Raw genomic sequence first — 461,373 nt, forward strand, 5'->3', positions numbered from 1 at the left:
CCATCCGGCCGGTAACTGTGGGGGCGTGCTGGTCCCACGGTTTGCTGCCCGGCCAGAGCTCTTGCCGATATTGGTTCATGAGGATGTGGTTGACATGGTCAACCAACAGGCTTCGAACCGAAGAACGCTCGGACGGATCGCGGTGCCAGGTGGTTCGCACGGCATCCTCAAGTTGCGGGTAACGCAGGCGCGCCACGAAGGGCTGGGACTGGTAGACCCGGCGAGCAGCGAGAGTGTATGTCCTCCTGTTGCTGCAATCTGGCAGACCAGCGAGAGGCGCCCGTTAGCCGATTCTCATACGCGCCACTCCCAAGTCGGTGCCCTGGCCCATCCGAGTGCCACTGAAGAGGTGGACTCAGCGTCCCTTACCCGGGCGAAGTGGGACTTGCTGATTGACTGAACCATGATCAAGCTTGAAGTCAGAATCAGGTACCTCATCAGCGACCTATGGGTAGATCCGAGTTTGATGGGGTGGACCCGCCGCTTCGAAAGTGGAGGCGAGAGCATTGAGATCAGGTTTCCCGAATCGCCGGACGAATTCACAGCCGCTGATTGGGAAACAGAAACGCCGCCCACACCATCGGTTGTTCCGGTGCCGGGTGTGTACGACGAACCCGGCTGGGACAGTCGGACCCTTGCCGTGCGGCTTCTCGCTGTCAGCGTGACACTCGAGGCCGACCTTCCCTCTGAGCGCCCTGAAGATCCTTTTGAAGGCGAATATGGCACTGCTTTGCAGCAGGCATATGAACGTGGGCTTAAGCGCTCCGAAAAAACGATGCAGGCATTCCTTGAATGGCTCCGCGCACTGAGCCGCCAACCTTGGTTGGGGCTTGTAGCGGATGCTCCTCGTCAGTATGGGCGGGGCGGCGTCTACTACGCCGCAACAGGTGAGCCAATAGCTGGATTCGGTCGCGGGATCAGTAGAACTTTCACATCCTCACGCAGCCGGGTCAACTACTCTCAACTAGACGAGGCAATCAGGGGAATTGAACAAGGTAATCCGGTCCCCCCGTCTCAGGCCCTTCTGGCGGACGCCTGGCACTTGATGGACGGTACGGATCGACCTGACCGCATCCGCGCCATAATTCTTGCGGCGATTGCATGCGAAATCAGGGCCCAGGAACACCTTCGGGCGGCCGCGAATGAACACAACGAGAGCGCGATCAACCTTCTACTTCGCAAAGGATCCACACTGCAATACCTTCTCAACGACGTCATGACGGTTGTCTGCGACACCTCACTCAAAGAGTCCGACCCAGAGCTTGCGCGCCACGTCCAGTCACTTTCGGCCAACAGAAACTCCCTCGTCCATGAGGGGATCACAAGTTTGCGGAGTCCTTTGCTTCTGTCCGCCCCAGAAATCGGGCAGCGTGTTTTCAACTGGCTTGAGAGTCACGCACATCAACAGACTGCAGCAGCGGCTCGAAAGTCCCCAGCAGCACAAACATGACCAGAGACCTACCACAAGTTCGATGAGGACCCGCATGAGGGGTGAACATTCATCCGACCCATACAACGAGGATCACTCCCCTGCCGAGTTAAACCCGCCCGGAAAAGCGCACACTGGAGGATCGCCAACCGGACGCCTGGCCGGTCTAATGGCCATCGGTCCGAGTGTTCGGTCATTCTTCTTGGCCTCATGCATCATCGGGCTGAGGCGGCCGTAGAGCCAAGCAAGCAATCGATGGGTGACCCGTGGAACACCTACGCCGCCCACCAGACCGCCGATAGGATCTTAAGGAAGAAACGTCCCCGATGTCCCGGTTCTGCGCACTTATCGGCGCAGGCGATTTTCTACAGAGTGGATTTGGCATGGCTAAACGAAGAATGCACGGCACGTGGATCCTTTATCTCATCCCCCCATTTCTCGTGGCCTACGGACTTGTTTGGCTTATGAGAGACGTCTGGAACTGGTTCTAAGCAACTGACGGCGGAGTGGCAGCTAGTGATGCACCACTAATAACGGCACTGCACCGTGGGTCTCCGTAAGACGATCCTCTACCGGGCGGGCGATGATTTACGTGTGGTCTTCCCACACGATCGACTAAATGTCATGATCGATGCGAGGTGTTAACGCCAACCGAAGATAGGGCCAGTTTTGCCGACTGAAAACAGGGCCACGGGTTGCTGTTCTATTGTGCCTGAAGCTGGGTTCTTGTCTTGTTCCGGAGTCGGTAGCTGCTGCCGGTGAGGTTCAGGACTTCTGCGTGGTGAACGATCCGGTCGATCATCGCCGAGGCCACTGTCGCGTCGCTGAAGACCTCGCCCCACCTGCTGAAGGCGAGGTTGCTGGTAAGCACTAGAGAAGCGTGTTCGTAGCGGGATGAGACCAGCTGGAAGAACAGGTTGGCCGAGTCCTGGTCGAAGGGGATGTAGCCGACTTCGTCAACGATAAGGAGCTTGTATCGGCGTAACTTGGCCAGTTCCTGGGGCAGGCGGCCGCGGTCGTGAGCTTCGGCCAGTCTCGATACCCACCCGGTCGCGGTGTCGAACAGGACGCGATGACCGGCGCGTGCGGCCCGGATGCCGATCCCGACGGCCAGATGGGTTTTCCCGGTGCCAGGCGGACCGAGCAGGACCACGTTCTTGGCTTCTTCCAGGAAGGCCCCGGTTCCCAGATGGGCAACGAGGTTCCGGTCCGCGGCGGGCTGGTGGTCGAAGTTGAACTCTTCCAGCAGCTTGTGTCCGGGGAACCTCGCGGCTCTGATCCGAAGGGCGGCCCCGGAAGCTTCGCGTTCGGCGACTTCGCGGGAGAGGACAGCAGCTAGGTATTCCTCGTGTGACCAGCCCGCCTCCCGAGCCCGGTCGCCAAGGGACCGGTAGCTGTCGGCGACCCGCGGGGCGCGCAGTGCGCGGGCGTAGTACTCGATGTCCTTCACCGCAGCGCTCACCGTGCTGCCCCGGAGAGTTCGCGGGCATCGTCGGGGATTGCGACACCGAACAGTTCGTCATAGATCGACAGGTCCCGTTCCTCCACGACGGTGGACCGTCCGGCCTTGACGCTGCGGTGGATTCGTCGGAGGGAGGCGGCCTTGTCGACATGCCCGGGGTCGGTGAAGATCTGGTGCCTTGCCCACCGCCGCTCGTGCGTGGCCAGCAGCCGGCCATCTGCGCTCACAGTCACCTTTTCCAGGTCTGCTTCGACGTTCACGATCCGCCCGATCGCGCCCGGATCCACGGAATAGTCGTTGGAGAAGACCCGCACGTAATAGTCACGTGGAAGCCGGACGCTGCTGCGGAAGGCGAACTCGGGCGCCACCGGCGTCAACGGCCGCATTGCATCCCGGTCCCGGACGAAAAGCTCGACCGGGCGCCCGTGCCGGGTCCGTGAGTAGCGGGCGTTCGCCCGCGGCAGCCAGTCCGCGAGCTGGTCGTTGAAATCCAGCGGGGACGCGAACGTCCGGCCGGGCATGAAGCCCTGGCGGAAGTAACGGTTCATCCGCTCCACCATGCCCTTGGATTCCGGATCCCTTGGCGGCAACTGCCGGATCTCGCAGCCCAGCACGCCAGCGAACGCCGCCGCAGGCTCGGTCAGCCGGCCCTGGCCGATCCCCGATTCGTTGTCCCAGACCAGCTGCTTGGGCACTGCGCCGGCCTCCTGCAGCAGCGACCACATCCCGCCCAGCAAATCAAAGGTCGTGCGGGTCGGCAGCATCCTGGCCTGGATGTATCCGGAGAACGCGCTCGTCATCACCAACACCGGAGGCTTGCCCTCCTGCCCGTGCCCCAGAGGCAGCGGCTCATGCGGAAACCACAAATCGCACTGCATCGCCTGGCCCGGTTCATGAACCAGCCGGTCCACCGGATCCGCCGGCATATACTCGGGCCGGAGTCCACGGACCTTGTCCCGGAATAAGGATGCAGAGCCCGTCCAGCCGACGCGTTCGGCCAGTACCGAAGCCGGCATCGTCGGCGTCTGCACCAACAAGGCACGCACCTGCGCCGCGTAAGCATCAAAACTCGATCCGGCCGGCCTCCGCTCATACTTCGGCGGCCGCTCCGCCTCCAACGCCCGGTCCACCGTCCCCCGCGAAACCCCGAGCTGTTTAGCCAGCTCCCTCTTGGAGATCTTCTCCGTCGCGTATCGGTGGCGTATCTGCGCCCAAACATCCAATGTGATCACCTTCCATAATGGTCAGTGGCCTCATTTTCAGTTGGCGTTTTTGGCCCTATTTTCGGTTGGCGTCAACACGAGGTCGGCCGAAGGGGCGGTAATGCGAAAGAGGTTTCTAACTCCAGCGCTTATTCTGCTGCTGGCTTCGTGCGCTGCAACCGCCGATCCGAAGGATTACCCACGTATCGCTTCCGCAGATGATCGTTGGGGCGTAGGCGTAGCTGACCCGGTGTTCGCGTCGTTAGCTGAGTGCGAAGACGATCCGAGCGTGGAGTCAGCTATGCAGAGCGGAGACCTGCCGTCCTCTCGACTCGGTTTTCGATTGAAGGCTGGAGCCTCTGAAACAGATGCTGTCCGAGTAGCGGACTGCGTCGCCAGGCTTTTGAGCGGCGGCGAACTCGCGATCGTGTCCCCTGACGCTTAGTTAACTCAGCGGGCTTGGCCACCCGCGCGTAAAAGGATTGGCTAACGGGCCCCCGTTGAACCGCTTCGCTCACGACGTTTCAGTTCCATCCAAGCAAGCGTCGCTTGGTAGAAGCAGACAAGGGCACAGGCAAAAACTGCCACAGCCATCCATGTTTTCAGCGAGGTGTTCCATTCGAACAACAGGACGCTGCCGAGAAGGAGGCTAGTACCACTGAGAAAGCTGCTCAATCTCAAAGAACTCAATTGAGCAATTGACGATCGACGAATCTTTTCACGATTCATGCCTAAAGATAACAGGGCTGTTGCGGAACTTCGACAGCTTCTAGCGGAGACCAGGCAGGTGACCATTAAGCCGGTGGCGCCTACCGTCCGAAAAGTTGGCAACCCGCCGCCGTATGCCAATAGGGGCTGGCCCACCGAACACCAAGCGGCCGTAAAGGGATCCCTAAACGCACGGGCTCGCGTTTCTTCCCCACGCCCACGCCCGGAACCGAGCCGCAAAGGCAGATCCGAGCTTTCGGGTATTTCACAGGAGATTTACAGGTTAAACACACCTTATCCTTATGCCGGGTTCGAAGGATGAATTGTGGACCTGGCACAGGAGAGACTGAAGAAACTGCGTTTCTGCCGAAGTGGAAGTGATAGTCGCAGCCGGCTTTTCGGGACGTTGCGAAGCCGGCTGGTAGGTCTGTCGGCGGCCGCGATGCTGGTCGTCTTTGTATTGCTGAATCTAACAATGGGAGTTCTGCTGCGAGGGTATCTGGTCGATGAGATTGATAGCCGACTCCTTACATCCTTCCCAGTCCAGAGCGCGCGCCATCAGCCGACGGAACGCTTCGGGCCGCCTGACTTTATCGCGGCCCGCCAGCCACCAGATTCCCTGGGGGCGATAACTGTCAATGGCACCGTAGTTCAAGCTGGCATCTACGACCGGACGGGCAACCTCCGCACACTCAGCGACCCGGACGTGGTCGCAGTCGCGGCCGCTGGGCCCACGGAACGGCCCTCGACCCTCAGGCTTGCCGCCGGCTCGTACCGCTACATCTCAAAGCGTCTGCCAGGGGACGGGAGCACAGCAATTCTCGGGTACTCGCTGGAACCCGTGGACAACGTCATACGTCAGCTGACGATCTTAGGCGCCGTTTTATCCATTGGCGCATTGTTGGTCGCCGTCCCCGCTCTCTACGTCCTTTCCGGACTCGCTCTCCGATCGTTGGAACGACTGACCTCGTTTGCCAAGTCGATAACCAAATCAGATCTGAACGAAAGGCCCTTCACCATCGAGCCTCCACGCACCTCGCCCCGGGACTCGACGGAAGTAGTGGCCCTCTCCCGCGCAACAGGTGACATGATTCGAAACGTCGCTCAAAGCCTGGCTGCACGGGAGCGAAAGGAAGAGCAGCTTCGCCGCTTTATCTCCGATGCGAGCCACGAACTTCGAACCCCACTTGCCGTCATACAGGGCTATGCCGAAATGGCCGGGCAATTCGCTCATGCCGCACCACAGATCGCCCCGCTTCTGACGGAAATCAACTCTGGGACAGAAAGGTTAGCCGGCCTCGTCAGCAGTATGCTGACTTTGGCCAGGGCTGATGCTGCCGAAAATATGCGCCAAGAATCGCTGGATCTCGTGGCCCTTCTTGAAGAACGTATTTTCCGCGCGATCGAGCAGCACCCAACCCACTCCTGGAGCCTCACGCCTGTCGATGACCCCGTTCCCTTCATCGGGGACTTAGGGCAGCTGACCTTAGCCTTCGACGCAGTAATAGATAACGCCGCGCAGCACAGTGGTTCGTCATCGGCCATCCACGCCGAGGCCACGACACTCCCCGATCAGGTAGAACTATCCATCGCTGACAACGGGCCCGGGATTCCCGATGAACTAGGCGAGAAGGTCTTCGAACCATTCGTGACCGGTGAAACTTCCAGAGCACGAGCCAAAAGCGGGACCGGACTCGGACTACCAATCGCCCGAGCGATTTTCCAGGCCCACCACGGAAGCCTCACAATGTCATCCCGTCCAGGCTGCACAAGCTTCACCATTCGACTTCCACTTGAGCGGTAAAGTCCCGGCCACGTTGTCTTGAAGGGCCTATCCACGTTGGGCGATCCTCTACCGGGCGGCCAACCGTGGATTTACAGGGGGGACAGGCACTGGCCGGCTTGTCAGGATTTAGGCGCTGACCACCTGCAGATGCACATTGCCCGGTTCCCGAAGATCATCTACCCAGATGCCGATCCTCGATGTGCCAGCCGGAACCTCATATTGCGACAGCTTTTCGCCGTACACCGTCTCCAGGGTCAATTCTCCTGTCGAGCACATAATCACTTGGGATGCGAGCGGGATAAGTTCCTGCGCGGGCTCCTGTCCAGACAGATGAATTGTTGTGTCTCCGTCCATGTCGTTAGTCCCACCGATTATTAGAGCGTCCTCGCTCGCCCAAACGAGCCCCTCCGCGGTGACATCTGGAAGCGTCGCTTCCTGAGAACCCAGCACGAGAAAGATCGCGTTAGGCAACGGTGCATGGACTGTAACGTTCATTGTTTCTCCTCTTGGTTGGCCACATCATTTCACCTTGCCAGCGGGAACTCTTGCTGCGGCTCGACGGCACGCAAAGGGATCCCTAAACGCACGGGCTCGCGTTTCTTCCCCACGCCCACGCCCGGAACCGAGCCGCAAAGGCAGATCCGAGCTTTCGGGTATTTCACAGGAGATTTACAGGTTAAACACACCTTATCCTTATGCCGGGTTCGAAGGATGAATTGTGGACCTGGCACAGGAGAGACTGAAGAAACTGCGTTTCTGCCGAAGTGGAAGTGATAGTCGCAGCCGGCTTTTCGGGACGTTGCGAAGCCGGCTGGTAGGTCTGTCGGCGGCCGCGATGCTGGTCGTCTTTGTATTGCTGAATCTAACAATGGGAGTTCTGCTGCGAGGGTATCTGGTCGATGAGATTGATAGCCGACTCCTTACATCCTTCCCAGTCCAGAGCGCGCGCCATCAGCCGACGGAACGCTTCGGGCCGCCTGACTTTATCGCGGCCCGCCAGCCACCAGATTCCCTGGGGGCGATAACTGTCAATGGCACCGTAGTTCAAGCTGGCATCTACGACCGGACGGGCAACCTCCGCACACTCAGCGACCCGGACGTGGTCGCAGTCGCGGCCGCTGGGCCCACGGAACGGCCCTCGACCCTCAGGCTTGCCGCCGGCTCGTACCGCTACATCTCAAAGCGTCTGCCAGGGGACGGGAGCACAGCAATTCTCGGGTACTCGCTGGAACCCGTGGACAACGTCATACGTCAGCTGACGATCTTAGGCGCCGTTTTATCCATTGGCGCATTGTTGGTCGCCGTCCCCGCTCTCTACGTCCTTTCCGGACTCGCTCTCCGATCGTTGGAACGACTGACCTCGTTTGCCAAGTCGATAACCAAATCAGATCTGAACGAAAGGCCCTTCACCATCGAGCCTCCACGCACCTCGCCCCGGGACTCGACGGAAGTAGTGGCCCTCTCCCGCGCAACAGGTGACATGATTCGAAACGTCGCTCAAAGCCTGGCTGCACGGGAGCGAAAGGAAGAGCAGCTTCGCCGCTTTATCTCCGATGCGAGCCACGAACTTCGAACCCCACTTGCCGTCATACAGGGCTATGCCGAAATGGCCGGGCAATTCGCTCATGCCGCACCACAGATCGCCCCGCTTCTGACGGAAATCAACTCTGGGACAGAAAGGTTAGCCGGCCTCGTCAGCAGTATGCTGACTTTGGCCAGGGCTGATGCTGCCGAAAATATGCGCCAAGAATCGCTGGATCTCGTGGCCCTTCTTGAAGAACGTATTTTCCGCGCGATCGAGCAGCACCCAACCCACTCCTGGAGCCTCACGCCTGTCGATGACCCCGTTCCCTTCATCGGGGACTTAGGGCAGCTGACCTTAGCCTTCGACGCAGTAATAGATAACGCCGCGCAGCACAGTGGTTCGTCATCGGCCATCCACGCCGAGGCCACGACACTCCCCGATCAGGTAGAACTATCCATCGCTGACAACGGGCCCGGGATTCCCGATGAACTAGGCGAGAAGGTCTTCGAACCATTCGTGACCGGTGAAACTTCCAGAGCACGAGCCAAAAGCGGGACCGGACTCGGACTACCAATCGCCCGAGCGATTTTCCAGGCCCACCACGGAAGCCTCACAATGTCATCCCGTCCAGGCTGCACAAGCTTCACCATTCGACTTCCACTTGAGCGGTAAAGTCCCGGCCACGTTGTCTTGAAGGGCCTATCCACGTTGGGCGATCCTCTACCGGGCGGCCAACCGTGGATTTACAGGGGGGACAGGCACTGGCCGGCTTGTCAGGATTTAGGCGCTGACCACCTGCAGATGCACATTGCCCGGTTCCCGAAGATCATCTACCCAGATGCCGATCCTCGATGTGCCAGCCGGAACCTCATATTGCGACAGCTTTTCGCCGTACACCGTCTCCAGGGTCAATTCTCCTGTCGAGCACATAATCACTTGGGATGCGAGCGGGATAAGTTCCTGCGCGGGCTCCTGTCCAGACAGATGAATTGTTGTGTCTCCGTCCATGTCGTTAGTCCCACCGATTATTAGAGCGTCCTCGCTCGCCCAAACGAGCCCCTCCGCGGTGACATCTGGAAGCGTCGCTTCCTGAGAACCCAGCACGAGAAAGATCGCGTTAGGCAACGGTGCATGGACTGTAACGTTCATTGTTTCTCCTCTTGGTTGGCCACATCATTTCACCTTGCCAGCGGGAACTCTTGCTGCGGCTCGACGGCACGCAAAGGGATCCGTCAGCGTGCCAATGAGGAGGGGCTGTCAGGAATGCCGCCAGGCTGCTATCCGGGTATGTCCTGGAAGTACTGCGCTACGTCATAGTTGCCAATGAGCCTTGCTAGGCCGACCGGCGTCTGCCCGCTTGCGTTGACGTGCAGCGGGTCAGCGCCGTGGGCACGGAGCAGTCCGATCAGCTCACCCCGACCTTTGGAATTAAATACGGCGATCCAAAGTGATGTGTTGCCGAAGACGTTCTCCGCGTCGACCTTTGCTCCTGCATCGATCAGAGAGGCAGCCGCCGCAGGGGCGAATTCCTGCGCTGCGAGATGAAGCGGCGTGAAGCCCTGGCGGTCCACAACGTCAGGCGACGATCCCGCGGCTAGCAACCGTGCTATTGCCTCGGCATCGTCTTCCAGCGCAGCGTAGTGGAGTGGAGAACGGCCGGCAGGGTCCACCCGGTGCCTCGGCTCGTTGTCCACGTTCATTCCTTGTTCTCGATAGCGCCAAGTCGGGTGCGCACTTCCGCTGGTCTGAAGTCATAACCTGTCGCCCGAGCACCGGTCCAATTGAGGCCCACGAGAATCCCGTCACCCTCGAGGCCGTCGATCCAGCGGGTGCGCCACGCGTCCAAGCGGATGGCCATCGGTTCGAAGTCCCTGTAGTCGGGGACATTCGCGATAACGCGCTCTGCTCTGCTCCGAAGGGACCAGAAAGGCATGCTGCGATCACCATCCCCGTTGAGCGGGGCCGGGAGGCCACCTGCATCGCGGATCGCCCACACCTCACCGTTCTTGAGGATCTCTTCGTAGAAGACAGTTGCATGCGCTGCGCTGACACTCATTCCCACAGCCTATGACGCAAGGCAGGCCAGCAAGCAGCCCACGAAACCCTCATCGGCGCCGGACCGTGGACAGGGCCAAGGCGCGGCCCGGTGAAGGATCTTCATCTGCACGTGTCGCCAGAGCCCACGCGGATCCCGAAGTAGGTCAATCGAAGCTGTGGAGGTACCTCTCCACATCGCCCCAAATCTCAGCATCGGTCCTGGGTGGGTCGTAGGTGCTGCCGAGCGCGTCCCACAGGTACCAAAGTTCCCAGGCTTCCTCGGCGTCCCGGTCTTCATATTCGACTTCTTGAAGGTATTTAACGGCGTCTCGGAGAACTTGGCCTTTGGTTCGCTCGCCAGCTTTCCACGTGGACAGTTCGTATGCCCAGATCAGAGGCCAGCGGTTTTCAAGTGGTACGGGCTGGAATGCGAGGTCGTTTAGGGTTGCTGTCCATAAGTCGCGGATGTCGTTAGGATCCTGGTTGTCGGCGCCAGCAAGCATGCGAAGGTTCTCCGAATCCATGCCATCTACCAGCCACTGGGCAGCAATGTCGGGAAAGGCCTTGACGTCTAGCAGTCCCGAGGCCAACAGGGCCATGGCCTGGGCAGGGGTCGGCTGCAGCTTCATCTGATCAGCTTTACATAGGTCTCGCGCGATATGAGCACGTCATGCGCCCGGCAGGGATCGTCTAACGGGACCGCTGGTTGCGGCGCCGACGCCATAGGGCAGGTACGCCGAGTGAGATTCCTAAGGCGGCTATGATCATGAGCCAGCTTGTGAAGTTGCCAATCGAATCGCGCGCCAATACAGCAGCTGTGATGAGGAAACCGCCCACCAGGATTAAAATGACCGTCAAAAGAATGAGTTTGCGGCGTCCCGAGTCGTCATCCATTCCCGAATCCTAGCTTCATATGGAGGCTCATTCAGCGGTTGATCGCCGGCCGGCTCATCTCGATTGCCAACGTCCGGTAAAGGATCCTTGACCGGGTGCCGAGCAGTCCGCAGCACCACAGGCTTACGGACAAGCAGTTGCTTCTGTGAATCGTGAGAACATCATCGAGTGACCGACACCACTTCGCTTGAACTGCCGCCCCTCTATGAGTCCCTGACCTGGCTTACCCCGCTCTCCGAGGAACGCGCTGCACACCTTGTGGCGTTCCTGTCCGACCCGGCGCCGGCTGAGGTTCTGGACATGGGGTGCGGATGGGGTGAACTACTACTTCGGGTTTTGTCGTCGGCGCCGCAGGCACGAGGACGCGGAGTGGACAGTGCTTCCGCGTTCATTGACCGAGCGAGGCAACAAGCATTGACTCGTGGGCTGCTCGACAGAGCGACGTTTAATTCGATGCCTGGGCTAGAAGCCCAGGATCGCCCCGCAGACGTTGTCATCTGCATCGGCGCGAGCCAGATCTGGGGGCCGCCGGTAGAGGACGCGCAGCCGCTCGACTACGCCGCAGCCCTGCGCGCCCTTCGATCTCTGGTGCTTCCCGGTGGCCGACTCGTCTACGGCGAGGCGATCTGGTCAGCAACACCTCATCCGGCGGCCACCGCCCCTCTGGCTGGACGTGATGACGAGTACCTAACAGCAGATGCGCTGCGCGAGCAGATCCACGCCGCTGGTTTCGAGGTGGTGGACGACGATCAGGCAAGCGTTGAGGAGTGGGACGTCTTCGAGGCCGGGTTTCGCGACAGGTTTACCCGTTGGCTAGAGGCACATGATGCCGACCATCCCGCCGCAGAGCAGGTCCGTCGGCGATATGAGGAACAGCGCGCTGCATATGAAGAGGGCTACCGAGGCGTACTCGGAATGGCGTATTTCTGCCTGAGGGGGTAGAAGTCCACTGCGACTCACCCCTCATGTGACGCACAGACATGCTGGCGTTCCACCAGGGGGGTGGCCCACCGCCCGCAAGCCGATCCGCTACTGGGACAAGATGGGGTTGTGCGGACAGTCCTCGGCGGACTACCAAACAGTCAGGGCCGTGCGAGCAGCGGCCACGATCTGACCGCAAATGTCTTCACGGTTTCGCGGCATATCATCCCAGTCGTCCATGAGGACAACCAAGTGATCCAGTTCTGTGGGCTGGCCTAAGGCCAGCCAGCCCTCCCGGAAGGTCAAACCCGCACCGGTGCGCGGCGCCAAGGTCCCGTCAACGATTTCATGCAGCCAGTTTCTGACCAAGACGCGGCGGGCAACGGAGTCATCCTCAAATGGCCTGCCCAACTCTTGCCTGGCTTGGAGCCATAAGTCGCGTGCGCCGAGTGGATCACTGCGCGGGTGTCCGGCCAGTTCCCGGAGGGCCGGGGAATCATAGCCATGCACTAGCAAATCTGCCGCGATATCCGGATACTGTTTGCTTGGAACGTGGCCAATTTGGTCGCGGAGAAACACCATGCGCACGCTGTCAGTTTCCCTGCCATCCATGGATAAACCATAGTCACAGTGTCCACTAAGTCTGGATCTCCAAAAACCCCGAAATCTGTCCGTTTAAGGATCCCGTAGTGGACGCATTCCAAGCGCCCACGAGAGACGGGCTTTGATTCAGCGGGAGCTCGGCGGAGAGCTTTGTTGTTCAGGTTGACGTCGCTCACGACGTTTCAACTCCGACCAAGCAAGGGCTCCCTGGTAGAGGGAGAAGGCTGCGCAAGCAAAAGCCGCAACGGCAACCCAAGTTTTCAGCGTCACATCCCACTCAAACAGCACAGTGCTGGAGAGCAGGAGGCTTATACCAATGAGAAATCGACTCAATCTCAAAGAACTCAATTGAGCTACGGAAGACTGCTCCAACTGTTCTCGATACATAGCTCAAATTAGCAAGACTTGCGACAAAGAACGATGGGTACCTGTGCGGCTGCCCGTAAGGCGGTCGATCATCGTGCGCAGAAGCCCGCCGCCACGTTCCGCGCGGTCGCTGACCCCCGGCCATGTGCGTAAGACCCGCACGGTGAAATGCGCGGTGATGGGGGGATTACTGCAATCATGATCCTCATGACTGGAATGAAGATCGGTTACGCCCGGGTCTCGACGATCGACCAGGACCTCACCGCCCAAAGAAACGCTCTCCTTGCCCTTGGGGTTGATGAGAAGCAGATCTTCGTCGATCACGGACTGACCGGCGCCAATCGGGTACGCCCGGGGCTCCGTGAAGCGATGGCTGCGTGCCGGGCCGGCGATACCCTCGTGGTGACGAAGCTTGATCGGCTGGCGCGCTCCCTTTCGGATGCCAAGGACATCGCCGACGAGCTGACAGCCAAAGGGGTAGTCCTCAGCCTCGGGGGCAGCACCCACGATCCGACGGACCCGGTAGGCCGGCTGCTGTTCAACGTCCTGGGAATGGTGGCCGAGTTTGAAGCCGATCTGATCCGGATGCGCACCCGCGAAGGCATGGCCGTTGCAAAGGCGAAGGGGCGACTGAAGGGCAAGCAGCCGAAATTATCCAAGACACAGCGGAAGCACCTTCTGACACTGCACGATGCCGGAGAGCACACGCAGGCCGAGCTGGCCGAGTTGTTCAGCGTGTCACGGACGACGGTATACCGCGAACTTAAGAGGCGCACCATATGAATCTTGAGCGGCGCCCCTGCTTAGCGTCAGGGGATCAGGCTGCGGGGTCCGAGGAACGGCGGACCATCAGGGCCGGTTCCAGTTTGCGGGTCGTCGCCGGCCCGGCGGTCCCGGCGATCCGGTCCAGCATGGCCCTCGCAGCCACCTGACCCAACTCCCTGGCGTGCTGGTATATGGACGTCAGGCCAATCAGCGGGGAAGCGGCAAACTCAATGTTGTCGCAACCAACAATGGCAACGTCACCAGGGATGGACAGCCGCCGGGCGGTGAGGGCCTCCATGACACCGATGGCCGTAAGGTCGTTGTGCGTGAAAATCGCGGTGGGCCGCTCCGCCCCCGAGTCGAGGAACTGCTCCATCACCGCGCGTCCGCCGCGTTCGGTCATGTCGCTGTGTACCAGCTGGGGCGCCAGGCCGTGCTCCTTCATGGCGTGCAGGTAACCTTCGCGGCGGGCGGTATACGGGAGCCAATCGGAGATGTCCACGTGCGCAATCCGGCGGTGCCCCAGGCCGACGAGGTGCTCCACGGCGAGCACCCCGGAACGGAAGTCGTCCGTCAAAACCGAGTCGACGCCGTCGGCCTCCAACTCCCGGGTGATCACCACGCAGGGTGTCCCGCGCAGGGCGGCCGCGAGGTCCTCGGACGTGCCGGTGTACCCGGCCAGGATTACCCCGTCCACGCGCAAGTCCACGAACGAGCGCACCGCTTCGATCTCCGTGCGCGGATCCGCGGAGCCGACGGCGACCATCACCTGGTTGCCGCTGCCGGCCAGCCCCGCGCTGAGGCCGTCATAGATGTCTGCGAAGACGGAGTTGTGCAGGTCCAGGAACAGCACGCCCAGTGTGTGGGTACGGTGGCTGGCCAGCCGGCTGGCCAGCCGGTTGGGGGAGTAGCCAAGGGCGGCTGCGCTTTCCAGCACCGCAGTCCGCTTGGCGGGAGAGACCTTGGGGGAATCGCGCATCACCAGGGACACCAGCGCCCGGCTGACTCCGGCCTCGCGCGCCACATCCTCCATGGTTACGGACCGCGGCGAAGGGGAAATCTGTTTCACAAGACTCCACTATGCCAGCCGGCGGCCCGGCCCGGCCTTAGGCTCCGAAGGGCAGCCGCGGGTCGATGTTTTGGGTGTCCCAGGTCTGGCGGACCCAGCCGTGGTGCGGGTCGTCGCTGATCAGCCATTCCCGGACGGGGCCGGGGCCCGCCATGACGTTGAGGTAGTACAGGTCGTAGCCGGGGGCCGCCATGGCAGGGCCGTGCCAGCCGTAAGGGACCAGGACGACGTCGCCGGTGCGGACCTCGGCGGAGACGTCGATGGGCCGTTCGTCGGAGGCGTAGACGCGCTGGTAGCCGATGGCATCGGCGTCGGACGGTGCTCCGGATCCGTCGGCAACCTGCGTCTCGAAGTAGTAGATCTCCTCGAGGTGGGTCTCGCCGTCCTTTTCCTCGTCGTGCTTGTGCGGGGGATAGGAGGACCAGTTCCCGGCGGGAGTGAGGACTTCGCAGACGATGAACCGGTCCGCTTCGAGCGCGGCCGGTGTGCCGAAGTTGTGGACCTGCCGGGAGCAGTTGCCCGCGCCGCGCAGTTCCACGGGGGTGTCCGCGGCCGGTACCAGCCGGGTGGGGTATGACGCCTTGGCAGGTGCCGTCGCGATGGCGACCCGGCCGCCGTCGGCCGAGCTGATGGTGACGGCGCGCCCGGTGCCGGTATAGAGCACGTCGCTGGGGCCGGCGAATACCGATGCGCGGCCGGCGAGCGGGTAGCCGGTGCCGTCCACGGTGGCGGTGAAGGACCCGTTAAGGGGCACCACAATGCGTTCTTCGTCCGCGGCGGGAAGTTCGACGGCGGCGCCCGCGGCCAGGGTGGCCACCTTCAGGCCCGTGTGGGCCCACCCATCCACGGAGAGGGTTGAATCAGACGTTCCGATCGAAACGTCCCAGGTGCCGTCGGCGGCAGTGCCCAGGGGGTAGACCCAGTTGGTCATGGAGTGTTCCTTGCGGTTTAGCGTTGTACGAGAGTCATTTCGAAGCTGTAGGAATCGGCGCGGTAGACGTGGTGCCCGGTCTCGATGTGCCGGCCGGTGTCGTCCACCGCGGTGCGTTCCATGGTGACCAGGGCCGAACCTTCGGCCGCGTCCAGCATGGAAGCCTGGTACTCGTTGGCCGTCACGGCCCCGATCCGCTGCGTGGCCAGCCGGAAGTTGACGCCGCCGCGACGGAGGATCGAGTAGAGGCCTTCGGCTGACAGCATCGCTTCGTCCATGGAGGCGATGTCGTCGCGCACCCAGTTCTCCATCAGGGCCAGCGGCTTTCCGCCCACTTTCCGCAACCTGGTGAAGTGGTACACCTTGGACCCGGCGGGCAGTTGGAGGATGGCCAGGGTGGCGTCGTCGGCCTCAATGTGGGAGAAGCTGAGCACCTCGGTGGTGGGCTTCTTGCCGTTGTTGGTGAGGTCGTCGTAGAGGCTGGAGAGTTCCAGCGGGCGGCGGACCTGGCTGGAAACCACCTGGGTTCCGACGCCGCGCTTGCGCACCAGCAGGCCTGAGCGCACCAGTTCGTCCATGGCCTTGCGCATGGTGGGCCGGGAGAGGTTCAGCTGCGCCGCGAGGTCGATCTCGTTATCCAGCCGGCTGCCCGGTTCCAGCACTCCGCTGTGGATGGCCGCCTCGATGCCCTGGACCACCTGGTGGTAGAGCGGCACGGGGGAGGAGCGGTCGATGCTGAGGCCCAGGTTGTTCGCCACGGTGTGTTCCTGTTCTCGGTCGCGGCGTCCGGTTCCGCCCGGATGGGGCGCAGCCGCTTTGCCGCCATATGTTCTCTTGATAGGACATACTTTCTGGTTCGATCGTAGCAGGCGGGGTTGTTGGGTCAAGGCTGCATGCGCGCCGGTTGGCCCAAGAGCTCACAAATTAAATTGTTCTGACATTAAGACTTTCTCTTGACCGCAGAGATTAGAGCGCTCTAATCTGGTGGCACGCATCACATTCCGGACCGTTCGGTCCCTAAAGAATCTGAGAGGCAACAATGCTGTTGCAGAAACCTTCCCCCAGTGCCGCCGGGTCCACCCGCCGGGGCTACCTGGCCCGCCTGACCGTCATTTCCACCCTCGGCGGCCTGCTGTTCGGCTACGACACCGGCGTGATCTCCGGCGCCCTGCTGTACATGAACGACTCCCTGAACATGACCGCCGTCGAAGAAGCCACAGTTGTCAGCGCCCTGCTCTTCCCCGGTGCCGCCGTTGGAGCCCTGGCCGGTGGCCGGATGGCGGACAAGCTGGGCCGCCGCGGCTCGCTGCTGGTCTGCGCGCTGTTGTTCCTGGCTGGCGCGATCGGCTGTGCCATCGCGCCCAACGTCACGTTCATGGTCGCCGCCCGCATCATCCTGGGCCTGGGCGTCGGTGCAGCTGCGGTCACCTGTCCGCTGTACCTCGCCGAAATGGCGCCGGCCCACCTTCGCGGGCGGATGGTCACCATCAACGAACTCATGATCGTTACCGGCCAGATGCTGGCCTTCGCCATCAACGCCCTGCTGGACGCCCTCATCCACGACACCGAAGTGTGGCGCACCATGCTGGGCATCGCCTCGCTCCCCGCCCTGGCGCTCCTTGCCGGAATGCTCATGCTTCCTGAATCGCCGCGCTGGTATGCCATCCGCGGACGGCTCGAAGACAGCCGCCGCGTCCTGGCCATGAGCCGCACCCCGGAACAGGCCGCTGCCGAATTCGAGGAAATCGCCCGGACCGCCCGCACCGCCAAGGAAGAGCGTGGCCACGCCTGGCGCGGCCTGAAGAACAACCCCTGGATGCGCCGGCTGCTATGGATCGGCATCGGTCTGGCCACCGTCCAGCAGGCAACCGGAATCAACACCGTCAACTACTACGCACCCACCATCCTTGAAAAGAGCGGGCTCGGCGTCAGTGCCTCACTCGTGGCCACCATCGGCGTCGGCGTCACCTCGGTGCTGATGACCATCCTGGGCATCTGGCTGCTGGGCTTTGTGGGCCGCCGCAAAATGCTGGTCATCGGTTTCTCCGGCGTGGTGGGCTCACAGGCACTGCTGGCTATCGTCTTCCTCCTGCCCCAGTCCGACCTTGCCAGCTACATCATCCTGGCCGCCATGATGCTGTTCGTGGCTTTCGTCCAGTGCTTCATCGGTACCTGCGTCTGGCTCCTGCTCTCGGAGATGTTCCCGCTGGCCATCCGCGGCTTTGCGATGGGAATCGCGGTCTTCGCCCTGTGGACCGTCAACGCCGCCATCTCATTCCTGTTCCCCATCGTGGTCAACGCCCTCGGCTCCACCGGAACTTTCGGACTGTTCGTCCTGGTCAACGTCGCGTCGCTGGCCTTCGTGGCGAAATTCGTCCCGGAAACGAAGGGCCACTCGCTTGAGGACCTTGAGGCACACTTCCGTGACGGTGCGGTGCCGGCAAGGGTTTCCGCCTAGCACTCCGGCGAAGACCGCCGCATCCTGATATCCGCCTGCAAGCATCGCGGGGTCGGACCCAGCCCTTCCGGTACCAGCCGGTCGGGCAGGGTCCGGCCCCGCGTTCGCGCCCGCTGGCCTAGGCTGAACCCATGACCAGCGGCGGACGACGACGGCAGCCATGAGCCATTCCGGAAAGCTGGGGCCAACGCCCCGCAGCCTCGAAGTCGAGGACTTGGAGAGCTTCGACCGGCTGGTCGCCGCGGGGGCGGTCCATGCCCACGGATGGCATGCGCAGTCCCTGGACCTGCGCGGCAGGTCGGCGGCGCTCAACGGCCTGGTCGTGGAAGACGCCCTGTTCCTGGGCTGCACGTTCGACGACGGGATGGAAGGCAAGCTGCGCGGCAGGGGAGCCCTGATCTTCCCGCGGCTGCAGGGGGTCCCCTTCGATCCCTACCGCTCAGCCCTCTACTCGCCTGCCGAACTGTACAAAGGGCTGGCCGACGCTCCCTACGAAGAGCTGCCGGATGCGCGGATCTACCACTGGAGCATCCAGCCGGGCCGGGAACACCGCGTGGAAGCCACCCTGGCATCTTCCCTGCACGACCATGCCATCGGCGATGCGCTCGACGAAGTACTCCGGGCCGGCCCCTGGTCCGGGAAACGCATGGTGGGCGTCATGGGAGGGCACGCGGCGAAACGGGGGAGTGCGGACTACGCGGAGGCCGCGCGGCTGGGACGGCTCCTGGTCAGCGGCGGACATGCAGTGGCCACCGGCGGCGGGCCGGGCGCCATGGAGGCCGCCAACCTGGGCGCCTACCTGGGCGGGCACGACGACGGCGTGCTGCAGACCGCGCTTGGCCTCCTGGCTGCCGTCCCCGGCTTCCGCCCTTCCGTGTCCGCGTGGGCACGCGCCGCGGCAGCCGTCGTCGAACGCTACCCCGGCGGTACACCCTCGCTGGGAATTCCCACCTGGTTCTACGGGCACGAGCCGCCCAACTACTTCGCCACCCACATCGCCAAGTACTTCGCCAACTCCATCCGCGAGGCCGTGCTGCTGGACGTCTGCCGGGGCGGCATCATCTTCCTCCCCGGCGCCGCCGGAACGGTCCAGGAAATCTTCCAGGACGCCTGCGAGAACTACTACGGCGCACGGGAAAAGGTGACGCCCATGGTCCTGGTGGGCACCCAATACTGGACCCGCGACTACCCCGCCTGGCCCCTGCTCCGGCAGCTCGCGGCGGGCCGCGCCATGGAGGACCGGATCTTCCTGGTGGACACCGTGGACCAGGCCGTGGCGGTGTTGCAGGACTGACGGGCACTGAACTTTTCCCGGGCGGCCTACGGTACGTATGGGGCTAGAGGTCTTTCCGGCACTGCGCCTTGCTCAGCTCATACAGGCCGTTGCGGTCCCCGTCTGCGAGGCTCCCCGAGGCGCCAACCGAACCGCCGATTTCCGGATACATCAGCTGGGCGGGGTCGGCCACATGGTCCAGTCCCATCACGTGGCCCAGCTCGTGCAGGATGACCGCCGCGGCGTACAGCCTCCCGTCCGGCTGCCGCAGTTCATCGGTGATCTGCGGGGCATCCAGGTCCAGGCTGCCGGTGACAAAGGTCTTGGGACCGCCGTCGAAACTGAAGTGCGTGCTTCCGCCTGTGCCGATCACCTTGCCCGCAAGTTCCGGAGAAGCTTCCGGCGTGGTCCAGGCGATCAGCAGCGGCGCCCAGCGCTCGCCATAGGCTGACGGCTGGTACGCGGCGCGCTGCGGCGAGGGCTGTTCGCCGGTGGTGCCGTCATAGACGAAGGTAATGCCGGTGGCGGCCGAAATGATGCTGATGGCATTTGGGACGAGCCGTTCCGACCCCTCAGGAGCCAACTGGTCATTCACCTCGTAGTGGAGGGGGCGGCAGGGCGAGTAGCCCACGGGGGTGCCGTCGCCGTTGACCGCCAGGAAGCGGTAGGAGTCGCTGCCCGCTGCCGGAACCTCCGGCTCGGCAAGCGGAACCGGCTCCTCCTCGTACCCCGGAGGGGGCGCTTCCGTACTGGCCGCGGATGGTTCGCCGGCGAGCCCGGGGAGGGGGTCCTCCCGGCCAGCTTCGGGTTGTGCTTGCGAGTGTTCGGGGACCTGGCCGGGTCCCTGACCTTGGGTCAGCAGTTGGCTGATCCGCGGATCGCCCAGGGCCAGGGCGCCGCCCAGTACCGCGGCGGTGCACAGCGCGACCACAAGCACGGCCCGGTAAACCAGGCCGTGCTTGCGTTGGGGGCTGCTCCCGGCATGCCTGGGCGGGAATTCCTCCACTAAAGGCCTTTCACGGCAGGGCCGCTGCTAGCCGACGACGGTGCCGAAGACGAGCCCCAGCAGGTAGGTGACAGCGGCAGCGCCCAGGCCGATGCCCAGCTGGCGCAGGCCCCGGGTCAGGGGCGACGTGCCGGACAGCAGGCCGACGACGCCGCCGGTTGCCAGCAGCGCCACGCCTACCAGGGCGCCGGCCACCACCAGGGCGGTGACCCCGGTCAGGCCGAACAGGAACGGCAGGATGGGGATGATGGCGCCGGACGCGAAGAAGCAGAAGCTGGACAACGCGGCTCCCCAAGCGGTGCCCACGGCCTCGTGCTGGTCCTCCTCCTCCGGCAGCTCGGGCTGGAGCGACAGGCTGGGATCGCAGTCGCAGGAGAGCAGGCCCATGCGTTCGGCCACCCGGTGTTCGGCTGCTTCGTGGGACATGCCACGGGCCAGGTACACGAGCAGGAGCTCGTTGTGTTCCAGATCCAGCTTGGGGGCGGCAGCCAGCGTGACCTGCGTGGGGCGGGTGGCGGCCAGGAGTTCCCGCTGGGACCTGACAGAGATGAACTCACCGGCGCCCATGGACATGGCGCCGGCCAGGAGGCCCGCGATGCCGCTGAGCAGCACCACGCTGCTGGCGACGCCGGACGCCGCCATGCCCATCACGAGCGACAGGTTGCTGACCAGCCCGTCGTTGGCGCCGAAGACCGCGGCACGGAAGGTGCCGGCAAGGCGGTTGCGGCCCCGGGTAGCCAGCCCGCGGACCACTTCCTCATGGATCTGTTCGTCCGCGGCCATGGCCTCGGTGGCGTTGGGGTCCTTGGCGTAGGGCGAGCGCCCTTCGGCCCGCTGCGCCAGCGCGAGCACGAAGACCGACCCGAAGTGGCGGGCCAGGAAGCCGAGCATCCGGCTGCGGGCCGAGGCAGGGCGCGGTTTCCCGGCCTGGTCGCCGAGCAGTCCCAGCCAGTGGGCTTCGTGGCGGCCCTCGGCCTCGGCGAGGGCAAGGAGGATCTCGCGTTCCTCACCCTCGCGGTTCTGGGCCAGGTCCCGGTAGACGGAGGCCTCGGCCCGTTCGTCGGCAAGGTATTGGCGCCACCGCTTGAGGTCCGCGGACGACGGTGTGGGGTGGTGTCCCGCTGCGCCGGTACGGGGCGTGGACTCCGGGCTGGAATGGTGCGGGGTGGAATGGTTTGGCGTGGACTGGGCGTGCTGCGACACGAAAACTCCTGGGCTGGTGGGACATGGTATTCGGCCCCGTTGCAGAGCCAGCCTACTGCGAATTTCCGCGGTATTTCGGCTGGCATTCCTCGCTTCCGGGTTTCGGTATGCCTTAATCCGGTGGCGCTCCCGGCGTTCCCGGAGAGGCCGTCCCGGCACTGTCCACAGCCGGCCGTTGGACCCTTGACCCGGCCCATCCGCGGTGTTGAGATGAAAGTACGGCGCAGCCCGGCCGCCGCCAACAAGAGCACGTCAGGCGAACACACGGAGGTTGAATCATGGGCACCACCGGACAGCACCCGGACATGCCGCACCTGGACGCCGTGGAGGCGGACCCCGCATACGACTACGCCGAAGACACACCGGCCGCCAGCGAGGACTGGGACACCGAGGACGAGTTCCTGGACCAGGAGGAGCCGGTAGTCCATGCAGCGCCGGTGGTGGTCGACGCCGAGGACCGTGTGGTCCCGCTCGATCCGGACGAGGTCCGTGAAGACGGGTAAGCCGCGCCAAGGGGCGCAGGACGGACGACGGCGGCGCCTCCTCCCGCTGTCCGCGAAACGAGGCGCCGCCGTCGTGCGTTGCCTTGAACCAGTGCGTGCAGGAAACCCTTCGGCTTCTGCGGGTCCGGTCAGTTGGCGGCAATCCGCTCAGCGGACTCTTCCTGCGAGTCCTGCCCTGCCACACGCCGCTGCCAGTTGCGCATGACGTGCGGCTCGGTGGGACGGGTGAGCAGGGACGTGGCGATGTACACCACCGCGGAGCTGATCAGGCCGAAGTAGATCGGTTCGTTGGCGAAAACGCCTGCCAGTGGTTCCACGGCGTTGACCTCCAGGATGATCATGGTGCCCAGCGTCACCACGGAACCCACGGCCATGGAGGCTGCCGCGGCAATGCCTGTGCCGCGCTTCCAGACGAGCCCGCCCAGGATGGCCACGAGGAGGCCGCCCACCAGGATGTCGTAAGCGATGGTGAGCGCAGCCACCACGTCCTTGGTGACGATGGCGATCAGGATGGCCACGATGCCCAGCCCCAGGACCCACAGGCGGTTGGCCTTGACGTCGTGCTCGGGGTTGTCGGAATCGTCCGTGTTGACGGTTTTGCCGAACCAGCCGGCAACGAACGGCAGCACGTCGGCACGGGCCACGGTGGCGGCAGCGATGAGGGCGCCGGAGGCGGTGGACATCATGGCCGCAACGGCTGCGGCGAGGACCAGGCCGCCGATGCCGATGGGGAGCAGGTTCTGGGCCACCTCGGCGTAGACCACGTCCTTGCCTTCGGTGGCGACGTCGATGCTGGGCAGGGCCACGCGTGCGCCGAGGCCGATGAGGGCGCCGGCAGCACCGTAGAGGATGCAGTAGATGCCGGCGGTGGCGCCGCCCCAGCGGGCTACCTTCGGCGTCTTGGCGGTGAACACGCGCTGCCAGATGTCCTGGCCGATCAGCAGGCCCAGGGTGTAGACCACAAAGTACGTGATGATGGTTTCGACGCCGATGCCGTCGATCTGGAAGAAGCTGGCTTCCACGCGGCTGCGGATGCCGTCCAGCCCGCCCGCGGCGTTGAGCGTGAAGGGCAGCATGAGGAAGAAAATGCCCACGGTCTTGATCACAAACTGGACCTGGTCGGCCAGGGTGATGGACCACATGCCGCCGATGGTGGAGTACACCAGGACGATGGCGCCGCCGACAGCGATGGCCAGGGCCCGGTCCCAACCGAACAGCACCACGAAGATGGTGGCGTAGGCGCCGGTGGACGTGGCGCACAGCATCAGGGTGTAAGCGAGCATGATGATGCCGGAGGTGCGGGTGGCCTGGCTGCCGTAGCGCAGTGACAGCATCTGGGAGACGGTATAGATCTTCAGCTTCTGGATGGTGCCGGCGAAGGCGAGGCTGAGGAGCAGGACGCCGGCGCCGATGGCCACCACCAGCCACATGCCGGAAATGCCGAACTTGTAGCCCAGGCCGACGCCGCCCACGGTGGAGGCACCACCGAGGACGACGGCGGCCATGGTGCCCGTATAGAGGAAGGGTCCCAGGCGGCGGCCTGCCACCAGGAAGTCGCTGTTGTTGCGGGTGCGGGACTTGCCCCACCAGCCGAACGCCAGCATTGCGACGAGGTACACCACCACGATGGCGATGTTGATGACACTTGCATCCATGTTGGGTTCCTTGGAGCTGATTGGCAGCCGACGTGCCCGGCGGGGATCCGGACTGAACTGCGGGAGATGGAAAAAGGGGAGGAAGCTCCCGATAATTGCCTTATAGGCAACAGGTGTTTCCAAAGATTAGGCTGTGACCGCAGTAACAGTCAAGGGGAAGTTCATGGTCTGGGCCCGCGCGCCATGGAGGCGTCACACATGGTGGTGGCCATTAGTATTGCTGCAGAGCGGGGCCGGACTGCCGGCTATGAAAGGTTCGTGAATGAAGGCACTGCCAGTTGAGCCCAGCAATGTTCCGGTTGCCATCGGCTCCCGGATTCGCGCGGCGCGGCAGTCCCAGCGGCTCACCATCGAGCAGGTAGCGGACGCCACCGGGCTGACCAAGGGCTTCCTCAGCAGGGTGGAGCGTGACCTCACCTCGCCTTCTGTTGCCTCGCTGGTGACGCTGTGCCAGGTCCTCTCCATTTCCATCGGCGACCTTTTCGTGTCCCCGGAAACCCATCTCACCAAGCGCAATGAAGGCCCGCGGATCTCCCTCGGCGGCCAGGGGATTGTGGAACGCCTGCTGACGGCCCGGTCCGAGCGGCGCATCCAGATCATCCAGGCCGTCATCGAGCCGCACGGCCGCGGCGAGTCCGAGCTCTATGCCGTGGACTGCGACGTCGACGTCCTGCACGTCACCAAGGGCAGCATCCGGCTGATCCTTACCAATGAGGAATACGACCTCAGTGCGGGGGATACCGTCACCTTCCCCGGCCGTGAACCGCACACCTGGATCAACCCCACCGACAAGCCGGTGGAAGTGCTCTGGGTGCTGGTGCCCGCCGCCAGCCGTTAACTTCTTCCCTCCATCTGCGGGCCTTCCTGCCCGGTAACTCTTGCTCGTCCCTGTCAGAGGCCAGTCTGTCTCCCCGGATTCCGCAGGCCGCAGTGCATCCGCGTCGGAGTAACCGGGGTGGAGTGCACGATCACCAGCCCGCTTTGCGCGGCTCTGCAGCCAGCACTGGGAACCCCGCGTCCCGGAGTTGGCCGGAACGGGCCACGCCGCCCGACTGCCGAACGTATTCGAGGATGTCCATGTGGCCATTGGACGGTGTAGCGAGAGTGCGCGGAACCTGGTTGCTGGCGTAAGTGGGCAACCGGGAGCTCGGGTGCGTGTGCATTCCGTCCCGGTTTCCTGCGGTCCGTTGGCCGTCCGCGGCCGGACTGGCGCGGATCTCCGGTGTTACCGCGTAGAGACAGCGGCGGTAAGTGGGCAGGAGTGCACAGAGCTGCCCGGTGCTGAAGGTAAACACTTGATGCGCATTGGAAAACAGGGGTGTATGATGGCAGTCACATCAGCCCCTCACTCTTCAAAGGAGAAACCCGCATGGAAGAGCTGCGCATCGAAGCCAACGGCAACCTTGGACCCATCGACTCGTCCCGGATTCCGCGCTACGCCGGAGCGGCCACGTTCGCGCGCCTTCCGCGGCTGGACCAGGTGGCCAGGGCTGACGTCACGCTGGTGGGCGTGCCCTTCGACTCAGGCGTCTCCTACCGGCCGGGGGCCAGGTTCGGGGCCAATCACGTCCGCGAGGCCAGCCGGCTGCTGCGCCCGTACAACCCGGCCTGGGACGTCAGCCCGTTCGAGAACGTCCAGGTGGCCGACGCGGGCGACATGGCAGTGAACCCGTTCAATATCAACGAGGCCATCGAAACCATCCAGCAGAACGCCCTGGACCTCACCGCCGGCGGCAGCAAGTTGGTGACGCTCGGCGGCGACCACACCATTGCGCTGCCCCTGCTCCGCGCCGCCGCTGAACGCGCCGGCGGTCCGATCGCCATGCTCCACTTCGACGCGCACCTGGACACCTGGGACACCTACTTCGGTGCTGAATACACCCACGGCACCCCGTTCCGCCGTGCCGTCGAAGAAGGCATCCTCGACACCGAGGCCATTAGCCACATCGGCACCCGCGGTCCGCTCTACGGGAAGAAGGACCTCGACGACGACCACCGCTTCGGGTTCGGCATCGTCACCTCGGCGGATGTCTACTACCAGGGGGTCCTGGAAACCGTGGCCAAGGTCCGCGACCGGATCGGCAATCGCCCCCTCTACATCTCGGTGGACATCGACGTCCTCGACCCGGCGCACGCACCCGGCACCGGAACCCCCGAAGCGGGCGGCATCACCAGCCGCGAACTCCTGGAGATCATCAGGGGCTTCCGCGGCATGAACCTGGTGGGCGCCGACGTCGTGGAAGTGGCCCCGGCCTACGACCATGCGGAAATCACCGGCGTCGCCGGAAGCCACGTAGCCTACGAACTGGTGACGCTGATGGCAGACAACGCCGTGCCCGGCGACCGCTTCGGCGCAGCCACCGGCTACGCAAGCCAGGCCCTCGGGCAGGAAGTCCGCCGGCCGGCAGGGTTCGCTGCAGCGGGCAAGGAGTAGGCGGCCATGATCGACGTCGATCCGGGCGCGGCGGCACCGGGCGCAAGTGCAGAACCCGGCACAGGCGCCCGCAACGGCGGGGACCTCGTCGTCGAGACCCTTGAAGCCCTGGGCGCAAAGACCGTCTTCGGCATTCCCGGCCAGCACGCGCTGGGACTCTTTGACGCCATGGGCCGCGGAAACCTGCAGTTTGTCTCCTCCCGGGTGGAGAACAACTCCGCCTTCGCCGCCGACGGATACTCCCGTGCCACCGGTGAAGTGGGCGTCCTGTTCCTGTCCACCGGCCCCGGCGCTCTGACCTCACTGGCCGGGCTGCAGGAGGCTTACGCCACCGGTGTGCCCATGGTGGTAGTGGCCAGCCAGATCCCGTTGGAGGGGCTGGGTGCCCGGCGCAAGGGCATGCTCCACCAGCTCGATGACCAGAAGGCCTCGGCCGCTAACGTCACCAAGAGCCAGCGGCTGATCCAGCACGCCTCGGGTATCCCGTCCGCCATCCAGGACGCCTGGACAGAGGCCATCTCCTCGCCCCAGGGCCCCGTGTGGATCGAGATCCCGCAAAACGTCCTGCTGGATCCCATCATGGTCCCGCCGGTGGAGGACGCGCTGGCCGAGGCCGCGGACAACCCGCCGCGCGTCGAACTGGTCCGCGAAGCCGTGAAGTGGCTCCAGGGGGCCAGGCGTCCGGCGATCATCGCCGGCGGCGGCACCCGCCGCGGCAATGCGGAGCAGTCGTTGCTGTCCATTGCCGAGAAACTCCGTGCGCCCGTCATCTGCACTCCGGGTGGCAACGGCGCGTTCCCCTGGACCCACGAACTGTCGCTGCAGTCATGGATCGAAGACCGGTACATGACCGACGTCCTCGAGGACGCGGACGTGCTGGTGGTCATCGGCTCGTCCCTGGGGGAGGTCACCTCCAATTACTTCACGTTCGAACCCCGCGGCCGGATCATCCAGATCGACGCCGAACCCCGCGTCCTGGAATCCAACCGGCCCGGCCTGGGCATCCGGGCCGACGCCGGGCAGGCGCTCGCAGCCCTGGACGAAGCGCTGGCGCCGGCCGAAGTTGCAGTTGACTGGCATGGCTCCACGCCCGAAGAGCTGGTGAAGGAATCCCTCACCAAGGTAAAAGCCAGGCTGGAGTCCCAGGACCTCGCCAAGGAACTGGCGTTCATGGCGGACATCCGCGAGGCCGTCCCAGCGGACATGCAGACCTTTTGGGACATGACCATCGCCTCCTACTGGGGCTGGTCCTGCTGGGACTCCCGCGAGGGGCAGTTCCACTCGGCCCAGGGCGCCGGCGGCCTGGGCTTCGGCTTCCCGGCTGCCATCGGGGCTGCCGTAGGCCTGGAAACGCTGGGGAAGACCGCTGGTTCTGCCCGGGTGCTGGCTGTATCCGGCGACGGTTCGTCCATGTACTCCATTTCGGAGCTGGCCACGGCAAAGCAGCACAACGTCCCGGTCACCTGGCTGATCGTGGACGACGGCGGCTACGGCATCCTGCGCGAATACATGGTGGGCGCCTTCGGTAAGGCCACCGCCACGGAGCTTGCGCGCCCGGACTTCGTCAAGCTCGCCGAAGCGTTCGGCGTGCCCGCGGTCAAAGTGGCCCCCGGGGATGTGGGGGACGCGCTCAAGGCAGGATTCGCCGCCGACGGCCCCAACGTCGTCGTGGTTGAAACGCTCCTGAAAATGTTCGGACCCACGCACCTGGGCGACTAGCAGCGCATCGTCGCAGCGACGCTCCCGCACCCTGCCATGGCAGCGGTGTGGGGGCGTTTGCCGTTTAAGGACGGCAGTCGGCCGACGGCGGCGGGACAATTCGTTTCCCTAAGCAACCTTTTCCTGATACAGTTGCTTGCAGCAACTAATTCTTTAGGGAGGGTCATGTCTGTCGCACCGGCTACCGCCGCCGATCTCGTCGGCCATATCTTTGACCTCCAGCGCGCGCTGCGCTGCGTCACCATGATGAACGTCAAAGGCCAGGACACCGGCATAGCCCTCCAGGGCGTGCTCAAGTTCATCGGCGAAGGGGAAACCCGCGCGGCGCACCTGGCAGAACGCCTCGGCGTCAGCCCCCCGGTGCTCAGCCGGCACATCGCTGAGCTCGCCGACGCAGGCCTGGTGGTCAGGACTCCGGATCCGGACGATGGCAGGGCCCAGCTGCTGGCCCTCTCTCCGCGGGGCAAGGAAAAACTGGCGGAGCTCATCCGGCACCGGGCCGAGACGCTGCAGGGCTACCTCTCCGACTGGAACGAAGACGATGCCATCGCAACAGCCGCGATGCTCAACAAACTGACAGCCTCACTGAAGAATTCCATCCGGGCAAGGGCGGCCGGAACCACCACCGAACACCAGACCATGCAGGAGTCCCTCAATGGCTAACGTCACCGCCGCCGCGGACCTGGAGGAGCGCCATCGCGAACGCTCTGCCAAACAGGAATCACGGCAATCCAAGCGCCACGAACCCGGCGCACCCATGAACCACCGGCAGATCATGGAGGCCCTCACCGGCCTGCTCGCTGCCTTCTTCACCGCCATCCTCAGCAGCACCATTGTGGCCAACGCGCTGCCCACCATCATGTCCGAGCTCAAGGGCACCCAGACGGACTTCGCGTGGGTCATCACGGCGGCACTGCTGGCCAACGCGGCCACCACCCCCATCTGGGGCAAGCTCGCAGACCTCTTCGACAAGAAGGTCCTGGTCCAGCTGAGCATCGTGATCTTCGTGGCCGGCTCGGTCATGGCAGGGTTCTCGGAAAACATCCCGTTCCTGCTCACCGCCCGCGTGATCCAGGGCATCGCCATGGGTGGCCTCACCGCCCTGGCCCAGGCGATCATCGGCTCCATTATCCCGCCCCGCGAACGCGGCAAGTACTCCGGCTACATGGGCGCAGTCATGGCCGTCGGTACCGCCGGCGGCCCGCTGCTGGGCGGCTTCATCGTGGACAGCCCGCTGGGCTGGCGCTGGACCTTCTTCGTCTGCGTGCCGCTGGCCGTGGTCGCCCTGATCCTGCTCCAAATCACGCTGAAGATCCCGCACGTCAAGCGGCCCGCCAAGATCGACTGGCTTGGTGCCATCCTGCTGACCTCCGGCGTCAGCCTGCTCCTCATCTGGGTGTCCTTCGCCGGCAAGGCCGACTACTACGACTGGTGGTCCTGGCAGTCGGCACTGATGGTGGGCGGCGGCGTCCTGCTGCTGGCACTGCTGGTGCTGGTTGAGTCCAAGGTGTCCGCACCGATCATCCCGCTGAAGATCATCTCCGACCGCACCACCGCTCTGGCCATCGTGGCCTCCGTTGCTGTTGGCGTGGCCATGTTCGGTTCTTCAACCTTCCTGGGCCAGTACTACCAGGTGGCCCGCGGCGCCACGCCCACCGAGGCCGGCCTGCTCACGCTGCCCATGATTGCCGGCAACCTCGTCGGTTCGGTGGTTTCGGGCCAGCTGATCAGCCGCTACGGCAAGTGGAAGGGCTTCCTGGTGGGCGGTACCGTCCTGCTGATCGGCGGCCTCGCGATGGCCGGAACCATGGACCACACCACCGAACTCTGGCTCACCGGCATCTACACGGGCATCTTCGGCATCGGCCTTGGCATGCTCATGCAGAACCTGGTCCTTGCCGTCCAGAACACCGTCCGCGCCCAGGACATCGGTTCCGCCAGTGCTTCCGTTGCCTTCTTCCGCTCCGTCGGCGGCGCCATCGGCGTCTCCGTGCTGGGCGCCGTCATGGCCAACCATGTCAAGGACCTGGCCACTGACGGTCTGGCGAAGCTCGGCATCGAGTCCACCGGCAACAGCGGTGCCACGCTGGACCTCAAGGACCTGCCGGCGCCGATCGCCGACGTCATGCGTGCGGCTTACGGTGACGCCACTGCCGGGATTTTCATGATCTCCGCCGTCGTTGCCGTGGTTGCGCTGATCGCCGTCCTCTTCATCAAGGAGGTGCCGCTGCGCAAGACCGTGGACATTACTCCTGAAAAGGCCCTGGAGGCCAACGCCGCCGGCGAGGCGGGGATGACCGCCATGACTGGGCAGCTGCCCATGGTTTCCCCCGATGCTCCCCGCGACGCGGATGGCGGATACAGCACCGCTGAAGCTGCGCGGCCGGCGGGAATCCACGCAGGACCGGGGACAGGCGCCGCGCCGGCAAAGACGTACGACGGCGGCAAGGCAGCGGCCGCAGCCGCGTCCAGGTCCGTAGCAACCGAGGACTTCGAGGAGGCTTTTGCCCGGACGTTCGGCAGCGAAGGGTTGGACCTCAGGTCCGCCGACTCTGTCGAAAAGGCGGCCGACGCCGTGGCCAGTGCCGCCGACACCCTCCGGAAGCTGCAGGACACCCAGCACCTGCTGGCCCGGCAGCAGGCCGAACTGGGCGGGCTGGTGCTGGACATTCAGGAGCAGCTGCGGTCCCAGCGGGACCTCGCCGCCCAGCAGGAAGCGACGGCAGCTGAACTCCGCAGGGTGCAGCGCAAGCTGCTCAAGGAACGCAAGCTGCAGGCAGCTGCCGCCCTGTACCTGGCCGGACGCGGCAAGCACAGTGCCGCGAACCCATCGTCCGCAACACCTGCCGGGACCCCTCGGGACCAGTAAGGCGCTGCGCGTCACCAGCCGCGCGTGAACAACAGGGCCGCCGCCCGCATCCGGACCGTAATCCGGGTACGGGCGGCGGCCCTTTTTCGTTAGGGACCGCCGCTGGTGCCGGCAGCGTTAACCGGATCGAAAAGGTGGATTAAATGGGACTCCAATGTCAGTGGGCAACACTAGAGTTGAAACCATGCTCCTTACGCTCATACGGCGCTATTCCAAACCGTATTTTCCCTACATCGCCGCCGTCATCATCTTCCAGCTCGCATCCACCATTGCGGCCCTCTACCTGCCCAGCCTGAACGCCCGGATCATCGATGAAGGCGTCACCAGGGGAGACACCGACTTCATCTGGCGCACCGGTGCCGTGATGCTCCTGGTGGCCTTTGCCCAGGTGGCTGCCGCCATCGCCGGCGTCTACTTCGGTTCAAAGACGGCCATGGCCCTGGGCCGCGACCTGCGCCGGGCGGTGTTCCGGAAGGTCACCAGCTTCTCCGCCAAGGACGTCAACGCTTTCGGCGCCCCCACGCTGATCACGCGCGGCACCAATGATGTGCAGCAGGTGCAGATGCTGGTGCTGATGGGCCTGAACTTCATGGTGGCCACGCCCATCATGTGCATCGGCGGCATCATCATGGCGCTGCGTGAGGACATCAACCTGTCCTGGCTGGTCTGGGTTTCCGTGCCGCTGCTGACCGTAGTGGTGGGGTACCTGGTGGTCCGGCTCATGCCGCTGTTCAGGTCGATGCAGAAGAAGATCGACCGCATTAACGCGGTGCTCCGGGAACAGATCATCGGCATCAGGGTGGTCCGGGCTTTCGTCCGGGAACCGTACGAGACCGGCCGTTTCGGCGAAGCCAACAAGGAGCTCACCGATGTTTCGCTGAAGATCGGTGCCCTGTTCGTCCTCATGTTCCCCGCCATCAGCATGATCCTGCACCTGTCCACGGCTGCGGTGCTGTGGTTCGGCGGCCAGCGCGTCGACTCGGGCGACATGCAGGTGGGCGCCCTGACAGCGTTCCTCCAGTACCTGCTCCAGATCCTGGTGGCCGTCATGATGGGCACGTTCATGGCCATGATGATCCCGCGCGCCTCCGTCTGTGCGGACCGCATCGGCGAAGTACTCGACGTCGAACCCTCCATCCACGATCCCGAACGCCCGGTAGCCCCCTCGGAGCTCAGCGGCGTAGTGGAATACCGCAACGTCACCTTCGCCTACCCGGGCGCCGAGTCCCCGGTGTTGAGCAACATCAGCTTCACCGCCCGGCCTGGCCAGACCATCGCCATCATCGGTTCCACCGGTTCGGGCAAGACCAGCCTGCTCTCGCTGCTGCCACGGCTCTACGACGCCGCGGAAGGCGAAGTCCTCCTGGACGGCGTCCCCGTTACCAGCCTTGACCACGCCGAGATCACCAAGCGCGTGGCCCTGGTGCCCCAGCGGCCCTACCTCTTCTCCGGCACCATCGAGCACAACCTGCGCTTCGGGAAGACCGATGCCACGGACCAGGAACTGTGGGAAGCGCTGCGGGTGGCGCAGGGAGAATCGTTCGTCCGGGAAAAGTCCAAGGCGCTCGAATCCCGGATCTCCCAGGGCGGCACGAACGTTTCCGGCGGGCAGCGCCAGCGGCTCTGCATCGCCAGGGCCCTCGTGACTAAACCCCGGGTCTACCTGTTCGACGACTCGTTCTCGGCGCTGGACGTTGCCACCGATGCCCGCCTCCGTGCGGCGCTGAAGGACACAACTGCCGACGCGACGGTCATCATCGTTGCCCAGCGCGTTTCCACCATCACCGAGGCGGACCAGATCCTGGTGCTGGACAACGGCCGGATCGTGGACCGCGGAACGCACGAGGAACTCCTGGAAACCTCACCCACGTACCAGGAAATTGTTGAATCGCAGCTGAGCGTGGAGGAAATGGCATGAGCCCCCGCAAGAAAGACCCCGCGAAGACTGAGCAAGACGCCGTGGCAACAGTGCAGGGCACCGGCAGCTCCGCTGAAACCGCAGTGGTGGAGGACGACGACTTCTACGAGGAGGAGTTCACGCCCTCCGAAGCCGACGGCGACATGTTCGGCGGCATGCCCGCCAAGAAGGCCCAGCATTTCTGGCCGTCGGCCAAGCGGCTGATGGGCCTGCTGAAGCCCGAAACCCTGGGCATCTGCGTGGTGGTGGCCATGGTGGTGGTGGCCGTGGTGCTGAACGTTATTGCGCCGAAAATCCTCGGCCAGGCCATGGACGTTATTTTCGGTGGTGTCGTGGGCAAGCAACTGCCGGCCGGCGTGAGTAAGGACCAGTTCGTGGAGGGACTGCGCCAACAGGGCCAGGACAACTTCGCGGACATGGTCTCCCGGATGGAACTGGTGCCCGGCACCGGCATCGACTTCAACAAACTGACCATGCTCATCGCCATGGTCCTGCTGATGTACTTTGTGTCCAATATCTTCCTGTGGCTGCAGGGCTACGTCCTGAACCGCATCGTCATGAAGGTGATCCGCAAGCTCCGGGACGACACCGAAAAGAAGCTCAACCGCCTCCCGCTGAACTACTTCGACACCCGCCAGCGCGGCGACGTGCTGTCCAGGGTGACCAACGACGTCGACAACATCCAGCAGGCGCTCCAGCAGGCCTTCGCGCAGCTGATCAACTCGCTGCTGACAGTGGTGGGCATCGTGATCATGATGTTCATCGTCTCCTGGCAGCTGGCCCTGATCGCCCTGGTGGCCCTGCCGCTCTCGGGCGTCGCAGCGGGCCTCATCGGCGTGCGGAGCCAGAAGCTCTTCGCGGCGCAGTGGAAGAACACCGGCACGCTGAACGGGCAGATCGAGGAATCCTTCTCGGGCCACGACCTCGTCCGGGTCTTCGGCCGCGAAGCGGACATGCTCGAACGGTTCGACGAGCGCAACGAAGCCCTGTACAAGGCCAGCTTCGGCGCACAGTTCGTCTCCGGCATCATCTTCCCGGTGATGCAGTTCGTGTCCTACCTCAGCTACGTGGGCATCGCCGTGGTGGGCGGCCTGCGCGTCGCCTCCGGCTCCATGTCGCTCGGTGACGCCACGGCCTTCATCCAGTACTCCCGCGAATTCACCCAGCCGCTGGGCCAGATGGCGGGCATGGCCAACATGCTTCAGTCAGGTGTTGCCTCAGCAGAGCGGGTGTTCGAGTTCCTCGACGCCGACGAACAGGACCCTGAGACCGCTACGGAGCACCTGCCGGCCAGGACCGACGGCCACGTGGAATTCCGGGACGTCACCTTCAGCTACACCGAGGACCGGCAGCTCATCGAAAACCTGTCCTTCACCGCGGAGCCGGGGAACACCGTGGCCATCGTGGGGCCCACCGGCGCCGGAAAGACCACCCTGGTGAACCTGGTAATGCGTTTCTACGAGCTCAACTCCGGTTCCATCACCCTGGACGGCGTGGACGTGACGCACCTCAGCCGGTCCGAACTCCGCTCCAAGGTGGGCATGGTGCTGCAGGACGCGTGGCTGTTCGGCGGGTCCATTTACGACAACATCCGTTACGGCAACCTCGACGCCACCGAAGAGCAGGTCATGGCAGCCGCCAAGGCCACGTTCGTGGACCGCTTCGTCCGCGCCCTGCCCGAGGGCTACAGCACGGTGATCGACGAGGAAGGCAACAACGTCAGTGCCGGCGAGAAGCAGCTGATCACCATTGCCCGGGCATTCGTGGCCAACCCGTCGCTGCTGATCCTCGACGAAGCAACCAGTTCGGTGGATACCCGTACCGAGCTGCTGGTGCAGAAGGCCATGGCCGCACTGCGGTCGGACCGCACCAGCTTCGTGATTGCCCACCGGCTCTCCACCATCCGCGACGCCGACACCATCCTGGTCATGGAGAACGGCAGGATCGTGGAGCAGGGCAACCACAAGGTCCTGCTTGCGGCCGGAGGCGCCTACTACCGCCTGTACATGTCCCAGTTCGCTGGAGCCGACGCCGGTGACGTGCCGGTGGATGATTCGACGGCGGTGCACAGCTGAGCGGGCACGACGGGAACGGCGGCCAGCGGATCGAGGTCCCCGTTCCCATGCGCTGGGGCGACATGGACGCCTACGGACACATCAACAACGTGCAGATCGTCCGCATGCTTGAGGAAGCCAGGATCGGTGCCTTCGGACCGCCCCGGGGAGCGGGCCTGCCCGGCGTTGAGCCGCAGGTCTCGCTGTTCAACGATGTCCCGGACGGCATCATGGCGCTGGTGGTGGACCACAAGATCCGCTACGTCAGAACCCTGGAATACCGCAACGTCCCGGCCGTGGTGCAGGTGTGGATCGGTGCCGTGAAGGGCGCCAGCTTCGACATCCATTACCTGGTCCAGGATCCCGTCACAGGGGAGGATTGCGTCAGGGCGAGCAGCCACCTTGCTTTCGTGGACGAGGCCACCGGCCGGGTGCAGCGGCTCACGCCGGAACAGAAGGAACGCCTGGCGCCGTACAGGCACTAAGCCTCTGGACAGGACCCCACGGGGCACACTGGACTGGAACCACACCACACCGAAAGGAAGCCAGATGGGCAAGAACAAGACCCGAGTCGCCAGGAAGAAGAAGACCTGGAAGGAGATGTCGCCGTCCTCCAAGGCCGGCACCATCATCGTGGCCATCGTCCAGCTCTCGCTGCTGGTTGCGGCGCAGCGGGACATCTCGAAGCGGCCGGCGGCACTCATTAACGGGCCTAAGGGCGCCTGGCGTGCGGCATCCTTCATCAACTTCGTCGGACCCATGGGGTACTTCATCTTCGGGCGGAAGCGGTCCGCTCCGCGCACGTAAATTTCCGGGCTAACGGCCAGGAGCCGTCCGGCGGAAACCGGACGGCTCCCCACCGGGCGGCCAAGCGGCTTTGAGCAGGCGTCCAGTTAGACCCTGTAAATTTGAATCCATGACCCCCGCCACCATTGCTGCCATGACCCGCGCCCTCGGCATCTCCAAGGAGATCGAGGACGCGGCATGGTTTGTTTTGAGCCCGGGGCTGCAGGGCAAACCATCGGCCCTGGACGGGCGGACACTGACCTGGACCTCCGAGGCCGCCGCGGAACTGCTGGACCGCCTGGAACGGGGCACGCCGGATCCCAAAGCGCCCATGATGACCAACCTCCGGCAGAACCTCGACGGCGCCTCCCGCGAAGCCAAGCAGCTGGCCGCCGAGCTTTTGTTCCTGCAGTCCCTGCCGCTGGCGCATGAAGTGAAGTCGCTCAAGGTCAAGCGGGCCCGCGTGGCCGAGGCCGCCTCCTGGCTCGAACCGCCACTGGAACTGCCTGAAGAGCTCTACCAGGGCATGACGGACCACGGCGTGATCCGGGACCGAACGGCCGAGTTCAACTGGACCATCTGGGACCACCTCCGGTGGCTGTGCCGGTTCGTGCAGCATGTGGACCAGCAACCGCCCACCACCATCACCGCGGCACTGCTTGACCCGCTGAAGTTCCACGCCCTGGCAGCCGGCACCCCGGCGGACCAGCCTGCCATCCGCCGCAGCATCGAGTTCCTGGCGTGGCCCAGCTACTTTGAACCCGTGGTGGCGGACGTGGAGCGGCAGGAAATCCGGGACGCCTTCGCCTCGCTGGTGGGTGGCGCCAAGGGGGATTCCGAAGAAGACATCACCGCCGACATCCACCGGATCCGCCTGCACCTTGATGAGCAGGCCGGCCAGCGCATCGACTGGTACGCCCGCCAGCTGGTGAGCCAGTGGCGCAAGGTGGGCGACCCCGGCCGCCGCGCATGGCTGCTCCGGACCCACCACGACAACGCTGAGTTGCTCACCGCCTGGCAGGGCGAGGAAAAGGTGACGCTCGACGTCGAACACCTCCGCCTCCTGGAGCCCGGCGTCACCGCCGGGCTGGTCCAGCATGCCGTGGACGAGGACTACAAGCACCTTGGCTACGTGGAGCGCGAGGACACCAAGACCGCCGTCTTTGCCTTCCTCACCGTCATGAAACCCGGCGACCTGGTCCTGTACCAGCACGCCGGCACGGTCCGGCTGGGCGGCGTGCTGGGCGAACCCGAGTACAACGATGACAACCGCCGGCTGCGACGGAAGGTGCGCTGGTTCGACGAAGGCCACGCCACCGCCAGCCTGCCCCGGCACGTCCAGCGGCAGCTGGCCACCCCCGGCATCGTGGTGGACGCAACCCGCGTGGTGCAGGCGCTCCAGGCACTCCTGCCGGCCGAAGCCGAGACCGAGCCCGACGGCGAAACGGAAGCCGCCGCCGTCGTGGAACCTGTCCAGGAGGGCTTCCGGCCGCTGACGCCGGAGTTCGCGGAGTCCCTGCACATGGACCTCGAGCCCCTGCAGGAGATCGCGGACCTGCTGGAGGAGAACCGCCAGCTGGTCCTGTACGGCCCGCCTGGCACCGGCAAGACCTACCTGGCCAAGCACCTGGCAGCGGAGTTGGCGGACGACACCACTGACGAACGCGTCAAGCTGGTCCAGTTCCACCCCTCCTACGCCTACGAGGACTTCTTCGAGGGGTACCGGCCGGACAAGACGGACGAAGGCCAGGTCTCCTTCAAGCTTGTTGCCGGCCCGCTGCGCCGCCTCGCCGAGGAAGCCGCCAAGCCCGGCAACGAGAAGAAGCCGTACTTCCTGATCATCGACGAGATGAACCGCGCCAACCTGGCCAAGGTCTTCGGCGAGCTGTACTTCCTGCTCGAATACCGAGACGACCGGATCTACCTGCAGTACAGCCCCAACGAGCCGTTCACGCTGCCGGACAACCTGTACATCATCGGCACCATGAACACTGCGGACCGGTCCATCGCCATGATGGATGCCGCCATCCGCCGGCGCTTCTCGTTCATCGAGCTGCATCCGCAAACCGAACCGGTTAAGGGTTCGCTGCTCCGCTTCCTGGAGGCCCGCGGGCTGGACACCACGCCGGCGCTGCTGCTGGACGTTCTCAACGGCGCCATCGACGAATGGGACCGGGACCTGATGATCGGCCCGTCCTACTTCATGAAGCCCGCGGCGCAGACACCGGCCGGGCTGCGGCGGATCTGGAAGTACGAACTCATGCCGCTGCTGGAGGAGCATTATCACGGCCAGCTGACCCGCGCGCAGCTGGAGGAACGGTTCGGGCTGGAGCAACTGCTGGGACGCCTTGCGCTCCGCTGACCCCGCCAGGGCCTTCACTCCGGACGGCAACGCCGGCGCGCGCGGCCCGGGAGGCGCCGCGCGGCACCTGGTGCTGGACGAGCTGTCCCGCGGGATCGTGGAGCGGCTGGATCCTGCCAGTGCTTCGTTCCTGAATTCGAGCGGGTTGGCCAAGGCCTCGCCCATGGGGATGGGGCTGTACCGGATTGAGCCGGTGGGCAAAGTGGGATCGGTGCGCACTGCCTCGGTCCAGCTGGACGTCAGGCCCAAGGACCGGCTGGGCCTTGGCCGGCTGCTGTTCCTCCTGAGTTACGCGGGGGAGCAGGGCTTCCGGCCGGACTCGGTGGCTGCCTTCGAGGAGCGGGAGCTGTGGAGTGCGCTGGCCGAGTCCCTGGCGCAGCTGGCCGAACGGGCGCTGGGACGCGGCGTCCTGCAGGGCTACCTGGCCGTGGACGAATCCCTCCGCACGGTCAAGGGACGGATCCGCATCTCGGACCAGATTTCCCGCCGGCCGGGCATGCTGGTGCCGCTGGAAGTCTCCTACGACGAATTCACCGAGGACATTGCCGAGAACCGGATCCTACGGGCGGCCCTGGAACGCATGGGCCAGGTGCCGCGGGTCCGGCCCGAAGTACTGAGCCGGCTGCGGCTGCTCAAGGGAAAGCTCGACGGCGTCACCCGGCTCCCGTCCGGTGCGCCGCTGCCGTCGTGGAAGCCCAGCAGGATGAACCTCCGGTACCACGCGGTGCTGCGGCTGGCCGAGCTCATCCTCCGCAACGCCTCGGCTGAGGCAGGGCCGGGACGGCAGCAGACGGCCGCGTTCGTGGTGGACATGGCCCGGGTGTTCGTGGATTTCGTGGGCACCGCCCTGCGTGAAGCGATGGCCGCCTACCCGGGGGAGCTGCGGCTCCGGTACAACGCGCTCCTGAGCGAAGCCGTGCGGGACTCTGACCGCCTCACCGTGCAGCCGGACGCCGTGCACATGCTCGGTGGCCGTCCCGTGGTGGCCTTCAACGCCAAGTACAAGGCCGCCACAGACTCCGGTGCTTCCCTCACCGCGGACCACTTCCAGATGCTGGCCCACTGCACGGCGCTGGCCGTGCCAACAGCGTGGCTGGTATACGCCGGATCCGGTGACATCAAGCTCCGCCGGATCCTGAACACGGATATCGACATCGTGGAGTTTCCTCTGGATCTCTCTCTGCCGCCCGCGGAGGTCCTGGCCGCCGTGCAGGACTTGGCCCGGCAGTCGTGGGGCGAAGTGGTCCGGCAGGCGCGTGCCGGCGAACCTTAGACCGGCACCCGGAACATGAAGGTGGTGCCCTCGCCCAGGGTGCTGTCCACGCTGATGGTCCCGCCGTGGGCTTCGACGATCGCCTTGCTGATGGGCAGCCCCAGCCCCACACCCGGGATGGCCGTCCGGCGGACGTTGCTGGTGCGGAAGAACTTGGCGAATACCTCGGAGGCGTCCTCGGGGGTCATCCCCATGCCGGTGTCCGTAACGCGGCATTCGAGGTGGCCGTCTTCGCGGGCCAGGCTGACCAGGACGTTGCCGCCGTCGGGGGAGTACTTGATGGCGTTGGACACCAGGTTGTCCAGGACCTGGGAAATCCTGGCCCCGTCCACGTGGGCCTCAAGCTGATCCGGGGTCTCGGCCGCCAGCTCCACGCCAGATGCCGTGGCCCTCGGCATGGCGGAGGACACGCTGGTCCGCACCAGCTCTGCCACATCCACGGTGTGCGGGGTGACGATGAGCTGCCCGTTCCGGCTGGAGAGCAGGTCCGATACCAGGGTCAGCAGCCGCTCGGAGTTCCGGCGGATGATTTCGAGCATCTCCTGCTGTGATTCCTCCGGTTCGTCAGCCAGCAGGATTTCCACGTACCCGAGGATGGACGTCAGCGGCGTCCGGAACTCATGGGAGACGCTGGAGACGAAGTCGTCCTTCGCAGCCAGCGCGTTCACCAGGTCCGTGACGTCACTGAACGCAATGACCGAGCCGGTGAACTTCCCGTCGCTGTCCTTCATGGCCCGGGCGGTGGTGACGAACGCGCGCTGGTCCCTGCCGTCGCCCAGCCACACGAGGTAGTCAGTGAAGGTTTCGCCCAGCACGGCGCGGCGGACGGGGCGGTCCGGCACCGGGATGAGGGTTTTTCTGTCCGGACCGAATACCAGCAGCTGGGACTCGTTGGGGTCCGGGTTGTCCTTGGGGCTGGCCAGCAGGTGGTTGGCCCGCTGCTTCCTGTTCATCAGGACATCGTGACCGTCCGCGTCGACCGCCAGCACGCCCAAATGGACCGTATCCAGGACGGTGTTCAGCAGGGACTCCTGCCGCTGGCTGGTGCGGAGGTTGGCCTGGAGCTGGGCGTCCTTCTCCTCCAGCTCGCGTTGCTGGCGCATCATGCTGAGCGTGAGGACGCTGACCGAGATCCCGATGCCGAGCATCATGACCGGCAGCAGCAGGGACCGGGTGAGGTCCTGGGCCGTGACGTTCCCCTTCAGGAGCAGCGGAACCCAGATGATGGCCAGCGGTGCCAGGAAGGACAACCAAAGGGCGGCCTTGGGATAGTACCCGGAGGCGCACAGCCAGATGACCGGGAAGACAGCCAGCAGGCTGATGCCGGTGAGGCTGTCCTGCCCGCCCTCCCGGCCCACCGCGATGGAGATGAAGTCCAGCAGGGGGATGACCAGGAAGCTCGTGAAGGGCAGCCGCTCCCACGGGATGACGTAGCAGAGACCCATCAGCACGAGCTGCGAGACGACGAACGCAGCGAAGAGCGGATTGCCCATTGTTCCGGGGAAGAAGGCCCACACCAGGAACATCGTCAGCAGCGTGGTGATGAACAGCGGCATCTGGCTCATGGCCACGCGGTCCCGCAGGCTGTACTCGTGGAACTGGCGCCGGAAAAAGCGCAGCCCTCCCGACGACCATGCCACCGGGTTAGCCATTGACCTGGAACATTCGGGCGGGCGCGTGCGAGACCATACCAGCAGGATATCCGCAGCCAGCTATACTTCTGACGTTGGCTGCTGAGGGGGCGCTATGAGTGATGCACGTGTGGGACTTGTCATCGAGGATGACCACGACATCCGGGAATTGGTTCGCACGGTGCTGACCCAAGCCGGATTTGATGTAACAGTAGCCAGCAGTGGCGCAGAAGGTGTCCTGGTGGCCAAAACCATCAGCCCCGATGTCATCACCCTGGATTTGGGCTTGCCGGACATCGACGGATTCGAGGTTTCCCGGCAGATCCGCGAATTTTCCGATGCCTACATCGTGATGCTCACGGCCCGCACGGAAGAGCTGGACACCCTTATTGGGCTTGAGTCCGGCGCCGACGACTACCTCACCAAGCCTTTCCGGCCGCGCGAACTCCGTGCCCGGGTGGCGGCCATGATGCGGCGCCCGCGTTCCGCCTCCGAACCCGCAGACACCCCTGCCGAGATCCCGGCAGAGGCCGGCGGCCACCCGGAGCGGGGCAACTACAGCCACAACGGACTCGAGCTCAGCTACGCCTCCCGGACCGTGCTGGTGGACGGCACGGAAATGAACCTGACCCGCACGGAATTCGAACTCCTGCACGCGCTGCTGGAAGCCGGGCGGACTGTCCGGACCAAATCGGACCTGGTGCGCCGGCTGCGGGACGAAGACTACGACGTCGGGAGTTACATCAGCGAGGCGGACGAACGGTCCGTCGAGGTCCATATGGGCAACCTGCGCAAGAAGCTGGGCGACTCGCCGCAGCAGCCGCGCTGGCTGCAGACCGTCCGCGGCGTCGGTTACAGGCTGGCGCCCATCGCGCACTGAGCCTGCAGGCGGTGTGTGGTCTGGCGGCTGCATTGGGTGATGTTCCGCAGGAAAGCGGCGGCCAGGTGGGGAAGTACGACGGCGGCGTCTGCCGCGCGTGCCCCGCTGCGGATTTCGCTTTCCAGATTCGTTGCCAGTCCCGCCAGCCGTTCCGCGCCCACCATCTGGCTGGAGGTCTTCAGGCTCAGGACAGCGTCCACGGAGCCCTCCAAGTCTCCGGTGGTCAGGGCCAACCGGAGCTTGCTGAGCCGCTGGGGCAGGCACTCGATGAAGTTCCCCACGAACACCTTGCTGTAGCCCCCGTCTTCTCCGAGTTCGTCCCGGAGACGGTCCAGCACTGACTGGTCCACCAGCGGCAGGGGGGCGTCATCCGAGGGGCTCACGGGGTTCCTTTCAGCTGACGTTTTTCAGTCCGGCAGCGAATCATCGGAGTGGGGCGGGCGTGCAGTTTCAGGTTAGGACCGGCGCCCGGGGGCGGCACCGTTTCGGGGAAGAATTGTGGGTTTCTTGATGACACTGCGGCTTCCGCACCCAATACTTGAGCCAGTGCTTTCCGCACTGAAACCTTGCGGCCGTGGCCGCCCGTCAGCTGGGGATGGGTTGTGTTGGCAAAATCGTTAAAGAGGTTAGTCATTGCTGCGTTCGTGGGAGCCGGCCTGGTTCTTGCGGCTGTTCAACCGGCCGCGGCAGCCGCCGCTCCGGCAGCACAAATTGCGTTGAGTCCGGCGTCCGGGCCGGCGGGGTCCGCCGTGACTGTGGCCGGGACCGGGTTCAAAGCCGCCACCACCGGAACGGTGATCATCGGGTCGGCCACGTTCGCTTTCAAGACCAGTTCCACGGGTGCCTTCAGCGCGGGGGTGAGCATTCCGTCCGGGTCCACCGGCAACGTCACCGTGACTGCCAAAACCTCGTCCGTGAAGGCGTCCGCCCTCTTCGCCGTTCAGGCAGCCGCCACTCCGCCACCACCGGCCAGCAACGCACTCCTCCGGTTCGGCGCTGCGACAGCCGGGGGACCGCTCGCATCGGCGGAACTCGATGAAGTGGCAACCCTCGCGGGGGAGAACCCCACCATGGTGCTTTCCTACAAGGACTTCCTCCAGGCGCCGCCGCTGGCCGAGCTGGACGCCGTCCAGGCACGGGGTGCCACGCCATTGGTCACGTGGGAGCCGTGGGCTTGGGGCGGCGGAGTGGATCAGCCCGCCTATGCCCTGGACCGGATCGCTGCCGGCGACTTCGACGCCAGGATCCTCCAGTGGGGCCAGGCGCTCACGTCCTGGGGCAAACCCGTGATGCTGCGCTTCGCCCATGAAATGAACGGCAACTGGTACCCCTGGGCGGAGGGCGTGAACGGGAACCAGGCAGGCGACTATGTTGCGGCCTGGCGCCACGTCCACGACGTCATGGCGTCCACCGGTGCAGGCAACGTCCAGTGGGTGTGGTCCCCGAACGTTCCCTACTGGGGTTCCACTGACCTTGCCGGGCTCTATCCGGGTGCGGGCTACGTGGACATTGTTGCCCTGGACGGCTACAACTGGGGCACCTCCCAGTCGTGGAGCAGCTGGGTGGCGCCGCAGGACCTGTTTGGCCCCGGCATTTCCCAGTTGCGCGGACTCGCGGCGGGCAAACCCATCCTGATTGCCGAGGTGGCGTCCAGCGAGCTGGGCGGTTCCAAGGCTTCCTGGAATACTGCGCTGGTGTCCTACCTTTCCGCGCAGCCGGACGTGATGGGCTTCGTCTGGTTCCACCTCCAGAAGGAAACCGACTGGCGCATCAACAGCAGTGATGCCTCTGCAGCCGCTTTCAAATCCGCCTTGGCGGCCCGGAGGACTTAGCGGCAAAGAGGGGATGTGGCAGCTCCGGCATGTGGCGGGGATGTGCTCCCGGCCGGGGCACTTCCCCATCCTCCCGGGCAGGTCTCAAGAAGGCCGTGCCCAAAGCATTAAGATTCACTCAAGTCCGCTGCCGGGTTTCAAGGAACCGCACCAGCTGTGACTCGAGCGCGGCGCCGTCTTTGAGTTCGCACTCCCAGAGGGTGAGGACCTCCCAGCCGGCGTCCTCCAGCTTGCGGCGCTGCGTGGCGTCGCGTTCCCTGGTGCGGGTGCGCTTATCGGCCCAGAAGCCCGCATTGGCTTTGGGTGCGTGCTGGCCGACGCGGCAGTCGTGGAAGTGCCAGAAGCAGCCGTTGACGAAGATGACTTTGTGGCGGCCGGCGAACACGAGGTCCGGGTTGCCTGGCAGCTTTCCCCCGCCTGCGGCGCCATGGAGCCGGTAACGGTAGCCCTTGGCGTGCAGGAGCCGGCGCACCAAGAGCTCGGGCTTGGTGTTCTTGCCCCGGATGCGGGACATGTTCCAGCTGCGTTGCTCGGGAGTGAGCCTGTCCGCCATGCTTCCAGTCTAGGAGCGCCTAGATTTCCCGCTCCGGCTGCTCTCCGAAGTTGAAGTGCCGCCCGCTGACGGAGCTGGGCTCGATTTCCACGTAGAAGTCCTTGAGCGTGGGAACCCAGGTCTTCAGGCCCAGTGCCTCCACCGTTTCCAGCTCCGCCGAGTTGCTCAGCACGCGTGCACTGCCGCGGAGGACCACGGACCACGCCTGGTCCGAGAGGATGCCGTCCGTTTCGAAGAGCACCTTGGAGTTGATGGTCAGCTGTGCCAGCTTGTTGCCCGGGGCGGTCCTCAGGTAGACCTTCCGGTCCGCCGTGACGTAGTTGACCGGGAAAATGTCCGGTTCGCCCGCAACGGAAACCACCAGCCTCCCGTGCTTGGTTCCCTCCAGGAGTTCCCAGGACTGCTCGTCGGTGAGTTCGAGAATGGGTTGCCCATCTGCGTGTTCAAACATCATGCAGCCATTCTTCTACTGCTTGTAGAAAAGCGCTAGGGGGTGGTGGCCGTTTTTTCACGGTGTGGTGTCAGGACAGGTAATGACGCCATGCCGTGAGCAGGCAGCCCACCAGCCCAGCGGTGTGACCTGCACCTTCAGGCGGCGCGCACACTGGCCGCAGAACCGCGGCGGTTCCAGGTGCAGCCGTGACGCGCATCGCAGGTGGGCGGACGACGGCGGCGTGGTCCCGCCGTCGTCCGTGCCCTTTCTGCGGTGGTCATCGGCGCCGCGGCCACCCTCGCGAGCGTTCTCTTCGCGGGGCTCACCGCAGTGACCGCAGTACAGGGCCGCAGGATCCGGGGAGGCTCCGGCCGGGAGCGGGCTCACAGGGTCTTCTGCAGTTCCCTGATGGGCATGTTGAGGTCCACCAGGAGGTTGAGGTCGGCGGTGGCGGGGCGTCCCAGGGTGGTGAGGTAGTTGCCCACGATGACGGCGTTGATACCGCCCAGGAACCCTTCGCGGGTGCCCAGATCGCCAAGCGTAAGCTCGCGTCCGCCGGCGTAGCGCAGGACCGTTCGGGGCATGGCGAGGCGGAAGGCAGCGATGGCCCGGAGGGCGTCCTTGCCGTCCATGACGCCTTGGTTTTCCAGGGGAGTTCCCGGCCGGGGGTTGAGGAAGTTCAGCGGCACTTCGTGCGGGTCCAGTGCAGCAAGCTGGGCGGCGAGTTCTGCCCGCTGGTGGACTGACTCGCCCATTCCCAGGAGCGCGCCGCAGCACAGTTCCATGCCGGCAGCCTTCACCATGGCGCAGGTCTCGAGGCGTTCCTCATACGTGTGCGTGGTGACCACCTGCGGGAAGAAGCTGCGGGCGGTTTCGAGGTTGTGGTTGTAGCGGTGGACGCCCCAGCCGGCGAGCTGGTCCACCTGCCGTTGGGTGAGCATGCCCAGGGAACACGCGATGTTGATGTCCACTTCCTCGTTGATCCGGTCGATGGCGAACTTGACCTGGTTCATGAGTTTGATGTCCGGGCCGCGCACGGCGGCCACAATGCAAAACTCCGTGGCACCGGTGGCAGCAGTTTCCTTGGCGGCTTTGACCAGCTCCAGGATGTCCAGCCAGACGCCGCGGACGGGGCTGTCGAAGAGCCCGGATTGGCTGCAGAAGTGGCAGTCTTCCGGGCAGCCGCCGGTCTTGATGGAGACGATGCCTTCAACCTCCACGTCCTCGCCGCAATGCCGAAGCCGGACCTGGTGCGCCAGCTCCAAAGCCCGGGGGAGTGCTTCGTCCGGGAGGGTGAGGACCTCCACCAGCTGCTCTTCGGTGAGCCCGGTACCCCGCTCCAGGACCTGGGCGCGGGCTGTCTCGAGGATGGGCCAGTTGTGGACGGTGGCAGTCATGGGTGGTCCTTTATCTCGCGGAACGTACCGTTCCGACGCTAGTTCCAGGGGTGCCGGCCGTTTTTGTGGGGTGGCAACAAGTAGCCCGCCCATCAATTGTTGACTGGAGCAGTCAAGGCTTTACACCGCGGAAACAGGAACGTGATGGGACTGTCTTTTCGGCTGGATAGCGTCTCTCGCAGACCTCGAACCCCGAACGAAAGCGACGCACGCCCATGAGCCACGACTCAGAATCCACGCAACTGCTGGAGCCTGCTGCACCACCCGGCGCCGGCGTCGTCGGCGGATCCCCGGCGACTCCGGCCGCCGGAAACGCTGCAGCGCTGAACGCCACCAAGGAGAGCCTGGAGGACTATACGCTGCGGTTCGCCCCGCGCTCGTACCGCAAATGGAGCGCAGGCGTGGTGGCCACCAGCGCGTTGGGCGGCATCGCCTACCTGGCGGACTTCTCGATTGGCGCGAACATAGGGATTTCCTATGGCACGGTAAACGCGATCTTCGGCATCCTGGTGGCCGCGGTGATCATCTTCGCCACCGGCTTCCCGCTGGCCTACTACGCGGCACGCTACAACATCGACCTGGACCTGATCACCCGCGGCTCCGGCTTCGGCTACTACGGATCCGTGGTCACCAACGTCATCTTTGCCACGTTCACGTTCATCTTCTTCGCACTGGAGGGCTCCATCATGGCCCAGGGGCTGGAGCTGGGCCTGGGGATTCCGCAGTGGCTGGGGTACGCGGCGTCCACAGTCATCATCATCCCGCTGGTCATTTACGGGATGAACACCCTGGCCAAGCTACAGGTGTGGACCACTCCGCTGTGGCTGCTCCTGATGGTTGTTCCCGTGGGGTACCTGCTGGTTTCGCACCCGGAGAGCATCGACAGCTTCTTTGCGTACACCGGTGAGTCCGGCGACGGCGGCCCGAACCTGGCCTCCGTGATGCTGGCGGCCGGCGTATGCCTGTCCCTCATGGCGCAGATCGCCGAGCAGATCGACTACCTCCGGTTCATGCCGCCGCGTACCGACGCCAACCGCGCGGCCTGGTGGCGGGCCGTCATTCTGGCTGGGCCGGGCTGGGTGATCTTCGGTGCCATTAAGCAGATCGTGGGCCTCTTCATCGCCATCTACCTCATCGCCACCCTGGACCCCGCCGCCTCGGCCACCGCCAACGAGCCCGTGCACCAGTTCCTGGGCGTGTACCAGGAGATGATGCCGGCATGGCTGGCGATGACCCTGGCCGTGGTGCTGGTGGTCATTTCGCAGATCAAAATCAACGTCACCAACGCGTACTCCGGATCGCTGGCGTGGACCAACAGCTTTACCCGAATCACCAAGACCTACCCGGGCCGGATGGTGTTCGTGGTGGTCAACCTGCTGATCGCCCTGGTCCTGATGGAAGCCAACATGTTCGACTTCCTCAACACCATCCTCGGCTTCTACGCCAACTGCGCCATGGCCTGGGTGGTTACGGTTGCCTCCGATATCGCCATCAACAAGTACCTGCTCAAGATCTCCCCGAAAGTGCCAGAGTTCCGCCGTGGCATGCTCTACGCCGTGAACCCGGTGGGGTTCGTGGCGATGCTGGTGTCAGCGGGCGTCTCCATCGCTGTCTTCTTCGGTGCTTTTGGGTCCGGCATCCAGCCGTATTCGCCCATCTTCGCTGTTGGCCTGGCACTGGTGCTTCCGCCGGCGCTCGCGGTCCTGACCCGCGGCCGGTACTACCTCCGCCGGACCGACGACGGCATTGACCTGCCCATGTTCGACGCCGACGGCAACCCCAGCGACGCGAAACTCACCTGCCACGTGACGGGGCTGGAGTTCGAACGTCCGGACATGGTGCGCTCGGCACAGGACGCGCCCGACGGCGGCCCGCAGTATGTTTCCTCGCTCGCCTTGTCCACGGACAAGACAGGGGAGTTGGTGCTTCCGGCACAGAAGTAGCCGTCCCATAGCTCTGTGGTTGGAGCTGTCAGCAGTTGGGGGGGAAGCCGGTGCCTGGGGGCACCGGCTTTTTCCATGTGACTTCCGCGCGGCCTGGCGGGGTGGTAGAACCGGAGTCGGATGCCTGTGGATAACTCTTATCGCCGAGATGTGACCTGGGCTACCCTTGAATCACTGTCCGGAACAAGCCGTCTTGAAACTACTGGGGGAATAGCGGCCCATGACCTCGCGCAACGTTCGTACGTCCTTTTGCCCTCGATCCGGTGCGGCTGTTCTTGTGGTTGCCGGAGCGCTTCTGATGGCTGGCTGCTCCGGGGGAGCGCCTGCGGATCCGGGCACTGGATCGGCAACGCCTTCCCAGTCAGCGTCTCCCAGCGTTTCGCCCACGCCTACCCCTACTCCCAGTGCCGTCTACAAGCCCGCCGACGCATCCGGGCCAGCCCAAAACGTCCCCGTCCCAGTGTTGCCGGAAGTGGCGAAGACGGAGACGAAGGAGGGCGCAGAGGCTTTCACTAAGTACTGGTTCGAGCATCTCAATTACGCGTATCAAACCGGGAACGTGTCCACCGTGCAAGCGATGACATCGCCTGATTGCGAATACTGCAACAACATCATCAACTCTCTGACGACCAACTATCAGGACGGCCGCTGGTTGGCAGGGGGAAGACTTACGGTGCCAGCCGCAACGACAACTTTCGAGAAGTCGTCAGATGGAAACTATCAAGTAGTCATCCAAGTCTTGCAGGACACCCTGACTTACTATCAGCCTGGGGGTGGTGAGTTTCGCCAGGCCACCAAGCCTTCCAACACTGGGAATGTGCTCCTAGTTGATTTTGCCGAATCAAACTGGCGCGTCAACGGCCTGCACCCGCTTCGGTGATGCCCACCAAACTATGCGTGAGAGCAACGGTAGCCACGCTTCTGGTTGTTGCTCTCACGTTATTTAGCCATCCCCCTGCCTTTGCTGAAGGCGGAGTTGACTCGGGCTTCGGGAATGCTGGAGTCGATGTCGGTGCATGGGAGAAAGACCCAGTGTCGGGTGAAATAAGTGCTACAACCCCAGGGGGCGTCAGCTCTGATCCCAACGAGTACAAATACGAGCTCCAGTGCCACCTCGGCGGGGGAGACTTCGACACCCCATGCCTGGCCCGCCAGCTGGAATGCAAGAACGGCCCTGACGGTGAAGAAGGCATCCCTGTCATGTGGCTCTCCCGTCCCCGGGGCGTTCCCGGTGCTGTGTGGGCACCACACTCCGGCCCGACCTGCCTTTACGACGCCAGGCCTGAGGACCTGCTGCCCCGCATCGCGGCGGACATCCAGCGGGAGTTCCAAAACCTGCCAGTAGGCGCTGGCTCTGTCACAGCCCAGCCGAGTCCCCACACGCTCCGCGGGGCTGAAACCAACTTCTACGCGGAGTCCGTGGAGCAGCAGTTCGACATAACGATGTTCGGCCAGCAAGTCCACGTGGTCGCCACCCCGGTGCAATACACGTGGAACTACGGCGACGGCACTGTTTTCGGCCCGCAACCCTCGATGGGTGGCCCGCTGCCGCAGGACCGGTGGGGTGAGAAGACCCGGACCAGCCACGCGTACGGCGCTACCGGTGATTTCCAGGTAGTGCTGACCACGTCTTTCCAGGGAACATACTCCGTCAATAACGGCCCGGCCCTGCCGATTCCCGGCCAAGGGCAGTTCAGCGCCCCGCCGCAGACCATCAGCGTCTGGCGGTCCCTCACCCGGAACTACGCAGACGACTGCAACACCAATGCACAAGGCCAAGGCTGTCCCGGCACCGCCCGCTGACAGCAATGTCCAAGCACTACCGAATTCGTCCCATTCCGCAGCGGCAGGGGCAGCTGTCCTGTGATTCGCCTCGCATCCGGAATAGTTGCATGCGCTTCTTAGTTGGCAGAAAGAGTAAGCCTTCAGCCCCCGAAAGGAACGCGCATGCTGTTTTCCACCCTCACCCTCGGCGAACTTGAGCTCCCCAACCGTCTGGTCATGGCGCCACTGACGCGCGTCCGCTCCGGCGAGGCAGGTGTCCCGGGGCCGCTCGTCGTCGAGCATTACCGCCAGCGCGCCTCGCTCGGCCTCATCGTTAGCGAAGGAACCCACCCGAGCGCCGGTGCACGCTCGTACGCAGGTCAGCCCGGGATCTTCAACCCCGAGCAGGTTGCAGGCTGGAAGAAGGTCACGGACGCTGTTCACGCCGAGGGCGGCCGCATGTTCGCCCAGATCATGCACGGCGGGCGCGTCTCGCACCAGGACATCACGGGCGGGGCCGAAATCGTAGCGCCCAGCGCCGTTGCCGTGGAAGGAACTGTCCACACGCCGGCCGGCAAGCAGCCGTACCCGGTGCCACGTGCCCTGGATACTGACGAACTGCCTATGGTCATCCAGGAATTCGTCAACGCCTCCCTCAACGCCATTGAGGCCGGATTCGACGGCGTAGAGCTGCACTCCGCCAACGGCTACCTCCTGCACGAGTTCCTGGCCCCGAACTCCAACGTCCGGACTGACAGCTACGGCGGTTCACCCGAAAATCGCGCCCGCTTCGTCATCGAAACCGTAAACGCCGTTGTGGCAGCAGTTGGCGCCAACCGAGTGGGCATCCGTATTTCGCCCGAGCACAACGTCCAAGGCATCGCCGAGACGGACGCGGCAGACGTGCGCGCCACCTATGAAGTGCTCGTGGACAGCATCGCCCCGCTCAACCTCGCCTACCTCAGCGTCCTCCACCACGAGCCCACCGGCGAGCTGGTGCAGGACCTCCGCACCCGCTTCGGCGGACCCTTCCTGGTGAACACCGGCTTCGGCGTGGTGACCACTAGGGAAGAGGCAGTGAGCCTCGTGGCCGACGGCCATGCAGACGCAGTGGTAGTGGGCCGGCCCGCCATCGCCAACCCGGACCTTGCTCGGCGCTGGAAGGAAAGCCTGCCGCTCAACGAGCCGGACGCCAGCACGTTCTACAGCACAGGCGCAGAAGGCTACACGGACTACCCCGTGTACCAGGACAGCAACTCGTAGCAGCAAGAAGGCCACATGCGATGAGGGCGGCACCCATGATTGGGTGCCGCCCTCATCTGCTGCTGCACGGTGTGCTGTCCCGGCAGCGAAAAACCGGAAGCCATCCGACGACCCCCGGCCTACTCGGATTTTTGGCCCGCCGGACCCCGTTGGAAGCCGGCGGTGATCAGATGCTACTCCAACGATTTGATTATTACTAGGCCTTCTTCGGCCCCGAAACAATTGCAGGTTCCGGGGCTACAGGAAGGCCTCGCGGCCCGTTCCTTCCTTCATTACGAGCCTGTCTTCTTGGATGGAGACAAGCACGCTCTTAGGCTTTCCGCTCACTTTTGTAATCGCCTTCAGTCCGCGGTTGGTCACCTCGACGCCCACCTGGGAACCCTTCGCCGGCAGCTCCACCGAGACCTCTGAGGCGATCCCGAGGATGGGATTGGTGGATACATCCACGTCACGCCACACCTGCTTGCCGTTAACCGTCAGGGTGATGTTGGCCTCCTCGAACCCTTCCTGAAACACAATCAGCAGTTCTTTCATGGCGGCCTCTTCCTCGAGCATTAATGGCCTAAGACGGCATATCAACTACAGCACTTCGCGGACGCGAGCGGAATACCCTTACCGCCTGCGCTGCCCGGCGAACACCCCCCGAAACGGGCCATCTGAGGAAGCACGCCGGCTTCTGCCGCCGCTGGAGCGCAACTGGCGGGTAAGGCAAGATGTTCTGGTGACCCAACAGCCGCAAGCCCCTTCCAAGCCCGCAGCACAGCAGCCGGACGACGCCATCTACGCACAGATTGCCGAGGAGCTGGGCGTCAAACCTTGGCAGGTGAAAGCTGCCGTCGACCTGCTTGACGGCGGGTCAACGGTCCCGTTTATCGCGCGGTACCGCAAGGAAGCCACCGGAACGCTGGATGACGGCCAGCTCCGCGACCTGGAAGAGCGGCTGCGCTACCTCCGGGAGCTTGCCGACCGCCGTCGCGCGGTCCTGGAAGCCATCGAGGCCCAGGGCCAGCTGACACCGGAATTGAAGAAGGCCATCCTGGCAGCGGACACCAAGTCCAGGCTGGAGGATATTTACCTGCCCTTCAAGTCCAAGCGCCGCACGAAGGCACAGATAGCGCGCGAAGCAGGGCTGGAGCCGCTCGCCGACGCGCTCGTGAAGCGGCCCGAGCTCGATCCGGAGCGCGAGGCCGCCAAGTACCTCAACCCCGAACACGCCATCGGCGACGCGGCCGGCGCCCTCGCCGGCGCCCGTGCCATCCTCGTGGAGCGCGTCGCCCAGGACCCCGATCTCGCGGCCACGCTCCGCGAGCGTCTCTGGACGCAGGGCCGCATGGTGTCCCGCGTGAAAAAGGGCAAGGAGGCGGACGGCCAGAAATTCGCGGACTACTTCGACTTCACCCAGGCGCCCGCAGGAATGCCGTCCCATCGCGTGCTCGCCCTGCTGCGGGGGGAGAAGGACGGCGTCCTTGAACTCGACCTCGCCGAGGCGGATCCCGCGGACGACGACGCCCTGGCCGCCTCACGGGCACGATACGAGTCCGCGGTGGCCAGGTTCCTCGGGGTCGCCCACCGCGGCCGGCCCGCCGATGCGTGGCTGATGCAGACCGCCCAGGTTGCTTGGAAATCCCGGGTGCTGGCCAGGCTCACCGCAGACCTGCGGGGCAGGATGTTCGCGGCGGCCGAGGACGAGGCAGTGCGGGTGTTCGCCGCGAACCTCCGGGATGTCCTCCTGGCTGCGCCTGCCGGCAACCGCCCCACGCTCGGCCTGGACCCGGGGCTGCGCACCGGCGTGAAGGTGGCGGTGGTGGACGGCACCGGCAAGGTCGTCGCCACGGACACCGTGTATCCCCATGCTCCGGCTCGGAAATGGGATGAAGCGTTGGCGTCGCTGGTTAAACTGGCGCGGCAGCACGCCGTCGAACTCGTGGCCATCGGCAACGGAACCGCATCCAGGGAGACAGACAAGCTCGCCGCCGAGCTGATCAAGCTCCTTCCGGACGTGGACCGGAAGCCGCAAAAGCTGGTGGTTTCCGAAGCCGGAGCGTCCGTCTACTCGGCCTCGGCCCTCGCCGCCGCCGAGCTTCCGGGCATGGACGTTTCGCTGCGTGGCGCAGTGTCCATTGCCCGGCGATTGCAGGACCCCCTCGCGGAGCTCGTGAAGATCGACCCCAAGTCCATAGGTGTGGGCCAGTACCAGCACGACGTCACCGCATCAAAGCTTGACCGGAGCCTGGACGCAGTGGTGGAGGACTGCGTGAACGCCGTCGGCGTGGACGTCAACACCGCTTCGCCTGCGCTCCTGAGTCGCGTGGCCGGCGTCGGGCCTCTGCTCAGCGAAAACATCGTGGCGTACCGAAACGAAAACGGCCCATTCGGCAAGCGTTCGGACCTCAAGAAAGTGCCGCGGCTGGGTGCCAAGGCCTTTGAGCAGTGCGCCGGGTTCCTGCGGATCACCGGGGGAGCGGAGCCTCTGGACGCCTCGAGCGTGCACCCGGAGTCCTACGCGGTGGCCCGGAAGATCCTGGTGGCGGCAGGCACGGCGCCGGCATCGTCGCTGGATCCGCGCGACTTTGTGGACGACGCCTTCGGCCTGCCCACCGTGACGGACATCCTTGCCGAACTCGACAAGCCGGGACGTGACCCGCGCCCGGCGTTCACCACTGCCGCGTTCTCCGAAGGCATTGAAAAGATTTCCGACCTGAAACCCGGCATGGTCCTCGAGGGTACCGTCACCAACGTGGCCGCCTTTGGGGCGTTTGTGGATGTGGGCGTGCACCAGGACGGCCTGGTCCATGTATCCGCCCTGTCCAACCGCTTCGTGTCCGATCCCCGCGAAGTGGTGAAGTCCGGCCAGGTGGTGCGCGTAAAGGTGCTGGAAGCGGATCCGGACAGGAAGCGGATTTCCCTGACGCTAAGGCTCGACGACGAACCGGGCCCGCGCGGACAGGCTCCCCGCGGTACGGGCGCCGGTGGGCAGCGCCCCACGGGTTCGTCTGCAGGAAGCGCCAAGGCGCCGGATTCCCGCAGGGGCGGTCCCGCTGCCGCGAAGCAGGGCGAACGGACTGCCGGTGGAGGCCAGGGCGGCCGGAACGGGGGAGGTCGAAACCCGGGTGCAGCCGGCGGCTCCGGCGGCCGCGGTTCTGCTCCGCAGGCTGCACCCGCGAACACTGCCATGGCCGAGGCGCTGCGCCGGGCCGGGCTCGGGAAGTAGGGTGCGCCCCCTCCGGTGACGCGAGGCTGCCCTTGAGCTGGCCGGTGGAGCGGTGGGCTTTCGGGTGGGGCAGCTTTCTGCAAGGGTGGGGCCATGACCTATTTCCTGGAGTACACGATCCCTGCCGCATCCAGCGACGCCGAGTTTGAGTTTCCCCACGATGAGATCAATTCCGGGACCACCATTCCGCTGGCCCAGACCGGCGCCGATGTGGTCCACTCCTCGGAACTACCAGCCCGCACCAGCATCGTGGGGGCTACGGTCCCCGAAGCTAAACTCGAGGCTGAACAACTGATCTCGCACAGCCGCGCCTCGGAGGCCGCCCTGTACTTTGATCCCTCTCAGTCGCTGGGGACTGGCGTTGGCACGCTCGTTGCCACCTTCACCGACAGCAATGGCTGGCAGGACACGTCGGCAGAGGATCCGCAAGGCCGCACCTTCTAAGTCGGGTCCTGCTGCTAATCCGGCACGGCCAGCATCTCCAACGGCCAGCGCGTCATTTAGGCGTCCTGGCCGTTTTTTGTTGCCGTCCTTGGCGGGCACAGTTGAGCTCGTGGCTACCGAAGGCCTATCAGTGACCAGGGATCATTCAGGTGCGGCGCAGTGTCTGTAAGCCGTCCGTCCAACTTTTCACATGGAGCCACGTCCGAATCTGCCGGGCCTGTGCCGAGACTTGCTCGGTTGTCATGACGTTCGAGGCTGCTGGTTACACGGATACTGGCTCGCGCCGCACGGCTGCGTGCTCATTGAAACCAGCGGGCAACAGGCCGAGGGCACAGCCGCGCTCGTGGCCGCCACAGGACTTTCTGTGACCACCGTTCATTCAGAGGAACTCGATGGCACGGTCGTGGTGGGGAGCGTCCACAAGTAGGGGCGCCCCCGGCGGTGCGGGTGCAACCGCGCGCCTGTAGCTGTCCTGTCAACGTGTTGGGGGCAACCCCAAATGTGTTGGGCGTGGGTCATGGCCAGGGGGTGTTGGCTGCGGTGGGCGCTGGTTGTGGTGGTTGGGGTGGTGGTTTGAAGTAGTGGTTTTGTTGGGGTGTTTGGGTGGGGTCGATGTGGGGTGGGGGGATGAAGGTTGGGGTGCCGTTGGTGGTGGTGATGGTCCAGTTTTCTTTGTGGATGAGGTGGTGGTGATGGGTGCAGAGGAGTGTTCCGTTGGTGGTGTTGGTGTGGCCGCCGTGTGACCAGTAGGTGATGTGGTGGGCTTCGCACCAGGGGGCGGGGATGGTGCAGTTGGGGAAGGTGCAGCCTTGGTCGCGGGCGGTGAGGGCTACGCGTTGGGTTGGGGTGAAGAGTCTGGTTTTGCGTCCGAGGTCGAGGATTTCGCTGGTGGTGCCCAGGAGTGCGGGGATGATGTCGGCGTCGCAGGCGATTTTGCGGAGGGTGGTGGCGGCGACGGGGCCGGTGAAGGCGAAGGTGCCGGCGGCCGGTGTGTGGGGTGCTGTGGGGGTGGGGAAGAGGTCGTGGTGGTTGATGGTGGCGATGATTTGGGGTCTGTTGCCGCCGGTGGTGGGGAGGTGGTTGGTGGTGAGGGCGGTTTTGACGGCGGTGATGATGCCGTCGAGTTGTTGTTGGGGGCGGGTGCGGCGTTCCAGGTCCGGGGCGGGGGATGCCTGATTGCCTGAGCGGGCGCCTTCTTGAAGCACGGTGTTGTCGCCATTGCCCCCGTCGTCGGCGTCTGTGGCTGCCCGGTTGGTGGTGGTGTTGGGGGTGGTGGTGCGGGGGTTGGTGGCGATGTTCATGGCGGTGAGGAGGTGTTCGTATTGGTCGGTGGTGGCGAAGATTTCGACGTGGTGGAGGCCGTGGCGGGGTTTGCGGATGAAGGCGCCTTGGGTGTGGCGGAGTGCTTCTTCGGTGGGTTCGGTGCCGTCGGCGTCGATGGTTTCGGTGAGGCGTTGGGCCAGGCGGGTGAGGAAGTCGGGGTCTGCGGTGGTGGCGGCGTGGGTGAGGTGGTGTTCGATGCCGTGCAGGATTTCGGGGGTGGTGTGGTGTTGTAGCCGGTCGAGGGTGGCGGTGATGATGGTGGCCGCCTGGGAGGACACGGCGGGTGCGGTGATGGTGTGTGGTGGTGTGGCTGGGGTGGCGGGCTGGCCGGTGCTGGCGTCGGATGGTGCGAGGGTGGTGGCGAGGTGTTCGTGTGGTGGCGGTGTGGGTGTGCCGGTGAGGGTGGTGCCGGGCAGGGTTTGCTGGGCGAGGGTGAGGCGGCGGCGGGCTTCGCGGATGGGGATGCGGAGCCTGAGCCGGAGGAACTCGGCGGTGTTCCGGCAGCCGTCATCGGCCGGGGACCTCACCCCCGTGGGTGTTCCGGCGGGTGTGGGCAAGTTTGTGTCGGTTTCGTTGAGGGTTTCGGTGCCGTTGGCGTCCCGGGAACTGACCCCGGCGGCGGTGCGGCGTGCGGTCCGGTGGGTGGCAGCCCGGGTGGCGGCGTCGGTGATCGCGTGGGTGCGGGTGTGGTCCACTGCCCCGGCGGCGATGAGTTGGAGATACTCCACGCAGCGGGAGAGCTCTTCGACGTCGGCGGCGAACGTGGCCGCGCTGGTGTAGCCGGTTGTGGGCAGGGCGTCGCGGGCTGTGACCGCCGCGGCGGCCACCCGTGCGGTCAGGACAGACAAATCCAAAGCTGCATCCAAAGGCAGGTCCAGAGGCAGGTCTGCTGATTGGTCTGGTGCGGGGTGGCCGGGGACGGGCCGAAGGTGACCTGCCGTGCGGACCTGTGGCCCGGCGTCGTGGCCCGCCGTGCGGAGGTTCGGCCCGTCGTCGTGCCCGGCGGAAAGGTGACGGCTGGAGCGGAAGCCCAGAGGCAGCAAGCCCGAAGAGTCCTCGCTCTCCGACACCTGCTCCCCAATGGCTTCCATGACCCCACTCTGCCAAAGGGCACTGACAATCAGGACCCCCACAAACCCCTATGTGGAAAACCCGTCAGTCGGTAGGAGCCTCGGTTGGCTCACTGGGTCGCTGGGTGTCCTTTTGCCAGGGCCAGCGCCCCGTGATTTCCAATTCCAGCGAGAAGCTGAGAAAGGTCCGGATGAGCACGATGCCGGCCAGGACACCCACGCTTTCGAAGGTGGGAGTGACTGCCACGGTTCGGATGATGTCGGCCGCCACCAGGAGCTCGAGTCCCAGCAGAATGGACCTTCCCAACAGCTGCCTGTACAGCCGGTAGAAGCTCATTTTGGCCGGGGTGTTGACGGTGCTGGCGGTTTGCATTGCCCGGGGCACCTGGCCCCGCAGAGCCATAGGGAGCGACACCAGCGCGCCGATAACCATCACCGCTACACCGGCAAAGTCGACAATCTGCCCCACGGTCTCGATGATGTGCCGGAAATCCACGTGCCTAGCCTCCCACCAAACCTGTCTGGCCTGCACCGGAGCTCCGGCGCCGGCTGCTTACGGGTGCCGCACGCCGCGCCCGGCGATGACTTCCCTATACCCTTCCCGGAAGCTGGGAAACGCGAAGGTGAAGCCGGTCCCATGGAGAAGCTTGTTGGAGCAGCGCTTGTTGCCGGCGCGCGCGGGGCCTGCGTCACCCACTTCGGGTTCCGGGAGGCCCAGTTCAGCGGCGAGGAAGCGGAGGATGGAGCCCATATCGGCCGGATCGTCGTCCACTCCAACGTAGACCGGCGCCGGTTCGTCCGCCATGGTGGCGAGATGCACCAGGGCTGCCGCGGCGTCGTCGCGGTGGATGCGGTTCGTATACCGGATATCCTGCGGAACCACCGCTGAGCCGCTCCGCACCTGGTCGATCAGCCTCGTACGGCCGGGACCGTAGATACCGCCGAGCCGCAGGGAGACGGCAGCGGTACCGGAACCCGCAAGCCTCGAACGCAGCAGGTCTTCGGCCTCCACCAAGACCCTGCCGGAGAAACCGCCCGGCTCCGTTGGCGTCTTTTCGTCCACCCAGCCGCCCCCGGCGTCCCCGTACACAGCGGTGGACGAGACAAAAAGCACCCGGCGGGGGATCACGCCGTCGCGCTCCAAAGCGTCGAGTACGTGGGTCACGCCGTCCACATAGGCGGCGCGGTACGCGTCTTCCCTGGGTGCATCCGCAGCCACGGCAATGACGACGGCGGACGTGTCCGCCGGGACCGCCGGCAGCGGGGCGGAGCTCAGGTCAGCCGCGACGCCTTCGATGGCTGCCGGAAGTTTGGAGGGGGACCGGCGCCAGCCGACAACACGGTGGCCCAGGCCGGCGAACCGAAGCGCGGCCTCCGTGCCCAGATCGCCGCAGCCCGCCAAAAGGATCGTCATGGGTTACGGTGCCTCCACCGGGAAGAAGACCCGCGGGTCCTGCAGGAGCGCCGGGTAGGCGAACGCGGAACGGTCGATGATCTCGGTGACCGTGAAATGCCTGCCGAACCGGCCGTCGTCCAGGGTGATGGGCCGGCCCGTCACCTGGCCCACGGCGAACTTGGCACCCTTCTCGAACGGAACGGCAACCGGCGTCTTTCCGGGCAGGGTGGAGAAGGCTTCCTCCTGCGCGAGCCGCTTGCGGGTGGGCTTCTTGGCCTGCGGCTTGGGTGCGGCCTTCCGCGACTGCTTGGAGGGCCGCCGGGACTTCTCCTCGAGGTACACGGGGCTGTAGTCGTCGTCCGAGCCCGGTGCGCCCGCCGTGGCAGCGTTGCCTCGGCCAACGGGCGGCAGCGCAACGGTGTCCAGCGTCTGGGGATCGACGTCGGCGTGCGGGTCCCGGAGGATCCACAGGATCTCGCCCTCGGGTTCCTGGGGCAGGAACTCATGCCGGGGTTCGGGCCAGATGTAGTCCATCTCCGGAATCGCGTCGGAGAAGAGCGGGCTGTAGAACTTGGAATCCTTGTGGACCAGCTTGGACCGGTGGCTGAGGTGGAAATCCGGATCACCAAGCCACGGCGGCAGCAGGATCTTCGACGCGTAGTCCGGGTGGGCGGCCTGCGGGGCGAACTCGGCAATGTTGGCGCGCGTGTTGTCCGGGTGGCCGCGTTCCATCCACTCGTCCACCATGGCCAGGCCGTACATGGTGAGGGCCGGGACGTAGCCCATCCACATCCGGATCGCGGGGTGGGTCTGCCATCCGTATCCGGGAAGGACCAGCGCACGGAGTGTCTGGAGGGCCTCCACCCGCTGCTTGCCCAGCCGGGCGGTGTCCAGTGCAGCGGCGCTCTGCCGGAAATCAGGGTACGGGAGGAAGGTTTGCATCCATTCAGTCTGACGGCACGTTGCTGATGTGCCAATTGCAGTGCCGGGCGCCACAGGAAGGCAGGCCGGATGTCCAAATAGTGGACGGTTACATACTCGCGGGAGGTCGAACCACTAAGATCACCGCAACCCATCCCGCGTTTTGGAAGCTACCTCATGACATTTTCAGCTGAAAACCCCGCCTCCCACCCCGCGCAGCCCCGCTACGGACTGATGCTCGGTCCCGAAGCCAATGGCATCCTGGTCCTCGATGAGTTCACCATCGACCCCGCCGCTGCCCGCCACGAACAGCACGGCTTCCGCGCCGGCATGGCCACCGTCGCCAGGACCATGCGCCGCATTGCCGCCCTTCGCGTGGTGATCGCCCTTGTGGCCATCGGCAACCTTCCGCTGTTCCTGCTCTCCAGCGGATGGTGGATCTACGCCGTCTCACTGGCCCTCGTCCTCGCGGTGCACACGGCAGTGACGCTCTTGAACCGCCATGAGCCACGCCTGAAGCAGCGCTCCGCACTGGAACTCCACCTGCACCGGGAACGGAGCGCCAACTACCGCAAGGTGCGCGACGCCGTGAAGTACATGATCGATACTCCGGCACGCATGAACGAACACCTCTACCTGGAGCTGCTCGCCGTCAAGCGCGTGGCCCTGAACCTGGCGCACGGCACCGTGGCCCTGCTGGACACCTCTGACGACTCGGCCTGGAAGGTACGCATCGTCCGGGAGATCCCCGCCAGCTAAAGCTGCAGCACCTGGCCTTGGCGTCCAAGGCACCAAATTAAAGAGAACGACGCCGGTACATCCCTTGTGGGGGCGTGCCGGCGTCGTTCTGTGGTCAACGGAATTTGTCTATCGCCGACCGGTTTTGGGGCCCGCTATGCGGGGAGCTGGAGCACCTGTCCTTCGAACACCAGGTTGGGGTCCGAGATGGTGTCCAGGTTGGCGTCGGCAAGGTGCTGCCAACCGCCTGCAACGCCAAGCTTATCGGCCACGATGCTCAGGGTGTCGCCGGCTTCGAGGGTGTAGGTCTCGCCGCTGTGGGCTACGGAGGTAGCGTGCCGGGCGGGTGCCTGCGCGGCGGGCGGGGCTTCCACGGGTGCGGCTTCGACGGCCGCGGCCTGCACGGGGGCCGCCTGGACCGAAGCCTGCTGCACGGGTGCCTGCTGGACCGGAGCCTGCTGGACCGGGGCGCCGCCGCCGCCGTTCAGGCCGAGCTGGGATGAACAGGACGGCCAGGCGCCCCAGCCTTGGGAGGCCTGGACGCGCTCCGCCACTGCGATCTGCTGTTCGCGGCTGGCGTCTGCCGGAGAACCGGAGCCGCCGTAGGCTTGCCAGGTGCTGGACGTGAACTGGAGGCCGCCGGAGAAGCCGTTGCCCGTGTTGGTGGACCAGTTGCCGCCGCTCTCACACTGGGCCAGCGAGTCCCACGTTGACGTGGGGGCGGCCGCGTTGGCAGCGCCGGTGGACAGGGCGATGCCCGCTACGGAAATAGCCGCCACGGTGGCTCCACGGCGCGCAACAGTACGGAAAGAGGATTGATTCATGGTGGTGATGCTCCTGAAGGCCACCAGCGCTGGCTCCGTCCCCGAAGATCGTCGCGCTACTGCCCGCCCCTGACAAATAGAGGTCAACGTCGGTGGCTGCCGCTGGGCAGTTCTGGTGAAGGCAGCACCTGGCATTCATGCGCCCGCCGGACGGGCATGCATTTCACGCTAAAACATAGCCCTGGCGTTATCAAATCGAGATAGGTGCTGAGTTCCGCAGCGCGGGCACGGACAGTTGCAAGGGCGACCGGTGGCGGCGGCCACCACGCGGGTGCACGGCTCCGGGGGCCCGGGCAGGCGGGAATCCTCATGGGGGATTATCCTGACCGGATGGAAAACTTTGAGGGTGAGCCCGTTGCGCCCGAAACCGAAGTGTCAGAATCCAATGCTGCTGTCCCGGCCCGGCTCCTGCCGGTAGCTGAACTGCACCTGCACATCGAAGGCACCCTGCAGCCTGAACTGATCTTTGCCCTCGCGGAACGCAACGGCATCACCCTCCCGTACGCGGACCTTGACGAGCTGCGCCAGCGGTACGAATTCACCGACCTCCAGTCCTTCCTGGACCTGTACTACGCCAACATGGCCGTGCTGCAGACCGAAGAGGATTTCGCGGCCATGACCCACGCGTACCTGGAACGTGCGGCGGCCGCCGGTGTCCGGCATGCCGAGATCATGCTGGACCCGCAGGCCCACCTGTCCCGCGGCATCTCCCTGGAGACCTGCGTCAACGGCGTGGCATCCGTGCTGGCCACCTCGATGGAGGACTTTGGGATGTCCACCATGCTGATCGCCGCCTTCCTGCGCGACCTCCCCGAAGAGTCGGCCCTCGAAGTCCTGGACGCCCTGCTGGCCATGGACGCACCGATCGGTGCCATCGGCCTGGATTCTGCGGAGGTGGGCAACCCGCCCGCAAAATTTGAACGCCTCTACGCCAAAGCCCGCGAAGCAGGCCTGCGGCTGACGGCCCACGCAGGCGAGGAGGGACCGGCGTCGTACGTTGTGGAAGCCCTGGACGTCCTGGGTGTGGAACGCATCGACCACGGCATCCGCTGCATGGACGACACCGACCTGGTGGAGCGTCTGGTGGACGAGCGGATCCCGCTCACGGTCTGCCCCCTGTCCAATGTCCGGCTCCGCACCGTGGATACCCTGGCGGACCACCCGCTGCCGGCCATGCTGGCCGCCGGACTCAACGTGTCCGTGAACTCTGACGACCCCGCCTATTTCGGCGGCTACGTGGACGACAACTTTGCCCAGCTGGAGGCCGTGTTCGAGCTCTCTGAATTCGACAAAGCCAGGCTGGCGGCCAACTCCATCCACTCGTCGTTTGCGTCCGAAGAACGCAAGGCCGAGCTGCTGGAGGAGCTGAACAGCGGGGAACTGGCGCACTGACCCGGGCCTTGCGCGTCCCGGCCGCCCAATCTCCGGCTAAACTTGGTCCCGCAGGCGGGTCAGGGACATGCGGGAGAAATCCCGCGGCAGCGCAAGAAATGGTCGAGCAGCCGGCCTTACCCGAGACCGCCGCCTCAGTTGTTGTGACTTGCGCTTCATAGTCGGTCACGACACGCAGAGTTAACCAATTAAAGTCGCGCGATTTAACGGGCACTTGGCAAGATGCTCTCATCGGATCGCTCACACACTAGGGGAATCATGGCCAAGTCCACCGCAGAAAACACCTTCCTTCGACTCAAGACCGTGCTGGATGTCCTGACCGAAGGCGTGTGGTCCGGTGATGCGCTGAATGCTGGCCAGGTCCTGGCGGAGTCCACGGCACGCGTGCCGTTCAACGAGCACGAAGCCGAGCTGCTCAGCGGCGGGATTCCCCGCGGACACAAGACCCTCACCTCGGCCACCGCCAAGCTGGTCAAGGCCGGCTGGCTGGTCAAGGGCCGCTCGGGCTGGACCATCACCGAAGACGGCATGCGCGCCACTGTCGCCTACCCGGATGCTGTCTCCTTCGCTTCCGCGCTCGACGCCGGCACTCCCGTTCCGGCCGACACCCCGGTTCCGGCAGCACCCGCCGGGTTCGTCCGTCCGGTGTCCGCCGCTGCCGCCACCCTTGAGGTGCCGGCAAAGGATGACGCCAAGAAGGCTCCCGCGAAGAAGGCGCCGGCCAGGAAGGCTGCCTCCGTTGTGGGCAAGGCAGCCAAGGCGATCGAAGACGCCGTCGAGCCCGTGGTGAAGGCCGTGCGCAAGAAGGCTCCGGCCAAGGCCGAAGCCGCCGCACCTGTCGCGGCCGAGCCGTTCGAGGGTCCGGACGTGGAGACGCACCCGCAGCCCGAGGCCGTGGCTCTTGCCGGTGACTTCAACACCATCCTGGGTGCCCCCGAAAACTGGGCGCCGCAGTACGACGAGGCCCAGATGGAGTTCGACTTCCTGGACCAGCTGTGGAAGAAGAGCGCCGAACTGCCGGCCGGCCACTACACCTTCAAGATCGCGCTCAACCGCTCGTGGACCGAGAACTACGGCGCATTCGGGACGTTCGATGGCCCCAACCACGAACTGCACCACTCCGGCGGCACCGTGACCATCCGTTACAACCACTCCACGCGCGACATCACCATCAACTAAGCGGCATTGCACCCAACTGGGTAGCAGCAGATGTCGTTTTGAGCCCTCATAACGACATCAACTGCCACCCAGTTGGGAGGGCGGCTGCCGAGGAGGCCTACCCCATGGCACGCCACGCAGAACCAACCGCCGACGGGCCGCCGGCTGGCCAGGTTCGTTTGACCGCCCGCGTGTTCGGCGTGGTGCAGGGTGTGGGCTTCCGGTACCGGACCATGGGTGCAGCCGAGGAGCTGGGCCTGACCGGAGAGGTGAAAAACCTCGACGACGGTTCGGTAGCCCTGGTTGCCGAGGGCACCGGTGACCAGGTGGGGAAGCTCCTGGACTGGCTGAACTCGGACCGAGCCCCCGGCCGGGTGGAGCGGGTGGACCACTCCATGTCAGAACCCAAAGGATCTTTCAGGGACTTCCGGGCACGCTGAGCCCGATGAAGGCGCCCAGTTCCTCCAAGGCGGCCGGCTTGTGCGGCATGTAGTTCGTGAGCTCGGGGGAGCGGACGATAACTGCCCGCCACTGGCCACGTGACACCGCCACGTTGATCCTGTTCCGGTTCAGGAGGAATTCAGCACCCCGCGGAGCCTCCGCCACCGCGGAGCAGGCCATCGATACCAGCACCACCGGTGCCTCCTGGCCCTGGAACTTATCCACCGTTCCCACGCGGACGTCCGGCAGGCCGGCGTCGGCCAGTTCCTTGCGGATGAGGTGGACCTGGGCGTTGTACGCGGCCACCACCAGCAGGTCCTGCTGCTCCAGCGGCCGGGCCGCGGCTTCCGGCCCGGGCGTCCATTTCAGGCCCAGGTGACGGTGTGCCTGCCGTACTACCTCCGCCGCTTCCTCTGCCGAGCTTGTCGAATTGCCGGTGTGCTGGACGAATATGGTCTCCACGCCCGGCGGCACGGTTTCCAGCTGACGCAGGGACGCGGCCGGCGCGGACTGGAGCTTACTTTCGTAGCTGAGCCTCGATACCGCAGCACACAGGGCCGGATGCATCCGCCAACTGTCAGCCAGGAAATATCCCAACCGTGCGGGCAGGGTGGCGTGGCCGGTGGCCAGCCAGCCGAGGGCCGAATCATCCACCGGCTCAGGATGGGCACCCTGCGTCACCTGGGGGAGCTGCTGGGGATCCCCCAGGAGGAGGAGCCGCTTCGCTGCCCGGGAAACGGCCAGCGTGTTGGCCAGGGAGAACTGTCCGGCCTCATCGATCACCAGCAGGTCCAGGGAACCGGCCGGGACTTCCTTGCCGGTCATGGTCCATGCCGTTCCTCCCACCAGGCCGCCGCCGGCAGACTCCAGCAGCCGTGCGACATCGCCGTCGGCCGTAGCTTTCCACGGAACCTCGTGGGGCGCAGAGAGCTTTTTTGCTACCCGAGCGGGGTCCACCCCGCCCTTTTCGATGGCCCGGCACAGCAGGTTCTCCACCACGTTGTGCGATTGGGCCACCACGCCCACCTTCCAGCCTTCGCCGACGAGTTGGCCGATCACGTGCGCCCCAACATAGGTCTTGCCCGTGCCGGGCGGCCCCTGGACTGCCAGGTAGGAACGGTCCAGGTCCCGCAGCGACACTGCGATGGCGCCTGCATAATCGGCAGCGCCATCGGCCCCGTGCTGAACCTCAACCGGGCCGGACAGCGTATGGAACCGCGGCGGCAGTTTGCGAAGGATATCCAGGCCCGGCTGCGCGGGCAGTGACGGAACTGTGGAGCCCACGGCCCGGGCAAGCTCCGCAAGCGCGGCCTCGATACTCACCGTCGCCAGCGGCTGGTCCTCGGTCAGGGCCACCGGGAGATGCGGGTACGCCTGCACCTTCCCGGACTCACGTTCGGCGATGGTGATGAGGGTGTAGGCCCGGTTATCCGGTGCAGGCTGAAGGTCGTGGATGCGCGTCCCAAAGCTGAACGCCCGGGCTCCCGGCGCTGCATCCGGCGCCGCCATGCCCTCCGGCGGAGGGGAATCGTAGAGCCGGCACCAGGTGGAGTCCGCACGGAAGTCAGAGCCTTCGGTCATGATGCCGCGGAGTTTCAACACCCGGGTACGCATCCGCTCCCGCGGCTTCGCCAGCGCCCAATCGGAGGACACCTCGGCAGACTCCACCACGAACACATTGCGCTGATCGGACCAGCTCTCCAAGGGAGCCTCCACCCGGTCAAAGTGCTGCCACCAGAACTGCTTGCGTTCACGGCGGTGGTAGCCGGTGGCCGCCGCCACCATGGCGATGGCCCGTTCATCGTCCGTCCAGGGGCGGTTGTCCGGCAGGCCGGCAAGGTACTCGTGAAGCCGGCCCTCCTCCAGGGATTCGTCCTGCGCGTCCCCGCGTCCCGTGGTGGCAGCGCCAATCTCACCCGCTCCGGACCCCGTGCCCTCCCGCGCTTCCACCTGAAGTCCGGAATCGGCCTGTGGCCGGATGTCCAGCAGCCAGTCACGCAGGCGCAAGGTGGACAGGCAGTCGTACTGGTTGTAGTCGGAAATGGAGGCAAGGACGGCGTCCGCCTCGGCCTGGTGCCAGGCATCGCGGGCGGCGCAGTAGGCCGCGTAGGCCACCACGGATGCCCCGGCATCCTTGACGTCCCCGGACCGCAGGTTGTCGCCCATGTACAGCGGCTCGAGCTTCTTGATGGAGTAGGACGCCTCGGAGATGCGCAGCGAATGCTTCACCGTGGCGTAGAGGTCTACCAGAAGGCCTTTCCGCAACCAATCGTCCACGGTGTCTTCGCCCGCCTGGTGCGCCAGGGACAGGTTCCGCAGCGCCGTCTTCTCGTAGGAGGCGTAGTGATAGACGTGCATGTCCGGATACTTCCTGCGGCGGTTCTCTACGTACTCGAGGAAATCCAGGAAGGCCTTCCGTTCCCCGGACCGGGAATGGGCCCAGAAGGGCCGGAACACCGGATCACCTCCAGCGCCGGCGACGGGTGCCTCGATCACACCGAACAGGTACTCGATGCCCCAGACTCCTGTTGCCGGATCCTGCCAGAGCGGATCGCCCTCAAAGTCGAAGAAGATGTCCCCGGCACTCGGGGCCGGCAGCGTGCCGATGGTGTGCTCCGGCAGGACACTGTAGGAGACGGTGTGTGGCTCGCCGTCCTTCGTGAACGTCCGGGACCCGGCTGCAGTATCGAACCCCAGCTGCATCCTGGCCTGGGCGCGGAGCCGGGCTACTGAATTCTTCGCCGCAGAAGCTGGCATGGCAGCGAGTTCGTCGATGCTGGTAATGCCGGCCGCGTGGAGTTTCCTGCGCTGGACCACCGACATTCCGGCGACCATGAGGAGGTCGCGGTGCAGGCTGACCTGTTCTGCGCAGTAGTCGCACCGGCCGCAGTGGACGATACCCGGCTGCTGCCACTGGACAGCCCCGCCGCCCTCGCGGTGTTCCGCGGTGAGCTGGCGGAAGCGCCGGCGCCTTTCGCGGAAAACGGGGAGCAGGTCCGGCAGTGAGTGGCTGCTGCGCAACCAGTCATCACCTACGCGGGTGCCCAGCACGAGGGTGACCACGGGTGAAGGCTCCAGCCCCATCCCGAGGAGCTGGTTACCGTAGGCCGCCAGCTGCAGCAGCGCGCCCACCTTGGCGTGCCGGGCCAGCTTGGTGTCCCAGACCTCGTACCGGCCCGGCAGCCCGGTTCCGGCGGCCTCGTTGACCAGGAAGTCCGCATAGCCGAGAAACTCGCCATCGAAGAAGGTGGCCTGGAAGACGACGTCGGCCCCGGAGCGCAGCGCGAGCTCGGTTTCGGCGTGCTTTGCCTGGAGTTCCCCGCGGACTGTGTTGCCGCGCTCCAGGGAGTAGACGCCCGCCCCGCGGCTGGCATCCCAGGTTCCGTATTTGGCCACCAGGCTGTCCAGGACGGTCTGCTCGTGCCGGTCGCCGAGCTCGCCGGCACGGACCCGCATCTCGTCCGGAGGGAACTCGGCTTTGGCGGCCCGGCCCAGTTTTTCGTCCAGGACTCGGAGCGTGCGGTATTCACATTCGCTGGCCGCCACAAGGTCGCTGGCGGAGAACACCAGGTCCGGCGCAGCACCGGCACCGGCACTGACATCGGCTTCGAGCAGGAACACGGGGCCTCCCCATTGGACAGCGGGGCCGGGGGACGGTTCCCCAGGCCCTGGTTTACAGCTGCTTCAAACGTAGCAAGAGGGGCCGACAATCAGCGCTCAGGCGAGGCGGGCAACGCTCCGGCGGGTGGGGCGGCGGGCCGAGCCATCGGAAAAAAGTTCAGGAGTGGCCTCCTGGATCCGCTGCACGTCCTCGAAGACTCCGCGCAGGTGCAGGCGGAGGCAGCTGTCGGCGTCGGGAACGTCATTGGCTTCGAGGGCATCCACCACAGCGGTGTGCTGCTCAATCAGCGTGGCTACCGGTCGCGTCTCCAGCAGGCTCATCCGGCGGGCCCGGTCAAGGTGCGCCTTGGCGGAGTTGACCGCGCTCCAGGCGGATTCGTGCCCCGCGAGGCGCAGGAGTTCGCGGTGGAAGTCCTCGTCCAGCCGGAAGAATTCCTCGATGTCGCCGCCGGCATCAGCGGCGGACTGGGCGGCAAGGATCTCACGCAGGCCGGCGATCCCGGGCCCGTCCACGATCAGGTCGCGCAGGGACGCGCATTCGATGGCTTCGCGGACAAACTGGGCTTCGGATACCCGGCTGAGGTCCACCAGCGAGACGAAGGAGCCGATCTGCGGGAAGACCTGCACCAGGCCTTCCTCCCGCAGCAGGATCAGGCTCTCGCGGACGGGGGTGCGGCTGACGCCGAGCTCCTGCGCCAGTTCGTTCTCAGACAGGGGCTCGCCAGGGGGCAGCTGCAGCGAGATGATCCGGCGGCGCAGCGTTTCCAGCGTCTGGTCCCTGACCGAAAGCCGGGGCGCTGAGCTTCTCTTGTCCGTTGCCATGACCCAAGTTTAGCCTGTTGACACACTAGAATGGTAGTGCTTGTATGGTAGTAGAAATCGACCCGCTGCCAGTCCACACGTCCTGGTTCCCGGCGGTTCCCTTCCCGCCCCGGCAGCCGTTAACTGCCTCATCCCCAACTGCTTGACCCCCCTTCGAACGCATCGCCTGCAAAGGAGCAACAGATGACCGAGAGCATTGCGCCCCCCAACACCAAGAAAGAGTCCCGCTCCACCCGGGACCTGGCCAAGGTAGCCGTGTCCGGGTGGCTGGGAACCGCCATGGAGTTCATGGATTTCCAGCTGTACTCCCTGGCCGCGGCCATTGTCTTCAACAAGATCTTCTTCCCGGACGTCAGCCCGGTCATCGGGCTTATCGCCGCCATGGCAACCTACGGCGTGGGCTACGTGGCCCGCCTGGTGGGCGCCGTTTACTTCGGCCGCATGGGCGACAGGATCGGCCGCAAGAAGGTCCTGTTCATCACCATCGCCCTGATGGGCGCCTCCACCACGCTGATCGGCGTGCTGCCCACGTACGCCATGATCGGGATCTGGGCGCCCATCCTGCTGGTGGCCCTGCGCCTCATCCAGGGCTTCGGGGCCGGCGCCGAAATCGCCGGCGCCACCGTAATGCTGGCTGAATACGCCCCCGCCCGCCGTCGCGGACTGATCTCTTCCCTGGTGAGCCTGGGCACCAACTCGGGAACGCTCGCAGCTTCTGCCCTCTGGGCCATCCTGGTGGCCGTCCTGTCCGAGGAACAACTGCTGAGCTGGGGCTGGCGCCTTCCGTTCCTGGCCAGTTTCCTGCTGATGATCTTCGCAGTGTGGATCCGGCGCTCCCTCAAGGAAAGCCCGGTCTTCGAACAGCGCGCCGACGTGGTGGACGGCGTCGCCCTCTCCAAGGACGAAATCGCCGGACAGGACGCCAAGCGCGGGGCGGCAGCTGCCGCAGCAACCGGCACCAGCACCATCGAAGCCGCCCTGCACCAGAAGAAGGGCAAGGCCTTCCTGATTGCCCTGGGCCTGCGCTTCGGCCAGGCAGGCAACTCAGGGCTCATCCAGACGTTCCTCATCGGCTACCTGGCCACGGTGCTGCTCATGGACAAGACCATCGGAACCACGGCCATCATGTACGGCTCCATCCTCGGCTTCGTCACCATCCCGGTGATCGGCATCCTCGGTGACCGGTTCGGACGCCGCCCCCTGTACCTGGTGCTCAGCTCCCTCACGGCCCTGTTCGCCATCCCCATGATGATGATGGTCACCAGCGGCAACCCGACGCTGGTCATGGTTGCTGTCATCGTCGGCCTGAACTTGGGCGTGCTGAGCCTGTTCGCGATGGAGAGCGTCACCATGGCGGAGTTCTTCGGTGCCCGCACCCGCTTCACCCAGCTGGCCCTGGCGAAGGAAATCGGCGGCATCCTCGCCACCGCCATCGGCCCCATCCTCGCCGCCACGCTCACCGCCGTCACCGGCCACTGGTGGCCGCTCGCCGCAATGCTTATCGGCTACTCGCTTATCACGCTCGTTTCCGCAGCAGTCGGTCCCGAGGTCCGCGGCCGTGACATGGTCCGCCTGGAGGACGCCGTATGAAAGCAGTGGTGGTCCACGGCGCCAACGACCTCCGCATCGACGAACGTCCCGAGCCGGTGGCCGGTCCCGGAGAAGTAGTGCTCGACGTCGAATGGGGCGGGATTTGCGGATCCGACCTTTCGTACTGGCGCCACGGAGCCTCCGGGACGGCGGCGCTGAAGTCACCGCTGGTCCTGGGCCACGAGGTGGCGGGACGGATCGCCCAGCTTGGCGCCGGCGTCGAGAACCTGGAAATCGGCCAGCCGGTCACGGTGCACCCGGCCGAACTGGTGGGCGACGGCGTCATGCCCGGCCGCCTCAGCGGAAGGACCAACCTTTACCCGCAGATCCGCTACTTCGGCTCAGCGGCGTTCGATCCGCACACGGACGGCGGCTTCAGCGAGCGGAAGGTTGCCAAGGCATTCCAGGTCCGCCCGCTTCCCGACGGGGTGGACACCCTCCGCGGGGCGCTGGCCGAACCGCTGGCGGTTGCCATGCACGCGGTCAGCCGGGCAGGAAACCTCGAAGGCCGGGACATCCTGGTCAACGGCGCCGGGCCGATCGGGTCGCTCGTAATCGCGGCGGCCAAGTACGCCGGGGCCAGGCACATCATCGCCACGGACATCAACGACGCTTCGCTGCGGATCGCCAAGGCGATGGGCGCCGACGACGTCCTGAACGTCTCCGGCAACGCCCTTCCGGCCGATGTGGAGCTCGTGTTCGAGGCCACCGGAATCCCGGCGGTGCTGGGCGGCGTCCTCCGCGCCACCGCCCGCGGCGGCACCATCGTGCAGGTGGGCAACCTGCCCGGAACGGCCGCCGCCGCTGCCCTGGGGGACCTGGTCACCCGGGAAATCACGTGGATCGGCTCCTACCGGTTCGTTGACGAGATCACTGACGCCCTGCACGCTATGGCGAACGGCCTGGATGTCTCCCCGGTCATCACGCACAAGTTCGGCATCGATGACGCCGCCGAAGCCATGCGGACCGCCGTGGATCCTGCCGCGGACAGCAGCAAGGTCATGCTCCGCCTCAGCGGATCCTGACCCCTGGCCCAACTGAGTAGCAGTAGATGCCGTTATGAGCCTTCAAAGCGACATCTGCTGCGACCTACATTGACCAACCACCCTGAATTGAAGGACCACCAGTGAAGATCACCGACGCACGGGTTGTGGTTTCGTCGCCCGGACGGAATTACGTGACGCTCGTTATTGAAACCGAGGACGGCATCACCGGCATCGGCGATGCGACCCTCAACGGCCGCGAACTGGCGGTCGCCTCCTACCTCAGCGAGCACCTCTGCCCGCTGCTGATTGGCCGCGACGCCCGCCGCATCGAGGACGCCTGGCAGTACTTCTACAAGGGGGCTTACTGGCGCCGCGGCCCGGTGACCATGACGGCCATCGCAGCCATCGACGTCGCCCTCTGGGACATCAAGGGCAAGGCCGCCGGGATGCCGGTGTACGAGCTGCTGGGCGGTGCCGCCCGTGAGGGCGTGATGGTTTACGGCCACGCCAGCGGGTCAACGCTGGAGGACCTCAGCAAGGACTTCCAGCACCACCTGGACCTCGGCTACAAGGCCATCCGCGCCCAGGCCGCCGTGCCGGGCCTGGACAAGACCTACGGCATCGCCCCGGTGGACGGAAAGCTGTACGAACCCGCCAGCGGCAACGTCCCGCAGGAAGACACTTGGGAAACCACGTCCTACCTGGACTTCGCACCCAAGATGATGGCCCACGTCCGCGAACAGTTCGGCTACGGCGTCCACGTGCTGCACGACGTCCACCACCGCCTGACACCCATCGAAGCGGGCCGGCTGGGCGCCTCGCTGGAAGAGTACCGGCCGTTCTGGATCGAGGACCCGACGCCGGCCGAGGACCAGTCCGCGTTCCGGCTGATCCGCCAGCACACCACCACGCCCATCGCGGTAGGGGAGGTGTTCAACTCGATCTGGGACTGCCAGCAGCTCATCACCGAGCGCTTGATCGACTACATCCGCACCTCCGTCTCGCACGCCGGCGGCATCACGCACCTGCGCCGCATCTTCTCCCTCGCAGACCTCTACGGCGTCCGCTCCGGCTCGCACGGCGCCGGCGACCTCTCGCCGGTGTCCTTCGCCGCAGCCCTGCACGTGGACATGTCCATCCCCAACTTCGGGGTCCAGGAATACATGGGCCACCGCGACCCCGCCAACGAGGTTTTCAGCACCTCCTACGCCTTCGCGGACGGCTACATGCACCCCGGGGACGCCGCCGGCCTCGGCGTAGAGTTCAACGAGGAAGCCGCCGCACGCTTCCCCTTCGACCCCAAATACCTGCCGGTGAACCGGCGCCTCGACGGATCGGTGCATGACTGGTGAACGGCATTTCCAACGCTTTCGATGTGGTGGTGATGGGGGAGATCCTCGTTGAGGTCGCCACCGACCAGCCGTTCGGCCACGGCGTTCCGGCGCAGCTGGGGATCTCCGGCGACGCCCTCAACGTCGCCGCCGCCGCAGCGTCGGCCGGTGCCACGGTGGGTCTGCTGGCAGTCCTCACCGATGACGACCTGGGCCAGGCCATCGCCGCCAGGATCGCCGAACTGGGCATTTTCACCGACCTCCTGACATTCCGCAGGGGACAGCAGGGCGTCTACCTGGTACACAGCGACCCCGACGGCGAACGCGAGTTCTCCTACGCCCGCACCGGCAGCGTCGGGTCCACACTGGGCCCGGACGACGTCGACCCCGCAGTCTTCGCCGCGGCAGGGGCCGTAGTGGCGGGCGGCATTGCCTGCGCCGTTTCCGCGACGTCCCGCGCCGCCGTCGTCAAAGCCGCCTCACTCGCCAAGCGGTTTGTTTACGATCCGAACTACCGGCCCCGCCTCACCACAGTGGAAAGCGCGACGGCGGCACTCACCGAACTGGCGCCGCAGGCCTTCCTGGTCACGCCGTCCTACCCCGGCGAAACGGGTGCGCTGCTGGGGGTTTCCTCGGCGGAACACGCCGCCGCAAGGCTCCGGGCCCTCGGCACCGGCAACGTGGCCGTCACCTGCGGTGCGAAGGGCGTCCAGCTCGAATCCGACGCCGTCTCGGCCTGGGTTCCTGCCATTCCCGCGCCCGCAGTGGTGGACCAGACCGGCGCCGGCGACGCGTTCGTGGGCACCCTGACCGCACGCCTTGTTTTGGGCGATGATTTCCCGACGGCGGCGCGTTACGGCGCCGCCGCATCCTCCCTCGTGGTGGGCGGCAAGGGCGGCACGGGCCTCATTCCCACGTTCGAGCAGACCCGTGCGCATGCCGCCGGCAGCCTGGAAGGAACAGTGCCATCGAACGCCTGAGCCTCACCGCCCTGGCAAGCACGGGCCACAAAGTTGCCCTGCAGCGGGACCAGCTGCAGCCAGGAATCGTCCACCTGGGACTCGGTGCCTTCGCCCGTGCCCACACCGCCGTCTTCACCGAGGACGCCATGCTCGCCGCCAACGATCCGCAGTGGGGGATCGTGGGGGTGACCCAGCGTTCGGACACTGTTGCCCGGCAGCTCGCCCCGCAGGACGGTCTCTTCACGGTGGCCGAACGCGGCGAGGGCGCCGCTCCGGCACGGATCGTCTCCAGCATCGTCGAAGCCATCTCCGGGCGGGACAACCCGGAACTGGTGGTGGACCGGATCGGCGCTGCGGCCACGAAAATCGTGACCCTCACCATCACCGAAAAGGGCTATCGGTTCGACGCCCGGACCCGCACCCTGGACCTGGATGACCCCGAAATCCAGGCCGACCTCGCCGGAAGGCCGCCGCGCACCGCCGTCGGCCAAATCACGCGGGGGCTGCAGCAGCGGGCCCGCACCGGCGCCGGACCCATCACCGTCGTGTCCTGCGACAACCTGCCCGGGAACGGCGAACTGACCGGCACCCTGGTCCGGAACTTCGCCGAGGCCCTGCCCGCCCCGGAAAACGAAAACCTGTTGGTCTGGCTTGACGCCAACACCGCCTTCCCCTCCACCATGGTGGACCGCATGGTGCCCGCCACCACCGACGGCGACCTCGCCGCCGTCGGACACGAACTGGGCCTGCGAGATGACGCCGCTGTTGTGGCCGAGCCGTTCAGGCAGTGGGTCATCGAGGACACCTTCGCCGCCGGCCGGCCCCGCTGGGAGGACGCCGGGGCCCTCTTCAGCACCGACGTCGCCGCGTGGGAATCCGCCAAGCTGCGGCTGCTGAACGCCAGCCACTCGATGCTGGCCTACCTCGGCCTGGCCGCGGGCAAGGAAACCATCGCCGACGCCGTGGGCGTGGACGCGTTCCGCAAGGCCGTCCGGCGCATGATGCTGGAGGAAGCCCTGCCCAGCATCACCCTTCCCGACGGGCTGGACGGCGGACAGTACTGCGACGAGGTGCTCCGCCGGTTCGCCAACCCCGCCCTCGGCCACACCACCGCAAAGGTGGGCAGCGACGGATCGCAGAAGGTGGGGCTCCGGCTGCTGACCACCGTCCGGGGAACGCTCGACGCCGGCCGCGTACCGAAGTGGGCCGCCCTCGCCGTCGCCGCCTGGATGCACCACGTGGCCACCACCCCGGAAGCGGACCTGAACGATCCGCTGGCAAAGGAACTGCACGCGGCCCTTCCCGCGAGCGAATCCCGCACGGCGGACACCGTGGTGCCGGCCCTGCTCGGGTTCCGGCCCGTCGTCGAGCCCGCACTGGCCGGGGACGAAGAATTCCGGGACCTTCTCCTGCACTGGTACCGCATCATCGACAACAACAAGGCTTCCAACAACGGGCTGGAAAGCCTGGGAAATGAGATCAACCATGGCTGACGCATCCGGCGTCCTCGGCGTTTCACCGGTCATCCCGGTGGTCACCATCGACGATCCCCAGGACGCCGTGCCCCTGGCCCGCGCGCTGGTGGACGGCGGCGTGAAGATCATCGAGCTCACCCTCCGGACCGCGTCGGCGCTGACCTCGCTGAAGCTGATCGCCGAGGAAGTGCCGGAGATCCTGGTGGGTGCCGGCACCATCCTCACCCCTCAGCAGGCCGACGACGCCGTGGCCGCAGGTGCCCAGTTCCTGGTCAGCCCCGGGGTCACCTCCGCCCTGCTCACCTCGATGCTGCGACTGGACGTCCCGGTGCTGCCCGGGGTGGCGACGGTGGGTGAGGTCCTGGCCGTCCTGGAACAGGGGCTGGACACGATGAAGTTCTTCCCTGCGGGCCCCGCCGGGGGCCCGAAATACCTCGCGGCCATCGGCGCGCCCGTGCCGCACGTGCAGTTCTGCCCCACCGGCGGCATCAGCCTGGCCACCGCACCGGACTACCTGAAGCTGCCCAACGTGGCCTGCGTGGGCGGCTCATGGCTGACCCCGGCAGACGCCGTGGCGGCCAAGGACTGGGCCCGCATCACCACCCTGGCGGGCGGAGCAGCAGCCCTCGCCCGCTAACCCCCAAAAAGTAGGTAGCAGTTGACGTCGTTCTGAGCCCTCAAAACGACATCAACTGCTACCCAGTTGGGGGGGGAGGGTCGGGGGTCAGCCGTTGGCGTCTGCCCGCACCTGGGCTTTGTCGTGCTCGTCGTGGGCCTTGCGGATCAGGGCCAGGAACTCGGTTTCGTTCCGGACCAGGCGCTTGTACTTCTCCGGGAGCTTGCGGATCTGGTCCTCCTCGCGGACCATCTTGGCGAAGATCTTGTCCCGCTCCGCCATGTCCGTTTCGTAGTTCAGGTCTACGTACTCGGTGGCGTGCCGCCGCGCTCCGGAGACGGCGTTCTTGGCCTTGCCCTTGGGGCTGAAGATGGACGCCAGGATGGTGAGTACCAGCACGCCGAGGATCACGCTGAGCGACAATCCGGTGCTGACCTCCACCACGTTGACGTGCTCGCCGTCGTTGATAAACGGCAGGGTGTTTTCGTGCAGGGCGTGCAGGATGAGCTTGACGCCAATGAAGCCAAGGATCACGGCCAGGCCATAGGAGAGGAAGATCAGGCGGTCCAGCAGCCCGTCGATCAGGAAGAACAGTTGCCGCAGGCCCATCAGCGAGAACGCGGTGGCGGTGAAGACGATGAACACGTTCTGGGTCAGGCCGAAGATGGCCGGGATGGAGTCGAGGGCGAACAGGACGTCGGTGCCGCCGATCGCCACCATCACCAGCAGCATGGGCGTCAGGACCCGCTTGCCGTTCTCCACGGTGAAGAGTTTGTCGCCGTCGTAATGCTCGGACGCCGGCAGGAACTTCTTCGCCAGCCGGACCACGAAACTTTCAGAGTCGTCGTCGTGGTTGTCGGGCTTGAGCAGGTTACCTGCCGTGATCAGCAGGATCAGCCCGAAGATGTAGAAGACCCACGCGAAGCTGTTGATCAGTGCTGCGCCCAGGAAAATGAAGGCCGTGCGGGCAATCAGGGAGAACACGATGCCGAACAGCAGCACCTTCTGCTGGTCCGCGCGGGGCACCTTGAAGCTGGCCATGATGATCAGGAACACGAACAGGTTGTCCACGGACAGGGCCTTCTCCGTGACGTATCCGGCGAAGTACTCGGTACCCATGGTGGGCCCGCCGAAGAGCAGCACACCCAGCCCGAACAGCAGTGCGATGCCCACGTAAATCGCGGACCAGATGGACGATTCCTTCAGCGTGGGAGTGTGCGCCTTGCGGACGTGGAAGAAGAAGTCGAAGGCCAGCAGCCCCACGATTCCCGCGATGGTCAGGGTCCAGACATAAAAAGGAACTTCCACGCGGCGGCCTTTCGTTGGAACGTGTCCCTGAAGCTTACTAAGCAGGCTTCAGGAGTTTATGCTCCATCACGGCCGAACGCGACAGGGTTTTGTAGCCCTCCTGCTCGAACAGCACGGTAATCACGTCGTCCTCGTGCCGCATCACCAGGCCCTGGCCCCACTCCTTATGGACCACTGCGGACTGAAGCGGGAACGGATCGTCGGCCGCCGCGGGACCCGGCCCGCCGCCGTCGTACTTCTTCTTCCCCTTCTTGCCGCCCTCCTTTCCGGAGCCGGCCCCATCGGATCGGTCCGGCCGGCGTGCGGCCTCGGCGCAGGCGTCGCAGTTGTTGCACGGCGCCGGCAGGTCCTCGCCGAAGTAGTTCAGCAGGAACTGGCGCCGGCATCCGTCCGTTTCGGCGTAGGCCCGCATCATGGTCAGGCGGGACTGCTCCACGCGCTGCCGGGCTTCGGCGCGTTCGACGGCGGCCGCCGCCAACGCGGGCAGCTTGGCTTTGGCGGCGAGGCGTATCCCGCGCTTACCAGTGGTGACCGAGCCCGCCTCCTCGAGCTGGTTCACCAAACCGGTGACCCGCCGGGCCGGGAACCCGGTCAGCTCCGCCAGGGACGATCCGGGCACGGGCGCGCCGGCATCCTTGAGGACCTTGAGTACCCTGAGCAGCTTCTCCGGATCCGGGGTGCTGGTGCTGAAGAACTTCCGCAGGCCCAGGTCCTCGGAACGGTAGTGCAGCACCGCGGTGGCAGGTTTGCCGTCCCGGCCCCCACGGCCGATCTCCTGGTAGTACGCATCCAGGGACTCCGGGATATCTGCGTGCACCACGAAACGGACGGCGGGTTTGTCGATGCCCATGCCGAAAGCGGTGGTGGCCACCACCACGTCCAGCCCGTCCGCCAGGAAAAGTTCGTGGATGCGCTCCCGTTCCGCGGCGGCCAAACCGGCGTGATACGCCTCCGCCCGGAGGCCTTCCGCGGCGAGCTTGGCGGCGTACTTTTCGGTGTCCTTGCGGGTGGCGGCGTACACCAGGCCCTGTCCGTCGCGGGCCAGTGCGGCCACCTGGTGGAGGACGGCGCTGCGCTTGTCCTTGTCCTTATGGTGGCGGACCACGTCCAGGCTGATGTTGGGGCGGTCAAAGCCGTGGACCAGCACCAGCGGGTCCTTCATGCCCAACCGCTCCACGATTTCGTCCCGCACCGGGGGAGAAGCGGTGGCAGTCAGGGCCGCCGCGGGCGGGTTGCCCAGCCGTTCCCGGACGGCGCCCAGGCCCAGGTAGTCGGGCCTGAAGTCGTGGCCCCAGGAGGAGACACAGTGGGCCTCGTCCACCACGAACAGCGAGACCCCCATGCGGGCCAGTCGCTCCACCGTGGCGTCCTTGGCCAGCTGCTCCGGCGCCAGGTAGAGGAACGCTGCCGTCCCGGACTCGGCGGCCTCCCACGCGGCCTCCACTTCGGCGTCGCTGTGGGATGAGTTGATGGCGACGGCGGCGTCCCCGCCGAGGTCCGCGGCCAGGCCGTCCAGCTGGTCCTCCTGCAGGGCGATCAGCGGTGAGACCACGACGGCGGGACGTCCCGTTGCGCTGTGCAGGTACTGGGCCGCCACCTGGTAGATGGCGGATTTGCCGTAGCCGGTGGGCATGACGGCCAGGACATCGCGGCCGTTAGCGAGCGCGGACATTCCGGCAAGCTGGCCGTCCCGAAGGTCCGGGAGGGAAAAAGTGGATGCCGCGAGGGCGGCGAGGGCGTGCTGGTCTGGCATGGTGCTTCTCCGCGTTGAGGTGCCAGGCCGCTTGCTTCAGCCGTATAACCCACCCTAACGCCGGCCCGGTGCCGCCGCAGGCCGTGCCCTTGACTTCCGCGGATGGCTGAACAACTGTGGAAAGAGCGGGAATTGCCGAAGCAGCCGGTGGTTTCCCGGACCCGGCGAGGACGCAAGGAGAACGCATCGTGGTGCGCGAGAACCCCAAGGTTGAAGAGCCCGACGAATCCCAGCTCGAGGTCACCGGGCATCCCAAGGCCTGGGCTGCCGGTGTTCCGGGTGTTTACCACTCGATGAAGCCGGCGCTGGAGCACATGGGCGTGGACAGGACCCGGAGGACGCTGCTGGCGCTGAACCAGAAGGACGGGTTCGACTGCATGAGCTGCGCCTGGCCGGACCCGGGCCACCGCAAGACGTTCGAGTTCTGCGAGAACGGGGCCAAGGCCGTCACCTGGGAAGCGACCCCGGTGCTGGTCGGCAGCGATTTCTGGGCCGAACATCCTGTCAGCGAGCTGCGGCAGCGGTCCGAGTACTGGCTGGGAATGCAGGGCCGCCTGACCGAACCGGTGTACAAGCCGGCGGGGGAGGACCACTACCGCCCTGTCAGCTGGGAGCAGGCGTTCGGCATCCTGGCGGACAAGCTGAAGTCGCTGCCCGATCCCAACCAGGCCACCTTCTACACCAGCGGCAGAACCTCCAACGAGGCCGCGTTCCTGTACCAGCTGTTCATCAGGGCTTTCGGCACCAACAACCTTCCCGACTGTTCCAACATGTGCCACGAGTCCTCTGGCTGGGGCATGGGCCAGACCATCGGCGTGGGCAAGGCAACTGTCTCCTACAACGACTTCGAAAAAGCCGACCTGATCATCATCATGGGCCAGAACCCTGGCACCAACCATCCGCGCATGCTCACCGCGCTGGAGGAAGCCAAAGAGGCCGGCTGCAAGATCGTGGCCGTCAATCCGCTGCCCGAAGCGGGGCTGATGCGCTACAAGAACCCGCAAAAGGTGAAGGGCATCATCGGCCACGGCACGGATTTGGCAGACCAGTTCCTGCAGGTGCGGATCGGCGGGGACATGGCGCTGCTGCAGGCAGTCTCCAAACGGGTGCTCGACGCCGAGGCCGCCAACCCGGGCAAGGTCCTGGACCACGCCTTCCTCGAGGAGCACTGCGAAGGGCTCGAGGAGCTACGGGCGCACCTGGCGCACCTCGACGACGGCGCCGTCCTGGCGGCCACCGGCCTGCGCACCGAGGAAATCGACGAACTCGCCGCCCGCTACCTCGCAGCGGACCGCGTGATCATCACCTGGGCCATGGGCATCACGCAGCAGAAAAAGGGCGTGGCCACCATCAAGGAGATCATCAACCTGCTCCTGCTGCGCGGCAATATCGGCAAGCCGGGCGCCGGGGCGTCCCCCATCCGCGGCCACAGCAATGTCCAGGGCGACCGCACCATGGGTATCTGGGAGCAGATGCCGCCTGCGTTCCTTGACGCGCTGGGCCAGGAGTTCGCGTTCGAGCCGCCGCGGGAGCACGGCCTGGACGCCGTGCAGACCGTCCGCGGAATGCGCGACGGCGGGATCAAGGTTTTCGTGGGCCTCGGCGGCAACTTCGTGGGAGCCATTTCGGACACCGCGGTGGCCGAGGAAGCCATGGAGAACACCGAGCTTTCGGTCCAGATTTCCACCAAGCTCAACCACTCGCACGCGGTCACCGGTGCCGAGGCGCTGATCCTGCCCACGATGGGCCGGACGGAGATCGACCGGCAGGAAACCGGGCCGCAGTTCGTGTCTGTGGAGGATACGGTCTGCGCTGTGCACGCTTCCCACGGCACTGTGGAACCGGTGGCCCCGGGCCTGCTGTCCGAAGTGGCGATCATCTGCCGCCTGGCCGCCGCCGTGGTGCAGGACCGGAGCTCCGCGGACTGGGCAGGATTCGAGAAAAACTACGACCTCATCCGTGACCACATCTCCCGTGTGGTCAACGGCTGCGAGGACTACAACCGCAAGATCCGGCAGGACGGCGGCTTCGTCCTGCCCAACGGCCCGCGCGATTCCCGGACCTTCCACACCCCCACCGGCAAGGCCATGCTCACGGTCAACGAACTCGAACACGTGGACCGGCCCGAGGGCACGCTGATCCTGCAGAGCATGCGCTCGCACGACCAGTTCAACACCACCATCTACGGCAACGACGACCGCTACCGGGGGATCAGGAAGGGCCGCGAGGTGGTGTTCGTGAACCCGGTGGACCTTGCCGAGCTGGGCTTCGAGGACGGCCAGCGCGTGGACATCCACGGTGTTTACACGGACAACGTGGACAGGGTGCTCAGGAACTACCGGATTGTCTCCTACCCGTCCGCCAGGGGCTGCGCTGCCGCCTACTACCCCGAGGCGAACGTCCTGGTGCCGCTGGACAGCGTGGCAGAGGGCAGCCAGACGCCGGCATCAAAGGCCGTTATCGTGCGCCTCGAGCTGGCAGCCGTGCTGGAAGAGGAACCCACCGCCGGAGGCTAACCCCGTCCGGTGCGTGACAGGCCCTGGCTGCATGGTCGGCACCTGGCCGCACGGACGGCGGTGGCCCGCACGGACGGCACCGGCCCGCACGGACGGACTGTTGTGCGGGCCGGGGCCGTTTCTGCGGCTACTGGGCTGTGTCGGCCCAGCCCTTGCTGGCCGGGCCGCCGTCGTGCCCGTCATCGCACAGCTGGAATGCCACCCTTGCGGCCTTCTCAACCGCGGCTGCCGCGGCGTCCTTGTTGCCCGCGCTGCCGGTTCCGGCGTGCAGCCCGGCGGCGTAGCCCACCATGAATGTGGTGACCGGGGCGGCGGCATGGATCACCGACTCCGCGGATTTCCGGGCCAGGTCCAGGAGGAGCTCCTGGTCTACCTTGAGGTCGAGGATCTGCAGTGCCTGTGCCAGCCGGTGGCTCCACTGGTCCAGGACCTGCGCCTCGTCGTCGTTGACTGCCATGGTTCTCCTTGCGTCAGTTATCGATGGTGGACATGTTGGGGTAGCGGGCGCCCGCCGTGGATCCTGCCGGTGCCAGCCGGTCCAGCAGGTCGAGGTCCTCCCGGCTGAGCTCCACGTCGACGGCGCCCAGGTTCTCGCGCAGCCGCTCGCGTTTCTTCGTTCCGGGAATCGGCACGATGTGCTCACCCTGCGCCAGCAGCCAGGCGAGAGCCAGCTGCCCGGGTGTGCACTGCTTGCCTTCGGCGAGTTCCTTGACGCGGTCCACCAGTTCAAGGTTCTTGGTGAAGTTTTCGCCCTGGAACCGTGGGGAATGTCGGCGGAAATCGTCCGCTGCGAAATCCTCCTCGCTGCGGATCTGTCCGGTCAGGAAGCCGCGGCCCAGCGGGCTGTAGGGGACGAAGCCAATCCCGAGCTCCTCGAGGACGGGAAGCACCTTGGTTTCCGGCTCCCGTTCCCACAGGGAGTACTCGGTCTGCAGGGCCGTGATCGGGTGCACGGCGTGGGCCTTGCGGATGGTGTCCGCGGACGCTTCGGAGAGGCCCAGGTGGCGTACCTTCCCGGCCTGCACCAACTCTGCCATGGCACCCACGGTCTCCTCGATGGGGACTGTCTTGTCCACCCGGTGCTGGTAGTAGAGGTCGATGTGGTCCACGCCCAGCCGCTCCAGGCTGGCGTCGCAGGCACGCCGCACGTAGTCCGGGTGGCCGTTGATGCCAACCCAGGAACCGTCCTCGCGGCGTTCGTTGCCGAACTTGGTGGCGATCACCACGGCGTCGCGCCGGCCGGCGACGGCCCGGCCCACCAGGCGTTCGTTGGTGAAGGGGCCGTACATGTCCGCCGTGTCCAGCAGGGTGCCGCCTGCGTCCAGGAATTCGTGGATGGTGGCCAGCGACTCCTGCTCGTCACTTTCGCCGTAAAACTCGCTCATGCCCATGCAGCCAAGGCCCAGGGCAGAGACGCTCAATGATCCGATGGTACGGGTCTTCATTCGGTTCTCCTCAGCGGTAGAACGTGCTCCGCACCCACCACGACGGGGGCGCAAAAGCCTTTGGGTGCAGCGTACGCCCCACTGGCAAGTCCCCTGAAGTGTGCCGTCCTAAACATGGGGTCCGCACCCCTAGACCAGTGCTGCGGGCCTGCCTAGACTGGGCGGACCCCCACCCAGGAACCCGCAGCGACTGGCACTTCCGGCAAGAAAGAACGTCCCGGCACGAACGTTCCGGCACGGCCAGCACCATCCGGAAGAGCACGATTTTCGGTCGGGCCGGGTCCCGCCTGCGGGGTGCATCACCTATCCAACCATCACGGCCGCCGTACCCGGCAGGCCTGACAACAGGAGAACAGATGACAGGGAACAAAGCCGTTGCCTACAAGGAACCCGGCAAGGTCGAGGTAATCGATGTTGACTATCCCACCTTCGAACTCAAGGACGGCCCGGGCGTCAACCCGGCCAACGTGGGACGCACGGTCAACCACGGGGTGATCCTCAAGACCGTGGCCACCAATATCTGCGGCTCGGACCAGCACATGGTGCGCGGCCGCACCACAGCACCGCCGGACCTGGTGCTGGGCCACGAAATCACCGGTGAAGTGGTGGAGGTGGGCCGCGACGTCGAGTTCATCAAGGTGGGCGATATCTGTTCGGTGCCGTTCAACATCGCCTGCGGGCGGTGCCGGAACTGCAAGGAGCGGAAGACCGGAATTTGCCTGAATGTGAACCCTGACCGCCCCGGCAGTGCCTACGGCTACGTGGACATGGGCGGCTGGGTGGGCGGCCAGGCCAACTACGTCCTGGTGCCCTACGCGGACTGGAACCTGCTCAAGTTCCCGGACCGGGACCAGGCCCTGGAAAAGATGCTGGACCTGACCATGCTGTCGGACATCTTCCCCACGGGGTTCCACGGTGCCGTGACCGCCGGGGTGGGCGTCGGCTCCACGGTGTACGTGGCGGGTGCCGGGCCTGTCGGCCTCGCAGCGGCAACCAGTGCGCACCTGCTGGGCGCCGCCGTCGTGATTGTGGGCGACATGAACGCCGACCGCCTGGCCCAGGCCAAGAGCTTCGGCTGCGAGACGGTGGACCTGAGCAAGGGCGGCCCGGCCGAGCAGATCGAACAGATCCTGGGTGTCCCGGAGGTGGACTGCGGCGTGGACGCCGTGGGCTTCGAAGCGCGCGGGCACGGCAGCAACGCCTCGGAAGCGCCGGCCACCGTGTTGAACTCGCTGATGGAAATCACCGCTGCCGGCGGCGCCCTGGGCATCCCGGGGCTCTACGTCACCGGTGACCCGGGCGGCATCGACGAGGCCGCCAAGAAGGGCGCACTGAGCCTGAGCCTCGGCACCGGCTGGGCCAAATCGCTGAGCTTCACCACCGGGCAGTGTCCGGTCATGAAGTACAACCGGCAGCTGATGATGGCCATCCTGCACGACAGGGTGAGCATCGCCAAGAACGTCAACGCCAAGGCCATCCCGCTGGATGAGGCACCCAAGGGCTACGCCGAATTCGACGCCGGCGCTGCCACCAAGTACGTCCTCAACCCGAACGGCTACCTCAGCTAGGAAGGAGTTTCCCGATGGCGGGCGGGCGGCCCCTGCGGCCGGCCGCCCGCCGCATGCGGAAATAAGGCCACCCTGTTGCGGGTTACGCTTCACAGGTCTTGAACTGCAATGAAGGAGATTCCCTTGAGCGACATCACCGTCCGCCACAATCCCGAGCGCGAACGCTTCGAAATCCTCGTGGCCGGCCACGTCATCGGCAAAGCCGTATACAAGGAGTACGACGGCGGGGCCTCGCCGCAGCGGATTTTCTACCACACGGTGATCAACGAGGAATACGGCGGCCAGGGCCTTGCCGGCAGGCTCGCCACCGTGGCGCTGGATGAGACGGCCGAAGCCGGGATCGGCATCGTTCCGGTGTGCCCGTTCATCAAGAAGTTCATCGGCAAGCACCCGGAGTACGTCGGCAACGCCGTTGCTGTTGCTCCGGCCCACCTGGAATTCCTGGACAACGCCCTGTCCGCCCGGACCCGGGGCTGACGGTCCTCGCACCGGTTTTCGACGCAGGACGCCGTCCTCGACGCGCTGGTTCGTTGACGCACACTGTATCTGCGGTGCACCGGCGAACATGCGCCTCGGGGACGGTTTTGCGTATGGGGGGGTGCTGCGAATCGCGCGGGCGCCTCCCGGTGCAGCAGACTGTTACCGTGAGCAACAACCCCCGGACTGCCCTGGCCGTGGCCGGCCTCAGCCTGGGCACGGCATTGAACCCGCTGAACTCCTCGATGATCGCTGTAGCACTGGTGGTGCTGCGGGGCGACTTCGGACTGGACGTCGCCGCTGTCACCTGGGTGGTCACGTCCTTCTACCTCGCCTCCGCCGCGGGGCAGCCGGTCATGGGCAGGCTGGCGGACCGGTTCGGGCCGCGCCGGATGTTCATGTTGGGCATGGCACTCGTGGCCGTCACTTGTGCGGTGGCGCCGCTGGCACCCAACTTTGCGCTGCTGTGCGTGGCCCGGGCCGTGATGGCGCTGGGTACCGCCACCGCCTATCCCAGCGCCGTGGTGATGGTGGGGGCCATCGCGCACCGGGCGAAAGTGGAGTCAGCCCGGCCGCTGGGCCGGTTGCAGATGGCGAACACGTCCGCCGCCGCCGTGGGTCCCGTCATCGGCGGCCTGCTGGTGAGCCTGGTGGGCTGGGAGGCGCTGTTCCTGATCAACGTGCCCCTCGCCCTGGCGGCATTGCTGATCGTGAAACAGGCAGCCCCGAGAGACGAGGCACGGGAACGCGGCAGCCTGGCCGAACTTCTCCGCGACTCGGACATCCCCGGCATCCTGGCGTTCGTCGGTGCGCTGCTGCTGGTGATGATGGCTGCGCTGAACGTGGCGCCCGGCTACCGCTGGTGGATGCTGGCGGCCGGAACCGGCATTGCTGCCCTGTTCGCATGGCGGGAACTGCGCTTTGCCCGGCCGTTCCTGGACCTTAGGCTGCTGGGCGGCAACAGGCCGCTGCTGCTGGTCTACCTGGCCTTCGCCGTGTTAAGCAGTGTCTACTACTTCGTCTTCTTTGGCCTGCCCCAGCTGCTGCAGGAATCCGGCGGGTACGATCCCGGCGTGGTGGGCCTGCTGATGCTCCCGCTCGCGGCCATGTCAGTGGTGGCCACCCCGTGGGCTGTGAAAGCCATGGGACGGTTCGGTGTCCGGCGGGTGCTGCTGGCGGGCGTCCTGCTCCTGACCGTGGCGGCTGCCCTGATGTGGCTGCTCACCGGAACCCTGGCCATCCCCCTGGTGGTGGTGATGACCGCGCTGATGGGCATCCCCTACGGCGCCGTCAGCATCGCCACCAACCAGGGCATGTTCGTTTCCACCCGGCCGCAGGACCGCGGTGTGGCCGCCGGTATCTACCAGACCTGCCGGTACGTGGGCGCGATTACCGCCACGGTGATGATCGGCGTCTTCGCCTCCGGCGGGGTGCACCAGGACAGCTGGGCCCGGATGGTGGTGGCCATGCTGGTGCTGTGCGCCGCCACCTTCGGCGTGAGCCTGTTCTGGCGGCAGCGGAGCGCATAGCCTGTCCTGATGGGACACATGATGACCATCGGGAACGCCGAAACCTCCGTCCAGGCCTACGTCAGCGAGCCGCCCGCCGGCCGTTTCCAGGAAAAGCCGAAAGGTGGCCTGCTGCTGATCTCCGAAATCTGGGGCATGGTGGACCACATCAAGGACGTGGCGGACAGGTTCGCCGCGGAGGGCTACCTGGTGCTGGCCCCTGACCTGCTGACGGACATCGGCATGACGCCGGACGTGGCAGCGGAAGTCCTCCGCGGCCTCGCTGATCCGGATCCGGAACAACGCAGCAAGGTCCAGCCGAGGCTCCGCGAGATCACCTCCCCGCTGCACTCGCCCCAGTTCGCGGACAAGGCGGTGGCCGCCCTCCGGGCCTGCTTCGACCACCTCGAGGGCGTGCCGGCACTGGCCGGCCGGGTGGCGGTGGCAGGGTTCTGCTTCGGCGGTACCTACAGCTTCACCCTCGCCACCAAGGAGCCTCGCCTGCGTGCCGCCGTGCCCTTCTACGGAACGTGCGACTTCAGCGAGGAGGAACTCGGCCGGATCAATTGCCCCGTCCTGGCCTTCTACGGCGAGGAAGATAAGGCGCTGGTGGACAAGCTCCCGCTGGTGAAGGCCAGGATGTCCGGGGCCGGGGTGGACTTCGAATCGGTGGTGTACCCGGGGACGGGCCACGCGTTCTTCAACGACAGCACACCCATCCGGTACGACGCCGATGCCGCCACCGACTCCTGGAAACGCACCCTGGCGTTCCTGGAGCAGAGCCTCGACCGGTAGGGGTTCGGTCGACGTTTGAGCTTCGCCGTTTCATAGGCGGTACACCTAGCTGCGGCGTAGCCACACAGCGTTGTCCGGCTGCAGCCAGCCATCCTCCGCCAGCGGGAAGGCGCTGAAGAGTACGACGCCGGCGGGCAGCTTCACCGGGCTGCTCCCCATGGCGACGGCCACAAGGAAGCCGGGGCCGCGTTCGCAGAGCAGGAGGTTCCCGTCCCGAACGTGCCACGTGCCGCCGTCGTCCGCTGTGAAGGTGCCGTCCTCCCAGAGTTGGCGGCGCACGGCGATCGCCCGGGTGGCCAGCGCGAGCATGGAGTCCGGGTCCCGCTGCTGCAGCTCGATGGCGTGGCGCCCCCAGTCTTCCGGAACGGGAAGCCAGGGGTCGGCGGGACCAGACGGATCCGTGGACGGCAGCGAGAAGCCGTGGGCGCGTGCCGGGTCCGTGGTCCAGGGGAGGGGAACCCGGGTGCCGTCGCGGGTGATCCCGCCGCGAGCCCACATCGGGTCCACCCGGGCTTCAACGGGGACATCCACCTCGGGGAGCCCGAGTTCCTGGCCCTGGTAAAGGTAGGCCGATCCGGGCAGGCCGAGCAGCGCCACCAGCGCGGCGCGTGCCCGGCGTCCGCCTACCTCACCGCCGCCGAAGCGGGTGGCGGAACGGACAATGTCGTGGTTTTCAAGGGCCCAGGTGGGGGCCGCGCCGTGCAGCTTCCGGGCTTGCTCCAGTTCGTTGCCCGCGGCTGCCCACGCCGCCGGGTCCCAGCCCAGCTTCACGAATGCGAAGGCAAACGCCTGGTGCATCTCGTCGCTGCGCGTGTACCGGGCCGCGCGGGCAGGCTCGAGGTTGACCTCGCCCACCAGCAGGCGGTGCGGCTGGTACTTCTCCGCCAGCCGCCGCCACCGCCGGTACACCTCGTGCACATCCTCCTGGTCCGAGACCAGCGGGTTGGCGCGCAGTCCGTCCACCACGGCATGCGCGGAGGGGGCGTCCGGGAGGCCATCGGCTTTGAAGAGGCCGTGCGCGACGTCGATCCGGAGGCCGTCCACGCCCTTGTCGAACCAGAAGCGCAGGACGTTTTCGAAGTAGTCGCCCACCGCCGGGTTCCGCCAGTTCCAGTCCGGCTGGCCGGCCGAAAACAGGTGCAGGTACCACTCGGTGTCTGTTTCGGAGCCCGGGTTGGCCCGGGACCAGGCCCGGCCGCCAAAGACGCTCTGCCAGTTGTTGGGCGGCAGGTCGCTGGGCGAATCCGGGGATGAGCTGCGGCCCTCGACGAAGTGGAACATTTCCCGCTCCGGGCTTCCCGGCCCTGCGGCGAGGGCCTGCTGGAAGAGGGGGTGCTCGGAGGAGCAGTGGTTGGGGACCACATCGAGCAGCACCTTCAGGCCCAGGGTGTGGGCTTGTTCCAGCAGTGCGTCGAAGTCCGCCATCGTCCCGAACAGCGGGTCCACGCCGCAGTAGTCGCTGACGTCGTAGCCCTGGTCCACCTGCGGGGACGGCTGGAACGGGGTCAGCCAGATCCCGTCCACGCCCAGCGCGGCAATGTACGGCAGCCGGTGGAGCAGCCCGGGGAGGTCGCCGACGCCGTCGCCGTTCCCGTCCGCGAAGGAGCGCGGGTACACCTGGTAGATGACGGCGGACTGCCACCACTGCGCTGACGGGCTTTCGGGATGGGCGAGGCTCACAGCCGGGCCGCCTTCCATGATCGGATGTTGGGGACGAGGGGAGGTGCCGCTACAGCCAGGCCGTGACGAACCCGCCCCGCGACTGGTCGCCGGGCCGCGCGGACGACGACGGCTCCGCACCGGCGTCGCGCGCGTTGCCTGATGCGGGCCGGGCCGAGGTGCTTTCGGCCAGCGAGATGACCCTGCCGTACGCCGTGCACAGGTCCTGCACCGAGTGCCGGGCGCAGCGCCAGCCGGCGGCTTCCAGGACGGACACCGGGTCCGGGGGATCCGCGCGGGCCAGCAGCTCGCTCATGGGCAGGCCTGTCCTAAGGCTGAACTCCTGCAGCTGGGCATCGAGGTCGTCGGTTTTCGGCAGCGGCACGGCGCGCTCGATAACGGCCCGCGAACCCGGGGCCGAAAGCGCTGCCACCTCGCCCAGGACAGCCTGTTGCCCTGCGGCGTCGAGGTACGGCAGGAGGCCTTCCAGGACCCAGGTGGTGGACCGTCCGGGGTCGAATCCGGCGGACACGAGGTGGCGGCGCCATGGCTGAGAAAGGTCGGCGTCGAGGATGGTGCGGTCCGCGCCCGGTGTGGCGGCGAGCCCGGTCAGGACGCTGTCCTTGAAGTCCAGGACGTTGGAGCTGTCGATTTCGAAGATCCGGGAACCCGCCGGCCAATCAAGGCGGAACGCCCTGGTGTCGAGTCCGGCTCCCAGGATAACTGTCTGCGCCGTGGCGCCATCCCGGAGGAAGTCGTCGATGAACCGGGTGCGCATGCCGATGTAGATGGAGGCCAGCAGCAGCGGCTGCTGGAAGGGAGGGGCATCGGCGGGGCTGGCGGGCCACTGCGTTGGCATGTCCACGCGGGATCCGGCCGCCAGCACCAGGTCCGCCGCAAACGGATCCCGCACCAGCGGGTCAGGCCGGGACGACTCAACTGCCCGGCCGGCTGCCACAGCCAGGGCCGTCAGCGGGAGGCCGCGGTCCTGGAATCCGGTGCCCTCAGCGTCCGCCACGGTGTGCCCTTTCGTCGGTGGTGGCACCATCGTTGCACGCAGGCACCGCGGCGGATACGTCGGGGCGCACCTGTCATCTCACAGCGGAAAAGCCGCTCCGGACGGGCCACCGAACGGGCACCCACGCCGCGCGCCGCCGTCGTGCGTCATGCGGTTGGTCAGGTGTACATGAGTGAGCCGGGCGTGGTGAGCTTCTCGCCGGTCTCCAGCCAGGTCTTCAGGCCGGAGAGGATCATCGGCCAGCCGCCGTAGAGCTGGTCGTTGGCGCCTTCGCGGAGGTCGCTGTGCGTGACGGTGAGGTGGCAGGAATCGCCCACCGGCTCGATCTCCCAGGTGACCTTGGAGGTTCCCTCGGCCTTGACGTCGTCGCCCCACAGCGCGCGCATGGTCTGCACCAGCCGGCGGGGCGGATCCACCTCCAGGTTTTCGCCTTCGCCCAGGATCTGGCCGGCACTGGGGTTGCCCATTTCGAAGCGGCTGCCCGGCGTCCAGTCGGACTTCAGGGTGTTGCCGAACTGGTATTTGCTGCGGATGTCGCTGTCGGTAATGGCTTCCCAGAGCTTCTCCGGGGTGGTCTTGATGTAGATCTCGAAGATTTTTTCCATGGGACTTTCCAATCTGGATTTGAGGTCGCTGAGGGCAGCGGCCCATGGTTCTGCGTATTTGCTGACCCAGCGGTCGTGGACCAGGCGGATGGGAACGGGGTTCAGGAAGTGCAGCTTTTCCCGCCCACGACGACGGGTGGCCACCAGGCCTGCGTCCTCGAGGATGCGGAGGTGCTTGGCGATCCCGAACCGGGTCATGCTGAACCTCGCCTCAAGCGCACTGAGGCTCTGGCCGTCCTCGCGGAACAGCTCATCGAGCAGGTCCCTGCGGGTGGGGTCGGAGAGTGCTTTGAACACGTCGTCCATACACACAATGATAGGTGACCATATAGTCACCTATCAAGGGATTTATGAGACCCACGTCGAACCGGGCGCAGCCTCAGCACGCGTCAGGGGCCCAGCGGCAGGAAGAGCAGCGCCAGCACCGCCGGGACCGTGGCGGCCAGGGTGCCGGGGACGCTGTCCCAGCGCTGCGGGTAGTGGCCCTGCAGGTCGGCAAGCAGCATCGCGGGTGCAGTGAGTGCCATGTTGAGGCAGCAGTACACCACCAGGGTGTAGCCCACCACGGGTTCGCCGATGTTCACGGCCACCAGCCCGGCTGCCACGCCCAGGGCGATTACCAGGTTCCTGTACCCGGTGGGGATGGCCCACATCATCACGGCGGCCACGTTCTCCGGCGGTGTGCTCAGGAACTTCTGCGCCCATCTGCTCCGCCGTAGCAGGAAGCTCTCCACCGGAAAGACTCCCACATAGATGACCACCGCCAGCACCGCGAAAACCTGGGACATGATGTTCATGCCGGAAGGGTAGGCCCGCCCGGAAGCCGCAGGCCATCCCCGGAACAGGGGATACCCTGCTGCACCGGCGGGCCCGATACTGGACGTATGTGGGAGGAGCGCGCAGAGCGTGCCAGGCGGGACATCGCCACCCTGGCCACGGACGGACTGGACCTGGCCGCCCTCTACACCGCCGCCCTGGTGCTGGTGCGCAAAGCGGTGCCGTTCGACCAAGCCTGCTGGGCCGGCGTCGACCCCGAAACGATGGTGATGAACGCGGTCACCAACTGGCGGCCGTGGCCAGTCACCGATGAGTACGCAGCCAGGTTCGCGCAGTCCGAATACCAGGGGACCGAACCGAACACCTTCGCGCAGCTCATGCTCCGGCCGCACCCCGTGGCACGGATCTCGGATGCGCCGCGCAGCGAGGTGGCAGCCAGCATCCGAATCAACGAGCTGCTCCGTCCGCTGGGGCTGGTCCATGAACTGCGCGGGGCGTTCCGCGTGGACCAGTCGTGCTGGGGTGTGGGCAGCCTGTTCCGGGAAGGTGCCGGGGATTTCAGCGACAGGGAGGTGGAGTTCCTTGCGGCGGTGACGGCTGCGCTGGCGGCCGCCACCCGCATTGCTGCCCGCTCGCAGCACCGTCTGTGGCACCAGCCTGACGGGCCGGTGATCGTCCTGGCCGGCGAACGCGGTGAGCTGCGCGCCGCCACCCCGGCCGCGGCAGCCTGGCTTCAGGCATTGGAGGAAGCCGCCCCGGGCCAGTTCAGCATGGTGCTGTATGCGCTGGTGGCGCAGGCGAGGGCCGCACCGGGCGGGACGGCCAGGACCAGGATGCGCGACGTCGATTCCGGTTGGGTGATCCTGCAGGCCAGCCGGCTCATCACGGGCGACGATCCCCAACAGATGGTGGTCACCGTGGAACCGGCCACCACCCGCCAGCTGCTGGCCCTGCTCCTGTCCGCGTACGGGCTCACCCCGCGGGAACAGGAAGTCTGCCTGGAACTCATGGCGGGCAGCGCCGGCGCCGACATTGCCAGGCATCTGTTCATCTCACCGCACACGGTCCACGACCACCTGAAGTCCATCTTCGACAAAGTGGGTGTAAACAGCCGCGGGGAACTTGTCGCCAGGTTGACAGCCACTGGGTAGCCTTGGCGCATGCAGAAGATATCGGTCGAAGCCCTGGCCCGCCAACAGCTCGAAGCGGCAATTGCATCCTCCAACGGCCGCGCCGCGGATACGGTCTACGGCGGCCACGAAAAGGTCCTCCGCCAGTCCGTCATGGCCCTAAAGGCCGGAACGCGGCTCAGCGAACACCAGAACCCCGGCGACGCCACAGTGTTTGTGATCCGCGGCTGTGTCCGGCTGGTGGCCGGTGCGGATTCCTGGCAGGGCAAGGCGGGGGACCTGTTGATCGTCCCGCCGGGCCTGCATAGCCTGGAGGCGGAGGAGGACTCGGCGTTCCTGTTCACGGTGGCCAAGTACCGCGGCTGAGGGGTTAGGCAGGATCCTCCACCTTGTCGGGCGCTGGCTCCACGGTAGTGTTCCGGGAGTCGCCGGCCGGGGACGGGTGGATCTGGCGGACCGGGCGCGGCTCCAGCCAGGTGCGTTCCCGGGGTCCCGGCGGATAGGCGTGCTTCTTGCCCGCGATGGTGATCACCAGTGCGGCCAGCACAGGCAGCGCGGCAGCCACGGGCACCAGCATGGGGCCGCCAGCCACCAGCGCGCCGGAACCGTACAGGGCGCCAACGGTGATGCCCAGCTGGATGGTCAGCACAGTGAGGCCATTGGCCGCTTCGCTGTACTCGCCGCCGGCGCGGAGGATGGCGGCCTGGTTGTAGATGCCGATGGCCCCCAGGCCGGCTCCCCAGACGGTCATCAGGACCAGGGCCAACGGAAGGTTGCCCACCGCCAGAGGCAGCAGTGCCATCGAGACGGCGATCGCCGCCGTCGTGATCATCAGCGAACGCCGCGGCCGCGAATCCACGGTGAGCCCCGCGATCCAAATACCCAGCAGGCCGGACGCGCCGAGCACGGTGAGTGCCAGGCTGGTGGCGTACTCCGGAAGTGCGGCTTCGCGGATGAACGGGGCGATGTACGTAAACAGTGCGAAGTGCGCCAGGACCAGCAGCGGCCAGGCCGTGGCTACCGCCTTCACGCCGGGCTCGGCGATGGCGCGGCGGATGGACGGCCGGGCGGTATCGGAAATCCGCTGTACCCGCGGCAGCATGAAGAACGCCAGGACGGTAAGCAGCAGGCCGAATCCTGCAAGAACGAGGAACGCTGCCCGCCAGCCCAACAGCCCGCCCAGTGCCGTACCCACCGGCGCGCCGATGGCCAGGCCCAGGCTGTTTCCGCTGAAGACGATGGCCAGCGCCTTGCCCACCTGGTTCGCCGGAACCACCCGGGTCACGAACGGCGCCATGGTGGTCCACAGCAGGCCATGCGCCAGTCCGCCCACCATCCGGGCAATCATCGCGGTGGTGAAATCCGGGGAGAGCCCCACCCAGGCGTTGCTGGCCGCGAACGTCAGGACCAGCCCCACCAGCAGGGTGTGCCGGGGGATCCGTGCCAGCAGCCTCGCGACCGGCACCACTGTCACCACGATGACGGAGGCATAGGCTGCGGCGAGGTATCCGGCAACGGGTTCGGTGACGTTCAGGCCGGCGCTGATCTGCGGCAGCAGGCCCGAGGGGAGGAGCTCAGTGGTGATGGCAGTGAAGGCAATGGTCGCCAGGACCAGGAGGGCGGCATAGGGAAATCGGGCAGGGCTGGGCACGGAAGTCGCGGAGGACATGGGGGAGCGGATCCATTCAAGGGGGTGGGGTTGGAAAGCGGCTCGCTGGCCGGACAATTCCTCCCTTAAATTTACAGGATCCGGGGTCCTGAAATCGACATGATGACGCCTGGGGCGGGGCGTCCGAAGGGTGGTCACCCCAGCCCGTCGCGGGCGGCCAGACAGTACGTTTGATAGCAGTGCAGACAGAGGCCGCAGGTGGGCCGCGGACCGTGATCAAGGGAGCAACAATGAGCATTTGTGGAACGGAACGCCGGGCTCCGCGCGCATGGCTGGAGGGCGCCGCATGAGCGCCCGCTTGCGGGTGAGCCTGCCCAGCCGGGAACTGGTGGAGGCGCTCGAGCCGGCCGACGGCGTCGAGTTTGTCCTCTGGGACCTCACCGGCCCTGCTCCCGAAGGTCGGCTGGACCTGCTGGTCCCGCCCTACATGGGCAGCGCCGGCGCCCTGGCCGCGCTGGAGGGCGCGGACGTGGGCCTGGTGCAGAGCCAGTCCATCGGGTACGACGGCGTCGCGGACGTGCTGCCAGCCGGCGTCGCCTTCGCCAACGCTGCGGGAGTCCACGAGACCTCGACGGCGGAGCTCGCCCTGGGCATGATGATCGCCGCGCAGCGGGGGATCCCGGAGTTCGCACGGCACCAGGCCACTGGCTACTGGGACCGGGGCCAGCGTCCCAGCCTGGCCGACCGGCGGGTACTGCTGGTGGGCTACGGCGGAGTGGGTAAAGCCATCGAAGCACGGCTGCTGCCGTTCGAAACCGAGGTGACACGCCTGGCCAGCCGTTCCCGCCAGGACGCAGCAGGAACCGTCCACGGCATCGATGCCCTCTATGACCAGCTGCCGCTCCACGAGATCGTGGTGGTGAGCGTTCCGCTGAGTGAGGACACCCGCCAGCTGGTGGACGCGAAGTTCCTGGCCGCGATGCAGGATGGCGCCCTGCTGGTGAACGTGGCCCGCGGACAGGTGGCGGACACCGAGGCACTCCTGGCCGAGACCGCCTCAGGCAGGCTCCGTGCCGCGCTGGATGTCACGGACCCGGAACCGCTGCCGGCAGAGCATCCGCTGTGGACCACCCCCGGCGTGCTCATCACCCCGCACGTGGGCGGTGCAAGCTCGGCCATGTTCCCTCGGATGGTCAAGCTGGTGCGCAAGCAGATCGGCCTTCTCCTCGAAGGCAAGGACCCGGTGAACGTGGTGCTGGGCGGTCCGTCGGGCGGTTAGGCGGCGCTGACGCCGCTGCGGCTGCCCGCAGTGGCGTCGTGGCGGCCTGTTCAGGGGTGCGTCCGGACTCCTATGCTGAGTCCATGTCTACCTATGAGGTCCGCCGCAGCGCGGTCATCCCTGCCGTCCCGGAAGATATCTTTCCCCTGGTCAACAGCTTCCGCGAGTGGGGAGCGTGGTCCCCGTGGGAGAAGGTGGACCCCGGCATGAGCCGCCGCTATTACGGCCCGGCGTCGGGTCCCGGAGCGGGGTATGAATGGAGCGGCAACCGGAAGGCCGGCAGTGGCACCATGGAGATTGTCGAGTCGTTGCCGTCCAGCACCATCGGCATCCGCCTCCAGTTCACCAAGCCGTTCAAGGCCCTGAACCCCACCACCTTCACGTTCACGCCCGTCCCCGGCGGCACCGAGGTCACGTGGAAGATGACCGGCGAAAACAAAGGCGCCGCCAAGATCTTCGCCCTGTTCATCAACATGGACAAGATGGTGGGCTCGGACTTTGAACGCGGCCTCACCTCGCTCGCGTCGGCCGTGGCGGCAAAGAAGAAAAGCTGAGGCCACCCGTGGGCACCGTTGACGACGCGCTCGCGGAACTGCCCGAGCCGGGCCGGAGCTGCCTGCAGCACATCGTGGCGATGGCCCGATCAGTGGCGCCGGAAGCCACCGACGGCGTGAGCTACGGGATGCCCGCGCTCAAGCTCGACGGCAAGCCGCTGATGGGGGTTGCGGCCGCCGCCAGGCACCTGTCCATCTTCCCGTTCTCGCCTGCGGTGGTGGAGGCTGTGGCCGGCAGCCTGGACGGTTACTCGTTGTCCAAGGGCACCATCCGCTTCACCGCCGAGCAGCCACTTCCGGACGAGGTAGTTGAAGAGATCGTCCGACGCCGGATGGCTGAGATCCGGCCCTGAACCCGCTCAACTGGTGCTGGGCGGCGCCGGTCATGCGGGTGGGGGCCGGTGGTGCTGACGACGGCAGTGGGCCGGGTTGGCGGGGCGGCACCTTCCGGACTCATCCAGTGTCAGGTGAGCAGCATCTGGACGGTGTTGCGCAGGGTGGAGGCCACCAGCACGTCGTCCAGTTCCGCCACCTTGTCGCAGAAGATCTCCGGGCAGTAGTAGCCGTCAAAGCCGGTGGCCTTGCAGGCGTCCACCCATTCCTGCAGCGGGATCTCACCCGCTCCTGTCCAGATGTTGCGTGAGATCGACTGATCCGGGACTTCGCCGGCCGGCACGTGCAGGCCGTCGCAGACATGGACAGCCGCAATCATGTCGCCGGGCAGGGCGGCGATATCCTCCGGGGTGTCGCCGGAGGCCCAGAAGTGCCAAAAGTCCACGCACATCTTCACATTGGGCCGCTGGATGGAGTCAAAGATCTGCAGTGCCTGGCTGACCCGGTTCACGGGGGACCAGGCAAGGGGTTCGAGGTACAGGCCCACGCCGTGGTCAGCTGCGATGTCCGCTGCCAAGGCCACCCGCTTCGCCGTTTCGGCCAGCGCGTCCGTGGCGTCCAGACCGAGGGCGCCCCGGAACCGCAGGTCTGTGGGAAGGAGCGTGCCGGCACGGAACTCCTTGACCACGCGGACGTCCACCGGGCCGGTACACATCTGCACGTAGGGTGAGCCGACCACCTGGGCTACCTCGGCCAGCCGGATGGCGTCCCGGGTGAACTCCTCGTCAGCCGCTTCCTGGATGGCGCCCACGCCGGAGACCGCGAAGCCGTCCAGTGCCGGCAGAAGATCGTGGGCAGTGAAGCCGGCGTCCAGGAAACGGAACAGTTTGGGGGTCTGGAGCTCAACAGCATCGAACCCCGCTGCTTTAGCCACGGCGATGTCCCGCAGGGTGGTGCCGTGGAACGCCGCGGTCGAGTTCATGGAGATTTTCATGCGGGTCCTTTGGGTCGGTAAACGTCTTTGTTAGAGCGCTCTAATCCAGCGCAGTTGAACTTTGTCATGACAAATGCGGCAGTGTCAATGAAATTGGGGGGTTCAGTGGGAATTCGCTGCGTTGCCGAAGGCTCTTACCGTGGGATTGTCCGGGCGTTTACGCTGGCCCCATGGCTGATACTTTTGCGTCCCTCGTGGACACGTTCAAGAATGTGGGAGTCACCAAGGCTTACGGCACGCCCGTGAACGTGGGAGGCCAGGAGATCGTGCCGGTGGCGCTGGTTTCCTTCGGGTTCGGCGGCGGCAGCGAGCCCGGCGACGGCGCATCCGGAGGTGGGGGCGGGGGCATGGTGATGCCGGTGGGCGTCTACACCACCGTCAACGGCCGGACGGTCTTCCAGCCCAACACCCTCGCCCTGCTCGCCTGCCTGGTACCGCTGGTCGCCGTGGCCGGAACGGCGGTGCGGCGCTCCATTGCCGCGGCCCGGAAGTAACGCGGACGCCCGCCGTCGTGCCCCTCCGTGGCCCGCCTGGCCGCGTGCCGCCGTCGGGCGTTCCGTGGCATCCGACCCACCGAATATTCCCCTATTTCGCTCCGGCCAAAGCAGTTCCATAATGGCCTCATAGGCTTCGGGGACCCTCTCCGCCAATGCCACCTGTGATGGCCGGGCGCAGGAGAGTCCCAGGTGGCAGCCCCGGTGTCGGCGCAGCGGGCGGTCACGCGGCCCGCCAGATCTCCGGCAGGGACCTCTCGGACCGTCACAGGGGGAGAGCACCGCCATCGCAAGATTGCACCAAGGAGATTTGTCATGCTCAAGGATTCGCAGGTCATGGCAGTACTGCCCGCCAAGGACATCGACCGGGCACGGGAGTTCTACCGCGACAAGCTGGGACTCGAGCCCAGCCAGACCATCGAAGGGGATAACCTCATCTACCAGTGCGGCAACGGCACCGGATTCCTGCTCTACCAGACGGACAATGCCGGCACGGCGAAGAACACCCAGATGGGCTGGGGAGTGGCGGACGTAGGGAAGGAAGTGGAGGAACTGCGTGGCCGCGGCGTGGTCTTCGAGGACTACGACATGCCCGGGCTCAAGACCGAGAACGGCATCGCCACCATGGAAGGCATGGGCCAGGGGGCCTGGTTCCTCGACAGCGAGGGCAACATCCTCAACATCTCGTCGATGCCGATGTAGCCACCCTGTTCACCACACAGCAACGGACGACTCCGGCCGGCGCCTCCCACGGCACCCCCACCTTGGGTGCCGGGCGGGCGGAAGGCCGGCGCCGCCGTCGTGCGCACTTTTCGGCCAGTCTCCTCCGTGCGGGTCAGCCGTTGAGGATCTGTTCCCGCAGGATGTCCGCGTGGCCGCAGTGCTGCGCGATCTCCCGGATCATGTGCAGGTACACCCAGCGCAGCGGCAACGGACCGCGGCGGTTGCCCCGGACCACGTCGTCAAGATCCAGCCCGGCTGCCGCCTGCCGGGATGCCTCGCACGCCTGGCGGTAGGCATTCCGGATGCTGGCGATGGTGTCCTCCCCGCCGAGGATGAAGGATTCGTCCGGGGTGGCCGGAATGCCGATCTCGGCACGGGACCGCCCCGTGACGGCTTCGTCGAACCAGACCTTTTCGACGAAGGCCGCGTGCTTGACCAGCCCCAGCAGCGTGGTCCTGGACGGCACCAGGGACCGGCGGGCCTGCTCCTCTGTCAGTCCATCCAGGGAGGCTTCCAACATGGCGCGGTGCTGATCCAGGAACGCCTCGAACTGTGCACGGGCGGGCTGGTTGATGACGTCGTCGGGCGTCAGGGAGGAGACTGCAGGCATGGCTGCAGTATGCCACGCCCCATGCGGGCCCGGTACGTTCGGAAGGGAAAGCCGATGGCTGAGGAACAGGCGGCAGTGGAATCGAAGGGTGTGACCGTGGAACTGCTGGCCACGGTGGACCTTTCCGGCGAGATCGAGGGCATGGAGGGCTACCAGCTGCGGACGCGCAAGGTGACGATCGCACCGGGAGGGGTATTCGGCCCGGTCCATGACCATGTTGGCCGGCCCGGCAGTGTCTTCATCCTGGCGGGGACCATCACGGACCACCGTGACGGGACGTCCAAGGAGTATGGCCCCGGCGTCGGGTGGCCCGAGGACCGGAACACCGTCCACTGGCTGGAAAACCGGGGGACGGTGCCGGCGGTGGAAGTCTCGGTGGACATCGTCCGCAAGGGATGACGCGGTGCTTGGGTCCGCAGGACCGGCCCTGGAGACTTGGTGGTTAGACTGCGGCTTCGCGCTTGCCGCTGAACGCAATCCGGACAGCCCGGCGGAGGCTGAGCTTGCTCCGGCGGCTGACCACGATCACGGCGGCCAGCCCGGTCAGCAGGACCACCAGGCCGCCCACCGCCACGGACCAGCGGGCGCCGAATTCGCTGCCCACCCAGCCGATCAGCGGCGAGCCCACGGCCGTGCCGCCCTGCAGGATGGCCAGGTAGAGGGCCAGCACCCGGCCGCGGAACTGCGGCTCCACGGAGAGCTGGATGCTGGTGTTGCAGCTGTTCAGGAACGTGATCGACGCCAGGCCCACGGGAATCAGCACGGCAGTGTAGAGCCAGAACGACGGCGCCACGCTGGCTACCAGCGTGAAGATCCCCAGGCCCAGGGCGCCGCCCAGCAGGAACCGCAGCCGCGGCCGCGCGCGCCGGGCGGCCAGCAGTGCGCCGGCCAGGGTGCCGACGGCCATGATGGAGCCCAACAGGCCGAACTCGCCCGGCCCCGCGTGGAATTCGGTGGTGGCCATGAGGGCGTTCGTGATGGGGAAATTCATGCCGAAAGCCCCGAGGATCCCCACCAGGACCATGATCAGGACGAGGTCCGGCCGCCGCTTCACGTACCGCATGCCCTCAGTAACCTGGTGTTTGCCGCGCTCTGCCCGCACGGTGGGCACAAGCTCAGAGGTGCGGATGAAGAACAGGGACCAGATCACCGCCGCGTAGCTGGCGGCGTTGAGCAGGAACACCGGCCCGGTGCCCACCCAGGCGATCAGGACGCCGGCGACGGCCGGACCCGTGAGGCGGGCGGTGTTGAAGGATGCCGAGTTCAGGGCCACTGCATTGGAGATGTTGTCCTGGCCCACCAGTTCCGAGACAAAGGACTGCCGCGCCGGGGCATCGATGGCGCTGGCAATGCCCAGGCACAAGGCGGCGAGGTAGGCATGCCACAGCTGGGCCGTGCCGGTGACTACCAGCAAACCGATGGCCAGGCCGGTGATGCCCATGGCCAGCTGGGTCCACAGCAGGATGACGCGTTTGCGGTAGCGGTCTGCCAGGACTCCGCCGTAGGGGCCAAGCAGCAGCATTGGCAGGAACTGCAGGCCGGTGGTGATGCCGACGGCAGCGCCGTCGTGGTTGGTCAGGACTGTGAGCACCAGCCAGTCCTGGGCGATGCGCTGCATCCAGGTGCCCACGTTGGAGACCAGGGCACCGCCGGCCCAGATCCGGTAGTTGCGGTTTTCGAGGGCGCGGAACATCTGGCTCACTTGCCGCTCATTTCCTGCATGATGCGTGCGGCGCGGCTGAGGATGTCACGGTCTTCCGCGCTCAGGCCTGCCACGCGCTGTGCCAGCCAGGCGGTGCGCTGTTCCCTTGCCTCCGCGAGGACGGCCCTGCCGGCCTCGGTGATGTCGATCCGGACCTGCCGGCCGTCGTCGGGATGCTGGTTCCTGGTGACGAAGCCCTGGTCGGCGAGGGCGTTGACGATGCGGGTCATGGACGGGGCCTGCACATGCTCGCGGTCGGCGAGTTCGCGGAGGGTCCGGGCGCCGTCACCGTTCAGGACGGCGAGGACGGTGTACTGGCCGGGGGTGATGACCTCGCCGGTGGCCTCGACGCGGAGCCGGCGCGAGGTGCGCATCACGGCCGTGCGGAGGTCGATGGCGAGGGTGTCCGGGGTGATCTGCGGAGTTTCTTTGGTCTTGGTCTCGGTGCGGGCCATATGGGCGGGTGCGCCTCCTGGAACAATCGGCTCATCATTTGCTTAGCACTGCTAATTAGTTCTGCTAACTATTATCCTCCTTCTTGTTGCTGGCGGCAACCTTTTTTGGTGTGGTTCCGCTAACGTCCGGCCCGCGGCGCGGTCCTTGGCACAATGGACGGCGTGACTGGGCGCAGAACTGATAAGAACCGCAACTCCGGGCTGACCTGGAAGGGAAAGCTGAACCTGGCGGTGACTGTGCTGGTTCTCCTGCTGGGACCGGTCATGATGGGCCTGGGCAGCTTCATGATCGGCGCTGACGAGGATCTGGCGCGGAGCGGCGTCCAGGCAGCAGGCACCATTGTGCGTTTTGATGACGTCACCAAGGCCTCGGAGCGCAGGATGAAAGTGGAATTCACCTCCGGCGACGGTGCCAGCCACGCGACGTGGGCCGCCGTGGACCACGACCAGTACCCCGTAGTGGGTGACGCCACTACCGTCATCTACGCGGAGCACGATCCGGGCAGGGCCATCGTTCCGGGCTACGAGAGCGACGGCGTCTGGGTCCGTGGCGTGGGCACTGTCCTGACCTGCATCTTCGCGGGCCTGGGTGTCATCTTCGTCCTGCTGATGGTGGGCGCCTACCTCAAGGGGCGCTCGCAGAGGGGTAAGGATGCCCCGTCGCCTGGGTAGATGTGGTTGGCCCGATCCGCGGGCTGCTCTGGCCGGAGCTGCCGGACCGGCGTAGGCTCTGCTCCACCATGACCGAGCAGCAGCCTTATGAATCAGTCCGCCGCTATCCGCACTTCGAGCTGCGCCGCTACCCGGACTACGTCGTAGCTGAGGTGGCAGTGTCCGCGGAATTTGACCGTGCGGGGAATGTGGCCTTCCGCCGCCTCTTCAACTACATCAGCGGGAGCAATACGGGCGGCGCCAAGCTGGCCATGACGGCGCCCGTTGTCCAGGAAGCCGGACAATCCCAAAAGCTCGCGATGACCGCGCCGGTCATCCAGGCAGGCCCGCTCTCCGGAGGCGGCGGATCTGCGGAGTTCGTGGTGGCTTTCGTCCTGCCGGCCGGGCTGACGGCCGAAACGGCTCCGGTCCCCACCGATCCCACCGTAAAGATTCGCGCTGTGCCCGGCTCCCTGGCCGCGGTACTGCGGTTCTCCGGCCGCGGCACCGAGGCAAACTTCGAGCGCCGCAACAGCGGACTTCAGGCCGCGCTCGGCCTTGCCGGACTCACGCCCCTGGGCGCACCCCGCTTCGCCCGCTTTGATCCGCCCTTCAAGCCATGGTTCCTGCGGCGTAACGAAGTGGTTCAGGACGTGCGCGAGGCCTAGGAGCGCGCGTCCGGCACTGGCTAGGCTGGGGCCATGGACTATGTGCTTCGCCAGGCCACCCCGGATGACGCCGAGAACGTGGTGCTGATGCATACCGCCGCGCACGAGGAAAGCTACGGGCACCTGCTGTCGCCCGGTTTCTTCGCGGAACGGCGGCGGTCCGTCCCGGAACGCGTGGCCCGCCGTCGGCCGTATCTTGACGTTCCGCACCCGCGGATCGTTGCCGAGGACGCCAACGGCGAGATTGTCGGCCTGGCCGATGCCGGGCCTGCGCGCCATGAGGACGCGCCGTTTCCCCTGGAGCTCTACTCCATCTTCGTCCTGGCCAAGGCGCAGGGGACAGGGTTGGGAACAGCGTTGCTGGCCGCCGCCCTCGGCGACGCTCCGGCATACCTGTGGGTGCTTGAGGACAACATGAAGGCGCAGGCTTTTTACCGCCGCCAGGGATTTACGTTCGACGGCGGACGCGGCCACCTTCCGCCCGAGTGGGAGGGCGTGCCGGAGCTTCGGATGGTTCGGGACCGGCGAGTGGATTCCTAGCCCGCAGGCTCTGTCACCAGCAGGTCTCCCACCTCGCAGTCCAGCGCGCTGCAGACTGCGGCGAGGGTGGAAAACCTGATGGCCTTGGCGCGGTCATTCTTCAGGACCGAGAGATTCACCAGGCTGACGCCCACCCGTTTGCTGAGCTCGGTCAGCGTCATGCCGCGCTGCTCCAGCAATTCATCAAGCCTGCAGTGAATGCCAGTGGTTTCCTCCGCGGGCATCAGACCAGGCCCTCGGTGTCTTCCTGCAGCCGGCCGCCGAACTGGAAGACGCCCGCGATGAGGATCAGCGCGATTCCGGCCACGACCGGCAGGAGGCTGATGTCGCCTTCGAAGATGACGCTGCCGGCGGCGCTGTCTGAGTTCAGCCCGATGGCGTCCGCCAGCCGCGTCCGGGCCAGCTGGTCCAGCACCTGGCCTGCCGTGCCGGCCAGTGCCAGGGCCGCCCCGCAGGCGCCAATGATCCACACCGACCCCCGGGTGAACAGCGTGTCACCCCGCAACCGGAACGCCAGCAGGAACAGCAGGGCCAGCACGGCGAGGACGCCAACCTGGATCAGGGCGGCTGCCCACGCCAACTGCCCGGCCTCGGCGCCGGGAAGGGCCGGGATGGTGGCGTCAACGGCGGAAAAGCGGGCCTCGGCGCCAAGGTCCAGGCCAGCCACTTTCTGGGTTGGATCAACGGGCAGCGTCAGCGTCACGGGTCCGGAAAAGATGTCCACGATGCCGATGACGGACATGACGCTTGAGCCGGCGGCGATCACAGCCGAGCCGACCATCAGCACCAAGGCATCCGTCCGGGACACCACCTCGCGCTTCCTGCTCTCCGACGGACGTCCGGTGCGCTTGACCAGCTTCATGTTTCCCCCACAGGTTATCGAATGTCGTTAATAACGATATTCGATAACCTAGTGGGGGTTGCCGGCCTCGGTCAAGCCTCCGCAGGCGTTGGCCCCTACGCTGTGTGCGCGTCCCTGACGGCGGGCGGAGTCGCCCCCTGGAGCACCCAGCGGTTGCCGTCCGGATCTGCGAAGTGGGCAAACTGCACGCCGCCCATGTCCTGGACCTCGCTGATGTCCGCCCCGCGGTCCACCAGCTCGGCGCGAAGGGCGGGGAGGTCCGGCGCGACCAGCTGCAGTCCTTCCAGGCTGCCCGGTGCCATCGCGGTCATTCCTGTGCCGATGACTACTGACGTGGGCGAGCCCGGGGGAGTCAGCTGCACCACCCGCATCCCCGGGATGTGCTCCACATCGTGGTCCAGCACAAAGCCCAGCTTTTCGGTGTAGAACTCTTTGGCCCGGTCGACGTCGGACACGGGAACCTGGACAACTTCAAGGCGCATTTCCATGCGCGCCACTCTACCTTTGTGGCAGTGCTTTCGCGGGGGAATTTCCGGATGGCGAGGCCCGGTAATTTGCAAATGTTAAGGCTGCCCATTCAAGTGCGACGAACTTTCCTCAAGATCGAGTCAAGGCTGGCGCAATGTTGCCCGAGCATTGGCTGGAAGTCTGAATATCGTTCCGCCCTGGGAATAGGCTCAGCGACGACGAGTTTGTCGGGCTTAGCAGCAGGCCGGGCAAGTGCGGGGCCGCAAATTATTTAGGCCCTCACAAATGGGGGAAAATGTCCGAGTATCCGACCCTTCTGGGGTCATTTCCGTCTGCGCCGGCACCGAAGCCGCCGCAGAAACCGCGTGCATCAACATTCATCGTTGGCGCCATTACCGCATTGTTTATGTTGCTTGGCGCTTTAAGTGGCGGCGTTGGCGGTGCGCTGATCTTCCTGGCCATTTCCGTGGCACTGACAGGCCTTTACGTCCTGGTCACCGGTCGGCGCTCTTGGGCCTGGCTGCCTGCACGACGCAAGGCCGGCGCCGTCGCGCTTGGCACGGCATTTGCCCTTATGGTTGCCGGTGGTCTCGCCTTGCCGCGTTCCACCTCCGCGGACCTTGAGGCGGCCGCGGCGGCGGGCACGGCGAAGGAAGCGCCCTCAACGGCGAGCGCCGCACCTTCGGCGGCAGCGTCGCCGTCGTCCGTCCCCACTCCGTCGGCTACGGAGCAGGCCAGCGGCGAGCCCCTCGACCCGGACACGGCTTACGCCTTGGCGTCCGGGGTTACGGCCGCGGCGCCGAACGCCCAGCCGGCCTACGCCACCAAGGCACTCGATCTGCTGGCCATGCTCCCCATCAAGGGCCGCGCGCCGAAAACGGGATACGACCGCGCGCTGTTCGGGCAGGCATGGGCGGACGTGGACCGCAACGGCTGCGATACCCGGAACGACATCCTCAAGCGGGACCTGACCGGCGTCGCCTACGTCAACAGCGTCCCGTGCAAGGTGAAGTCCGGGACGCTGGCCGATCCCTACACGGGCTCGAACATCAACTTTGTCCGCGGCTCCACCACAAGCACTGCCGTGCAGATCGACCACGTGGTGGCACTCAGCGATGCCTGGCAGAAAGGTGCCCAGCAGCTGAGCACCGAACAGCGCACGGCGTTCGCCAACGATCCACTGAACCTGCAGGCGACGGACGGTCCCACGAATATCAGGAAGAGCGACGGCGACGCCGCCACCTGGCTCCCGCCGAACAAGGGTTTCCGGTGCGAATACGTTGCCCGGCAGATTTCCGTGAAGGCTACCTACTCGCTGTGGGTGACCCAGGCCGAGCATGACGCAATGGCCCGGATCCTGGCGGACTGCACCGGGCAGCTGGCACCTACCGACCAGAAGGCACCTGTTGTGGCTGAAGCTGCGCCGGCTGCGCCAGCACCTGCGGCCGTGCAGCCTGCGCCCGTTGCGCCCGCTCCTGCTGCACCGGCTCCCGCACCCGTCCCGGCCCCGGTGGCCCCCGCTCCCGTTGCTCCGGCTCCTGTTGCACCAGCACCTGCCGTGCCTGCCCCGGCTGCTGCCTACTACCCGAACTGTGCTGCCGCGCGGGCTGCCGGAGCTGCGCCGCTGTACGCCGGCCAGGCCGGATACCGCTCAGCCTTGGACCGCGACTCTGATGGCATCGCCTGCGAATAGTCGTCTTTCGTTTCCCGGCTTCTGACTTCATCCGCATCACCAACACATTGCATTCCTAGGGGGAATCATGAACAACCTGTACGCTGCTGCCCGCCCGAACGCGGGACAGCTGAAGAAATCGCTGGCCATGGCCGTGCTGGCAGGGCTCCTGCTGACAGGCTGCGGCGGCAAGCAGGCGGCAGTGGAGCCGGCCTCGGCTGCCACTCCTGCCGCGAGCGCAACGGCCGAAGCCGCCCTCGCCGTCCCGGGCGTGGTGGGTATGACTCTGGACAAAGCCAAGAAGCAGCTTGACGACCTCGGGTTCAAGGTTGAGGCCGTGGACAGCGTCGACGGCAAGAAGATCCTGGTGGACAAGAACTGGCAGGTGCTGACCCAGGACCCGGCCAGCGGCGCCAAGGCGGCAAAGGGTTCCACGGTCCGTCTTGGGGTGAAGTCCCTCGAGAAGATCGCGGAGGAAAAGGCTGCAGCGGAAAAGGCAGCCGCAGATAAGGCTGCTGCAGAAGCCGCCGCGGCCGCGAAGGCTGCTGCTGAGAAAGTCGCCGCCGACCAGGCAGCGCAGGCAGCTGCTGCGCAGGCCGCAGCTGATCAGGCTGCGCGTGACAAGGCGGCTGCGGACCAGGCCGCCGCACAACAGGCTGCGGCGCAGGCTGCCCAGCAGGCCGCACAACAGGCGCAGCAGGCGCCCGTGGTGCCCGCGGCACCCGCAGCCGTCTACTACGCCAACTGCACAGCAGCGCGTGCCGCAGGAGCAGCGCCTGTGTACGCAGGTACGCCGGGTTACGGAAAACACCTCGACCGTGACGGCGACGGCATCGGCTGCGACAAGTAGCCCTATGTAGCCGCCGCCGTGGCTGGTTGCATCGCGCGCGTGCGGGCGGTGCAACCGGCAACGCGCGGAGATTCGCTTTCCGCAGTCACATTCCGTTCCGTGCTGCGAACCGGTGCCGGACGCTCCCCGGCGCGCTAGTCTGGCTTCACCACGCGGCTTCGCGTGACCTGGGAGCAGCGGGCAGGGTTGTAATGAGCTGACCGACCCGCCCGCGAGCCGAGGAAGCTGATGCACCAGGACCAGGACACCGCCCGCCCCGAAACGCTGCGATGGTAGCGCCCGTGGCCCCGCCGCAGCCGCGTCGGAAAAAAGTTCGCCACCCCCGCCTCTCAGTAGGGGAGCGGGTCCATTTTGCCGAAGGGACCACCACCGGCACGGGCACCGTGGACGCCGTCACCTCCGACTACGCGATCGTCTGGGTGTGGACGGACGAGGGCCAGGGGCGCCGGATGTTCCTGCAGGGCTATGGCAGCATCGTTTCCCCCGAGGCGAAAGACACGGACACGCACGACGACGGCGCCTGAGCAGGTGCCGGCGGCACCGGCGCCTTAGCGCTCGGGCGTGTCCTCCTCCGGAAAGAAGCGCTGGGCTCCGGCGGCTGCGTCCCGTAACGCCCCGCCGTCGAGCATCACGGATGTTTCCGCCAGATCGAACTGGGTCCACTGCGCCACCAGCCGGAGGTCGCCCGCCGGAGGCAGCGGCCACAACCACAGCGTGCCTGAACCGGAAAGTTCGTCGTCACCACCGCTACCTCCTCCGCCGTAGAGCGCGAGGACAGGCGGCTCCGGTTCCACGGCGGGTTCCATGAACCCCGGAATGGGCTGGTGCGCGGTACTCGCCTTCGAGCCGTCCGCTAATTCCACTCCGAACATGAGGTTGTTCTGCTGGGTGCCGCCGTGGCGGTGGCCCATCCCGGATTGGAAGAAGGCGTGGTGCAGGTCTGACCAGGCATCTTCATCCTGCCCGCCGCGGCGGAAGAGCCAGCCAACGTTGAACAGGCACCCCGTGGAATAGACGTCGGCGCTTTTGAGTGTCAGCGCCACAGTTGGCGTCAAGTACAGGAACCGGCCCAGGTTCACGGCCACCGGCAATTCGTGGGCCGGTGCGCCAGCCCACGGCGGCGGAATGTAGCGCGTTGCCCTCGGCTGGGCCGGCCGGGGAGGAACGGGAAAGTCCTGAAAGAAAGTCACTGTGCTCCTGGGGTTCCGCTGGCTGCGACTGACCAGCGGAACAGCGGCACGCCACTGTGGATCCCCCAATCCGTCCTGATCCGGTCAGTCTAGCTCCGCGAACCCTCCTTGATGTGCGGCGCGTCACGCGGAATGATGGCGCGCATGGCTACCTTCACCGGATCCGATGACCTGCGCGGTGCCGAATTCTCCGATGTCAGCCTCCGAGGGGCGCGGTTCGTCCGGAGCAGCCTGTCCGGCGTCGTGATGCGCGGCGTGGAGATTGACGGCGCGGACATCGATTCGCCCTGGCTGCTGGAAGATGACGGGTCCCTGTACGTGAACGGCGTGAACGTGGCTCCGCTGATCGATGCCGAGCTCAACCGGCGCTTCCCCGGCCGGGAGCTCCGGCACGCCGCGGATCCTGCCGGCCTCCGCGACGCCTGGGACCGGCTGCAGGAGGCATGGGCTGCCACCATGCAGCGGGTGGCCCGGATGCCACCCGGTACCGAGGACATATCGGTCGACGGCGAGTGGACCTTCGCGCAGACCCTGCGGCATCTGGTGATGGCCACGGATAAATGGCTGCGCGGGGCGGTCCTGGGCATCGACAAGCCGTACCACCCGGCCGGCGAGCCGAACGCCGAGTACGGGACGGACGGACTGGACCTGTCCGTCTTCCAGAAAACCATGCCCTCCTACGACGAGGTGCTCGAGGTCCGGGCCGGTCGGGTGGCCATGGTGCGGGACTTCATCGCCGGTACCACCGCCGAGCAGCTTCAGGCGACCCACCCGGCCCCGGACGAACCGCGCTTCACCGTCACCACGCTCGACTGCCTGCACGTCATCCTGCACGAGGAATGGGAGCACCACCGGTTTGCGGTCCGCGACCTGGACGCGATCGAAGCGAAGGCACTGCATGCGGGTGAACAGGACGGCTGAACAGTAGGTCTAATCACCCAAACTCAGCCCCGCCCTCCGCACACCTGCCTCCGCGCCCGGATTACGCCCCGTGCTCTCCCTTGGCTGCGGGCTGGCGCCGGGAGACGAGCACCGGACCCTTGGCATGGTGGAGGATGGCATGGGCAGTGGAGCCGATGCTGCCCTTGATGACTCCGTGCCCTTTGGTCCCGACGACGGTCAGGCGGGCTCCCTCGGCAGCGTGCAGGACGGCGCGGGGTACCGACGTGTCGGTGAGCAGGTGCTTTTCCACAGTGAGTCCCGGGGCAAGTTCCCGGGCCCTCGCGACGGCGGCGTCGAGGAGTGTCTCCGCTGCGGCGCCGGGATCCACGGGATCGCGGACCAGCCGGTAGCCTGCGGGCACCGTCCGGACGTGGGTGACGAGGAGCCGGGTTCCCGCTGCAGTGGCTGCAGTGCAGGCATCCTCGAGTGCCGCCTGCGAACCCGAGTCGTCAACGGCCACCAGCACGGGGCCGTCAGGGTCGCCACCTTGCCGGATCACGGCAACGGGACACGACGCCGTAGCTGCCAGCTCCAGGCTCACGGAACCGACCAGCAGCCCCATGAACCCTCCCAGCCCGCGGCTTCCCACCACCAGGAGTTCCTGGTCCGCCGCGATTTTGGGAAGATGCACGGCAGGGCTGCCGGACACCAGGCTGGTACGGACGTCGACGCCGGGGGAGGCCTGTCTCGCGTGCCCAACACCCTCTTCGAGCGTGACTTCCGCAGCCCGCTGCAAACCGCTGTCCGCAATGCCGGGGACCGGGCCAAGGTTCTTCGTCAGCAAGGGCCAGAGCGTGCAGTGCACCAGATGCAGCTGGACGTTGCGCAGTGTCGCCTGTTGCGCCGCCCACCGCACCGCCCGTGCGGCCGGTTCCGAACCGTCATAGCCCACCACGATGGCTTTGGATTCCACAATGCCCCCATTCCCAGGTGCCGGCCGCCACGTCGTCGTGGAGCCGGGGTCGTTTGCCTTATGCCGATCCTAGGGCAGGCCACGCGGGGGCACAGTGCCAATGTCCCCTAAAGCGGACCGCACCTCCGGAGACAGGATCTACAGCGACCGGACCAGCTCCCGTCCTACGGTCAGGCCGGTGAAGAGGCAGCCGCCCAGGAACGTCCCCTCCAACGCGTTGTAGCCGTGGGCGCCTCCGCCGCCGAACCCGGCAGCTTCCCCGGCGGCGTAGAGTCCCGGTACAGGGGAGCCGTCCTGCCCGAGAGCCTGGCCGGCAAGGTTGGTCTGGATCCCGCCGAGGCTCTTGCGGGTCACCACGTGCAGGCGCACCGCGATGAGCGGCCCCGCGGCAGGATCGAGGATCCGGTGCGGCTTGACGGTGCGGAAGAGCCGGTCGCCCAGGAAGCGGCGGCTGTTGCGGATGCCCGCCACCTGCGCGTCCTTGGAGTAGGGGTTCCGCACTTCGGCGTCGCGTTCTTCGATCTGCCGCCGAAGGTGCCCGTAGTCCAGCAAAGCCTCGGCAGTGAGCCCGTTCATGCCGCGGACTAGGTCCGCCAGGTTGTCAGCGACCACGAAATCGGCGCCGTGCTCCTTGAAGGCCTCGATGGGACCCGGTGCACCCTTGCCCAGACGGCTGCGGAGCAGGAGCCTGACGTCACGGCCGGTGAGGTCAGGGTTCTGTTCCGACCCGGAGAGGGCGAACTCCTTCTCGATGATCCGCTGGTTGAGGATGAACCAGGAATGGCTGTGCTGCTGGAGGTCCGGGGTGGTCCGCAACAAACGGAGGGTGCCAAGCGTGTCGTACCCGGGGAGCCCGGGCGCGGGCAGGCGGCGGCCCAAGGCATCGAACCAAAGCGACGACGGCCCTGGTAGGATCCGGATGGCGTGGTCCGGCCAGATGGGGTTCCAGTTCTGGATGCCCTCGGTGTAGTGCCACATGCGGTCGCGGTTGACCAGCCGTACCCCGGACCCCTCCGCGATGTCCAGCATGCGCCCGTCCACGTGTTCCGGCACACCGGTCACCATTTTCTCCGGCGGCCTTCCCAGCCGTTCCGGCCACCAGCGCCGCACCAGGCTGTGGTTGCCGCCAATGCCGCCGCTGGCGATCACCACCGCCTGGGCCCGCAGCTCGAATTCGCCCACAACGTCCCGGTTCGAGGAAACGCCGCGCGGCGAACAATCGGGTGCCAGGACCGAGCCGCGCACCCCGGTGACAGTACCGCCGTCGTACGTTAAACCGTCCACCCGGTGCCGGAAATGGAAGCGGACGCTCCCCGCTGACGCCGCCGCCCGCGCCTTGTCCGCGAAAGGTTCGGAGACGCCGGTACCGGTGCCCCACGGGACGTGGAAGCGGGGCACCGAGTTGCCGTGCCCGCCCGCACGGCCGTCGCCGCGCTCGGCCCAGCCCACCAGCGGCGTGAACCGGATGCCCTGCTGATGCAGCCAGGAACGCTTCTCGCCCGCGGCAAACTCGACGTAGGCGCGGCCCCACTGCTGCGCCCACCGGTCCTCGGCGAGCGGTCCGGCCAGCCGGTCCCACTGCGCCGAGCCCTGCCAGTCCTGCCAGGCCAGGTCGAAGGAGTCCCGGACGCCCAGGCGGCGCTGCATGGGGGTGTCCACCAGGAACAGGCCGCCGAGGGACCAGAAAGCCTGGCCGCCCAGGTTCGCCGCGTTCTCCTGGTCCACGATGGCCACCCGCTCGCCGGCCCGCACCAGCTCGTTGGCCGCCACCAGCCCTGCCAGCCCGCCGCCGATGATGATGACGTCAGCGTCCATCCGAATATCCGCCCTGGTTGAGAGATAAGTGAGAGTCCAGCATCAACCTACAGCAGCGGCGGGATAGGGTCGTGGACATGTTTGAACTCGCCTCCCCGGATGTTTCCTTCTACCGTTCCTTCCTCGAGTCGCACCGCGAATGGGCCGGCGCCCACCAGGACGGTGCCGGGCTGTTCGCGGGGGATGACGTCAGCAGCCCGGCCGGGTTCGAGGCCTGGGTGAACAAGCTGGCGAATGCCGAACAGGCGGACGGGACGGGCGGTATTGTCCCGTGCACCTACTGGTGGATCACCGAGGACTCCCGGTATGTGGGGTCCATCGCTTTCCGCCACTACCTCACGCCGGCGCTGCTGAACTCGGGCGGGCACATCGGCTACGGCGTCCGCCCGGCCCGCCGCGGCGAGGGTGCTGCAACCTGGGCGCTGCGCGAAGTGTGCACCCGCCTGGCTGAACGCGGCGAGCCGGACCGGGTCCTGCTGACCTGCGACGACGGCAATGCTGCCTCGGCACGGACCATCGAGCGGTGCGGGGGCAAGTTGGAGGACGTCCGGCCGGATGACGACGGCGGGCACTTCAGGCGGTACTGGATCGACCTGGCCCGCGGCACCCGGGAAGGCGGCGCGGGCACCCCCGGCGCCCGTTAGCCCAAAGGCGGGGGAGCGCCGCTCACCGTGAATCTCCCACCACTCACCGCAGGAATCATACGTTTACTGATCATTTGGCGCAGGATGGCCGGAGGCGTATTGAGGTGCCAAAAGGTCCGAGGGTAGGGCCGTGAGCCTCTGGACTGCCGGACACTGACGTCTACTTGAGCAGGGGAAATCATCCATGGGCTTCCTGGACCGTGAAAGAACCATCGCGCCGGCGGGTTTCAACCGCTGGCTGGTGCCGCCGGCGGCGCTCGCCGTCCACCTCTGCATCGGCCAGGCGTACGCCACCAGCGTGTACAAGACGGCGCTGGTCAAGCATTTCGGCGCCAGCCTCACCGAGATCGGCCTGATCTTCTCCATAGCCATCGTGATGCTGGGCCTGTCCGCCGCAATCATGGGTACATGGGTGGACCGGAACGGCCCGCGGAAGGCGATGTTCACGTCGTCCATGTTCTGGGTGGGCGGCTTCCTCATCGGCTCGCTGGGCATCTTCACGCACCAGCTGTGGCTCGTCTACCTGGGCTACGGCGTGGTGGGCGGCATTGGCCTGGGCATCGGGTACATCTCGCCGGTGTCCACGCTGATCAAGTGGTTCCCGGACCGGCCCGGCCTGGCCACCGGCATGGCCATCATGGGCTTCGGCGGCGGCGCGCTCATCGCCAGCCCGGTATCCACAGCGCTGCTCAAGGCGTACGATCCCAACTCCGGCGCGCAGGGCTGGGTGGCCAGCGGCGATGCCGTGGGCAAGCTCTTCCTGACCCTCGCCGTCGTCTACCTCGTGTACATGCTGTTCGGCGCCTTCACCATCAAGGTCCCCGCGGACGGATGGCGGCCCGCCGGGTTCGACCCCGCCAAGGTCAAGGCCGCCAAACTGGTGACCACCGAGAATGTCTCCGCCAAGAACGCAGTGAAAACCCCTCAGTTCTGGCTGGTGTGGGTGGCCCTGTTCTGCAACGTCACGGCCGGCATCGGAATCCTTGAGCAGGCGGCGCCCATGATCCAGGACTTCTTCAGGGGGCCCGACGGCGCGTCCCTGGTCAGTGCCGCCGTCGCCGCGGGCTTCGTGGGGCTGCTGTCCATCGGAAACATGACCGGCCGGTTCGCCTGGAGTGCCACCTCGGACGTCACCGGCCGCAAGCGCATCTACATGATGTACCTGGGCGTCGGGGCCGTGCTGTACACGGTGCTGGCGCTGGCCGGATCCAGCACCACCATCCTGTACGTGGCGCTGGCGTTCCTCATCATCTCGTTCTACGGCGGCGGTTTCGCCACCGTCCCCGCCTACCTGCGCGACCTCTTTGGCACCTTCCAGGTGGGCGCCATCCACGGCCGGCTGCTGACCGCCTGGTCCGCTGCCGGCGTCGCGGGCCCGTTGATCGTCAACGCGTTCCTCGACGCCCAGGGCAAGCCGGGCCAGCTGACCGCGGCGTCCTACCAGCCCGCGCTGCTCACCATGGTGGCGCTGCTGGTGGTCGGGTTTGTGGCGAACCTGCTGGTCAAACCCGTCAGCACACGATTCCACGAACCCCGCCCGGACCGGGGCCGCCCGCACGAACCCGCCATGGAGGCCTGAGATGAGCAACGTCCCCAACAACAATCCCTCGACGCCGGACACCACAGCCGTCAACACCGCCACCGGGAAGCTCGCATTGGGCTGGGCCCTGGTGGGTGTGCCGCTGGCCTACGGCGTCTACGAAACCCTCACGCGGGTTGCGGCCCTGTTCGACTGAGCCTTCCGCGCCCGACGGCGGCCCGCGCCTTTGTCACGCACAGCCTGCTTTTAGGGCACCAACGACGGCGGGACCTGGGGTTTACGGGGTTTCGTCGCCGCCGCCGGGCTGAAAGCGTGCTGTGCGTGACGCGGGATCAACCGCTTACGACGCCGGCTCCGCAACAGGAGCCGACGCCGCCGCATCCTGCCGGGTCACCGCATTCCAACCCACCACGGCCACGAAGAGAGTGATCAGGGCGGTCATCAGCACTCCGAGGCCGATGTGGATCTGAAGCAGCACGGTGCCGAGTGCGGCCCCGGCCATAATGAGCCCCACCGCCGCGAGCCGGCGGCCCCAGAACGGATGGGTACCGGCGCCCAGGCGCGAATCGGCGGCCAGCCCGGTGATGGTGGATGTCACCACCACGGTGGAGACATCCTTGACGTTGAGGTGGCGGGCGGTGGCGGCCTGGACGCCCATCGCGACGGCCAGGGCACCGGTGATCGCCACCGTCAGGGGCTCGTTGTTGCGCGGTGTCACACCGCTGAGCAGAGCTATGGCCACGGCAGCCATCACGGCGCCCACGCCCGCCAGCAGCCCGGTGGTGCGGTGCGTCCAGCCGGACTTGATGATGCGCAGGGTCCGCCCGGACACCAGGGCGCCGGCCATGAATCCTGCCAGCGCCACGATCGGACCCAGGACCGGCAGGTTGTCGCCGCCCATCAGCGCCATGCCCAGGATCACCACATTGCCGGTCATATTCGCCGTGAAGACGCGGTCCAGGCCCAGATAGCCCACGGCATCGATCACCCCCGTGGAGAACGTCAGCATCAGCATGAGCACCAGGTGCAGCCGGGACGGGTCGGCGGGGAAGAAGCGTGCGGGCATGCGGTCGCCTTTCGCGGGTCCGGAAACGGGGGAGGTTTCCAGTATGCGCCCGTGTCACGCAGAGCACGCTTTTAGATGACGCACGACGGCGGAGCCTTGGCATTTCCTGTGTCGGCCGCCGGCGGGAGGGCCAAAAGTATGCCGTGTGTGACGCCGGGCCCGGACGAAGGTGAGCGGAAGCGAAGGCGCGTCAGGCAGCCCGCTCCGCCAGCCGCCGTCGTAATGTCACCGAGGTCAGCCAGGTGACAAGGCTGCAGGCCGCGGCACCCCAGAGGATGTCTGTCACGGCCACCAGCGCCGTGAAGTCCTTGAGGACGGCGAGCCCGGTGAGGGCCCAGGTGGCGTAGGTGAAAAACCCGAACAGCGCCGCCCCGGTGACCCGCTGCCGGATGGTTGCTTCAGGGCTGTTGGGCCGGACCCCATAGTGGACCATCCCGGCCACGAAGATGACGTAGAACAGGACGGCTGCCACAAAATTGGTCTTGTCCGCGAGGATCCCGCCCATCGCCGACTGGTATAGCGGATTCGCCACCCCCAGGATCCACACCACGTCCAGCACCGCGAAGATGAGAGCTGCGACGATGTAGGCGGTCAGCCAGTTTTTGGTGCGGTGGCTCATGCGGGACTCCTATGGTGGGGGAAGGCTGCACTGGCAGTTCGGTGCCGCTGCGGTGTCCGGACGGGTCCACCCATACAACTCCCTTCCGGCTCCGAAGACTAAGTGGGCGGGCAGACCGCGCCGCGCAGCAGCGTGCGGCAGGCCAGGGGAAAGGACTTTGAGGCAATGAAGGACAAGAGCCGTAAGGCGCTCATCAGTGTTGGGCTCGCGGTGGTGGCCGCAGTGCTGATCGCGTGGGCAGGCAGCCAGGGCGGGTCCGCCATCGGTGGTTTCCCCGTGTTCGCGCTGGGTGTGGCGGCCGCGATGCTGATCCAGTGGCTGGTGTTCATCCCGTCCTTCGCAAAGCAGACCGAGAAGTTCTACGACCTCACCGGCGCCCTGACCTACATCTCCATCACAGTGTTCCTGGTGCTGGCCAGCCCGGGAATCGACGCCCGCGGCATGCTGCTGGCGGCGATGGTGGTGCTCTGGGCCCTCCGGTTGGGCGGGTTCCTTTTCCTGCGTGTCATGAAGCATGGCAAGGACGACCGCTTCGACGAACTGAAGCCCGATTTCGCCCGCTACCTCAACACCTGGACCCTGCAGGGCCTGTGGGTGGTGCTGACCGCGGCTTTGGCCTGGGTGGCCATCACCTCGGACAAGAAGGTGGGCCTGGACGGATTCTTCTGGGTTGGCCTGGCCGTGTGGATCCTGGGCATCACCGTGGAAATCATCGCCGACGTGCAGAAGACCCGGTTCAAGAACAACCCCGCCAACCAGGGCCGCTTTATCTCCACGGGCCTCTGGTCAAGGAGCCGGCACCCCAACTACTTCGGCGAAATCACGCTGTGGGTGGGCGTGGCCATCATCGCCCTGCCCGTGCTCCAGGGCTGGCAGTGGGCTGCCTTGGTTTCTCCGGTGTTCGTCACCCTGCTGCTAACCAAGGGCAGCGGTGTCCCGCCCCTCGAGGAGAAGGCGGACAGGAAGTGGGGCGGCCAGGCGGACTACGAGGAATACAAGAAGAGCACCCCCGTGCTGGTGCCCAAACTGACGTAGGCGGTTCCGCCGCAGAGGAAAGTACGACGGCGGCACTTGAGCGGGTGCCGCCGTCCATGAGTTAGAATTGACGCATCAAGGGGAGTACTCCCGTCTGTGATAGGCCCGTCAATACGGATGCAGCGAAGCATCCCGGGCCATCGGCTCCGGTTCAACCGGGCGGAGGAGACCTTGGCGTATCTGTCAGCGCCAACCCCTTGGAGTACCCAAATGCAGGTAACACCACTGATCTGGATCATCACCCTTGCGGTGACCGTCCTGTTCTTCGTTTACGAATTCTTCGCGCATGTGCGCAAACCCCACGAGCCGTCCATCGGTGAATCGGCGCGCTGGTCCGCGTTCTATATCGGGCTGGCCCTGCTGTTCGGCGTCGGTATCGGCATGGTCTCCGGCTGGAACTTCGGCGGGGAGTACTTCGCCGGCTACCTCACCGAGAAGGCCCTCTCGATCGACAACCTGTTCGTGTTCCTCATCGTGATGAGCGGGTTCGCCGTCCCGAAGAAGTACCAGCAGAAGGTGCTGATGATCGGCATCGTCATCGCGCTGATCCTGCGAGGCGGCTTCATCGCCATTGGTGCGGGCCTCATTGAGAACTTCTCCTGGATCTTCTACATCTTCGGCGCGCTGCTGCTGTTCCTGGCCTACAAGCAGGCGTTCGGCAGCCACGAATCCAACCCGGCCGACGGCAAATTCATGCAGCTGGTGCGCCGTGTCCTGCCCGTCACTGACGAGTACCACGGTGACAGGCTCACCGTGAAGAAGGGCGGCACCCGCTTCTTCACCCCCATGATGCTGACCATCATTGCCATCGGTTTCGTGGACCTGATCTTCGCCGTTGACTCCATCCCCGCCATTTACGGGCTGACCAACGAGGCGTACATCGTCTTCACCGCCAACGCCTTCGCCCTGATGGGCCTGCGCCAGCTGTTCTTCCTGATCGGCGGGCTGCTGGAACGCCTGGTGTATCTGGCCCAGGGCCTGGCGGTCATCCTCGCGTTCATTGGTGTGAAGCTGGTCTTCCACGCACTGCATGTCAACGAGCTGTCCTTCATCAACGGTGGCCAGCCGCTCCTGTGGGTCCCCGAGATTCCCATCTGGTTCTCGCTGGTGTTCATCGGCGCCACCATTGCTGTGGCCACGGTGGCCAGCCTGATGAAGACCCGCGGCGATGGCGACAAGAACGACCGTCACACCGTGGAGGGTGGCCTGGTGGCCACTGCCTCCAACGATCAGCAGGAGACGGATCAGCAGTCCGACGACGACCTGAGTTCCAGCGCCCGGGCACCCAAGTAAACGGTGTGACCCACCGCATACAGGCTGGTTTCGTCCGTTGGGGCTGCTTGTAGGTGGTGACGGCCCCCGAAATCCGCGCGGTTGTGCGGGTTTTGGGGGCCTTCCCTGTGGTTGGAGGGCTGGTTTGCGGTGGCGCTGGTGGGCGTGTATTGTTTTCTAAGTCGCCGCGGGGGAGACAGTGAAGAACTGATCACCGGGCGGCCAAAAACCCCAAATTAACGCCAGATTCTGGTTGCTCTTCTAGGGCGCTGGAAATTGGTTGGGGCGGTCATTGTGCGCTTTGTTTCGCTGGAAAGCGGATTTGCGAAGTGGTGGGTGATCGGGTAAGTTTGGAAAGTTGCTCCGGAGCGATCCTCAACCTTGAGGGTTTGGGTGGTGCCGGGTGTGTCTGTTGTTTGAGAACTCAATAGTGTGCCAAGTTTGTTGATACCAATTTTTTATTGAATTGGTTGATTGTGCTGTGCCGCCACCCCGTGGTTGGCATGGTGTTTTTGGCTGGTTTCAAATTTTGTGCATCCATTTTATTCCGTTATTTCCGGGGTTGGTGGGTGTGTCTGTTTTTGTTTTACTTCAACGGAGAGTTTGATCCTGGCTCAGGATGAACGCTGGCGGCGTGCTTAACACATGCAAGTCGAACGATGAACCTCACTTGTGGGGGGATTAGTGGCGAACGGGTGAGTAACACGTGAGTAACCTGCCCTTGACTCTGGGATAAGCCTGGGAAACTGGGTCTAATACCGGATATGACCTTCCATCGCATGGTGGTTGGTGGAAAGCTTTTGCGGTTTTGGATGGACTCGCGGCCTATCAGCTTGTTGGTGGGGTAATGGCCTACCAAGGCGACGACGGGTAGCCGGCCTGAGAGGGTGACCGGCCACACTGGGACTGAGACACGGCCCAGACTCCTACGGGAGGCAGCAGTGGGGAATATTGCACAATGGGCGGAAGCCTGATGCAGCGACGCCGCGTGAGGGATGACGGCCTTCGGGTTGTAAACCTCTTTCAGTAGGGAAGAAGCGTAAGTGACGGTACCTGCAGAAGAAGCGCCGGCTAACTACGTGCCAGCAGCCGCGGTAATACGTAGGGCGCAAGCGTTATCCGGAATTATTGGGCGTAAAGAGCTCGTAGGCGGTTTGTCGCGTCTGCCGTGAAAGTCCGGGGCTCAACTCCGGATCTGCGGTGGGTACGGGCAGACTAGAGTGATGTAGGGGAGACTGGAATTCCTGGTGTAGCGGTGAAATGCGCAGATATCAGGAGGAACACCGATGGCGAAGGCAGGTCTCTGGGCATTAACTGACGCTGAGGAGCGAAAGCATGGGGAGCGAACAGGATTAGATACCCTGGTAGTCCATGCCGTAAACGTTGGGCACTAGGTGTGGGGGACATTCCACGTTTTCCGCGCCGTAGCTAACGCATTAAGTGCCCCGCCTGGGGAGTACGGCCGCAAGGCTAAAACTCAAAGGAATTGACGGGGGCCCGCACAAGCGGCGGAGCATGCGGATTAATTCGATGCAACGCGAAGAACCTTACCAAGGCTTGACATGAACCGGAAACGCCTGGAAACAGGTGCCCCACTTGTGGTCGGTTTACAGGTGGTGCATGGTTGTCGTCAGCTCGTGTCGTGAGATGTTGGGTTAAGTCCCGCAACGAGCGCAACCCTCGTTCTATGTTGCCAGCACGTGATGGTGGGGACTCATAGGAGACTGCCGGGGTCAACTCGGAGGAAGGTGGGGACGACGTCAAATCATCATGCCCCTTATGTCTTGGGCTTCACGCATGCTACAATGGCCGGTACAAAGGGTTGCGATACTGTGAGGTGGAGCTAATCCCAAAAAGCCGGTCTCAGTTCGGATTGGGGTCTGCAACTCGACCCCATGAAGTCGGAGTCGCTAGTAATCGCAGATCAGCAACGCTGCGGTGAATACGTTCCCGGGCCTTGTACACACCGCCCGTCAAGTCACGAAAGTTGGTAACACCCGAAGCCGGTGGCCTAACCCTTTTGGGGGGGAGCCGTCGAAGGTGGGACTGGCGATTGGGACTAAGTCGTAACAAGGTAGCCGTACCGGAAGGTGCGGCTGGATCACCTCCTTTCTAAGGAGCACCTATAACCGCTCATGCCGACGCTTGTTGGTGGTGGGGGTTGTCAGGAGTAATGCCCGTTGCACGGACGAATGTTTCGTGGCGGGTGCTCAAGGGTGGAATATCAACGAATAGCGGCTGCTTGTTTCTGTGCCTTGTCTAGTACGAACCCCACTTGGTGGTGGTTCTGGAACGGTGGGTGTGGGGATGGGTGGTTTAGTGTTTGGCACACTGTTGGGTCCTGAGGCAACAGGGCCATGCTGGTGATCCTCCTTTGTGGGGGTTGGTGGTGTGGGTTTGTTTGTTTCTGGTTTCCCTGCTGCACCGATCATGCACGTGTTGTGTGTGTGGGGTGTGTGGTGTGGGGTTGTTGTTTGAGAACTACATAGTGGACGCGAGCATCTTGTATAAGAAGCAATTTCCAAGATAAATGAACCTGGATCTGGTTCGTGCGCCTTTGGGTGTGCGGGACAGTTTTCGTGGTTCTCTCGAAATTAGTTTTTGATCTTTGTGGTCAAGTTTTTAAGAGCACACGGTGGATGCCTTGGCATTAGGAGCCGAAGAAGGACGTAGGAATCTGCGATAAGCCTGGGGGAGTCGATAACCGGACTGTGATCCCAGGGTGTCCGAATGGGGAAACCCCGCCAGGAGCGCGAGTTACCTGGTGACCCGCATCTGAACACATAGGGTGCGTGGAGGGAACGCGGGGAAGTGAAACATCTCAGTACCCGCAGGAAGAGAAAACAATAGTGATTCCGTTAGTAGTGGCGAGCGAACGCGGATCAGGCTAAACCGTTCCATGTGTGATAGCCGGCGGGCGTTGCATGGTCGGGGTTGTGGGACATTACGTGTCAGTTCTGCCGGGCTGACGGGGTGTGGGTGTGCGTATAGGTGAACGGTCTTGAAAGGCCGGCCAGAGAGGGTGTTAGTCCCGTAACTGTAATGCGTTGCACCGCCTTGTTGATGTATCCCAAGTAGTACGGGGCCCGAGAAATCCCGTGCGAATCTGTCAGGACCACCTGATAAGCCTAAATACTCCCTAATGACCGATAGCGGACCAGTACCGTGAGGGAAAGGTGAAAAGTACCCCGGGAGGGGAGTGAAACAGTACCTGAAACCGTGTGCTTACAATCCGTCGGAGCAACCTTAGTAGTTGTGACGGCGTGCCTTTTGAAGAATGAGCCTGCGAGTTAGTGTTACGTCGCGAGGTTAACCCGTGTGGGGCAGCCGTAGCGAAAGCGAGTCTGAATAGGGCGTTTGAGTGGCGTGATCTAGACCCGAAGCGAAGTGATCTACCCATGGCCAGGTTGAAGCGACGGTAAGACGTCGTGGAGGACCGAACCCACTTCAGTTGAAAATGGAGGGGATGAGCTGTGGGTAGGGGTGAAAGGCCAATCAAACTTCGTGATAGCTGGTTCTCCCCGAAATGCATTTAGGTGCAGCGTTGCGTGTTTCTTACCGGAGGTAGAGCTACTGGATGGCTAATGGGCCCTACAAGGTTACTGACGTCAGCCAAACTCCGAATGCCGGTAAGTGAGAGCGTAGCAGTGAGACTGTGGGGGATAAGCTTCATAGTCGAGAGGGAAACAGCCCAGACCACCAACTAAGGCCCCTAAGCGTGTGCTAAGTGGGAAAGGATGTGGAGTTGCGAAGACAACCAGGAGGTTGGCTTAGAAGCAGCCACCCTTAAAAGAGTGCGTAATAGCTCACTGGTCAAGTGATTCCGCGCCGACAATGTAGCGGGGCTCAAGTACACCGCCGAAGTTGTGGCATTCAAATATTAGCTAAGCCCTTGTGGTTCAGGCGTTTGGATGGGTAGGGGAGCGTCGTGTGGGCAGTGAAGTCGCGGTGGAAACCAGCGGTGGAGCCTACACGAGTGAGAATGCAGGCATGAGTAGCGAAAGACGGGTGAGAAACCCGTCCGCCGAATGATCAAGGGTTCCAGGGTCAAGCTAATCTGCCCTGGGTAAGTCGGGACCTAAGGCGAGGCCGACAGGCGTAGTCGATGGACAACGGGTTGATATTCCCGTACCGGCGAAAAACCGCCCATGTTGAACAGGGGATACTAACTGCCCGAGACCTGCCCGATCACCCTTGTGGTGTGAGGGTTTTGGTGGAGCGCAGGACCTGATCCTGGGAGGCAAGCGTATTAACAGGTGTGACGCAGGAAGGTAGCCGAGCCGGGCGATGGTTGTCCCGGTCTAAGGATGTAGGGTGAGTGGTAGGCAAATCCGCCACTCATGATGCCTGAGATCTGATGGGACCCCCGTTTGGGGGGATTTGGTGATCCTATGCTGCCGAGAAAAGCATCGACGCGAGGTTTTAGCCGCCCGTACCCCAAACCGACACAGGTGATCAGGTAGAGAATACTAAGGCGATCGAGAGAATTATGGTTAAGGAACTCGGCAAAATGCCCCCGTAACTTCGGGAGAAGGGGGGCCCCAACCTTGATACACCCTTGCGGTGTGGAGGGGATCGGGGCCGCAGAGACCAGGGGGAAGCGACTGTTTACTAAAAACACAGGTCCGTGCGAAGTCGCAAGACGATGTATACGGACTGACTCCTGCCCGGTGCTGGAAGGTTAAGAGGACCGGTTAGCCGCAAGGCGAAGCTGAGAATTTAAGCCCCAGTAAACGGCGGTGGTAACTATAACCATCCTAAGGTAGCGAAATTCCTTGTCGGGTAAGTTCCGACCTGCACGAATGGAGTAACGACTTCCCCGCTGTCTCAACCATAAACTCGGCGAAATTGCAGTACGAGTAAAGATGCTCGTTACGCGCAGCAGGACGGAAAGACCCCGAGACCTTTACTATAGTTTGGTATTGGTGTTCGGAGTGGCTTGTGTAGGATAGGTGGGAGACGTTGAAGCCCGGACGCCAGTTCGGGTGGAGTCATCGTTGAAATACCACTCTGGTCACTTTGGACATCTAACTTCGGCCCGTAATCCGGGTCAGGGACAGTGCCTGATGGGTAGTTTAACTGGGGCGGTTGCCTCCTAAAAAGTAACGGAGGCGCCCAAAGGTTCCCTCAGCCTGGTTGGCAATCAGGTGTCGAGTGTAAGTGCACAAGGGAGCTTGACTGTGAGAGAGACATCTCGAGCAGGGACGAAAGTCGGGACTAGTGATCCGGCGGTACATTGTGGAATGGCCGTCGCTCAACGGATAAAAGGTACCTCGGGGATAACAGGCTGATCTTGCCCAAGAGTCCATATCGACGGCATGGTTTGGCACCTCGATGTCGGCTCGTCGCATCCTGGGGCTGGAGTAGGTCCCAAGGGTTGGGCTGTTCGCCCATTAAAGCGGTACGCGAGCTGGGTTTAGAACGTCGTGAGACAGTTCGGTCCCTATCCGCTGCGCGCGCAGGAAATTTGAGAAGGGCTGTCCTTAGTACGAGAGGACCGGGACGGACGAACCTCTGGTGTGTCAGTTGTACTGCCAAGTGCACCGCTGATTAGCTACGTTCGGATGGGATAACCGCTGAAAGCATCTAAGCGGGAAGCTCGCTTCGAGATGAGATTTCCATACACTTTATTGTGTGAGAGGCCCCCAGCCAGACCACTGGGTTGATAGGCCGGATGTGGAAGCGAGGACTAACGACTCGTGAAGCTGACCGGTACTAATAGGCCAACAACTTACACCACACAGATAAATACATAACTCTGCTTGCGTCCACTATGTGGTTCCCAACCAACAACCCTTTGTTGTCGGAACCAAAACAACTGAATACAACACCACATGTTGTAACCACCAGATTTCCCACACCACCCCCTAAAAGGGGTTGGTGACGGGTAGAAGGGTTACGGCGGTCATAGCGTGGGGGAAACGCCCGGTCCCATTCCGAACCCGGAAGCTAAGACCCACAGCGCCGATGGTACTGCACCCGGGAGGGTGTGGGAGAGTAGGACACCGCCGGACAAACATTGAGTAGGGCCCTGACACAACGTCAGGGCCCTACCACTTTAACCACCACCACCCGGTTCATACGGGAACAGCCAACTAGGCTGGAGCCACATGTGCACCACGACGGAAGGGCTGGTCACGCTATGACTGAGGATCCGGCGCCTGCCGTTGCTTTTGACCGCGTGGTCCTCATCTTCAATCCCGGGAAGCCCGGCATGGGCGCCAGGATCGAAACCCTTCAAAGCAGTCTCAACCGGGAGTTTCCGTCGCTTCCCATCAGTGCGCTGCCCACCATCCATGCCGGGCACGCCCGCGAGCTCGCCCGGACCGAAGCAGGGTGGGGCACGCCGCTGATGGTGTCCGTCAGCGGTGACGGTGGCTACAACGAGGTGGTGAATGGCGTCATGGACGTCGCCGGCAGCAAAGCGGTGTGTGCCGTGCAGCCGGCGGGTAACGCCAACGATCATCACCGAAGCCTGCCGGATCAGTCGCTTACGCAGGCGATCCGGGAGTCGAGCGTCCGCCGCATCGACCTGCTCCGGATCACGTTCCGGGACGGAGACCGCGAGGAGGTCCGGTACGCCCACTCCTACGTGGGGTTCGGGCTCACGCCGCTGATGGCGGTGGGGATCGAAAAGGGCGGAAAGGGGAAGGTCCTGGAACTCGTCTCCGTGGCGCGGACGTTGTCCAAGCTCATGCCTTTTGAACTGGTCCGCGCGGACGGGGCCACCGCCCGGTTCGACAGCCTGATCCTGGCCAACATCTCCCGGATGGCGAAGTACGGAACGGTCAGTGAGTCCGATCAGCCGGATGACGGGCGTTTCGAAGTGGTGACGCTGCCACACGCCGGGCGCTGGAAGATGGCGCTGATGACACTCCGCGCGGTCACGCTGGGACTGGGGCGGCAGCCGAGCGTCAGCACGTATGCGTTCACCATGCGGGACGCTGCGCCGTGCCAGATTGATGGTGAAGTGGTGCACGTCCAGGCAGGAACGCATGTCCTGGTGGAGAGCGCCCATGAAGCCCTCGCCACCATTTGACCGCCCAACTCCGTTGTTGGGCCAAGTGCACCAGGTGCCCGGGCAGCCGACGCCGAGGCGCCGGCTGCCTTTCACAACGTCAGGGCTGCACCGAGTCGAAGAACGTGTAACCGGTGTCCGGCTTCCCGTCGCTGTTTTCGTGTGCCTTCATACGGATGAATTCCACGTCTTCCTCGCTGAGGCTGGTTTCCCCGTGGACGTCCCAGGTGAGTGGTTGATCCAGGGCCGCGCTGATCTCCGCGGACAGAGTCCGTGGAATGATCACGCAGCCTGGGTTGTCGAACAGCCAGTCGGTCACTGTCGAGGGAAGCCGGTGCCACTGGTCTCGGAGGGGCGATTCTGTCATGGAGTGCCTTTCGGTTTGGATACCTGGGGAGAAAATTCAGTCGAAGTGGATTTCGGCGGCAGCCTGGCGGAGGAACTCGAGGCGCTGTTCCTCGACCATGCCCAGGGCATCCAACTCCTCGGTCCGGTCCTGGCGTTCCTTGGAGGCTTGGGCGGACACACCGGCCAGGATGTTTCCCACCAAATGAGCCAGGCCCGATTTGAGCTCCGCAAGGTTGGTGTTGCCGATCAGGAGCCGGCGGTCGGAGACGGAGAGGTCAATATGGCTGTAGCCCGCGTCCGCGAGCTCCTGCCGCACACCGCTTCCGCGCAGGAGGTCGATTTCCCGTGGCTGGGGCCGCCGGGAGAACACTGCCGGGACCGTGTAGCGGGTTGGGCCCTGTGCGGTGTGCAGGTCGTGCGGGAGTGCGGATGCGAGAACCCCGCTGAGCGTGAGTGCTGCATCAGCGCGCACGGGAGAGGTGTGGATGGTGGTGGTCATGGCGCTTGGCCTTCGTTCCTGGAATGCACCGTCGGACCCGTGGGTACGTGGAACGGCTGTGACTGGAGGGCAGGGCCCGGAACCGGGCCGCTGCGGGGAGGGAAACAGGCCCGGTGATTGAACGTGGCCGTCCTCGTTGTCCCAATTCGCCGCCGTGCCGGTGTCCGGATGATGCTGGGCCGGGTTGGTGAGCAGCGATGGGGCTGCAGGAGAGTTGGGCTCATTGATCGGAGAATCGGATGTCCAGTCACGACGTCCCGACGTATTTGCAGTCTACGCTCAATTGCGCGCAGCCGTTTGGGCACGGCCGCGGCAGCGCAGTAACCCCTGCCATTGCCACCCTTGACCGGGCCGCGGACAGCAACATATGCTCGATCTCAGAAAGCGTTTTCTCAGGCACCGGCGCAGTGCCCATTTTGCGAAGGTCTCACCGAATACCTCTACTCACTTCGGGGCTCATTGTCGTGCCCCGGAAAGGATGACATGCAGGTTGCCAGAACCCCACGGAAGCCTAACCACCGCCTTGCAGGCGCCGCCGCCACAGTCCTGATCGGTCTCACATCCCTGACCGCCATCGCCGCCCCGAGCTCGGCAGCGCCGCCGGGAAGCCAGGATTCCCCGGCGTGCTCCAGCTCCAGCACCCGCCTCGAGGCGGGCACCGCCCAGGCACCCCAGAACCTCTGCGTCCCGGCCGCCGCCACGGATGACACCAGCACCCTGCTGGTCTGGAACAAGCCGGACGTGTACGGCGACGTGGTGGATTACCGGGTCTACCAGAACGGCGCACCGATCGGCACGGCGGAGGAGAATGCCCGGCAGTTCTCGCCGGCGCAGGAATATGTGGATGCTTTCCGGGCCAGGGATACGGACGGCTTCCACGCCAAAACCGTGGCCCACAACTTCACAGTCACAGGCCTGTCCCCGCGCACCAAGCACACCTTCAGCGTGACCGGGATCCGGGCGGACGGCAGCGAAACCCCGGCGAGCGGCACCATCACGGTGACCACCACTCCCAAGCGGCACACCAACGTGGTCACCGCACCCGCCTACAAAGCCAAAGGCGACGGCACCACCCTGGACACGGCTGCCATCCAAAAAGCGATCGATACCTGCCGCACCCCCGGCTGCACCGTCGTCGTACCCCAGGGCACCTTCCGGACGGGCGCGCTGTTCCTGCACTCCAACATGACGGTGGAACTGCAGGAGGGCGCCCGGCTGCTGGGCTCGGACCAGCCAGAGGACTACCCGCTGGAGAAGGGCTACTACCTCTATCCCGTGCCGGAGCCGCTGCCCACGGAGGCCGAATACCGGAACTACCTGCGGCCGCCGTCGCTCCTTAACGTCCTCCCCGGGGACAACGGCCGGTCCAAGGAAGGGCGTGAACCCGGCGCGGTGGCCAGCAACGTCCGGATCACCGGCAAGGGCGTGGTGGACGGCAACGGCTGGAAGCGCACCAGCACCGGAACAGTAACAGATGAGGCGGGCAACGAGCTGCCACAGTACGTGGCCAGCAGCGCCGGCAAGGTGCTGGAGGACGGGCTGCTCGCGGCCAACCAGTTCCGCAACGCCAAGGCCAACCCGGACGCCCTGACCGGCATCGTCAACAGGCCGGACACATTCGAGGATTCCGTGCTGTACGGCCAGTACCGTTCCAGCCTGATGACATTCATGGGCGTCGACAACCTGTACCTGGAGGGCGTCACGGCGGACAATCCCGCGTTCCACGGCGTGATGATCGTGGACAGCGAGAACACCACTGTCAACGGCATGCGGCACACCACCTACAACACCAACAACGGCGACGGGCTGGAGTTCGGCGGAACCAGCAACGGAATCGTGCTCAACAACTTCTTCGACACCGGCGACGACCAGGTCAACTTCGCCGCCGGCCAGGGCAAGTACGGCGCACAGGGCAGGCCGAGCGAGGACGTCTGGATCTTCAACAACTACATGCGGATGGGCCACGGCGGCATCGCGGTGGGCTCCAACACGGCGGCCTGGGTGCAGCGCGTGCTGGCCGAGGACAACGTGATGTACAAGGTGGAGACCGGCGGGCTGCGGATGAAGAGCACCTCGGACATGGCCGGCGGCGGGCGGAACTTCCTCTTCCGGGACACCGCCATGGCCTGCATGGGCAGCAGCGCGTTCATCATGACGCTCAGCTACAACCAGTCACCCAGCGGGTACGTCGCCGCGGATTCGGCCACCTTCAAGGACGTGGTGGTCCGCAACGTGTCAGTGGACGGCAACAACTCGCCCAGCTGCGGCATGGCCGTCTCCGACAGCAAACCGGTCATCGACATCCAGGCCGGACCCGCTCTCGGCGAAGGCACTGCCACGCTCAGCAACTTCACCTTCCAGGACGTGGTATTCCGGAACGTCAACCCCGCCAACATCAAGGGCCTCACCAATTCGGTGTTCGACGGCGTGACCTTCCAGAGCGTCCGGAACAACGCCAACCCCTGGCGGTTCGACCAGTACTCCACCGGCAACTCGTTCGCGGACGTATCGCCCGCGCCCGCGGCGCTTCCGGCCGGCTAGGAGCTCTCCGGCAGAGCGTACGACGGCGGCACCCGGCCTGGGTGCCGCCGTCCGCGTTGGGGGAGGCCCTAGACTCGGAACATGTCAGCTTCTGGGGGGATGCCGGCCCGGCGAACGGGGTTAATGTTTCTAGCAGCCTTTGCGGCGGTGGTACTCGCCGGCTGCGAATACACGGGCCCGGAGGAGCCGGCCGCGGCAGCCTCCTCGCCGGCGACGACCCGGCTTGAGACCCCACCACCCGCATCCTTCGAGCAGAACGTGGAAGAAGTCGCCAGGAAGCTCAAGGCTGCCCCCACCGACGCCGGGATGCCATCGGACGCTGAGCCCGCCGGGAAGCTGGTCCTCGCCCTGGGCCCGGGGGACTACACCATCACCGGAGCCTGTGCCGGCGTGTACGGGGCGAAGCTCACCGTCACCCGGGAGGATGGCGTGCCGGAAGCGGCGTACTTCGAATGCAAGGACACGCTGGACAAATTCTTCAGGCACGACGGCGGACCCCTCACCATCAGTGCGGTTCCACCGGAAGGCAAACCGGCAGCGACGGGCGTCTCTGTCCAGCGCAACCAGGATCCCAGGGCGTCGGCACTCGAGGACTTTTCGGATTGGTCTGGGGAGCAGTTGCAGCCGCCGGTGCCCGGGGAGCTGCGCGGGGCCAGCAGCGGAAACGCGCGCACCGGAACGACGTTGATGGCAGACCCGGGCCAGTACCACCTGGACTTCCTCTGCGTCGGACCGAACTTTGCCGAGCTGTCTGTGTCCACAGCGGCCGGGGCGGAAGTGCTCGCACCAGTCCGCGTCCCCTGCGACGGGCAGGCCGTCAGGATGCCCCTGCTGCTGCCCAGTAAGGGAGCGGACATCTACATGAGCCCGCTCGAGGGCATTGACGGCAGGTACGCCTACCGCCTGGTGCCCGCCGGGCAGCCCTGACCGGCGGAGACCGACGCTTCCCGCGAGACCGGCCCGGGCTCAGACCAGCTGCAGCCCGTCAGCCACCACTCCGCCGCGGTGGATCACGGTGCGGCCGGGAAGCTTGTCCATCACTGCTGCCGCCACGGTGTCGCCCTCCACGAGGACCAATTCGGCGGGGTCGCCCACCGCCAGCCCGGGCCGGTCCGCCAGCGACGAAAGCCGCTGCGCCGCGGGATCGATCACGCTGGCGCCGCCCACGGTGGCCACGGCCACGCAATGCTCGATCAGTTCGTCCGCCCGGAACCTGTTGGTGAACGCCAGCTGCCAGGTGCGGTCCAGCATGTCAGCGTTGCCGTACGGGGACCAGTAGTCGCGCTGGCCGTCCTCGCCGAGGCCCACCCGGATGCCGGCGGCGGTGAGCTTTTCCAGCGGCAGCGGTGTTGCCGGAGCAACGGTGGCCACGGAAACATCCAGCTCCGCCATCTCCGCCAGGAGCCCATCCAGCTGGCCGTCGGGCAGATCCGCGAGGGCGAAGGCGTGCGAGATGGTCACCAGCCCCTGCATGCCCAGCGCGCGGGTGCGCTCCAGGATCAGTTCGATGCTGAACAGCCCCAGCTGGCCGGGCTCGTGCAGGTGGATGTCCACCGGCCGGCTGTACTTTTCGGCGAAGCCGAACACGATATCCAGATGCTTCACGGGGTCCCGGTCCAGGGCACAGGGGTCGATCCCGCCCACCACGTCGGCGCCGAGCCGGAGGGCTTCCTCGAGCACCTCGGCGCTGCCGGCTTCCCGCAGCAGGCCCGCCTGCGGGAACGCGATCACCGCAACGTCCGCCCGGTCCCGGTGGGTTTCACGCGCAACGAGGACGGCCTCGAAACGCTCTAGCCCGGCGTCGGCATCCACCTGCGCGTAGCTGCGCACGCGCGTGGTGCCGCGTTCAATCATCGCGCCCAGGGCGTGCGTGGCCCGTTCGGTGATGGAGGCTTCCGCGTCCCGCCAGTTGTTCCGGTCGTTGAGCATCATGTTCCAGACGCCCGGGGAGCCGGTGTGCGGGCGGAACGGCAGTCCCAGCCGGGTGGAGTCCAGATGGACATGGACGTCGGAGAAGGACGGCAACAGGATCCGGCCGCGCCCGTCCACGACGCCGGCACCCGGCTCAGTGCCGCCGCCCGCCGAAGCAGCTCCCTCCTGGGCGGCGGGTACAACGGCGGTGACCGCGCCGCCGTCGAGCGTCACGTCGGCGGGGTCCCCGCCCCAAGGGCGGACGTTGCGGAGCGTCAAAGGCATGGGTGAAGTCCTGTGGTTGCAGAGCGGTGGGTCCGGCACGCCGTCCGGGCCGGCGGCTAATGGGGCTATGGGGAGCTTACGGCAGGGCCGGGTAGCCGAACGACGGGCGCTGGCCGGAGCGGTAGGCAGAGTCGATCAAGGGTTCGAGCTCGTCAAGGACCGTCTGGTTTCCGGGAAGGACCACATGGGCCAGGAATTCCGATTCAAGGGATGCGATGCCCGCCGAGGCCGCTCCGAGCTTTGCGTCGATCGCCGAAGCCAGCGCGTGCCAGGATTTACGGTTGAGCCGTTCCAGGACTTTCGCGTTGGCTTCGTGGAGCCGGCTGTCCGCAATGTCCCCGCGGACCGCCATAGGCCCTTCGGACTGCAGCAAGGGCATGACGATCCGGAACTGCCGGCCGTCACCCTTGAAAGCGAGCGCGCCCATGGTTCCCCGCTGTCCGAAGGTGATGTCCGTTGCACCGTACTTTTCCAGCGCCAACCTGATTTGTTTCCGGGAAGCCTCGCTGCTGTAAGAGTCACCGCGGGTATATGGGCCTGTCATCCTCTAACTATGCGCCCATTTTGACGCGGCAGGGTAAGCCTTCCGCAACGGGTGGGCCTCGTGGGGCTGCGAAGGCGTCGTGTGCCGGGTTCGTTCCGGCGAGAGTCCGGCTAGGCCGGTTGGACGGCAGCGCGGGGCTTTCCCGCCGTTGCCTGCGCCCGCCGGTGGATGAAGTATTCCGCCACCGCCAGGCTGAGCAGCCAGGACGCGCCGATCAGGAGGGCACGCGAGAGCTCGGTCACCGGCCCCACCAGGGCAATCCAGGGGAGGGTGACCACAACGATGGTGCCCTGGGCGATGCCGATGGCGTACGCCCGGGACATCCACTCCGAGTGCCGGACGTAGTTCCGGCGCCGCACTGCAATGAACCCCAGGACAATGAACGCCACCATCGCGGAGCCGAACACCAGCCGGAGGGCCAGCAGCAGGGGCCCGTCCAGGGGCGGCAGGTCATAGAAGACGGCCATCCACAAGCCGGACAACGCTGCCAGCAAGCCGGTGGGGGCGAGGATGCGGCCGGCGATCTTGTGCCAGCTGGCCCTGCCGTGCCTGCCCCGCCGGAGCGGCGCAACGAACTGGAACGCGCCGAGCACCAGGTACACGGTGACGGCGGGGATGTGGATCAGGACGGGGACCGGCGAATCGAAGAACCGGGCGTTGCCCGGGGTGACCTGGCCGGCCGAGAGTTCGGCCAGGCGGAGTGATCCGGCCAGGACGGGGACCAGGCTGAGCAGGATCAGGGCGGCGGGGACCAGCCACCGGGCCCGGGGGTGGGGGCGGCGGGTGCGGGTAATGGTGGCGAGGTTCATGGGGCGGCTTCCCTGTGGCTGGGCTGTGCCTTTGCTTGTTCGCCGTTGCTGCGGGCGGACTTCAGGCGTTGGGTTACCGGAAGAGCGGCGCCCAGCAGCACCCGGTTCGCACGGTACACGCCCAACGTACTGCACCAGGTTCCGGTTGGCGATAGGCAGGAAACGGGCACCGAGACGCCGGTGACCCCTTTGCAGGGCCCGGGCACCGGGTCCACTATTAAGGCGCGGGACGGCTGGGGCCTTCTGAAAGTGCTCACCGCCTGAGGATCAAGGATTCGCCATGACCAGTGGTTCTGTTTTTCCCACCCGCCGCACGCTCCTGAGGACAGCCGGGGTTGGCGTTGCCGGGATGCCGCTCCTGGCCGCCGGACGTCTGCCGCGGCAGCCGGCATCGGCGGTGCCGTCCGCGCTGCTGCCCGCGCCGCCCGCCTTCGTCCCGCCGCTGCTGGACCGGGCCAAGGTGGACCGTGCCCTGGCCCGGCTGGACGGATTTGCCGGGGACGCGCTGGACCGGACGGGGCTTCCGGGATTGGCTGTCGCCGTCGTCTATCAGGACGAGGTGCTGTACTCGAAGGGCTTCGGCGTGCGGGAGGCGGGCAAGCCGGGGGGCGTTACGCCGGACACGGTGTTCCAAGTGGCGTCGGTATCCAAACCCCTGGCCTCCACCGTGATCGCCGGAGTGGTGGGGCAGCAGGTCATCGCCTGGACGGACCCCGTGGTCAAGTACAACAGGGACTTCGAGCTCAACGACGGATATGTCACCCGCAATGCCACCTTCGCCGACCTGCTCTCGCACCGCAGCGGACTCCAAACCGGCGCGGGTGACCTGCTGGAGGACCTCGGTTTCGGCCGGGACTACATCCTGTCCCACCTCCACCAGCAGCCCCTAAATGCGTTCCGCTCCAGCTACCACTACAGCAATTTCGGCTACACCGAAGGCGGGCAGGCGGCGGCCGATGCCATGGGCAGCTCCTGGGAAGACCTGGCTGACGGGATACTGTTCCGCAAACTGGGCATGGCCTCGTCCAGCTACCGCCTGGCTGATTACGAGAAGGCCGCCGACCGCGCGGTGCTGCATGTGCCGGTGGGGGACAGGCAGTGGGCGGCGAAGTACCGCCGCGACCCCGACGCCGAAGCACCGGCCGGCGGCGCCAGTTCCTCTGTGCGGGACCTGGCCCAGTGGCTCCGGCTGCAGCTGGGCAACGGCACCTACGGCGGCGAACCGGTGATCGACGCCGCGGCCCTCCAAACCACCCATGTTCCGCACTCGGTCTCCGGGCCGGCCTCGGCGCCCGCGGCCCGGTCACGGTTTTACGGGCTGGGCTGGAATGTCTCGTACGACGATGAGGGCCGGGTCCAGCTGGGCCACTCGGGGGCCTTCAACCTGGGCGCGGCCACCGCCGTGTCCATGCTGCCGGGCGAACAGCTGGCCATCGTATGCCTGACCAACGGCCGCCCGCAGGGGATCGCGGAGGCCATCAACGCGGACTTCATGGACACGGCGCAAAACGGCACGCCCACGGTGGACTGGCTGCCCTTCATCGCCGGTATTTTCCGGCAGCAGGACGAGGCGGACAAACCTGAGGTCGATTACGCGAAGGTCCCGGCCAACCCCGCCCCGGCCGGACCCAACCGCCGGTACACCGGCACGTATGACAATCCGTATTACGGCCCTTTGGTGGTCTTCGAAGAGGGCGGCGGGCTCGCCATGAGGATGGGGCCGGAGGACAGGCAGACGACGTTCGCCCTCACCCACTTCGACGGCGACACCTTCAGCTTCGAGAGCATCGGCGAGAACGGCAACGGCCTGGCCGGCGCACTCTTTGCGGAGCCGCGCCGGGGCTCGTCGCCGCAGCTCACCCTGGACTTCTACGACAGGACCGGGCTGGGAACCTTCACCAAGGGCGGGCGGTAATTTCCGACGCCGGCACGCTGCCACCGCTACGTAAAAGAGCGCCAGATGAAACACAACGAAGGAAGGAAAGAACCATGCCGAAGTATCTTTTTGAAGCGACGTATATGGGCCAAGGCATCAAGGGGCTCATGCAGGAGGGCGGAACCGCGCGGCGCGATGCGCTGACGGAGGCCCTGAAGTCCGTGGGCGGAACACTGGAAAGCTTCTACTACGCGTTCGGCTACTACGACGTACTGGGCGTTTTCGAAGTGCCGGATGATGCCAGTGCCGCCGCATTGTCGCTGCTCATCAATTCGTCAGGAAACGTCAACGTCCGCCTTAAGCCGCTGCTCACAGTGGAGGACCTCGACGAGGCCGCCAAGAAGACGCCGTCCTACCGGGCGCCCGGGCAGTAGGCGGGTTACCCACCAATGCCGGCGGCCGCCGTCGTGATGGACGACGGCGGCCCGCCGCTGGGTGCCTGGATGCTTGGCGTGAGTCTCCACACTTTATTTTGAGCAGCTCAAAATAAGACCGTAGACTTGGGTATAGGCCACCGAAGCCCTCGAGTACCGCACCGGTGAACATTCCCGGGCCGGCAGGGCAAGCGCCATAATCCGCAACGCGTCCTCCCGCTTGAGCAGTACTTGGAACCGGAATGGCCCACCATCCTGATCCTCCAAGGAGAACCCATGACTTTGCTGGCTGAACGCCCCGCAACCACCGAATCCACCCGCACCACCGCTGATCGCGTCGCTGACACCGCACCCCGCGGCGGCAGCTACGTCACCCTTCTCGCCGGCAGCGCCGTGGCCCCCGTGGCGGGCACCTACGTCACCGCCGTCGGCAGCCTGCGTCCCGTCACGCGTGGCAGCTACGTCACGGTGGGCGGCACTCCCACGGTTTCCGCCGGAACCGTAGAGGGCAGCTACGTCACGCTTCCTGCGGCGGCCTAGGGTCCCAGCGCCTTTGGTGCTTGGCGCCAGGCGGCGCGAAAAGGAGGCCGACGGCGATACTGGGTATCGCCGTCGGCCTCCTTTTGCGTCCCCGGCAAGTGCGCACAGCCTGGCCCTGCACCAAGGGTTCGGGCGCGGTGTGTTGCGCCGGCCGGATGACGAGAATTTTCGTGGTTGCCACACCACGCCCCGCGGCGGGATGATCGGGGGAGTTGGGCTGCTGGGGGACGGATGAGCCGGACGAACGCCCGGCGCGTGCCCAGCTGGCGAGCGATGCGGCGGTGAGCGGGCGATGGCAGAGCACAACGGGCAGCAGCGGCGGTTGAAGGTTTCGGACGTCAACGTGGTGAACCAGCGCACGCTCAAGAAAGCGCTCGGCGGCACCATCGTGGGCAACACGATGGAGTGGTACGACGTGGGCGTGTTCGGCTACCTCATCACCACCATGGGCCCGGTGTTCCTGCCCGAGGCGGACCGGGCGGTGCAGAACCTGTTCCTGCTGGGAACCTTCGGCGCCACGTTCATCGCCCGGCCTGTGGGCGGGATCTTCTTCGGCTGGCTGGGGGACAAGATCGGCCGGCAGAAGGTGTTGGCCATGACGCTGATGCTGATGGCCGCCGCCACGTTCGCCGTCGGGCTGCTGCCCGGCTATACGGTGTTGGGCATCTGGGCGGCGGTGTTGCTGGTGGTGCTCAAGCTGGTGCAGGGCTTTTCCACCGGCGGCGAGCACTCGGGGGCCACCACGTTCGTGTGCGAGCACGCCCCGGACCGGCGCCGCGGCTTCTACGTCAGCTTCCTGGACATGGGCAGCTACCTCGGGTTCGCGGTGGGCGGGCTGGTGGTGTCCATCCTGCAATTGGTGCTGGGGCAGGAGCAGATGGAGGCGTGGGGCTGGCGGCTGCCGTTCCTGGTGGCCGGCCCGCTGGGCGCTGTGGCCGTGTATTTCCGGATGAAGATCGAGGAATCGGCCGCGTTCAAGGCCACCATGGAGGCCGAAGCGGTGGCCGCCACGCACCCGGAAACGGGGGAGGAGCTCCGTGCGGTGGGCCCGCTCGGGATCCTGAAGGCGCACTGGCGGCCCATCCTGCTGGCCATGATCCTGGCGGCCGCCGCCAACACGGTGGCCTACGCGCTCACGTCCTACATGCCCACCTACCTGACCAGTAACAAGGGGTACGACGAGGTCCAGGGCACGCTGCTGACCATCCCCGTGCTGGTGGCGATGGCGCTGTGCATCCCGTTCACCGGGCGGCTTTCGGACAGGATCGGCCGGCGACCCGTGCTGTGGATCGGGGCCGGCAGCACCGTGGTGTTCGCGGTTCCCGCGTTCCTGGCCATCGCGGCGGGCAGCATCCCCATGACGCTGCTGGGCCTGGCGCTGATTGCCTTCCCGGTGGCGTTCTCGGTGCCGAACCTCGCCTCGGCGCTGCCGGCGCTGTTCCCCACCGAGCACCGGTACTCCGCCATGGGCATCGCCTACAACCTGGCGGTGGCCATCTTCGGCGGGACGGCCCCGTTCATCATTGCGTCCCTCATTGAGCTGACGGCCGACGACATGGCGATCGCCTACTACCTCATGGGCGTGGCCGTGATCGCCGCCGTGGCCATCTACTTCCTGCCCGAATCGGCCGGCCGGCACCTGCCCGGGTCCATGCCCAGCGTGGACTCGCAGGAGGAGGCGCGGACACTGGTGGAGACCCAGGACAACAACCCGCTGCTGGACCTGGACTCGCTGCCGTTCGAGGAAAGCTTCGCGGCCGCGCGGGCGTCGCACAACCGGAAGCCCACGGTCATGTAGGGAAGGACGCACGACGGCGGCGCTTGGCTTGGGTGCCGCCGTCGTGGTTTGAGTGCGGGCGGCGGTGCTCTACGCCGCGAAGGCTCCGTCCCCTCGGGAACGGAGCCTTCGTCAGTCAGCTGGCCGGATCAGGAGTCCTGGTCCACCTCGACGATAATTTTGCCGCGGGTGTGGCCCTCCATGTTGGAGCGGAAGGCATCTGCGGCCTTCTCCAGCGGGAAGACCTCGGCAACCTCCACCCGGAACTTCCGGCTGTCCACCAGGTCAGCGAGTTCCTGCAGGTCGGCGCCCACCGGGTTGACCCACATCCAGTCCCCGCCGTGCTGCTCCACGTCGCTGTCCGCGATGGAGGCGTGCCGGCCGCCGTCGGCGAGCACCGCCAGGGTGGCCTCGAGGTTTCCGCCCACGAAGTCGGCTACGACGTCCACGCCGTCGGGCCGCAGCGCGCGCACGCGGTCTGCAAGGCCGTCCCCGTAGGCAACCGGTTCAGCGCCTAGGGAGCGGAGGAAATCGTGGTTCTTTTCAGAGGCGGTGGCGATCACGTTGGCGCCCAGGGCGACGGCGATCTGGATGCCGAGCGAGCCGACGCCGCCGGAGCCGCCGTGGATCAGGACCGTTTCGCCGGCCTTCAGGCCCAGCCGGCGGAGCACCTGGAAGGCGGTGAGGCCAGCCAGCGGCAGGCCGGCCGATTCGTTCCAGCCGAGCGAAGCGGGCTTGCGGGCCAGTAGCCGCTCCGGCAGGGCGATGTACTCGGCGAAGCTGCCGCCGTGGACGTAGTCCTTCCGTCCGTAGGAAATTACTTCGTCGCCTGGCTGGCACTGACGGGAATCGATGCCTACCGACTCCACCACCCCGGCGACGTCCCAGCCGGGGACGGCGGGGAATTGCAGGTCCATGACGGCGTCCAAGCCGCCGGCCATGATCTTCCAGTCCACCGGGTTCACCGCGGCTGCCTTGACTTTGACCAGGACCATGCCGGGCCCCACCTTCGGCATCGGCTGCTCGCCGTATTCGAGGACGTCCGGTTTTCCATATGAGTTGTACGTGATTGCCTTCATGCTTGCGACAACCGCGCGGCCCTGCAGCGGTATTCCTGAGCCGGGCAGAAAGTGGCCCAGACGGTCGATCTGATGCGGTCCGTATACGTCCGGAGGCCTTGTATTTGCACTCCTGCGTAATTAGGCTAGGACTCAAATGGATGACCTGAGTGCGATTTTCCTTGCGCTGGCGGATCCCACCCGTCGTGCCCTGCTGGCGCAACTGCAGCGGGGCGAGGCGACGGTGACCGAACTGGCCGCGCCGCATTCGATCAGCGTGCCCTCCGTGTCCCGCCACCTGAAAGTGCTCGAGGAGGCGGGGCTGATCACGAAGTCCCGGTCGGCGCAATGGAGGAGGTGCCGGCTTCAACCTGCGCCGCTGCAGCAGGTGGAGGAATGGCTGCGCCCTTACCGCGATTTCCTGGGCACGCGGCTGGATCGCCTTGACGCTCAGCTCGCCATGGATCCCGCTCGGCCCAATAAGCTCACTGAACTGGAGGATAGATGATGACCCACTCCCCAACAGATCGAAGCTTCACCCTGACCCGGATTCTGGCTGCATCGCGGCAGGCGGTGTTCACCGCGTGGACCGATCCTGAGCACCTTGGTTGGTTCCATAACCCCGAGATGCCCATGCCGGCCGAGCCCATTGAAGTGGATCTTCGGGTCGGGGGGACGTGGAAGCAGCAGATGATCGTCAACGAGGAACTTAGCTATCCCACCGGTGGAATCTACCTGGAGATCGTTCCTGACGAACGGCTCGTTTTCCGCTGGGGTGCGGTGGGTGGATGGCCCGAACTCGGAGGCGGGAACGACATGACTGCCCCTGTTGTCACGGTGCAGCTGAACGACCTGGGCAGGGATACGGAGCTCGTCCTCACGGTCCGGTTCTCCGAGGATCTGGACATCGAGGAGGTACAAAAGCTCATGCTGGGCGGTGCCCGGGAGGGGTGGGCTGCGACCATCGACCGGGTCAAAGATAGCTCCGCCCAGTGATGCCCTCGCTGCTGGGAATCGCCGAGCCGGCGCTCCTCCATGAGTGGGTCGACAGACTTTCCGTTGACAGGTCGGTGCTCGATCCACTTTCGCCAAAGCCGCGGGCCGGGTCCGATGGCCAGGTGGTTCACCGCAATGGGCTCCACTGGCTTGCCGGAAATGAGCACGCAGCGTGAGCGACGCCCCATTGCTTGCCCAGCTTGCGAGTGCGCGGACGCATGTTCTTCGAACAGTCGAAGGCCTCAACAACGATCAGATGCGACGGGCTTTAGTCCCGTCCGGCTGGACAATGACGCAACTGCTCAACCACCTGGCCTTCGACGACGAGATGTTCTGGATATCGGCGGTACTCGACGGCGATGACAGGGCCATCGCAGCACTCCACAACGGGTGGGCGTCCGAACCGATGACCGGAGCTGAGGCCGTCACCATCTACAAGCGTGAAATCGCGCGAAGCGAAGCGATCCTTGCGGCGGTGGACCTGAACGCCCCGCCCCGCTGGTGGCCTCCGGCCACCGTTTTCGACGCGCCACCCATGTCCACTGGGCGTGAGGTGGTGTTCCGCGTACTCGCTGAGACGTCCGTCCACGCGGGCCACCTGGACATCGTCCGGGAGCTCATCGATGGGCATCAGCATCTCGTCGTGAGTTAGCCGCTTGCCGTCAGCGCCGATGTAACCCGGTCCGGGGGGGCAGAGGGCAGACGTACGACGGCGGGGCCCGGCTACGTGCCGTGTCAGCCGAGGGTGCGCAGGAAGGCGGTGATGTCCTCCGCGACGCGTTCCGGACATTCCCACAACACCAGGTGCGCTGCGTCGGGGTAGGTCCTGAGTACCGAGCCCGGGATCCTGGCGGCCAGTGTCTCTTGGTCCGTGCGCGGCAGCAGGTTGTCCTGGCCGCCCCAGAGGATGAGCGTGGGCGCCTGGATGGTCCCGGATTCTGTGGGAGGGATGGCTCCGCAAAGCCCGTTGAGAATGCTTTTCCACGAGTGCGCGGGCATGCTGAGGCCGTCGCGGACGCGGTCTTCGATGTACCAATCCGGGACGTCGTGGACCAGGGGAAACCAAGTGAGCGAGTCCCGCACCCACCCCTCGTCGAGCGGGTCGGTCAGGGAGTCCACCTCGGCGGCAACGGCGGGCCGTCCCTGCAGGGTCAGGGGAGACCCCACCAGTATCAGGGCGGCTGCCTTTTCGGGGTTGTTGACGGCAAGATGTTGGGCCACGTAGCCGCCGCTGGAGGAGCCAACGACGGCAGCGCGGGGCATGCCGAGTGCGTCCAGGATGGCGGCGGCGTCCTCGGCCTGCTCCGCCAGGGAGTAGCCGTTCAGGGGCTTGTCCGCGTCGCCCTGGCCGCGAAGGTCCGGCGCGACGATCCGGCGGCCGGCCAAGAGCGGGATCAGGCGGTCGAAGCTCCGCCGGGATTCGCCCCAGGCGTGGAGCAGCAGCAGGGGAGTGGCTCCGTCGTCGTCCTTGCCCTGGACGAGGCACGGCACGGTGATGCCGGTGCGGAGCCGGAGGTGCCGGATGTCGGCGTCCATGGGTTCAGGCTACGCCGCAATGCAGGACCCGTGGGACCGGTTGTTTAGCCGGCACCGGGGTCACGCGCGGACCCCGGTGCTCGCCAATTTCGAAGCTGCCGGAAGCGAGGACTACTTGCTGATCTCCACGAAGACGGGGTTCGTGTAGAACCAGAGGTCTTCCCACGGACCGGCGTTTCCGATCTCGTCCGTGGCCGGCCCCGCGGGGTCGATGGCTGCGCCGAGGAAGCCGGGCTGGGACTTCTTTCCGTCTGTTCCGCGGAGGCGGACGTAGAAGTTGTCGAAAGGAGTGTCGATTTCCTGGGTCCAGGTGTACGTGCCATCCCGGAGAGTCAGGTCCTTGACGGGCATTTGGGTGATGACACGGGTATCAGGTGCCGTCATCGGGGTGGTAGTCGATCTCCGTGGCGTCGGACCCATCTGCCAGGGGCTGCCCTCGCTGGCGAACATCAGGATGAGGACACAGCAACCCAAGTAGAGATAGGCTGCAAGGACGCGGTGCTGTTGCATTTGCTTGGGTCGATTGCAGCGGAACCAAGAGCAGTTTCCTGAAAAGCGGAGTTTGCACTGGGCTAAATTTGCCTTTGCCCGGCATCTCGCCTGCGGCACCAATAGTGCAGGATGTGCTCAAGAGCAAGTTACTCTTCTTCTTCTTCTTCCCAAGCTTGTCGCCCTCTTGCCCAGTTTGCTCGGAATGTCGGATTTGCGATGTTCAGGGTGGCGCGGGCAATCCCGACGCCAAAAAATTTCTCCCCCGGTTCTCCCAATGGTGGATGCGCCCGTTCATGCTCCAGCCCTTGAGAATAAAACCTCGTCAGATCTTCCCGGAGCGTCCCTAGGCTTGTGTAGCCAGCGGCAATAGCTTCTTCCACAAAGTCGGAGATTGAAAGAAGGTGCATCTCATCAGATTCTTCGCGTTCCCGGTTGGGGTAAAGCTCCTCAAGAAGCTCTTTTACGCTGTCCCTGTCCAGGTGGCCGCCCTGCTGTGAAGGACGAGTGTCGGTCGTTGTGTGAAGCAATTGCTGAAACTGTTCATCGGCCACATAGAAGAGTCCTGCAAGCGCATGAAATGCACGCTTCTTATTTTCGGGAAGGCTATTTTTGCCCTTGTACGCCAAATGGTGCGATACGTTAGCCCAAGCGTCCATAAGAATAGTCCTGCACTGGACCTCAAACTTCAGGCCCTGAAGCGAATCGTATCTGGGCCCCTTGTTTTCTTCACGAAGCTGGCATATGTAGTGGACCGACATATAGCCAAAGGAATCCTCTGAGGTGTCATTAATCTTGTCTTCGAACGAAACCACGTCGAAGGCATTGCGGATGACACTGTCTGCCTTCTGCAAGTCGGAAGTGTAAAGACAAACCATACGAAGGCCCACAATGTCTTCGAGCTCGTCTTCTGGAGCTCGGTAAGCTTTTCTTAGGATCTTGTCGGAGACACTTTGACGCTCCTTCACCCGGCTTGTGACGCTGTGGACCTTAAACCCTATTCCAGCCTCCAGCGCGAACAGCGCCTCCTCCATTAGACGCTTGTAGCGCCAGAGGTTGTCGTCATAGAAGCTGAGTGCGTTCTGATCGCGGCCATAATCATTAGAAGTCTTTGTCCCCACGCGATAACCCTAAGCGATGTGGTGCCGCAACTAAACAGGAAAACTGCGGGACGGCCCGACCATAGCCTAGGGATGTCACCTGAAACGCTAGGTCATTTGTCTTGGCCGTCCGCTTGGCTGCTGACTCACTGGCCGAGGCTGTCTGAACTTCGTTATATGCAAGTGCTGCTGGTCCTCATGTACTTCGTGGCGCTGTCCGTCGGCAGCCTGGTGCCCGCCAACGGTGCCGGGGGCTGGCCAGCTTGCAAGCCAACCTCGTGGCGATCGACCGGTTCGCCGCCGCGGCAGCGCGCGACGATCCGGTCCGATCGTAGGTAGCAAGAATTTCCATGATTTCGCCGTCAGACTTCGTACGGGGCCTCTTCGTGGGCGAGCTTCGATGCGACTAGACACCGTCATCAAATCCCGGGGAGAGGCCCCCGCCGCTTAAGACGGGCCGGACAAGTAAGGAAGTGGGCAGATCTCATGGCCACGGCTCAGTTCTACTGGCCGTCAGTGGGCACTTTCGTGCCCGCTGACATTCGGGGAGTCCGAGTTCATCAAGCCTGGCGAGTCCCTTGAACCGGTCGTGTTCGAGTGCGGGGGGAGTGCGGTTCGGGTTGATGACCTGCTACGACCTGCGCTTCCCGGCGTTGGCCAGGTCACTGGCCGACGCCGACTCGCAGGTCTTGCTGGTGTGCTCGTCCTGGGTGCCGGGCGAGCACAAGACGGAGCAGTGGCTCGTGCTGAACGCGGCACCGGCGATCGAGAACGGCGTGTACGAGGCGGGCGTGCGCCAGGCGCCGCCGGTCTCCGGCGGGCCGAGCGTGCTGGTGGACCCCTTGAGGTTGTCTAGGCGGACCTTGGGCTGGCTGCGGGTGTTCTGGCGGTGGCGGTTTCGCCGGAGACGGTGGACCGGGTGCGGGAGTCGTTCTCGATGTTCCGGCAACGGCGATTCTAGGCGGTCATCAGCCAGTCCTTTGCTTGGGCGGGCTTCTGGCTCGTCAGGCGGCGCCTGAACCTTCAGGGCCGCTCGTTCACGCAATCAGTCTCCGCGCTAGAGGAAAGAACCGGAAATACAAACTACCTACCTGCCCGCGGTGTAGCGGCATGAGTTGCTTTGATCTGTGCAACCAGCTCTTCATGCGCGTCCCCTTGCGCTCTCTCTGAGCGAGCGCGGGCGCCGCGAAAGGCCCGGGCATGTGATTTCACATGCCCGTGTTCTCTAAGTTTCCCGAACTCAGTTTCGAGTCGCACACGTTCTGCCTTATCGGGGAATAGGTCGCGGAGTGCTTGTTCATTCGCGTCGAGAAGGCGGGCCTCTGCGTATTCCAGAATGTTGGGCTCCTTTCCGTGAACGCGGTCCCAGTCCTTAATGGTTTGAGCCAAGTCCTCTCGGTCATGCCGCTGATCTCTCAGAGCGTTACGGTACTTCACCAGAGCCTTCGTAAGCGATGAAGGACTTGTCTCGTGCCAGTCATCTAGGTCAGGGTCCTCGAGAATCTTCATCGCTTCTCGTTGCTTCTTTTGCAGCTCACCGATCTTGTCAAACCTCGGGAAATACTCAGGCCGTTGGAGCACCAGCAGCAGGGGATGCACAAGTCTCGTACCAAGCTGCTCTAGTTTTCGTTTCTCCGCCTTGATCGCTGACATGCGTTCAGCGATCAAGATCGCTAAGCCTACTGCCACACCAGTAACCAGAGCCACAATGAGGTCCGGAATCATCGTTGACCAGTCTGGCGGGAAAGCCGAGGACGAGGGCTCTAAGTTCACGTTTATGGAAGACTTCACGGGCCCATGTTTGCATCTTTACGTAATGAATGTGTTACACATCCGATTTGAGCTGAGCGGCTTGGCCCCGCAAATTTATCCCGCCGCCACCGCCGCCACCGCCGCCAACACTGCCTTAGCCGCCCGGGTCGCGCTCATCCACTCCGTCAGCCAAGGTGCGCGGACGGTGGACGTGATCCGGCAGTCCGCGACGAAGGTCCCCTTGGCGCCGGCGTCGATCCATTCCTGTAGCGCGGACAGGTCGGCCAGGGAACGGATAACGGCAGACTCGGCACCCAGGGCCCGCGCAACACCGCTGAAGTCCACCTCAGGAATCAGCATCGGCTTCTCGGTCAGGCCCTGGGAGCCATACTGGTGGATCTCGGCCCCGTACGCGGCGTCGTTGTAGATCACCACGATTGCGCTCCGGGCCGCACCGATCAGTGATTCCAGATCGGCCAGGCCCATCAGGAAACCGCCGTCGCCCGAAGCCAGCACCAAAGTCCGGCCGTCCTCCAGAGCACGGGCTGCCCCGACGGCGCTCGCCAGGCCCAGCCCGATCGACTGGAACGCGGTGCCCACCATCACCAGGTCCTGCGGCCGCGGGATGTTCCAGTACATGGGCGCCCAGCCAATAAAGTGCCCACCATCCTGGACCACAGTGCGGCGCTCCGGCAGCACGGCATCCAGTGCGGTGGCGAGTGCACGCGGGTCCAGCCGGCCGTCCGCGGTTTCCGCGGATCCGGGCTCATGCCCCGGGCCTGCGGCCAGACGTTTGGAAGCTTCCGCGCGCCAACCAGCCACGGCAGCCTCGCCGTCGAGCAACGCCAGGAGCCGCGAAGCTGCAGCCTTCACATCCGCCTGAACGAACAGGTCCACCCGCGGATTCGTCGGCTCCACCGCAGTATCGATCTGGACGACCGTGGCATCCGGGCCGATCAGGTGCCCGAACCGCAGTGTGAATGGGCTCAGGCTGGCCCCGGCCACCAGGACCACGTCGGCCTCGCCCATGAGCCCGGCTGCGGTGTCGGTGCCGAAACCGCCGGCCACGCCCAGGTGCCCCTCGCCATTGAGGAGGTTGAGCGCCAGGGCGGTCCCGGCAGTCAGTGCGCCGAGCCGGTCGGCGAGGTCGCGGAGCTCCGGGCCGGCGCCGGCGAGGTGCGCGCCCCGGCCGGCGAGGATCAGCGGTCGCCTGGCCCCGGCGAGCAGGCGGGCCACCTGCCCAAGGTCCGTGCCGCCGTCGTCCTTCACCTTTGGTGCCGTCGGTTCCGGAAGGTCCTCGTCCTCGGCCTCGAGTGCGGCGAGGTCGTAGGGGATGGCAAGCACGACGCCGGTGCGCCGGGTGAGTGCGTACTCCACCGCCTGCCGGGTGACGGCGCCCGCGGCATCGCGGGTGACGGTGAAGGTGGCCGCGCCGAGGCCGGCAGCGATGGCCGCCTGGTCGACGTCCCAGGGCCGGGCGCCGCTGGTGGGCGCGTCGCCGGTGACCAGCACCATCGGGATTTGCGCTTGGACCGCCTCGGCCAGGGCGGTGAGCGCGTTGGTGTAGCCGGGGCCGTAGGTGGTGGTGCCCACGGCGAGCCGTCCGGACGCGCGGTAGTAGGCGTCGGCCGCGGCGACGGCGGCGCCCTCGTGCCGGACGGGAGTGAAGCGGAGGCCCTGCTGCTCCGCGGCGTCCAGGAAGTAGACGTTGCCGTTGCCCATGACGCCGAAGACGTCGCTGACATAGCTGCTGAGAACCTGTGCCACGCGGCCGGAGACGGTAAGAGTAGTCATGCAGGCATGGTGTGTCCTGCGTCTCACGTTTGCAATACCGCTCGATGCAGCTGGGACTTTTGGCAGCAGAAGAAGCGACTAGTGACAATTTGCCCACCCGTGGCATCCGTCCCTTGTGGCTACTCCGATGGGCGCGCTTCCTGCTCTGAGAGCCGGCTGATCAGCCCGTCGTACCGGGGCGGCATGAGTTCCAGGATGGAGATGGCCGTGCTGGTCCGTTGGATCCCGTCGATCTCCAGGATCTCGTTGGTGATGCGGTAGAGGTCGGCGGTGGACCGGGCCACCACCTTGGCCATGAGGTCCGCGTCGCCGGTGGTGGCGTGCACTTCGATCACCTCGGGGATGGCCTCGAGCCCGTGTTCCACTGAGCCGGTGCGGGTCTGGCTGATCGAGAGGGACAGGAAGGCCATGAGTTCGTAGCCCAGGGCGGCGGGGTCGAGCCTGCGGCTGAAGGAGCGGAGCGCGCCGCTGCGTTCCAGCCGTGCCAGCCGGGCGTGGACGGTGTTGCGCGCGACGCCGAGGGTCCGGGAAAGTGCCAGGGCGCTGGCTTCGGGGTCCTTGTCCAGGGCGAGGATGATGCGGCCGTCCAAGGAATCAAGGGTGCGCGAGTTTGCGATGGTCATATTTTCACCAGAGGTACTAGAAGTTGAGCAGAAGTCCCAAGCACCGGAGCCTACCTTGCATTGTGGTCCGGGTCACTTCCATGATCGGACCTCATGACCAGTGATCAGCTTGTGGCCGTACCCGAAACTGCGCTCCCCGCCCTGCGCGGCGCGGTGACCGGCCTTCCGTCCTACGTTCCCGGCCGGCGCAGCCTTGGCGCGGACATCGCCGCCCTCGCCAGCAACGAAAGCCATTACGAGCCCCTTCCCGCGGCCACGGCTGCGGTGGCCGAGGCGGCCGGCCGGATGAACCGCTACCCGGACATGGCCGCCGTCGAACTCCGCGAACGTATTGCCCGGCACCTGGGCGTCACCGCCGCGGAGGTGGCGGTGGGGCCCGGCAGCGTGGGCGTCCTCCAGCAGATCATCACCGGACTGTGCGACGCCGGGGACGAGGTGGTGTTCGCGTGGCGCTCCTTCGAGGCCTACCCCATCCTGGTGGAGCTGGCAGGTGCCCGGCCGGTCCGCGTTCCACTGGACCATGCTGAGGGCCACGACCTCGAGGCCATGGCCGCTGCCGTCACCGACCGCACCAAGGTGGTCCTGCTCTGCACCCCCAACAATCCCACCGGTGTGCCGATCGGCCATGACCGCCTTCAGGCCTTCCTGCAGGCCGTGCCGTCTAGCGTCCTGGTGGTGATCGACGAAGCGTACGTGGAATACGCCGACGCCGGCAGCGGCCCCGATTCCCTGGCGCTCTACCGCCGGTACCCGAACGTCTGCATCCTGCGCACCTTCTCGAAGGCCTACGGGCTCGCCGGGCTGCGCGTCGGGTACGCCATTACGACGGCGGCAATCGCCGAAGGCTTGCGCCGCACAGCCCTGCCGTTCGGTGTGAGCGCGCTGGCGCAGAAGGCGGCCATCGCGTCGCTGGACGCGGGGGAGGAGATGGAATCTCGCGTTTCCGCCGTGAAGCAGGAGCGCGCCCGGATGGCTGCTGAGCTGGAAGCCCAGGGCTGGAAGCTCCAGCCAAGCCAGGGCAACTTTCTGTGGATCCGCGCCCACGAGCAGCTGCTGGCAACGCTGGTGGACGCCTTCAATGCCGCGGGCATCATGGTCCGCGCGTACCAGGGCGACGGCGTGCGGATCACCGTGGCCGACCCCGCCTCCAACAACCGCGTGCTCCGGCTACTCGCAGCCAACGCATCCTGAAGTTTTATCCCCAACAGTTCCACCTACAACCAAGAGGAATCCCCATGGAACAACAGACAAAGACGTCTGCCCGCCCACTCGGCGCGGCCCTCAAACCCCGGCAGCTCACGATGATGGGCTTGGGCAGCGCCATCGGCGCGGGCCTGTTCATCGGCTCGGGCGCGGGCATCCAGGCCGCTGGCCCGGCGGTGCTGATCTCCTACCTCGTGGCCGGCACCCTCATCATCCTGGTGATGTGGGCGCTCGGCGAGATGGCCGCCGCCAACCCGGACAGCGGCGCCTTCTCCGTCTACACCGCCAAGGCCTACGGGCCGGTGGCCGGTGCCACCGTGGGCTGGCTGTGGTGGATCCAGCTCGTGGTGGTCATTGCGGCTGAGGCCCTCGGCGCGGCGGGCCTGCTGGCCACGATCTTCCCGGCGCTGCCGGTGTGGCTGATGGCCTTGGTGTTCATCGTGGTGCTGACTGCGGTGAACCTGACCAGCGTGAAGAACTTCGGCGAGTTCGAGTTCTGGTTCGCCCTCCTCAAGGTCGCGGCGATCGTCGGGTTCCTGCTGGTGGGCTTTGCGCTGCTGTTTGGCTTGATTCCGGGCGTGCAGTCGCCAGGCCTGTCCAACTTCATGGGGGAGGGCTTCGCGGTCAACGGGTTCAGCGGGATTGCGACGGCGCTGTTTGTGGTGGCGTTCGCTTTCGGCGGCACCGAGATCGTGTCCGTGGCCGCAGCCGAGACCTCGGAGCCGGCCCGCAGTGTGAAGAAGGCAGTGCGCACGGTGCTGTGGCGCATCCTGGTGTTCTACATCGGTGCCATCTTCGTGATCGCTGCCGTTGTTCCCGTGGGGTCTGAGGGGCTGAAGAGCCCGTTCGCCGCCGTGCTGGATGCCGCCGGCATGCCCGGCGCGGCAACTGCCATCACCTTGGTTGCGGTCGCGGCACTGCTCTCTGCCCTCAATGCCAACCTCTACGGCGCTTCCCGGATGGCGTTCTCGCTGGCTGAGCGGGGCGAAGCGCCGCGGTGGCTTGCTTCGGTGTCCAAGGCTCGGGTTCCGGTGGTCGCGGTCCTGGCCAGCGTCGCTTTCGGCGTTGTCACGGTGGTGCTGGAGCTGGCCTTCCCCGAGATGGTGCTTCCAGTCCTGCTCAACATCGTGGGCTCGACCTGCCTGCTGGTGTGGACCTCCGCGCTCCTGGCCCAGCTCGCACTGCGTCTCCGTGCCGACCGGGAGGGAACGGACCTTCCCCTGCGTATGCCCGGTTTCCCGTGGCTCACTTCGCTTGGGCTGGTCATCCTTGCCGCTATCTTCACGGTGGGCTTCATCGGCGAGGATTCCCGTCCCCAACTCCTAAGCACCTTCGGGCTTGTGGCGGTTATCGCAGTGGCGTGCTGGATGAACGACAAGAAGCGCGATACAGTGCCGAGCATCGGATCTTCCGACGCTGACAAGCAGCCGTTGCTCGTCGATGAATCAGCCGCTTCATCCCGACGTTAGGTGCACAAGGAGGGCGCGTCTGGCTTGGCCGGCGCGCCTTTCGCTTGCGAACCGGGCTTCACCACGTAACAGCTAATTGTGGCCGTATCGGCCCTCCGAGCCTAGAAAGCTGCAGGCATTCAGGTCACATGTCGCCATGTCTTGTTGTCGCGCAGCTGGCTGATAGCCGAGGGGTGCACGCCGTACTCCTTCGCTAAGGCCCTTATGGTGTTTCCTCCTACGGCCAGTCGGCGTCGGATTTCCCGGACGCTTGCATCCGTCAGCTTAGCTGCGGGGTTGCGGCTGCCGACCATAGTTGTTCCGTGGCGGACACGGTCGTTTCCGTTTTCTAGTGGCGTAGCCCAGCGCAGATTGCTGGGCCGGTTGTCGAAAGCATCGCCGTTGATGTGGGCAGCATGCTTTCCGGCAGGGCGGGTGCCGTGCCACGCCTCGCAGACCAGTACGTGTACGCCCTTACGGTTCCTCGTCTTGGTACCCTCCTTCATTCCGCAGTCCACGACGTAGTAATCTCCCATGAGGATGGGGGTAAGTATGGCCTTGCTCCTGCCCCGCACTCTTCCTAAGGAGCTGGCCCAGTAGCCCGGGTATGGCGTTTCCCTCCACTCCTCACCCTCGATCTGGTCATCGGGATGAACTACAGAGGTAATCTCCAGGAGTCTGGTCCGCCGAGCCTTGGCCTTTGCGTCCTGCCCCTCCTTATCGTGATAGAGGGACGGCCTGGCTGTGGGCTTGGTCCGAACCTTGCCATTGGCCACAAGGCCGACGTAGCTGCGACTGCAGTTCATGATTGCCGCAATATCCCGCTGCAACAGGCCGTCCTTGGCCATTGACCGGATACGCTCCACCTCTGCATCAGTGAATCGGGCCAGGTAGTGGTTTTCCCCCAGTGCCATATTGTGGCGCCCGTGGGCACGGACGTCCGCCATGTTCTCTTCGTGCGTGCCCACCCGCAGGTGTGCGACTTCCACGCAGGACGGGGTATCGCAGGAGTGCAGCAGAATCTGGCCCGCTGTCAGGAGCTCCCCATGCTCCAGGATCCAGGCGGCCCGGTGCGCGCCCATGTTCTTCCCATAGAGGGAGAACTGCCCGTACCCGCGCTCCGTCTTATATCCTGTCCAAATTAGGCATCCGCTGCCTACGCGAACGGTTTTAGCGTAGAACCGTTCCCGGTCCGTGGGTTTCGTTCTGTTTGCCACAGATGCAGCGAAACACAGGGCTACGACAATTCTGGGTGTGCCCGACACGGCTCGGCCTATCGAAACAGATTTTCCTGGCAGTCGCCAACTATAAGCGCCGAACCAATCCTCTCTAAGACTGGCCTTTTGGCAGCATCTACTCTCGGTGACCTGCCGGGGTGGCGTTGCGGTTACCAGTCCGTTGGCGACTGTGGGCTTCCAACCTGGAGCGCATGGGCAGCGAAGCCGGTTCAGCACGGGCTGGCGAGGCGTCTATTCCTCAAATTGTCAGGCAAGGCAAACTGTCACAGATTGAGCCGGGGCTGGGACAGCAACGCAAAGAAGGCCCTTCACCATGTCTTGTCGGAGCGCTTGGTCGTGGATCCCAGCAATAAGGGATGCATGCATCAAGGCTGCAGGCCCGGCGGTGCTGATCTCCTACCCCTTCACCGCGCTCATCATCCTGGCGTTGTGCGTCTGAGGAGCTGAAGAGCCCGTTCACCCAAAGCATGCCCGGCGCGCCACGCTGCACTGCTCTGCGTCTTAGCGCGCCAACCTCAACGGCGCGTTCCGGACGGCTTACTTCCTCGCTGAGCGCGGTGAAGCCCCACGCCTGGGGCCTGGGTGTCCAAGGCCCGGCTTCCGGATGTGGCTGTCTCGAGGGTGGCCTTTTAGCGTTGTCACGGTTGTGCTGGAGCTGGCGTTCCGCGAGTTGGTCCTTGGCGTTCTGCTGAACGTCGTGGTGTCCACCTGCCCCTTGGTGTGGACCTCCACGCTCCAGGCCAGGTCGCGCTGCGGCTCCGCGCCGACCGCGAGGGAAGGTAACTTCACATGCTGGCGGTCGGGAACTGCATGAGTCACCGATCTGCCAAGGTTGCGTTTTGGCTCTGAAACACGGAAAAATGACACGGAACGGGTTCTCATCGACTGAATCAGTTGCTGCGGACAGCGTTGCGGCTTCCTTACACGCGAATGGAGCGTCTGTCTGGAGCTGCTTACGTGCCTCACTCGATGCTGGCAGGGGCAAGCGCTGTAACGTGGATCGAAAAGGGTTCTAAGCGCTTTGCCCTTCAGGTCTCATTTCAGACCCGTAATGTGTCTGTTCTGCGTCTTCAAGTTTGTCGTAGCTGCCTTCATCGGTTAGTTTGCTCACAAACATGTAAGGGGGAACGTTATGCTTGGTGATCAACTGCCCGAGACTGCGGCGGCCGCACACGTCCAAACTGCCTGCGACCTCAGGGACCACGGACTGCCAGTAGGTGGAGATACTGACAAACGCGGTGCGTCGTCGGAGCTGCTTGGCTACACGACTGGCATGGCTAACCCGCTTGCTCGCATTAGCATCAGCGAAAGCTCTCCACTGAACACTCTCGGCGCGGTGGCTCGTTTCGTGTGGTTGCTTGCTGGCTCAGACCGGTTAGAGGACATTGCTTACTATGAGCCGCGGGTCAAAGATTACACTGACGACGGATTGACTGTTCCTGGTTCCAGCTACGGGAAGCGCTTGTTTAACCCAGCGCCTGGCATGAACCAAATTGCGGGTGTGGTCAATGAACTGAAGCAAAACCCCAGTTCTAGGCGTGCAGCAGCTGTGGTCTGGCTCCCAGAAGATGCTGTTCGCAGTTCAAACGATATTCCGTGCACCTTCGGGGTTTTTTTTCACCTTCGAGACGGCGGGCTCACTATGACCACGGTCATGCGGTCTAATAATGCGCTGACACTTCTGCCGTATAATTTTTTTGAGTTTTCTATGCTCGGTGAAATGGTGGCCGCCGAACTAGGTGTGCCGTTGGCGCGATATGTCCACTGGGCAGCATCTATGCATTGTTTCGACGCAATGAATACTGTTCGGAATAAGATTACCGGCATTCTGCAGCCGCAGGCGGCAGAAATGCCGGAAATGCCCCGCGGAAATGCGCTTAAGCTAGGCGTCGCATTAGCCTCATTTGAGGCCTCCCTACGTCATGCGAGCACTGTTGAGGAAGCCCGCGAAATTGCTGAAAAGGCTCGCGAGGAACTGGGGACGTATTGGGGCAGCTTGTTCAACGTTTTACTTGCCTATGGGCTAGCAAAACGTGGAGACCGGCAAGGCGCCCTTACGACTCTCGATAGTCTTCCAGATTACCTTGGGCGAGGAGCCTCAAAGTCCATAGAGACAGTTCTGGGCCCCGCCGCGGAAGATGCCACTAATGCTGACGATGCGCTCTTCCCACTTTCGGATTTAGAGGTCCTAAGTACGTCGGGCGTTGCAGCATTAGTAGCTGAAGCACCCTTCCAGTCGGGTTCTGGAGGAACCGAATGGCTCCTGGAAGTACTCAAGGACCTGACGTCTGCAGACTCGCCAGTGACTTTGGACGAGGTGCTCGCGGTAAGGGAAGTCCTCGTTCAGGACGGCGTCACGCTCGCGGCCCGGAATGCAGAAGAACCTACGGAACTCACGCCCAACGACGTCGCTGCCGCTCTCAAGGCAGTTCGAAAGAAGAGGGGCGAGCCCTGACGTCCTCCGCTTTAGACGCCTTCCAAGAGCGATGGAGTGCGTCTAGCCCGGAAAGCGCTATGGAGCGTGCAGCCGACCACACCACCGCGGAATTTGCCGCTTACCCGCCCATTGACCCAACTCTGATCGCCCGCAAATACGGGGCTCAAGTCGACATGGTGTCCGGGCGGTATAAGGCAGACGGAAGTTTGGAGGACCATGGTCGGCTCAGCGTACGAGAAAAGCGGTGGCGCATTGAGGTTCCTTGGGAGTTGTCCACGGAGCGGCGGCGCTTTTCGATTGCGCATGAGATCGGCCACATCTTACTGTTTGATGCCGTGGCTGAAAATCCGCAGCTGGTCCAACAACTGAGGGGTCGAGAACTATGGGCAAGGGTTGAGCGCCTATGCAATATCGGCGCCGCTAATTTGCTCATGCCGGCAGCAACATACCGAGCCGCCGTGGATCCCCTGTTACCTCCCAATCGCCGCACGATCAGTGCAATGGCGGCGAGGTTCCAAGTGTCGCTGTCCGCGGTTGCTCGCAGAATAGCTGAAGTTCAGCCTGAGTGGTCGGTGATATTCTGGGAACTCGCCATGACGCACCCTAAGGGGGCGGCATGGCGAACGGCGGGGCTCCAACACCGCGGCGGGACCTCGTTTTTACCCTCAGGTATGTCCTCGTCGCGGCTACAACCGGACATCGTTAGCCAAGCGGCGGTGGCGGGTGAAGCGTCAGCTCAGAATGTTCTTGCCGACTTGCCCGGGGTAGGAATAATGGAGGACGCGTGGGCCCTGCACATACCAAGAGCCCGAAACGAGCTGATTGAAATCGAAGGTGGGAAGAACCTGGGACAACCAGAGAGGGTGCTTGTGTTCTACCGCTCACCCACCAAGAGATGAACCCACTCGCGCAGAGGAGAAAAGTGCTGATTTACATTTCGGGTCCGCTGCAGGGCTCGCCTGACCTTGATGCTGCTCGTCGACTTTACGATGACTTGGCAGATATCGTTCGCGAATGTGGTCACCGGGCCTACGTGCCGCACCACCACACAGATCCTACAAAAGCAGCGGCTCTTTCGTCGGGAGACGTGTTTGCAACTGACCTGGCAGCTCTAAATGCTGCTCATGCGGTTGTGGCCCACGTGGGTCTTCCGTCGACTGGCGTTGGCGCGGAGGTTGCTCTTTCAGTAGCCTCAGACCGACGGGTCCTCGGCCTCAAACGACCCGGGGAACGTGGGTCGCGGTTCGCGGAAGGACTTATCGAGGATTCCGGTGGCAGGATTATCACATTTACCAATTGCGAGGATCTAGCTGGACAAGTGGCAGCCTGGCTTGCAATGCCAATGTCGTGGTTCGGGCGGCCTAGCGGAATACAGCACCGTCGACGGGTCGTTGCTTGATGTCCAAATACATTGCCGTAACGGGTGCAGTTGGCGCAGGTGCTACAACGCTCGTTAACTTCATCGCGGAAAAATGGAAAGCAGAAACGCTTCTAGAAGGGCAGATTGAAGCTCTTAATCCATTTTTCCAGGGTGCACAACATGACCCCCATCGGTGGAGCTTTGCCAGTCAAGCTCATTTCCTTGCCGCTTCTGCCAGGCGCCACGACGACCTCCGGCAAATCCTTGCCTGCACAGAAAAACCTATAGTCCTGGAGGACCGTACACCGTTTGAGCATACAGGAGTGTATGCGAATTCGGCGCATCGTCTTGGCCACATTCTGCAGGATGAGTTTCGCGTCCTAACCGAACTTTCTCGAGTGATCGAGCGCAGTTACCTCGTGCCCGCCCTTCTGGTTTATCGGGAAATGACCGATGATCAATTGATAGAGCGTGTGGCTGTAAGAGGGAGACAGGGCGAATCCACTGACTTTGCAAGGTTAAAGTCAGTGCACGACGCTTTTAAGGACTTTATATCGAACTGGCAGCGATCGCCGGTGGTGCGAATAGGACATGACTGGGACCTATTCTCGACAGAGGGCCAACAGCGGACGATTGACGTGCTGTCTGCGCACCTGGGTAAGCCAACTTTAAGGGACACATTTGAGCACCCCCTCAAATGAGGAGTGGATAGAGTCACTAGTTGCGTCGACACTGGCCTTGCCGTCGGACGATGGTACAACCAATTTTTACCTTGCCGAAAGTGACGCGAGTCGCTCCTTTCAAACAACTTATGAGGAGCGCCTCCGCAGTTTGCGCGCCCACCTAAAGAGGACAGCTCTGGGCAACCTCGTCTTAATCGGGGAAGCGGCGGGTTGGCGAGGCGCGCGACAGTCCGGCGTTGCTTTCACATCAGCCCCGGACGCCGGCCTCGCTGGTACCCGCGAAGCCAGCGCGACAGTCGTCCAGGGAGTCCTCGAACAATCAGGACTTGCAGCGACGACACTCTTGTGGAATGCACTACCAGCTCATCCGCACAAAGTTGGAGCACCGATGACGAACCGGACGCCCACAAACCGTGAACTCGCAATAGGGGAAAACGCTCTTAGCATCGCAATTGATAGTAGATTTGTCATTTGCGTGGGGCAAAAGGCTGCGCGTGCAGTATCGGCGGTTCTCGATAACGAGGTCCGAGGTATTTCTGCGTCAACCCCATCTATTCGTGCGCTGGCTATAAGGCATCCCAGTTTCGGAGGTGCATCGCAATTCCGCAAGGAATTCGCTGCTTGTCTTACCCATTGGAATTTCTGAAAATTTTCCTCGAATTGTCTGCATGGTCTAATGAGGTGGTCGCGTGCTTTCGCGTCTGGCCAGCGTTCACCCAGCGGCTTGCGTGTGGGTGGTGTATTTGTAGATGCGCATATGATATTTCTTTTCGATGTTATTCAATAGCTAGATTGTCTCGTTAATTTCTCTCCCTGCGCTTGCGCAAATGCGGGGCTCGTCGAGCAAAGGCGCGGCAACCTCGAATGCGCAAGTGGTCGCCGAAACGTACCAGCTTCCTTTACTCTAGAGCGGTGACTAAATTTTTGGGTCCATTTCAAGTTGCTCGGCCTCCGTTGCCCGAGGGCTTATATGAGCTGCTGAACACAGAATCACTCGAGCAGTTTATTAATGAGGAAACTGCCGATGTGACACTCGCCGCGGTCGATGATGAAGATGCTCCCAACATCCTCTCCCGGTACGTCGCCGATGCCCTCCGACAAACCCTGGCCGCAGCGAGACCAATTGAGCGTGTGGCCCTTGCCAACCGCCTCCTCGGGGAGCTGGGCGTTTCTAGCCGCATCGCACCGGGTCCAACCCAGCTCCAGTCTCTCCATCGCCCGGATAAGCTCAAACGCCGTAGTCTGCGCCGCCCTACCACCAAACTGAGTGACTCCGCCCTGCTCACCAACAGTAAGGACGATCCAAACCTCGCTGCGGAACTCAGGACCGAGATCGAGTCCGCTGACACGGTGGACCTTCTCTGCGCCTTCGTGCGCTGGACCGGGCTGAGGCTCTTGGAGCCGGCCCTTGAACAACTGAAAGAACGCGGCGCAAAGCTCCGTGTCATCACCACCACCTATATGGGTGCCACCGAACGCCGCGCCGTTGACGAGCTCGTCAACCGGTACGGGGCCGAAGTCAAGATCAGCTACGAAACCAAGGCCACAAGGCTGCACGCCAAGGCCTGGCTCTTCCGCCGTAACACCGGATTCGACACCGCCTACGTCGGCAGCTCCAACCTAAGTCAAGCCGCTCTACTGGACGGGCTTGAATGGAACGTCCGGCTCAGCTCCGTCGCCACGCCCGCCCTCCTGCAGAAGTTTGAGGTCACCTTCGACAGCTACTGGGAGCAGCGGGCTTTCCAGAGCTATGACCCGGAGCGCGACGGCGAAAAGCTGGACGATGCGTTGGAACGCAACGGCGGCCGTCGCACAGCGGCACCGGATGCAGCCACCGGGCTTGAGGTTCAGCCATTCCTCCATCAGGAGGAGATGCTGGAGGACCTGGAAGCTGAGCGCCTCAAGGGCTACAACCACAACCTTCTGGTCGCCGCCACGGGCACTGGCAAAACAGTCATCGCGGCTCTGGACTACAAACGGCTAAGCGAAACCGCCGGTAGAGATCTAAAACTGCTCTTCGTCGCCCACCGTCAGGAGATCCTCAAGCAGGCAATGCGTACCTACCGTGACGTCATGCAGGACGGCGCCTTCGGTGAGCTCTACGTGGGGGAGCACAAGCCGCGGGAGTGGAAGCATATCTTCGCGTCCGTCCAGTCGTTGTCTTCCCTCGGCATCGAACAGCTCGAGCCTGACTTCTTTGACGTCGTCGTCATCGACGAGTTCCACCACGCCATGGCGCCCACGTACCGCCGCCTGCTGGAGCATCTGAAACCGCAACAGCTTCTCGGACTCACGGCGACCCCGGAACGGGGCGACGGCGTCGACGTCGCCAAGCAGTTCTTCGATGGCCGGACCGCCAGTGAGCTTAGGCTCTGGGACGCACTGGACGCTGACCTGCTGGTCCCGTTCCACTACTTCGGCGTCTCCGATGACGTCGACCTGAGCCGGTTGGAGTGGAAGCGCGGCAACTACGACACCACCCAGCTGAGCGCGATCTACACGGGAAACGACGCCCGCGCAGCCAAGGTGATCCGTGAACTCAGGGACAAGGTCACCAGCACGGACCAGATGCGGGCCATCGGCTTCTGCGTTTCGGTGCAGCATGCCCACTACATGGCGGAGGTGTTCAACCGAGCCGGAATTGCCTCTGTCGCCGTCGATGGCACCACTGACAATGCTGACCGCGAGGAAGCCCTCAGGCGCCTTGGCAAGCGCGAGATCAACTGCATTTTTGCCGTCGACCTCTTCAATGAAGGCCTGGACCTTCCGCAGGTGGACACCATCCTGCTGCTCCGGCCCACGCAGAGCGCCACTGTCTTTCTCCAGCAGCTGGGTCGCGGCCTGCGCCGTGCAGAGGGCAAAGCGGTGCTGACGGTCCTGGACTTCATCGGCCAACAGCGCCGTGAGTTCCGCTTTGATCTGCGTTACCGGGCGCTGACCGGCTACGGGCGCAAGGAGCTGGAGAAAGCTGTCGAGGACGAGTTCCCGTACCTGCCGTCCGGCTCGCAGATTGTGCTGGACCGGGTGGCGCAGAGGGTGGTGCTGGACAACATCAAGGCGCAGCTGCGGTTCAACCGGGCGCAGCTGGTCCGGGACATCGCCTCGTACGCCGAGACCGAGCTGGAGGCCTATCTGGAGCGGTCCGGGAATGACGTGAAGACGATTTACCGGTCCACCAGGGACTCATGGACCAGCTACCTACGGCAGGCGGGGCTGATCCAGGGGCTTTCACCCCTGGAGACCGTGTTGCGGGGGAAGCTTGAGGAGTTGTCGGGCGCGGAGGAAAAGAAGCTGCTGGGCCGCATGGCCGCGCTCATTCACGTGGACGATCCGGAACGGGCGGCCGCCTATTCGATGCTGGTTGCCCCCGACGCGCCCCGCTACGCGGAGCTTGGCATGCGCGAGCAGGCTTTCGCACGCATGCTGTTCTACACGCTGTGGGATGACGGCGGAGGATTCAAGACGTACGACGACGGCCTGGACCACCTGCGCGGCTACCAGTTTGTGTGCCGCGAGATCCGCCAGGTGGTGAAGCTGGGCGTGGCGGCATCGAAACATGCAGCGAAGAGCCTGGGTGCAGAGTTGCAGCACATCCCGTTGCTGTCCCACGCGACCTACCGGCGCGAGGAGGTTCTGGCAGCGTTGCAGTACGGTTCGCTGGAGCAAGGCAAGAACGTGCAGCACCGCGAGGGCGTTGCATGGTGTCCGGCGACGGCTACCGACGCCTTTTTTGTCACCCTGAACAAGGACGACAAGAAGCACTCGGCGACCACGATGTACAAGGACTACGCCATAAGCCCGGAACTGTTCCACTGGGAGTCGCAGAACGCGACGTCGCCGACCAGTCCGACGGGACAGCGCTACCTTAACCGGGCCCCGTACGGCTCGCGAATTCTGATCTTCACAAGGGATACGGCGGATGACGAGACCGGACTGACGGTTCCGTACACCTGCTTGGGTCAGGTGGACTACGTGCAGCACTCGGGCGAGAAGCCAATCGTGATCACTTGGAAGCTTCACCGGCCGATGCCAGCGGATGTGTTCGCGTCGGCGGCTGCCGTGGCGAAGTAATGCGTGTTTATAGGAGAAGTTCAGTCAGCAATCATGTAGTTGATAAAGTTCCATCGTTGAAAAGACTTCCTGTACATAGGTCGCATTTGGTATGACCGATCTAGGCAGGAAGGAATTTGCATGTCTGATCTAAAGTTGTTTAAAATCGAACCACGGGATGAGATTCACTGAATCAGAGCCCTCCTAAAGAGGAGAAATGGTAACCATGGAGGAGTCTGAAGTTACAGCTCCTACAATCGCGGCACCGGAATCGGTACCCCTTCAGCTCAGTCTACGATCGTCCGACGTAGATCGATTCACAAAGCTGTTTTACGAGCCCGAAGCTCTTATCGTCGGGAAGAAAGCGGGTATTCAACTCCACGTCCTCCGGATTGATAGCGGAGAGTTCGCACTCGCTGAGCTTTACGAGTCCTTGTCCGATGCATCGATTACTTATGCGCTATCCAGGACGAATGCTGCCAAGTATTTTGCTGATCCCCGAGTCTCGATCGTCAACAAGGTTAAAGAAAAGTTTCGCCTGCCTGAGCTGAAGAGCGGTGAAGGTGGTGAAGTGTTGCTATACACGTTTCTCGAGAGTCATTTGGTCGCCCCTAAGTTGCTATCCAAGCTGGAACTCAAGACTGCCAACGACGATTATGTGAAGGGTGCCGACGGCATCCACCTTCGTCAATCAAACGCTGAACTGGAACTTATCTTTGGTGAATCGAAAATGCATTCGGACGGTAAAGGCAAGCCGGGATCGAGCCTTCAAACCGCAATCGCGGACGCCTTCAAGTCCATGGCGACGCTTCGAGACGGCAAGTTCAGCACCGACAAATGGCTGGTTGAGAACAACTTACTGAAGGAGGCGTATGACGAGCAGACGGTAGATGCGTTGGCGGCGGTGTTGCTTCCAGACGCCTTATCATCCATCAAGACAAGGAAGTCCTTTGGCGTATTTCTAGGATACGAAATCGACATCTGCGAGTGGCCGCTGATCGATCTTGATCACGATGAAATAGAAAGCCGAATCCGGACAAAGGCACGAGAATTAGTCAATGATCGCATTGACTACATCCGGCAGCAGATCATCACCCACGGTCTGGGCGGTTACGAATTTCACTTCTACATGGTGCCGTTCTTGAAGCAAAAGACAAAAGAAGGCGTCCGGGGAATTAAGGATGTTCGGTTCACCCTCGCAAAGGAGCTATCCGGAAAAGAACCAAAGCCCGCTAGAAAGACACCCGCGCGCAAGCCCGCTAAAAACAAGGATGATGCCTGATGGCGAAGACAATTGGGACCGGCCTTAGCGAGAGGATCGTCGCTTCCGAAGTTTTCGTTGATAGTTTCCGTCAGCTGGAGCGGATGTGCGCAGAGACCTTCCTCCTTGTATCCGAAGACCCTTCCTCTCAAGACGCATCCGGCGAACTTGACGTGCCGCGGCTTCTGCGATTCGCCGACATCCTCTCTCACTCCGAACTTCCTCTTCACAGGGAGCTCGCGTATACGGTGGTCGCTCTCCTGCATGAGCTTGTGGCGACGGACATGCTAGACAGCGACATGGCGGCTACAGTAAGTGGCTTCACTGAGGCCATCATGATTGAGCTGGGCAACTTTCCCGCGATAAAGACGCTTAGGCGGCGGAGTGAGCTAGAGCTGGTCCCCCCTCAATCCAAAGAAGTGACCAGAGCACTTAAACATGCAATCCAGGAGACCAGCCAGGGTGACTCGGTATTCACCGACGCGCAAGCGACCATAGTTCGGAGCCTGGAAGGGGCCAGCTTCTTTAGCTTTTCCGGACCAACCTCGCTCGGCAAATCCTTCATTATCAAAGACACCCTGTTCGGCTTAGTTCAAAAGCCCGAACTCGAAAATCGCTCCATCGTGGTGCTCGTGCCTACGAAAGCACTCATTACGCAAACGGTGGCTGACCTTCGTGAAGTTCTGGCCGGCCTACCAGAAGTACACATCTCTCCCCACCCTCAGCTGTCTTATTTCCTTAGAAAGCAGTTTTCCCGCACTGTCTTCGTCTTCACCCCAGAACGGCTACTGAGCTACCTGCCTAAGGCGCCCAGGGAGATCGACTACCTGTTCGTTGACGAAGCCCAGAAGGTGATCTCAGAACACGACACCAGAAGTCCGCTCTACTACCACGCCATCAACGAAACACTCCGGAAGTTTGCGACGAAGCTCATATTCGCCTCACCTAACATCGACAATCCTGAAATCTTCCTTCAGTTGTTCCAGAAGTCCTCTGAAGGTTCCATAGCCGTCCCCGAACGGACAGTGAGCCAGAGACGCTACCTCGTGGATTTCGTTGACAGGAAAGTTAGCCACTTCGAGCAACACTTTGGCACCGCTGACAACGAGTATCCAATTCCCCCTCAGTGGAGTAACAAGTTTGACGTGGTTCGGGATCTATCGCGCTCCAATCAAAGCATCGTCTACATCAACAGTGCCCGCGGCACCGTTATGGGTGCTTGTGAATTTGCGGATAGCCTTCCCGAAAGACACGATCCGCGACTAAGCTCTCTGGCCGCTTTCGCCGCGGAGAACGTCCATGAGGACTATTACCTCATCCGCTGCCTGAAGAAGGGCGTGGCGTTTCACCACGGACGAATGCCACAGGATCTGCGCGACAAAATCGAAGAGCTGTTTTCAGCCACCGACTCACCGCTCCAGTTCGTGTTCTGCACCTCGACGCTCCTAGAGGGCGTCAACCTTCCCGCGAAGAACATCTTTGTGCTGAGCGACCGGCACGGCCTCAAGATGCTGACGCGGCTCGACTTTGAGAACCTGATTGGACGTGCAGGCCGACTGACCTACGACTTTTCGGGCAACGTCGTTTGTATACGTGACAAGGCAACGACGTGGCAAGGAACGACTCGGGAGCTGATCCGCGGTGCTGGAACCCACAAGGCCGAAAGCTTCCTAGTAAACCCACGTAAAGGTCGGAAGAAGGAGTACACGGACATTGAACGAGTCTTGACCGGCAAGCCCTTACCCAAGGGCCGGTCCGAGGAAGCTCGGAAGGCAACGGAACAGTATGCTTCCATCCTCACGTTGCACGAGCTCTATGGACAGTCTTCTCCCCTCAAGGATTACTTTGTCGACCGAATCGACAATGCGAAGGACATTCTAAAGAAGGTTTCGCAGTCGATCGCAGTGCCCCAAGAAATTCTTCGGAACGCACCCGACATTCCCTCCGGCTCGCAGGACGGCGTATGGAATCGCATGAAGGCCGACCCGGCTTCTGCTCGCCTGGTGCCCGCGGATGCAGACCTGACTAAAACCTCCACCTATCACGCTGTTTTGCTGCGCCTCTACTCCGAATACGACTGGAACCGGCAAGAGTCGACTGCTCCCGACTCTCTCGTTCCCAAGCGGAAAACCTCAATGGACCCAATCACAGCGAGGTTGCGATACTGGGCCAATCTGATGCGGAACTGGACGAGTGGAAAACCTCTTAGTCAAATCATCAAGGGCTCTATCCGGTACTACGAGACGAACGGCGAAATAACCTTTCGGGATTTCGATTCAGAAACGACGTACACAACCGAGACGTTCATTAGGTCTGACCCTCGGCACATCAACCTGGTGATCGAAGAGACTCTCCTCGACATCGAAGTGGGTCTTCGTTTCAAGATCATGCGATACCTGCAGAACCATTATGAGCTAGCTCGACTAGCGCTCGGCGAAGACGAAGCAGGCATGAATCTCGCTAGCCTTGTTGAGTATGGAACCTCTGACGTCGTAGCCATCGCATTACAGGACGCTGGCCTCTCCCGAGGAGCTGCACTCAAGGTAGCAAGTGATTTCGCCGGATATGTACAGGTGGCAGACGACGGCGACCTCATAAACCTGAAGATAGATGAGCTCATCAATGCCGTTGCATCCGACGCAGAACTGCTGGATGAGCTTACTGAACTTTTTCCTCGTCAACCCATAGCCAAGGAAGTGGCCGATTAAGTACGACGTTTTCACGCGCAAGTTAGGTGCTTCCTTCCCTCGCTTGCGCTAACAGGACATGCCGCGCCGTGTCGTAGCTACGGCCGACACGCTTGGCGATCTCGCGAATAACTATCCCCTGGTTAACGGAGGCGGAGAATCTCTTTCCCTTTTGCGGGGGTCAGGCCGCGAGGTCTGGTCCGGCGCCATGCTCCGAGAGCAGTGTGAGGAATGCCGACTAGGCTATACCTCGCTCCCGGGCCAGCTCGTGCTCATTCGCCGGTCTGATGGCGAGCAACTAGTTGAGCAAGTTCGTCTGGTGTGAAGCGACAGGAGAGGCGGTAGCGCTGAGTGGGACGCGGTCGCTTAGCGTAGGACGTAGTTTGCCCGCATTGGTTCGCTCCAAGGGGCATGGATGACCTCGAACTTGACGATGGTCCATTTGGTGCGGTTCGAGTAACATCCTACGAGCTCGACCAGAGCCGCCTAATTGCAAAGATGGCTCCATTGTTTTGGTAAACCAAGCGGGGGTTACTGGAGGAACCGCCGCTTTGGTTCCGACTGACGGCGTCCACCAAATTGAACCGCCGACGTTTAAAGCGCCAGCAGGAACACCCACAGCGGCACGTCCTCGCCCGGCACGTACCAGTCCCGCTCCGGCGCGCGTCGGAAGCCGAGGGACTGGTAGAGCCGGTAAGCGCGTTTCATGAAGGTGGCGCTGGTGATGCTGATCGCCTCGATGCCGGGCAGCTGCCGGGCGTGCTCCACGATCTCCCGCACCACGGCCCGCCGCACGCCATCGCCCTGGTGCGCGGGATCAACCGCCAGCATCCGGAACTCCAGCTCCCCGTCCTGTGCGATCTCGCTGTAGGGTTGGCCGGCGAACGTCAGCGTCACCGCCGCGACCACCTTTGCAGCCACCTCCGCCACCCACACCTGGGCGTGCTCGGCGCGGTGCTCCACGTCTCCAGCACGCCCATGTAGGGATCATCGGCAGCGAAGTGCCCGGCCCGGAGGTAGGCGTCGCGGGTGATCCGCCGGACCTCCGGAAAGTCCGCCGGTACCGCCCGCCGGAAGGTAACAGTCAGCGGCGGTGTGACAGTCATGAGCAAGTGCCCGACGCAGCGGCCGTCCGCTCCACGTAGTGGCCCAGCTGTGCCAAATCCGGCTGGGACGAAGGATCCCCCACTACATCCGCACCCACGGCATTCGCCACAGCCAGAGCGCGTGAATAATCCAGCCCGCTCCGCAGCGCCAGCACCAGGGCGGCGCAGAATGCGTCGCCCGCTCCGACGGTGTTTGCCACGGAAACAGCAACAGACGGAGCTTCGGCCACCTTCTTGCCGTGCTCGAACATGGCCGAGCCGTCCTTGCCGTACGTCACCGCCACCAGCTTCGCCTCGGCGAGGGCCGGGATGAGGGCGTACTCGCTCTCGTTGACGATCACCAGGTCGCACCGCTCGAGCAGCTCCGCCGGCAGGTCCGTGGCCGGCGCAGCGTTCAGCACAAAGAACCCGCGCGCCTTCCGGGCGGCCTCCAGCACCACGTCCAGGCCCACCTCAAGCTGGCACAGCACCGTCTCCTCCGGGCCGAACTCCACCCCGTCCAGCGACAAGTGCGAGTTGGCGCCCGGGCACACCACGATCTGGTTCTCGCCGTCGCGGTCCACCACGATCAGCGCCGTTCCGGTCGGTTGGGGGAGCACGGCCACGTCGGAGGTCTCAACGCCCGCAGCGGCCAAGGCTTCGAGCATCCGCTGTCCGGACGAGTCCTTGCCGACGGCGCCGACCATTCGGGCGCTGCCACCCAGCCGGGCCGCGGCCGCTGCCTGGTTGGCGCCCTTGCCGCCGGGCTGCTCGGACAGGACGGCTCCGCCGATGGTTTCGCCCGCTGTGGGAAGCCGCTTGGCGGTGGCGATCAGGTCCAGGTTGATGCTGCCGACCACGGTGACGGCAGGGCGTGTTGTGTTCATGGGAAAACTCTCTCAGGGGGAGGGCCGGAAGCGGCCGGGCTTTCGAAAAAGTGTAGCGCATGGTTGTACTTGTGAGTCATACGTGGTTGTATAACAACTCGAATCGCCATGAAAAGGCGATTCCTTCTGCTCGAACAAAGGAGTTTGATGTGAACACCCCAACCCCCACCGCAGCCGCGCCTCCCGCGGAAGGCGGCGCCGCCGTCGTAATCACCGACGACGACGTAATTAAGCTCTCCGGCCGCTGCGCCGCCCTGCTGATCTCCACCCTGCTGCTGGGCGTGCTGTCCTTCCAGCTGAACGCCAGCATGGTCACCCCCGCGCTGCCGCAGATCGCCGCGAGCTTTGGCGAAAGCGCGGACAGCGCCGCCCCGGTCCAGTCCATGTTCTTCCTGGCCGGCGCCATCGCCGGGCCCGTGATCGGCCGGTGGAGCGACTTTATCGGCCGCCGCGCCGCGCTGCTGCTGGTCCTGGGCATCATGGGCGCCGGCACCATCCTCTGCATCGCCGCGCCCACCCTGCCGCTGCTGGTCGCCGGCCGGTTCCTGCAGGGCGTCTCCAGCGCCGTGTTCGCTCTCGCCTACATCGTGCTCAGCGAGAACCTGCAGGCCAAAGTCTTCGGCACCTCCGTGGGCATCATCGCCGCCATCAACGGGGGAGTGGGCGGCGTGGACGGCTACGTGGGTGGCCTCGTGGCCGAGACCCTCGGTTTCCGGTCCATCTTCGTCGTAGTGCTCGTCCTGACCGCCATCGCCGCCGCCTGCATCATCAAAATCGTCCCGGCCGGACGGCCCCAGGGCGTGCGCGGCGCCATGGACTGGTGGGGCGCCGGCTCCCTCTCGCTGTTCCTGGTGTTCCTCACCTACTTCGTCTCCGACGGTTCGGCCGCCGGCTGGACATCGCCCACCGCCCTGGCCCTGCTGGCCGGCACCGTTGTGTCCTTCGCGGGATTCTGGTTCATCGAAAAGCGCCGCAGCCACCCGCTCATCGCCGTGCACCACCTGCGCTCCCGCCAGGTGTGGCCGGTCATCGCCACCACCGTCCTCACCCTGGCCGGCATCTTCGCGGTCATCAACTTCACCGTGGTGCTGCTGAGCCAGGATCACGACGGCGGCTTCGGGCTTTCCGCCTCCATCTCGGCTTTGCTGTTCCTCACCCCCGCCGCGCTGATTGGCGTCTTCGCCGCACCTCTGGCGGGGTGGCTGGCGGACCGGCGCGGGTGGATCTTGATGCTGCGACTGGGGACTTCCTTAAGCCTGGTGTGTGCCGTGGTGGCAGCAGTTTTTTCCACGTCGCCCGTTGCGGTCCTTATTGCCGTTGCCTGCCTGGGCATCTTCTACAACGGCTTCTTCCTCACCGCCATCAACGGGCTCTCGGTCCTTTTGTCGCCCAAGGAGGCCCCGGCTGCGCTGCCCGGCATCAACGGTGCGTCCTTCGGGATCGGGGCGAGCCTCGGCGTCGTGCTCGTGGCGCCGTTCGCCGCCTTGGGTACTTCTGCGGGGTACGCGACCGCGCTCTGGATCTCGGTGGGCATTACCGCCGCCGCGTTCATCGTCAGCCTCTTCGTCGCCGCCCCCAAGGGCGAGACGGTCTAACCCCTCTATCTGTTTCGAAGGAACCTATTGTGACTGCCCCCATTTACTTGGACTGCGACACCGGCATCGACGACGCCCTCGCCCTGGCCTACCTGCTCGCTTCGCCGCTTGCCTCGCTTGTGGGCGTGGGGACCGTGAGCGGGAACGTGAGTGCCGCGGTTGGCGCCCGGAATACGCTGGACCTGCTTTCTCTGGCTGGCGCTGCTTCTGTGCCGGTGGCTGTGGGTGCCCATGATCCGCTGGTTGGTTCGTTTCACGGCGGGGCCCCGTGGGTGCACGGGTCCAATGGCATTGGTGAGGTTTCGCTGGCTCCTGCTGCTGCTTCTCTTGCTGCCGAGTCCGCGGCGGAGATGCTGGTGCGGCTCGCTCACACTTATCCCGGTGCCTTGCGGGTGGTGGCGATCGGGCCGCTGACGAACATTGCCGAGGCGCTGCGGCTGGAGCCTGCGCTGCCGTCCCTGGTGGAGTCGGTCACCGTGATGGGCGGGGCCGCGCTGGCGCCGGGGAACATCACACCCGTCGCCGAGGCAAACATCTGGCACGACCCCGAGGCCGCCGCCCTGGTGCTGGCTGCCGACTGGGACGTGACCCTGGTGCCGTTGGACGTGACCATGACTTCCGTGTTGGAGGAGTCACACCGGCAGGTGTTGCTTTCGTCTGCGGCGCCGGTGCCCCGGGCGCTGGGGGAGATGCTGGGCTACTACTTCCGGTTCTACGAGGACATCTACGGCCGGCCGTGCTCCGCGATGCACGATCCGCTGGCGGCGGCGCTCGCTGTGGGTGCTGTTAAGCCTGCGCTGGCACCCGTGGTGCGCGCCGCCGTCGACACCTCCGACGGGCCCGGCCGCGGCCAGACTGTGTGCGACATGCGCGGGCTATACGTGGGCTACCCGGAAGTGAAGGCCGCGCGGTGCCGCGTGGTCCTCTCGCTGGAGGAGGACTTCGCCCCGCACCTGGTGGAGATGCTGCTAAACCATTTTGAAGGCACGACGGCGGCGGTTGAGCCCAGCGAAACCAAAGCCGTGCCCATCGCCGCTGCCTGACTCCATCCAAACGCCCGCTCACTTGTGGTCGCCATTCCTGGAACGCGCGCTCACCTATTGTCGCCTTCTTTGAAACGCGCGCTCACCCAGTTTTGAGCTTGTCGAAACCGACTCTTGCTCGCCCAGGCACAAGGACCATGATTGAGGTACAGAGCGCTGCGATTGGATCGGAGGCTGACGTGATCCAGGCCCTGCTGTGCAAGCTGAATATTCGGCACGAATGGCATCTCGAACATGCTGAGGACGGAGCCATGTATCGGCGGTGTCGTCGATGTGGCAAGGACGATGATCAACGTGGCGAGGGGAGAAGGGGCGACTTCAGCGCCTGGATTGGTCCCTCAGGCGGGTAGGTGTACCGCCGCCCGGCCCGTCAGCAGTACGGGCCGGGCAACGCCCGTTAGTTCGCTTGCTGCTGGGTGGCCCGCGTGGCGGCGATAGCGTGCGGGACCGCCACCAGGGCCAGCACGGCGAGGGCGCCTGCTGCCGCGAAGGCGTAGAAGCCCCACGGGTAGGCGATGCCTGCGGCCACCAGGCCGCCCGTCACCGCGGGTCCTGCAATGGCGCCGACGCGGCCCACACCGGCGGCGAAACCGAGGGCGGTTGCGCGCAGCCGGGCCGGGAAGAGCTGGCTGACCCACGCGTACACGAGCACTTGGGCGCTGAATACGAAGACGCCGGTGACGAAGACGAGGGCGTTGAGCAGGATGGCGTTGTCCACCTTGATGCTCAGCAGGGCGAGGCAGGCCGCGGAGAGGCCGAACCAGAGCAGCACGATGGGTTTGGTGCCGTGCTTGTCGGCCAGGATGCCGGCAATGATGAGGCCCGCCACCGCGCCGAGGTTCAGCACCAGGAGCAGGGACAGGCCCGCGCTGACCGGGTACCCCGCGGAGGCCATGAGCTGGGGGAGCCAGGTGTTGAGGCCGTAAACCAGCAGCAGTCCCATAAAGGAGGCGGCGGCGATTGCCGCGGCGACCAGCGGGTAGGGCTTTTTCGCCAAGTCCCGGAATCCGGTCTGCTCCGCCTTCCGGGTAGCCTGTGCACTCGGCAGGGTCTCGGGCAGCTTGAACCACAGGAACGGTGCCAGGACGAGGCCCGCAATGCCGCCGACCACGAACATGATGCGCCAGTCCGGGATGACCATGATGGCCAGGAACGCAGTTGCCACCGCACCCACGTGGTAGCCGGTCATGGTGCGGGTGGTGGACTTGCCGGCTGTTCCTGCCGGTGCGTAATCGTTCATGTAGGCGAGGGCAACCGGAAGGCAAGCGCCCAATCCGACGCCGGCCAGGAAGCGGAATACGCCGAACATGGCCACGTTGGGCGCCCACGCCACCGCGAGGGTGAAAAGCGAGAACCAGAGCACGCAGGCAACCATCAGTTTTCTGCGCCCGAAGCGGTCTGACAGCGGCGCGATGAACAGCGCCCCGGCACCGACGCCTACCAGGGAGATGGTGGCCACCAGGGTTGCCCCGACAGCGTCAAAGCCAAGTTCACCGGTTTTGATAAGTGTGGGAATGACGGTGCCGAGCACCACCAGGTCAAAACCGTCCAGGACCATGGCCAGCCAGCAGAGCCAAATGGGCCACCGTGATGCGCGGGAGGAGGGGGAAGTTGTCATGTAATCCTCATCGATTAGAAAGAAGCCGGACCACTGCCGCCGAGAGCTGCATCACGTGGATTTGTGACGCACGGCATTGTTCCGCAGATGAGGATACTCGTTAGGTTCTAATAACGCACGTCCGTTCGACATGCGAACAAGAATCGAGCTGCGGGTGGCTCAGTACGTGCCTGCCCGTTCGGGTCCTACCCGCGCAGATACGGTGTTATGACCGGAACTGCTGCATCACCGAAAGGTGCCCCGCCCGGGCGGACACCAGGCATTTGGCCAGGTAGAAAGGCCGGTTGCCATGCCGGACATACTGCGTCAGCACGAGGACCGGGTCCGACGGCCGCAGGTCCAGCAGCTTCGCCCGGCTGGGTCCCACCTGGCTGAGGCTGATTTCGCACTCACCGGGGCCCGCCAACCGGCCCAGCTGGTTGTTGAGCGTGGCAAGCAAGGTGGCGCCGTCGTCGTCCTGTATCTCAAGAGGCGCGGCAACGCTCCTGTCGAAGCTGACCGGCTGGGCGGTGACGTTTTCCTGCAGCTGGGCGATGGCCTCGCCGTCGCGGATGAGGACGGATTCCCAGAGCCAGCACTCGGTGCCGGGCTCGACGCCGATGCCGGGGGCGACGAATTCGGAGGCGGCCTGGCGGATGGCCTGGGTGCGCTTGACCTCGAGGGTCTCGCCGGGACCGGCGAGGACTTCCTCGAAGGGGCGGATGCGTTCGATGCCGATGCGGGGGAGCGTGTCCGAGACGAAACGCCCGACGCCGCGCCGCGCCCTGATGAGCCCGTCCTCCTCGAGGAGCATGAGGGCTTCGCGGACCACGGTGCGGCTGACTTTCATGTCGGCGCCGAGTTCGGTCTCGGTGGGGATCATCGAGCCGGGGGTGAGGAGGCCGTCGCGGATGGCTTCGGCGATTCGCGAATACACCGCGACGCGAAGCGGCGATCCGGACTGGGCTGCCACCGGTTGGGATAGGAACCGGGCGGCGTCCTGATGCACGTTCTTGCCTCGCTCTTGGTCGGGGTTGGTCCGGGGATTCCAGCCTAGAACAAGTTGTACGCGTTAGTACGACAAGTGGCGCTCGTTGTGGGGCCGACACGAACAAGGGGAGTACGGCCAAGGGCAGTTTCTGTGGCATGAAGAGTGTGGACGGCAAATGTTCTGCCCGTGCTCCGAACTTTCGTGCTGAACTTAGGACACTTTTGCTGGCCGGTTCGCCAACCGTTCGGCTAAAGGTACGTCTGCACCTCACGCGGGCCTAACTAACAGGGACTTTCTGCCCTATTTCGTCTGCTCGGGGTTGCCTACCTTGGGAAAACTATGCGGCTCAAAGTCGCCGTCAGGGTTCGCCCGTTCCTAGTTCACTACCGCGTATGGTCTCCACCTTTCCGGTGATACGCCCCGCTTTCGTTTGGAGACTCGCATGCTCGGAAAACCCATCCGTTGGTTCGCCCCTATCTCCGCAATTGCAGTAATTCTGTTCAGTGCCCCTGGCGCCGGCGCTGCCGTCAGTCGCCCTCCTCAGCTTCAAGAATTTCAGTTCAAACTTGATGGTGATGCAGGCGAAGGCTGCCCATTTGACGTGAACGTCACGGGCACGGGCGGGAAAATTACCCAGATTGAACTCAAGGACGGCCGAGTATTCACAGCTGGAAAGGGCGTCTTGCTGACTTGGAGCAATCCGGCCAACGGTAAGTCTTATACAGTCAACACTTCGGGTTCGGTAGCCAAATATGTAACAAATCCAGACGGAACTGCCACGGCAACCTTCACAGGTCACAACGGGTTTGCATACTTCGGCAACGACGCGCCGGGTGCAGGTATCACCCAATACACGGGGAGGCTCGTGGTAACGCTGGTGTCCTTGAAGACATTCCAAGTGAAAAGCGTTGACGCCACCGCTGGGCAAGCGCTCAACGTCTGTGAGTTGCTCGCCTAGAAGCTAAAGGGAATGACCCGGAGCTTTCGCGATGGGTCATTCTCCATCAAAAGGCTTTCGAAGCCTCCTCGCGTCCTCGCCCGCAGCCTGAGGAAGGGCGTCCTGAGTGCTTCGATCCCGTCCTTCGCTGTAGCTTTACCTACGGGTGGACCGGCGTGGCTGCGTCGTTGCCCACCACCGTTGTCCACGGACGGGCCGTCCACGACGTCACCACTCCACCGGCGACGTAGGGGTCGGCGGCTGCAAAGGCTTTGGCGGCCTCGAGGGGGTTTTCGCCGGTGAAGATCAGCAGTCCGGTGAAGGGGCCGTCACCAACAGCGCCGCCCAGCAGTAGCTCGCCGCGTTCGACTGCTTCCCACGCCGCTTTCAGGTGAACACCGCGGTACTGTTCGCGGGTCTCCAGATAGTCGTCCGCGTAGGTGTATTCCAGGACGGCGTGCATGCGTGACTCCCTTTCGTTGTTCTGTCGATAGAAGCAGGCTACACACCCCTACACTTGGCGTTGCAGGACCAAAATGACAGATGGGGGAATCATGTCGGTCAGCAGCCACCAGGAACACGATGATGCGGTGCATGCCGAGCACCAAGCGGCGCTTGCCCGCGGTGAACAACGGGTCCTGTATTTGACCAAGGACGGGATGCTTCACAGCTACACCAAAACGGAGTTGGGAGGGCCGCCGAACGGAAGCACGCGGTGGTGGCAGAACCTGCCCGGGCTGCTGTTTCTGGTGCCGATGTTCGGCCTGTGCATGTACCTCGTCATCACTAATCCGGTGGGGACTGCGACGGCGCAATGGGCAACCCTGTTCGGTGCCTTGCTGATGGCTCTCGGCGCGGCTTACTTCATCTGGGAATCGGTTGTGGTCTACCGCGCTCGAAAAGCGCGCCTCCGCCGGGGATCACCTGATCCGCTCAAAATTATGAGTGCCAAAACCAAGCTTCCCGAGTCCTACACGCAGTCACAACCGGTCAAGAAGAGCCGATGGTGAACAGGCCCTGACCGCCCAAAGGCCGCGCCGGGAAGAACCTGCCGGCCCAGCAGCCGTCAGACCGCAGCCACCTCAACCTGAACCCCCGCGTCCCGGAACTTCTGCACCTGCCCCGGATCCGCGCCATCGTCCGTCACCAACGTCCAGGGCAAAGCAAGCCGCGCCCACGCGTGGAAGGGGCGAAGCCCGAGCTTCGAGGAGTCCGCCAGGACATAAACAGCACGCCCCCGCCGGGCCATGAGCTCCTTGAGCCGGGTCTGGGCGTGGTCGGCCTCGCAGATGCCGTCCTCGGCGGTGACCGCGTCGGCGCCCAGGAACACCCGGTCGAAGCTCATCCGCTCCAGCGCCGCCTCGGCCAGCGGCCCCACAAAACTTTGTGACACACCCCGGAGCCGGCCGCCCAGGCAGTCCACCTCGATGCCCTCGCAATCGGCCAGCTCCTGCAAAGTGTTGATGCCCGGCGTCGTCACAAATAACGGACCGGACCCGCGCAGCTCGTGCGCCAGGGCACCCGCGGTGGAACCGGCGTCGAGCAGGATATTCTCACCCGGCTGGATCACCGAAGCCGCCCACCGGGCGATCGCATGCTTCTGCTCAAACGCCTCACCCGTCCGCTGCCGCAGCGACGCCTCCGGGTGCGCGCCCAGCGCCATCGCCCCGCCATAGGTCCGGGCCAGCTTCCCCTGCGAATTCAGCAGCGCCAGGTCGCGGCGGATGGTGGACGCGGTCACCTCGAACCGGGCCGAGAGCTCCTCCACGGACGCCAGGCCGGTGGTCACGGCAAGGTGGTAGATCTCCTCGCGCCGCGCGTTTGCGCTGAGCATTCCTGGTCTCCTTCCCGTGGGCATGGCGGTGGCAGTGCTACCCATGCTAGTTCCGGCCCCCATCAAACGCAGGAACTACACGGCCACGGCCGGGCGGGTGGCCATCTCCGCGGCCTGGTGCAGCGCCTCCACCATGGACCGGGAATCGGCGATGTTCTTGCCGGCAATGTCGAACGCGGTGCCGTGGTCCACGGACGTGCGGATCACCGGCAGGCCCACCGTGATGTTCACGCCGGCCTCGATGCCCAGCACCTTCACCGGCCCGTGCCCCTGGTCGTGGTACATGGCCACCACCAGGTCGTAATCGCCCCGGCCGGCCAGGAAGAACAGCGTGTCCGCCGGCAGCGGGCCCACCGCGTTGATCCCGGCCGCCTGCGCCGCCTTCACGCCCGGCTCGATCTTCTCCGCTTCCTCGCCCTGCCCGAACAGGCCGTTCTCGCCAGCGTGCGGGTTGATGGCGCACACACCGATCTTCGGGTTGGGGATGCCCGCCCGCACCAGCGCCTCATGGCCGCGGCGGATGGTGCGCTCCACCAGGTCCGGGTTGATCTTGCGGATAGCATCCATCAGCCCGATGTGCGTGGTCACGTGGATCACCCGGATCTTGGGCGTGGAGAGCATCATGGACACTTCCTCCGTGCCCGTCAGGTGCGCCAGCAGCTCGGTGTGCCCGGGGAAGATGTGCCCGGCCGCGTGCAGCGCCTCCTTGTTCAGCGGCGCGGTGCAGATGGCCTGCACCTTCCCGGCCATCGCCAGCTCGCTGGCCACCCGGATGTATTCGTACGCGGCGTGCCCGGCCACGGGGGAGAGCTGGCCCCAGGCCAGGTCCTCCGGCAGCAACGCCAGGTCAATCACGTTCACCCGGCCCGGCGAGAACACGGCATCCTCCACGTCCTCGACAACCTGGATGTCCACCTCGAGGCCCAGGGTCTCCGCGGCCTGGCGCAGGCGCAGCGCGTCGCCCACCACCACGGGACGGCACTCGGCCAGGATGCCCGCATCCAGCACCGCCGGGACGATCACCTCCGGGCCGATGCCGGCTCCGTCGCCCATGGTCACGGCCACGTAGGGAAGCTGGTTCTTGGTTTCGTCAGTCATTGTTGCTCCAGATTGTTCGGAAGTCTTGCGGGGAAGGTTGTTGGCGGGAGCCGGCGCGGACCGGCGCTCCCGGATTTCGTCATACAGCTGCAGGAGGGCCAGGTCGTCGCCGAAGCTGCCGGGCTTGGTGCCTACCAGCGTCCCGTCGTCCGCCCGGCTCAGCACGGCCCCGTGCTGCACCGCCGCGAGCGGCACCAGGCTGGAACGGCCGACGGCGTCCAGGACTTCCCGGGCCGTCTCACCGCCGGTAAGGATCAGGTCAGTGGCGGTGGCCTTTGCAGCCTGGGCCGCGAATGCAGACAGTGCCTGCACGATGCGGGCAGCGCCAGACGGGTCCACTTTTGCGGCGGCCAGTGTGATGGCTACGCGGTGGCCTGCCCTCAAATCTGCTGAAACCTGGGCCAGTTCGGGAGCGTAGGCGTCTTTGGCGCCGGCATACAGCGGGTGCAGCCGGACCACCCGGAAGCCTTCGGCTTCGAGCTTGGCCAGCTGGGCCTGCGCAGTCTTGGAGGCGGAGCCGACGACGGCGAGCACCGGCCGGTCCGCGCCCTGCGGGTCCGCGGTGGTTGCGTCCGCCGCTGCCTCAGTATGCGCATTTCGCGCAATCTGCGCACTCAGCCGCTGCGCGAGGACATCGGCCGCTCCGCCGGTTCCCACCAGCACGATGCGGCGCCCGCCGGATTGGAATCCCAGCTCCAGCAGGGCATCCACCACGTGCTCCAGGTCCTGCACGGTTTCACCATCGGCAACCACCAGCGCGGGCCGGCCGTCCAACAGCCCGGCCAGGAGGAACGGCACTCTGCTTGACCGCACTGCCTCCAGGTCCAGGGACTGCACCGTTGCCGGTTCTTCCGGGCGGAGCAATGACGGAATGTCCGTCGGCGGGGCCGAAACCTCCGCCTGCCACAGGTCCGTCTCCGCCAGGGGAGAACCGGCAACCAGGGGGCGGCCGGCGCGCACTGTGCGCTGCAGCTGGGGGAGCGCCCCCGCAACCACAACGTGATAGCCGAGGCCCGCCAGCGCGGCAATCTCGGCGCTGATGTTGCCGCGCCACAGGGAGTCCATCTTCTTGAACATCACCGGCGCATTCGCTGCGGCGGGTGCGGAGAAGGCGTCTTTCACCAACGCCTCCGCTTCGGTGCCGGACAAGCCGCGGGAGTGCGTATCGATGACCATCGCGTCGGTGACCAGCGCACCCGCGGAAGTGCCGGCGTCGTACGTTCCGGAAACAGTGCCCGTGCCCAGGGAAACCTGCGCGGACAGGCCGTGCTCCACAAAGCAGTAGCCAACCTCGGCGGCTCCGGAGAAGTCGTCAGCCTGCACAAATACGGAAGCCACGGTGCTCCTCTCGAATCGGTAGTGGGCTGGAACCCGCTGACTGCGGGAAGCTTTCCATCATCATGACATGATTGCGCGGATCACGCTAGATGGGTTGCGCAAACTGCGCAGGAGTGGCAAAGTGATGGACACAACATTCGGCACCGCCACCCCGGCGCCCGCCGAACCCCCAACCTACCGAGAGGTCAACGATGACCGTTCTTCCTCAAGGAAGTGAGATTTCCCGCCGCCGCCTGCTGCAGTTCGGCGCGGCCGCAGGGTTTCTGCTGGGTACTGGCAGCCTCGCCGGCTGCGCAGGCCCCACCGGCCTCCCGGGTCCCAGCACCCTGACCCTGGCCCTCAACCGCTCCCTGGTCAGCCTGGACAACAAGCTCAACCAGTTCGACGCCGCCGTCACCGTGCAGCGCGCGGTCCGCCAGGGCCTCACCGCCATCGGCCCCGAAACCAAGCCCATCCTGGTGCTGGCCGAACGCTTCGAAATGACCGGCCCCACCGAATGGACCGTCAAGCTGCGGGAGGGCATCCGCTACTCGGACAACAGCCCCGTCACCGTGGAGGACGTTGCCACCGCCCTAAAGATGTACAAGCAGGTGCAGGGCTCCTTCGTGGCCGGCTTCTTCCCCGAATTCCCCGAGGTTGTCCCCGTGGATGAGCGCACCTTCAAGATGGTGTCCAAGAAGCCCGTCCCCATCCTGGACTCGCTCATGAGCATGATCCTGATTACCCCCGCCGCGCAGAACAAGCCGGAGGAACTGCAGGAAGGCCTGGGAACGGGCCCCTACGTGGTCACCAAGTTCAACCGCGGCGCCGGCACCTACAGCCTGGAACGCAACCAGAACTACTGGGGCCCCGCCCCTCAGGTAGACAACGTGGAAGTCCGGTTCCTCCCCGAGGAATCCAGCCGCGTCATCGCCCTCCGCAGCGGCGAGGTGGACGTGATCGACTCCATCACCCCGGACTCCCGCGAACAGCTGGGCGGCCTGCCCGGCGTCACGCTGCAGGAATCCTCCAGCCTCCGCCTCAACCAGATCTTCTTCAACTTCCGCAAGCCCGCCGGCCACCCCCTGGCCGATCCCCGTGTGCGGCAGGCCCTCAGCATGGCCATCGACGGCCAGTCCCTGGTGAAGGACGTCCTGGTGGACTCCGTCACCCAGGCCGAAGGCGTCACCCCCTCCAGCCTCACCGGCTACTACAAGACCGGCGAATACGTCTACGACCCCGAGCAGGCCAAGGCCCGCCTCGCCGAACTCGGCGTCAAGGACCTCACCCTGAAGATCATCTGGGAAACCGGCGAATTCGCCTCCGACACCTCCGTGATGGAAGCCCTGGTGGAAATGTTCGGCAAGATCGGCGTCAAGGCCGAGCTGCAGCAGTTCGAACCCGGTGGCAACATCCTCGCCTGGCGCCAGGGCAAGCAGGGCGACTGGGACCTCCTGGGCAACGGCTACCCCAGCCCCACCGGCCTGGCCATCACCATGCTCCAGGGCATGTACACCGGCACCCCCGAAAAGGAAGCCAACCGCGATACCTACCAGGGCTACGTGATCCCCGAGGTCACCGCCAAGATCCAGGCCGCCTCCGCCGAAGCGGACCCGGCCCGCCGGACCGAACTGCTCAACGAAGCCCAGCAGGCAGTCTGGGACACCTGGCCCTGCGCCTGGGCCTTCGTCCCCAAGTCCGTCCTCGCCCACCGGCAGCGGGTCTCCGGGATCAACCTGGCCCCCACCAACTCCTACCCCCTCGTTGATGTCCGGCTGGAGGCCTAAGCCATGACGAACTACATCCTCAAACGCCTGGGACAGGGCCTGCTCACCGTGTTCCTCACGGTGTCCACCGTGTTCATCCTCATCCGCATGGCCCCGGGCGACCCCGCCGTCTCCTACGCCGGCCCCCTCGCCACCAGCGACCAGCTCGCCGCCGTCCGCGAACAGTTCGGCCTGGACAAGCCGCTGCTGGAGCAGTACTGGATCTTCATCCAGCAGCTGGTCACCGGCAACCTCGGCCAGTCCTACTCGTTCCAGGCGCCCGCTATGCAGGTGGTCTTCGAACGCATGCCCTACACCCTCACCCTGGCCACGTCCGCGATCCTGCTGACCGCCGTCGTCGCCATCCCGCTGGGCGTGTGGATGTCCCGCCGCCCGGACACCGGCCGCGAGTTTGGCGTCAACGTGCTCACCATCGCCGGCCAGTCCATGCCGGACTTCTGGACCGGCATCATGCTCCTCACCGGTTTCGCCGTGCTGGTCCCCATCTTCCCGGCGTCCGGCTTCGCCACCTGGGGCGGGCTGGTGCTCCCCACCATCACCATCGCCATCCTGCAGATCGCCCTGATCTCCCGCATGGTCCGCCGCGAAATGACCGCCAACTTCGCCGCCCCGTACCTCACGGTGGCCCGCTCCCGCGGCGTCCGCAGCTCCCTGCTCACCTGGCGCTACGCCATGGGCAACTCCGCCATCCCCGTCTTCACCGCCCTGGGCACCCGGTTCGCCGCGATGCTCAACGGCGTGGTGGTGGTGGAAGTCGTCTTCGCCTGGCCCGGCGTCGGCTCCCTGATTGTCCGGGCCCTCGAAACCCGCGACTACCCCCTCATCCAGGCCACGGTCCTCATCACCGCGCTCCTTGCGGTGGGCGTGCAGCTGCTCATCGACCTCGCCTACCCGCTCCTTGATCCCCGCGTTCGTCTTGGAAAGGCGGCCACAGCATGAGCATCGATACGGCAACTCCCACGCCGGGTGCGCCGGGCGCACCGGCCAAGCAGCCCAGCCCCAGCGCCGTCACCAAGGCGGACATCGCCAAGGCAGGCGCCACCCGGCGTCGTAAATCCGCCCAGTGGAAACTGGTGGTGGGCACCATCTGCACCCTGCTGGTGATCATTCCCATCATCCTGGCCAACGTGCTCCCGCTGCCGGACGCCAACTTCCAGGACCTCGCCGCCCGGCGCCTGCCCCCGCTCACGGACGGGCACCTGTTCGGCACCGACCAGCTGGGCCGCGACCTGCTCTCCCGCGTCCTCCACGGCGGCCAGGTCTCGCTGACCATCGGCGTGCTGGCGGTGCTGGTTTCCGGCGCCATCGGCGTGATCCTCGGCTCCGCCGCAGGCTACTTCGGCGGCTGGGTGGACACCATCATCTCCCGCATCCTCGAAGCCCAGATGTCCCTGCCGCTGCTCATGATGCTGCTCCTGGTGGTGGCCCTCTTCGGCCCGTCCATCCCCGTGATCACGTTCGTGATCGCCATCGCCCAATGGCCCGAAGTTGCCCGCCTCACCCGCTCCATGGTGCTGGTGGAACGCGAAAAGCCGTACGTGTCCGCCGCGAGGATCCTGGGCCTGCACCGCATCCAGATCCTCATCCAGCACATCATCCCCAACGTCATCAAGCAGGCAACCCTGGTGGTGCTGCTCCTGCTGGCCCAGGCCGTGCTGCTCGAATCGGCGCTGTCCTTCCTGGGTGCCGGCCCCCAGCGGCCCTTCGCCACCTGGGGCCGCATCATCTCCGACGGCCAGGACTACATCACCACCTCCTGGTGGATGGTCACCCTGCCCGGCCTGGTGATCGTGCTCATGGTGGTGGGCGTCAACCTGCTGGGCGACGGCCTCCGCGACCGTCCCCGCCGCAAGAAGAAGGGTGCCTGACATGACCGCCTCATCCGAGACCCCGGCCGCAAAGGCCACCGCACAGGCGGAGGCCACCGAACAGCCGAAGTTCACCGAACAGCCCCTCCTGGAGGTCCGCGACTTCCAGGTGGAACTGATCACGGACACCGCCATCATCCGCGCCGTGGACGCCGTCAGCTTCAGCATCCACCGCGGCGAAACGGTCACCATCATCGGCGAGTCCGGTTCCGGAAAGTCGACGACGGCGATGGGCATCCTCCGCCTGCTGCCCGAGGACCTGGCGGTGCTGTCCGGCACCGTGGTGATTGACGGCGTCGACATCTCCGCTGATCCCAAGGCCATCAACAAGGTGCGCGGCAAGACCCTGGCGCTGATCCCGCAGGACCCCATGACGGCGCTGAGCCCGGTCCACTCGATCGGCAGCCAGCTGTTCGAAGCCATCAGCATCGCCGGCGCCGCGTCCGCCAAGGACAAGGCCGCCCTGCAGGCCCGGGCCGTGCGGCTCCTGGAACAGGTACACATCCCCACCCCGGAGAAGCAGCTGAAGAAATACCCGCACCAGCTCTCAGGCGGCATGCTGCAGCGTGTGCTGATCGCCATCGCGCTGGCTTCCGAGCCACAGCTGCTGGTGGCGGACGAGCCCACCTCGGCCCTGGACGTCACCGTGCAGGCCGGCATCCTGGACCTGCTCCTGGAACTGCAGGAACAGCGCGGCATCGGCATCCTGATGATCACGCACGATCTCGGCGTAGCCCGGCTCATCTCGGACCGCATCCATGTGATGAAGGACGGCGCCTTCGTCGAATCCGGCGAGGTCCAGCAGATTGTGGACCACCCCGCCACCGAATACACCCAGACCCTGCTGGCCGCCGTCCCCGTGCTGGGGGAGTGGGACGAAACGCCCGCCGCCACCGGCCGCCGCTCAGCTGCCACCACCAGCCCAGCCCTCACCCAGACCGGAGCACGCAATGACTAAGCCGTTCCTCGCCGTCGACAACCTGGTGGTGGACTACCACGTCCCTGGCGGCACGTTCCGGGCCGTGGATGACGTCTCGTTCGCCGTGGACAAAGGCAAGACGATCGCCGTCGTAGGTGAGTCCGGCTGCGGCAAATCCACCATCGCCAAGGCGCTCATGCGGCTGGTGACCCCCACCAGCGGCAGCATTAACCTGGACGGCACGGACATCGCTTCCATGAGCGAAGCGAAGCTGCGGCCCCTGCGCTCCAAGTTCCAGATGGTGTTCCAGGACCCGTACGGATCGCTGGACCCGCACATGACCGCCCAGGAAATCGTGGCCGAGCCGCTGAAGCTGCAGGGCATCCGCTCCAAGGCCGAACGGCACAAGGCCGCCGCCAAGCTCATCGACCAGGTGGGCCTGCCCGTCCGGTCCCTGGACAAGCACCCCGGCGAATTCTCCGGCGGCCAGCGCCAGCGCATCGGCATCGCCCGGGCGCTCGCCTCCAAGCCCGAACTGCTGGTCTGCGACGAAGCCACCAGCGCCCTGGACGTCTCCGTGCAGGCGCAGGTGCTGCGGCTGCTCAAATCCATCCAGGACGAAACCGGCATCACCTACGTGTTCATCTCACACAACCTTGGCGTGGTGCAGGAGATCAGCGATAGCGTCATGGTGATGCAGCGCGGCAAGCTCGTGGAACACGGCAGCACCGCGTCCGTCCTGACCGCCCCCAAGGAGGACTACACCCGCAAGCTCCGCCGCGCGGCACTGGACCCCTCCACCATGACGGGCCTGAAGCCCAGGCACATTGTCCGCTCCCTGGCCCTGTCCAACCAGTAACTCTTCCCGCACGCAACCACGAGGAATCAACGCATGAGCACGCAGCCCGAAGGCGCCCAGGTGGACGGCCTGAAACTCCCCATCTCCCGGCTGGTCCTGGGAACCATGACGTTCGGCGACACCGTTGACGAGGCCACCGCCGGCCGGATGGTGTCCGAGGCGCTCGATGCCGGCATCACCACCATTGACACCGCCAACGCGTACGTGGGCGGGGTGACGGAGGAGATGCTTGCGCGCCTCCTGAAGGGAAAGCGCGACGGCGTCATCCTGGCTTCCAAGGCCGGCATGCCGCACGCGGACCACGGCTCCAATACGCCGTTGTCTCCTGAGGGGCTCCGCGCGAGCGTTGAGGGCAGCCTGCGCCGGCTGAACGTGGACAGCATCGACCTGTTCTACCTGCACCAGCCGGACCGGGCCACGCCTCTCTCTGACACTTTGGCCACTGTTGCTGAGCTGGTGGCCGAGGGGAAGATCGGCGCGCTGGGCGTGTCCAACTTCGCCGCCTGGCAGATCGCCGACGTGATCCACGCGGCCCGTGAAGTGGGGGCGCCGCAGCCCGTCGTCGCGCAGCAGCTCTACAACCTGGTGGCCCGCCGGCTGGAAGAGGAATACCTCGAGTTCGCGTCCACCCACAACGTGCACACCATGGTCTACAACCCGCTGGGCGGCGGCCTGCTCACCGGCAAGCACAGCTTCGACGCCAAGCCCACCGAGGGCCGCTACGGCGACTCCAAGCTCGCCGCCATGTACACGCAGCGGTACTGGGACAAGCAGCTGTTCGACGCGATCGGCGAGCTGTCCCGGATCGCCGCGGACGCTGACGTGACCCTCGCGGAACTGTCGCTCCGCTGGGTGGCCTACCGTGACGGCGTCGGGTCCTTGCTGCTGGGTGGATCCAAGGTGGAGCAGCTGCGCGCCAACATCGCCGCCGTGGCCAACGGCCCGCTGCCGGCCGACGTCGTGGAAGCCTGCGACGCCGTGGGCACCTCGCTGCGCGGCCCGATGCCCGCCTACAACCGCTGACCATTTCTTCCCGAACCGAACATTTGCTGAACCGAACTGACTGAAGGACACTGATGACCTCCGAACTGGCCCTCGAATTCGCCCGCAAGATCCGCGCCCGTGAGCAGGCGGTGGGCTACTGGGCGGTGCTGGACGCGCCCGTGGCCACCGAACGCATCGGCCGGCTTGGCTACGACTACGTGGCCCTGGACGCGCAGCACGGACTGCTGGGCTACTCGGGCGTGCTCAACGGGCTGATGGCCATCGACGCCGGGCACACCGCCGTCGGGATGGTCCGCGTGGAGGCCAACGACTTCACCGCCATCGGCAAGGCACTGGACGCCGGCGCCGTGGGGGTCATCGTTCCGCTCATCAACAACGCCGAAGACGCCGCCGCGGCCGTGGCGGCAGCGAAGTACCCGCCGCTGGGTGGCCGCTCCTACGGCCCCATGCGCTCGGCTCTGCGGATCGGTCCCGTGCCCGCCGAGGCCAACGCCACCACCATGGTCTTCGCCATGATCGAAACGCCCGAGGGCCTGGCCAACGTCAAGGAAATCTGCGCCACCCCCGGCCTGGACGGCATCTATGTGGGCCCGTCCGACCTCGCGATCGCGGTGGGCGGGGCCTTCCCCGGGGATCCCGCCGTCGAGGCAGAATTCAACGCCGCGCTGGAGACCATCGCCGAGGCTGCGGCGTCCGCAGGGATCGCCGCCGGCATCCACACGCCTGCCGGCACCGTTGCGGCGCAGCGGCTGGCGCAGGGCTACACGTTCACCACCATCGCCTCGGACCTGACGCACCTGGAACAGATCGCCAAGTCCCACCTCGACGCCGCTACTTCCGCTGCCGGAACCAAAGAGGACTAATCCGATGACGAACACCACCACCGACGCGTACAGCACCATCACCCCGGACGGCGTTGTCAAAACGGCCGACGGCGCCGACTTCGCCTACCTGCCCGCCCCCACCGTGCAGAGCCACGCGGCCAACCTGCTCACCCTCCCGGACGGCCGGCTGGGCTGCGTCTGGTTCGGCGGCACCCAGGAAGGCGTGCCGGACATCTCCATCTGGTTCTCCGCCCTGGAACCGGGCAGCAGCCAGTGGTCCGCACCGGAACAGCTCTCCGATGATTCGGCCCGCTCCGAGCAGAATCCCATCCTCTTCGTGGCGCCGGACGGCGCCCTCTGGCTGCTGTACACCGCGCAGAAGGCGGGCAACCAGGACACCGCCGAGGTCCGGCGTCGTATTTCCCTGGACAGCGGCCGCACCTGGGGGCCGGTGGAGACGCTCTTCGCTGCAAACGAAACCGGCGGCGTGTTCGTCCGCGAGCTGCCCGTGGTGTTGCCGTCCGGCCGCCTGATCATCCCGATCTTCCGCTGCATCACCACGCCGGGCGAGAAGTGGGTCGGCAACAGCGACGACAGCGCCGTGATGATCTCCGACGACGCCGGCGCCACCTGGACCGAAACCGTGCTGCCCGGCAGCCTGGGCTGCGTCCACATGAACATCCAGCCCGTGGCGGACGGCACCCTGCTGGCACTGTTCCGCAGCCGCTGGGCCGACTCGATCTACGAATCCCGCTCCACCGACGACGGGTCCACCTGGAGCGAGCCGGTCCCCACCGAGCTGCCCAACAACAACTCCTCCATCCAGTTCACGGCGCTCGCCGACGGCCGCCTGGCCCTGGTGTACAACCACGCCCGGTCGGGGGAGGGCACCGAGCGGCGCCTCTCGCTGTACGACGAAATTGACGACGACGGCCTGGCTGACGAACAGGGGCAGGTGGCCGAACCGGACGCCTCCGCCTTTGCCGAGGACGACGGCGTGAAGCGCGCCTTCTGGGGCACGCCGCGCTCGCCGATGACCCTGGCGATCTCCGAGGACTCCGGCCGCTCCTGGCCCATCCGCCGGAACCTGGACGTGGGGGACGGGTACTGCCTGTCCAACAACTCCCGAGACGGGCTCAACCGCGAATACTCCTACCCGTCCATCCACCAGGGCCCGGACGGTGCGCTGAACATCGCTTACACGTACTTCCGGCAGGCCATCAAGTTTGTCCGGGTGGACCCGCAATGGGCGTACGACGGCAGCACCACGCCGGGCGGCCTGGAGGACGGCTCCATCAATGACTGAGCAGCATGCGGTGGTGACCGGGTGCAGTTCGGGCATCGGTCAGGCCATCACCAAGCGGCTGCTGGCCGACGGCTGGTCGGTCACCGGGCTGAGCCGCACCGAGACGTCCCTGGACGGGAAGTTCGAGTGGCTGCAGGCGGACCTGTCTGATCCTGAGTCCCTGGCTGACGCCGTGGCCGGGCTGCAGCCGGCCCACGCCCTGGTGCACGCCGCCGGGTTCCAGCGGACCGCCCATATCGGCTCCCTTGACCCGGCCGCGTTGGCGGGGATGTTCACCGTCCACGTGGCGGCGGCGTCGGTACTTGCCAATGCGCTGGTGCCGGCCATGCCCGACGGCGGCCGGATCGTTTTGCTGGGCAGCCGCACCTCCACGGGGATGCCGGGCAAGAGCCACTACGCTGCCACCAAGGCTGCCCTGATAGGGCTGGGCCGGACGTGGGCGCAGGAGCTGGCGCCGCGGGGGATCACGGTGAACGTCCTCTCCCCGGGACCCACCGACACCCCGATGCTGAACGACCCCGGCCGCGCCGCAACCCCGGTGAAGCTGCCCGCACTCGGCGCCCTGGTGGACCCGGACGACGTCGCCGCCCTGGCCGCATTCCTGCTGGGCCCGCACGGGAAGTCCATCACGGGCCAGAACTACGTGATCTGCGGCGGCGCCTCCCTCTGAACGGACGCGGTGGTTGAGCCTGTCGAAACCCGCCCTGTCTGTTGGTTGAGCTTGTCAAAACCCGCCCAAATCGCTGGAACAGTGCGGGGACGCTGTAGCGGCGGTCCAGCGTCTCCGCACTGTTCCGGCGTCCCGGAAGCCAGGGGCGGGTTACCTGCACGTTTGTGCAACTGCCGCTGGGCGGGCGTCCACGTGTGAGCGCGACGGAAAGTACCTACCCACCAGTAACAACACTCTGCCGGGCCTCTCTCGGGGAGATGACAGCACACCAGCGGGTAAGCCGCACATTCGTGCAGTTTTGCTGCCTCCGGGCCGTGGCGCTGCCAGCATGGAAACCGGCCCGGCGCCTGATGACCCCCAACACCAGGCGCCGGGCTTCCCGAAGACAGACGAACAAAGAGGTTTCCATGTCCTTCCTATCCCGGGCCTTGTCCGTTGCCGCAGCAGCGCTCCTTGCCACATCCCTGATGGCGGTTCCCGCCCAGGCCGTCGAACTCTCCCCGCCGGGCGCCAATGACTGGTCCTGCAAACCGTCGGCGGAGCACGCCTACCCGGTCATCCTGGTGCCGGGCACGTTCGAAAGCATGGCGAAGAACTGGTCCACCATGTCGCCGTACCTCAAGAGCCAGGGGTACTGCGTGTTCGCCCTCAACTACGGCGCCACCAACGGCGTGTACGCCACCGCTCCCGTGGCCGAGTCCGCCAAGCAGCTTGCCCCATTCGTGGATTCCGTCCGCGCCGCCACCGGCGCCAAGCGGGTGGACCTGGTGGGCCACAGCCAGGGCGGCATGATGCCCCGGTACTACATGGGCTTGCTGGGCGGCGCCAAGTATGTCCACCACCTGGTGGGTATCGCGCCGTCCAACCACGGCACCAAGGGCCTGATCGTCCCGCCGCCGGACATGCTGCCCACGCCGGACTACACCCTTGCCGGGTGTGCTGCCTGCGCGGACCAGCAGGCCGGTTCCGCTTTCATCCAGCAGCTCAATTCGATCGGCGACACCGTGGCCGGCCCGTCGTACACCGTCATCTCCACGAAGTACGACGAGGTGGTGATCCCCTATAACAGCCAGTACCTGAACGGGAGCGCGCGCCAGGTCACCAATCTCACCATCCAGGACAAGTGCCCGGCCGACGTCTTCGAGCACGACCAGACGCCCAACGATCCCGTGGTGCATCAGTGGGTGGGCAACGCCCTGGGCCGCGCGTCCGGTCCCGCGGACCCCGCGTTCCAGCCGGTCTGCCTGTAGCCGCGGCGACGCAGGTCAAGGACGTACGACGGCGGGTGGCCGGCTGCGTGGGCCGGTCACCCGCCGTCGTTCTCCCGCACCCATTTAGGGAAGCGGACAGTGCCGTCTAGGCGACGCCCTGGTCAGGAAGCCCGGGACTCCAGGGCCCCATGCTGCCCGGCGGGGCGGCCCTCCGCTACAGCCCAGTGCCGGTGCAGGGACTCCGCCAGCCGCACCGGCTCGATCCGGTGCGGTGGGTCGAAGTGGTGGCGCCGGGGAAAGACCTCAAGGTGGAAGTCCGGGAAGAAGACCCGGGCCAGCCGGGCGGCCACGTCGCCCTGGTCATCGGGATGGCTGAGTCCGCCCACGGCGTAGTAGACGGGTTTGCTGAACGCAGCGAGCCGCGACCGGTCCAGGTCATAGTCCCTGAACGTGTGCAGGAAGGCACGGATCCCGGCGGGCCGCTTGGCCATCCACGGCGGCGGGGGACCGGCCGCCGCGGGCGGCAGGACGACGTCGTCCCTCACCTGGAGCCGCATGAACGCGGCCATGAAATCGTCCGGCGGAAGAGCTTCGAGCTCCGCGAACTTCGCATGGTGTTCCGTGTAGGAGTGGCTCCAGTCCCAGCTTCCCGCCCACGCCGGCTCCAGCACGGCAAGGCTCTGCAGCCGGCCTGGATGCTTAGCGGCGAACGCCAGCGCCACCGCACCGCCGCCCGAATAGCCCACCAGGTGGAAGGTCTGCCAGCCCCGGACATCGGCCTCGCGCAGGACGCCGTCCACTTCCGAGTCCAGCGTCCATCCGGCGGGTGGCTGATCCTCCCGGTACAGCTCAAGTTCCTTGGCAACGGCACTTACGTCCGGTCCCAGCGCTTCGATCAGGCCGGCATAGGCCAGGTCCGCGGGGAGTACTGCGCCGGGCAACAGGATGACCCGAATCGGTTCCATGGAAGAACTGTACGCCCGCACCGGACCCGCGCAATGGGGCCGGAACGGGCGCGAGGTCAGAGGGAGCGCAGGAGCCCGCGGCGGAGGTTCCGGGCGTGGAGGTAGACCATCAGCATCAGGAGCGGGACGTGGATGGCGGGCAGGTTGTGGGCAAACCATTTCGGCAGGTAGATGTCCGTGACGGACCCGTTCCCGGCGCCGTAACGCTCGGCCAGGCCGGTGAGGGGGCAGCGGAATCCGTTGCCCGCGAACACCAGGGATTCGCCGGCGACCACGGCGGCGGCGACCCCCACGCGTTTGTCGGTGCGCCCCGCCAGCCCCGCCACCAGTACGTACACCACGCACGCCTCGATGGAGAACCACGCCAGCGTGTGCACCGCCTTGACTGCCGCCACCGCGGCCGGGCGCTGAACCATCGGCTACAGGGTCTCGGGGATGGGGCGCCCCGGGAAGAGCGTGGCGTACTGCTTCCGGTACATCCGACGCCCCACCAGCTTGTACACCAGCCGGACCGGCGCCGGGATTTCCCGGAACAGCTCAACCCTGTCCGCCGGTGGGTTTGTGGCCAGCACCATGCCGAGGTAGGAGACCATGAACTTCTTGTCGAACTTCTCGATCCCGTGCTGCCCCACCGCTGCGGCTTCCTTCTCGGTCATCACCCGGTCCACCACCGGCATGACCTCCGTGACCTCGCGGCGCAGGTGCACGTCCAGCACCGCTTTCAGGTCCTCATACAGCGCGGCGAGTTCCGAGGCGTCCTGCTGGTCCGCCGTCCCCATCCAGCGCAGCCGCACCGGCTCAATCCGTTCCAGCCGCTGTGTCACCTGACGGTGGTGCTCCAGCATCTGGGCGATGTGCAGGACACAGCCGGGAGCGCGCTGCTCCAGCGGCGGGTACATGAGCAGGTCCTCACCCTCGTGGTGCACGTGGAGGACCATGTCGAAGTTCCCCAGCACTTCCCCCACGTACGCGGCACGCCCAGTATCGCCCGCCGGCACGGAGCGGACCAGGCCGGGCGCCTCCGCATAGGCCCACAGGAAGAAGCGGTGGATGCGCCGCATGGCCGCGGTCCCTGTACACAGGACCGGCCCGGGCGGCAGGGGAGCGGCGGTCTCACCGGGCTGCATGGTGAAGAAGTCGGTCACGGGAGGGCCCCTACTCGTCGCGAGACCAGGCCTCTCCCCGCGAGAATCGTATCCCCGCACCGGGCCCTGAACAATGGCTTGCGGAATGATGCGAGGCGGCGTGCGCGGCAGCAAAGCAGGACGTACGACGGCGGGACGCGCCGCCGTCGTCGTTCCCGCCTAAGTGAGGGGCCGCTTCCCCTACCCAGCCTGCCTGCGCGGGCGCAAGATAGCCCCTATGACAAAGAAGCTGACAGGTGTGTTCCTGGTCCTCCTGGGGCTGTTTGCCACGGGAACGGCGGCGGTGGCGGCACCTCCGCCATCAGGAAGTACTGACCCGGTGGGCAATGACGTGTCCTGGCCACAATGCGGCAAAACCCTCCCGGTATCCCCGGCTTTTGCGATTGTAGGGGTGACCGGCGGGCTGGCCAACAACACGAATCCCTGCCTGGCCGAGCAACTCGCGTGGGCGGGCAAATCCTCAACCGGGGGCACCAGCCAGCCCAGGGTTGCCGTGTACGTGAACACCGCCAACCCGGGGCACTCGGGCTCCTGGTGGCCGTCGTCCAATACCTACGCCAACGTCACGGTCTCCAACCCCTACGGAACCTGCGGTTCCGGCGGCGGGGGAGCAGGGCCGGTGGACCTCCCGTGCTCCTACATATACGGCTACGCCAAGGCCTATGACGATGCCACCATCCGGGGAGTCACCAACCCCGGCACCTATTTCTGGTGGCTGGATGTGGAGACGGGCAACAGCTGGCAGGCAGGCACCCAGGATGCGACCGCCCTGAACCGCGCCACGCTCGAAGGCATGGCCACCTACTTCAAGGGCATCACCGCCGGCAAGAAGGGCCCCGACGGCAAACCGGCCGGCGTCGGCATCTACTCCACCGGCAGCCAGTGGGGAACCATCGCCGGGACGGTGCCGCCGGGCAGCCCGCTGGCTGGCCTGCCCAGCTGGCTCGCAGGTGCCAAGACCCTGCGGGGCGCGAAATCGAACTGCTCGCTGCCCGGCCTGACCTCCGGAAGTTCCGTCGCGGTGACCCAGTACGTAGCGGCCGGACTCGACTATGACTATGCCTGCAGGTAGGCCGCGCTGATGCCCCGCGGCCTACCCGCAGAAGGTCAGCCCCGCGCCTGAAGCCCCGGCACGCCGTCGCGGATCTCGAAGGAGGCCTTCGTCGAAACCGGTGCGCCCGGCGTGGTGACGTGGTCCAGCACCCGGAAGTCCGCGGTCATCGATTCCTTGGTGATGCGGGTGTTCACGTAGCCGCGGTTGTCGTTGTAGAACTTCAGGTGCGGGTTCCAGGCCATGGTGGGATCGGTGGTGGAGCCGGTGCCGTTGCCCGTGGAGGTGATGGACGTGCACACCAGCTCGGAGCCCACCACCGGGGAGGCCGGATCTTTGTAGTCCACCTTGAGGTCGTTGGCCCAGTTGCGGTGCACATCGCCGGTGAGGACCACGGCGTTGCGGACGTTCGCGTCCACCCAGCCCTGGGTGATGCGGCGCCGGGAGGACACATAGCCGTCCCAGCCATCCATCGAGACATCGTCCACGTCCAGGGCCTGGGCCCTGTCGCGCTCGGCGAAGAAGACCTGCTGGCCCAGGACGTCCCACCGCTGGGTGGAGTTCGTGAAGCCGTCCAGCAGCCACTCCTCCTGCTCCGCGCCGGTGATGGTGCGGTCCTCCGCCAGTCGCCCGGCCACGTTCTTCTTCCACCCGTCGCCGGCCAGCTGGTCATCGCGGTACTGGCGGGTGTCCATCATGTGGAAGTTGGCCAGCTGTCCCCACTGGATCCTGCGGTAGATCTTCATGTCAGGCCCGGCCGGCAGGGAGGAGGGGCGCAGCGGCATGTTCTCGTAGTACGCCTGGAACGCGGCCGCGCGGCGCTGCCGGAAGTGCTCGGTGGTGTCGTTGAGCTGGCCGGCGTCGCTGTTCTCCGGCACCTCGTCGGCCCAGTTGTTATCCACTTCGTGGTCATCCCAGACCACTGCCCACGGTGCGATGGCGTGCGCGGCCTGCAGGTCGGCGTCGGCCTTGTACTGCGCGTGGCGCTGCCGGTACGTCTCCAGCGCGACGGTCTCGGGGCCTTCATGATCGCGCGGGTTGCCGCCGCCGATCACGTAGCTGCCCTTCTTGTACTCGTAGAGGTAATCGCCCAGGTGCAGCACCAGGTCCGGGTGGTCCTCGGCGAGCCGCTTATAAGCGGTGAAGTAGCCGTGCTCGTACTGCGCGCAGCTGGCGAACGCCATGGCCAGCGCGGCGGGCGTCTCGTGCAGCGCGGGGCTGGTGAGCGTGCGGCCCACCGGACTCAGGTGCCTGCCGGTACGGAACCGGTAGAAGTATTCGCGGCCAGCTTTCAGGCCGCGCAGCTCCACGTGCACCGAGTGCGCGGTTTCAATCCGGGCGTGCTCGACGCCGCGCGCTACTACCCGGCGCATGCCTTCGTCCTCCGCCACTTCCCACTGCACCGCAACGTTGCGGGCGGGCATGCCGCCCAGGCCGTCCTCGGCCACGGGGTTCAGCGCCAGGCGGGTCCAGAGGACGAAGCCGTCCGGCCACGGCTCGCCCGATGCGATGCCGAGCAGGAACGGGTTGGTGCGGAGGCCGGCGTCGTCAGCGGTGGAAACCGCGACGGCGGCACCCGGCAGGGCGGCGACGATGCCTGCGCCCAGGCCGGCGGAGATCAGGGTTCTGCGGGAGATATTGTCCATGCCTTCGAAACTAGGGAGGCCGGTTGGACAGGTTCCGTGGGGGATGTGAATGGCGGGTTAACTGCGTGACAAGATCCGTCGACCTGAGTACTGAACTGGCTAGCCGGTGGCCGCAAGGAAGGCCAGATACCCTGGATCGCCACGTCCCACGATCCTGCCCAGCGCCTCGACAGCCAGCGGATCAGATGCCCCCATGTCCGTGGAAAGCCAACGCACCAGCAAGGAGGCATCCCCGCTGGCCCGCACGGCCGATCCCACGGCGAGGTCCAGCTGGTCCCGCAGCAGCTGCACGGCCAGGGTGCCGGACCGGCTGAGCAGGGGAGCGGTGTACGCCTCCAGCGCTTCGGCCACCCGGCCACCACGCAGCAGCCGCAGCACCCGCCCCGAGTCGGAGCGCCCGGCCAGGCCTGACGCCAGCCGGTAGGGGTTGGACTCCACGGCGCCGCCCAGCAGCGACCGGACCCGGAACATTTCTGTCCGGACAGCCTGCGGGGTGCCGGCGTCCCCGTGCAGTTCGTAGGCCAGTTCGTCCGCGGACCAGCCCTGCGACCGGGAGTCCAGCAGCGCCAGGATTTCGGCCCGGCGGAGGGTGAGGGAGGTTCGGCTCCCATCGTCGAACACCGCCGCAGCTTTGTCACCGAGCAGTTCAAGGGATGCCACGACGGCGGCCGGCCGGGCATCAGGAGGCGCTGACCGCCGGGCCGCGCGGACGAGAGCCGACGCACCCGGCGAGGCCCCGCCGTCGGGGGTTCCCAAAAGCGATTCCGCCACCCGGACTGCGCACCGCACCATCCGCAGCGTGTCCGCACTGATCGTGTCCAGGGGGCCGGAGACATCCAGGACGCCCAGCAGCTCACCGGTGGCAGGGTCCGTGATAGGAGCGGCCGTGCAGGCCCACTCGTGGTGGGTGCGCACCAGGTGCTCGGCGGAAAACAGCTGCACGGCGCCGCCGGTCACCAGTGCCTCGCTGATGGCATTTGTGCCGATACCGGCCTCCGACCAGTCCGCTCCCTCCAGGAACTCCAGGTGGTCGGCGCGCCGCAGGACCGCAGGGCTGCCCACCCGCCACAGGATCTCACCGCCGGCGTCGGTGAGGACCAGGAGGTGGCGCCCGTCCCGGGAGTCGTCCGCCAGGAGCTCGTGCAGCGCCGGCATCACCCGCTGCAGCCGGTGCGCGCGCCGCAGTTCCAGCACCTCGGACACATCGTGCAGGTGCCGCGGGCTGTGCTGGTCCGGGCTGATGCCCAGCGCCATGGACCGGTGCCAGGAGTCCACCAGGCTGGCAGGGATTTCGGGGCGCGGCACACCGGAGATGACCAGCTCATGCGCGCGCCGCAGCGTCCGCGCATACCGTGCCGGGTCCGAAAACCTCTGACCGTAGTCCACCGTGTCCTCCTCGCCGCCGGCGTCCTTGCCAGTCCGGTAGGCGTGTAACGCACCTGTTACCCCCGCCGCGTTCCACTAGTGATGCAGCTCACGCCCGCCTCAGCATATCGCAGGCACCCCGGCGGGGACGGGGCGGCCAGAGTGCACCAACACAAAGGAGTGGAGATGACCGAAACACCCACCGCTGCCGCCAAGGCCTGGCTCGCCGGCCTGGATGAGGCGCTGCAGCGGCGCGACGTGGACGCAGCGCTTGGGCTCTTCGAGGACGACAGCTACTGGCGGGACTTCGTGGCCTTCACCTGGAACCTCAAAACCCTGGAAGGAAAAGCGGACATCCGGCGCATGCTGGAATCCACGCTGGACCGCGTGCAGCCCACCAACTGGGCGCTCGCCGAGGACGCCACCGGAGACGCGGACACCGCGGAAGCCTGGATCACGTTCGAAACCGGTGACGCCCGTGGCTACGGCCACCTCCGGCTCCGGAACGGCAAATGCTGGACGCTGCTGACCACCATGCAGGAGCTCAAGGGCTTCGAGGAAAAGAAGGGTCCGCGCCGTGAGCAGGGCGTGGCCCACGAGATTGTCCGCGGCCGCCGGTCCTGGAAGGAACTCAAGGAAGAGCGGGAAGCCAGGCTCGGCTACGAGGAGCAGCCTTACTGCGTGATCATCGGCGGCGGCCAGGGCGGGATCGGCCTCGCTGCCCGGCTGAAGCGACTGGGCGTGCCCACCATCATCATCGAAAAGAACCAAAACCCCGGCGACTCCTGGCGCAACCGCTACAAGTCGCTGCACCTGCACGACCCCGTCTGGTACGACCATCTGCCGTACCTGAAGTTCCCGGACGACTGGCCCGTCTTCGCCGCCAAGGACAAGATCGGCGACTGGCTGGAGCACTACACCCGCATCATGGAGCTGAACTACTGGTCCGGCACCGAGTGCGTAGGCGCAGCGTACGACGACGGCACGCAGGAATGGGAGGTCAGCGTCCTTCGCAATGGCGAACCTGTGACGCTCCGACCGAAGCAGCTGATCTTCGCCTTGGGCGTGTCCGGTTACCCGAACATCCCCACGTTCGACGGCGCCGAGAGCTTCCTGGGCGAGCAGCGCCACTCCTCCCAGCACTCCGGCGGCGGGGACTGGACCGGCAAGAAAGCCGTGGTGATCGGCTCCAACAACTCGGCCCACGATATCTGCGCCGACCTCTGGGAGCATGGCGCCGACGTCACCATGGTGCAGCGCTCCTCTACGCACATCGCCCGCAGCGAGTCCCTGATGGACCTGGCCCTGGGAGACCTGTACTCGGAGCGGGCGCTCGCGGCAGGGGTGACAACCGAGAAGGCCGACCTGCTCTTTGCCTCGCTGCCCATGCGGATCCTGCCGGAGGCGCAGGTGCCGGTTTACCAGGAAATGGCATCCCGGGATGCGGAGTTCTACTCGCAGTTGGAGGCCGCCGGGTTCGACCTGGACTTCGGTGTGGACGGGTCCGGCCTGTTCGTGAAGTACCTGCGGCGCGGCTCCGGCTACTACATTGACGTCGGCGCCTCCCAGCTGATCATCGATGGCAGGGTGAAGCTGAAGACCGGGCAGGTCACCAAGATCACCGGCAACGCGGTGGTGATGGACGACGGCACCGAGCTGGAGGCGGACCTGATTGTCTACGCCACCGGCTACGGCTCCATGAACGGCTGGCTCGCGGACCTGGTCTCGCCCGAGATCGCGGACCAGGTAGGGAAATGCTGGGGATACGGCTCAGACACGCCAAAAGACCCTGGTCCGTGGGAGGGGGAGCTGCGCAATATGTGGAAGCCCACCAACGTGCCGCAGCTCTGGATCCACGGCGGCAACCTGCACCAGAGCCGGCACTACTCCGCCTACCTGGCGCTGCAGCTGAAGGCCCGCATGGAAGGACTGGACACGCCCGTCTACGAACTGCAGCCCAGCCACCACACCCGCTGAGCCGTCGGTTGAACCCGTCGAAATCCATGAAAGGACCATCATGAAGGCAGCACGTTTCCACGCCCGCAAGGACATCCGCATCGAGGACGTCCCGGAGCCGGAGCTTAGGGCAGGGGCGGTGAAGATCGACGTCGCGTGGTGCGGCATCTGCGGCACCGACCTGCACGAGTACCTGGAAGGGCCCATCTTCTGCCCGGCACCGGGCCACCCGCACCCGCTGTCCCACGAGGAATCCCCGGTGACCCTGGGGCACGAATTCTCCGGGACTGTCTCCGACGTCGGCGAAGGCGTGGAGGGGCTGGCAGTGGGTGACAACGTCGTCGTCGAACCCTACTTCGTGGACGGTGACTGCGACATGTGCCAGGCGGGCAGCTACCACCTGTGCCGCCAGATGGGCTTCATCGGGCTGTCCGGCGGCGGTGGCGGGCTGAGCGAGAAAATCGTGGTGGACCAGCGGTGGGTGCACCCTGTCGGTGACATTCCGCTGGACGAGGCGGCGTTGATCGAGCCGCTGTCCGTGGCCCACCATGCGGTGGCGCGCAGCGGAGTGAAGGAAGGCGATGTTGCGCTGGTGGGCGGGTCCGGTCCCATCGGCCTGCTGACGGCGGCCGTCCTCAAAGGCATGGGCGTGACCACGATCATCAGCGAACTCACCCAGGCCCGCAAGGAGAAGGCCACTTCCAGCGGGGTGGCTGACCATGTGCTGGACCCCAGCAAGGAGGACGTGCCAGCCCGGGTGTGGGAGCTCACCGGGGGGACCGGGGCTGACGTCGCGTTCGAATGCGCGGGCGTGAACGCGGTGCTGGACACCATGCTCGACGCCGTCCGGCCCGGCGCGGTGGTGGTCAATGTGTCCATCTGGGGCGCGCCCGCCACCATCGATATGCAGAAGCTGGTGCTCAAGGAGATCGACCTCCGCGGCACCATCGCCTACGTCCGGGACCACCCGGCCGTCATCAAAATGGTGCAGGAAGGCAAGGTGGACCTCAAGCCGTTCATCACCGGACGGATCGCGCTGGAGGACCTGGTGGAACAGGGCTTCGACACTCTCATCAACCACAAGGACACGGCGGTAAAGGTGCTGGTGCACCCTTAGTGGAGTACGCCGCCGGACTTTAGTCCCTGTTGTGGAGTAACCCTCCGGCGTAGCTTGAATGTGGGTCCCGCACCCGCGGGCCCACATTCAAGGGGGCATCATGAGCAGGCCCAGGCATCCGGTTCTTGGCATTCTGGGGCTCAGCGGCCTGCTGGTGCTCACAGGCTGCTTCGGCCCTCCCTCCCCGACGCCCACGGGCAGTTCCGCCGCCCCCGCCCCCACCGCGAGTGCTTCCGGCACCACGGGTCCAAGCACGACGGCGACGCCCACCACTGCGCCCACCACAACTGCGGCGGCCAGCACCCCAGCCGCGCCCACCACCAGCGCCGCCGCGCCGCCGTCGTCCGCCCCTGCCAGCCCTCCTGCGACGGAGGAACCGCAACCCACCGGGCTGCCGGAACAAACGGGACCGCTGACGGTGTACTACATCGGCGCCGGATACGGCGGTCCCGGCCCCACGACTGGGTGCGGTGACAGCGTGGTTCCCATCACCACGGCACCTGTCCGGTTCACGGACCAGGTGCGGCCGAGCATCGAGGCATTGCTCGCCAACAAGAACTACACGCTCGGCGAATCGGGTTACGTGAACACGCTGTACCAGTCGAACCTGACGTATGTGGCCGGTGAACTGACCGGCAGCACCATTACTATCTGGCTGACCGGGCAGTTCATGCTGGGCGGCGTGTGCGACATCCCCCGCGCCAAGGCACAGCTGGAATACACGGCGATGGCCGCCTCCGGGGCTACCAGCGCGCAGGTGTTCGTCAACGGCCGCCCCCTCGACGAGGTGTTGAGCCTGAAGTAGGGGGCTTGGGGGTTTCGACAGGCTCAACCACCGTGCGCCGGGGCTTTGTGCCCTACCTGCCGTTCGAATCCGCAGCCTAGCCTGAAGGCAGCAGCGGCACCCTGCCGCCTGCCAGCACCCGGGAGGCCCACGGTGAAATCGGCCAACGCGAGCATCATCGCCGGCATCGTCCTGATGATGCTCGGTGTCCTGCTGATGCTGGACCGGGTTGGCGTCCTCGAAAGCGGTGCGATCGTTGCGCCGCTGGTGTTCGCCGCTGCCGGTGCCCTGTTTCTGTCCGTCTTCGTCCGGCGCCGGGAGCACTGGTGGGCGGCCATCCCCGGTTCCGTCTTCCTTGGCCTCGCCGCGGTGATCACCTCCGCCGAGCTGACTGGCAGCGGCGCGTCCGCGGGTTTCCTGTTCCTCTTCATGGGTGCCGGCTTCGCCGCCGTCTACGCCCGCGTCCCGGCCAACTGGTGGGCCATCATCCCGGCCGGTGTGATGCTGACCCTGGCCGTGATTGTGGCCCTGCCTCCGGCGTTCCAGGGCACACCTGTTGCCGCCGTCCTGTTCCTGGGCCTGGCGGCCACCTTCGGCGTGCTGGCCCTGGTTCCGGTCCGCCCCGACGATGGCACCGGCACGGGCACTTCAGGGGGTGGCCATCTCAAATGGCCGCTGATCCCGGCGGGGGTCCTCGCGGTACTCGGCGTGATCATGGCCATCCGGTCTTCGGAGCTCCTGATCCCTCTGGACTTTGCCGTTCCTGCCGTGATGATCGCGGCCGGGATTGCGCTGGTGGTGTACGCGTTCCTGGCCCGGACCGGCAAGCACAGCAAGGTCCACGGCCCCGGCCAGCCGCCAAGCGGGCTGACCGGGCCGCGAGGCAAACCCGGCTAGTTGGAACGCGACGCCAGGTGTTCCGCCACGTATTCGGCGTCCGGGCCCACGCCGGGCAGGGTCGCCGAGATGTGCTTGGTGAGCCAGGGGAGGCCGACGGCGTACAGGCCCGGGTGCTCCGTCACGCCGCGCAGGTGGCGGGGGTAGTTCCACTCATCCAGGAGGGCAAGGGACGGATCCAGCATGCTGAAATCCAACCCATAGCCGGTGCACCAAACCACTGACGTGATGCCCTCCGCCGCCAGGTCCAGCCGGGCGCCGGACTCGGACGGCAGCCAATCATCCGGATCCGGGATTTCGGGTGGCGGGGCGTCGATGCCGGCAGCTTTGATGTACGCGTCTGACAGGCGGCCCAGCCGCTGGCCGAACCCAGCCTCCACCAGCGTGAGGCGCTCGGCGAGGTCGTCCGTGAAGACGGGATCGCCGTCGTGCATTCCCTCGAAGCGGCCGTGCAGCCGGACGCCCCTGCGGCCCAGGGAACGCAAGCGGATGCTGCGCCCGCCGCCGTTGCCGGACAGCAACGGGTTGCACATGAACCGGCCCGCGGGGGATGGGAGCTGGTCCACTTGCAGGGCGTTGATGCCATACTCCGGCCCGTGCACGTTCACCTGCATGATCCAGTGGAAAACGTCCTTGCCGCGGTACCGCCGGGGCGCCTCCGGGCAGGACGAGACGGACAGGTGCACCGTGCGGCCGGCGTCCAGCAGGTCCTCGGTGATCTGCCCGCCCGACTGCCCGGTCCCCACCACCAGCACCGCGCCGTCCGGCAGCTGGGCGGGGTTGCGGTAGCCGTGGCTGTGCAGCTGCAACACGTCCGGCGAGATTCCGACGGCGGCCGGCGGGATCCGCGGCCGCTGGAACGCCCCGCTGGCCAGCACCACGTTCCGGGCGGCCCAGGTGCCGCGGTCCGTTTCCACCGTGAACCCGCCATCCGCGGGGGTAATCCGGGTGACAGCAGTATCCAGCTCCACCGGCGCCGCAATGTCCTCCGCGTAGTTCCGAAACCAGCCGATGGTGGCGTCCCGCGGCTGGAACCCGTCAGGCTCGGACCCGGCGTAGGCCTTGCCGGGCAGGTCCAGGGAGAAGTTGGGGGTGTTCAGGTAGAAGGAATCCCACCGGTCCTGCCACGCCCCGCCCAGCGCCGGACGCCGTTCCAGCAGCCGGTGCTCCACCCCTTGCTGGCTGAGCCAGTAACTGGTGGCCAGCCCGGCCTGCCCGGCACCCACTATTACTGTGTTGGTTTCCTGCCGGGAGGCTGCGGGCGAGGGCATGGCTACTTCGCGGCTGCCCGCGGGGTGCCGGACCGTGGCGCCCGGGCCTTGGGTTCCTTGGGCTGCTTGGGCGGCAGCGTGGCGATGTAGCCCAGGGCTTTTTCGGCCCAGGCCCTGGCACGGGTGTCGTCGCCGTCGCCCTCTTCGTTCCAGATCTCCGGCAGCCCGGTGTACCCGCCCATCGGCCGTTCCGCTGGGCCGAAAGGTACGGTCCGCTCGGAGGATTCCAGCATGCCCCGGTCCTCGTCCGAGAGTTTCACGCCGATGGTGGATCCGAACAGGCCCGCGAACATGTTGCCGTTGACGAACGCCCCCAGGTTGCCGAACATCGGCTTCACCACAACGTCGGGATGGTCCGGCACCACACGCCGGAACCGTTCTTTGTCCTGCTCCGAAGCTTTGGGCATCTCCATGGGTGTCATCTCCCGGGGAAGTGGACTGGATCTGGATGCAGGATATGCCTATTCGCTGGTGCGGTCGAGGGTCCGCCGGTAGTGGCCGGGCCTGACCGCGGCCTGGTATTCAGGTGTGCCTATGTCCGCAGAAAAGACGCCCCTGAGCAGGTCAAATATCCATCGGCGGTGCTATACCTAACCTAGGGCAACTAATTTTGATGCGGTCCGGGGGAGCTGCGGGAACCCGGGATGTGCCGGGGGTGGGAGGCGAGGGTGCCGGATACGCCAGCCACCGCCCCGCGCCGGTTCCTGACCCTTGGCCTCGCCTCATTCGCCATCCTCTTCCTTGCCGGCTGCGGCGGTGGCGTCAGTGAATCTGTTTCCACCGCCGCGAAGGACAGCTCGTCCGCCGTGGCCACCGCCCGCCTGGCCCTGAAGCAGGACATGGACGGCAAGCTGACCCGCGCCGCCACCGCCACCACGCTGGAGGACGCCCTCAAAGAGGTCGAAACCAGCCGCAGCACGGTGCAGAAACTCTCGCCCGCCACCCAGGCGGACCGCGATACCCAGCGGCAGGCACTCGACGTCCTGGACCAGTGCGCGGCGGGTTTCTTCACGGCACGCGCCGCTGTATCCGCGGACGACGGCGGGGCCGCGCCTTCCACGGCAGACGGTGACCGGGCGCTCGCCGCCGCGCAGGACGCCCTCGAGCAGCTCAGCAAAAAGGTGGGGTCCCGGTGAAGCGGCTACTCGGCGTCGCGCTCGGTGTCCTCACTGCCATTGGCGGGTTCGTGGACATCGGGGACCTGGTGACCAACGCCGTGGTGGGCTCGCGCTTTGGCCTGTCCCTGGTGTGGGTGGTGGCCGTGGGGGTGCTGGGGATCTGCCTGTTCGCCAACATGTCCGGGCGTGTGGCGGCGGCGTCCGGCCGTGCCACGTTCGAGGTGATCCGTGAACGGCTGGGGCCACGGGCCGGGCTTGCCAACCTGTCGGCGTCGTTTTTGATCAACCTCATGACTGTGACGGCCGAGATCGGCGGCGTGGCCCTGGCGCTGCAGCTGGCCAGCAGCGTGCACTACCTGCTGTGGATCCTGGTGGCGGCGGTGGCCGTGTGGCTGGTGATCTGGCGGGTGAAGTTCTCCATCATGGAAAACGTCACCGGCCTGCTGGGGCTGACCCTCATCGTGTTTGCGGTGGCGCTGTTCCTGCTCAAGCCGGACTGGGGTGTCCTCGCCGGGCAGGCCCTGGCGCCGGCCGTGCCGGCGGAAGAAACCGCGCCCACGTACTGGTACTTCGCCATCGCCCTGTTCGGCGCGGCCATGACCCCCTATGAGGTGTTCTTCTTTTCCTCCGGCGCTGTGGAGGAAGGGTGGACGGTGAAGGACCTGGTCCAGTCCCGGATCAATGTCCTGGTTGGCTTCCCGCTCGGCGGCCTGCTGTCCGTGGCCATCGCCGGGTGCGCCGCCGTAGTCCTGCTTCCGGCCGGTATCTCCGTCACCTCGCTGTCCCAGGTGATCCTGCCCGTGGCCGAAGGCGCCGGAAAGCTCGGACTGGCTTTCGTCCTGGTGGGCGTGGTGGCCGCGACCTTCGGCGCCGCGCTGGAGACCACGCTCTCCAGCGGCTACACCCTCGCCCAGTTCTTCGGCTGGTCCTGGGGCAAGTTCCGCAGGCCGGCCCAGGCAGCCCGGTTCCACCTGGCCATGATCATCTGCATGCTGGTGGGCATTGGCGTGCTGGCCACCGGGGTGGATCCGGTGCTGGTGACAGAATATTCCGTGGTGTTTTCAGCCATCGCCCTGCCGCTGACGTACCTGCCCATCCTCATCGTCTCCAACGATCCGCAGTACATGGGTAAACACGTCAACGGGCGAGCCGTGAATGTTCTTGCCATGGTTTACCTGGTGATCATCCTGGTGGCCTCCGTGGCGGCCATACCCCTGATGATCGTGACGGGAGCAGGAGCATGACATCCCCGGGCCTGGTCCCGTTGCCGCCCGTGCCGGGCCGGATCCTGGACGCGCAGCTGCACCTGCTGGACCGGCAGGTGCTGGACCACGACGGCGTCCCGGTCACCACCGTGGACGACCTCGAGCTGAGCGGGCCGGACATCGGCGCGGAGATTCCGCAGGGCACCCCGGCGCCGGTGCTCGACGCCCTGCTGACCGGGCCGGTGCTGGGCACCCGCATCTTCGGCGGCAGGCCGCCGCAGTCCCGGCTGATCCGGATCCCCTGGAAGGATGTGGCGGACGTCGGCGTGGTGGTGCGGCTCGGCGTCGGCGGCGAGGGGCTGGACGCCAGCTGGGTGGAGCGGTGGGTGCGTGACAGGATCATCGCCCGCATCCCGGGAGGCCGCCATGATCCTCGGTGACCTGCTGGGCATACCGGTCCTGGACTCCGACGGCGGCCGGTTGGGGAAGGCAGCCGATGTCCGCTTCGTGCTGGACGGCGCCCCGCACCAGCTGATGTCCGAGGCGCGGATGCTGGGGATCGTGGTCAGCCCGCACAGCGCGGCGTCCTTCCTGGGCTACGAGCGGACCAACCTCACGCAACCCTGGCCGCTGGCGTACCTGCTGCAGTGGCGGCACCGGGGCTCCTTCCTGGTGCTGTGGGAAGACATCGCGCTGATAAGGAAGGACGCTGTGCGGCTCCGGCCCGGTTTCACCCGCTACAGCCCTGCGCTGGAGGACCTTGACCAGGGGCATTAGGCAGGCTGCCGCTGCCGTGGTTAGGCTGCGCCGGAAACTCCTGTAGTGTGGTACATGTTGTTGTGTTTATGCAGTTGGTAGTTCAGGCAGTACGCACGGTCGAAAGTCCGTGTTCTTCTGAAGTAGCGGTTTTTGAACACCCCACGCCGGAGGGCCCGAAAGTCGGGACGTTCCCTCCACCTTCACGAAGGACAAAAATAATGGCTACTGGTACCGTCAAATGGTTTAACGCTGAAAAGGGCTTCGGCTTCATCTCCCCGGACGACTCCTCACAGGACGTTTTCGCGCACTACTCCGCGATCAACTCCAACGGCTTCCGCTCCCTCGAAGAGAACCAGAAGGTTTCCTTCGACACCGAGCAGGGCCCCAAGGGTCCCCAGGCTACCAACATCCAGGCTCTCTAATTTCCTAGAGTTCCGGGACCGTTAGGTTTCATAAAGCAGGGCTTGCCTTCGGGCAGGCCCTGCTTTTGCTTAACCCGGGTGTGCCACTCAGCTTCCGGCATCCCGGCCGGCAACGGCCGGCATCAGCCCGGGTGCCGCTCGGCCAGGAACGCCGTCAGGGCAGGGTTGTCGATTTCCCTGGCCAGCCAGAGGACGGCCTCCGCGGCGGCTTCGTCCCCGAGCAGGGCACGGTGGGACTGGCCGCGCACCACGAACTCCCGCATCCCGCTGCGGCTGGCCAACTCGCCCAGCCGGTCCACGAAGCCGGCTGCGCGGGGTGACCGGATGGCGATGGCGACTTCCGCGGCCGTGTCCAGCAGCCTTGCCGAATACCAGAGGTACCAGGGCTTTGGCTCCAGGCCACGGTCGATCCAGTGTTCAGCAGCTGCGAGGTCGCCGTGCTTTGCGAACAGCCGTGCTTCGGCCCCGGCCGCCAGGGCCATGTAACAGTGGTCGCCCGCCAGCTCCGCCATTACCCAGGCCCGGTCGATAAATGCGGCCGCCTGCTCCATCTCCCCGGCGGCAAGGTACGTTTCCCCGCGGACCCCCGCGACGAACGGCTCGAACGCCGTCCAGTGCTCCTCCGCGATCCAGGCCAGGGCCCGGTCCAGGACAGCCCCCGCAAGCTCCAGTTCGCCGCGGAGCAGGTGCACCCGACCCAGAAGGGCCGCACTGAACGCCTGCTGCCGCCGGTTGCCCACTGCTTTGGCAAGATTCCCGGACTCCGTAAGAGCCGCTGAGGCTGCCCCGTACCGCGCAGTGTCCGAGGCCAGCATGCCCTGGATGGCCAGGATCCGCGCCTGTTCGTCGGGAAAGCCGCCCGCCGCCTGCATCGCCTGGTCCAGCCACCCGGCGGCCCGGTCCGGCACGCCCCGCTGAACGGACAGGTAGCCCAGCTCGCGGTAGGCCGCAGCGGCGGTCCGGGAGGCGCCGTCGGGCCCCTCCGCCTGGAGCGCCCGGTGCAGGAGGTCCGCCACCTCGGCGCCCCGGCCGCCCGCCTGGTGGATCAGCGCCCCGGACAGCGTCACCAGCGACTCGGCCACGAGGTGGCTGTTGCCCGTATGCTGCGCCAGACTGACCGCAAGCCGCAGCTGCTCCAGCCCCCGGTCCACGGACCCGGCCCACAGCGACGCCCCGCCCGCATCCAGGTAGGACCGCACGGTTGCCGCAGTGGCCGGCGTGCCGGGATCGGGCTCGGGATCTGCGTCGAACAACGCACGGCGGACTTCCGCCGGCAGCGGCAGTCCCAGTTCCTGCCGGTAGAGGTTGCCGCAGTGGACGGCGTGCGCGCGGGCCTTGCGGTATTCGCCTGCGGCAATGAGCGCCTTCACCAGGACGGCGTTGCAGTCTGCATGGAACGGATCCCGCTCCAGGGCAAGGGCTGCCAGTTCGGCGGCGTCCCCGGCGGCGTCCGATGCCAGCGCTGCCAGGGCAGCCTCGTACAGCAGCGATTGGACCACGTTGTCCAGGCGGTAGCGCTGGTCCGCGAGCCAGGAATCGAACACCGGGGAATCCGTGAAGGCCAGGCCCTCCAGCAACTGACCGGTGAAGCGGCGCGGGTCCGTGCCCGGACCGGTGGCGGGATCCATCGCGTCCAGTGCATCGCAGCGCCACGGCGGCAGCAGGTCCAGCCGCAGCGGATCGCCCGCTACGGTCACACCGTCAAGGGCCCGCCGCAGCTCCGACAGGTTCCAGCGCAATGCCCCCAGCGGGTCTGCAGCATCCGGAAACAGCAGGGCAGCAGTGCGTGACCGGCCGGTGCCGTCGGCCTGCAGCGCAAGGTAGGCCAGCAACGCCCAGGCCTTGCGGCCCCGGGGCTGCGGGGGAGTACTGCCGGGGGACTCGATCGCGGGCGGACCGAGGAGCCGAACCCAGTTCTCGGCCATAGGGCTCATGGTACGCCGCGGGGTTGGCGGCGTCAGCGGCCCTCACACGGTTGCTCACACGGCCGCCGAACACACTGAAATCGCCCTATCCGCACACTCACCAGAAAGCACCAACCATGGAACTGCTCGGCCTCCTGCTTTTCGTTCTTTGGGTTCTCATCGCAACCATCTGCACCATCCTGGCTGACGGCCGTGGACACACCCCGGACATCCGTTCGGGATCGCCATGGTCCGCAGGAAACCTCCCCAGCGAGCCCTACGCGTCACTGCGCATGTAGGCGACGCTCACGTCATTAGGGCTCACACCATGAGGGCGCACTGACAGGACGTACGACGGCGGGACCCGGCACGGTTGCCGGGTCCCGCCGTCGGCTTATAACCGGCCCTTACCCGCATAACCGGTGCTGGCCGTCAACGGTTATGCGGGGCGTGGACGGTTAAGCGGATTGGCGCAGGGGAAAAAAGTGCCTCGCGGGCGGCGCGGAAGGTCAGAGGCCCCGCAACTCGATGGGCGGCGCGCTCATGGGTCCGCCGCACTGTTCCGAACCGCCCACCCGCGTCCACGTCAGCTCGACATTCTGCGAAACCAGCACCGTTCCGTCTGCCGTGAGGGCACTGACCGTGGCGTTCCGGGGAGTGCGCATGTCCACGTTGACCTCCCACACGGCGTTATCGGTTTTCGTAGCGAAATATGGCGCGGACGTGACAGGAGCGGGTGGCTCTGCTTCCGGCGAAAACGTGGGCTCGATGGTGCGCGCCGGGCCCGGGGCGCCCATCTCCGGGGCAAGCCGGGAGCACGTGGTTTCGTCGCACAGCCGAACCTCGCCGACGACGGCAAAGTTTCCTTCAAGGGCCACGGTCACGGTATTGCTGTAACCAATGGCGGAGCATGAATACGTCATGCAGCCGGTCAGGGGGATCACTCCCGCCGCGGCCGCGGCGAGTGTACCCAGGATCCCCCAACCCGATTTCATGGTCTCAGCGTAGCCCCATGGCCTCGCGGACCTCATCGAGAATGTGGTGCATGGCGCGCTCCGCGGTAGCGGTATCGCCGCCCGCCACCGCAGCCGCCACATCCTCATGTGCCTGCAATGCCTCATTGCGCGGCTTGAACGGCATGAGCCCCTGCTGGGTGCGGCTGGTCAGGACCTCTGCCACCATGCCTTCCAGCGCCCGGAACATTTCGTTGCCGCAGCTGCGCAGCAGGAGCTGGTGGAATTCGATGTCCGCCGCCAGGAAGTTCTGGAGGTCGCCGGCCTCGCCCAGCCGCCGCAAATCGCGGCTCAGGGCCAGGAGTTGGGCACGTTCGTCGGCACTGGCCCGCCGCGCTGCCCCGGCTGCGGCTATGGGTTCGACGGCGATGCGCAGCTCGGTCAGGCTGCTGTACTGGACCTCGCGGCGGTCCGAGGCGAGGCGCCACCGGACCAGTTTGGGATCGAAAACGTTCCAGTGCTCGCGTTCCTGCACAACGATTCCCACCCGGCGCCGCGAGTACACCAGGTTCATGGACTCCAGGACCTTCATGGTGTCCCGGGCAACGGTCCGCGAAATTTTGTACTCCTGCTGCAGCCCTTCCAGCGTGAGCCGGCTGCCCGGCGGAAGCTTGGCGGACGCTATGGCTATGCCCACCGCCTCGAGGACGCGCTCGTGCATCGCTCCGGACGTGCCGCCGTCGTGCGCGTCCGTCTCTTCAACTGTCGCCGTTGACATTCTTTGCCGCCTCTCTCTGCGCCGCAGCGCACCTCCAGAATACCGGCGAAAGTCGCAAAGGTATGACTTGTGACACTGAAAGATAGTATTTATAGCTCTGAAAGGTGATACCTTATGGCGTAGCCCACGCCAACTGGGCACCGCAGGGAGCTTCTTCGAAAGCCAACGACGTCTTCTCCGGAGGTACAAACATGCAGTATCCACCCACGCACCTCGTGGTGATGGGCGTTGCCGGGTCCGGCAAATCCACCCTCGCCGCCGCCCTCTCCCACACGCTGGGCTGGGCCTGCGCCGAGGCGGACGAGTTTCACCCGGCCGCCAACATCGCCAAGATGAGCCAGGGCATTCCCCTCCAGGACGACGACCGCTGGCCCTGGCTCGGCGAGATCAGGGACTGGATGACCGGTAAATCCCGGGACGGCCTGAGCACCGTCCTCACCTGCTCCGCCCTGAAGCAGAGCTACCGCCGCCTCCTGTCCGAAGCCGGCGGACGCGTGATCTTCCTGCACCTCGACGGCGGAGCGGACCTGATCGGCCAGCGCATGCAGGGCCGCGAAGGCCACTTCATGCCACCCACGCTGCTGCCCAGCCAGCTGGCCACGCTGGAGCCCTTGAGCCAGGAAGAGCTCGACGCCGGCAGCCTCCGCCTCGACATCTCCCGCTCACCGGAGGAACTGGTCGCCGCCGTCGTTCAAGCCCTTGGCCTTGACGCGGACCAGGCGCCCCGCGCTTCCTAAGCACCCCCGAATCCCCAACCAGAAGTACTGTTTCAAAGGAGAACCATGACCATCGAAGGATGGACCCAGACGCTGGGAGCAGGCCCCCTGCTGCTCATCGCCGCAGCCGCGATCCTCGCCCTGCTGTTCCTGATCATCAAGCTGCGCGTGCACGCCCTGATCGCCCTGATCCTCGTCAGCCTCGCCACCGCCTTTGCCACCGGCATCCCCGCCAACAAGGTGGTGCCGGTCCTCATTGACGGTTTCGGCACCACGCTGGGAACGGTAGCGCTTCTGGTGGGCCTCGGCGCGATGCTGGGACGCATCGTCGAAACCAGCGGCGGCGCCAAGGTCCTGGCCGACTACCTGATCGGCATCTTCGGCGAGAAGCGCGCCCCCTTCGCGCTGGGCCTCGCCTCGCTGATCTTTGGCTTCCCGATCTTCTTCGACGCCGGCCTCGTGGTCATGCTGCCGGTCGTGTTCGCAGTGGCCCACCGCCTGGGCGGCGGCGTGCTCCGCTACGGCCTGCCTGCCGCCGGTGCGTTCTCAGTGATGCACATCTTCCTGCCGCCGCACCCGGGCCCGGTTTCCGCTGCCGCGTTCTTCGAAGCCAACATCGGGCTGGTCACCGTCGCCGGCCTGATCGTTGCCATCCCCACCTGGTACGTCACCACCTACCTCTACGGCCTGTACACCGGCAAGAAGCTGGTCCTGCCGGTGCCGGAAATCCTGGGCCACGCCTCCGCCGAAGCCGAGTCCCACCCGCCGCGCTTCCGCACCATCATCGGCCTGCTGCTCCTGCCGCTGGTCCTGATCTTCGTCAACACCGGCCTGAACACCTTGGCCTCCTCTGGCGTACTGGCCGCGGGCACCAAGGACCAGCAGTGGTTCCAGATCCTGCGCACCCTCGGTGAAACCCCGGTGGCCCTGCTGATCGCCGTGCTCGTGGCACTGTTCGTCCTGGGCGCCCGGCGCGGCAAGGACGCCGGCGCGCTGGAGAAGCTGTTGGAGTCCTCGCTCGGACCCGTCTGCTCCGTCATCCTGATCACCGGCGCCGGCGGCATGTTCGGCGGCGTGCTGCGCACCTCCGGCATCGGCAAGGCCTTGGCTGACGTACTGGGCGGCCTGGGCATCCCGCTGATCCTGGCCGGCTTCCTGATCTCCGCCATCCTCCGCATTGCGCAGGGTTCCGCCACCGTGGCACTCACCACTACGGCGGGCCTGATCGCTCCGGCAGTGGCCGCAGGCGGGCTGAACGGCATGCAGGTGGCCGCCATGGTCATCGCCGTGGCCGCCGGTTCAGTAGTGGTCTCGCACGTGAACGACTCCGGCTTCTGGCTGGTGGGCCGCTTCTTCGGCATGGACGTCAAGACCACGCTGAAGACCTGGACCGTGATGGAAACCCTGATCGGTGTCATGGGCTTCGCCATCGCCGCGGTCATCTTCCTGGTGGCCGGGCTGGCGGGTTAGCGCCCGCCCAACCACGTAGCGCCAGCTGCCGTTCCGGAGGCTCGGAACGGCAGTTGGCGCGGCGTACTTTCGCGGCGGCGGGGCGGCTGGTGGGAACACCGGCCGCCCCGCCGTCGTTGTTCCCCCTATGTGCGCCTGTCCGATCCACAGAGGACAGGGCGCAGCCGCTTCGAGCAAAGGACACCCCTTGACCCAACGCACCATTGTGATCACCGGCGCCAGCGACGGCATCGGCGCAGCAGCCGCCCGGACCCTGGCCAAGGGAGGCGACCGGGTGGTGGCGGTGGGGCGGTCCGCCGAGAAGACCCGTGCGCTGGCCAAGGAGATCGACGCCGACTACTTTGTCGCCGACTTCGCCGACCTCGCACAGGTCCGTACCATCGCGGCGCAGCTGAAGTCCGACTACCCGCGCATCGACGTCCTGGCCAACAACGCCGGCGGCATCATGGGCAAGCGCACCCTGACCGTCGACGGCAACGAAGCCACGTTCCAGATCAACCACCTGGCGCCCTTCCTGCTCACCACGCTGCTGCTGGACACCCTGGCGGCCAGCAACGCCAAGGTCATCAACACTTCCAGCGCCGCCAACGGCTTCGGCAAGCTGGACCTCTTCGACCTGACCGCCGAGCACAGCTACTCCGTCAACCGCGCCTACGGCACCGGCAAGCTCGCCAACATCCTCTTCACGTCCGAGCTGCACCGCCGCTTCCACGAGCGCGGAATTACGACGGCGGCGTTCCACCCCGGCGTGGTCCGCACCAACTTCGCGGCGGAGTCAGCGAGTCCGATGCGTCACGCGTACAAGACCATCCTGAACCGCTTCATGCTCACCCCGGACCAGGGCGCCGACACCATGCTGTGGCTCATCAATGGCACCGCCGGCACCGACTGGATTTCCGGCGCCTACTATGCCAAGCGTGCCCTGGCCAAGGCGAACAAGCAGGCCTACGACGCCGTCCTGGCCCGCGAACTGTGGGACAAGAGCGAAGAGCTGGTCAAGCCCGCCTAACTACTCGCAGCCGAAACCGTCACCGTCCCGGTCCAGACCGTAAATATCGCTGCCGATAACCTGTACCGGCCCCCTTACGTAGGCGGGACCGTTGCCGCTTCCCCCGGCGCAGTCGACGTCCGAGGCGATAGGCACGCATCCTGAATAGTTCGGGTCACAACCGGTTCCGGCGGCAGGAGCGACGGGAACGGCTCTAGGTGCTGGCGCTGCTGCCGCCCTTGCAGCGGCTTCGGCCGCAGCCTGTGCTGCGGCGGCGTCTTGTGCGGCCTTGGCTTCCGCGGCTTGGCGCGCCGCTTCCTGCGCGGCAGCATCGGCTGCCGCTTTGTCCGCTGCTGCCTTATCGGCAGCTGCTTTGTCTGCAGCTGCCTTATCCGCTGCTGCCTTGTCTGCGGCAGCCTTGGCACCAGCAGCGGCCGCCAGTTTCTCCTTCACATTCCGCGACTTGGAGGCCTCAAGCCACACGACGGCACCGGCCTCGTCCTTTGTGCAGATATACGTGGTGCCGCCAGCGGACTTCTGGCTGTCTACGCTCGCACACGCAGTTCCGGAGATGGGCGTGACGGTTGCTGTGGGCGAGGCCGCAGCCGTGCTGGTGGGTTCGTCTGCCGTCGCCGCGCTGAGCGAGGCGGGGGATCCGCCGCAGCCGGTCAGGAGGAGCACGACGGCGGCCGCGGTCGCCGCGGCAACACCGTTCTTGGTGCCGTGCCTCCGGGCGCTGCGGCCGGGACCCGTCTCGGCTTTCGGGTCTGCGGCGCGCGACCGATAAGAGTGCTTCCGTGTATTCATTTGTGCCCCCATTGACGTGTTCCGGATGCGAAGTGCACGGCCAGCGTAGCCACGGCGCAGGGGAGGAAAGCTGGCCCTGCGCCAACCTTGATCAATTCCTTGGGGAATCCTGCCTGGCGGCTCAGTGTTGCCGGGCCAGCGCCTCGCCGATCATCTTGACGCCCTGGGGATACGCGGCCGGGTTCGGGCCGGAGTAGTTGAGCCGGACGAACGGGCCGGCAGGTTCCGCCGGGAACCAATCCGTTCCGGCGGCGATGATCACCCCGTTATCTTCGCAGTCGCGCGTGAGCCGGGGCAGGTCCGTGCCGTCGGGCATCCGCAGCCACAGGTTCAGCCCGCCCTTGGGCAGCAGCTCAATGTGGGCGTCCGGCACGTGCTCCCGGACGCTGGTCACCAGCAGGTCCCGGCGGGACTGCAGCTGCTGTCGCAGGCTCCGTAGGTGGGTCTGCCAGCCCGGCTGCGTGACCACGTCCAGGGCCGCGGCCTGCAGCAGTCCGCTGACGTACATCGACTCCGCCGCCCGGTGCGCCAGGATCCGTTCCCGGGCCGGACCGCGCGCAACAACAGCGGCGATCCGGACCGACGTGGACACGCTCTTGGTCAGCGACCGGATGTAGATGACATGCCCGGAATCGTCCTGCGTCGCCAGCGGCACCGGCGTTGAGGTGATGCCGAAGTCATGGGCCCAGTCGTCCTCGATGACGAACGCCCCGTGTGCGCGGACCACCTCCAGGACCTCGCCGCCCCGCCCGGGCGCCCACTGCGCGCCGCTGGGGTTGGCGTAGTTGGGCTGGGCGTAGAACGCGCGCGCCCCGGTTTCCTCGAACGCCCTGGCCAGTCCCACCGGGTCCGGCCCCTCCGGCCCGCTGGGTACCGGCACCACCCGCACGCCTGTCTGGGCGGCAGCCAGGATGGCACCCCAGTACGTGGGCGATTCCATCAGCAGCGGCTGGCCGGCCCCCACCAGCGCCCGGAAAATCGAGCTCAGCCCGCTCTGGCTTCCCGGCAGCACGATCACATCGCTCGGCGTTGGGGGAGTGATGCCCACCGGTGTCGCCGCCCCCAGCTCCTGGGCGAACCACTGCTGCAGCTCCGGCATCCCGGCTGCCGGCGGGCGGGACAGTGCGGCGTCACCACGTGCGGCCCTGGCCAGCGCAGCGCGCACCAGGCGTTCGGGCAGCAGTTCACGGTCCGGGTAGCCCGAGTGGAACCAGATGGCGTCGTTGGGCGCCGTGCGCATGGTGGACGACGACGGCAGTACGGACGACGGCGACCCCAGCGCTGCGGTCTGCCAGCCGTAGTCCGCGGGGCGCGCCGTCCGGGCCGCCCGCACGAAGGTTCCCACACCGGGGCGGCTTTCGATGAGCCCCTGCGCCGTCAAGGTTTGCAGCGCCTTCTGCACCGTCACCGGGCTGGCCTGGTACTCGGCCACCAGCGAGCGCGTGGAGGGCAGTTTCGCTCCGGGCGCGGCGGCGGTGATCCACGTTCTGAGTGCCAAGACGATCCGCGAACTGCTATCGTTGTTCATGATAGAACATAGTAGCGCTACTGTGCTTCCGGAGCCAGTGATACTGCCCGTCCGGCACAGCGGCACCGCACCGAGCGGGAAGTCCACCGGCCTCTGGTGGGGACTCCTTGGCGTCGCGGCCTTCTCCTTCACGGTCCCGTTGACCCGGATGGCCGTGGCGGGCCTGTCCCCGCTGTTCATCGGGTCCGGCCGAGCCGTCGTCGCCGGAGTCCTCGCGGCCGCAGCCCTGGCACTCACGCGCCAGCGGCTTCCGCAACCACGCACCTGGGCGAGGCTGGCGCTGGTGGCCGGGGGCGTCGTCGTCGGCTTCCCGTTCCTGACGTCCTACGCGCTCACCGCCGTCCCGGCCGGGCACGGTGCCGTGGTGATCGCCCTCCTGCCCGCCGCTACAGCGACGGCCGCCATCCTGCGGACCCGGGAGCGTCCCCGCCCAGCCTTCTGGGCGGTCATGGCGCTCGGCTCGCTGGCGGCCCTCGCTTTCGCGTTCCTGCAATCGGGCGGGATCGGCCATTTGCACTGGGCGGACCTCCTGCTGCTCGGCGCCGTGGTGTGCGCCGCCATAGGGTACGCCGAGGGCGGCCTGCTGGCCCGCGAACTGGGTTCCTGGCAAACCATCGCCTGGGCGCTGGTCCTCGCGTTCCCGCCCATGCTGGCACTGGCCGTGTTCGATCTCGCCAGCCAGCCGCCGTCGGCCACGCCCGTCCAGTGGGCAGCCTTCGCCTACCTTGCTGTGGTCAGCATGTTCCTCGGCTTCTTTGCCTGGTACCGCGGCCTGGCCATCGGGCCGATGGCGCAGGTCAGCCAGATCCAGCTCCTGCAGCCCGTGCTGAGCATCTGCTGGGCGGCGCTCCTGCTGGGCGAAGCCGTCACCTGGACAACTGCCATCGGCGGCCTGGCCGTCATCCTCTGCGCCGGCGCCGCCGTCCGCGTCCGGCTCAAACCAACCGCCTGACCACCACCCGAAAGGACATCCCCATGTACATTCCCGCCCACTTCGCCGTCGGCCCCGACGCCGTCCAGGCCCTTCTCACCAGCCCCGGCGCGGCCAACCTCATCACCATGACCGACGGCGGCCTGCTGGCCACTTTGCTGCCCGTCGTTTACGAGCCGGACGTGGGGGAGCACGGTGCCCTGCACGCGCACGTAGCCCGGAACAACCCGCAGGCCTGCGCCTCCGTAATCGGTGAGGCACTGGCGATCATCCAGGGACCCGACGCCTACATTTCGCCGTCCTGGTACGCGTCCAAAGCCGAGCACGGCCGAGTGGTTCCCACGTGGAACTACAGCACGGCGCACGTGTATGGCCAGTTGGTTGTCCATGACGACGCCGGCTGGCTGGCACGGCACGTCCGCCGCCTGACGGACCGGCACGAGGGGGAGCGGGAGCACCCGTGGAGCGTTGACGACGCCCCCGAAAAGTTCATTGCCGGGCAGCTGCGCGCCATCGTGGGCATCGAGCTGCTGATCACCCGGATCGAGGCCAAGGAGAAGCTGAGCCAGAACCGGTCCGCAGCCGACGCCTCAGGCGTGGTGGCCGGACTGCGGTCCGGCGGGCAGGAAGCCAGCGCGGCCGCCGTCGAACGCGTCCTCGCCCAGCGGGCACCGGAAAACTAGCCGGCCCGCTCCAGCAGGACCATTACTTCGTAGTGCGTGGTCTGCGGGAACATGTCCAGGACCCGTGCCCGCCGTGCCGTGAAGGAGGGGAGGGCGGCCAGGTCGCGGGCCAGGGACTGGGCATTGCAGCTGGAGTACACCACGTGCCGGACACCGGAGGATTCCAGCCAGCCGCACAGCTCCTTGCCGATGCCCCGGCGCGGCGGGTTCACGATCACCAGCTCCGGTGCCTGCCGTGCCGCCAGGGCGAAGGCGGTGGCGTCCCCGGCCTCGAACTCCATGCCCTGCAGCCCTGCTTCATCGCTGCTGATCCGGGCCGAGACGATGGCCTCGCTGCTGGTTTCGATTCCGGTCACCGTGCGGGACGGGTCGGCGACGTGCAGGGCGAATCCGCCCACGCCGCAGTACAGGTCCCATACTGACGCCGGGGCTAGTTCATTGACCCATTCGCGCCCCTGCCGGTACAGCGCCGCGGCCATTTCGCTGTTGGTCTGGAAGAAGCTCTGCGGGCGCAGGTGCAGGTTGATGTCGTTCACCCGCATGCTCAGCGTGGACTGCTCCGTCAGCAGGATCTCCCGGTCGCCCTCCAGCACCGCCTTATGCTCGGGGTGCAGGTTGATGGACACCACCTTCACCTGCGGCAGGTCGGCCAGCAGGTCCGGGAGGTGCTTCCGGATGCGCGGCACCAGCTGCTCCGAACGGAGGACCAGGCGCAGCATGATTTCGCCGTCGGGGGACTCGGTGACGATCAAGTGCTTGAGTTCGCCGCTCCGGTTGGGCACGTCATAGGGCGTCAGGCGGTGGGTGCGGATGAAGGCGGTCACCACGGGGAACACAGCGCGGAGCCCGGGGGAGCAGACGCCGCATTTGCGCAGGTCGATGCCGTGGCCGTCGGCGTCCAGAATGCCGATGGTGGGGTTCTGGGCCGTCCCGCTGACCACCATTTTGGCCTTGTTCCGGAATGCTGATTCCTGGCTGGCCACGGGCTCCAGCCACTCCAGCGACGTGTGGCCGGAGAGAAGGGTCTGGCAGTGGGCCTGCTTGCCGGCCAGCTGTTCCCCGTAGGGCGTGCCCATCAGGGTGCAGGAGCGGCAGCGGGCGGCATCAAAGTAGGAACAGCGCATGGCCCTCCAATTTTACCTGCTGCCCTTGGGGACGCCCGACGCCGGCACCTGGGGGAGTGCCGCCGTCGAGCGTTCCGTGGGTGGGCGCCGCCGGTTCCCTGGGTCGGTGGAGCCGCCACCGTCGCGGGGCACATTGGGGTCGCTCCCGGGCGCTCAGCCTGTGCAGCCCGGCGTGTCCGTGTCAATGTGCCCCGCGGTGGCGCGCGCTGACTGCCGGCCAAGGCCCAGCATGTAACAGCGTGCAATATAAGCAAGCCCCCATGCCTTTAATGACCGTAAATTCGGCAACCGTGCTACTTTCGGCTCTGTCGGCGTTCACTTCTTCGATCCCCGGGTTCTGCGAAGCGCATCTGCGAAGCACGTGAGCCCGCGGAGCACCCAACACTGCCGCCACCACCCGCACCGATCACCCGCACTGGAGAAACCCGTGGAACCCTCATTGCCTACGCTCGACACCAGGCCGGACCCGGCGCAGCCGGTCAGCTCCGGACTCCGCCGCTCCATGGGGCCGCGGCATCTGGTGATGATCGCCATGGGCGGCGTCATCGGCTCGGGCCTGTTCCTCAGCTCCGGCTACACCATTTCCCAGGCAGGCCCGCTGGGCGCGGTGATCGCCTACCTCATCGGGGCGTTCGTGGTGTTCCTGGTGATGGCCTGCCTGGGTGAACTGGCTATCGCCTACCCCGTGTCCGGGGCGTTCCATATTTACGCGGCCCGCTCCATCGGGCCCGCCACCGGCTTTGCCACCGCCTGGCTCTATTGGCTCTGCTGGGCCGTGGCCATCGGCTCCGAGTTCACAGCGTCCGGCCTGCTCATGCAGCGGTGGTTCCCGGACGTGGCGGTGTGGGTCTGGTGCCTGGTGTTCGCGGCCATCCTCTTCGGCTTCAACGCTGTGTCCGCCCGGTTCTTCGGCGAGTCCGAGTTCTGGTTCGCCATCATCAAGGTGGCCGCCATCATCGGCCTCATCGTCCTGGGCGGTGCGGCCCTGTTCGGCTTCCAACCGCTCGGCGGCGGCGGGGACGGGCACCCGTTCCTGTTCGAAAACTTCGCCACCGAGTCCGGCCTGTTCCCCAACGGCTTCACCGGCGTCCTGGTCACCGTGCTCGCCGTCTTCTACGCCTTCTCCGGCTCCGAACTGATCGGCGTTGCCGCCGGCGAAACCAGGGACCCGGCCACGGCCATCCCCAAGGCCATGCGCACCACCGTCATCCGCCTGCTCATCTTCTTCGTCGGCGCCATCGCCGTCATCGCCGCCACCATCCCGTACACGGAGGTGGGGCTGGACGAGAGCCCGTTCGTGACCGTCTTCTCCGCCATCGGCATCCCGTTCGCGGCCGACATCATGAACTTCGTCATCATCACCGCACTCCTGTCCGCCGGCAACAGCGGCCTGTTCTCGTGCGCCCGCATGCTCTACTCGCTCGCCGACGAAGGCCATGCACCGCGCGCCCTCAAGAAGCTGACCCGCCGCGGCATCCCCCTGGCCGCACTCTCCCTGAGCATGGTGGGCGGCCTGGCATCCCTGATCAGCAGTGTGGTGGCACCCGAGACGGTCTACCTGGTCCTCGTGTCAGTGGCCGGCTTCGCGGTGGTGGGCGTCTGGATGTCCATCACGGCCTCGCACTTCTTCCACCGCCGAGCCTTTATCCGTGGCGGCGGCGATACCTCCACCCTCGCCTACAAGGCGCCGCTGTTCCCGCTGGTCCCCATCCTGGCGTTCACCCTGTGCGTCGTTTCGCTGATCGGCATCGCGCTGGATCCTGCCCAGGCGCCCGCCCTCTACTTCGGTGTGCCGTTCGTTGCCGCCTGCTACCTCTACTTCCACCTTCGGCACGGCCGCAAGAGCGTTCAGGCACGGCGCTAAGCCGGGAACGGACGACGACGGCCGTGCGGCAGGCGCGCCCGGCACCTTCGCCGGCGCGCGCCGTCGTCGTCCCCGGCCTGGGTGCCGAGGCCGCCTGCGGTGACCACGGGGTGGCGATGACAGGCGTCGCACCTCTAAGGCCGTGGAAGAATGGGGCGCGTGACCGGCGGGAGGGGCAGGGAAAGCGTGGATTCATCCGCTGAGGCGTCGTCAATGGCCCAGGGGCTCCGGATTGTCCGGCTGGTGGTGGACCGGGAGAAATCCGGGCGCCCACTCCTGGGTGTATCCCAGCTCGCCGCGGCGTTGTCGATGGACCAGAGCAGGGTTTCGCGGCTTGCCCAGGAACTCTGCGACCTTGGACTGCTCGAACGCCCGGAGCGCGGTCCGTTCCGGGCCGGGCCGGAATACTTCAGCCTGGCCGCGGCCCTCAATACCGGCTGGGTGCTCGCCGCCCGGACCGAACTCGAATCCCTGGTTTCCGTGCTGGGCCTGCGCGCCAGGCTCTCCGTCCGCGACGGCTACCGGGCCATCCTGCTCCGGAACTCCAGCAACGACTCCGTGCCCGGCAGCTTCGTCCAACCCGGCATGGTCAGCCCGGTGTGGTGCACGGGTGCCGGCCGGGCCCTGCTGTGGGACCTGGCCCGGCCGGCCCTGGAGGGGCTGCTGCAGGACGTGAACTTCATTGGCATCGGCGGCCCGGGCGCGGCGCACACCGTCGACGGCGTCTGGGAGCTCATGGCCCGGGACCGCCAGGCCGGAGTGGTTGCCGCCGTCGAGGAATTCGAACACGACGTTGTTGAGCTGGCCGTGCCCGTGCGGGACGGGTCAGGAGAAGTGCGGGCCTCGCTAAGCGTGCTCGGCGGTCCCGGCCTGGCGGAGCGCCGTGACGCGGCGGCCGCCCTGGCTGCCGCCGCCAAAAGGCTTAGCGCTGGGGCCGTGCCCCGCTAGTCCTGCGGCCGGTACCCCAAGCCCGCTTCGAGCCACCGCTCCTGCTGGAGCAGCGCCGCGGCGCAGGCCTCCCGGCGGGGTTCCAGCCGGTCCCTGATCCCCACGATCTGCAGGGCTGCCACCACCTCTCCCTTGAAATCGCGGACCGGGACTGCCAGGGAGTACAGCCCCGGTTCGGCCTCCTGGTCCACTATCGAATAGCCACGCCGGCGGGCCGCTTCCAGCCTGGCCAGGAAGTCTTCCACGCTGTCCGGCGTGTTGGGGCCGTGCCGGACAAAGTCGACGTCCGCGAAGACGGTGCGGACCTCCGCGTCGGAGGCCTCCCAGAGCACTGCCTGCCCGGCGTCGCTGCAGTAGGCGGGGTAGGGCCGGCCAAGCCAGGAGCCCACCAGGTTGCTGCTCGCGGGAACGCTTTCGCCGATGGTCACGGTGCTGTTCCCGTGCAGGATGCCCAGGAAGCAGGCTTCATCAGTTTCGCCGGCGAGCGTGTCCAGGGCAGTGGCGCCGTCAGATTCCAGCCGGCGTGCCGTCAGTTGCTGGGCGTCGGTGAAGACTTCCCAGTCCAGCGCGTACGTGCGGTGGACGGTGCGGGCCAGGAAGCCCTCTTGCTCCGCGCTGCGCAGGTACCGTGAGACCTGGCTGCGGTCCTTGCCCAGGCCGGTGGCGATCTCCGCCACCGTTCCACCCGGATGCTCAGCCGCGTGGCGGGATCCCACAGCCAGCAGGGCCATGATTCCGCGGCCCATGCTGGATGATTTCGACATGGCTCCGAGTGTAGTTGGGGTGTGGTCCCGGCCGGTTCACGCACCCGTAATACCCGGCATGCGCATATATGGATGCGTATAGTGACCATCATGCCTGTAATCCCCACGCTGTCCGCCCTGCTCGACGCCGGGGAATCCCTGACCACCGACGGTGCACTGGCCACGGAACTCGAGGTACGCGGCTGCAACCTGGACGATCCGCTGTGGTCGGCCAAGGTCCTGCTGGAACAGCCGGGCCTGATCCGGGACGTGCACCGGGACTACTTCGCGGCAGGTGCCAGGATCGCCACCACCGCCAGCTACCAGGCCACACCGCAGGGATTCGCGGGCCGCGGAATGACGGAGCAGGAGGCGCTGGACCTCGTGGCCCTGTCCGTGCGGCTGGCTGACGAGGCGCGGCGTGACCATCTGGCCAACCATCCCGAGGCCGGGCCGCTGTTCATCGCGGGTTCCGTGGGGCCCTACGGCGCCTACCTTGCCGACGGCTCGGAGTACCGCGGCGACTACGCCCTGACACCCGCCGAGTTCCGGACCTTCCACCGTCCCCGCCTCGAAGCCCTGGCCCAGGCCGGTGCGGACCTCCTGGCCTGTGAAACGCTGCCCTCCTTTGCCGAAGCACAGGCCCTTGCGGAACTGACCCGGGACCTCGGCGTCGAATCCTGGTTCTCCTTCTCCCTCCGCGACGCCGGGCACATCAGTGACGGCACGCCCCTGGCCGCCGTCGCGGAACTGCTGGACGCGGAGTCCCACGTGGCCGCCGTCGGGGTTAACTGTGTGCCGCTGGCGCTGGTTGCCCCCGCGCTCACGGCCCTGCGCTGTGGCACCAACAAGCCGCTGGCGGCCTACCCGAATTCCGGGGAAACCTACGATGCGGGCACCAAAACCTGGGACGCAGCACCCACAGCCACCACAGCCCCTGCAGCGCTGGTCGACGGCGTGCCTGCCTGGCAGGCCCTCGGCGCCCGGATCATCGGCGGCTGCTGCAGGACCACGCCGGCCGACATCTCCGCCGTCGCGGGGCACATCCACCGCTAAACAGGCGGCCAGAGCGCCATGACGCGGCGTTTCCGTGTCAATGTGTCCCCGGACGGCGGCCACACAGTGCCAGAAGCCGTTCAGCCGGGAGAGCCGGGAGGCCAATGCCCGGGGACGCAGGCAGCCTAGTCGCCCCGGAGCCCGTAGGTGCTGAGCACGTTGCCCTTGCTGGTGCGCTTCTCATCCAGCAGGACCAGCCGGGTGAGGGGATCGCCGTCTTCGAACAGCCGCCTACCGCTGCCTGCAATCACGGGGTGCGTCATGAGCTGCAGCGAATCCAGCAACCCCGCAAACAGCAGCTGCCGGGTCACGGAGATGCTGCCGCACACGGCAATCTCACCGCCGTCGCTCTCCTTCAGCTTCGCCACGAACTCCTCCAGCGGTGCGTCCATCAGCCGGGAGTTCTGCCACTCCAGCGGCTCGCTCAGCGTCCTGGACACCACAAACTTCTCCACCGGGTTGATGAACGCAGCGAAGTCCTGGTCCGCAGACGCGTTGGGCCAGTAGGACGCCCACTCCTCGTAGCTCTTCCGGCCCAGCACCACGGTGTCCACGGAGTTAATCATGGCGGTCAGGCCTTCGCCGAGCTCGGCGTCGAAACTGTCGAACTGGAACTTGAACGGATCCGAAACCACTCCGTCAATGGAGTGGAACAGTCCGGCCGTAACTTTGCGCATGCGGGTCCTCCCGGGTTCGTTGGGTCAAGGAACAACCTATGCGCCGGGCGGTTCCGGCGGAAGACCAAACAGCGCCAAGGCACGTCGGATTGCCGCCAAAAACGGGGACGACGGCGGCGCTCCAGTTACGTTCATCACTCGCCGTGGCGTCTTGCCGTGATTCGGCGGAAAAGGGCCCCATACTTAGGGTGATGCGGCCACTTTCCGCAGCCCCGGCCAGGCAAGGAGGAAGTGCATTGGAAACCCTGAAGAAGATTGTGCGGAACCAGTACTTTCCCGCCGGAGCTGTCCTCGCGGCGGTCATCCTCTTCTGGCTCGTGGCGATCCTTGGCGGGCTGTCCCTCCTGCACAACAACCAGCCGCCGTTGACCACCCTCACCTGGATGCTCTTCGTCTACACCGCTGCGGTGCTCACACCGCTCGCGGGCCTGCTGGCCGCTGTGGACCTTATCCGCCGCTGGCGCCGCAACCGCGCCGCCATGGCAAACCCCGCTGATGCGTTCGTCCCGGCTGAAAACGCTGTCAACGAGGACGGCGTTATCGAGTATGCCCTTGACGAGGAATCAGCCGGACAGGCCAACGTTGCCCCGGCTGCCCAAGCCACTGCCCGGGAATCCAGCGCCGCGGAACCGGCTGCCGGATCATCCGCCCAGGACTCTGCACCGTATGACCACGCCCAGTCCACCGCCCCCGAGGCGCGCGAGCATCAGGACCGCCCGGCCACTCCGCCGCGGCCGGCAGGCCAGCCCCTGGGTTCGGGAAAGAAGCCCAAGCAGCCCGGCGGCAGGCAGGCCGCCTAGCAGCCGGAAGGGCCGGCGTCGTACCCGTCCCGCAGCCGCCGGCTAGCGTCGGTGCAGCGCGCCCAGCACCTCTTCGGCCCGGCGCAGCGCGTGCCCCAGGCGCGAGGCCGGCTCGGGCAGCGAGAACAGGTAGCCCTGCAGCGAATCGCAGTCGAGTGCCGTGAGGTAGTCCGCCTGTGAGGCCGTCTCGATTCCCTCCGCGGTGACTGTCAGCCCCAGGCTGTGCGCCATGTTGATCATGGAGCTAAGGATGGGCAGGCGTTCGCTGCCGGTCCGCACCATGGACACAAAGGTCTTGTCGATCTTCACGGTGTCCACCGGCAGGTCCTGCAACCGCCCCAGCGAGGAATAGCCGGTGCCGAAGTCGTCCAGGGCAACCCGGGCGCCCGCATCCCGCAGCGTGCTGAGCTGCCTGATCAGGTCGCAGTCGGCGTGGAAGAACACGCTCTCGGTGACTTCCAGCACCAGCTGGCGGGTGGCCACGCCGTTGGTCTCCGCCAGGCCCAGCACCTTCGCGGCAAAATCGTGTTCCTGCAGCTGCACCCCGGACACGTTCACTGCCAGCGACCGTGCCGGGTCCTCGCCCAGCCAGTCCGCCAGCTGCGCCATCGCCTGGGCCATCACCTCAAGGCCGATGTCCCGGATCAGCCCCGTGCGTTCGGCCAGTGGAATGAAGTCCGACGGCGGCACCCGCCCGGCGCCGCGGTCCCACCGTGCGAGGGCCTCGAACTGGACCACCTGCCCGCTGCGGTGCGACACGATGGGCTGGAAATCCACCGAGATCTCCCCGCCCTGCAGGGCGAACTGCAGGCCGCTTTCCATGTCCGTCCGTTGCACCAGGGCAGCCATCATGTCCGGATGGAACCGCAGGAAGCGGTTTTTCCCGGCGGCCTTCGCCGCATACATGGCGATGTCCGCCTGGCGGAGCAGCTCCGACGGGCCAACCTCGTCCCGGCCCCGCGATGCCACTCCCAAGCTCAGGCTGGGGCGGAGCGCGCGGCCGCTGATGGTGACGGGGACGTGCAGGCAGCGGACAATGCACGCCGCGATGTCGTCCACGTTGGGGGAGGCCGTCAGGAGCACCACGAACTCATCGCCGCCCAGCCGTGCCACCACGTCCGCGGCGGGGACGCAGCCGCGAAGCCTGCGGGCCACTTCGATCAGCATGTCGTCCCCGGCCTGGTGGCCCAGGAGGTCGTTGACTTCCTTGAAGTCGTCCAGGTCCAGGAGCAGCACATCAACGGACTTGAGCCGGGGTTCCTGCAGCGACCCGGCCAGGGCGTCGTTGAACACGGCCCGGTTGGCCAGGCCGGTGAGCGGGTCCTGGAAGGCCATGACGCGCAGCTTTTCCGCCTGCTCCGCCAGGTCAAGCATCGCCTGGTGCGCTTGTTCCTGGGCCTTGCGGCGGGGAGTGACGTCCCGGAAGCTCCACACCCGCCCCACGACGTCCTCGCCCACCTTGTGGGGACGCGAATACCGTTCGAAGGTGCGGCCGTCCTTGAAGTCCACAACGTCGTGGCTCTCGGCGGTGGTGTTGCCCTGGACTTCCATGAGCCTGGCCAGGAACGTCCCTGGGTCTGTGAGCTGGCTGGTGATGCGCTCCATCACCGGGTCCGCGCTTTCGCCTTCCATGAGTTTGCGGGGAATGCCCCACATGGTGAGGAACTGATCGTTGTATCCCGCCACGGTGCCGTTGGAGCCCATCACCAGGATGCCGTCCGCGGTGGACTCCAGGGTGGACGTCAGCAGAGACATCGCCTGGCGAAGGTCCGCACTCGTGGCCTGCCGGTGCGAAGTACCCCGGACCGAGAGGAGGACCTGTGCCCTGGCCGGGACGCCGTCGTCGGGCGCGGTGTCCTTGGCGTCGCCGGCGCCGGCCGCTGCATTCCCGGGCAGCTGCCCGGGCCCGGCGGGAAAGAGGGACCCAGCCACTTCGGCGGAGAAGCTGGTGCCGTCGGCATGTACCCAGGCCACTTCCCGCGGGTGCGCGGCGGACCGGGCCAGGATCTGGTGGAAGAGCCTGTCCACCTCGGGGTGGGAGCGGTCATCCAGCAGCGTCCGGTAATCCAGGCCGGTAAGGAACCTGCGGTCCAGTCCAAAGAGGGTTGTTGCTGCCTTGTTGGCCAGGGTGATGGTGCCATCCGCCGCGAGGGCCAGGAAGGCATCCGGGCTGGCGTCAAGCATCGCCTCGAACGTCCGGACTGCCATTGTGCTTTCGTGGCTGGATTCAGCCATACCACCACCCCCTCGCACATCATAAGGTGCGAACTGCCGGGAATGGGGGCCAGCTTCACTACGGATTGGGCACGAATACCGGTTCCGGCCCGGAACGCAGAAACGCCGCCCCGCTGCCGGGACGGCGTTTCTGCGCTAGAGGATAGAGGGGCTCCTAGGCCCGGTGTCCGCTGCGGTTCATGACTGCGCCGTAGATCAGCAGGACCACGATGGATCCGAGGATGGCCAGCAGCCAGGTGCGGATATCGAAGAACTCGGCCAAGCCGCCACCGAAGATCAGGGACCCGATCCAGCCGCCAAGGATAGCGCCGACTACGCCGAGGACCATGGTCACCACCCAGCCGCCGCCCTGACGGCCTGGCAGGATGGCCTTTGCAATGGCGCCCGCAATCAGGCCCAAGATGAGAAATCCGAGAATGCCCATGCTGTCACTCCTTATTAGTAAGTTGTGCCGTGCCCCCATCTCCGGTTCCCTAATTCAATCAGCGTGCTTACTTCGCTGCAAGGCTTTCAATATCACAGGATGACTATCAGTTTTCCCGGTAAACACCCGCCTGAGCAGCCATCTTGGCCTGGCGGGGCGCCGTATTCCGGGCCTTCGATAGGATGGATTGTCCCGCTCAGCACATCCTTAGGAGCCCGGCATGTCCAGCCAGCAAACAGACCGTCCGCGCGCCATTTTCCTCGACATTGACGGGACATACGCGGACCATGGATTGGCCCCGGCAGCCCACGTGGATGCGGTGCAGGAAGTGCGCCGCCGCGGCCACCTGGTCTTCGTGTGCACCGGGCGTCCGCTGTCCATGGTGCCGGGCCACATCCTGGAGGCAGGGTTCGACGGCGTAATCACCGGCGCGGGTGCCCGGGTGGAAATGAACGGTGAGGTACTCAAGGACACCCGGTTCGAGCCCGACGTGGCGGCCCTTATCGTGGACACCCTGGACGCCCACGATGTCGCCTACATCCTGGAAGCTCCCGAAGCTTTGCGCGGCCGCACCGGGGTGGGCGAGCGGCTCCGGCGGATCCTGGATCCCGTCTTTGCCGGCCGTTCCCGGCACGACGGCGTCCTCAGCACCGACGTGGATCCCGTGGAGGACATCCTGGGGCCGGTCCAGTACAGCGACGACCTTCGAGGCGCGTCCTTCGCCAAGATTTCCTGCTTTGATTCCCCGGTACCGCTGACCGGCCTCATGGCTGGCCTCGGCCCGCAGGTGGGGCTTATCCCCAGTTCGCTGTCCGCCCTCGGCGATTCAGCCGGCGAGATCTTCATGGCCGGCACCCACAAGGCGGTGGGCATCCGGGTGGTGGAGGAACGCCTGGGCCTTCGCCGGGAGGACATTGTGGCCATCGGCGACAGCGCCAACGACATCGAAATGCTTGAGTACGCCGGGGTGGGCATCGCGGTGGAGGACGGCCATCCCGGCGTGCTCGCCGTCGCCGACCGGCTCACACCCGGCCCGGCCGGCAATGGCGTGGCGCTCGCCTTCGCCGGCCTGGGCCTCCTGGACTGATACGTCCACTGGCCGGACCGCGGGCTACGCCGACGCAGGGACAGGGGCGTCGGTAGGGTAAAAAGAACCCCCTGCCGCGGACGTGCCAAGGCCGCGCACCACCCAGCCCTCAGCCTGCCATGCCGCGGCGTCCAGTGCGTTGCGCGCATCCAGCAGCACCCGCCGTCGTACCAGGCTGCCTGCAACGGCCGGGGACAGCCGGCGGTACTCATCCCACTCGGTGAGGAGCAGCACCAGTTCTGCTTCTTCCAGGGCCCGGGTTGCGTTGGCCTCGAACCGCAGCCGGGGGTAACGCCGCCACGCGTTGTTCACGGCCTTGGGGTCCGTGACGGTCACGTGCGCTCCGGCCGCCGCGAGGCGGTCTGCCACGTCCAGGGCGGGGGAGTCGCGGATATCGTCCGTGTCCGGTTTGAAGGAGGCGCCCAGCACGGTGATGGTCCGGCCGGCCACGGTGCCGCCGCAGAGGTCCGCCGCCAGGTCCACCGTGCGCTGCCGCTGGCCAAGATTGACCGAGTCCACCAGCTGCATCCAGTCCGCCACGGCATCCACGCCGTGGCTTGTGGCCTGTGCCCGGAAACTGCGGATGTCCTTGGGCAGGCAGCCGCCGCCGAAGCCCAGCCCGGCATGCAGGTAACGGTTGCCGATCCGCGGATCCAGCCCCATTGCCTCGCTGAGTTCCGCCACGTCCGCGCCGGACGCATCGCACAGCTCCGACACCGCGTTGATGAAGCTGATCTTGGTGGCCAGGTACGCGTTGGACGCGGACTTGATGAGTTCTGCCGTGGCGCAACTGCAGACCTGCCGGGGAATGCCTGCGCGCAGCAGCGGCTCGTAGACCGCATCCAGGGCTGCCGCCACCCCCACGGGCGCGCCGGTGGACCGGTTGAAGGCCGCGGCTTTCCCGCCGTCCACGCCGTACACCAGGCGGTCCGGCACCAGCGAGTCCTTGACGGCTGTGCCCTGGCGGAGGAACTCCGGGTTCCAGCCCAGCAGGACATCGGGACGACGCCCCAGCACCCCGCGCAGCATGTCCACGGTGCCCACCGGCACCGTGGATTTACCCACGACGACGGCGCCCGCGGCCAGGTGCGGCAGCAGGGCCCGGGTGGCGGAGACCAGGTAGGACAGGTCGGCGGCATCGGAGGCCTTGTCCTGCGGGGTGCCCACGCACAGGAAGTGCATCTGGGCGCAGGCGGCATCCGCGATGTCGGTGGAGAACCGGAGCCGTCCGGTGGCGCTGCCGTCCTGCAGCAGCTCGTCAAGGCCCGGTTCGTGGAAGGGGGCTGCACCGCGGGCCAGCTGTTCCACTTTCGCGTGGTCCACGTCGATGCCAACAACTGAGTGGCCCATCGAGGCAAGGGTGGCCGCGTGCACGGCGCCCAGGTAGCCGCAGCCGATCACCGAAATTTTCATAGAGCTGCTCCCTTGGCTTTGTACGAACCGGACAGGACCGGCTGTTCTGCGATGACATCGGTGTAGTGGCAGATCAGTTCCGAGCACAGGGCCGGCCACGTGCGGGCCTGTACCGAGGCGTGAGCCGCGGCGGCGAACGCCCGGCGCTTGGCGTCGTCGCCCATCAGGTCCAGGACGTGGCCGCGCATGGCGGACAGGTCACCGGGCTCGTAGAGCCAGCCGGTCCGGGAGTTCTCCACCAGGTCCAGCGGTCCGCCGCGTCCCGTGGCCACCACCGGCACCCCCGATGCCATGGCTTCCTGGATGGTCTGGCAGAAGGTTTCGAACTCGCCCGGATGGACGAAGAGGTCAAAGGACGCCACCGCGCGGGCCAGGTCATCGCCGCCCAGGAACCCGGTAAAGACGGCTCCCGGGAGGGTTTCCTGCAGGGCTGCCCGCTGCGGTCCGTCACCTACGATCACCAGGGTGGTGTCCGGCATTCCGGCCAGGGCTGCGAGGTCCTCCACCTGTTTTTCCACGGCCAGCCTGCCCACGTAGCCGATGATCCGGTGGCCCGCCGGGGCCACCGAAGCCCGCCACCCGTCGTCGCGCTTGTCCGGCGAGAACCTGGCCGTGTCCACCCCGCGGCGCCACATCCGCACCCGGGGAATGCCGCGTCCGCGCAACTGGTTCAGCGCGAACGTGGAAGGCACCAGCGTCCTGGAAGCAAGCAGGTGGATATTCTCCACGCGGTTCCAGGCCCAGTTCTCAAGGAAGGGGACGCCGTACCGGGCCGCGTAGCCGGGAACCTCTGTCTGGTAAACCGCGACGGCGGGGATGCCAAGCTGGGCGGCCGCCTGGGCTGCCCGCCAGCCGAGGACGAACGGCGAGGCCAGGTGGACGACGTCCGGTGCGTAGTCGGCAAGGATTCGCTTGACCCGGTACACACCGCCCATCGCCACCCGGACATTCGCGTACCCCGCAAGCGGGACCGCCGGAAGCCGGTGGATCTCGGCGCCCTTGACATGGTCCTCCGCACCGCCGTCGTGCGTTGACGGCGCAATGACCAGGACCTCGTCGCCCCGCTCCTGCAGATGGTCCAGCACCCGCAGGATGGAGTGCGTGACCCCGTTCATCAGTGGCAGGAATGATTCAGCAACAATTGCGATCCTCACCCCTCCACGGTGGGTGCCGGCCCTGACGCGGCGGGGATGAAGGCATGGCCCGGAGGGAAAGGTTCGGTGAACATCAGGGAGTGCGCCATCGCGGGTCTTTTGTAAAAATTACTAAGCAGACTTCCCATTTGATGCTAAGCATGCTTACTGTAGTGGAGCAGCCAGCGCAGTGCCTCAAGCAACGGGGTGGGAGCCGAAGACCGGGGGAATCCCGTGCCGGAAAATCCGCAGCTGGCGCATGCCCAGTGCAACGATCATCCAAGGAGAAGTCATGCTCAACCGGGAGAACATTGAGACCCTGCTCCACAAGGGCGGCAACGTCATCGGAGCCGACGGCGACAAGATCGGTTCGATTGGCCAGCTCTACGCAGACGACGACACGGGTGAGCCCACCTGGGTCACCGTCAAGACGGGCCTCTTCGGCACGTCCCAGTCCTTCATCCCTGTCGAGGGCGCGCGCAGCCAGGACCATGACCTGGTGGTCCCGTACACCAAGGACCATGTGAAGGACGCCCCGCGCGTTGACGTCGACGGCCACCTCACCCCCGAGGAAGAGGACAGGCTGTACACGCACTACGACCGTGGGGCCACCACGTACTCGGAGTCGCAGGACAATACGCGCAACGACGTCGACCTCCAGGGCGATGCCGACCTGAATGCCGGGACGCCCACCGCCGGTGTCACGGGCGGCGGCGACGCCGGCCGCGAACGGGACTACGACGGCGGCCGCGGCGTTGGGCAGGACACCTCCGGCCCCAATACTGACGACGCGATGACGCGGTCCGAGGAACGTCTGAACGTCGGCACCGAACGCGAAGCAACCGGCCGCGTCCGCCTGCGGAAGTACGTGACCACGGAGAATGTCACCAAGACCGTCCCGGTCCAGCGCGAGGAGGTCCGGCTGGAGCGTGAACCAATCACGGACGAAAACCGCGGCGCGGCACTCTCCGGACCGGACATCAGCGAGGAGGAGCACGAGGTGATCCTCCACGAGGAGCGCCCCGTGGTGGAGAAGGAAGCCGTTCCGGTGGAACGGGTCCGGCTCGACAAGGAAGTGGTCCAGGACGACGTCACCGTGAGTGAGGAAGTCCGCAAGGAGCACATCGACGCGGACGGCCTGGACGGCGACCGACGCACCGGCCACGACAAGCGTCTCTGATATAGCGCGCACCACCGGAGCCACGTAGCAGCGTCGAACGCCTCGACGCCGGACTGCTCCGGGAGAGGGTATGCGGATCCTGCGAATGCCGGGAGTCCCTTCGGGGGCTCCCGGCATTCGTGTGCCTGCACTCCGGGGGCCTGTCGCTGGCGGGCAGTCCGGGCCCGGCGTGACACCATGGATCACGATGAAACTGCGCGCTGACCAGACCGGAGACCGTGGCCTTCCCATGCCCTTGTGGCTGCAGGGAGCTATTGAAACAGCGCAGGCGGCGATCATCTCGGCGCTGGCCGTGCTGGTTCCCATCATTGCCGTGTGGGCAACGGCGGGCTTCCAGGACGACGGGTTTGAGACGCTGGCCCGGCTCGCCGGCCAGTCCTGGCTCCTGGTGCACGGTGTCCCGCTGGAACTGGCAGCCGCCGGATCCACCGCCGCGTCCCACACCGGCTCAGGCCTGCTGACGCTGGTGCCCCTCGGCCTGACACTGATCCCGTTCCTGCTCGCCTGGCGGGCGGGGCGACGCCTGGCCCGGGCCTCCTACACGGACCAGTTGTGGCAGGCGCTGCTGGGATCATGGGTGGTCTACTCGGCGTTCGGCGTGGCCACCGGTTTCGTCTGCCGCACTCCGGACGTCGGCATCAACCTCGGTTACGCCATGGTGGTTCCCCTGATCCCATTCGCCCTGGGCATGGTCATCGGCGCCCGCCGCGAAGCCGGATCGTGGAGCCGGCTGATCGGTGTGGACGCCGTCGACTGGATCTCGCGGACCAGCCAGCATTCACGGTGGGCAGGGTCCTACCTCGCCTCGGTGGTGAAGGCCGGGTTTGTGGCGGTTGCTGCTGCCCTGGCACTGGCCGCGGTGCTGCTGGCGGTGGACCTGTTCGTCCACTGGAACCTGGTGCTGGCGGTCTATGAAGCGCTCGACGCCGGTGCAGCCGGAGGCGCGGCGCTCACCGTCGCGCAGCTCGGCTACCTTCCCAACCTGGTGGTCTTCGCCCTCGCCTGGACCTCGGGCTCCGGCTTCGCCATGGGCGTCGGTTCCCAGGTGGGCCCGCTGGGTACCGCCGTCGGGCCCCTGCCGTCCATCCCGGTTCTGGCTGCCATTCCCGCCGGAGCCCTGGACTACGCCTTCGTGGCCCTTATGGTGCCGGTCATCGCCGGCGTGCTGTCCGGCTGGTGGTTCCTCCGGGAAGGCGAAAACCACTTCGACGAGTGGCTCTCCATCAAGGTCCACGCCCGCTGGTTCACAGCCTCGGTGTCCACCCTGGTCCTGGGAGTCTTGGCAGGGGTGGCTGCGGGACTCCTGGCCATGGGGCTGGCCTGGCTTGCCCGCGGCTCGGCCGGCATCGGCCGGTTGACCGAGATTGGTCCGGACCCTTTGTGGACGGGAGTCTGGCTGGCCGCGGAGGTGGGTGCCGGCGTCGTGATCGGTTACGCTGCCGGGCCATGGCTTGAACGTGAGCGGGCCGTGTCGGAAGACGACGCGGAACTGGTCCACTAGCTGCGAAAAGCGGGCCCCGTGGGTCCTTGGCCTGTCAGCAAAGGCGCGGCTACGGCGCCTGGCGGGGGAGCGATCCCTCCAGCTGCACTTGGCAGCTCCGCTGTGCCTGGTCCGTGAGCGCACGGTTCACGCACGCCTGGTACTCCGCTGCCTGGTTGAAGAACAGGGCCGAGGCCAGGGTCAGCACCACCATGCCCGCGGTCACCATCAGGCCGCAGATGGTGGCAAACAGAACCAGCCGCGACTCCTTCGAACGGAACCACCGGATCAACAGGACGATGCCCAGGGCCAGCGCGGCAATGGTCAGGATTCCCGTTAGCCAGAGATAACGGACGTCCAGCTGGTAGACGAAGAACGACCCCAGCACGGACACGATGAACATCCGGAACAGTGTGAGGGTCTTGGCCTTGTAGGCCTTTGCAGCCTCGCTGAGCGGCGGTTTTGTCCGCTGGGGCCCGGCCGGTTCCGGTGTGGAGTTCATGTTTTCCAGCCTACGCGAGCCTGCCCATAAGCTAGACGCATGCGCATCGTAGTCCTCGTTTCCGGTACCGGCTCCAACCTCCAGGCTGTCATTGACGCGGTCAAGGCGGGGGAGCTGGACGTGGACATCGCCGCAGTCGGAGCTGACAGGCCCGGCACCTTCGGTGTGGAACGCTCGGCTGCTGCCGGGATCCCCACGTTCGTGGTGGACTTCAAGGACTATGCGGACCGGGCTGAGTGGAACGCCGCACTGACCAAAGAGGTGGCCGCGTTCCAGCCGGACGTGGTGGTGTCCTCCGGGTTCATGCGGATCGTCAGCCCGGAATTCATCGACGCTTTCGGCGGCAAGTACCTCAACACCCACCCTGCCCTGCTTCCGGCGTTCCCCGGTGCCCACGGCGTCCGCGACGCGATGGGCTACGGGGTCAAGGTCACTGGCTGCACGGTGCACTGGGCCGACGCCGGCGTGGACACCGGCCCCATCATCGCCCAGGAAGCAGTGGTTATCGAGGACGCCGACACCGAAGAGACCCTGCACGAGCGCATCAAGGTAGTGGAGCGCCGGCTGCTGGTATCCACCCTGGCCACCCTCGCCGCTGCCTCCTGACCCGGTCCGCGCACGTCACCCCCCAACTCTCCCTCCCCACCCCAACTAGGTCGCAATTGTTGTCGTTTTGAGCCTTCAGAACGACAACAACTGCCAGTCAGTTGGCAGTAGGCGCACTTAGCCTGTGGATAACACGATCCTGTGGTGAAGGTTTTGCAAGTATGTTGCCGTGAAGACCCCTCGCCCGCTGCCCACGCCACTTGCCGACCTGCCGTTCACATTCCAGGACGCGGTCGACGCCGGCGTGAGCCTCAGGCGGCTGCGTCACGTCGCGCTGACCTCACCTAGCCGCGGTATACGGGTTCCGGACGACGGCATGCTCCCCGGTCCGGGCTCTAGCCCCGGACCTGAGTTCGTGGCGCCGTACGCGGGAATCACGGCATGTTCGGCTGCGTCGCATGCAACGGCGTTTACCTTTTGGGGGTTTCCTGGCTTTCTGCCCGGCGAAAGCTCCCTGATACACCTTTCCAGGCCTGACACGATGGCGATTCCACGCCGCAGGGGAGTTGTGGGCCACGTGGGGCAGTTCTTCGATGACGAGATCGTTTGCGTGGACGGGTTGCTGGTGACGAGCAGGTCACGCACATGGCTGGACAATGCCCGGCGAATGAGCGTTGACGAGATCACGGTTGTGGCGGACCACCTCATCCGCGTACCTCGGCCGGTCTTTGAGGCCAGAACGAAGCCGCACTGCACCCTTGAGGATCTGGCGGAGATGCTGGACCGGCATAAGGGGACGCCTGGGATCAGGAAAGCCAGAATTGCCCTCGAACGCGCCCGGGTGGGCTCCGATTCCGCTCCGGAAACGCGGCTCCGGCTGGCCCTGGAGGACGCTGGCCTGCCCGAACCCATGCTGAACGTTCCCACTCAACTGCGGGCCGCCGTCGTACGCCAACCTGACCTGAGCTACCCGGAACAGAAGGTGGCGGTAGAGTACGACGGCGATGCGCACTCCTCTCGGGAACAGATTGTCCGTGATATCGCTCGCGAGGAGGATTTCACCACTGGCGGCTGGGTCCTCGTCAGGGTCTCCAAACGCCACATGGAAAACGACGGCAGGGCCGCCGTCTCCAAAGTGAGGGCTGCGTTGCGCGGCAGAGGCTGGTCACCGATCCTTTGAGGCGTAGCCCGCCAAGACGCCGGCCGTAGGCCCAGGGCGAAGCTATCGGGGAGTGTGGTGTCGAAGCAGCCGGAGCTTCCGAACAGTACGTACTCTCTTTATCGCGAAACGCCATGAGTCCAGATCGCTCGGCGGATGTTTCATGGGGGATGCGGATGCCAGCCAGGCGGATTTTCGTGCCCTCCGCTGCCAGACGAGCAGCCAAGCGCCCGAAGAAACTACTGATGCATGGTAAAGCCAGCTTGGCAGCGTATCTGGACTCAATTGAAGAACTGCCAAGACTTGATCGTCGTACGCCACAAGAGCGGTGACCACAACGAGCACTGTTACTGATGCTGCGTACGACATGAATCTGACCCGGGACTCCGCAGTCTCCAGAAGGTCCTGAGTGTGAACCCTGAGGGCCATGTGGAACCTGGAATTCGCTTCCGCTTCGCGTTGTTGCGCAGTCCTGGCATCAGCAAGCGCCTCTGAGCGCTGGGACTCAAGAATCTCAGTGCGCTTTTCCCTGGAGGCGCGGTCGGCTTCCTTGGCGGCCTGGTGCGCCTGGTGGACCTCCCGTGCAGCCGCCTGACGCGTGGTCTTCACCTGCTGCCGCCGCTGGAAAGATAGCTCGTTGGCGATAGCCTCACCCGCAGCTGTGGGGGTTGTGAAGGACAACGTGGCAGCCCGGTCAGCCAGCGAAACATCGGAGTCATGCCCCACCGCCGTTGCTACAGGGACGCGCGACGCTTTAATAGCGAGCGCGAGGTCGGCGCGCTGATAGCCGCGAAGCCACCTCCAGTGGCCGCCGCCCTGGACCAGCAGGACCAAATCCAGGTTCAACTCCTGGGCCTCCTGAAGGTGCGCTTGGAACACTCCGATCTGGGCAGCTGCGGTCCAGGAAAAGGGCCGGTAGAAAACTTCAGGCGAAGTACTTCTACTGTTCCAAAGACGACGTTGCAGATCCCCAACTCCCTTCGCGTTGGCAGGGCCTACAACCATCACACGTTCAGGCTTGCAGCCAAGATTTTTGAATGCATGCTCCGGATTGTCGTGCCTGAACTCTTTGGTAAGGCGGCTCCTGGGCACGCCTGCCGCCCTGAGTAAAGCGATCGACTTTTTTCCTTCGAGGTAAAGATCGCCACGGCGGACGAAGCCGGGCTCGATCGCCGTGACCCTGACACCGATCGTGCCCTCGGCGTCAAGCCACAGAGTGCCTTTTAGTGTGAGCACCATGCCTTCCGACATGGCGTTTCCTATCGACGATCCGGCTGTGCTGAGCATGGCGTCGATCCCAGGAACCATGTTTTCCCAGACGACGCAGGAGAGAATTTCTGCTCCCTTTGGAGACACCGAGACGAGATCGAAATTCCAGCTGCCGTTGGTTTTCCTTGGGGCCATGCACTCGCCGCTTATGGTGATTTCGCCGTGTTGAACACGGGTTCCCACCCAGCCACGGACTTGGCTGACAGAATTCCCAGGCGAAATTGATGTCGGCTTCTGATCTCGACTCACACGGCCTCCCCAACCTTTGGCCGGAACGGTCTCCGGCATCCGATGCGGAGCCTAGCGGCGACCTAGGACATGTGCGAGTCAAAAATTCCCTTCTGCAGCGCAACTGACTCGCAGTTGTTGTCGTTTTGAGCGCTCAAAACGACAACAACTGCGAGTCAGTTGGGAGGTGGGGGAAGGTTGGGGCTGCCGGTCAGTCGAGGCGGCGCTGGCGGGTTTCGGGGGAGAAGAAGGCCATCCACAGCACTGCCAGCAGCACCAGGCCGCCGGCCAGGGCGAAGGACGTAGCCAGGCCCAGCTCAGGCCAGAAGTAGTTGGCGAAAATCAGCGGACCGAAACCGGCGCCCAGACGCGAGAACGTGGATGCCCAGCCAAAGCCGGTGCCGCGCAGCTCAGTGGGGTAAAGTTCCGACACGTAGGCGTACAGCACCGGTATGGCCACCTGCACCACGAACCCGAACACCAGCAGCCAGAACACCGCTGCAGACGGGATGTCCACCACGAACGCCACGATCACCAGCGTCAGTGCGGACAGCGGGCCGGTGATCGCAAGGATCCATTTGCGGCCCACGCGTTCCACCAGCAGGGCGGCAACGATGACGCCCAGGAGCCCGACGGCGGCCATGGACGCCGTGGTGACGAACGCCTTGTATTCGGCGAAGCCTGCGCCAATGAGGATCCGTGGCATCCACGTCAGTGACAGGTAGTAGACCAGCAGGATGCTGAAGAACAGGGCCCACGCGGCGGTGGTGATCTTCCAGTTGAACTGCCACACCGACCGCAGCTGGGTCCAGGCGCTGCCGGCGGAGAGCCGGGGTACGTCCTTCGCATCCGGCAGGCTGTAGGCCCGGGCTTCGGCGCCCGTGGCTGCCACCAGGCCGTCGATGACCTTCGCAGCCTCGTCCCGCCGGCCCTTGCGGATGAGGAACAGCGGTGACTCCGGCACGCTTCGCCGGACCCAGAACACCAGCAGCGCAGGCAGGACCATGACCAGCATGGTCAGCCGCCAGTCACCGTAGAGAGCCACCAGGCCAGCGGAAACGAAACCCGCCAGGGCAGCGCCCACCGGCCACCAGCCATCCATGGCGGTGAGTACTTTGCCGCGCTGCTTCCGGGGAGTGAACTCACCCACCAGTGCATAGTCCACCGGAATGCAGCCGCCCAGGCCAAAGCCGGCCAGGAACCTGAAGACACAAAACCAGATGAAGTCCGGGGCGAAGGCGCCGGCCACGGTGAAGACGGCGAACAGCAGCAGCGTGGCGGTGAACGCCTTCTTCCGGCCGATGGTGTCCGCGATGGTGCCCCAGATGAAGGCCCCCAAAGCCATGCCAATCAGGTTCGACGTCCCCACCCACGCCACCTCGCCGGGGGACAGTGCCCAATGCTTTGACAGCAGGGGAATCAGAATGCCGTTGAGCGTCACATCCCACGCGTCAAACATGAATCCGAGGCCGCCGATCAGGAAGATCCGCCCCTGGACTTTCCATCGCCAGGGCAGTTCCTGGACCACCTGTTCGCCGCTGGGCACAGTGGTGTAAGTGTTCATTGCCGCCTCCTTCTGAAACTTTAGCCCCGCCCACCGGCGTTCACACTCCGGCGGACACTCGGGGCAACGTGCGCTACGCGATAAACTGGCCCTATCCCCACCAACCGCGGCACTGAACCGCGAGATAAGACGGAGACATTTGTGAGCTTCACGCAGCATGAGCGCGTATCCATTGACCGTGTACCCATCCGCCGGGCCCTGATCTCGGTTTACGACAAGACCGGCCTGGAGGAGCTCGCCACAGGCCTGCACGCAGCGGGTGTGAAGCTGGTCTCCACCGGTTCCACCGCGAAGAAGATCGCTGCTGCGGGCATCCCCGTGCAGGAGGTTGAGGAAGTCACCGGTTCCCCGGAAATGCTGGACGGCCGCGTCAAGACGCTGCACCCCCGTGTCCACGGCGGCATCCTGGCAGACCGCCGCGTCCCCGCCCACATGGAGACGCTCGAAAGCATGGATATCGAGGCCTTCGACCTGGTGGTGGTGAACCTCTACCCGTTCGTGGAGACCGTCAAGTCCGGTGCCGCGCAGGACGACGTTGTCGAGCAGATCGACATCGGAGGCCCCGCCATGGTGCGCTCGGCCGCGAAGAACCATGCCGCCGTCGCCATCGTGGTGGACCCGTCCTTCTACGGCCAGGTGGTGGCTGCTGCCGCCGCGGGCGGTTTCGACCTGAAGACCCGCCGCCGCCTCGCCGCCAAGGCTTTCGCGCACACGGCGTCCTACGACAACGCCGTGGCCACCTGGACTGCCAGCCAGTTCCTTGATGAAGACGGCGACGGCATCATCGACTGGCCTGCCTACGCCGGAATGTCCCTGGAACGTTCCGAGGTGCTGCGTTACGGCGAGAACCCCCACCAGCAGGCTGCGCTCTACGTGGACAAGGCTGCCCCGGTGGGCATCGCCCAGGCCGACCAGCTGCACGGCAAGGCCATGAGCTACAACAACTTTGTTGACGCCGACGCCGCCCTGCGCGCCGCCTTCGATTTCAGCGAGCCGGCCGTGGCCATCATCAAGCACGCCAACCCGTGCGGCGTTGCCGTCGGTTCGGCAGACGCCGCGGACCCCATCGCCGACGCCCACGCCAAGGCCCACGCCTGCGACCCCGTGTCCGCGTTCGGCGGCGTCATCGCAGCCAACCGCCCGGTCACGGCGGCCATGGCCAACACCGTGAAGGACATCTTCACCGAGGTTGTCATCGCGCCCGGTTTCGAGCCCGAGGCCGTGGAGATCCTCTCCAAGAAGAAGAACATCCGGCTGCTCGCCCTGCCCGAGGGCTACGGCCGCTACCCCACGGAGTTCCGCCAGGTTTCCGGCGGCATGCTGGTCCAGGTCAGCGACAAGGTGGACGCCGACGGCGACAACCCCGCCAACTGGACGCTCGCCGCGGGCGAAGCCGCCGATGAGAAGACCCTCGCGGACCTCGCCTTCGCCTGGACCGCCTGCCGTGCAGCAAAGTCCAACGCCATCCTCCTCGCGGACCACGGCGCAGCAGTCGGCATCGGCATGGGCCAGGTCAACCGCCTCGACTCCTGCAAGCTGGCCGTGGAACGCGCCAACACGCTGGGCCTGCAGGTGGATTCCGACGTCGACGGTGCCGGGGGTGCCTCCAACGCCACCGGTACCGGCGCACCCCGGCGTGCCCAGGGCGCCGTGGCAGCTTCGGATGCCTTCTTCCCGTTCGCTGACGGGCTGCAGATCCTGATCGACGCCGGCGTCCGCGCCGTCGTGCAGCCCGGCGGTTCCGTCCGCGACGAGGAAGTCATCGCTGCGGCCAACGCAGCCGGCATCTCCATGTACTTCACGGGGGCGCGCCACTTCTTCCACTGAGCGGCTGCTTTAACGAACGACGGCGCCTGTCCCCTTCGCAGGGGGCAGGCGCCGTCGTTCGTTTGTTCGCTTAGTCCTGGGCTTCCGGGTGCTGCTCTTCAGGTTCCGGCCGGAGCACCAGCTCGCGGGGCTTGGCCTCCGCCATCCGTTCGTCCGTCCAGTACTCGAGGATCTCCTCGTGCGTCTGGGTTACCTCAATGTGGGCCACGCCTTCGCGGGGTTCCTTGCTAGGACTCTGAGGCATCGTTGTACACATTTTCGATGACCTTGCCCCAGTACGGGCCGTACATGACCTTGGAGCCGCTGTAGCCGTAGCTGTTGATCGAGTTCTGCATGCCGCCAGGGCCGGACCCGATGAACCAGGGGCCGCCGGAGGAGCCGCTGGTCATGTCGCAGGGAATCCCCTGGGTGCCGAAGTCCTTGTTGATGGTGTCCGGGCTGGCCGTACCGGTGCAGCTCTTGAGGGTCAGGCCGGTGAACGGTTTGTCCGCCGGGTAACCGTAGGACGTGTAGGACAGGCCGCGTTCCTGGTTGAAGGCGACGCCGGAGCCGCCCACCACGTCCGTGAGGAGGGCGTCATTGAGGGGGTCCATGACCGCGAATGCAGTGTCGTAGGCGATGTTGCCGGAGGAGCTCCACTCGTCAGTGGTGAAGAGTTCCCTTGCGGTCCACTTGCCGTACGGTGCCTTGCCGTTGTCATAGGCGGGAACGAACGTGAAGTTCGTGGCCTCCTGGCCCGGGCCGCCGATCACGCAGTGTCCCGCCGTGGACACGGTGCTCTTGTTTTCCGAGGTCACGGCGTTGCCGGAGCAGACGTAGTTGGCGCCACCCATGCTGAAGAACACTTTGCCGATGTGGGCTACGGATGTGGTGCTGGTGTCTTTGCCCTTGCTGGCCTTTACTTTGGCGTTCTTGCCCCGTTCGACGGACGCCGGGTTGGCGTTGTTTCCGCGGTCCATGGCCTTGGCCGCCAGGACATCACCGGGGAGTGCCTGCTGCATTCGCTCGGATGTCCAGTAGTCGGCGGCACCGGCGCTGTTCACGGCCAGGCGCACGATGGAGGGAAGGGCCTTCTCGTCTGAGGGCGATGGGGAGGCCGGCGCAGCGGAAGCGCCGCCGGCGGTGGTCAGAGCCAGAACGGCTGCGGCGGAGAAGCTCAGGATGCCGGAAGCCAGGGACCGGGTGCGTGTCATTGTTGTCCTGTCTGAACGGAAAATGCCCCGGGGGAGAGGGCGCGGATCGACTTCAAGAATTTATCGCGCGCGTCACATATAAGTAAACAGGAGTGACTTACCCTGCAGCGGAAAGGGGGCTGCGGAGCCGCAGGTCAGGAGCCCGACGCGGGGCGGGGTGGGGCACCCGGGCGGGCGCCGTCGTCGTACACTTCTCTATCGCTGTAATCCTGCTCACGGCGGGGTCATCCAGCGTTCCCGGTAGGGTTCAAATCGGTGTCCTCGGGTAAGTTGTACTTGGTGAAATAGACAAAGGTTTCACAACCAAGCCGACCTTCAGGGAGACGCCCGCGCATGTCCAAGATTATCTACACCCACACCGACGAAGCGCCGATGCTGGCTACCTATTCGTTCCTGCCGATCATCGAGGCGTTCGCTTCGACTGCAGGTGTGGAGGTGGAGACCCGCGACATCTCGCTCGCCGGCCGCATCATCGCTGTGTTCGGCGATTACCTCACTCCTGAGCAGCAGACCGGTGATGCCCTTGCTGAACTGGGTGAGCTGGCGAAGACGCCGGAAGCCAACATCATCAAGCTGCCCAACATCAGCGCTTCGATCCCGCAGTTGAAGGCCGCCATCGCAGAGCTGCAGGGCCAGGGCTACGCACTGCCGGATTACCCGGACAACCCCACCTCGGATGAAGAGACCGCCGTCCGCTCGCGCTACGACAAGATCAAGGGCTCGGCAGTAAACCCGGTCCTGCGCGAAGGCAACTCGGACCGCCGCGCACCGCTGTCAGTCAAGAACTACGCACGCCAGAACCCGCACTCCATGGGTGCCTGGACCGCTGAGTCCAAGACCAACGTGGCCACCATGGGCCAGGACGACTTCCGCTCCAACGAGAAGTCCGTTGTCATTGAATCGGAAGGCACCATCGCCATCCAGCTGGTCCGTGAAGACGGCTCGGTGAAGGTCCTCAAGAAGGCCTTCCCGGTCCTGGCCGGCGAGGTCATCGACGGCACCGTCATGCGCGCCGCAGCCCTGAACGAGTTCCTGAAGGCCCAGGTTGCCCGCGCCAAGGAAGAGGGCGTGCTCTTCTCCGCACACCTCAAGGCCACCATGATGAAGGTCTCGGACCCCATCATCTTCGGCCACGTGGTCAAGGCCTACTTCTCCGAACTCTTCGACACCTACGGCAAGCAGCTCGCCGCCGCCGGCCTGAGCCCCAACAACGGCCTCGCTGCCATCGTCAGCGGACTCGAGGACCTGCCCGCGGATGTCCGCGACGGCGTCCAGAACCTGATCAAGAAGGGCCTCGAAGACGGCCCGGCACTGGCCATGGTGGACTCGGACAAGGGCATCACCACCCTGAACGTCCCCTCCGACGTCATCGTGGACGCGTCCATGCCTGCCATGATCCGCAGCTCCGGCCACATGTGGGGCCCGGACGGCAAGGAAGCCGACACCCTGGCAGTCCTGCCGGACAGCTCCTACGCCGGCATCTACCAGGTGGTCCTTGACGACTGCCGCGCCAACGGCGCCTACGACCCCACCACCATGGGCACCGTCCCCAACGTGGGCCTCATGGCACAGGCAGCCGAGGAATACGGCAGCCACGACAAGACCTTCGAGATCCAGGAAGCCGGCACCGTCCAGGTTGTGGATGGATCCGGCAAGGTCCTGCTCGAACACGAAGTTTCCGTCGGCGACATCTGGCGCGCCTGCCAGACCAAGGACGCCCCCATCCGTGACTGGGTCAAGCTGGCCGTCACCCGTGCCCGCGCCTCGCAGACGCCCGCAGTGTTCTGGCTGGACGAGGAGCGCGCCCACGACGCCAACCTCATCGCCAAGGTCAACGAGTACCTGAAGGACCACGACACCGAGGGCCTGGACCTCCAGATCCTGTCCCCGGTCAAGGCCACCGCGTTCACCCTGGACCGGATCCGCAAGGGCGAAGACACCATCTCCGTCACCGGCAACGTCCTCCGCGACTACCTCACGGACCTGTTCCCCATCCTGGAACTGGGCACGAGCGCCAAGATGCTCTCGGTTGTTCCGCTGATGAACGGTGGCGGACTCTTCGAGACCGGCGCCGGCGGATCCGCCCCCAAGCACGTCCAGCAGCTGCTGAAGGAAAACCACCTCCGCTGGGACAGCCTGGGCGAATTCCTTGCCCTGGCCGTCAGCTTCGAGCACCTGGCCACCACCACCGGCAACGCCCGCGCCCAGGTCCTGGCGGACACGCTGGACCGCGCCACGGGCACGTTCCTGCTGGAGAACAAGTCCCCGAGCCGCCGCGCCGGCGAACTGGACAACCGCGGCAGCCACTACTTCCTGGCCCGCTACTGGGCCGAGGAACTGGCCAAGCAGACGGACGACGCCGACCTGGCCGCCGCATTCAGCGCCGTCGCCAAGGAACTCTCCTCCCAGGAGGAAGCCATCGTTGGTGAGTTGGCTGCGGTCCAGGGCTCGCCCGTGGACGTCGGAGGCTACTACCACCCCGAAGACGCCAAGGCCTCTGCTGTCATGCGGCCGTCCGCAACCCTGAACAAGGTCATCGACAGCCTGAGCTAGCGGCGGGCTGCTGCGGCAGTTTCACAAGAGAGGCGGTGCCCCGGATCTGTTCCGGGGCACCGCCTCTTTCTTGTGCCGCTCACAAAGTGGAGAGCAGCGCCCAACGTCCCTTCCGGCGTCGTACGCTGCATTGGCGGGCCGCTATCCGCTGCCCTTACCCTTGCCCGCGTTGTCCTTCTTGCCCTTGTCCTCACCGGAGGGCTGCACCGTGGACGGCGCGGGGGCTTCCTGGGCGGGCGGGGTTTGCTGAGCCGCTTGTTCGGCCGCCTGGCGGGCCTCCTCTTCGGCCCGGGCTTTGGCCTGGTCGGTCTTGGCGATGGCGTCGGTCAGATCGGCCCGGACTGCGGCGGCAATGGTGGTGATGCTGCGGCGGCGTTCGTCCGAGATGCCACCCTTCGACTGTGCGTTCCCGAGTTCGGTTTCGAGGCCTTTCAGCGCACTGAGGGCGGTGGCGGGATCGTTCTGCGATGACGCCTGCGTTACCTCAAGCACCCGTGCCTGCAACTGCTTGGCGGCATCGCGCTGGAGCCCCGTTTCGCCGGTCCCGCAGCCGGCGAGCAATCCGGCGGCCAGCATCGCCGCGGACCAGCGGACGGTCAGCGCCCCGTGGTTTCCAGGGGTCACGGTTCGACGCTCTTCTGCAGTTCCTTCAGGTGATCGCCGAGTTCCCCGGTGACAGTGGGATACGGCACGACGTCGGCGGGAGACTGCGTGGACAGGGTCAGGATCACCGCGGCAACAGCAGCCGCCACCACTATGAGCGTTAGGATCACCGCGAGCCAGAAGCGCTTGGTGCGGGCCCGCGGATGGAGGTTCCTGGCTTCAGGTTCCTGGGTCTGGGTTGAAGCTGCCGCTTCCCGCAACTCGTCCACTGACTCTTCCGCGGTGATCGACGGCGGGTGGAACGGCATGGCCGGCAGCACCCTGGTGCTTTCGGGTGCGAGTTCGCCGGGTGTGGAAGCGGGTGAGACGAGGGCTTGGCGCAGGGCGGTCTCGATGTCCGCGGCGGATGGGCGCTCCAGGGGTTCGACGGCAGTCATCGAGCGGAGGAGCTGCGCCCACTCTGCGGGGAGGTCGTCCGGGATCTCGGGTGCCCGGTGCAGCCGGGCCACCGCGGACTCCACGGCGCCGCCGGGGTATTCGACGGTGCCCTTGATGCATTCAATCAGTACGAGGCCGAACGAATAGATGTCCGTGGCACCGGAGAGCGGTTGGCCCAGCGCCTGTTCCGGACTGAGGTACGCGGCAGTGCCCACCATGGTTCCGGTGGTGGTGAGGCGGGTGGAGTCCGCGATCCGCGCAATTCCGAAGTCGGTGAGCTTGGGGCGCAGTGGTTCGCCGGGGCGGATCTGGACCAGCAGGATGTTGGCAGGTTTGATGTCACGGTGGATCACGCCCAGCCCATGGACGTAGGCCAGGGCGTCTGCGATTCCGGCGCCGATGACTGCCAGTTCTTCCAGCGGGACACGGCTGTGGCGGATGCGGCCGCGGAGGTCCTGGCCCTCCACGAGCTCCATGGTGAGGAACGGCCGTGGCTCGTCCGGGATCCGGGTATCGATGCCGGCGTCGAAAAGCGTGACGAGTCCGGGGTGGTTCAAAGTGGCCAGCAGCTGGATTTCCGCTTCCTGGCGTTTCAGTTCCTCGGTGTCCGGGGCCTGCGGGGCGAAGAGCTTAAGGGCCACGTCACGGCCAAGGTTTTCGTCCCGGGCGCTGTACACCGAAGACATTCCCCCGCGGCCAATGACCTCATTCAACCGGTAGCGACCGCCGACAACCTCGTTCGTGGTGGAGCTGGGCGATTCCGCCACCATGTCCCGTCCCTCCCGGTGCGATGCGGCACTGTCGTACTCAAATCATACCGGCGGAGGGGCTGCCCGGCGATTGACCTTGCGTTTCGCGGCGCACACACCGAGGGTCCGGCGGCGGAACTCCAACATCCGCCGCCGGACCATCGGCCACAAGGACATGTGTGCTGATGACATGTTTTGCGTGCTTTTTGGTTTCTGTGTTGTGGTCCTCCTTTCCTGCAGCCCGTGGAGTGCTGCCGCTTCAGGCGCGATTCACGGACGCTTTCCCACTTTGGTCAGGGAATGAAACGCAGGTGTGTGTGTGTCAGGAAGTCCTGCGCTTGCGGAGCACCAGGAGCCCGGCGGCCAGGAGCAGCAGGGCCAGCGGGACGAGGGAGGCGTCCAAGCCGGTGTTGGCCAATGCGGCCGCACCACCCTGGGCAGGAGCGCTTCGCGGTGTGGTGTCGGCGGCGATCACGCCACTGACTGCTGTTGAACCGGCGGGAGCTACGGAGATGCCGTTGGTTCCGGCCGTGCCTGCGCCGGTGGTGCCGGTGCCGTTGCCAGGGTTTTCAGTGCCCGGGGTTTCGGTGCCCGGGGTGCCTGTTCCGGGATCCACGGTGCCAACGCCGCCGGTGTTGCCATCGCCCGGGTTCTCCGTGCCGGGTGTACCGGTTCCGGGGTTTTCAGTACCCGGGGTCTCTGTGCCAACGCCGCCGGTGCCAAGGTCTACGCCCAGGTCAACCCCGAGGTCGATGCCGGCATCCACTCCGCCGGTGTTGCCGAGGCCGAGGTCGATGGCAGTATCGAGTCCGCCGTTGCTGGAGGTGCCGTCCGTGGTTCCGGTGTTGCCGAGGCCAAGGTTGACGTCTGCGTCGACGACGGCGGTGAGGCCGTCGTTGGTTGCACCGTTGGTGCCGGTGACGCCGCCGAGGTCCACGATTGCATCGGCGTCCACCGCTACATCAGTGGCCGTGCCGTCCGTGGTTCCGGTGTTGCCGAGACCGAGGTTGACGTCTGCGTCGACGACGGCGGTGAGGCCGTCGTTGGTTGCACCGTTGGTGCCGGTGACGCCGCCGAGGTCCACGATTGCATCGGCGTCCACCGCTACATCAGTGGCCGTGCCGTCCGTGGTTCCGGCGTTGCCGAGGCCAAGGTTGACGTCTGCGTCGACGACGGCGGTGAGGCCGTCGTTGGTTGCACCGTTGGTGCCGGTGACGCCGCCGAGGTCCACAACCGCATCTGCGGCAACAGCTACATCGGCCGCCGGGGCCGCGGGGGCCGGTTCCGTCATGGCTGAATTGGTACCCAGGCCGACGTTCACATCAGCCTGGACCGCCACATCGGCCGTCGTTGCCTCGGGAGCAGTGCTGCTGCCCCCGAGGCCCAGGCCGACTACGGCGGCCGCAGCAAGCCCGCTGCCGGCTCCGGCGGTGGTGTCTCCGGCGTTCAGTGCGACGTCCACTACGGCGGCGACGCCCGTTGAGTCGGACGGCGTTGGGTCACCCAGCAGGCCCAACGACGTCGTATCAGCGGACGCCGCCGCCGAGATCAGGGCGGATGCGGAAAGATCCGATCCGGTGGTGTTGGTGGTGTCCGCCGCGTTCGCTGCTGTGCAGCCGAATGCCAGCAGTCCACCGGCAAAGAGGGTGCCAAGCAGCCCCCTGCGAAGGTTGGAACTCATGATGGTTTCTCCTGAAGAAGTTGAAGAAGGGCGCTGATGCAGCTGCCCATATGGCCGCGCGCTGCCGCAAAGGGGCAGCCGGGACTCAACTAGTCAGGCGAAGAACCGGGGTCGAAGGACACCGGTGCGGGGGTATGTTCGCGGTCTTCCCGGGCCAGGACGGCGCGGGAGAGGAAATGATCAAAGTCGTAGGCGCTCAGCCAGGCGGCGGAACCGAAGGCGACCGAAGCAGACCCTCCACTGCCAGTGCCGGTACCCGGAACGGCAGGGGACTGCGTCGGTTGGTGCGCGGGGTCATCAGTGGCCGGCTGGCCGGCGTCGCCGCCACCCGAGTGGTGCACAGCAGGCTCGATGCCGGCGGTTTCCGCAAGGAATGCCGCACCGTGGCCCGGGAAGACCGCCAGGACCGGCGCCGCAGTGTTCGCCCCGGCTGCCGGGTCCGATTCGGCTGTGCCGAACGACTCGGCCGGCACCGCAACGGCGGCATTGAGCAGGGGCTCGACGGGATTTGTCCCGTCCGCGGCGACGGGTCCGGAGGCCGGCAGTTCTTCCAGCGGCAAGGTTCCGGACAGATCGGGAAGCGGAAGCGGGTCGGAGCCGGTCACGAGGTCGGACACCGGGACCAACACCGGTTCAAGCACGGGGATGGCCTCGGCAACCGGCGGAACGACAGCTTCAACGAGGACCGCAGTGGTCCCGTCAGCAACCTCAACGATCGGCGTTGCAAAGGCGGAAACTGTGCCCGTTGGAACTACTCGGTTCACCACGGGCACGGAGGAGATCAGGTTGTCTGCCACAGCCGAAACCTGGTTTGCTACCGGATGCAGCAGTCCTGCCGGCTGGCCGGGTACAGGTGCGGGGGCCGGCGTCGGAGCGGTAGTCGAAGGCTGCGAATCCGTTGGGACAGTTCCGGCAACCTTGCCTGTCACCGAGGAAACCGACGATGTTACGGAGCTGGTGACACCGCCCAGGAGGGACGAAGCCTCAGAAAGGGTATCGGCTGATGCCGCCGTGGAAGACATCGTTAACCAGCCAATGGCCGCGGCCCCGGCAAGCAACACGGGACGCATGGCACGCCACGGCGAATGTGCATTAGCCATGAGTACCACCCCCAGTACCGTTAGAAAACGACGATGGCAAAATCCTAAGACTGCTTATCGTCGAAAGTCTAGGGGTCAATAAAAAAGAATGTGACAGAAAATGATTCCGCTTGCTAAAAAGCGCAAGGATTTCCGGCCCATATTGTCACGTCATTGACGCCTTATTTTGCGAAGCGCCGCGGCTTCAGTGATGCCTGTCATTCGGGTAGCTGACGCCCAGCTGGGCCCGTACGCCGTCAAAAAGGCGCATCGTATTCAGCGAATCTTCCAGCGGCATTACCGGACTTTCGGCAATGCCCTGCTGGATGCAGCGGGTCACTTCCCGGAGCTCGTAGGTGTAGCCCTTGCCCACGACGTCGAACGTTTCGGTCCGCCGCTCGTCCCACCCCGTGGCCACGGTCAGTTCGCGGGGGTTGTTGATCGACCCGGCGCTTTGGAGGAAGCCGCGGCTGCCGGCGACGGTCGCCGTGCGCGGTCCGTGTGCCAAAAGCGATGACGTCAGTTGGACCTGGGCTCCGTGATGGTAGCCGAGCGTGAGGGCATTCTGGGCGTCCACGCCGTCATCGTTCACATGCCCCGTGGCGCTCACGGTTTGGGGAAACCCGAGCGTTCCCAGCGCCCAAAGCAGGGGGTAGACGGTGAGGTCGAGCAGCGCCCCGCCACCATCCTGCCGCGCCCACAGCCGGGCGGTGGGGGAATACGGTGCGGGGAAACCAAGATCGGCAGTGACCCAGTGGATGTCGCCCAGTTCGCCGGACGCAGCAATTTCGAAGGCACGCTGCATGCCGGGCAGGAAGCGGCTCCAGACGGCCTCCATCATGAAGAGGTTGCGGCTGCGGGCAGTGTCGATCAGCTCGGCCGCTTCCCGGGCGTTGATGGTGAAGGCTTTTTCGCACAGGACATGCTTGCCCGCCTGGAGTGAGGCCAGGACGATCTGGTGGTGCTGCGCATGCGGGGTGGCAACGTAGACGACGTCCACCGCGTCATCGGCGAGCAGCCGCTGGTAGCCGTGCACGCCGTCGTGGTCCCCGTACGCTTTGCCGACGCCATAGGCGGCAGCGAACGCGTCCGCCGTCGCCTGCCCCCGGGAGCTGACGGCGTACAGTTCGGCATCTGCCAGCAGGGCCAGGTCCTGCGCCACGGATTTGGCGATGCCACCGGTGGCGATGATTCCCCAACGGAGGGGCGCTCCGGTTGCTGAACGGGGGTCCGTATCGGCTTGGCTGGACAACCATGGTGTGGCGATGGGGGCGGTCATTCAGTCATCCTGCCACAGGACTGAAGCAGCGTCGGAGATTGGTCCCCGTGGGTGCCGGGAGGCTGATGGGGAGGGCACGACGCCGGCCCTCCCCGTCGCTGCTAGGCGGTCACCGGGAGCGGGGCCCGGTGGTGCGCCGGTTCCTCCGTCAGCTTTCCCTGCTGCAGCCGGAACCGGCGGTCGGTCTTGTTGGCGAGGGCACGGTCGTGGGTCACCACCAGGATGGTGGTGTTGTGGTCGCGGCTGAGGGCGCTGAGGAGCGAGATGATGTGGTCCCCGGTCTGCTCGTCCAGGTTGCCGGTGGGTTCGTCGGCCAGGATCAGCTTTGGCTCGTTTGCCAGGGCACGGGCGATGGCGACGCGCTGCTGCTCGCCGCCGGAGAGCCGGTTGATGCGCCTGTCGTGCTTGTCCTGGACCAGCTGGACCTGCTCCAACAGATCCTTGGCGCGCTGCTGGCGGGCTGCCTTGCGCATTCCCGCGAACTCCATGGGCAGCATGACGTTGTCCACGGCGGAAAGGTTGGGGATCAGGTTGAACTGCTGGAACACGAAGCCGATGTCCCGCCGGCGGTACTCAGTCAGTTTGGCATCGGGCATCCCTGCCAGGCTCACGCCGTTGACGACGACGTCTCCGCTGGTGGGCTTGTCCAGCGCACCAAGGAGGGAGAGCAGGGTGCTCTTCCCGCTTCCGCTTTTTCCGACGATTGCGGCGAGGGTGCCCTGTTCGAGGACGAAACTGACATCGTTGACCGGCTTGATGGTGCGGTCACCGGAGTTGAACGTGCGGACCAGGTTCTTGACTTCAATCATGGCTATTCTCCTCGCAGGACTTCGATGGGACGGATGCGTGCGGTGAGCAGCGCCGGGACGAGCGCGCCGATGATGGCCACGCCGAAGACGGCGGCGATGCCGGCCGCGATGACCTCTGGTGAGGCGCTGGCCGTGACGGAGGTGAGCAGCTGGGAGGCGCCGCCGAACGGATTCCCGCCAGGGAAACCAGTGCCGCCGCCCGGGAAGCCTGCTCCGCCGCCAGGAACTCCGCCGGGCATTCCGCGCCCGGCGGTGGTGGCCGTCGTCGTACTGGTGCTGTTGGTGCTGATCAGCGCGGAAGCGATCCCGCTGCTGGCAAAGGCGGCGATAACTGCGCCCGCCGCGCTGCCCAGCGCCGCAAGGACGAGGGCTTCGAGGACGAACTGCAGGCCGATGGTCCTGTTGGGAGCGCCGATGGCCTTCAGCACGCCGATCTCCCGCCGGCGCTCGCGGACCAGCATGACCATGATGAGCAGGATGATCAGCCCGGCGGTGCCGAGTGCGGCGACGAAGGCGATGAAGGAGATGTTCTTGACGCTGCCCAGCGAGCTGACGGCGGTCTCCAGGTTCTGTCCCTGGGTGACGTCCGCCTTGTCAGTGCCGAGCGCGTCCTGCAGGGCGGTCTTGGTGGAATCGACGTTCTCCAACGAGTTCACTGTGACGATCATGGTGGACAGTTCGGTGGGGGTCCCGGCGAGAGCCTGGGCGGTGGGAAGGGTCACGTACGCGGCATTGTTGCCGAAGGCGGTGCCGGCGTCGAACAAACCTGCAACGGTGTAGGTCTGGTCGTTGATGGTGAATGTAGAGCCGACGGCGAGGTTGTTCTTCTCCGCCAGGGTGGTGCCCAGGAGGGCGTTCGTGGACTCGGCGGTGTAGTCGCCCAACCCTGTGCCTTCGGTGATGGTGAGCGCCTTGCCCGTGGTGTCCACCTCGGCGCCGATGCCGGTGGCCGTGATGGGCAGTGACCGCATGGGCTGCGTGGTTGACCCTGTGGATCCCGTGGTTCCGTTTGACTGCTGGTTGCGGTTACCGAGAGTTCCCGCGTCCACTGCCGCCGTGAGGCTGGTGGTCAGGGTGGCGGCCGCTTGCCCGCCGGGACCGCCCTGCCCACCGGGACCACCCTGGCCGGTTTGTCCCGTTGCCGCCTGGGCTGCAGCTTCCGTGGCGTTCCGCAGACGGAGCGAGGAGGTCCCGACGACGGTACTCACGTTGGGCACGGCGGCTGCAGCGGTTGCCTGCTCGGCGGTAAGCGGCTCACCACCACCTTCGAAGCCCTGGCCTCCGGCCGGGTTCACGGTCAGGACGGTTCCGACGGACGCATTGAGCTCCTGGACTTTCGCTCCGACGGCCTGGTTGGCCACCAGCATGGCAAGCGCCAGTCCGATGGCAACGGCCAGCACTGCAACGACGGCTGCGGTCCTGACTTTGTTTCTGAAGGCGTTGCCTACACTCCGGGCAAGGACGCTCACGTTTCTCCTATGGTTCAGGTGCCGGCCGGGGAGGCCAGCGTCGGATCCACCCTCGCCGGGCATGCTGTGCAGGAATCCGGCTGAACCTGTGTTTGGACTGTGAAGACCCCTTGACAGTCTTGTCATGACGCGCGTAAGAATTAAGCAGTTGCTCGGAAACCGCTTTCTCAGCAACGGCTTCCCACCATTTCATCCGCACCCCTCAAGGCATGTGGTCTCTGTGGCATGCCGGAAATTAGGCCAATGACGTCCCCTAAACGCGATCTCGCACGCACTTCCACGTCCCAAAGGGTCCGACGTCCCGTCGGAATCGCAGCATCGGCAGCCGCCATCGCGCTCGCCGCCGGCCTTGCGGGGACCGCCCCCGCGATGGCTGGCCCCGCCCCGACCGGCGGAGGAGTGATCAAAGCCGACGACGCGGCGCCCACCGGTTGGGCCGCCGTCGGACGCGGCACGAACGGAGGTGCCGGCGCACCTGCCGGGAGCCGCTACGAAGTCAGTACCCTCGCGGAGCTGAAGGCCGCGTTGGCCAACAACGGCCAACCGACCGCTCCGAAGATTGTCTACGTCAAGGGGACCATCGACGGCAACCAAACCCCGGACGGGCGGATCCTGGGCGAGCAGGACTACGCTCCGGGTTACGACATCAACCAGTACATCTCCTGCTTTGGCCCCGGCGGCAAGGTCTGGAGCGACCAGACGTTCGAGTACTGCAAGAAGCAGCGCCAGCTGCGCCAGACCGGCAGCAACAACATGAAGCGGCAGATCGAGGTCAGCCTGCCCAGCAACACCACACTGGTTGGCGTAGGTGACCACTCAGGATTCGTTGGTGCCAACATCGTGATGCTGAGTGCCACGAACGTGGTGATGCGGAACCTCAGCGTGGAAGCGCCGGTGGACTTCTTCACCACCTGGTCGCCGGATGACGGCAACGGCGCCTGGAACGCGCGGTTTGACGCCGTATCCTCGGTGACATCGGACCACCTGTGGATTGACCATGTCAGCCTCACCGATGGCCGGTTCCCGGACAGCGAAGCTCCGAAGGGCCCCAACGGCAAGCCGGCCAACCGGCACGACGGCCTGCTCGACCTGAAGGACGGCACGGACTTCGTGACCATTTCCAACAGCAGGCTCTCCAACCATGACAAGACAATGCTCCTGGGTTCCGGCGACGAGCACGTTGACAAGGACGGCGGCAAGCTGCGCGTCACCTACATCGGCAATTACTTCGAGAACCTCCAGCAGCGCGCACCCCGTGTCCGGTTTGGCCAGGTCCACGTGGTCAACAATTACTTCTCCGGCAGCACCGACGATCCGCAATACCCGTTGGTGAGCGAGGCCCAGGGCGGCAGCAGCTACTTCCTCGGCGCAGGCTACGAGTCGCGGATCTTCTCCGAACGCAATGCCTTCGAGTTCACGGGTCCCGGCGCAGACCCGTCGATCATGGTCAGCAGCTACAACGGCAACCGGTTCAGCGACACCGGGTCCTGGTACAACGGTCAGCCCACGGACCTCAACGCCATTGCAAAGGCCTCGTTTGAGCAGAACCGCGCGGAGGCACTGGCTGAAGCAGAAGCCGGCGGTGTTCCGGCTCCGGACTGGACGGGCTGGGACTTCACCACCGACGTGGGCTGGGACCCCGCCGATGTCTATGGTTACAAAGCATTCAGCACCCCGCAGGCAGTGAAGAACCATGCGCTGAAGTTCACTGGGCCCGGAGTGCTCAAGGTTAAGCAGTAGGGCAGGCCGCCGGCAGCGCCAGGCGGGAACGGAAACAGCCCGGCCCCCACATGGGAGCCGGGCTGTTGCGTTAGAAGGTAATGCGAAGTGCTACTTGGTGATCGGGCCGAGAACCGGATCGTCGGAGTAAGCGGTCTTCACATTGGCGGCGGTGACGATGACCGGCTCCAGCAGGTAGGCCGGAACGGTCTTGACGCCATTGTTGTAGGAATCCTTGTCGTTGATTTCCAGGTCCTTGCCGGCCTGGAGGTCCTTCACCATGGTGATGGCGTGCTCAACGAGCTTGCGGGTGTCCTTGTTGATGGTGGAGTACTGCTCGCCCGCCATGATGGACTTGACCGACTCAACCTCGGAGTCCTGGCCAGTCACCACGGGGAGAGGCTTGCCGGCTGCCTTGACGGAGGTCAGGACTGCGCGGGCCAGGGTGTCGTTGGGGGAGAGGACGCCGTCCAGGGAAGCGCTGGTGTAGCTGCCGGTCAGCAGCGTGTCAGCGCGGCGCTGGGCGTTCTCGGCCTTCCAGCCCTGGGTGACAGCCTGTTCGAAATTCGTCTGGCCGGACAGAACCTTGAGCGTGCCATCATCGATCTTCGGCTTCAGGACGCTCATGGCGCCGTCGAAGAAGACCTTGGCGTTGGCATCATCAGGGGAACCGGCGAACAGTTCGACGTTGTACGGGCCGTTGGGCTTCTTGGCCTTCAGTCCGTCAAGCAGGGCCTGGCCCTGCAGTACGCCAACCTTGAAGTTGTCGTAGGCCACGTAGTAGTCCACATTGTCGGTGTTCAGCAGCAGCCGGTCGTAGGCAATGATCGTTGCGCCGGCATCTTTGGCCTGCTTGAGCTGGGTGCCCAGCTGGGAGCCGTCGATGGCGCCCACGATGATGACCTTGGCACCCTTGGTGACCATGGCACTGATCTGGTTCTGTTGCTCGGATACGCCACCGTTGGCGAACTGGACGTCAGCCTTGAAACCCGCGCCATTGAGGCCGTCATTGAACAGCTTCTCCGCGAGGACCCAGTTTTCGCTGGTCTTCTGCGGAAGTGCGACGCCGATGGAGGACTTCTGATCGAATCCTCCGGCGCCGCCGCTCGCTCCGCCCGAGGGGGTTTCCGAGCGGCCGCAGCCCGTCAGCGCCAGTGCTGCGATGGCAGCTACCGCTGCGGCCTTTCCTGCTTTACCAAACATTCGCATAGTTGGTTTTCTCTTTCTTTGTGATGGATTACCGCTATTCGGTTGCAAAGCTCAGGCTTCCCTGGCAATCGCTTCCTTGGTGGAGGTGGTTTCGTCGGGCTGGGTGGGGCTGCTGGGGCCGCCGCCGGACCGGCCCATGTTCCTGGTCAGCAGGCCGATGATGGACTTCTTGCCCTGGCTCTTGTTGTAGACGTCAAAGGCGACGGCGATCAGCAGCACCAGGCCCTTGATGATCTGGGTAAGGTCGGCGCCGACGCCGAGCAGCTGGAGGCCGTTGTTCAGTACAGCCATGACCAGGCCACCGATGATGGACCCGACCACGGTGCCCACGCCGCCGGTCACTGCGGCGCCGCCGATGAAGACTGCGGCGATGGCGTCCAGTTCCCAGCCCACGCCGTCGAACGGGCCCGATGCCGTGGACCGTCCCACGAAGATCATGCCGGCCAGGCCGGCCAGGATGGACATGTTCATCATCACCAGGAAGTTGACCTTCTTGGACTGCACGCCGGACAGCTCGGCGGCGTGCCGGTTGCCACCCACTGCGTAAACGTGCCGGCCCAGGATGGTGCGGGAGGAGATGAAGCCGTAGAGCAGTACCAGCACAGCGAGGATGAGGCCGGGGATGGGGAACGAGGTTCCGGGCCGGCCGGTGGCGAACAGGTATGTGGCGTACAGAATGGCGCCGCAGACCAGGACCAGCTTCAGGGCCGTGACCCACATTTCCGGGACCTCGGCACCCAGGGCCTTGGCGCGGGACCTTGAGCGCAGTTCTCCCCAGACCACGAACGCCGCGGCCGCGATGCCGAGGAGCAGGGTGAGGTTGTTGAACCCGGTGTTGGGCCCGACTTCCGGCAGGTAGCCGGAACCGAGGTACTGGAAGTCATTGGGGACGGGGATGGTGTTGGACTTGCCAACGAACTGGTTGAAGCCGCGGAACAGGAGCATGCCGGCCAGCGTGACGATGAAGGCAGGGATCCCCACATAGGCGGTCCACCAGCCTTGCCAGGCACCGATGGCGGCGCCGAGTACGAGGCCGAGCAGCACGCCCGCCCACCAGGGGATGCCCCAGTCGCGGATGGCCAGGGCAACGGTGACACCCACGAACGCCGCAACCGAACCGACGGAAAGGTCGATGTGGCCGGCGATGATCACCAGGACCATGCCGATGGCAAGGATCAGGATGTAGGAGTTGCCGTTGAAGAGGTTGATGACGTTGCCGGGCGTCAAGGTCCGGCCTTCGGTGAAGATCTGGAAGAAGACGATCAAGGCCACCAGGGCAAAGATCATGCCGAATTGGCGGGTGTTGCCGCCAAACAGCTTTTTGAGGGCGTTCATGGTCAGTCCTTGGGTCCGGAAGTGTCTGGGATGATCCAGGGGATCAGGCGGCTTTGCGGTTGGGGTTCGAGGTCATCAGTTTCATCAGGTTTTCCTGGCTGGCCTCGTCTTTGTCCAGGACACCGGTCACGGTGCCTTCGAAGATGGTGTAAATGCGGTCGGACAGGCCCAGGAGTTCGGGGAGTTCGGAGGAAATGACAATCACTCCCTTGCCCTGGTTCGCCAGTTGCTGGATGATGCCGTAGATCTCGTACTTGGCGCCGACATCGATGCCGCGGGTGGGTTCATCCAGGATCAGCAGGTCGGGGTCCGTGAACATCCATTTGGCCAGGACCACCTTCTGCTGGTTGCCGCCGGAGAGCTTGGCCACGCCTTCTTCCACCGACGGAGTCTTGGTGCGGAGGGACTTGCGGTACTGCTCAGCGACAGTGAATTCCTGGTTCGCGTCCACCACGGAGTGGCGGCTTATTTTGCGAAGGTTGGCGGCCACCGTTGTGGTCTTGATGTCATCCAGCAGGTTCAGGCCCAGGGATTTGCGGTCCTCCGTCACGTAGCCAAGCCCGGCATCGATGGCCTGGCGCACGGACTTGAGTGTGACTTCCTTGCCGTCCTTATATACGTGCCCGTCGATGAACCGCCCGTAGGACCGGCCGAAGACGGACCTGGCCAGTTCGGTGCGGCCCGCGCCCATCAGCCCGGCGAACCCGACGATCTCGCCCCGTCGGACGAAGAAACTGGAGTTCTTGCACACCAGCCTGTCCTGCACGTTGGGGTGGCCCACCGTCCAGTTCTTCACCTCGAAGAAGACCTCGCCGATCTTGGGTGTGTGGTCCGGGAACCTGGACTCCAGGGTGCGGCCCACCATGCCCTTGATGATCCGGTCCTCGTCCACACCGTCCGCTTTCACGTTCAGCGTCTCGATGGACTTGCCGTCGCGGATGATGGTGATCGAATCGGCGATCTGCTCAATCTCGTTGAGCTTGTGGGAAATGATGATGGAGGTGATGCCTTTAGCCTTCAGGCCCTTCATCAGGTCCAGCAGGTGCTGGGAATCGGACTCGTTCAAGGCTGCTGTGGGCTCGTCCAGGATGAGGATCTTCACGGACTTGTTCAGCGCCTTTGCGATTTCGACGAGCTGCTGCTTGCCGACGCCGATTTCCTTGATGGTCGTGTCCGGATCCTCGCGCAGGCCTACGCGGGCCAGCAGGTCCAGGGAGCGAAGCCGGGCCTCGGACCAGTCGATAACGCCCCGCTTGGTGGGTTCGTTGCCCAGGAAGATGTTCTCCATGATGGACAGCTCGGGAATCAGCGCCAGTTCCTGGTGGATGATCACGATGCCGGCATGCTCGCTGGCCCGGATGTCCTTGAACTGCTGGACCTGCCCCTGGTAGACGATGTCGCCGTCGTAGCTGCCGTAGGGGTAGACGCCCGAAAGGACTTTCATCAGGGTGGATTTGCCGGCCCCGTTTTCGCCGCAGATGGCGTGGATTTCCCCCGCCTTTACCCGCAGGTTCACGTTGGCCAAGGCTTTAACGCCGGGGAATTCTTTGGTAATGGACCGCATCTCAAGGATGATCGGCTCCGCTTGTGTGGTCTGGGACGTCATCTGCCCTAACCCTCCAATGCAATGACTTCTTTGTCCGGCCGGCAAAGCGCAGGGCCGTCTGATCCAAAAGTAAACTGGATCACAGCTATTGTCGTCAAGTCTTGAACGCAATTGCCGGATAACGAAACGGTCTACATTTTGCGGATGCCCGCGTGTTGGAAGACCAGGGCGGCAGCGCCGAGGGCCTCTGCGCGGTCGCCAAGGGACGACATGGTGAGGGTGGTGGTCTCGCCAATGACGGGCACGGCGTGCCGCACGAGGCCCCGCCTGATGGGGTCCAGCAGCAGGTCTCCCAGGCCCGCCAGGGGCCCGCCCACCACAATGACTTCAGGGTTGATCAGGTTGGCCACGTTGCCCAGGGCGCGGCCCACGGAAAGGCCGGCGTCATCAACCACGCGGAGGGTGGCGGGGTCTCGGTTGAGCGCCTTCCGGACAATGTCCGCGGGGTTCAGCGGGCGGTCCTCGCCCCGGCTCAGGAGTTCGATCATGGTGGTGGTGGACGCTATGGTTTCCAGGCAGCCCCGGTTGCCGCAGCGACATACCAGGCCTTGTTCGTGGATGGTGGCGTGGCCAATTTCCCCGGTGATGCCGACGTTCCCGTAGTAGGGCGCGCCGTTGAGGATGAGGCCTGCGCCGATGCCGGATCCGATCTTCAGGAACATGAGGTTGCTGACGCCGGTGTGCTGGCCCCAGGTGACCTCGGACCATGCCCCGAGGTTGGCGTCGTTATCAATGAAGACGGGGATTCTGAGCGTATCCTCCAGGTGTTGGAGGATGTTGATTCCCACCCATTCCGGCAGGATGGCGCCCTGCGCCACGGTGCCGGTGCGGCGGTCGATGGGGCCGGGGATCCCGACGCCGGCGCCCACCACCGAGGAGCGTTCCGTTCCGCTTTCCTCGAGGAGTTTGGCGAGGAGAGCAACCGCCGCCCGGATGCCTTCGTCGGCCTGGTGGCCCAGCGGCAGCATGACCGATTCTTCGGCGATGACGTGGTAGCTCAGGGAGGCCAGCACCACCCGCAGGTGCCGCCGGCCGAAGTCGATACCGACGGCCACCGCACCGTTGCTGTTGAGCCGGACATTCAGGGCCCGGCGGCCCGAACTGGTAATGGGTTCGGTGGACGCCAGTCCCGAATCCAGCATGATTTTGACGATGTTCGAGACGGTGGCTGTGGAGAGTCCGGTCTGCCTGGCGAGTTCGGCCTGGGTTGACGGTCCGCCCATGAGGCTTTCGATGATCCGCTGCTGGTTAAGTTGGCGCAGCGCGGATTGCGAGCCGGGGTTCTTGGGCTTGCTCTTCGTTGAGCGCGGGGTGGCGGACATGCTAAGAACATTGCCCTATCTGCACTCTTGTAGTCAAGAAGTTAACGCATGGGTCATCTTGTGATTGGGATGGAGTTGGTAGGTCAATTAGCCCGTCACGCCTTGGCGGCGGTGCAGATGGTCCCGTAGGACGGTCCACGGCGGTGGCTACGCTGGGACAAAGGTTTCCAGTCGGGGCCTGTCCGGAGTAGGGAAGGTGGAAACAGTGCTGTTGGCACTCCTGCAGGCAAATGCCGATGTTCTTGATGTTGACGCGAACTGCGCAGTGATAGACAGTGCGGCGCGGGACGCGGCGGCCGCTGGCGCGGCAGTGCTGGTGACCCCTGAGCTCTTTCCGGTGGGCTACGCCCCTCGCCGGGTCCGGGCAGCCCTGGACCCCGCCGAACTCCCTGACCTCCACCGCCGGCTCGCCGGCATCGCCCGCAACCACGGCATCGGGCTCGTGTACAGCTTGCCGCGGATCACGCCGCAGGGGGAGTGGCAGATTAGCGCGACCCTGCTGGACACGGACGGCAGCACGCTGCTTGGCTACGGCAAGGTCCACCTCTTCGGCCCTGACGAACGTGCCGCTTTTACCCCTGCGGCGGAACAGCCCGCCGTCGTAAATTTCCACGGAATCCCCACCTCCATGGTGATCTGCTACGACGTGGAGTTCCCCGAGGCTGTGCGCGCGGCCGCCGCCGGCGGCGCCGAGCTCCTCCTGGTGCCAACCGCCCTGGCGCACGGGTTCGACGACGTTCCGCAGATCCTGGTCAGGGCCCGTGCGCTGGAAAGCCAGCTGGCCATCGCCTACGCGAACCATTCCGGAATGGAAGACGGGTGCCGTTTCCTCGGCGGAAGCGTCATCGCCGGCCCGGACGGAAAGCTGCTGGCCGCAGCAGGGGAGGCGCCGGTGCTGCTGTACGCCGAACTGGACCCGGACGCGCCCCGCCGTGAGCGGGCCGGCGTGCCCTACCTGGCGGAGCGGCGCCCCGACCTGTACCGCAGCTGGGGCACCTGACCGGGCGGCGGCGCCCTTGAGCTCTCAGGTGCCAGACGGGCTGACGGAGTCGACGAACTGGAGGGCAATCCACAGCTCCGCCCGGACGGAGGCCTGGCTGAAATCCGTGTCCAGCAGTGCGGCCAGTGCGTTGACCTGGCGCCGGACACTGTTGCGGTGCAGGCCCAGGTCCTTCGCGGTTGCGTCCCAGTTGCCGTTCGCTCCCAACCAGGAGCGCAGCAGCCCCAGCTGGCTGTCCCTGCGATCCGGTTCCAATGCCATGACCGGTGCCAGCAGCCGGCTGGCAAGCATGCTGCCGGCTCCGCCGCCGAGCAGCCCGGCCACCGTCCACGCCTGCTCCTCTTCCCGCACCGTCCCGCCGGTGGCTATGACGCGGGGGCGCAGGGCACTTGCGTTACGGTACGCGGACGGGAGGCCGGGGAGCTCGGCTGTTCCGCCAACCACCAGGCCCCAGCCCAGCCGCTCCACCTCGGCCACCAGCTGGTCTTCCACCCTCAGCCGGGTGATGGCAGCGAAGCCATAGTCGGTAAGTTCCACCAGCTTCGTGTCGAAAAGCCTCCGCCACTGGAGCAGCTCCCGGACCGGGCCGTCCGCCACCGCGCCCTCCAGCCGGACGCCCTGGACCACCCTGAGGGGGCCGGTCCGGGTCCCGGAGACGCTTTGGGCCAGCAGGTCCCGGACACTGTTCAGCTGCCGGGTGCTGCGGCCGGCGAGGCTCTCCGGGTGCAGCAACACCGCCGTAGCCAGCTGGCTCGGCGCCAGTGAACCGCTGGTCCGCTGCCGGACAAGAAGCTCCAACAGTCCCACCACGGAGGAAACCACGCTGTTTTGCGCGGGCGTAAGCGGTTTGGCGGTGCCCAGGACCAGCCCGCCGAGGGTAGCGTCCTTGCTGCTGCGCAGGGGGTGGCCCACCGCCAGCACCTTGCCATGCCCGGGCAGCGCCTCGGTTTCCACCCGCGGTCCACTGCCGGCAAGCAGCTTCTTGACCAGGGGCTGCACGGAGGAAAGTTCGACGACGGCTCCTGCCTTGGCGCGGACCTTTCCGTCCGGCCCGAACAGGGCTGCCCATACGGGGACCTTTTGCACCAGGGCCGCCAGCAGTTCGTGCTCCGGGCGCGCCGAGAGGACGGCCCGCATGAGGTGGCGGTTCGTTTCGGCCAGCTGGCGGAACGCCTGGGCGTTGCCCGATTCCAGCAGCTTGGAGAACTCCAGTCCAAGCGCAGCAAAGGGGATGCTGGCCGGAACTTCCACCAGCGTCAGGCCCCGGCGCCGGCATGCGGCGGCTACCTCGTCGGGTACGGCATCGTAGTACGGCTCCAACCCGAATCCGAGGGCGGCCACACCCGCAGCCACCAACCGGGCAACGTACTCATCAGCCAGTGCCGGATCCACTGGCCCCGGCACCTGCGGGCGGGAGGCGTCCCCGCGCTCCTGGCCGCCGTGCCCGCTTCCCGTCCCCGCCTGCAGGAAAGGCAGCCCGGCTGTGAGGACGAACTCGCCGTCGAGGAGGTACGGAGTGGGATCCCCGAGCTCGCTGGGTTCCACCCAGCGGAGGGGCGCACCGCCGTTGCCCGCATCGTGGAGCACCGTGACACCGGCGGGGAGATTTCCGAGGAATCGGCCCAGGGTTACCGCGTCCTGCTCTGGAAGGGCGCCGGGCGTGTCACCGGAAATTGGTGCAATATGTCTCATGGGCTTTCACTATAGGTCACTTTGCACCCCATTGAGATGCCGCTCACACCCATACGCTGGGGTGGGGAACTCAACCATCCACCGACCCATGAACGGACGTCAACGATGACTGTGCCCACACTTCCAGGCCAGGTGACCGACCGCACGGACGGCCGCCCCTCGCTCGGCACGCAACTGCTCCGCCGCAAGCCCCTCGCACTGATGGCGGCTGAAGCGGACGCCGGCACCGGCGGGCCCCGGCTGGTGCGGAGCTTCGGCGTGCTGCAACTGACCATGATCTCCGTCGGCGCAACCCTCGGTACCGGCATCCTGGTGATCCTGGGCGAGTCCGTTCCCCTGGCCGGTCCGGCAATCTGGATCTCGTTTGCGATTGCTGGCCTCGCCGCCCTGCTGTCCGCCGTCTCGTACGCGGAAATGGCCGGGCTGGTGCCGGTTGCGGGCTCCAGCTACTCGTACACCTACGCCACCATGGGCGAAGGCATGGCGTGGATCTGCGGATGGTGCCTGGTCCTCGAATATGCGGTCTCGGTGGCCGCCGTCGCTGTGGGCGCCGGACAGTACGTCAACGAGGCGCTGGCTGTCTTCGGGTCGGTCCTTCCGGACGCGCTCTCGCAGCCCCCGGGCGACGGCGGCATGGTCAACGTTCCGGCCGTGGTGATCGTCCTCCTCGCCACGGTCCTGCTGGTCCGCGGCGCAAAGGAAAGCGCCTGGATCAACACCGCCATCGTGGCGGTCAAGGTTGGCATCCTGCTCTTCTTCTGCGCTGTGGCCTTCACGGCCTTCAACGCCGGCAACTTCGATCCCCTCCTGCCCATGGGTGCCGCGGGCGTCTCCGCGGCAGCTTCCCGGGTGTTCTTCTCCTACATAGGCTTTGACGCCGCTTCCACCGCAGGCGAGGAAGCACGCAATCCCAAGCGGGACCTGCCCCGGGCCATCATGCTCTCCATGCTCATTGTCACCTCCATCTACGTCCTGGTTGCCGTGGCAGCCATCGGAGCCCGGCCGTGGGGATGGTTCGACGGCACGGAGGCGGCACTGGTGAAGATCCTCGAAGAAACCACCGGGCAACCCTGGATCGCCTTGGTTTTCGCCGTCGGAGCCGTGCTGGCCATCGCCAGCATCGTCCTGACGGTCCTCTACGGCCAGACCCGCATCCTGCTCTCGATGTCACGCGACGGCCTGGTGCCACAGGTCTTCAGCCGCGTCTCCCGCCGGACCGGGACCCCCGCTGCCGGGACCCTGATCATCGGCACCGCTGTCGCGCTCACCGCCGGCCTGGTGCCCCTGGGCGCCCTGGCCGACGCCACCAGCATCGGCACCCTGTTCGCCTTCGCCCTGGTAAACGTGGCGGTCATCTACCTCCGCCGTGCCCGGCCCGAGCTCGAACGTACCTTCCGGGTGCCGTTCTTCCCCGTGACCCCGATCCTGGGCGCCATCATGTGCATCTACCTGATGGCCAACCTCGGCGCCGACACGTGGATCACCTTTGGGGTCTGGATGCTCGTGGGGGTGGCTGCCTACTTCGGCTATGGCCGCCGGAACTCCAAAGTGGCGGCCCTCAACGGCAGCGAACACCTGGACGTGCCAGCCGCCAACCACCAGTCCTGAACCACTCCTCCCGGCGAGAACCGGACACATTCCAACCAGCACGCAGCAACCCCGAAGGCAGATATTCAATGACCACCGCTACCGAGCTTCCCGCCTCCGACCCGTCCAGCACCTCAACCCTGAGGGAAGACGCTTCCCGGCATCCGGAGGAGCAGGCGGAGCCCATCACCATGCTCAACCCGGACTTCCCGTTCAGCTACGACCATTACCTGGCCCACCCCGGCGGTCTGGGCTCGGTTCCGGATGAACTGCTGGGCACCGAAGTCGCCGTCATCGGGGCCGGGCTTTCCGGCCTGGTCACCGCCTACGAGCTGATGAAGCTGGGGCTGCGGCCGGTGGTCTACGAAGCGGACCAGATCGGCGGCAGGCTGCGCACCGCGGCCTTCCCCGCGGCGCCGGGCGTCGTGGCGGATTTGGGTGGCATGCGCTTCCCCGTTTCCGGCAAGGCTTTCTACCACTACGTGGACCTGCTGGGGCTGGAAACCCAGGCCTTCCCCAACCCGCTGGCCGACGCAACGTCCAGCACGGTGATCGAACTTGCAGGCAAGAAGCACTACGCAGAGAAGCCGGGCGACCTGCCGCCGTTTTTCCGCGAAGTCGCAGACGCCTGGAAGGCAGCCGTAAATGACGGTGCGAAGTTCGGTGAGATGCAGGATGCCATCCGCCGGCGTGACGCTGCCCGGATCAAGGAACTCTGGAACGAACTGCTTCCGCTGATGGACGAACAGACGTTCTACGGCTTCATCGCCGCCAGCGACTCCTTTAAGGCGGCAGGTTTCGCACACCGTGAGGCTTTCGGCCAGGTGGGCTTCGGCACCGGCGGCTGGGACACCGACTTTCCCAACTCCATCCTGGAAATTCTGCGCGTGGTCTACACGGACGCGGACGACCAGCACCGCTTCATCCGCGGGGGAGCGCAACGGCTGCCCGAGGCACTGTGGCAGCACGCGCCGTCGGACCTGGTGCACTGGCCTGCCGGCACGTCCCTGGCGTCGCTGCACTCCGGCTCGCCCCGCGGCGCCGTGGGAAAGATCAGCCGGGACCCGGGCGGGAACCTGCGGGTCCGCGAGCGGTGGGGCCGGGAGGCCAGCTACCCGGCCGTGGTCACCACGTGCCAGTCGTGGCTGCTGTCCACCCGGATCCATACCGAGGAGGCGCTGTTCCCGGCCGAGCTGTGGACGGCCATCGAGCGCTCCCATTACATGCAGTCCTCCAAGACGTTCGTCATGGTGGACCGGCCGTTCTGGAAGGACATCGACCCGGAAACGGGGAACGAGGTCTTGTCCATGACGCTGACGGACCGGCTGAACCGTGCCACGTACCTGCTGGACAACGGTCCGGACCAGCCCGCCGTCATCCTGCTCTCCTACACCTGGAACGACGACGCACTGAAATGGCTTGCCCTCGATGCTGATGAGCGCGTGGAGCTGATGCTGCACTCGCTGGAGCAGATCTACCCGGGCGTGGACATCGCGGGCCACATCGTGGGCCAGCCCATCACTGTCTCCTGGGAGGCCGACCCCAACTTCATGGGCGCGTTCAAGGCCAACCTGCCCGGCCAGTACCGCTACCAGCAGCGGCTGTTCACGCACTTCCAACAGGACTCGCTGCCCGAATCACAGCGCGGCATCTTCCTGGCCGGCGACGACGTCTCCTTCACCGCGGGCTGGGCCGAGGGCGCCGTCACCACCGGCCTGAACGCGGTGTGGGGTGTCATCAACCACCTGGGTGGCGGTTCTGCAGAGGGCAACCCGGGCCCGGGCGACCTGCTGGATGAACTGGGTCCGATTAGCCTCGACTAGTGATGGAACTCGCGGTGTTGCGCCGCGAGCTCCACGTACCGTGACGCGTTGGCGCGGACGCCGTCGAACTCTTCCTCCGTCAGTTCCCGGCGCACCTTGGCGGGAACCCCGGCCACGAGCGAGCGGGGCGGGACCACGGTTCCTTCCAGCACCACGGCGCCGGCCGCCACCAGCGAACCGGTGCCGATCACCGCGCCGTTCAGGACGGTGGCGCCCATCCCGATGAGGCAGTCGTCCTCCACGGTGCAGCCGTGGACGACGGCGGCGTGCCCCACGCTGACCCGTTCGCCCACCGTGCAGGGGAAGCCGGGGTCGGCGTGCAGCACTACGTTGTCCTGCAGGTTGCTGCCGGCACCCACCGTGATGGCGGCGGTATCCGCGCGGACCGAGACGCCGTAGAACGCGCTGGAGTCCTCAGCCAGGGTGGCGTTGCCGATGATGGACGCCGACGGGGCAATGAACGCTGATTCGTGAACGGCGGGGGATTGACCGCCGAAAGGGTATAGGGGAGCCATGGCTTCACCCTAAGCCACCCCTGCACCCAACTGAGTAGCAATAGATGCCGTTTTGGCGCCTCAAAACGGCATCTATTGCGACCTAGTTGAAGACCACGGTCCGGTTGCCGTCCAGCAGGACCCGGTGTTCGGCATGCCACTGCACGGCCTGGACCAGGGTGCGGCCCTCGACGTCGCGGCCCATCTGCACGAACTGCTCGGGAGTCCGGGCATGGTCCACCCGGATGACTTCCTGCTCGATGATGGGGCCCTCATCCAGGGCAGCGGTGACGTAGTGGGCGGTGGCGCCGATCAGTTTCACGCCGCGGGCGTGGGCCTGATGGTAGGGCTTGGCACCTTTGAAGGACGGCAGGAACGAGTGGTGGATGTTGATGGCCTTGCCGGTGAGGTCGGTGCAGAGCTCATCAGAAAGGATCTGCATGTAGCGGGCCAGGACGGTCAGCTCGATATCGTGCTCGGCAATCAGGGCGCGCAGCTTGTCCTCGGCCTGCTCCTTCGTGTCCTTCGTCACCGGGATGTAGTGGAACGGGATGCCGTAGAACTCGGCCAGCCCGGCCAGGTCCCGGTGGTTGGAAACAATGGCGGGAATCTCGATGGGCAGCGTGCCGGAGCGCTGCTGGAACAGCAGGTCGTTGAGGCAGTGGGCTGACGTGCTGGCCATGATCAGGGTTCGGACCTTGTCGCCCACGGTATTGAGGCTCCACTGCATGGAGAAGGCCGCCGCCACCGGTTCCAGGGCTGCCCGCAGTTCGGACGCAGGAGCCGCGGTGGTGACCTCCACCCGCATGAAGAAGTTGCCGGTGGCCGGGCTGCCGTACTGCTGCGAATCCATGATGTTGCTTCCCGCCACCAGCAGGGCGCCGGCCACTGCGTGGACGATTCCGGGGCGGTCCGGGCAGGACAGGGTCAGTACGTAGGCTTGGTTCAGCTGGTCTTCATTCACGCGTAATAGCCTACCCGCGCGGCAGGTGCCGGTTTTGGTAGGCTGGGAGCGTCGCAACTGGCGTTGGGTGGCTAACCACCAGGGAGCGGCAATCACGAAGACCACGGATCGTACGCCTGGGCCGAGGGTCATGTTTTGCCGGAATTGGGCTGCCCTGCGCCAGCGCAGCAGCACCATGCCGGGCGCTTTCACGCCCTGTCATCAAGGCGGTGCGGGAGTGCGCCAGCCGGTAGCCTGACCTTAGCAGTGCCCGTTTCCCTAGCCAGGAGTTTTTCGTGACTACTACAGCCACCTCAACCACAGCAGTGAGCAACCAGCCGCTGGCCGAGCTCGACCCCGAAATCGCGGCAGTCCTGGACCAGGAGCTTGGCCGCCAGCGCGGTACCCTGGAAATGATTGCCTCCGAGAACTTTGCCCCGCGCGCCGTCATGGAGGCACAGGGCTCCGTCCTGACCAACAAGTACGCCGAGGGCTACCCGGGCCGCCGCTACTACGGCGGCTGCGAATACGTCGACGTCGCAGAGCAGCTGGCCATCGACCGGGTCAAGGCCCTGTTCGGCGCCGAGTACGCCAACGTCCAGCCCCACTCCGGTGCGCAGGCCAACGCCGCCGCACTGTCCGCCATGATCACCCCGGGTGACAAGATCCTGGGCCTCTCCCTGGCCCACGGCGGCCACCTCACGCACGGCATGAAGCTGAACTTCTCCGGCAAGCTCTACAACGTGGCTGCCTACCAGGTTGAGGAAGACAACTTCCGCATTGACATGGACAAGCTCCGCGAGCAGGCCATCGCCGAGAAGCCGCAGGTCATCATCGCCGGCTGGTCCGCCTACCCGCGGCAACTCGACTTCGCAGCCTTCCGCTCCATCGCCGATGAGGTGGGCGCGCTCCTCTGGACCGACATGGCACACTTCGCCGGGCTGGTTGCCGCCGGCCTGCACCCGAGCCCGGTCCCGCACTCCGACGTCGTGACCTCCACCGTGCACAAGACCCTCGCCGGTCCCCGCTCGGGTGTGATCCTGGCCAAGGAACAGTGGGCAAAGAAGCTCAACTCCAGCGTCTTCCCGGGCCAGCAGGGCGGCCCGCTCATGCACGTCATCGCAGCCAAGGCCGTGGCCTTCAAGATTGCCGGTACCCAGGAATTCAAGGAGCGCCAGGAGCGCGTCCTGGAAGGCGCCAAGATCATCGCCGACCGCCTGAACCAGTCCGACGTCGCCGAAGCCGGCGTCTCCGTCCTGACCGGCGGGACCGATGTGCACCTGGTCCTCGTTGACCTGCGCAACTCCCAGCTGGACGGCCAGCAGGCCGAGGACCTCCTGCACTCCGTGGGCATCACCGTCAACCGCAACGCGGTACCGTTCGATCCCCGCCCGCCGATGGTCACCTCCGGCCTCCGCATCGGTACGCCTGCACTGGCTACCCGTGGCTTCGGTGCCGCCGAGTTCACCGAGGTCGCCGAGATCATCGCCACCGCTCTCAAGGCAGGCACCGGCACCGACGTTGAAGCCCTCCAGTCCCGCGTGGACAAGCTCGCCGCCGACTTCCCGCTCTACCCCCAGCACGAGCAGTGGTAACCAATGACTGAAACCACCACCGCACAGATCCTGGACGGCAAGGCCACCGCCGCTGCCATCAAAGCCGAGCTGACCGAACGCGTGGCCGCACTCAAGGCCAAGGGCGTTACCCCCGGCATCGCAACTGTGCTTGTGGGCGCCGACCCCGCCTCGCAGCTGTACGTCTCCATGAAGCACAAGCAGTCCGTGCAGATCGGGATGAACTCGATCCAGCGCGAGCTGCCTGCTGACGCCACCCAGGCCGACGTTGAGGGCCTCATTGATGAACTCAATGCGGACCCCGCCTGCCACGGGTACATCGTGCAGCTGCCGTTGCCCAAGCACCTGGACACCGACGCCATCCTCGAGCGGATCGACCCCGCCAAGGACGCCGACGGGCTCCACCCCACCAACCTCGGCCGCCTGGTGCTCAACGTCAACGGAGAGATCACCACTCCGCTGCCGTGCACGCCCCGGGGCGTCATCGAGCTCTTGGAACGCAACGGTTACAGCCTTTCCGGCAAGCACGTGGTGGTGGTCGGCCGCGGCGTCACGATCGGCCGGTCCATCGGACTGCTGCTCACCAGGCGGGCTGTCAACGCCACGGTGACGCTGACGCACACGGGCACCAAGAACCTGTCGGAGCTGCTCAAGCAGGCGGACGTCATTGTGGGCGCCGCCGGCGTCAAGCACATCGTCAAGGCCGCGGACGTAAAGCCGGGCGCTGCCCTGCTGGACGTCGGCGTTACCCGGGAAACCGATCCGGAGACCGGCAAGAGCCGCGTCCACGGCGACATCGAGCCCGCCGCCGCAGAGGTGGCCGGCTGGATCTCGCCGAACCCCGGCGGCGTGGGTCCCATGACGGTTGCGCTGCTGATGACCAACGTGGTCGAAGCCGCGGAACGCTCGGTCGAATCGGTCGGCTAGCCACGGGAAACGAGCGCACGACGGCGGCGCGGAACCTTTCAAGCGAAAGGTACCGCGCCGCCGTCGGCCGTTAGCCCCAAACTGCAAGTGCCCTTCCACATCCCCGGCACCTCAACTAGTGTGCGGAGGGTGCACAACGAAGCCTTCCTGCCGTCCGGCACCCGGTCCGGCAGCCCGCCGTCGCGCCCCATCGTCATCGCAGCCGACAACCTGACCAAGAAGTACGGCGACCTCGCGGCCGTCAACGGGATTTCCTTCTCCGTGCCCGCGGGGGAGTCCTTCGGGCTCCTCGGCCCCAACGGCGCCGGAAAATCGACCGCGATGAAGATGATCGGCGGGGTCACCCGGCGCACGTCGGGCACGCTGGACATCATGGGTTTGGACCCGGACACGCACGGCCCGGAGGTGCGCGCGCACCTGGGCGTGGTGCCGCAGCAGGACAACCTGGACGAGGAACTGAGGGTCCGGGACAACCTCCTGGTCTACGGCCGCTACTTCGGCCTGCCCATGAGCTACCTGAAACCCAAAGCCGACGAGCTGCTCGAATTCGCGCAGCTGACCGACAAAGCCAGATCCAAGGTGGACGCCCTGTCCGGCGGGATGAAGCGGCGCCTGACCATCGCCCGGTCCCTCATCAACGAACCCCGCATCCTGCTCCTGGATGAGCCCACCACCGGGCTTGATCCGCAGGCGCGGCACATCCTGTGGGACCGCCTGTTCCGGCTCAAGGAACAGGGCGTCACGCTGATCCTCACCACCCACTACATGGACGAAGCAGAGCAGCTGTGCGACAGGCTCATCGTGGTGGACAAGGGGCGGATCATGGCTGAAGGGTCACCGGCGCGGCTGATCCGCGAGCATTCCACCCGGGAAGTGGTGGAGCTGCGCTTCGGCTCCGAACGGAACACCACCATCGCGTCCGAGCTGGACGGCATCGGCGAACGCCTTGAGGTGCTGCCGGACCGTGTACTGATTTACGCGGACGACGGCGAATCAGCCCTTGAGCAGGTCGCTTACCGCGGCCTGCGGCCGCTGACCTCGCTGGTCCGCAGGTCTTCGCTGGAGGACGTTTTCCTCCGGCTCACCGGACGGAGCCTCGTTGACTGACGCACGCGGTGTACGACCGCGTGCCCTGCAGGCCCACGGCCCCGAAGTCGCCGCCGCCAGGGCGCGGCGCTGGGGAGCCTTCTACTACGCGGAGCAGGTGCTGCGCGTGATGAAGGGCTACAGCTGGTCCATAGTGATGTACAGCGTGGGCCAGCCCGTGGCGTACCTGTTCGCCATGGGTGTGGGACTGGCCACGCTGGTGGACGGGCAGGGCGGCGCAGCCTTTGGGGGAGTCAGCTACCTTGCGTTCATCGCCCCGGCACTCCTGGTGTCCGCCGGCGTGATGACCGCAGCCAACGAGTTCACCTTCCCGGTGATGGACGGGTTCAAGTGGCGCCGGACCTACTACGGCCCGCACGCTTCGCCGCTGACCCCCGGACAGATTGCGGCCGGCCACATCATGGCCGTCACGCTGCGCCTGCTGCTCCAGTCCGCCATCTACTTCCTCGCCGTGGCACTCTTTGGCGCTTCGCCGTCCAGCTGGGGCTGGGCAGCCATCCTGGTGGCCACCCTGACAGGGCTTTCATTCGGACTGCCGCTGATGGCCTACTCCGCCTCCATCACCGAGGACAAGGGCCAGTTCGCCCTGGTGATGCGGTTCATCGTGATGCCGCTGTTCCTGTTTTCGGGAACCTTCTTTCCGTTGGACACCCTTCCGCTGGCCGTGCGCTGGATCGGCTGGATATCGCCCATCTGGCACGGCACCGAACTGGGACGGGTCCTCAGCTACGGCTACCAGGAACCGCCCCTGCTGACGCTCCTGCACCTCGCCGTTCTCCTTGGCCTGGCGGCGCTGGGCTGGACACTGACCCGCCGCCGCTTCGCCCTGAGGATGGGCCAGTGAGCACCCGCATGAACCAAGGAAGCCCGGCGGGCACGGCAGCTGCGGCAGCCCGTGACCGGACCTTCGGCCCGCTGTACTCCCGCAACGCGAGGGCCGTCATCGCCCGCGGCCTGATGGCCACCAGGAGCACCAACTGGCTGGTGATGCTGTCCGGGTTTTTCGAACCGGTGCTCTTCCTGGTCTCCATGGGGGTGGGGCTCGGAGCCATCGTCGGCGCCGTTGAAGGTCCCGATGGCACCACCATCAGCTACGCGGCCTACATCGCCCCCGCACTGCTGGCAGTCTCCGCAATGAACGGGGCGGTGTACGACTCCACCTGGAACGTGTTCTTCAAAATGAACTTCGCCAAGCTGTACCAGGGCATGCTGTACACATCGCTGGGACCGCTGGACGTTGCCCTCGGCGAGATCTTCCTGGCCCTCCTGCGCGGCATGCTCTACGCCACCGGCTTCACGGCCGTGATGGGAGTGATGGGTCTGATCACCTCACCCTGGGCCCTGCTGATGATCCCGGCCTCGGTGCTCATTGCGTTTGGCTTCGCGAGCCTGGGCATGGGAATCACCAGCTTCCTGAAGACCTTCCAGCAGATGGACTGGATCAACTTCATCCTGCTGCCCATGTTCCTGTTCAGCGCCACGTTCTACCCGCTGAGCGTCTACCCGGAACCCATCCAGTGGTTCATCCAGGCCATGCCGCTCTGGCACGGCGTGGAGCTGCTGCGCCAGATCAGCGTCGGCGTCTTCACGGCGGCCACTGCGGTGCACATCGGCTACTACCTGGTGATGACCGCCGCGGGGATGCTCCTGACCACCCTCCGCCTGCGGGCCCTGTTCCTGAAGTAGCCCCCCTGGTCTGTTCGCCGGGGGTGGAAGGCGGCCGGAGCATGCCGGGCCATTTGAGAGAATAGGTGCATGCAATCTCTGGGCAACCCCAATTCAGCTCCCCACGCCGCCAAGGGCGGTTTCTCGATGTTCCGCATCAGCGGACCCGGACTGATGGTCCTGGTGACCGCGTTCATCGTTGCCGTGATCTTCGCGGCAAACCAGAACGACGTCGTGGGCTGGGTTGTCGCCGTCATCGCCTTCTTCTGGCTGGCCCTCGCCTGCTTCGTGGTCTTCAGCATCCAGAAGGCGGCCAAGAAAGCCGGGGCGAAGCTCAGTGAGGCCCAGAATGCCTTCACCACCGCAGCCGGCCGGGGTCCCACGCAGTCAGCGGCGGACCATGGCGGAACCACCGTGGTGTCCGAACGCAGCCAGGCCGATGAGGTCCGCGACCTGAAGCTGGACCACTCCTTCAAGATCGTCCAGGTGCAGATCCGCGTTGTGGAGGAGGAACGCGCCAAGGGTGCAGCCGCCAACCAGGACACCATCCACCGGGCCCTTGAAACGATTGAAATCACGGCCACCAATGCGCGGGACATGATCAGGTCCTCCGGCAACGGCGAGCCCGTAGCCGGAACCATCATCGACTAGAGTGGAGCGGGTGAGCTCGGCATTGAAGAAGGACCACCTCCGCATCGCATCCGTTAACGTGAACGGTTTGCGGGCTGCCTACAAGAACGGCATGGCCGCCTGGCTGGAGCCGCGGGATGTGGACATCCTCTGCCTCCAGGAAGTCCGTGCGCCTGATGCCATTGTCCGGCAGTTGCTGGGCGAAGGCTGGCACATCCTGCACGCCGAAGCCGAGGCCAAGGGCCGCGCCGGCGTTGCCATCGCCTCCCGCGAAGAGCCCATCGCCACCCGCAACGGGATCGGCGACGACTACTTTGCCACCGCCGGCCGGTGGGTCGAAGCCGATTTCCGCGTGACCGATGCCTCGGGGGAGCGCGTGCAGCTCACCGTCGCCAGCGCCTACGTGCACTCCGGCGAGGTGGACACCCCCAAGCAGGACGACAAGTACCGCTTCCTCGACGCCATGAGCACCCGGCTTCCGGAGCTGTCCAAGCACAGCGACCATGCCTTGGTGGTGGGTGACCTCAACGTGGCCCACACGCCCCTGGACATCCGGAACTGGAAGGGCAACCTCAAGAAGGCCGGATTCCTGCCGGAAGAACGGGCATACTTTGACCGGTTCCTGGGCGGGGAGATCGGCTGGCACGACGTCCACCGGACCATGTCCGGCGAGATGGACGGGCCCTACACCTGGTGGTCCTGGCGGGGCAAAGCCTTCGACAACGACGCCGGCTGGCGCATCGACTACCACCTGGCGACGCCGGCGCTGGCAGCCTCGGCAACCTCCGCCGTCGTGGACCGCGCAGCAACGTATGACACCCGCTTCTCCGACCATGCCCCGCTGGTAGTGGACTACCAGCTCTAAGCCCCGAAAGTTTCACGCATGACACTCCAGCCCACCCCGGCCGCCAAGAAGCGCATCCTTTCCGGTGCCAAGCCCACCGCCGATTCCCTGCACCTGGGCAACTACATCGGAGCCGTCCGCAACTGGGTAGACATGCAGGCCGAATACGACGCCGTGTTCTTCATCCCTGACCTGCATGCCATCACCGTGGACTTCGACCCCTTGGAGCTTGCCAAGCGCACGCGCATCGTGGCCGCCCAGTACATCGCGGCCGGGATCGACCCGGATAAGAGCATCTTCTTCGTCCAGTCCCACGTGCCCGAGCACGCCCAGCTGGCCTGGGCGCTGAACTGCATCACCGGTTTCGGCGAGGCCTCCCGGATGACCCAGTTCAAGGACAAGACCCAGAAGTCCGGCGCGGACACCGCAACCCTGGGGCTGTTCGCCTACCCCACGCTGATGGCGGCTGACATCCTGCTGTACCAGACGGACCTGGTACCCGTGGGTGAAGACCAGCGGCAGCACCTCGAGCTCACCCGCAACCTTGCGCAGCGGTTCAACACGAAATTCGGCGACACCTTCACCGTCCCTGAGGCCACCATCCTCAAGGAAAGCGCGAAGATCTACGATCTCCAGAACCCCAGCGCCAAGATGTCCAAGACCGGAGAGTCGCCCAACGGGGCCATCCAGCTGCTGGAGGACCCGAAGATTGCCGCCAAGCGCATCAAGTCCGCAGTAACCGATGCCGGCACGGAGATCAGGTTCGACCCCGAGGAGAAGCCCGGCGTTTCCAACCTGCTCACCATCTACTCATCACTGACCGGCAAGCCGGTGGCGGACCTTGAGGCCGAGTACGAGGGCAAGATGTACGGCCACCTCAAGGTAGACCTCGCTGAAGTGGTGGTGGACTTCGTCACCCCGCTGCGTAACCGGACCAACGAGCTGATGGCCGATCCTGCCGAGCTGGACCGGCTGCTGGCCCTTGGCGCGGAACGGGCGCGCGAGATTGCCTCCGTAACGATGGCCCAGGTATACGAGCGCATGGGCTTCCTGCCGTCCCACAGCCTTGCAGGAGTCCGCTAGCACCATGTCTTCCAGCGTCGGCGTCATCCTCGGGTTCCCGCCTGACATCGCAGCAGAGCTCCAGCAATGGCGTGCGTCCTTCGGCGATCCGCTGGCCGGCGTGGTGCCTGCGCACATCACGCTGGTGACCACCACCCCCACCCATGATTGGGAGGCCACCCTGGCCCACGTTCGGGACGTGGCCCGCCGGCAAAGCCCCTTCATGGTCACCATCGCCGGGACCGGATCCTTCCGCCCCGTTTCACCGGTGGTGTTCATCAAGGTCGAGGACGGTTTCGACGAATGCGTCGAGCTGCACGAAAAGCTCCAGCAAGGCCCGCTGCAGCGTGACCTGCCCTTCGCTTTCCATCCGCACGTCACCATTGCCCACGATGTCAGCCCGGAAAGCCTCGATGAGGCGGAAACGGTGTTGAAAAGCTACAAGGCCACCTTCCCCGTGGTTAGCATGGGACTCTACGAACATGATGCAGACGGCATCTGGCAGCTACGGGAAGAGCTGGACTTTGGGACCGAAACTGACAACGACGCCGGCACCCGATTCGCGGACGGTGCTGCGGAAGCGGCATCCCGAACCGGCGGGGCAGCCTCTTCCCACTGAGCGGGCCAAGCTTCAGCTGGCCGTCAGCCAAAAGCGGATGGACTGGAGCAAGGCGCGGCGGTCCGGCGGCGGGGGGATCAAGTCCCTCCTGGCCATGGTCCAATGGCTGCTTGCCCGGCTGAACGCCTTCCGTCCCATGCGCGCCTTCAGGCATTACAGCCTCCAGCACGGTCCGCTGATGAGCGCCGGCATCGGCTTCAACATGTTCTTCTCCATCACCGGCCTGCTGGCCACCGGGTTCTCCGTTGCGGGGCTTGTCCTGCGCGGACAGCCTGCACTGCTGGACAGCATCGTCAGCAGCGTGGCCTCCAGTGCCCCGGGCCTGTTGAAAGTGGACGGCGGAACGGGACTGGTGGACCCCCAGGACCTCCTCAACCCGCAGGGCCTGGGACTCACCGCCATCATCGCCGCCATCGTCACCATCATCACCTCCCTGGGCTGGATCAACGGGCTTAGGGACGGGCTGCGGGGCGTCATGGAACTGCCGCCCCTGGTGGTCAACCCCGTGGTCCTCAAACTGCGGGATGCGGGCACCCTGCTCCTTCTCGGGGTAGCCCTCGTCATCAGCGCCGGTGCGTCGCTGATTTTCGGGACGGCAGCAGGCTGGGTATCTGAGGTCCTGCACCTGGACGATGCTGTGGCAGGCCCGCTGACGACGCTTATCAAAATCGCCGTTCCGCTGGTCCTGAGCTGGGTAACAGCCCTCATCATGTTCCGGCTGGCCGGCGGACTCAAGCTCTCACGCCGAGCCCTGCTGGAAGGCACCATCCTGGCAGCCATTGGCACTACGGTGCTGCAGATCTTCAGCACCGAGCTGCTGGGCGGTGCCGGCCGCAATCCCATCCTGGCGCCGTTTGCCATCATCATCGGGCTGCTCATCTGGTTCAACTTTGTCAGCCAGGTGTACCTCGTCTCGGCAGGCTGGGCGGCCGTCCGTGAAGCCGACCTGGCCGCGGGGGACAAGCCGCGCAAATCGATCCTCGGCGCCCGCCACACCATTCCCCAAACCTGAACAGCCCGCGTCCGGCCTCGCGGACCGGCAAGGCCGGCCGGGGCCTGTTGGCGGCCAACCCCTTTGTGATACGTTTCACGAAACCGTTTTCTGACGAGGGAAGAAGCTGGCCCGATGACGCGTCTCAGTACCCACCGACTCCGCAAATCCGTTGCAATGCTCAGTGCGGCATGCCTGCTTGGACTGACAGCGGCGTGCTCCGCACCGTCGGGCGGAGCTGCCGACGGCCCGGTGGAGATCCGTTTCGCCTGGTGGGGAAATGCGGGGCGGGCAGAGCTCACCAACAAAGCCATCGCAGAATTCGAAGCCGCGAACCCGGACATCAAGGTGAAGCCCGAGTTCGGGGACATCGGGGGGTATTTCGACAAACTCGCCACCCAGGTGGCCGCTAACGATGCGCCGGACGTCATCACCATGGGCGGCGCCTACCCGGCCGAATACGCCAACCGTGGAGCGCTGCTGGATCTCTCCAAGGTGTCAGGCCAGCTCGACCTCGCCAAGCTGGACCAGGGGGCGCTGGACAACGGCCAGGTCCAGGGCAAGCAGTACGGCATCTCCACCGGCGCCAACGCCTTGGCCATCGTGGTGAACCCGGCAGTCTTTGCGGCAGCCGGCGTTCCCCTCCCGGACGACACCACCTGGAGCTGGGAAGACTTCGCCGAAACCGCGGCAAGCGTGACGGCGAAGAGCCCCAAGGGCACCTACGGGACGGCAACGGTCCTCACCCACGACTCCCTGGACGCCTTCGCCCGTCAACGGGGGGAGTCGCTCTACACCCAGGACGGCCAGCTTGGCCTCACCAAGGAGACAGTCCAGGACTACTTCGACTTCTCCCTCAAACTCAGCGAGTCCGGCGCCGCGCCCAACGCCTCCGAAACAGTGGAAAAACTCAGCGTCAGCACCGAACAAACACTGATGGGCATGGGCCAGGCCGGCATGATGCTCACGTGGAGCAACTCCCTGACAGCGCTCAGCAAGGCTTCCGGCGCCGAACTGAAACTCCTCAAGCTCCCGGGCGAAAAGCCCACACCGGGCATCTGGCTCCAGTCGTCGCAGTTCTACACCATTTCGGCCCGAAGCAAGCACCCCGAAGCCGCGGCCAAGCTGGTGAACTTCCTGGTCAACAACCAGGCGGCGGCCAAGATCATCCAAAGCGACCGCGGCGTCCCGAGCAACCCCGAAATGCGCACTGCCATCCAGGACCTCCTGACACCGCAGGGCAAAGTGGAGGCCGCATACATCGGCGAGATCGGCAAGATGGACTTCGCGCCCACCTACATCGGACCCACCGGTTCGACGGCGGTCTCCGAGATCACGGCGCGGATCAACACCGACGTGCTGTTCAAGCGCCTGACGCCGGAGAAGGCCGCCGAACAATGGATCAGCGAGAGCAAGGCCGCCATCGGCAAGTAGCCAGCGCCCGGACGGCCGGCCTCAACAGCCTGGCGCAGGTCAGTGCGCGGCGTCGAGGTACTGGTCGGCCCAGGCGGCGATGATCCTGGCTGCCCGTGCAGCCTGCCCCTTGCCGGTCAGGAGGTGGTCGCTGCCTTCCAGGGAGACAAAGTTCCGGGGGTGCCGGGCGGTCTGGAAGATGGTGCTGGCGTTCTCGATGCCCACGGTGTTATCAGTGGGGGAGTGGAGCACCATCAGGGGCTTGTGCAGCTGCCGGATGCAGTCCGTGAGGTCGGCGTTTTCCAGGTCTTCCACGAAGTGCCTGCGGATCTCCACTCGCTTGCCGCCCAGATCCACCTCCGCGCTGCCTTCGCTCAGGATCCGGTCCAGGGCGGCATCGAAGACGTGGGCCACGTGCTTGGGCGAGAAGGGGGCACCGACTGTTGCGACGGCGTCGAGCTCCGGAATCTCCCGGGCCGCGGCCAGGACTGCCGCGCCGCCGAAGGAGTGACCCACCAGCAGCGAAATTTCCTTGCCCTCGCTGCGCATGAATTCCGCAGCCTTGACCGTGTCGGCAACCTTGTGGCTGAAGGATCCGGCAGACCACTCGCCGGCCGAACCGCCCAGGCCCAGGTTGTCGAACCGCAGCATGCCCACGCCGCTGTCCGCAAGGGCCTTGCACATCCGGGACGCGGACGGGCTGTCCTTGCCCAGGGTGAATCCGTGCGAGAACACACCCCAGCCCTTGACGGGGCCTTCCGGAATGTCGATGATCCCGGACAGTATCTCTCCGGTGGAACCGGCGAATGTGACCTTCTCTGTGCGGGACACGGTGTCCCCTTCCTGTCGGACGGGCTTGCCCCATCACTTGGAGTCCCCAAACAAGCGGAATGGGAACCCTAAGTGATAGAGCAACGGGGGTTTAACGTTCGACGGCGCCACTCACCACGTGGGGTGAGTGACGCCGTCGTCCGCTGGTGATCCTTAGATCTTGCGGGAGAGGATCGCCTGCTTGACCTCGGCGATCGCCTGCGTCACCTGGATGCCGCGGGGGCATGCTTCGGAGCAGTTGAAGGTGGTGCGGCAGCGCCACACACCTTCCTTGTCGTTGAGGATCTCGAGGCGCATGTCGCCAGCGTCATCACGGGAATCGAAGATGAAGCGGTGGGCGTTCACGATGGCCGCCGGGCCGAAGTACTGGCCGTCGGTCCAGAACACCGGGCAGGAGGACGTGCACGCAGCGCAAAGGATGCACTTGGTGGTGTCGTCGAAGCGCTCACGGTCCTCAGCGGACTGGAGGCGTTCCTTGGTGGGCTCGTGGCCCTTGTTGATCAGGAACGGCATAACCTCGCGGTAGGACTGGAAGAACGGCTCCATGTCCACGATGAGGTCTTTCTCCACCGGCAGGCCCTTGATGGGTTCCACCGTGATGGGCTTGGACGTATCCAGGTCCTTCAGGAGGGTCTTGCAGGCGAGGCGGTTGCGGCCGTTGATGCGCATGGCATCGGAGCCGCACACGCCGTGGGCGCAGGAGCGGCGGAACGACAGGCTGCCGTCCATCTCCCACTTGACCTTGTGCAGGGCGTCTAGGACGCGGTCCGTGCCGTACATGGTGAGGTGGTAGTCATCCCAGGTGGCCTCCTCCGAGACCTCCGGGTTGTACCGGCGGACGCGCATGTGGACATCGAACGTGGGGATTTCGCCGCCCCCGCCGACGCCGGCAGGCAGTTCAATCTTTGAGGCTGGCTCAGCGATTTCAGCGGTCATCTTAGTACTTCCTCACCATCGGCTCGTAGCGGGTAAAGACGACCGGCTTGGTGGCCAGCCGGATCCCGGCGATTGCTTCCGCCGATCCGTCAGCCGGCGCGTGGTCATCCTTGTACGCCATGGAGTGCTTCATGAATTTCTCGTCGTCACGGTCCGGGAAGTCCTCGCGGAAGTGTCCGCCGCGGGATTCCTCACGGTGCAGGGCAGCAACAGTCATGACCTTGGCCAGTTCCAGCAGGAAGCCCAGTTCCACGGCTTCGAGGAGGTCAAGGTTGAAGCGCTTGCCCTTGTCCTGCACGTTGATGTGCTTGTAGCGCTCCTCGAAGGAGGCGATGTCGCGCAGGACCTGGTTCAGGGTGTCCGCGGTGCGGAACACCTGCATGTTGGCGTCCATGGTGTCCTGCAGTTCCTTGCGGATCTGCGCCACCTTTTCGTCGCCGGTGCCGTTGCGGGCGATGTCCAGCAGTTCCGTGGTGTAGTCCAGCGGGTTCTCCGGCAGCTCTACGAACTGGGCCGTCTTGGCGTATTCCGCTGCGGAGATGCCGGCACGCTTGCCGAACACGTTGATGTCCAGCAGCGAGTTGGTGCCCAGGCGGTTGGAGCCGTGGACGGACACGCAGGCCACCTCACCCGCGGCGTACAGGCCGGGGATCACTGTGTCGTTGTCCTGGAGGACTTCGGTTTCGATGTTCGTGGGGATGCCACCCATGGCGTAGTGCGCGGTGGGGAACACCGGCACCGGCTCCGTGTAGGGCTCCACGCCAAGGTAGGTGCGGGCGAACTCGGTGATGTCCGGGAGCTTGGCGTCGATGTGCGCCGGTTCCAGGTGGGTCAGGTCCAGGAGGACGTAGTCCTTGTTCGGGCCGCAGCCGCGGCCTTCACGGACTTCGTTGGCCATGGAACGGGCCACGATGTCGCGAGGTGCCAGGTCCTTGATGGTGGGGGCGTAGCGCTCCATGAAGCGTTCACCCTCCGAGTTGCGCAGGATGGCACCCTCACCGCGGGCGGCCTCGGACAGGAGGATGCCCAGGCCCGCAAGGCCGGTCGGGTGGAACTGGAAGAACTCCATGTCCTCCAGGGGGATGCCGCGGCGGAACGCGATGCCCATGCCGTCACCGGTCAGGGTGTGGGCGTTGGACGTGGTCTTGAAGACCTTGCCGGCGCCGCCGGAAGCGAACACCACGGACTTGGCCTGGAACACATGCAGTTCGCCGGTGGCGAGGTCGTAGGAGACCACTCCGGCAACACGCTTCTGCTTGTAGGGGGTGCCGTCTTCGCGGACTGCATCCTCTTCGACCGTCAGCAGGTCAAGGACGTAGTACTCGTTGTAGAACTCAACGTTGTGCTTGACGCAGTTTTGGTACAGGGTCTGCAGGATCATGTGGCCGGTACGGTCCGCTGCGTAGCACGCACGGCGGACGGGAGCCTTGCCGTGGTCGCGGGTGTGGCCACCGAAGCGGCGCTGGTCGATCCGGCCTTCGGGCGTGCGGTTGAACGGCAGGCCCATCTTTTCCAGGTCGAGCACGGCGTCGATGGCTTCCTTGGCCATGACCTCGGCGGCGTCCTGGTCCACCAGGTAGTCACCGCCCTTGACGGTGTCGAACGTGTGCCACTCCCAGTTGTCTTCCTCGACATTGGCAAGGGCTGCACACATGCCACCCTGCGCCGCACCGGTGTGCGAGCGGGTGGGGTAGAGCTTGGTCAGTACTGCTGTGCGCGCGCGCTGACCGGATTCGATCGCGGCGCGCATGCCAGCGCCACCGGCACCGACGATGACGACGTCGTACTTATGGACCTGCATAACAGACGCTCTTTCTCTCAAAATTCGCAATAAAACAAACGGGGGCGTGTTGCTGTCCCCGCACAACAGGGCCCGCGGTTTATGCCCGCGGGCCCGGGATGATGCTGGTGCTAGGCAGGGCAGAAACCGCCAGGCAGCGGAACGCCGTCCACCACGGGGCACGGATCGAAGGTGAAGATCACCAGGGTGCCCAGGACGATGATGACGACGGTGGCCGAGTAGAGGACCGTCTTCAACCAGCGGCGGGTTGAGTCCTTCTCGGCGTAGTCGTTGATGATGGTGCGCACGCCGTTGGTGCCGTGCAGCATGGCCAGCCACAGCATGGCAAGGTCCCAGAACTGCCAGAACGGATCTGCCCACTTGCCGGCCACGAAGCCGAAGTCGATGGCGTGGATGCCTTCGCCCACCATGAGGTTCACGAACAGGTGCCCGAAGATGAGGACCACCAGCACTACGCCGGAGAGGCGCATGAACAGCCAGGCGATCATCTCGAAGTTGCCACGGCTTCCGCCGTTGCGGCGGTACTGGGGTGCGATCCGCCCGCTGCGGGGGCTCTCGATGGTTGCAGTCATGGCTTAGTGACCTCCGAGGGCGAGGGACAGGTGGCGGATGGAGAAGGCGACCATGGTGACAACCCAGAGGCCCAGGACTGCCCAGAGCATCTGGCGCTGGTACTTGGCGCCCTTCTTCCAGAAGTCCACCGCGATGATGCGCAGGCCGTTGAAGGCGTGGAACACGATCGCAGCGACAAGTCCGGTCTCACCCAGCGCCATCAGCGGATTCTTGTAGGCGCCAATGACGGCGGTGTACGCCTCCGGGGACACACGCACCAGGCTTGTGTCCAGGACGTGGACCAACAAGAAGAAAAAGATCACTACACCGGTAATACGGTGTCCTACCCAAGACCACATGCCTTCACGGCCGCGGTACAAGGTGCCAGCTGGTTTTGTCGGCACTGATAAACCTCCCTGCAACACAGCGGCGCTGGCATGAGATCCACGCGGGGGGAACGCCTGCTGCGAGAGCACTCGTAGCTCAGGCCTAAATCTAGGCTTCGCTCACAGCTTATTCAATTTAGGAGCATCTTGCTGCCCAGCAGTGGCGCGGTTTTTCTGAATTTATGAGACAAACGCCACAAAGCCTTGCTCCGAAAGCGGCTGTCCTGCTTCCGGGCGGGGTCCCTGGCGCGGGTCCGTCTACGCAGGCAACCGCACCCGTTCGGCTAAAGTAGGCCTTGATGAGTACAGACAAAGTGACAAGCCCGGTATCACCTCTTGACCGCTTCTATGCGGTGATTCCGGCCGGCGGAGTGGGGACCCGCCTCTGGCCCCTGTCACGAGCCGCAGCTCCCAAGTTCCTTCACGATCTCACCGGGTCGGGCAGCACCTTGCTGCGCGCCACCTACGACCGGCTCCAACCGCTTGCGGGGGACCGGATGCTGGTGGTCACCGGAAAGGCGCACCGCGATGCTGTGTGCAGGCAGCTTCCGGAAGTACAGGACGCGGACCTGGTGCTCGAATCCGAGCCCAAGGATTCCGGTGCCGCGATCGGACTCGCTGCCGCCATCCTGCACGAACGCGATCCGGACACCATCATGGGATCCTTCGCCGCTGACCAAGTGATCAGCCCGGACCAGCTCTTCCAGGAAGCAGTCCGCGAGGCCATCTACACCGCCGCCGCCGGGAAGATTGTCACCATCGGCATCAAGCCCACGCACCCGTCCACGGGCTTCGGGTACATCCGTTCGGGCCAGGTGCTCCGCGTTGAAGGCGCGCCCAGCGCCCAGGACGTGGTGGAGTTCGTGGAAAAGCCGGACGAGACGGTGGCCCAGCAATACGTCGACAGCGGCAACTACGTCTGGAACGCCGGTATGTTCGTCGCTCCCGTGGCGTTGCTCCTCAAGCACCTGGAAGCCAACCAGCCCGAACTGTTCCAGGGGCTGCAGGAGATCGCCCGCGCCTGGGACACCCCGCAGCGGGATGAGGTCACGGCGCGGGTATGGCCCACGCTGCCGAAGATCGCCATTGACTACGCCGTGGCCGAACCTGCCGCGGAAGCCGGGGACGTCGCCGTCGTGCCCGGAACCTTCCGGTGGGACGACGTCGGAGACTTTGCCTCAGTGGGCCGGCTCAACTCCGCCAAGGAAGTGGATGACGTCACGGTGCTGGGCGAGGGTGCCCGCGTCTTCACGGAGAACTCCAGCGGCGTGGTGGTCACGGACACCAAGCGCGTCATTGCCCTGATCGGCATTGAAGACGTGGTGATCGTGGATACGCCCGATGCCCTCCTGGTCACCACCATGGCCAACTCGCAGCGGGTCAAGGCCGCCGTGGACGCCCTCAAGGCCAGCGGCGACACCGACGTCCTCTAGGACACCGCAGCCCACATCCCGGGTACCAGCAGTGCCCGGGATGTAACGCGGCGACTGTGATGGACGCTATTGCGGCCGCGATCGCTAGAGTGAAGCAGTGCGCAATTACACTACTGAAGCCGAACCCACCGCTTTGGTGGCTCCGTGGCTGGAGCCGCTCCTGCCGGAACTGATCGAATTCCGCCGGGACCTGCATGCGCATCCGGAACTTTCGTTCAAGGAATACCGCACCACTGACAAGCTGGCCGAGCGGCTGGAAGCTGCAGGCCTGGCGCCGCGCCGCCTTGAGGGGACCGGGCTCACGGTGGATGTTGGTGAGGGCCCCATTGCCACGGCCCTCCGCGGGGACATCGATGCCCTGCCCATCATCGAGGAAACCGGCCTGCCGTTCGCGTCAAGGAATCACGGTGTCACGCACGCCTGCGGCCACGACGTCCACACCACCACCATGCTGGGGATCGCCCTGGTCCTGCACCGCATGCACCAGGAGTCGCCCCTGGGCGGGACCATTCGCATCATCTTCCAGCCGGCCGAGGAAACGATGCCCGGCGGTGCCCATGCGTGCATCGAGCAGGGCGTGCTGGAGGGTGTTCCCCGGATCCTTGCATTGCACTGCGATCCCCGGATCGAAGTGGGCAAGATCGGAACCCGCATCGGGGCCATCACGTCGGCTTCGGACACCATCCGGATCGAGTTGTCCGGCCGCGGCGGCCACACCTCCCGGCCGCACCTCACCGAAGACCTCGTCTTTGCCCTGGCCCAGATCGCCGTGAATGTGCCCGCCGTGCTGTCCCGCCGGGTTGATGTCCGCAGCGGCGTCTCCGTGGTCTGGGGCCAGATCTCCGCCGGCTCCGCACCCAACGCCATCCCCGGGGTGGGCTACATGGCCGGCACCATGCGCTGCCTGGACCGCGAAGCCTGGCATGCCGCCGGTGAACTGCTCGATGAGGTGGTCCACCAGGTGGCGGCGCCGTACGGCGTGGACGTCCGGCTGGAGCACACCAGGGGAGTGCCGCCGGTGGTGAACTCCGAGCATGAGACCGCCCTCATCGAAGCATCCGCCCGCGCCGAAATCGGCGAGAGCGCCGTGGTGCTCACCCCCCAGTCCATGGGCGGGGAAGACTTCGCCTGGTTCCTGGCCGAACTGCCCGGCGCCATGATGCGGCTGGGCACCAAGACGCCGGGCGGCGAGGAATACGACCTGCACCGCGGGGACTACATCCTGGACGAAAGGGCGCTGGGTCTCGGAATCCAGGTGCTGACGGGCGCGGCCCTGCGCACCATCCGCGACCTGTAGGCCGCGTTCCCGGCTTAGCGGCAGGGGAACCCCCGGCCGCACCGCGCGGCCCACGCAGGCACGAAGAAGGCGCGACGCCGGCACTTACCAAAGTGCCGGCGTCGCGCCTTTTTGCGCGTCCGGGGGAGCGGCGTCCGAAAGTAAGTTGTGCACAATTGAATTGTGGACTAGCATTGTGGTTGTGACTGATGCTCCCCGCCTCGACCGGCAAGTGTGTTTCGCCCTCTACTCGGCATCCCGTGCTGCCACGGCCGTATATCGGCCCGTGCTGGAGGAATTGGGACTCACCTACCCCCAGTACCTCGTCATGCTGGTGCTGTGGGAGAACGAGCCGCGCGGGGTCAAGGATCTCGGCCACGAGCTCGGCCTCGACTCCGGAACGCTGTCCCCGCTGCTGAAGCGGCTTGAAGCCCTGGGCCTGGTGGAACGCCGCCGCTCCGGAGACGACGAGCGCCGGGTGGCCGTCCATCTGACGCCCGCCGGGAAGGACCTGAGCAGCAAGGCCGGGGCCATTCCCCAGCGCCTGGCCGACGCCGCCGGACTCACGGCCGGAGAGCTTGAGCAGTTGCGCGGAACCCTCGCTAAACTCACCGCCGCCCTCCACGACGCGGTCTGAAACATCCCGCCACAACGCTCCCGCAAGGCCCAAGAATTTACCCAGACACCAACCATGAAAGGGCGGTCATCCACGTGAAGACCCTTTACACAGCAGAAGCACTTGCCTCCGGCGAGGGCCGGGACGGCAGCGCCCGGTCCAGCGACGGCAAGCTCGAAGTGGGCCTCGCCAGCCCGGTGGAACTGGGCGGAAGCGGCCAGGGCACCAACCCTGAGCAGCTCTTCGCTGCCGGCTACGCCGCATGTTTCCACTCGGCGCTCCGCCTGGTGGGCCGCAAGGAGCGCGCCGACCTGACCGACTCCGCCGTCGCAGCCAAGGTCCACCTGGGCCAGCTGGACGACGGTGCAGGATTCGGCCTCGCCGCCGAACTGGAGATCGCCCTTCCGGCCCTCGACCTCGCAACGGCCGAGGCCCTGGTGGCCAAAGCCCACCAGGTCTGCCCTTACTCGAACGCCACCCGCGGCAACATCACCGTCGAACTCAAAGTTTTGGAGTACGCAGCATGAGCACCACCACCATTCCCGCAGCAACCCGTGAAATCCAGCTCGCTTCCCGCCCCGTGGGCCGGCCCGTCCCGGAGAACTTCCGCCTGGCCGAATCGCCGCTTCAGGAGCTGGCCGAGGGCCAGATCCTGGTCCGGAACCTGTTCATCTCCGTGGATCCCTACATGCGCGGACGCATGAACGACGTCAAGTCCTACTCCGCGCCCTTCGCGCTGGACAAAGCGCTCGACGGCGGCGCCGTGGGTGAGGTCATCGCGTCCCGTTCCGACGCACACAAGGAAGGCGACGTCGTCGTGCATTCCCTCGGCTGGCGCGAATACGCCGTGGTGGACGGCAGCACGGCCTCCCCGGCCCGGACCGACCTGGCTCCCGCATCGGCGTTCCTGGGCGCACTGGGCATGACCGGCCTCACCGCTTACGCAGGCCTGCTCAAAGTGGCCGAGTTCAAGGAAGGGGACGCCGTCTTCGTTTCCGGCGCCGCCGGAGCCGTCGGTTCGCTGGTGGGACAGATTGCCAAGGCCATGGGCGCCCCCCGCGTCATCGGCTCCGCCGGCTCACCCGCCAAGGTGGCCAGGCTCCTCGAACTCGGCTTCGACGCCGCCTTCGACTACCACGACGGCCCCGTGCGCGAACAGCTCGAAAAGGCCGCCGGTGCCCAGGGCATCGACGTCTACTTCGACAACGTGGGCGGCGAACACCTCGAAGCCGCATTATCGGTCCTGAACGTCGGCGGCCGGGTGGCCATGTGCGGAGCCATCGCCCAGTACAACTCCACCGAGCCCACCCCGGCGCCGCACAACCTCATGCAGGCCATCGGCAAGCAGCTCACCCTGCGCGGCTTCCTGGTGGGCGGCCAGCGGCAGCACGCTGCAGAGTTCGCCGAGAAGATGGCCGGCTGGCTCGCCAGCGGCGCCGTCCGCTACGACGAGACAGTGGTGGACGGGCTTGAAAACGCACCGCAGGCCTTCATGGACCTGCTGGATGGAGCCAACACGGGCAAGATGCTGGTCCGCCTGTAGGGCCGACGCACTAGCCTCACCATGCACCCCTACTGCTTGGTAACAACTTGTAAACAATCTCCGGGAACTGGTGCCAGCGTGCTAGGGGGACGTGGCGCAGGCCACTAAAGTGATGGGATCAGTGCGCTCCGGCGCATGCTGCGGGCATCAGTGACAACAGAATTTCAGTGCAGAAACGGACACTCATTGAATTCGTGCCGTAGCGCCACTCTCGCATCCTGGAGGAATCTTGATGACATCACTGCGTGCACGCATGAAGCGCGGTTCAATGGCCGGCCTGGCTACCGTCAGCGCCTCGGCCCTTCTTTTGACAGCCTGCGGCGCGGCCCCGGAACCGGGAAGCACCTCGTCCGCCGGTGCCAGTGACTACACCGGCTGCATCGTCTCCGACTCCGGCGGGTTCGATGACCAGTCCTTCAACCAGTCCTCCTACGAGGGCCTGAAGAAGACGGAGAAGGACCTGGGCATCAAGGTGAACCAGGTCGAATCCAAGACCAACAACGACTTCGAACCCAACCTCCGTGCCATGGTGACCGCGGGCTGCGACCTCACCGTGACCGTCGGCTTCCTGCTGGGCGACGCCACCAAGGCGCAGGCCACGGCCAACCCGGACAGCCACTTCGCCATCATCGACTTCGGCTACGAGACGCCCATCAGCAACGTCAAGCCGATCATCTACGACACCGCGCAGGCGGCGTTCATGGCCGGCTACCTCGCCGCAGGCACCACCAAGACCGGGACCGTGGCCACCTTCGGCGGCATCAAGATCCCCACCGTCACCATCTTCATGGACGGCTACGCGGACGGCGTGAAGTACTACAACGAAAAGAAGGGCAAGGACGTCAAGCTCCTTGGCTGGAACAAGGACGCCCAGGACGGCAGCTTCACCGGCGACTTCGAAAAGCAGGACGTCGGAAAGCAGCTCACCCGCAACTTCCTGGACCAGGGCGCCGACATCGTCATGCCGGTGGCCGGGCCCGTGGGCAAGGGTGCAGGCGCCGCCCTGCAGGAAGCCAAGAACGCCGGCAAGGACGTCAAGCTGATCTGGGTTGACTCCGACGGCTTCCTCACCGCCCCGGACTACAAGGAGATCATGCTCTCCTCGGTCATGAAGCAGATGGGCGAGGCCGTGGAAACCGTGGTGAAGGAAGACAAGGACGGCAAGTTCAGCAACACCCCCTACGTTGGCACCCTCGCCAACGACGGCGTGCAGCTGGCCCCGTTCCACGACTTCGATTCCCAGGTTCCCGCGGACCTGAAGTCTGAACTGGACCAGATCAAAAAGGACATCGTGGACGGCAAGCTGAAGGTCGAATCCGCCGCGAGCCCGAAGGCCTGACCCCGCACTTGGCGCCACTGCCGGCCCGTCCCTGACAGGCCGGCAGTGGCGCTTTTTGCTGGCATCCCTTTTTCGGGCCACGCCCGGTTCTCCGACGGCTGCACCCACTAGGCTGGAGCTGCAGCCACATATCCCGTCCGGTCGATCACCGGACGCTTCGAGATTGGTCAGAGTTTTGAAACTTGAACTCAGAGGCATCACCAAACGCTTTGGGACCCTGCTCGCCAACGACCACATCGACGTGGTGGTTGAATCCGGCCAGATCCACTGCCTGCTGGGCGAAAACGGGGCCGGTAAATCCACCCTGATGAACGTGCTCTACGGACTGTACGAGCCGTCCGACGGCGAAATCCTCATCGACGGAAAACCCGTCTCCTTCCGTGGCCCGGGTGACGCCATGGCGGCCGGCATCGGCATGGTGCACCAGCACTTCATGCTTGTCCCGGTATTCACCGTCGCCGAAAACGTTGCCCTGGGTGCCGAGCCCACCAAGGCGGCGGGCTTCCTCAACCTGGACGAAACCAGGCGCCGGATCCGGGAAATCTCGGACCAGTACGGCTTCGACGTCGATCCCGACGCCCTGGTGGAAGACCTTCCCGTGGGCGTCCAGCAGCGCGTTGAGATCATCAAGGCGCTGGTCCGCAACGCCAAGGTCCTCATCCTCGATGAACCCACCGCCGTCCTCACCCCGCAGGAAACCGACGAACTCCTGGACATCATGCGGCAGCTCAAGGCCGGCGGAACCTCCATCGTCTTCATTTCCCACAAGCTGCGTGAGGTCAAGGAAGTCTCGGACACCATTACCGTTATCCGACGCGGCAAGGTGGTCGGCTCCGCGGAACCCTCGGCTTCCACCACGGACCTTGCCTCGATGATGGTGGGCCGCGCCGTCAGCCTCACCCTCGAAAAGGCCCCCGCGAAGCCGCAGGAGAAAACCTTCGAGGTCCGGGACCTGACAGTCATCGCCCACAACGGCCAGCACGTGGTGGATGGACTCAGCTTCGACATCGCCCGCGGCGAAATCCTGGCCGTGGCCGGCGTCCAGGGCAACGGCCAGACCGAACTCACCGAAGCCATCCTGGGACTCCAGGAGCGGGTGTCCGGCTCCATCACCCTCGACGGCAAGGAACTCCTGGGCCGGTCCGTCAAGGACGTCCTGAAGGCCGGCGTCGGATTCGTCCCCGAAGACCGCAAGGTGGACGGCCTGGTGGGAACCTTCTCCGTCGCCGAAAACCTGGTCCTGGACCTTTACGACAAACCTCCCTACGCCAAGGGCATCAGCATGAGCCCGGCCAGGATCCTCGAAAACGCCAAAGCCCGCATCGAGGAATTCGATGTCCGCACGCCCTCCGCAGCTGCGGCCGCCGGGACACTGTCCGGCGGCAACCAGCAAAAGGTGGTGATGGCCCGCGAGCTCTCCCGCCCCCTGCGCCTGTTCATTGCTTCCCAGCCCACCCGCGGCGTGGACGTCGGCTCCATCGAATTCCTCCACCGGCGCATCGTCGCCGAACGCGACCAGGGCACGCCGGTGATGATCATCAGCACCGAACTCGATGAGGTCATGGAACTCGCTGACCGTATCGCCGTGCTGTACAAGGGCAAGCTGGTGGGCGTCGTACCCGCCGGCACCGGCCGCGACGTCCTTGGCCTGATGATGGCCGGAATCCACCCGGATGAACAGGCCCAACCCCAGCCGGCCGCCAGCCGCCCGGCCCCCACCTCCGACGCCGAGGGAGGCGACCATGTCTGAGCAGCATCCCCCCAAACGAACTGGCGGCGAAGAGCAGGGTGACACCCAGCCAGCCAAGCCGCACCAGGCCAACCTTGCCGCCGAGGAAACCGCCGCCGTCGTCTCCGTGGACACGGCCGGCGGCGCCATGGGCCCCTCGGCCGTCCCTGCCAGTGCCCAAAGCGGCCAGCTGCCCGGCGGCCCTGACACGCTGCTCCGAAAGATCTTCACCGGCAGCGGCATGGTGTCCGTCCTGGCAGTTTTCCTGGCCCTCGTCATCGGCGGCCTGCTCATTGCCAGCACCGACACTCGGGTGGCCTCCACGGCCAGCTACTTCTTCGCCCGCCCCGCCGACTTCCTGACCGCCGTCTGGAACGCCGCAACCCGCTCCTACATCGCCCTGTTCCAAGGGGCCGTGTTCAACCCCCGCGGCAACAGTGTGGCAGCCCAGTTCGCTCCGTTCATGGAGACCCTCACCATCGCCACGCCGCTGATCACCGCCGGCCTGGGAGTGGCGCTTGCCTTCCGGGCAGGGCTCTTCAACATCGGCGCCCAGGGCCAGATCATCGTGGCAGGCATCCTTGCCGCCTGGGTTGGTTTCGCACTGCACCTCCCGCTGGGCCTGCACCTGTTGCTGGTCCTGGTGGCGGGCATCATCGGCGGCGCGCTCTGGGGCGGCCTCGTCGGCGTGCTGAAGGCCCGCACGGGAGCCCATGAGGTCATCCTCACTATCATGTTCAACTACATCGCCCTCTACTTCCTGCGGTACCTGCTGAACACCCCGGCCTTCCAGCGCCCGGGGGAGTCGAACCCCATCTCACCCATCCTGGATCCGTCCGCCGTGTACCCCCAGATCTTCGGCAGCCAGTACCGGCTCCACCTGGGCTTCGTCCTCGCCATCGGCGCCACTTTCCTGGTCTGGTGGCTCCTGAACCGGTCCACGGTCGGCTTCGAGTTCCGCGCCGTGGGTGCCAACCCCAAGGCTGCCCAGACCGCCGGCATCAACGTGTCCCGCTCCACCATCCTGGTGATGGCCATCGCCGGCGGACTGGCCGGCATGTCCGGCGTGGCCCAGGTGGCCGGCACCGAAAAAGTCCTCACGGACGGCGTGGCAGCCACCTACGGCTTCGACGCCATCACCGTCGCACTGCTGGGACGTTCGACGCCGTGGGGCACTTTCGCAGCAGGGCTGCTGTTCGGCGCCTTCCGCGCCGGAGCCGTCCAGATGCAAATCCAGACCGGCACGCCCATCGACATTGTCCTGGTGGTCCAGTCGCTGATCGTCCTCTTCATCGCCGCGCCGCCGCTGGTGCGCGCCGTCTTCGGGCTCAACCCGCGGCGGAAGAAGCCCGCCCGCGCCGCCAAGTCCACGAAGGCAGCCACCACCGGAGGTGCAGCATGAGCACAACAGTTTCATCCCGGCCGGGCAACCCGCAGCCGGACAACGCCGCGGCGGATACCGGCGCGGCAGCCACCTCCGCCAAGCCGGTGAGCTGGAAGACCCCCGTCCTGCTGGCCGCTTTCGGGCTGATCGCCCTCGTGTTCTTCGGACTCCTCGGCCCCAACAAGACGGCCAGCTTCGGCATCTCCACGGGAAGCGACTTCTTCCAGTTGCCCGCCCTGGAGGTCAACGCCTTCGGCGGCGGCATTGTGCTGTCGGTGCTCCTCCTGGCCCTCGCCGCTTACGCCGTCTACCTTAAGACCAAGGGACGCCCTGCCCCCGGCTGGCTGACTGTTACGTTCATTGTCCTGTTCGTGGCCGCGTTCCTGATCTGGGTGGTGGGCGGCGCCCGCACTCCCAGCATCTCGCTGGCAGGCCTCATCGCCGGCTCGGTCACCCTGGCCGTGCCGCTGGTGTTCGGTTCGCTCTCCGGTGTCCTTTGCGAACGCGTCGGCGTGGTTAACATCGCCATCGAAGGCCAGCTGCTCGGTGGCGCCTTCACCGCCGCCATTGTTGCCACCATGACGCAGAACCCCTTCATCGGCCTGGCTGCCGCGGCCGTTGCAGGCGCCGTGGTGTCCATGGTGCTGGCCCTGTTCAGCATCAAGTACCTGGTCAACCAGATCATCGTTGGCGTTGTCCTGAACGTCCTCGTCTCCGGCGTCACCGGCTTCCTCTTCAGCACCGTGATGCAGGAAGACAAAGCCCGGTTCAACTCGCCGCCGGGGCTGGACATCATCGAGATCCCCGTCCTGTCCGAGGTTCCCATCATCGGACCCATCCTGTTCCGCCAGTCGCTGGTGGGGTATCTGATGTACGTCGCAGTACTGGTGGTCTGGGTAGGCCTCTTCAAGACGCGCTGGGGGCTGCGGGTCCGCGCCGTGGGCGAGCACCCCCAGGCCGCCGACACCCTGGGCATCAACGTCAACGCCACCCGGTTCTGGAACGTCACCCTGGGCGGTGCCGTGGCCGGAATCGGTGGATCGTTCTTCACCCTGGTGGCCATCGACAGCTTCACCAAGGAGATCTCCGGCGGCCGCGGGTTCATCGCCCTTGCCGCCCTCATCTTCGGCAGGTGGAACCCCATTGGAGCGTTCTTCGCGGCCCTGCTGTTTGGCTTCGCGGACAACCTGCAGAGCATCGTCACCATCATTGGCACCCCGGTTCCCAGCCAGTTCATGGCCATGCTCCCGTACCTGGTGACCGTCCTGGCCGTTGCCGGCCTGGTGGGCAGGTCCCGGGGGCCGGCGGCCAGCGGCATACCGTACGTCAAGGGTTGACCGGCGTGGGGAACACTGTTGACTGGCCTGCGCTGGAGGCAGCCGCCGTCGACGCCATGCGCAAAGCCTACGCGCCCTATTCCAAGTTCCCGGTGGGGGCTGCGGCCCTCACCGGGGACGGCCGGATCGTCAGTGGCTGCAACGTGGAGAACGCCAGCTACGGCCTGACGCTTTGCGCCGAGTGCGCCCTGGTGGGGAACCTCCAGATGACCGGGGGCGGCAGCCTCCGTGCCTTTTACTGCGTGGACGGTACCGGAAATGTGCTGATGCCGTGCGGGCGTTGCAGGCAGTTGCTGTACGAATTCCGTGCTCCGGACATGGAGCTCATGACCACCCAAGGAATCAAGACCATGGACCAGGTCCTTCCTGATGCCTTCGGTCCCGAACACCTGGAGGAAACCCGATGACAGAGACCCGCGCAACGGACACCGTTGCCGAAGCCTTCGACGCCGTGGACATCATCCGCGTCAAGAGGGACAAGGGCACGCTGAGCCCGGAGCAGATCGACTGGACCATCGATGCCTACACCCGCGGCGTCATCGCGGATGAGCAGATGGCCGCGCTGAATATGGCCATCCTGCTCAACGGCATGGACCGCACCGAGATTGCGCGCTGGACGGCCGCGATGATCGCCTCCGGCGAACGGATGGACTTCTCCAGCCTTCGCCGCCCCGACGGCGGCCTGAAATACACGTCGGACAAGCACTCCACCGGCGGCGTGGGAGACAAGATCACCCTGCCGCTGGCCCCGCTGGTGGCGGTGTTCGGCGTCGCCGTCCCGCAGCTGTCCGGCCGCGGCCTGGGGCACACCGGCGGCACCCTGGACAAGCTGGAATCGATCCCCGGCTGGCGGGCGTCCCTGAGCAACGACGAAATACTCGCCCAGCTCCAGGACGTGGGCGCGGTCATCTGCGCCGCCGGGGCAGGCCTGGCCCCGGCAGACAAGAAGCTGTACGCGCTGCGCGACGTGACCGGCACGGTGGAGGCCATCCCGCTGATTGCCTCCTCCATCATGAGCAAGAAGATCGCCGAAGGCACCGGCTCCCTCGTGCTCGACGTGAAGGTGGGCAGCGGTGCGTTCATGAAGGACGAGGCCAAGGCCCGCGAGCTGGCGGAAACCATGGTGGCCCTGGGCCAGGACGCCGGCGTGAACACGGTGGCATTGCTCACCAACATGGGCACCCCGCTCGGCCTGACAGCCGGGAACGCGATCGAAGTCGAGGAATCGGTGGAGGTGCTGGCGGGCGGCGGCCCGGCCGACGTCGTCGAACTGACGGTCAGGCTCGCCGAGGAAATGCTCGCCTGCGCAGGAGTGCACGACGCCGATCCGGCCGCAGCCCTCAAGGACGGGCGCGCCATGGACGTCTGGCACAGGATGATCCGGGCCCAGGGCGGGGACCCCGCCGCTAAGCTGCCGGTGGCCAGGGAGTCGGAGGTGGTTTACGCTCCGGCCGACGGCGTGGTGGTGGAACTGGATGCCCTTTCCGTGGGCGTTGCGGCTTGGCGCCTGGGAGCCGGACGTGCCCGCAAGGAGGATGCCGTGCAGGCAGGCGCAGGGGTGCGCATGCATGCCAAGCCGGGTGCTGTGGTCCGGGCCGGCGAACCGCTGATGACCCTGCTGACGGACACCCCTGAGCGTTTCGACCGGGCAAAGGAAGCGCTGGAGCACGCAGTGGTGATTGCACCGGAGGGTTCGCGGCCCGCACAGCAGTTGATCATTGACCGAATAGCATAGAAAGCTATGCAGGCCATCAATGACTTCATCCTCGCTGCAGCCGGACAACCCTGGGTACTCTTCCTCGTCCTGGCCTGTTGCGTCATTGACGGCTTCTTCCCTCCGATCCCCAGCGAGTCCGTCGTGGTGGGCCTCGCGGCCGTGGCCGCCACGGCGGACATACCCAATCCGTACGTCCTGATGGCCGTTGCTGCGCTGGGCGCGTTCGCCGGGGACAACATCGCCTACCTGATTGGCCGGAAGGTCGGCACCACCCGGTGGGCCTGGATGCGCGGCCAGCGCATGCAGGGCGCGTTCCGGTGGGCCGGCGCGGAACTGCGCAAACGGCCCGCCTCGCTGATCCTCGTGGCGCGGTTTGTCCCCATCGGCCGGGTTGCCGTCAACCTGACGGCCGGCGTAACCCACTACCACCACCTGCGTTTCGTCGGCCTGACCTGCCTGTCCGCAGCCTTGTGGGCGGCCTACTCGGTGGGTATCGGGCTGTTCTTCGGGCAGTGGTTCGAGGAGAACCACCTCCTGGGCGCTGCCATCGCCATCGTCTGCGCCGTGGCGCTTGGCATCATCGTGGACCTGGTGATTAACAAGCTCAGGGGCAAGCCCAACGTCGTGGACCGGATTCGCGAACCCGAAGCCTGAACCAGTCCCGCGGCGTCCCCTTCCGCGGCACCCCGTCTCCACCCGGGGGAGGAGGCCCGGACGGCGCCAAGATCAGCCGCTGGGACGACGCCGGCGCATGCGCTGCCGGGATAGCGTTGCAGTGGTGTTCCCGGGGCGGGGGCGTAGCGAACGACGCCTCCGCCGTGGGACACTTAGGAACGATTTCCGCTTTGGCTGCGTCGCTATGGCAGCGGCATTTTTGTCTAGGAGCAAGACTGCGTGGAGTTTATTAATGAGGCCGTGCTCCATGCAGCGGGCCAGTGGTGGATCTACCCGGTCCTCTTGGTGTTCTTTTTCGTGGACGGCTTCGCGATGGTGGTCCCCAGTGAGACCCTCATCGTCGCCCTGGCGGCCTTCTCCCGGCACAGCGGCGAACCCAACATGTGGATCCTTGGTGCCACCGCGCTGATCGGCGCCATGGCCGGAGACAACATGGCTTTCATGCTCGGCCGCAAAATCGGCCTGGACCGGTGGAAGTGGATGCGCAGGCCCAGGGTCCGGAAGGTCTTCAGCTGGGCGCGCTATGAACTGGATAAGCGCGGCGCGGTACTGATCTTCACCGCACGCTACATTCCCTGGGGCCGGGTGGCAGTCAACTACGTGGCGGGCAGCACCGGGTTCGGCCACCGCCGCTTCTTCGTCCTTGACGCCTTCGCCTGCCTCACCTGGGTGGGCTACTCCATCGGCATCGGCCTGCTGGCCAGCTCGTTCCCCTGGCTGCACCACAACCCGCTGCTCAGCGCCGGCATCGCCGTGGTGTTCGCCATCGTCCTGGGTGTCCTCCTGGACCACATGCTGCGCTGGTGGCACAAGCACCTGGCCCGCAAGGACGCCACGGAAGTGGACGAGTGGCTGGACGGCGGCCCCTCCGGTGCCCGGGACAGCTCAACCGGCGGTCCGGCATTCCTCGCACCGGCAGCCAAGGACGGCGGACCCACTGCCGCCTAGCGGCTGGCATTGAACCGGCACCCACCCTAAGGTGGGAACGTGACTGAGCCTATTGTTGACGAAGCCCCTGCCATCGATTTCGACCTGAAGAGCCTGCCGAAGGTGTCGCTGCACGACCATCTGGACGGCGGACTCCGTCCGGCCACCATCATCGAACTGGCGGAGGCCGTGGGCCACCAGCTCCCTTCCACCGATCCCGTGGCCCTGGGCGAATGGTTCCGCGAGTCCGCGGACTCCGGTTCCCTGGTCCGCTACCTCGAAACCTTCGATCACACGGTGGCCGTGATGCAGACGCACGAAGGCCTGGTCCGGGTAGCGAAGGAGTTCGTCGAGGATTTGGCGGACGACGGCGTGGTGTACGGCGAGGTGCGCTGGGCGCCGGAGCAGCACCTCCAGAAGGGACTCACCCTCGACGAGGCAGTCGAAGCGGTCCAGGAAGGCCTCGAAGCCGGTGTCGAGGCAGTCAGCGACAGCGGCCGCGAAATCCAGGTGGGTCAGCTCATTACCGCGATGCGCCATGCCGACCGCGGCCAGGAGATCGCCGAGCTGGCCGTCCGCCACCGCAACAAGGGCGCAGTCGGTTTCGACATCGCCGGGGCCGAGGACGGCTTCCTGCCGTCCCGCTTCCGTGACGCCTTCACCTACCTGGCGCAGCAGAACTTCCCCGCCACTGTCCACGCCGGCGAAGCGGCGGGCCTGGACAGCATCCAGTCCGCCCTCGTGGACGGCCGCGCGCTGCGCCTGGGCCACGGCGTCCGGATCGCCGAGGACGTCACGGTGGAATTCGACGAAGACACCGAATCCGAGGACACGGTGGGCCTGGTCACTCTGGGCGATCTGTCGAGCTGGATCCGGGACCGCGGCATCGCCCTGGAAATCTGCCCGTCGTCCAACCTCCAGACCGGAGCAATCGCCGCTTTCGGTGAGGGCATCGAAAGCCACCCCCTGGACATGCTTTACCAGCTGGGCTTCAACGTCACCATCAACACCGACAACCGCCTCATGAGCGGCGTCACCCTCACGGATGAGTTCGAACTGCTCGTGGAGACGTTCGACTACGATCTCGATGACCTGCTGGAGCTCACCCTGAACGCGGCCGAAGCCGCCTTCCTGCCGCTCGAGGAAAAGGAAGCGCTGGTGGAGTACATCAACGACGCCTACGCCAACCTTGGCTGACCAGCATCCCGAAACCCCCGGCTCCCCAAAGGGCGAGCTGGGGGAGCTGCTGGGGCTGATAGCCCAGCTGCGGGCGCACTGCCCGTGGATGGGCGCCCTGACCCACGCATCGCTCGTGGAATACCTCCTCGAAGAGGCCTACGAAGTGGCCGAGACCATCGAGGAAGGTCACCCGGACAGTGAGCTGCTTGGCGAGCTGGGCGATGTCCTGCTCCAGGTGGTCCTCCACGCCCGGCTGGCTGAGGAGCGCGGCGCGTTCACGTTCGACGACGTCGCGCGCGGCCTGGGTGCCAAGATGATCCGCCGCAATCCGCACGTCTTCCGCCCGGACGGCACCCTGCAGGACAGCTTTCCCGCCACCGTGGAACAGATCGTGCAGAAGTGGGACGCGGTCAAGCGGGCCGAAAAACCGGAGCGGACGGACCAGTTCGAGGGCATTCCGCAGGCGCTGCCGGCCCTCGCCAGGGCACAGAAATCGCTCGACCGGGCTGCGCGGGCCGGCGTAGCCGCGCCAGCAGCAATTGAGGCCGGGCCCGCCGCGGTCGAAGCCGGCCCCTTCGCGTCGGAGGAGGAGCTCGGAAACCTGCTCCTCGCCGTCGTCCGTTCCGCCCACGCCGGCGGGTTCGACGCCGAACGCGCCCTTCGCGGGGCCGTGCGGCACTACCAGCAGCAGGCAAGCCGCAACCCGGAAGGGCCGGACCCTGCACCATCATGACGTCCGCCGGTGGTGAGGTTTCCGTAACCTCCACCACTCTCGACTACGCTGTTTCCTGACGAGGACGTCGAGTTTTTCTGCCACATCCCCCCGTTAATCGCCCATAAGGAGCAAATTCATGGCGCTTATCGATGCCATCCACGCCCGCGAGATCCTCGATTCCCGCGGCAACCCGACCGTAGAAGTTGAGGTCCTGCTTTCTGACGGCCAGATCGGCCGCGCAGCAGTTCCGTCCGGCGCATCCACCGGCGAGCACGAGGCAGTCGAACTCCGCGACGGCGACAAGGGCCGCTACCTCGGCAAGGGCGTCCAGAAGGCCGTTGACGCCGTGATCGACCAGATCGCTCCCGCCCTCACCGGTTTCGACGCAACCGACCAGCGCAGCATCGACCAGGCCATGCTGGACCTGGACGGCACCCCGAACAAGGGCAAGCTGGGCGCCAACGCCATCCTGGGTGTTTCCCTGGCCGTCGCCAACGCAGCCGCCGCTTCCGCTGACCTCCCGCTGTACAAGTACCTGGGCGGCCCGAACGCCCACGTGCTGCCCGTTCCGCTGATGAACATCCTCAACGGTGGCTCGCACGCCGACTCCGACGTCGACATCCAGGAATTCATGGTTGTCCCGCTGGGTGCTGAGACCTTCTCCGAGGGCCTCCGCTGGGGCGTTGAGGTTTACCACGCGCTCAAGGCTGTCCTGCAGGAAAAGGGCCTCTCCACCGGCCTTGGCGACGAAGGCGGCTTCGCGCCCAACCTGCCGTCCAACCGCGCAGCGCTGGACCTGATCCAGGAAGCCATCAAGAACGCCGGCTACACCCCGGGCAAGGACATCGCCCTGGCCCTGGACGTTGCCTCTTCCGAGTTCTTCAAGGACGGCGCCTACCAGTTCGAAGGCAAGGCACTGTCCGCCAGCGAAATGAGCGCCTACTACGCAGAGCTCGTTGCGGACTACCCGCTGGTTTCCATCGAGGATCCGCTGGACGAGAACGACTGGGAAGGCTGGAAGACCCTCACCGACGCCATCGGCGACAAGGTCCAGCTGGTGGGCGACGACCTCTTCGTCACCAACCCGTCCATCCTGCAGCGCGGCATCGACACCCGGACCGCAAACTCCCTGCTGGTCAAGGTGAACCAGATCGGCTCCCTGACCGAGACCCTGGACGCCGTCAGCCTCGCCCAGCGCGCCGGCTACACCACCATCACCTCGCACCGCTCCGGCGAGACCGAGGACACCACCATCGCCGACATCTCGGTGGCCACCAACGCCGGCCAGATCAAGACCGGCGCCCCGGCCCGCTCCGAGCGCGTCGCCAAGTACAACCAGCTGCTGCGCATCGAAGAGGAACTCGATGACGCCGCACGCTACGCCGGCCGCAGCGCGTTCCCGCGTTTCAAGGGCTAGTAGCCGCGTAATCCAACGGGCGGTGGCTATGGTTGAAAGACCATAGCCACCGCTGCTGTTTCTGCAGCAGCCCGTCCGCCCGGTTGTTGCCCGGCGCTAGTTGTTAATCAACCGCGCTGTGGCAATAAAGGATCATCACAGACAGTGGCGGCCGCAGGCAGGCCGCGTTTCAGGAGTGTCATGGCCACCCGCCGTCCCAAAGTTCCCAAGGTCGCCCCCAACCGCCCAGCCAAGGACACGTCCGACGCCGGTCACGCGCAGGGTGCCGACGTCATCAGGGCGCACTTCGGTTCCGGCAAGGACGGCGCCGGTCACGCTCCGGGCGGCGCGGCGGGTTCATCACCGGCAGGCAGGAACTCCGGCAGCCCGGCTGGAACCCGCAGCGGATCCGGAAGCGGCCCGGCGCAGGCCAAGACCGCCGCGGCGGGCACCGCACGGACCGGCGCAACTGCCGGGAAGACCGTCCCGAAGGGTGGCGCCCCGTCCCCGGAAGCGGACCAGCAGCCCGTCCCGGCCAAGGCATTCTCCGGGCGGATGCTGGCCCTGGCAGTGGTCATGATTGCCATCACCATCATGCTGGCGCCCACGGTCAAGGTTTTCTTCGACAAGAAAGCCGAAATCGACGCCCTCAACGCGGACATCGCCGCACGCCAGGCCGCCGGGGACTCCCTCCGCCAACAGGTCTCGCGGTGGCAGGACCCCAACTACGTGAAGCAGCAGGCCCGCGACCGCATTAACATGGTTATGCCGGGCGAAACCGGCTACTGGGTATTCGGCAGCGATTTGCCGGCCGACGAAACCGGCGGCCAGCCCGGTGCCGCAGCCGCCCAAGACCCCGCAGATCTGCCGTGGGTGGATTCCCTGTGGGAGTCCATCACGCGCGCGGCGACTGAATAAACGCAACAGGAAGGACGGCCCGCGACAGTGGAAAACAACACGGCAGCCGCCCGGGAGAACTCCCGCCAACCATCCGCACATGACCTGGACGTATTGAGCAGGCAGCTGGGACGACCCGTCCGCGATGTGGTGGAAATTCCTGCCCGCTGCGTCTGCGGCAACCCCCTCGTGGCGGCCACCGCCCCGCGGCTGGGCAACGGTACCCCGTTCCCCACCACGTTCTACCTGACGCACCCCGTCATCACGTCCGCCGTCTCACGGCTTGAGGCAGCCGGCGTCATGAACGAGATGAACGGCGAACTCGCCGCCGACAGCCAGCTTGCCGCGGCCTACCGTTCCGCCCATGAGGCCTACCTGGCCGCCCGCGATGCCATCGGGGAGCGGTCTGGGATCGGCGCCGTCCCCGAAATCGACGGCGTCTCCGCCGGCGGCATGCCCACCCGCGTCAAGTGCCTCCACGTCCTGGTGGGCCACTCCCTGGCCGCCGGACCCGGCGTCAACCCCCTGGGTGACGATGCACTGGTCCGCATCCAGGAATGGTGGACCGCGGACCGCTGCTACTGCGACGGCGCCTGGGACTCCACGGGCGAGGCTCCGTCCAAGGACCTCAGCCGGCACGGACCCCAGGGCCTGCCCGGCATCGTGGGCCGGCCGGCACCGGTGCGGAAGTCCGCCACAGCCACGGAGGCCCCGGAATGACACGTGTGGCCGCCATCGACTGCGGCACCAACTCCATCCGCCTGCTCATCGCCGACATCGACCGGAGCACCGGCACCCCCCGCCTCACGGACGTCGTCCGGGAAATGCGCGTGGTCCGGCTCGGGGAAGGCGTGGACGCCACGGGGGAGTTCACCCAGGGAGCACTGGACCGCACCTTCGCGGCCACCGCTGACTATGCGGAGCTCATCCGCCGGCACGGCGCCGAAAAGATCCGGTTCGTGGCGACGTCCGCCAGCCGGGACGCCCGGAACCGGGACGTCTTCGTGGACGGCATCCGCGACCTGCTGGGTGTGGCCCCCGAGGTCATCTCCGGAAACGAAGAGGCCGCGCTGTCCTTCGTCGGGGCCAGCAGCGTCCTGCCCATCCTGGACGGCCACGAGGTGCTGGTGGTTGACCTCGGCGGCGGAAGCACCGAGTTCGTACTGGGTACCGGAGCCGGCGTCACCGCGGCCCGTTCGGTGGATATCGGCTGCGTCCGCCTGACCGAGCGGCACCTGCGGAACGATCCGCCAACCCCCGAACAGATCGCCGCCGCGGAAGCCGACGTGGACGAAGCCATTGCCCTCGCCGGCCGTGAGGTCCCGCTGGAACGCGCCACCGCCGTCGTCGGCGTTGCAGGCTCCATCACCACCATCACGGCGCACGCCCTCGGGCTGACCGAGTACTCGCCGGAGGCCATCCATGGTGCCGAACTGCCCATCGACACGGTGCGGGACGCGTCGTCGGACCTCCTGGGCATGGTCCGCGCCGACCGTGCCGGGCTGCCGTACATGCACCCCGGGCGGGTGGACGTCATCGGCGCCGGGGGACTGGTGTGGCGCCGCATCCTGGAGCAGGTGAACCGGCTCTCAGGCGGCCGGGTCACCACCGCAACGGCGAGTGAACACGACATCCTTGACGGCATTGCCCTGAGCATCGGCTGATTCCATGGTTTCCTCACCTGCATCCGTTCTCCGGAGGTCGGGGTCGGCGGTGCTGGCCCTTGTCCTGGTGGCCTGCTGCCTCTGCGCCGGCCTCGTGGCCGCTCCGGCCGCCCACGCTGACGACTGGCGCGACAAGCAATACTGGCTCGCCGAATCCGGCATCACTAAGGCCTGGGAGGTGTCCAAGGGTGCCGGCGTCAAGGTGGCTGTCATCGACAGCGGCGTGGACGCCCTGCACCCGGACCTCAAAGGCGCCGTGGTGGGGGGCTACGACGCCTCCGGCGCCGGCCAGCCTGACGGGCAAAAGAGCGTCGGCTCCAAGCCGGAACACGGCACCCTCGTAGCCACCATGCTCGCCGGCCGCGGCCACCAGCCTGCCACCGCCAGCCCCAAGCCATCGCCCGGTGCTGCCACCCAGGGGCCGGACGGCATCGTGGGTGTGGCCCCGGAGGCTGAGATCCTCTCCGTCTCCACCTGGCTGGGGTCCACCAACCCCTCGGGCAAGAGCGACCAGGACCAGATTCCGGAGGCCGTCCGCTGGGCCGTGGACAACGGCGCCAAGGTCATCAACATTTCCCTCGGCAGCACAACCCCGCAGTGGCCGCAGAGCTGGGACGCCGCCTTCCTCTACGCCGAACAAAAGGACGTGGTCATCGTGGCGGCCGCCGGCAACCGCGTGGGTGGCAACATCCAGGTGGGCGCACCCGCCACCATCCCCGGTGTCCTGACAGTTGCCGGACTGGACCGCAAGAACACGGCCAGCGTGGACGCGTCGTCCCAGGGCATCAGCATCGGCGTCGCGGCCCCGGCCGAGGACCTTTTGGGCGGGCTTCCGGGCGGCGGCTACGCGGAATGGGCGGGAACGTCCGGTTCCACGCCCATCGTCTCCGGGGTGGCAGCGCTGATCCGGTCCAAGTGGCCGTCCATGAGCGCCGAGCAGGTCATCAACCGCATTGTCACCACCGCCAAGGACGCCGGCGTTCCGGGGAAGGACCCGCTGTACGGCTACGGGATCCTCAACGCCGAGGCCGCGCTCAAGGATGACGTGCCCGAGACTTCCAGCAACCCGCTGGGCTCGGTGGCCGAATGGATCCGGGTCCACCGCCGCGGCAACCTGGCCACCCCTGCGCCGCTGCCCACCGCGGACGTCCCCAGCGCGGTGCCCACGCTTCCCGAAGCGACTGTGCCCGCGGCCGAGGCTCCCTCGCAGCGGGACAGCGCGATCAGCGCCGCCGTCGTGATCGGATTCGCGCTCCTGTTCCTCGCGATCATCGCCGCGGCCGCCGTCCAGTTGACGAGGGCCGCCAGGAACCCTGCATTGGCACGTGACGAAACCGAAACAGGGGTCCTGGACAAGGTGGATTCCGAGCGGAAGCCGTAGCGTTACGGGCACCTGACGCAGTTAGTGAAGATTTTCACAAACTGGGCTATCCTTGAAGGCATGGCAACCACCCCACAGCTCCAGGACCGTCCCCGGGTGCTCGTCGTCGGCGGCGGGTACGTCGGCCTGTACGTAGCACTCAAACTGCAGAAGAAGATCGCGAATGCAGGTGGCATCGTCACCGTCGTTGATCCGCTGCCCTACATGACTTACCAGCCGTTCCTTCCCGAGGTGGCAGGCGGCAACATCGAGGCCCGCCATGCCGTGGTGTCCCACCGCAAGCACCTCAAGCAGTCCGAACTGATCCAGGGCCGCGTCACCGCGATCGACCACGCCAACCGCACCGCGGTTGTGGCTCCGTCCGACGGTGGGGAGACCTTCGAGGTTCCCTACTTCGACGTAGTCCTGGCGGCCGGCGCCATTACCCGCACGTTCCCCATCAAGGGCCTCGCGGACAAGGGCATCGGCCTGAAGACCATTGAGGAAGCCGTTGCGCTGCGCAACAAGGTCCTCGAGCGCATTGAGCTCGGCTCCACCATGACCGATCCTGCGGCGCGGGCCAAGGCCCTCACCTTCGTCGTTGTCGGCGGCGGTTTCGCAGGCATCGAATGCATCACCGAGATGGAGGACATGGCCCGCGCCGCTGTCCGCAACAACCCCCGGGTCAAGCAGGAGGAAGTCCGCTTCGTCCTGGTTGAAGCCATGGGCCGCATCATGCCCGAGGTCACGGCCCCGCAGGCCGAGTGGGTTGTGGAGCACCTTCGCAGCCGCGGCATCGAGGTCCTGCTCAACACCTCGCTGGACAGCGCTGAGGGCGCACTGAAGCTCATCAACCTCCCGGACAAGAGCCCGGCGCAGGAATTCGAAGCCGATACCCTCGTGTGGACCGCCGGCGTACAGGCCAACCCCATGGTCCGCTCCACCGACTTCCCGCTGGAACCCCGCGGGCGCGTCCGCGTCCTCCCGGACCTGCGCATCGGCGGCGACGAAGGCATCGTCGAGAACGCCTGGGCTGCCGGCGACATCTCGGCCGTTCCGGACCTCACCGGCAAGGGCCTGCCTGACGGCACCTGCGTCCCCAACGCCCAGCATGCTCTCCGCCAGGCCAAGCGCCTCGCGAAGAACCTGTGGGCATCCCGCTGGGACAAGCCGCTGAAGGACTACAAGCACAAGAACCTTGGTGCTGTGGCCGGCTTCGGCGAATGGAAGGGCGTTGCCAACATCAACCTGCTGGGCCGCATCGGCCTGAAGGGCCCGCTGGCCTGGCTGGCACACCGCGGTTACCACGGCATGGCCATGCCCACGTTCGAGCGCAAGTTCCGCGTGGTCCTGAACTGGATCATCGCCTTCTTCGCCGGCCGCGACACCACGCAGTTGCTGGACCTGGACAACCCCCGCGGCGCCTTCGTTGCTGCCGCCACCCCGGCACCCAAGCCCGCTGCGGCCCCTGCTCCCGCGGCCCCGGCCGCCGGCGCCTCCGTGGTGGAGCCGAAGGAACCGGTCTCGGCCCAGGCCAAGTAACCGGCTTCGCGCCACAAGCACGACGGCGGCTGTCCCCGAAAGGGGGCAGCCGCCGTTTGCGTTGTGCGGCCCCGCCGGCCCCGCCTCCTAGACTGGCCTCATGACCGCCGAAAAGAACCTCCAGTCCCTGTTGGCGGGGATGCACCCCGTCCAGCGCGACGGCGAGTACGTCTATGTCCTCTGGCCCCACGGCCGGCCCCTGGAGGGCCATGTTGAGGCGGCCGTCCGCGAGGCTGAAGGGCTGACTGTCGTCCTGCCCCGCGCGGAGGCCGACCGGCTGGGCCTTCCCTACGACTTCGTGGCCGCCTGGATCACGCTGGAGATCCACTCGGCGCTGGAAGCCGTAGGCCTCACCGCCGCAGTGGCGAGGGCCCTGACGGACGCCGGCATCAGCTGCAACGTCCTGGCCGGCTTTCACCACGACCACCTCCTGGTCCCAGCGGCGGACGCGCAGCGGACCCTGCAGGTGTTGGCCGATCTTTCCACCGAAAGCCGGGATGCGCCGCGTCCCCGAGGCTCCAGCGCCAGGGCATCGGATCAGCGTTGATGGCGGAGACCATCGCCAGGGCCAACGCTGCGGGGGAGAGCGGCATCGCGCTCCTCGGCAGCACCGAGTACTACCCCAGGTTCGGATTCGTCCCGGCGGCGTCCTTCGGCGTGCTGCCGCCTGATGACGCGTGGGACGGGCACTTCCAGCTGCTGCCGCTGGCGCTGTGGCCGGGCGGGGTGCACGGGACGTTCCGGTACGCCGAACCGTTCGAACGCTTCTGACGGGATACCATTGACCCGGCGCCCCAGTAGCCCAATTGGCAGAGGCATCGGACTTAAAATCCGCGTGTTGTGGGTTCGAGTCCCACCTGGGGTACGGCGCAGAGGATGCCCGCCAAACGGCACCGAATCGGAGGAAGCCGCCCGCACTGCGGGCGGCTTCCGTCGTTTAATTTCGCATATGCAACGACTGTTATAAGGATGTGACCTCAGTCACTTATCTTCGCTTGGGATTTGCATTAGCTTGAAGCTAAATCAGGAACACCTGATTTTTCGCGTCAAAGGCCGTTCGCACCTTTAGATCGAGGAGCTCGTAAATGACTTTATTCCCCCAGGCGGGAACCCGCGCTGCCAAGCTGACAGCGCTTGGCATCGGCGTCGCCTTCATGGTGACAGCGTGCGGCGGTTCGTCCACACCTACGACGTCCGAGTCCGCTTCCTCCGCATCAGCCGGAGGCATCGCGTGCCCCGCACCGGAAACAGGAGGGGGCGCCGCAGCTACGCAGAGCGCGGCGCCGGCAGCTGTTCCGCCGTCCACCGGCAGCACTGAGACTCCGCTCAAGATCGGCTCGCTGCTGCCCACCACCGGATCCCTGGCTTTCCTCGGCCCGCCCGAAATCGCCGGTGTGAACCTCGGCATCAAGGAAGTCAACGACGCCGGCGGCGTGCTGGGCAAGCCCGTGGAAGTGATCCACCGCGACTCCGGTGACACCAAGACGGACATCGCCACCCAGTCCACGTCCGCCTTGCTCGGCCAGGGTGTCAGCGCCATCGTCGGCGCCGCGTCCTCGGGCGTGTCCAAGACGGTCATCAACCAGATCACCGGTGCAGGCGTTATCCAGTTCTCGCCGGCCAACACGTCCCCGGACTTCACCACCTGGGATGACAAGGGCCTGTACTGGCGCACCGCCCCGTCCGATGTCCTCCAGGGCAAGGTCCTGGGCAACTACATGGCGACATGTGGCGCCCAGACCGTCGGCATGGTGGTCCTGAACGATGCGTACGGCACCGGCCTGGCCAAGAACATCAAGGAATCCTTTGAGGCGGCCGGCGGCCAGGTTGTTGCCGAGGAACTCTTCAATGAAGGCGACAGCCAGTTCAGCAGCCAGGTGGACAAGGTGCTTGCGGCCAAGCCGGACGCCATCGCCCTGATCACCTTCGACCAGGCCAAGAGCATCGTTCCGCTGATGACCGGCAAGGGAGTCAAGCCCACCCAGATGTTCCTGGTGGACGGCAACACCTCCGACTACAGCAAGGACTTCCAGGCCGGCACCCTGAAGGGCGCCCGGGGCACCATCCCCGGTACGTTCGCGCAGGACGCCTTCAAGAAGAAGCTCCTCGCCATCGACCCGGCACTGAAGGACTACAGCTACGCCGGTGAGTCCTACGACGCCGTCAACCTGATCGCCCTGGCCACGGAAGCTGCCAAGAGCACCAAGGGTACGGACATTGCCGCGAAGCTGAAGGAAGTTTCGGAGGGCGGCGAGAAGTGCACGTCCTTCGCCGCCTGCGTCACCCTGCTCCGCGAGGGCAAGGACATCGACTACGACGGCCAGTCCGGACCGGTGACCTTCTCCGACGCCGGTGACCCCACCGAGGCGTACATCGGTATCTACGAGTACCAGGACGACAACAAGTACACGGCAGTCAAGGAAGAGTTCGGCAAGCTCTAACCCTTCACAGGCACAAAGAAGCCCCCGTCCACCGGACGGGGGCTTCTTTGTGTTTGGGCTCCGGGCTACTCGACGGTGTCCGCCAGGGTGCCCAGGTACAGCTGGATCACCTTGGGGTCCTTCATCAGCTCCCGGCCGGTACCGGTGTACGCGTCCCGGCCCTGGTCCAGCACATAGCCGCGGTCGCAGATCTGCAGGCAGCGGCGGGCGTTCTGTTCCACCATGATCACGGAGACGCCGGCGCGGTTGATTTCGTGGACGCGGAGGAAGGTCTCATCCTGCTTGACGGGGGAGAGCCCGGCTGAGGGCTCATCCAGCAGCAGGACTGCGGGATCCATCATCAGCGCGCGGCCCATGGCCACCATCTGGCGCTCGCCACCGGACAGGGAACCGGCCCGCTGGGAGCGGCGCTTCCCGAGTTCCGGAAAAAGCCCTGTGACAAAGTCGAACCGCTGCGCAAAGTCCTTGGGCCGCTGGAACATGCCCATCTGGAGGTTCTCTTCGATGGTGAGGGCCGCAAACACATTGTTGGTCTGCGGGACGAAGCCGACGCCGCGGGTCACAAGCTTGTTGGCCTTCAGTCCGGTAATGTCCTGGCCGCGGACCACCACGGTGCCGGAGTGGACCTTCACCAGGCCAAACATGGCCTTGAGGAGGGTCGACTTGCCGGCGCCGTTGGGGCCGATGATGCCGATCAGCTCGCCCTTCCGGGCTTCAATGCTGCAGCCGTTCAGGATGTTGACGCCCGGAATGTATCCGGCCACGAGGTCGGTGACTTTGACGACTGCTTCGCCGTCGTCCACGGGCTGGGCGGCCGGTGCCGCGCTGGTGCTGCTCATTGGCTGTCCCTATCTGTCCGGTCGTTCCCATCGGTTTCGGCGTCCCTGTGCGCGCGCCTGCCGCGTTGCCCGTCACCTGGCGACGGTTCCTCCGGGCGGGCCGTGCCGGCCTCGTCCCCAACAACGTCCAGGGAGATGATCCCGGCGTTATCGGTGCCGACGATGGATTCGTCGTCCGCCACGAGTTCGGCAGCGAGCTCCTTGATGCCCTCTGCGTCACCGAGGTCGACGTCGTGGTGGGCGCCGAGGTAGGCGTCGATGACGGCGGGGTTTTTCATGACCTCCCCGGGCGGGCCTTCGGCGACAACCTTGCCCTCCGCCATGACCACCACCCAGTCCGCGATGTGCCGGACCATGTGCATGTCGTGTTCAACGAACAGGACGGTCATGCCGTCCGCCTTCAGGTTCTTGATGTGGTCCAGCAGGGACTGCGTCAGTGCCGGGTTGACGCCGGCCATTGGTTCGTCGAGCATCACCAGCTTGGGCCGCACCATGAGGGACCGTGCCATCTCCAGGAGCTTGCGCTGTCCGCCGGAGAGCGACGCGGCGTAGTCATCCTTTTTGGCGTCAAGTTTGAACTTCTCCAGCAGGACATCGGCCTGGGCCGTGATCTCCTTTTCCCGGCCGCCCCAGATGCCCTTGAACAGGGCCTTGGCGAGGCTTTCGCCGGGCTGGTTGGACGCCCCCAGCCGCATGTTTTCCATGACTGTCAGCTTGCCCATCACCTTGGTGAGCTGGAACGTGCGGACCATGCCCATGCGGGCCACCTTGTAGGGCGATACCCCCGCCAGGCTGTGGCCCTCAAACTGCCACTTCCCGGTGTTGGGGGTATCGAAACCGGTCAACAGGTTGAAGAGGGTGGTCTTGCCGGCGCCGTTGGGGCCGATCAGTGCGGTGATCTTGTGCCGCGGGATCTCCAGGTAGTCCACATCCACGGCGTTGATGCCGCCGAAGCTGCGGGTGACGTTCTCCGCCACCACGATCGGATCCCGCTTCTTGCAGCCCGGTCCGGTTTCACCCGCTGCGATGGGGCGGCTGTCGGTCATGTAGTCCGGGGCCGCGGCACCGGACGTTTCAGGGTTTTCGTTGTGCATGCTCACGCGAACGCCAGCTCCTTCTTGTTTCCGAAGACGCCCTGCGGCCTGAAGATCATCAACAGCATCAGGGCCACGCCCACCAGGATGTAGCGCAGCTGACCGGCCTGGACGGTGTTCAGCCACGTAACGGCACCGGACTCAATGAGGCCGTAAAGAATGCCCTGGGTCAGGGAGAGGACCACCCAGAAGATCATTGCCCCGATGACGGGGCCAAGGACCGTGCCCAGGCCGCCCAGCAGGAGGCAGGTATAAAGGAAGAACGTCAGTTCGGTGCCGTAGTTGGCAGGCTGCACGGCACCGCGGGGCAGGGTGAAGATCATGCCCGCCAAGGCGCCGAGGACGCCGCCGATGACGAGCGCCTGCATCTTGTAGGCGTAGACGTTCTTGCCCAGGGACCGGACGGCGTTCTCGTCCTCGCGGATGCCCTTCAGCACCCGGCCCCAGGGGCTGCGCATCAGCAGCCACACAAGGGTGCAGCAGATGGCCACCAGGGCCCAGCCCACCACGCGGATGAAGAAGTCGCGGTTGTTCATGCCGAAGTATGAGCCCTCGGGGAACGGGTTCATGGCGTAAAAGCTGCCTTCAAATGCCGCGAGGCCGTTGGCGGAGCCGGTGACCGCAGTGAGCTGGTTGGTGGTGACGATGTAGCGCACGATTTCCGCGGCGGCGATGGTCACGATGGCCAGGTAGTCCGCCCGGAGCCGGAGGGTGGGGATGCCGAGCAGCAGTGCAAAGACTGCGGAGGCCGCAATGGCGATGAGCAACCCCACGAAGAACGGGACGCCGAAGGTCAGGGTGGAGATCGCGAACCCGTACGCGCCCACGGCCATGAAGCCCGCCTGGCCGAAGTTCAGCAGGCCCGAATAGCCGAAGTGGACAGCGAGCCCGAGGGCAGCCATGGCGTAGGCGGCCGTGGTGGGGCTGAAGATTTCGCCGGCGGCGCTGGAAAGAATGAAGCCAAAATCCATGTCTGTTTCCTAACCCACGCGCTCGCGGCGGCCCAGGATGCCCTGCGGCCGGAACAAGAGGACAACGATCATGATGAACAAAGCCCCCACGTACTTGAGGTCGGCGGCGAGGCCGAACACGGTGGTCAGCTCCACGAAGATGCCGACGATGATGGAACCGATCAGGGCGCCGAAGACGGTTCCCAGGCCGCCGAGGGTCACACCGGCGAAGATGAGCAGCAGGATGGCCGAGCCCATGTCGAAGGTGACGCCAGGGCGGTAGTAGGCCCAGAGGATGCCGCCCAGTGATGCGAGCATGCCGCCGGTGATCCACACCAGCCGGATGACGGCGTCCACGTCAATGCCGGACGCGGCAGCCAGAGCGGGGTTGTCCGCCACTGCGCGGGTGGCCTTGCCCAGCCTGGTTTTCAGCAGCACGATGCCGATCAGTGCGATGACCACCGCGCTGATGCCCAGGGACCACAGGTTGTTCGGCGAGATGGAAACCGGGCCAATCTGGATCTCGGGGCTTTGGGCGTAAGGCAGCTGCTGGGTGGCGCCGCCGAAGTAGAACTGGATCACGTAGCGGACCGCGAGGGCCAGGCCGATGCTGACGATCATCATGGGGACCAGGCCCGTGCCGCGGCGGCGCAGTGGCCGCCAGAGCCCGCGGTCCTGGGCATAACCGAACAGGCCACCGCCCGCCAGTGACAGGATCAGGGACAGCCAGAACGGAAGCCCGATGGCATTGAAGCCGAAGACGAGGACCGCGCCAAGGGTCACCATCTCGCCGTGGGCGAAGTTGGTGAGGCCGGTGGTGCCGAAGATCAGGGACAGGCCAACCGATGCCAGGGCGAGGAGCAGGCCAAAGCTCAGGCCCGCCACCAGCCGGTTGAGCAGGTTCTGGCCGAAGTCCTGCTGCTGCACCACGATGCCTTTGCCGAACGCGAAGATCACCGAGAGGTTGGAGGTCTGGCTGAATGTCACGTCGCGGGGATTGTCCTGGCCGTCGGCCAGCTTGATGCCCTCGGGAAGCGTGGATTCATCCAGTTCCACCGTGTAGGTGCCTTGCTCCGGCACGCCGATGTTCCAGGCGCCGTTGGCCGATGACTTGGCAGTGCCGGTGAAATCGCCCTTCTTCGCCGTGATGGTCACGTCCGCCAGGGGTGCGCGGGTGTCATCACGGAGGAACCCGCTGATGTTGTTCTGGAAGGTCTGATTCGACGGGGATGGTGTCGGTGACGGGGAAGCGGCCTGGCTCGCCGGTCCGGCCACCAGGAGGATTGCGAAGATGGAAGCGCCGATGGCTCCCAACAGTCTCAGCAAACCGAGGCGCCTTCCGGCCCGCTGGCCTTGGGGTGTACTTCTCAAATTGATAACCTCCACTTGGGGGCGGTCTAGGCCGCGCCATTGCAGCCGCTGCGAACGGTCGCAGGGTTGGGAAAATTGCCATGACGCCCGACACCCACAAGTGTGAGTTCCGTCACCCTGCTTGGGCTTATGCTACAGCGCATCAGAACCGGTGAATGCCGTGGTCCAGGCCATATTGGTAGCGATCGGATAACAACTGCGGGGCCCGCGGCTGCGATATGGCGCGGATCGTGGGAAACAACCTTTGTTGAGTAGCGGTGTCTCCAGGGACGCGGCCTCTCCACCGGCAGGTCACGGTTGTATTGCAAGGAAGGCCGGCGGGAACTTTAGGGGAGCCGGCTACGTGGGAATTGGTAGCGTAAACCTTAAGATCCATCACACACCCAGCATGGAGGAATCCCGCAATGGCACTTGGCGGAAACCCGATCTTCAACGGAAAGAGCTTCCGTGGAGCCACCCAGGCACCGCCTGCCCCGCAGGCCTATGGCGGCGCCCCCTACGGCCAGCAGGCTTACGGCCAGCAGCCGTACGCCCAGGCACCCTACGGCCAGCAGACCTGGAACGCCCAGCCGCAGGGCATGACGGACAACCAGCTCCAGGACATGTACAACCAGCCGTCGGCCGGCCCGGCGGATACCGGCCGGATGACTTTCGATGACGTGATCGTCAAAACGGCGGCCTGCCTCGGCGTTCTCATCCTCGGCGCGGCAGTCACCCTGACCGTCGGCCTGGGGCTCGCGTCGCTGCTCATGATCGTCGGTGCCCTCGGCGGCTTCGTCCTGGCCCTCGTCAACACGTTCAAGAAGCAGCCTTCTCCTGCGCTGATCCTGGCCTACGCCGGCCTTGAGGGGCTCTTCCTTGGCGGCCTGACCCGCATCCTCGATACCCAGTACCCGGGCGTCGGCCTGCAGGCAGTGGTGGGCACACTCTCCGTGTTTGCCGTCACCTTGCTGCTGTTCAAGAGCGGCAAGGTCCGCGCCACCCCCAAGGCCATGCGCTTCTTCATGATCGCCCTTGGCGGTTACGCCCTGTTCTCAGTGGTCAACCTGGTCATGATGCTGACCGGCGTCACCCAGGAGCCCTTCGGCCTGCGCAGCGGCGTGATCGGCGTTGTTATCGGCCTGCTCGCCATCGGCCTCGCAGCCTTCTCGCTGATCATGGACTTCACCAGCATTGAAGCCGGCGTCCGCAGCGGCGCCCCGCAGCGCTTCTCCTGGACCGCGGCCTTCGGCCTGACGGTCACTCTGGCCTGGCTCTACGTGGAGATCATCCGCCTGCTGGCAATCCTCCGCGGCGACGACTAGGGCCGGCGGCGGCACCAGCCGTCGTCCGAATCCTTAAACAGAACAGGCCCACCTTGCGGTGGGCCTGTTCTGTCTTAACGACTTCCCCTTGACCGGCTGGCCCGTGCAGGTTGCTAGGCAATCCGCATGGCGCCGGCCGCGGGGGAGACAGTGAAGATGTCGGGTGCAGCATAGCCAGCCTCAGCGAAAGCGCTGACGACGGCGGCACGCACCTTCTCTTCGGAAGCGACGGGGGTCAGGGCGATCGCCGCACCCCCGAAACCGCCGCCGGTCATCCGCGCCCCGATGGCCCCGCTGGCGCGCGAGGTGTCCACGGCCAGGTCAAGCTCCGGACAGGAGATTTCAAAGTCGTCCCGCATGGATGCGTGGCTGGCATCCAGCAGGGTGCCGATAGCGGCGGGCCCTTCGGCGGCCAGGCGTTCGACCGTCTGGAGCACGCGGTCGTTCTCCGTGACGACGTGGCGCACGCGGCGGAACGTTACTTCGTCCAGCAGCCCGCTGGCTTCCTCAAGGTCACCCACCTGGACGTCGCGCAGCGCCTTGACGCCCATGACCTCGGCGCCGAGTTCGCAGGATGCGCGGCGCGAGGCGTACCCGCCGTCGGCGTGCGAGTGCGAGACCTTGGTGTCGATGACCAGCAGGATCAGCCCCGCGGGTTCCGTTTCGAACGGCACCAGGGTGGCGTTCTGGTCACGGCAATCCAGGAAGACCGCGTGGCCCTTGGCGCCGCGAAGGGAGGCGGACTGGTCCATGATGCCGGTGGGAGCCCCTACGAAGTCGTTCTCGGCGCGCTGCGTGGCCAGGACCATGTCCTCCGCTGCCAGGCCTGCGCCGGTGAGCTCGTTGAGGGCGGTGACCACCGCGCACTCGATCGCGTGCGACGAGGACAGGCCTGCTCCGAGCGGAACATTCGAGTCCAGCAGCAGGTCGATTCCGGGAACCTTAATGCCGCGCTCGCGGAGGGCCCACATCACGCCGAGGGGATACTTGGTCCAGCCCTTGGCGGAGCCCGGCTCCAGGGCGTCGAGCGTGGTGGAAACCATGCCCTGGTCGCCGTACGTTGACAGCAGCCTCACGGTGGAATCCTGGCGGATGCCCACCGCTACCCGGGCAGTCCGGTCGATGGCGAACGGCAGCACGAAGCCCTCGTTGTAGTCAGTGTGCTCACCGATCAGGTTGACCCTGCCGGGTGCCTGCCAGACGCCTGCGGGGGCGGCGCCGAACTCGCGGGTAAAGCGGGCAGCCAGGTCCTGTGTGCCCGGGGCGGCTGAATCGGCGGTGGGGTGGGGTGCGGCGCTCAAGCGGGAACTCCTTGGGACGGAGCGGCCTCGGCGGCCGCGGTGGCAGGTGCCGGAACCGCTGCGCGCAGCCGCTCGGCCACACTTTCCGGGGTGGTGTCGTTGATGAAGGCACCCATGGCTGCCTCGGATCCGGCAAGGTATTTCAGCTTATCCGCAGCGCGCCGGGGTGAGGTCAGCTGAAGGTGGAGGTAGCCGGAGGCGCGGAGTTCGGGCTCCAGCGGTGCCTGGTGCCAGGCAGAGATGTACGGGGTGGGAGTGGGGTACAGGGCATCCAGGCGCTTCAGCAGGTCCAGGTAGACGTGCGCTAGCTCGTCCTTCTCCTCCCCGCTCAAGGCCGCCAGGTCCGGAACGTGGCGATGGGGGACCAGGTGGATTTCAAGCGGCCAGCGGGCGGCGAAGGGGACGTAGGCGCTGAAGTTCTCGCCTTCCATGACCATCCGGCTGCCGTCCTGCCGTTCTGCCTTGAGGAGGGAGCCGGTCAGGGTTTCGCGGCCATCGTGCTTCTCGTAATAGCGCCGTGCGGCCGAACCCAGCACGTCTGCCCGGGGAGTGACGTAGGGGTAGGCGTAGATCTGGCCGTGCGGGTGGTGGAGGGTGACGCCAATATCCGCACCGCGGTTCTCGAACGGAAAGACCTGCTTGATGCCCGCCAGTGAGCTGAGAGCTTCCGTGCGCTGGGCCCAGGCCTCAATCACCGTCCGGGAGCGGGTTTCGCTGAGGGTGCTGAAGGAGCCCGTGTGCTCGGGCGTGAAGGACACCACCTCGCAGCGGCCGTAGGCCGGGCCCTTGGTTCCCCATGCAGCGTTTTCCGGAACCGGACCAAGTGCCGGGCCGAGGGACGGGAATCGGTTCTCGAAGACCACCACGTCATAGTCGGCGGCGGGGATCTCGGACGGGTTGTTGGGTGTTGTGGGGCAGATGGGGCACTGGTCCGCAGGCGGAAGGTGGGTGCGGGCCTGTCGGTGCGCTGCCACTGCCACCCATTCGTCGGTGAGCGCATCGAAGCGGACCTCACCGGGCTCGCCCCGGGGCGGCAGGCCCCGCTGGTCGGTGGCCCCCGTTGCCCGTGCCGCATTGGTGCCCGGGTCATCGAAATAGATCAGCTCCCGGCCGTCGGAGAGTCTGGTGCTGGTGATCGCTGTCATGGAAATATTTTCGCATGTTCAACCAAAAAAGAATAGTTAAGAACAAAAAACAACATTCACTGTTCTGCGCGACTGCTGGCGCCGCGGTACGGTAAGGCGCATGACCCAGTCTTCGTCCCAGGACGCACCCATCAGTCCGCACCTGCGCGCCTTTGCCTCAGGTCGCCAGTACGAACTTCGCCGCGGCGACGCCGTGGCCGTCATTACCGAGCTCGCCGCCGGTCTCCGCTCTTACAGCCGGGGCGGCGTGCTCCTGACCGAAACCTACGGCGACGACGTCATCCCGCCCGGCGGCGCAGGAATCACCCTGGCGCCCTGGGCCAACAGGGTGGAGGACGGCGTCTGGGTCCTTGACGGCAAAAAGCAGCAGCTGGACATCACCGAGGTATCCCGGAACAACGCCAGCCACGGCCTGCTCAGGAATGTGGGTTACACCCTGGTGGACGAGTCGCCCTACTCCGTGTCCCTGGAAGCCACGGTCTTTCCGCAGCACGGGTACCCGTTCCTGGTGCGCCACCGCGTACGGTACGAGCTGGCCGCAGACCTGGGGCTCACGGTCCGCCAGAGCCTGACCAACCATTCTGCAGCAGCTGCACCGTTCGTCCTCGGCGCGCACCCCTACCTGCGGCTGGGAGACACCCCGGCCGAGGAGCTGGTACTGACCGTCCAGGCCGACACCCAGCTCATCGCCGATGAACGGCTGATACCCCGCAGTTCCGCGCCCGTCGACGGCGACACCGACTTCCGCGCCGGCCGCACCATAGGCGGCCTCAGCGTCGACGTCGCACTCACCGGCCTCGGGTATGAGGATGGAAAGGCCCGCCATGTGCTTGCCGGTCCGGACGGCCGCAGCGTAAGCCTCTGGCAGGACGAATCCTGCCAGTACGTCCACGTCTTCGTCAGCACGGTCTACCCCGGCCGGAGCCGCGCGCTCGCCGTAGAGCCGATGACCGGTCCGGCCAACGCCTTCAACTCCGGTGACGGCCTGCGCTGGCTCGAGCCGGGGGAGTCGTTCGCCATGGAGTGGGGAATCGACTACCACGCCGCCACGGGCGGTTAGAGTTTCCTTATGACGCCCAATGCGGACGACGCTACCCAGTCCAGGCCATCTCCAGCCCCCGCCACGGCGGCACCCCTCCGGGTCCTGACGGACCGTGAGCTGGACCGGGACATCCCGTACGGTGTGCGGATTGCCGCATCCTGGTCCTGGCGCCTGGGCCTCATCCTCCTGATGGCCGGCACGCTGATCTGGCTCCTGAGCCACATCACCTTCCTCATCATCCCGGTCATGGTGGCGGCGCTCCTCGCGGGGCTGCTGAGCCCGGTCACGGCCTGGCTGAAGCGGCGCGGGCTGCCCGCCGGCCTTGCCGTCGCCGCCACTGTCCTTGGCTTTATCGCAGTGATCTCCGGTGCGCTGGCCCTGGTCGGCCGGCAGCTGGTGATCGGCTTCGGCGAATTGTGGCAGCAGGCGCTCGAAGGCGTGCGGCAGGTCCAGACGTGGCTCTCCGACGGGCCGCTGCACCTGACGGCGGCCCAGATCGACCAGTACGTCAAGGAGGCCAGCGACGCACTGCAGAACAACAGCAGCAGCATCCTCAGCGGCGCCCTCTCCTTTGGCAGTACCGCCGGACACTTTGCCGCCGGATTGCTCCTCGCCCTGTTCATCCTCATTTTCTTCCTGCTGGAGGGAGACCGGATCTGGGCGTTCCTGGTTCGGCTGCTTCCGCGACGGGCGCGGGCCGCCGCCTTCGGCGCCGGACGCAAGGGCTGGGCCTCCATGGTCAGCTACGCGCGCATCCAGATGTTCGTTGCAGCTGTGGATGCGATCGGCATCGGCGTGGGCGCCGCGATCATCGGTGTACCCCTGGCCCTTCCCCTGGGCGTGCTGGTGTTCCTGGGTTCATTCATCCCGGTGGTGGGTGCCCTGGTGACCGGCGTGATTGCCGTCCTGCTGGCACTGGTTGCCAACGGCCCCGTGAATGCGCTGATCATGCTCGCCATCGTGCTTGCGGTCCAGCAGCTCGAAGGCCACATCCTGCAGCCGCTGGTCATGGGCAAGGCCGTTTCGCTCCACCCGGTAGCCGTCATCCTCAGCGTTGCCGCCGGTTCCTACCTTGCCGGCATCCCGGGTGCACTGTTTTCGGTACCCATCCTGGCCGTAGCAAACTCGGCCATTCGCTACATCGCCGCCAGAACATGGGAACATGAACAGGTGCCGGTGATTGCCGGGAGGCCCCTGACAGCTCCGGCTGGCGGGGACAACACCATTGAAGACGTTGAGCCGCCCAAGGACTTTGGCGGCGAACGCGACACGTCTGACGGCACCACAGCTGAACACCGCGGTGCCCACTCCGCATCCCAGCGGGGCGCCGGGGACGAACCAAGAGGAGAGTAGTACGTGAACATCCTGCAAACCCTTCCCGTCACGCTGGACGATGTCCTTGAGGCGCAGAAGCTGCTTGACGGGATTATTGCGCGCACTCCGGTGGAATCGTCCCGTGCGCTGGGCGCGCAGGTGGGCGGCGAGGTCTACTTCAAATGCGAGAACCTCCAGCGCGCAGGATCCTTCAAGGTCCGCGGCGCCTATGTCCGCATGGCCCGCCTGTCACCCGAAGAAAAGAAACGCGGTGTCGTGGCAGCGTCCGCAGGCAACCACGCACAGGGCGTTGCCGTGGCAGCGAAAAGCCTGGGAATAAAGGCCCGCATCTACATGCCCCTCGGTGTCGCGCTGCCGAAGCTCGCAGCCACCCGCAGCCACGGTGCCGAAGTGATCCTGCACGGCCACAACGTGGACGAGGCATTGGCCGAAGCCCAGCGGTACAGCAACGAAACGGGGACGGTCTTCGTCCACCCCTTCGACAACGTTGATGTGGTGGCAGGCCAGGGCACTGTTGGCCTGGAGATCCTCGAGCAGATCCCCACAGTGGACACCGTCCTGATGGGCGTTGGCGGCGGCGGTCTCCTGGCAGGGGTCGCCGTGGCCATCAAGGCCCGGGCCAAGGAACTCGGCCGGGACATCCGCATCATCGGAGTGCAGGCGGAAAACGCCGCGGCCTACCCTCCCTCCCTCGCAGCCGACGCCCTGGTGCCGCTGAAGAAGGTGTCCACCATGGCTGACGGCATCGCCGTGGGCCGGCCAGGGCAGCTGCCGTTCAGCATCATCCGCGAACTCGTGGACGACGTTGTGACGGTCAGTGAGGATTCGCTGGCCCGCGCGCTGATCTTCCTGCTGGAACGCGCAAAAATGGTGGTGGAGCCCGCCGGTGCCGTCGGCGTAGCAGCCCTCATGGACGGCAAGATCGAAAACCCCGGGACCACCGCCGTCGTACTGTCCGGCGGCAATATCGATCCCATGCTGATGCTCAAGGTGATCCAGCGCGGCCTTTCCGCAGCCGGACGCTACATGACGGTCCGCATGATGCTCGATGACCGTCCCGGCTCGCTGGCAACCATCGCCAGGATCATCGCCGAAAACGATGCCAACGTCACCGGCCTGGACCACACCCGCGTGGGTGGCTCAATCAGCATGGGCGACGTGTCCATCACCGTGAACCTGGAGACCAAGGGCCACCAGCACGGCGAGCAAGTCCTCAGCGCGCTGCGTGCCGAAGGATTCCAGCCCATCGTGGTGCACTAGGAGTACGCGTGGCTGGCCTCATGCGGAACGGGGACTTCCGGGAGCGGCAAACGACGGCGGCGCGCGCCAAGGGCGGGCTGCTCGTCCTGGGCGGGTTTGTGGCACTCCTCTTCGTCATTGAGCTGTTCAACACGCTGACGCTGGGGTCGTTGACGCGCACGTTCGGACTGCGGCCCCGGAGCGCTGATGGGCTCCTGGACATCTTCACGTTTCCGCTGCTGCATGCCAACCTGAACCACCTGCTGTCCAACAGCCTGCCGCTGATCATCTTCGGCTTCCTGGTGTTTCTCTCCGGGCTCCGGGTTTTCCTGACTGCCCTCGGGCTCAGCTGGCTGGGATCGGGAATCACCGTCTGGCTGATCGGCGACGGCGGGATCACCGTAGGGTCCTCAGGCCTGGTCTTCGGACTCTTTGCCTTCCTCCTGGTCCGCGGCTTCTTCAACCGCAGCTGGAAACAGATCCTCCTGGCCGTGGTCCTGTTCATGGGCTACGGCAGCATCCTGTTCGGCATGCTGCCCATCGTGTCCGGCTTCGTTTCCTGGCAGGCCCACCTGGGCGGAGCCGCCGGGGGAGTGGTGGCCGCACTGATCCTCCGCCCGCGTTCGGGCGACGACCGGCAGCGGGACCGCGCAATTCCCCTGTAGCTGCCGCCATACAAGCTGAAAACAACAAAGCGCCTGCCGCCCATGGGGCGGCAGGCGCTTTGGCAGCTACGGAAAACTAGGCCGCGTAAGGCTTCGCGGACAGGATTTCCACCGTGATGTCCTTGCCGTTGGGCGCAACGTAGCTCAGCGTCTCGCCTTCCTTGTGGCCCAGGATGGCAGAGCCCAGGGGGGACTTCTCGCTGAAGACGTCCAGGTCAGAATCGCCGGCAATTTCACGGGATCCGAGCAGGAAGGTCTCTTCGTCCCCGGCAATCCGGGCCACCACGATCATGCCGGGCTCCACAATGCCGTCATCGGCGGGAGATTCACCCACGTGGGCGTCCCGAAGCAACACGGTCAGCTGGCGGATGCGGGCCTCGATCTTGCCCTGCTCTTCCTTGGCAGCGTGGTATCCGCCGTTTTCCTTGAGGTCGCCCTCCTGCCGGGCTGCTTCGATCTTCTGGACGATATCCGCCCGGCCGGGGCCGGAAAGGTGGTCCAGCTCTGCCTTCAGGCGGTCAAAAGCTTCCTGGGTAAGCCAGGCTGCAGCTGCGCTGTTGGTGGTAGACACGGACTTCTCCTCTAAATGGTCCTACATGCAAAAGACCCCGCCACGGTGGCCACTTGTGGAACAGCAACCAGCTCAGCGGGGTGAAGGTATTGGTCCATTGTAGTCAAACCCCTGGATTTATCCCAACGAGCAAGCGGTCCACATCACACCTTCTGGCCGGATCCGTCCGTGGCCCAGCAGCTGTCCACAACGCCGGACACGGACGGCGACTCCGTGCGGACCGTGACCCGCTGGGAAACCGTCCTGCCGCCGTCGGCCGTTCCCTCTGACCCCTCGGGAGCATCGGCGGGAATGTCCACCACCTTCCAGCCAACCACCGCATACTTGGAATCGAGGGCCTTCACGGCGCACTTGACGGCAGTGCCGGGCTCGCGGGTCACCTGGAAGTCCACCTCGGCCACAGTTGCATCCGGCGTGCTGTAACCCACGTCCTTGAAGGTCACCGAGGACAACGAGTTCGACGTGGAGACCCATGCCAGGAAACCGATACCGACGGCGAGGGCCCCGCCCGCGATGGCGCGCTTGACGGCGGGCGTCAGGCTGCGCTTTTGGCCACCATATCGATTGGCTAGGCTAGTGTCTGCGGGCGCGGATGGGGCCGACTGGTCCGGGGAAGTCACCAGACCAGTTTAGTGCCCATCCCGTGGTGGCCAATTGCACCGTCCACGGCGCTGTTTTCCGTCCGCCCGCATACCGCCACAACCCCGCACCGCCACAAACCAAGAAGAATCAGGAGCCGTCCTTCCATGACAGCGTCCAGCACCTCCCCGGCACCGCTTCGGCTGCTCGCAGTGCATGCCCACCCGGATGACGAATCCAGCAAGGGTGCTGCCACGATGGCCATGTACGCTGCCGCCGGCGTAGAGGTCATGGTGGCCACCTGCACCGACGGATCGCGCGGGGACATCCAGAACCCCGCCGTGGAAGGCGAGCCGCATCCCAAGCGGGACATGGCAGGCGCCCGGCGACTGGAGATGGACCGGGCAGCAAAAATCCTTGGCATCCGGCAGCGCTGGCTTGGTTTCGTGGACTCGGGGCTGCCCGAAGGCGACCCCCTTCCGCCCCTTCCTGCTGGTTCCTTCGCCACGCTGCCGCTGCACCATGCCGCGGCGCCCCTGGTGCGGCTGGTCCGGTCCTTTAAACCGCACGTCATCCTCTCCTATGACGAGAACGGTGGCTACCCCCACCCGGACCACATCATGGCGCACAAAGTGGCAGTGGAAGCGTTCGATGCCGCAGGGGACGCCAATAAGTACCCCGAAGCGGGGGAGCCCTGGGAACCCGGCAAGCTGTACTACGACCGTGCCTTCAGCCCGGAACGCTTCCGCGCGCTGCATTTCGCGCTCGAGGAAGCCGGGCTGCAGTCGCCGTATGCGGAACGCCTCGCAGCGTGGCTGGAGTCCGACGCCGAGGGGCACACGCCGCCGCCCGCGACACATGCCACCACCACCCAGGTGGATTGCGGAGACTTTTTCGAGGTGCGCGACGACGCCCTCCGGGCCCACCGCACGCAGGTGGACCCCCTGGGGTTCTTCTTCGCCGTGTCAGCGGACATGCAGCGGCGAACCTGGCCATGGGAGGACTACTCCCTGATCAAGTCCCGGGTCTCCTCCGAGCTGCCCGAGACGGACCTGTTTGCCGGGCTAAGATAGAAACGGCAGCGATTTCTATGCCGCGTAGAAGTTAGCCTCCGGCGCTTCGGGCGCGACATATGTCCGGCTGCAACCCGATCCCTTGAAGGTATTACACGTGCAAAACTTGCTCCTCAGCCTGGCCACCACCCCCACGCCGATGCCCACTCCAACCCTGCGCGACGGGATCACGGAGGACCAGGTAACGCCCGGCTTGCTGGGCTTTATCATGACTGCATTCTTCGTAGTGGCCACGGCGCTGCTCATCGTGGACATGGTCCGCCGGATCCGGCGCGTCCGGTACCGGGCGCAGGTCGAGGAGGAGCGCATCGCAGCTGCTGCCGAAGCGGACATTGTGGCGGAGGAAGCCCGCGAGGATGCTACGGCTCCGCAGGAAGCCCGGGACACCAACGGAAACGGCTTCAGCCAGGGCAACTCCCTGCCGCGGGAGTAGGCGCTTCCCCTCGGACCCTGGCGGGCGTTGCCGTCAGCCCAGGACGGCTATGGCGATGGCCGTGAAATGGGCGGCGAACGCAAAGACCGTGAACGCGTGGAAGAGCTCGTGGAAGCCGAAATGGTTGTAGCTGAAGTTCGGCTTCTTCAGCGCGTAGAACACGGCCCCGGCGATATAGAGCGCGCCGCCCACGCAGATGAGGACAGCTGCTGGAAGGCTCGCCTGGAAAAACTGCGGCAAGTAGAACAGCGCGCCGCATCCCAGCGCAATGTAAATGGGCACGTACAGCCAGCGCGGTGCATCAGTCCACAGGAGCCGAAACAACACCCCCAGGATGGCGCCGGACCAGATGATCCAGAGCAGGAGGACGGCCTGCTGCCGTTCCAGCAGGGTCCAGGCCAGCGGCGTGTAGCTGCCGGCAATGACCAACATGATGTTGGTGTGGTCCAGCCGCTTTAAAACCCGCTTCACCACCGGTGACCAGTTGCCGCGGTGGTACACGGCGCTGACGCCAAACAGCAGCACGCCGGTGGCGGCATAGATGGCCGAGGTGATTTTGCGGTCGGCTGTGGGCGCCAGGACCACCAGGACGATACCCGCGGCCAAGGCAAACGGGGCCGCCACGGTGTGGATCCAGCCGCGCCACTTCGGTTTGATCATCAGCAGCTCAGCCAGCATGACGGCGGCATCGTCAACCGGAGAGTTTCCTGGCGGAGCGGGCTTTTCATCCTCCGGTTGCGGCGTGCGCGGAGCCTCGGAAGAGTCGCTGTTCATGAGTCCAGAATAACCTACGTTCCGGTAAGTTACTCATCGGTAACTGGGTGTTTGCGACCCCGCGCCGGAGCCCCTTCGACCGGCATGCGCCGCCCGGGCGGTAGCCTAGGATGTTCAAGTACGAACAGCGAGGAAGTCAGGTGAGTGGACGCGTGGAGTTGCCCGGGTTCCTCTACGGCTATTACGAGCGGCGGCTGCTCAAGGACCTTTCCCGGGACCGCATCCCGCGGCACATCGGTGTGATGGTGGACGGGAACCGCCGCTGGGCCAAGCAGTTCAATGCACCCACAAGCCAGGGCCACCAAGCGGGCGCGGATAAGATCCATGAGTTCCTGGGCTGGTGCCAGGAGCTCGGCGTCAAAGTGGTGACGCTGTATATGCTGTCCACGGACAACATGAACAGATCCAGTGAGGAACTGGACCTCCTCATGGGCATCATCGCCAACACCCTGGACCGGCTGGACGAGGACGAGAACATTTCCGTCCATGCCATGGGGGCGCCGGAACTGCTTCCCGGTTACCTTGCCGAGCGCCTGAACAAACTGACGGCACGGACGCCTGTCCATGAAAAGATCCATGTCAACGTGGCCGTGGGATACGGCGGCCGCCGCGAAATCGTGGATGCAGTCCGTGAACTTCTGCACGACGCCGTGGCCAAGGGTGCCGACATCAACCAGCTTGCCGATGAACTCAGCGTGGATGACATCTCGCGGTACCTCTACACCCGCGGCCAGCCCGACCCGGACCTGGTCATCCGCACCTCCGGCGAGCAGCGGCTCTCCGGCTTCCTCATGTGGCAGAGCGCCTACAGCGAGTTCTATTTCTGCGAGGCCCTCTGGCCGGCGTTCCGCAAGGTCGACTTCCTGCGGGCACTGCGTGACTACGCGGGCCGGCAACGGCGCTACGGCTCCTGACACTCCCGGTTCACCTGGAGTTCACAACACCGCAACAGGAATCGCCGCGTAATGGTTGCGGAAATGCCGGGGGCTGGATTTACGTTATATCCATCAGCAGGCAAACCGCCGGCTGATCGGGGAGGCCAGTACATGGAGCGAAACATCGCACCGGTTGTATGGGAGGCCGGACCCGGCCTCTTGGCCGAGCCGCCTCACCAATAACAAGGCCGGGCTGGGGCCCGGGGCTGGAGTCGATGTGGCTACTTCTGAAAAACTGCATGAGGTCCTTTCAGACCAGGCAGGAACAGCTACCTCTCGCACTGTGCGAGCCACTGAAAAAACCGGCGCGGCAACTGATGCTGCGGCCGGTTTTGCCGTCTCCGGAAGGGATTCCCTGATCCACACCTTCGTGATCGACACCTCCGTCCTCCTCTCGGACCCCCGGGCGCTGCTGCGGTTCGCAGAACACGAAGTCATCGTCCCCATCGTGGTGATCACCGAGCTCGAAGCAAAGCGCCACGACCCCGAACTTGGCTACTTTGCCCGCGCGGCGCTTCGGCTCCTCGACGACCTGAGGGTCAAGCACGGCGGCCTGAACCAGCCCATCCCCATCGGGGACGACGGCGGTACCCTCACGGTGGAGCTCAACCACATCTCCGCCGAGGTACTTCCGCTCGGGTTCCGCAGCGGTGATAACGACAGCCGCATCCTCGCCGTCGCGAAGAACCTCGCCAACGAAGGCAAGGACGTCACCGTGGTGTCCAAGGACCTGCCGATGCGCGTCAAGGCATCGGCGATGGGGCTGACGGCGGACGAGTACCGCAACGAGCTGGTCAAGGACTCCGGCTGGACCGGGGTGGCCGAGGTCGAGGCCAACGAGGAGGAGATCTCCACCCTCTACGGCCACGAACCGGTGTTCATCCCCGCCGCCGCGGAACTGCCGGTCAACACCGGGCTGGTCCTGCTGTCCAACCGGGGTTCCGCCCTGGGCAGGGTGGGCGCGGACAAGCAGGTGCGCCTGGTCAAGGGCGACCGGGACGTGTTCGGGCTCCACGGCAGGTCCGCCGAGCAGCGGCTGGCCATCGACATGCTGATGGACCCTGCCGTCGGCATCGTCTCCATCGGCGGGCGGGCCGGCACCGGCAAGTCGGCCCTGGCCCTGTGTGCGGGCCTCGAAGCGGTCCTGGAACGCCGAGAGCACCGCAAGGTCATCGTGTTCCGCCCCCTCTACGCCGTGGGTGGTCAGGAACTCGGCTACCTGCCCGGCTCTGAGTCCGAGAAGATGAACCCCTGGGCACAGGCCGTCTTCGACACGCTGGGCGCCCTGGTCAGCCAGGAAGTGGTGGAGGAAGTCATGGACCGCGGAATGCTTGAGGTCATGCCCCTCACCCACATCCGCGGCCGTTCCCTGCACGACGCGTTCGTCATCGTGGACGAGGCCCAGTCCCTCGAAAAGAACGTCCTGCTGACAGTTATGAGCCGCATCGGCCAGAACTCGAAGATCGTACTCACCCACGACGTCGCCCAGCGCGACAACCTCCGCGTCGGCCGCCACGACGGAGTCGCCGCCGTCGTCGAAACCCTGAAAGGCCACCCGCTCTTCGGCCACATCACGCTCACCCGCTCAGAAAGGTCCCCCATCGCAGCCCTGGTAACGGAGTTGCTCGAGGGGTAAGCCACCGGACGAAGGGCCGTGGTCCGGTTTGCCGGGCCACGGCCCTTCTCCGTCGCTTAGACACACCGCATAGGGCCGCCGCCGGTCGCTGAGCGACCTCTGGCGGCCGATGCGTCGCGATGCGCTCCTACGAGAAGGACCGCGACCCGCCTCGTGCGCGGAGGGGCGCCTCCGCACATGTCCGGACCCAGTGCTTCGCGTAGGAGCGCATCGCCGACCAGAGCGCTGCGCAGGTCGCCCACCGACCGGAGAGGCGCGGCGGGAGGTGTCTCAGCGACGGCGAAGCGCTGGGACCGGACAAACCCAGCTACGGCAACTTCTCAGGTGACGTTCAGGAACTTGGCCGCTGCTTCGTGGCCTTCTACCTGCAAGGTCCAGTCGGGGCGCTTGAAGGTGGCTGGCGTGACCCGGACTTTCTGGACTGTCTCGACCTGCGTGCCCCAGGCTTGGCGGGTGGTTCCGTTCAGCTCGTAGCCGAGGATGCGGGAGACGCCGAGGGAGGCTGCGTTCCAGTCCGCGGCTTCGGATTCGGCGACGTCGGCGCCCAGCCAGTCGAAGGCCCAGAGCACGACGGCGGCACGCATCTCTGCGCCGAGCCCCCGGCCCTGGGCGGACTGCTTGAGCCACGATCCGGTGGAGACGGTTTTCAACAGTGCGAAGTCCTTGGCGCCCACGTCCTGGCAGCCGATGAACTGCCCCTCGTGCCAGATGCCCAGGAGCAGTGTCCAGTCTTCCGGACTGAACCCGCCGCGGCATCGCCAGTACCAGCGGGCCATGTTCGGGCCAAGCTCGTCGTCGGGCAGTTCTGTCCATGGCGTGCTGAACGGGCTCCTGGCGGCGTCGTGGATGCCGCTGCGGGCGGCGTCGACGGCTGCGGGGATGTCCTGATCCGTGATGGGCCGGAGCTCCAGCCGGGGAGTGGTCAGTTGCAGGTCGAATAGCGGCCAGATGGAGCTCATGCTAATCATCCGCGAAGCCTAGCCGATCACGTGCACCTCTGCCTGTCACGTCAGGCGGGCACGTCCCAGCTGATGTGGCGGCGGACATCGGTGAGGTTCATGGACTCGGCGAGGAAGAGGTCGTCCAGCATGTACTCGTCGACGCCGAGAATCCGCAGCCAGTGTCCGTAGCCTTCGGTTGTGTGCTCCAGTGAACGGCTGGCCACGCAGACGCCCGTGCCAAGGTCCACCCGCACCAGGGAGCGGCCGGCAAGGCACAGGGGAGCCGCCGGATCCCAGGGCTGGTAGGCGGGAGTGGGCGCAACCACGGTCTCCAGGGCGGACCTGCCCTCGTGGTCCACGGTGCGCACGTCCTCCACCTGTACCGGGTTGCTGCCCGGAAACTCCAGCGGCGCAGGGGAATTGCCGGCAAGCTCCACCGGGTCCAGTGCAGCGGAGAACCGTCCGTTGCCGAACCCGGGCTCACCGTAGGCCGCCTCCGGACGCCGTTTCACCAGTCCGGCCGCGCCGTACACAGGGGAGACCAGGTGGGGCGGGAGGAGCCAGGACTTGCGGGTGGAACTGACGTAGAGGCCATCCCTGGAATCGTTGATCCCCGTTGTGCTGTGGAGGACCAGCCCTTCGGGGCTCTCCAGCCGCAGCGCGCCCGGCCGGCGCAGCCACGCCCGGACCAGGGAAGCTCCCGGAGCCGGTGCCGCGTCGAATGGCTCATCCCAGTACTCAAAGCGAAGCGACTGCCACTTCCACGGCGAAGACCGGCACAGGCTGCGGAACATGGCGGTGGGATCTGAGGGGGATGCGCCGCCGGCGGGATCCGGGCGCCGCCGGGAATCCCAGGCTGACATATCCACAGTTTACGCGGACACGGTGGGGCGGGCAGGGGAATTCCAGTAGCATCCGAGGGGTGATCGGACGACTCGGCGACCTGTGGCTGGACACCCCCCTCGCGTTCTGGCTGGTGCTGGCGGCATGCCTCTACTTTGCGGTGATGGCAGTCCGCCTCACGGTGATCGATGTCCGCCACCACCTCCTGCCCAACCGGATCGTTTTCCCCTCCTATGGGGTGGCCGGGGTGCTCCTGCTCGCCGCGGTGGCTACTGTCCTGGTGGCAGGGGCGGACGCTGCGGCCGTACCCGACGGCGGTGCCAGGCTTTTCGGCCTGCCCGGCGGCCGTGTCCTCGCCGGGGGAGCGGTGCTGTGGCTGTTCTACTTCGTCCTCCGCCTGGTGTATCCGCCCGGCATGGGATTCGGTGATGTGAAGCTCGCCGGCGTACTTGGCATGTACCTCGGCTACCTCGGCTGGGGGCACGTGTTCGCCGGAACGTTCGCAGCCTTCCTCCTGGGCGGCCTGTGGAGCCTCGGACTGCTCGCCACCCGCCGCGGCAGCCTCAAATCCGCCATTCCTTTCGGCCCGTTCATGCTGGCCGGCACCGCCGCCGTGATGCTCCTGCTGCCTGCCGCCTGACGCCACCGAAGGGTCTGGCCACGCCGTGCGGCGGCTAGGCTGAAGCCATGGCAGCGCCCGAATTCATCCTCAAACTCCGTGAAAAAATAGGCCACGACCCCCTCTGGATTCCTGCAGTACGGGGTGTGGTGGTCAATGACGACGGGCACATCCTGCTGGGGCAGCGATCGGACAACGGTCGGTGGGCCCTGATTTCGGGCCTGCTGGATCCGGGGGAGCACCCGGGCCCCGGCCTGGTGCGGGAAATCTTCGAGGAGACAGCGGTGGTGGCAGAGACCGAGCGCATGGTTTCCGTCGGTGTCTCCGGCCCGGTCACCTTCCCCAACGGGGATGTGTGCGACTTCCTGGACATCGTGTTCCGGTGCCGCCACGTGTCCGGCGAGCCCCGGGTCAACGATGACGAATCCCTTGCCGTGGGCTGGTTCCCCCTCGATGGCCTTCCGGACATCCGGCCGCGGGACCTGGAGAGCATCGAACGTGCGCTGGCGCCCCATGACGCCGTCCATTACGAGCCCTGAAAATCGCGCCTCACCCCCGGCAGGCCGCTGAAACGAACAGGGACGCCGCAACCCCCAAAGATTGCGGCGTCCCTGTCAGCTCATTCGCTGCACCGGACCGGGTGCGACGGCGGTGCGTACGACGGCGGTCAGCGGCCCTGCGAGACCAGCTCGCCGTCGTCGTCCCGTGCCATGGCCGCGTCGCCGGCGTCCCCGGCGGGAGTATGTTGCCCTGCGGAAACGCCGGGCAGGCCGGCGGCCAGCCGCTCAGCTTCCTCGCCGCCGACGGCTTCGCCGCGGGCCACCATGCCGGCCGTATCGGACAGCGGGATCTGCTTGAGGGTGATGGCCAACAGCAGGGCAATGGCGATGAACGGCACCAGGTACCAGAACACCGGGGCCAGCGAATCAGCGTAGGCATTGACGATGGCGTCCCGCAGCTGTTCCGGGAGCTGGTTCATGGCCTGCGGGTCCAGGGTGCTGGTGGACTGCGATGCCTGCTCGGCCGATGCGCCCGCACCGGTGAAAGCGCTGGTCAGCGACTCGGACAGGCGGGTGGTGAACAGGGATCCGAAAATCGCCACGCCCATGGCGGCGCCCACCTCGCGGAAGTAGTTGTTGGTGCTGGTGGCGGTGCCGATCTGCTCCGCCGGCACGGAATTCTGCACCACCAGGACTACTACCTGCATGATCAGGCCCAGCCCGGCGCCGAAGACGAACAGCTGCACGCAGATCACCCAGATGGGTGTGCTCGCGGCCAGGGTGGTCATCCAGAGCATGGCGGCCATCGTGAGCGCAGCGCCCAGGATGGGGAACATCTTGTACTTGCCAGTCTTGGAAATCCGGATGCCCGAGTAGATGGAGGTACCCATCAGACCGGCCATCATGGGGAGCATGAGCAGCCCGGACTCGGCGGCGGAGGTGCCGGAGGACATCTGCAGGAACGTGGGAACGAACGCGATGGCCGAGAACATGCCCAGGCCCAGGGTGAAGCCGATGGCGGTGGCGTTGATGAAGATGCGGTTGCGGAACAGGCTCAGCGGGATGATGGGGTCTTCCGCACGGCGCTCCACGAAGACAAACGCGGCAGCGGACACCAGCAGGCCGGCGCCGAAGGCCCAGGTGAGGGGTGAATCCCAGCCCTCGTCCTTCTTGCCGCCGAAGTCGGTGAAGAAGATCAGGCAGGTGGTGGCGACGGAGAGCAGCACAACGCCCAGGACATCGATCCGCTTCTCAGCCTTCTTGTTCGGCAGCGTCAGGGCGAACCAGGCGATGGCGAAGGCGGCCAGGCCAACGGGGATGTTGATGTAGAAGGCCCATTCCCAGGTGAGGTGGTCCACGAAGAAGCCGCCCAGCAGCGGACCGGCCACGGCGGACAGGCCGAAGATGGCGCCCAGCGGGCCCATGTACTTGCCGCGGTCCTTGGCCGGAACGATGTCCGCGATGATGGCCTGGGAAAGGATCATGAGTCCGCCGCCGCCCAGCCCCTGGATGGCGCGGAAGATGACGAAGCCCCAGAAGTCCGTGGCCAGCGCGCAGCCCAGCGAGGCGAGGGTGAACAGGGCGATGGCCACCAGGAACAGGTTGCGCCGCCCCAGGATGTCACCGAATTTCCCGTAGATGGGCATCACGATGGTGGTGGCCAGCAGGTATGCGGTGGTGATCCAGGCCTGATGTTCCACGCCGCCGAGCTTGCCCACGATGGTGGGCATGGCGGTGGAGACGATGGTCTGGTCGAGGCTGGACAGCAGCATTCCGGCGATCAGGGCCGAGAAGATGATCCAGATGCGTTTTTGGGTCAGCAGCAGGGGCCCTGCCGGCGGTGTGGCGGTTGCGGTACTCATGCGTTTCCTTCTGCTGCGGCGGTGGCCGTGCTGTCGAATGGTTGGGAGAAGAGGAGGCTTGCTGCCGAGATGTTTTCCAGCAGCAGCTCCGGGTAGCTGCGGGTGTTGCCGTCGGAGAAGTAGGCCATGCTGCTTTTGCGGGCGATGGTGCTGAGCAGCACCACCGCCATCTGCACCACGGGATGGTCCGGCGCCACCCCTTCACGCCGTGCGACGTCGCGGGCGAACTGCGCCTCGCGCTGTTCTGTCACCCCAATGATCCGCAGGATGAGCTGGGGCTCCTTCTTGACCACGGCGATCAGTTGACGGGTTTCCTCTTCGGAGGCCGACATGCCGTCGGCCAGCCGCAGGGAGAGTTTCACCAGGTCCTGGAACAGCGTGGGGGAGATGTCGCCTGCGGGGGAGCCCGCGCCGCCGGCGACGAATTCTTCGATGATGTCCGCCGGTACGTCGTCCTCGGCGTGGCCGATGATGGCGTCTTCCTTGGCGGGGAAGTAGTTGAAGAAGGTCCGGCGTGAGATGCCGGCCGCTTCGCAGACTTCCTCCACGGTGTAGCCACTGAGGCCCCGCGCCGAGGTCAGGGCCCTGGCGGCGGCGGTGATGGCGGTCCGGGTGGCGGCCCGTTTGCGTTCCCGCAGGCCCGGATCGGAATTTGCACTATCAGTCACGGAGTAAAGTTTTGCACTAAATCATGAATGGTGCAACTTTTGGCTTAGGTCGGGCGGGAGGGGCTTAAAGTACGACGGCGGCCGCCCGCCTTCGCTGGGAAGGTGGGCGGCCGCCGTCGGGCGCTAAGTGCTTTAGGCCTTGTGGGCCGGTGCCGTCATGGTGGTGACGTCCAGTGCCTTGTCGAGGTCAGCCTCGGAGACCTTGCCTTCGCCTTCGCCGACGAAGCCGAGCTTCTCGGTGGCCTGGCGGATGGTCAGGCCCTCCTTGACGGCGGTCTTGGCGATCTTGGCTGCGTTTTCGTAGCCGATGTACTTGTTCAGCGGCGTGACGATCGAGGGGGAGGCCTCGGCCAGGAAGCGCGCGCGCTCCACGTTGGCCGTGATGCCGTCGATCATCTTGTCTGCCATCACGCGGCTGGTGTTGGCCAGCAGGCGGATGGACTCGAGCAGGTTCGCGGCCATCACCGGGATGCCGACGTTGAGCTCGAATGCGCCGTTGGTGCCGGACCAGGCGATGGCGGTGTCGTTGCCGATGACCTGGGCGGCCACCATGATGGATGCCTCGCAGATGACCGGGTTAACCTTGCCCGGCATGATGGAGGAGCCGGGCTGCAGGTCCGGGATGGCGATTTCGCCGAGGCCGGTGTTGGGGCCGGAACCCATCCAGCGCAGGTCGTTGTTGATCTTCATGAAGGAGATCGCGATGTTGCGGAGCTGGCTGGACGCCTCGATCAGGCCGTCGCGGTTGGCCTGTGCCTCGAAGTGGTCGCGGGCCTCGGTCAGCGGCAGGCCGGTGTCCGTGGCGAGCAGTTCGATAACCCGCTCCGGGAACCCGGCGGGGGTGTTGATGCCGGTGCCCACGGCGGTGCCGCCCAGCGGAACCTCGGCCACGCGGGGGAGCGCGGCGTTGATGCGTTCGATGCCGTAGCGAACCTGAGCGGCGTACCCGCCGAACTCCTGGCCCAGGGTCACCGGAGTAGCGTCCATCAGGTGCGTGCGGCCGGACTTGACGACGTCCTTGAACTCAACGGCCTTGCGCTCCAGCGACTCGGCCAGGTAGCCAAGGGCGGGGATCAGGTCGTTGATCAGCGCAGACGTGGCGGCCACGTGGACGGATGTGGGGAACACGTCGTTAGAGGACTGCGAAGCGTTTACGTGGTCGTTGGGGTGGACCACCTTGTCGCTGCCGGCGGCCTTCAGTGCGCGCGTGGCCAGCTCTGCCAGGACCTCGTTGGTGTTCATGTTCGAGGACGTGCCGGAACCGGTCTGGAAAACGTCGATGGGGAAGTCGCCGTCGTACTTGCCGGCTGCCACCTCGTCGGCAGCGTCGGCAATCGCCTTGGCCAGCTCGCCGTCGAGCACGCCCAGTTCTGCGTTGGCCTGGGCAGCTGCCTTCTTGACCTGTGCCAGCGCCTCGATGTGGGTGCGCTCCAGGGTCTTGCCGGAGATGGGGAAATTCTCTACTGCCCGCTGCGTCTGCGCGCGGTACAGTGCGTTCACGGGGACGCGGACTTCGCCCATCGTGTCATGTTCAATGCGGAACTCTTCAGTGGAAGTCATGGGGCTAGCTTATGGCTCCCGGCCGCCCCATCGAAAACCGTGAAGCGGGCCCCGGGGCGGCCTGCCCGGCCGTCCCGGGACCCGCTCCACGGGTCCGTCAATGGTTGCTAGAGCTCGCCGATTCCGGAAACAAGGTCGGCGCGGCCCTCGGCCAGCCGGTACGAAAGCCCGATGACCGCTGTGCGGCCTTCCTCGATTGCGTCGGAAATCACACGCGAGCTGTCTACAAGGCGCTGGGACGTCTGCTTGACGTGCTCAACCACCATGTCGTTGACCTCCGGCTGGCCGTTGCGCAGCGAGGTCAGGACAGACGGTGTAATCCGCTCCACGAGGTCGCGGATGAAGCCGGCGGGCATGTCGCCGGTCTCGACAGCCGACTTGGTGGCCGTGACGGCTCCGCAGCTGTCGTGGCCAAGGATCACGATCAGCGGCACCCCGAGCACACCGACGCTGTACTCGAGCGAGCCCAGGACAGCGTCGTCAATGACCTGGCCGGCGGTGCGGACCACGAACACGTCGCCGAGGCCCACGTCGAAGATGATTTCCGCGGCAAGCCGGGAGTCGGAGCAGCCGAAGATCACCGCGAACGGATGCTGGGTCTCCACCAGGGACGACCGGTGGTCGGCGTTTTGGTTCGGATGGGAGGATTCGCCATTGACGAATCGTTCGTTGCCTTCGCGCAGGCGGCGCCAGGCCAGTGCAGGAGTCAGATTAGTAGCCACGCTTACTACATTAAGGTGCGGCGGGTGCCGACGGTGAAACTGTGACGGCCGGGTTGCTGTCCATGGATTTCACGACGGCGTCGGCCAGGATGCCGAATTCGTCCAGCTGCGCCGCGCCGGAGAGGACCACGGTGGTGCCGCGGTAGTCCAGCACCATCGACTTCTCGCCCTTGCCCGTGTCCCGGAGCTCCCATTCCTGGCCGCCCGCGCTGCGGGTCCCGGTCACCGGGGCGTTCTTGGTCTGCTGCAGGAGCCACGTGGGGTTGGCCTTGCTGGTCTGCACCAGGGCGATGAAGGACTCCTTGGGGGTCAGGAAGCCCACCTCCCATGTGGGGACGCCGTTGCCGGTCCCCGCTTCCCAGCGCGCATAGTTGGCACGGAACGCGTTCCCGGTATCAGGCGCCGCGGGTGTGAATCCCGCCACATCCGCCGCCCGCTGGGAGATGCCCGCGACGTCGATGTCCGGGCGGTATCCGTCGCTCTTGGGCAGCGGGTTCATGAGGATGACGGGAAGGAACGCGGCGATGCTCACCACCAGGGCGATGACCATGCCGATGACCGAAGCATTCGCCCGCTTGGCCGCTGCCGCCGGAATGACAGGCTTTACGGGGGCGCCTGCGTCCCTGGCGCCGGCCCCGCCGCTGCCTCCGGTTCCTGCCGGGTCAGGGGTGGGGCTGGTCTTCTCCTGCATCTCATTCACCCCTCCATAGTCGCCCATGCCGGCATGGGACTTCCATTCGGCGCCTCCCGGAGGGAGTCCCGCACACCGCGTGCACATTGCGGGTGTGCGTCATCCGCCGTCCGGCACCGCGTCCCGCGACTATGATCGAAAGCAGAGGAATCACCGTCCAGCTGCTCCGGCGGGACGGGTTCAATGATCGCCACTCGAAGAAGAGGTTAACGTGTCACCAGCGTCCATGACCCAGAAGTACTCCACGATCTCACCGTCCCTTGCTGTGGGCAACGATGAGCCGGACCGCAACCTTGCCCTCGAGCTCGTCCGCGTCACCGAGGCAGCAGCCATCGCCGGCGGACACTGGGTGGGCTTCGGCGACAAGAACACCGCCGATGGTGCAGCCGTCGACGCCATGCGCTCCTTCCTGCAGACCGTCCACTTCAACGGCGTTGTGGTCATCGGCGAAGGCGAAAAAGACGAAGCCCCCATGCTGTTCAACGGTGAACGCGTCGGCGACGGCACCGGCCCCGAATGCGACGTTGCCGTTGACCCGATCGACGGGACCCGGCTGACCGCCCTGGGCATCAACAACGCCCTGGCCGTCCTCGCCGTGGCCGAACGCGGCTCCATGTTCGACCCCTCCGCCGTCTTCTACATGGAAAAGCTCGTCACCGGGCCGGAAGCTGCTGACATGGTGGACCTGCGCCTGCCCGTCAAGCAGAACCTGCACCTGATCGCCAAGGCCAAGGGCGTCAAGGTCAACCAGCTCAACGTGATGATCCTGGACCGCGACCGCCACCGCCCGCTGGTCGAGGAGATCCGCGAAGCCGGCGCCCGCACCAAGTTCATCATGGACGGCGACGTCGCCGGCGCCATCGCTGCAGCCCGTTCCGGCACCGGCGTTGACGCCCTGATGGGCATCGGCGGCACCCCTGAAGGCATCGTGGCTGCCTGCGCCATCAAGTCCCTCGGCGGCGTCATCCAGGGCCGTCTGTGGCCCACCAGCGACGAAGAGAAGCAGAAGGCGATCGACGCCGGCCACGACCTTGAGCGGGTCCTCTCCACCAACGACCTCGTCTCCAGCGACAACTGCTACTTCGCGGCGACCGGCATCACCGACGGCGACCTGCTGCGCGGCGTGCGCTACTCCAAGGACAAGGTCCTCACCCAGTCCATCGTGATGCGGTCCAAGTCCGGCACCATCCGCTTCGTGGACGGCGAGCACCAGGCCAGCAAGTGGGAAGGCTACGCCCGCAAGAGCTGACCACAGTTCCCCGGAAGCCCCGGAGCGCCCAACGGCGCTCCGGGGCTTCGGCGTTAAAGGCTGGTATAGGGTTTAAGCCATGATTCCTGCTGTTGTGCCCTGTACTGACCGCGCCCTCTGGGATGAATCCGTCGACATGTTCAACGGGCATCCGCAGCAGCTCTGGGGCTGGGGAGAGACCAAGGCCATGCACGGCTGGTCGGTGGACCGGGTGCTGCTGAAGGACGGCGAGGCCACCGTCGGAGCCGCCCAGCTGCTGGTCCGCCCGCTGCCGCTGCCTTTCCGGGCACTGGTCTACATCCCCAGGGGCCCGATGTGCTCGGTGGAGGACACCCAAGCCGTCCTCAACAGCCTTGCTGACCATGCCGCCATCCGGCACCGCGGCGTGGCCCTGAGCATCGAACCCGACTGGGACAAGGACTCGGCCTACGCCGGGGCCGTGGCTGGGGCGGGATTCCGGGAAACCACCAACACGGTGCTCATTCCGCGGACCCTGATCCTGGACCTCACCCGGACCGATGACGAGCTCATGGCCGAAATGTCGAAGTCGACCCGGGCCAACATCCGGAAGGCGATGCGCAGCGAGGTCGAATTCCGCAAGGTCAAGAACGAGTCCGAGCTCGAACAGGTCCTGGCCATCTACCACGAGACAGCCGAGCGTGCCGGGTTTGGCATCCACGAGGACCAGTACTACCGCGACATCTTCCGGAACCTTGGTGACGGCTCGCCCATCATTGGAGCGTTCGACGGCGATCAGCTGCTGGCGTTCGTCTGGCTCGCCCGCAGCGGCGCCACGGCGTTTGAACTCTACGGCGGCGTCTCGGCCGAAGGGCAGAAGCAGCGCGTGAACTACGGCGTCAAGTGGGCTGCCCTGCAGGCCATGCGGGAGGACGGATGCTCCCGGTACGACTTCAACGGCCTGCTCAACGACGGCATCTCCGATTTCAAGAAGCAGTTCGCGAAGCACGAAAACATGCTGCTGGGAACGTGGGAAAAGCCGCTCTCACCGTTCTACCCGGCCTACTCGAAAGCGATGCCACTGGCCCGCCGCGGGCTCCAGACCGCCCGGCGGCTGGCCAAAGCCGCCGCCGGACGGGCACGGACGCTGCTGCGCCGGGGCTAAAGGCCGGTCGTTACAGCGAACGCCAGTGCCGCCTCGGCGCTGTCCGAGGCCAGGTGCACGTTCACCGGAGCCTCGGCGGCGGCGAGGAAAGCACTGGCGCCGCGCTCCAGGCGCAGGTCGCCCTTGGGTGAGTCCAGGTAGATTCCGCCGGCCACCACGATCACCACTGCTGCGCCGGACTGTGCCAGCGGCACCGGGCCGTCGCCGGGCGAGAGCTCAATCCGCTGGAGCTGGAACTCAGCGAAGGGCGGCCGGAAAAGTTCCTGGCCCAGGTCCGACCGTTCGGCTTCCAGCATGGGGACCGCCACCGGGCTGAAGTCGATGGTGCGCAGCAGTTCCGGAACATCAACGTACTTCGGCGTGAGGCCACCGCGCAGCACGTTGTCCGAGGACGCCATCACCTCCACCCCCAGGCCGTGCAGGTAGGCATGCACGTTGCCCGCGGGGAGGTATACGGCCTCGCCCGGCTGCAGCGAGAGGCGGTTCAGCAGCAGGGAGATCAGCACCCCGGGGTCGCCCGGGTACTTCTCGTTCAGGCTGATAACTGTGCCGAGCTCGGCCTCATAAGGCGCCAGGCTGCCACCGATCAGTGCGGCAACCACCTGGGACGTGGCCGTGGCGACGTCCTCGCCGCCGGTGATGAGCCGTTCAAAGGCCCTGCGCAGGCCGGCGCCTTCATCACCGGCATGGGCTTCGCCGTCGAGGTCCGAAAGCAGGGCCGCCACCAGGGCAGCGCCCTCACGCCCGGAATCCCCGGGGCTTCCACCTTCATGGCTGACGGTGTCCGCAACATGCTGCAGGATCCCGCGGGTGGCTGCTACTGACCGGAAGCCGCAGAGGGCCTCGAACGGCGTCAGCGCCAGGATCATTTCCGGTTTGTGGTTGTCGTCCCGGTAGTTGCGGTGCGGGGCGTCCGGGGCCACGCCCTCAGCGTTTTCACGGGCGAACCCGGCCTGCGCCTGCTGCAGGCTGGGGTGGACCTGGAGGGACAGCGGCTGGGCAGCGGCAAGGATCTTCGCCAGGAACGGTAGGCGCGGGCCGAAACGTGCCACAGACTCCGCCCCCAGGAAATGCTCCGGGTCAGAGGTGATCAGCGCGTCCAGCGGAGCGGTGCTCCGGTCCTCCGGGACATGGGCGGTGGACGGCGAGTCAGGGTGGGCGCCTATCCAGAGTTCAGCTTCAGGGGCCCCGGACTCGGACCGGCCCAGGAGGGCTGCGATGGCTGTGGTGGATCCCCACGCGTAGTCCCGGAGGACGTTGTCAATCTCGTACAAAACCGTTCCGTTTCTTGGTTGGGACTGTCAGGGCGGTTCCGCCATGCGCGCTAGAGCGGCGCGCACTGGCCGTTCGTTGCTACGAGCTGCCGGATGGCTTCCTCGTTGCCTTCGCTCTTGAGCTGGTTCAGCATCTCGGCAGTGATCGGTTCGCCGTCGGGCGTGGTGGTCACCGGGGTGAAGTCCGACGGCGCCGGGGTGGCCTGCTGCGCAGTGCTCCCGCCGGCCTGCAGCACGTCGGGGGAGCGGCTGCCGGATGCTTGCACGTGCCCGCCGCCCGCGGCTGGTACTGCCATGACGTCGTCGGCCGTTCCTGCCGACTGGGCGCCGGATGCGGAGGCCAGCAACTGGTCCACCCGCTCGTGGATCTGGTCGAAGTCCGGCACCGTGGAGAACGATGCATCGAAGTCCGGCGGGCCGAGGGTGAGGCGCTTGGCCTCCTTGCCCTTGGCCTTCATGGCGAGGTCCACAAAGCTGCCCAGCTGCGACGAGGAGATGTTGGAGTCGACTACCTTGGTTCCGGCCTTGGCAATGTCCTCGAACTTGGCGAGGAGGGTGGCCGGATCGAGCTGCTTGAGCATGGCCTGCTGCACGCACTGCTGGCGCTGGATCCGGGCGTAGTCGTCCACGTACTCGCGGGACCGTCCGTACCACAGCGCCTGGTCGCCGTTCAGGGTCTGCTCGCCGGCCGGGATCCAGCCGAGCGGCATGCCGTGCGTCTTGGTGGCTTCGTCGAAGTAGCCGCTCATGGGAACCCAGCCGCCGGCCTTGATCCTGATCCCGCCCATGGCGTCGATGAGCGTGGAGAACCCTTCCATGTCCACCAGCACGTAGGCCTGGATGGGCATCCCCAGCGTTCCGGACACCGCTTCCATGGTGGCCTGGGCGCCGGGGTCGGCAACGCCCGGGTAAAGGTCCGCGTACTGGTTGGTGACTTCGGTGTTGATGGCGTTGATCAGGCATTCGTCGCCGCAGTTGTAGCCGTCCGGGTAGACCGACCGCATGGGCGAGCCCTCACTGAACTGGGCGTTCTGGAAGTTGCGGGGAATGGAGATGATGGCCGTCTGCCCGGTCTTGGCATCGACGCTGAGCACCGACAGGCTGTCCGGCCGGCGGCCGGTGCGGTCATCACCGGCGTCGCCGCCCATCATGAGGAAGTTGTAGCGTCCGTCCACGGGATCGATGGCCGGACCGGAGGAGAAGATGCTGCCAATGGCGTTGCGCCCCACGTTGAGCAGGTACGCCGAGTAGCCCAGGGATCCGCTGCTGATGACCAGCGCCAGGACCAGGGCGATGCCGACGCCCGGCCGCGCGCCGGGAACCAGCAGCACAGGCCGGATGAGCCGCAGGGTATTGATGAACAGGACAGCCCAGCCGATGGCGAGGGCCACCAGGACGAGGATGATCACCAGCGAGGCGAACTGGTTGGTGATGACGTTGATGAGCAGTGGCCGGTTGAAGAGCAGCAGCAGGAGCGCAAGGACGATGGCCGCCCAGGCGCAGAGCGTCACGCGCAGCGCCGTCCGCCCCAGTTTGCGGTCGCCCGCCACGAGCTGCGCGCTGCCCGGAACGAACAGCGTCAGCAGGATCAGGACGAACGCGCGCTTGGTCCGCACCGGCGGCGAAGCGCTCACCGGGTAGCGGACCGGGTCTGTCAGGGACGTGTCAGACCCGGACTGGGGGACCTTGCTGCTGGACATTCCGGCGGTCCTAACGGTTGCCCCGCAGTGTTCCGCTGCCCTCGGCGAAGACCTCGCTGACCTTCTGCCGGAGGTTGGCACCCTTGCGGGAGGCCACAGCGTTGAGGTCCGCGGCGAACTCGAGCAGGTCCGCGCGAAGGGACGCGGCGAGTTCGTCGGTCCCGGAAGCCAGCATGCGCACGGCCAGCAGGCCTGCGTTGCGGGCTCCGGCGATGGACACCGTGGCTACGGGCACGCCGGCGGGCATCTGGACGATGGACAGCAGGGAGTCCATGCCGTCCAGCGTCTTCAGCGGAACAGGCACCCCGATGACCGGCAGGGGAGTGACGCTGGCCAGCATGCCGGGCAGGTGTGCCGCGCCGCCGGCACCGGCGATGATCACGCGAAGGCCGCGCTCGTGGGCGGTCTGGCCGTACCGGATCATCTCCGTGGGCATCCGGTGCGCCGACACCACATCGGCCTCGAACGGGATGCCGAATTCTGCCAGCGCTTCAGCCGCCGCTTCCATGACGGGCCAATCCGAATCGGAGCCCATGACCAGCCCTACCAGGGGACTTGCCGCGGATCCGTTGGCCGGTGTGGTGGGGGCGCTCATGCGTTCTCCTCGAATGTCATGGGCGGCTCTTCTGCAGGTGCCCGCCCGTCACGGATGATGCCGGCCACAATCCCGGCCCGGCGCCGCACTGACTCTACTTCCGTGGTGGAGGCGCCCACCAGATTGACGTGGCCGATCTTGCGGCCGGGCCGCACCGACTTGCCGTAGCAGTGCACCTTGGCCGCCGGTTCGCTGGCCAGGGCCTGCGGGAATGCCGCATACAGGTCCTGGTTGTCGCCGCCCAGGAAGTTCTTCATGACTGTTACCGGAGCCAGCGCATCGGTAGCACCCAGTGGAAGGTTCAGGACTGCACGCAGGTGCTGCTCAAACTGGCTGGTCACTGCCCCGTCCTGGGTCCAGTGCCCGGTGTTGTGCGGGCGCATCGCCAACTCATTGATCAGGAAGCCCGCCCCGGTCCCGGGAGTCTCAAACAGTTCCACCGCCAGCACACCGGTCACACCAAGTTCTGCGGCGATCCGCAGCGCGGCGTCCTCGGCTGCTGCCGCAACCTCCACGGGGATGTCCTGTGCGGGGGCGATGACTTCGTCGCACACGCCGTCCACCTGGATGGTGTGGACAACAGGCCAGGCACGGGCCTCGCCGTCGGGGGTCCGTGCCACCAGCGCTGAAAGCTCCCGGGTAAACTCCACCTTGGCCTCCGCCAGGAGCGGGCTCATGGCAGCGAACCAGTCGGCTGTTTCGGCCGCCTCGTCCGCCGACCCGACGATCCTGACGCCCTTGCCGTCGTAGCCCCCGCGCGGAGTCTTCAGGACTACAGGCCAGCCGGTGTCATCGCCGAAGCGCACCAGGGCAGCAACGTCGTCAACGGAGGCCCACACCGGGTTGGGCAGTTCCAGCCGGTCAATGGCTGCCCGCATCACCAGTTTGTCCTGGGCGTGAATGAGGGCGTCGGGGCCTGGCTGGATGTTGACTCCGGCCTCCTGAAGTGCCCGGAGGTGGGCAGCCGGGACGTGCTCGTGGTCAAAGGTCATGACGTCGAGGTCCTTGGCAAAGTCCAGGAGCGTCTGCAGGTCCTTGTAGTCTCCCACCGGGGAAGTGGACACCGCGGAGACGGCAGAGACGTCCTCACCTTCCGCCAGGACTCGAAGTTCGAAGCCGAGGGCAGTCGCGGCTGGGGCCATCATTCGGGCAAGCTGGCCGCCGCCAACAACACCTATTACTGGAAAAGTCACATCTGCCAGCCTACCGAAAACCGCTGGAGAACCCGGCTTCCGGCCGTGGCGGAAAGCGAGATTCGAGGTAACGCGGCCCCTCAAGCGAGGTTTATTGGGAGGCTCCTCCAAGGTTCGAGGCGCTAAAATGGATCTCTGGCCAAAAGGCCCACACGTTATACGGCCTTGGAGGGTCATGATTTCCGCACTTGCAGACCGCATCCGGGGCCTGGCGTCGCTGTTTTGGCGCGAGGTTGCCAAATTTGGGGCGGTGGGCGGTGTGGCCTTCGTCATTGACAACGGCCTGACGTATTACCTCATGCACGGCCCCATGACGGACAGCGAAGCGAAGGCGCGGTTCGTTGGCGCCACGGTGGCTACCGTCTTCTCGTGGATCGCCAACCGTTTCTGGACCTTCCGCCACCGACGCCAGGACAATGTGCTGCGCGAGTTCGTCATGTTCGTCCTCATCAACGGCATTGGCATCGGCATCTCCACCGGATTCACGGCCCTGGCCAAGTACGGGCTCGGCGTCACCGACAAGAACCTGCTGTTCCTGGCCGGTGTGGTGGGCATCCTGGTGGCCACCGTGGTGCGCTTCTTCGCCTACCGCTTCCTCGTGTTCAACAAGGAGCTGGACGAAGAGCCGGAATTCTCGCACGACCACGAGCTCATCGAAATGCACCACCACGGTGCGCCGGTGGCCGCAGACAACGAGCGCCAGCCGTCCGCGGACGGTCCGGCCAAGTCCTAGCTGGCCATTGCCGGCCCCTGGCCGGTGTCAGTTGCCGTGGATGCGTTCGGCGGTGAGCAGCTTGTCGGTCAGCTGGACGTCCGGATGGGTGATCACCACGGATCCGTCCTGCTTCCATGCCCCGAGGGCATCGGCCAGCGCCGACTCCAGGCCGTCCGCGGCCGGAATGTGCAGCCGAACGCCGCCGTCATGGCTGGCGGCGAATCCCTCCAGCAGGTCCCGCTGTAGGTGCTCACGGCCGTCCGATCCTGAGATGGCCCGCGCCAGGGGATCGGGATCGGCATGCGCCAGGAAAACATCTCCATGGAGGCGTACTTCGGCCGCGTAGTCGAGGCAGCCGCCGGCGAGCTCACCCGGCCACCGCATGGCCAGGGCGGGAAGCGCGACGGCGATCACGGCGTCGTAAGTCCCTTCTGCCGCTTCCTGCCCGGCCGCCTTTCCGTTCAGCAGGTCGGGGTCGGCAGTGACGAGGAAGTCGGCGCCCTCGCCCTCCAGGACGGTTTCCAGGCCCAGTTGCCACGCGGCAAGGGCCCACACCATCGTTTTCCAATGCGCGGGCAGGGCCAGCCTGATCTTCATGCCGGGCTCGGCATCGAGCTCATCCTGCAGCAGGTTGCTGGTCTTCGCTACCCAGTTGTCCAGGACCCGGCCGGAAAGTTCCACGCGCTCGCCCTCCGGCCCGTACCACGTCAGCCGCGGTGCAGTGGAGTTGCCTGAGCGGAGGCTGTTCATCAGCTGGATTGCCGGAGTAGTCATGCCTCCATCCTGCCACTGGCCGCCGTGCCGGTCATCCGGCGCGGTGGTGCCGACATCAGGGGGCCGGTGCCATATGAGATCTTTATCACACGAAGTAGTAAGCGGGCTTGCTAATTTCTTCGAAGGACGCTATTTTCGCGCGGCGACAGCGATTCCAGCCCGCTTTCCGTCCTTTTGGCCGGTGGGAGTGGGGGGTGGCGTCGCCAGGGGGTAAAAATTCCCGGGCGTGGCGTGCACGTGGTTCGCCGCGGTCACTGATTATTATCCCGGCTGCGGCTTGACTCGCCTTAGTTACACACGTGTAATTAGATATCTAAAGGCAACTGCGTAAATACCGGCACACAACCGAGTGTCCACGTATCCAGGCAGTGGCTGCAACATCAGGAGGGTCGCCGTGGGGCAAGCAGAGCGTATCCAGGAAGATGCCGTCGTGGCCGGACAGGCTACGGCAAGGTACCGTGCCCGGGGGGTGCCCAGTGATTGGTACGTGGATCCCGCCGATCCCGCCGCCGCTGAACGCTACAACAGCAACACCGGCACTGCACTTGAAGACCAGGCCACTGCCTTCCTGGCAGCCCACGAAGCCCTTCTCGATGGCGGCGCGGAACCGGAAGACGAACTCGATCCGCCCATGGAACTCGCTGCTCCGGGAACGGTGCAGCCGGTGTGGATCGGCCTGCCGTTCCAGCAGGACTTCGACGACGAAGGGGAGCTGGGCTGGCAGACGGACGCCCTGTGCGCCCAAACCGATCCTGAAGCTTTCTTTCCGGAAAAGGGCGGCTCCACCCGTGACGCCAAGAAGGTCTGCGGTGCGTGCAACGTCCGCTCCCAGTGCCTGGAGTACGCGTTGGCCAATGACGAACGGTTCGGCATCTGGGGAGGCCTTTCCGAGCGTGAGCGCCGACGACTGAGGAAGCGAGCGGTCTAATTCACCAGGATGTCCATGTCACTGCCGTTGTGGTTGCCCACAACGGCAGTGCCTATCTCCCCAGAACGCTTGCAGGTCTAGCGGACCAGACCCGGCCGGTCGACTATGCAATAGGCGTCGATACAGGGTCCGGTGACGACTCCCGGACCCTTCTCGAAAACACCTTGGGCCGAGCCCATGTCGTCTCCCATGATCACGGGAAGGGCGGCATGGGCGCCGCTGTGTCCGCAGCCCTTTCGGAGCTGGCCCCGGGCGGGGCAGGCAGGGCCGACCGCAAACCGGAGTGGATCTGGCTGCTCCACGACGACGCCTCACCCGCCCCGGAGGCCCTGGCCGAACTGCTCGGTGCCGTGGAACGTGCGCCGTCAGTGACCGTTGCCGGCTGCAAGCAACTGGACTGGCACGAGGAACGTAAGCTCATCGACGTCGGGCTGTCCACCAGCAGGTGGGCGGAACGGCTGACGCTCATCGACGCCGACGAGCTTGACCAGGGCCAGTACGACGGCCGCAGCGACACCTTCGCCGTCAACTCGGCGGGTATGCTCGTGCGGCGGGACGTGTGGGAGCAGCTGGGCGGGTTCGACCCCGGGCTCCCGGGCACCGGGGACGACGTCGATTTTTGCTGGCGGAACCGCCTGGCAGGGCACCGGGTTGTCGTGGTACCGGCAGCCCGGATGTTCCACGTGGCGCACAGGCCGCACGGCCTGGGTAACCCGGCAGCAGCCAGAAAGGCCCAGGTACACCTGCGGCTGAAGCACGCGCCTTTGTGGATGGTCCCGGTGCATGCTGTGGGAGCCCTGCTCGGAAGCCTCTTCAGGCTGGTCCTGAGCATCGTGGTGAAGGACCCGGCCCACGGAATCACGCAAATCGCTGCCACCTTCGCCGCCCTGGTGCGGCCACGAACCATTGCCCGGGCAAGGAAGTCGGCGCGGCAGACCCGGCGCATCCGCCGGTCCGTGATCCGCAAGCTCCAGACGCCGCGACGGGAAGTCTGGAGCCACCGGCGTTCCCTGATGGAAGCCATTGGCGCGGACGACAACCCCGCAGATGAACTTGAACAGGACCCCCTGGCACACCAGCCCACGGGTGACTCCGCAGACGATTTCGCCGCACTGGCAACCCGGAAGCGCGGCTGGGTGGGCAACGGTGCCCTGGCCGCCTTCATCATCGCTTCCCTTGCCTCGCTGTTGGGCCTGGCAGGCCTTCTCCGTGCTGAGGCTGTGGCCGGCGGTGGCCTCATTCCCATCTCCACTGGCCTGGGGGACATTTGGCAGAACGCCTCCGGCTGGTGGATCAATCTTGGTGCGGGACTTCCCGGCCACGGAGACCCCTTCGACTACGTGCTGTGGATCCTGGGGGTACTGGGAGGCGGCAACGCGAACGCCGCCATGGCGTGGCTTATCATCCTTGGCACGCCACTGTCCGGACTGACGGCATGGTTCGCCGCAGGCGGGTTGACCACCCGGCGGCGACTTCGCCTGGTTGCCGCGCTGTTCTGGTCGGCTGCGCCGGCCCTGCAGGTTGCCCTGAACCAGGGGCGGGCCGGAGCCCTCGTGGCGCACCTGATGGTTCCCTTGGTTGTCCTGGCCCTGCTGCGGGCCACGGGTTCCGCCGTGGGCCACGGCCGCCATGCAGTACCGCAACCAGGCCTGCGTGCAGCTGACAAACCGGCCGTCCGGCCGGGAATCAACGGAACACCTTCCTGGACTGCCGCGGCCGCGGCGGGGCTTGCCCTCGCCGTCACGGTTGCTTCCGCGCCTTCCCTCCTGGTCCCGGCAGCCCTGGTCATCATTATCTGTGGGCTTCGGATGGGCCGCCGCGGCCGCACCGTTTGGTGGGCCCTCCTGCCCAGCGCTGCTTTGTTCATCCCGTTCGGCATTTCAGTTCTCGATAGGCCGCGTGCCCTGTTGGCCGACCCCGGCATGCCCCTGCCCTTCGCGGCTGCCCCGCTCTGGCAGCAGCTCCTGGGCCAGCCGCTGGCGTTCGACCCCGCCAAGGGGCTAGTGGGGTTGCCGCTCTTTGCGGACGGCGCGCTGCCGTGGGCCCTGGCATTGGTGGTCCTCCTGGCGGCACCGGTACTCATCCTTGCAGTCGTGGCCCTTTTCGCCACGGGACGCGGGTCCGGGACGGTGCGGGCGCTGTGGGCAGCGGCCACCATAGCGCTGGCCTGCGGATGGCTGGCCACCCAGGTGGCCACTGGTGCCACCGCTGACAGCCTCGTTAGCCCATTCACCGGACCTGCCGTGTCCGCCGCCGCGTTTGCCCTCCTGGGTGCGGGCCTGCTCGGAGCGGAACGGCTCCTGAACGCTGCCGGCCGGGCCGCCGCCAGGAAACCGCGCCGTGCAACGGCAGCCAATGCGGCCGTAGCAGTGGGCATGGCGGTGCTTCTTGTGGGGCCGGTCGTCAGCATGGCCGCATGGTCCGCCCAAAACCTGCTCCGGACCGGCACAGCGACCGCGGCGCCAGCCGTTCCCGAAGAATCCGAAGCACCCGGGCTCGGTACCGCCAGGCTCGTAGAGGCGGCCGGTATCCGCACCCTTCCAGCCACCGCAATCGACCGCGGAACCGGCGCTGAGCAGACACGGACACTGCTGATCGGTACCCGCGAAGACGGTACCTACGACGCGTCCCTGATGCGTGGTGCGGGAACCACGCTGGACAGCCTGTCCGCTATCGCCGCTGCCCGGGGCATCACGGGTGCTGCGGGAGCCGAAACGGTGCGCGGCGACGACGACGTCACAGCGTCCGTGCGGAGGGTAGTGGCCACGCTGGTTGCCGGGCAGGGCGTTGACCCGCGCGAAGACCTTGAGAAGCTCGGCGCCGGATTCGTGGTCCTGCGCTCCGCCGATACCGCGGCTCAACTGACCGCAAGCCGGATGGACGCAGTCCCGGGGCTTGTGGCTGTGGGACAGACCGACGTGGGCTGGCTCTGGCGCATCACGTCCCGGAACCAGTCCGCCACGCAGGCGGCGGAAGTTGCCCACCGTGTCCGGATTACAGACAGCAACGGCGCCACACTGGCCATGGTGCCATCGGGGGTGAACGACGTCGACACCTCCGTTTCCGGTGGCCCGGAAGGCCGTCTGGTTGTCCTGGCCGAACGCGCCGATGCCGGCTGGACCGCCTGGCTTGATGGCCGGAAGCTCACATCCACCACGTCAGGATGGGCGCAGGCGTTCACGCTGCCTGCTTCGGGCGGACAGCTGACAGTCCGCTACGAAAACCCCTGGTCCTGGTGGATTGGAGCAGCCCAGATCACGGTCATCGGCCTGACGGTCATGCTCGCCATTCCCATGCCGGTCAACAGGCCCAGGACCGGGCTGTCACGTGACGAAGGCGCCCTGCGTAAGGAAAAGCAGAATGCATGAGCACCCCACCCGTCCCGCCGCAGCCGATGCCGGATCGGGGCAGGACCGGAACGGCCTGCAAGGCCAGAAGGACTCCGGCGCGGCAGATGCCCCCGCCGGCGGGAAGCGGCGGAAGGCGGCCCTTGCGGGGGCTGCCACAGCCGTCCTTGTCCTGGCGTGCGCCGGAGGCGTCGTTGCCGCAGGTTCATTGCTGCCCAAGGCCGCTTCCAGCCGAAGCGTCCAGCCTGCTGCTGCCGCTGTTCCCGCCGGAACCAGCGTGGGTGTGTGCCCGGGCCCGGCCCGCCTCCTGGAAGGCACCGAAGCAGGAACCGATCCGCAGTTCAGCCCCGAGTCGGACACCGCCGCCACCAGCGTGACCGGCGCGGTACTGGGGACTGCGGGGGTGGTACCCGGAAGCCGGCTGTCGCGGCTGGACGGGGCCACCGCCGTCGAGATCGCCAAGGCTCCGGGCGCACCGGCGTCCGAAGGCCCGCGGCAGGAGCTGCTGGCCGGTACGGTGTCGGGCCGTGGCGTGGATTCGGTCACTGTCCTCAGCGCCGACGCCGTGGCCAACCAGAAGGCGTCCGCCGCGGGGGCCATGATCTTCAGGGCAACGGACGGTGACCTGCAGGGTTCGGCTGCGGCCAACTGCCTGCAGCCCTCCAACGACCAATGGCTTGCCGGAGCCAGTACCACCGTGGGCCGTACATCGGTGCTGGTCCTGAGCAATGCATCCAGCAGCCCGGCCACCGTCAGCCTCGAGCTGTTCGGCGGGAAGGGGCAGATCCAGGCGCCGGGAAGCCGCGGCCTGCTGGTGGCGCCGGGAACCACACGTTCAGTGGTGCTGGCCGGGCTGGCGCCCGGCGAGGAACAGCTGAGTGTCCGTGTCCGCAGCACCGGCGGTCCCATTGCGGCGGCCATCCAGCAGAGTGTCCTGCGCGGCCTGACACCCGGGGGAGTGGACTTCATCACGCCGGGCACCGCGCCTGCCGTCCGCCAGGTGATGACCGGCGTTGACATCCAGGACGCCGCCGGTATCGCCGCGCTGACCGGCAAGCCCGGGTATGCAGACGCCGCCCCCGCGCTGGAGATCACCGTGCCGGGGCCGTCCGACGCCGTGGTCGAGGTCAAGCTCTATGGCCGGGACGGCCAAAAGGCACTCCCCTCCGGCGGCGTGATCACAGCCAAAGCCAACTCCATTACCGAAGTATCCCTGGCCGGGGTGCCGGCCGGGAATTACACCGTAGCGGCGTCGTCCGACGTTTCGTTTGTGGCGGCAACGCGCATCACCCGCGGGCTGCAGGCGAACCAGCCCTCGGACCTCGCCTGGGCGGCATCCGGAATCCGGCTGGGCAGCCAGCATGTGGTGGCCGTGCCCAAGGGCGGCACCCGCCAGCTCGTATTCGGCGCCCTCGACGCCAGGGCCACCATCACCTACGCCGCGATTACCGCCGACGGCAAGGTAAAGGCACCGGCCACCGCCGACATCGCCGGCGGAACCACAGCCTCCATCACCGTTCCCAATGAGGCAGACGGTGCCGAGGTTGTGGGCTACGTGGTGTCAGCATCCGGCGACGCCGCGTACGGTGCGGTCTTGGTGGGACAGGATGGCCGCAGCGACGTCTCATCGCTGCCGTTCCAGGCTGCAGCCGCCGGACAGGAAACGGTCCCGGTAGCCCTGGGCTACTGACCCGCCTGCGCGTTCAATAGCGGCGCCGGTACACCGGGTCCAGGGTTTCGGGCGCCACGCCCAGCATCTCGGCAGTGTGCTCAACGACGACGTCGTGAACCATGTCCTGGAGTTCCTCCACACCCGGGCAGGCCTGTTCCACGACGCGCCGGTAGACGGTGATCAGCGGCCCGTCATCCCCGGCCGCCGGCGTGTAGGCGCCCATGGGTGCGGGTGCGCCGGTGGCGGCCAGGAGTTCCAGCTCCGGTGGAATCTCATCAACGCCGAACCTGACGCCGTCCAGGGTCTTTCCCCAGATATCGTGCAGCCGCTGGGCCGAGTCCAGCACCATGTCATCGAAGCGGTCGCCGCGCGTCCGGTAGCCGGGGTGGGTGGGAAGCATGACTTCCCCGCGCAGGCCACGGCCGTGACGGTTCCGCCGGCGCCGCATGAAGCTCCGGCCAGCTGCGGACGCCCCGGTGGTGGAATCGGCATCCGGGTCAGCCAACCGGACCGTCAGGCCTGAATTCTGGTTCGATGACTGCATACATTGACTTTAAACCCGGACCGGGGATTCCGCGACAGATTCGCCCCGCAGCGAAGGCGCGTCCGGGCACGGGCCCCAATGCGGCGTTTTGGCTTGGGCGCAGAGTAGTCTGTGATGTCGTGGGAGCTATCCGTCAGTGTTCAAGATCTGCCTGCCGCCAATCGGCGGTGGCCACCCTGACGTATGTGTACGCGGACTCCACCGCTGTCCTGGGTCCCCTTGCCACATACGCAGAACCGCATTGCTACGACCTCTGCGAACAACACGCCGACTCGCTGACCGTTCCCCGCGGCTGGGAGGTCCTGCGGCTGGCCATGCCCTCGACTCCGCAGCAGCCCGGCCCGGACGATCTCCTCGCCCTGGCCAACGCGGTACGGGAGGCGGCAGCGGTGCCGGCCCAGGCGCCGCAGCAACCCGCGCAGCGCGGCCAGCATTCCGCCTTGGAGGCGCCTGCCGGGGCCGAAGGGATCCGAAGGGGACACCTGCGCATCCTTCGCGAGCCGTCCTGAGCCCTTTCTGGCGGTAGGCTGGAACCTGCACACCATTTCCGCTACCGGCGCGAGCGCGCCCGCCAGGGAGCCTGAACCTATGCCAAAAATCAGTTCCGAACTGTTGTCTGTCCTGCGTTGCCCCGTCACGGGCTCGCCCCTGGTGCAGGAAGGCGAGGAACTGGTCGCCACGGCCGCGGCGGCGGACGGCGTGAAGCCCCGCTACGCCATCGAGGACGGCATTCCCCTCCTCCTGCCCCCGGAACTCCTGGCTGCCGCGACGGCCGCCGGGTCCGACCAGCACGACTCCGACCCCGCCGAAGGCGCCGTCCGCTAAAACCGCCGGCCCCGGTGCATTACTCCCGGAGCCCCGCCCTCAGCGGAACACGAACAACTTCCATTTCCAGGCCCTCCGGAAACGCTGATGCGGCCTTTTCATGATTTTCCCGGACACAGCAAAGGACCATCCATGACCTTCGATTACAAAGTTGCCGATATCTCCCTGGCCGAGGCCGGAAGGCACCAGATCCGCCTGGCCGAGCACGAGATGCCCGGCCTGATGTCCCTCCGCGAGGAATTCGGCGCCAGCCAGCCGCTGAAGGGTGCCCGCATCGCGGGCTCCCTGCACATGACTGTACAGACCGCCGTGCTGATCGAGACCCTCACCGCGCTCGGTGCCGAGGTCCGCTGGGCGTCCTGCAACATCTTCTCCACCCAGGACGAGGCCGCCGCAGCCGTCGTCGTGGGCAAGGGAACGGTGGAGGACCCCCAGGGCGTCCCGGTCTTCGCCTGGAAGGGCGAAACGCTTGAGGAATACTGGTGGACCGCAGAACAGATCCTCACCTGGCCGGGTGCCGAGACCAACCCGGAGCTCGGCCCCAACATGATCCTCGACGACGGCGGCGACGCCACCATGCTGGTGCACAAGGGCGTGGAGTTCGAAGCAGTCGGCAACGTTCCGTCAGCAGATCCCACCGACTCCGAGGAATATGGCATCTTCCTCGACGTCCTGCGCCGGTCGCTGGCAGCCGATCCGCAGAAGTGGACCCGGATCGCCGCCACCATCAAGGGCGTGAGCGAGGAAACCACCACCGGCGTCCACCGCCTGTACCAGCTCGCCGAGCAGGGAAAGCTGCTCTTCCCGGCCATCAACGTCAACGACTCCGTCACCAAGAGCAAGTTCGACAACAAGTACGGCATCCGCCACTCGCTCCCGGACGGCATCAACCGGGCAACTGACGTCCTCATGGGCGGCAAGGTCGCCGTCGTCTGCGGCTACGGCGACGTCGGCAAGGGCGCGGCGGAAGCCCTCCGTGGCCAGGGCTCACGCGTGATCGTCACCGAAATTGACCCCATCTGCGCACTCCAGGCAGCCATGGACGGCTACCAGGTGGCCAAGCTTGAATCCGTGCTCGCCCAGGGTGACATCTTCATCACCACCACGGGCAACAAGGACGTCATCATGGCCGAGCACATGGTGGGCATGAAGAACAAAGCGATCGTGGGCAACATCGGCCACTTCGACAACGAGATCGACATCGCCGGACTGGCCAAGGTCCCCGGCGTCAGCAAAGTGGAGATCAAGCCGCAGGTGCACGAATGGGTCTTTGACCAGGGCACCGGCTCCGAGCGTTCCATCATTGTCCTGTCCGAGGGGCGCCTGCTGAACCTGGGCAACGCCACCGGCCACCCCTCCTTCGTGATGAGCAACTCCTTTGCGAACCAGACCATCGCCCAGATCGAGCTGTGGACCAAGAAGGACCAGCCCGCTGACGAGCGCGAGTACGCGAACCAGGTCTACGTCCTGCCCAAGGTCCTGGACGAGAAGGTGGCCCGCCTGCACCTGGACGCCCTGGGTGTGGAACTGACCGAGCTGACGAAGGACCAGGCTGAGTACCTGGACATTGACGCCGCCGGCCCGTACAAGCCCGAGCACTACCGGTACTAGAAGCCGACGCCAACAAGCCGTTACCAAGAAGTAAGGTGCCCGGGCGCCCTCCGCGCCCGGGCCGTTACTTCCAGCGCCTAGGATCTGATAATGGAGCCTGAAGTCCAGCCCCGCCGCCCCCGGTCCCTCAAGAAGATGCTCATCATCGCCGTGGTGTGCATCCTCGCGGCTGCCGGCGGCGTGTTCGCCGCCGTCGCGCCCGGTCTTGCCGGCGGGGACCTGGAATCCGAAGCCGGGTCCGCTACCCGGACCTCTCCCGGCATCGCCTCACCGGTGGTGGCTGCGGTGAAGTCCGAGGCTTCCCCGGCCAACGGCGCCAAGCAGGTCAACCCCGCGGCCCCCGTGTCGTTGAAGATCAGCAACGGCACCATCGAGCGCGTAACGCTGACCAGCACTGCCGGCGAAAAGGTGGATGGCAGCATCGACCCTGCAGGCACCGGATGGACCGCCACCGCGCCGCTGAAGTTCAACACCGACTACAGCTACACGTTCGTGGTGAAGGACGGCGCGGGACGCGAAACGAGCACCACCCAGCAGTTCAGCACCGTCTCCAGTTCGCACGAGGCTGACGCCGCCGTGTACCCGCTGGACGGAATGAAGGTGGGCGTGGGCCAGCCGCTGCAGATCATCTTCAGCGAACCCGTACTCAACCGGGACGCCGTGGAGAAGGCCATCAAGATCACCAGCAGCGCCGGGCAGGTGGGCGCTTTCCACTGGTACAGCGACAAGATGGTGCGGTACCGGGCGGAAAACTTCTGGGCCGCGAATTCCACCGTCACCATGGACATGCAGATGTTCGGCGTGGACCTGGGCAACGGCCAGATCGCCAACTTCGACAAAAAAGTGAAGGTCAACATCGGGGACAAGAAGGTGGCCGTGGCGGACGCCACCGCACACACCTTCACCCTCAGCGTGAACGACCAGCCGGTGAAGACCCTGCCCGTCAGCATGGGGGACAAGCGGTTCCCGTCAGCCCGCGGCTACGGGGTCCTCATGGAAAAGAACCGGTTCGACCACTTCCGCGCCTCCAGCATCGGGCTGAAACCCGGCGACCCGGCCTACTACGGTGACGTGGATGTGGAGTACACCATAAGGCTGACGCTCAGCGGGGCCTACATCCACCAGGCGCTTGAATCCGCCTTCCCTTACATCGGCAATACGAACGTCTCGCACGGCTGCATCGGGTTCGCCCCCGACGGCGCCGCCTGGGTCTTCGACAACATGGGCACCGGCGACGTGGTCAACATCATTAACACCGAGGGGGACTACGCCGCCCACGATGACGGGTACGGCGACTGGAACATCCCCTGGGCTGAATACGACAACTGACGTCAGCTGCCGAAAGGCAGCCGCTGCAGCCGCTCGCCGACCTCCGTGTTGCGTTGGCGCTGCCGGGCAAGTTTGGTGAGTTCCCGGTTCCGCCGCTCGGCCACGACGGCGGCAAGGTAGTCGTCCGGGCCTGTCCCCGGCGGCGGCCCGGGGGCCACGTGGGCGGCGAGTTCGGTGGCGATGGACGCGGCCATGCCTGCCCGGGAGAGCGGCGCCATTCTGGCGGCCTGGCGGATGAACTGGGACGCCCGGCGTGCGGTGGCATCCGGTATGCGGCCGATGTCCGCCGTCCGGGCCCAGGCGCGCAGGCCTGGCGGGATGGAGACCGGAACCGGCCGCTCGGCAGCGACCCTGGTACGGATTGCGTAGGTTCCCGCCATCAGGTCGCCCAGCCGCCGTGACTTGTCGTTGAAAAGTGCCACGGCAAGGGCCAGGCCGCCGAACGTCAGGTAGACCTCGAGGAAGCCGGTCAGTCCACGGATCAGGGCGTGCCGGAAACGGATGGCCCCGCCGTCGTCCCGCACCACCCGGAGGCCTGCGGCAAGCTTGCCCAGGGACAGGCCCCGGCTCAGTGTTTCCAGCCCCACCGGGACAACCACCAGGCAGAAGACCACGCTGCACAGGACCAGCGCACGCATGGCGGCCTCGTCAAGGTCTTCGCCGGCTGTGGCGAGGCCGATCAGGATGACCACCAGTAGGACCACATTGAAGAGGACGTCGAGGAACAGTCCCAGGGCGCGCGCCGCAAAGGAGGCGGGGCGCAGTTCCAGGACCACGGCCTCACCGGTGATGATCGATCCCACGTGCGTATCCGTTTCCTTGCGGCTATGGTGCAGTCGGTCAAAGTCTAGTGCGGTGCCGCTAGGCTGGTGCCGTGGATATGGACGCCTTCTCCGCCGTCAACGCGGACAAGTGGTCGCGGCTGCACGAGCTTGCCCACAAGGGCAAGCTCAGCGGACCGGAGGCCGATGAGTTGCTTGCCCTGTACCAGGCCACATCCGCCCACCTGTCACTCATCCGCTCGGTTGCCCCGGAAAGCGGCCTGTCAGCATCCCTGTCAGCCACCCTGGCGCAGGCACGGACACGGTTCACCGGTGCACGGTCAAACCCCATGGCAGACCTCGAGCGGTTCTTCGTCCTCGCGCTGCCGGCAGCGTTCTACCGCCTGGCGTGGCTGACGCTTGCCTGTGGGGCCGCCTTCCTCATCATTGGCGCCGCCTACGCGGTCTGGATCGGATCGTCGCCCGAGGCCCTGCGCGCGGTGGCTTCGGAGGCTGCGGCCAAGCAGTACGTCGAAGAAGACTTCATTGACTACTACTCAGAGAACCCTGCCGCTTCCTTCGCAGGGGCAGTGTGGACCAACAACGCCTGGATCAGTGCCCAGGCTGTTGCCCTGGGCATCACCGGTGTGTGGGTGCCCATCATCCTCTTCACCAATGCCCAAGGCGTAGGTGTGGCGGCTGGCATTTTTGCCGCTGCCGGCAAGTCGGACGTCTTCTTCAGCTACATCCTTCCGCACGGCCTCATGGAACTCACCGCCGTCTTCATTGCCTGTGCCGCTGGCCTGCGGATCTTCTGGGCCATGGTGTCGCCGGGGCCACGAACCAGGCTGCGGGCTGTGGCGGAGGAAGGCCGTTCACTGGTCACCGTGGCGCTGGGCCTGGTCCTGGTGCTCTTCGTGTCCGGCCTCGTGGAAGGGTTCGTCACGCCCAGCCCGCTTCCAGTCTGGGCGAAGATTGCCATCGGCGCCGCCGTGCTGGCCTGCTACTGGACGTACGCCCTGGTATGGGGCCGCCGCGCCTACCTGGCGGGGGAGCGGGGCGACCTGCGCCGCGAGGATGCAGGCTACACCGAAATCGCTGCCTGAATCGTTGTAATTGCGCCGGGGTGGTTCCTCGCCCGCGTCAAGGAGCGGGCGGTAGGCTCGACAACAGATGAAGCGCGCCAGCCTATCCCAGCGCGGCGCGGACACCCCAACGGAAGTGACGCTGTTGTGAAAGACGAGACCCCGGCCCGCGCCAAAAGCGCCAAGCCGCAGCCCGAACCTTTCCTGGATACGTCAGGGGACTCGGACGAGCCCGCCTTCTCCTGGATGGCGGCTGACGCGGCGGACAACGGAGACACCGGCAAGGACACCACCCCGCGGGACCGGACCGTCAATGACGGCACCGGAAAGGAATCCCCGGCACTGGCGCGCACCGCCGACGGCGCCGGAAAGGGGAGCCCGACGCCGGCACGCACCGGGGATGGGACCGTCACGGAAGGCGCGGCCACGCCCGTGGACCAGCAGCCGGACAGCAGGTCCGGCCGCCGCGCCGCGGAAGCCGCCGACGAATCAGCCACCCAAAAACCTGCGGCCGTGCAGTCCCCTGCCGCCGGGACTTCCGCCGCAGGGTCCTCTGCTGCGGCACAATCCACCAGCAAGCCTGCCGGCAAGGGCGACGGCGGGTCGTTCCGCGAGCCGCTCCCCACGTCAGCGCTTTCTGTCCGCCCACCCGAAGAGGAAGTGGCGCGGCGCAACGCCGAGCGTGAGAGCGCGGCCAACGCCAAGCCGGTGGCACCGAGGGTCATGCAGGTCCTCCTTGCCATCTTCTTCCCGGTGGTCCTCCTGGTGCTCGCCGTCCGCGCAGTGACCAGCCCGCTGTTCCTGTGGATCGAATACAACCGCCCCGGGTTTCCCGGCGACGGCTACGGGTTCAGCACGGACGACAGGATGACCTACGGCTCCTACGCCGTCGACTACCTGAGCAACTGGGCCGGTCCGCGCTACCTCGGCGACCTGGTGCACCGCAGCGGCGACAAACTGTTCAAGGACGGCGAAGTCAGCCACATGGCCGACGTCAAGACCGTGATCCTTTCCACCTTCGGAGCGGGCACCCTGCTGCTGATCCTGGGCGTCATTGCCGTCCTGTATCTGCGCAAGCGCAGCGCCGGGGGAGTCCGGCGGGGCCTCTTCGCCGGGTCCATTGTCACGCTGGTCCTCATCCTGGGACTCGGCACGCTGGCGTTCCTGGGCTGGCAGCAGTTCTTCACCGAGTTCCACCGGATCTTCTTCGCTGACGGATCCTGGACCTTCAGCCTCGATGACACCCTGATCCGGCTGTTCCCCGGCCAGTTCTGGATGGACGCAGGCATTGTGATCGGGGGCCTGGTGCTCCTCGTGTCGCTGGTGACCCTGATCCTCACCTGGCCCACGCGCCGCCGTCGCGGCGTGGCCCGGACAGCGGAGGAACCCGCGGAGCCCGCTCAGGCGTAAAGTTTCGCTATCTCGGCGTCAAAATCGCTGACGACGGCGGACCGCTTCAGCTTCAGCGACGGCGTCAGGTGGCCGGATTCCACTGTGAACTCCGTGTCCAGGAGCGTGAACCGGCGGATGGATTCGGCCTTTGAGACCGAAAGGTTGGCGTGGTCCACCGCTTCCTGGACGGCCGCGAGGACCTCGGCGTCTGTGACGGCGGCCTGGCGCTCCAGTGGCTGCATCCCGCGCTCCGACCTCCAGTCGGCCAGCCCGTCCGGGTCCAGCGTGATCAGCGCCGACACGAACTTCTGGCCGTCACCCACCACCACGGCGTGGCCCACCAGCTGGTGCGCCCTGATGGTGTCTTCGAGTGGCCCAGGGGCGACGTTCTTTCCGCCGGCCGTGACCAGGATGTCCTTCTTCCGGCCCGTGACAGTGAGGAAGCCGTCCGGGTCCAGCTCCCCGAGGTCCCCGGTGCGGAAGAAGCCATCCACGAACGCCTCGGCATTGGCCTGTGGGTTGTTGTGGTACCCCTTGAACACGCCAATGCCTTTGACCAGGATCTCGCCATCCTGGGCCACCCTGATAGTGGTGCCTGGAATCGGAATGCCCACGGACCCGACGCGCGTCCGGGTGGGCGTGTTGGCTGTGCACGGCGCGGTGGTTTCGGTCAGGCCGTACCCTTCCAGCACCGGGATGCCTGCACCGCGAAAGAAGTGTGCGTCCTCCAGGGAAAGGTGGCTGGCTCCGGACACGGTGTAACCCACCTGGCCGCCCAGTGCCTGGCGCAGTCGGGGATAGAGCAGCCGGTCGAAAAGGCCGTGCCGGACCCGCAGGACGAACCCGGGCCCGGACCCCTCGCCGCGGCTTTGCCGGTCCTGTTCGGTGGAGTAGGAGATCGCTGCAGCCACGGCCGCGTGGAAGAGCCGGCCCTTCCCGGCCAGTGCTGCCTTATGCGCCGCGGTGGCGCGGACCTTTTCGAAGATCCGGGGGACCACCAGCAGGAAGGTGGGCTTGAACGTGCCCAGGTCCTCCAGCAGCTGCGCGGCGCCCTGGGTGTGTCCCAGGGTGGCCCCGGCGGAGAGGCAGACCACCTGCACCGCCCGGGCAAGGACGTGGGCGAGTGGCAGGAACATCAGGGTCCGGGACTGGTCCTGGACCAGGAGCTCCGGCAGGAATGCCACGATGTTCCGGGCCACCAGCGCGAAGTTGCCGTGGGTGATCTCGCACCCTTTGGGGCTGCCGGTGGTGCCGGACGTGTAGACCAGGGACGCGACGTCGTCGAGGCCCGCCGTGCTCCGCTGCCGTTCGAGTTCGGCGTCGCTGACTCCCGCCCCCGCAGCCGAAACGCTGGCGAGGTGCGGCGCTTCGCCGTCGTAATCCATGCGTATGACGTTGACCAAACGGTCCCGGAGCGTGGCCGAGCCGGCCACCACGCCGCTGACAAGTTCCGCCGTGGCATGGTCCTGGACAAAGACGCGGCGCGCTCCGGCATCGCGGAGGATCCAGTCCACCTGGCTGGCTGAGGATGTTTCGTAGATGGGTACGGTCACTCCGCCGGCGAACCAGATGGCGAAATCCACCAGGGTCCACTCGTAGGAGGTGGCAGACATGACGGCGACAGTGTCGCCCGGTTCGAGCCCGCCGGCGATCAGCCCCTTGGCGAGTGCGCTGACGTCCTGCAGGAACTTTCCGGCCGGTACATCCACCCACCCGTTCGGCCCTTTGCGCCGGTATAGAGCATGGGCGGGGTTGGCGGCGTGCCGTTCCAGCAACAGGTCGGTCACGTTGCTGGCGGCGTCCAGCCCGACCAACAGTTCAGTGCTTGCTTCTCTCACAACAGGTCTCCGTTCCGCAGCCAGGCCGCGGCAGCGGCGTCCATTTGGGGTCTGATGCCATCCTGCCCTAGATCCATGACGGCATCCACATGCGGACCCTCCAGGCGTCGTAGGGGATGACCTCCGCTGCCCATACAGGGTAGAAGAAGGCGGACAGCATGATCGCTGCCGCCACGAACAGGACCACCAGATACAGCCCCGAGCGGCGGCGCCACGGAGGATCGGACGCCCTGCCGAGGACAAGGCCCAGGCAATAGGCAAGAGCCAGCACCAGGAAGGGCTCGAAAGACACCGCGTAGAAATAGAACATCGTCCGGTCCGGATACATGAACCACGGCAGGTACCCTGCGGCAACGCCGGCCAGTATGGCGCCGGCGCGCCAGTCGCGCCGGCCCGCCCACCAGAACAGCAGGACAACCAGGGAGATGGCCGCAGCCCACCAGATCAGGGGGTTGCCCACGGACAGGATGGCCGAGGTGCACTTGGCGACGTCGCAGCCGGGGGTGCCCTGCTGCGGGGATTCATAGAAGAACGACGTCGGCCGGCCCAGTACCAGCCAGCTCCAGGCGCTGGCCTCGTAAGGATGCTCGGAACTCAGGCCCTGGTGGAAGGTGTAGGCCTCCTGGTGGTAATGGGCGAGTGACCGCACAGCGTCCGGCAACCAGCCCCACGTTGCTGAGGGGTTGTTTTCTGCCCAGTGGCGGAAGTAGCCGTTGTCGGACCGGAACCAGCCGATCCACGTCAGCGAGTAAACGACGGCGGCCACCGGAACCGTACTGAAGAACGCGGGGAGGCCGTCCTTGATGATTCCGCCGCTGATCCAGCCCCGGATGCCAGCCACCCGCCGCGCATTGAGGTCCCAGAAGACGGTGAGCAGCCCGAAGCCCGCCAGGAAGAACAGGCCGGACCACTTGGTGCCGACGGCCAGGCCAAGGCAGACGCCGGCGCTGATGCGCCACCAGCGGACGCCAAGCCACGGGCCGGACAGCAGTTCTGCCACCGGCGGACGTCCGCCGTTGCGTGCCGCGGCAGCGGCCAGCCGGGCAGCGAGCCTCCGCCGGCCATCGTCCCGGTCCATCAGGAGCGCCCCGAATGCCGCCAGGATCCAGAACATCAGGAAGATGTCCAGCAGTGAGGTGCGTGACATCACCAAGTGGTGTCCGTCCACCGCCAGCAGCAGGCCGGCGGCTCCGGCCAGAGGGAGTGACCTGAAGAGCTTGAGGGCGATGAGGGAGACCAGCAGCACCGAGAGGGTTCCGGTGAGGGCCGCCGCGAAGCGCCAGCCGAAGGGGTTGTCCGAGCCGAAAAGCGCCATTCCGGCGGCGATCATCCACTTGCCTACCGGCGGATGGACAACGTATTCGGGGGAGTTCAACAGGACATCCGGGTTGCCGGCATTAAAGGAGTCGTTCGCCTTGTCCGGCCAGCTGCGCTCGTAGCCGCTGATGAGGTAGGAGTAGGCGTCCTTGACGTAGTACGTCTCGTCGAAGACCAGCTTGTGCGGGGCGTCCAGGCGGAAGAAGCGGAGGATTCCCGCCACCACCGCCGTGAAGACGGGCACCAGGACGAACCAGATCCGCAGCGATGGCGGGTACTCCCGCCATGACCGGACATTGCCCAGCAGCCGCGCCCGGAGCCCGTCGGCGCTGAAGGCCTCCGCCGGACGGACCACCCACGGCCGGGACCTGCCGCGGCCGGACCGGAGCGGACCTTGTTCACCAACCCCTGAAAGGGTGCCTGCAGACGCCGCGGGAGCGGGTTGTCCGGCTCCGGATTCTCCGGCTCCGGGCCGCCGCGTCGAGGTCTGCGTCACGAGCCCCATGCTACCTTTTGCGGCTGGCAGTCCTTCCCAGCAGTAGGCTGGTGGCGTGGATTCTTCCCCCAACACCTCACCAGCCGCCAGCCCTGCTGCCCCAGGGCGCATCGTCCTTGCCGCCACGCCCATCGGAAATGTCGGCGACGCCTCCGCGCGCCTGGTTGAGCTCCTGGGGACAGCGGACATTGTTGCCGCGGAGGACACCCGCCGGCTGCACCGCCTGGTCCAAAGCCTCGGCGTCACTGTGGCCGGAAGGATCATCAGCTACCACGAGCACAACGAAGCGACCCGCACCGCGGAACTCCTCGACCAGGTCCGGACGGGCAGCACGCTGGTGATGGTGACCGACGCAGGAATGCCGTCGGTATCCGATCCTGGTTTCCGGTTGGTGGAAGGTGCGGTTGCCGCCGGACTGACGGTCACCGCCGTCCCCGGCCCGTCCGCCGTCCTTACTGCCCTGGCGCTGTCCGGCCTGCCGACTGACCGGTTTTGCTTTGAGGGTTTCCTCCCTCGGAAAGCCGGTGAACGCGCCGGACGGCTGGCAGACCTCACCGGTGAGCGCCGGACCATGGTGTTCTTCGAGGCGCCGCACCGGCTTGAGGCAATGCTCCGTGCGCTGCGCGAGCGTTTCGGGCCGGACCGGCCCGTCGCGGTCTGCCGGGAGCTGACCAAGACTTATGAGGAAGTCATCCGGGGCTCCCTCGATGAGCTGCTGCACTGGGCCGAAAACAACGAGGTCCGCGGCGAGATTGCCGTGGTCCTCGGTGGCGCGCCGGAGCAGGCCGCCGGCACGCCGGAGGACCACGTGGCGGCGGTGAACGAACTGGTGGCCCAGGGCATCAGGCTCAAGGAAGCAGTGGCTGCCGTGGCAGAGGACGTCAGGGTCAGCAAACGGGAGCTGTATTCGGCCGTCCTTGCCGCCCGCTGAGGCCACCTCGAACCCGTACGGCGCGTGCTGGGAAAGTGCTGTGCAGCTGCACAGTAAACCCGTGATTGGGCAGTGCGCCGGAGCGTAGACCCCTCCTCCGTGCCCGCAGTAGTGTGACAGTTAATCGGCCTCCGTCGCTCCGCCGCTACGGCAGGACACCACGGCCGCCACAACCCTACTGACGAGGGAGTCATCGTGACTGTTACTGCACAGGCCGCTGTTACCGCCGAGCGTGAAAGCCGGCTTCTGGCCTCCGTTCCCACCGGTTTGCTGATCAATGGCGAGTGGCGTGAAGCCGCTTCCGGGAAGACGTTCGACGTCGAGGATCCCGCGACCGGCAAGGTGCTTCTGAGCATTGCCGACGCCGGCGCCGAAGATGGTGCCGCGGCCCTGGACGCTGCGGTGGCTGCGCAGGAGTCCTGGGCAAAGGTTCCGCCGCGTGAGCGTGGGGAGATCCTGCGCCGGGCATTCGAGCTTGTGACCGAGCGCGCCGAGGACTTCGCGCTGCTGATGACCATGGAGATGGGCAAGCCCCTGGCCGAGGCCCGCGGCGAGGTCACCTACGGCGCAGAGTTCCTGCGTTGGTTCTCCGAGGAAGCGGTCCGCGCGTTCGGCCGCTACTCCGTTGCCCCTGACGGCAAGTCCCGCCTGCTGGTGACCAAGAAGCCTGTTGGCCCGTGCCTGCTGATCACGCCGTGGAACTTCCCGCTGGCCATGGCCACCCGCAAGATCGCACCGGCCGTCGCCGCCGGCTGCACCATGGTCCTGAAATCGGCCAACCTGACGCCACTGACGTCGCAGCTGTTCGCCGCCGTGATGCAGGAAGCCGGGCTGCCCGCCGGTGTCCTGAACGTCATTCCGACCTCAACCGCCGGCGCCACGACCGGTCCGCTGATCAAGGACGCCCGGCTGCGGAAGCTTTCCTTCACCGGGTCCACCGAAGTGGGCCGCCGGCTGCTTGCCGATGCGTCTGAAACCGTACTCCGGACCTCGATGGAACTCGGCGGCAATGCCCCGTTCGTCGTCTTCGAGGATGCTGACCTGGATGCTGCCGTCGCCGGTGCAATGCTGGCCAAGCTGCGCAACATGGGTGAGGCCTGCACCGCTGCAAACCGGTTCATCGTGCACGAATCCGTTGCCAGCGAGTTCGCGGAGAAGTTCGCCGCGAAGATGAAGGAGATGACCACCGCCCGCGGCACCGAGCCCGAGTCCAAGGTGGGCCCGCTGATCGATGCCAAGAGCCGCGACAAGGTCCACGAACTGGTTTCCGACGCCGTTGCCTCCGGCGCGAAGGCTGTCCTGGGCGGCGCCCCGGTGGATGGCCCCGGCTACTTCTACCAGCCCACCATCCTCTCGGGAGTCAGCGAAGGCACCCGGATCCTTTCGGAGGAAATCTTCGGCCCGGTGGCCCCCATCATCACGTTTTCCAGCGAGGACGACGCCGTACGCCTGGCCAACAACACCGAATATGGCCTGGTGGCGTACGTCTTCACCAAGGACCTCAACCGGGGCATCCGGATGGGTGAACGCCTCGAAACGGGCATGCTCGGCCTGAACGCCGGCGTGATTTCCAACGCCGCGGCACCGTTCGGCGGCGTCAAGCAGTCCGGCCTGGGCCGTGAAGGCGGGCTCGAAGGTATCGAGGAGTACCTCTACACCCAGTACATCGGCATCGCCGACCCCTACGCGGGCTAGCCTCCTCCGCCGGCAGGAGGCCCGGCGAACGTGGCGGGATCGCCGCAGTCAGTTGCCCTCCTGCTCGCGGATGCCGCCGTGCGCAGTCCACCCTGGTTCGACCGGGCGGGCGCGCACGGTGGCTTCTGCCATGGTCTCCGCGCGCCGCGTCCACGCGCGGCCCGCGAGCCTGGCTGGAGCGGTGGCGAGCCTGCCCAGCCGGCCCATGACGGAGGGCGGCAGCCACCTGGCCCGCCACCGCTGCAGCAGCGTTGCGTTGGCCCGCAGCGAATCCTCAAGCGGCCCCAGCTGTCCGGGCGCTTCGGCGGCACCAGGCGAACCCGCAGCGCGGCCGGGGACTGACGACCCGGCGTCGGATTCCAAGCGACCGTCAGCCTGCTCCGGCGGCCGGCCGTACCTGCGCCGTTCGAAGGCCGCCGTAACGGCGGCAACGGCACGGTGCGCCGCCTCATCCATGCCGTCCGGCTCGCCCAGCAGCGAACTGCGGAGGCGCGAGGCATAGGCGCGCGGTGATTCACTGGTGCCGGCCGGGAGACCGTAGTCCCGGCCAAGGTCCAGCAACTCGCTCCATGCCAGCGGAACGGCATCAGCGGCGTTCCTTGGCCGGAGGCGCCGCGCACGGATTCCGGCGCGCACCAGCCGCGGCGACGCCGCGAGCAGGAGCACGCCCAGCACGCCGCCTGTTCCCAGCAGCCAGGGCACCACCTGTGCGCCGGCGTCAGTGCTTCCGCCGCCAACACCCGGGGCCGGCACCGGAGTGGCACTGGGAGCCGGTGACGGAGCCGGGGCGGGATCGGGGACGAGGCCATCATTGTTTTCAACGGAGCCCGGTGCTGCAGGGGACGAGGTTTCGCTGGCGTAGTCCGGCACCACGCCACGGGACGGCGTGGGCTCGAACGGCACCCAGCCCAGTCCCTGGAAGTACAGTTCCGGCCAGGCGTGCGCATCCCGCGCGTCCACCTCGTACTCCGACAGCTCGCCCTGGCCGGCAACGGTTACCGTGGCACCGGTCAGCCTGCCCGGCGCATACCCCACCGCGATCCGGCTGGGGATCCCCTCCAACCGTGCCATCACCGCCATCGCCGAGGCGTAGTGGATGCAGTATCCGCTCTTCTGCTCCAGGAAGTCGGACAGGACGGACAGGCCGTTGCCGTCATAGCCGCCCTGCACAGGCGACTGCAGGGAATACGTGAACTCCGATGAACGCAGGTAGCGCTGGATGGCCATTGCTTTCTCATACGGCGTGGTGCCCGCACCGGCTACGCGCCCGGCGGTGGTCCGGACGATCTCCGGCACGTTCCCGGGGATCCGCGTGAAGTCGTCCGGAACGTCCCGCACCGGAGCGGAAGACCGCTCCAGCAGCGCTGCCGTCAGGTTGGGCACCGACGATGTCACCACGTACTCCTGGCGCCGGGAGGCTGTGGCGTCGGAGCCCTTGATGCTCAGTGTGGCGGGGTCCCAGGTCCACCGGCCGTTGAGGCCGCGGACCGTCTCCGGGGCGTAGGGGGCCGGAAGGTACGGGCTGCTGAAGGTGCCGGTGTCGATGGCCGTGACCTGCTGCTGTTCGTCGGCGAGGATCGCGTAGCCGGGATCGATCTGTCCGCCCAGTGGCAGCCGCGATGCGGTGCGGTCGTCCGGGCCCCAGGATTCGCCGTCGAAATGGTCCACCGTGACGGACCTCAGGTACAGGGGAGCGGTGGCACTGGTGGCGTAGGTGATCCGGCCGCTGCCGTCCGGTGTCCGCAGGCTGTTCCCCAGCGTGATCATGGGATTCAGGCCGGTTCCGGTTCCCCACGGATTGAGCCGTGAGCCCTGCGGGAAGGTGCCCTGGTCGAAGCCGGGGACAGCCAGCGGTACCACCAGGGTGGCGGCCAGCGCCACGGCTCCGGTGAGGGCGGCCCGGCGAAGCTGCCCCGGGTTCCGTGCAGTCCCGCCCTGGCTGCGGAAGTCGGGAGCAAACCACTGGCTGCAGGCCAGGATCATCAGGTAACCGGCCACCGTTGCAACGAATCCCCAGAAACCGACGCTTTGCGGCTTGATCATTGCCGGTACCACCAGGATGGCCAGCAGCCCCATGCCGGTGGCCGCGGGCATGCCGAGCGGGACGGCCAGGGCATCCACCAGGATCACTGCCAGTCCGAGGACGGCGCAGATCACCATGACGATGCCCACGTTGGGTGCAACGGGTGCGGTCTCCGACAGGACGGTTTCGCTGGCACGGCGGATCAGCTGGTTGACGTCGGAAAACGTCGCGGCGCTGGGAATCACCCCCAGAATGCTTGACCCGCGGAAGAACGTCAGCGTGAGGATGGCCCCGAGCGAGAGGAAGCCGCCCGCGGTGACCAGCAGCGGCGCTGCGCGCAGTGCCCGAAGCCCGGCAAGCGTAAAGCCCACCGCGCCAACGGTGGTGGCCACCGGCCAATACCAGGCCCAGCCACGCAGGACCCCGTTCAGGGACAGGGCAGCCCCGCAGACTGCCAGCACGATGGCTGCGGCCATGGCCCAGGGGTAGGCGCCCACGCGGGCGGGTCTTGAACCGTCAGTCGGTGTGGACTGCGTACCCGTTCCCGGAGTCCGGGCCGGCGCCATGGTCATCGGACCACCCCCGCGCCGCGGCTGGCGTCGCCGGCCGGGGCGGGCAACGGCATGTCCTGGTCGAACGATCCCCAGGCAGCAGCGGTGCCCACGGAGGCGGGGACGGCCACGGCGCGCCATCCGCCCTGTCGCAGGGTCTCCAGCGCGGGGGAGAAGTCTTCGGGTTTCTCAGCCACGATGACGGCAAAGGCATTGGTTCCGTAGCTGGCTGCGGGTGCCAGGGCGGTTGCCTCTTCGGGCGAAATGCGGCCCAGGACCGCAATCAGTGGCCCGCGCATGCGGTGCGCGGACAGCTTGTCCATGAGCCTGTCGTCGAAGGCGGCGGGTCCCGCATCCTGGCCATTGCGGCTGCGGGGGCGCAGCAGTGCCGGAGCGGAAACCGGCCCGGCGGACGGACGGAACCTGCCATTGGTCCGGACGTGGTGCGGCCCCGTGAGCTGGATGGCAGCGAGGCTCTCTGCGATGGACTGCAGCCCTGACGCGCCGCCGTATTCCTCTGACTCCGGTTCCGGCGCCGAGGGCGAATGCAGGAAGGCGGGCTCGCCGCGGACATCCAGGAAGCGCAGGCCGTAGTTCCGCTCTGCCAGGTGTGCGCTGATGGACATTGCCGCCACCACCGACCATTCAAACGTCCGGCTGGTCAGCATGGAATGCCCGTCCTGGCTGGCTTGGCCGGCCTGGCCGGCCAGACCGCCGGCAGCGGTGGAACCACTGGAGAATGCCCCGAACCGGTGGTCCAGGATAATCGTGGCCTCCGGCGTGGTGACGGATTCTTCCTGGCGGACCATCAGCGAACCGTGCCGGGCGGTGGCCGCCCAGTGGACCCTTCGCATGGGGTCGCCGTGACGGTATTCGCGCGTCATGACGTCGTCGTCGCTGGGGTTGGCGCGGGTCCTGGTTGCCGTCACGCCATCGTTCCCGCGCGCGCCGGCCAGGCCGGTAGCGGGGAGTACGACGGCGGCCGGCGTCACGGTGAGCGTGTCGCCGTCGTCGATGGACTGGCGGTGCAGTGACAACCCGAAGGGGTCCGTGAACTCGGCGGTGACCGGCCCAATGCGGAATTGGCCGCGCTGCTCCGAACGCAGGTGGTATTCATAGCGGCTGGTACCGCCGGATGCCGTACGCGAGGGAAACCTGAACGAGGGCGAAGAACCGAACCGCGGCGGCAAGCGTTCCTCCATGCTGGCCCGGCCGCTGCCTGCACCGGTCCGCGCCACGGCAAGGCGCACGGTGGTGGGGGAGGACGTTTCCACCGGCGAAGGATGGAACTCCCGATACACCCGGAAACGGGGCTTCACCAACCGGATACCGGCCAGCGAAACCAGCGGGAGGACCAGCAGCAGGATGCTGAGGGTCAGAAGGTCCCTGCGTCCCATGATCTGGGCGGCGGCAAGGGTGAAGCCCCCGGCAGCAAGCATGCCCCACCCCCGTGCGGTGAATAGGTGCTGGGGCAGTCTGTCCAGGAGGGCCATGGCGTACCGCTTAGCGGTTCCTGCCCGAACCTGCCACGGAAGCGGCGTTGCGGGCGGCCTGGCTCCGCGTTCCGGCGGCAGTGCCTGAACCCGCAGTGTTGCCGGCATCTGCGGGTGCCTGCGGAACCGGGAGTCGCGACAGGATGCCCTGCAGGACGGTGTGCGCTGTTTCGCCGGCGCCGGCAGCTTTGCGGTCCAGGATGATCCGGTGCGCCAGGACAGCCTCGGCCACCTGAATGACGTCGTCGGGGAGGACGAAGTCGCGGGCGTCCAGGGCTGCGGTCGCCTTCGCAGCGCGAAGCAACTGCAGCATGGATCGCGGACTGGCACCCAACCGCAGCAGCGGGCTCTCCCTGGTAGCCCTGCCGACGGACACGGTGTATTCCTTCACGGCCTGCGAGACGTAGACCTGCTGGACGGTGGTGATCATGGCCGCTACCTCCGCGGCGGTGACCACCGCTGAGACCTTTGCCAGCGGGGACGCCGCCTGATGGGTTTCGAGCATCTCGATTTCGGCGTCCTTGTCCGGGTAGCCCATGGAGATCCTGGCCATGAACCTGTCGCGCTGGGCCTCTGGCAGCGGGTAGGTGCCTTCCATCTCGATGGGGTTCTGGGTGGCAACCACCATGAACGGTTCATCAAGCCGGTAGGACGTGCCGTCCACCGTCACCTGGTGCTCCTCCATGCATTCGAGGAGGGCGGACTGGGTTTTCGCTGACGCCCGGTTGATCTCGTCGCCGATGACGATGTTGGCAAAAACTGCTCCCGGACGGAACTCGAAGAGCCTGGATGACTGGTTGTAAATGGACACGCCGGTCACGTCCGAGGGGAGCAGGTCCGGCGTGAACTGGATGCGGCTGACGGTGCAGTCAATGGTTTTGGCAAGGGTTTTGGCCAACAGGGTCTTGCCGACGCCTGGAACGTCTTCCAGCAGCAGGTGGCCCTGGGCGAGCAGGACGGTCAACGCAAGCTCCGCGGCGTCGGACTTCCCGTCGATCACCGTGTTGACAGTGCTGAGGATCCGCTGGCTGGCGTCGTGGAACGAGTCAGCGTCCATGGCGGCGGCACGGTGGCCGTTCAGGTGGCTGACGGGATCGGAAACGCCCGCCAGGTTGCGGTTCGCAGCGCTCACATCGTTGGCAGTGCGTCGGTAAGATTCCATCGGCAACCTTTCAGCCAGGGTTTCACCTGGACGGGACAGCAAGCCTGCCTTCGCCCGTCGGTGGGCGTTCTCATGTGCTCCCACCAGACTACTAACACAACTGCCTGGCCTGGCATAGAGTTCCGGCGAAATCGTGGTGCCCTCCGCCGTTAGGCTGGAGTGATGTGCAGTCCGCAGACCCCCGATGCCTACCGCGAACCCACAACGGAAGGCTCCCAGAGTGGCGCAGCGTCCCCGAAACGCGAATATCCGCCCGCGCCCGAACCGCTGCCGGTACCGGTAATGGATAACCACACGCACCTGGATTTTCCAGACGGAAAAGGGCCGGTAGGAATCACCGAAGCTATGGACGCTGCTGCCGCTGTGGGTGTCCAGGGGGCAGTCCAGGTGGGCTGCGACCTGGAATCGTCGCGGTTCACCGTTCAGGCGGTGCAGCAGGATGACCGGTTGCTGGGCGCTGTGGCGCTGCACCCCAATGATGCTCCCGGCTATGCCGCCCGCGGCGAACTCGAGGACGCTCTCGCTGAGATTGAAGAGCTGGCAGCCCACCCGCGGATCCGTGCCATCGGCGAGACGGGCCTAGACTTCTTCCGCACGGAAGGCGAGGGGCTTGCACATCAGCGGTACTCATTCCGGCGGCACATCGACATCGCCAAACGGCTGGACCTCACCCTCCAGATCCACGACCGGGACGCGCATGCCGACGTGGTGCAGGTCCTGGCGGAAGAGGGTGCTCCGGACCGGGTGGTATTCCATTGCTTCTCCGGCGATGAGGAGCTTGCCGCCATCTGCAACCGCGAGGGCTGGTACATGTCGTTCGCCGGAACACTGACCTTCCGGAACGCGGCCAACCTGCGGTCCGCGCTCGCGGTCGCAGACCCGGAACTCGTCCTGGTGGAAACAGACGCCCCGTTCCTGACCCCGCATCCGCACCGGGGCCGGCCCAACGCCAGCTACATGGTGCCGTACACCGTCCGGGCCATGGCTGAATTGACAGGCACGGACCTCTCGGAGCTGTGCACCCGGATCAGCTCAAATACGTTGGGGGCATACGGATCCTGGAGCTGAAAAGTGTCACATTGAGTGACCTTTGAGGCATACGTGGTATGCAAATTTGTTGGCCCGTTTATAACGCTACGGTTACAGTGGAAAACTATTAGCCGGGGTCGGGGAAGGCCAACGGGTAATTTAGCTTCCTTTTCAGCATCACAAGCCGGGATCCTGTCCCGTCCTGGCTGCTGGCGGGAAGCAGGCGGCGCAAAGGTGCCCGGACTGCTGTTCAAAGGCGGTGCCGGGCATTTTACTGCGCAAATCCCCGTGCCCGGATGGACCTAAAGTTACGGGCAATCGTGGTCAAGTTCTTCACATCGGATAGCAAGATCAGCTTTTTCAAGGTTGGAGCCCAGCTGCTGGTGCTTTGCACCCTGGTGGCGGGGCTCGTAGCCTTCGTCGGCAATAACAAAACCATCACGCTCAACGTCGATGGCAAGGTCTCTTCCGTCCAGACCTTCGGCGGCACCGTCGGCCAGGTGGTCAAGAGTGCCAACATCGAACTGAAGCCCGCAGACAGGGTTTCCCCGGCCATCGACGCCTCGGTCCACAACGGAACCGTGATCAACGTCAACCAGGCCAAGGAAGTCAAGGTCAGCCTCGACGGAGCTGAGAAAACGGTCAGCACCACCGCGCAGGACGTCGCGGGCCTGGTCACCGAACTCGGCGTGGCCAGCACCTCATCGCTCTCAGTCCCCAAGGACGCGCAGCTCGCACTCGCCGGTTCCTTCGTGTCCATCTCCACCCCCAAGTCCGTCAGCATTGTCGCCGACGGCAAGGTGAACACCACCACCACCACCGCGGCTACCGTAGGCGACGTGCTCGAAAGCGCCGGGCTGACCATCGGCGCCAACGACCGGACCTCCCAGCCTGCCAACGCCCACGTCGTCAACAACATGGTGATCAAGGTGTCCCGGGTTGATAACGGCCAGACCGCGAAGACCTCCGAGGACGTCCCCTTCGAGACCGTGACCACCGAAAACGCCGAGATGCTCAAGGGTGAGAAGGAAGTTACCCAGGCAGGCGCCGCTGGCAAGCTGGAGAAGACCTTCAAGCTGGTCCTCGTGGATGGCCGTGAAGCCTCCCGCACCCTCGTCTCTGAAGCCGTAGCCGTCCAGCCCGTCGCTGAGAAGGTCACGATCGGCACCAAGGCAAAGCCTGTCGCCCAGGCCGCTGCGGCCCCGGCCGCCGGCAACAACACCGGCGCTGCTGCTCCGGCCATGATGAACGAAGCCATGTGGGACAAGATCGCCCAGTGCGAGTCCACCGGCAACTGGAGCATCAACAGCGGTAACGGCTACTACGGCGGCCTGCAGTTCGACATCCGGACGTGGATCGGCGCCGGCGGCGGGGCCTATGCACCCAACGCCAGCCTGGCCACCAAGGCCCAGCAGATCGACATCGCCAACCGCGTGTACGCGCAGCGCGGCCTGCAGCCGTGGGGCTGCGGCTGGGCAGCCAGCAGCTAGCTGATCCGCTGCCAGCCCGTACTGGCATGGTCCACGCGTCGAAGCCGGGCCCGGGATTTTCCCGGGCCCGGCTTCGGCCGTTAACACGGCCGGCCCGGCGGAAACGGCCCGGCCACGCGGGATAGGATACCTAGGTGACTGAACCCAACCCCGCCGCGCCCGCACCGCTTTTCGGTGCATCCGACATTCGCCGGCTGGCAGGGGAGATCGGCGTCAGGCCCACCAAGACCCTGGGCCAGAACTTCGTCATCGACGGCAACACCATCCGCAGGATCGTGGCAGCAGCAGGAGTCGGGGCCGACGAGACGGTCCTGGAAGTCGGCCCGGGCCTCGGCTCACTGACACTGGGCCTGCTGGACGCCGCCGCGGCAGTGGTGGCTGTGGAGATCGATCCCGTCCTCGCCGCCAAGCTTCCCGCAACGGTGGCTGAATGGCGGCCGGCCGCGGTCGGAAATTTCCATCTCGTCGAGGCTGACGCCATGAAGGTCACGGAACTTCCTGTGGAACCTACGGCGCTGGTAGCCAACCTGCCCTACAACGTTGCGGTGCCCGTGGTCCTGCACCTCCTGGAGCATTTCCCCAGCCTGCAGCACGGCCTGGTCATGGTCCAGGACGAGGTAGCCGACCGGCTGGCCGCCGGTCCGGGGTCAAAGACCTATGGCGTTCCGTCCGTCAAGGCAGCCTGGTACAGCCAGATGCGCAAAGCCGGCGTGATCGGCATGAACGTATTCTGGCCCGCGCCCAAGATTCACAGCGGACTGGTCGCCTTCACCCGGCGCGAGCCGCCTGCCACCAGTGCAACCCGCAAACAGGTCTTTGCCGTGATTGATGCAGCTTTCGCCCAGCGTCGCAAGACCCTGCGCGCCGCGCTCAGCGGCTGGGCCGGGGGAGGACCTGAAGCCGAACGCTGCCTGCTGGCGGCCGGCGTTGACCCCACGGCACGCGGTGAGGTCATCGACATCGCCGCGTTCGCCCGAATCGCCGAAGCCAAGGAAGCGGGCGCGTGAACACGCCCGCCGTCCGGTTCGCGGCACGGACGGTCCGGGTCAAGGCTCCCGGAAAGATCAACGTCTCGCTGGACGTCGGCCCGCTCCGGCCCGATGGCTACCATTCCGTGGCCAGCGTCTACCTGGCCGTCTCCCTCTATGAAGAAGTCGCCGCCACCAGCACGGAAACGCCGGGCATCACGGTGAGCCTGAGCCCGGGCAGCACCCTTGACCTTGACGCCGTCGACATCCCCCTTGACGCCAGCAACCTGGCGTACAGGGCCGCCGCCATCATGGCTGACGTTTCCGAGCACGCCACCGGGGTCCACCTGGAAATCACCAAGAGGGTGCCCGTGGCCGGCGGAATGGGCGGGGGATCGGCGGACGCCGCCGCTACGCTCCTGGCCTGTGATGCCCTGTGGAACAGCGGCCTGTCCAGGGAGGAACTCGCGCACCTTGCTGCCGAACTCGGAGCCGACGTTCCGTTCTCCCTGCTCGGCGGAACGGCGGTAGGGCTCGGGGTTGGTGACCAGTTGTCGCCGGCACTCGCCAAGGCAAAGACCCACTGGGTCCTGGTTACCGCCGACTTCGGCCTGCCCACCCCGGAAGTCTTCCGGACCCTGGACAGGCTGCGTGAAGCCGAGGGCGTGGACGCGGACGAGCCCACCGGCGTCGACCCCCACATCCTGGCCGCGCTCCGCGGTGGCGACGCAGACGCCCTCAGCCGCATCCTGGTCAACGACCTCCAGCGGGCCTCCATTGAACTGGCCCCCTCACTGCGCGATACGCTGGGCATCGGCGAATCGCATGGCGCCATCGCCGGCATCGTGTCCGGCTCCGGGCCCACCGTGGCACTGCTCGCGGATGACTCCGTGGCAGCGGAAGCATTGGCGGAAGACCTGCAGCACCAAGGCCTTTCCGCCCTCGCCGTCCACGGTCCCGTTCCCGGTGCCCGCATCATCTCCGACACCCTTCTCTAGCAGCGCAACGCCCATCCGGGCAGCAGAAAGCAGTTCTTTTTGGCACACCTTCTTGGCGGCGAAAACCTCACGGTCTCCTTCGCGACCCGCACAGTCCTGGACGGCGTCACGCTCGGGCTCGAGGAGGGCGACCGCATCGGCATGGTGGGCCGGAACGGCGACGGCAAGTCCACCCTGATGCGGCTGCTCGCCCTGCGCTCCACCCCGGATTCCGGCCGCGTTACCAAACGCGGCGACGTCAACGTCGGCTACCTGGACCAGAGCGACGTGCTCGACGGCGACCTGACAGTGGGCGTGGCGATCGTCGGCGACCAGGCCGACTACGAGTGGGCTCGCAACCCGCAAATCCGTGAAGTCATGGGCGGCCTGGTGTCCGACGTCGACTGGCACGCCAACGTCCACGCGCTCTCCGGCGGGCAGAAGCGGCGGGTGGCCCTGGCCAAGCTGCTGATCGAGGACCACGATGTCATCATGCTCGACGAGCCAACCAACCACCTTGACGTCGAAGGTGTTGCCTGGCTGGCCCGCCACCTGAAATCGCGCTGGCGCGCCAACCAGGGCGCCTTCCTGGTGGTCACCCACGACCGCTGGTTCCTCGACGAAATCTGCACCAAGACGTGGGAGGTGCACGACGGGATCGTGGACCCCTTCGAAGGCGGCTACGCTGCATACGTCCTCGCCCGGGCCGAGCGGGACCGGATGGCCTCCGTGGTGGAAGGCAAGCGCCAGCAACTGGTCAAGAAGGAGCTCGCCTGGCTGCGCCGGGGAGCCCCCGCCCGCACCGCCAAGCCGAAGTTCCGGATCGAGGCGGCCAACGCGCTCATCGCCGACGTTCCCGCGCCGCGTGATTCCATGGCATTGAACAAGATGGCCACCGCGCGCCAGGGCAAAGACGTCCTGGACCTGGAACACGTCTCGCTGAACTTCCAGGGCGACGACGACGGGAGGAAGCTTTTCGACAACATCACCCTGCGACTGGCCCCGGGTGAGCGGCTGGGCCTGGTGGGCGTCAACGGCGCCGGCAAGACCACACTCCTGAAGCTCCTGAACGGCGAGATTGCCCCCGACGCCGGGAAGCTGAAGCGCGGCAAGACGGTGGTCACCGCGGTCCTCACCCAGGAAGTCAAGGAGCTCGACGACGTCGCTGACCTGCGTGTCATCGAGGTCATTGAGCGCGAGAAGCGTTCCTTCAACGTGGGCGGCAAGGAATTCACCGCCGGCCAGCTGGTGGAGCAGCTCGGGTTCACCAACCAGAAGCAGTGGACACCGGTCCGGGACCTCTCCGGTGGTGAGCGGCGCCGCCTGCAGCTGCTGCGGCTGCTGGTGGGCGAACCCAACGTGCTGATGCTCGACGAGCCCACCAACGACCTCGACACCGACACCCTCGCCGCCGTCGAGGACGTCCTGGACGGCTGGCCCGGAACCCTGGTGGTAGTCAGCCACGACCGTTACCTGCTGGAACGCGTCACCGACCACCAGATGGCGCTCCTTGGCGACGGCAAGCTCCGTGGCCTGCCCGGCGGCGTGGACCAGTACCTTGAACTCCGCGAGGCCGCCCTGGCCGGTTCCACCGTGACCGGCGGCGGAAACCCCGTCACCAGCGCCGGCGCCGCATCTGCGGCAACCGGGACCGGCCCCTCCGAAGCCGAAAAGCGCGAAGCCCGCAAGGCCCTCAACCGGATCGAGCGGCAGATCAAGAAGCTCGACCAAGAGGAAAAGAAGCTTCATGACCTGATGCTGAAGGCCACCGAGGCCGGCGACTTCGACAAGCTCGCCACCCAGAACAAGCAACTCAAGGACCTCACCGACGAAAAGGACACCCTGGAAATGGAGTGGCTCGAAGCCTCAGAACTCCTCGGCGACTGACAAAGGCAACGCGGCAACTCACGCCTCAGATTGCAGCTCCGGGTCCTTCTTGAGGCCGGTGAGGCCGTTCCAGGCGAGGTTGACCAGGTGCGCCGCGACGGTGTTCTTGTCGGGTTGGCGGCTGTCCTGCCACCACTGGCCGGTCATGGCCACCATGCCCACCAGCATCTGGGCATACATGGCGCCGTCCTGGCCGCTGAAGCCGCGCCGGGAGAACTCGTCGGACAGGATGTGCTCCACCCTGGCCGTGACGTGGGACAGCAGGGTGGAGAAAGCGCCCTCGGGCTGGGACGGGGGAGCGTCGCGCATGAGGATCCGGAACCCCTCAGTGCGGTCCTCGATGTAGGTGAGCAGGGCCAGGGCGGCGCGTTCAACCAGGACGCGCGGCTTGGCTTCGGCGGCCAGCGCGGTGTTGATGGCGTCCAGGAGGATGTGGAACTCGAAGTCCACCACCTGGGTGTAGAGGCCTTCCTTGGAGCCGAAGTGCTCGTAGATCACCGGTTTCGAGACGCCCGCGCAGGCGGCGATTTCTTCGATGGTGGTGCCGTCCAGCCCGCGGACTGCGAACAGGCCACGCCCCACGTCGATCAGCTGGTTCCGCCGCTGAAGGCCGGTCATCCGTGTCCGCGGAGGGTTGTTGCTCACATTTCCATCATGCCCTACCCCGGCGGGCCCGTTTTCCCGGTTTCCGGGGCGCCCGGCTCCCGGTCAACCGGGGCTGTGTCGCGCGCTGCCCCGAAGCCGTGGCAAAATAGGGACTTGTGCCCGGGGCCTTGTGCCGGAGGCATGGTCCGCCCTGGTGTAACGGCAGCACCCCGGCCTTTGGAGCCGTGGAGTATAGGTTCGAATCCTATGGGCGGAACTGCTGTGCGGGGAGTTCAGCAGGTAACTCCCGGTGCCGGGCCGGCGGAGGTTGGCCGGACACCATGACGCGCCAGCGCAACAAAGCGAGGAGAATCCGTACGTGATCCCTGAAAACACCGGTCCGGCCGCAGTCATCGTATTGGCAGCAGGTGCCGGTACCCGGATGAAGTCACGTACCCCCAAGATCCTCCACGAAATCGGTGGACGCTCGATGGTGGGCCACGCGCTCCTCGCCGCCCGCAGCATTGAACCCCGCCAGCTCGCTATCGTGGTCCGCCACGAACGAGACCTTGTGGCCGGGCACGTGGCGGAACTCGACCCGTCCGCGGCCATCGTGGACCAGGACGAGGTGCCCGGCACGGGCCGTGCCGTGGAGGTGGCGCTGCAGGCGCTGGACGCCAAGGAAGAGCTCACCGGCACCGTGGTGGTCACTTACGGTGACGTCCCGCTGCTCTCCGGCGGGCTGCTGGCCGAACTCGTCGCCACCCATGAACGGGACGCCAACGCGGTCACCGTGCTCACCGCAGTCCTGGACGACGCCACAGGCTACGGCCGGATCCTCCGCGGGGAAGACGGCACCGTGACCGGCATCCGCGAACACAAGGACTCCACCGACGCCGAGCGGCTGATCCGCGAGGTCAACTCCGGGATCTACGCCTTCGACGCCGCCGTGCTGCGCGAAGCACTGGGCAAGGTCACCACCGACAACGCCCAGGGCGAGAAATACCTCACCGACGTGCTGGGTCTGGCGCGCGAGGCAGGCGGCCGCGTTGCCGCCGTCGTCACCGCTGACCGCTGGCAGGTGGAGGGCGCCAACGACCGCGTCCAGCTCGCCGCCCTCGGTGCCGAACTGAACCGGCGCACCGTGGAGGCATGGATGCGCGCCGGCGTGACAGTGGTGGATCCTTCCACCACCTGGATCGACTCCTCCGTCACATTGGACGAGGACGTCCGCCTGCTGCCCAATACGCAACTGCACGGCTCCACCTCGGTGGCGCGGGATGCCGTCGTCGGACCCGACACCACGCTCACCGACGTTGAGGTGGGCGAGGGCGCAACGGTGATCCGCACCCACGGCTCCGGGTCGACGATCGGCCCGCGCGCCGCCGTCGGACCGTTCACTTACCTGCGCCCGGGCACCGTCCTTGGCGAAAAGGGCAAGATCGGCGCTTTCTACGAAACGAAGAACGTCACCATCGGACGCGGCTCCAAGCTGTCCCACCTGGGCTACGCAGGCGATGCTGAAATCGGCGAAGACACCAACATCGGCTGCGGCAACATCACGGCCAATTACGACGGCGAGAAGAAGCACCGCACCGTCATCGGCTCAGGCGTCAGGACGGGTTCGAATACGGTCTTCGTTGCACCGGTCACCGTGGGGGACGGCGCCTACAGCGGCGCCGGCGCGGTGATCCGCAGGGACGTCCCGGCAGGTGCGCTTGCGCTGAGCATCGCTGCCCAGCGCAACACCGAAGGGTGGGTCCCGGCCAACCGTCCCGGCAGCCGATCCGCCGAACTGGCCCAGGCGGCCATCAACAACTCCTCAAGTACCCCGGCATCTACAGAAGAGGGCAAGTAACAATGAGCGAAATTACGGCGCATGGCGAGAAGAAGCTGGTGCTCGCCACCGGGCGGGCACATCCGGAGCTGGCCCGGGAAATCGCCAAGGAGCTCGGCACCGACCTCCTCCCGGTGGACGCGTACGACTTCGCCAACGGCGAGATCTATGTCCGCGCCGGTGAAAGCGTCCGCGGCACTGACGCGTTCGTGATCCAGGCCCACCCGGCCCCGCTGAACAACCACCTCATGGAACAGCTGATCATGATTGATTCGCTGAAGCGGGCCTCCGCCAAGCGGATCACCGTGGTGTCGCCGTTCTACCCGTACGCCCGGCAGGACAAGAAGGGCCGCGGCCGCGAACCCATCTCCGCCCGCCTGGTGGCCGATCTTTACAAGACTGCCGGTGCGGACCGCATCATGAGCGTGGACCTGCACACCTCCCAGATCCAGGGCTTCTTCGACGGCCCCGTTGACCACCTGATGGCCATCCCGCTGCTGGCTGATTACATCCGCACCCGCGTTGATGCCGAAAACATCACCGTGGTTTCCCCGGACACCGGCCGGGTCCGCGTCGCCGAACAGTGGGCCGAGCGCCTGGGCGGTGCGCCCTTGGCTTTCGTCCACAAGAGCCGCGACCTGACAGTCCCCAACCAGGCCGTGTCCAAGACCGTTGTGGGCCAGATCGAGGGACGCACCTGCGTCCTGATCGACGACATGATCGATACCGGCGGAACCATCTCCGGCGCTGTCCAGGTGCTGAAGAACGCCGGCGCCAAGGATGTCATCATCGCCGCCACGCACGCCGTCTTCTCCGAGCCGGCGGCACAGCGCCTGTCCGAATCCGGCGCGCGTGAAGTGGTGGTCACCAACACCCTGCCGCTGAACTCGTCGCAGCGCTTCCCGCAGCTGACGGTGCTGTCCATCGCGCCGCTGATTGCCCGCGCCGTGCGTGAAGTGTTCGACGACGGTTCGGTCACCAGCCTGTTCGACGGCAACGCCTAGCACCAGCTTGACCCTGCCGGTGCCGGTACCGTTTTCAGTAAACGGTGCCGGCACTGGTAGGCTTTACCCCGAAACCTTGGCGAGGGAGAGTGGCCGCTTCGACGGCTCGCAGATCTCCGTGATCGACTGGGTCTGACCTGTCCTTCAGATGAAGAACAGCCTTCTTGGATTGGGCCGCCCCGGCCGCCCGGCGTTGAAGGTCATCCCAGACCTCCGCCCTCGCTGAACACCGTTTAGCCTTCAAGGAGATTCCATGTCTGAGCAGAAGCTCGCAGCAGAACTGCGCACCGAATTCGGCAAGGGTTACGCCCGCCGTGCACGGATGGCCAACCTGATCCCCGCCGTCATCTACGGCCACGGCGCAGAGCCCATCCACATCACCCTCCCCGCCAAGGCCACCACCCTGGCCGTCCGCACCGCCAACGCCCTGCTGTCCCTGGACATCAACGGCGAAGGCCACCTGGCCCTGGTCAAGGACATCCAGCGCGACCCGATCAAGCAGATCATCGAGCACATCGACCTCCTGACCGTCCGCAAGGGCGAGAAGGTCAACGTCGACGTTCCGGTCCACGTTGCAGGCGAGTCCGCACCGGGCACCGTCCACAACCTGGAACTGACCCTCGTGTCCCTCGAGGCTGAGGCAACCCACCTGCCCACCGCCGTCGAGGTCAGCATCGAAGGCCGCGCGGCCGGCGAGCACATCCACGCATCCGACCTCGTGCTGCCCAAGGGCACCGTCCTGCTGACCGACGCCGAGGCGCTGGTTGTGAACATCTCCGAGGAAGTTGAAATCGCCGAGGAGGAGGGCGAGCAGGCCGAGGCTCCCGCCGGCGAAGCTGCAGCCACCGGAGAAGCTGCTGCCGAGTAGCCTTCCGCCACTTGCGCCGATGGCCGGATCCCGCAGGGGTCCGGCCATTGCCATGCCTGAGCCGCGAGACCACCCACCTTAGGATTGATCCATGACTGATACCTGGCTCATTGTTGGCCTCGGCAACCCCGGCGCCCAGTACCAAGGGAACAGGCACAACGTCGGCCAGATGGTCCTCGACGAACTTGCCGGCCGGGTCGGCGCCGGGTTCAAGAGCCATAAAGCACGCGCCCAGGTAGTCGAAGGGCGCCTGGGCATCGGAGGCCCCCGCGTGGTGCTCGCCAAGCCCATGACGTATATGAACGTCTCCGGCGGGCCGGTGTCCGCGCTGGCAAATTTCTTCGGGATTTCACCGGACCACGTGGTGGCGGTCCACGATGAGATCGACATCCCCTTTAATACGGTGAAACTCAAGATCGGCGGCGGCGAAGGCGGCCACAACGGCCTGCGGGACATCTCCAAGGCGCTGGCCACCAAGGATTACCTCCGGGTCAGGGTTGGCGTGGGCCGCCCGCCCGGCCGCATGGACACGGCCGATTATGTGCTGCGCGATTTCGGAACTGCAGAGCTTAAGGAGCTCCCGTTCCTGCTGGACGAGGCGGCCGACGCCGTCGAATTGCTCCTGCAGGAGGGCCTCACCGCCGCGCAACAGAAGTTCCACCCGGCCAAGACAGCCGGATAACGGGTACCGGCCCGCGCCACAAAAAACTTAAAGTGGCTTTGACCTGTCTCGTTGTCCGCCGGGCAAGGTACTCTTCTTGCTATGCGGGGGAGCAAAGGGGCTACATTCCGCTATAGCTGGATGTAGGGGAACGTTCATGTCAATCGAGCCACTCAGCTGGGGGCGCGGGCCAGCACCCCTGGACGTCGGGTTGCGTACTCCGGCCCAGGGCAGTCCGGGGCCGCAATGGTCCGTGCCCGCCCGCAGCGCCAACCTCGAAACCGTCCGCACCGCACTGACCGCAGAGAACTCGCTGGGCGTCGTCATCACCGGCGGCCGCGGCGTCGGCAAATCATCCCTCGCCCGTGCCGCCGTCACGGACCTTGGCCCGGACGTCTGGTCGCTTCAGCTCCGCAGCGGACCCGCCGGCTCCACCACACCCTACGGATGCCTGTCCTTCCTCCTGGCACGCCTCCCGCAGGCCTATATGGGCTCGCCCACCGCCATCCTGCGCGGCATCACATCCCTGATCCGCAGTGACGCCGCCGGCAGGCCCTGCGTCATCACGCTGGACACCTCCGGCACCATCGACGATCTCAGCGCCGGCGTGCTCCTCAACGTGCTGTTGACCGGGACCGCCAAGATCATTGCCGTGGCGCCCAAGATCAGTGACCTCCCCGCGGACTTCCATTGGCTCCTCACGGACCGGCGGCTCACCGAGGTCCGGCTCAGCAACCTCAATGAGCTCCAGACACGGCAGGTCCTCCTTTCACTGCTGGGCCACCGCGTGTCCGCCTCCCTGGTCACCACGTACCACCAGATGGTGGGAGGCAATCCGCTGCTGCTCAAGGCCCTGGTCACAGAGCAGCAGCTGTCCGGCAACCTGGTGCTGTCCGACTCCGTCTGGACCCTGCGCGACAAAGTAGTCCTCGACGGCGCCGCCAGCCTCGACGACATCGTCCGATCCCGCTGGTCCCGGGAAACCGCGGAAACCCGCGAAGTCATAGAAATGCTGTCCTGCGCCCGGAGCGTGGAGCTGTCCCGGCTGACCTCGATCTACGGCGCCGACGTCGTGGCGGATATGGAAGACGGCGGACTGCTCGAAATCGACAACTCAGACCACCGCTGGGTCTCATTGCGGGAGAAATACATCGGGGACGTCGTGCGGACCTGGCTGAGCATCGCCCGGCGCCGCGAACTGCGTGCCGTGCTTCTTGGCGGTGTGGAGCCGGACCCGGCGGGCATGACCGTTGAAGAGCTGATGGCCTTTGCCGCCTGGACCCACGAGTGCGAGGCGGAACTGAGCCCCGCGCTGGCCCTTTCGGCAGCCGAGGCCGCCGTCCAGCTGTTCGACCCCCGGTTCGCGCTCACCTACGGCGAACTGCTTCGCCGCGGAGACCGGGAATGGGTTCCTGCCCAGCGGCAGCGCGCTGCTGCCTACCTGCAGCTGGACATGCCGGACCAGGCGCTGGCCGCCCTTGAGGACATTTCGCAGCCGGAGCTGGACGCCCTCGACCTCGAGGAGTACGCACAGGTGGCCGCGGCCAGGGCCAAGGTGATGATGGGCCTGCCCGAGCACGCGGACAAGGTGCCGTCACTGCTCGACGACGCCCGGGAGCGCCTGCTTGCCGGTACGGGTGCCGAGCGGCCGTCCTGGCCCGAACCGGCAGCCGTCGCAGCCAACCGCGTGGCCCTGAGCGCGTTCGAGTACCGGGCCTTCATGGGCGACTACGCGGAACTGATTCCCGAACTTGTTGCCGCCGCCGATCCCGAACTGAACCCGGACACCGGCTACCGCATGCACGCCGCGATCCTGCTGATGACCGCGCTGGTGCTCACCGGCCGTGAGATGGACGCGCTCGGCCTGATGCGCCAACTCGGCGGCCAGATCAGCGACGCCTCCCACGTGGTGGGGCTGCGGGAGCAGTACACCAAAGAGTCCTACATGGTGCTGCTGCTGGCGGGGCAGTGGCGGCGGTGCCTGGACTTCCTGGGCCCCCAGACCACGGACGAACCGTACCGGCTGCCCTACGGGACAGCTTCAAGCGAGCTGGGCGCCGGGATAGCGTACGTCTTCGCAGGTCGCGGCGCCGCAGCCCTGGACCTCCTGATCTCCGCCGGAGCGCAGCTGGAACTCCACCCCGTCCAGACCGCCCTCCGGTACACGTATGCCGCCACCGCCCTGGCCTACGCGCAGACCGGAAACGCTCCCCAGGCCCGCAAGTACCTGGGCAAGCTGCAACGGATCCCTGCAGCCGCCGGCTTCGCTGACGAGAGCGTCATCCGCTTCTGCGCACTGACGGCCGGCCGCTGGCTGAACGACGCCGACTCCGTGGCGCGGCTCAAGGAATCTGCACGGCGGAACCTCGGCGCGGGCCTTTACACCCTTGCAGGCGTCGAACTGCTGGCGGCCACGGTCAACGGCAGCGATGCCGATTTCCGGTTGCTCGAAGACATTGCCGGCCGCCGCCAGGGTCCGCTGGCCGAGGTCTCCCGGCTTATTGCCCTGGGCAGCCGCACCAAGGATGCCAAGACCCTCCTGGCCGGCGGAGAGCTTGCCGCCACCCTGGAGCTGGACGCCGTCGAGGCCCGGTGCATGGCCCTCGCGGTGGACTTCGCGCGCCAGGACGGCGACTCGATCTCGGCCCGCACAGCCCAGGCCCGCCTGGACATCCTGGCCACCACGGTTGCGAACCTCCCCATTGTGCCCAGCAGCGGCAGCCCATTGCTGACCAGCCGCGAACGGCAAATAGCGCGGCTTGCGGGCCGGGGTGCATCCAACCGCGACATTGCCCTGGAAATGGGCGTGTCAGTCCGGACTGTTGAGGGCCATCTGTACCAGGTCTTCACCAAGCTCGGCGTAACCTCCAGGGGTGATCTGACTGGACTCGTCTAACGGCCACAAAGCAGCAGCAAGCAGGGTCCTCACCGGACGCCGCGAACCGCTGGACAGGATCTGCAACATCGTCCGGAACCGCACCAGCCAGGCGGTGTTTGTCATGGCCGGCCCCGGCATCGGAAAGTCGTCCCTGGCCGAAGCCATTTCCGAACGCCTCGCCGGCGAGCTGAACATCCTGCGGATCCATGGAAGCTCCGCCCTTGCGGCGGTTCCGTTCGGTGTCCTGACGCCCTATACCGGTGACCTGACAGCCGAGGAATCCGTCTCCCCGGTGGCGGTGCTGCGGTCCATGTGGAGCTATTTCGAAAAGCTGCGGGCCGGGAACAGCGCGCCCGTGCTGATGGTGCTGGACGACGCCCACTACCTTGACGATGCCTCCGCCGGCGTGGTGGCCGACCTCATTTCGGCCGGCTGGGCCACAGTGGTGGCGGCGGCAAGGCCGCGTCCGGGCTTGCCCCAGCCATTGGACCAGCTCTGGTATGACGGGCTCGCCGAACGGGTGGACCTGCGCCCGCTGAACAGGGAACAGATCGAAGAAGTCCTGGCCCACCTGCTGGACGGAACTGTTCCCGCCGCCACCATTGAAGCTGTCTGGGCAGCGTCAGGCGGGAACCCCCGCCTCCTCGATGCGCTGCTGCACGATGCCGCCGAAGCGGGAATCCTCTCGAAGCGCAACGGGATCTGGATCCTGCTGGGTGCCCTTCCCGCCGACGGACCTCGGCTCACAGCCGTGGTGGCCAAGGACCACCTGCGGCGCAACCCCGAGGAACAGGAAGCACTCAAGCTCATCGCACTGGCGGGTCCTGTGGGCCGCAAGGTCATCGAAGAAATCTGCGGGGCGCCGGTGGTCCGCTCACTGCTGGACCAGCAGATGGCCGTCGAAACGTCAGGCGTGCCTGCCGAGCTGTCCCTCTGGAACGGCCTCTTTTCCGACGCCATCAGGAACACCATCTCGGTCTCCCGCAGCCTCCAATTGCAGGAGAAAATCCAGTCCCGGCAGGACGGCACGGTCCTTCGCGGAGAGGGGCGGCTGCGGTCCGTGGAGTGGGCCATCGAAGTTGGAGTCAAAGTGTCCGAGGAGGACATGCTGGAGTCCGCCCGCGAAGCACTCCTGCTTTTCCGGAATGACAGCGCCCGTTCCATCGCGGCCCGGATCCAGGACCCGGGCGCACTGCCGCTCGCCCAGGCCATCCAGGCCCGGGCGCTCTACAACGACGGCGCCTACGCTGACGCCGCAGCCCTCCTCGACGAGTGCTGGGCACCGCTTGCCGATGATCCGCAGGGGCCGGCCGTCCTCCTGCTGCGGGTATCGGCCCACCAGGCAGCCGGGCAGTCCCTGGCGGTCCTGGCCGACGACGTGCTCAGCCAGGCTGCCCAGGCCGGGGAAGCAGGTCCCGCCTGGCCGGTGCAGCTCCTGCGCCTGCTCCAGTCGGGGGCCGAAGCGGACTGCCAGGCACTGGCGGACGAGGTGGAGGGCATCAGGGTCCAGGGCCTCTCCGAGACCAAGGCGGAACCGATGGCCGCGCTGGGGGAAGCGTTGCTGGCGCACGCACTCGCGGCGGCGGGCCGCCCCGGCGACGGCCTTGACGCCGCACTCCGGGCCGCGTCCGAGCTGTCCCCGCTCGAGGACAGCCTGTACTTCTTTCCGGAAGTGGTCCTCGGCAGGCTGGTGAGCTGTTACCTCGCCATGGGCGAATGGGAGTCCGCGGAGCGGGAACTCAACAGCTACGCCGCCGCCCATGCTGCAGGAGTGGCCACGTTCAACGGCAGCCTGCAGGTGCTGCGCGGGTACTCACTGCTGCGCCAGGGCCGGATGGAACGGGCCTACCAGGTGCTGCTCCCGGCCGTGGAGGCGCTTCGCCTTAACGACCCCCTGCAGCTGTTCGGCTTTGGGTCCGCCCTGGGGTACTACGTGGCTGCGCGGCTGGGGGACGCCGCGCAGGCCAAGCGGCTGGAACAGGACTATGCAGACGCCATGGCCGGCGGTCCCGCTGACCTCCTGGCCCGCGGCTATGCGATGGCCGCGGGAGAGTACCTTGCACACGACGGCAAAGGCCTGGCGTCGCTCCACACGCTGATGACCACCACCGAAGCTTCCGGCCGGGCCGGGCAGTTGCTCGAACTCCTCGCCATCTGCTGGGACCTGGGAGATCCCTCCGTCATTCCCATGGTGCAGGAAGCAGCGGGCGGCCTGCAGGGGCGCTGGGCCGAAGCGATGCTGACCCTTGCCACCGGGTGGGAAGCCGCCGATGGCGACGCCCTGATGGTGACAGCGGCTTCGCTGGAGGAATCCGGCTTCGTCAACCTTGCCCGTGAGGCCTACGCCCGTGCCAGTGCCGTTCTTGACCAGACGGGGGAGCGCCGCCGGTCCCGGCAGGCCGTGGCTCAGCGTGAAAAGTGCGACCACGAGCTGGGGGAGCGGTTCCGCGAGGGCCGTTTCATCGCGGCGGCTCCCACAGTGCACCTCACGCGACGGGAGCAGGACATCGTGGAACTCGCCGTCCAGGGCCTCACGGACCGCGAGATCGCCCAGCGCCTCATGGTCTCCGTCCGCACTGTCGAAGGCCATCTGTACCGCACCTACGTCAAGCTGGGCGTGCGGAGCCGCGACGAACTGGAAACCGCCCTTCCCCGGTAGCTGCCGCCGTCGCGCCGTACCTCTTACCTGCGGGCCCTGCACCCTGTCTTTCGCCGGGGTGTGGGGCGACTCCGCGCGCCCTCCTGCTGACACCGGAGCCACCCGTGGCCCTGCCTTAACGCCGTGCATCGGCGGCCCGGCGGGTATCGACACTCAGTGTCCCCGTAGTGGCACCTGCCGGAATTCGAGTACACCCTACTCGTGTGCACGCCGGCCCCACGGGATTTACTTAAGGAGGCAAAGCACACGGCAGTAAAGAGCCGCACGGGTTGCCGAAACACATCAAGGCCTCATTGAACTTCCGGCCCACGCGGCCGGACCGAGACGGGGCCGGCGACGTCAGAGTCTTCTGAGACCGAGACTCTCCCCCCAGCCGTCGCCGGCCCTCCGCTCCGCGGGCTGAAGCCCGGAGCGGCTGTGGCGGCTGACCCCTCCGGGCGGCCGCCACAGCCGTGCTGTGGGACAATTGAGTGTCAACCGCTGGCATCTCAAGGAGCACGTCTTGGCCGTAGTATCAACGCCCGCCACCCTGGAGCGGTCCGTTCCGGTCATGGATAACGCCGAGGTCCTCCGCATCCGCAACGACTTCCCGGTCCTCAACCAGATGGTCAACGGCAAGCCCCTGGTCTATCTCGATTCCGGTGCGACATCCCAGAACCCGCTCAGCGTGATCGAAGCCGAGCAGGAGTTCTACGAGCAGCGCAACGCGGCAGTGCACCGCGGCGCCCACCACCTTGCGGTCGAAGCCACCGAGGCCTTCGAAGATGCGCGCCAGACCGTGGCGGACCTCGTCGGGGCAGACTATTCCGAAACTGTCTGGACCTCCAACGCCACAGAGGGCCTCAACCTCATTTCCTACGCGCTGTCCAACGCCGCGCTCTGGGCTGCCCAGGGCCGGGGGGACTCGGCACTGAAGGGCCTTGCCCTGAAACCGGGCGACGAAATAGTGGTCACCGAAATGGAGCACCACGCCAACCTCATCCCGTGGCAGGAACTGGCGTTCCGCACCGGGGCGACGCTCCGCTACCTGCCCATCGACGATGCCGGCCGGCTCAGCCTGGAGCAGGCCGCAGGGATCATCGGGAGCCGTACCAGGGTGCTGGCCTTCACGCACGCCTCCAACGTCCTCGGAACCATCAATCCGGTCCGTGAACTGGTGGCCCTGGCCCGCGCTTCCAATGCCCTGGTAGTCCTGGACGCCTGCCAGTCCGCGCCGCACATGCCCCTGGACGTCAAAGAGCTTGACGTGGACTTCGCTGTTTTCTCCGGCCATAAGATGCTCGCACCCACGGGCATCGGCGTGCTGTACGGCAGGCAGGAACTCCTGGACATCCTTCCACCGTTCCTCACCGGCGGCTCCATGATCACCACGGTCACCATGGAACGGGCAGAATACCTCCCGGCTCCGCAGCGCTTCGAGGCCGGAACGCAGCGCATTTCACAGGCGGTGGCCCTGGCCGCCGCCGCCAACTACCTCACGGAGACCGGCCTGGACCGGATCCACCGGTGGGAAATGGACCTTGGCCAGCGAATGGTGGCAGGCCTTGAGGCGCTTCCCGGGATCCGGGTCCTGGGTCCGGCAGCCGGCGAGGAACGCATCGGGCTGGCCGCGTTCGACGTCGAAGGCGTCCACGCCCACGACGTCGGACAGTTCCTGGACTCGATGGGCATCGCCGTCCGGGTAGGCCACCACTGCGCCCAGCCGCTGCACCGGCGGCTGGGGCTGACCGCCACCACCCGCGCCAGCGCCTACCTGTACAACACCACCGACGACGTAGACCAGTTCCTGGACGCCGTGGCGGGCGTGCGGGCCTACTTCCGCGCTTAGCCGCCAGAACCGAAGGTATGCAATGAGCCTTGACCAGTTGTACCAGCAGATTATCCTTGACCACTCCAAGGCCCGGCACGGCAGCGGCCTGGCCGAAACCCCAGCGCCAGGCGGTGCTTCCACCGGGCAGTCCCACCAGCTGAACCCGGTCTGCGGCGACGAGGTGACCCTGCGGCTCGCCGTGGCCGACGGAAAAGTGGCCCAGGTTTCCTGGGACGGCGCCGGCTGCTCCATCTCCATGGCCTCGGCCTCGGTCTTCAGCGACCTCGCCGAAGGCATGACGGTGGCGGAGGTGCACGAGGTGATCGACAGTTTCCGCGAGGTACTCAGGTCGCGGGGCAAGATCCCGGCCGATCCTGAACTGCTGGGGGATGCCGCCGCATTTGAGGGCGTCGCGAGGTACGCGGCCCGCGTGAAATGCGCCATGATTTCCTGGGTGGCCGCGGAGGATGCCCTGAACCAGGCGTCCTGACCCGGCCGGCCGCAACGCGTGCTGCAGCCTGCAGGCACGCACTGCCCGCAAACACCAAGAGGTCCGCTTCCCGGTGGGAAGTGGACCTCTTGGGTTAAAACGAGGGCGGGTTATTAACCCAGCAGCCCCAGGACACCGATGACGGCTGTCGCCGCTCCCAGCACCATCGAGATGCTGACCAGCACCACGTGCACCGTCAGGAATTTGGTGGCTTTGCCGGCGGCATCGCGTGCCCGTGGGTCCTTCATGACCCGGCGCAGGAACTGCGGCCAGACGGCCAGCGACCAAACACCGGCGATAATCAGGACCAGCGCGGCGAAGACAGGGAGCTGCATGAACTAGTGGCTTTCGAGCCAGGCCTGCGCCTGGGTGGCCTGCAGGTTCAGTGCCTTTGCCACCATGGGCTCGGCGGCGTCGGCGATCTTGCCGCCCAGGAACGGCACGGAGGACTTGACCTCGCCCTCCAGTTCCACCCGCGTTCCGCTGGCTTCGGCCACCAGGCGCTGGACAGCGGTCACGTCAACGGGGGCACCGGCAACCTTGAGGGAGATGTTGCTCTTGCGGGAGCCATCGGCGGCCGGGGCATCCCAGGTCTCCACCTGGGTCACCTTCAGGTGCTCGCCGACGAACTTCCGGGCGATCTCGGGAAGGCGGGTGGTGGGCAGCGTCCGCACCAGCGTGGCGCTGAAGGCGCCGGCAATGTCACCGTCAACGGTGAACGATTCCAGGTTTCCGCCTACCAGCTGGCTGACGTGGCGCTGGAAATCCTCGTTCACCAGGACAGCGGCAACGCTGTCAACGGGGTGCGGAACGGTGGTGGTGGCGCTCAGGGCCATGGGTCCTCCTGGGACGTCGCGATCGGATGAGGCTCCAAACATCCTACGGGGTTGCGGCCGGCCGTTCCGCATTGACCAGCTCCTGGGCAGCGGCCGTAATGTTCCGTGCCATCGCCGGGAAGATGAAGCTGTGGAAGGGGAGCACGGCCAGCCAGTACAGCCTGCCGCTGAGGCCTTTCGGGAAGAAAATGGCCCGCTGCCGGTAACGGCTTCCGTCACCATCGGGTTCCACGGCGAGCTCCAGCCAGGCCCGTCCCGGCGCCCGCATCTCGGCACGCAGGCGCAGCAGCTTGCCCCTGTCGATGCTTTCCACCCGCCACCAGTCCACTACCTCGCCCGCGTGCAGGGTGTGCGGGTGGCGGCGGCCGCGCAGCAGCCCGGCTCCGCCCGTCAGCTTGTCCAGCCAGCCGCGGACCTGCCAGGCCAGCGGCAGCGAGTACCACCCGTTCCTGCCGCCGATGCCCTCGATGACCGTCCACACGTGGGCAGGGTCCACGTCACCGTGGAAGGTCCGCTCGTCAATGTACACCTTGTGCCCCGCCCATTCCGGGTCGCTGGGCAGGGGATCGGAATCCGCGCCGGCATTCGCCCACGTGGTCTCCACCTGTCCGTCCCGCTCCTTGCCCAGGGCCAGGGCCACCGCAGTTCGGTAGGGGGTGAGGCCGCCGTCGGGCTGCGGAATGTACCCGTCGACGTCGTGCTCGTTGGACACCGCGTCATGCTGGAGCGACTGGACCAGCGGGACCGCCATGGACCACGGGATGGGCGTGGTGAGCGCCACCCATATGCCTGCCAGCTTCGGTGCGGGAATGGGCAGCGCCAACACCACCCGGTAGGGCAGTCCCGCCTCCGAGGCGTATTCCTGCATCATCCTGGCGTAGGTCAGCACCTGGCGGCAGCCGATATCGAAAGTCCGGTTGATGGTGCCCTCCAGGGACGCGGCAGCAACCAGGTAGTAGAGGACGTCGCGCACGGCAATGGCTTCGATCCTGTTCCGGACCCAGCTGGGTGCGGGCATGAGCGGAAGGGTTTCGGAGAGGTGCCGGATCATTTCGAAGGAGGCAGAGCCGGAACCGATCACGACGCCGGCCTGGAACACGATGGCGTCCACCGCGCTGTCCAGGAATACCTGGCCCACCGCTTCCCGGGACCGCATGTGGGTGGAGAGTTCCACGCCCTTCGGGTGCAGCCCGCCCAGGTAGACGATCCTGCTTACCCCGGCGGCCACTGCGGCTTCGGCGGCGGTCCGGGCCATGGCCTGTTCCTTGGACTCAAAGCCCGCCCCGGCCGCCATCGAATGGACCAGGTAATAGAAGACGTCGACGCCGGCCAGCGCCTGGCGCAGCGCGTCGCCGTCGTCCAGGCTGCTTTGCACCACCTCCACCTGGTTCCGCCAGGGCACGCCCGCGATCTTGTCCGGGGAGCGCACCAGCACCTTGACGGTGTGGCCGGCCTCGAGGAGCTTGGGCACCAGGCGGCCCCCGATGTAGCCGGTGGCCCCGGTGACCAGGACCGTCCGGGGCGAAGCTGGGCCCCCGTGCGCCGGTACGGGCGAATCTGTGGTGCTGTCTCCGGTCATGCTGGCTCCTGTTTGTCCTCAGCTGTGTTCTGCGTTAGCAGTTCGGAGCCGCCGCCGTTATGGACGGCCGCTCCCGGAAAAAGGTCCGGCCCTGCCAGCGTAGCCCGCCGGAGCCCGGGCGCCTGCGTCAGCGAAGCCGTGGAAAATCCGTCCAAACCGGAATGTCACCGGTGCGCGGTAGGCTGGGGTTACCCGGGATTCGCAGCGAATTTCGGGTTTTCGCGTTGCCTGCGATCTTCCGTGAATACCCCAGGAGCAGCTGTCATGAGCCTTCCCGTTACCGCCACGCACGGCCCCACGCTCGATGGGCTGCGCCGTGCATTGGCCCCGGACCAGTCTTTCGCCCGTGTCCGGGCTGAGGCCGGACGCGGGTTCGCCGTCAGGGGACAGGACTACCAAATCAGCGCGCCCGCAGGTTTGCGGCCCGTGCTGCTCGCGGAGATGGCGGATGGCCTGGCTGCCGCCGCGGCAGGGCAGGAAGGCGCCGCCGATCCCGGCGTGGTCCTCGCGGTGACAGCCACCGGCCGTGAGGCAGAGGACCTGGCGGCGGCGTTGCGCGCCTACCTCCCCGCGGACTCCGTGGCCGAGTTCCCCAGCTGGGAAACCCTCCCGCATGAGCGACTCTCGCCCCGGTCGGACACGGTGGGGCGCCGGCTCTCGGTCCTGCGCCGGCTGGCGCATCCGGAAAGTTCGACGGCGGAGCGGCTGCGCGTGGTGGTGGCTCCCGTCCGCGCCGTGGTCCAGCCCGTGGTGGCCGGGCTGGGAGACCTGGTCCCGGTCACGCTGAGGGTGGGCCAGGATGTTTCGTTCACCGACGTGGTGCGAAGCCTTGCCGACGCCGCGTACGCGCGCGTGGACATGGTGACCCACCGCGGTGAATTCGCGGTCCGCGGCGGCATCATCGATGTCTTTCCGCCCACAGAGGACCACCCCATCCGCGTGGAGTTCTTCGGTGACGAGGTGGACCAGATGCGCTGGTTTGCCGTGGCGGACCAGCGCTCGCTGTCCGCCCCCGGCATCCACCACCCCACGGAACTGCATGCCCCGCCCTGCAGGGAAATCCTCATCACCGCGTCCGTCATGTCACGGGCCGCGAAGCTGAAGGCTGAGCTGCCTGCCGCCGCGGACATGCTGGAAAAGATCGCCGGCGGTATCGCGGTCGAAGGCATGGAATCCTTGGCGCCGGTGCTGGTAGACGCCATGGTGCCCTTCGTGGACCAGCTGCCGGCGGAGTCCATCGCCGTCGTCATCGAACCCGAGAAGGTGCGAACCCGCGCCCACGACCTTTCGGCCACCAACGAGGAATTCCTTGAGGCAGCGTGGTCCACGGCGTCCGACGGCGGTGCCGCGCCATTGGACCTCAGCTCGCAGGCATCGGCCGCGCTGCATTCGGCGAGCTTCCGTTCGCTCGCGGAGACCCGCGGGGCAGCGCTGGGGCATGGCGTTTCCTGGTGGTCCATCACGTCACTGGCGCAGGATGCGGAACTCCTTCCCGAGATCGACGTCCTGAACCTGCACGCCCGCGAACCTCGCGGCTACCAGGGCGACGTGGCGGAGATGATGGCTTTTATCGGCTCGCATGTCCGCGACCAGTGGCGGATCGTGGTGGCCACCGAAGGCCCCGGCCCGGCCCAGCGCCTGGCGGAACTCTTCCACGAAAACGACATCCCCTGCGCCCGCGTGGACAGCCTTGACCACGAGCCCCAGGCGGGCATCATCGAGGTGACCACTGCCGCCGTCGGCCGCGGCTTCGTCCTTGACGGGCTGAAACTGGGCCTGCTCACCGAAGCCGACCTGTTGGGCCGCACCTCCGCCGGGTCCACCAAGGACATGCGGCGCATGCCCTCCAAGCGGCGCAACGCCGTCGACCCCCTGCAGCTCGTGGCGGGGGACCATGTGGTCCACGAACAGCACGGCATCGGCCGGTTCGTGGAACTGCTGCAACGCAAGGTGGCCGGCGGCAGCGACGGCGTCCGGGAATACCTGGTCCTGGAGTATGCGCCGTCCAAGCGCGGGGCCCCGGGTGACCGGCTGTTCGTCCCCACGGATCAGCTGGACCAGGTGACCCGCTACGTGGGCGGGGACACTCCGGTGCTGAGCAAGATGGGCGGTGCGGACTGGGCCAGCACCAAGTCCAAGGCACGCAAGGCCGTCAAGGAGATCGCCGGTGAGCTGATCCGGCTGTACTCGGCCCGGATGGCCTCGCGCGGCCACGCCTTCGGCCCTGACACCCCTTGGCAGCGCGAGCTCGAGGAAGCTTTCCCGTACGTGGAGACCCCGGACCAGCTGACCACCATCAACGAGGTCAAGGCGGACATGGAGCGGGAAATTCCCATGGACCGCCTGGTGTCCGGCGACGTTGGCTACGGCAAGACCGAGATCGCCGTCCGTGCTGCGTTCAAGGCGGTGCAGGACGGCAAGCAGGTGGCCGTCCTGGTGCCCACCACGCTGCTGGCCCAGCAGCACTACGAGACGTTCACGGAGCGTTTCTCCGGCTTCCCGCTGCGGGTCAAGCCGCTGTCCCGTTTCCAGTCCGCCAAGGAGTCCAAGGAGACCGCCGAGGGCGTGAAGAGCGGTGCGGTGGACGTGGTGATCGGCACGCACCGGCTGCTGTCCAAAGACTTCGAGTTCAAGGACCTCGGCCTGGTGATCGTGGATGAGGAACAGCGGTTCGGCGTGGAGCACAAGGAAGCGCTGAAGAAGATGCGCACCAACGTGGACGTCCTGGCCATGAGCGCCACCCCCATTCCCCGGACGCTGGAGATGTCCCTGACCGGCATCCGGGAGACGTCCACCCTGGCCACGCCGCCGGAGGAGCGGCACCCTGTGCTGACCTACGTTGGCCCGTACACGGACAAGCAGACCTCGGCCGCCATCCGCCGCGAGCTGATGCGCGAAGGCCAGGTGTTCCTGGTGCACAACCGGGTGTCCACCATTGAGCGGACCGCGGCCAAGATCCGTGAACTGGTGCCCGAGGCCCGGGTGGAGGTGGCGCACGGCAAGATGTCCGAGAGCCGCCTGGAACAGATCATCGTGGATTTCTGGGAACGCCGGTTCGACGTCCTGGTGTGCACCACCATCATCGAAACGGGCCTGGACATCTCCAACGCCAACACCCTGATCGTGGATGGCGCGGACAAGTACGGGCTGTCCCAGCTGCACCAGCTCCGCGGCCGTGTGGGCCGTGGCCGTGAACGCGCCTACGCGTACTTCCTGTACCCGTCGGAGAAGCCTCTGGGCGAGGTGGCGCTGGAACGGCTCAAGGCCGTGGCGGCGCACAACGAACTGGGCGCCGGCATGCAGCTGGCCATGAAGGACCTGGAGATCCGCGGCGCCGGAAACCTGCTGGGTGGCGAGCAGTCGGGCCACATCCAGGGGGTGGGCTTCGACCTGTACATCCGGCTGGTGGGCGAGGCCGTGGCGGACTTCCGCGGCGAGGCTGAGGAAAAGGCCGCCGAGATGAAGATCGAACTGCCGGTCAACGCGCACCTGCCGCACGATTACGTGCCCGGCGAGCGGCTCCGGCTGGAGGCGTACCGCAAGCTGGCCGCAGCCCTCACCAACGAGGCCATCGACGAGGTCAAGGCCGAGCTGGTGGACCGCTACGGCGAGCTGCCGCTGCCTGCGCAGAACCTGGTGGAGGTGGCGCGCTTCCGTGTGGGTGCCAGGGAAGCAGGACTGTCCGACGTCGCGCTGCAGGGCAACTTCATCAAGTTCGCGCCGGCATCGCTTCCCGAGTCCAAGGTGATGCGGCTGACCCGGATGTACCCGGGGTCCCAGTCCAAGCCGGCGTTGGACGCCATCCTCATCCCCAAGCCCAAGACGGCCCGGATCGGTGGCCGGGACCTCCAGGACGCCGAGATCCTGGAGTGGGCCAACGGAGTCATCCGCAACATCTTCTCCGACCAGCCGCTTTCCGTCACCCCTTCAGCGGGCTAGGCCGTGATGGGAGGTCACCACGCCGCGTCGGGAGCCGCGGCGTGGGTAGCTGTTGCGTCCACCGGCCCGTACACGCTGGGCTGGTACCCGCTGGACCCCACGGGGATCCTCATCGGCGGCATGGCCACGGCCGGCACCGCGCTGGTCTGCGACTGGGACCACCGGTCCAGCACCGTGGCCCACTCGCTGCCGCCGTTGTCCAATGCCATAGCAAGGGGCATCGAAACCGCCAGCGGCGGCCACCGCCAGGGCACCCACTCGGTCCTGGGCGCCGCCGGGTTCGTGCTCCTTGCCGGTGTGGCCGCGCAGGTGCAGATGGAAACCCCCTGGGGGCTGCTGTCCGTGGGCGCAGGGCTGCTGTGCATGTTCCTGATCAACATCGCGGCCAAGGCCCTGAAGCTGTTTCCGAAGAGCGGGTTCATCTCCAACTGGATTTTCGCCTTGGTGATGGCCGGGCTGGTCACGGTGTACGCGCCGCACCAGTGGACCTGGCTGCCCATGTCGATGCTCATCGGCGTGGTGGTCCACATCGTGGGAGACCTCATCACCACCGGGGGAGTGCCGCTGCTGTGGCCCCTGGTGATCCGGCCGCCGAAACTATTGCGGAAGGTGCCACTGCTGCGGAACGTCTGGCGGCCGAACGGGGCGCTGTCACTGCCCCTGCTGGGCCGGGCGGGGTCCAAGCGCGAGTGGCTGGTGCTGATCCCCGTCAGCGCCTACGCCATGGTGGGACTGACTGTGGCGGGCTGGGCCATTGCCCAGAACCAGTGGCCGCGGGTGGTGGCAGCTGCCGCCGCCTGGATCGCCCCTTGGTTCGCCTGAGGGCAGGCGCACAGGCGTGGAACAGCAAAAGACCCCCGGACGGCGTCCGGGGGTCTTTGTGCGTGGGCAGGCTTAGTGTTCGCCGGCGGAATCCGAGCGGCCGAGGATGGTCTGCGGAATCCAGAAGGCCAGGGCGAACAGGCCCAGGCAGACGGCCATCGGCCACGGGTTGCCAAGCGTCAGGAAGGACAGCGAGTACACGGCGCCGAGGAAGAGGGCCATCATGATCACGAACACGACGATGGTGCCGGCCAGCTTGTTTTCATTCTGGGGAGTGCGGACAGTGCCCGTGTTCGCTGTGCCCTCGTTGGACGCGTTGATCTTGCTGGACATTCGTTCCTCCTCGGCCCCTCGGGGCTTGATTGTGGCGCGTCCGGCGGCCGTCAGTACGCGGACGAACCCTGTTCACCCTTGACGATGGCAATTCCGGAGCTGGCGCCGATACGTGTTGCACCTGCTGCAATCATAGCCTGAGCGTCTGCCAGCGACCGCACGCCGCCCGAGGCCTTGACGCCCAGTTCAGGCCCCACGGTCCTGCGCATGAGTGCCACATCCCCGGCCGTGGCGCCCCCTCCGTTGAAACCGGTGGAGGTCTTGACGAAATCGGCTCCGGCCGCCACAGCTGCCTCGCAGGCGAGGACTTTCTGGTCGTCGGACAGGAGCGAGGTCTCGATGATCACCTTCAGGATGGCACCGCTGGCGTGCACTGCCTCGGCAACGGAGGCGATGTCCTCGGTCAGGGCGCCCTTGTCCTCGGCGCGGGCGGCCGCGATATTGATCACCATGTCCACTTCGTCGGCCCCGTCCAGCACCGCGCCGCGGGCTTCGAAGGTCTTCACGTCGGTGGGGGTTGCCCCCAGCGGGAAGCCCACCACGGAGCAGGTCAGGACGCCGGAGCCCTTCAGTGCCTTCTTGACGGTCTTGACCCAGACAGGGTTGACACAGACAGACTTGAAACCGTATTCAGCGGCTTCGGCACAGACCTGGAGGACGTCGGCCTCGGAGGCTTCGGGCTTCAGCAGCGTGTGGTCGATGTAGGAAGCAATATTCCCGGCCGCAGCGGCAGCGGGTTGAACGGAAGGGGTGGCTTCGTTGCTCATGATGGTCCTCTCGGGGCCTCGCCCGGGCGTCGTGGGCCCGGTGCGTCCTTGACTCGCGTTTCGGAAACCATCTTGTCACAGGTGCCCACGCTGCAACCCGCGCTGCGCCAGGCGTCAGGCGGCTGCCTGAAGGGACCGCGCCGGCGACGGCACCGCAGCTGCTGCTTCCCGTGATGCCTCGGGCGAGTGCGAGGCTGCCGAGGCCGCCGTGAGCAGTTGCGTGGCGCAGGCCCCCGCAGCGGAAGCCGCGGCCACCAGCAAGCCCAGCCGTACGCCGTCGAACGCTGCCGCGTCCCCGATTGCCCAGATACCGGGAACCGAAGTCCGGAAGTCCTGGCTGATGACGATGCCTCCGGTGGCGGCCGTCCGCAGGCCCGCGCTGGCGGCAAGGCCGTCGCAGGACACGCGGTCCTCGGCCAGGACCACCAGATCCCCGGACATGCTGCTGCCGTCCTCGAAGACCACGGCGGAAGCGGCCAGGCCAAAGGTTGAGGTTCCGGGCACGACGGCGGCCGGCCGGGCGGTGGTGCGGACCGGACGGACGCCCTTGGCGCGCAGCACGGCCTCAGCCTGGCCTGCGGCCGCCCCGGTGCCCACCAGGATCCCGAGCGGACGGCGCCCCAGTTCCCGGGTGACTTCCTGCACCCGGTCCGCAATGCGGGCGGCGTCGTCGATGGTGGAGTAGCTCAGGCACTGTGCGGCGCCCTCGACGGGCGCTGCCACGGGGGCCGAACCTGTGGCGATGACCAGTTGGTCGTAGGCGAACTCCATGCCGTCAGCCGTGGCCACGGTGCGGTTATCGGCGTCGATGTGGCTGGCCGGCTGGCCGAAGCGGACCGACACCTGCGGCAGCAGGGCAAGTTCCAGCAGATCCTCGGGGGCGTCGTCCCGGTTGCTCAGGACGGTGATACTGCCAGCGAACCGGCCCTGGTCCAGCTGCCGGACCAGGGCGCGGGCAGCCGGACCTGCTCCGGCGATGACGATGCGGGTGGCGGCGGAGGTGGACGTGGTGGGTGCCGGAGCGGACATGTGCTGGCCCTTTCGCTGGCGGCCGGGAAACGGCCGGAAGTTCATGATGGAACCCAGCGTAGGCGTGCGCCTTTTCCGGCTTGTTTCCCGCCAGTTGCCGTTCAGCACCCCGGTGTTCGCCAGTATTTACCGGCCGGTAACAGAACCGGTGACGTGCATCTCATTGCGCCCGACTTGGACACATTCGGGCTGGCCAGCGCCGTTACCCGCCGTTGCCCGGCGGCCTTCGCCGCCGGCCGAAACGGCTAGACGCGGATCCGGTATCCCCGCTTGACCACGGTTTCGATGAGCTTGCCGTCGGGCAGGGAAGACCGGAGCCGGCTGACGGTCATGTCCAGTGCGTGCACCGAACCGCGCAGTTCCAGCAGGTCGGACAACGCCTCCCGGGAAAGGACCGCCCCGCCGGCGCCGAGCAGGGCACGGAGCAGCAGCAGGGGAGCGGGAGCGAGCTCCACCGCCTGGCCGTCGATGCGCAGGCTGCGGCCGCGGAGCTCGATGTTGCCGGACCGGGTGTCCAGCCGGCGCACATGGTTCAGCGCCAGGTGCTCGACGACCAGCCGGATCAGCGCACCCATCCGGAAACGCTCCGGGATCAGCGGTTTCACCCCGGCGTCCAGCAGCGGCTGGGCGGTCACGGGGCCCACCACGGCGGTGGTCACGTTGGTCTTCAGGCTCTCGATCAGCTGCTTGTAGACGCCCATTTCGTGGGCGGTGCTCCACATGGCGTCGACGGCGGGTGCGCTGGTGAAGGTGAGGACATCGAGGTTTCCGCTGCAGGCGGCCTCGATGAGGCGGGGGAGCCGGTCGGCGCCGTCCGGCTTGACCCAGCGGTACGGCGTGACGGTCAGGACGGTGGCACCGGACATGCGCAGCCGTTCCAGCTGGCGGACGTCCGTGTAGCCGTGCAGCTGGACCGCGACGGTCTTGCCGCGCACTCCCTCCGCCAGCAGCATGTCCACCAGCGTTGCGGTGGTTTCGTCACTGCTGATTCCGACGTCGGCGAGGCCGGCCGCGCGGACGGCGCCACGGGCCTTGGGGCCACGGACGAACATCCGGCAGGCGCCCAGGGTTTCGAGCAGCTGGTCGCCGATGCCGAACGTGTCCGCCGCCTCGCACCAGCGGCGCATGCCGTAGGCGGTGGTGGCGATGCACAGGTCCGGTTTGGCCGCGATGATGGTGCGGGTGTCCTCGATGAGGCGGAGGTCCTCCTGCACCGGAGCGATCTTGAGGGCCGGGGCATGGATCACCTCGGCGCCGCGGCGCTCAAGGGCGTCGATCAGGTCCTGGGAGCGCCGGTGCGAGGTCACACCGATGCGGAAGCCCTCCAGCGGTGATTCGGCCGCCTGGGCCTCCGCGGTGTCGACCGCCCCGGTGGCCTCTGCCGTTTCGGCCGGTGCAAGTGCGTTCATGGGGGTCAATCCTTTCACGAACCGAGCAGCGAGGCCGCCAGCCGGTCCAGGTCGGCTGCGGTCTCAGCGTGCCCGCGGTTGGCTTCAGCCACCCGCACCACCTCGCCGATCACCAGGACGGCGGGGTTGCTGCAGCCTGCAGCAGCCGAGGCGATGGAGCCGAGGTCGGCGATGGTGGTGCGCTGGCCGGGACGGTAACCCCGTTCCACCACTGCCATGGGCATATCGGCGCGCATGCCCGCCCGGCGGAGTCCTGCAGCCAGATGGTGCAGGGTTCCGATGCCCATCAGCACCACGATGGTGCCGCCCAGGCCGGCAAGGTGATGATGCTCCTTCTCGGTAAGCGGGGCGTGCCCGGACACCACCGTGAACATGTGGCTCACGTTGCGGTGCGTCACGGGGATACCCGCCGCGGCAGGCACGGAGATGGCGCTGGTGACACCGGACACCACCTGGACCTTCAGCCCGGCAGCGACGCAGGCCGCGACTTCCTCGCCGCCGCGGCCGAACACATACGGATCACCGCCCTTGAGGCGGACCACGTTATTGCCGGCCAGGGCGCTGTCCACCATGAGCTTTTCGATATCGGACTGGCCTACCTTGTGGTGCCCGGGCTTCTTTCCCACATCCACCAGCTCGGCGCTTGTCAGGGCGGGCAGGTCCTGGCAAGGTGCCAGACGGTCGTAGAACACCACGTCCGCGTCGCGGAGCGCCTTGACGGCGGCAACGGTCAGGAGCTCGGTGGTGCCGGGTCCGCCGCCCACCAGGGTCACATGCCCGGCGGCGCCCGCTGCCGGTTCCGTGGCGACCGGGACGCCGGCAGCCCGGTATTGCTGGAGCAGCGGCTCCCAGCCCGGCTGCCCGTCGTCGACCGCGGCCACCAGGAACGGCTTCTCCGGGGGCGTGGCGGTGCCGTGCGGGCCGGCAAGGCGGCGGACGACGGCGCCCGCGGCTTCGTAGCGCCGTACGGCCTGCCGCGCGGCGGTGTCTGTTCCGGTCACCAGGACCTCGCGGCCCGTGAGGTCGATGCTGAGCTGCATGGTTATGCCTCGTTTCCGACGGGTGCAGGTGTGCCGGGACGGACCGCGATGGAGGCTCCGAGGAGGACCGGCTGCTGGGCAGCTGCCGCCTTCTCTTCGGCAGTGGCGGGGCGCATCTGGCCACGCTCATCCGGGACGAAGGTGATGGAGTCGTCCTTCTGGTCCGGTGCGTTCACGAAGGAACGGAACCGGCGTAGGCGCTCCGGGTCCTTCAGGGTGTCGGCCCACTCGTCGATGTAGGTGTCAACGTGCTTGGCCATGGCCGCCTCAAGGTCCTCGGCGATGCCCAGGGTGTCCTTGACCACCACGTCCTCGACGTGCTTGATGCCGCCGTCGAGTTCCTCCTGCCAGCGCGCGGTGCGCTGCAGGCGGTCGGCGGTGCGGATGTAGTACATGAAGTAGCGGTCGATGTACTTGATCAGGGTTTCGTCGTCGAGGTCCTTGGCCAGCAGCTGGGCGTGCGCCGGGGTGGCACCGCCGTTGCCGCCGACGTAGAGGTTCCAGCCGTCCGCCGTCGCGATGACGCCCACGTCCTTGCCGCGGGCCTCGGCGCATTCGCGGGCGCAGCCGGAGACGCCCATCTTGAGCTTGTGCGGGCTGCGGAGGCCGCGGTACCGCAGCTCCAGCTGGATGGCCATGGCCACGGAGTCCTGCACGCCGAAGCGGCACCAGGTGGAACCGACGCAGGACTTTACCGTACGCAGGCTCTTGCCGTACGCCTGCCCGGATTCGAAGCCGGCGTCCACCAGTTCCTTCCAGATTTCCGGCAGCTCCTCCAGCCGTGCACCGAACATGTCGATCCGCTGGCCGCCGGTGATCTTGGTGTACAGGTTGTACTTTTCCGCCACGGCGGCGATCACGCCCAGCTTCTTGGGGGTGATTTCACCACCGGCGATGCGGGGCACCACCGAATAGGTGCCGTCCTTCTGCATGTTGGCCAGGGCGCGGTCGTTGGTGTCCTGCAGGGTGCCGCGGCCGGCGTCGAGGACGTAGGCGCTGTTCTGGCTGGCGAGGATGTTGGCGATGGTGGGCTTGCAGATGTCGCAGCCTTCGCCGGTACCGTACTTGGCCATGATCTCTTCGAAGGAGGTCAGTTCCAGGACACGGATGGTCTCGAAGAGTTCTTGGCGCGACAGTTCGATGTGCTCGCAGAGGGCCTTGGAAACCTCGACGCCGGACTTGGTCAGCTCGGTTTCCAGCAGCTTCTTCAGCATCGGAACACAGGAACCGCACTGGGTGCCGGCCCGGGTGCAGCCCTTGAGCTCGCCGAGTTCCTGGACGGGTGCGTTGCCTTCGCAGGCGCCGCAGCCGTTGATGGTGTCCCGGATAGTCCCGGCCGTGACGTTGTTGCAGGAGCACAGGGTGGCGTCGTCCGGCAGTTCGGTTTCCGGGGCGTCGCCGCCGCCGGCTGCGCTGAGGAACGCGCCCGGCTCGGCGGGGAGTTCGCGGCCCAGGAGCGGGCGCAGGCTCATGTACGGTGAGGCGTCGCCGACGAAGATGCCGCCCAGCAGGGTCTTGGCGTCATCGGTGGTGACGATCTTCTGGTAGACGCCGCGGGCGGGATCGGCGTAGACGATCTCCAGGGCGTGCTCGGTCTTCGCGAAGGCGTCGCCGAAGCTGGCTACATCAACCCCGGAGAGCTTGAGCTTGGTGGCGGTGTCGAAACCGGGGAAGGTGGCGTCCCCGCCGTGCAGCCGGTCCGCCACGATCTCGGCCATGGTGTTGGCCGGGGCCACCAGGCCCAGGCACATGCCGCCGTAGTTGGCTACTTCGCCGATGGCCCAGATGCCCGGGATTTCGGTGGCGCAGTAGTCGTTGATGACCACGCCGCCGCGGGGGCCCAGGCTGAAGACCTGTTCTTCTCCCTCGGCGGCGCGGAATAGTTCGTCACGGGGACGGACGCCGATGGCGACGATCACGATGTCGGCGTCGACGATGCGGCCGTCGGCCATGAGGACGCCGGTGACCTGGCCGTCGTCGTCGGAAAGTACTTCGGAAGGGTAGACGCCTCCGTGGACCTCAAAGCCCTTGGCTTTGATGAGCCGGCCCATGGCCTGGCCCGCGCCTTCGTCGAGCTGGGTGGCCATCAGCCACTGCGATCCGTCGATGACGATGGGGGTTGCGCCCAGCTGCTCGGTCCCGGCGGCGGATTCCAGGCCCAGGAGGCCGCCGCCGATGGTGACGGCGTTGACTTTGCGGCCCAGCTTTACCGTGAGTTCCGCGATGGTTTTGTTGATGGCCCAGACATCTTCAAGAGTCCGGTAGACGTGGGTGAGCTCGTTGCCCGGAATGGGAAGCCGTGCGGCGTTCGAGCCGGTGGCAACCACCAGCTCGTCGTACTCGAAGACGCTGCCGGCTGCGGTTTCCACGGACTTGGCTTCTGCATTGATACGGACCACGCGCTCGCCGGTCCTCAGGTCGAGGGAGCCGTGGTCCCACATCGACGCGGTACCCAGCGTCAGGTCCACCCCGCCATCGGTGAGGGCCTTTGACAGGGCCACCCGGTCGTAAGGGAGGTGGGCCTCTTCGGTAAGGACAGTGACATGCCAGCCATCGAGGCCGCGGGCATGCATGGCGTCCGCAAAACGGTGGGCCGCGGGGCCGCCGCCGGCGACGACGATGCGACGCGGAGTCTCGGTGCTTGAAGTCTGTTCGGTCACTGTGGGCCTTTCGCATGGGCCGCAGACGGTGCTCCGCGGCTTTCTCTGTCGAGCAGTCCAACCAGACTAGGGAGGGGCAGTTTCGCTTCAGTTTCCCAATTGTTTCGTCAACTTAACTTCTGCATCACGAACGCATTTCCGGCCGGGATAGGTCTCTTTTACGCCCCGGACACATTTGGCGCATGCCGCGGAAACACCCGGCGCCTAGCGTGGAACACGGCCGCTCAGGCTGCCACCAAGAGACATCAGGACAAGCAGCGCAGGGAGAGGAGCCGGACATGACGGCAACACTGGAACTCGGGACACTCGACGCCGAAGCAGCGGACACCGCGGCAGGCTGGCACCGTGTCTGCCGCCTTGAGGACCTCGAACCCGCATGGGGAGAAGCAGCCCTGGTGGGCGGCCGGCAGGTGGCGCTTTTCCGCACCCTGGCTGGCGGCGTTTTCGCAGTGGCCCAGCAGGACCCGGCCACGGGTTCGCACGTGATGGCCCGCGGAATCCTCGGTTCGAAGGGATCCCGGCCCACCATCGCGTCCCCGCTGCACAAAGAGGTCTACGACCTCGAAACGGGCGAATGCTTCAGTACCCCGGGCCTACGGATCGAGGCCTTCGGCACCCGCGTCAGCGACGGCTTCGTCGAGGTGGAGCTGTAACAGGGGCGGACATACGTACCACCACAGAGGGGCGCCCCAGGGCGCCCCTTCAGCGGTTTAAAGACCCAGCGCCTCGCTGACGTCGCGGAGGACCTCATCCAGCGCTGCCCGTGCTGCCTGCCGGGCTTCGGGCAGTTCCGCGGCGGATCCCACCTGGTGGATCACCTCGAGGTAGCACTTGAGCTTGGGTTCGGTGCCGCTGGGCCGGATGATCACGCGGGTGAGGTTGCGCGTCACGTACAGCAGGCCATCGGTGGGCGGCAGTTGGTCGGAGCCGACGGAGAGGTCGGTGGAGACCTCGACTGCCGATGAGCCAAAGGATTCCGGCGGGGAAACCCGGAGCCGGTTCATCATGGCATCCAGCAGGCCAAGGTCCGCCACCCTGATGCTCAACTGGTCACTGGCATGCAGGCCGTGCTGCAGGTAGAGCTCATCGAGGGTGTCAAAGATGGTCTTGCCGTCGGCCTTGGCGGTGGCGGCCAGTTCGGCGATGAGGACTGCCGCGGAGATGCCGTCTTTGTCCTTGACCAGGTCCGGCGCCACGCAATAGCCCAGGGCCTCCTCGTACCCGTAGACCAGGCCGGGGACGCGGGAAATCCACTTGAAGCCCGTCAGGGTTTCCTCGTGGTCGAATCCTGCCGCCGCGGCGATGCGGGACAGCAGCCGCGAGGACACAATGGAGTTGGCGAACACCCCCGGGCTTTCCCCGTCAGCGGTTTCCACGCCCGCGGCCGCATGCCGTGCGGCGACGTGCGCGCCCAGGAGGGCGCCCACTTCGTCGCCGCGCAGCATCCGCCAGGCGCCGGTGTCCGGGTCCTTGGCGGCCACCGCGGCACGGTCGGCATCCGGGTCGTTGGCCAGGACGATGTCCGCGTCGAGGCGGTCTGCCGTTTCCAGGGCCAGGTCCAGCGCGCCGGGTTCCTCCGGGTTGGGGAAACTCACGGTGGGAAAGTCCGGGTCAGGTTCGGCCTGCTCCTTGACCAGGGTGACATCCCCGAAACCTGCGGCGTTCAGCACCGCGAGTGCCGTCTCCCCGCCGACGCCGTGCATGGGCGTCAGCACGATCCGCAGGTCCCGGGCCGGGAAGAGGTCCGGGAGGGCGAGTCCCGCCGTCTCGGACTGGTACCCGGCCGCGAGCGATCCATCCAGCACCGTCCAGCCATCCGCGGCCAGCTGGATGGTGTCCAGGGCGCCCACCGCGCTGATCCGGGCAGCGATTTCGGCGTCGTACGGTGCCACGATCTGGGCACCGTTGCCGTTTTCCGCCACGGCGTGGCGTCCCAGGTACACCTTGTAGCCGTTGTCCTGGGGCGGGTTGTGGCTTGCCGTGACCATCACGCCGCCGTCGCATTCCAGCGCGCGGACGGCATAGGCGAGCAGGGGAGTGGGCAGCGCCGCCGGCATCAGGAAGGTTTCGATTCCTGCCGCGGTGAAGATGGCCGCAGTCTCCGCTGCGAACACATCCGAGTTATGGCGGGCGTCATAGCCGACGACGGCGCGTGGCTGGCTTCCCGGGGATGCCTTCGCCACGGCGCCGGCAAGGAAGTCCGCCAGGCCGGCGGCCGAACGGCGCACCACCACGCGGTTCATCCGGTTGGGCCCGGGACCGAGGGCGGCACGGAGCCCGGCGGTGCCGAACTGCAGGGTGCCGCGGAAGCTGTCCTGGAGTTCCTGCCGGGCGGCGGGGTCTCCGTCTGCCGACGCCCGGACGAGTTCCAGGAGCTCGGCCGACGTTGCCGGATCCGGGTCTTGGGCGGCCCACTCGCGGGCATCGTTGAGCAGGCGAACATCGGCATCGGAGGACGTCATGGGCATAACGCTATCGTCATTGGCGCTGCCCGTGCGGCACCGAAGCCTCAGTGCCGCGCCCCACGGATCAGAGTTTGGCGATGATTCCGGCGAGCAGGGCCGAAATTCTCGGACCCGCGGCCTGGCCGGATTCCAGCACCTCCTGGTGGCTGAGCGGCTGGGGGCTGATCCCGGCTGCCAGGTTGGTGACCAGCGAAATGCCGAACACTTCCATGCCGGCGTGGCGCCCGGCGATGGCCTCCAGCGCGGTGGACATGCCGATCAGGTCGGCGCCGATGCGCTTGGCGTACTGGACTTCCGCCGGAGTCTCGTAGTGCGGGCCGGGGAACTGTGCGTAGACGCCTTCGTCGAGGCTGGAATCCACCTCGCGGGCCAGCCCGCGGATCCGTGCGGAGTAAAGATCTGTCAGGTCCACGAACGTGGCGCCTTCCAGCGGCGAAGCGGCGGTGAGGTTGATGTGATCCTTGATGAGTACGGGGGTGCCCGGCGCCCAGTCCTCGTTGAGGCCGCCGCAGCCGTTGGTGAGGACCAGGGTGCTGCAGCCGGCGGCGGCCGCGGTGCGGATCCCGTGGACTACAGCGCGGACGCCCTTGCCTTCGTAGTAATGGGTCCGGGCGCCGAGGACCAGTGCACGCTTGCCTTCGGTGGTCAGGATGGACCGGATGGTTCCCACGTGCCCTTCGACGGCGGGTGCATGGAAACCGGGCACCTCTTCCGCTGACAGGGTGGCAATGGTTTCGCCGATCAGGTCAGCAGCACCGCCCCAGCCGGAGCCAAGCACCAGGGCGACGTCGTGGGTGTCCACCCCGGTTTCCTCGGCAATGTAGTCGGCAGCAGCGCGCGCGGCGGCGAAGGGGTCCGTGTTCAGGAAGTCAGTTGTACTCACTGGTACAAGGTATCCTGCCGGTTCCGCTCCGCCCACCCCCTGGCCCGCACCCTTGAGAGACCGGTTTCTTTGGTGGTCAGCCGAGGATGCGGGAGAATAATCGTTTGTGACTACGCACCCAGATTTCAGTTCACCCCGGATCGCGATCCTGGGAGGTGGTCCAGGCGGATACGAAGCCGCGATGGTGGCCGCCTCGCTGGGGGCGCAGGTCACCATCATCGAGCGCGCAGGCCTGGGCGGATCCGCGGTCCTGACCGACGTCGTCCCCTCCAAGACCCTCATCGCCACGGCGGACCTGATGACCCGCGTTGCCGAAGCCGGCGAGCTGGGCGTTAAGTTCGACGTCGACGGCGGCGACTTCGTCCCCGTGATGCGGGCCGACCTGAAGCACATCAATGACCGCCTCCTCAACCTGGCCCGCAGCCAGTCCAAGGACATCCATGATGCCCTGGCCAGCCAGAACGTCCGGATCCTCGCCGGCTCCGGCCGGCTCCTGGACAACCACACCATCGAGGTCCTGACCGCGGAGGGCACCGAAACCATCGAGGCGGACACCATCCTGCTGGCCGTCGGCGCCCACCCGCGCGAACTGGCCACCGCCCGTCCCGACGGCGAACGCATCCTCAACTGGACCCAGCTGTACAACCTCGATGAACTTCCCGAGGAACTCATTGTGGTGGGTTCCGGCGTTACCGGCGCCGAGTTCGCCTCCGCCTACAACGGCCTGGGCTCCAAGGTGACGCTGGTATCCAGCCGTGACAGGGTGCTCCCGGGCTCGGACGTTGACGCCGCCGTGGTCCTCGAGGAAGTCTTCGAACGCCGCGGTGTCCGCGTGCTGTCCCGCTCACGCGCCGAATCGGTGGAGCGGACCGACGACGGCGTGGTGGTCACGCTCAGTGACGGCACCAAGGTCACCGGCAGCCACTGCCTCTTGTGCCTGGGGTCCATCCCCAACACCGACGGCATCGGACTCGAGGAAGCCGGCGTCGCCGTCAGCGAAAGCGGCCACATCAAGGTGGACGGCGTCTCCCGTACCAGTGCCCCGAACGTCTACGCCGCCGGTGACTGCACCGGCGTCCTGCCGCTGGCCTCCGTGGCCGCCATGCAGGGCCGGATCGCCGTGGCCCACTTCATGGGCGACGGCGTGACTCCGCTGAAGCTGCATCAGGTGGCCTCCAACATCTTCACCTCGCCGGAAATCGCCAACGTGGGTGTCTCGGAAGCCGAGATCGACTCCGGAAAGTACCAGGGCGACGTCGTGAAGCTCTCAATGCGCAGCAACGCCCGCGCCAAGATGCGTAACGCCAAGGACGGGTTCGTGAAGATCTTCGCCCGGAAGGGCTCCGGCACCGTGATCGGCGGTGTGGTGGTGGGCCCGAACGCGTCGGAGCTGATCTTCCCCATCGCCATCGCCGTGAAGCAGAAGCTCCACGTCGACGACGTTGCCAGCACCTTCACGGTGTACCCGTCGCTGACCGGCTCCATTTCCGAAGCCGCCCGGCGCCTCCACGTCCACATGTAGGTCAGGAGGCGGCGGGGACGGCTGGGGAGAAGTGCTTCTCGATCAGGCCCTTGATGTCCTCGTGGCAGCCGCCGCACCCGGTCCCGGCGCGGGTTGCCTTGGACACCTCGGCCACCGTGGCGCAGCCTTCCTCCACGGCGCCCTGGATCACCGCGCCGCTGACCCCGGCGCAGCGGCACACGGTTCCGGCAGGATCCGCTGAGCCGCTGCCCGGCAGCTGGTCCGGACCGTCCAGCCTCAGCAGCAGCGACCGGTCCGCCGGCAGTTCCGCGTTCCGTTCGAAGAGCCCCACCAGCTCTGCCGCGGTGCGGGGCATGCCCACCGCCACGAGTCCCTCCAGCACGCCGCCGCGCGTGGTCATCTTGACGTAGCGGCCGTGCTCGGGATCCGCCCACTGGGCGATCTGCAGGCGGGGCCGGCCGTTGACGGCACCGGCGGTGAGCGCTTCCTCGTCCCAGGGATCGGCGCCGTTGTCCCCGGCGACGGCCATGTTCAGGCCGCGCGCCTTGAGGACGATGATGCCCGGCTGCTCGGCCGGCAGTTCCGGCAGGAGTTTGGCGTCTTCGATCAGGCCCGCTGCCAGGAGCGTCAGGTATTCGGCCAGCCACTCGGCCTGGCGCCAGCCCGGGCCCACCAGCCCTGACGGGCCGGAAGCGGTGCGGCATGCGGCGCAGCCGGGGTCCGGGCAGCGCACCTCGGCGCAGTCGCCGATCGCGAAGATGCGCGGTTCGTGGTGGGCCCGCAACCGGTGGTCCACCAGGATGCCCGCGGCCGTGGAGAGACCGCACCCCTCCGCCAGCTCGGTGCGGGGACGCACGCCGCACGAGATGACCAGGAGGTCGCCGTCGATTGCGGAACCGTCATCGAGCAGCAAAGCCGAAAAACCGCCGTCGGGCGCGTTGTGTTCCACACCGGTGGAGCGCGCGTTGCCGGCCATCCGCACGCCGCAGCGCCGCAGGCCCGCCGCCAGGACAGCGCCGCCGCCCTGGTCGATGGTGCGGCCCAGCGGGTGCGGTCCGTTGTGCACCACGGTCACGGTGGCGCCTTCCTCAGCCGCTGCGAGCGCCGTTTCCAGGCCCAGGACGCCGCCGCCGAGGACTACAACGCGCTTGCCGCCGTCCACGGCCTGCCGCAGGACGCCGGCGTCGCGGAGGTCCCGAAGCGCGGTAACGCCGGCGGGCAGGACCGGTGAGGCGGGGTCCGGGTTGATTCCGGTGAGGTTGGGGATCACGGGCCGGGAACCGGTGGCGAATACCAGCCGGTCGTAGTGGACGGGCGTGCCGTCCGAGAGCAGGACCTGCTGGCGGGCGCGGTCCACGCGCCGGACGCGGGTGCCCAGCCGGACCTCCACGCCGTCCGCAGCGAGTGCCCCGGCGTCCGAGAGGGCCAGGGCATCGGCGGTGGTGCGGCCAACCCCGAGGTCGGCCACCAGAACGCGGTTGTAGGCAGCTTCGGTCTCTTCACCCACCACTGTCAGTGCTACCTGGCCTGCGCGTACGGCGGGCAGCAGCTCATCAACCAGCCGGGCGGCCACCGGCCCGAATCCCACAATGACAATCTGCTCGCTCATGAGGCCTCCATCGTCTGAAGCACTTTGCTGGATACAGGTGCGGCCACCGGCCGGACCCACACCTTGTTGAATTTGAATTCGGGCATCCCGGAGATGGGGTCGGTGGCCGCCTCGGTGAGGCGGTTGGCACTTTGCAGTTCGGGGAAGTGGAACGGCAGGAAGACCGTCTCGCTGCGGATGGCGGTGCTGAGTTCGGCCCGGCACACCACTTCGCCGCGTTCATTGGCCACTGCCACGAATGACCCTTCGGTGACGCCCATCGCGGCGGCCGCGGCCGGGTGGATCTGCATCCTGGCCTCAGGCTGCGCGGCCAGGAGCGCCGCGACCCGCCGCGTCTGGGCGCCGGACTGGTAGTGCTCCAGGAGGCGGCCGGTGATGAGGGTGAAGGGCTTGGCGTCCGCCGCGTTTTCATTTTCCGGGAGCGGGTTTTCAGCAGGCGTACGACGGCGGCGCGGCAGTACCGGGGTCATCACGGCTTTGCCGTCGGCGTGGGCGAAGCTCTCTTGGAAGAGCTTGGGCGTTCCGGTGCTGCCGGCAGGGTACGGCCAGTAGGCGGCTTCCCCGCGGTCCAGCATGGCGTAGTCGATGCCGGAGTAGTCGGCCAGCCCGCCGGCAGATGCCAGGCGCAGTTCCTCGAAGACGGTTTCGGGGTCCTCGCTGTATGTGGATGGTGCTTCGAGCCGTTCGGCGAGCCGGGCCATGATCCACAGCTCGCTGCGCGCGCCGGCAGGCGGTGTGAGGGCCCGGCGGCGGCGGAGGACGCGGCCTTCGAGGTTGGTCAGGGTGCCTTCCTCCTCCGCCCACTGGAGGACCGGGAGGACCAGGTCTGCCATGGCTGCCGTCTCGGACATGAAGAAGTCGCAGACCATCAGGAAGTCCAGGCTGCGGAGGCCCTCGATGACGGCGTTGGCGTCCGGCGAGGCGACCGCAATGTTGGAGGCGTGGACGAAAAGGCAACGGACGCCGTCGTTCTTTCCCAGCGACTTCAGCAGCTGGACTGCCGGAAGGCCCGGGCCGGGGATGAGCTCCTCGGGAACGCCCCACACGCCGGCCACGTGGGCGCGGGCGGCGGGGTCGGTGATCTTGCGGTAGCCGGGCAGCTGGTCGGCTTTCTGCCCGTGCTCCCGGCCGCCCTGGCCGTTGCCCTGGCCGGTCAGCGTGCCATAGCCGCTGCGGGCCGAACCAGGCAGGCCGAGCAGGAGGCTGAGGTTGATGGCGGCGGTGGCGGTATCGGTGCCGTCCACGTGCTGCTCCACGCCGCGGCCGGTGAGGATGTAGCTGCCGCCTTTGCCGGCCCCTGCGGCAAGCCTGCGGGCTGTTTCCCGGATGAGGTCGGCCGGCACACCGGTGAGGGACTGGACCCGTTCTGGCCAGAAGGAGGCGACGCTGCGGGCTACGGCGCTGTAGCCCGAGGTGCGCTCACTGACATAGGCGCTGTCCACCAGGTTTTCGTGGATGACCACGTGGGAGAGGCCCAGCAGCAGGGTGAGGTCCGTGCCCGGAAGGGGCTGGAGGTGGAGGCCGCCGCCGTCGGCCGTGAAATCTGCCGTGGCGGAACGGCGCGGATCCACCACGATCAGGCCGCCGGCGTCGCGGGCGCCCTTGAGGTGCTGGACGAAGGGCGGCATGGTTTCGGCCACGTTGGAGCCGAGCATCAGGATGGTGCTGGCCGTGTCCAGCGCTTCAAGCGGGAAGGGCAGGCCGCGGTCCACGCCGAAGGCGCGCATCCCGGCGGCAGCCGCGGAGGACATGCAGAAGCGGCCGTTGTAGTCGATCCGCGAGGTGCCCAGTGCCAGCCTGGCGAACTTACCCAGCTGGTACGCCTTCTCGTTGGTGAGGCCGCCGCCCCCAAAGACGCCGACGGCGTCTGCACCGTAGCGGGCGCGGGCGTCCCTCACCGCCGCGGCGGCGAGGTCCAGGGCCTGGTCCCAGGAGATGGGCCGGTGCACGCCGTCCGTTCCCTTGAGCAGGGGCTCGGTGATGCGTCCGGGGTGGTTGAGGAGATTCGCGGAGGTCCAGCCCTTGCGGCACAGGCCGCCACGGTTGGTGGGGAAGTCGCGCCCCTGGACCTCGAGTGGTGCAGCGGGTGCCGTGGTGAGGGCCACGGGGACCGGCCCCGGCTGTGCAGCCGGGGCCGGTCCTGTGGGGGACGTGAGCGTCATGGCGCACTGCAGGGCGCAGTAGGGGCAGTGCGTGTCGGCGCTTGTGGTCATGGTTAGACGTGTCCCATCGCGTTTCGGTTGGCGTTGCGGATGTAGCTGGCCCAGCAGACCACCAGCATCAGGGCGTAGGCCCCCACGAAGCCGTAGAAGGCCGGGGTGTAGGATCCGCTGGCGGTGTTGGACGCGTTCAGTACCTGCGGGATGAGGAACCCGCCGTAGGCGCCGATCGCGGAGATCAGGCCGAGTGCTGAGGAAGCCAGCCGCTGGGTGGCCACGGAGCTGGCTCCGCTGCGTGCAGCCCGGCTGTTGGTGGCGAAGATGACCGGGATCATCCGGTAGGTTGCGCCGTTGCCGAAGCCGCTGGCGGTGAAGAGCATCAGGAACAGGACCAGGAAGAGCCAGAAGTTCTTCAGTGGCAGCGTCCAGATCATGGTCAGGGTGATCACGGCCATGGAGGCGAAGGCTGAAACGGTCATCCGGGCGCCGCCCATGCGGTCAGCCATGCGTCCGCCGTAGGGCCGGGCGAGCGAGCCCACCAGCGGGCCCAGGAAGGCGAGCGAGAGGGCCACGGTTCCCACGCCGATGGTGGAGAACTCCGGGAAGTAATCCTTGATCAGCTTGGGGAACACGCCGGCGAAGCCGATGAACGAGCCGAAGGTGCCGATGTACAGGAACGCCATGACCCACAGGTGCGGTTCCTTCAGTGCGGCCACGGATCCGGCCACATCGCCCTTGGCGCTGGTGAGGTTGTTCATGTACTTGTAGGCGCCGAAGGCGGCCAGCAGGATGAACGGGACCCACATCAGGCCGGCCATGGGCAGGTTGACGGTGCCGGCGGCCAGGAGGGTGATCACGATGGGAACGGCGAGCTGCGCGACGGCGGCACCGAGGTTTCCGCCTGCGGCGTTCAGGCCCAGGGCCCAGCCCTTTTCGCGTGCCGGGTAGAAGAAGGTGATGTTGGCCATGGAGCTGGCGAAGTTGCCGCCGCCGAAGCCGGCCAGGGCTGCCACCAAGAGCATCACGCCGAACGGTGTCTCCGGGTTGGAGACGCACATCGCAAGCCCGATCGAGGGGATCAGGAGCAGCAGGGCGGAGACGATGGTCCAGTTCCGGCCGCCGAAGCGGGGAACCATGAAGGTGTAGGGAATGCGAAGGGTGGCGCCCACCAAGCTGGGCATCGAGATCAGCCAGAAGATCTCTGATGTGGTGAAGGTGAAGCCTGCTGCCGGGAGCTGGACCACCACGATGGACCACAGCTGCCAGACAACGAAGCCGAGGAACTCGGCGAAAATGGACCAGTTCAGGTTGCGGCGGGCGATGGAGCGGCCGGCGGTTTCCCACTGTTCCTTGTTCTCGGCGTCCCAGTTGGCGATCCAGCGGCCGGGGCGGAATTCAAGGGCTGGTGCGGTTGCGGTGCGGGTAGTGCCGGGCTGTGCGCTGGCGGATGCTGCGGCTGATTCCGGGGACGAGGCGTCCAGATCAACGGAATTGCCGGTGCCGGCATCTGCGGTGCGGTCAACAGTCACGGGTTACCTCCTTTGGGGGGATGTTGTTCCTCAAAGGTAGGGACGGCGCGTTTCACGGACCGACGCCGGATGTTAACGGGCTGTGACATTTGCCTATCTGTGCCCGCCGGACGCCGTTAGGATGCGAAGGTGCCCAAAAAGTGAGACGCACAGCACAGGTCCAAATACTGGACCTTTCGTCCATTGACTGGACCAGCGGAACTAATATTGAACTCTAACTATTTCGCGCCGGGGCAGCCCGCTGTATCCGGCCGGTTTCTCACGAAAGCGTTTACACATGTCTTCCACCGACACCTCCACGGTGCCCGGTTCACCCCAGCCGGTGAACTCCCGCGGCCGTGTGATCGTCGCCAGCCTGATCGGCACCACGGTCGAGTTCTATGATTTCTATGTCTACGCAACTGCGGCGGTCCTCGTCTTCCCGCAGCTGTTCTTCCCCGGCCAGAACGAGACAACCCAGCTCCTGAGCTCCTTCGCGGTTTTCGGTGTGGCCTTCGTCGCCCGCCCGCTGGGGTCCATCGTCTTCGGGCACTTCGGCGACAAGTTCGGCCGCAAGGGGACCCTGGTGGCCTCGCTGCTCACCATGGGCATTGCCACCTTCCTCATCGGATGCCTGCCCACTGCGCTGGTACCGGGCTGGGAGTTCTGGGCACCGGCGCTGCTGGTAGTCATGCGCTTCGCCCAGGGCCTGGCCCTTGGCGGCGAATGGAGCGGGGCGGCCCTGCTGGCCACTGAGAACGCACCGGCCAACAAGCGCGCCATCTACGGCACGTTCCCGCAGCTCGGCGCTCCCATCGGCTTCATCATCGCCAACGTCATCTTCCTGGTGGCCAGCTACACGCTCTCACCCGCTGCCTTCCAGGCCTGGGGTTGGCGTGTTCCGTTCCTGCTCAGCGCAGTCATGGTGATCATCGGCCTCTACGTGCGGCTGAAGCTGATCGAAACCCCGGCGTTCACCAAAGTGATCGAGTCCAACGAGGTCGCCAAGCTGCCCCTGGGCCGCGTCTTCAAGACCAGCTGGCGCCAGCTGATCCTGGGTACCTTCATCATGCTCGCCACGTACGTGCTCTTCTACCTGATGACCACGTTCACCCTGACCTACGGCACACGTGCCTCCAGCCTCGACGCGGCCAAGGCGGCCGCCGAGAAGGCCGGAAAGCCGATGTCCGAAGCCGCCGCGGCGGCGTTTGTTCCGGGCCTGGGCTACACCCGCAACGATTTCCTCTGGATGCTGATTGCCGGCGTCGTGTTCTTCGGCATCTTCACCCTGGTTTCCGGTCCGCTTGCTGAGAAGTATGGCCGCCGGAAGATGCTGATCGGTGTTACCGCCGGCATCTTCGCCTTCGGCCTGCTCTTCGTTCCGCTGTTCAGCGGCGGCTTCGTGGGCACCATGGCCCTGCTGATCCTGGGCTTCTCGCTCATGGGACTGACCTTCGGGCCGATGGGCGCGCTCCTGCCGGAGCTGTTCCCCACGAACGTCCGCTACACGGGATCGGCCATCAGCTACAACTTCTCCAGCATCCTGGGTGCGGCAGTTGCGCCGTTCATCGCCGTGGCGCTGTGGGAGCTCGCCGACGGCAGCCCGGTACTGGTGGGTGTCTACCTGACGTCCATGGCCGTGCTGACCCTCATCGCGCTGTTCGTCAGCAAGGAAACCCGGGACCTCGACTACGAGAACAACGTAGCCTGACCCCAGCCTTGCAGGAATGCCCGGACAGTCCCTGGACTGTCCGGGCATTTTCCTTTTCTGAAGGGTTCCTCCGGCGGCCTTCGCCGCTCCGAGGTTGCCTCGCCTTTGGACATGGACACGGACACGGACATGGCATGTACGTACGACGGCGGCGCCACGGGTTGCTGTTCGTTTGGGGTGCAGTAAGCAGTTCACCGGGGGAGTCCCATCCCTGCTTCCGGGTTTTGCACATAGGGCTTTGGGGGCGTGGGGAATGTCAGTGGGTGCTGGAAGACTTTGGTCATGGAGACGGTTGGCGTGGCGGCAGCGGAGATGGTGCACACAGCTGCCGCCGCGCCACCTGCTTTCCAGCACACGTCCGCGCCCGGCTCAGTTGTCCCTGTCCCGTTTGCTGCTGACGCCCGTCCTGTGGCCCCGCATGCCCCGGCCGTCCATGTCCCTCCTCCCGCCGGCCCAGGGTCTGCAAATTCCCAACCCGCCGCGACTCCCCAACCTGCTGCCAGCCGGCCGGCGAACGTGCCAACCACCGTACAAACTTCGGCCGCCCATGTTCCTTCGCCTGCGGAACCGCGACCGGCCGCATGCCACTCGTCGGGTGTTGCTGCCCCGAGCGTGGTTGATGCGTTGAGGATTTTGGCGGTGGTGCCGTTTGCTGCTGATGGTGCGGGGATGATCGACCAGCTCCGGCAGCTTGAGGATGTGAAGGCTGTAGCGGCGGCGAGGCAGACCGAGATCACTGTGGCTTTTGACCTGGCCCAGCGGCGGGAGCAGGCTGCTGCCGGTGTTCCGGCCGACGAACAGGGCGCCGGGGTCGGGGCGCAGGTGGCGCTGGCACGCCGGGAATCCCCGTCCCGGGGTGGGCGGCTGCTGGGACTGGCCAGGACCCTGACCGGGATGCCCCGCACTTTCGCGGCGTTCCGGTCCGGGCGGTTGAGTGAGTGGCGTACCACCTTGGTCGTGAAGGAAACCATCTGCCTCTCACCCGAGGACCGTGCAGGGGTGGATGAGGAACTCGCCGCCGATACCGGCACCTTCGATGGTGCCGGGGACCGGACCATCGTCTCCGCGGTCAAGGCCGCCGCCTACCGGCGGGATCCTGCTTCCGTGGCCAGGCGCGCCGCAAAAGCCGTGGGTGCACGGACGGTCAGCCTGCGCCCGGCGCCGGACACCATGGCCCGCCTGACCGCGCTGCTGCCCGTCGCCGAGGGCGTAGCGGTCTTCGCCGCGCTCACCAGGGAAGCCGGCACCCTCCGTTCAGCCGGGGACGGCCGGTCCACGGGCCAGGCCATGGCCGACACCCTCGTTGAACGGGTCACCGGGGCCCCGGGCGGGATCAGCGGGGTCGAGGTCCAGCTCGTCATGACCGACCGCACCCTCCTCCAGGCCGACTCCGAACCCGCCCGACTTACCGGTTACGGCATCGTCCCCGCCCAATGGGCCCGCGAACTGGCCACCGGAGACCACTCAGGTACCTGCACCACAACCGGCGGCGGTATGGATAGGACCGGCAGCCGGAGCCGGAGCCGCAGCCGCAGTGGCAGCGGTACGACCGGCACTGGTATCAGCGGCGCACCCGGGAACCCTGCCGGCAACAGAGCGGGTGAGGAAACCGGAGACCAGCCCGAGTCCGCGATGGCTGTGTGGGTCCGGCGGCTCTACACCGCCCCCGGCACCGGTGACCTCATCGGGATGGACTCCAAAGCCCGGCTCTTCCCGGCAGGACTCAAACGCTTCCTCCAAATCCGCGACGACACCTGCCGGACCCCGTACTGTGACGCACCTATCCGCCACCACGACCACATCAGCCCTTGGCGCCACGGCGGCGACACCACAGCCTCCAACGGCCAAGGACTCTGCGAGGCCTGCAACCACACCAAGGAAAGCCCCGGCTGGAGTTCAACACCCGTCCCAGTGCCCGAAACCGCGCAGCTTCCTTGCCCCGCACTTTTTCCCGACGGACCCCCCGAGATCAGGCAAGTCGCGCGCCACACCGTGAAGCTCCGGACCCCCACCGGCCACATCTATCACTCCACCGCACCGCCACCGCCCGGGACAGCCTTCACCCACGCCAGCAGCCCGGGCAAACATGCAGGGGCAGCCCGAGCCCCGGCGCGGGCACCCGGCAAGCCCCCGCCCCCACGACCATCCGTCCAAGTTCTGGGCCGCGTCATCAAGCCGGCGCCACCTAACAGCGGGCACGCTGACTGAACCTCCAAGGCGAGCCAAGGAACCACATGAAGGGGATGCGGTTGCCAGTGATCCGCCCTGCCCGGATAATCGCTCCCGGAAACCCGGAAACCCGGAAACCCGGAAACCCGGAAACCCGGAAACCCGGAAACCCGGAAACCCGGAAACCCGGAAACCCGGAAACGGGGGAATCCGGAATACCGGCAGCTCAGGCCGCGTAACGCTCCACGAAGTTCCGCAGGATCTTCATCGGCTCGGTCACGGTGAACTTCCGGGCATCGGCCATCAGGTCTTCGGCGGACTCCGGAGGAAAGTAGCCGGCGTCGCGGTAAATGTCGATGCGCGTTACCAGGCCCTCCGCATCGAGTTCGGGGTGGAACTGGGTGGCGTAGAGGTTTGACCGGACCCGGAACATCTGCACGGGGCAGGCTGCGGATCCTGCCAGGCGAACCGCATGGTCGGGCAGCGAACTGCAGGCTTCCTTGTGGCCAGCAAAAGCGGTGAACGCCTGCGGCATCCCCTTCAGCAGCGGGTCCTGCAAGCCGGCATCGGTGAGGCCGATCTCCACGGCCGCGAGCGGCTCGCCGTACGTCCGGTCGATTACGGCGCCTTGGTGCCTGCCCAGTGTCCCCACCCCGTAACACGCACCCAGGAACGGGAAATCGCGGGCCACCAGCTGGTCCAGCAGGCCTGACAGTTCCTGTTCGACCCTGTGCTGGACGGGGCTCTTGCCCTCGGGCGGATCGCTGGAGGTGAACGGACTGCCGCCCACAATCACGCCGGAGTATTCGGAGAGGTCCAGTTCGGGCAGGGGAGCCGCTTCAAGCCGGATCCGTCGCAGCTCGCGCTCCTCCAGGCCGCCGTACCTCAGGTAGGCGGCGTACTCATCATCGGCGGCGGCGTCCTCGGCCCGGGAGGCCAGGAGCAGGAAAGACAACACCTGCTAAGTGTGCCTGCAATGGCCCGCCATACGCCAGCAGCCCGGAGCGGATAGCTCCGGGCTGCTGGGTGGTGTGGAAAGGCTAATCCGTAGTCTGCCCGGTCGGGTCGGACTCTTGAGCCGCCGGGCGGCGCGCTACCGGCTGGTTCAGCCGGCCGTCGCCTGGGCCAGCGACCTGCGGGACTGGGGCCGCGCAGCCGGATCGGCATGGCGGTGCACCAGCTTCCAGTAGCCCTCCTCGCGGCGGAAGATGCTGGTTACCCGGAGGGCGAACTCCTCGGTAGCCGCAGCACCGTCCAGCCGGGCACGGAAGTGCTCGGTTTCCACCAGGTAGGCGGTGTCGCGCGCCGTGTACGACGTGATGGTGTCGAAGCCGAGCATCTCGCCGTCCTGGAATTGCCGGGCGGCCTGGTCCAGCCGGGCTTCAACCTGTGCCCAACCCTTAGCGATGCCGCCGAAGGGGTTGGCGAGCGTTACGTCCTCGAGCCGGGAGTAGAGGTCCTTGATGGGATCGGTGTTGCCCCGGGTGATCTCCGGAACCGCCTCGTGGTAGCGGGCCACTTCTTCCTGGAAACTGGGTGCCAGCATGGGTGCCTCCGGCCCGTCAGTCTTCGATGGTGGCGATCACGGCGCCCGCGGACACCGTCTCGCCTGCTACAGCCTTCAGGCCCGTGATGGTTCCGGAACGGTGCGCCGTGAGGGGCTGCTCCATCTTCATGGCCTCCAGGACCACTACCAGGTCACCCTCGGCTACAACATCGCCCTCAGACACAGCCACCTTCACGATGGTGCCCTGCATGGGGGAGGTGAGGGCGTTGCCGGTTGCGGCAGCGGGGCCGCCGGACCGTGCGCGCTTCTTGGACTTACCGGACTTCGCCGCAGGAGCGGCGCCGGCGCCCAGGGAACCCAGGGAGGCCGGGAGTACCACTTCGAGGCGCTTGCCGCCTACCTCGACCACCACGCGCTGGCGTTCTTCGGCGTCCTCGGTTTCGGCGGCGCCGTGGGGGTTCCAGGCCGGCAGATCGTTGTTGAACTCCGTCTCGATCCAACGCGTGTGCACCTTGAAGGGGCCCTCCGCCGGAGCGAAATCGGGGTTGCTGACCACGGCGAGGTCGAACGGGATGACGGTGGGAATGCCTTCCACCACCATCTCCTCCAGGGCGCGGCGTGAGCGCTGCAGGGCCTGGGTGCGGGTAGCCCCGGTGACCACCAGCTTGGACAGCATGGAGTCGAAGTTGCCGCTGATGACGTCACCCTGCTCCACACCGGAATCAATCCGGATGCCGGGGCCGGTCGGGTTCTTCAGCGTGGCAATGGTGCCCGGGGCGGGCATGAAGTTCCGGCCCGGATCTTCACCGGTAATGCGGAACTCGATGGAGTGGCCGCGGACCTCGGGGTCGCCGTAGCCCAGCTCCTCGCCGCGGGCCAGGCGGAACTGTTCGCGGACCAGGTCGATGCCGGTGACTTCCTCTGACACGCAGTGCTCCACCTGCAGGCGGGTGTTGACCTCAAGGAAGGAGATGGTGCCGTCCTGGCCCACCAGGAATTCACAGGTACCGGCACCGAGGTAGCCGGCCTCCTTCAGGATGGCCTTGGAGGATTCGTACAGTCGCTGGTTCTGCTCGGGGGTGAGGAAGGGCGCCGGGGCTTCTTCGACGAGCTTCTGGTTGCGGCGCTGCAACGAGCAGTCGCGGGTGGACACCACCACAACGTTGCCGTGGGCGTCGGCGAGGCACTGGGTTTCAACGTGCCGGGGAGCGTCCAGGAAGCGCTCGATGAAGCATTCGCCGCGTCCGAAGGCTGCGGTGGCCTCACGGACCGCGGACTCGAACAGTTCGGGGATTTCTTCGCGGGTGCGAGCCACCTTGATTCCGCGTCCGCCGCCGCCGAAAGCAGCCTTGATGGCCACGGGCAGGCCGAACTTGTCCACGAACTCGAGAATCTCCTCGGCCGACTGCACAGGATCGGCGGTGCCGGGAACCTGGGGCGCACCCACCTTTTCAGCGATGTGGCGGGCCTGGACCTTGTCGCCCAAGGCGGAAATCGCTTCGGGGGACGGGCCGATCCAGGTGATGCCGGCCTCGATCACGCGGGCCGCGAACTCGGCGTTTTCGGCCAGGAAGCCGTAGCCGGGGTGGATGGCATCCGCACCGGACTGCCGGGCGGCGTCGATGATCTTGTCCATCACCAGGTACGACTCGGCGGCGGTGTTACCGCCCAGGGCATAGGCTTCGTCAGCAAGGCGGACGTGCAGGGCGTCGCGGTCCGGGTCGGCGTAGATCGCCACGGAGGCGATGCCCTCGTCGCGGGCGGCGCGGATGATGCGCACCGCGATTTCACCGCGGTTGGCGATCAGCACCTTGGTGAGGCTCTGCTGCGTGGTACCGGCGGACTGCTCCATATTTGCTGACAAGGCGTCTCCTTCTTTCCTTCAGGGAGCCTAGCGCGGTTTTGGAGGTTCCGCCGATATTACTTGCGGAATCCGCGTGTAAACCGTCAATGCTTTGTAGGGAAGCTACAAGTCCGGTGTAATTTGCCGCCTTTCAGCGCGGTGGCCAGAGATCGGTGATGCGCACGTTTGCAGCGGCCAGCAGCCCCCGGAGGGTGGAAACGGACAGGCCGACGACGGCGTGCGGGTCGCCGTCGACCTTCCGGATGAAGGCCCCGCCCAGGCCGTCAATGGTGAAAGACCCAGCGCAGTGCAGCGGCTCGCCGGTGGCGATGTACGCGTCGATTTCCGCAGCGTCCATGTCCAGGAAGGCGACCTCGGCCGAGGCAACCGCGCCGAGGGTGGCGCCGGATCCGACGCCGTCACCGCCGTCGTCGTCCGTGTCCGTATCCCGGCAGTCCACCAGCCAGTGTCCTGTGTGCAGCACCCCGGAGCTGCCGCTCATCCGGAGCATCCGCTCCCGCGCGACGTCGGCCGTGTAGGGCTTGCCGTGCGCCTCGCCGTCGAACTCGAATACCGAGTCGCAGCCAAGGACCAATGCGCCCTCGGAGTCCGGGAGCGCCGCCACGGCCTCGGCCTTGGCCCGGGCCAGCAGGAGGGCGGTGTCGTGCGGATCAGTCACGCCGTAGCGCGCCTGCACGGCGTCCTCATCCACGTCGGAGACCAGCACGGTGTGCCGGATGCCGGCTTCGGCCAGGAGTTTGGTGCGGGCGGGGGACTGGGAGGCAAGTATCAGGCGGACCACGGAATCAGCCTAGTGGACCAGCTCTGCGGACGCCTTCGCGTTCTCCGGCCGGCTGAGCTTGGCGCCTTCCACGTCCACGTCCGGCAGGAGGCGGTCCAGCCAGCGCGGGAGCCACCAGGACTTTTCGCCGAGCAGGTACATGACGGCGGGGACAATGGTCATCCGGACCACGAACGCATCCAGCAGCACACCGAACGCCATCGCGAAGCCGAGCGGCCGGACCATGGTGAGGTGGCTGAAGATGAAGCCCGCGAACACGCTGACCATGATGATGGCGGCGGCGGTCACCACGGCGGCGGCGTGGCGGAAGCCCACCCGCACGGCCTCCTTCGCGGTGGATCCGTGCATGTACGCCTCGCGCATGCCGGAAGCGATGAACACCTGGTAGTCCATGGCCAGGCCGAACAGTACGCCGATCAGGATGATCGGCAGGAAGCTCAGGACTGCGCCGGGGTTGGCGACATCGAACACGGTGCCCAGCCAGCCCCACTGGTAGACGGCCACCACGGCGCCGAACGCGGCAGCCAGCGAAAGCAGGAAGCCGCCCGTGGCCAGGAGCGGCACCACGATGGAGCGGAACACCAGCAGCAGCAGGATCAGGGACAGCCCGACGACGATGGCCAGGTAGGGCGGCAGGGCGTCACCGAGCTTGGTGGAGACGTCGATGTTGCCGGCGGTCTGCCCGGTGAGGCCCATGGCTACGTCGTAGTCGGCCTTGATTTCGCCGTTCAGGCCGCGGAGTTCCGAGACGACCTTGACCGTGCTGGCGCTGGCCGGGCCTTCCTCCGGGATGACCTGGAAGACGGCGGTGCGGCGGTCTTCGCTGATGGCTACCGGTACGGCTGCCACCACGTTGTCCACTGACCGGAGCTTGTCCGCAATGTCGTACTGCAGGGTGGTGGCTGCGGCCTCGTCCAGCCCGGCGGGGAACTCTCCTACGGCAACGATGGGGCCGGTGACGCCTTCGCCGAAACTGCGGGCAGTGACGTCGTAGGCCTGGTAGGCCTCGGAATCCACCGGTTCGGAGCCGCCGTCGGGCAGGGCGAGCTGCAGCTGGGTGGCCGGGAGGGCCAGCGTGCCCAGCAGGATGACGCCGGCCACCATGGCGAGCACGGGGTGCCGGGTTACCAGGCCGCCCCAGCCGCGGGTGCTGCGTTCGCGGTCCTTGGCGTCGTCGGCCGCTTCGTGGCCGGGCTCTGCGTTGTGGGCGTTGGCCTTGGCCCAGGCCCGCTTGGAGATGATGCGGCGGCCGATGAGGGACAGCATGGCCGGGGTGAGGGTGATGGCGACGAGGACCGCCACCGCCACCGTGCCGGCGGCCGCCAGGCCCATGACGGAAAGGAACGGCAGGCCGGGGACCACCAGGGCGGCGAGGGCGATGATGACGGTCAGGCCTGCGAACACCACGGCGTTGCCGGATGTCCCCGTGGCGCGGGCCACGGATTCCTCGGGATCCATGCCGGCCAGGAGCTGGGTGCGGTGCCGGTTGACGATGAACAGTGAGTAGTCGATGCCGACGGCGAGGCCCAGCATAAGCGCCAGCATGGGGGAGATGGAGCTCATGTCGAAGAGGCCGGACAACGCGAAGGTGATGCCTACGCCCACGCCGACGCCGATGATCGCCATCAGGAGCGGGAGGCCGGCCGCCACCAGGGTGCCGAGCATGATGATCAGCACCAAGGCTGCGACGGCGATGCCGATGATTTCCGCGATGCCGAACAGCTCGGAGATGTCCTCGGTGATTTCCTTGCTGGCCAGGGCTGTGACGCCTGCGGCGGAGGTCGCGTGCGCGATGTCCTGTACCTGTTGCCGGACCTCGGGGCTCAGCCCGTTGATGGAGCCGTTGAACTGCACCTGGGCTACGGCAGCCTTGCCATCCTCGGAGACGAAGCGGATGGCCGAGGATGCTTCGGCCTGCCGCTTGCCCAGTTCCAGCTTGGCCTTGCTGGCCTCGAGTTCCTTCGCTCCGGCGTCGTATTTTGCCTGGCCCTCGGCCGCTGCGGCCTTCTGCTGGCCCAGTTGAGCCTCGATTGCGGCTGCCGGTGCGCCGGCGGCCACCATCTGCTGCTCTGCCGCCTCCAGCTGTGCCTTTCCGGCGTCCAGCTGCGTCTTGGAGGCATCCAGCCTGGCCTTCCCTGCGGCCAGCTGCTGCTCACCGTCGGTGATGGCCTGCCCGGCCTGGTCCACCTGGGCCTGGGTGGCGAACGGGTCCACGGTGCCGCGGACCTCCGGGAGCGTTTCGAGCTTCTTCAGGGCGTCAGTGACCGCCGCCCGGCTGGCGTCGGTGAAGCCGCCGTCGGGTGCTTCGAAAACGATCGTGGCCGTGCCGCCGGATGCGGACGGAAGGTCTTCCTTCAGCTTGTCCGCGATTCGCTGCGTTTCCGTACCGGGGATCTGGAAATTGTTGGACAGCGTGCCGTGGAATGCCGCGGCGGAACCGCCGACGGCAACCAGTGCCACGAGCCATAACGAAAGGACCAGCCAGCGCCGGCGGTAGGAGAACTTGCCAAGGCGGTAGAGCAGCAGTGCCATGAGGGAAACCGATCTGGTCAGGAGGAGTGGGCGGCTGATGGGGCTGACGGGCGGGCCGGGGTGGCCGGCGCGGTGGAAGTGCCGGCACCAGCCGGCGGGGTGAAGCCGGAGCCCAGGAGGGCCATGGCGTCGATAAGGAGTTGCCGGAGTTCGGCGAGGGAAGCGGGCGACAGGTCGGGTCCGCGGCGGCTGAACCAGACCTCCATGGCGGCCTTTCCGCAGGAGATGACGGAGCCGGCCAGGGCATGGACGTACAGTTCGTCCGACCCATCCGGCGTTGCTGCCACCCGGTCGCGTGCCACGGTGAAGACCTGGGCGCGGCAGTGGTCCCAGGCCTCGAGTTCGGTGTGGGCCATCAGTTGGCTGTGCTGGGTCAGGGCGAACAGCTCGGCCAGGGGCTCCACCGTCCTGGGGTCCGCCAGGGCCATGAGGGCAGCCTGTGCCGCCTCCAGCAGCGGTTCCTCCGCCGGCCGCAGCTGCAGTTGCCGGATGACAATATCCAGGAAGCCGTGGGTCACGGACGCCAGGGCTGCGTCGGTGCTGTTGAAGTAGTTGAAGAAGGTGCGTCGGGAGATGCCGGCAGCCTCGGCGATGTCTTCGGCCGTGAAGCCGCCGGGCCCCTTGGACCGGAGCAGCGCCAGCGCGGCGTCCGTAATGGCCTGCCGGGTTGCTGCCTTGTTCAGTTCGCGGCGTGAGGGAGCCGCGGGCGCGTCAGGCGGGGACGAGGGTGAATTCACGCTCTTACACTACGTGCAATTTTGCACAGAGGGCAAGTTAAATTCACAGGAGAATGAAAGGCTCCCAACAGCCTTTACCGAACCTGCGCACGGATGCTTGGTAGGACCCGGAAAGGGTCTAACCACAGCAGCCGTCTGGCGACGGCGGAGCAGGAGAAGAGAATGTCACGCAGGAAGAAGATGGCGCTCGGCCTGTCGGCCGCGGCGCTTGCCGTGGGTGCCGGCATTGGGGTGGCGGGAGTTGCCTCTGCCACGACGACGCCAACCCCCTCACCGAGCGCCAGTTCCAGTGCCTCTGCCGATGCCGGCACAGGCACGGGCTCCGGCACGGGCCATGACGGCATGGGCCGCCACGGAGGACGCGGAGGTGAACGCGGCGGCGTCCAGGCGTCGGCACTGGCGGAGAAGCTTGGTGTGGACGAGGCGAAAGTCACTGACGCATTGAAGGCTTTCCGTGAGGCCAACAAGCCCAGTGGACCGCCGGCCGAGGGCGAGAAGCCTGACATGGCCGCCCGCGAAGCTGCGCTGGCCAAGTCCCTGGCAGCATCGCTCGGAATTGACGAGGCCAAGGTAACGGCGGCGCTCGACGAGCTCCGTACCGAGGCACAGGCAGACCGGGCCGCAGCGTTGAAGACCCGCCTGGACCAGGCCGTCACGGATGGAAAGCTGACCCAGGCCGAGGCGGACGCCGTGACCAAGGCGGTCCAGAACGGGGTGATCGGCGGCGGCGGACACTGACCGCGCGCCTAAGGGCCCCGGCTGGCCGGGGTTAGCGTCCAGGGGCAACAGCCCGGGACAACAGGAAGTCCCCGGGAGAATTCCCGGGGACTTCCTGTGATTGCACATTCGTGGCGCCTGGCGGCACCGGCGTTGACTATGCCTTGGCGTCCTGCAGTTCGCGGGGCGCGGTGTCGGCAGCAGTACCGTCCGTTGCGGCACCGTTGTTGGCGGCGTCGTCGTCAACGAAGGGGGTGCCGTTGCGGGGCGCGTTGTACAGCGCTTCGTCCAGGATGCCCTGGCGCTTGGCCACGATGGTGGGGACCAGGGCCTGGCCTGCCACGTTGACGGCGGTACGGCCCATGTCCAGGATCGGGTCGATGGCAAGGAGCAGTCCGACGCCGGCCAGCGGCAGTCCCAGCGTTGAGAGCGTCAGCGTCAGCATCACCACGGCGCCGGTGGTGCCGGCCGTCGCAGCGGATCCCAGGACGGAGACCAGGGCGATCAGCAGGTACTGGCTGAAGTCGAGCTGGATGCCGAAGAACTGGGCCACGAAGATGGCGGAGATGGCCGGGTAGATCGCGGCGCAGCCGTCCATCTTGGTGGTGGCGCCCAGCGGGACGGCGAACGAGGCGTAGCCGCGGGGGACGCCCAGGCTGCGCTCGGTGACGCGCTGGGTGAGCGGCAGGGTTCCCACGGACGAGCGGGAAACGAAGGCCAGCTGGACGGCCGGCCAGACACCGGAGAAGTACTGCTTGACGGACAGGCCGTGGGTGCGGACCAGGATGGGGTACACAACGAACAGCACCAGGGCCAGTCCGGCGTAGATGGCAACCGTGAACTTGCCCAGGGAGCCGATGGTGTCCCAGCCGTAAACGGCGACGGCGTTACCGATCAGGCCGACGGTGCCCAGCGGCGCGATGCGGATGATCCACCAAAGGACCTTCTGGATCACGGCGAGGGCGGAGGCGTTGAGGTTCAGGAAGGGCTCGGCTGCCTTGCCCACCTTGAGGGCGGCAACGCCGACGGCGATGGCGATCACCAGGATCTGCAGCACGTTGAAGCTGACGGAGGTGGTTACGGCCCCGGATTCGGCAACCGTGGAACTCGCGCCCAGGCCGAGGAAGTTCTTCGGGAAGAGACCGATCAGGAAGGACCACCAGTCGCCGGACTTACCTGCGTACTTGGCTTCCTCAGTGATTCCGGTGTTGGCGCCGGGCTGCAGCAGGACGCCCAGGCCGATGCCGATCAGCACCGCGATCAGGGACGTGATGGCGAACCACAGCAGGGTGTTCCAAGCCAGCCGGGCGGCGTTGGAAACCTGGCGAAGGTTGGAGATGGAGCTCACCACGGCCGTGAAGATCAAGGGTACGACGGCGGTCTGCAGCAGCGACACGTAGCTGGAGCCGATGGTCTGCAGTGTTGCGCCGAGGCCGTTGGGGTTGGTCTTGGTGCTGCCGGTGTACTTGGCCAGCAGGCCGAGGGCCAGGCCCACGATGAGTGCGGCGATGATTTGGAAGCCGAACGATCCAGCCCACTTGGGAAGCTGGAAGCCCGTCTTCCCTGCGGGGGAGGGGGTGCTTGTCTGAGTGCTCACCCGAATACGCTAGGTCCGAAGCCAATATCACGTCGAAACAATATTGAGAAATATTACGCATGCCCAGGCTCGGGAAGAAACAGAAAATCCCGGAAAACCAAGGAAGGCGGCGGGTTTTGTTACTTATTCCCGGGAGAGGTGTGCTTAACATCTCGCCGTGCCGTGCGGTGCGGTGCGCAAAGCTCGGTGAGGGAGCCTTCCGGCAGCTTGTGTCATAGCGACGAAGGAATCTCAATGATGTTGTCAGCGGATTTGGACTTTCCCAGCTGGACTGCGGTCGGCAAGGTTCCCGCGCCGGCGTGCACAAACGGAGGCGCTCTGGGTCCTGCTAGCGTTGCAAAAATGACGACTCATCAGATCGCCCTTGGTGCGATCAATATGGAGGCCCAGGATCCAGCCGCGCTTGCCGAATTTTGGGCGTCCGTAACCGGCGCCTTGCCCTCGCCCGGTGGTGACAGCGTCTACCTGCCACCTGCTGGTCCCGGAGGGTTCGCGATGTTCTTCCAACCCATGAAGGGTCCCCGCCCCGAGCACCAAGCGTTCCACCTCGACCTGACTGTCCCCTGGGGGTCACGACAGGCAGAGGTCGATCGCCTCCTGAGCCTCGGGGCCACCTACCGGTGGGACGTCCTGGATGAATTCCCACACGTGCAGTGGACAACTCTGGCTGATTTGGAGGGGAACCTCTTCTGCGTGGCCGAACACCCACCTGCAGACCAACAGGGTGCGTGAGCCGACCCGGGCGGCGGCATCTCCTTTAACCGACCTTGGGTAACGGGACGGCCCGAAGCACCCCCGTCGTTTTCTCATCGCGAAGGACTCAGGCAGCCAGAGAGTGCGCCCTCGCCGCCCCGGACCAGGCCCCGGCCACGCAGGCAGTTATGAGAGCAGCGCCCGCCGTAGCGTATCGAGTCCAACAGAGCCGATGTTCAGGGCCTTGGTGTGGAACTCCTTGAGGTCGAACCCTGGCCGTGACTCAAGTTCCGCGCGGATCTGTTCCCAGAGGCGCTGGCCCACTTTGTAGGAGGGCGCCTGGCCTGGCCAGCCCAGGTAGCGGGTGAACTCGAAGTTGAGCTGTCCTTCGCTGATGGGCAGGTTGGCTTTGAGGAACCCGTATCCCTTGTCCGGGGTCCACGTGCCGGTGCCCCAGCGTGCGGGCACCTCCAGTTCCAGGTGGACGCCGATGTCGAACACCACCCGGGCTGCGCGCATCCTTTGCATGTCCAGCATTCCCATGTGGTCGCCCGCGTCGTCGAGGTATCCGAGTTCCTGCATGAGCTTTTCCGCGTAGAGGGCCCAGCCTTCGCCGTGCCCGGAGGTCCAGCAGATGTTGCGCCGCCACTTGTTGAGCAGTTCGCGCCGGTAGGTGGCGGTGGCCACCTGAAGGTGGTGGCCGGGGACGCCTTCGTGGTAGACGGTGGTGGTTTCGGCCCAAGTGGTGAAGGTGTCCTCGCCCGCGGGAACGGACCACCACATCCGTCCGGGGCGGGTGAAGTCGTCGGAGGGGCCGGTGTAGTAGATGCCGCCTTCATCGGTGGGGGCGATGAGGCATTCCAGTTTCTTCATGACGTCCGGGATGTCGAAGTGGACGCCGGCCAGCTCCGCGACGGCCTTGTCGGAGAGTTCCTGCATCCAGACTTTGAGCGCGTCGGTGCCTTTGATCTGCCGGGCAGGATCGTTGTTCAGGATTTCTTTGGCTTCGGCGATGGAGGCGCCGGCCTTGATGGTCCCGGCCACCACCTCCTGTTCAGCGATCAGGCGGTCCAGTTCCTGCACGCCCCAGGCGTACGTTTCCTCCAGGTCCACGGTGGCGCCCAGGAAGGACCGTGATGCCAGCGCATAGCGGGCCTTACCCACTGCGTCTTTCTCCGGTGCGGCGGGCAGCAGGTTGGTGCGGAGGAACTCGGCAAGCCCGGTGTAGGCGCGGCGGGCGGCGGCAGCCCCGGCGTCGAGCTTCTCCTGCAGGGCGGTGCCCAGCGGGCCGGTTTCGGTGGCGGCGCCGGCGGCGAGCTTGGCGAAGAATCCGTCTGCGGCGGCGTACTTCGTGGCCTGTTCGATGACGATGTTCACCTGGCGGGCCGCGGCCACCCGGCCGGCGTCGCGCGCAAGGCGCAGGGACTCGATGTAGCCTTCGACGGCGGCGGGCACGTTCTGCGCGCGGCCGGCGATGTGCTCCCAGTCCTGATCCGTGGCGGTGGGCATGAGGTCGAAAATCGCGCGGATGTCCTGCGCGGGCGAGGCAATGTTGTTCAGGTCCGCGTACTCCCACCCGGAGGCGTGGATCAGCAGCTGCAGCCCAAGCCGCTCGCGCATGGCGTCCAGCGTGACGGCGTCAACGTCATCCTCAGGCTCCAGGCCCTCAAGGTCGGTAAGCGCCCTGCGGGCCACCTCTGCGAACTCGGCGATGCCTGCGGGCGAGAAATCCTGGTACTCGGTTTCGCGGCCCGGCAGTCCCAGGGTGGTCGCCAGCGACGGATTCAGGCGGACGAGGGTGTCCGTATAGGCGTCCGCGACGGCGTCGATGCGGGTGTGCGGACGTGCGGCGGGGGAAGTGTCGGTAGTCACCATCCGAGACTAGCCCGGCGGCGCGCCCCGGGCGAGGAACGCGCCGGTGCGGGCCCCCGCCGTCGCCGGTGGCTAGCCCTTGCTGCGCTTCCAGGCGCCCGGGCCGGGCGTTGGGGCAAGGCCCAGCCGTTGCCGCCGCGCCCAGTGCCGTGCGGTTGGCGCGGCAGGCTTGGCCGCTTCCTGGCCGCCGAGGGAGAGTACGACGGCGGTGAGCGCAGCGAGTTCCTCGGCGTTCGGCTGCCCCTTGACAACAGAGAGCAGGGGAGCCGCGGCGGTTTCTTCTGGGTCCGGCGTTCCGGTGGCACTCACAGCGGGATGTTCCCATGCTTCTTGGCCGGGAGGCTGGCGCGCTTGTCGCGGAGGGCGCGCAGGCCCCGGACAATCTGCAGCCGGGTATCGGACGGCGCGATCACGGCGTCGACGTAGCCGAGTTCGGCCGCCTGGTAGGGGTTCAGGAGTTCTTCCTCGTATTGCCGGATGACCTCGGCGCGGCGGGCTTCGACGTCGCCGCCGTCCTCGGCTACTGCAGCGAGGTCGCGGCGGTAAAGGATGTTGACGGCGCCCTGTGCGCCCATCACGCCGATCTGCGCGGTAGGCCACGCCAGGTTGAGGTCCGCCCCGAGCTTCTTGGAACCCATGACGATGTACGCGCCGCCATAGGCCTTGCGGGTGATGACCGTCAGCTTGGGCACAGTGGCCTCGGCGTACGCGTAGAGCAGCTTGGCGCCGCGGCGGATGATGCCCTGGAACTCCTGGTCCTTGCCCGGCAGGAAGCCCGGAACGTCCACCAGCGTGATGATGGGGATGTTGAAGGCGTCGCAGTTGCGGACGAAGCGGGCCGCTTTTTCGGAGGCGGCGATGTCCAGGGTTCCCGCGAACTGCAGCGGCTGGTTGGCCACGATTCCCACGGTGTGGCCTTCCACCCGGCCGTAGCCGATCATGACGTTCGGCGCGTAGAGGGCCTGCATCTCCAGGAAATGGCCGTCGTCGACGATCTGCTCAACCACTGCACGCATGTCGTAGGGCTGGTTGGCCGAATCGGGAATCAGCGTGTCGAGGGCGAGGTCGTCGTCGTTGACCGCGTTTTCCTGGGCGTGTTCGAGGACCGGGGCCTCGGACAGGTTGTTGGAGGGCAGGAAGTCCAGGAGTTCGCGGACGAACTCGATTGCGTCCCCTTCATCCGAGGCGAGGTACGTGGACGTGCCGGTGGTGGCGTTGTGCTGGCGCGCCCCGCCGAGGGTTTCCATGTCCACATCCTCGCCCGTGACGGTCTTGATGACGTCGGGGCCGGTAATGAACATGTGGGACGTCTTGTCCACCATCACCACATAGTCGGTGAGGGCGGGGGAGTAGGCGGCGCCGCCGGCGGAGGGGCCCATGATGAGGGAGATCTGGGGCACGACGCCGGACGCGTGCACGTTGTTCCGGAAGATATCGGCGAACATGGCCAGCGAGGCGACGCCTTCCTGGATGCGGGCGCCGCCGCCGTCGAGGATGCCAACCACCGGGCAGCCGTTGCGCAGGGCGAATTCCTGCACCTTGACGATCTTCTCGCCGTTGACCTGGCTCAGCGAACCGCCGTACACGCTGAAGTCCTGGCTGTAGACCGCCACGGGACGGCCGTCCACGGTTCCGTAGCCGGACACCAGGCCGTCGCCGAGGGGCTTCTTCTTTTCCATGCCGAAGGCGGTGGAGCGGTGCACTGCGAGGGCGTCGAACTCGACGAACGAGTCCTCATCCAGCAGCAGGGCGATGCGCTCGCGTGCGGTGTTCTTCCCGCGCGCATGCTGCTTTTCGACGGCCTCGGGGCCGGAGGGCTGTTCGGCACGTGCCTGGCGGTCGCGGAAATCGGCAATCTTTCCCGCTGTCGTTGTCAGATCGTGGCTCATCAAGTATCTCCGGCTCTGTTGCAGATTGGTTCAGTGTCGCTGAGTCTGTTGACGGGCTGTGCTCTGGAGGCGCTTAAGTAGCTTCCACACAAAAAACGAACCCTGCTGGCAAGTCTAATGACGGTTTGAGTGCCCGCGGCTGTAGGGAACCTACAATTTTCTGCCGTGCCCTCACCCGGACCACTATGTTACTCGCCGGTAACTTATCTGGGTTACAGTGTTTCCATGACTTCGAGCAACGACGCTTTGACCGCTGCCGCCAGCCCCTACCGGGCCTCCGGTTCGCTTCGCGGGAAGACCATCCTGATGTCCGGGGGCAGCCGCGGCATCGGCCTTGCCATCGCGCGGCGGGCGGCGGCGGACGGCGCCAACATCGTCCTGATGGCCAAAACCGGCGAACCCCACCCCAAACTCGCCGGCACGGTGTTTACCGCCGCGCAGGAACTGACCGAGGCGGGCGGCGGTGCACTGCCCCTGGTGGGGGATGTCCGCAACGACCAGGACGTGGCCCGCGCCGTGGCCGAGGCCGTGGACCGCTTCGGCGGCATCGACGTCGTTGTTAACAACGCCTCCGCCATTGACCTGTCCACCACCGATGCCGTGGACATGAAAAAGTACGACCTCATGCAGGACATCAACGTCCGCGGGACCTTCCTGCTCTCCAAGCTCGCGCTGCCGGCGCTGCGCGCGTCCGGCAATGCGCACATCCTCACGCTGTCCCCGCCACTGAACCTGGATCCACACTGGGCCGGCCGGCACCTGGCCTACACCATGGCCAAATACGGGATGAGCCTGACCACGCTGGGCCTGGCCGAGGAGCTGAAGGACCACCGGATCAGCGTCAATTCGCTGTGGCCCTGCACCCTGATCGACACGGCCGCGATCAGGAACATGCCGCAGGGCGAGGCCATCGTCCAGGCCGCACGCGGACCCCAGATCATGGCCGACGCCGCCCACGCCATCCTGACCGGAAGCAACCTGCCCGCAGGCGGGCAGGCCACGGGCAATTTCTACACCGACGAGCAGGTGCTGGCGGCGGCAGGGGTTTCCGATTTCCGCCCCTACAGCCTGGGGGCCCCGGAGGACCGGCTGGTTCCGGACATTTTCCTGTAGCGGCAAGGGGCAGGCCGCCGGTGCGGCGGCATTCCCTGGCTCGGTAGGATTTAGCTATGGCTGAAGCGCATATCCCCGGTATCCCGTTGGACAGGTCGGAGCTGGGCGATCAGCGCTTCCTGTCCGCCGCCGGCATCGCCCGGCTCGACGTGGTGGACTCCACCGGCTCCACCAACGCCGACCTGCTCCGGGCAGTGACTGTGGAGCCCGCGTCCTGGCCGGATCTGTCCGTGCTGACGGCCGAGTACCAGACCGCTGCCCGGGGACGCCTGGAAAGGCACTGGGAAGCGCCGCCCCTAAGTTCGGTCTCCGTTTCCGTTGTGCTGCGGCCCGTTAATGCCGAGGGCCGGCCGCTGCCAACGCAGAGCTACTCATGGCTCTCGCTCATTGCGGCCCTGGCGCTCCGCGAAACCCTGCTGGAAACGGCGGGCATCCCGGCCGAACTCAAATGGCCCAATGATGTCCTGGTCCGCGGCCGGAAGATTGCCGGCATCCTGGCCCAGATGGGCCCCATGGCGGACGGCACCGTCCCGCCGGTGGTGCTGGGCACCGGCCTGAACGTCACCCTTCACGAGGACGAACTGCCGGTCCCCACGGCCACCTCGGTGTTCCTTGAGGGGGCGCAGACCACCGACCGGACCCAGCTGCTGAAGAGCTACCTGTCCCACTTTGCGGTGCTCTACCGGAGTTTTTGCAACGCCGACGGCGACCCCACGGCAGGCATGGCAGGCGGCCCGTCCCTGCATAAGCGCGTCGAGTCCGTCATGGTGACGCTGGGCCGGCAGGTACGGGCGCAGCTGCCGGGCGACCACGAGATCATTGGCCATGCTTCCCGCCTGGACGAATACGGCTCACTGCTGGTGGTGGACAAGGATTCACGCGAGCATGTGGTCACCGCGGGGGACGTGGTGCACCTGCGGCCCTGGACCGCACCGGAAGACGCCGGCCAAGGTGGTTATGCGTAAGGACCTCGTTCCCGGCGAACAGGTCATCGTCACCACCCGCCCGCAACCCAGGAAACTGGCCGGCCCCGCCGCCGCATTCATCATCGCCCCCGCGGTGGCGGCATTCGCGTCCGCCTGGATCGTGCGCGGGGAAGCCCGGCGCCTGGTTCCGGCCCTGGAGGCACGCTGGACCCCGTGGCTGGTGACGGCCTGCGTGCTGGCTGCGGCGTGGGTGTGGCTGGGCTACTGCCTCCCGCGGCTGATGCGCTGGCACGCGACACGCTATACCCTCACGAGCCGGCGGATGGTGGCCAGGTCCGGCATCTTCCGGCGGCGCGAAGAGCAGGTCAACCTCCTCTCCGTCCGCAACCTCACAGTCCACGAGGGCGTGCTTCAACGCCTCCTGCGCTCCGGGAATATATCCTTGGAAACCGGGTATGAGGGCGTGACGACATTCCGGGACGTGCCGGAGGCCGCCAGGTTCCGGGATTTCATCCTTGACGCCATCGGGGAACTGCCCGATGAGCGCCTCCCGCCCGGAGATGCAGGGGATTACCCTTCCGGGGCAGTGCCGACGGAAATGAGAGAAGGTGGACGGAATGAACGATGAGGACCAGCAGGAGCTCGTGGATCCGGTCACGCCGTCCCCTGCCACTGACCCGCACCCTCCCACCGGAGCGATGTCCGCAGAGCGCCTGGCCATGAAAGCCCTCGAAGCGCGGCTGCTCGGCGGCGAACGCAAGCTCCGCCGTCGCGAGGTGGCAGCGGGCGCAGGCCTGTCCCTGCTGTCCGCGCGCAAACTCTGGCGCGCACTGGGGTTCCCGAACTTCGGTGACGAGGACGTTGCCTTCACCGAACGCGACCAGGCGGCACTGTCAACCGTGGTGGACCTCGTCCGCAGCGGAAAGCTGACCGAGGAAGCGGCCATTTCCGTCACCCGCGCCATCGGCCAGATGACGGACCGCATGGTGGTGTGGCAGATCGAAGCCCTGGTGGAGGACCTCGTCCACGAACAGGGGGTCACCGATGCGGTCGCCCGCAAGCGGCTGGTCAACGAGCTACCGGCACTGGTGGATGCCCTCGAGGAAGTGCTGGTCTATTCGTGGCGGCGCCAGCTCAATGCCGGCATCCAGCGTCTGGCCGTCCGGGCCGAAGCGGGACTGCAGGCCAGCGAAGAAGGCCGCGAAGGCGACGAGGACGATGCGCCGTTGCCGCTGGCGCGGGCCGTAGGCTTCGCCGACCTGGTGTCCTACACCAGCCTCTCGCGCCGGATGAACGAGAAGACACTGGCCCGCCTGGTGCAGCGGTTCGAGAACAAGTGCGCCGAGATTATTTCCGTCGGCGGCGGCCGCCTGGTCAAGACCGTGGGCGACGAAGTCCTCTACATCGCCGAGACCCCAGCGGCCGGCGCCGAGATCTCCCTGGCCCTGGCGCAGGCTTTCACAGAGGACGAAATCCTGCCGGAAGCCCGGGTAGCCATGGTCTGGGGCAGGATCCTGTCCCGGCTTGGCGATATCTACGGCCCCACCGTTAACCTCGCTGCCCGGCTTACCACCCTGGCTGATCCCGGCACGGTGCTGGTGGACTCCATGACCGCGTCAGCACTCGAACATGACGAACGGTTCGTCATGCTGCCCCAACCGCCGGAAAACGTCCGTGGTTTCGGCGAAATCAAGCCGGTCCGCCTGACCCGTGGCCTGGGCAAGGGCCTGATCGTCGACTGACCTTCTTCACCTGCCGTCAAAGCGGGGGATGGTTTGTCCATTTGATAGCTAGACAGGCTATATTTGTTCTGCCCGGCTGCCGCATGCCGGTCATCGGCCGTTGCCGGACTTCACGGGGGGAACCGTTCCATGAGACTTCGCGGACGAGCGCGCGCAAAAGCTGCTGCTGCGCCCCGGCGCCGGCCGTTTCTCCAGTCCCCCCTTTTCAGCACCTCCGCCATGGGGCTTGCCCTCGCCGCCCTCGTTGTTGGTGCCGTGCTCTATCCGGGGTTTAAGACCACTGAGGTGGAGTTGAATGACGGTGGTGTGTGGGTGGTGTCGAAGTCTAAGAATGCGGTGGGGCGGTTGAATTATCCGTCGCGTGTTTTGGATGGGGCGGTGACTCCTGCGTCGTCGACGTTTGATATTTTGCAGGATGCCGGTGAGGTGTTTGTTGATGATGAGTCTGGTTCGACGTTGAATCAGGTGTCGCCGGCGAATATGCGTTTGGGTGGGGATAAGCAGTTGCCGGGGGCTGCTGATGTGAGTTTTGGGTCGTCGGTGTTGTCGGTGACGGATGCGGCGTCGGGCAAGGTGTGGGCGGTGTCGCCGTCGACGGTGAATGGTTTTGATGAGGAAGCGTCGGAGCCGGTGTTGGTGGGGTCTGAGGGTACGGTGTCGGCGGTGGGTGCTGATGATCGTATTTATTCGGCGGATCCGAAGGCTGGGACGGTGACGGTGACCGGTGTTGATGCCAATGGTGTGGTGGTGTCTTCGGAGTCTGAGTCGTGGTCTGAGTTGAAGGGTGCGGGGGATCTGCAGATCACGGTGGTGGGGGACCGGCCGGTGGTGTTGGATGCTGCGGCGGGGAATTTGTTTTTGCCTGGTGGTAAGCGGTTGCAGTTGGCTGATGCGCGGGATGCGAAGTTGCAGCAGGGTGGTCCGGGCAGTGATTTTGTGGCGATTGCGACGCAGAAGGTGTTGTTGAAGCAGCCGTTGGATGGTGGGACGGCGAAGACGGTGTCGTTTGGTGGTGAGGGTGTTCCTGCGGCTCCGGTGCAGTTGGGTGGGTGTGTGCATGCTGCGTGGTCGGGGGCGAATAAGTATGTCCGTGATTGTGTGAATGATGCTGATGATAAGAACGTGGATGTGCCCAAGGCGAGTGCGTCGCCGTCGTATGTGTTTCGGGTGAACCGGGACCTGGTGGTCCTCAATGATGTGAATTCCGGGAATGTGTGGCTGGTGAACCAGAACATGCAGCTCGTCAACAACTGGGACGACGTTGTTCCCCCCAAGGAAACCTCGGACGACGCCGACAAGGACTCCGCCGACGAAGTCCAGCAGACAGTCCTCCCGGACCGCACCAAACCCAACAGCCCGCCGGTCGCCCAGCCGGACAGCTACGGCGTCCGCGCCGGCAAAACCACCATCCTCCCGGTCCTGGACAATGACACGGACCCCGACGGCGACATCCTGACAGTGCGCCAGCCCGACAACATCCGCCTGGGCACGTTGTCGACGATCTACGGCAGCACGGGCTTCCAGGTCGCCGTTCCCGCAGACAAGACCGGCAGCGAAACCTTCGAATACACGGTGGACGACGGCCGCGGGCTTTCCGCCACCGCCGAAGTTTCGTTGCGGGTTGTCCCGCTGACGGAAAACACGGCACCGGCGCAGAAACCGAACCGTGACACCACCATGGTGGTCCAGCAGGGCAAATCGGTCACCCGGAACATCCTTACGGACTGGATCGACCCCGACGGCGACGACCTCTACGCCACGTCGGTCTCCAGCCCCGACCCCCTTGACCAGGTCCGCATCCGCCCCGACGGGCAGCTCTCCTTCCAGGACAGCGGCACATCGCCGGGCCGCAAGGTCCTCACCGTGGGAATCTCCGATGGCCAGGCCACCACTGAAGGCCGGATCACTGTCGACGTCCGCCCCGCCGGGGCCCTCCCGCCCATCGCCAACGCAGACCATGTGGTGGCAGTCGCCGGTGCTCCGACGGTGATCGCACCACTCAAGAACGACATCGATCCCCAAGGCGGCGCGCTCCGCCTTGCCCAGGTGACCGCTGACGAGCAGTCCAGGGCGGTCATCGGCGCCGACCAGCAGACCTTCAGCTTCACCTCCGACGTGCCGGGACCGCACTACGTGGAGTACCTGGTGACCAATGGGCCCGCCAGCGCCGTGCAGCTGGTCCGCGTCGACGTCGTGGCCGGCAACGACGCCGGGGCCCCCGTCGCCGTCCGCGACATTGCGCTGCTGCCCACCGGCGGCAGCGTCCTTGTCGATGTGCTCGGCAACGACTCCGATCCCTCCGGCGGTGTCCTGGTGGTGCAGTCGGTGACCGCCGACGGTTCGCTTCCGGTCAGTGTGTCCGTCCTGGACCACTCGGTGGTCCGAATCACGGACCTTCGCGCCGAAGGCCAACTAACGCTGAAGTACACCATCTCCAACGGCCGGTCCTCCGCGACGGGCGAGATCGCCGTCGTGGTGGTCCCGGCTCCGACAAAACTGCAGGCACCCCAGGCGAAGCCCGACGAAGCCACCGTCCGGGCCGGTGACGTCGTCTCCATCCCGGTGCTCGATAACGACACCGATCCCAACGGCGGCAAGCTGACCCTCGTGCCCGACCTCGCCCAGGTCCCGGACGAAGCCGACGGACGGACCTTCGTGGCCGGGGACCAGCTTCGGTTCATCGCCGGCTCCGAGGCCAAAACCGTCTACGCCATCTACAAAGTCCGCAACGAGTCCGGCCAGGTGGACTCCCAACAGGTGACCATCCGGATCCTGGCGCGCGATGACGAACGGAACAGCCGCCCCGAACCGCGCAACCTCACCGGCCGCGTGGTGGCGGGCATGACCGTCAAGATCCCCGTGCCCCTGGACGGCATCGACGCCGACGGCGACTCGGTGCAGCTGATGGGGATCGACAAGGCAGCTGGCATGGGCACGGCGATCGTCCGCGACGGCTACCTCGAGTACACGGCCGCAGGCGACGCAGCCGGGACAGACACCTTCACCTACCGCGTCCGTGACCGGATGGGCGCCGAGAACACCGGCACCGTCATTGTGGGCGTTGCACCGCCGGAAGCCATCAACCAGAACCCGATTGCCGTGGACGACGCCGTGGATGTCAGGCCGGGCAGGAACGTCGCCGTTGACGCCCTGGCCAATGATTCGGACCCCGACGGCGATCCCATCTCCCTGCTGACTGACGGTTTCGAAGCGCGGCCCGAGCTGAACGTCGAAGTGGCCGATGGCGCCAAGGTACTCTTCACCGCACCGGCAGTGGAAGGCAACGAGAGCATCCGGTACCGCATCCAGGACGACAAGAAAGCCCAGGCCAGCGCCGTGATCCGGGTCCGGGTCAGCGCGGACGCGGAACTGAAGCGTCCCATAGCCAAGGACGACAGGGTCACGCTGGCCGAAACCCTGGGTAAGACCGCCATCGACGTACCCGTCCTGAAGAACGACTCCGACCCCGACGGGGTGGCCTCCGAGCTGCAGATCAGCCTTCCGGACGGCAACCCCAATGCCCGCGTGGGCGGCTCAGGGAACGTGTTGGTCACCCTCACGCCCGAAGACCAGCTCGTCCCGTATACGGTGACCGACACCGACGGCCTCACCGCAACGGCCGTGATCTGGGTGCCGGGCCAGGGAGCGCAGTACCCCACGCTGTCCAACACCGAAACGGTGGAGGTCATGGCCGGCAAGGAAATCACCCTGGACCTGGACGACTACGTCAGGGTGCGGGAGGGCCGCCGGCCCAAGATCAGCGTTGCCGACTCCGTCAAGGTGCTGGGCGCCGCCCCGGACAACGTGATCGTCGGAGAGGGCGAAGGCCTCCGCTACGCGGCGCGTCCCGGCTACGCAGGGCCGGGCTCCATCACGTTCGAAGTCACCGACGGCTCCGGCCCCGATGATCCCGACGGGCTGAAGTCGACCCTGGTCATCATGACCAACGTGATCCCGGACCCGGACGAAGCCAACACCCCGCCCACGTTCCGCGGCGCATCCTTGGACATTCCCAAGACGGAAACCGCCACCCTGGACCTTGGCCCCCTCGCGGCCGACGTCGACGAGCGGGACCAGGGGAACCTCACGTTCGCCCTCGAGGGCTCGCCGCCCCCGGGCTTCAGCGCGAAGCTCGACGGCACGGTACTCAGCGTCAGCGCGGAAAACTCCGTGGGAGTCGGCGTGACGGGCAATATCCAGGCCACCGTGACCGACGGACGGTCGCCCGCGGTGACGGCCACCATCCAGGTGCGGCACGTGGCGTCCAACCGGCCCATGCCGGTAGCCAACGATGACGTGGTGGAGAAAGCCAACGCGGGCCGTGCCGAGACGGTCAACGTCCTGGCCAACGACGTCAACCCCTTCAGCGACACGCCGCTGAAGATCGTCGGCACCAGCGTCGAAACCGGTTCGGCCCAGGGCCAGCCCACCATCAACGGCGACTCCATCACCATCACCCCGGCAGACGGATTCAAGGGCGTGATGGTGGTCCGCTACACCATCGCCGACAAGACCGGCGACCTTTCCCGCCAGGTGGACGGCCGCGTCCGCCTCACGGTGCGCAGCGAACCCGATGCGCCGTCCGCCCCCTCGGCGACCGACGTCCGCAGCCGCACCGCCGTGCTCAAGTGGGCGCCGCCGTCGGACAATGGGGCGCCCATCACCGAGTACACGGTGGCATCCAACAACGGATTCCAGCAGAAGTGCCCCACCACCACCTGCACCCTCTCCGGGCTGACCAACAACGTGAAGTACGTCTTCACCGTCAAAGCAACCAACGAGGTGGGGGAGTCGCAGCCCTCACCGCAGTCCAACGAGATCCGGCCCGACGAGAAGCCCTCCCCGCCGGAGGCACCCAGTGTCAAAGCCGGCGACAAGAACATGGTCATCAACTGGCCCGCCGCCCGGACGGAAGGCTCCCCGGTCAAGCACTACAACCTGGAGATCTCGCCTCCGCCCGCCAACGGTGTTGCCGTCAAGAACGAGGTCGCAGGCCTCAACTACACCTGGACCGGGCTGACCAACGGCGTGAAATACAAGGTGCGCGCCCAGGCCGTCAACGAACTCGGCCCCTCCGACTGGGGTACCTATTCCTCCGAAGACAACCCGGCCGGCGTTCCGGCGGCCCCTGCCGCACCCACCTCCTCCGTGGCATCGTCAGTGGGCACCCAGAACCAGCTCCGGGTGAACTGGACTGAACCCAACACCAACGGTGACGCCATCAGCGCCTACTACGTCACGATGTCCGGCGGCGGCCGGCCCGACCAGACGCAGACCATTCCAGGCACGGTCCGCAGCGCCAACTTCACGGCGGACAACTCCGAAGCCGCGTACACGTTCACCGTGCAGGCCGAGAACAAAGCGGGCAAGGGTGCAGTCAGCCCGCCATCGGCTCCCCGCCGTGCCACCGGAAAGCTTGGCCAGGTTTCGGGCGTCAACGCCACTCCGGCCAACACCGGCGGTGCCGGCCGGTCGGTCACGGTCGACTTCAGGCGCCTGACGGCCGCTGAACGGAACGGCTCTGCCGAGAACGAGGTCAGTTACAGCTACAACGCCAGCAACGGTGCCAGCGGCCCCATCAGCCCGGGCCAGACCATCGGCGGCTTCGCCAACGGCGCCCAGGTGAGCATCACTGTCATTGCCAATTCCTCCGTGGCCCCGAGCTCCAACGCCAGCGCCCCGGCGTCGGCAACGCCGTACGGGTCCCCGGGCACACCGTCCGCATCGGGACAGGACGGCGGCGTCAACGACCAGTCCGTCACCCTTCGCTGGTCCTCGCCATCCACCGCAACGAACGACGTCGCGAGCACCAGGATCAGGATCAACGGCGGAGGTTGGGAGAACGTGGCAGCTTCAGGCAGCCGGACCATCAATACCGGCGGCTGGCAGCAGAGCCGCACCATCGAGGTCCAGACACTGAACTCCGTGGGGACCGGAAGCGGCATCGCCAGTGCCAGGGCAACGTCCGGCAAGCAGGGACTGTGGGAAACCCGGATCAAGACCTCGGATCCCGACTTCGAGCGCTCCTGCACCTTCACCCGGGGCGGCTCGAACTACCGGCCCAACCCGTACTTCACCTGCGATGGCGTCAGCGGCAACAATCCGCCCTGGTTCTACAAGTCCAGCCAGGACCGCATCATGGTGGCCTGCTACATCGACCAGGACGACAACTGGTCCGGTAACGGCGTCATCCGCTGGTGGCGGGTTGAGTCCGGATCGGCACGCAACGTGGGCCGCTATGTCATCGCCGGACACACCACGCTTCCGGACCCCGCAGGGCTTGGAGCACCCCCATGCTGACCCGCCAAAATCATGAAGCCGCAGGTCAGGCCGCGGGGCACCTCTACCCATCGCGGACCCTTGCACCGTTGGGTAGGCTAACGCGGGGAACAGAGAGCCCGGTACCGGGTTTTTGGGGATTTCGGCCGGGGGGCCGCCGAACAACTGAGGGAAGCCAATCGCTGTGACAAGTCTGCTGGGGAAACTTGGGCTCAAACGGCGCCACAAGAAGATCGTCACCGGTACAGCCTTCGCCGCTGCCGTGGCCGTCGTGGCGACCGGTGCCGTGCTCTATCCGGGGTTTAAGACCACTGAGGTGGAGTTGAATGACGGTGGTGTGTGGGTGGTGTCGAAGTCTAAGAATGCGGTGGGGCGGTTGAATTATCCGTCGCGTGTTTTGGATGGGGCGGTGACTCCTGCGTCGTCGACGTTTGATATTTTGCAGGATGCCGGTGAGGTGTTTGTTGATGATGAGTCTGGTTCGACGTTGAATCAGGTGTCGCCGGCGAATATGCGTTTGGGTGGGGATAAGCAGTTGCCGGGGGCTGCTGATGTGAGTTTTGGGTCGTCGGTGTTGTCGGTGACGGATGCGGCGTCGGGCAAGGTGTGGGCGGTGTCGCCGTCGACGGTGAATGGTTTTGATGAGGAAGCGTCGGAGCCGGTGTTGGTGGGGTCTGAGGGTACGGTGTCGGCGGTGGGTGCTGATGATCGTATTTATTCGGCGGATCCGAAGGCTGGGACGGTGACGGTGACCGGTGTTGATGCCAATGGTGTGGTGGTGTCTTCGGAGTCTGAGTCGTGGTCTGAGTTGAAGGGTGCGGGGGATCTGCAGATCACGGTGGTGGGGGACCGGCCGGTGGTGTTGGATGCTGCGGCGGGGAATTTGTTTTTGCCTGGTGGTAAGCGGTTGCAGTTGGCTGATGCGCGGGATGCGAAGTTGCAGCAGGGTGGTCCGGGCAGTGATTTTGTGGCGATTGCGACGCAGAAGGTGTTGTTGAAGCAGCCGTTGGATGGTGGGACGGCGAAGACGGTGTCGTTTGGTGGTGAGGGTGTTCCTGCGGCTCCGGTGCAGTTGGGTGGGTGTGTGCATGCTGCGTGGTCGGGGGCGAATAAGTATGTCCGTGATTGTGTGGATGATGCTGATGATAAGAACGTGGATGTGCCCAAGGCGAGTGCGTCGCCGTCGTATGTGTTTCGGGTGAACCGGGACCTGGTGGTTCTCAATGATGTGAATTCCGGGAATGTGTGGCTGGTGAACCAGAACATGCAGCTCGTCAACAACTGGGACGACGTTGTTCCCCCCAAGAACGAATCCGACGAGCAGGACCAGGAATCCGCGGACATCAACACCATCAATGTGTTGCCGGACCGCACCAAACCGAACCGTCCGCCGGAAACCAAGCCCGACGTCGTCGGCGTCCGTCCGGGCCGCACCACCATCCTGAGCGTCCTGGACAACGATTCCGATCCCGACGGCGACGTCCTCACCGCCGGGCTCCAGGGCAACCCGCCAAAGGCAGGGACGCTGGAAAACATCTACGGCGGCACCGCCTTCCAGATCTCCGTGCCGGCCGACGCCAGGCCCGGCACGGAAACGTTCAGCTACTCGGCGTCCGATGGCCGCGGCCTCTCCGCCACGGGACAGGTCACCCTCAATGTGGTGGGTCCGGACCAGAACAAGCCACCGCAGTTCAAACGCGGCGAGAACACCACCATGCTGGTGGAACAGGGAAAGACCGTGAGCCAGAACATCCTGACGGACTGGGTGGACCCCGACGGCGACGACCTGGTGCTCCTTGACGCCAAGGCCGACAACGACCAGGACCAGGTGAAGGTCCGCCGCGACGGCCTGCTCACTTTCCAGGACTCCGGTGCCACCTCCGGTAAGAAGAACGTTGAGGTGACCATCTGGGACGGCCGCGACACCGTCACCGGCAAGGTGGTCATCAACGTCCAGCCACCCGGCGCCCTCGCGCCCGTGGTCAACGCTGACCATGTCACAGCCGTGGTGGGCCAGGACCTGGTGATCTCGCCGCTGAAGAATGACGTGGACCCCAACGGCGGCGCCCTCCGCCTCGCCCAGGTGGAAGCCAACGGCCCCGCGGATCTGGGCCCCGTGACAGACGGCGGAACCTTCACGTTCCGCAGCACCACCCCGGGCCCCGTCTACCTCACATACATCGCCAGCAACGGCCCGCAGAGCAGCCAGGGACTGATCCGAGTGGACGTCGAATCCGGTGACGACCCCGGCGACCCCGTTGCCGTCCACGACGTCGCCCTGATGCCCACCGGCGGCAGCGTCCTGCTGGACCCGCTGGCCAACGACTCCGACCCCTCCGGCGGAGTCCTGGTGCTGCAATCCGTGAAGCTTCCGGAAAACGCCACCATCTCGGTCAGCGTGATCAACCACAGCGTCCTGCGCATCACGGACATCCTCGGAACCAAGGACCCGATCCTCTTCGAATACACCATGTCCAACGGCAAGAAGTCGGCCACCGGTTCCGTCTCCGTGGTACCCGTCCCGGCGCCGGCCGTGGTGGAAGCACCCCAGCCCAAGCCGGACGAGGTGAACGTCCGCGTCAACGACGTCGTCACCATTCCCGTCCTGGACAACGACACGCACCCGCAGGGCCAGGAACTGACCGTTGACCCGGTACTGCCGCAGGGCGTGGACCCGGTCGACGGCAAGAGCTTCGTCTCGGAAAACACTCTCCGGTTCATCGCCGGCAGCCAGCCCAAGACGGTCCGCGCCATCTACAACGCGGTGGACCCGCAGGGCCAAAAGAGCGCCGCCGCCGTCACCATCCACATCCTCCCGCTGGAAGGCGCGGAGAATTCCCGGCCCCAGCCACGCAACCTCACGGCCCGCGTGGTGGCGGCCGGCACCGTCCGCATTCCGGTTCCGCTGGACGGCATCGATCCCGACGGCGACTCGGTCCAGCTCACCGGCATCGACAGTACTCCTGCCATGGGTACGGCGACGGTAGGCAGCAACTTCATTGACTTCACGGCTGCCGGTGACGGCGCCGGGACCGATACCTTCCGCTACAAGGTGGTGGACCGGCAGGGTGCCGTCAATACCGGCACCGTAACTGTGGGCATCGCACCGCGCGGTGAAATCAACCAGAATCCCACTCCCGTGGACGACGAGGTGCGGGTCCGCCCCGGCCGCCAGATCGCCGTCGACGCCACCGGCAACGACACCGATCCCGACGGCGACCAGATCCGCATCCTCACCGACGGCATCGAGGCTGATCCTGCCCTCCAGGCCACCGTCAGCAAGACCAGCGGACGGGTCATCCTGACCGCTCCCAACGAGGCCGGGACCGTCAACGTCCGGTACACCGTGGCCGATGACCGGGATGCCCGGGCGCAGGCCACCATCCGAGTGGTGGTAGACCCGGAAGTTCCGCTCAAGGCACCCATCGCCCGTGACGACCGCGTGACGTCGGCCCAGACCATGGGAAAGACCGCCGTGGACGTTCCCGTGCTGAAAAACGACGAAGACCCCGACGGCGTGGGCGAGAACCTCAAGATCAGCACCGAGGCAACCACCGCCCGGCCCGGCACCGATGGCAACATGATCGTTGACCTCACCGAGCAGCCGCAGCTCATCCCGTACACCGTGGAGGACGTGGACGGGCAGAAGTCCACCGCCATCATCTGGGTGCCCGGCCTCGGCCAGCAGGTTCCCACGCTGGCCAAGGACGAGGTCCTGGAAGTGGTGGCGGGCCAGTCCGTCAACGTCGCCCTGGATGAATGGGTCAAGGTCCGGGACGGCCGCTCACCGCGCCTGACACAGGCGGACCGGATCAAGCTCATCGGGGCCGACGGCAGCGACCCCGTCACCGGTGACGGTACGGGGCTGAAGTACACCGCAGGCACCGATTATGTGGGTCCGGGTTCGCTGACCTTCGAAGTAACCGACGGAACCGGGCCGGACGATCCCGCCGGCCTGAAGTCAACGCTCAGCATCCGCACCAAGGTTCTCCCGGACCCCAACAAGAACAACCCGCCCGAGCTCCTGGGCGCGAACGTCGAAGTGCCCATGGGCGACTCGGCGAGCATCGACCTGGGGAGGCTGACCTCTGACCCCGACGGGGACGATGTCGACAACATGAAGTACGAACTTCTGGACGGCACGCCGGCCGGATTCACCGTGAGCGTGGACGGCAAGAACCTCAAAGTCTCCGCAGCGGACTCCAGCCGGGCCGGCACCGCCGGTGCCGTGCAGGTCAAGGCCAGGGACCCGCGGGGTCTTGAAGCCACTGCCACGTTCCAGTTGTCAGTGACGGCATCCAACCGGCCCAAACCGGTAGCGAACGACGACGTTGAACCGAACGCCGCCGCCGGCAAGCCGGTGACTACCAACGTTCTGGCCAACGACGCCAACCCGTTCCCCGAGACGCCGCTGAAGATCATTGCCGCCGCCACCGAGACCGGCAGCGGCAACGTGGAAGTGAACGGCGACTCGGTGACGGTGACACCCGCGCCCGGCTTCACCGGCACCATGGTGGTCACCTACACCGTGGAGGACAAGACCCAGGACGCTTCACGGCATGCAACCGCACGTGTCCGGCTCACGGTCAAAGACGAACCGGCGGCCCCCACCACGCCGCAGGCCCAGAGCGTGGGGGACCGGACCGCTCTGCTGACCTGGACGGCACCTGCCGACCGCGGCTCACCCATCACCAAGTACACCGTGTACGGCGAGGGCGGGTTCCAGCAGGACTGCCCGGCCAATACCTGCACACTGAACGGGCTGGTCAACAACACGAAGTACCACTTCCAGGTCACCGCCACCAACGAGTTCGGCGACTCCGACAAGTCGCCGCCCTCGGCCGAGGTCCGGCCGGACGTCAAGCCGGACACCCCGCTGGCGCCGTCGCTGAAGTTCGGCGACAAGGAACTGTCCATCAACTGGACAGCTCCTGCCAGCAAGGGTTCGCCGGTGAAGTCCTACGACCTGGAGATCTCGCCGCCGCCCGCGGGGCAGAACGCCCAGATCCAGAACCTGACCGCTGTCAGCTATGTCTGGAAGGGACTGCAGAACGGCGTGTCCTACAAGGTGCGGGTCCTGGCGCGGAATGACGCCAAGGAACCCTCCGAGTGGAGCCCGTACTCTGCGGCTGAAGTTCCGGCAGGCGTGCCGGCCACCCCGGCCGCACCCACCGCTGCCCAGGCAGCATCCCTGGGTTCGCAGAGCCAGCTGAAGGTCAGCTGGGCCGCGCCGAACAACAACGGTGACGCCGTCTCGGCCTACACCCTCACCACCCTCCGGGGCGGTGCCGCGGTGGCCACCCAGCAGGTGGCCGGCACCTCGCAGAACGTGACGGTGGACAACTCCGAGGCCAACTACACCTTCACCGTCTCCGCCACCAACAAGGCAGGAACCAGCGCCACCAGTGGCCAGTCGGCGGCGATCCGGGCGGTAGGCAAGCCCGGCATCGTGAGCACTCCGACGGCGACGCTGGTGGACACCGGTGGAGCAGGCGGGAAGATCGATATCCGGTTCACACCCTTGTCTGATGCCCAGCGCAACGGCTCCACGGCTCAGGAGATCACGTACAAGTACTCGCTGACCTCCGGCGGGGGCAGCGGCAACATCGCTGCCGGTGGCGGAACTGTCGCCGCCGCCAATGGCACGCCTACCTCGGTGGTGGTCTGGGCCGTTTCCTCGCGCAGCTCCACCGCCGGTGATGCCAGCGCGCCGTCCAACCAGGTCAATCCATATGGCCTGGCCTTTGCACCGAACGTGAACGGCAGCAAGAGCAGCGGCCAGGGCGACAAGACAGTGTCCTGGACGTGGAACCAGCCGGACGGCAACGGCCGTGCTGTCACGGGCTACCAGTACAGCCTGGACGGCGGCGGATGGCAGGACACCAACCAGCGCTCGTTCTCCAAGACGGTCGGCTTCAGCGAAACCCACACCCTTCGCGTGCGGGCCATCAGCGGCGGCCAGCAGGGCCGGATCGGCAGCGATACGTCCCGAAGCGGCGCCGAGCCGCCACCCCCCGTGCCCACCTCGTGGGGCATCACGGCCACCCCTGTCCGTAGCTGCACCGAGCCCCGCAAGGGAACGGACAGCTTCCGTGCCGGCAACCCGTCGTCGTGCGTGGGTGAAGGCAAGTGGCTGGATGCGAACGTCGGGTCCCAGACGGACCGGTACCAGATCTGGTACAAGACGTCGAACAATCCGACCGGCATCTGGTACCACCTGACGTCCGGCCCGGCGGCCGGCAACTGGCTCCGCTGCGATACCTCCAGTCTCGGCTGCAACCCGCCCAACGGGATGCAAAACCGCTAGCCCAGCAGCAAAACCCATGGGGCGGGACCCGGATATCCGGGTCCCGCCCCAGACTGAAACCCACCCCTGGAAACAAGAAAAAGGAAGAACCACCCCATGACGATGACCAACGAGCAGGCCGCGTGGTTTGCCGATACGTTCGAAAAGCTCGTTGCCAATGTGGGGCAGGCGGTGCTGGGTAAGGAACACGTCATCCGGCTGACCTTCACCGCGATGCTGGCCGAGGGCCACGTACTGTTCGAGGACGCCCCCGGAACGGGTAAGACCTCCCTTGCCCGCGCGCTGGCCGCCACCGTCCAGGGCTCCAACAACCGCATCCAGTTCACCCCCGACCTCCTGCCCTCGGACGTCACCGGCGTGACCATCTACGACCAGAAGACCCAGAAGTTCGAGTTCCACAAGGGGCCGATCTTCAACAACATCGTCCTCGCCGACGAAATCAACCGTGCGTCGCCGAAGACCCAGTCCGCGCTTCTCGAGGTCATGGAAGAATCCAGGGTCACCGTGGACGGCGTCACCTATTCGGCGGGCCGCCCGTTCATGGTGATGGCCACCCAGAACCCGATCGAACAGGCCGGCACCTACCGCCTCCCGGAAGCCCAGCTGGACCGCTTCCTGATCAAGACGTCCATCGGCTACCCGGACCACGCCTCAACGGTCCGGCTGCTGGGCGGCTCCAACCTCAAGGACCGCTCGCAGGAACTGTCCGCCGTCATCACCACCCAGGCCGTGGCCGACATGGCCGACCTTGCCGCCACGGGACACGTGGACACCGCAGTGCTGGAGTACATCTCCAGGCTGTGCGAGGAAACCCGCAGCGCCCCGGAAACCCGGCTGGGAGTCTCGGTCCGCGGCGCCCTCGCTATGGTCCGCGCCGCGAAGGTCTGGGCAGCCTCGCAGGGCCGCAACTTCGTGCTGCCGGACGACATCAAGGAACTCGCCCCGGTGGTGTGGACCCACCGCTTCGTCATGGACCCCGAAGCCGAGTTCTCCGGAGCGACGCCCGAGGCCGTGCTCGCGCGGATCCTCGCCGACGTGGCGGCCCCGCAGCAGCGGACCAACGCCTGACCCGCAAGCCCGGCACGTCCTCCACTTCCAGCAACAACGAAGGCACACATATGTCCACCGGCACCCCGCTGACCCGGCTCACGGAGCGTCTCAAGCAACCCTTCCACCGGGACGGCAGGCCCACCCGCCTGCACCCGTCGGCGGTCTGGGCCGAGGCGAGCTCCACCGCAGGCCTCGCCCTGGAACCGGCCTGGCGCACCGTCCGGAAGGCGTGGCTCACCCACGTATGGCCGGTACTCTCCGTGGTCAGCGTGCTGGGATGGTCGGTCCTTGCAGCCACCATCCTGCTCTGGTGGGCAGGATCGGCCTACGGCTGGCAGGAAGCGAAGGCCGCCGCCGTGGCGGCCTTCGTCATGTTCCTCATCGCCCTTGGCTTTATCCTTGGCCGCTCCACCTACGGGGTTGTCCTGGACCTGGCCCGGACCCGCGTGGCGGTGGGGGACAGCGCAGTGGGAAGCATCGCCGTCACCAACACGTCCAGCCGGCCGCTGCTGCCCGCATCGGTCGAATTGCCCGTTGGCGGAGTCACCGCAGTCTTCCACCTACCCCGCATGAAGCCGCAGCAGGTGCATGAAGACCTCTTCACCATTCCCACCGCGCGCCGCGCCGTCATTGTGGTTGGGCCGGTCCGTTCCGTCCGCGCCGATCCGCTGCACCTGCTGCGCCGGCAGGTCCTGTGGACTGAGCCCGAGGACCTCTTCGTCCACCCGCGCACGGTGCCCCTGGCAGGCTCTGCCGCCGGGTTCATCCGCGACCTCGAGGGCATGCCCACCACAGAACTGTCCAGTGCCGACGTCTCCTTCCACGCCCTCCGCGATTACGTTCCCGGCGATGACCGGCGGCACATCCACTGGAAGACAACGGCGCGGACCAACAAGCTGATGGTCCGCCAGTTCGAGGAAACCCGTCGGGCCCACCTCGCCATCGCCCTGTCCATCAATACGGAGGAATACGCCTCCGAGGACGAATTCGAGATGGCCATCTCTGCGGCCGCCTCGATCGGCCGCCAGGCCATCCGCGAGCAGCGCGAGCTGGACGTCCTGACGCAAAAGGGGCCGCTTCGCTGTGAAACCGGCCGCAACATGCTCGATGACATGACCCGGATCGTCGGCGCCCCAATGCGCCGCACCGCCGTCGACCTCGCCCGCACTTTGGCAGACACCGTCCCCAACGCCTCCGTGGTGTTCTTCGTAGTGGGCAGCAACGTGACAGCCACCCAGTTGCGCTCCTCCGCGGCCTCCGTTCCGCCGGGCGTCCGCAGCCTCGCCGTACGGATCGAGGCCGGGGCCGCGTCCAGCAGGGCCAACATCGCAGACCTCACCGTGCTGACTGTTGGCGACCTCGCCGACCTCGGCATCGTCCTCCGAAAGGCGGCAGCATGACCTCCGCACCTGGCCTCCGCCCCAGAAGCGGATCCGCCCGGAAACCCTTCAGCAGCCAAGGCAGCCCGTTCGGCAACGGGCAGCCGGCCTGGCATTTCGCCCTCGACGCCGGTGCCCTCACCGTCCTCCTGGGGCTGGGACTGCTCGGTTTCGGGCTCAGCTTCGGTGGTGACCCCTACTACCTGCTGTCAGGCTTCGGCGGCATCCTCCTGGGCCTGGGCATCGGCGTGCTCAACGCGCACCTGCGCCTGGGACTGCTCGTCACCACGGCCATCGCCCTGGGCGCCTACCTCGTGTTCGGCACCCTGCTGGCAGTTCCGGATGCCGCCATCGCCGGGTTTGTGCCCACCCTGGACTCGCTCCGCACGCTCCTGCTGGGTGTGGTGTTCGCCTGGAAGGACATGCTCACCGTGGGCGTCCCGGTGGGGTCCGCCAACGGCGTGCTGATCGTCCCGTTCCTGAGCTCGATGATCATGGCACTCGTGGCAGCCGTGCTGACCTGGCGCGTGCGCAGCCCCTACCTGCCGCTGATCCCGGTCCTGCTCCTCTTCGTCACGGGCATCGCGTTCAGCACCAACGCCGCCTTCCTTACGGTTGAACGCGGTATCGGCCTGACTGTTTTGGGCATCGCCTGGGCAACCTTCCGCCGCGACGCCCTCCGCAGGTCCTCCACCCGGCGGGTCTCCGTCAACAACCCGCAGGCTGATACCGCCACAGCCCGGAAAGCCTCCCTGCGCCGCCTGGGCATGGCCGCCGGCGTCATCGCCGTCAGCGTAGGCGTCACGGCCCTGTCCGCGCCGCTGGTGACTGCCGGAAACGAACGCAAGGTCCTCCGCAACGTGGTGGTCCCGCCGTTCGATCCCAAGGACTACGTCACCCCGCTGGCCAGTTTCCGCACCTACGTCAAGGACAAGAAGGACGACACCCTGTTCGTCGTCAAGGGGCTTCCCCGCGACGGCAGGGTACGGCTGGGAGCCCTGGACGCCTTCAACGGGACCAACTACAACATGGACCCCAACGGTTCGGGCAACTTCAGCAAGGTGGGCGATGCCGAGTCCATCAATACGCTGGCGGACACCTCGAGCGTGGTCCCCACGAACGACTACGCCATCGATATCAACATCGAGGACTACCAGGGATACTTCGTCCCCGGCGGCCGGAAGACCACCGGCATCAGCTTTGACCAGGGCGGCTCACAGGCCGCATCCGGCTTGTACTTCAACTCCGGCACGGACACCGCCGTCACCACCAACGGGCTGAACCGGGGCGACGCCTACACCGTCCAGGTATCGGATCCCGTGAAACTGGAGCACGGCCAGCTGACGCAGTATGACTTTGCGCAGGTCTCGCTTCCGGACCCGCTGGAAGTTCCGCCGGTGGTCGGTTCGCAGGCCAACGACCTGTCCGCCGACGCTCCGACGGCCATCGACCGGGTCCGCCAGATCGAGGCCCACTTCCAGAAGACCGGCGCCTTCAGCAACGGCCTGGTCAGTGAAGGGCAGCTCCCCAGCGTCTCCGGCCACGGCTCCGCACGCATCCGCAACCTGCTGACGGCCAAGCAAATGCTGGGCGACGACGAACAGTACGCCGTGGCGATGTCCCTGATGCTGCGCCACCTGGGCATCCCGTCCCGCGTGGTCATGGGCTTCTACCCGGACCCCACCAGCCCCGAGAACGGTGCCGGCGAGGTCAAGATCACCGGTAAGAACGTCCACGCCTGGGTGGAAGTCGCGTTTGAACGCGTCGGCTGGGTCAGCTTTGATCCCACCCCGCCCAAGGACAACGTTCCCATCCCGCCGGACCCGGAGAACAAGTCCAAGCCCAAACCGCAGGTTCTGCAGCCGCCGCCCCCGCCGCAGGAACCGGCAGACCTTCCGCCGGACTCCTCGCCGGATGCGCTGGACGCTGACCAGAAGAAGGACAACCCCTGGCTGTTCTGGGGTGCACTGCTCAGTGCCCTGGGCGTGGCACTCATCCCGCTGGCCATCCTCGCGTTGCCATTGCTGCTGGTCGCGTTGTTGAAATCACGACGCCGGAAGTCGCGTTTCAGCGCGGGTGACCCTGCCCAGCGCGTGGGCGGCGGATGGAGTGAAGTGGTCAGCCTGGCCACCGACATGGGTGCCGCCGTTGACACGCGGGCCACGCGCCGGGAAAGTGCCGCGGTCCTGGCCGAGGCGTTCCCGGGCAGCCAGTCCGCCACCACCACATTGGCGCGGCGTGCCGACGCCTCGATTTTCGGGGCCGGGCAGCCCAGCGAGGACGAGGTGCGCGAGTACTGGACCATCGTGGACGGGTCGCTGAAGGAAATGACAGCCACAGTGGGTTTCTGGCGCCGCCAGCAGGCCCGGTTCTCACCGCGGTCGCTCCTGTCCGACGCGCGCAACGCCCTGAACACGAAGGACACTGCCGGCAACGGCGGACGCCGGTTCAAACTGCCGGCGCTGCCGTTCGGGAACGCCGCGGGCCGCCGTCGTCCGCCTGCCGCGCCGCCCGCGGACGGACCGGGCACGCCACCGGCCGGAACCGGCGCACCGTCCACTGAAGAACCTCCAACGCAAGGACCCAAACCGCGGTGACCCCCAATGCCGAGCGCTGCCCGCGCTGCCAGCAGACCATCCGCACGGGCGCCGCTTTCTGCACCTCATGCGGGGCGCCGCTGCCCAACCGGTCGGCACGGAGCCTGCGCAACCAGGAGCAGGCTTCCGTACCCGGCGCCGTCCCCCACCCCGGCTCTCAGCCCGGCGCCGGCACCGCGCCGTACCCGGGAACGGGCGTCCGGGCGGCGCCAGTCGCCGCGCAACGGCCGCCGATTCCCGGTACTATCCCGGTAGTACAAATGCCCCAGGCAACTTCTGCCTCGGGCATCGCGAACGCGGCAGCGGTGCAGGGGAGCACTGCAGGTCCGGCAGGGGCGTCCGCGCCAGGGGGAGGAACAGGAATGGCAGGAAACCTTCAGCTTGTCCCGGCAACCGCGGGCAAGCGGCTCGGGGCTGCCGTCGTTGACTGGCTGTTCCCGGTGGCGGTCCTGGTGGTGACGTTTGCCATTGGCTTTGCAGGGATCACCCGCACCCGCAGCGGCGGCTTCATCATTTACGACACCGCCTCCCTGGTGCTGTTCGGCGGTATAGGACTGGGCATCACCCTGGTCTACGCAGCCGTGCTGACAGGCCTCGAAGCCCGGACGGGCAAAACGCCCGGCAACCTCCTGATGGGGATCCGCAGCACCGACAATGACGGCTACGCGCCCGGCGCCGGCGGGGTGTTCGTGCGCGGACTGCTGACCGGTGCGGGCGTCCTGTTGACACTTATTGGAGCCGTGCTGGTGGTGGTCTTCAAGTGGTTCGACGCCGCCTTCTTCATCCTGGGGCCGCTGCTCCTGGTGGCGGCCGTTTGGGCCGTGCTGGTAGTGGTTTCCAATACCTGGGACAAGGGCGGGCGCCTGCGCGGCTGGCACGACAACGCCGCCAAGACGCTCGTTTTCGACGTCAAGGCCGGCCGTGATCCGATCACCACGGGCGGCATCCAGGGCCCGTACAGCTTCGCGCCGCTGGACCTGCCTCCCGTCCAGCAGGTGCTCTCGCCCGTCGCGGGCGCCCGCGCGCCCCAGGTCATCGCCCCCCAGGCGCCGGCGCAGGGTCCGCAGTCGGTCCACCAGACGCCCGCGGCACCCGCGGCCGTCGCCCCAGCGCCCGTCCACCCACATCCGGCACCGGCCATCCAGCCTGACGGCCGGACCATCCCAGCACAGACCGTGTCCTACACCTCGCCCGCGTCCTTTGCACCGCCGGGCACTCCGGCGCCGGAGGCCGCTCCTGCACCGCCCGCAGCATGGCAGGCCGGGCAACAGTTCCCCGCGCCAGCGGGCGTGGGACAGCAGTTCGCCGGGCAGCAGTCGCCGGGGCAGCCGCACGCGGACGACGACGTCGAACGCACCCAGGTGCGTCCCGGCACGGCCGGCCCGGCGCCTGTCGCCGTACTGCGGATCAGGCTCGACGACGGCCGCGACTTCCAGCTCGACCGCAGCGTGCTGGTGGGCCGCAACCCCGTGGGCTCCGCGGGCGAACAGCATGCCCAGCTCCTCGCCGTCGACGACCCCGGACGGTCCATCTCCAAGACCCACCTGCACGTCCTGACCGACGGTGCGGGCATCTGGGTGACCGACCGGAACTCCACCAACGGCAGTGCCGTGACCACGCCCGACGGACTCCGTACGCCCCTTGCGGCAGGTGTCCCCACTTTCGTTTCCCCCGGTTCCAGCGTCCACTTTGGCGACCGGACCTTTTACCTAGGACAGGCATGAACCAACAGCCCGCCAGTGTTCCCTCCACCACGCAGCCGGGCCCGGGCCTGAGCCTCAACTGCGGCTACGGAACGGACCGGGGACTCCGTCGCGAGCTGAATGAGGATTCCTTCATCGCGTCGGATCCGGTCTTCGCCGTTGCCGACGGCATGGGCGGCCACGAGGCCGGCGAGATTGCCAGCGGCATGTGCGTCAGGACCCTGGCAGCGATTCCGCAGCTGTCCACGGGGGACCGGACCGTCACGGCCGCGGTCCTGCAGCAGTACCTGCTGCGCGCGGACAACTCCATCCGGGAAGCCACGGGTGCCCGGGCGGGAACCACACTCACCGGTGCCGTGGTGGTGGAGCAGATGGGCATGCCGTATTGGCTGGTCATGAACATCGGCGACTCCCGTACCTACCGCCTCAGCCAGGGCCGGTTCGAACAGATCAGCGTGGACCACTCGGAAGTCCAGGAACTCGTGGACGCCGGCGAAATCACGCCCCAGCAGGCCACGGTGCATCCCCGCCGCCATGTGGTCACCAGGGCACTGGGCACTGGGGACGAAACCGAGGCGGATTACTGGCTGCTTCCGGTGGAGGAAGGGGACCGGGTGATGGTCTGTTCCGACGGCCTCACCTCCGAACTGACCGACGAGCACATCCACCGCATCCTCAGCACTGCCGGCCATCCCCAGGACGCCGTCGACGCCCTGATCCAGGCCGCGCTGCGCAGTGGCGGCCGCGACAACATCACCGTGATCGTGGTGGACGCCCGCAACGTCCTGAACGACGCCGGCGCAGCCACCACCGCTCCGCGGCGGGATCCGTCCGCTGAAGATGAGGTAACGCTGCCCCGCGGACAAGCCGTGCAGGCCACAACCCAGCCTCTTCCCCAGCAGGAGGACAACGCAGGGCAGGCAGAAGCGGCCGGCCAGGCAGACGCGGCCTGGCACGAACAGGCTGCAGGGCAGGATCCCGACGACGGCACGGAGGTCCCGCGATGACCGGCACCAGCTACGTCCCCGGCACCTGGCTGGGCATCGTCCGCTCCCACACGGCGGTCATCCTCGGACCCGATACACCGCCCGCCCTCGCCGATTCCGTGTGGAACCTCATTGCCGGGAAGACTGAAGTCTACGAAGTGCTGCAGGCCATCACCGGCAGCGCCGGCGGCAACCTGTCCCGCATTCCGCCGTTCGCCATTCTGGACTTCACAGGACCGCTGCGGGTGTTCCTCCGGGGCGGCCTGGAACTCTCTGTCGAAACACCTGAGGGACCCGCGGACCTGAACGGCCGCGACGTCACCACCTGGAGCGAACGCAGTTTTGCCGTTCCCGGAGCCTGCACCCTGATGATCCCGGGCGCAGGCGAAACCGGACAGCCCGAGCTCCGGCTGGGGGAGGGCATGGTGCTGCTGCAGGCGATACGCCTTGGCGCCGATGCCGGGCAGGGCGCGCTGGAAGCTCCAAGTGCCGCTGCCGTTCCGGACGGCGGGAGCGTCCCCGACGCTGGTCCTGACGGTGCTGCCGTTGCGGACACTCCGGTGGCAGCTGTTGCCGTCAATTCGTCCGGTACAGCTGAAGTCCTCCCGGAGGCCGCCAGCGTCAGTAATGCTGCTGCCGGCCCGGCTGCCAATCCCGGCGCTCCGGACGCCGGAGATGAGGCACTGCCGGAAACTGCCGTCACACCGGGCCACGCAGAGGTTTCCGTTGAGACCGTCTACGCCGTCCTGGACGAGGACGGCGAATATGCCGGTCACGGCGGCGCGCAACAGGCCGGTGCAGGCGAAGCCGGCGCCGCTGACGATGATTCTGCCGTAAATGGCTCCGTCGACGACGGCACAGCGGACAACGTCTCCAGTGACACTGGCGGCCCCGAAGCGGAGGCCACGGGATCGGACGTGGATGGCGACGCTGACCATGCTCCCGGGGCGGCAGTTCCCGTGGCCGCTGACCTTCCTGCGGCCATCGACCTGACCAGCTCCTATGACCACCTGTGGGAGCGGACGGTCATGCGGAACATCGAGGATGCTGCTGTCCGCGAGGAACCGGCCGAAGACGATCACGAGTCCGCACCCGCCCTAGAGGCCGCGGCCCCGCAGGCTGCCATCGAAGCCGATACGGACGAAGCCGACGCGGACGCTGCCGAACAGCGGGCACCGGAGCATTCGCTACCGCACGACGAAGCGGACGGAGCGGGGGTCCAGCACGGTGCAGGTCTGCCTCCGGCTGCAGTACCCAAGCCTGCCACCGGACTGCTCATCGAGTCGGTGCCTTGGCGGACGGGGGGAGCGGGGAGTGCCCAGGCACCTGCTCCGGAGCCGTTCACCCCGGCACCGGCTTCCACCGCGCCGCTTGCAGCACCACCGGCTTTCGGAGCGCCCACGCCGGCACCACAGCTGGGAACAGCCCAGCCGGACAGCTACCCGCCGGCACCCGGGGCGGGGCCGTCGGCCACCGACTTTGACGATGACCATGACGGCCAGACGGTCATGAAGAGCAGCCTCCCCACCGGGCAGCAGGCACCTGCCGGGCAACAAACGCCTTCCGGCGGGCCGGGCACGGACGGTTCGGTTCCGGCCAGCGGTCCGCTCGTGTTGGCCCGGGTCTGCCAGCAGGGCCATGCCAACCCGCCCATCCGCTCGGCCTGCACCGAGTGCGGGGCGTCGCTGCCCCAGGACGCCGTGCAGGTGGGCCGCCCCCGCCTGGGCCGGATGCGCCTGTCCACCGGAGAACTGCTGGACCTTGACCAGTCCCTGGTGATCGGCCGGCAGCCATCGGTGTCCCGGGTCCAGGGCGGCGGCATGCCGCGCCTGGTCCAGGTGCCCAGCCCCAGCGGCGACATCTCGAGGTCCCATGTAGAGGTCCGGCTGGAAGGCTGGCACGTCATGCTGTGCGACCTCAAGGCAACCAACGGCACAGTCCTGGTGCGGCAGGGGCAGCCCCCGCGGCGCCTGGCCCAGAACGAGATGGCCATCCTGCTGGACGGTGACATCGCCGAGCTGGGCGACAACATCTCGCTGCGTTTTGAGGAGATTCCTTGAGTTCCAAACGGCCCGTAGCGCCGCCGCCCCGCATCCCGGGGTTCACTTACATCAGCCTGCTCGGTTCCGGCGGGTTCTCCGACGTCTACCTCTACGAGCAGGACAGGCCGCGCCGCAAAGTGGCCGTCAAGGTGCTGCTCTCGGACCTGAAGACCGAGGGCGCCCGCCGCCGCTTCGAGTCCGAGGCCAACCTGATGGCCCAGCTGTCCTCCCACCCCTACATCGTCACCATCTTCGAAGCGGAAGTGACGGATGACGGGCACTCCTACCTGGCCATGGAGTACTGCTCCCGGCCCAGCCTGGACGTTCGCTACCGCCGCCAGCGGTTCAGCGTGGACGAGGTACTGGCCGTCGGCATCCAGGTGGCCTCCGCCGTCGAAACGGCCCACCGCGCCGGAATTGCCCACCGCGACATCAAGCCCGCCAACATCCTGGTGACGGACTACAACCGCCCGGCCCTGACCGACTTCGGCATCTCCGGCACCCTCGCCGGTGACAGCGACGACGACTCCGGCATGTCCATCCCGTGGTCCCCGCCCGAGCAGTTCCGCGACGGCAGCGTGGACGGCATCATGGTGGACGTCTGGGCGCTCGGTGCCACGCTCTACACACTCCTGGCCGGCCGCTCGCCGTTCGTGTTGCCCGGCGCGGACAACTCCCAGCGCGAACTGATCAACCGCATCAGCAACACCGCGCTGCCGCGCCTGGGCCGCGCGGACGTGCCCGAGTCCCTGGAGCTTGCCCTGGCCACCGCCATGGCCAAGTCGCCCCAGTCGCGGTATTCCTCCGCGCACGCCTTCGCCCTTGCCCTGCAGCGGATCCAGGCGGAGCTGAACCTCTCGGTCACCCCCTTCGAAGTCCTCGAAGAACCGCAGCAGGAGGAGAACCATCCGGACGAGGGCACCGAAGAGACCCGGGTCCGGAGCATTGCGTCGATCGACCCGGAGCGGACCGGCAGCGCCCCCACCTTCCCGGCGCGCACGTGGCCGCAGGCTCCCGGCTCCGGGGCTGGAGGCTCCGGTACCGGAAACACCACGGCGGGGCCCGGCAGCCAAACCGGCGCGCCGCCGTCGCGCTTCACCGCCCCCACCGCCGGGACCTGGCCGCCCGCCACGGCGGAAGGACGCAACGCGGCAACGCAAGCCCGCGTCCCTGGCAGCATCTTCGGCAAGGGGGCAACGGACGACGACGGCCCGCACGAATGGTCCCAGTCCACCGTCCTGCGCGGCGGCGGCACCCAGCCCACCTCCGGGGCGCCGGTCCACGGCGCCGAGGACGCACACACCAGCTCTGCCGACGCCACCGTCCACAGGCCCGCGGCAAGTGACCGGCCGGCCGAAGGGCCCGAAGAAGCGCCGGAGCAGGACCACGGCAAGCGGAACCTGTGGCTCGCCATAGCCGGCGGCACCATCCTGGCCCTTGCTGCGGTGGTAGGCATCGTGGCGGCCAACTCCGGCGGCGGGACGCCCAAGGCGGTGGAAACCCAGCAGGTCTCCAAGCCGCCCGCGGACGCCCTGGATAACGGAACCGTCCCCGACGTCGAAGGACTGGCCGGGGCCGCGGGCAGTGACGGCAACGTGGCGTTCACCTGGAAGAACCCGCAGCCCAAGGACGGCGACAGCTACAAATGGCGTGTCTACACCATCGGCGGCGGCGGCGAGTTCCAGTCAGTGGCGCAGCCGCCGGTCCAGGTCAAGGCAAACCCCTCCGGGCAGACCTGCGTCCAGGTGATGATCGTCCGCACCGACGGCGCGTTCTCCCCGCTGGAACAGGGTTCCATCGCCTGCACCGGCTCATGACCGCCGGCACGCGTGCCTGCCAGTCCGTTTTGCCGGCAAGCACGCCGGCTGCATTAATACTTTCGCTCTTGAGGAGGCACAGAATATGGGGGATCTAGCAATAGATTTCTGTGGTGAATGGTACGAGCCCTCGGATGAGGACGTCTTCAACATCGGCCGCGAGGGCGATCTTGAGGTGGACGACAATCCGTACCTGCACCGGCAGTTCCTGCAGGTTGCCCGCTACGACGGCATCTGGTGGCTCAGCAACGTGGGCGGCATGCTGTCCGCCACGGTGGCTGACGCATCCGGCGGGATGCAGGCCTGGCTGGCGCCGGGCGCCCGGATCCCGCTGGTCTTCAGCCACACCAACATCATCTTCACGGCCGGGCCCACCACCTACGAGTTCGCCGTCCACCTAAAGACCCCGTCCTTCCGGCAGGAAGCCAGGGACGGTGACAGCAGCGGCGACACCACCATCGGCCCGGTGGTGTTCACCGACTCCCAGAAGGCACTGATCGTGGCACTGGCGGAGCCCATGCTGCGGCGCGAGGGCACCGGCTTCAGCGCCATCCCGTCTTCCGCTGCCGCCGCGAAGACCCTTGGCTGGGCGCTGACCCGGTTCAACCGCAAACTCGACAACGTCTGCGACAAACTCGACCGCGTGGGCGTGGTGGGCCTGCGCGGCGGCGGCGGCAAGCTCGCCACCAACCGGCGTGCCCGCCTGGTGGAGCACGCCGTTACCTCCCACCTGGTAACCCCCGATGACCTGTACCTGCTGGAAAAGATGAGGGGCGTGGACGAAGGATGAGGATCCGGCTGACACTCCGCCGGGACCCGGAGGAAACCAAGGACCTGGCCGTCACCGTGGACGGCCTGGCCACGGTGGCGGACATTGCCACAGTCCTTTGGGCTGCGGACCCGGACCGGAAGGGACGCCCCGCACCGGAGAACCTGTCCCTGCGCATCGAGGAAGCGTTCGTTGGCGGCGGCATCAGCGGCAACGTCCTGGCCCGCGAAGACAACCTCCTGGAGTCCGGCCTGAGGCCTGGCTCGGTGGTTTCGCTGGCCCAGGTCAGCGACCAGTTCCATGAGGCCGGCGCCGGACGCGGTCCTGCCGCTGCCACCCTGCGCGTGCTGTCCGGGCCCGACGTCGGCAAGGAATTTTCGCTGCCCACCGGCACCAGCTACATCGGCCGGGACCGGGACGTGGACATCAGGCTCACCGACCCCCTGACCTCCAAGCGGCACGCCCGCATCACGGTGGCCGAGGGCGTCGAAATCGTGGACACCAACTCCGCCAACGGCCTGCTCATGGACGGCCTGCCGGTGATCCGCGCACGGCTCAACTCGTCCGACACCGTCACCCTGGGCGATACCACCGTCACGGTGGTGCCGCTGGGCCACAACCGGGCGGCAGCACCGACGTCGCCCCTGGTGGACTTCAACCGTTCACCCCGGGTGGTTCCGCGGTTCGAGGAACCCAAGCGCGTGGTCCCGTCCGGACCCAAACGGCCGGAGGACCACCCCTTCCCCTACATCATGCTGATTGCGCCGCTGATGATGGGCGGAGTCATCTTCGCGGTCACCCGCAACCCGCTGTCCGTGATCTTCATGATGATGATGCCGCTGTTCATCATCGGCCACTACGTGGACCAGAAGATGCGCAACAGGAAGCAGCAGAAGGAAGGCCACAAGCACTTCCGTGCATCGATGGCTGCCTTCCGCGAGGACATCACCGAGCTGCAGAAGGTGGAGCGTGCCGTCCGGCTGCAGGAAGCACCGTCCGTCAGCGACACCGTGGACGCGATCTACAAACTCGGCCCGCTGCTGTGGACGCACCGCCCCGAACACAAGACGTTCCTGGGGCTGCGGTTCGGCCTGGGCACCGCACCCTCCCGGGTCCGGCTCGAAGAACCGTCCAACAACGACACCGAGGTGCAGTACGCCCGGGAAATCCAGGACTGCCTGAAACAGTTCCGGGAGATCGAAGGCGTCCCCATCGTCTCGCAGCTGCGCACCTCCGGGTCCCTGGGCATCGCCGGCGCCCGCGGCCTGGTGGACGACGTGGCCCGCGGCATCGTCCTGCAGCTGGTGGGCCTCCACTCGCCCGCCGAAGTGGTCCTCACGGCCATCACCTCTGCGCAGTCGCGCGAGCGCTGGGACTGGCTGCAGTGGCTGCCGCACGTCGGCTCCGGCCACAGCCCACTGACCGGAGACCACCTGGCCGCAGGGTCCGCCGGCGGCTCATCGCTGCTGGCTCGGCTTGAAGACCTGCTCGACGCGCGGGAGGCCGCGGTGAAGCGGCAGGCACCCGAGCTGCGCCAGGAGATGGACCCCGCCAAGCACGAACTCGAAGCACCCGTGCTGCCCACGGTGCTGCTGATCGTGGAAGACGACGCGCCGGTGGACCGGGGGCGCCTCACCCGGCTCGCCGAACGGGGACCGGACTCGGGCGTGCACGTCATGTGGGTGGCCACCGACATCCAGGCCCTCCCGGCTGCCTGCCGGGACTTCATGGTGGTGGACGGCGACCACGGCACCACCACCGGCCAGGTCCGCCTGGGCCGGCACACCTACCCGGTGAGCTGCGAAAGTGTCGACGCCGAGCTGGCGGGCCAGCTGGCCCGCATGCTCGCGCCGGTGGTCGACGTGGGCAAGCCCGTCAACGACGACTCCGACCTGCCGCGCGCCGTGTCCTACGCCACGCTGATCGGCAAGGACTTCCTTGACAACCCGCAGGCCGTGGCCGAGCGCTGGTCTGAGAACAACTCCGTGCACTCCTCTGCGGTGGCCAACCGCAAGGACAACGGCACCCTTCGCGCCCTGGTGGGGTCCAAGGGCATTGAACCGCTGTACCTGGACCTGAAGAACGAAGGGCCGCACGCCCTGGTGGGCGGCACCACCGGTGCGGGCAAGTCCGAGTTCCTGCAGTCCTGGGTGATGGGCATGGCCTCCGCCTACAGCCCGGACCGGGTCAGCATCCTCTTCGTGGACTACAAGGGCGGTGCTGCGTTCGCCGATTGCATCAACCTGCCGCACACCGTAGGCCTGGTCACGGACCTGTCACCGCACCTGGTGCGGCGGGCACTGACATCGCTGCGCGCGGAGCTCCACTACCGCGAGCAGCTGCTCAATCGGAAAAAGGCGAAGGACCTGCTGGCACTGCAGCGCGAAGCCGATCCCGAGGCGCCGCCGTACCTCATCATCATCGTGGACGAATTCGCGGCGCTCGCCAACGAAGTTCCCGAGTTCGTGGACGGCGTAGTGGATGTGGCCGCCCGCGGACGGTCGCTGGGCCTGCACCTTATCCTGGCCACCCAGCGCCCGGCCGGCGTCATCAAGGACAGCCTTCGCGCCAACACCAACCTGCGCGTGGCGCTGCGCATGGCAGACGAGGACGACGCCACGGATATCCTGGGCGTCCCCGACGCGGCCTACTTTGACCCGGGTATCCCGGGCCGCGGCGCCGCGAAGACCGGCCCGGGCCGGATCCAGGGTTTCCAGACCGGCTACGCCGGCGGCTGGACCACGGAGAAACCGCAGCGGCCGCAGATCGACATCGTGGAGATGGCCTTCGGCTCGGGCTCAAGCTGGGAGGCGCCGGCGCCGGAAAAGCCTGCAGCGGCTGAACCCGCAGGGCCCAACGACATTGCCCGGATGACCGCCAACATCGTGCGGGCGGCGGACGTCCTTGCCATCGCCCCGCCCCGCAAGCCGTGGCTGGACGAGCTTGCAAAGACCTACGATTTCTCCAAGCTGCCCAACCCCCGTACGGACGAGCAGCTGCTCCTTGGCGTGGCCGACGACCCGGTCCGCCAGGACCAGCCCACCGTGTTCTACGAACCGGACCGGGACGGCAACATGGCCATCTACGGCACAGGCGGCTCGGGCAAGTCCGCCGCGCTGCGCGGTATTGCCATCGCCGCGGCCGTGACGCCCCGCGGCGGCCCCGTGCACGTGTACGGCATCGACTGCGGTTCGTCAGGCCTGCGGATGCTCGAAGAGCTGCCGCACGTGGGTGAGGTCATCAACGGCGATGACGTCGAGCGCGTGGGGCGGCTTTTGCGCCTGCTGCGGGACATCGCCGAACAGCGTTCCGCCCGCTTCGCCGAGGTCCGGGCGTCCACCATCGTCGAGTACCGCAGGCTGGCCAACCGGCCGGACGAAAAGCGGATCTTCGTCCTGGTGGACGGCATGTCCGCGTTCCGCGAAGCCTACGAACACAGCCGCCTGTCCGGGCTGTGGGACATCTTCCTCCAGCTGGCCACCGACGGCCGCACCCTCGGAATCCACCTGGTGGTCTCCGGTGACCGTCCCAACGCCGTCCCGGCATCGCTTCTCGCCTCCATCCAGCGGCGCCTGGTGCTGCGCATGTCCTCCGAGGACGATTACATTTCGATGGACGTTCCCCGGGATGTCCTCGGCGCCACGTCTCCGCCGGGGCGCGGTCTGCTGGACGGGCTGGAAGTCCAGCTTGCCGTGCTGGGCGGGAACTCCAACCTGGCGCTGCAGGCGCGCGAAGTCCACAAGCTCAGTGAAGCGATGCTCCGTCAGGGGCTGGACACCGCCCCCGGCATCGAGCGGCTCCCGGACCAGGTGGACCTGGACGTCCTTCCCGCCGGCAGTCCGGAACTGCCGGTCATCGGCGTCGACGACGAAACACTCCAGCCCGCCGAGATCATGGCCCGCGGACCCCTGCTGGTGGGCGGCCCTCCAGGCGCCGGCCGGACCGTGGCATTGGTCACCCTCGCCTACGCCCTCCGCCGCTCCAACCCGGAGGTGGAACTGATCTACATCGGTGCCCGCCGTTCCGCCGTGGCCTCACTGCCGCTGTGGAACCGCTCGGTGGTGGGCCCGGACGACCTCGCCGACGTGGTGGAGGACCTGGTGGAGCATTCCTCCGGCAACCCGGGACGGCTCGCTATCTTCATCGAGGGCCTGACGGAGTTCACCGACACCATGGCCGAATCCGGCATGGCGCAGCTGGTCACGGCCTCCATCAAGGCTGATCAGTGGGTGGTTGGCGAGTCCGAGTCGTCCACCTGGTCCTCGGCCTGGCAGCTCGCCCAGCCGTTCAAGTCCGGCCGCCGGGGCCTGCTGCTCAACCCCGGTGACATCGAGGGCGACAGCCTGCTGAACACTTCGCTGGGACGGGTCAGCCCCGAATTCATCCCCGGCCGCGGGTACATTGTGGGCCGCGGAAAGGCCCGGAAAATCCAAGTGGCGCTGCCGCCGGAAAACCGGGACTGAAGCGGCTTATCACGGGAGGGCCGCACAATCGATGGATTTGCGGCCCTTCGGCGCGTTGTAGAAGACTGGAAAGGAACCAGATAGCCGCAGCGGGGGACTGCGGACCCTGAAAGGTACCAATGCCCCCCTCTTCTCCAGTGCTCCGCGCTGTCCTGGCCACGGCGTCCGCAGCCGTCCTGGCCGCCTCGATAACCCTCCCCGCCGGAGGCGCCGCCCTGGCCGATTCACCTGAACCCACAGGATCGCCGACCGCCACCACCGCGCCCGGCTGCGGGGACGACTGCAGCCAGGAACCCACCAGCCCGGCCACCGGGCCCGTGCGGCCCTCCAGGACGAAGCCGGCCGACCGGCCGGGCTCACCTACACCGACCACTCCTGCGCCCCAGCCGGTCCTGCCGACGTCGGCTGCCTCTACATCCACGGGTCCCGCTGCGCCGCCGCCGACCAGCGGCCCCACCGCGACGGGTGGTCCGGGCACCGCCGGCACGAATCCGGAAACGTTGCCGGACCCGTCCGTTCCAGCCACCAGCCCGGGCGGCGCCGCCCCCACGAGCGCGGCGCCGTCGTCGGGCTCCGCCTGGAACACTCCGGTGACCACATCCGCCAAGGCAACCCAGGCCGCAGCCGTGTCCCGCGCGGAAATGTCCGGCCGCGGCGGCCTTGACCTTCCCGTGGTGGCCGCGGGCGTCCTGCTGGTCGGCGCCGGCGGTGGTGCGTTCACCTGGTGGATCAGGAACCGCCCGCGCACCCACTGACACGGCTGGCTGTCGTAGCAGTAGGGCAAGATAGGTCTGTGAGCACAGGAGAAGGCACCGCAGAACAGACCGCCACCGGGACCGCCGCGCAGAACGGACGGGAAAGCATCCCGTCCGATGCCATCCGGGAGGAATACGAGAACCTGTCGGACCTCATCAGGAAGTACCGGTTCGCGTACTACCAGGACGACGCGCCCCTGGTGTCCGATGCTGAGTTCGACACCCTGTTCCGCCGCCTGGAAGAAATCGAGGCGCTGCATCCGGAACTGGTGGCCAATGATTCGCCCACCCAGGAGGTGGGCGGGGAAGCCTCGGCAGCCTTTGCCGCCGTCGAACACCTGCAGCGGATGTACAGCCTCGAGGACGTCTTCTCGATCGAGGAGCTTGAAGCCTGGCTCAACCGGGCCGAAGCCAGCATCGCCAAGCTGGGGGACGGCACCGCCAGGGCCGCCTGGCTGACCGAGCTCAAGATCGACGGACTCGCCGTCAACCTGCTCTACCGCGACGGGAAACTGGTCCGGGCCGCCACCCGCGGTGACGGCACCACGGGTGAGGACATCACCCACAACGTGCTCACCATCAAGGAGATCCCGCAGCAACTGAGCGGTGAAGGCTACCCGTCGGAAGTGGAAGTCCGCGGCGAGGTATTCATCCCCTCCAAGGCGTTCGCCGAATTCAACGAGGCCCTGATCGAAGCCGGCAAGGCGCCGCTGGCCAACCCCCGGAACGCCGCGGCAGGCTCGCTCCGGCAGAAGGACCCGGCCGAAACCGCCAAACGGCCGCTGAAGATGTTCGTCCACGGCATCGGCGCCCGTGAAGGCCTCGAAGCCCGCAGCCAGTCCGAAACCTACGCCCTGCTCAAGGAATGGGGCCTGCCCGTCAGCCCCTACTTCGAGGTTTTGGAGGCCCGCGCCGATGTCCTGGGGTTCATCAGCAAGTACGGCGAGCAGCGCCACAAACTCCTCCACGAAATCGACGGCATCGTCGTCAAGGTGGACCACTTTGCCACCCAGCGGGCCCTCGGCTACACCACCCGCGTGCCGCGCTGGGCGGTGGCCTACAAATACCCGCCGGAGGAAGTGCACACGAAGCTGCTCGACATCCAGGTCAACGTGGGCCGCACCGGCAGGGTGACCCCCTTCGGCATGATGGAACCGGTCAAGGTGGCCGGCTCCACGGTGGAGATGGCCACCCTGCACAACCAGGATGTGGTCAAGGCCAAGGGCGTGAAGATCGGCGACATCGTGGTCCTCCGCAAGGCAGGCGACGTCATCCCCGAAATCGTCGGGCCAGTCCTTGCCCTGCGCGACCAGCAGGACCCGCCCGTCCGGGACTTCGTCATGCCCACCGAATGCCCGGCCTGCGGCACGCCGCTGGCACCGGCCAAGGAAGGCGACGTGGACATCCGCTGCCCCAACGGGAAGTCCTGCCCGTCCCAGCTTCGCGAGCGGGTCTTCCACCTCGCTGGACGGGGCGGTTTCGACATCGAGGCGCTGGGCTGGGAAGCGGCGATCGCACTGACGCAGCCCACCGAACCGGACGTTCCGCCGCTGACATCGGAGGCCGCACTGTTCGACCTCACCCGGGAAGACCTCGCCGACGTGAAGATCCGGCGCGAGAAGCGGTCCAAGGGGGTTGCCACCGGCGAGTACGAGCTGGTGCCCTACTTCTACAGCAAGGGCACGGCCAAGTCTCCGTCGAAGCCCACCGCCAGCACGGAGAAGCTGTTCAAGGAACTGGAGAAGGCCAAGAGCCAACCGCTGTGGCGGGTGCTGGTGGCGCTGTCCATCCGGCACGTGGGCCCCCGCGCTTCGCGCGCCCTCGCCCAGGCCTTCGGCACCATGGACGGGATCCGGGCAGCCTCCGAGGAGGACCTGGCCCACGTCGATGGGGTGGGACCCACCATCGCTGCCGCGCTGAAGGAATGGTTCACCGAGGACTGGCACCGCGAGATTGTGGACCGCTGGGCTGCCGCCGGTGTCCGGATGGAGGATGAGCGCGACGAGTCCACGCCGCGCACCCTGGAAGGGCTCACGGTGGTGGTGACCGGCTCGCTGCCCAACTTCAGCCGGGACGAAGCCAAGGAAGCCATCCTGGTCCGCGGCGGCAAGGCCTCCGGGTCTGTCTCGAAGAACACCAGTTATGTGGTGGCCGGTGAAAGCGCCGGCACCAAGCTGGACAAAGCGGAACAGCTGGGGATCCGCGTGCTGGACGAGGACGGGTTCCGGCTGTTGCTCGACGGCGGCCCCGCCGCGGTGGGGGACACCGCGGAAGCCGACGGCGACGACGCCTCGGAGGAGAGCGCCGCGTTGGAAGAAGAGAACGCAGCAGCAGTGGAGGAGAAGGCATGACCGGGCCGGAGGAATTCCTGGACGTCGCGAAGGAAGCGGCCCGGGCCGGTGCCCGGGTCTTGTCCGGACGGAACGGCGAAGCACTGGGCGTCAGCAACAAGGGGGCGGCCGGCGACTGGGTCACCGCCTTCGACCTGGCGGCGGAAAACGCCGTGCGGGAGGTCATCACGGCCGCCCGCCCGGGTGACAGCATCACCGGGGAAGAACACGGGACCACCCGCCCCGCGAACCCCACCGGCTACCGCTGGTCCATCGACCCGCTGGACGGCACCACCAACTTCATCCGGAACATCGTCTACTACGCCACCTCCGTGGCAGTGGCCGATGCCGACGGCGCCTGGCTGGCCGGCGTCGTCAACGCCCCCGCCCTGGGCCGCGTCTACTACGCTGCCCGCGGCGCCGGCGCCTGGCTGGAGGAAGGCGGCCGGACCACCCGGCTGGACGGTCCGGTGCCGGGCCGGACGGGCCAGATCCTGGCCACGGGCTTCAGCTACGACCCCGCGGTCCGGTCCCAGCAGGCCGCCCAGTTCGCCGAACTGGCTGACGGCTTCGCCGACGTCCGCCGGCTCGGCTCGGCGGCGCTGGACCTCTGCATGGTGGCCGACGGGACGCACGACGCCTACGGGGAACGGGGCCTGAACGAGCACGACTTCTCGGCCGGTGCCCTCATCGCCGAGGAAGCCGGGTGCTGGGTGCGGCGTCCGCGGCTCACCAGTCCGCTGGACGGCGGCCCTTCAGACCAGGAACGGCTGGACGCCTGGACCTGTGCTGCCGGCCTGGAGCTTTCGGGCAGGTTCCCGCTCTGACCGTGGCACCGGTTCCGGTGGCACGCCCGGACTGGGCGGCATCCGCAGAGTGATAGTTCAATCACGGAAAACGCTGTTTCCGTCCGTCGGCACGCCCGGCAGCACTACCATTGACGGGTGCATCCGCAGATAACCATCCGCAGCGCCGTCGAACCGGATTACGACGCCGTTGCCCGCATCACCCGCGATTCCTACCTCGCCGCCGGCTACTTCGAGGACGCCGCGCACCCCTACATGGTCAAGGTCCAGGACGTCGCGGACCGCGCCGGCCAGGCTACCATCTGGGTCGCCGAACGCGGGGGAGCGGTGGTGGGGTCGGTAACCCTGGCGCTGGCGGGCGAGCCGTATGCGGACATCGCCCTGCCGGATGAGCTCGAATTCCGGATGCTGGTGGTGGACCCCGCCGTGCAGCGCAGCGGCGCCGGCCGGGCCATGGTGGAGGCCATCATCGAGCACGCCCGGTCCCTTCCCGGCATCAACGCAGTGGCCCTCACCACGGGCCAGACCTGGGAAAGCGCCCACGGCCTCTACCGCACCACGGGCTTCCGCCGGGTCCCCGAACGCGACTGGCTTGTGCCCGGAACCGACATAAAGCTGCTGGTTTACCGGCTGGACCTGTAGCCGCCCTACAGTGGTGCCGACCCGCATTCCATTGTTGAAAGGCCCCGCTATGCGCAAAACCTACGGCACCGGTTCCGTCTGGGAACAGTCCCTCGGCTACTCCCGCGCCGTCCAGGTGGACAACACCCTGTACATCTCGGCCACCGCGGCAAGCGGCGAAAACGGGATCGTGGGCGAAGACTTCTACACCCAGACGCAGTTCATCCTGCAGAAACTGGGCGATGTCCTCGCCGATGCCGGGTTCGGCTACGAGGACGTGGTCCAGTCCAAGCTGTACCTGACGGACATCAGCCAGTGGGAAGACGCCGGCCGCGCCCACGGCGAGGTCTTCGGCGAGATCCGCCCCACCCTGTCACTGGTGCACGTCCTGCCGTTCCTCGACCCGAAGATGCT

General features: G+C 66.2%; 397 protein-coding genes, 2 tRNA genes, 3 rRNA genes, 2 pseudogenes and 1 riboswitch (2 of these 405 cut by a window edge). Of the genes and pseudogenes, 236 read left to right on the forward strand and 168 right to left on the reverse strand.

Annotated elements, in window-relative coordinates; translation table 11 throughout:
- Positions 1-160, reverse strand: the 5' portion of a protein-coding gene (locus BLT71_RS06190) for a hypothetical protein (RefSeq protein ID WP_231994463.1). The gene continues 176 nt to the left of window position 1, outside the view; 160 of the gene's 336 nt are visible here — the first part of the coding sequence; its start codon is at positions 158-160; the stop codon falls past the left edge of the window.
- 243 nt (positions 161-403) lie between these two features.
- Here BLT71_RS06190 and BLT71_RS20345 point away from each other — a divergent pair, with 243 nt between their 5' ends.
- A complete protein-coding gene (locus BLT71_RS20345; protein ID WP_157693431.1) occupies positions 404-1,450 on the forward strand; it encodes a hypothetical protein in 1,047 nt (348 codons plus the stop codon).
- 682 nt (positions 1,451-2,132) lie between these two features.
- On the opposite strand, the gene istB is transcribed toward BLT71_RS20345, so the two are convergent.
- Together istB and istA are read right to left on the reverse strand one after the other, a co-directional pair.
- Positions 2,133-2,891, reverse strand: coding sequence for an IS21-like element helper ATPase IstB (gene istB, locus BLT71_RS06195; protein WP_091718504.1), 759 nt, complete (start codon positions 2,889-2,891; stop codon positions 2,133-2,135).
- A complete protein-coding gene (gene istA / locus BLT71_RS06200; protein ID WP_091718506.1) occupies positions 2,888-4,123 on the reverse strand; it encodes an IS21 family transposase in 1,236 nt (411 codons plus the stop codon). The genes istB and istA overlap by 4 nt, the downstream gene beginning before the upstream one ends.
- Positions 4,124-5,126: 1,003 nt before the next feature.
- Between istA and BLT71_RS06205 the strand changes: the two genes are divergently transcribed.
- Entirely contained in the window at positions 5,127-6,605 is a 1,479-nt protein-coding gene (locus BLT71_RS06205; protein WP_091718507.1) for a sensor histidine kinase, read from the forward strand.
- 108 nt (positions 6,606-6,713) lie between these two features.
- On the opposite strand, the gene BLT71_RS06210 is transcribed toward BLT71_RS06205, so the two are convergent.
- The gene (locus BLT71_RS06210; protein WP_091718509.1) at positions 6,714-7,082 is read right to left on the reverse strand and encodes a hypothetical protein; all 369 of its coding nucleotides are present in this window, start codon (positions 7,080-7,082) and stop codon (positions 6,714-6,716) included.
- Positions 7,083-7,305: 223 nt separating this feature from the next.
- On the opposite strand from BLT71_RS06210, the gene BLT71_RS06215 reads away from it, so the two are divergent.
- Entirely contained in the window at positions 7,306-8,784 is a 1,479-nt protein-coding gene (locus BLT71_RS06215) for a sensor histidine kinase (RefSeq protein ID WP_091718507.1), read from the forward strand.
- Positions 8,785-8,892: 108 nt separating this feature from the next.
- Here the strand turns inward: BLT71_RS06215 and BLT71_RS06220 are convergent, their stop codons facing one another.
- From BLT71_RS06220 to BLT71_RS06240, 5 genes are all read right to left on the reverse strand, one after another.
- Entirely contained in the window at positions 8,893-9,261 is a 369-nt protein-coding gene (locus tag BLT71_RS06220; RefSeq protein ID WP_091718509.1) for a hypothetical protein, read from the reverse strand.
- 128 nt (positions 9,262-9,389) lie between these two features.
- The gene (locus BLT71_RS06225) at positions 9,390-9,806 is read right to left on the reverse strand and encodes an ankyrin repeat domain-containing protein (RefSeq protein ID WP_197676732.1); all 417 of its coding nucleotides are present in this window, start codon (positions 9,804-9,806) and stop codon (positions 9,390-9,392) included.
- Positions 9,807-9,808: 2 nt separating this feature from the next.
- A complete protein-coding gene (locus BLT71_RS06230) occupies positions 9,809-10,168 on the reverse strand; it encodes a DUF2750 domain-containing protein (RefSeq protein ID WP_091718511.1) in 360 nt (119 codons plus the stop codon).
- A 145-nt stretch (positions 10,169-10,313) separates the two neighbouring features.
- Positions 10,314-10,778, reverse strand: coding sequence for a hypothetical protein (locus BLT71_RS06235; RefSeq protein ID WP_091718513.1), 465 nt, complete (start codon positions 10,776-10,778; stop codon positions 10,314-10,316).
- Between the two features lie 61 nt (positions 10,779-10,839).
- Positions 10,840-11,043 (reverse strand): hypothetical protein, encoded by a 204-nt coding sequence (locus BLT71_RS06240; RefSeq protein WP_091718514.1) that lies wholly within the window; start codon positions 11,041-11,043, stop codon positions 10,840-10,842.
- Positions 11,044-11,211: 168 nt separating this feature from the next.
- Between BLT71_RS06240 and BLT71_RS06245 the strand changes: the two genes are divergently transcribed.
- Positions 11,212-11,985, forward strand: a complete 774-nt coding sequence (locus BLT71_RS06245; protein ID WP_091718516.1) for an SAM-dependent methyltransferase — start codon at positions 11,212-11,214, stop codon at positions 11,983-11,985.
- A gap of 129 nt (positions 11,986-12,114) precedes the next feature.
- Here BLT71_RS06245 and BLT71_RS06250 read toward each other — a convergent pair whose 3' ends face one another.
- Complete coding sequence (locus tag BLT71_RS06250; protein WP_091718518.1) at positions 12,115-12,576, reverse strand: hypothetical protein; 462 nt, start codon at positions 12,574-12,576, stop codon at positions 12,115-12,117.
- A 564-nt stretch (positions 12,577-13,140) separates the two neighbouring features.
- On the opposite strand from BLT71_RS06250, the gene BLT71_RS06255 reads away from it, so the two are divergent.
- Complete coding sequence (locus BLT71_RS06255; RefSeq protein ID WP_197676737.1) at positions 13,141-13,716, forward strand: recombinase family protein; 576 nt, start codon at positions 13,141-13,143, stop codon at positions 13,714-13,716.
- Between the two features lie 34 nt (positions 13,717-13,750).
- On the opposite strand, the gene BLT71_RS06260 is transcribed toward BLT71_RS06255, so the two are convergent.
- From BLT71_RS06260 to BLT71_RS06270, 3 genes are read right to left on the reverse strand one after another with little or no spacing between them, the layout of a single operon-like run.
- Complete coding sequence (locus BLT71_RS06260; RefSeq protein ID WP_157693432.1) at positions 13,751-14,767, reverse strand: LacI family DNA-binding transcriptional regulator; 1,017 nt, start codon at positions 14,765-14,767, stop codon at positions 13,751-13,753.
- Between the two features lie 37 nt (positions 14,768-14,804).
- A complete protein-coding gene (gene iolB / locus BLT71_RS06265; RefSeq protein ID WP_091718523.1) occupies positions 14,805-15,698 on the reverse strand; it encodes a 5-deoxy-glucuronate isomerase in 894 nt (297 codons plus the stop codon).
- Positions 15,699-15,715: 17 nt separating this feature from the next.
- Complete coding sequence (locus tag BLT71_RS06270; protein ID WP_091718525.1) at positions 15,716-16,456, reverse strand: GntR family transcriptional regulator; 741 nt, start codon at positions 16,454-16,456, stop codon at positions 15,716-15,718.
- Positions 16,457-16,737: 281 nt separating this feature from the next.
- Between BLT71_RS06270 and BLT71_RS06275 the strand changes: the two genes are divergently transcribed.
- Both BLT71_RS06275 and BLT71_RS06280 read left to right on the forward strand, forming a co-directional pair.
- Positions 16,738-18,156: a sugar porter family MFS transporter gene (locus tag BLT71_RS06275; RefSeq protein ID WP_091718527.1), complete on the forward strand. Its 1,419-nt coding sequence runs from the start codon at positions 16,738-16,740 to the stop codon at positions 18,154-18,156.
- 160 nt (positions 18,157-18,316) lie between these two features.
- Positions 18,317-19,450 (forward strand): LOG family protein, encoded by a 1,134-nt coding sequence (locus BLT71_RS06280; protein WP_091718529.1) that lies wholly within the window; start codon positions 18,317-18,319, stop codon positions 19,448-19,450.
- A gap of 43 nt (positions 19,451-19,493) precedes the next feature.
- Here the strand turns inward: BLT71_RS06280 and BLT71_RS06285 are convergent, their stop codons facing one another.
- Both BLT71_RS06285 and BLT71_RS06290 read right to left on the reverse strand, forming a co-directional pair.
- A complete protein-coding gene (locus tag BLT71_RS06285) occupies positions 19,494-20,435 on the reverse strand; it encodes a matrixin family metalloprotease (RefSeq protein ID WP_091718530.1) in 942 nt (313 codons plus the stop codon).
- A gap of 27 nt (positions 20,436-20,462) precedes the next feature.
- On the reverse strand, positions 20,463-21,638 hold the full coding sequence (locus BLT71_RS06290) for a VIT1/CCC1 transporter family protein (protein ID WP_091718531.1): 1,176 nt from the start codon (positions 21,636-21,638) through the stop codon (positions 20,463-20,465).
- 278 nt (positions 21,639-21,916) lie between these two features.
- Here BLT71_RS06290 and BLT71_RS06295 point away from each other — a divergent pair, with 278 nt between their 5' ends.
- A complete protein-coding gene (locus BLT71_RS06295; protein ID WP_091718533.1) occupies positions 21,917-22,141 on the forward strand; it encodes a hypothetical protein in 225 nt (74 codons plus the stop codon).
- Between the two features lie 128 nt (positions 22,142-22,269).
- On the opposite strand, the gene BLT71_RS06300 is transcribed toward BLT71_RS06295, so the two are convergent.
- Complete coding sequence (locus BLT71_RS06300) at positions 22,270-23,796, reverse strand: sodium:solute symporter (protein WP_091718535.1); 1,527 nt, start codon at positions 23,794-23,796, stop codon at positions 22,270-22,272.
- 262 nt (positions 23,797-24,058) lie between these two features.
- On the opposite strand from BLT71_RS06300, the gene BLT71_RS06305 reads away from it, so the two are divergent.
- The 11 genes from BLT71_RS06305 (at position 24,059) to BLT71_RS06360 (ending at position 39,211) form a co-directional block, all read left to right on the forward strand.
- Positions 24,059-24,634: a helix-turn-helix domain-containing protein gene (locus BLT71_RS06305; protein ID WP_091718537.1), complete on the forward strand. Its 576-nt coding sequence runs from the start codon at positions 24,059-24,061 to the stop codon at positions 24,632-24,634.
- A gap of 531 nt (positions 24,635-25,165) precedes the next feature.
- A complete protein-coding gene (speB, locus tag BLT71_RS06315; protein WP_091718541.1) occupies positions 25,166-26,230 on the forward strand; it encodes an agmatinase in 1,065 nt (354 codons plus the stop codon).
- 6 nt (positions 26,231-26,236) lie between these two features.
- Positions 26,237-27,949 (forward strand): thiamine pyrophosphate-binding protein, encoded by a 1,713-nt coding sequence (locus BLT71_RS06320; protein WP_091718543.1) that lies wholly within the window; start codon positions 26,237-26,239, stop codon positions 27,947-27,949.
- A 165-nt stretch (positions 27,950-28,114) separates the two neighbouring features.
- The gene (locus BLT71_RS06325) at positions 28,115-28,612 is read left to right on the forward strand and encodes a MarR family winged helix-turn-helix transcriptional regulator (RefSeq protein ID WP_091718545.1); all 498 of its coding nucleotides are present in this window, start codon (positions 28,115-28,117) and stop codon (positions 28,610-28,612) included.
- Positions 28,605-30,818, forward strand: a complete 2,214-nt coding sequence (locus tag BLT71_RS06330) for an MDR family MFS transporter (RefSeq protein WP_091718548.1) — start codon at positions 28,605-28,607, stop codon at positions 30,816-30,818. The genes BLT71_RS06325 and BLT71_RS06330 overlap by 8 nt, the downstream gene beginning before the upstream one ends.
- A 184-nt stretch (positions 30,819-31,002) precedes the next feature.
- Complete coding sequence (locus BLT71_RS06335) at positions 31,003-32,736, forward strand: ABC transporter ATP-binding protein (RefSeq protein WP_091718550.1); 1,734 nt, start codon at positions 31,003-31,005, stop codon at positions 32,734-32,736.
- A complete protein-coding gene (locus BLT71_RS06340) occupies positions 32,733-34,811 on the forward strand; it encodes an ABC transporter ATP-binding protein (protein WP_091718552.1) in 2,079 nt (692 codons plus the stop codon). The genes BLT71_RS06335 and BLT71_RS06340 overlap by 4 nt, the downstream gene beginning before the upstream one ends.
- A 47-nt stretch (positions 34,812-34,858) precedes the next feature.
- Positions 34,859-35,275, forward strand: coding sequence for an acyl-CoA thioesterase (locus tag BLT71_RS06345; protein WP_091718554.1), 417 nt, complete (start codon positions 34,859-34,861; stop codon positions 35,273-35,275).
- A 64-nt stretch (positions 35,276-35,339) separates the two neighbouring features.
- Complete coding sequence (locus BLT71_RS06350) at positions 35,340-35,597, forward strand: hypothetical protein (RefSeq protein WP_056084017.1); 258 nt, start codon at positions 35,340-35,342, stop codon at positions 35,595-35,597.
- 109 nt (positions 35,598-35,706) lie between these two features.
- Positions 35,707-37,938, forward strand: coding sequence for an McrB family protein (locus BLT71_RS06355; RefSeq protein WP_091718555.1), 2,232 nt, complete (start codon positions 35,707-35,709; stop codon positions 37,936-37,938).
- Between the two features lie 73 nt (positions 37,939-38,011).
- Positions 38,012-39,211 carry a 5-methylcytosine restriction system specificity protein McrC gene (locus BLT71_RS06360; protein WP_091723856.1) on the forward strand — a complete coding sequence of 400 codons (1,200 nt, stop codon included), beginning with the start codon at positions 38,012-38,014 and terminating at the stop codon, positions 39,209-39,211.
- Here BLT71_RS06360 and BLT71_RS06365 read toward each other — a convergent pair.
- Positions 39,208-40,863, reverse strand: coding sequence for a sensor histidine kinase (locus tag BLT71_RS06365; RefSeq protein WP_091718557.1), 1,656 nt, complete (start codon positions 40,861-40,863; stop codon positions 39,208-39,210). The two genes, BLT71_RS06360 and BLT71_RS06365, sit on opposite strands and share 4 nt — an antisense overlap.
- 94 nt (positions 40,864-40,957) lie before the next feature.
- Here BLT71_RS06365 and BLT71_RS06370 point away from each other — a divergent pair, with 94 nt between their 5' ends.
- On the forward strand, positions 40,958-41,722 hold the full coding sequence (locus tag BLT71_RS06370) for a response regulator transcription factor (RefSeq protein WP_172829915.1): 765 nt from the start codon (positions 40,958-40,960) through the stop codon (positions 41,720-41,722).
- Here BLT71_RS06370 and BLT71_RS06375 read toward each other — a convergent pair.
- Together BLT71_RS06375 and BLT71_RS20545 are read right to left on the reverse strand one after the other, a co-directional pair.
- Positions 41,695-42,105, reverse strand: a complete 411-nt coding sequence (locus tag BLT71_RS06375; protein WP_091718561.1) for an Hpt domain-containing protein — start codon at positions 42,103-42,105, stop codon at positions 41,695-41,697. The two genes, BLT71_RS06370 and BLT71_RS06375, sit on opposite strands and share 28 nt — an antisense overlap.
- Positions 42,102-42,356 (reverse strand): hypothetical protein, encoded by a 255-nt coding sequence (locus BLT71_RS20545; protein WP_172829873.1) that lies wholly within the window; start codon positions 42,354-42,356, stop codon positions 42,102-42,104. The genes BLT71_RS06375 and BLT71_RS20545 overlap by 4 nt, the downstream gene beginning before the upstream one ends.
- On the opposite strand from BLT71_RS20545, the gene BLT71_RS06380 reads away from it, so the two are divergent.
- Positions 42,328-43,554, forward strand: a complete 1,227-nt coding sequence (locus BLT71_RS06380; RefSeq protein ID WP_172829916.1) for a glycosyl hydrolase — start codon at positions 42,328-42,330, stop codon at positions 43,552-43,554. The genes BLT71_RS20545 and BLT71_RS06380 overlap by 29 nt on opposite strands.
- A 118-nt stretch (positions 43,555-43,672) precedes the next feature.
- On the opposite strand, the gene BLT71_RS06385 is transcribed toward BLT71_RS06380, so the two are convergent.
- From BLT71_RS06385 to bioB, 4 genes are read right to left on the reverse strand one after another with little or no spacing between them, the layout of a single operon-like run.
- Positions 43,673-44,107: a very short patch repair endonuclease gene (locus tag BLT71_RS06385; protein ID WP_091718565.1), complete on the reverse strand. Its 435-nt coding sequence runs from the start codon at positions 44,105-44,107 to the stop codon at positions 43,673-43,675.
- Between the two features lie 19 nt (positions 44,108-44,126).
- Positions 44,127-44,561 (reverse strand): pyridoxamine 5'-phosphate oxidase family protein, encoded by a 435-nt coding sequence (locus BLT71_RS06390; RefSeq protein WP_091718567.1) that lies wholly within the window; start codon positions 44,559-44,561, stop codon positions 44,127-44,129.
- Between the two features lie 54 nt (positions 44,562-44,615).
- On the reverse strand, positions 44,616-44,927 hold the full coding sequence (bsaP, locus tag BLT71_RS06395; RefSeq protein ID WP_091718569.1) for a biotin synthase auxiliary protein BsaP: 312 nt from the start codon (positions 44,925-44,927) through the stop codon (positions 44,616-44,618).
- Entirely contained in the window at positions 44,924-45,937 is a 1,014-nt protein-coding gene (bioB, locus tag BLT71_RS06400) for a biotin synthase BioB (protein WP_091718570.1), read from the reverse strand. Before bioB ends, bsaP begins: the two co-directional genes overlap by 4 nt.
- Positions 45,938-46,152: 215 nt before the next feature.
- Between bioB and BLT71_RS06405 the strand changes: the two genes are divergently transcribed.
- From BLT71_RS06405 to BLT71_RS06420, 4 genes are all read left to right on the forward strand, one after another.
- Positions 46,153-47,880, forward strand: a complete 1,728-nt coding sequence (locus BLT71_RS06405) for a purine-cytosine permease family protein (protein ID WP_091718572.1) — start codon at positions 46,153-46,155, stop codon at positions 47,878-47,880.
- Between the two features lie 298 nt (positions 47,881-48,178).
- Complete coding sequence (locus BLT71_RS20735; RefSeq protein WP_231994521.1) at positions 48,179-48,760, forward strand: DUF6318 family protein; 582 nt, start codon at positions 48,179-48,181, stop codon at positions 48,758-48,760.
- 152 nt (positions 48,761-48,912) lie between these two features.
- Positions 48,913-49,683: a hypothetical protein gene (locus BLT71_RS06415; protein WP_231994464.1), complete on the forward strand. Its 771-nt coding sequence runs from the start codon at positions 48,913-48,915 to the stop codon at positions 49,681-49,683.
- A 144-nt stretch (positions 49,684-49,827) separates the two neighbouring features.
- Positions 49,828-50,907: an alkene reductase gene (locus BLT71_RS06420; protein ID WP_091718577.1), complete on the forward strand. Its 1,080-nt coding sequence runs from the start codon at positions 49,828-49,830 to the stop codon at positions 50,905-50,907.
- Positions 50,908-51,144: 237 nt separating this feature from the next.
- Here BLT71_RS06420 and BLT71_RS06425 read toward each other — a convergent pair whose 3' ends face one another.
- Entirely contained in the window at positions 51,145-51,462 is a 318-nt protein-coding gene (locus BLT71_RS06425; RefSeq protein ID WP_091718579.1) for a hypothetical protein, read from the reverse strand.
- Between the two features lie 166 nt (positions 51,463-51,628).
- On the opposite strand from BLT71_RS06425, the gene BLT71_RS06430 reads away from it, so the two are divergent.
- The 3 genes from BLT71_RS06430 to BLT71_RS20895 all read left to right on the forward strand — a co-directional run bounded on the left by BLT71_RS06430 (position 51,629) and on the right by BLT71_RS20895 (position 54,989).
- A complete protein-coding gene (locus BLT71_RS06430; protein ID WP_091718581.1) occupies positions 51,629-54,118 on the forward strand; it encodes a Tex family protein in 2,490 nt (829 codons plus the stop codon).
- 93 nt (positions 54,119-54,211) lie between these two features.
- Positions 54,212-54,562 (forward strand): hypothetical protein, encoded by a 351-nt coding sequence (locus tag BLT71_RS06435; RefSeq protein WP_091718583.1) that lies wholly within the window; start codon positions 54,212-54,214, stop codon positions 54,560-54,562.
- A 295-nt stretch (positions 54,563-54,857) separates the two neighbouring features.
- Complete coding sequence (locus tag BLT71_RS20895; RefSeq protein WP_269457155.1) at positions 54,858-54,989, forward strand: hypothetical protein; 132 nt, start codon at positions 54,858-54,860, stop codon at positions 54,987-54,989.
- A gap of 88 nt (positions 54,990-55,077) precedes the next feature.
- On the opposite strand, the gene BLT71_RS06440 is transcribed toward BLT71_RS20895, so the two are convergent.
- From BLT71_RS06440 to BLT71_RS06455, 4 genes are all read right to left on the reverse strand, one after another.
- Positions 55,078-56,976 carry an HNH endonuclease signature motif containing protein gene (locus BLT71_RS06440; RefSeq protein WP_091718585.1) on the reverse strand — a complete coding sequence of 633 codons (1,899 nt, stop codon included), beginning with the start codon at positions 56,974-56,976 and terminating at the stop codon, positions 55,078-55,080.
- A gap of 64 nt (positions 56,977-57,040) precedes the next feature.
- The gene (locus tag BLT71_RS06445; RefSeq protein WP_091718587.1) at positions 57,041-57,451 is read right to left on the reverse strand and encodes a DUF1622 domain-containing protein; all 411 of its coding nucleotides are present in this window, start codon (positions 57,449-57,451) and stop codon (positions 57,041-57,043) included.
- Positions 57,452-57,508: 57 nt separating this feature from the next.
- Positions 57,509-58,369: an SDR family oxidoreductase gene (locus BLT71_RS06450; protein WP_091718589.1), complete on the reverse strand. Its 861-nt coding sequence runs from the start codon at positions 58,367-58,369 to the stop codon at positions 57,509-57,511.
- 3 nt (positions 58,370-58,372) lie between these two features.
- Positions 58,373-59,293 carry an MSMEG_6728 family protein gene (locus BLT71_RS06455; protein WP_091718592.1) on the reverse strand — a complete coding sequence of 307 codons (921 nt, stop codon included), beginning with the start codon at positions 59,291-59,293 and terminating at the stop codon, positions 58,373-58,375.
- A gap of 156 nt (positions 59,294-59,449) precedes the next feature.
- Between BLT71_RS06455 and BLT71_RS06460 the strand changes: the two genes are divergently transcribed.
- A complete protein-coding gene (locus tag BLT71_RS06460) occupies positions 59,450-60,031 on the forward strand; it encodes a hypothetical protein (RefSeq protein WP_091718594.1) in 582 nt (193 codons plus the stop codon).
- 134 nt (positions 60,032-60,165) lie between these two features.
- Here BLT71_RS06460 and BLT71_RS06465 read toward each other — a convergent pair whose 3' ends face one another.
- Positions 60,166-60,834: a LysM peptidoglycan-binding domain-containing protein gene (locus tag BLT71_RS06465; RefSeq protein WP_091723858.1), complete on the reverse strand. Its 669-nt coding sequence runs from the start codon at positions 60,832-60,834 to the stop codon at positions 60,166-60,168.
- Positions 60,835-61,164: 330 nt separating this feature from the next.
- Between BLT71_RS06465 and BLT71_RS06470 the strand changes: the two genes are divergently transcribed.
- The 3 genes from BLT71_RS06470 (at position 61,165) to BLT71_RS06480 (ending at position 63,824) form a co-directional block, all read left to right on the forward strand.
- On the forward strand, positions 61,165-62,226 hold the full coding sequence (locus BLT71_RS06470; protein WP_172829918.1) for an adenosine deaminase: 1,062 nt from the start codon (positions 61,165-61,167) through the stop codon (positions 62,224-62,226).
- Between the two features lie 258 nt (positions 62,227-62,484).
- Positions 62,485-63,405: a pullulanase X25 domain-containing protein gene (locus BLT71_RS06475; RefSeq protein ID WP_091718596.1), complete on the forward strand. Its 921-nt coding sequence runs from the start codon at positions 62,485-62,487 to the stop codon at positions 63,403-63,405.
- A 104-nt stretch (positions 63,406-63,509) separates the two neighbouring features.
- Complete coding sequence (locus BLT71_RS06480; protein WP_091718598.1) at positions 63,510-63,824, forward strand: acylphosphatase; 315 nt, start codon at positions 63,510-63,512, stop codon at positions 63,822-63,824.
- Here BLT71_RS06480 and BLT71_RS06485 read toward each other — a convergent pair.
- On the reverse strand, positions 63,802-67,446 hold the full coding sequence (locus tag BLT71_RS06485; protein WP_091718600.1) for a TM0106 family RecB-like putative nuclease: 3,645 nt from the start codon (positions 67,444-67,446) through the stop codon (positions 63,802-63,804). The genes BLT71_RS06480 and BLT71_RS06485 overlap by 23 nt on opposite strands.
- A gap of 96 nt (positions 67,447-67,542) precedes the next feature.
- Positions 67,543-68,268, reverse strand: coding sequence for a GntR family transcriptional regulator (locus BLT71_RS06490; protein ID WP_091718602.1), 726 nt, complete (start codon positions 68,266-68,268; stop codon positions 67,543-67,545).
- A gap of 183 nt (positions 68,269-68,451) precedes the next feature.
- Between BLT71_RS06490 and BLT71_RS06495 the strand changes: the two genes are divergently transcribed.
- The 6 genes from BLT71_RS06495 (at position 68,452) to eda (ending at position 75,249) form a co-directional block, all read left to right on the forward strand.
- Positions 68,452-69,858 carry an MFS transporter gene (locus tag BLT71_RS06495; protein WP_091718604.1) on the forward strand — a complete coding sequence of 469 codons (1,407 nt, stop codon included), beginning with the start codon at positions 68,452-68,454 and terminating at the stop codon, positions 69,856-69,858.
- Positions 69,855-70,883, forward strand: coding sequence for an L-idonate 5-dehydrogenase (locus BLT71_RS06500; protein WP_091718606.1), 1,029 nt, complete (start codon positions 69,855-69,857; stop codon positions 70,881-70,883). Before BLT71_RS06495 ends, BLT71_RS06500 begins: the two co-directional genes overlap by 4 nt.
- 101 nt (positions 70,884-70,984) lie before the next feature.
- A complete protein-coding gene (manD, locus tag BLT71_RS06505) occupies positions 70,985-72,196 on the forward strand; it encodes a D-mannonate dehydratase ManD (RefSeq protein ID WP_091718608.1) in 1,212 nt (403 codons plus the stop codon).
- Positions 72,197-72,228: 32 nt separating this feature from the next.
- A complete protein-coding gene (locus tag BLT71_RS06510; RefSeq protein WP_091723861.1) occupies positions 72,229-73,155 on the forward strand; it encodes a carbohydrate kinase family protein in 927 nt (308 codons plus the stop codon).
- A gap of 74 nt (positions 73,156-73,229) precedes the next feature.
- Complete coding sequence (locus BLT71_RS06515; protein WP_231994522.1) at positions 73,230-74,630, forward strand: mannitol dehydrogenase family protein; 1,401 nt, start codon at positions 73,230-73,232, stop codon at positions 74,628-74,630.
- Positions 74,623-75,249: a bifunctional 4-hydroxy-2-oxoglutarate aldolase/2-dehydro-3-deoxy-phosphogluconate aldolase gene (gene eda, locus BLT71_RS06520; RefSeq protein ID WP_091718612.1), complete on the forward strand. Its 627-nt coding sequence runs from the start codon at positions 74,623-74,625 to the stop codon at positions 75,247-75,249. Before BLT71_RS06515 ends, eda begins: the two co-directional genes overlap by 8 nt.
- 87 nt (positions 75,250-75,336) lie before the next feature.
- Here the strand turns inward: eda and BLT71_RS06525 are convergent, their stop codons facing one another.
- Together BLT71_RS06525 and BLT71_RS06530 are read right to left on the reverse strand one after the other, a co-directional pair.
- Positions 75,337-76,536, reverse strand: coding sequence for a TerC family protein (locus BLT71_RS06525; protein ID WP_091718614.1), 1,200 nt, complete (start codon positions 76,534-76,536; stop codon positions 75,337-75,339).
- A gap of 37 nt (positions 76,537-76,573) precedes the next feature.
- Positions 76,574-78,289, reverse strand: a complete 1,716-nt coding sequence (locus BLT71_RS06530; protein WP_091718616.1) for a RecQ family ATP-dependent DNA helicase — start codon at positions 78,287-78,289, stop codon at positions 76,574-76,576.
- Between the two features lie 188 nt (positions 78,290-78,477).
- On the opposite strand from BLT71_RS06530, the gene BLT71_RS06535 reads away from it, so the two are divergent.
- On the forward strand, positions 78,478-80,805 hold the full coding sequence (locus BLT71_RS06535; protein WP_091718619.1) for an FdhF/YdeP family oxidoreductase: 2,328 nt from the start codon (positions 78,478-78,480) through the stop codon (positions 80,803-80,805).
- 127 nt (positions 80,806-80,932) lie between these two features.
- On the opposite strand, the gene BLT71_RS06540 is transcribed toward BLT71_RS06535, so the two are convergent.
- The gene (locus BLT71_RS06540) at positions 80,933-81,262 is read right to left on the reverse strand and encodes a DUF6457 domain-containing protein (RefSeq protein ID WP_091718621.1); all 330 of its coding nucleotides are present in this window, start codon (positions 81,260-81,262) and stop codon (positions 80,933-80,935) included.
- Positions 81,263-81,275: 13 nt separating this feature from the next.
- On the reverse strand, positions 81,276-82,250 hold the full coding sequence (locus BLT71_RS06545) for an aldo/keto reductase (protein WP_091718623.1): 975 nt from the start codon (positions 82,248-82,250) through the stop codon (positions 81,276-81,278).
- Positions 82,251-82,606: 356 nt separating this feature from the next.
- Between BLT71_RS06545 and fdhA the strand changes: the two genes are divergently transcribed.
- The 4 genes from fdhA (at position 82,607) to BLT71_RS06565 (ending at position 86,598) form a co-directional block, all read left to right on the forward strand.
- Positions 82,607-83,818, forward strand: a complete 1,212-nt coding sequence (gene fdhA, locus BLT71_RS06550) for a formaldehyde dehydrogenase, glutathione-independent (RefSeq protein ID WP_091718625.1) — start codon at positions 82,607-82,609, stop codon at positions 83,816-83,818.
- A 123-nt stretch (positions 83,819-83,941) separates the two neighbouring features.
- Positions 83,942-84,295 (forward strand): GNAT family N-acetyltransferase, encoded by a 354-nt coding sequence (locus tag BLT71_RS06555; RefSeq protein WP_091723863.1) that lies wholly within the window; start codon positions 83,942-83,944, stop codon positions 84,293-84,295.
- A gap of 167 nt (positions 84,296-84,462) precedes the next feature.
- Complete coding sequence (locus tag BLT71_RS06560) at positions 84,463-85,824, forward strand: MFS transporter (protein ID WP_172829919.1); 1,362 nt, start codon at positions 84,463-84,465, stop codon at positions 85,822-85,824.
- 9 nt (positions 85,825-85,833) lie between these two features.
- Positions 85,834-86,598: a dienelactone hydrolase family protein gene (locus BLT71_RS06565; protein WP_231994465.1), complete on the forward strand. Its 765-nt coding sequence runs from the start codon at positions 85,834-85,836 to the stop codon at positions 86,596-86,598.
- 45 nt (positions 86,599-86,643) lie between these two features.
- Here the strand turns inward: BLT71_RS06565 and BLT71_RS06570 are convergent, their stop codons facing one another.
- From BLT71_RS06570 to BLT71_RS06585, 4 genes are all read right to left on the reverse strand, one after another.
- Entirely contained in the window at positions 86,644-88,278 is a 1,635-nt protein-coding gene (locus BLT71_RS06570) for an alpha-amylase family glycosyl hydrolase (RefSeq protein WP_172829920.1), read from the reverse strand.
- Positions 88,279-88,327: 49 nt separating this feature from the next.
- Complete coding sequence (locus BLT71_RS06575; protein WP_091718630.1) at positions 88,328-89,275, reverse strand: SAM-dependent methyltransferase; 948 nt, start codon at positions 89,273-89,275, stop codon at positions 88,328-88,330.
- 158 nt (positions 89,276-89,433) lie between these two features.
- Positions 89,434-90,186 (reverse strand): ArsR/SmtB family transcription factor, encoded by a 753-nt coding sequence (locus BLT71_RS06580; protein WP_091718632.1) that lies wholly within the window; start codon positions 90,184-90,186, stop codon positions 89,434-89,436.
- Positions 90,187-90,269: 83 nt separating this feature from the next.
- Complete coding sequence (locus BLT71_RS06585) at positions 90,270-90,677, reverse strand: DUF1304 family protein (RefSeq protein ID WP_091718634.1); 408 nt, start codon at positions 90,675-90,677, stop codon at positions 90,270-90,272.
- A gap of 87 nt (positions 90,678-90,764) precedes the next feature.
- On the opposite strand from BLT71_RS06585, the gene BLT71_RS06590 reads away from it, so the two are divergent.
- On the forward strand, positions 90,765-91,808 hold the full coding sequence (locus BLT71_RS06590; protein WP_091718636.1) for a helix-turn-helix transcriptional regulator: 1,044 nt from the start codon (positions 90,765-90,767) through the stop codon (positions 91,806-91,808).
- A gap of 9 nt (positions 91,809-91,817) precedes the next feature.
- Entirely contained in the window at positions 91,818-92,153 is a 336-nt protein-coding gene (locus BLT71_RS06595; protein WP_091718638.1) for a cupin domain-containing protein, read from the forward strand.
- A 4-nt stretch (positions 92,154-92,157) separates the two neighbouring features.
- Here BLT71_RS06595 and BLT71_RS06600 read toward each other — a convergent pair whose 3' ends face one another.
- Positions 92,158-93,456, reverse strand: a complete 1,299-nt coding sequence (locus BLT71_RS06600) for an MFS transporter (protein ID WP_091718640.1) — start codon at positions 93,454-93,456, stop codon at positions 92,158-92,160.
- A gap of 286 nt (positions 93,457-93,742) precedes the next feature.
- Here BLT71_RS06600 and BLT71_RS06605 point away from each other — a divergent pair, with 286 nt between their 5' ends.
- The 3 genes from BLT71_RS06605 (at position 93,743) to BLT71_RS06615 (ending at position 95,582) form a co-directional block, all read left to right on the forward strand.
- Positions 93,743-94,675 carry a 2-hydroxyacid dehydrogenase gene (locus BLT71_RS06605; RefSeq protein WP_091718642.1) on the forward strand — a complete coding sequence of 311 codons (933 nt, stop codon included), beginning with the start codon at positions 93,743-93,745 and terminating at the stop codon, positions 94,673-94,675.
- 83 nt (positions 94,676-94,758) lie between these two features.
- A complete protein-coding gene (locus BLT71_RS06610; protein WP_091718644.1) occupies positions 94,759-95,229 on the forward strand; it encodes an SRPBCC family protein in 471 nt (156 codons plus the stop codon).
- Positions 95,230-95,237: 8 nt separating this feature from the next.
- Positions 95,238-95,582 carry an iron chaperone gene (locus tag BLT71_RS06615; protein ID WP_091718646.1) on the forward strand — a complete coding sequence of 115 codons (345 nt, stop codon included), beginning with the start codon at positions 95,238-95,240 and terminating at the stop codon, positions 95,580-95,582.
- 110 nt (positions 95,583-95,692) lie between these two features.
- Here the strand turns inward: BLT71_RS06615 and BLT71_RS06620 are convergent, their stop codons facing one another.
- On the reverse strand, positions 95,693-96,556 hold the full coding sequence (locus BLT71_RS06620) for a sugar phosphate isomerase/epimerase family protein (protein ID WP_091718648.1): 864 nt from the start codon (positions 96,554-96,556) through the stop codon (positions 95,693-95,695).
- 170 nt (positions 96,557-96,726) lie between these two features.
- Between BLT71_RS06620 and BLT71_RS06625 the strand changes: the two genes are divergently transcribed.
- Positions 96,727-97,050, forward strand: coding sequence for a hypothetical protein (locus BLT71_RS06625; RefSeq protein WP_091718650.1), 324 nt, complete (start codon positions 96,727-96,729; stop codon positions 97,048-97,050).
- A 315-nt stretch (positions 97,051-97,365) separates the two neighbouring features.
- Complete coding sequence (locus BLT71_RS06630; RefSeq protein WP_091718652.1) at positions 97,366-97,752, forward strand: VOC family protein; 387 nt, start codon at positions 97,366-97,368, stop codon at positions 97,750-97,752.
- 133 nt (positions 97,753-97,885) lie between these two features.
- Here BLT71_RS06630 and BLT71_RS06635 read toward each other — a convergent pair whose 3' ends face one another.
- Positions 97,886-98,383, reverse strand: coding sequence for a DinB family protein (locus BLT71_RS06635; protein ID WP_091718654.1), 498 nt, complete (start codon positions 98,381-98,383; stop codon positions 97,886-97,888).
- 54 nt (positions 98,384-98,437) lie between these two features.
- Here BLT71_RS06635 and BLT71_RS06640 point away from each other — a divergent pair, with 54 nt between their 5' ends.
- Entirely contained in the window at positions 98,438-98,782 is a 345-nt protein-coding gene (locus BLT71_RS06640) for a cupin domain-containing protein (protein ID WP_091718656.1), read from the forward strand.
- Positions 98,783-98,825: 43 nt separating this feature from the next.
- On the opposite strand, the gene BLT71_RS06645 is transcribed toward BLT71_RS06640, so the two are convergent.
- Positions 98,826-100,085 (reverse strand): MFS transporter, encoded by a 1,260-nt coding sequence (locus tag BLT71_RS06645; RefSeq protein ID WP_091718658.1) that lies wholly within the window; start codon positions 100,083-100,085, stop codon positions 98,826-98,828.
- A complete protein-coding gene (locus tag BLT71_RS06650; RefSeq protein ID WP_091718659.1) occupies positions 100,082-100,540 on the reverse strand; it encodes a MarR family winged helix-turn-helix transcriptional regulator in 459 nt (152 codons plus the stop codon). The genes BLT71_RS06645 and BLT71_RS06650 overlap by 4 nt, the downstream gene beginning before the upstream one ends.
- Before the next feature lie 162 nt (positions 100,541-100,702).
- Here BLT71_RS06650 and BLT71_RS06655 point away from each other — a divergent pair, with 162 nt between their 5' ends.
- The 3 genes from BLT71_RS06655 (at position 100,703) to BLT71_RS06665 (ending at position 102,399) form a co-directional block, all read left to right on the forward strand.
- Entirely contained in the window at positions 100,703-101,212 is a 510-nt protein-coding gene (locus BLT71_RS06655) for a DUF3592 domain-containing protein (RefSeq protein ID WP_091723866.1), read from the forward strand.
- Between the two features lie 68 nt (positions 101,213-101,280).
- Positions 101,281-101,859 carry an SOUL family heme-binding protein gene (locus BLT71_RS06660; RefSeq protein ID WP_091723868.1) on the forward strand — a complete coding sequence of 193 codons (579 nt, stop codon included), beginning with the start codon at positions 101,281-101,283 and terminating at the stop codon, positions 101,857-101,859.
- A gap of 33 nt (positions 101,860-101,892) precedes the next feature.
- Positions 101,893-102,399 carry a GNAT family N-acetyltransferase gene (locus tag BLT71_RS06665; protein ID WP_091718661.1) on the forward strand — a complete coding sequence of 169 codons (507 nt, stop codon included), beginning with the start codon at positions 101,893-101,895 and terminating at the stop codon, positions 102,397-102,399.
- Here BLT71_RS06665 and BLT71_RS06670 read toward each other — a convergent pair.
- The 3 genes from BLT71_RS06670 to BLT71_RS06680 all read right to left on the reverse strand — a co-directional run bounded on the left by BLT71_RS06670 (position 102,396) and on the right by BLT71_RS06680 (position 103,749).
- Entirely contained in the window at positions 102,396-102,623 is a 228-nt protein-coding gene (locus BLT71_RS06670; RefSeq protein WP_172829921.1) for a helix-turn-helix domain-containing protein, read from the reverse strand. The two genes, BLT71_RS06665 and BLT71_RS06670, sit on opposite strands and share 4 nt — an antisense overlap.
- Positions 102,623-103,261 (reverse strand): hypothetical protein, encoded by a 639-nt coding sequence (locus BLT71_RS06675; protein WP_091718663.1) that lies wholly within the window; start codon positions 103,259-103,261, stop codon positions 102,623-102,625. Before BLT71_RS06675 ends, BLT71_RS06670 begins: the two co-directional genes overlap by 1 nt.
- Positions 103,262-103,356: 95 nt before the next feature.
- Positions 103,357-103,749, reverse strand: coding sequence for a VOC family protein (locus BLT71_RS06680; RefSeq protein ID WP_091718665.1), 393 nt, complete (start codon positions 103,747-103,749; stop codon positions 103,357-103,359).
- 386 nt (positions 103,750-104,135) lie between these two features.
- On the opposite strand from BLT71_RS06680, the gene BLT71_RS06685 reads away from it, so the two are divergent.
- From BLT71_RS06685 to BLT71_RS06695, 3 genes are all read left to right on the forward strand, one after another.
- Positions 104,136-105,422, forward strand: a complete 1,287-nt coding sequence (locus BLT71_RS06685) for a GmrSD restriction endonuclease domain-containing protein (protein ID WP_231994523.1) — start codon at positions 104,136-104,138, stop codon at positions 105,420-105,422.
- Between the two features lie 67 nt (positions 105,423-105,489).
- Positions 105,490-106,251 carry an excalibur calcium-binding domain-containing protein gene (locus tag BLT71_RS20900; RefSeq protein ID WP_091718669.1) on the forward strand — a complete coding sequence of 254 codons (762 nt, stop codon included), beginning with the start codon at positions 105,490-105,492 and terminating at the stop codon, positions 106,249-106,251.
- A 281-nt stretch (positions 106,252-106,532) separates the two neighbouring features.
- A complete protein-coding gene (locus BLT71_RS06695) occupies positions 106,533-106,775 on the forward strand; it encodes a hypothetical protein (protein WP_231994466.1) in 243 nt (80 codons plus the stop codon).
- A gap of 24 nt (positions 106,776-106,799) precedes the next feature.
- Here BLT71_RS06695 and BLT71_RS06700 read toward each other — a convergent pair whose 3' ends face one another.
- Positions 106,800-107,441 carry a hypothetical protein gene (locus tag BLT71_RS06700; RefSeq protein ID WP_091718673.1) on the reverse strand — a complete coding sequence of 214 codons (642 nt, stop codon included), beginning with the start codon at positions 107,439-107,441 and terminating at the stop codon, positions 106,800-106,802.
- Between the two features lie 144 nt (positions 107,442-107,585).
- Between BLT71_RS06700 and BLT71_RS06705 the strand changes: the two genes are divergently transcribed.
- Positions 107,586-108,362: a DinB family protein gene (locus BLT71_RS06705; protein WP_172829922.1), complete on the forward strand. Its 777-nt coding sequence runs from the start codon at positions 107,586-107,588 to the stop codon at positions 108,360-108,362.
- Positions 108,363-108,423: 61 nt separating this feature from the next.
- On the opposite strand, the gene BLT71_RS06710 is transcribed toward BLT71_RS06705, so the two are convergent.
- Together BLT71_RS06710 and BLT71_RS06715 are read right to left on the reverse strand one after the other, a co-directional pair.
- Positions 108,424-109,296: a universal stress protein gene (locus tag BLT71_RS06710; RefSeq protein WP_322788316.1), complete on the reverse strand. Its 873-nt coding sequence runs from the start codon at positions 109,294-109,296 to the stop codon at positions 108,424-108,426.
- Positions 109,297-109,434: 138 nt separating this feature from the next.
- Positions 109,435-111,111 (reverse strand): FAD-binding dehydrogenase, encoded by a 1,677-nt coding sequence (locus BLT71_RS06715; protein ID WP_091718679.1) that lies wholly within the window; start codon positions 111,109-111,111, stop codon positions 109,435-109,437.
- A 77-nt stretch (positions 111,112-111,188) separates the two neighbouring features.
- Here BLT71_RS06715 and BLT71_RS06720 point away from each other — a divergent pair, with 77 nt between their 5' ends.
- From BLT71_RS06720 to BLT71_RS20550, 3 genes are all read left to right on the forward strand, one after another.
- Positions 111,189-111,755: a GNAT family N-acetyltransferase gene (locus BLT71_RS06720; protein ID WP_091723871.1), complete on the forward strand. Its 567-nt coding sequence runs from the start codon at positions 111,189-111,191 to the stop codon at positions 111,753-111,755.
- 184 nt (positions 111,756-111,939) lie between these two features.
- Positions 111,940-113,334, forward strand: coding sequence for an OFA family MFS transporter (locus BLT71_RS06725; protein WP_091718681.1), 1,395 nt, complete (start codon positions 111,940-111,942; stop codon positions 113,332-113,334).
- Position 113,335: 1 nt separating this feature from the next.
- Entirely contained in the window at positions 113,336-113,491 is a 156-nt protein-coding gene (locus tag BLT71_RS20550; protein WP_172829923.1) for an MFS transporter small subunit, read from the forward strand.
- A gap of 144 nt (positions 113,492-113,635) precedes the next feature.
- Here BLT71_RS20550 and BLT71_RS06730 read toward each other — a convergent pair whose 3' ends face one another.
- Both BLT71_RS06730 and BLT71_RS06735 read right to left on the reverse strand, forming a co-directional pair.
- Entirely contained in the window at positions 113,636-114,361 is a 726-nt protein-coding gene (locus tag BLT71_RS06730) for a YoaK family protein (protein ID WP_091718683.1), read from the reverse strand.
- Positions 114,362-114,551: 190 nt separating this feature from the next.
- Positions 114,552-114,980, reverse strand: coding sequence for a DUF2177 family protein (locus tag BLT71_RS06735; protein ID WP_091718685.1), 429 nt, complete (start codon positions 114,978-114,980; stop codon positions 114,552-114,554).
- A 165-nt stretch (positions 114,981-115,145) separates the two neighbouring features.
- Between BLT71_RS06735 and BLT71_RS06740 the strand changes: the two genes are divergently transcribed.
- The 6 genes from BLT71_RS06740 to BLT71_RS06765 all read left to right on the forward strand — a co-directional run bounded on the left by BLT71_RS06740 (position 115,146) and on the right by BLT71_RS06765 (position 124,326).
- Positions 115,146-116,015 (forward strand): DUF1295 domain-containing protein, encoded by an 870-nt coding sequence (locus BLT71_RS06740; RefSeq protein WP_091718687.1) that lies wholly within the window; start codon positions 115,146-115,148, stop codon positions 116,013-116,015.
- Positions 116,016-116,225: 210 nt separating this feature from the next.
- Complete coding sequence (locus tag BLT71_RS06745; protein ID WP_091718689.1) at positions 116,226-117,308, forward strand: TerC family protein; 1,083 nt, start codon at positions 116,226-116,228, stop codon at positions 117,306-117,308.
- A 570-nt stretch (positions 117,309-117,878) separates the two neighbouring features.
- Positions 117,879-119,399: ribosomal RNA gene (locus BLT71_RS06750) — 16S ribosomal RNA — on the forward strand.
- Positions 119,400-119,899: 500 nt separating this feature from the next.
- Positions 119,900-123,027 (forward strand): 23S ribosomal RNA (locus tag BLT71_RS06755).
- Positions 123,028-123,184: 157 nt separating this feature from the next.
- Positions 123,185-123,301 (forward strand): 5S ribosomal RNA (gene rrf / locus BLT71_RS06760).
- The 16S, 23S and 5S rRNA genes sit together here, the layout of an rRNA operon.
- Before the next feature lie 128 nt (positions 123,302-123,429).
- The gene (locus BLT71_RS06765; RefSeq protein ID WP_091718691.1) at positions 123,430-124,326 is read left to right on the forward strand and encodes a diacylglycerol/lipid kinase family protein; all 897 of its coding nucleotides are present in this window, start codon (positions 123,430-123,432) and stop codon (positions 124,324-124,326) included.
- A 79-nt stretch (positions 124,327-124,405) separates the two neighbouring features.
- Here BLT71_RS06765 and BLT71_RS06770 read toward each other — a convergent pair whose 3' ends face one another.
- Entirely contained in the window at positions 124,406-124,672 is a 267-nt protein-coding gene (locus BLT71_RS06770) for a hypothetical protein (protein WP_091718693.1), read from the reverse strand.
- Between the two features lie 36 nt (positions 124,673-124,708).
- On the reverse strand, positions 124,709-125,152 hold the full coding sequence (locus tag BLT71_RS06775; protein ID WP_056078505.1) for a hypothetical protein: 444 nt from the start codon (positions 125,150-125,152) through the stop codon (positions 124,709-124,711).
- A 483-nt stretch (positions 125,153-125,635) separates the two neighbouring features.
- On the opposite strand from BLT71_RS06775, the gene BLT71_RS06780 reads away from it, so the two are divergent.
- Together BLT71_RS06780 and BLT71_RS06785 are read left to right on the forward strand one after the other, a co-directional pair.
- Complete coding sequence (locus tag BLT71_RS06780; protein ID WP_091718695.1) at positions 125,636-127,693, forward strand: glycosyl hydrolase family 28 protein; 2,058 nt, start codon at positions 125,636-125,638, stop codon at positions 127,691-127,693.
- A gap of 123 nt (positions 127,694-127,816) precedes the next feature.
- On the forward strand, positions 127,817-128,620 hold the full coding sequence (locus BLT71_RS06785; protein WP_157693433.1) for a hypothetical protein: 804 nt from the start codon (positions 127,817-127,819) through the stop codon (positions 128,618-128,620).
- A 39-nt stretch (positions 128,621-128,659) separates the two neighbouring features.
- On the opposite strand, the gene BLT71_RS06790 is transcribed toward BLT71_RS06785, so the two are convergent.
- From BLT71_RS06790 to BLT71_RS06800, 3 genes are all read right to left on the reverse strand, one after another.
- Positions 128,660-129,889 carry an amidohydrolase family protein gene (locus tag BLT71_RS06790; protein ID WP_091718698.1) on the reverse strand — a complete coding sequence of 410 codons (1,230 nt, stop codon included), beginning with the start codon at positions 129,887-129,889 and terminating at the stop codon, positions 128,660-128,662.
- 76 nt (positions 129,890-129,965) lie between these two features.
- A complete protein-coding gene (locus tag BLT71_RS06795; protein WP_056078493.1) occupies positions 129,966-130,433 on the reverse strand; it encodes a hypothetical protein in 468 nt (155 codons plus the stop codon).
- Positions 130,434-130,543: 110 nt separating this feature from the next.
- Positions 130,544-131,242 (reverse strand): DUF2306 domain-containing protein, encoded by a 699-nt coding sequence (locus BLT71_RS06800; protein WP_091718700.1) that lies wholly within the window; start codon positions 131,240-131,242, stop codon positions 130,544-130,546.
- A 280-nt stretch (positions 131,243-131,522) separates the two neighbouring features.
- Between BLT71_RS06800 and BLT71_RS06805 the strand changes: the two genes are divergently transcribed.
- The 4 genes from BLT71_RS06805 (at position 131,523) to BLT71_RS06820 (ending at position 135,890) form a co-directional block, all read left to right on the forward strand.
- Complete coding sequence (locus BLT71_RS06805; RefSeq protein ID WP_091718702.1) at positions 131,523-133,157, forward strand: serine hydrolase; 1,635 nt, start codon at positions 131,523-131,525, stop codon at positions 133,155-133,157.
- Between the two features lie 74 nt (positions 133,158-133,231).
- Positions 133,232-133,552 carry a GYD domain-containing protein gene (locus BLT71_RS06810; protein WP_056078483.1) on the forward strand — a complete coding sequence of 107 codons (321 nt, stop codon included), beginning with the start codon at positions 133,232-133,234 and terminating at the stop codon, positions 133,550-133,552.
- Positions 133,553-133,828: 276 nt separating this feature from the next.
- Entirely contained in the window at positions 133,829-134,092 is a 264-nt protein-coding gene (locus BLT71_RS06815) for a hypothetical protein (protein ID WP_091723872.1), read from the forward strand.
- A gap of 292 nt (positions 134,093-134,384) precedes the next feature.
- Positions 134,385-135,890 (forward strand): MFS transporter, encoded by a 1,506-nt coding sequence (locus tag BLT71_RS06820; protein ID WP_091718704.1) that lies wholly within the window; start codon positions 134,385-134,387, stop codon positions 135,888-135,890.
- 128 nt (positions 135,891-136,018) lie between these two features.
- Here BLT71_RS06820 and BLT71_RS06825 read toward each other — a convergent pair whose 3' ends face one another.
- Complete coding sequence (locus BLT71_RS06825; protein ID WP_091718706.1) at positions 136,019-136,948, reverse strand: NADP-dependent oxidoreductase; 930 nt, start codon at positions 136,946-136,948, stop codon at positions 136,019-136,021.
- Positions 136,949-137,084: 136 nt separating this feature from the next.
- Here BLT71_RS06825 and BLT71_RS06830 point away from each other — a divergent pair, with 136 nt between their 5' ends.
- From BLT71_RS06830 to BLT71_RS06840, 3 genes are all read left to right on the forward strand, one after another.
- Entirely contained in the window at positions 137,085-137,435 is a 351-nt protein-coding gene (locus BLT71_RS06830) for an ArsR/SmtB family transcription factor (RefSeq protein ID WP_091718708.1), read from the forward strand.
- Complete coding sequence (locus tag BLT71_RS06835; protein ID WP_157693434.1) at positions 137,435-137,923, forward strand: SRPBCC family protein; 489 nt, start codon at positions 137,435-137,437, stop codon at positions 137,921-137,923. The genes BLT71_RS06830 and BLT71_RS06835 overlap by 1 nt, the downstream gene beginning before the upstream one ends.
- Before the next feature lie 172 nt (positions 137,924-138,095).
- A complete protein-coding gene (locus BLT71_RS06840) occupies positions 138,096-138,575 on the forward strand; it encodes a mycothiol transferase (RefSeq protein WP_091718712.1) in 480 nt (159 codons plus the stop codon).
- An 83-nt stretch (positions 138,576-138,658) separates the two neighbouring features.
- Here BLT71_RS06840 and BLT71_RS06845 read toward each other — a convergent pair whose 3' ends face one another.
- The 3 genes from BLT71_RS06845 to BLT71_RS06855 all read right to left on the reverse strand — a co-directional run bounded on the left by BLT71_RS06845 (position 138,659) and on the right by BLT71_RS06855 (position 141,069).
- Entirely contained in the window at positions 138,659-139,459 is an 801-nt protein-coding gene (locus BLT71_RS06845; protein ID WP_091718714.1) for an alpha/beta fold hydrolase, read from the reverse strand.
- 111 nt (positions 139,460-139,570) lie between these two features.
- Entirely contained in the window at positions 139,571-139,843 is a 273-nt protein-coding gene (locus BLT71_RS06850) for a hypothetical protein (RefSeq protein ID WP_197676733.1), read from the reverse strand.
- 254 nt (positions 139,844-140,097) lie between these two features.
- Complete coding sequence (locus BLT71_RS06855; RefSeq protein ID WP_091718716.1) at positions 140,098-141,069, reverse strand: GTP pyrophosphokinase; 972 nt, start codon at positions 141,067-141,069, stop codon at positions 140,098-140,100.
- 602 nt (positions 141,070-141,671) lie between these two features.
- Between BLT71_RS06855 and BLT71_RS06860 the strand changes: the two genes are divergently transcribed.
- Positions 141,672-142,067, forward strand: a complete 396-nt coding sequence (locus BLT71_RS06860) for a nitrilase-related carbon-nitrogen hydrolase (protein WP_231994467.1) — start codon at positions 141,672-141,674, stop codon at positions 142,065-142,067.
- A gap of 64 nt (positions 142,068-142,131) precedes the next feature.
- Here BLT71_RS06860 and BLT71_RS06865 read toward each other — a convergent pair whose 3' ends face one another.
- From BLT71_RS06865 to BLT71_RS06875, 3 genes are all read right to left on the reverse strand, one after another.
- A complete protein-coding gene (locus BLT71_RS06865) occupies positions 142,132-142,839 on the reverse strand; it encodes a hypothetical protein (RefSeq protein ID WP_172829924.1) in 708 nt (235 codons plus the stop codon).
- A 75-nt stretch (positions 142,840-142,914) separates the two neighbouring features.
- Positions 142,915-144,594: a thiamine pyrophosphate-binding protein gene (locus BLT71_RS06870; RefSeq protein WP_091718720.1), complete on the reverse strand. Its 1,680-nt coding sequence runs from the start codon at positions 144,592-144,594 to the stop codon at positions 142,915-142,917.
- A gap of 119 nt (positions 144,595-144,713) precedes the next feature.
- Positions 144,714-145,217, reverse strand: a complete 504-nt coding sequence (locus tag BLT71_RS06875; protein ID WP_091718722.1) for an Lrp/AsnC family transcriptional regulator — start codon at positions 145,215-145,217, stop codon at positions 144,714-144,716.
- Positions 145,218-145,310: 93 nt separating this feature from the next.
- On the opposite strand from BLT71_RS06875, the gene hisC reads away from it, so the two are divergent.
- Positions 145,311-146,408 carry a histidinol-phosphate transaminase gene (gene hisC, locus BLT71_RS06880; RefSeq protein WP_091718724.1) on the forward strand — a complete coding sequence of 366 codons (1,098 nt, stop codon included), beginning with the start codon at positions 145,311-145,313 and terminating at the stop codon, positions 146,406-146,408.
- A 44-nt stretch (positions 146,409-146,452) separates the two neighbouring features.
- Entirely contained in the window at positions 146,453-147,889 is a 1,437-nt protein-coding gene (locus BLT71_RS06885; protein ID WP_091718726.1) for an amino acid permease, read from the forward strand.
- Between the two features lie 119 nt (positions 147,890-148,008).
- Here the strand turns inward: BLT71_RS06885 and BLT71_RS06890 are convergent, their stop codons facing one another.
- On the reverse strand, positions 148,009-149,085 hold the full coding sequence (locus BLT71_RS06890) for an HNH endonuclease (RefSeq protein WP_157693435.1): 1,077 nt from the start codon (positions 149,083-149,085) through the stop codon (positions 148,009-148,011).
- A 1,294-nt stretch (positions 149,086-150,379) separates the two neighbouring features.
- Here BLT71_RS06890 and BLT71_RS06895 point away from each other — a divergent pair.
- From BLT71_RS06895 to BLT71_RS06925, 8 genes are all read left to right on the forward strand, one after another.
- Positions 150,380-151,561, forward strand: coding sequence for a thymidylate synthase (locus tag BLT71_RS06895; protein ID WP_157693436.1), 1,182 nt, complete (start codon positions 150,380-150,382; stop codon positions 151,559-151,561).
- A gap of 155 nt (positions 151,562-151,716) precedes the next feature.
- Entirely contained in the window at positions 151,717-152,442 is a 726-nt protein-coding gene (locus BLT71_RS21030; RefSeq protein WP_407681244.1) for an ImmA/IrrE family metallo-endopeptidase, read from the forward strand.
- On the forward strand, positions 152,439-152,942 hold the full coding sequence (locus BLT71_RS21035) for a nucleoside 2-deoxyribosyltransferase (RefSeq protein ID WP_407681236.1): 504 nt from the start codon (positions 152,439-152,441) through the stop codon (positions 152,940-152,942). Before BLT71_RS21030 ends, BLT71_RS21035 begins: the two co-directional genes overlap by 4 nt.
- Positions 152,942-153,604: a deoxynucleoside kinase gene (locus BLT71_RS06905; RefSeq protein ID WP_091718734.1), complete on the forward strand. Its 663-nt coding sequence runs from the start codon at positions 152,942-152,944 to the stop codon at positions 153,602-153,604. Before BLT71_RS21035 ends, BLT71_RS06905 begins: the two co-directional genes overlap by 1 nt.
- Positions 153,605-153,734: 130 nt before the next feature.
- Complete coding sequence (locus BLT71_RS21040; RefSeq protein ID WP_407681245.1) at positions 153,735-154,232, forward strand: uracil-DNA glycosylase; 498 nt, start codon at positions 153,735-153,737, stop codon at positions 154,230-154,232.
- 308 nt (positions 154,233-154,540) lie between these two features.
- Positions 154,541-157,657 (forward strand): DUF3427 domain-containing protein, encoded by a 3,117-nt coding sequence (locus BLT71_RS06915; RefSeq protein ID WP_269457157.1) that lies wholly within the window; start codon positions 154,541-154,543, stop codon positions 157,655-157,657.
- Positions 157,658-157,862: 205 nt separating this feature from the next.
- Positions 157,863-158,918, forward strand: a complete 1,056-nt coding sequence (locus tag BLT71_RS06920) for a HamA C-terminal domain-containing protein (protein ID WP_157693439.1) — start codon at positions 157,863-157,865, stop codon at positions 158,916-158,918.
- Positions 158,918-161,605 carry a DEAD/DEAH box helicase gene (locus BLT71_RS06925; RefSeq protein WP_091718741.1) on the forward strand — a complete coding sequence of 896 codons (2,688 nt, stop codon included), beginning with the start codon at positions 158,918-158,920 and terminating at the stop codon, positions 161,603-161,605. The genes BLT71_RS06920 and BLT71_RS06925 overlap by 1 nt, the downstream gene beginning before the upstream one ends.
- 573 nt (positions 161,606-162,178) lie before the next feature.
- Here the strand turns inward: BLT71_RS06925 and BLT71_RS06930 are convergent.
- Both BLT71_RS06930 and BLT71_RS06935 read right to left on the reverse strand, forming a co-directional pair.
- Positions 162,179-162,690 (reverse strand): annotated as a pseudogene (locus BLT71_RS06930) (GNAT family N-acetyltransferase).
- Positions 162,687-163,556: a ribokinase gene (locus BLT71_RS06935; RefSeq protein ID WP_091718743.1), complete on the reverse strand. Its 870-nt coding sequence runs from the start codon at positions 163,554-163,556 to the stop codon at positions 162,687-162,689. Before BLT71_RS06935 ends, BLT71_RS06930 begins: the two are co-directional and overlap by 4 nt.
- A gap of 149 nt (positions 163,557-163,705) precedes the next feature.
- On the opposite strand from BLT71_RS06935, the gene BLT71_RS06940 reads away from it, so the two are divergent.
- Both BLT71_RS06940 and BLT71_RS06945 read left to right on the forward strand, forming a co-directional pair.
- The gene (locus tag BLT71_RS06940; RefSeq protein ID WP_091718745.1) at positions 163,706-165,151 is read left to right on the forward strand and encodes an MFS transporter; all 1,446 of its coding nucleotides are present in this window, start codon (positions 163,706-163,708) and stop codon (positions 165,149-165,151) included.
- Positions 165,152-165,180: 29 nt separating this feature from the next.
- On the forward strand, positions 165,181-166,194 hold the full coding sequence (locus tag BLT71_RS06945) for a nucleoside hydrolase (RefSeq protein WP_091718747.1): 1,014 nt from the start codon (positions 165,181-165,183) through the stop codon (positions 166,192-166,194).
- 397 nt (positions 166,195-166,591) lie between these two features.
- Here BLT71_RS06945 and BLT71_RS06955 read toward each other — a convergent pair whose 3' ends face one another.
- Both BLT71_RS06955 and BLT71_RS06960 read right to left on the reverse strand, forming a co-directional pair.
- The gene (locus BLT71_RS06955; protein WP_091718751.1) at positions 166,592-167,812 is read right to left on the reverse strand and encodes an MFS transporter; all 1,221 of its coding nucleotides are present in this window, start codon (positions 167,810-167,812) and stop codon (positions 166,592-166,594) included.
- A 205-nt stretch (positions 167,813-168,017) separates the two neighbouring features.
- A complete protein-coding gene (locus BLT71_RS06960) occupies positions 168,018-168,800 on the reverse strand; it encodes a GntR family transcriptional regulator (RefSeq protein ID WP_091718753.1) in 783 nt (260 codons plus the stop codon).
- Positions 168,801-169,224: 424 nt separating this feature from the next.
- Between BLT71_RS06960 and BLT71_RS20360 the strand changes: the two genes are divergently transcribed.
- Positions 169,225-169,740 (forward strand): hypothetical protein, encoded by a 516-nt coding sequence (locus BLT71_RS20360; protein ID WP_157693440.1) that lies wholly within the window; start codon positions 169,225-169,227, stop codon positions 169,738-169,740.
- Positions 169,741-169,879: 139 nt separating this feature from the next.
- On the opposite strand, the gene BLT71_RS06965 is transcribed toward BLT71_RS20360, so the two are convergent.
- Positions 169,880-170,182, reverse strand: coding sequence for a YciI-like protein (locus tag BLT71_RS06965; protein ID WP_091718755.1), 303 nt, complete (start codon positions 170,180-170,182; stop codon positions 169,880-169,882).
- A 91-nt stretch (positions 170,183-170,273) separates the two neighbouring features.
- On the opposite strand from BLT71_RS06965, the gene BLT71_RS06970 reads away from it, so the two are divergent.
- The gene (locus BLT71_RS06970) at positions 170,274-170,729 is read left to right on the forward strand and encodes a hypothetical protein (RefSeq protein WP_157693441.1); all 456 of its coding nucleotides are present in this window, start codon (positions 170,274-170,276) and stop codon (positions 170,727-170,729) included.
- 56 nt (positions 170,730-170,785) lie between these two features.
- Here BLT71_RS06970 and BLT71_RS06975 read toward each other — a convergent pair whose 3' ends face one another.
- The gene (locus BLT71_RS06975) at positions 170,786-171,553 is read right to left on the reverse strand and encodes a DeoR/GlpR family DNA-binding transcription regulator (protein ID WP_091718759.1); all 768 of its coding nucleotides are present in this window, start codon (positions 171,551-171,553) and stop codon (positions 170,786-170,788) included.
- A gap of 75 nt (positions 171,554-171,628) precedes the next feature.
- Complete coding sequence (gene pdxA / locus BLT71_RS06980; RefSeq protein ID WP_091718761.1) at positions 171,629-173,989, reverse strand: 4-hydroxythreonine-4-phosphate dehydrogenase PdxA; 2,361 nt, start codon at positions 173,987-173,989, stop codon at positions 171,629-171,631.
- 191 nt (positions 173,990-174,180) lie between these two features.
- Between pdxA and BLT71_RS06985 the strand changes: the two genes are divergently transcribed.
- The 10 genes from BLT71_RS06985 to BLT71_RS07030 all read left to right on the forward strand — a co-directional run bounded on the left by BLT71_RS06985 (position 174,181) and on the right by BLT71_RS07030 (position 184,456).
- The gene (locus BLT71_RS06985) at positions 174,181-175,755 is read left to right on the forward strand and encodes an ABC transporter substrate-binding protein (RefSeq protein ID WP_091718763.1); all 1,575 of its coding nucleotides are present in this window, start codon (positions 174,181-174,183) and stop codon (positions 175,753-175,755) included.
- A 3-nt stretch (positions 175,756-175,758) separates the two neighbouring features.
- Positions 175,759-176,694 (forward strand): ABC transporter permease, encoded by a 936-nt coding sequence (locus tag BLT71_RS06990; RefSeq protein ID WP_056082251.1) that lies wholly within the window; start codon positions 175,759-175,761, stop codon positions 176,692-176,694.
- Positions 176,691-177,623, forward strand: a complete 933-nt coding sequence (locus BLT71_RS06995; RefSeq protein ID WP_091718765.1) for an ABC transporter permease — start codon at positions 176,691-176,693, stop codon at positions 177,621-177,623. Before BLT71_RS06990 ends, BLT71_RS06995 begins: the two co-directional genes overlap by 4 nt.
- 1 nt (position 177,624) lies before the next feature.
- Positions 177,625-178,581 (forward strand): ABC transporter ATP-binding protein, encoded by a 957-nt coding sequence (locus tag BLT71_RS07000; RefSeq protein WP_091718768.1) that lies wholly within the window; start codon positions 177,625-177,627, stop codon positions 178,579-178,581.
- Positions 178,574-179,401 (forward strand): ATP-binding cassette domain-containing protein, encoded by an 828-nt coding sequence (locus BLT71_RS07005; protein ID WP_091718770.1) that lies wholly within the window; start codon positions 178,574-178,576, stop codon positions 179,399-179,401. Before BLT71_RS07000 ends, BLT71_RS07005 begins: the two co-directional genes overlap by 8 nt.
- A gap of 33 nt (positions 179,402-179,434) precedes the next feature.
- Positions 179,435-180,424 carry an aldo/keto reductase gene (locus BLT71_RS07010; RefSeq protein WP_091718772.1) on the forward strand — a complete coding sequence of 330 codons (990 nt, stop codon included), beginning with the start codon at positions 179,435-179,437 and terminating at the stop codon, positions 180,422-180,424.
- 53 nt (positions 180,425-180,477) lie between these two features.
- The gene (locus tag BLT71_RS07015) at positions 180,478-181,269 is read left to right on the forward strand and encodes an HpcH/HpaI aldolase family protein (RefSeq protein WP_091718773.1); all 792 of its coding nucleotides are present in this window, start codon (positions 180,478-180,480) and stop codon (positions 181,267-181,269) included.
- Between the two features lie 4 nt (positions 181,270-181,273).
- Positions 181,274-182,536 carry a sialidase family protein gene (locus tag BLT71_RS07020; RefSeq protein WP_091718776.1) on the forward strand — a complete coding sequence of 421 codons (1,263 nt, stop codon included), beginning with the start codon at positions 181,274-181,276 and terminating at the stop codon, positions 182,534-182,536.
- Entirely contained in the window at positions 182,529-183,206 is a 678-nt protein-coding gene (locus BLT71_RS07025; protein WP_091718778.1) for an SDR family NAD(P)-dependent oxidoreductase, read from the forward strand. Before BLT71_RS07020 ends, BLT71_RS07025 begins: the two co-directional genes overlap by 8 nt.
- Before the next feature lie 407 nt (positions 183,207-183,613).
- Entirely contained in the window at positions 183,614-184,456 is an 843-nt protein-coding gene (locus BLT71_RS07030) for an esterase/lipase family protein (RefSeq protein ID WP_091718780.1), read from the forward strand.
- Between the two features lie 122 nt (positions 184,457-184,578).
- On the opposite strand, the gene BLT71_RS07035 is transcribed toward BLT71_RS07030, so the two are convergent.
- The 3 genes from BLT71_RS07035 to BLT71_RS07045 are packed head-to-tail and all read right to left on the reverse strand — an operon-like array spanning position 184,579 to position 186,527.
- Positions 184,579-185,382 carry an alpha/beta fold hydrolase gene (locus tag BLT71_RS07035; protein WP_091718782.1) on the reverse strand — a complete coding sequence of 268 codons (804 nt, stop codon included), beginning with the start codon at positions 185,380-185,382 and terminating at the stop codon, positions 184,579-184,581.
- 56 nt (positions 185,383-185,438) lie between these two features.
- Positions 185,439-185,798 (reverse strand): hypothetical protein, encoded by a 360-nt coding sequence (locus BLT71_RS07040; protein WP_091718784.1) that lies wholly within the window; start codon positions 185,796-185,798, stop codon positions 185,439-185,441.
- Between the two features lie 3 nt (positions 185,799-185,801).
- A complete protein-coding gene (locus BLT71_RS07045; protein WP_091718786.1) occupies positions 185,802-186,527 on the reverse strand; it encodes a hemerythrin domain-containing protein in 726 nt (241 codons plus the stop codon).
- Between the two features lie 217 nt (positions 186,528-186,744).
- On the opposite strand from BLT71_RS07045, the gene BLT71_RS07050 reads away from it, so the two are divergent.
- Entirely contained in the window at positions 186,745-187,599 is an 855-nt protein-coding gene (locus BLT71_RS07050) for a glycoside hydrolase family 25 domain-containing protein (protein ID WP_091718788.1), read from the forward strand.
- A gap of 35 nt (positions 187,600-187,634) precedes the next feature.
- Here the strand turns inward: BLT71_RS07050 and BLT71_RS07055 are convergent, their stop codons facing one another.
- Together BLT71_RS07055 and BLT71_RS07060 are read right to left on the reverse strand one after the other, a co-directional pair.
- Positions 187,635-189,224 carry an alkaline phosphatase D family protein gene (locus BLT71_RS07055; RefSeq protein WP_091718790.1) on the reverse strand — a complete coding sequence of 530 codons (1,590 nt, stop codon included), beginning with the start codon at positions 189,222-189,224 and terminating at the stop codon, positions 187,635-187,637.
- Positions 189,225-189,323: 99 nt separating this feature from the next.
- Positions 189,324-190,610, reverse strand: coding sequence for a GAF domain-containing protein (locus tag BLT71_RS07060; protein ID WP_091718792.1), 1,287 nt, complete (start codon positions 190,608-190,610; stop codon positions 189,324-189,326).
- A gap of 165 nt (positions 190,611-190,775) precedes the next feature.
- Here BLT71_RS07060 and BLT71_RS07065 point away from each other — a divergent pair, with 165 nt between their 5' ends.
- From BLT71_RS07065 to BLT71_RS07080, 4 genes are all read left to right on the forward strand, one after another.
- Entirely contained in the window at positions 190,776-192,566 is a 1,791-nt protein-coding gene (locus tag BLT71_RS07065; protein ID WP_091718793.1) for an NAD(P)/FAD-dependent oxidoreductase, read from the forward strand.
- A gap of 40 nt (positions 192,567-192,606) precedes the next feature.
- On the forward strand, positions 192,607-193,662 hold the full coding sequence (locus BLT71_RS07070) for a 2,3-butanediol dehydrogenase (RefSeq protein ID WP_056082209.1): 1,056 nt from the start codon (positions 192,607-192,609) through the stop codon (positions 193,660-193,662).
- Positions 193,663-193,762: 100 nt separating this feature from the next.
- A complete protein-coding gene (locus tag BLT71_RS07075; RefSeq protein WP_056082205.1) occupies positions 193,763-194,467 on the forward strand; it encodes a GerMN domain-containing protein in 705 nt (234 codons plus the stop codon).
- Positions 194,468-194,599: 132 nt separating this feature from the next.
- Complete coding sequence (locus tag BLT71_RS07080) at positions 194,600-195,343, forward strand: hypothetical protein (RefSeq protein WP_091718795.1); 744 nt, start codon at positions 194,600-194,602, stop codon at positions 195,341-195,343.
- Here BLT71_RS07080 and BLT71_RS07085 read toward each other — a convergent pair.
- Both BLT71_RS07085 and BLT71_RS07090 read right to left on the reverse strand, forming a co-directional pair.
- Positions 195,340-196,614 (reverse strand): flavin-containing monooxygenase, encoded by a 1,275-nt coding sequence (locus BLT71_RS07085; RefSeq protein WP_091718797.1) that lies wholly within the window; start codon positions 196,612-196,614, stop codon positions 195,340-195,342. The two genes, BLT71_RS07080 and BLT71_RS07085, sit on opposite strands and share 4 nt — an antisense overlap.
- 2 nt (positions 196,615-196,616) lie before the next feature.
- The gene (locus tag BLT71_RS07090; RefSeq protein ID WP_091718799.1) at positions 196,617-197,027 is read right to left on the reverse strand and encodes a TfoX/Sxy family protein; all 411 of its coding nucleotides are present in this window, start codon (positions 197,025-197,027) and stop codon (positions 196,617-196,619) included.
- A 255-nt stretch (positions 197,028-197,282) separates the two neighbouring features.
- On the opposite strand from BLT71_RS07090, the gene BLT71_RS07095 reads away from it, so the two are divergent.
- The 5 genes from BLT71_RS07095 (at position 197,283) to BLT71_RS07115 (ending at position 200,118) form a co-directional block, all read left to right on the forward strand.
- Positions 197,283-197,750 carry a hypothetical protein gene (locus BLT71_RS07095; RefSeq protein ID WP_091718801.1) on the forward strand — a complete coding sequence of 156 codons (468 nt, stop codon included), beginning with the start codon at positions 197,283-197,285 and terminating at the stop codon, positions 197,748-197,750.
- Positions 197,747-198,976, forward strand: a complete 1,230-nt coding sequence (locus tag BLT71_RS07100; RefSeq protein WP_091718803.1) for an Nramp family divalent metal transporter — start codon at positions 197,747-197,749, stop codon at positions 198,974-198,976. Before BLT71_RS07095 ends, BLT71_RS07100 begins: the two co-directional genes overlap by 4 nt.
- Complete coding sequence (locus tag BLT71_RS07105) at positions 198,973-199,377, forward strand: hypothetical protein (protein ID WP_091718804.1); 405 nt, start codon at positions 198,973-198,975, stop codon at positions 199,375-199,377. Before BLT71_RS07100 ends, BLT71_RS07105 begins: the two co-directional genes overlap by 4 nt.
- A complete protein-coding gene (locus tag BLT71_RS07110; protein ID WP_091718806.1) occupies positions 199,364-199,714 on the forward strand; it encodes a hypothetical protein in 351 nt (116 codons plus the stop codon). The genes BLT71_RS07105 and BLT71_RS07110 overlap by 14 nt, the downstream gene beginning before the upstream one ends.
- 200 nt (positions 199,715-199,914) lie before the next feature.
- A complete protein-coding gene (locus BLT71_RS07115; RefSeq protein ID WP_009372930.1) occupies positions 199,915-200,118 on the forward strand; it encodes a cold-shock protein in 204 nt (67 codons plus the stop codon).
- Positions 200,119-200,240: 122 nt separating this feature from the next.
- Here BLT71_RS07115 and BLT71_RS07120 read toward each other — a convergent pair whose 3' ends face one another.
- Positions 200,241-202,043: an SARP family transcriptional regulator gene (locus BLT71_RS07120; RefSeq protein ID WP_091718807.1), complete on the reverse strand. Its 1,803-nt coding sequence runs from the start codon at positions 202,041-202,043 to the stop codon at positions 200,241-200,243.
- Between the two features lie 116 nt (positions 202,044-202,159).
- On the opposite strand from BLT71_RS07120, the gene BLT71_RS20555 reads away from it, so the two are divergent.
- Positions 202,160-202,321 carry a hypothetical protein gene (locus BLT71_RS20555; protein ID WP_172829926.1) on the forward strand — a complete coding sequence of 54 codons (162 nt, stop codon included), beginning with the start codon at positions 202,160-202,162 and terminating at the stop codon, positions 202,319-202,321.
- Positions 202,322-202,531: 210 nt separating this feature from the next.
- Here the strand turns inward: BLT71_RS20555 and BLT71_RS07125 are convergent, their stop codons facing one another.
- Both BLT71_RS07125 and BLT71_RS07130 read right to left on the reverse strand, forming a co-directional pair.
- Entirely contained in the window at positions 202,532-203,017 is a 486-nt protein-coding gene (locus BLT71_RS07125) for a hypothetical protein (RefSeq protein ID WP_091718809.1), read from the reverse strand.
- Positions 203,018-203,021: 4 nt separating this feature from the next.
- Complete coding sequence (locus BLT71_RS07130) at positions 203,022-203,753, reverse strand: FadR/GntR family transcriptional regulator (protein WP_091718810.1); 732 nt, start codon at positions 203,751-203,753, stop codon at positions 203,022-203,024.
- Positions 203,754-203,944: 191 nt separating this feature from the next.
- On the opposite strand from BLT71_RS07130, the gene BLT71_RS07135 reads away from it, so the two are divergent.
- From BLT71_RS07135 to BLT71_RS07145, 3 genes are all read left to right on the forward strand, one after another.
- Positions 203,945-204,490 carry a gluconokinase gene (locus BLT71_RS07135; protein WP_091718812.1) on the forward strand — a complete coding sequence of 182 codons (546 nt, stop codon included), beginning with the start codon at positions 203,945-203,947 and terminating at the stop codon, positions 204,488-204,490.
- 45 nt (positions 204,491-204,535) lie between these two features.
- Positions 204,536-205,939 (forward strand): GntP family permease, encoded by a 1,404-nt coding sequence (locus tag BLT71_RS07140; RefSeq protein ID WP_091718814.1) that lies wholly within the window; start codon positions 204,536-204,538, stop codon positions 205,937-205,939.
- A gap of 187 nt (positions 205,940-206,126) precedes the next feature.
- Positions 206,127-206,948: an SDR family NAD(P)-dependent oxidoreductase gene (locus BLT71_RS07145; RefSeq protein WP_091718815.1), complete on the forward strand. Its 822-nt coding sequence runs from the start codon at positions 206,127-206,129 to the stop codon at positions 206,946-206,948.
- On the opposite strand, the gene BLT71_RS07150 is transcribed toward BLT71_RS07145, so the two are convergent.
- On the reverse strand, positions 206,949-207,734 hold the full coding sequence (locus BLT71_RS07150; RefSeq protein ID WP_091718817.1) for a hypothetical protein: 786 nt from the start codon (positions 207,732-207,734) through the stop codon (positions 206,949-206,951).
- A gap of 121 nt (positions 207,735-207,855) precedes the next feature.
- Complete coding sequence (locus BLT71_RS07155) at positions 207,856-209,262, reverse strand: aminotransferase-like domain-containing protein (protein WP_091718820.1); 1,407 nt, start codon at positions 209,260-209,262, stop codon at positions 207,856-207,858.
- On the opposite strand from BLT71_RS07155, the gene BLT71_RS07160 reads away from it, so the two are divergent.
- Both BLT71_RS07160 and BLT71_RS07165 read left to right on the forward strand, forming a co-directional pair.
- Positions 209,261-210,214 (forward strand): DMT family transporter, encoded by a 954-nt coding sequence (locus BLT71_RS07160; RefSeq protein WP_231994471.1) that lies wholly within the window; start codon positions 209,261-209,263, stop codon positions 210,212-210,214. The genes BLT71_RS07155 and BLT71_RS07160 overlap by 2 nt on opposite strands.
- 23 nt (positions 210,215-210,237) lie before the next feature.
- Positions 210,238-210,876 (forward strand): FMN-binding negative transcriptional regulator, encoded by a 639-nt coding sequence (locus BLT71_RS07165; RefSeq protein ID WP_091718824.1) that lies wholly within the window; start codon positions 210,238-210,240, stop codon positions 210,874-210,876.
- Here BLT71_RS07165 and rlmC read toward each other — a convergent pair.
- A complete protein-coding gene (rlmC, locus tag BLT71_RS07170; protein ID WP_091718826.1) occupies positions 210,873-212,000 on the reverse strand; it encodes a 23S rRNA (uracil(747)-C(5))-methyltransferase RlmC in 1,128 nt (375 codons plus the stop codon). The genes BLT71_RS07165 and rlmC overlap by 4 nt on opposite strands.
- A 427-nt stretch (positions 212,001-212,427) precedes the next feature.
- On the opposite strand from rlmC, the gene BLT71_RS07180 reads away from it, so the two are divergent.
- On the forward strand, positions 212,428-213,864 hold the full coding sequence (locus tag BLT71_RS07180) for an amino acid permease (protein WP_091718830.1): 1,437 nt from the start codon (positions 212,428-212,430) through the stop codon (positions 213,862-213,864).
- A 186-nt stretch (positions 213,865-214,050) separates the two neighbouring features.
- Positions 214,051-214,812, forward strand: a complete 762-nt coding sequence (locus tag BLT71_RS07185) for an IclR family transcriptional regulator (RefSeq protein WP_091723874.1) — start codon at positions 214,051-214,053, stop codon at positions 214,810-214,812.
- Here the strand turns inward: BLT71_RS07185 and BLT71_RS07190 are convergent.
- Complete coding sequence (locus BLT71_RS07190; protein WP_091718832.1) at positions 214,809-215,576, reverse strand: IclR family transcriptional regulator; 768 nt, start codon at positions 215,574-215,576, stop codon at positions 214,809-214,811. The genes BLT71_RS07185 and BLT71_RS07190 overlap by 4 nt on opposite strands.
- Before the next feature lie 90 nt (positions 215,577-215,666).
- Between BLT71_RS07190 and mmuM the strand changes: the two genes are divergently transcribed.
- Complete coding sequence (gene mmuM, locus BLT71_RS07195) at positions 215,667-216,611, forward strand: homocysteine S-methyltransferase (RefSeq protein ID WP_091723875.1); 945 nt, start codon at positions 215,667-215,669, stop codon at positions 216,609-216,611.
- A 125-nt stretch (positions 216,612-216,736) separates the two neighbouring features.
- On the opposite strand, the gene BLT71_RS07200 is transcribed toward mmuM, so the two are convergent.
- Positions 216,737-217,288, reverse strand: coding sequence for a dihydrofolate reductase family protein (locus BLT71_RS07200; RefSeq protein ID WP_091718834.1), 552 nt, complete (start codon positions 217,286-217,288; stop codon positions 216,737-216,739).
- A gap of 236 nt (positions 217,289-217,524) precedes the next feature.
- Here BLT71_RS07200 and BLT71_RS20750 point away from each other — a divergent pair, with 236 nt between their 5' ends.
- A complete protein-coding gene (locus BLT71_RS20750) occupies positions 217,525-218,088 on the forward strand; it encodes a hypothetical protein (RefSeq protein ID WP_231994472.1) in 564 nt (187 codons plus the stop codon).
- A 42-nt stretch (positions 218,089-218,130) separates the two neighbouring features.
- Here the strand turns inward: BLT71_RS20750 and BLT71_RS07210 are convergent, their stop codons facing one another.
- Both BLT71_RS07210 and BLT71_RS07215 read right to left on the reverse strand, forming a co-directional pair.
- Complete coding sequence (locus BLT71_RS07210; RefSeq protein ID WP_091718836.1) at positions 218,131-220,323, reverse strand: putative bifunctional diguanylate cyclase/phosphodiesterase; 2,193 nt, start codon at positions 220,321-220,323, stop codon at positions 218,131-218,133.
- A gap of 154 nt (positions 220,324-220,477) precedes the next feature.
- Positions 220,478-220,747: a GlsB/YeaQ/YmgE family stress response membrane protein gene (locus tag BLT71_RS07215; protein ID WP_015936364.1), complete on the reverse strand. Its 270-nt coding sequence runs from the start codon at positions 220,745-220,747 to the stop codon at positions 220,478-220,480.
- A gap of 220 nt (positions 220,748-220,967) precedes the next feature.
- Here BLT71_RS07215 and BLT71_RS07220 point away from each other — a divergent pair, with 220 nt between their 5' ends.
- The gene (locus BLT71_RS07220; protein ID WP_091718838.1) at positions 220,968-221,834 is read left to right on the forward strand and encodes an HAD hydrolase family protein; all 867 of its coding nucleotides are present in this window, start codon (positions 220,968-220,970) and stop codon (positions 221,832-221,834) included.
- Positions 221,835-221,858: 24 nt separating this feature from the next.
- Here the strand turns inward: BLT71_RS07220 and BLT71_RS07225 are convergent, their stop codons facing one another.
- Together BLT71_RS07225 and BLT71_RS07230 are read right to left on the reverse strand one after the other, a co-directional pair.
- The gene (locus tag BLT71_RS07225; RefSeq protein WP_091718840.1) at positions 221,859-223,247 is read right to left on the reverse strand and encodes a UDP-glucose dehydrogenase family protein; all 1,389 of its coding nucleotides are present in this window, start codon (positions 223,245-223,247) and stop codon (positions 221,859-221,861) included.
- Entirely contained in the window at positions 223,244-224,401 is a 1,158-nt protein-coding gene (locus BLT71_RS07230; RefSeq protein WP_172829927.1) for a glycosyltransferase family 4 protein, read from the reverse strand. The genes BLT71_RS07225 and BLT71_RS07230 overlap by 4 nt, the downstream gene beginning before the upstream one ends.
- Before the next feature lie 271 nt (positions 224,402-224,672).
- Between BLT71_RS07230 and BLT71_RS07235 the strand changes: the two genes are divergently transcribed.
- On the forward strand, positions 224,673-225,560 hold the full coding sequence (locus BLT71_RS07235; protein ID WP_091718842.1) for a DUF2382 domain-containing protein: 888 nt from the start codon (positions 224,673-224,675) through the stop codon (positions 225,558-225,560).
- Between the two features lie 187 nt (positions 225,561-225,747).
- Positions 225,748-227,061, forward strand: a complete 1,314-nt coding sequence (locus BLT71_RS07240) for a cell division protein PerM (protein ID WP_091718844.1) — start codon at positions 225,748-225,750, stop codon at positions 227,059-227,061.
- Between the two features lie 49 nt (positions 227,062-227,110).
- Here the strand turns inward: BLT71_RS07240 and BLT71_RS07245 are convergent, their stop codons facing one another.
- Entirely contained in the window at positions 227,111-227,542 is a 432-nt protein-coding gene (locus BLT71_RS07245; RefSeq protein ID WP_091718846.1) for a hypothetical protein, read from the reverse strand.
- Between the two features lie 39 nt (positions 227,543-227,581).
- Here BLT71_RS07245 and purN point away from each other — a divergent pair, with 39 nt between their 5' ends.
- Together purN and BLT71_RS07255 are read left to right on the forward strand one after the other, a co-directional pair.
- Positions 227,582-228,148, forward strand: a complete 567-nt coding sequence (gene purN / locus BLT71_RS07250; protein ID WP_091718848.1) for a phosphoribosylglycinamide formyltransferase — start codon at positions 227,582-227,584, stop codon at positions 228,146-228,148.
- Positions 228,149-228,629: 481 nt separating this feature from the next.
- Positions 228,630-229,268 (forward strand): endonuclease domain-containing protein, encoded by a 639-nt coding sequence (locus BLT71_RS07255; RefSeq protein WP_231994473.1) that lies wholly within the window; start codon positions 228,630-228,632, stop codon positions 229,266-229,268.
- A gap of 42 nt (positions 229,269-229,310) precedes the next feature.
- Here the strand turns inward: BLT71_RS07255 and BLT71_RS07260 are convergent, their stop codons facing one another.
- Together BLT71_RS07260 and BLT71_RS07265 are read right to left on the reverse strand one after the other, a co-directional pair.
- On the reverse strand, positions 229,311-230,699 hold the full coding sequence (locus BLT71_RS07260; RefSeq protein WP_172829928.1) for an exodeoxyribonuclease VII large subunit: 1,389 nt from the start codon (positions 230,697-230,699) through the stop codon (positions 229,311-229,313).
- A 256-nt stretch (positions 230,700-230,955) separates the two neighbouring features.
- On the reverse strand, positions 230,956-232,308 hold the full coding sequence (locus BLT71_RS07265) for an MFS transporter (protein ID WP_056082135.1): 1,353 nt from the start codon (positions 232,306-232,308) through the stop codon (positions 230,956-230,958).
- A gap of 141 nt (positions 232,309-232,449) precedes the next feature.
- Between BLT71_RS07265 and purH the strand changes: the two genes are divergently transcribed.
- The gene (purH, locus tag BLT71_RS07270; RefSeq protein ID WP_091718854.1) at positions 232,450-234,135 is read left to right on the forward strand and encodes a bifunctional phosphoribosylaminoimidazolecarboxamide formyltransferase/IMP cyclohydrolase; all 1,686 of its coding nucleotides are present in this window, start codon (positions 232,450-232,452) and stop codon (positions 234,133-234,135) included.
- A gap of 70 nt (positions 234,136-234,205) precedes the next feature.
- Here the strand turns inward: purH and BLT71_RS20560 are convergent, their stop codons facing one another.
- Positions 234,206-234,379: a hypothetical protein gene (locus BLT71_RS20560; protein ID WP_172829929.1), complete on the reverse strand. Its 174-nt coding sequence runs from the start codon at positions 234,377-234,379 to the stop codon at positions 234,206-234,208.
- Entirely contained in the window at positions 234,363-235,328 is a 966-nt protein-coding gene (locus BLT71_RS07275) for a trypsin-like serine peptidase (protein WP_091718856.1), read from the reverse strand. Before BLT71_RS07275 ends, BLT71_RS20560 begins: the two co-directional genes overlap by 17 nt.
- A 333-nt stretch (positions 235,329-235,661) precedes the next feature.
- On the opposite strand from BLT71_RS07275, the gene BLT71_RS07280 reads away from it, so the two are divergent.
- The gene (locus BLT71_RS07280) at positions 235,662-237,881 is read left to right on the forward strand and encodes an NADP-dependent isocitrate dehydrogenase (protein WP_091718858.1); all 2,220 of its coding nucleotides are present in this window, start codon (positions 235,662-235,664) and stop codon (positions 237,879-237,881) included.
- A 141-nt stretch (positions 237,882-238,022) separates the two neighbouring features.
- Here BLT71_RS07280 and BLT71_RS07285 read toward each other — a convergent pair whose 3' ends face one another.
- The 7 genes from BLT71_RS07285 to BLT71_RS07315 form a co-directional block, all read right to left on the reverse strand.
- Positions 238,023-238,505, reverse strand: a complete 483-nt coding sequence (locus BLT71_RS07285) for a hypothetical protein (RefSeq protein ID WP_091718860.1) — start codon at positions 238,503-238,505, stop codon at positions 238,023-238,025.
- Positions 238,502-239,692: a serine/threonine-protein kinase gene (locus BLT71_RS07290; protein ID WP_091718861.1), complete on the reverse strand. Its 1,191-nt coding sequence runs from the start codon at positions 239,690-239,692 to the stop codon at positions 238,502-238,504. The genes BLT71_RS07285 and BLT71_RS07290 overlap by 4 nt, the downstream gene beginning before the upstream one ends.
- A gap of 301 nt (positions 239,693-239,993) precedes the next feature.
- Positions 239,994-241,352, reverse strand: a complete 1,359-nt coding sequence (locus BLT71_RS07295) for a hypothetical protein (protein ID WP_091718863.1) — start codon at positions 241,350-241,352, stop codon at positions 239,994-239,996.
- Between the two features lie 89 nt (positions 241,353-241,441).
- Positions 241,442-242,452, reverse strand: a complete 1,011-nt coding sequence (locus BLT71_RS07300) for a hypothetical protein (RefSeq protein WP_157693442.1) — start codon at positions 242,450-242,452, stop codon at positions 241,442-241,444.
- A gap of 184 nt (positions 242,453-242,636) precedes the next feature.
- The gene (locus BLT71_RS07305; RefSeq protein WP_091718866.1) at positions 242,637-243,710 is read right to left on the reverse strand and encodes a Gfo/Idh/MocA family protein; all 1,074 of its coding nucleotides are present in this window, start codon (positions 243,708-243,710) and stop codon (positions 242,637-242,639) included.
- Positions 243,711-243,811: 101 nt separating this feature from the next.
- Positions 243,812-244,519 carry an ABC transporter ATP-binding protein gene (locus BLT71_RS07310; RefSeq protein WP_091718868.1) on the reverse strand — a complete coding sequence of 236 codons (708 nt, stop codon included), beginning with the start codon at positions 244,517-244,519 and terminating at the stop codon, positions 243,812-243,814.
- 2 nt (positions 244,520-244,521) lie between these two features.
- A complete protein-coding gene (locus BLT71_RS07315) occupies positions 244,522-245,988 on the reverse strand; it encodes an ABC transporter permease (RefSeq protein ID WP_091718871.1) in 1,467 nt (488 codons plus the stop codon).
- A 243-nt stretch (positions 245,989-246,231) separates the two neighbouring features.
- On the opposite strand from BLT71_RS07315, the gene BLT71_RS07320 reads away from it, so the two are divergent.
- Complete coding sequence (locus BLT71_RS07320) at positions 246,232-247,728, forward strand: pectate lyase family protein (RefSeq protein ID WP_091718873.1); 1,497 nt, start codon at positions 246,232-246,234, stop codon at positions 247,726-247,728.
- A gap of 90 nt (positions 247,729-247,818) precedes the next feature.
- Here BLT71_RS07320 and BLT71_RS07325 read toward each other — a convergent pair whose 3' ends face one another.
- From BLT71_RS07325 to BLT71_RS07340, 4 genes are all read right to left on the reverse strand, one after another.
- Positions 247,819-248,916, reverse strand: coding sequence for a substrate-binding domain-containing protein (locus BLT71_RS07325; RefSeq protein ID WP_091718875.1), 1,098 nt, complete (start codon positions 248,914-248,916; stop codon positions 247,819-247,821).
- Positions 248,917-248,967: 51 nt separating this feature from the next.
- A complete protein-coding gene (mmsB, locus tag BLT71_RS07330; protein ID WP_091718877.1) occupies positions 248,968-250,251 on the reverse strand; it encodes a multiple monosaccharide ABC transporter permease in 1,284 nt (427 codons plus the stop codon).
- 43 nt (positions 250,252-250,294) lie between these two features.
- Positions 250,295-251,857 (reverse strand): multiple monosaccharide ABC transporter ATP-binding protein, encoded by a 1,563-nt coding sequence (gene mmsA, locus BLT71_RS07335; protein WP_091718878.1) that lies wholly within the window; start codon positions 251,855-251,857, stop codon positions 250,295-250,297.
- 131 nt (positions 251,858-251,988) lie between these two features.
- Positions 251,989-253,179 carry an ROK family transcriptional regulator gene (locus tag BLT71_RS07340; protein WP_091718880.1) on the reverse strand — a complete coding sequence of 397 codons (1,191 nt, stop codon included), beginning with the start codon at positions 253,177-253,179 and terminating at the stop codon, positions 251,989-251,991.
- 205 nt (positions 253,180-253,384) lie between these two features.
- Between BLT71_RS07340 and BLT71_RS07345 the strand changes: the two genes are divergently transcribed.
- Positions 253,385-254,179, forward strand: a complete 795-nt coding sequence (locus tag BLT71_RS07345; protein WP_172829930.1) for a nitrilase-related carbon-nitrogen hydrolase — start codon at positions 253,385-253,387, stop codon at positions 254,177-254,179.
- Positions 254,180-254,203: 24 nt separating this feature from the next.
- Here BLT71_RS07345 and BLT71_RS07350 read toward each other — a convergent pair whose 3' ends face one another.
- Positions 254,204-255,871 (reverse strand): PucR family transcriptional regulator, encoded by a 1,668-nt coding sequence (locus BLT71_RS07350; RefSeq protein WP_091718884.1) that lies wholly within the window; start codon positions 255,869-255,871, stop codon positions 254,204-254,206.
- A 105-nt stretch (positions 255,872-255,976) separates the two neighbouring features.
- Here BLT71_RS07350 and BLT71_RS07355 point away from each other — a divergent pair, with 105 nt between their 5' ends.
- Positions 255,977-257,479, forward strand: coding sequence for an amino acid permease (locus BLT71_RS07355; RefSeq protein ID WP_091718886.1), 1,503 nt, complete (start codon positions 255,977-255,979; stop codon positions 257,477-257,479).
- A 68-nt stretch (positions 257,480-257,547) separates the two neighbouring features.
- Positions 257,548-259,281 (forward strand): flavin monoamine oxidase family protein, encoded by a 1,734-nt coding sequence (locus BLT71_RS07360; RefSeq protein ID WP_172829931.1) that lies wholly within the window; start codon positions 257,548-257,550, stop codon positions 259,279-259,281.
- On the opposite strand, the gene BLT71_RS07365 is transcribed toward BLT71_RS07360, so the two are convergent.
- Complete coding sequence (locus tag BLT71_RS07365; RefSeq protein ID WP_091718888.1) at positions 259,278-259,796, reverse strand: gamma carbonic anhydrase family protein; 519 nt, start codon at positions 259,794-259,796, stop codon at positions 259,278-259,280. The two genes, BLT71_RS07360 and BLT71_RS07365, sit on opposite strands and share 4 nt — an antisense overlap.
- 82 nt (positions 259,797-259,878) lie before the next feature.
- Entirely contained in the window at positions 259,879-260,739 is an 861-nt protein-coding gene (gene purU / locus BLT71_RS07370; protein ID WP_091718889.1) for a formyltetrahydrofolate deformylase, read from the reverse strand.
- 43 nt (positions 260,740-260,782) lie between these two features.
- Positions 260,783-260,868, forward strand: a riboswitch (ZMP/ZTP riboswitch).
- A 146-nt stretch (positions 260,869-261,014) separates the two neighbouring features.
- On the opposite strand from purU, the gene glyA reads away from it, so the two are divergent.
- The 11 genes from glyA (at position 261,015) to BLT71_RS07425 (ending at position 271,571) form a co-directional block, all read left to right on the forward strand.
- Entirely contained in the window at positions 261,015-262,313 is a 1,299-nt protein-coding gene (gene glyA / locus BLT71_RS07375) for a serine hydroxymethyltransferase (RefSeq protein ID WP_091718891.1), read from the forward strand.
- A 3-nt stretch (positions 262,314-262,316) separates the two neighbouring features.
- Positions 262,317-263,219 carry a bifunctional methylenetetrahydrofolate dehydrogenase/methenyltetrahydrofolate cyclohydrolase gene (locus BLT71_RS07380; protein ID WP_091718893.1) on the forward strand — a complete coding sequence of 301 codons (903 nt, stop codon included), beginning with the start codon at positions 262,317-262,319 and terminating at the stop codon, positions 263,217-263,219.
- Positions 263,220-263,348: 129 nt separating this feature from the next.
- Positions 263,349-264,326: an ABC transporter ATP-binding protein gene (locus BLT71_RS07385; RefSeq protein ID WP_091718895.1), complete on the forward strand. Its 978-nt coding sequence runs from the start codon at positions 263,349-263,351 to the stop codon at positions 264,324-264,326.
- On the forward strand, positions 264,319-265,170 hold the full coding sequence (locus BLT71_RS07390; protein WP_091718897.1) for an ABC transporter permease: 852 nt from the start codon (positions 264,319-264,321) through the stop codon (positions 265,168-265,170). The genes BLT71_RS07385 and BLT71_RS07390 overlap by 8 nt, the downstream gene beginning before the upstream one ends.
- Positions 265,171-265,178: 8 nt before the next feature.
- On the forward strand, positions 265,179-266,012 hold the full coding sequence (locus BLT71_RS07395; protein WP_091723880.1) for an ABC transporter permease: 834 nt from the start codon (positions 265,179-265,181) through the stop codon (positions 266,010-266,012).
- A 69-nt stretch (positions 266,013-266,081) separates the two neighbouring features.
- Entirely contained in the window at positions 266,082-266,642 is a 561-nt protein-coding gene (locus BLT71_RS07400) for a hypothetical protein (protein WP_091718899.1), read from the forward strand.
- Between the two features lie 10 nt (positions 266,643-266,652).
- On the forward strand, positions 266,653-267,486 hold the full coding sequence (locus BLT71_RS07405; protein ID WP_091723882.1) for an exodeoxyribonuclease III: 834 nt from the start codon (positions 266,653-266,655) through the stop codon (positions 267,484-267,486).
- 18 nt (positions 267,487-267,504) lie between these two features.
- Entirely contained in the window at positions 267,505-268,548 is a 1,044-nt protein-coding gene (gene trpS / locus BLT71_RS07410) for a tryptophan--tRNA ligase (RefSeq protein ID WP_091718901.1), read from the forward strand.
- Positions 268,549-268,552: 4 nt separating this feature from the next.
- Positions 268,553-269,146 (forward strand): 2'-5' RNA ligase family protein, encoded by a 594-nt coding sequence (locus tag BLT71_RS07415; protein WP_091718903.1) that lies wholly within the window; start codon positions 268,553-268,555, stop codon positions 269,144-269,146.
- A gap of 37 nt (positions 269,147-269,183) precedes the next feature.
- Positions 269,184-270,158, forward strand: coding sequence for a YihY/virulence factor BrkB family protein (locus tag BLT71_RS07420; RefSeq protein ID WP_172829932.1), 975 nt, complete (start codon positions 269,184-269,186; stop codon positions 270,156-270,158).
- A gap of 114 nt (positions 270,159-270,272) precedes the next feature.
- The gene (locus BLT71_RS07425) at positions 270,273-271,571 is read left to right on the forward strand and encodes an ABC transporter substrate-binding protein (RefSeq protein ID WP_091718905.1); all 1,299 of its coding nucleotides are present in this window, start codon (positions 270,273-270,275) and stop codon (positions 271,569-271,571) included.
- A 39-nt stretch (positions 271,572-271,610) separates the two neighbouring features.
- Here the strand turns inward: BLT71_RS07425 and BLT71_RS07430 are convergent, their stop codons facing one another.
- From BLT71_RS07430 to sdhC, 5 genes are all read right to left on the reverse strand, one after another.
- Positions 271,611-272,381 (reverse strand): alpha/beta hydrolase family protein, encoded by a 771-nt coding sequence (locus tag BLT71_RS07430; protein ID WP_091718907.1) that lies wholly within the window; start codon positions 272,379-272,381, stop codon positions 271,611-271,613.
- Positions 272,382-272,534: 153 nt separating this feature from the next.
- Positions 272,535-273,317, reverse strand: a complete 783-nt coding sequence (locus BLT71_RS07435) for a succinate dehydrogenase iron-sulfur subunit (protein WP_015936415.1) — start codon at positions 273,315-273,317, stop codon at positions 272,535-272,537.
- A gap of 1 nt (position 273,318) precedes the next feature.
- Positions 273,319-275,118, reverse strand: coding sequence for a succinate dehydrogenase flavoprotein subunit (gene sdhA / locus BLT71_RS07440; RefSeq protein WP_091718909.1), 1,800 nt, complete (start codon positions 275,116-275,118; stop codon positions 273,319-273,321).
- 110 nt (positions 275,119-275,228) lie between these two features.
- Positions 275,229-275,690: a succinate dehydrogenase hydrophobic membrane anchor subunit gene (locus BLT71_RS07445; protein WP_015936417.1), complete on the reverse strand. Its 462-nt coding sequence runs from the start codon at positions 275,688-275,690 to the stop codon at positions 275,229-275,231.
- A gap of 3 nt (positions 275,691-275,693) precedes the next feature.
- Positions 275,694-276,074 (reverse strand): succinate dehydrogenase, cytochrome b556 subunit, encoded by a 381-nt coding sequence (gene sdhC / locus BLT71_RS07450; RefSeq protein WP_015936418.1) that lies wholly within the window; start codon positions 276,072-276,074, stop codon positions 275,694-275,696.
- Between the two features lie 281 nt (positions 276,075-276,355).
- On the opposite strand from sdhC, the gene BLT71_RS07455 reads away from it, so the two are divergent.
- The 25 genes from BLT71_RS07455 to BLT71_RS07570 all read left to right on the forward strand — a co-directional run bounded on the left by BLT71_RS07455 (position 276,356) and on the right by BLT71_RS07570 (position 301,226).
- Complete coding sequence (locus BLT71_RS07455; RefSeq protein ID WP_091718912.1) at positions 276,356-277,489, forward strand: mannose-1-phosphate guanylyltransferase; 1,134 nt, start codon at positions 276,356-276,358, stop codon at positions 277,487-277,489.
- 97 nt (positions 277,490-277,586) lie between these two features.
- The gene (locus BLT71_RS07460; protein ID WP_091718914.1) at positions 277,587-278,786 is read left to right on the forward strand and encodes an amidohydrolase; all 1,200 of its coding nucleotides are present in this window, start codon (positions 277,587-277,589) and stop codon (positions 278,784-278,786) included.
- A gap of 181 nt (positions 278,787-278,967) precedes the next feature.
- Positions 278,968-279,402, forward strand: coding sequence for a MarR family winged helix-turn-helix transcriptional regulator (locus BLT71_RS07465; protein ID WP_091718916.1), 435 nt, complete (start codon positions 278,968-278,970; stop codon positions 279,400-279,402).
- A 74-nt stretch (positions 279,403-279,476) separates the two neighbouring features.
- Positions 279,477-279,908: an organic hydroperoxide resistance protein gene (locus tag BLT71_RS07470; RefSeq protein ID WP_091718918.1), complete on the forward strand. Its 432-nt coding sequence runs from the start codon at positions 279,477-279,479 to the stop codon at positions 279,906-279,908.
- Entirely contained in the window at positions 279,905-280,924 is a 1,020-nt protein-coding gene (locus BLT71_RS07475) for an NADP-dependent oxidoreductase (protein ID WP_091718920.1), read from the forward strand. Before BLT71_RS07470 ends, BLT71_RS07475 begins: the two co-directional genes overlap by 4 nt.
- A 232-nt stretch (positions 280,925-281,156) precedes the next feature.
- Positions 281,157-282,263 (forward strand): BMP family lipoprotein, encoded by a 1,107-nt coding sequence (locus tag BLT71_RS07480; RefSeq protein WP_091718922.1) that lies wholly within the window; start codon positions 281,157-281,159, stop codon positions 282,261-282,263.
- A 175-nt stretch (positions 282,264-282,438) separates the two neighbouring features.
- Positions 282,439-284,013: an ABC transporter ATP-binding protein gene (locus BLT71_RS07485; protein ID WP_091718924.1), complete on the forward strand. Its 1,575-nt coding sequence runs from the start codon at positions 282,439-282,441 to the stop codon at positions 284,011-284,013.
- Entirely contained in the window at positions 284,006-285,394 is a 1,389-nt protein-coding gene (locus BLT71_RS07490) for an ABC transporter permease (protein WP_091718926.1), read from the forward strand. The genes BLT71_RS07485 and BLT71_RS07490 overlap by 8 nt, the downstream gene beginning before the upstream one ends.
- On the forward strand, positions 285,391-286,713 hold the full coding sequence (locus BLT71_RS07495; RefSeq protein WP_091718928.1) for an ABC transporter permease: 1,323 nt from the start codon (positions 285,391-285,393) through the stop codon (positions 286,711-286,713). Before BLT71_RS07490 ends, BLT71_RS07495 begins: the two co-directional genes overlap by 4 nt.
- 5 nt (positions 286,714-286,718) lie before the next feature.
- The gene (locus BLT71_RS07500) at positions 286,719-287,120 is read left to right on the forward strand and encodes a cytidine deaminase (RefSeq protein ID WP_082497437.1); all 402 of its coding nucleotides are present in this window, start codon (positions 286,719-286,721) and stop codon (positions 287,118-287,120) included.
- On the forward strand, positions 287,117-288,448 hold the full coding sequence (locus BLT71_RS07505) for a thymidine phosphorylase (RefSeq protein WP_091718930.1): 1,332 nt from the start codon (positions 287,117-287,119) through the stop codon (positions 288,446-288,448). Before BLT71_RS07500 ends, BLT71_RS07505 begins: the two co-directional genes overlap by 4 nt.
- A gap of 6 nt (positions 288,449-288,454) precedes the next feature.
- Positions 288,455-289,084: a DedA family protein gene (locus BLT71_RS07510; protein ID WP_091718933.1), complete on the forward strand. Its 630-nt coding sequence runs from the start codon at positions 288,455-288,457 to the stop codon at positions 289,082-289,084.
- Positions 289,085-289,324: 240 nt separating this feature from the next.
- Complete coding sequence (locus tag BLT71_RS07515; protein ID WP_056082014.1) at positions 289,325-290,053, forward strand: DedA family protein; 729 nt, start codon at positions 289,325-289,327, stop codon at positions 290,051-290,053.
- Positions 290,054-290,092: 39 nt separating this feature from the next.
- Positions 290,093-291,229 carry an adenosine deaminase gene (locus BLT71_RS07520; RefSeq protein WP_091718934.1) on the forward strand — a complete coding sequence of 379 codons (1,137 nt, stop codon included), beginning with the start codon at positions 290,093-290,095 and terminating at the stop codon, positions 291,227-291,229.
- 88 nt (positions 291,230-291,317) lie between these two features.
- Positions 291,318-291,944: a MazG nucleotide pyrophosphohydrolase domain-containing protein gene (locus tag BLT71_RS07525; RefSeq protein WP_091723886.1), complete on the forward strand. Its 627-nt coding sequence runs from the start codon at positions 291,318-291,320 to the stop codon at positions 291,942-291,944.
- 118 nt (positions 291,945-292,062) lie between these two features.
- A complete protein-coding gene (gene eno / locus BLT71_RS07530) occupies positions 292,063-293,343 on the forward strand; it encodes a phosphopyruvate hydratase (protein ID WP_091718936.1) in 1,281 nt (426 codons plus the stop codon).
- A 180-nt stretch (positions 293,344-293,523) separates the two neighbouring features.
- Positions 293,524-294,240 (forward strand): FtsB family cell division protein, encoded by a 717-nt coding sequence (locus BLT71_RS07535; RefSeq protein WP_091718938.1) that lies wholly within the window; start codon positions 293,524-293,526, stop codon positions 294,238-294,240.
- A 27-nt stretch (positions 294,241-294,267) separates the two neighbouring features.
- The gene (locus BLT71_RS07540) at positions 294,268-294,939 is read left to right on the forward strand and encodes a DUF501 domain-containing protein (RefSeq protein WP_091718940.1); all 672 of its coding nucleotides are present in this window, start codon (positions 294,268-294,270) and stop codon (positions 294,937-294,939) included.
- Positions 294,936-295,883, forward strand: a complete 948-nt coding sequence (locus BLT71_RS07545; protein ID WP_091718943.1) for a Ppx/GppA phosphatase family protein — start codon at positions 294,936-294,938, stop codon at positions 295,881-295,883. The genes BLT71_RS07540 and BLT71_RS07545 overlap by 4 nt, the downstream gene beginning before the upstream one ends.
- A gap of 4 nt (positions 295,884-295,887) precedes the next feature.
- Positions 295,888-297,264 carry a S8 family serine peptidase gene (locus BLT71_RS07550; RefSeq protein WP_091718944.1) on the forward strand — a complete coding sequence of 459 codons (1,377 nt, stop codon included), beginning with the start codon at positions 295,888-295,890 and terminating at the stop codon, positions 297,262-297,264.
- A gap of 60 nt (positions 297,265-297,324) precedes the next feature.
- Positions 297,325-298,785: an NAD(P)/FAD-dependent oxidoreductase gene (locus BLT71_RS07555; protein ID WP_091723888.1), complete on the forward strand. Its 1,461-nt coding sequence runs from the start codon at positions 297,325-297,327 to the stop codon at positions 298,783-298,785.
- A 100-nt stretch (positions 298,786-298,885) separates the two neighbouring features.
- Positions 298,886-299,332 carry an ACT domain-containing protein gene (locus tag BLT71_RS07560; RefSeq protein ID WP_231994474.1) on the forward strand — a complete coding sequence of 149 codons (447 nt, stop codon included), beginning with the start codon at positions 298,886-298,888 and terminating at the stop codon, positions 299,330-299,332.
- A complete protein-coding gene (locus tag BLT71_RS20755; RefSeq protein ID WP_231994475.1) occupies positions 299,332-299,556 on the forward strand; it encodes a hypothetical protein in 225 nt (74 codons plus the stop codon). Before BLT71_RS07560 ends, BLT71_RS20755 begins: the two co-directional genes overlap by 1 nt.
- 20 nt (positions 299,557-299,576) lie before the next feature.
- Positions 299,577-299,650, forward strand: a tRNA-Leu gene (locus BLT71_RS07565).
- Between the two features lie 220 nt (positions 299,651-299,870).
- Entirely contained in the window at positions 299,871-301,226 is a 1,356-nt protein-coding gene (locus BLT71_RS07570) for an ABC transporter substrate-binding protein (RefSeq protein ID WP_091718946.1), read from the forward strand.
- A 65-nt stretch (positions 301,227-301,291) separates the two neighbouring features.
- Here the strand turns inward: BLT71_RS07570 and BLT71_RS07575 are convergent, their stop codons facing one another.
- Genes BLT71_RS07575 through BLT71_RS07590 form a run of 4 tightly spaced genes read right to left on the reverse strand, consistent with a single transcriptional unit; the run spans position 301,292 to position 305,435 of the window.
- Positions 301,292-302,065, reverse strand: coding sequence for an ABC transporter ATP-binding protein (locus BLT71_RS07575; RefSeq protein WP_015936442.1), 774 nt, complete (start codon positions 302,063-302,065; stop codon positions 301,292-301,294).
- The gene (locus BLT71_RS07580) at positions 302,062-303,159 is read right to left on the reverse strand and encodes an ABC transporter ATP-binding protein (protein ID WP_091718948.1); all 1,098 of its coding nucleotides are present in this window, start codon (positions 303,157-303,159) and stop codon (positions 302,062-302,064) included. The genes BLT71_RS07575 and BLT71_RS07580 overlap by 4 nt, the downstream gene beginning before the upstream one ends.
- A gap of 2 nt (positions 303,160-303,161) precedes the next feature.
- Positions 303,162-304,130: a branched-chain amino acid ABC transporter permease gene (locus BLT71_RS07585; protein ID WP_015936444.1), complete on the reverse strand. Its 969-nt coding sequence runs from the start codon at positions 304,128-304,130 to the stop codon at positions 303,162-303,164.
- Between the two features lie 9 nt (positions 304,131-304,139).
- Positions 304,140-305,435, reverse strand: a complete 1,296-nt coding sequence (locus BLT71_RS07590; RefSeq protein ID WP_231994476.1) for a branched-chain amino acid ABC transporter permease — start codon at positions 305,433-305,435, stop codon at positions 304,140-304,142.
- A gap of 449 nt (positions 305,436-305,884) precedes the next feature.
- Here BLT71_RS07590 and BLT71_RS07595 point away from each other — a divergent pair, with 449 nt between their 5' ends.
- Positions 305,885-306,784 carry a Bax inhibitor-1/YccA family protein gene (locus BLT71_RS07595; RefSeq protein WP_091718952.1) on the forward strand — a complete coding sequence of 300 codons (900 nt, stop codon included), beginning with the start codon at positions 305,885-305,887 and terminating at the stop codon, positions 306,782-306,784.
- A gap of 113 nt (positions 306,785-306,897) precedes the next feature.
- Here BLT71_RS07595 and galK read toward each other — a convergent pair whose 3' ends face one another.
- The gene (gene galK, locus BLT71_RS07600; protein ID WP_091718954.1) at positions 306,898-308,085 is read right to left on the reverse strand and encodes a galactokinase; all 1,188 of its coding nucleotides are present in this window, start codon (positions 308,083-308,085) and stop codon (positions 306,898-306,900) included.
- Positions 308,082-309,230, reverse strand: a complete 1,149-nt coding sequence (gene galT, locus BLT71_RS07605; RefSeq protein ID WP_091718955.1) for a galactose-1-phosphate uridylyltransferase — start codon at positions 309,228-309,230, stop codon at positions 308,082-308,084. The genes galK and galT overlap by 4 nt, the downstream gene beginning before the upstream one ends.
- 100 nt (positions 309,231-309,330) lie before the next feature.
- Here galT and BLT71_RS07610 point away from each other — a divergent pair, with 100 nt between their 5' ends.
- From BLT71_RS07610 to BLT71_RS07625, 4 genes are read left to right on the forward strand one after another with little or no spacing between them, the layout of a single operon-like run.
- A complete protein-coding gene (locus tag BLT71_RS07610; RefSeq protein WP_091718957.1) occupies positions 309,331-310,290 on the forward strand; it encodes an aldose 1-epimerase family protein in 960 nt (319 codons plus the stop codon).
- Positions 310,291-310,299: 9 nt separating this feature from the next.
- Positions 310,300-311,625 (forward strand): AI-2E family transporter, encoded by a 1,326-nt coding sequence (locus tag BLT71_RS07615; protein WP_091718959.1) that lies wholly within the window; start codon positions 310,300-310,302, stop codon positions 311,623-311,625.
- A 3-nt stretch (positions 311,626-311,628) separates the two neighbouring features.
- Positions 311,629-312,867 (forward strand): threonine ammonia-lyase, encoded by a 1,239-nt coding sequence (gene ilvA / locus BLT71_RS07620; protein ID WP_056081962.1) that lies wholly within the window; start codon positions 311,629-311,631, stop codon positions 312,865-312,867.
- 20 nt (positions 312,868-312,887) lie between these two features.
- Complete coding sequence (locus BLT71_RS07625; RefSeq protein ID WP_091723889.1) at positions 312,888-313,511, forward strand: rhomboid family intramembrane serine protease; 624 nt, start codon at positions 312,888-312,890, stop codon at positions 313,509-313,511.
- A 76-nt stretch (positions 313,512-313,587) separates the two neighbouring features.
- Here the strand turns inward: BLT71_RS07625 and greA are convergent, their stop codons facing one another.
- Positions 313,588-314,082: a transcription elongation factor GreA gene (gene greA / locus BLT71_RS07630; RefSeq protein ID WP_091718961.1), complete on the reverse strand. Its 495-nt coding sequence runs from the start codon at positions 314,080-314,082 to the stop codon at positions 313,588-313,590.
- A gap of 143 nt (positions 314,083-314,225) precedes the next feature.
- Positions 314,226-314,702 carry a DUF4307 domain-containing protein gene (locus tag BLT71_RS07635; protein ID WP_091718963.1) on the reverse strand — a complete coding sequence of 159 codons (477 nt, stop codon included), beginning with the start codon at positions 314,700-314,702 and terminating at the stop codon, positions 314,226-314,228.
- Between the two features lie 126 nt (positions 314,703-314,828).
- Between BLT71_RS07635 and mca the strand changes: the two genes are divergently transcribed.
- The gene (mca, locus tag BLT71_RS07640) at positions 314,829-315,734 is read left to right on the forward strand and encodes a mycothiol conjugate amidase Mca (RefSeq protein ID WP_091718964.1); all 906 of its coding nucleotides are present in this window, start codon (positions 314,829-314,831) and stop codon (positions 315,732-315,734) included.
- A gap of 97 nt (positions 315,735-315,831) precedes the next feature.
- Complete coding sequence (locus BLT71_RS07645) at positions 315,832-316,167, forward strand: hypothetical protein (protein ID WP_091718966.1); 336 nt, start codon at positions 315,832-315,834, stop codon at positions 316,165-316,167.
- Between the two features lie 33 nt (positions 316,168-316,200).
- On the opposite strand, the gene trhA is transcribed toward BLT71_RS07645, so the two are convergent.
- The gene (gene trhA, locus BLT71_RS07650; RefSeq protein WP_091723891.1) at positions 316,201-316,842 is read right to left on the reverse strand and encodes a PAQR family membrane homeostasis protein TrhA; all 642 of its coding nucleotides are present in this window, start codon (positions 316,840-316,842) and stop codon (positions 316,201-316,203) included.
- Between the two features lie 251 nt (positions 316,843-317,093).
- Between trhA and BLT71_RS07655 the strand changes: the two genes are divergently transcribed.
- Positions 317,094-317,855 (forward strand): isoprenyl transferase, encoded by a 762-nt coding sequence (locus tag BLT71_RS07655; RefSeq protein WP_045730107.1) that lies wholly within the window; start codon positions 317,094-317,096, stop codon positions 317,853-317,855.
- A 238-nt stretch (positions 317,856-318,093) separates the two neighbouring features.
- Positions 318,094-319,512 carry a PhoH family protein gene (locus tag BLT71_RS07660; protein WP_091718968.1) on the forward strand — a complete coding sequence of 473 codons (1,419 nt, stop codon included), beginning with the start codon at positions 318,094-318,096 and terminating at the stop codon, positions 319,510-319,512.
- 320 nt (positions 319,513-319,832) lie between these two features.
- On the opposite strand, the gene BLT71_RS07665 is transcribed toward BLT71_RS07660, so the two are convergent.
- Both BLT71_RS07665 and BLT71_RS07670 read right to left on the reverse strand, forming a co-directional pair.
- Positions 319,833-320,480: a GNAT family N-acetyltransferase gene (locus BLT71_RS07665; protein ID WP_091718970.1), complete on the reverse strand. Its 648-nt coding sequence runs from the start codon at positions 320,478-320,480 to the stop codon at positions 319,833-319,835.
- Positions 320,481-320,521: 41 nt separating this feature from the next.
- Positions 320,522-321,316 (reverse strand): hypothetical protein, encoded by a 795-nt coding sequence (locus BLT71_RS07670; protein ID WP_172829934.1) that lies wholly within the window; start codon positions 321,314-321,316, stop codon positions 320,522-320,524.
- Positions 321,317-321,375: 59 nt separating this feature from the next.
- Here BLT71_RS07670 and BLT71_RS07675 point away from each other — a divergent pair, with 59 nt between their 5' ends.
- Positions 321,376-321,936, forward strand: a complete 561-nt coding sequence (locus BLT71_RS07675; RefSeq protein ID WP_091718973.1) for a prepilin peptidase — start codon at positions 321,376-321,378, stop codon at positions 321,934-321,936.
- A gap of 47 nt (positions 321,937-321,983) precedes the next feature.
- Positions 321,984-322,454, forward strand: coding sequence for an NUDIX hydrolase (locus BLT71_RS07680; protein WP_091718975.1), 471 nt, complete (start codon positions 321,984-321,986; stop codon positions 322,452-322,454).
- 128 nt (positions 322,455-322,582) lie between these two features.
- Here the strand turns inward: BLT71_RS07680 and BLT71_RS07685 are convergent, their stop codons facing one another.
- The 5 genes from BLT71_RS07685 to BLT71_RS07705 form a co-directional block, all read right to left on the reverse strand.
- Positions 322,583-324,277: an MDR family MFS transporter gene (locus BLT71_RS07685; protein WP_091718977.1), complete on the reverse strand. Its 1,695-nt coding sequence runs from the start codon at positions 324,275-324,277 to the stop codon at positions 322,583-322,585.
- Entirely contained in the window at positions 324,274-324,945 is a 672-nt protein-coding gene (locus BLT71_RS07690) for a TetR/AcrR family transcriptional regulator (protein ID WP_091718979.1), read from the reverse strand. Before BLT71_RS07690 ends, BLT71_RS07685 begins: the two co-directional genes overlap by 4 nt.
- 132 nt (positions 324,946-325,077) lie before the next feature.
- Entirely contained in the window at positions 325,078-326,505 is a 1,428-nt protein-coding gene (locus BLT71_RS07695) for a class II fumarate hydratase (RefSeq protein WP_091718982.1), read from the reverse strand.
- A 107-nt stretch (positions 326,506-326,612) separates the two neighbouring features.
- Positions 326,613-327,227, reverse strand: a complete 615-nt coding sequence (locus tag BLT71_RS07700) for a carbonic anhydrase (protein ID WP_091718984.1) — start codon at positions 327,225-327,227, stop codon at positions 326,613-326,615.
- A gap of 10 nt (positions 327,228-327,237) precedes the next feature.
- Positions 327,238-327,918 (reverse strand): DUF4245 domain-containing protein, encoded by a 681-nt coding sequence (locus BLT71_RS07705; protein WP_231994527.1) that lies wholly within the window; start codon positions 327,916-327,918, stop codon positions 327,238-327,240.
- Between the two features lie 226 nt (positions 327,919-328,144).
- On the opposite strand from BLT71_RS07705, the gene glpX reads away from it, so the two are divergent.
- Both glpX and BLT71_RS07715 read left to right on the forward strand, forming a co-directional pair.
- On the forward strand, positions 328,145-329,167 hold the full coding sequence (gene glpX / locus BLT71_RS07710) for a class II fructose-bisphosphatase (protein WP_171908945.1): 1,023 nt from the start codon (positions 328,145-328,147) through the stop codon (positions 329,165-329,167).
- A gap of 79 nt (positions 329,168-329,246) precedes the next feature.
- On the forward strand, positions 329,247-330,290 hold the full coding sequence (locus BLT71_RS07715) for a lipid II:glycine glycyltransferase FemX (RefSeq protein ID WP_091718988.1): 1,044 nt from the start codon (positions 329,247-329,249) through the stop codon (positions 330,288-330,290).
- On the opposite strand, the gene manA is transcribed toward BLT71_RS07715, so the two are convergent.
- Genes manA through BLT71_RS07735 form a run of 4 tightly spaced genes read right to left on the reverse strand, consistent with a single transcriptional unit; the run spans position 330,287 to position 335,052 of the window.
- Positions 330,287-331,564, reverse strand: a complete 1,278-nt coding sequence (gene manA / locus BLT71_RS07720; RefSeq protein WP_091718989.1) for a mannose-6-phosphate isomerase, class I — start codon at positions 331,562-331,564, stop codon at positions 330,287-330,289. The two genes, BLT71_RS07715 and manA, sit on opposite strands and share 4 nt — an antisense overlap.
- A 50-nt stretch (positions 331,565-331,614) precedes the next feature.
- Positions 331,615-333,264 carry an LCP family protein gene (locus BLT71_RS07725; RefSeq protein ID WP_091718991.1) on the reverse strand — a complete coding sequence of 550 codons (1,650 nt, stop codon included), beginning with the start codon at positions 333,262-333,264 and terminating at the stop codon, positions 331,615-331,617.
- Between the two features lie 10 nt (positions 333,265-333,274).
- A complete protein-coding gene (gene purE / locus BLT71_RS07730) occupies positions 333,275-333,859 on the reverse strand; it encodes a 5-(carboxyamino)imidazole ribonucleotide mutase (protein WP_091718993.1) in 585 nt (194 codons plus the stop codon).
- Positions 333,856-335,052, reverse strand: coding sequence for a 5-(carboxyamino)imidazole ribonucleotide synthase (locus BLT71_RS07735; RefSeq protein ID WP_091718995.1), 1,197 nt, complete (start codon positions 335,050-335,052; stop codon positions 333,856-333,858). The genes purE and BLT71_RS07735 overlap by 4 nt, the downstream gene beginning before the upstream one ends.
- Positions 335,053-335,227: 175 nt before the next feature.
- Here BLT71_RS07735 and BLT71_RS07740 point away from each other — a divergent pair, with 175 nt between their 5' ends.
- Positions 335,228-335,785 (forward strand): GtrA family protein, encoded by a 558-nt coding sequence (locus tag BLT71_RS07740; RefSeq protein ID WP_091718997.1) that lies wholly within the window; start codon positions 335,228-335,230, stop codon positions 335,783-335,785.
- Between the two features lie 27 nt (positions 335,786-335,812).
- On the opposite strand, the gene BLT71_RS07745 is transcribed toward BLT71_RS07740, so the two are convergent.
- A complete protein-coding gene (locus BLT71_RS07745) occupies positions 335,813-336,541 on the reverse strand; it encodes a TIGR03089 family protein (RefSeq protein ID WP_091718998.1) in 729 nt (242 codons plus the stop codon).
- A 394-nt stretch (positions 336,542-336,935) separates the two neighbouring features.
- Between BLT71_RS07745 and BLT71_RS07750 the strand changes: the two genes are divergently transcribed.
- Genes BLT71_RS07750 through BLT71_RS07760 form a run of 3 tightly spaced genes read left to right on the forward strand, consistent with a single transcriptional unit; the run spans position 336,936 to position 342,506 of the window.
- Positions 336,936-337,469 (forward strand): WhiB family transcriptional regulator, encoded by a 534-nt coding sequence (locus tag BLT71_RS07750; RefSeq protein ID WP_091719000.1) that lies wholly within the window; start codon positions 336,936-336,938, stop codon positions 337,467-337,469.
- Positions 337,470-337,498: 29 nt separating this feature from the next.
- Positions 337,499-340,837, forward strand: a complete 3,339-nt coding sequence (locus BLT71_RS07755) for a glycosyltransferase family 2 protein (RefSeq protein ID WP_091719001.1) — start codon at positions 337,499-337,501, stop codon at positions 340,835-340,837.
- Entirely contained in the window at positions 340,830-342,506 is a 1,677-nt protein-coding gene (locus tag BLT71_RS07760; RefSeq protein ID WP_091719003.1) for a DUF5719 family protein, read from the forward strand. Before BLT71_RS07755 ends, BLT71_RS07760 begins: the two co-directional genes overlap by 8 nt.
- Positions 342,507-342,519: 13 nt before the next feature.
- Here the strand turns inward: BLT71_RS07760 and BLT71_RS07765 are convergent, their stop codons facing one another.
- Entirely contained in the window at positions 342,520-343,032 is a 513-nt protein-coding gene (locus tag BLT71_RS07765) for a metallopeptidase family protein (protein ID WP_091719005.1), read from the reverse strand.
- A 119-nt stretch (positions 343,033-343,151) separates the two neighbouring features.
- On the opposite strand from BLT71_RS07765, the gene BLT71_RS07770 reads away from it, so the two are divergent.
- The 4 genes from BLT71_RS07770 (at position 343,152) to BLT71_RS07785 (ending at position 346,797) form a co-directional block, all read left to right on the forward strand.
- Positions 343,152-343,541: a DUF3499 domain-containing protein gene (locus BLT71_RS07770; RefSeq protein ID WP_091719007.1), complete on the forward strand. Its 390-nt coding sequence runs from the start codon at positions 343,152-343,154 to the stop codon at positions 343,539-343,541.
- A 79-nt stretch (positions 343,542-343,620) separates the two neighbouring features.
- Positions 343,621-343,857 (forward strand): Trm112 family protein, encoded by a 237-nt coding sequence (locus BLT71_RS07775; RefSeq protein ID WP_091719009.1) that lies wholly within the window; start codon positions 343,621-343,623, stop codon positions 343,855-343,857.
- 132 nt (positions 343,858-343,989) lie between these two features.
- Positions 343,990-345,468: an adenosylhomocysteinase gene (gene ahcY, locus BLT71_RS07780; RefSeq protein ID WP_091719011.1), complete on the forward strand. Its 1,479-nt coding sequence runs from the start codon at positions 343,990-343,992 to the stop codon at positions 345,466-345,468.
- 90 nt (positions 345,469-345,558) lie between these two features.
- Entirely contained in the window at positions 345,559-346,797 is a 1,239-nt protein-coding gene (locus BLT71_RS07785; RefSeq protein WP_091719014.1) for a L,D-transpeptidase, read from the forward strand.
- 2 nt (positions 346,798-346,799) lie between these two features.
- Here the strand turns inward: BLT71_RS07785 and BLT71_RS07790 are convergent, their stop codons facing one another.
- The gene (locus tag BLT71_RS07790; protein ID WP_091719016.1) at positions 346,800-347,600 is read right to left on the reverse strand and encodes an RDD family protein; all 801 of its coding nucleotides are present in this window, start codon (positions 347,598-347,600) and stop codon (positions 346,800-346,802) included.
- Positions 347,601-347,671: 71 nt separating this feature from the next.
- Here BLT71_RS07790 and BLT71_RS07795 point away from each other — a divergent pair, with 71 nt between their 5' ends.
- Entirely contained in the window at positions 347,672-348,664 is a 993-nt protein-coding gene (locus BLT71_RS07795; RefSeq protein WP_197676734.1) for a stage II sporulation protein M, read from the forward strand.
- Positions 348,665-348,790: 126 nt separating this feature from the next.
- Complete coding sequence (locus tag BLT71_RS07800) at positions 348,791-350,053, forward strand: TIGR01906 family membrane protein (RefSeq protein ID WP_091719020.1); 1,263 nt, start codon at positions 348,791-348,793, stop codon at positions 350,051-350,053.
- Here BLT71_RS07800 and BLT71_RS07805 read toward each other — a convergent pair.
- Positions 350,044-351,873 (reverse strand): AMP-dependent synthetase/ligase, encoded by a 1,830-nt coding sequence (locus BLT71_RS07805; RefSeq protein WP_091719022.1) that lies wholly within the window; start codon positions 351,871-351,873, stop codon positions 350,044-350,046. The two genes, BLT71_RS07800 and BLT71_RS07805, sit on opposite strands and share 10 nt — an antisense overlap.
- Positions 351,874-351,940: 67 nt before the next feature.
- On the reverse strand, positions 351,941-353,695 hold the full coding sequence (locus BLT71_RS07810) for a dolichyl-phosphate-mannose--protein mannosyltransferase (protein WP_091719024.1): 1,755 nt from the start codon (positions 353,693-353,695) through the stop codon (positions 351,941-351,943).
- Positions 353,696-353,741: 46 nt separating this feature from the next.
- Between BLT71_RS07810 and rsmI the strand changes: the two genes are divergently transcribed.
- Positions 353,742-354,617, forward strand: a complete 876-nt coding sequence (rsmI, locus tag BLT71_RS07815; RefSeq protein ID WP_091719026.1) for a 16S rRNA (cytidine(1402)-2'-O)-methyltransferase — start codon at positions 353,742-353,744, stop codon at positions 354,615-354,617.
- 195 nt (positions 354,618-354,812) lie between these two features.
- Positions 354,813-356,312: an NAD-dependent succinate-semialdehyde dehydrogenase gene (locus BLT71_RS07820; protein WP_091719027.1), complete on the forward strand. Its 1,500-nt coding sequence runs from the start codon at positions 354,813-354,815 to the stop codon at positions 356,310-356,312.
- A gap of 48 nt (positions 356,313-356,360) precedes the next feature.
- Here BLT71_RS07820 and BLT71_RS07825 read toward each other — a convergent pair whose 3' ends face one another.
- From BLT71_RS07825 to BLT71_RS07835, 3 genes are read right to left on the reverse strand one after another with little or no spacing between them, the layout of a single operon-like run.
- A complete protein-coding gene (locus tag BLT71_RS07825) occupies positions 356,361-358,907 on the reverse strand; it encodes a DUF3488 and transglutaminase-like domain-containing protein (protein WP_091719029.1) in 2,547 nt (848 codons plus the stop codon).
- Complete coding sequence (locus tag BLT71_RS07830; RefSeq protein ID WP_091719031.1) at positions 358,904-360,379, reverse strand: DUF58 domain-containing protein; 1,476 nt, start codon at positions 360,377-360,379, stop codon at positions 358,904-358,906. Before BLT71_RS07830 ends, BLT71_RS07825 begins: the two co-directional genes overlap by 4 nt.
- Positions 360,380-360,389: 10 nt before the next feature.
- Complete coding sequence (locus tag BLT71_RS07835) at positions 360,390-361,541, reverse strand: AAA family ATPase (RefSeq protein WP_091719033.1); 1,152 nt, start codon at positions 361,539-361,541, stop codon at positions 360,390-360,392.
- 162 nt (positions 361,542-361,703) lie between these two features.
- Here BLT71_RS07835 and BLT71_RS07840 point away from each other — a divergent pair, with 162 nt between their 5' ends.
- The 5 genes from BLT71_RS07840 (at position 361,704) to BLT71_RS07860 (ending at position 367,892) form a co-directional block, all read left to right on the forward strand.
- Positions 361,704-362,609 (forward strand): TatD family hydrolase, encoded by a 906-nt coding sequence (locus BLT71_RS07840; protein WP_091719035.1) that lies wholly within the window; start codon positions 361,704-361,706, stop codon positions 362,607-362,609.
- Positions 362,610-362,866: 257 nt separating this feature from the next.
- Positions 362,867-364,060 (forward strand): resuscitation-promoting factor, encoded by a 1,194-nt coding sequence (locus BLT71_RS07845; RefSeq protein WP_172829935.1) that lies wholly within the window; start codon positions 362,867-362,869, stop codon positions 364,058-364,060.
- Between the two features lie 134 nt (positions 364,061-364,194).
- Positions 364,195-365,067: a 16S rRNA (adenine(1518)-N(6)/adenine(1519)-N(6))-dimethyltransferase RsmA gene (gene rsmA / locus BLT71_RS07850; protein ID WP_091719039.1), complete on the forward strand. Its 873-nt coding sequence runs from the start codon at positions 364,195-364,197 to the stop codon at positions 365,065-365,067.
- Positions 365,064-366,026: a 4-(cytidine 5'-diphospho)-2-C-methyl-D-erythritol kinase gene (locus BLT71_RS07855; RefSeq protein WP_091719042.1), complete on the forward strand. Its 963-nt coding sequence runs from the start codon at positions 365,064-365,066 to the stop codon at positions 366,024-366,026. The genes rsmA and BLT71_RS07855 overlap by 4 nt, the downstream gene beginning before the upstream one ends.
- A 39-nt stretch (positions 366,027-366,065) precedes the next feature.
- Positions 366,066-367,892, forward strand: a complete 1,827-nt coding sequence (locus BLT71_RS07860; RefSeq protein WP_091719044.1) for an ATP-binding cassette domain-containing protein — start codon at positions 366,066-366,068, stop codon at positions 367,890-367,892.
- Positions 367,893-367,910: 18 nt separating this feature from the next.
- On the opposite strand, the gene BLT71_RS07865 is transcribed toward BLT71_RS07860, so the two are convergent.
- Positions 367,911-368,537, reverse strand: coding sequence for a TetR/AcrR family transcriptional regulator (locus BLT71_RS07865; RefSeq protein WP_091719046.1), 627 nt, complete (start codon positions 368,535-368,537; stop codon positions 367,911-367,913).
- Between the two features lie 145 nt (positions 368,538-368,682).
- On the opposite strand from BLT71_RS07865, the gene BLT71_RS07870 reads away from it, so the two are divergent.
- The 9 genes from BLT71_RS07870 (at position 368,683) to sufU (ending at position 380,684) form a co-directional block, all read left to right on the forward strand.
- A tRNA-Gln gene (locus BLT71_RS07870) sits at positions 368,683-368,754 on the forward strand.
- Between the two features lie 102 nt (positions 368,755-368,856).
- A complete protein-coding gene (glmU, locus tag BLT71_RS07875; RefSeq protein ID WP_091719048.1) occupies positions 368,857-370,335 on the forward strand; it encodes a bifunctional UDP-N-acetylglucosamine diphosphorylase/glucosamine-1-phosphate N-acetyltransferase GlmU in 1,479 nt (492 codons plus the stop codon).
- Positions 370,336-370,337: 2 nt separating this feature from the next.
- Complete coding sequence (locus BLT71_RS07880) at positions 370,338-371,318, forward strand: ribose-phosphate diphosphokinase (protein WP_045730890.1); 981 nt, start codon at positions 370,338-370,340, stop codon at positions 371,316-371,318.
- A 253-nt stretch (positions 371,319-371,571) separates the two neighbouring features.
- Positions 371,572-372,186: a 50S ribosomal protein L25/general stress protein Ctc gene (locus tag BLT71_RS07885; protein WP_091719050.1), complete on the forward strand. Its 615-nt coding sequence runs from the start codon at positions 371,572-371,574 to the stop codon at positions 372,184-372,186.
- Positions 372,187-372,277: 91 nt separating this feature from the next.
- Positions 372,278-372,868 carry an aminoacyl-tRNA hydrolase gene (pth, locus tag BLT71_RS07890; protein WP_091719052.1) on the forward strand — a complete coding sequence of 197 codons (591 nt, stop codon included), beginning with the start codon at positions 372,278-372,280 and terminating at the stop codon, positions 372,866-372,868.
- Positions 372,869-373,004: 136 nt separating this feature from the next.
- Positions 373,005-375,743 (forward strand): helix-turn-helix transcriptional regulator, encoded by a 2,739-nt coding sequence (locus BLT71_RS07895; protein ID WP_091719054.1) that lies wholly within the window; start codon positions 373,005-373,007, stop codon positions 375,741-375,743.
- A complete protein-coding gene (locus BLT71_RS07900) occupies positions 375,730-378,384 on the forward strand; it encodes a LuxR C-terminal-related transcriptional regulator (protein ID WP_407681246.1) in 2,655 nt (884 codons plus the stop codon). Before BLT71_RS07895 ends, BLT71_RS07900 begins: the two co-directional genes overlap by 14 nt.
- Before the next feature lie 502 nt (positions 378,385-378,886).
- The gene (locus BLT71_RS07905; protein WP_091719056.1) at positions 378,887-380,212 is read left to right on the forward strand and encodes an aminotransferase class V-fold PLP-dependent enzyme; all 1,326 of its coding nucleotides are present in this window, start codon (positions 378,887-378,889) and stop codon (positions 380,210-380,212) included.
- A 22-nt stretch (positions 380,213-380,234) separates the two neighbouring features.
- Positions 380,235-380,684, forward strand: a complete 450-nt coding sequence (sufU, locus tag BLT71_RS07910; protein ID WP_091719058.1) for a Fe-S cluster assembly sulfur transfer protein SufU — start codon at positions 380,235-380,237, stop codon at positions 380,682-380,684.
- A gap of 113 nt (positions 380,685-380,797) precedes the next feature.
- On the opposite strand, the gene BLT71_RS07915 is transcribed toward sufU, so the two are convergent.
- From BLT71_RS07915 to BLT71_RS07925, 3 genes are read right to left on the reverse strand one after another with little or no spacing between them, the layout of a single operon-like run.
- Positions 380,798-381,019: an SCO4848 family membrane protein gene (locus BLT71_RS07915; protein WP_045730894.1), complete on the reverse strand. Its 222-nt coding sequence runs from the start codon at positions 381,017-381,019 to the stop codon at positions 380,798-380,800.
- Between the two features lie 3 nt (positions 381,020-381,022).
- Entirely contained in the window at positions 381,023-381,520 is a 498-nt protein-coding gene (locus BLT71_RS07920) for a DUF2505 domain-containing protein (RefSeq protein ID WP_091719060.1), read from the reverse strand.
- A gap of 43 nt (positions 381,521-381,563) precedes the next feature.
- Positions 381,564-383,099, reverse strand: coding sequence for an SDR family oxidoreductase (locus BLT71_RS07925; protein ID WP_091719061.1), 1,536 nt, complete (start codon positions 383,097-383,099; stop codon positions 381,564-381,566).
- A 264-nt stretch (positions 383,100-383,363) separates the two neighbouring features.
- Here BLT71_RS07925 and mfd point away from each other — a divergent pair, with 264 nt between their 5' ends.
- The gene (mfd, locus tag BLT71_RS07930; RefSeq protein WP_091719062.1) at positions 383,364-387,038 is read left to right on the forward strand and encodes a transcription-repair coupling factor; all 3,675 of its coding nucleotides are present in this window, start codon (positions 383,364-383,366) and stop codon (positions 387,036-387,038) included.
- A 6-nt stretch (positions 387,039-387,044) separates the two neighbouring features.
- Entirely contained in the window at positions 387,045-387,860 is an 816-nt protein-coding gene (locus BLT71_RS07935) for a metal-dependent hydrolase (RefSeq protein WP_091719064.1), read from the forward strand.
- A 72-nt stretch (positions 387,861-387,932) separates the two neighbouring features.
- On the opposite strand, the gene BLT71_RS07940 is transcribed toward BLT71_RS07935, so the two are convergent.
- The 6 genes from BLT71_RS07940 to nirB form a co-directional block, all read right to left on the reverse strand.
- Entirely contained in the window at positions 387,933-388,193 is a 261-nt protein-coding gene (locus BLT71_RS07940; protein WP_056081798.1) for a hypothetical protein, read from the reverse strand.
- A gap of 50 nt (positions 388,194-388,243) precedes the next feature.
- Positions 388,244-388,960: a deoxyribose-phosphate aldolase gene (deoC, locus tag BLT71_RS07945; RefSeq protein ID WP_091719066.1), complete on the reverse strand. Its 717-nt coding sequence runs from the start codon at positions 388,958-388,960 to the stop codon at positions 388,244-388,246.
- Between the two features lie 114 nt (positions 388,961-389,074).
- A complete protein-coding gene (locus BLT71_RS07950) occupies positions 389,075-389,989 on the reverse strand; it encodes an FAD-dependent oxidoreductase (protein WP_091723896.1) in 915 nt (304 codons plus the stop codon).
- A 245-nt stretch (positions 389,990-390,234) separates the two neighbouring features.
- The gene (locus tag BLT71_RS07955; RefSeq protein WP_091719068.1) at positions 390,235-391,398 is read right to left on the reverse strand and encodes a uroporphyrinogen-III synthase; all 1,164 of its coding nucleotides are present in this window, start codon (positions 391,396-391,398) and stop codon (positions 390,235-390,237) included.
- 14 nt (positions 391,399-391,412) lie between these two features.
- Positions 391,413-392,438: a uroporphyrinogen-III C-methyltransferase gene (cobA, locus tag BLT71_RS07960; RefSeq protein WP_091719069.1), complete on the reverse strand. Its 1,026-nt coding sequence runs from the start codon at positions 392,436-392,438 to the stop codon at positions 391,413-391,415.
- A 2-nt stretch (positions 392,439-392,440) separates the two neighbouring features.
- Positions 392,441-395,098, reverse strand: coding sequence for a nitrite reductase large subunit NirB (nirB, locus tag BLT71_RS07965; RefSeq protein WP_091719071.1), 2,658 nt, complete (start codon positions 395,096-395,098; stop codon positions 392,441-392,443).
- 278 nt (positions 395,099-395,376) lie between these two features.
- Between nirB and nirD the strand changes: the two genes are divergently transcribed.
- Entirely contained in the window at positions 395,377-395,751 is a 375-nt protein-coding gene (gene nirD / locus BLT71_RS07970) for a nitrite reductase small subunit NirD (protein WP_091719073.1), read from the forward strand.
- A gap of 57 nt (positions 395,752-395,808) precedes the next feature.
- On the opposite strand, the gene BLT71_RS07975 is transcribed toward nirD, so the two are convergent.
- Together BLT71_RS07975 and BLT71_RS07980 are read right to left on the reverse strand one after the other, a co-directional pair.
- On the reverse strand, positions 395,809-397,560 hold the full coding sequence (locus BLT71_RS07975; protein ID WP_172829936.1) for a phospho-sugar mutase: 1,752 nt from the start codon (positions 397,558-397,560) through the stop codon (positions 395,809-395,811).
- Between the two features lie 67 nt (positions 397,561-397,627).
- On the reverse strand, positions 397,628-398,446 hold the full coding sequence (locus BLT71_RS07980) for a purine-nucleoside phosphorylase (RefSeq protein ID WP_091719077.1): 819 nt from the start codon (positions 398,444-398,446) through the stop codon (positions 397,628-397,630).
- 106 nt (positions 398,447-398,552) lie between these two features.
- Here BLT71_RS07980 and BLT71_RS07985 point away from each other — a divergent pair, with 106 nt between their 5' ends.
- Positions 398,553-399,968, forward strand: a complete 1,416-nt coding sequence (locus tag BLT71_RS07985; RefSeq protein ID WP_091719079.1) for an NAD(P)H-quinone dehydrogenase — start codon at positions 398,553-398,555, stop codon at positions 399,966-399,968.
- Position 399,969: 1 nt separating this feature from the next.
- Here BLT71_RS07985 and BLT71_RS07990 read toward each other — a convergent pair whose 3' ends face one another.
- From BLT71_RS07990 to BLT71_RS08000, 3 genes are read right to left on the reverse strand one after another with little or no spacing between them, the layout of a single operon-like run.
- A complete protein-coding gene (locus BLT71_RS07990; protein ID WP_091719081.1) occupies positions 399,970-401,538 on the reverse strand; it encodes an FAD-dependent oxidoreductase in 1,569 nt (522 codons plus the stop codon).
- A complete protein-coding gene (locus tag BLT71_RS07995; RefSeq protein WP_091719083.1) occupies positions 401,535-403,751 on the reverse strand; it encodes a molybdopterin oxidoreductase family protein in 2,217 nt (738 codons plus the stop codon). Before BLT71_RS07995 ends, BLT71_RS07990 begins: the two co-directional genes overlap by 4 nt.
- Before the next feature lie 2 nt (positions 403,752-403,753).
- A complete protein-coding gene (locus BLT71_RS08000; protein ID WP_091719085.1) occupies positions 403,754-405,226 on the reverse strand; it encodes an MFS transporter in 1,473 nt (490 codons plus the stop codon).
- Positions 405,227-405,503: 277 nt separating this feature from the next.
- Here BLT71_RS08000 and BLT71_RS08005 point away from each other — a divergent pair, with 277 nt between their 5' ends.
- Positions 405,504-406,916 (forward strand): MFS transporter, encoded by a 1,413-nt coding sequence (locus tag BLT71_RS08005; RefSeq protein ID WP_091719087.1) that lies wholly within the window; start codon positions 405,504-405,506, stop codon positions 406,914-406,916.
- Positions 406,917-407,585: 669 nt separating this feature from the next.
- Entirely contained in the window at positions 407,586-409,124 is a 1,539-nt protein-coding gene (locus BLT71_RS08010) for an HNH endonuclease (protein WP_091723897.1), read from the forward strand.
- Between the two features lie 187 nt (positions 409,125-409,311).
- On the opposite strand, the gene BLT71_RS08015 is transcribed toward BLT71_RS08010, so the two are convergent.
- The 6 genes from BLT71_RS08015 to BLT71_RS08040 all read right to left on the reverse strand — a co-directional run bounded on the left by BLT71_RS08015 (position 409,312) and on the right by BLT71_RS08040 (position 416,506).
- On the reverse strand, positions 409,312-410,043 hold the full coding sequence (locus tag BLT71_RS08015; protein WP_091719090.1) for a glutamine amidotransferase: 732 nt from the start codon (positions 410,041-410,043) through the stop codon (positions 409,312-409,314).
- Positions 410,044-410,190: 147 nt separating this feature from the next.
- Positions 410,191-410,631 (reverse strand): YybH family protein, encoded by a 441-nt coding sequence (locus BLT71_RS08020; RefSeq protein WP_091719092.1) that lies wholly within the window; start codon positions 410,629-410,631, stop codon positions 410,191-410,193.
- A 16-nt stretch (positions 410,632-410,647) separates the two neighbouring features.
- On the reverse strand, positions 410,648-412,444 hold the full coding sequence (locus BLT71_RS08025) for an acetyl/propionyl/methylcrotonyl-CoA carboxylase subunit alpha (protein WP_091719094.1): 1,797 nt from the start codon (positions 412,442-412,444) through the stop codon (positions 410,648-410,650).
- Positions 412,445-412,586: 142 nt separating this feature from the next.
- Positions 412,587-413,237, reverse strand: a complete 651-nt coding sequence (locus BLT71_RS08030) for a Maf family protein (protein ID WP_091719096.1) — start codon at positions 413,235-413,237, stop codon at positions 412,587-412,589.
- 9 nt (positions 413,238-413,246) lie between these two features.
- A complete protein-coding gene (locus BLT71_RS08035) occupies positions 413,247-415,769 on the reverse strand; it encodes an MMPL family transporter (protein ID WP_091719098.1) in 2,523 nt (840 codons plus the stop codon).
- Between the two features lie 17 nt (positions 415,770-415,786).
- Positions 415,787-416,506 carry a TetR/AcrR family transcriptional regulator gene (locus tag BLT71_RS08040; RefSeq protein WP_091719100.1) on the reverse strand — a complete coding sequence of 240 codons (720 nt, stop codon included), beginning with the start codon at positions 416,504-416,506 and terminating at the stop codon, positions 415,787-415,789.
- A 162-nt stretch (positions 416,507-416,668) separates the two neighbouring features.
- Here BLT71_RS08040 and BLT71_RS08045 point away from each other — a divergent pair, with 162 nt between their 5' ends.
- Complete coding sequence (locus BLT71_RS08045) at positions 416,669-417,244, forward strand: hypothetical protein (protein WP_091719102.1); 576 nt, start codon at positions 416,669-416,671, stop codon at positions 417,242-417,244.
- Positions 417,245-417,380: 136 nt separating this feature from the next.
- Here the strand turns inward: BLT71_RS08045 and BLT71_RS08050 are convergent, their stop codons facing one another.
- The gene (locus tag BLT71_RS08050; protein WP_091719104.1) at positions 417,381-418,820 is read right to left on the reverse strand and encodes a dicarboxylate/amino acid:cation symporter; all 1,440 of its coding nucleotides are present in this window, start codon (positions 418,818-418,820) and stop codon (positions 417,381-417,383) included.
- Between the two features lie 378 nt (positions 418,821-419,198).
- Here BLT71_RS08050 and BLT71_RS20565 point away from each other — a divergent pair, with 378 nt between their 5' ends.
- Entirely contained in the window at positions 419,199-419,552 is a 354-nt protein-coding gene (locus tag BLT71_RS20565; protein ID WP_231994529.1) for a VOC family protein, read from the forward strand.
- A gap of 147 nt (positions 419,553-419,699) precedes the next feature.
- On the opposite strand, the gene BLT71_RS08060 is transcribed toward BLT71_RS20565, so the two are convergent.
- The 3 genes from BLT71_RS08060 to BLT71_RS08070 all read right to left on the reverse strand — a co-directional run bounded on the left by BLT71_RS08060 (position 419,700) and on the right by BLT71_RS08070 (position 423,274).
- On the reverse strand, positions 419,700-421,388 hold the full coding sequence (locus tag BLT71_RS08060; protein ID WP_407681237.1) for a DUF885 domain-containing protein: 1,689 nt from the start codon (positions 421,386-421,388) through the stop codon (positions 419,700-419,702).
- 69 nt (positions 421,389-421,457) lie between these two features.
- The gene (locus BLT71_RS08065) at positions 421,458-421,694 is read right to left on the reverse strand and encodes an acyl-CoA carboxylase subunit epsilon (protein ID WP_091719108.1); all 237 of its coding nucleotides are present in this window, start codon (positions 421,692-421,694) and stop codon (positions 421,458-421,460) included.
- Entirely contained in the window at positions 421,691-423,274 is a 1,584-nt protein-coding gene (locus tag BLT71_RS08070) for an acyl-CoA carboxylase subunit beta (RefSeq protein ID WP_056080090.1), read from the reverse strand. The genes BLT71_RS08065 and BLT71_RS08070 overlap by 4 nt, the downstream gene beginning before the upstream one ends.
- A 225-nt stretch (positions 423,275-423,499) precedes the next feature.
- On the opposite strand from BLT71_RS08070, the gene BLT71_RS08075 reads away from it, so the two are divergent.
- The 21 genes and pseudogenes from BLT71_RS08075 to BLT71_RS08170 all read left to right on the forward strand — a co-directional run.
- Complete coding sequence (locus tag BLT71_RS08075; protein WP_091719109.1) at positions 423,500-424,387, forward strand: SDR family oxidoreductase; 888 nt, start codon at positions 423,500-423,502, stop codon at positions 424,385-424,387.
- Between the two features lie 56 nt (positions 424,388-424,443).
- A complete protein-coding gene (locus BLT71_RS08080) occupies positions 424,444-425,352 on the forward strand; it encodes a biotin--[acetyl-CoA-carboxylase] ligase (RefSeq protein WP_091719111.1) in 909 nt (302 codons plus the stop codon).
- Positions 425,345-425,941 (forward strand): PH domain-containing protein, encoded by a 597-nt coding sequence (locus BLT71_RS08085; protein WP_091719113.1) that lies wholly within the window; start codon positions 425,345-425,347, stop codon positions 425,939-425,941. The genes BLT71_RS08080 and BLT71_RS08085 overlap by 8 nt, the downstream gene beginning before the upstream one ends.
- The gene (locus BLT71_RS08090; protein WP_091719115.1) at positions 425,931-427,055 is read left to right on the forward strand and encodes an adenylate/guanylate cyclase domain-containing protein; all 1,125 of its coding nucleotides are present in this window, start codon (positions 425,931-425,933) and stop codon (positions 427,053-427,055) included. Before BLT71_RS08085 ends, BLT71_RS08090 begins: the two co-directional genes overlap by 11 nt.
- Positions 427,056-427,184: 129 nt before the next feature.
- Positions 427,185-433,355 carry an Ig-like domain-containing protein gene (locus BLT71_RS08095; protein WP_091719117.1) on the forward strand — a complete coding sequence of 2,057 codons (6,171 nt, stop codon included), beginning with the start codon at positions 427,185-427,187 and terminating at the stop codon, positions 433,353-433,355.
- Between the two features lie 163 nt (positions 433,356-433,518).
- Positions 433,519-439,641 (forward strand): Ig-like domain-containing protein, encoded by a 6,123-nt coding sequence (locus BLT71_RS08100; RefSeq protein ID WP_091719119.1) that lies wholly within the window; start codon positions 433,519-433,521, stop codon positions 439,639-439,641.
- A 96-nt stretch (positions 439,642-439,737) separates the two neighbouring features.
- Complete coding sequence (locus BLT71_RS08105) at positions 439,738-440,709, forward strand: AAA family ATPase (protein WP_091719121.1); 972 nt, start codon at positions 439,738-439,740, stop codon at positions 440,707-440,709.
- Between the two features lie 50 nt (positions 440,710-440,759).
- Positions 440,760-442,091 (forward strand): DUF58 domain-containing protein, encoded by a 1,332-nt coding sequence (locus tag BLT71_RS08110; RefSeq protein ID WP_091719123.1) that lies wholly within the window; start codon positions 440,760-440,762, stop codon positions 442,089-442,091.
- Complete coding sequence (locus BLT71_RS08115) at positions 442,088-444,667, forward strand: transglutaminase-like domain-containing protein (protein ID WP_091719126.1); 2,580 nt, start codon at positions 442,088-442,090, stop codon at positions 444,665-444,667. Before BLT71_RS08110 ends, BLT71_RS08115 begins: the two co-directional genes overlap by 4 nt.
- Positions 444,664-444,744, forward strand: a pseudogene (locus BLT71_RS21045) (zinc-ribbon domain-containing protein); the annotation flags it as partial. The gene BLT71_RS08115 and the pseudogene BLT71_RS21045, both read left to right, overlap by 4 nt.
- Positions 444,745-445,029: 285 nt before the next feature.
- On the forward strand, positions 445,030-446,391 hold the full coding sequence (locus BLT71_RS08120) for an RDD family protein (RefSeq protein ID WP_091719128.1): 1,362 nt from the start codon (positions 445,030-445,032) through the stop codon (positions 446,389-446,391).
- Positions 446,388-447,377 (forward strand): PP2C family protein-serine/threonine phosphatase, encoded by a 990-nt coding sequence (locus tag BLT71_RS08125; RefSeq protein ID WP_091719130.1) that lies wholly within the window; start codon positions 446,388-446,390, stop codon positions 447,375-447,377. Before BLT71_RS08120 ends, BLT71_RS08125 begins: the two co-directional genes overlap by 4 nt.
- On the forward strand, positions 447,374-449,416 hold the full coding sequence (locus BLT71_RS08130; RefSeq protein ID WP_091719132.1) for an FHA domain-containing protein: 2,043 nt from the start codon (positions 447,374-447,376) through the stop codon (positions 449,414-449,416). Before BLT71_RS08125 ends, BLT71_RS08130 begins: the two co-directional genes overlap by 4 nt.
- Positions 449,413-451,215 (forward strand): serine/threonine-protein kinase, encoded by a 1,803-nt coding sequence (locus tag BLT71_RS08135; protein ID WP_091719134.1) that lies wholly within the window; start codon positions 449,413-449,415, stop codon positions 451,213-451,215. The genes BLT71_RS08130 and BLT71_RS08135 overlap by 4 nt, the downstream gene beginning before the upstream one ends.
- A gap of 85 nt (positions 451,216-451,300) precedes the next feature.
- Positions 451,301-452,005, forward strand: a complete 705-nt coding sequence (locus BLT71_RS08140) for a hypothetical protein (protein ID WP_015936552.1) — start codon at positions 451,301-451,303, stop codon at positions 452,003-452,005.
- The gene (locus BLT71_RS08145) at positions 452,002-456,447 is read left to right on the forward strand and encodes an FtsK/SpoIIIE domain-containing protein (RefSeq protein WP_091719136.1); all 4,446 of its coding nucleotides are present in this window, start codon (positions 452,002-452,004) and stop codon (positions 456,445-456,447) included. The genes BLT71_RS08140 and BLT71_RS08145 overlap by 4 nt, the downstream gene beginning before the upstream one ends.
- Positions 456,448-456,566: 119 nt before the next feature.
- Complete coding sequence (locus tag BLT71_RS08150; protein WP_157693443.1) at positions 456,567-457,202, forward strand: hypothetical protein; 636 nt, start codon at positions 456,567-456,569, stop codon at positions 457,200-457,202.
- 38 nt (positions 457,203-457,240) lie between these two features.
- On the forward strand, positions 457,241-459,553 hold the full coding sequence (ligA, locus tag BLT71_RS08155; RefSeq protein WP_091719140.1) for an NAD-dependent DNA ligase LigA: 2,313 nt from the start codon (positions 457,241-457,243) through the stop codon (positions 459,551-459,553).
- Positions 459,550-460,359: an inositol monophosphatase family protein gene (locus tag BLT71_RS08160; RefSeq protein ID WP_056083611.1), complete on the forward strand. Its 810-nt coding sequence runs from the start codon at positions 459,550-459,552 to the stop codon at positions 460,357-460,359. Before ligA ends, BLT71_RS08160 begins: the two co-directional genes overlap by 4 nt.
- A gap of 117 nt (positions 460,360-460,476) precedes the next feature.
- A complete protein-coding gene (locus BLT71_RS08165; protein WP_091719143.1) occupies positions 460,477-460,980 on the forward strand; it encodes a GNAT family N-acetyltransferase in 504 nt (167 codons plus the stop codon).
- Positions 460,981-461,029: 49 nt separating this feature from the next.
- Positions 461,030-461,373 carry the 5' portion of a RidA family protein gene (locus BLT71_RS08170; RefSeq protein ID WP_045730939.1) on the forward strand. The gene runs 37 nt beyond the window's last position, so only the first 344 of its 381 coding nucleotides appear in the window; it begins with the start codon at positions 461,030-461,032; the stop codon falls past the right edge of the window.

Source organism: Pseudarthrobacter equi (assembly GCF_900105535.1).
GTDB lineage: Bacteria > Actinomycetota > Actinomycetes > Actinomycetales > Micrococcaceae > Arthrobacter > Arthrobacter equi.

Coding starts and splice junctions, on each gene's coding strand:
- BLT71_RS06305 (WP_091718537.1), top strand. CDS start 24,059: ATGAAGGCACTGCCAGTTGAGCCCAGCAATGTTCCGGTTGCCATCGGC.
- BLT71_RS06425 (WP_091718579.1), bottom strand. CDS start 51,462: ATGCTCGAGGAAGAGGCCGCCATGAAAGAACTGCTGATTGTGTTTCAG.
- BLT71_RS08110 (WP_091719123.1), top strand. CDS start 440,760: ATGTCCACCGGCACCCCGCTGACCCGGCTCACGGAGCGTCTCAAGCAA.
- BLT71_RS07625 (WP_091723889.1), top strand. CDS start 312,888: ATGCGGAACGGGGACTTCCGGGAGCGGCAAACGACGGCGGCGCGCGCC.
- mmuM (WP_091723875.1), top strand. CDS start 215,667: ATGCCTGTAATCCCCACGCTGTCCGCCCTGCTCGACGCCGGGGAATCC.
- BLT71_RS07165 (WP_091718824.1), top strand. CDS start 210,238: ATGTACATTCCCGCCCACTTCGCCGTCGGCCCCGACGCCGTCCAGGCC.
- BLT71_RS08025 (WP_091719094.1), bottom strand. CDS start 412,444: ATGGAGCAGTCCGCCGGTACCACGCAGCAGAGCCTCACCAAGGTGCTG.
- BLT71_RS20735 (WP_231994521.1), top strand. CDS start 48,179: ATGGCTGGCTGCTCCGGGGGAGCGCCTGCGGATCCGGGCACTGGATCG.
- BLT71_RS06810 (WP_056078483.1), top strand. CDS start 133,232: ATGCCGAAGTATCTTTTTGAAGCGACGTATATGGGCCAAGGCATCAAG.
- BLT71_RS06830 (WP_091718708.1), top strand. CDS start 137,085: ATGGATGACCTGAGTGCGATTTTCCTTGCGCTGGCGGATCCCACCCGT.
- BLT71_RS06590 (WP_091718636.1), top strand. CDS start 90,765: ATGTGGGAGGAGCGCGCAGAGCGTGCCAGGCGGGACATCGCCACCCTG.
- BLT71_RS07525 (WP_091723886.1), top strand. CDS start 291,318: ATGGGCGCCCTGACCCACGCATCGCTCGTGGAATACCTCCTCGAAGAG.
- BLT71_RS20345 (WP_157693431.1), top strand. CDS start 404: ATGATCAAGCTTGAAGTCAGAATCAGGTACCTCATCAGCGACCTATGG.
- BLT71_RS07245 (WP_091718846.1), bottom strand. CDS start 227,542: ATGAACTCCACACCGGAACCGGCCGGGCCCCAGCGGACAAAACCGCCG.
- BLT71_RS07140 (WP_091718814.1), top strand. CDS start 204,536: ATGACCATCGAAGGATGGACCCAGACGCTGGGAGCAGGCCCCCTGCTG.
- BLT71_RS08145 (WP_091719136.1), top strand. CDS start 452,002: ATGAGGATCCGGCTGACACTCCGCCGGGACCCGGAGGAAACCAAGGAC.
- BLT71_RS07050 (WP_091718788.1), top strand. CDS start 186,745: ATGACAAAGAAGCTGACAGGTGTGTTCCTGGTCCTCCTGGGGCTGTTT.
- BLT71_RS07310 (WP_091718868.1), bottom strand. CDS start 244,519: ATGATTGAAGTCAAGAACCTGGTCCGCACGTTCAACTCCGGTGACCGC.
- BLT71_RS07740 (WP_091718997.1), top strand. CDS start 335,228: ATGATTTCCGCACTTGCAGACCGCATCCGGGGCCTGGCGTCGCTGTTT.
- BLT71_RS07110 (WP_091718806.1), top strand. CDS start 199,364: ATGATCCTCGGTGACCTGCTGGGCATACCGGTCCTGGACTCCGACGGC.
- BLT71_RS07425 (WP_091718905.1), top strand. CDS start 270,273: ATGACGCGTCTCAGTACCCACCGACTCCGCAAATCCGTTGCAATGCTC.
- BLT71_RS20545 (WP_172829873.1), bottom strand. CDS start 42,356: ATGACTAACCTCTTTAACGATTTTGCCAACACAACCCATCCCCAGCTG.
- BLT71_RS06995 (WP_091718765.1), top strand. CDS start 176,691: ATGAGCATCGATACGGCAACTCCCACGCCGGGTGCGCCGGGCGCACCG.
- BLT71_RS07300 (WP_157693442.1), bottom strand. CDS start 242,452: ATGGCTAATGCACATTCGCCGTGGCGTGCCATGCGTCCCGTGTTGCTT.
- BLT71_RS07325 (WP_091718875.1), bottom strand. CDS start 248,916: ATGCGAATGTTTGGTAAAGCAGGAAAGGCCGCAGCGGTAGCTGCCATC.
- BLT71_RS06625 (WP_091718650.1), top strand. CDS start 96,727: ATGGCTGATACTTTTGCGTCCCTCGTGGACACGTTCAAGAATGTGGGA.
- BLT71_RS20555 (WP_172829926.1), top strand. CDS start 202,160: ATGGAACTGCTCGGCCTCCTGCTTTTCGTTCTTTGGGTTCTCATCGCA.
- BLT71_RS07510 (WP_091718933.1), top strand. CDS start 288,455: ATGCAGGCCATCAATGACTTCATCCTCGCTGCAGCCGGACAACCCTGG.
- BLT71_RS06670 (WP_172829921.1), bottom strand. CDS start 102,623: ATGCCCGCGGAGGAAACCACTGGCATTCACTGCAGGCTTGATGAATTG.
- BLT71_RS06795 (WP_056078493.1), bottom strand. CDS start 130,433: ATGACAGGCCCATATACCCGCGGTGACTCTTACAGCAGCGAGGCTTCC.
- BLT71_RS07955 (WP_091719068.1), bottom strand. CDS start 391,398: ATGAACGCACTTGCACCGGCCGAAACGGCAGAGGCCACCGGGGCGGTC.
- BLT71_RS07075 (WP_056082205.1), top strand. CDS start 193,763: ATGAGCAGGCCCAGGCATCCGGTTCTTGGCATTCTGGGGCTCAGCGGC.
- purE (WP_091718993.1), bottom strand. CDS start 333,859: ATGAGCGCCCCCACCACACCGGCCAACGGATCCGCGGCAAGTCCCCTG.
- BLT71_RS06850 (WP_197676733.1), bottom strand. CDS start 139,843: ATGACGGCACCTGATACCCGTGTCATCACCCAAATGCCCGTCAAGGAC.
- BLT71_RS08120 (WP_091719128.1), top strand. CDS start 445,030: ATGGCAGGAAACCTTCAGCTTGTCCCGGCAACCGCGGGCAAGCGGCTC.
- BLT71_RS07365 (WP_091718888.1), bottom strand. CDS start 259,796: ATGGCTCCCCTATACCCTTTCGGCGGTCAATCCCCCGCCGTTCACGAA.
- BLT71_RS08080 (WP_091719111.1), top strand. CDS start 424,444: ATGGCTGAAGCGCATATCCCCGGTATCCCGTTGGACAGGTCGGAGCTG.
- eno (WP_091718936.1), top strand. CDS start 292,063: ATGGCGCTTATCGATGCCATCCACGCCCGCGAGATCCTCGATTCCCGC.
- BLT71_RS07225 (WP_091718840.1), bottom strand. CDS start 223,247: ATGAAAATTTCGGTGATCGGCTGCGGCTACCTGGGCGCCGTGCACGCG.
- BLT71_RS07395 (WP_091723880.1), top strand. CDS start 265,179: ATGAACCAAGGAAGCCCGGCGGGCACGGCAGCTGCGGCAGCCCGTGAC.
- BLT71_RS06480 (WP_091718598.1), top strand. CDS start 63,510: ATGGCACGCCACGCAGAACCAACCGCCGACGGGCCGCCGGCTGGCCAG.
- BLT71_RS07835 (WP_091719033.1), bottom strand. CDS start 361,541: ATGGAATCTTACCGACGCACTGCCAACGATGTGAGCGCTGCGAACCGC.
- BLT71_RS08090 (WP_091719115.1), top strand. CDS start 425,931: ATGAACGATGAGGACCAGCAGGAGCTCGTGGATCCGGTCACGCCGTCC.
- mfd (WP_091719062.1), top strand. CDS start 383,364: ATGAGCCTTCCCGTTACCGCCACGCACGGCCCCACGCTCGATGGGCTG.
- BLT71_RS07030 (WP_091718780.1), top strand. CDS start 183,614: ATGTCCTTCCTATCCCGGGCCTTGTCCGTTGCCGCAGCAGCGCTCCTT.
- BLT71_RS07280 (WP_091718858.1), top strand. CDS start 235,662: ATGTCCAAGATTATCTACACCCACACCGACGAAGCGCCGATGCTGGCT.
- BLT71_RS06220 (WP_091718509.1), bottom strand. CDS start 9,261: ATGAACGTTACAGTCCATGCACCGTTGCCTAACGCGATCTTTCTCGTG.
- nirD (WP_091719073.1), top strand. CDS start 395,377: ATGACGGCAACACTGGAACTCGGGACACTCGACGCCGAAGCAGCGGAC.
- BLT71_RS06685 (WP_231994523.1), top strand. CDS start 104,136: ATGTTGCTTGGCGCTTTAAGTGGCGGCGTTGGCGGTGCGCTGATCTTC.
- BLT71_RS06390 (WP_091718567.1), bottom strand. CDS start 44,561: ATGATGTTTGAACACGCAGATGGGCAACCCATTCTCGAACTCACCGAC.
- BLT71_RS07830 (WP_091719031.1), bottom strand. CDS start 360,379: ATGGCCCTCCTGGACAGACTGCCCCAGCACCTATTCACCGCACGGGGG.
- BLT71_RS08130 (WP_091719132.1), top strand. CDS start 447,374: ATGACCGGCACCAGCTACGTCCCCGGCACCTGGCTGGGCATCGTCCGC.
- pth (WP_091719052.1), top strand. CDS start 372,278: ATGACTGATACCTGGCTCATTGTTGGCCTCGGCAACCCCGGCGCCCAG.
- BLT71_RS07785 (WP_091719014.1), top strand. CDS start 345,559: ATGGAGCCTGAAGTCCAGCCCCGCCGCCCCCGGTCCCTCAAGAAGATG.
- BLT71_RS06640 (WP_091718656.1), top strand. CDS start 98,438: ATGGCTGAGGAACAGGCGGCAGTGGAATCGAAGGGTGTGACCGTGGAA.
- BLT71_RS06885 (WP_091718726.1), top strand. CDS start 146,453: ATGGAACAACAGACAAAGACGTCTGCCCGCCCACTCGGCGCGGCCCTC.
- BLT71_RS07505 (WP_091718930.1), top strand. CDS start 287,117: ATGACAGAGACCCGCGCAACGGACACCGTTGCCGAAGCCTTCGACGCC.
- BLT71_RS06470 (WP_172829918.1), top strand. CDS start 61,165: ATGGAAAACTTTGAGGGTGAGCCCGTTGCGCCCGAAACCGAAGTGTCA.
- BLT71_RS06465 (WP_091723858.1), bottom strand. CDS start 60,834: ATGAATCAATCCTCTTTCCGTACTGTTGCGCGCCGTGGAGCCACCGTG.
- mca (WP_091718964.1), top strand. CDS start 314,829: ATGACAGCGTCCAGCACCTCCCCGGCACCGCTTCGGCTGCTCGCAGTG.
- BLT71_RS07135 (WP_091718812.1), top strand. CDS start 203,945: ATGCAGTATCCACCCACGCACCTCGTGGTGATGGGCGTTGCCGGGTCC.
- BLT71_RS06870 (WP_091718720.1), bottom strand. CDS start 144,594: ATGACTACTCTTACCGTCTCCGGCCGCGTGGCACAGGTTCTCAGCAGC.
- BLT71_RS07125 (WP_091718809.1), bottom strand. CDS start 203,017: ATGAAATCGGGTTGGGGGATCCTGGGTACACTCGCCGCGGCCGCGGCG.
- BLT71_RS07025 (WP_091718778.1), top strand. CDS start 182,529: ATGACTGAGCAGCATGCGGTGGTGACCGGGTGCAGTTCGGGCATCGGT.
- BLT71_RS07155 (WP_091718820.1), bottom strand. CDS start 209,262: ATGAACAACGATAGCAGTTCGCGGATCGTCTTGGCACTCAGAACGTGG.
- BLT71_RS07190 (WP_091718832.1), bottom strand. CDS start 215,576: ATGTCGAAATCATCCAGCATGGGCCGCGGAATCATGGCCCTGCTGGCT.
- BLT71_RS06545 (WP_091718623.1), bottom strand. CDS start 82,250: ATGAAGACCCGTACCATCGGATCATTGAGCGTCTCTGCCCTGGGCCTT.
- BLT71_RS06595 (WP_091718638.1), top strand. CDS start 91,818: ATGCAGAAGATATCGGTCGAAGCCCTGGCCCGCCAACAGCTCGAAGCG.
- BLT71_RS06240 (WP_091718514.1), bottom strand. CDS start 11,043: ATGGATGACGACTCGGGACGCCGCAAACTCATTCTTTTGACGGTCATT.
- sufU (WP_091719058.1), top strand. CDS start 380,235: ATGAGCCTTGACCAGTTGTACCAGCAGATTATCCTTGACCACTCCAAG.
- fdhA (WP_091718625.1), top strand. CDS start 82,607: ATGACAGGGAACAAAGCCGTTGCCTACAAGGAACCCGGCAAGGTCGAG.
- BLT71_RS07200 (WP_091718834.1), bottom strand. CDS start 217,288: ATGCGCAAAGTTACGGCCGGACTGTTCCACTCCATTGACGGAGTGGTT.
- BLT71_RS08140 (WP_015936552.1), top strand. CDS start 451,301: ATGGGGGATCTAGCAATAGATTTCTGTGGTGAATGGTACGAGCCCTCG.
- BLT71_RS07480 (WP_091718922.1), top strand. CDS start 281,157: ATGACATCACTGCGTGCACGCATGAAGCGCGGTTCAATGGCCGGCCTG.
- BLT71_RS07595 (WP_091718952.1), top strand. CDS start 305,885: ATGGCACTTGGCGGAAACCCGATCTTCAACGGAAAGAGCTTCCGTGGA.
- BLT71_RS06255 (WP_197676737.1), top strand. CDS start 13,141: ATGACTGGAATGAAGATCGGTTACGCCCGGGTCTCGACGATCGACCAG.
- BLT71_RS07015 (WP_091718773.1), top strand. CDS start 180,478: ATGACCTCCGAACTGGCCCTCGAATTCGCCCGCAAGATCCGCGCCCGT.
- BLT71_RS07150 (WP_091718817.1), bottom strand. CDS start 207,734: ATGAATACACGGAAGCACTCTTATCGGTCGCGCGCCGCAGACCCGAAA.
- BLT71_RS06650 (WP_091718659.1), bottom strand. CDS start 100,540: ATGGCCCGCACCGAGACCAAGACCAAAGAAACTCCGCAGATCACCCCG.
- ahcY (WP_091719011.1), top strand. CDS start 343,990: ATGACCTTCGATTACAAAGTTGCCGATATCTCCCTGGCCGAGGCCGGA.
- BLT71_RS06340 (WP_091718552.1), top strand. CDS start 32,733: ATGAGCCCCCGCAAGAAAGACCCCGCGAAGACTGAGCAAGACGCCGTG.
- BLT71_RS06350 (WP_056084017.1), top strand. CDS start 35,340: ATGGGCAAGAACAAGACCCGAGTCGCCAGGAAGAAGAAGACCTGGAAG.
- BLT71_RS06370 (WP_172829915.1), top strand. CDS start 40,958: ATGAGTGATGCACGTGTGGGACTTGTCATCGAGGATGACCACGACATC.
- BLT71_RS21035 (WP_407681236.1), top strand. CDS start 152,439: ATGAACCCACTCGCGCAGAGGAGAAAAGTGCTGATTTACATTTCGGGT.
- BLT71_RS20560 (WP_172829929.1), bottom strand. CDS start 234,379: ATGCCTCAGAGTCCTAGCAAGGAACCCCGCGAAGGCGTGGCCCACATT.
- BLT71_RS07880 (WP_045730890.1), top strand. CDS start 370,338: ATGAGCGAAATTACGGCGCATGGCGAGAAGAAGCTGGTGCTCGCCACC.
- BLT71_RS06605 (WP_091718642.1), top strand. CDS start 93,743: ATGAGCGCCCGCTTGCGGGTGAGCCTGCCCAGCCGGGAACTGGTGGAG.
- BLT71_RS07035 (WP_091718782.1), bottom strand. CDS start 185,382: ATGGAACCGATTCGGGTCATCCTGTTGCCCGGCGCAGTACTCCCCGCG.
- BLT71_RS07350 (WP_091718884.1), bottom strand. CDS start 255,871: ATGAGACATATTGCACCAATTTCCGGTGACACGCCCGGCGCCCTTCCA.
- BLT71_RS07010 (WP_091718772.1), top strand. CDS start 179,435: ATGAGCACGCAGCCCGAAGGCGCCCAGGTGGACGGCCTGAAACTCCCC.
- BLT71_RS07940 (WP_056081798.1), bottom strand. CDS start 388,193: ATGTCCAGCAAGATCAACGCGTCCAACGAGGGCACAGCGAACACGGGC.
- BLT71_RS06385 (WP_091718565.1), bottom strand. CDS start 44,107: ATGGCGGACAGGCTCACTCCCGAGCAACGCAGCTGGAACATGTCCCGC.
- BLT71_RS07210 (WP_091718836.1), bottom strand. CDS start 220,323: ATGGCTGAATCCAGCCACGAAAGCACAATGGCAGTCCGGACGTTCGAG.
- BLT71_RS07760 (WP_091719003.1), top strand. CDS start 340,830: ATGCATGAGCACCCCACCCGTCCCGCCGCAGCCGATGCCGGATCGGGG.
- BLT71_RS07305 (WP_091718866.1), bottom strand. CDS start 243,710: ATGACCGCCCCCATCGCCACACCATGGTTGTCCAGCCAAGCCGATACG.
- speB (WP_091718541.1), top strand. CDS start 25,166: ATGGAAGAGCTGCGCATCGAAGCCAACGGCAACCTTGGACCCATCGAC.
- BLT71_RS07775 (WP_091719009.1), top strand. CDS start 343,621: ATGCCAAAAATCAGTTCCGAACTGTTGTCTGTCCTGCGTTGCCCCGTC.
- BLT71_RS07000 (WP_091718768.1), top strand. CDS start 177,625: ATGACCGCCTCATCCGAGACCCCGGCCGCAAAGGCCACCGCACAGGCG.
- BLT71_RS07705 (WP_231994527.1), bottom strand. CDS start 327,918: ATGCAGGAGAAGACCAGCCCCACCCCTGACCCGGCAGGAACCGGAGGC.
- BLT71_RS06990 (WP_056082251.1), top strand. CDS start 175,759: ATGACGAACTACATCCTCAAACGCCTGGGACAGGGCCTGCTCACCGTG.
- BLT71_RS06475 (WP_091718596.1), top strand. CDS start 62,485: ATGGCCAAGTCCACCGCAGAAAACACCTTCCTTCGACTCAAGACCGTG.
- BLT71_RS06325 (WP_091718545.1), top strand. CDS start 28,115: ATGTCTGTCGCACCGGCTACCGCCGCCGATCTCGTCGGCCATATCTTT.
- BLT71_RS06580 (WP_091718632.1), bottom strand. CDS start 90,186: ATGGACGACGTGTTCAAAGCACTCTCCGACCCCACCCGCAGGGACCTG.
- BLT71_RS07065 (WP_091718793.1), top strand. CDS start 190,776: ATGACCGAAACACCCACCGCTGCCGCCAAGGCCTGGCTCGCCGGCCTG.
- BLT71_RS07435 (WP_015936415.1), bottom strand. CDS start 273,317: ATGACCGCTGAAATCGCTGAGCCAGCCTCAAAGATTGAACTGCCTGCC.
- BLT71_RS06895 (WP_157693436.1), top strand. CDS start 150,380: ATGGCTAACCCGCTTGCTCGCATTAGCATCAGCGAAAGCTCTCCACTG.
- hisC (WP_091718724.1), top strand. CDS start 145,311: ATGACCAGTGATCAGCTTGTGGCCGTACCCGAAACTGCGCTCCCCGCC.
- BLT71_RS06630 (WP_091718652.1), top strand. CDS start 97,366: ATGCTCAAGGATTCGCAGGTCATGGCAGTACTGCCCGCCAAGGACATC.
- BLT71_RS07040 (WP_091718784.1), bottom strand. CDS start 185,798: ATGGTTCAGCGCCCGGCCGCGGTGGCGGCAGTCAAGGCGGTGCACACG.
- BLT71_RS06780 (WP_091718695.1), top strand. CDS start 125,636: ATGCAGGTTGCCAGAACCCCACGGAAGCCTAACCACCGCCTTGCAGGC.
- BLT71_RS06345 (WP_091718554.1), top strand. CDS start 34,859: ATGCGCTGGGGCGACATGGACGCCTACGGACACATCAACAACGTGCAG.
- BLT71_RS07490 (WP_091718926.1), top strand. CDS start 284,006: ATGTCTGAGCAGCATCCCCCCAAACGAACTGGCGGCGAAGAGCAGGGT.
- BLT71_RS06920 (WP_157693439.1), top strand. CDS start 157,863: ATGGAGGAGTCTGAAGTTACAGCTCCTACAATCGCGGCACCGGAATCG.
- BLT71_RS06925 (WP_091718741.1), top strand. CDS start 158,918: ATGGCGAAGACAATTGGGACCGGCCTTAGCGAGAGGATCGTCGCTTCC.
- BLT71_RS06935 (WP_091718743.1), bottom strand. CDS start 163,556: ATGAACACAACACGCCCTGCCGTCACCGTGGTCGGCAGCATCAACCTG.
- BLT71_RS07550 (WP_091718944.1), top strand. CDS start 295,888: ATGGTTTCCTCACCTGCATCCGTTCTCCGGAGGTCGGGGTCGGCGGTG.
- BLT71_RS07670 (WP_172829934.1), bottom strand. CDS start 321,316: ATGTCAGCCTGGGATTCCCGGCGGCGCCCGGATCCCGCCGGCGGCGCA.
- BLT71_RS06790 (WP_091718698.1), bottom strand. CDS start 129,889: ATGCCTTTGACGCTCCGCAACGTCCGCCCTTGGGGCGGGGACCCCGCC.
- BLT71_RS08035 (WP_091719098.1), bottom strand. CDS start 415,769: ATGGCACTGCTGCTCTACCGCCTTGGCAAGTTCTCCTACCGCCGGCGC.
- BLT71_RS08005 (WP_091719087.1), top strand. CDS start 405,504: ATGTCTTCCACCGACACCTCCACGGTGCCCGGTTCACCCCAGCCGGTG.
- BLT71_RS06825 (WP_091718706.1), bottom strand. CDS start 136,948: ATGAAGGCAATCACGTACAACTCATATGGAAAACCGGACGTCCTCGAA.
- BLT71_RS06805 (WP_091718702.1), top strand. CDS start 131,523: ATGACCAGTGGTTCTGTTTTTCCCACCCGCCGCACGCTCCTGAGGACA.
- BLT71_RS06905 (WP_091718734.1), top strand. CDS start 152,942: ATGTCCAAATACATTGCCGTAACGGGTGCAGTTGGCGCAGGTGCTACA.
- BLT71_RS06275 (WP_091718527.1), top strand. CDS start 16,738: ATGCTGTTGCAGAAACCTTCCCCCAGTGCCGCCGGGTCCACCCGCCGG.
- BLT71_RS07920 (WP_091719060.1), bottom strand. CDS start 381,520: ATGGCCCTGAGCGCCACCACCACCGTTCCGCACCCCGTTGACAGCGTT.
- BLT71_RS08020 (WP_091719092.1), bottom strand. CDS start 410,631: ATGCTGGCACCCAGTTTCCAGGAAGAAGTGGCCCGCTACCACGAGGCG.
- mmsA (WP_091718878.1), bottom strand. CDS start 251,857: ATGACGTCCCAGACCACACAAGCGGAGCCGATCATCCTTGAGATGCGG.
- BLT71_RS06715 (WP_091718679.1), bottom strand. CDS start 111,111: ATGGACGCTGACGTCATCATCATCGGCGGCGGGCTGGCAGGGCTGGTG.
- BLT71_RS07265 (WP_056082135.1), bottom strand. CDS start 232,308: ATGAACACTTACACCACTGTGCCCAGCGGCGAACAGGTGGTCCAGGAA.
- BLT71_RS07120 (WP_091718807.1), bottom strand. CDS start 202,043: ATGGCCGAGAACTGGGTTCGGCTCCTCGGTCCGCCCGCGATCGAGTCC.
- BLT71_RS06405 (WP_091718572.1), top strand. CDS start 46,153: ATGAGCCACGACTCAGAATCCACGCAACTGCTGGAGCCTGCTGCACCA.
- BLT71_RS07215 (WP_015936364.1), bottom strand. CDS start 220,747: ATGGGCATTCTCGGATTTCTCATCTTGGGCCTGATTGCGGGCGCCATT.
- BLT71_RS06740 (WP_091718687.1), top strand. CDS start 115,146: ATGAAGGACAAGAGCCGTAAGGCGCTCATCAGTGTTGGGCTCGCGGTG.
- BLT71_RS08085 (WP_091719113.1), top strand. CDS start 425,345: ATGCGTAAGGACCTCGTTCCCGGCGAACAGGTCATCGTCACCACCCGC.
- BLT71_RS06730 (WP_091718683.1), bottom strand. CDS start 114,361: ATGCCCGCACGCTTCTTCCCCGCCGACCCGTCCCGGCTGCACCTGGTG.
- BLT71_RS07495 (WP_091718928.1), top strand. CDS start 285,391: ATGAGCACAACAGTTTCATCCCGGCCGGGCAACCCGCAGCCGGACAAC.
- bioB (WP_091718570.1), bottom strand. CDS start 45,937: ATGACTGCCACCGTCCACAACTGGCCCATCCTCGAGACAGCCCGCGCC.
- BLT71_RS20755 (WP_231994475.1), top strand. CDS start 299,332: ATGGCGGAGACCATCGCCAGGGCCAACGCTGCGGGGGAGAGCGGCATC.
- BLT71_RS06320 (WP_091718543.1), top strand. CDS start 26,237: ATGATCGACGTCGATCCGGGCGCGGCGGCACCGGGCGCAAGTGCAGAA.
- BLT71_RS07745 (WP_091718998.1), bottom strand. CDS start 336,541: ATGACTACTCCGGCAATCCAGCTGATGAACAGCCTCCGCTCAGGCAAC.
- BLT71_RS07055 (WP_091718790.1), bottom strand. CDS start 189,224: ATGGACAATATCTCCCGCAGAACCCTGATCTCCGCCGGCCTGGGCGCA.
- BLT71_RS07840 (WP_091719035.1), top strand. CDS start 361,704: ATGTGCAGTCCGCAGACCCCCGATGCCTACCGCGAACCCACAACGGAA.
- BLT71_RS06875 (WP_091718722.1), bottom strand. CDS start 145,217: ATGACCATCGCAAACTCGCGCACCCTTGATTCCTTGGACGGCCGCATC.
- BLT71_RS07925 (WP_091719061.1), bottom strand. CDS start 383,099: ATGACCGGAGACAGCACCACAGATTCGCCCGTACCGGCGCACGGGGGC.
- BLT71_RS07585 (WP_015936444.1), bottom strand. CDS start 304,130: ATGGATTTTGGCTTCATTCTTTCCAGCGCCGCCGGCGAAATCTTCAGC.
- trpS (WP_091718901.1), top strand. CDS start 267,505: ATGACACTCCAGCCCACCCCGGCCGCCAAGAAGCGCATCCTTTCCGGT.
- BLT71_RS07355 (WP_091718886.1), top strand. CDS start 255,977: ATGACTGTGCCCACACTTCCAGGCCAGGTGACCGACCGCACGGACGGC.
- BLT71_RS06440 (WP_091718585.1), bottom strand. CDS start 56,976: ATGGAAGCCATTGGGGAGCAGGTGTCGGAGAGCGAGGACTCTTCGGGC.
- BLT71_RS07070 (WP_056082209.1), top strand. CDS start 192,607: ATGAAGGCAGCACGTTTCCACGCCCGCAAGGACATCCGCATCGAGGAC.
- BLT71_RS07895 (WP_091719054.1), top strand. CDS start 373,005: ATGTCAATCGAGCCACTCAGCTGGGGGCGCGGGCCAGCACCCCTGGAC.
- BLT71_RS06585 (WP_091718634.1), bottom strand. CDS start 90,677: ATGAACATCATGTCCCAGGTTTTCGCGGTGCTGGCGGTGGTCATCTAT.
- BLT71_RS06675 (WP_091718663.1), bottom strand. CDS start 103,261: ATGAAGCTGGTCAAGCGCACCGGACGTCCGTCGGAGAGCAGGAAGCGC.
- BLT71_RS07360 (WP_172829931.1), top strand. CDS start 257,548: ATGACCACCGCTACCGAGCTTCCCGCCTCCGACCCGTCCAGCACCTCA.
- BLT71_RS06230 (WP_091718511.1), bottom strand. CDS start 10,168: ATGAGTGTCAGCGCAGCGCATGCAACTGTCTTCTACGAAGAGATCCTC.
- BLT71_RS06765 (WP_091718691.1), top strand. CDS start 123,430: ATGACTGAGGATCCGGCGCCTGCCGTTGCTTTTGACCGCGTGGTCCTC.
- BLT71_RS06705 (WP_172829922.1), top strand. CDS start 107,586: ATGGCTACCTTCACCGGATCCGATGACCTGCGCGGTGCCGAATTCTCC.
- BLT71_RS06665 (WP_091718661.1), top strand. CDS start 101,893: ATGGACTATGTGCTTCGCCAGGCCACCCCGGATGACGCCGAGAACGTG.
- BLT71_RS06965 (WP_091718755.1), bottom strand. CDS start 170,182: ATGCACGCCGTCCTGGAATACACCTACGCGGACGACTATCTGGAGACC.
- BLT71_RS07570 (WP_091718946.1), top strand. CDS start 299,871: ATGACTTTATTCCCCCAGGCGGGAACCCGCGCTGCCAAGCTGACAGCG.
- deoC (WP_091719066.1), bottom strand. CDS start 388,960: ATGAGCAACGAAGCCACCCCTTCCGTTCAACCCGCTGCCGCTGCGGCC.
- BLT71_RS07995 (WP_091719083.1), bottom strand. CDS start 403,751: ATGACCACAAGCGCCGACACGCACTGCCCCTACTGCGCCCTGCAGTGC.
- BLT71_RS07220 (WP_091718838.1), top strand. CDS start 220,968: ATGTCCAGCCAGCAAACAGACCGTCCGCGCGCCATTTTCCTCGACATT.
- BLT71_RS20900 (WP_091718669.1), top strand. CDS start 105,490: ATGAACAACCTGTACGCTGCTGCCCGCCCGAACGCGGGACAGCTGAAG.
- BLT71_RS06785 (WP_157693433.1), top strand. CDS start 127,817: ATGTTTCTAGCAGCCTTTGCGGCGGTGGTACTCGCCGGCTGCGAATAC.
- BLT71_RS07240 (WP_091718844.1), top strand. CDS start 225,748: ATGAAACTGCGCGCTGACCAGACCGGAGACCGTGGCCTTCCCATGCCC.
- BLT71_RS06975 (WP_091718759.1), bottom strand. CDS start 171,553: ATGCTCAGCGCAAACGCGCGGCGCGAGGAGATCTACCACCTTGCCGTG.
- BLT71_RS06300 (WP_091718535.1), bottom strand. CDS start 23,796: ATGGATGCAAGTGTCATCAACATCGCCATCGTGGTGGTGTACCTCGTC.
- mmsB (WP_091718877.1), bottom strand. CDS start 250,251: ATGAACGCCCTCAAAAAGCTGTTTGGCGGCAACACCCGCCAATTCGGC.
- BLT71_RS07680 (WP_091718975.1), top strand. CDS start 321,984: ATGGCAGCGCCCGAATTCATCCTCAAACTCCGTGAAAAAATAGGCCAC.
- BLT71_RS07715 (WP_091718988.1), top strand. CDS start 329,247: ATGATTCCTGCTGTTGTGCCCTGTACTGACCGCGCCCTCTGGGATGAA.
- BLT71_RS06295 (WP_091718533.1), top strand. CDS start 21,917: ATGGGCACCACCGGACAGCACCCGGACATGCCGCACCTGGACGCCGTG.
- BLT71_RS08160 (WP_056083611.1), top strand. CDS start 459,550: ATGACCGGGCCGGAGGAATTCCTGGACGTCGCGAAGGAAGCGGCCCGG.
- BLT71_RS06835 (WP_157693434.1), top strand. CDS start 137,435: ATGACCCACTCCCCAACAGATCGAAGCTTCACCCTGACCCGGATTCTG.
- BLT71_RS07765 (WP_091719005.1), bottom strand. CDS start 343,032: ATGCAGTCATCGAACCAGAATTCAGGCCTGACGGTCCGGTTGGCTGAC.
- BLT71_RS07685 (WP_091718977.1), bottom strand. CDS start 324,277: ATGAGTACCGCAACCGCCACACCGCCGGCAGGGCCCCTGCTGCTGACC.
- BLT71_RS06820 (WP_091718704.1), top strand. CDS start 134,385: ATGGCAGAGCACAACGGGCAGCAGCGGCGGTTGAAGGTTTCGGACGTC.
- BLT71_RS07990 (WP_091719081.1), bottom strand. CDS start 401,538: ATGAGCGAGCAGATTGTCATTGTGGGATTCGGGCCGGTGGCCGCCCGG.
- BLT71_RS06800 (WP_091718700.1), bottom strand. CDS start 131,242: ATGAACCTCGCCACCATTACCCGCACCCGCCGCCCCCACCCCCGGGCC.
- BLT71_RS07275 (WP_091718856.1), bottom strand. CDS start 235,328: ATGACACGCACCCGGTCCCTGGCTTCCGGCATCCTGAGCTTCTCCGCC.
- BLT71_RS06455 (WP_091718592.1), bottom strand. CDS start 59,293: ATGCAAACCTTCCTCCCGTACCCTGATTTCCGGCAGAGCGCCGCTGCA.
- BLT71_RS06235 (WP_091718513.1), bottom strand. CDS start 10,778: ATGAAGCTGCAGCCGACCCCTGCCCAGGCCATGGCCCTGTTGGCCTCG.
- BLT71_RS06335 (WP_091718550.1), top strand. CDS start 31,003: ATGCTCCTTACGCTCATACGGCGCTATTCCAAACCGTATTTTCCCTAC.
- BLT71_RS07295 (WP_091718863.1), bottom strand. CDS start 241,352: ATGAGTTCCAACCTTCGCAGGGGGCTGCTTGGCACCCTCTTTGCCGGT.
- BLT71_RS07420 (WP_172829932.1), top strand. CDS start 269,184: ATGGACTGGAGCAAGGCGCGGCGGTCCGGCGGCGGGGGGATCAAGTCC.
- BLT71_RS07575 (WP_015936442.1), bottom strand. CDS start 302,065: ATGAGCAGCACCAGCGCGGCACCGGCCGCCCAGCCCGTGGACGACGGC.
- BLT71_RS07915 (WP_045730894.1), bottom strand. CDS start 381,019: ATGCAGCTCCCTGTCTTCGCCGCGCTGGTCCTGATTATCGCCGGTGTT.
- BLT71_RS06490 (WP_091718602.1), bottom strand. CDS start 68,268: ATGGCAACGGACAAGAGAAGCTCAGCGCCCCGGCTTTCGGTCAGGGAC.
- rlmC (WP_091718826.1), bottom strand. CDS start 212,000: ATGCGCTGTTCCTACTTTGATGCCGCCCGCTGCCGCTCCTGCACCCTG.
- BLT71_RS06565 (WP_231994465.1), top strand. CDS start 85,834: ATGGGACACATGATGACCATCGGGAACGCCGAAACCTCCGTCCAGGCC.
- BLT71_RS07400 (WP_091718899.1), top strand. CDS start 266,082: ATGCAATCTCTGGGCAACCCCAATTCAGCTCCCCACGCCGCCAAGGGC.
- BLT71_RS07290 (WP_091718861.1), bottom strand. CDS start 239,692: ATGGTGGCGGAATCGCCCAGCTCCACCACGAACGAGGTTGTCGGCGGT.
- BLT71_RS06970 (WP_157693441.1), top strand. CDS start 170,274: ATGTCGGTCAGCAGCCACCAGGAACACGATGATGCGGTGCATGCCGAG.
- BLT71_RS06955 (WP_091718751.1), bottom strand. CDS start 167,812: ATGACAACTTCCCCCTCCTCCCGCGCATCACGGTGGCCCATTTGGCTC.
- BLT71_RS07090 (WP_091718799.1), bottom strand. CDS start 197,027: ATGGAGATGCCCAAAGCTTCGGAGCAGGACAAAGAACGGTTCCGGCGT.
- BLT71_RS06530 (WP_091718616.1), bottom strand. CDS start 78,289: ATGCCAGACCAGCACGCCCTCGCCGCCCTCGCGGCATCCACTTTTTCC.
- BLT71_RS08045 (WP_091719102.1), top strand. CDS start 416,669: ATGTCACGCAGGAAGAAGATGGCGCTCGGCCTGTCGGCCGCGGCGCTT.
- BLT71_RS07810 (WP_091719024.1), bottom strand. CDS start 353,695: ATGGGGCTCGTGACGCAGACCTCGACGCGGCGGCCCGGAGCCGGAGAA.
- BLT71_RS06510 (WP_091723861.1), top strand. CDS start 72,229: ATGGGGGAGATCCTCGTTGAGGTCGCCACCGACCAGCCGTTCGGCCAC.
- BLT71_RS06725 (WP_091718681.1), top strand. CDS start 111,940: ATGGGCTTCCTGGACCGTGAAAGAACCATCGCGCCGGCGGGTTTCAAC.
- BLT71_RS08075 (WP_091719109.1), top strand. CDS start 423,500: ATGACTTCGAGCAACGACGCTTTGACCGCTGCCGCCAGCCCCTACCGG.
- BLT71_RS21030 (WP_407681244.1), top strand. CDS start 151,717: ATGGTGTCCGGGCGGTATAAGGCAGACGGAAGTTTGGAGGACCATGGT.
- BLT71_RS06450 (WP_091718589.1), bottom strand. CDS start 58,369: ATGACGATCCTTTTGGCGGGCTGCGGCGATCTGGGCACGGAGGCCGCG.
- BLT71_RS06355 (WP_091718555.1), top strand. CDS start 35,707: ATGACCCCCGCCACCATTGCTGCCATGACCCGCGCCCTCGGCATCTCC.
- BLT71_RS06610 (WP_091718644.1), top strand. CDS start 94,759: ATGTCTACCTATGAGGTCCGCCGCAGCGCGGTCATCCCTGCCGTCCCG.
- BLT71_RS07160 (WP_231994471.1), top strand. CDS start 209,261: ATGATAGAACATAGTAGCGCTACTGTGCTTCCGGAGCCAGTGATACTG.
- BLT71_RS06985 (WP_091718763.1), top strand. CDS start 174,181: ATGACCGTTCTTCCTCAAGGAAGTGAGATTTCCCGCCGCCGCCTGCTG.
- BLT71_RS06735 (WP_091718685.1), bottom strand. CDS start 114,980: ATGAGCCACCGCACCAAAAACTGGCTGACCGCCTACATCGTCGCAGCT.
- BLT71_RS07950 (WP_091723896.1), bottom strand. CDS start 389,989: ATGTCCGCTCCGGCACCCACCACGTCCACCTCCGCCGCCACCCGCATC.
- purN (WP_091718848.1), top strand. CDS start 227,582: ATGCGCATCGTAGTCCTCGTTTCCGGTACCGGCTCCAACCTCCAGGCT.
- BLT71_RS06635 (WP_091718654.1), bottom strand. CDS start 98,383: ATGCCTGCAGTCTCCTCCCTGACGCCCGACGACGTCATCAACCAGCCC.
- BLT71_RS07005 (WP_091718770.1), top strand. CDS start 178,574: ATGACTAAGCCGTTCCTCGCCGTCGACAACCTGGTGGTGGACTACCAC.
- BLT71_RS08095 (WP_091719117.1), top strand. CDS start 427,185: ATGAGACTTCGCGGACGAGCGCGCGCAAAAGCTGCTGCTGCGCCCCGG.
- BLT71_RS08115 (WP_091719126.1), top strand. CDS start 442,088: ATGACCTCCGCACCTGGCCTCCGCCCCAGAAGCGGATCCGCCCGGAAA.
- BLT71_RS08060 (WP_407681237.1), bottom strand. CDS start 421,388: ATGGTGACTACCGACACTTCCCCCGCCGCACGTCCGCACACCCGCATC.
- BLT71_RS06420 (WP_091718577.1), top strand. CDS start 49,828: ATGCTGTTTTCCACCCTCACCCTCGGCGAACTTGAGCTCCCCAACCGT.
- BLT71_RS07845 (WP_172829935.1), top strand. CDS start 362,867: ATGGACCTAAAGTTACGGGCAATCGTGGTCAAGTTCTTCACATCGGAT.
- BLT71_RS07825 (WP_091719029.1), bottom strand. CDS start 358,907: ATGACCATGGCGCCGGCCCGGACTCCGGGAACGGGTACGCAGTCCACA.
- BLT71_RS06620 (WP_091718648.1), bottom strand. CDS start 96,556: ATGAAAATCTCCATGAACTCGACCGCGGCGTTCCACGGCACCACCCTG.
- BLT71_RS08150 (WP_157693443.1), top strand. CDS start 456,567: ATGCCCCCCTCTTCTCCAGTGCTCCGCGCTGTCCTGGCCACGGCGTCC.
- BLT71_RS07475 (WP_091718920.1), top strand. CDS start 279,905: ATGAGCACCACCACCATTCCCGCAGCAACCCGTGAAATCCAGCTCGCT.
- BLT71_RS06845 (WP_091718714.1), bottom strand. CDS start 139,459: ATGGACGCCGACATCCGGCACCTCCGGCTCCGCACCGGCATCACCGTG.
- BLT71_RS07935 (WP_091719064.1), top strand. CDS start 387,045: ATGGGAGGTCACCACGCCGCGTCGGGAGCCGCGGCGTGGGTAGCTGTT.
- BLT71_RS07975 (WP_172829936.1), bottom strand. CDS start 397,560: ATGACGTCCTCCGATGCCGATGTTCGCCTGCTCAACGATGCCCGCGAG.
- BLT71_RS07415 (WP_091718903.1), top strand. CDS start 268,553: ATGTCTTCCAGCGTCGGCGTCATCCTCGGGTTCCCGCCTGACATCGCA.
- BLT71_RS07320 (WP_091718873.1), top strand. CDS start 246,232: ATGACGTCCCCTAAACGCGATCTCGCACGCACTTCCACGTCCCAAAGG.
- BLT71_RS06680 (WP_091718665.1), bottom strand. CDS start 103,749: ATGGAAATGCGCCTTGAAGTTGTCCAGGTTCCCGTGTCCGACGTCGAC.
- BLT71_RS07555 (WP_091723888.1), top strand. CDS start 297,325: ATGGCAACCACCCCACAGCTCCAGGACCGTCCCCGGGTGCTCGTCGTC.
- BLT71_RS06500 (WP_091718606.1), top strand. CDS start 69,855: ATGAAAGCAGTGGTGGTCCACGGCGCCAACGACCTCCGCATCGACGAA.
- BLT71_RS07455 (WP_091718912.1), top strand. CDS start 276,356: ATGAGTACAGACAAAGTGACAAGCCCGGTATCACCTCTTGACCGCTTC.
- BLT71_RS07560 (WP_231994474.1), top strand. CDS start 298,886: ATGACCGCCGAAAAGAACCTCCAGTCCCTGTTGGCGGGGATGCACCCC.
- BLT71_RS07380 (WP_091718893.1), top strand. CDS start 262,317: ATGACTGAAACCACCACCGCACAGATCCTGGACGGCAAGGCCACCGCC.
- BLT71_RS06365 (WP_091718557.1), bottom strand. CDS start 40,863: ATGGCTAACCCGGTGGCATGGTCGTCGGGAGGGCTGCGCTTTTTCCGG.
- glpX (WP_171908945.1), top strand. CDS start 328,145: ATGACCCAGAAGTACTCCACGATCTCACCGTCCCTTGCTGTGGGCAAC.
- galT (WP_091718955.1), bottom strand. CDS start 309,230: ATGACAGCGATCACCAGCACCAGACTCTCCGACGGCCGGGAGCTGATC.
- BLT71_RS07130 (WP_091718810.1), bottom strand. CDS start 203,753: ATGTCAACGGCGACAGTTGAAGAGACGGACGCGCACGACGGCGGCACG.
- BLT71_RS20360 (WP_157693440.1), top strand. CDS start 169,225: ATGCTCGGAAAACCCATCCGTTGGTTCGCCCCTATCTCCGCAATTGCA.
- BLT71_RS06435 (WP_091718583.1), top strand. CDS start 54,212: ATGACCTATTTCCTGGAGTACACGATCCCTGCCGCATCCAGCGACGCC.
- BLT71_RS20565 (WP_231994529.1), top strand. CDS start 419,199: ATGGAGGCCCAGGATCCAGCCGCGCTTGCCGAATTTTGGGCGTCCGTA.
- BLT71_RS07580 (WP_091718948.1), bottom strand. CDS start 303,159: ATGCACAACGAAAACCCTGAAACGTCCGGTGCCGCGGCCCCGGACTAC.
- BLT71_RS07665 (WP_091718970.1), bottom strand. CDS start 320,480: ATGATTAGCATGAGCTCCATCTGGCCGCTATTCGACCTGCAACTGACC.
- BLT71_RS08105 (WP_091719121.1), top strand. CDS start 439,738: ATGACGATGACCAACGAGCAGGCCGCGTGGTTTGCCGATACGTTCGAA.
- BLT71_RS06860 (WP_231994467.1), top strand. CDS start 141,672: ATGACCTGCTACGACCTGCGCTTCCCGGCGTTGGCCAGGTCACTGGCC.
- iolB (WP_091718523.1), bottom strand. CDS start 15,698: ATGACCAACTGGGTCTACCCCCTGGGCACTGCCGCCGACGGCACCTGG.
- BLT71_RS07255 (WP_231994473.1), top strand. CDS start 228,630: ATGGCGATTCCACGCCGCAGGGGAGTTGTGGGCCACGTGGGGCAGTTC.
- BLT71_RS07610 (WP_091718957.1), top strand. CDS start 309,331: ATGACCCAGTCTTCGTCCCAGGACGCACCCATCAGTCCGCACCTGCGC.
- BLT71_RS06330 (WP_091718548.1), top strand. CDS start 28,605: ATGGCTAACGTCACCGCCGCCGCGGACCTGGAGGAGCGCCATCGCGAA.
- BLT71_RS06280 (WP_091718529.1), top strand. CDS start 18,317: ATGAGCCATTCCGGAAAGCTGGGGCCAACGCCCCGCAGCCTCGAAGTC.
- BLT71_RS08125 (WP_091719130.1), top strand. CDS start 446,388: ATGAACCAACAGCCCGCCAGTGTTCCCTCCACCACGCAGCCGGGCCCG.
- BLT71_RS07695 (WP_091718982.1), bottom strand. CDS start 326,505: ATGACTTCCACTGAAGAGTTCCGCATTGAACATGACACGATGGGCGAA.
- BLT71_RS07615 (WP_091718959.1), top strand. CDS start 310,300: ATGACGCCCAATGCGGACGACGCTACCCAGTCCAGGCCATCTCCAGCC.
- BLT71_RS06250 (WP_091718518.1), bottom strand. CDS start 12,576: ATGGATGGCAGGGAAACTGACAGCGTGCGCATGGTGTTTCTCCGCGAC.
- BLT71_RS07020 (WP_091718776.1), top strand. CDS start 181,274: ATGACGAACACCACCACCGACGCGTACAGCACCATCACCCCGGACGGC.
- BLT71_RS06660 (WP_091723868.1), top strand. CDS start 101,281: ATGACCGAGCAGCAGCCTTATGAATCAGTCCGCCGCTATCCGCACTTC.
- eda (WP_091718612.1), top strand. CDS start 74,623: ATGGCTGACGCATCCGGCGTCCTCGGCGTTTCACCGGTCATCCCGGTG.
- BLT71_RS07725 (WP_091718991.1), bottom strand. CDS start 333,264: ATGTCCAGCAGCAAGGTCCCCCAGTCCGGGTCTGACACGTCCCTGACA.
- BLT71_RS06775 (WP_056078505.1), bottom strand. CDS start 125,152: ATGACCACCACCATCCACACCTCTCCCGTGCGCGCTGATGCAGCACTC.
- BLT71_RS07535 (WP_091718938.1), top strand. CDS start 293,524: ATGGCCACCCGCCGTCCCAAAGTTCCCAAGGTCGCCCCCAACCGCCCA.
- BLT71_RS06210 (WP_091718509.1), bottom strand. CDS start 7,082: ATGAACGTTACAGTCCATGCACCGTTGCCTAACGCGATCTTTCTCGTG.
- BLT71_RS06815 (WP_091723872.1), top strand. CDS start 133,829: ATGACTTTGCTGGCTGAACGCCCCGCAACCACCGAATCCACCCGCACC.
- BLT71_RS07340 (WP_091718880.1), bottom strand. CDS start 253,179: ATGTCCGCCACCCCGCGCTCAACGAAGAGCAAGCCCAAGAACCCCGGC.
- BLT71_RS06720 (WP_091723871.1), top strand. CDS start 111,189: ATGTTTGAACTCGCCTCCCCGGATGTTTCCTTCTACCGTTCCTTCCTC.
- BLT71_RS06745 (WP_091718689.1), top strand. CDS start 116,226: ATGCAGGTAACACCACTGATCTGGATCATCACCCTTGCGGTGACCGTC.
- BLT71_RS07115 (WP_009372930.1), top strand. CDS start 199,915: ATGGCTACTGGTACCGTCAAATGGTTTAACGCTGAAAAGGGCTTCGGC.
- cobA (WP_091719069.1), bottom strand. CDS start 392,438: ATGCAGCTCAGCATCGACCTCACGGGCCGCGAGGTCCTGGTGACCGGA.
- BLT71_RS06540 (WP_091718621.1), bottom strand. CDS start 81,262: ATGGCAGTCAACGACGACGAGGCGCAGGTCCTGGACCAGTGGAGCCAC.
- BLT71_RS20550 (WP_172829923.1), top strand. CDS start 113,336: ATGAGCAACGTCCCCAACAACAATCCCTCGACGCCGGACACCACAGCC.
- BLT71_RS07105 (WP_091718804.1), top strand. CDS start 198,973: ATGACATCCCCGGGCCTGGTCCCGTTGCCGCCCGTGCCGGGCCGGATC.
- BLT71_RS06600 (WP_091718640.1), bottom strand. CDS start 93,456: ATGTCCTCCGCGACTTCCGTGCCCAGCCCTGCCCGATTTCCCTATGCC.
- BLT71_RS07885 (WP_091719050.1), top strand. CDS start 371,572: ATGTCTGAGCAGAAGCTCGCAGCAGAACTGCGCACCGAATTCGGCAAG.
- BLT71_RS07545 (WP_091718943.1), top strand. CDS start 294,936: ATGACACGTGTGGCCGCCATCGACTGCGGCACCAACTCCATCCGCCTG.
- BLT71_RS08070 (WP_056080090.1), bottom strand. CDS start 423,274: ATGAGCCACGATCTGACAACGACAGCGGGAAAGATTGCCGATTTCCGC.
- BLT71_RS07235 (WP_091718842.1), top strand. CDS start 224,673: ATGCTCAACCGGGAGAACATTGAGACCCTGCTCCACAAGGGCGGCAAC.
- BLT71_RS06495 (WP_091718604.1), top strand. CDS start 68,452: ATGACCGAGAGCATTGCGCCCCCCAACACCAAGAAAGAGTCCCGCTCC.
- BLT71_RS06770 (WP_091718693.1), bottom strand. CDS start 124,672: ATGACAGAATCGCCCCTCCGAGACCAGTGGCACCGGCTTCCCTCGACA.
- BLT71_RS07445 (WP_015936417.1), bottom strand. CDS start 275,690: ATGACTGCAACCATCGAGAGCCCCCGCAGCGGGCGGATCGCACCCCAG.
- sdhA (WP_091718909.1), bottom strand. CDS start 275,118: ATGCAGGTCCATAAGTACGACGTCGTCATCGTCGGTGCCGGTGGCGCT.
- BLT71_RS06460 (WP_091718594.1), top strand. CDS start 59,450: ATGACATTTTCAGCTGAAAACCCCGCCTCCCACCCCGCGCAGCCCCGC.
- BLT71_RS07085 (WP_091718797.1), bottom strand. CDS start 196,614: ATGCCCTCGCCCGCAGCCTCCCGGCAGGAAACCAACACAGTAATAGTG.
- BLT71_RS08010 (WP_091723897.1), top strand. CDS start 407,586: ATGATCGACCAGCTCCGGCAGCTTGAGGATGTGAAGGCTGTAGCGGCG.